We start from the raw sequence: 461373 nt of genomic DNA, 5'->3' as shown, positions 1-461373 counted from the left end.
CAGCCATCGACGGAACTCTTCTCCGTCTGCGAAGTATTCGGTATCGAGTTCGACTGCCATCAGTGCTCCTCACATTCGCGATACCCATACTCTGACAAAACCCTGCGACAAATATCCGAGCGTTCCGAGTGCGAGCACCCATTTGGCGATACTGACGGTCGAAGCGGCGCGAACCCCCGAGTCGGTGATGCTGTCGCGATGATCGAGGAAATGGAGTCCGACCACGTTCTCGACGTAGTCGCCGGCCGCCGACAGTACCGGCGCGACGGCAAGGACGCGCCGAGTTGCGGAGGAAAGGGGAACCCGCTCCCCGAGCCTCGTGCCCGCTGACCGCAAAGCCATCGCGTAGATCGCGGGATGTACGAAGTCGGGGTAGTAGTGACTACGAAATCGCTCCGTGGCCTCCGCGTCCATGGAGTCCAAGATCTCGACGTACCGGCGAGCGGAGAACGCCGTCTGCACTTCCAATACTTTGGGAGCCACCGGCCCGAGTAGGCGAGCAATATTCGCTTGTGAGACAACAAAAGCGGTCGTCCACAGTGCCATCGCCTTCGCAGATCCAGTTGGTGCCATTCCACGATCGTGCCATCTTCGCACAACAGAACGGAACGACCCGACGGAAAAGCTCGCCGAAAATGTGCGTGAGGTTGCAAAAAGCGGGCATCCGCATCCCGTATCGATCATCGGTCCGATAGCGGGGAGCGCGCATGTCGCCCAAGTCCAACCCGACTGTTCTGTTCATCCACGGACTCTGGATGCACCCGACTACCTGGGATCCCTGGGCGCAGGTTTTCAACGCGCAGGGGTACCCCACGATGGCGCCGGGGTGGCCAGGGGACGCGTCGACGGTGGGTGAGACGCGTGAACACCCGGAGGACATCGCGGGACACGGCATCGACGACGTGACCGATCACTACGCCAAGGTGATCGCCGATCTCGACGAACCACCGATCGTGGTGGGGCATTCGTTCGGAGGTTTGATCGCGCAGAAACTGCTGGGCCAGAAGTTGGCGACCGCGGCAATTGCCATCGACCCGGCTCAGCCCAAAGGGGTGTTGAAACTTCCCCTCGTTCAACTGGGCAGCGTCTTCCCGGTCCTGTCCAACCCCGGGAATTACCGGAAGGCATACTCACACAACAGAGAGTCGTTTCACAAGTCCTTTGCCAGCGCCGTGTCCAAGGACGAGTCCGACGCCTTGTTCGAGCAGTATGCGATTCCCGCCCCTGGTCGGCCGTTGTTCGAGGCAGCACTCGCCAACTTCGCGCCTCACAGCCCCGCTGTAGTGGATTTCAACGCGCAACGTGGACCCCTTCTGATGATCGGCGGCGGCAAGGATCGCACAGTCCCGAAAGCCAGTTCGGACAGCTCGTTCAAGAAGTACGCCAAGGCCCCGACGATCAACGAATACAAGGTCTTCGGCGATCGGGGGCATTCTCTGACCATCGACCACGGCTGGCGTGAAATCGCGGACTACAGCCTTGTCTGGCTCGACAAGCAGGGCATGAGCCCGCCACAAGGCAAGCACGAGAGTCAGTCTCAGCCGAAAGCTTGAAAACGACGACGGTACACCTGCGGCGAGATTCCGAGATGCATCGAAAATGCTCGGCGTAGGGATTCCGAACTGCCGAATCCCGCCAACCGCGCGGCTTCGGTCACCGAGTGACCGGCATCGAGGAGCGCTTTCGCGGAATCGAAACGAATCAACTCGACGTATTTGGCCGGCGTCGTACCGAGTTCCTCGCGAAAGAGCCTCGTCAAATGCCGTGGGCTCAGATGCGCCGGGGCAGCCAGTTCATCGACCGCGTACTCCCCCGCCGGATCGGCCGCCACCGCATCGACTACTGCGCGAAGCGCGGGCACCCGGGGCCGCGGCCCGCTCAACGACGGCGAGAACTGCGACTGCCCACCTGGACGCTGGAGAAATACCACAATAGAACTCGATTTCAGCCGGCCGCCTCACTCATCGCAGCGGCATCTTCTGCCCCGAACTTTTCCTCGAGAGTCTCCGGCGAATAGTCGAGGTCGATCTCGGCGACGTCGCGCCCGCGCGCAGACTCGATCGCCGAAAGTCGGCGCTGCGCACGGTCTGCGGCATACTCGAGGAACTCCTGATTGTCCAAACCGAACGGCTGCACCTCGAATTGATCGTTGACCCAGTTGATCATTCCGAGCGCCATGGGCATGAGTTCACCCATCCGCTGCTGGACGACGTCCCAGTTGTGATCGTCGGCGGCGACGTGCCTGCGGCAGGTGAACGTTCCCCACGCCATGTGCCGTCGTTCGTCGTCGCCGATCTTTCGCACCAATTGCTGCATCCCCGGCAGAATCCCGCGTGTCGCACAGACTTTCTGCCAGGCGTAGTAGCCCGTCAACGCCAGACTGCCCTCGATGACATGGTTGTACGTGACACTGGCACGCACCTGGTTGACCGGGCTGGGATCCGTCTCGAGAATGCGTAGCGACGACGGCAGCTCCTCGTAGAACAGTTGCCGGTAGTACGGATTGTCAGCGACGTAGGAATGCAGGTCACTGGTCAATCCCACTTCGTCCATCCACAGCCGAAATACCTGGGTGTGCTTGGCTTCCTCGAAACAGAACTGCGTCAAGTACATCTCGTCGCCGAACCTGCCCTCGGTCGACATCGCTTTCATGAACGGTTGAATGTCTTCGGTGACGGCTTCTTCACCGGCAATGAACTGCGCGCACAGGAAGGTGGCACTGCGCTGTTGCTCGCTGGTCAGCTCCTGCCAGTCGCGGGCATCCTGGGAAAAATCGAGGTCGGTTGGGTTCCAGAATTTGGCATTTCCCTTGGTGAACAATCGGAGTGGGAACGAATCCCAGTTCAACCCTCCCGACCGAAGAGTATTGAAACCTTCTCGCCCCGGCGAGGTGACAGTCATGACATTCCTTCTTCCCGAACCGAAGACAGATGCCCCATCAGCATGCCCGCAGAACTGAAACGTGAATCAGTTTTGGCGAAATTCGATCTATTCCTTCAGAGAAACGCCCTTGGTCTCCATCACTGCGAAGAGCTTGGCGTTCATCTGAGCCGCCAGATCCGGCCGATACGAGCCGATATTGAGCGGATTGGCTAGATTGTTCAGTTCCAAGGGGTCGGCCTGTAAGTCGTAGAGTTCGTATTGCGGCGCAGCAACTCCCGCCGGATCGAAGTACATCGTGTACTTCCATCGACTCTCACGTATGCACCGAATGTGATTAGGCTGCGTGACGATGTTCTGACCGTCGGGCGTTGCGCAGTTCTGATCGTCGTAGGTGAACAGGATCGTGTCCTGAACCTGTGCGCTGGGACTTTGCGGGTAGGCCGCAGCGTCGACGATGACCGGCGTCAGATCAGTGCCCAAGAAGTTCCACGATTCACGCGCGGGCGCTTGGGCGAGAGTGGCGAGCGTGGGCATCACGTCGATCAGCGACGCCAGGGCGTCGGTGCGAACGGGCTCGGGAAACAGCAAGGGGTTGCTGATGACCAGTGGAACGCGCAGCGTTTCCTCGTAGGCGTTGAACACCTTCTGCCGCAAACCTCCGTGGCTCATCCCCATCTCCCCGTGGTCGGACATCCGAACGATTACCGTGTCGTCGAGCATCTGCGGGGTGGCTTCGATCGCGTCGAGCACGCTGCCGATGTGTTCGTCGACCACCTTGTGCATGTAGGCGTAGAAGTTGATGTAGTTGCGCGCCTGATCGGGTCCGAGCAGCGGCCCGAGCCCGGCTGCGAGCAGCAATTCCGACTGAACCTGTGCCGTCGGTTTGTGATTGAGCGCCAGGATCTCGTCGAAGGTGGGCGGCAGGTCGATACCTTGCTCGAAGGCGCCTGGTGCGTCCGATCCGTAGTTGTCGCACGTTCCGTTCATCGCATTCCAGGTCTGGGGGTACGCGAGGACATCGTGTGGGTTCACGAACGAGACGATCAGCGCCCAGGGCTGTCCGGACGTGACTGCTGGTCCGGAGAGAAAATCGACTGCCTCCTCGGCAACACGGCGGTCGTGGTCTGCGCACCCGCCGCCGAAATGATCCGGATTGGTGTCCTGGCCAGCGTCCGGCGGAATCCACCCTTCGAAGCCGAATCCCGCCACGTCCTCGCTTGTCGGATCACCGCCGTCGACGCCTTTGCTCAGATGCCATTTCCCCCGGTACTGGACGTTGTAGCCGGCCGACGCCAGCAGCTTTGCCATGTTCTGTTCGGAGACCTGCAACTGTGGCTCGGTGGGTGAAACGGTGCCGCCTTCGGTGAGCGTTCTCGTGACCCCGTGCTGCGCGGGGTAGAGGCCGGTGAAGAACGTACTGCGACTCGGCGAGCACATCGCGGTGTTGCACACCGCCTGGTCGAATGTCAGCCCGTGATCGGCAATCCTCTTGCGGTGGGGCAGGTTCTGATCAGCCCAGCCCTGCGGCCAGTACATCGGCCGGCGTTCCTGATCGGTGATGATGACAACGATGTTGGGTTTCTGTGGAAACCGATCGGCGGGCGCTGCGTGTGCCGACGCCGCGCTCACCGCGCCGGTTGCGACGTCTGCCACTCCGGCGAGGACAAGAGCACCGACGCCACCAAGGAACGTCCGGCGCGGCAGTGAATGACAATGCGAGGCTGGAACGTTCTCTGGATTCACGGGCGTCGTCCTCTCGGAGCCGTTGTCGCCCCAGAGTTGACCGAATCAGTGTTCGCTACACATGCTCGAGCAAACTGCCTGAGCGCTGATCAGCTCGATTACCCGATCCGCACAGCGCAGCGGATCGGGTGTCCGTCCGATGCCGAGAGTGTCGACTATCGAAATCGTCCTTCGCACATCAGCCTCCTCGACGCCCCACGACCAACCGAAGTCGTGATTCCAGAGCAGAACTGCGTTCTTCCCCGGATGGTTTCGGGCATGAACGGGGAGAACGATCACCGCATCCGTGCTCGGACCCTGCGGCCATCGAACTGTCTCACCGTGAACGGATCGTGCTACCGCGTCGACGTATTCGTGTGCGGACCAGTCGTTGCCGTTGGTGTGCATGGAAGTACATTCGGTGCCGCACGCGTTGTGGATGGGTTGTTCCCGGAACTGATCGGATATTCCACTTTCAGGAAATGAACGGCAACACAACGGATTCGAATTGGCGATGCCCGTCGCGGTGGACACTGTGGCCGGTGCGGAAGGAGACCAATTCGCAGCGCGCGACAGTGGCCGCAACAGCGTCGAGGCGAACGGGGTCCACCATCCCGCCCAGACCTCCACGCAGGAACAACATGTCGGCCTCGATGAGTGGCAAGCGATCCCACCACTGCGGATCCGGTCGGCGGAACTGCTCGAGCGCGGACCGCGTCATCGAGCGATCGAACGTCAGCGCGGCTCGCGGATGTCGCACCAAACTTGTTGTGGCGTGCCACAGTTCTGGCACACTCGGCAATTTCCTCGCGAACACCTGTTCCGGGTCACCTGCGCGTAGTGGCAACGGCGCTTCCTCGATGACCAACTTCCGTACCACAGTGGGACGTTTCTGAGCGATCAACGACGCCGCGTGCCCGCCGAGCGAATGGCCGACCAGATCCACCTGATCGAGTTCGAGATGATCACACACGTCCATGACGTCGTCCGCGAACTCGTCGAACAGGTACGACGACGCCCGAGCGCTCCGGCCGTGGCCGCGAAGATCGACCGAGACGACTCGCCGGTTGCGCGAACGCAAGGTCCGCGCGAACTTGTCCCAGGTACCGCTGTCGCCGCCCATCCCGTGCACGAGAACTACTGGAGGCAGATCGGCCACACTGGGATGCGCGCCGGAATCGCGGTAGCTGATCTGGACCCCGCCGGCACTTCGTACGTTAGCGACACTCACGAGTTCCCAGGATAGACCTGTCCTCGCGGATTGCTGACGCGGTCAGCCGAGGCGGCAACTCCCCTGGTCTCGTGATCTCGTCGTAGCGAGCGAGCCCGATCCTCGCGATGTTGCACAGCGACTCGCTTGCATCGGCGAAGTATCCGCAATGCCCTCGAATGGCGCCGGTGTCGAAAACTATGGCTCCGTGCTGCGCCCGAACTGGAGACGGGCCGTGCCCGAGGCGGCCGATCTTCACGCGTGGGAAATACCGGATCCAGTCCGACGGACCAAGCGCAGCCCAGAGATTTCCGGCAAAGCACAGGTCCTCGCGCGAACTGGTACCCATCCCCGGACTGCCCAGCACCACGCAATCGTCCGCCCGCGCCGACGGGAGAGCGAGTCCGCACACCACCGCCCCGTAGCTGTGTCCGACGAGCGTGACATGCGCCGAACGCGGCAGGATACGAGTCAACCGCGCCAGATCTATCGCACCGCGTTCTGCAAGTGTCCGAGAGAACGACTCGAGAAATCCCCACGGCGTCCGATAGCCGACCCATACGATCACCGCGACGCGGTCGTTCGGCCCGAGCGTTCGGAGCATCCTTCCCAGTGTCCATCCGCTCGCGCGTGGGCCGGTCGGACGGTTCTCGTCGAAGTAGTTTCCCAGTCCGTTGTCGTTGCCTGGCACGAAGATCATGATGTGCTCGGCTGTGGCGACGTCCCCGAACACCTCCACGATCCGGCCTTCGCCGGTCTCGTCGTACGCCAGAAGTTGTGCGTCGTGTAGTTCCGTCGGCTGGTAGTGAAGTCGATCGGTTCCGGAAACGTCAGATCTGCCCGCCGTTTTCATGACACTCCTCGCGAAGAGTTGCAACGACGAGAATCATTGCAACAGTGAGTTTTTGAATGTCATCAACGCTAGGTGCCCGACGGCGTCAGTACGATGGCGCCAGCGCCCCTACTGTTCGTACAGTCGACTCGACCATTCAGGTACAGCTGGCTATACCCGTGAGTTCATTCGTACACACCCTCCACCGACCATCCACCGCCTTCACAGATCATCAGCAACGCACGCGATTCCTCCAACAGCACCTGAGCCCGCGCGGCCGTGCGCGCCGAGGCTGCGTCCCACCATCGCTCGTCCACCGGCCAGGGCCCGGCCCATCCCTGCACTGCCCATTCCTTGCTCCCCCACTTCAGCCTTCCCGGCTGCGAGCTGAAGACACCGCGCTCAGTGACGTACACGGCGTTGCCGGTCACATCCCCCAGCCATACCTTGGGATTGTCGACGAAAATCGACCCCGGAGACGGCTGCGGCAGACGACCAGGCCACGGGGCTGTCGGATCATGGGCAGCTACCCGCTCGTCTCCCAAGGGCAACAAGGTAATTCGCTCCGAGGGCCCTCGACCACCGCTCAGGACACCGACCTGAACCGATTCGCCGCCCAGAAGACCTTGCACGCGCACCAATGCTCGCCTGGCCCGCTCCTCCTCGTCGCCGACACCGCCCCACAGCCCCAACTGCAAGGCACCGGCACTGACCACCTCCACCGGCTCCAGACGCAACACCGCTATGCCTGCGGTCGGCCGGGTCTCACTGCGCCCGGTGAGCCAGCCGTCCAGTTGCCAACGCACTCGATCGGCCGTTCCCTCCGGCGTCAGAGGTTCGGCGCAACGCCAAGTCCGAGAGAGATTTTCACCGTTACCCGTGCTGGCCGAAATCGACAGACGCGTACACGCCACCGCGGCGGCGGACAGCTTGTCGTGCAGCAGACTCGCCAAGGCGCGCCCGGCAAACGCTGCGGCATCCACCCGCTCGATCGACGGATCGTAGTGCTGCTCCACTTCCAGATCCGGCGGAAGCGTCCGCGCCGACGGTGGCCGCTCGGGCTCACCGCGCGCCGCACGATGCGCGAGCACCGCATCGGCACCGAAACGCGAAGCGACGTCCACTGCCGGTAGATCTGCGAAAGCACCGATGGTCCTGATACCGAGCCTGCGCAGCAGATCCACCAACTCCCCGCGATGCGGCGCAGAGAGGCTGGGCTCGGCCGCCAACTCCGGCATGGGTAGCGGCGCCAGAAACCGTGCTCCCTCCCCCGGCGGCACCAGCGCTGCCCGGCGCGCGGCAATGACCGCCGTGGACAGCTGATCCGCCACACCCACCTGACTCTCGACGCCCGCAGCAGATGCCTGATCCACCAATCGTTCCGCCGCGGCTTCCTCCGAACCGAAGTACCGACTGACACCTCGCGCACTGAGCACCAACAAACCAGGACGGAGTACCTCGACGCCCGGTGCCACCGCATCGATGGCCGCGGCGACCGGCTCGAACAATCTGGCGTCGCGTTCCGGATCTGCCGTCGCCACATACAGTTCCGGGCAGCGGGCCTGCGACTCGCGTCGACGCAGTCCTCGGCGAACTCCCTCCGCGCGGGCCGTCGCCGAACATGCGATCACCCGATTACCCGAGGTAACCGCGACGGGATGCGTTGCCGGAAGATCGGCAAGTGCTGCCGCTGCCACCGCCGGCCAGTCCGGGCACCACAACGCCAGAACTCTGCTCACAGTGACACCACCTGCGACGACACCACCTGCTCCGACACAGCCTCCACCGGCCGGGAAGGCACCCATTCGACCCGCCCGGCTGCACTGCAGATGTCCAGGCGCGTGGTCCGGGGCTGGAACGAGCGCCCCCGTGCACGAACCGCGAGGCTCAGGGAACTGAGCCGACCACGCCCCAACTCCCGGCCCTGACCGAACCCACCGTAACCATGAACCCGAGCGTCCAACCGAACCTCGGCTCCGTCCCAGTGACCTTCGGTGACAACAAGAGTCGAGCCCTTGCTCCGAGCGCGTGCCACTACCGCCCGAGCACGCGACGGGGATACCGATGCGCCCGCCAATCCCAGAATCACCAGGTCCATACCGTCGAGCAGCACAGCGGCGATCTCGACCGGATCCGGCCCAGGCGCCGGAATGAGTGCCAGACGTTCCAGTTGCGCACCCATCTCGTACGCCGCCAGCAATCCCAGTCGAGGCTGCCCGATGACTGCAACATGCCCTCCGGACGCCGTCACCGACGCGACCAATCCCAAAAGCAAGGAGGCCGCGCCGTCGACAGACACCACGGTTCCGCGTACCAAACCGCCCTGCGGCAACAATGCCCCGATACCTTCCGGCACCGGGAGAACACCAGCCTTGTGCGCGCGGTCCACGACCGGCCTGTCCCTGTCCGCAACACTCTCGGACGCTGCTGCACTTGTCCCGGAAACACCGGTAGCGGACACACCGGTAACAGACGCACTCGGTCCGGAGAACGACTTATCGCCCCGAGACGGAATGGACGCGATCTGTCGGCGGAGCTGTGCCAGCCGATCCTGACGGGACAACCCCGCCGCATCTGCCGACAGCTCTACCAACTCGGTCACCTCGGTCATCCCCATCCTCCGGAACACCGGAAAAAAACTCACTGGTCGCAATCCATAACCAGCCGGCAAACCGCGGGGAAGTCGGGTTTGACATGCATCCAACGAACAGCAATTTCGAACATATTTTCGAACTGTTTTCAGTAAACCGTGTCACCCCCGACACGTCAAGCAGAGCCAAAAACCCAGTTCACAGGAGCCTCGAGCGTCACAGTGGCATCAATCCATTAACCTTGAGATGTGACAGCTCAGGAGCAGACCGGGAGGGGCATCGGGCCCGAATACCTGCTGGCGGGGCGGTACCGACTCCGCTCCAAGATCGGCGACGGAGGGATGGGCGCCGTCTGGCTGGCCCGCGACACCCTCCTCAGCCGTGACGTCGCGGTGAAACAGGTCACAAGCACGGAAGGCCTCGACACCGAAACGGCCGAAGAGGTCCGCGAACGCACATTGCGCGAGGGCAGGAACGCCGCAAAGCTCACCCATCCCCACTCCATCGCCATGTACGACGTCGCGATCGAGTCCGGCGAACCCTGGTTGGTCATGGAGTACTTCCCGGCCCGCAGCCTCGCTCAGGCCATGAACCTGGCCGATACGTTGCCACCACTCGAAGTCGCGCAGATCGGCGCCCAGATCGCTGCGGCACTCACCGAAGCGCACGCCGCCGGCATCGTCCACCGCGACATCAAACCCGGCAACATCCTGATCGCAGACCGAGGCAAGTCCCTCGGCACCGTCAAGATCAGCGACTTCGGCATCGCCCGCGCGAAGAGCGACGTGTCCGACACCCAGGACGAGGTCATCACCGGCACTCCCGCGTACTTCGCGCCCGAAGTTGCCCGCGGCGACGACCCCACCGAGGCCAGCGACGTCTTCTCACTCGGGTCGACGCTCTACACGGTGATCGAGGGCCAGCCGCCCTTCGGCATCGACTCGGACGCCATCGCCCTCCTGCATCGTGTCGCCAAGGCCGAGATCTACCGACCCACCAAGTCCGGACCGCTCACCGACGTTCTCCTTCAGCTCCTCGAGCCGGACCCCACCCGACGGCCGACTATGGCTCAGGCACGCGACGCGCTCGCTGCAGCCGCGACGGGCGGCGGCACGATCGAGCAGTTGATCGACGCTCCCGTCTACTCGTCCGAGGGTGCCGTGCCGGCCTGGGCTCACCGGACCACACAACTTGCCGACCCACACCGCCGCAATCGCCTGACCGGATCCACGATCACGGGACTTCCTGCAGTGCAACAGAACACGCCACTGCGGAACGTTCCCAGTCCGATGGACATGTTCTCCTGGCCGCCGCGGATACCGACCGGACCCGCCGATGCCAGCACCCGCGACAAGGTAGTGGCCTGGGCTCCCCTCGCCATGACCGGCATGGTTGCCGTCATCATCTTGGCCGCGCTGATCGTCGTCATCCTGGTATTCACGGTCTGACAGGTGTTCACACTCTGACTGCACGCTTTACGCAGGCAGAATATTTGCGTTGAGGTGAAACACGTTGTCCGGGTCGTACTTCGCCTTGACTGCGGACAATCGCGCATACTTCGCCGCGCCGTAGGAGGCTCGCACTCGGTCCTCGTCGACATCGGTCATGAAGTTGACGTACCCACCTTGATTGGAAGAAAACGGACGCAACGCTTCCCAGGTCTCACGCACCCACGATCGGTCCAATTCCAGCGTTCCGGCATCAGTGGCCGTCGCCGTCATGTTGCACACGTAATGTGTTGTGCGAGAACCACCGAACGCAGTCTCGTCCTCGCCGACGGAAGTAAAAGCTCCCTGCAGCGGAAAGATCGGTATGAAGGACATCGGCGACGATTTCCTGCCCGCTTGTTCGGTCAGAACATCGATCACGTCGTCGGAGAAATCCACCAGGTCCAAAGCCTTCTCGTAGGCGTACACACCCCACGGTTCCGAGTCGTCGAGCATCGATTGCAAACCGGTGTACGGGATCGGGGTGACGAATTCGAAAAGCGTCGGCACCCCGTCTCGAATCGGCGCAATCGCATTCGAGTGTTCCTCTTCCGATCCGAAACCGGCTACCAGCAACGCGTTTCCGGGAAGCAGGTGAAACTGATCCGGGACAAACGGTGCCGGCGGTGCGGACAAACCGACCGCAACCATTGCACCGGCGTTTCCCGGCAGGGCAGGCACCACCTCACGGCACAGACGAAGCGCTGCCGGCCCGTCCTCCATCCCCCAGAAGAACAGTCCCAGATGCACTTCCGGACCGATCTCACTCAGACGGTACTCGAATTCGGTGACCACTCCGAAGTTCCCGCCGCCGCCGCGCAGAGCCCAGAACAAGTCGCTGTGATCGTCCTCGGAGGCTCGCACGATCGAACCGTCGGCGAGCACCACCTCTGCCGACACCAGATTGTCGATCGCCAGGCCGAGTGTGCGGGTCAACCACCCCATGCCACCACCGAGCGTCAGGCCACCGACGCCGGTATCACTGATCACTCCGCCGGTCACCGCCAACCCGTGTTCCTGCGTCGCCGTGTCGAGGTCGGCCATGGTCGCACCTCCGCCGACCCTGGCTCGCTTCGCTGACGGGGCGACGGTTACTACGTTGATCGCACTGAGATCGATCATCACACCGCCTTCACACACCGACGTGCCGCGGTAGGAATGCCCGCCACCTCTGACCGAAACCTCCAACGAATGCGCTCTGGCAAATGCAAGTGCCACAGACACATCCGACGCCGACCGGCACCGGGCGATCACCGCAGGCCGATGATCGATCTGGCCGTTCCAGATCGACCTGGCGTCGTCGTACTCCGGATCTCGGGGGCTGAACACAGAACCTGTGATCGCAGATTTCAGCGACGCGAACTCGACCGTCGTCATCATGCACCTCCCTCATCGGGTGTCGCGGTGAGAAGCAGGTACTCCCACTCCATCACGAACGGCTCACTTCCGCCACCGTACTTTTTCGCCAACTCGAGCAGGTCTCGGTCCAGCGCCTGCGTTCGGGCAGGATCGTCGCCGATGTTCCGGTACACCGCGATGGTCGGCCCGTAATTCTTCTTGAAGAAATCACGGAAATCTTCCGGTCCGCTGAATGCCTCCACACGCAGTACGTCTGTCCTGGCGTCGACATCACCGAGCAGATCACGAACATGGTTCTCGTCGCCCCACAACGGCGCCGGCTGGGTGCCGGGCGGTGGCGGCGGCGCATACGGCTTCATCGTTTTGAACATCTCGCCAATGAATCCCGTCGGAGTCCAACTCAGCACTCCGATCTTTCCGCCGGATCGGCATACTCGCAGAAATTCGTCCGCGGCGCGCTGATGGTGCGGGGCAAACATCACACCGACGCACGAGAGCACCACGTCGAACTCGTTGTCGCCGAAGGGAAGAGCCTCGGCATCGGCCTCCTGCCAATCGAGTTCGACACCCGCGAGCGCCGCGGCCTCCTTTCCTGCCACGAATAGTTCGGGAGCCAGGTCGGTGGCGATCACCTGCGCACCCAGCGCAGCCGCCGGGATCGCCGCATTGCCGGACCCCGCCGCGACGTCGAGCACCCGATCTCCTTTCTGCACGCCGCATTCACGTACCAATACAGGTCCGAGTTCCGCGATGACCTGCGTCGCCACCGCCGGATAGTTACCGAGACCCCACATTGCGCGATGCTTGGCCTTCAGCTCCCGGTCCAGCCCGAGCGTTCCCGTTGATTCACTCATTACCGTTCTCCTTCAATATTTTTCGTACTCGGAGCCCAACAACGTTGATGCCGTTACTTCGACGCTACGACGTCGGTTCGCTCCTCTCCAGTACGAAATCTGTACCGGAGCACCCCGGAGGCCTACGATCGAGAGATGGGGTCCTCGTACCACCAGTTCTGCCCCGTTGCCAAGGCGATGGAGCTACTCGACGAGCGGTGGACACTGCTTCTCCTCCGCGAACTGATCATGGGAAGCGAGCATTTCAACGATCTCCGCCGCGGGCTCCCTCGAATGTCACCGACACTGCTCTCGACCCGGCTTCACCAGCTCGCGGTCGCCGGCATCGTGGAGCGAGAAGAAACCGACTACGTCGTCAGCTATCGTCTGACGGATGCCGGCCGCGAACTGCGTCCTGTGGTCGAAGCTCTCGGCATCTGGGGCACCAGATGGATCGGCGAGCTGGGCGACGAAGATCTGGATCCGAAACTGCTGCTGTGGGACATGCATCGCCGGGTGGATCATTCCGTGGTGCCCGACGGCAAGACCGTGGTGCACTTCGCGTTCTCCGGAGTGCCTGGACATTCGCGGAACTGGTGGCTCGTCATCAATTCCGGCGAGGTGGACATGTGCGATATCGATCCAGGTTTCGACGTTGCAGTGTCGGTCTCTGCGGGGTTGCGACCGATGACCGAGATCTGGCGCGGTAACCTGACCTGGTCGGACGCAATACGGTCCGGTGACGTCATCATTTCGGGGCCGACAGCGTTGCGTCGTAGCTTGCCTTCGTGGTTCGAACTCTCGACTTTCGCATCGATCCCGCGCCCCGCATAGCGCACGCTCACCAGCCCCGTTCCGTCCTGTTACAGAGCTGTTGCAGACCGTGACACCGCCGACGAACGGTGACCATCTGCCGGTGACACTGACCGAGCAGTCTCTGATATATGCCCAGCCACCGCGGAATCATCCGCTTCGTCACCCTCGGTGCAGTCGTGCTCGGTGCGGTCACGCTCAGCGCGTGCTCGTACACAGAAGAAGCACAGCCGAAGAGCGGTAACTACCTTGCCACTCAGCCTGATTCAGGACCTTCAGGCGGCGAGATCGAGGACGGCATCAGTTTGCAGGACACTCATGTGCCCGCGCTGGCCCGTCTCGATTCCGCACTGCTCGCGGCGCTCCAGTCGGCAGCGGCCGACGCACAGGCATCCGGGGTGGACATGCACGTCACGTCGGGTTGGCGGTCCGCGGCATACCAACAGCGACTGTTCGACGAAGCCGTCGTCAAGTACGGCAGCGTGGACGAAGCGTCCAAGTGGGTGCACTCCCCGAGTCTGTCGAAGCATGTCAGCGGACAAGCCGTCGACATCGGACCGACAGACGCCGACGACTGGCTCATACAGCACGGCAGCGATTACGGCCTCTGCCAGACCTATGCAAACGAGATGTGGCATTTCGAATTGGCAACCACTCCCGGCGGGGAATGTCCGCCACAACTGAGCAACCCTTCGGACGAGAGAGCGGAAGGCTGATCATGACACGAGTCAAACCAGCGAGATTGATTGCCGCACTGGCACTCTTGATCCTCGGAGTCGTCGAATTCGAATTAGCGGTCAACACCACCGGTGGTCAGATCGTCGACCAACAACTCATGGTGGGCGCGGCCACCTCCGCACGCCTCAGCGTGTTCTCCGCCGAATTCATCGGCCTCGTCACCCCGATACTGATAGTGGGAGGAGTGCTCGTGGCGCTCATGATCACATTGCGCAACAACCCGATTGCGCTAGCTTTACGCGTCGTCGTCGTGACCCTCGGTCCCATCACGACGGCCTGGGTTCTCAAACAATCGCTGGACCGACCGGACCTGAACGGTCTGGTGATGCACAATTCCTTCCCCAGCGGCACTTTGACGGCCATCGCTGCTCTGGTCTGCGCGATCGTGATCGTCACACCCTCGAGGTGGCGGGCGGTCGTTGCGGTCAACGGTGCGTTGGTCACCATCGGAACCGCGATCTCGGTAGTCGTGCTGCAATGGCACCGGCCGAGTGACGTGATCGGTGCGCTACTGCTCGTCGGCTGCTACACCCTCGCTGTGTCGGCATTCCCGTTGAACAGCAGCGTCGCACGGCATGCGGTGCTGGCAGACTCAGGCAACGAGCGACTCTCGCGAGTGTGACCCCTGTACCCTTGGCTGACCGAGATTCCTCCGATCGCAGAAGGCCCCTGATCATGGCGAGTCCAAGGTGAGCTCATGGTGAGCTCATGGTGAGCATTCTTTTCATAGAAGACGATCCAGCCGTGGCCGAGGCAATCACGTTGGGACTGAACCGACTCGGGCACAACGTCAGCCATCGCCCCGACGGTAACGGCGATTTCGACGACGCCCTGGGCGCCACGGACCTCGTCCTTCTCGACCTCGGACTGCCGGGAGCCGACGGTTACGAGATCTGTCGACGCATCCGTACGCGCAGTTCGATCCCGATCATCATCTTGACCGCCAGATCCGACGACATCGACACCGTTGCCGGCCTCGAGGCCGGTGCCGACGACTACGTCGTCAAACCAGCCAGTCCGCGTGTCCTCGACGCTCGGATCAAAGCCGTCGTGCGGCGCTCCGCACCCGCAACGACGCGTCCAGATGTGGCTTCGGGTGCAGAGACGTTCGGCGACCTGGAATTGGATCGGTCGTCATTGCAGGTACGCAAAGCCGGGACACTGCTGACCCTGACCCCGACCGAACTCCGACTGATACTGGCGCTGACCGAAAACCCCGGACAGGTTCTCAGCCGCAGGCAGTTGTTGTCCGCAGCCTGGGACCAGGAATACCTGGGCGACTCCCGAATCGTCGATGCAGCAGTGCAGCGACTGCGCGGAAAGATCGAGGACGACCCAGCCGCACCGACCGTGATCGAAACGGTGCGCGGGTTCGGGTATCGCTTCAACACCAGCCCAGCCCGATGAGACCGACCTGGCTTCAGGTCGACGGTCTGCGGACCAGGCTCGTGCTCGTGTTCATCGCAATCGTCGTGATCATCGCCGGGGCAACCGCAGGCGTCGTCTCGTTCATGGCGCGGTCGTGGATCTATTCCAACGCTCAGGACGTGGCAACGGCACAATTTCGCGACGAACTGCAGTACAGCAACGGAACGCCGGTAGACGGGTTGACACCTGACAACCTCCAACAGATCTTCCAGTCCGACATGACGCTGATCGTCGACGGCGAAGTCATCCGTCAAGGATCCGTGGATGCGGCAACGATCCCACCCAGCTTCGACGACGGTTTGGACAGTCCCAAACTGATCCGCTTCGAGAGACTCGACTCCCAGCGCATCATGTTGGGAATGTCGGTCAATGTCATGGACATGACTGCAGACGACGGCTACGACAACGAGACACTGGTCAAAGCCGTCACCATCCGGCCGCTGGTAGGAGTGCAGGACAAGTTCGACGACCTGCTTCGAGCTGTCGGCCTCACTCTCGCCGCTGGCGTGTTGGTGAGCGGTCTGCTCGGGCTATGGATCGCGTCGACCCTTGTCCGTCCGCTCAAACGCCTGGACGAAGCCGCCGCCCGCGCCGCCGACGGCGACCTGAGCGTCCGGCTCCCCGAAGATGGAGTAGCCGAACTCGCCCAGGTCACAACAACGTTCAACAACATGGTCGCTCGCAACGAAGCGGTCATCCGTGGCCTGGAAGAGTCGGAAGAGCAGTCGAGAAGGTTTGTCGCCGACGTCTCCCACGAGCTTCGAACGCCGCTGGCCGCATTGGTTCCGGTCAGCGAAATCCTCCGTGAAGAGATCCCCAATCTTCCGCCCGACACCGCTGCTGCCGCTCGCATCGTGAGCAGCGAGATCGGCAAACTCACTCGACTGGTCGAAGACCTCATCGAAATGTCTCGCCACGATTCTCAGCAAGCGCACCTCGTCCTCGACGACGTCGACCTCGTCGAATTGACCGAGCGTACACTCGAGAGCCGCGGTTGGATCGAAACCGTCGAACTCCGCGCACTTGAAAATGTCAGTGCCAGAGTGGATTCGCGTCGAATCGACATAGTCGTCGCCAACCTCGTCGGTAACGCACTGCGCCACGGAGCGCCCCCGGTTCGCGTCGAGTTGAGCGTCGAACCCGGTTTCTCCGTCATCACCGTCGTCGACCACGGCCCCGGCATCTCACCGGAAGATCGGCAGGCGATCTTCCGGCGGTTTTACAAGGTCGACACCGCGCGCGGGCGCAGCGAGGGCAGCGGACTCGGACTCTCCCTTGCCGTCGAGAACGTGCACTTGCACGGCGGCACCATCGGCGTCGACCAGGTGGATGGTCGCACGGCCTTCACGGTTCGCCTGCCCCGTCGCTGAGCCCCTTCCCGAGCGAACGTACCTTTCAGCGCACCCAAGGCGATCGTCGTACCGTTCGCTCGAAAAGGGGTGGGCACGTCGCAACCCAGCACGCCCACATTCGACCAAATAGTGGGATTTTAGTTTCAACATGTGAAACTGCGCGCGTAGCCTGGGCACCGTCGAACAGCGTAGAAATCGGAGGGCACCATGACGCAGGCGTCGCGGTTGGAAAAGACGGCAGTCTCCCCGAAGGCGTGGACGATGCTCGGAATCGGCGTCGCGGCCCAGGCAGCAGGCACCGTCTTCGTCAGCACCCCCGCCTTCCTCATCCCGCTGCTGCATTCCGAGCACGGTCTCTCGTTGACGCAGGCCGGAACCCTGGCCGCTGCACCCACCTTCGGTATGGTTCTCACGCTCGTGGCGTGGGGAGCGATGGCTGACAGATTCGGCGAGAAATGGGTCATCTCCATCGGGCTCGCCCTGACGGCGATCGCTGCGCTGGCTGCAACCACCACCGACAACTACGCCCTCCTCGGAATCGCGTTCCTGCTGGGCGGAATGGCAGCGGCGAGCACCAACGCTGCCAGCGGACGTGTTGTGGTCGGCTGGTTCCCCAAGGATCGGCGCGGCCTCGCCATGGGTATCCGGCAGATGTCCCAGCCCTTGGGCGTGACCATTGCGTCGCTGACCATCCCGACTCTCGCTGCAAACGTCGGGATCGGTTCGGCCGTCGGACTGTCGGTGGCTCTCAACGGCGTTCTCGCCCTGATCTGTGCCGTCGCATTGATCAATCCCCCGAGGCCGGCGGCGCGGCCCACAGATATCCCGGTCGAAACGGTCAACCCCTATCGCTCGAACTGGTTCCTCTGGCGCATCCACGTCGTCTCGGCACTGCTGGTGTTTCCCCAGTTCACCCTTTCGACATTCGGTCTGGTCTGGCTGATCAGCGAGCAAGGATGGGACGCTGCGCCCGCGGGTCTCCTGATCGGGATCTCCCAGTTCGTGGGTGCGCTCGGACGCATCGTTGTCGGTATCTGGAGTGATCGCGCCGGAAGCAGAGTTGGCCCACTGCGGTTGGTAGCGGTTTCTGCATCTGCGGTCATGTTGGCAATGGCAGCAGCCGACGCAGCGCCATGGGGCGTTCCGGCATTGATCCTGCTGTTGGCAACCACCGTCAGCGTCGCCGACAACGGGTTGGCGTTCACATCCGTCGCCGAGGCTGCCGGGCCGAAATGGCAAGGAAAAGCGTTGGGCGCACAGAACACCGGGCAGTTCATCGCCGCGTCAGCAGTAGGCCCGGTGGTCGGTGCGCTGATCGGCGTAGTCGGCTACCCGCTCGCCTTCGCGATAGTCGCAGCGTTTCCCGCCGCGGCAATCCCCTTGGTGCCCAGCCGAGATCGCGACATCAGCGTCTAGTCCCTCATCGGATTCGGTTGCACTGCAGGTCCCGTCAGATCGCAATGCGGCTTGCAGGCAACCGAATCCGCTTCCTCAACAGGCTCTACCGTCGGAGTGCGGATCAGCGTTGCGGCGATCACCGCACCGACCAACAGCAGCGCCACACAGATGTACATCGCGTAACGGAAACCGTCGGAGAAACTCGTCGGATCGACCAGGCTCTCGGCGTCGATACCCACGAGCGCAGGCAAAGCTGCAACGGCAAGAAGTTGGCTCGTGCGGGCAACGGCATTGTTCACACCGGATGCAATTCCCGACTGCTCCACCGGCACCGAGCCGAGCACCGCGGCGGTCAACGGCGCCACCATCACCGCCAGGCCGAGCCCGAACACCAGAACTCCCGGCAACACGACGGTCAGGTACGACGCTTCCGGGCCGATTCGCGTCATCAGCACCAACCCCACCGCGGCAACGGCCGGCCCGACCGTCATCGGCAATCGCGGTCCGTGGGTCTGGGCGTAGCTTCCCGCTCTCGACGACAACAGCAAGAGCGCCAAGGTGATCGGCACGGTTGCGACCCCGGCTGCCACCGGCGAGTACCCGGCAACCAATTGCAATTGCAGCACGAGCAGGAAGAACACACCACCAAGCGCCGCATAGACCGCGAGAGTCACCAGATTGGCCGCGACGAACATCCGCGAACGAAACAGGGAAGGTGGCACCAACGCACTCGGCGATCGACGTTCCACCACAACGAACAGGCACAGCGCGAGCACCCCGACCAGCCCGACTATCGGGTTGACTTCGATCAGCCCGTACGTCAGCGCCCCGAGACCGACTACTGCGCAGGCAGATCCGACCACGTCCAGGTGCTCGGGCGGATGCGGATCCCGGCTCTCCGGCACGTGGCGCACCGCTGCCCACACCACGACGATCGCCAACGGAATGTTGAGCAGGAACACCGATCGCCATCCCGCCACTTCCACCAGCCAACCACCGAAAAGCGGACCGACAGCGCCGGCGACACCACCCAAACCCGACCACAAACCGATGGCCGCGCCGCGGTCCTCCTCGCGAAGAGACGCGGAAATGATGGCAAGGCTGCCAGGCGTCAAGAGCGCCGCTCCCACTCCCTGCAGGATCCGCGCAATCACCAGAAACGTGATGTCAGGTGCAATTCCGCACAGCAACGACGCGACCGCGAACCAGACCGTCCCCCACACGAATACCCGCCGCCGACCCCACCGATCGCCAAGGGCACCACCGAGGAGTATCAGCGACGCCAACGCCAAGGTGTATCCGCTGAGCGTCCACTGCAGTCCGGCGACACCGGAACCCAAGTCTTCACCGATATGCGGCAGAGCAATGTTGACGACGGTGCCGTCGAGGAGAGCCATGCTCGAGCCGAGAACGGTAGCGGCGACAACCCAACGCCCACGCTTCGACGCGAGCGCCAGTGGTTCCGTCATCGGTCCATGGTGCGCCTTCACACGCAATCGCGAAAGGGTGCGCGGAAATTCAGTCGATCTGGCGGCGATGTGCCCAACGCGTCAGCGCATTGCGGTTGGACTGCTGAGTCTTTCGCAGGACATTCGAAGCGTGAGTCTCGACGGTCTTCACAGAAATCACCAGGTCCTCGGCGATTTCACGGTAGGTGTATCCACGCGCCAGCAAGCGCAGCACCTCGAGTTCACGCGGGGTCAGCGAGTCGAGTTCCGGATCGAGTTGCGGCTCCGGCGCATTGGAGCGTCCGGTGAAGGAGTCCAACACGAAACCTGCAAGGCGCGGCCCGAACACTGCGTCACCACCGGCAACGCGCCGTACGCCCTCGGCAAGTTCGGATCCCGAGATCGTCTTGGTCACATACCCGCGCGCACCGCCGCGGATCACCGCGATCACGTCTTCGGCGGCATCGGAAACGCTGAGCGCCAGGCACACCGGGCCGGAATCGATTCCGCGCAGAACTGCCACTCCACCACCGTCGGGCATGTGGACATCGAGCAGAACGACGTGCGGCTTCGTCGAGTTGATACCGGCGATTGCCTCCGCGACGCCGCCGGCCTCACCGACGACATCCATATCCGTCTCGCGCGAGAGTTCGGCCCTCACCCCGGAGCGGAACACTGCATGATCGTCGACAAGAAATACGCGGTACGGGGGCGGCGCAAGCGAAGTCACTGGGGCTGTTCCTCGGGGTTGTCGACACGGTCAGCAGTCTGGTCCCACTTTAGAGCAGAGTCACCGAGCGGCATGTGCACGCGGATCTCCGTGCCCTTTCCGATATCTGACCGAACAACGACGCGACCCCCTCGACGTTCGATTCGACCACGAATCGACTTGGCCAGCCCCTGGCGATCCTCCGGCACCGCGTCGACGTCGAATCCGACCCCGCGATCACGAACGAACACACTGACCTGATCACCCTCGACCTCGGCGAACAGATTGATTTCCTTCTCCCCCGAGTGCTTTGCCGAGTTCACGAGAGCTTCACGCGTCGCACCGAGGAGCGCGGTGAACGCTTCCTTGGGCAGGCCGTTCTCGACCCCTTCGCCTTCGAGTTGTACGTCGCCGACCGTGACGGGACGGACCGTGACACCGTGCTGGTCTTCCACTTCACCGGCGATGATCTTCAGGCCTTCCGTCAGGCTCGTGTGGTCGATGTCGCCGCCGCTGAACAACCACTTGCGCAGCTCGCGTTCCTGACCGCGGGCCAGGCGCGCCACCTCTTGTGGGTTGTCGGACTGCTTCTGAATCAGCGCCAAGGTCTGAAGTACGGAGTCGTGCAGATGCGATGCGATCTCTTCACGCTCATCGTTGCGAATTCGGGCCGCACGCTCGGCGCCGAGTGCACGCCACATCCGCAGCCACAGCGGCACCGTCAACAAACCGACACCGATCAGCGTCACAACCACAGCCAACAGGGACGAGCGCAGTGCTTCGAGGTCGACCTGAGCAAGGACGACAACGCCAAGACCCAAGATGATCAAGGTTGCTCCCCCGACCACCCTCGCCCACGTGAGAACGGTAGGCCGCTGCGGCAAGCCGATGACGGTACGGGGACCGTCGGAGTCGAACTCGCGCCACACCAAGGCCGCACCGATCGCGACGACGAAGAACGGCGCGAGCACCGAACCCGCCGTGCCGCTGAACAACCAGGACAACGCGGCTGCGCCGCCCAATCCGAGTGCAATCAAGCCGTACGCCCGCTGCCGCTCGGCCGCGGACGGCTTCTGCGTGTCCGTGCCGGCGGAGGTGAAGATCCACAGGGCGCCGTAAATGACGATGCCGGATCCGGCCATCGCCGCAAGAATCGTGAAGGCGACGCGCACTTTCAGGACATCGATACCGAGGTGATCGGCGATACCGCCCGCAACGCCCGCGACGATGCGACCGCCGGAACGCCGCTCCAGCTTTCGCAGTGGAACGGCACCCGGAATGGGCACGCCCTTCTTCATGGGTACGGCATGCACCGGTACCCCGTTGACAGGCGGGCCTCCCGCAAACCCGGGAGCTGGACCGCTCACGTACGGCGGATCTGACAGATATTGCACATAGTCGATACTGGCACGAACCACGCAGACACACATCAGGGTCCAACCCTGAATCAGGGCACCACCCTCACCTGCGATCGCAACAAAGATCAGGGTTGGCCCTGATGCGCGGAGGCTGCCTCGGAAGCCAGGATTGATTCATGAACAATCCGACTTTCCAAGAACAGATCCAGGATCTGTGGCGGACCCGCCCCGTGCGTCTGCCGGCACAAGGTCACGTGGCCGGGGTATGCGCCGGAATCGGATACCGGTACGGCATCGACCCCGTTCTCGTACGCGTGGCGTTTGTCGCGTCCACCATTTTCGGTGGCTCTGGCATCCTCCTCTACCTCGCCGGCTGGTTGGTACTTGCCCGCGCCGGTGACGGATCGTCGCCCGCGCAGTCGTTGATGGGCCGCGGACACAGTTCCGATTCCAGTACCAAGACCATCGTCTTGTTGGTGGCCCTCGCTATCGCTGCTACGACTGTCGGCCCCGTCGGAGTCGGTCTGGGCGGTTCCGGACTCATCGGGCTGATCCTGATGGTCGGTGGCCTGTGGCTGCTCTACCAGCGAGCGCCCGTCCCGCCCGCGCTGCCGCAGAACACGTCGCCGTATGTCGGCGCAGGTACCGCGTATCCAGGCACCGGATTCACGCCTGGGCCGTTCACTCCCGGATACTTCGCGCCCAATCAGCCTCCCGTGTACACGCCCTACACCAAACTCCCCGACAGCTACGTACCCGAGGAACGACCGGACGACCAGCCGCAGCAGTCACCACAATCTCAGGCAGGTCATCCAACGATCAACCTCGCGAAGGACCCGAGCGCTTCGGTCAACACCAATCCGACCGAGGTGATCGGTGAGGCCGCCATCACGCCGCCGTCCTGGGATCCACTCGGCGTTGCTCCGTTCGCCTGGGATCTACCGGATCCGGCAGTCAAGGCGACACCGCTACTTCCGTTGCCTCCACGTAAGCGTCGCTCGCGTTGGACACTGACGGTCCTCGGACTCGCAATCATCGTCGCCGCCGTCACCGGGGCAGCGGGCGCCGCAACCGGCAACGACTGGTTCACTCCCGGCCGAGTCGGTGCTGTCGGACTCGCCGTCATCGCACTCGGCCTGATCCTCGGGGCATTTTTCCGCAAGGGGTACGGCCTGCTGGTCGTCACCGGACCACTCGTGGGTTTCGTACTTCTCGCCTCGTTGGTCTATCCCATAGAGTTCGACGCCTCGGGTGAGCAAAGATGGACTCCGGCAACAGCTTCCGAGTTGGAACCGTCGTACTCGGGAGCCTTCGGAAGCTTCACTCTCGACCTCAACGGGGTCGAGTTCACCGAGGACAAGACCATCGACGTCGCGGCGTCGTTCGGCGAGTTCACCGTCATGGTGCCACCAACCGTCAACGTCAAGAACAGTTGCACCGTCGTCATGGGTGACGGATCCGGTTGCCTCGACGGCGGGGTGCATCAGGGCCGCGAGGTGACACCGGACTCTCCCACCCTGACCATCAACGCCAAAGCCACGTTCGGCAGTCTGAAAGTGACGCAATCATGAGCGACTACGACGAGACCACAGACCAGGACGACACCCGAGAATCCAAGCGCCCCTCGGCACTTCTGCTGATCGCCGGGCTGGCCGCACTACTGGTCAGTGTGTGGGCGTTGGTCGGGCCGTTCTCCCTGGCGCCGGCAGCGAACATTCAATTCCGTTGGCTGTTCGTCGGTGCCGCCGTCGTGGCAGGACTCTTGCTGGTGATTCTGCCGAATCGGCGCAACCGCAAGTAAAACTACTGTGCGCCTTTTATTAACCGCGGGGGGGTTAATAAAAGGCGCACAGTAGATTTTACTCCCACTCGATAGTTCCCGGCGGCTTGCTCGTCACGTCGAGGACTACCCGGTTAACGTCCGCAACCTCGTTGGTGATTCGAGTCGAGATGCGCTCGAGTGTCTCGTAAGGCAGACGCGTCCAGTCCGCGGTCATCGCGTCTTCACTGGAGACCGGACGCAGCACGATCGGATGACCGTACGTACGGCCGTCGCCCTGCACACCCACGCTTCGGACGTCGGCGAGGAGAACCACCGGGCACTGCCAGATCGTTCCGTCCAGGCCTGCAGACGTAAGCTCTTCGCGCGCAATGGAATCTGCCTGACGCAAGATCTCGAGGCGATCACGGGTGACCTCACCGATGATGCGGATACCGAGCCCGGGGCCGGGGAACGGCTGGCGCCCGACGATCTCTTCCGGCAAGCCGAGTTCGCGTCCGACTGCACGGACCTCGTCCTTGAACAGCAGACGCAGCGGTTCGACCAACTTGAACTGCAAGTCTTCCGGAAGTCCGCCGACGTTGTGGTGGCTCTTGATGTTTGCGGTTCCCGTGCCGCCGCCGGACTCCACGACGTCCGGGTACAGGGTGCCCTGGACGAGGAAGTCGACGGTCGCACCGTGAGATGCGTTCTCGCCCAGAACATCACTGACTGCGCCTTCGAAGCTGCGAATGAACTCGCGGCCGATGATCTTGCGCTTGGTCTCGGGATCGGTGACGCCTGCCAGCTCACCGATGAAGGTGTCGGCAGCATCCACCGTGATCAGGCGAGCGCCGGTTGCCGCGACAAAATCCTGCTCGACCTGTGTGCGCTCACCGGCGCGCATCAAACCGTGATCGACGAAGACGCATGTCAACCGGTCGCCGATCGCGCGCTGAACAAGCGCGGCGGCAACAGCGGAGTCGACGCCACCGGACAGACCACAGATGGCGTGTCCGTCTCCGACCTGCTCGCGAACCTGCTCGATCAGCGCGTCGGCGATGTTGGATGCAGTCCACGCCGCCGGGATGCCTGCGATCTCGTGCAGGAAGCGGCTCAAGACCTGCTGACCGTGCGGTGAATGCAGAACCTCCGGGTGGTACTGCACACCGGCGAGCTTGCGGGCGCGGTCCTCGAACGCTGCGACGGGAGCACCATCACTGGTCGCGGTCACCTCGAAGCCGGAAGGCGCTTCGGTAACGGCGTCGCCGTGGCTCATCCATACGGGCTGCGTCGCGGGAAGGCCGTCGTGGAGCAATCCGCCGGATACCGCAATGTCGGTACGGCCGTATTCGCGGGTGCCGGTCTCGGCAACGGTGCCGCCGAGGGCGCCTGCCATCGCCTGGAATCCGTAGCAGATTCCGAAAACCGGGATGTCGTGATCAAAAAGTGCGGGATCAAGCTTGGGAGCACCGTCTGCGTAGACACTCGAGGGCCCACCCGAGAGCACAACAGCCAAGGGGTTCTTGGCCACGATCTCCTCGACGGTCGTGGTGTGCGGAATCACCTCCGAGTAGACCTTGGCTTCGCGAACTCGGCGTGCGATCAACTGCGCGTACTGCGCTCCGAAGTCGACGACAAGAACTGGTCTCTGCTGCTCGATATCTGCCACAGGTGCAGTCTAATCGCCGCAGCCAGCGCTTCTGCGCACGCATGGACTCAGCCCAGTCCTCGGCCGAGCAGGCGCGATGTACGTCACGACAAAGCCTGACCTTCAGAACTACGAGGCGACCTCACGTCGACCTAGACCATCGTCCAGGTCAACGACACCTCAACCGTCTGCACCTTAGCTTCGGCAATCAATTCGGCGGCATCATCGCAGGCCAGGGCCCGAAATGGATGAAGGGTGAATTTTCTGGACGTTTGACCGATTCGCCTGAACCAAACGTCCAGCAAAGGTAATCTCGCCCGTCAAGTGATCAGGATCACGATCGCAGACGGCCGGCGCCGCCGAACGGCGCTCATCCCCGCAGGAGGATTTGTGCGTCCGTTTCTCAGGCGACTCGCCATACCCGTCGCGGCCGTGACGGCTGCCGCCGGACTTCTAGTCCTCGGCACGCCGGCCACTGCTGACGAAGCCCCGCCGACCAGCTTCACCGGCACGACCGACAACCTGATCTTCACGAAGAGCGTCATCGGGAACGCGGCAGTTCACCCAGGCGACACGGTCACGTACAAGACCGAGATCAAGCACAACGAAAGCGGCATCGAACGTTCGATCGCGAAGATCCGTGACATCCCGCCTGCTGGATTCGTCCTCGTGCCGGGCAGCGCGAAGGCCACCTACCTGGGTGTGACCACGCGGGCCACGATCAGCAACGAATCAGATGGCGGAGTCTCCGCGAAGTGCTCGAGCGGCTGCACCTTCCTGGTCGGTGGATTCGTCGTCAAGAAGAACCAACCCGTCACGCTGGAAGCGACCTACACGGTCCCTGTCGGCACAGCATTCGGGACGTACGACAGCGGCATGCTCTTCGACGTCAACGCCTTCAGCACACAGCAGGGCCTCAACCCGATCAACGTCAACGTCCAGGTAGTCGACCCGTCTGTCACCACCGGAACCACACTGGTTGCACCGGCAACGGCGAAGGTCGGCACACCGGTCGACCTGACCGCGACAGTTGCGCCGTCCGACGCGACGGGCACCGTCCAGTTCAAGGACGGCGGCAACGACATCGGGTCACCGGTCCCGGTCTCGGGCGGTAGCGCCACTCTCTCCCACACCTTCGACAGCGTCGGCGCCCACGACATCACCGCCGCGTACAACGCCGGTCCGGGATTCCACAGCTCGACCTCCGGAGTCCAGACCGTCGACGTCTCCGCGGACACCACCACCACGATCTCGGCCCCGAACGCCGCGCTGGTAGGTGACAACATCACCGTGAGCGCTGTCGTCACACCGGCAAACGCCGTGGGCACGGTGCAGTTCAAAGACGGCGACACCAACCTCGGCGCACCGGTCGCTGTTGTCAACGGAACGGCTTCCCTGACCCGCAGCTACGACGCTTCGGGCACCCACAGCTTCACCGCAGGGTTCACCGGCGAGGCCGGCTACGGCGATTCCGTCTCCACCGCAACCCAACTCGACGTCAGCGATCCCGACTGGGGAACCACGACCACAGTTGTCGAACCACTCACCGCTGTTGTCGGTGAACCGACCAACCTCTCGGCCACCGTCTCCCCCATCCCGAGCAGCGGAACCGTGACGTTCAAGGTCGACGGCGCCGAGGTCGGTACCGCACCGGTCGGCACGGGTGACGGCGTCGCGATCCTCCCGCACACCTTCGCATCAGCGGGCGCTGCAGCCGTGACGGCAGAGTTCTCCGGCGGAACCGGATTCATCGGCTCCACGTCCACGTCGTTCACGGTGAACGTGACCGATCCCGAACCCGCTCGCGCCGACACCACGACGTCCCTGACCGTCAGCGGCGCGGCTCAGGTCGGAAAGGCATTGCAGCTCAAGGCCACCGTTGCACCCGGGACAGCAAACGGAATGATCCAGTTCAAGTCCGGCACGACGCCCATCGGCGCACCCGTTGCCGTCGTCAACGGAGTCGCGACGCTCACGCACACCTTCGACGACGAGGGAACGTTCGGCCTCACTGCCAACTTCGTCGGCGACGCCGGTTGGAAGAACTCCGTCTCCGGCCCGACGGTCGTGCAGGTCGGCACCGCACCGACCGACGGCGGCAGCGGAAGCGTGGACACCGGTTCACTCAGCGGCCTCATCCCGCTCTTCGGAAGCTAGTCCCCCACATCAGCTTTGGACACCACTCCCGTACCCAGCTCAGGAGAATCCATGTTCGTGTACTCCAGACGTCGCATCGCGGCGCCGATCGCCGCCACGGCACTCGCCAGTGGCGTCATCCTCGCGGGAATCCCCGCATCAGCGACCCCGGTGACAACAACCTTCGGAACGAGTTGCCTGGCAACCCCGTCCGCTGTCGCCGGTCCGACCACGCAGTCACAGTCCGGCTCGGTCATCGTCGACGCACCGGAATCCATCGGAGCCGGTGAAACCTTCGAGGTCACCATCCAACCTGGTCCCATCGCCTTTCCCGGCTCCGCTTCGGGGGCGACCGTCCAGAACGTCTCCCGTATCAAGGTCGACGTCGACGTTCCTGCGAACGCCACCTTGTTGGAAGCCACCATCGTTCCCGGAACTTCGGCAGGGCTCAGCGGTGTCGCGCCGAACATCCTGCGCGTCAACGAGAACGGCAACGTCGATCCCAACGGGACGATTCTGCGTCTCTCCGGAAACAACCAGGTCATCGGAAACAGCCCGAGTTCCAGCACCAGCTCCGAGGGCGGAATCGTCGTCAAGGCAACCGGAAAGAACGTCGACGGCTCCAACAATGCCGACGGATACACCCAGTTCCAGCTCCCCCAGGTCAAGGCAGTTCTCAAGGCCGGCGACTCGGGCGAGGTAGCCATGAAGGTACGCACCGGCGGTAGCGCAGGAGCGTGGAACAACGATCGCAACTTCCTCACGTTCCTCCCCAAGGCCACCCTGGTCATCACCGCCTGGGCGCCCACGCGGTGCACCCCGCGTGACGCCGAAAACGGCCCGCTCAACAGCGGCGCAGGCCCCCTCGCCACCACGCGAATCATCGAGGCGGACAAGGCAACCACCACGACGGTCGTCGGACCGGCCAACGCCAAGAACGGAACGCCGGTCACGCTGTCAGCCAACATCAGTGGCGGCGCAACCGGCGGAACCGTCCAGTTCTTCGACGGCGACAATCCACTCGAGGACGCGGTGCCGGTAACCGGAGGGTCGGCCAGCATCTCCCCGACCTTCACCGAGGACGGACCGCACTCCATCACCGCGAGCTACAGCGGAGCCCCCGGGTTCCTGGCGTCGACGTCGGCGTCGGCCAAGATCGTGACCGTCACGACCGATGCACCGCCTGACGCCGTGACCAGTACCACAACGGTTTCGCCGTCGACCGCGAAGGTCGGTCAGGACGTCAACCTCACGGCCAAGGTCGATCCGCAGGGTACCGGCGGGACCGTCGACTTCATCGTCGACGGCACCGAAACGGTCAGTGGCACGGTCGGAACCGACGGAGTTGCCATCGCTCCGTACACCTTCACCTCGACCGGAACGCACAAGGTTGTCGCGAAGTTCATGGGCTCACCCGGATTCGCGCCGTCCGCTGCCCCGGCATTCCCGGTCAGTGTGACGACTCCGGCTCCGGCCGACGTCGAGACGACCACGGTTCTCGACGCCGTCGGAACTGTTCAGAAGAACACCCCCGTGACGCTCAAGGCAACGGTCGATCCGTCCGGCGCCACGGGCAAGGTCCAGTTCAAGGTCGGTGACACCCTCATCGGCGGACCGGTCGACGTGGTCAACGGTGTCGCAACGGTACCGGCGACGTTCTACAACTCCGGGACCTACAGTGTCACCGCCGAATTCGTGGGCGCATCGGGCTACACGTCCTCCGCATCCGCGCCGCAGACCCTGACCGTCCCCGGTGATACGGACGGCGGACCCGGCGGCGGAAACGGCAGCCTCGACCTCGGCACCCTGTTCGGGTCGCTAGGAGGCTGACGATCTGAGACTGCAAAAGGGGCGTGTCGTCGAATCTTCGACGACACGCCCCTTTTCCGTTCTCGGTGAACTATCCGGCTGCAGGCTCCACCGGAACTGTGGTAGCCGTCTTGCCGCCGGTGATCTTCACGATCGGCAGAACCAGCGCGGCCGGAGCCGACGCCGGCACCACGGGCGACTTGGGTGCGATCGGAGCCAAACGCTCGTAGCCGCTGCCCTGGGCGGGACGCAAGTCCGTCTCCCCCTTGTTCGGCCACAGCGAGGCCGAGCGCTCGGCCTGAGCGGCAATGGTCAGCGACGGATTCACGCCGAGATTGGCCGAGACCGCTGCGCCGTCGACGACGCTGAGCGTCGGGTAGCCGTAGACGCGGTGGTAGGGATCGATGACCCCGTGATCGGAATCCGACGCGATAGCGCAACCGCCGAGGAAGTGCGCCGTCAGCGGAACATTGAAGATCTCGCCCCACGTACCGCCTGCGACGCCGTCGATCTTCGCAGCAACTCGACGCGTCGCCTCGTTGCCCTCCGGAATCCACGTCGGGTTCGGCTGACCGTGGCCCTGCTTGCTGGTGACCTTGCGTCGACCGAACAAGCCCTTCTTCGTGTACGTGGTGATGGAGTTGTCGAGGTTCTGCATGACCAACGCAATGATCGTGCGCTCGCTCCAGTCCTTGACCGTCAACATGCGCAACATCTGGTACGGATTCCTCGCGACCACACCGAGGAACTTGATCCATCGCGGCGTCTTGCCGCCGCCGTCCGTCATCAAGGTCTGCAACAGGCCCATCGCGTTGGATCCCTTGCCGTAGCGGACCGGCTCGATGTGGGTGTCACTGCTCGGGTGGAACGACGACGTGATCGCCACTCCGCGGGTCAGGTCGAGTGCGGGATCGACCTTGTACTTGCCTGCGCCGACAATGGATTCGGAGTTCGTTCGAGTCAGCTCGCCGAGCTTGTCGGAGAGCTTGGGCAGCGCTCCGGTGTCCTTCATGTCGAAGAGCAGATGCTGAGTGCCCCACGTTCCGGCCGCGAGAATGACGTTCGCAGCCGTGTAGGTGCGGCGGTTCTTTCGTCCGAATGCACCGGTTCGCTCGGTAAACACGTCCCACGAACCGTCGCGAGCCTCACGAAGCCCGGACACGGTGGTCATCGGAATGATCTCGGCGCCTGCTGTCTCGGCAAGGCCCAGATAGTTCTTGAGCAGAGTGTTCTTCGCTCCGTGACGGCAGCCTGTCATGCACTCGCCGCACTCGATGCAACCGGTGCGCTCGGGTCCGACGCCGCCGAAGTACGGGTCCTTCGCCTTCTTACCCGGCTCACCGAAGTAGACGCCGACGGGCGTCTGGATGAACGTGTCGCCGACACCCATGTCATCGGCGACGGACTTCATGATCTCGTCAGCGGGCGTCATGTGCGGATTCTGGACGACGCCGAGCATCTTCTGAGCCTGCTCGTAGTACGGCGTGAGTTCACTGCGCCAGTCGGTGATGTGCGCCCACTGCTTGTCCTGGAAGAACGGCTCCGGAGGCTGGTAAAGCGTGTTCGCGTAGTTCAGAGACCCGCCGCCGACGCCTGCTCCCGCGAGAATGAGGCAGTCGCGCAACAGGTGCACGCGCTGAATGCCGAAGCAACCCAGCTTCGGAGCCCAGAGGAACTTCTTGAGATCCCAACTGGTCTTCGCGAAATCTTCGTCGGCATACCGTCGGCCGGCTTCGATGACGCCGACCTTGTAGCCCTTCTCCACGAGACGAAGCGCGCTCACGCTTCCGCCGAACCCGGATCCGACGATCAGTACGTCGTAGTCCGTTGCCCGTTGCTTGCCCATCAGGACACCTCCACCGTGAACCGTAGTTACCCGCCAGTATGCACCTATCCCTTGTGACTACCACCACAAGGGGCCCCATAAGCGTAACCGTAAGTATCAGGAACGGAAGAAAGTGCTGCACAACGAACTGTGGCCCCGGTTCACGAAGAACCGGGGCCACAGAAAGGTACAAACTACGCGCGGACCGTCAGCCCGACCTTCTGGAACTCCTTGAGGTCGGAGTACCCCGCCTTGGCCATCGACCGACGGAGACCACCGACGAAGTTCAGCGAACCGTACGGATCATCCGACGGACCGCTCAGGACCTGGTCCAGACTCGGGCGCTCACCGTAGGAAACCGGAAGAAGCGCTCCACGCGGAACCGAAGGATGAGCCGCAGCGGACGGCCAGTACCAGCCGCCACCCGGCGCCTCGGCGGACACTGCCAGCGGCGTGCCCAGAACGGCAGCGTCGGCACCGCAGGCGATGGCCTTCGCCAGATCACCCGAAGTTGCGATGTCACCGTCGGCGATGACGTGGACGTAGCGTCCACCCGTCTCGTCGAGGTAGTCGCGCCTGGCTGCTGCAGCGTCGGCAATGGCCGTGGCCATCGGAACACCGATACCCAATACCTCACCGGTGGTGGTTGCACCCTCGGTGGAGCCGTACCCGACGATGACACCGGCAGCGCCGGTACGCATCAGGTGCAGCGCGGTGCGGTGGTCACTGACCCCACCCGCGACAACCGGAACGTCGAGTTCCGAGATGAACGTCTTGAGGTTGAGCGGTTCCTGCTCGGTGTGCACGACGTGCTCGGCCGAGATGATCGTGCCGTGGACGACCAGGAGGTCGATTCCCGCCTTGATCAGCTCGGGCGTCAGTGCGCGCGCATTCTGCGGGCTGACCCGAACGGCAGTGGTGACCCCCGAATCACGGACCTGCGCCACCGCAGCAGCCAGAAGGCCCGCCTGCAGCGGCGCCGCGTGCAGCTCCTGCAAGTAGCGGATGGCCGCGTCGACCCCACCGTCCTTCTCGGCGATCTCTACGAGACGCCGGAGCTTCTCCTCGACATCGGGGTGACGGCCCCACAGGCCTTCACCGTTGATGACACCGAGGCCGCCGCGCTTACCCAGCTCGATCGCGAAGGTCGGCGAGACCAACGCGTCGGTGGGATGTGCGAGGACTGGAATGTCGAACCTGTAAGCGTCGAGCTGCCAAGCAGTCGACACCTCCTTCGACGAACGGGTTCGCCGGGAGGGAACGATGTTCACATCGTCCAACTCGTAGGTACGTCGGGCCGTTCGACCCATGCCAATCTCAACGAGGTCGCGCACGCGCGCCCCTTTCTCGTGTACTGGTTGCTAACGAGCGGTGTAGTTGGGTGCTTCGACAGTCATCGTGATGTCGTGCGGATGGCTTTCCTTCAAACCGGCCGCCGTGATCTGGACGAACTGAGCGTTCTGCAGGTGCTCGATCGTCGCCGACCCCGTGTAGCCCATGGCAGCACGCAGACCACCGGTGAGCTGATGCGTCACCTGGGAGAGCGGGCCACGGAACGGAACACGTCCTTCGATGCCTTCCGGAACCAACTTGTCCTCGGAAAGTACGTCGTCCTGGAAGTACCGGTCCTTGGAGTACGACTTGGCCTCGCCACGCGACTGCATCGCGCCGAGCGAACCCATGCCGCGGTAGCTCTTGAACTGCTTGCCGCCGACCAGAATCAGTTCGCCGGGCGATTCAGCGGTACCGGCCAGGAGTGAACCCAGCATGGCCGTCGACGCACCCGCGGCGAGTGCCTTCGCGATGTCACCGGAGAACTGGAGTCCACCGTCAGCGATGACGGGCACACCGAGAGGCTTGCACGCGGCGACCGCTTCCAGGATGGCCGTGACCTGAGGGGCACCGACACCGGCGATGACGCGGGTGGTGCAGATGGAACCAGGACCGACTCCGACCTTGACGGCATCGACGCCGGCTTCGACCAGTGCCAGAGCACCCGCGCGCGTAGCGACGTTGCCACCGATGATCTGAACCCGCTCACCCAGTTCACGCTTGAGTTTGGCGATCATGTCGAGAACGTTGGAGGAATGCCCGTGCGCACTGTCAACCACGAGTACGTCCACACCGGCATCGGTGAGCGCCATCGCGCGCTGGAAGGCGTCGTCGCCTGCACCGACTGCAGCGCCGACGAGCAGTCGACCGTCACGGTCCTTGGTGGCGTCGGGATGCTGCTCGGTCTTGACGAAGTCCTTGACCGTGATCAGACCGGTGAGCTTGCCGTTGCCGTCGACGATCGGCAGCTTCTCGATCTTGTGCCGACGAAGAAGGCCCAGTGCTACGTCAGCGGTGACGCCTTCCTGAGCGGTGATCAGCGGCATCTTGGTCATGATCTCCGCGACCGGGCGGTTCTGGTCGACCTCGAAGCGCATGTCCCGGTTCGTGACGATGCCAACCAGCTGGCCGGCGTCGTCGGTGACCGGCAGACCCGAGATGCGGAAACGAGCGCACTTCGCGTCGACCTCACCCATCGTGTCGGTCGGCTTGCACGTGACGGGATCGGTCACCATGCCGGCCTCGGAACGCTTGACCGTCTCGACCTGTCCTGCCTGGACCTCAACCGACGAGTTGCGGTGCAGAACACCCATGCCGCCGGCGCGTGCCATGGCGATTGCCATACGCGACTCGGTGACGGTGTCCATCGCAGAACTGACCAACGGAATCCGCAGACGGATGTCGCGGGTCAGTTGACTGGACGTGTCGACCTGGCTCGGGATGACGTCGGACGCAGCAGGCAACAGCAGCACGTCGTCGTATGTCAGTCCCAGCATCGCGACCTTGTTGGGGTCGTCTCCTCCGGTGTGTACATGTCCTGCAGAACTACTCATGCGGTCAGGACCCTCCATGGACCTAGATTCGCCCAGGGCGACCGCTGTAGCAGTCGCCTCGAAACGGATTACGAAAGCTGGATATCGGATAGAAGGCGCCTGCACAGAAAGAAATTCCTGGCACCTTTTCCCGGCGTTGCACACCATGGTATCGGCTCACTCAAAGGTCCGAACCATCCCACCCACGCTGCGGGTACGCGTAACAAGTGGCGCTGACCCCCCTGACCTGCGTACCGTGGTGCTGTGCGTGATCAACTGCCCCCCGGTCTGCCGCCAGATCCCTTCGCCGGCGACCCAGCTGACCCCTCCGCGGCTCTCGATGCCATCGAGCCGGGCCAACCACTCGACCCCCACGAACGCCAAGCGGTCGAGGAGGATCTCGCTGACCTCGCTGTATACGAGGCACTCCTCGCTCACCGCGGTATCCGCGGTCTCGTAGTCTGCTGCGAGGACTGCCAACAAGATCACTACCACGACTGGGACATGCTGCGCGCAAACCTGCTGCAGCTGCTCGTGGACGGAACCGTCCGCCCCCACGAGCCTGCCTACGACCCGATGCCTGAGGCATATGTCACGTGGGACTACTGCCGTGGATACGCCGACGCGTCGATGAACGAGGCGATGCACGGCGACGGTTTCGACAGCTGAGCGAAACCTCACCAAGTCATACGAAAGTGGCCGACAAGCAATTGCTTGTCGGCCACTTTCGTATGAAGTCAGATAGGAACGATGCCGATCAGGGCTGGGATCTCACGCCTGGGATCTCAGGGCGGGGGTGACGAGAAATCACCGGACGGCGACGAGGCAGGTGCCAGAGACGTCGTTGTCGTGGTGGTGGTCGTTGTAGTCGTGGTTGTTGTCGGCAACGAGGTCGGCGGTGCCGAGGACACCGAGGTGGGCGGCGACTGCAGCTGTACTCCCGGATCCGGTTTGGTCGAACTCGTCGGTCCGCCCGGGCCCTGTGGGCTGACCGGCTTGACCGAGGAGCCAGGAATCGCCGTGTTCAAAGTCGACGGTGCAGCCGGCTGACCACTCGTCGGGGGCGGCGCCAAGGGTGACGTGGTCTCCTGGACCTGCGTCATCAACTTGCCCCAACGCTCGACGAGGTCGGTCTTGTCCTGCGAGTCCTTGACCGCATCGGCACGGTGAGCTGCGTTGTCCAGCACCATCTTTGCCGCGGGAATGTCTCCGGCAGCCAACAAGCGTTCGGCCTTTTCCAGCTCGGACGTCGTGTCGATCTTCGCCACCGTCGAGTTTGCCTCGTCGGTGAAGACGACCTGCTTGACGCCCCAGAGAGCATCGCCGGGCTGGGCGTCGTACGCCATCGCCGTGGCGCCACCGAAGACCACTGCTGCCACAGCTGCGGCGGCGGCGATCGGGCGGACCACACGCAATCGGGAACGGGAACGTGAACGCTGACGATCGGAGAAGCCGGACGGCGTCGCTGTGATCGCAGCGATGACATCGTCCAACAACGGACCCTCGGGCATCGGAGTCGCAACGACATCGTCACGCCATTGCGAGAGAATCAACGCAAGTTCGTACTGTTCGGTGCTATCGGTTGCTACCGGTCCACCACTCGAAATGGATTCGATCAGCGCATCGTCACGCCGAACCGCAGCCAAGTCCACTGGCGTACCGTCGTCGGCGAGATCACCGAGATTCGAAGCGTCACGCCCCTCGTCTCTAGCCAAAGCTCTCACCTGCTTTCGTTACTTCTTTTTTCAGTTTCGCGATCGCCCTGTGCTGAGCGACTCGTACAGCTCCGGCGGTACTACCGACGGCGACGGCCGTTTCCTCGGCCGACATCCCGACCACCAGGCGAAGTATCAAGATTTCTCGATGCTTCTCCGGAAGTGTGCCGAGCAGTTCGTGCATCTGTCTGCTGGACTCCGAATCGAGTGCTCGCTGTTCGGGACCATCATCCAGTGCTATTACATCCGGTACTTCGGAAACGGGCTCCGACTTGTTACGGGCGGAACTTCGATGTGCGTCCGCAACCTTGTGTGCCGCAATTCCGTACACAAAGGCCATGAACGGGCGTCCCTGGTCTTGATAACGCGGCAGTGCGGTCATCACGGCCAGACACACTTCCTGTGCGACGTCGTCAGCGGACAGGTGTCCCCGCTCGGCCGCACCCACTCGACCGCGGCAGTAGCGCACCACCATCGGTCGGATGTTCTCCAGAACCAAAGCTAGAGCTGTACGGTCGCCCTGCGCAGCAGCGGCGACCGCGGTGTCCAACTCATCGCTCGTATTTGTCATCGTCAGCGAAAATCCTGGCGTTACAGTGGCACCTCCCGAGCGGGTGTGCTCCCGCTCTCAGCGGAACCCTCTAAGAGTAACCATCCGGACCGGCTGGTCTCCGCATGCCCGCCCAGCAGTCGCGATATCGAATCACCCCTGTCTGGAATGTTCACCTGAGACTTCGGTGGGGCGGCTACGACAAAGGTAGGAGTGATCCACCACGGCTCGCAATCAGATCGCCGATCTCACGGGCGCTCGGCGAGGTCCTCCCACCGCTCACACCCTCGATCAACATCGACGACGCCCAGGCCAGGGGCAGCAGGCCGTACTGCTGACACCGTGCGAGCACATCCACTGCCGACTCCACGGCCGCGCTTGAGTCTGTTCCGGTCAGAGCGGCGCTGCGCAAGAGATCCGACTTCACGCGGTGCCGGACAGACTCCGATTCCCCTGACAATTCGACGGCGCGTTCTGCGTGTCTGCGGGCGCGCGTGAAGTCACCTCCCGCCAGAGCCAGTTCCGCCGAGACCCATTGGATCCGAATTTCCTGCCGCCACAGCCCACCGTCGACAACCAGAGCACCGTCGTCGAGACGACGCCGACACTCCCCCAACAGCCGCCAGCCCAGCGGAAGCCGGCCGCAGCCGAGGGCGTCCGCAGCCAGACCGGTCAGCGCATCACAGGCAGCCTCCGGGTTGACAGGCGGCCCGTCGACTATCGCGAGTGCGCGCCCGTCGCACGTGGCTGCGAGCGCATGGCGTCCGCTTTGACGAAGAAACGACGCTCTCGTGCTGGCAGACAGAGAGGCAAGGACTCGATCCGAATGCGTCGAGAACCCCGCGGTGCGCCGGTCCAGGACATCCAAGGCCGCCCGCGCTCTGGCGTAGTACCCCTGACCACCCAGAACCACTGCCGTTGTCCACCAATCCCGGGTGGAGCCAGGCGCCGGGAGCCGGTCGAGGTCCGGATCCGCGCCGAATGCGGCGGACTCGAGGGTCTTGGATCGTACAGCTGTTTCAGGGCGCTCAGGACTCGACACAGGTAGATCATCGCAGCAGCCCAGCAGACAAGCGCCCGACCGATGCCATAAGTGGCACAGAAACGCGAAAAGGCAAGTTTGTCGGAGTTAATCAGATATTCAACTGAGATTTGCCAAATGTACTCGTAATGATATTTAACGGGCATATATCCGTGACGTTAACTGCGCATTACTTATTGGACAGACGTCCTAGTTGAAACTTGGGCACTAAGTCCCGAAATGGAGCACAACCCCACCCGCTCAATATCGGACAAATGACGCAAACCGAGCCGAATGTCTGAGTGATTCCGCCGGGCGGTCAGCAGCAAACATATCCCTGATCTGTGGGTTTCGCATCTCGAGCAGCCAGACTTTCCGGTCAGCACCTCGATCGACCCGATTCCAACATCGGCGCAAGGCAACGCACGAAGGACTGGAAATGTAAATATACACTTCGTTAACTCTCGCATTTCGATATATGCCGATCACCACTGAACGAGCCTATTGACGCGATTTACTCAGCACCCTTACGGTTAGCAAGCGTGAACGATTCAGAAGGCCCGGATAACCTCCGGGCAACTTGGTCCGCTCGTTGATCAACGCGAGCTTGCAGTAAGGAGTCAACATGCCTGCACCGAATCACCTTCCAGGCCCCAACGCAGACATCTGGGACTGGCAGATGCACGGTCTGTGCCGCGGAGTCGACTCCTCGATGTTCTTCCATCCCGATGGCGAACGCGGTAGAGCACGTGCCCAGCGCGAAACCCACGCAAAAGAAATGTGCCGTCAGTGCCCGGTGCTGATGCAGTGCCGTAGCCACGCGCTGACCGTCGCCGAGCCGTACGGGATCTGGGGCGGAATGTCGGAAACCGAACGTGAACTACACGCACGCCACCGTCGCACCACTCGCATAGCGTCCTGATACACGCAGGTCGAGAGCACAAGGCCCCCGAGAGTTTTCGGGGGCTTTTGCATGCCCACATCAGTTCGTGAAAAGAATTTCCGACACCGACCCATCCTGTCGACAACCGACTCCGAATGCCTTCTGACAGTGCACCTCAGCACATCCCTTCAGGAAGGCAGACCCATGAACACCTCTACTCGAGTTCTGGCAGTCACCGCAGCAGCCTCTTTCGCCGTCTTCGGCGTAGTCGGTTGCTCCTCCGACGACAACGATTCGTCGACGGACACCTCGAGCGCCGCCATGACGTCTTCGCCCATGGGATCGAGCATGTCTCCCAGCAGCGCGATGGCAGAGCCCGCTTCTGATCTGGTCGGTGCCGGTTGTGCCGACTACGCCGCTGCAGTGCCGAGCGGCGCCGGATCGGTCAGCGGAATGGCCCAGGATCCGGTTGCCACAGCGGCATCCAACAATCCGTTGCTCACCACCTTGACCGCTGCGGTCTCCGGCCAGCTCAACCCGGACGTCAACTTGGTCGACACTCTCAACGGTGGCGAGTTCACCGTCTTTGCACCGATCGACTCGGCATTCGCCAAGATCGACCCCGCCACGATCGACAGCCTCAAGACGGACAGCGCCACGCTGACCAAGATCCTCACCTACCACGTGGTTCCCGGCCAGATCGCCCCTGACGCAATCGACGGAACTCACCCCACCGCCGAGGGCGGAACAGTCACCGTCACCGGATCCGGTGACAACATCAAGGTCAACGACGCAACCGTCGTCTGCGGTGGAGTCAAGACCGCAAACGCCACCGTCTACCTCATCGATTCGGTGCTGATGCCGCAGTAGTCCCCACCCGCTGTGCGCCTTTGTCAACCCCCGCGGTTAACAAAGGCGCACAGCGGCCAACGGCGGGCCTAGAGAAAAGAACCGGACATGCACGCTACGGTTGTACGCGATGAAGCGAGACAACTCTTCGTGAGCGAGCCAGACCATGCGTCGGATGCGGCCGGCGCATGCCCGACGGACAATTCTGCGGCCCGCACCGCGCGAATCGTGGAATCACGCGAGCTGGCCGTGATCCTCGCGAATGTTGCCGGCGGCGACCAGGGCGCCTTCGCCGAGTTCTACGACCGAACCAGCTCCCGCGTCTACGGCATGGTTCTGCGTGTACTCCGTGATCCAGGCTTCTCCGAGGAAGCAGTCCAAGAGGTCTACCTCCAAGCCTGGAAATCAGCCGACAGTTTCGATCCGGCCAAGGGGTCCGCACTCGCCTGGCTCCTGACGCTCGCTCACCGCCGCGCGGTGGACCGCGTCCGCTCCGAACAGTCGAGTTCGGATCGACAGGCTCTCTACGACACCACCAATGCGACTCCCGAGTTCGACGTCGTCAGCGACGAAGTGACACGAAGAGACGAGCATCGTGCTGTCACCGACTGTCTCGAGACACTGACGGACACTCAGCGCCAATCGGTGACTCTCGCCTACTACGGCGGCCGAACGTACCGCGAGGTGGCCGAAGATCTCGGCGTGGCGATTCCCACGATCAAGTCGCGAATTCGCGACGGACTACTGCGCCTACGTGGATGTTTGGGGGTGATGTGAGATGGACGAAGAGCTGATCGACTACGCGTACGCCTACGCGATCGATGCGTTGGACCTCGACGAGCGCCGTGAGGTCGACAGACGACTTGCCGCTTCAGACTCCGCGACCCGAGCCGAATTCGGCGCCCAGGTCCGACTCACCGCCGAAACCATGGCTGCGATGACCGTCGTCGACGCCGTCGAGCCCCCGCCGTCACTGCGCAGCAGCGTCCTCGCCTCGATCTCGGAACAGACCGCTGCTGCCGACGCCCCGATCTCGCTGGCCGAGCGCCGTAACCGTCGACGCCCGTGGACCATGGCGCTTGCCGCGGCCGCCGCAGTCGCAATCCTGGTCGGCGGCATCGGAATCGGACGCACGCTGTCCGACAACACACCGCCGCAGAACTCCGCGTCCGAAATCATGGCAGCACCTGACGTTCATGCCACCACGCGTGAGATCCCGGGCGGCGGTAGTGCGACGACGCTGTTCTCCCCCTCCGAAGACGCGGCAGTTCTCGTGATGAACGATGTGACTCCCCCGAGCCCGGATACCGTCTACCAGATGTGGCTGGTGCCGGGCGACACCGACAGCACCACGATGATCCCGATGGGGACGATGGCTCCGGGCGACGTCAAACCCACTACCCAGGTGGTGCTCGACGGCATCGGCCCGAACACGAAGTTAGCGTTCACGATCGAACCTCCCGGCGGATCGCAGCAGCCGACCAGCGAGCCGTTCGCGACGATCCCGCTCATCTGATCACCAGACGAACGAAGAGATCCCCCACCGGAATCCGGTGGGGGATCTCTTCTTTGTCGAAACTACGAGCAGCGAGTCAGTGGCTGTGACCGTGTCCGGTGCCGGCAACTTCCTCGGTCGGCTTCTCGACGACGGCACTCTCGGTGGTGAGGATCATGCGCGCGACGGAAGCGGCGTTGACCACTGCCGAGCGAGTGACCTTGACCGGGTCGACGACGCCGTCGGCAAGCAGGTTGCCGTAGGTGAGGGTGGCGGCGTTGAAGCCTTCGCCCTTGGTCATCTCGGCGACCTTGCTGACAACGACGGAACCGTCGATGCCTGCGTTGCTGGAGATCCAGAACAACGGAGCGTTGAGGGCTTCACGGACCACGGCTACGCCGGTGGCCTCGTCGCCCGACAGACCGAGGTTCCCGATCAGAGCTGTACCGGCCTGAACGAGAGCCGATCCGCCACCGGGGACGATGCCTTCGGCAACCGCTGCCTTGGCTGCGTTGACCGCATCCTCGACGCGGAACTTGCGTTCCTTCAGATCGGTTTCGGTGGCTGCGCCGACCTTGATGACGGCCACGCCACCGGACAGCTTCGCCAGACGCTCTTCGAGCTTCTCGCGGTCCCAATCCGAATCGGTGTTCTCGATCTCGCGACGCAACTGCGCAACGCGGGTCGCGATGTCGTCAGCGGTGCCTGCACCGTCGACGATGACCGTCTCGTCCTTGGTGACGACAACGCGGCGAGCGCTACCGAGCAATTCGAGGCCGGCTTCCTTGAGGGAGAGACCGACGTCGGTGTTGATGACGGTGCCTGCCGTGACGACTGCGAGGTCGTCGAGGAATGCCTTGCGACGATCACCGAAGAACGGCGCCTTGACGGCGACGGCCTTGATGGTCTTGCGGATGGAGTTGACCACCAGGGTGGAGAGAACTTCACCCTCGATGTCCTCGGCGATGATCAAGAGCGGCTTGCCGGATTCGGCAACCTTCTCGAGCAGCGGCAGGAAATCGGGAAGTGAGCTGATCTTCTCGCGGAAGAGCAGGATCAGCGCGTCTTCGTAGACGGCCTTCTGCGCATCGATGTCGGTGACGAAGTAGGGCGAGAGGTAGCCCTTGTCGAACTGAACGCCTTCGGTGACAACGAGTTCGGTTGCAACGGTGGAGGATTCCTCGACCGTCACGACGCCGTCGGTTCCGACACGGGTGAGTGCCTCGCCGACGAGCTTGCCGATCTCTTCGTCACGCGAGGAGACAGTGGCGACCTGAGCGATCGACTTCTCACCCTCGACGGGGGTGGCTGCGGCGAGCAGTTCCTCGACGACCTTGTCGGCTGCGGCGTTGATGCCGACGCCGAGCGCCATCGGGTTTGCGCCCGCTGCGATGTTCTTGAGTCCGCCGCGAACGATGGCCTGGGCCAGGACGGTCGCGGTGGTGGTGCCGTCGCCGGCAACATCGTTGGTCTTGGTGGCGACGCTCTTGACGAGCTGTGCGCCGAGGTTCTCGAAGGGATCTTCGAGCTCGATCTCACGGGCGATGCTCACACCGTCGTTGGTGACGGTGGGGCCGCCGAATGCCTTGGCGAGCACGACGTGGCGTCCACGCGGGCCCAAGGTCACCTTGACGGCGTCGGCAAGCTTGTCGACTCCGGCTTCGAGAGCGCGGCGTGCGGTCTCGTTGAACGCAATTTGCTTGGACATCTGTTCTGTCAGCTCCTGAATCTTCGGGGCGTGAACGCATTCCGCCCCGGGATCCTGTGTGGACTCCGGGGCGGATCACGTGTGTCTTACTTGGAGACGACAGCCAGCACGTCGCGTGCCGACAGGATCAGGTATTCCTGGCCGGCGTACTTGATCTCGGTTCCGCCGTACTTGGAGTAGATGACCGTGTCACCCTCCTTGACGTCGACCGGGATGCGGTTGCCCTGCTCGTTGACGCGGCCTTCGCCGACTGCAACGACGGTGCCCTCCTGGGGCTTTTCCTTGGCTGTGTCAGGAATGACCAGGCCGGAAGCCGTCGTCGTTTCAGCCTCGTTGGCCTGGACGAGGATCTTGTCCTCGAGCGGCTTGATGTTGACGCTCGCCACGATGAGCCCTCCACTTTGGGGTATGTGCGTCCGAGGCGATCCTCGGACAGCTGTTTGGGTATGCCGTTTACGGCGCGTCACTGCAGTCCCGTCGTCGCGGGTGCCGGAACTCGATCAGCGCCAATTGGCACTCTATACGTGAGAGTGCCAACCCTCAAGGACTGGGCGCATTTTTCTCTTCGTCCTGAGCGAAACAGGACAGCCGTCCACCACGTTCACCTATTGTTCACTTCGTGACGAACATCAATCGCCGTAGTTTTCTGACCTTCGCCGGACTCGGCGCCGTCGGCGCGGTCAGCCTTGGCAAGCCGTGGGGCCTGCAATATGCAGGCGCGTCGACCATTCCGACGTCAGGTCCTGGCACCACTCTCGAGTCCGTGTCCACCCCCGTCAGCAGCAGCGGCTACACCAAGCTCACCGCCGGGCCGGGTTGGGCGAACATCGTGCGCAGCGAGTTGGCCGAGCCGAAGTCAGGACGCGAGGATCGCCGCACCGCACTCGCCTCGCTCGTGCAGCTGACCGACGTCCACATCGTCGACGCCCAGTCCCCCATGCGATTCGAGTACGTACACCAGATCACCGGCTCGGCGTTCCGCCCACAGGAGACTCTGACGGCGCACGGGCTGATTTCACTTGTCCGACGAGTCAATTCGATCGGCAGTGGCCCGCACACGTCGCGACCCTTCGATGCCGTTGTCACCACCGGCGACAACACGGACAACAAGGAATTCGCCGAACTCGACTGGTTCCTCACCTCCCTCAATGGTGGAACCGTCGTTGCCAACACCGGCGCCAAGGATCGCTACGAGGGTGTGCAGAACTCGGGTGCCGATCTCTACTGGAACCCCGAGTCACCGATGCTCGACATGTACAAGAAGGCCGGTTTTCCCGAGATCCCCGATTTCTTCGGTGCCGCTTTCACTCCCGTGTCGAGCCCCGGCCTGAACACCCCTTGGTATTGCGTGTTCGGCAATCACGACGATTCGGTGTCCGGCACGGTGCCCAGCGGCATCCCGCCGCTCGAAGCGATGTACACAGGCTCTCTCAAATTCGAGGTGCCCGGTTCACCGGAGCAGGCCAAGCAGATTGACATCGCCACCAAGTTCGATCCCAGTGCGATTCCCGGAATCCTTTCCGCCTTCACGACGCCGCCGCGCCAGGTCACCCCCGACCCGTCGCGCGCACCGTTCACACCCCGGCAGTTCATCGCCGCACATCTTGATCCCGCGCACACCGGTCCCGGCCCCGTCGGACACGGTTTCGCCCCCGACGCCGGCGAAACCGGGATCGGTTACTACTCGTTCCAAATCGCACCGGGCGTCGTCGGCATCAGCATGGACTCCACCAACCGCGCGGGCCTTGTCGACGGTTCGCTGGGCGCCGCTCAGTTCCAGTGGATCGAGAACACCCTGCGCGCCGGCAGCAGCACCTACTACGACGCCGCGGGCTCTCGCGTCACCGAGTCGCGAAGTGACACGTATTTCGTGCTGTTCAGTCATCACACGAGCGACACGATGGACAATCTCATTCCCGACCCCGAGAACGTCCTCGAGCCACGCCTGCGCGGTTCACAGCTTCTCGACTTGCTGCATCGTTTCCCGAACGTACTTGCCTGGGTCAACGGACACACCCACGAGAACAAGATCACCCCGTGGCCCGGCGCGACCCCCGAGCAGGGCTTCTGGGAGATCAACACCGCCTCTCACATCGACTACCCGCAACTCGGGCGCATCATCGAGATCGCGGACAACCACGACGGAACGGTGTCGTTGCTTGCGACGCTCTTCGAAGCGGAGAGCCCCAATTCCGTCGACTACAGCGACAAGTCGGCAGCCGGACTCGCCTCGCTGTACCGCGAACTGTCGTTCAACGACATCCACCGCGACCCGAAGCTGACGGGTACCGGCGTCGACCAGAACGTCGAATTGTTGGTTCACACCGGACGATGACTCCGATTGCCGCAGTGTCCTAGGTGATTTCAGGTCCGCTCGAAGGCGAGCGGTGCGCTTTCGCCCACGACACTGCGGCAACGACGAATCGAACACCGAATCCGATCAACACCAGATTGCAGACGATCTGAAGGCTCACGAGCCCCCTGGCAAGGTCCGTCTGCGCGGCGATGTCGCCGAATCCGACTGTCGAGAAGACGGACAACGAAAAGTACAGCGCCGCCATACGCGACAGCGGTTCGGTAAAACTGCCGGGGCTTGCATGCTCGACCGAAAAATAGGTGATGGATACCAACAACAAGTACGTCGGCATCACTACCGCCACAGCTTCCACGGCCTGCAGAGAAGGCACATCGGAACGCAGAATTCGCCACACCTGCCAGGTGGTCACGGCAAGTACCGCGGCGCCTCCACCGATCAAGAGGACGATTGCACTCGCGGTATGTACATCGATCCACGGCAGAAAGAAATATGCGCATCCGAAGGCGATCACCGTCAGCGTGGGTCGAAGCACTGCACCACGGATCAGCGCGCGTCGTCGTTTCCGGTCGATGTGGGGAGAATCGCCTTTTTTCCGCATGAATCAATGATCGACAATTTCGCAGGTAAAACCACCCTTTCGGTCCGAAAAGGGCGTCACGGAGACGAAAAGCACTGAGCAATCCTCACGAACCTTCTGTAACGTTCATATAACGGCGGTCGATTGAACATTGACCGGTATTGACTGCGAGGAGGTGCGCGATGAGTTGTTCACTGGGAATTTCCACTGGATCTTCCGGTGTCTATTCAGCCCTCGTCGACACCGATACCAGCACAAACGCGCCAGGAGCCGTGCCTGCCGAGACCCGATTCGTCTCGGCCGATCAGGCCAATTCCAATGTCGGCGACCTCGTCCGCGCTTCCATCAAGCTGATGACGACGCAGGTAACGGACGGATCTGCGGCGCCGCGCTCGATCGGTGTCAGCTATCGCACGGACGATCAACTCGCGAGTATCAGGTCATCGCTCTCCCGCTCGCCGAAGCAGGTCCGTGCCATCCCCGAACCTGCCGCCGTACACGCTTACCTTGCCGAGACCGGGAAGACTGAGCGGTACGACGCGACAGCTCAGGTGGACGTCGGGGATCAGGGCCTGACCGTGTCCGTGGTCGACCACACCGGTGAAGTTCTGCACTCTGACCGTATCGACGCCCTCGCGGGGGCCGGAATCGACCGGGCATTGGTCGACTTCGTGACGGAGAAGGCGCCAGGGCACTTGCGCCGGTATACCGACGCAGAACTTCTTGCCGCCCGGTGCCATGTCGCCAAAGAGCAACTGTCCACGGCCACCAAGGTGACCATCGACCTTCCGGTCGACGCGATGGCGATCACGCGCGACGAGTTCGAGGCCATCATCGCCCCGGATATCGAGCGCGCCGTCACCTTCATCCGTGAAGTCGTGAACGGCTCACCGCGGCCCGTCGGTGCCGTCGTACTCATCGGCGGTGGCGCACACATTCCAGCCGTGCGGTCCGCCGTCGCCGCTGCCGTCGATGTCCCCCTGGTCGAGATCGTCGAGCCCGAGACTGCGGCAACCAAAGGTGCTGCACTCCTGGCAGATTCGATCACCGCAATTCGTTTCCCGCTGCTGGGCTCCGGAAGTGACCAGCGCTCCGGATCCACCGCCAAGGTCTCGGGAGCTTTGATCGGTGCGCTCGTGGTCGGCGGACTGGTACTTGGCTACGGCGCAAAGGAATTGGTGCCGACCGACGACACCGCGGTCTCGCCCGTCGGAACCGGGTCGACCACGACGACGGTGAGCCCCGAAGCGACACCGAGCACCGGATCGACGATCATTCCGTCTCACGATCCTCTGCCTTCGGTAGCAGGCAGCACTTACCCTCAGTACGGTTATCCCACAACCCCGTTCGACTCACAGCCGTACGACACGCACTCGTACACAACGCATCAGTACACACTTCCGCCTGCACCGATCCCGGACACCTCGACGACAACTACGCCGCCGACCACGACAACGACCACTCCGAATTGGCCGACCATCCCCGGAATCACGCTGCCCGATCCACCGGCGTGGTGGCCGACGCTTCCGGACACCGAGGCGACGCCCCCGATCGATCCGACCGAGGCAAACCCCGGCAGCGGTCTCGGCCCGGGTGAGAGCGGCGGCGAGAACCCGACGACGCCGGAAAATCCTGGATCCGGTTCCACCGAGACCGAAATCACTACCCCCGGCGGTGGTGATCCGACGACGAAGCCCAGTGAACCGAATACGTCGATGCCCGAAAACGGTCCCGCGATCACACCGGATCGGGAACCGGCCCCCGTCGGCTGATTCTCAGCGCATCAACTGGCTGACTGAGACCGACAGCCCCGGGTCCGTCGCAACACTCAATTCCGAAGGGCCTGCGCCGTTTCCGATCAGGTGGGCGGCCAACGAAGCGATCATCACACCGTTGTCCGTGCACAGTCGAGGTTTCGGAATGCGCAACGTGATGCCCGCTTCGGCGCAGCGCTGCTCAGCGAGTGAGCGGATACGCGAATTGGCCGTGGCGCCGCCGCCGAGAACCAACGTGTCGACCCCGACGTCCTCGGCTGCACGCACTGCCTTCATCGTCAGGACGTCTGCAACCGCTTCCTGGAACGAGGCAGCGATGTCCGGGATCGAAAAGGTCTCGCCTGCGCGCTCTTTCGATTCGACATAGCGCGCGACGGACGTCTTGAGTCCCGAGAACGAGAAGTCGTGCCGCGAATCGCGCGGCCCCGTCATGCCGCGAGGGAAGGCGATTGCGTTCCGATCTCCCTCTTGCGCAGCAGCATCGAGTGCCGGCCCACCGGGAAAGCCGAGTCCGAGCAACCTGGCCACCTTGTCGAAGGCCTCGCCGGCGGCATCGTCGACGGTCGTGCCCAGTTCGACAATGGGCTTGCCCAGATCTTCGACGTGAAGCAGGTGCGTGTGACCACCGGAGACCAGCAATGCGACGCACGAGGGCAACGGACCGTGCTCGAGAGTGTCCACCGAGACGTGACCGCCGAGATGATTGACCGCATAGAACGGAATGTTCCATGCTGCCGCATAGGCTTTCGCGGCGGCGACACCGACCAGCAGCGCGCCGGCCAGGCCGGGTCCGATGGTGACGGCTAGTGCGTCGGGCTTCTCGATACCGGCGGCAGCAAGGGCACGGCGCATCGTCGGCACTATCGCCTCGAGGTGAGCCCGCGAGGCCACTTCGGGAACCACTCCCCCGTACCTGGCGTGCTGATCCACGCTCGATGCCACCTCGTCGGCCAACAGTTCGCAGGTTCCGTCACCGTTCCAGCGGACGATACCCACACCTGTTTCGTCGCAAGAGCTTTCGACACCCATGACGATCATGCTTGCTGCTCCTCAATTTCGCGGACACCGAGCACGGCGGGCCGTCTCATCGTGTACGCATCTGCCCCACTGGGCTGGTAGTACTTCTTTCGTGTTCCGACGATCTCGAATCCTTCGCGCCGGTACAGCGCGATGGCAGGTTCGTTGTCGGTGCGCACTTCCAGGAACACCGGGCACTGCCGTGAATCCGCCAGCGTCAGAAGCGCATCGAGCAATGCGCCGCCGATTCCCACCCGCTGAGCCGAAGGATCCGTGCCGATGGTGTGAACCTCGGCCTCCATGTTCGGCGACGCCCCCAACAGAGCAACTCCGGCGTAGCCGAGGACATGACCGTCGGGTTCTCTGGCAACGAAGTAATGATTATGTGCACCCGCAAGCTCCGAGACGAAGGCTTGCGCGCTCCATGGTCCGTCGCCCGCGAACAAGGCGCGTTCCAATTCGGCGCATCGTTCGGCGTCATCGACGTTCATCGGCTCGATGCTGTACTTCATCTGCTCTGTCACTTGCCACGTTCTGCGAGGGTCTTCGCGTCCGGGCGTCGGAGGTACAGCGGCTCTAGCGGGGCCGGAACCGATCCGGCCAGAATCTCGCGAGCAGCGACTGTCACCAACCCGGCCGGTGACGGCGTCTCAGCCGGTTCGACGGGAAGATCGAAGAAGTCCACATGCGAAGCGGATCCGGCGATCAGCGTCGAAGGCGAAGGATCAACGTCGCCGGCGGAATTCACAGCCGGTCCTTCGACGCGCACTCCGCCGTCGTAGCGCGCCCAATATATCTCGCGACGCCTCGCGTCGGTCACGACGAGCAAGCTCTCCGTGGTCGGTACCGCAGCCGCGATGGCATCGAGGCTGCAGACGCCGTACACGGGTACACCGAGAGCATCGCCGAAGGCAGCGCCAGTCGCCATGCCGACACGCAAGCCTGTGTACGGCCCCGGCCCGACACCCACTACGACGGCGTTCAACTCGGCCGGTGTGAGCCCTGCCTCGGCGAGGCATTCGAGGACGTGAGGGGTCAAGACCTCGGCGTGCGCACGAGGATTGACCGTGACACGCACGGCAAGCGTCTCCACTGTGTTCTGTGACTCTGTGTCCGGTGACTCTGGGTCCGGTGTCGAAGCCGACAGGGAGACGACTCCGGCAGTGACTGCCGGAGTGGAGGTGTCAATTGCGAGAACAAGCACGATTTCTCAGGGTACTCGCACGTGAAGAACCACTTCCGGCCCGGGAGGGTCACGACGGCTGTGACACGAAACGCCGTTTCACGACGTCGGTGACACGAAACGCCGTTTCACGACGTCGGTGACACGAAACTCAGTTTCACGACGTCCAAGACCAACTCGCTGTCCGCACATCCGATTCGGGTTCACGATGTAGCTGCACTCGCAGGTGCCGTTCGACGAGCCTTTCCACGACATCGCCACCCCATTCGACCACCACCACTGCATCGGTGAGGTCTGTGTCGAGGTCGAGAGCATCGAGTTCGTCGAGTGCGTGCGGTCCGCTGTCGCCCAGTCGGTATGCGTCGACGTGAATCATGCCGACGGGATCGCCGCCGCCGGGACGGGTGCCCGGTCGATGCTCACGCGCGATGACAAACGTGGGGGACGTCACCCGCCCCTGCACCCCGAGGCCCGCTCCGATTCCGCGAGTAAGCGCCGTCTTGCCTGCCCCGAGCGGTCCGTCGAGCACCACCAGGTCGCCGGCAACAAGTCCCGCCGCCAATCGTCGGCCGAAAGCCTCGGTATCCTCGGCCGTTTCCAATGTGATCTGTCCGGATTCGGGAAGTCCGGTGGAGTTCTCAGCCGACATCGGACCGCTCTTCGACCTGTGCACGCTGCACCAGCTTGTCGATTGCGTCCGTGACGATCGCCGGGAACTCGAGCTGCACCAGATGGCCGGCCCCGTGAACTCTCACGAGTTCCGATTCGGGGAGATCGGCAGCGAGACGCTTGGAGCTGATGAACGGAATCATCATGTCTTGATCGCCGCAGATCACGACTGCCGGTGTGTGCGCGAGGACCTCTAAGGACGCGGACTCGTCGTGCAGTTCCAACGTCCGCAGGAAATTCACGATGGTCACAACCGAGGTCCGGTCGAGCATGCCGTCCGACAGCTCATGCAGCCGCGGGCTGACATCGGTGCCGTACGACGCCGCGCGCAAAATCGGCGTGATCAGTACTCGCGCAGCGCCCCGAGCGTGCTGAACCACTCCTGGTGAGGTGCGCACTGCCAACCGGAATCCGTCGATGATCGGGTTCTGCAGATTGCGGGTCAGGCCGGTCTCGGCCAGTCCTGCCGCAGTCGTCGCGACCAGCCCGACACCGATGACTCGGCCCTCGAACCATTCGGGTCGCTGACCGGCGAGCGCGAGTACCGTCATGCCGCCCATCGAGTGACCGACGAGAACTATCGGCCCCTTCGGTACCTTGGCCTCGACGACGGTCGCGAGGTCGCGGCCGAGCTGCGACACCGTACAACTCTTCGAGCGCGGCATACCCGAATCTCCGTGTCCGCGCTGGTCGTAGAACACCATGCGAACCTTGTTGCCCCATCGCTCTTCGAGCTGGCGGCGCTGGAAATGCCAGGACAGCGCACTCAGGCAATATCCGTGCACGAAAACGACTGTCAGCGGAGCGTCGTCCGGTCCCACTTCGCGAACTGCCAGCTCGACGCCGTCCTCGGTGCGCACAGTGCTCTTGCGGTCGCGCGTCATGAGGTCGAAGTCCTCGTCGGCGTAGATTTCGCGGCCCGGACGCGTCGCGGTCTTGAATGCGTTCACGCCGGCCATCGACCCGAGCGCCACAGCGCTGAGCAGGCCACCGAGAATGCTCATCTTTCCTGCAGTCTTCATGACGTCTCTCCCCCGATGTACGTACGCACAGTGCGTCCACGTATTCCGGTCACCACCTCGTAGTGAATGGTGTCGAGTACGTCGGCCCAGGCCTGCGCGTTGGGTTCGCCGTGATCGCCGTTCCCGAAGAAGATCGCGGTGTCACCTTCGCGAACTCCGTCACCGTCCGGCCCCAGGTCCACCAGCACCTGGTCCATACAGATCCGTCCGACCGCCTGGCGACGCTTACCGCCCAACTGCACTTCGAACTTGCCGCTCAGTGAACGAGACAAGCCATCGGCGTAGCCGACGGGCAGCAGCGCAAGAGTGGTGTCGTGCGGTGCGACCCACTGATGCCCGTAGGAGACGCCCTCTCCGGCGGCCACCTTCTTCACCAGAATCACCTTCGCTCGCAGCGTCATCGCCGGTCGTAAACCGAAATCTCCGAGTTCAGGCACCGGAGACAATCCATATATCGCGATTCCGGGTCGAACCATGTCAAATCGCAGGTCAGGGCGGGTCACCGTCGCTGCCGAGTTTGAAAGGTGAACAACTTCGGGGTCGAATCCGTGGGCACGGACGTCGGCAACCGCGTCGATCAGGCGCTGCTTCTGCATGTCGATGACGTCATGATGTGGCTCGTCGGAGTGTGCAAGGTGCGAAAACACTCCACGTAACCGGATCGTGCCCTCGTCTCGGGCAGCGGCGAGGTCGTCGAGCATCTGCGGCCACTCGGTTCTCGATACGCCGTTGCGATTGAGACCGGTGTCCACCTTGAGCGTCACCGTCGCCGGTAGTCCGAGAACGCGTGCCGCGTCGACCACAGCAGCCAGGTGTCGCGTCGAGGACACGCCGATCTCGACATCGGATCGGATCGCCGAGGAGAAATCGGCGTCGACGCCATGCAGCCAGGCCAGGACGGGAGCGGTGATGCCTGCCTCGCGAAGAACCAATGCCTCCGCGATGGTGGTGACGCCGAGTTCCCGGGCTCCGGCCGAGAGCGCCGTCCGCGCCACCGCAACTGCGCCGTGGTTGTATCCGTCCGCCTTGATGACCGCCATCAACGCGGCGTCCCCGGCAAATTCACGCAGAACACGCACGTTGTGCGCGATAGCGTCCAGATCGACGACTGCCTCAGTCTGCGGCCCTACTGCGGTGTCGAGCTGGCTCGACTTCCCCTCCGCAGGCTCCTTCGGTGCTCTTCCCTGGGCAAGCGTCATGACGACAATCCTGCCACCCACACAGGATCGGACACGTGTTCGGGTTTGAACATACTCAGTTCTGGGCAAAAGAGCGGAGCACACGCACCGACTCGCGTAGTCCCCCCAGCAGGGGTGACGCCGAAATCGGTGCTCCGGCGACATCGCTCTGATCGCCGGCGGCGGCGATATTCGCAGCCAACGCGTGGGCCCGCGCGCCGACGGCCCCGGCCTCGAGGGGGCTCAGACCCGCAGCCAGCAACGCGCCGATCACGCCGGAGAGGATGTCACCCGAACCTGCCGTCGACGCCCAGGAGCCGCCGGCGTCGTTGACGAGGACCTCACCGCGCGGATCCGAGATCACCGTCGTATGGCCCTTCAGTAGAACCGTGACTCCGAGTCGTTCGGCAAGAGCGCGCGTGGCTGCGATTCTGTCGTCGCCGAGTGGTGTGAACCGTGCGAACTCGCCGGCGTGGGGCGTCACAAGTGTCGGCGCAGTTCGTGCTGCGACAAGTTCGGGACGCTGAGCCAGCAGGGTCAGTCCGTCCGCGTCGACAACAACGGGTACATCGGTAGCGAGTACCGACGCGAGAAGTCGCGCAGCGGCGTCGTCGGTACCCATACCGGGGCCGACCACCCAGGCTTGAACCCGCCCCGCAGACTCGAAGGTCTCACTGGCGATCACCTCCGGGGACCGGGACAGTACCTCTGCGGCTCCGTGTCCGGCGTAGCGGACCAGGCCGGAGGTCGCGGTCACCGCGGCGCCGGTACAGAGCACGCCCGCGCCCGGATACTGCTCACTTCCCGCAACGATGCCCACCACACCCTGCGAATACTTGTCATCCTCAGGGCCAGGTACCGGCCACAGCGCGCCGACCTCGGCCGGATCGAGTGAACCGAACTCCGGTTCGCCGACGCTCAATCCGATGTCCACGAGTTCGACACGACCACACAGCGGAGCCGCGAGTATGTGTACCGGTTTGAGCGCACCGAATGTGACCGTCACATCAGCGCTTACCGAGGGGCCGTCCACTGCGCCGGTGTTCGCGTCGACGCCGCTCGGCAGATCGACCGCCACGATCGGCGCATCCACCTGGCCGACGAGCTCAGCTGCATTCGGCCGCAGACCGCCGTGCCCGGATATCCCGACGATCCCGTCGATCACCAGATCTGGCGCCCCGACTTCGGCGGCGACTCGGCCACCGGCCTTCAGAAGAGCGTCGAGGCCCGCCCGATGAGCGCGCGCCGGGTCGAGCAACACGGCCCGCACGCTCACACCTCGTTTGCGGAGCAACGCACCCGCCCACAGGGCATCACCGCCGTTGTCGCCGGTACCGACCAGAAGCGTCACCGACCGATGCGCGACCGACCCTGTACGGGAACGTAATTCGTCCGCGACGACTCGCGCAAGGCCGTAGGCCGCTCGACGCATCAGCACCCCGTCTGGCAGCTTGTCGAGCAGCGGCGCCTCCGCTGCTCTCACCTGATCGGCTGTGTAGTACCCACGCATGTCGGAACCCTTCAGTTGCCGTCGCTACCCTCGGAACCATGAAATCACGTCTTCGCCCGGCAATAGCGGGACTCGTCCTCGCCCTCGGTCTGGTCGGGTGCAGTTCCAGAACAGACACCACACCATCTGCGGCCGAAACGACGGCGAGCGGACCCGTGGTGACCATCTCCGGGATGGCGTACTCACCCGCGTCCATCACCGTGAGCGTTGGTGACACCGTCACGTGGGTGTTCGACGACAACGGAATGGCCCATGACGTCAGCGGCCTCGGTGACGCCAAGGGCAAACTCCGCAGCCCACTCAAGAAATCGGGAACCTATACCTACACGTTCACCGAACCCGGAACGTACGACTACACCTGCACACCTCATCCCGAGATGCGCGGAACCGTCGTCGTTCAAGCGCAGTAACGCACCCGGGCCCCACAGTCTTTCGACTGCGGGGCCCGTTTTTTAGCGAAAGCTACTCGACCGTAACCGATTTCGCCAGGTTACGCGGCTTGTCGACGTCGTATCCGCGCGCCGCGGCAACCTCGGCCGCAAAGATCTGCAACGGAACCGTGGACAGCAACGGCTGCAGCAGAGTCGGTGACGCCGGAATCTCGATCAGGTGATCCGCATGCGCCGCTGCGACGGTGTCGCCTTCCTCCGCGATGACGATCGTCGTCGCACCACGCGCTTTGATCTCCTGAATGTTGGACACCAACTTCGAGTGCAGGACAGCGCGGCCCTGCGGCGACGGCATGACGATGATGACCGGAAGGCCCTCTTCGATCAAGGCGATCGGGCCGTGCTTGAGCTCACCGGCGGCAAAGCCCTCGGCGTGCATGTACGCAAGCTCCTTGAGCTTGAGCGCACCCTCGAGCGCCACCGGGTAGCCGACGTGGCGCCCCAGGAACAGCACGGTCGACGCGTGCGCGAACTGGCGTGCCAACGCGCGCACCGGTTCTGCGGTCTCGAGTACCTTGCTGACCAAAGCGGGCATCGCTTCGAGGTCGGCGTACTCGCGGGCAACCTCGTCCGGATATTTGGTGCCGCGCGCCTGTGCCAAAGCCAAACCGACGAGGTAATTCGCGGTCACCTGCGCAAGGAACGCCTTGGTGGACGCGACCGCGATTTCCGGTCCTGCCCGGGTGTAGAGGACGGCGTCGGCCTCGCGAGGGATCTGCGCACCGTTGGTGTTGCAGATCGCGAGGACCCGTGCCTTCTGATCCTTGGCATGCTTGACAGCTTCGAGTGTGTCGGCCGTCTCCCCCGACTGCGAGATCGCGACGACGAGCGTCGAACGATCGAGAACCGGGTCGCGGTAACGGAATTCGCTGGCGAGTTCGACCTCGACAGGTAGACGCGTCCAATGCTCGATCGCGTACTTCGCCAACAGACCAGAATGGTAAGCACTACCGCAGGCGACGACGAACACCTTGTCGACGTCGCGCAGCTCCTGGTCCGACAACCGCTGCTCGTCGAGGACGATCTTCCCGTTCTCGAAGTGTCCGAGGAGAGTGTCGGCAACCGCAGTCGGCTGCTCTTCGATCTCCTTGAGCATGAAGTAATCGTGACCACCCTTTTCGGCGGCCGCGAGATCCCAGTCGATGCGGAACGGGCGTCCTTCTGCCTCGTTGCCCGCGAAGTCCGAGATCCGGTAGCTGTCGGCAGTGATCACCACTGCCTGATCCTGTCCGAGTTCAACCGCATCGCGCGTGTGCTCGATGAACGCGGCGACGTCGGAGCCGAGGAACATCTCGCCCTCACCGACACCGACGACGAGCGGCGTCGAGCGACGGGCGGCGACGATCGTGTCCGCGTGGTCGGCGTGCGTGAAGACGAGTGTGAACGCACCTTCCAACCGGCGAACTACCGACAGGGCACTCTCGATGAAGTCGCCTGCCGTCGGCCCCTGCGCGTACGCCCGGGCTACCAGGTGGACTGCCACCTCGGAATCCGTGTCGCTCTGGAGTTCGACGCCTGCAGCCTCGAGCTCCGCTCGCAGCGGGGCAAAGTTCTCGATGATTCCGTTGTGAACGACAGCCAGCTTGCCCGACGCATCACGATGCGGGTGTGCATTGCGATCCGTCGGACGCCCGTGCGTCGCCCACCGGGTATGGCCCATACCGGACGTACCGACGAAGTGATCCGCGCCGTACTCGCCGAGCTCCGCCTCGAGGTTGGCCAACTTACCGGCCTTACGCTCGATCTCGACCCCACCGGTTCCGTCGAGAATCGCGATTCCCGACGAGTCGTACCCGCGATACTCCATTCGCCGTAAAGCCTCCACCACAACGCCCAGAGCTGGGCGGTGGCCGACGTATCCCACGATTCCGCACATGGTGACTCAGGGTACTTGGACATCGGCAGTGGGCGCATTTTGCGGTTCCCGCACCTGGTTGCAGTGTCCGCTCCGCATACACGAGGCGGCACATCGGATAACGTCTTCAACCGTGGCACCGAAACTGAAGACACTGACCCGTGAGCTGTCCAAGCGCGGCCCGCATCGAGTTCTCCGCGGCAACCTCGCCCTGGCCGGACAGCCGGGTGTCGTGTACACGCCGGAAACCGGTTTCAATCTCCCCGCCGTTGCCTTCGCGCACGGGTGGATGGTCGGGTCCCACAAGTACGAGCAGACACTCCAGCACCTCGCTTCCTGGGGAATTGTCGCAGCGGCGCCCGACAGCGAACGCGGTCCGGTCCCGTCACATCTCGGATTGGCTGCAGATCTTCGAGCGACGCTCGACATCTGCGTCGGCGTACGACTCGGCCCCGGCCAGATCAGCGTCCAACCCGATCGTGTCGCCTTTGCCGGTCACGGCATGGGCGCGGGCGCGGCGGTACTGGCCGCAGCGCAGCGCGGGGATGTCGGTGCGGTAGCCGCGCTGTTCCCGGCCCCGACAGCACCCAAAGCAGAGAACTACGCGTCGAAGATCACAGCGCCCGGATTGATCCTCGCAGGCGAGGACGACGTCGATTCCTTGACCAGCAATGCCCGCCCGCTGAGCGTGGAGTGGGGCGGTCCCGTCGTCGCACGCACCGTGAACGACGGCCAAGACGCCGGACTGATCGAAGGCCGACGACTCCTCGGCGCCCTGGGTCTCGGTGGATCCGAGCGCAAGACACAGTCCGCCACACGGTGCCTACTCACGGGTTTCCTGTTGTTCCATCTGACGGGCGACAAGAAGTACAAGGACTTCGCTGATCCCGACGTCGAGATTCCGCACACGGCGCCGTTGCTCCCGATCGAACCTCACTCCGACGCGCGGGCCAGCCAGCTGTTGCGTAAGTAGGGCTCCGTGCTCGCGTCCGACGGCGGGCTCGGCATCGTCGGCGGGCCCGGCTTCGTCGGCGGGCCCGGCTTCGTCGGCTCGGACGCGGATCGCAGATACGGGCCGGCTCTCACGATCCCATCCGTGTCGTTCTCGGCAGATGTCGTTTCGGACCGCCGCGACGGTGGCTCCTGGCGCGATTCCTCGCTCACCGCGGCCGCTCTGCGCTCACGGAAGTCGTCGAGTTGAGAATCGAGGGTTCGACGGATCCCTTCGAACGGTGCGTGGACGGACCTCACAGCGGACCGGCTCCGGCCAACTCCGCACCCGTCTCTCCTTCAGGGACCGCGATCGACTCGTCAGGGACTGTGACTGGCGGCTCCGGGCCCGGCGCGGGCGAGACTTCGGCGGTGGTTTCAACCGGCACCTCGGGCTGGGGAATTTCGGGTTGGGGGATATCGGGTTGGAGTGTCGCGGGCTGTGACTTTTCTTGCGGGTGTGTCTCCTGCATGACCGCCTCCTGAACGGCATCAAAAACTATTCTCGGCCAACCATTTTCGTCCAACTCCACGGTGACCGACGCAGAGTTCCCGTTGGCGCCGGCGACATCGAGACTTACCCCACGACCGTCGGGCGCAATCGAGAAGCCCCACGTGCTGCCGCCGATCGAGAAAGAGATCGGCGCAGCCGCGGCACCGGATTCGTTCGTCTCGGCGACCGGCAAGGTCGACGGGAACGCGTCTGTCACCCACTGAGTCGCGGCATCAAAAGCATTGCCTACCGCGCTCGCGCACTGCGCACACGCCCTGTCGAATTCGTCGCGAGCCTCCAGATACGCCGAACGAAAAACTGTGTCCAGCCAGGGCGCCGAGGCACGACCGTTGGAGGCGACGCGGGCCAGCTGATCGATCTCCCCCGCACCCAGACCGCCGATGGTCGCCCGGTCCAGGCAGGCCACCTTGAAAGCCTTGTCTGCCAGAGCCCTTCGAACAGTCTGTGCGAGTTCGTCGGCCAGCACGATCAACAATGGCGCCGAATCCGCATCGGACCGAGCTTCTTGCCTCGCCGCGAAGACCTGATCTACGAACGCGTCGACGCCAGAAACATTCCACACCGCAGGAAGATTCTCCGCCAGGACCGTCAGCATCGCGATCTCCGCAACCGAACCATCCACCGCCCCAGCCATGTCCGACACGTCTCGCGCCAGGGGCGCGAAATCGATGCCGGCCTCTGCGCGATACGAATCCTCGTAAGACGTGAGAACCCGTTCTTCGAATCCCAACCGAGTGGCCAGGTCGTGAAATCGGTCGAAAAACTGCAGCCCTCGAGCGCCAGCGTCCAGAATCTCGTCGGGACGCACGAGCGAATCACGCAGTGCAAGAATATCTTCGAAAGAGCAGTAACCGTTCTGTACTGGCTGGGCTGTACGGCTGTTCGCTATCACGAGGCTGACCCGCCAGAGTCCCGCAACCGCTGCGCACCCTCACGGTCCACCTCAGCGATCACCTGAGCCGAGGAGAAAAGTCGGTACCCCAGCGTATCGAGAAGGTCGGCACGCCCAGTCACGCGAGAATTCAGGACCGCCAATGCCGACGCCAACGCGGCTCCGTGCTCGACGTAGTCACGGCCCGAAACGGCACCGCCCCATCGCAAACGCCTGAGCGGTTCCGCAGAATCGCGCAGACCCTGAGCCACCGACACCGCGTGACGTGCCAATTCGTCTGTTCCAGCACGGTCGACGTCCACGAGCGCCCCCAAGTTTCAGCGGAACCACTCGCACGTCGAGCGGCCTTTGACTCCTTGGACGCAGCCGGGCGCAATTACGTTCCCTCGAAAGGCGAACGCGTGACGAAGAACTACACCGAACCGACGATCTCAGCCAACTCGTTGGCCAACTTCTGCGCGAGCGGAAGTTCGGTGGCCTCGACCATGACGCGGACCAGTTGCTCTGTCCCGGACGGGCGCAGGAGCACTCGACCACCGTCACCGAGAACGCGCTCAGCGTCCGCGACAGCTGCGAGCACCGACGGCGACGCTGCGACCGTCGCCTTGTCCCCGACCTTCACGTTGATCAGCACTTGCGGGAGGGTGGTCATCGTTGCGGCCAGCACGGATGCTGAATTACGCGTACGAGCCATGCGTCCGAGCAGCCGGAGGCCGGTGAGAATCCCATCGCCCGTGGTGCCGAACGCCGGCAACACGACATGGCCTGACTGTTCGCCGCCGAGGCTGTACCCGCCCGCGCGCAGTTCTTCCAAGACGTAGCGGTCACCTACGGCAGCCGTCACGATGTTGATACCGGCCTCGCGCATCGCAATGTGCAACCCGAGATTGCTCATGACGGTCGCGACGAGAGTGTCCTCGACCAACTCTCCGGCCTCCTTCATCGCGATCGCCAGAACCGCCATGATGGCGTCACCGTCCACCACCGCGCCGGTCTCGTCGACGGCCAAGCAGCGGTCGGCGTCGCCGTCGTGCGCGAGCCCTAGATCCGCTCCGTGTTCGACCACAGCTTTCTGGAGATTCTCCAGGTGTGTCGATCCGCAACCGTCGTTGATGTTGAGGCCGTCGGGATCGGCGCTGATCGCGATGACGCGAGCGCCCGCTGCGGCGTAGGCAACCGGTGCGAGCGCGGAAGCAGCGCCGTTGGCGCAGTCGACGACAACGGTGAGTCCGGCGAGTGGCTCGCTCACCGCACTCGCCAGATGCGCCAGGTACAACTGAGCGGCGTCGTCGACCGTACGGACTCGGCCGATCCCGGCACCTGTCGGAAGGACGGGCGGCGCGGTGCCGTCGAGTGCGTCCTCGATCGCTACCTCGACTGAGTCGTCCAGCTTGTGTCCGCCGGCTGCAAAGATCTTGATTCCGTTGTCCGGCATGGGATTATGCGATGCCGAAATCATGACACCGAGACTGGCGTCGAGCTTTGCCGTCAAGTATGCAACTGCGGGAGTCGGAAGAATACCCACGTCGAGCACGTCGACGCCCGCGGAACTCAGCCCGGCCGTCACCGCGGCTTGAAGCATCTCACCGCTGGCGCGGGGGTCGCGACCGATCACGGCGGTCGGACGTACATCCGAGGTGTCAGCTGTCAGTACGCTCGCTGCGGCAACTGCCAATCTCAACGCAAGATCTGCAGTCAGATCCGCATTGGCAAGTCCACGAACACCATCAGTACCGAACAACCGACCCATAGAACGACTCCTGAATCCTGAGAACCTCGAAAGTGGAACTTCGAGCATGGAATTTCTTCGAGAAACACAAGAGCGGGCGTCCGGTAACGATGGACGCCCGCTCTTGTGGTGAACAGGTGCCGAAGCAGACCCGTTGGGTCAACCTCGGCAAAGCATCAGCGCTTGGAGTACTGCGATGCCTTACGGGCCTTCTTCAGGCCGTACTTCTTACGCTCGACGGCGCGGGCGTCACGCGTCAGGAAGCCTGCACGCTTGAGAGCCGGACGATCATCAGGGGTTACCTCGATGAGTGCGCGTGCGATAGCCAGACGCAGAGCGCCTGCCTGACCGGACGGGCCGCCACCGTGCAGCAGTGCAATGATGTCGAAAGACTCGGGACGCTCGACGAGCACCAGCGGAGCCTTGATCAGCTGCTGGTGAACCTTGTTGGGGAAGTAATCCTCCAACGTGCGGCCGTTGAGCTTGAACTGACCGGTGCCGGGAGCCATCCGGACGCGAACGACAGCCTCCTTGCGGCGACCGACGGTCTGGACCGGGCGATCGAGGACGATCGGTGCGAGCGTAGCTGCAGCAACCTCTTCGACGACCTCGACTGCGTCAGCGGAAACAAGCTCTTCCACTGCTTCGATGTTCTCTTCGGACACGTTCTGCTCTTCCGGCGATGTCACTGTGCGACCTGCTTGATCTCGAACGGCACCGGTTGCTGCGCGGTGTGGGGGTGATTCGGGCCCGCGTAGACCTTGAGCTTGCTGCTCATTGCGCGGCCGAGCTTCGTCTTGGGGAGCATGCCGACAATGGCCTTCTCGACGAGACGATCGGGAGTCCTGTCGAGGACCTCACCGACAGTGCGGGACTTCAGGCCACCCGGGAATCCGGAGTGGTGGTAAACATTCTTGCCCTGGAGCTTGTTGCCGCTGATGGCAACCTTCTCTGCATTGATGATGACAACGAAGTCGCCACCGTCGATGTGCGGCGCGTAGGTGGGCTTGTGCTTGCCACGCAGCAAGTTCGCTGCCTGAACGGCAAGACGGCCGAGCACCACGTCAGTGGCGTCGATGACGTGCCACGAGTGGGTCACATCTCCGGCCTTCGGGGTGTACGTAGACACAGATCTTCCTCGTCTTAATTCATTCCACTGCTGACCATGTGCGTATCGCGTAAACGATCCTCGGCGGCCAGTTGAGACCCGAGAACCGCCGGTCTCCACGCATTTCTGCCGGAGCCCTACGGCACGCCACCGATAGACGATACCGGTCTACCCACCGCCAGGTCAAAGCGCGGCCAGGTCAAAGCGCGGCCATCCCTGCCTACAGCAAAGGTGTGAGCGATCGATATGCGGATCGATGTGCGACTGCCCCGGCAACCTGTCGGTACCGGGGCAGTCGGGTCATCGCGACCAATATCGTCAGCGGCCGAAGCCGTTCGCGGCGATCCGATCGGCTTCCTGCATCTTCTCGGAACCGCTTGCCGTCGCTCCGGCGATCTGCGCGAGAACCATGTTCAGTTCTTCGGAGGCCTGGGCCCAGCGGCGCTGTGCGTCGTTCCACGCTTCGGAACCTGCGCCTTCCCAGCCTGCTTGCAGCTTGTCCACGACAATCTTTATGTCGCCCTGCTTGTCGTTGATCGCCTTGGCCTGCTGTTTCATCTGGTCGGACAACATTGCGAGGCCGCCGAAGTCGTACTTGATCCTGTCGGACATAACTGCTCCCGGTTCGGTGTGACTGGAGAGAATTACTGGGTGAGAACTGCTTGATCGAACTGCGAAGACCCGACGGTCAGGACATGTTCACCGTCGCGCCGCGAAGCGAGCTGACGTTGTCGTCCTCGGTCGAGTCGAAGGTTCCAGCAGCCTGCTTGATCTGCTCGCAGATGTCGGTCAGAGCAGTGTCCAACTTCAGGGCCGCGCTGTTGTATCGCTCCATGATTCCTGCGTATTCGACCTGTGCCGCACCGTTCCACGAATTATGCGAAGCGTCGGCCTCCGACCGAACAGCGTTGACCAGTCCCCTGATGTCACCGAGATGTCCGTCGATGGTCCCCGCCGAATCGATCAATTCAGCGGTAGTTGCGTTAAAGCCCATGTCGTCCCCCTGGATTCGGTGAGTACCGTTCGGTATCGGCGATCACACACGACGGCTTGTCCGTCGGACGTGCACCGGGGTCGAGCGGAACTCCCTGATGTGCGCTACACATACTTTGACGCGACCTCAGTGCCAACGGTTCCGGCCCGACCGAAGAATGTTTTCAGCACCAACCGAACCGAGGTCACGGCGTGAATTCGAGTGACTGCCACATCCGCAGGCAGTCCGCTTCGAGACTGTCCCACTCGCCGAGAAGATACTGGCAGCCGATACTCACTTGCCATCCGTTGTCGACGTACACGTGCCAACGCACCTCGGAGAAATCGTCCGGAAACTCGACGTACACCACTGCCTGTTTTCCTGCACCATCGTCGAGCACGGAAAACTCTCCGAACCGCAAAGGGTCCTCGAACGTCGAAAACTGCTGACGCAAAGCAGCTTCGACGGAATCGAATCCCGCACCTTCGGCCAGGCGTTTCTCGATGACCACGATCTTGCGATCCTCGCCGGAGCCGGGTAACAAATCGGTACGCCCGCTCGAGGCCCCTCGCGGCACAAGTTTCCAATCGGAAGGCAGTTCTGCTGCAACGCTTCCCAGATCCACACGCACGAGTTCCGGCGTGGCACCGGCCTCGATCGACGGAATCGAATTCTTCGGGACAGGCTTTCCCTGCTCTTTCGACGCCTGCACGTTTTCAACATTGTCTTCCGCCGTAGCTGCGACCGACTCCGCCGACGGAGAATCGCCTCGATCGCGAGTGGACACCACGATCGTTGCCGCGACCGCAGCGGCGACGGCGCCCACTACAAGCGCCACAGCGAACCGTCGACGGCCTCCGAAGTGCCCATCGACACGACGCGGCAGCGGGGTATTCGAGTCCGCGTGAGGAACCGACATCGCAATGTCCGGAGCGTCTACCCACCCGGCACCAAAAGCCGAATTGTCGACGATTCGGCCGGAACTGTCCCGCACGGTCGTCTGGCGAACGAGCGTCTGAGCATCGACCAGAGACGAAGCCACACGGCTCTCGTCCAGAATTCGAATGCTCGCGTGACCGTGAACATTCGTCGACCCACGTTCGAGCGAAGCAGCAACCGCATGGGAGCGCGGCCCGACCAACACCACAGCGTCCCGAACCGACAAGTCTCCGATTGAGGAAAACAATCCCGCAACGTCTGCGATCTCCGAACTTTGTGCCCCGTCGATTCGTAGTTCACCGTCAACCTCACCGACTACGGAAGCGACGACCATTCCGCCGCGCAGTTCGAGGACGACACACCGCGATCGCCAGGCCGTATGCGCCGACCTCGCCGCCGCGATCGACGTCGGCACGAGGACAACGTCATGCGCTACTCGCCGTGCGGCATCCAGCAATCGCCGCCTGCGCGGGACGCCCCAATCTGAGGGATGACTGAGATAAAGAATGTCTGCGTCGACGATTCCGCACCCGTCCATCGCGCCGGAGATCAGCCTGGCCAACTCCAATACGGTCGGGACAATCCGACCGTCGACGTCGACATAATCGTCGTCGACGAAATCGATTGCATTGACAACGGTCATACCGGGCCCCGACGCCGGTTCGCGTCTGAGGTCTGCACTGCAAGAGAATTCGCGTTGACCCGATACGACCCAGATGTTGGATGCACCCCAATGTACCGAGACCGACACCGCGGACGGAACGGTCACAGCGGTGGCATCCACGGAACTTGGACAAGTTGGCTTTGCGAGCGAGAAACGTAGACCCCACGGCCTTCCGGCATTGCCGACGCGCGGACGGTGCCGACGAGATTTCCCTCGTCACGACTTCCGCTCATGATCAATCCGGCCGGTGCCATGTCGCGGATTCTCGCAATCACCGGTTCGTACAGAGCTCTGGCTGCACCACCGGAACGGCGGGCAATCACCAGATGCAAACCGATGTCCTTGGAATGTGGGATGTATTCGAGCAACGGCGCCACCGGGTTACCACTCGGTGTGGCCACAAGGTCGTAGTCGTCGATCAGTACGTAAATCTCCGGCCCACTCCACCACGACCGTTCCCGTAGTTGCTGCTGTGTCGTCTCAGCGTTCGGCATTCTGGCGGCAACGATCCGAGCCAGGTCGACCATCAACTCACCGAATGTCGTCGACGACGCGGCGTACCCGCCGAGGTGATTCCCTTCGACCACACCCAGCAGGGAATGCCGATAGTCACCGATGATCAGCTTGGCCTGAGCCGGCGTATTCGACGCGATGATCCCTTCGGCTATTCCGCGCAAGAGAGATGTCTTGCCACACGCGGTGTCGCCGAATATCAAGAAGTGCGGGTGTTCCCGGAAGTCCATGTATAGCGGGGCGAGGTCGGTCTCACCGAGCCCGATCGGTACGGTGAGGCACCGACCGTCGGCCGCACTCGGTGAGGGCCACCGGGTCCCGACAGCTTCGAGAAGTTCTGCCCGCGAGTACGAATCCGGAAGCATCCGCACGGTCGGCGCCGGACGCGAATTCGACATGGCTGCAATATGTTCGACGGTAGCTGCCACAGCCGCACTCGAGTTCTCACTACCTGGCGTGCCGTCGATTCGAGGTAGTCCGGTGAGAAGGTGAAGTCCTTCGCGAGTGATGCCACGCCCCGGTCGACGTTCCGGCACCAGGCTCGCTTTCTGGCGACCCGCATCCGAATCTCCCGGATCACCCAATCGAAGTTCGATACGAGTACCCAGTTGATCCTTGAGTGCCGGCCGGATCTCGGCCCACCTCGACGTCGTGACGATCACGTGCACACCGAAGGACAAACCTTGACCGGCGAGCACGTTTATCTGAGGCTCGAGTGATTCGAAATCCGAACGGACGCTGGGCCAACCGTCGACGACGAGGAAGACGTCACCGTATGGGTCCTCTCGGAGTCCTGCAGCCACTCCTTCTCCGGTGGGATCAACTGTCCGCAATCTACGGAAATCGGCCATGGATTCGATGCCGAGGTCGCGAAACAGTCTCTCGCGTTTGGCGACCACACCGAGTACCTCGGCAACTGTGCGCCGGACGCGGTCGGAATCCAATCGGTTTGCCACCGATCCGACGTGCGGCAGATCTTTCAATCCGAGGAGCGTTCCACCACCGAAGTCGAGGCAGTAGAACTGAATCTGTTCCGGCGTGTGCGTCATGCTCAGAGACAAGATCAACGTGCGCAACGCCGTCGATTTTCCCGACTGCGGGCCGCCGACGATCGCGAGGGTGCCAGTCGATCCGTTGAGGTCGGCGACGAGTAGATCGCGGCGCTGATCGAACGGTCTGTCGACTATGCCGAAGGGTGCGCTCAGATTTCCGCGCGGTTGATCACCGGCCACCCATCGCGGCAACAACTGGTCAAGCGTCGGAGATGCCTCGAGCGGCGGGAGCCACACCTCGTGCGCACGTGGACCGTGACCGCGCATGCGGTCGACGAGGACTCCCATGAGAGTACGTTCACCGTCACCGATTTCACCCATGTCGATGACGTCGGGATCGACGGGAACGACAGCAGCCTCCGGGCCGATCACCGGCGTCGCGGTAAAGGGCAACGGCCCAAGTTCGACGGGAGAATCGACCGAGAATCGAGTGGACACTATCCGCTCGCCCTCGTACGGGCCTGACACGTATGAACCTTGGAAGCGGACGATCTCCGCCGAATCGGACTTCAGGTATCCCGCACCGGGTGTGCCCGGCAGGTGATAAGCATCGGGAACGCCGAGAACGGAACGAGACTCGTTTGCCGAGAACGTTTTCAAACCGATCCGATACGAAAGATGGCTGTCGAGACCGCGTAGCTTTCCTTCGTCGAGTCGCTGACTGGCCAACAGCAGGTGAATGTGAAGGGACCTACCCAATCGCCCTATCGCCACGAACAATTCGGCAAATTCCGGCTGTTGACTGAGCAGTTCGGAAAACTCGTCGACAACCACGAAGAGTGCAGGCACCGGATCGAGTGCAGCGCCGGCCAGCCTCGCCTTCTCGTAATCGGAGACGTTTGCGAAGTTTCCGGCCGCACGCAGCAATTCTTGTCGACGGTTCATTTCGCCGGCGAGAGCGTCCTTCATGCGATCGACCATCGCCAATTCCTCGGCGAGGTTGGTGATGATCGCAGCAACGTGTGGTGCCTCTTCGAGGCCGAGGAATGTACGAATTAGACGCTCTGCATGAACGAGCGGCCACGTTCGGTGCTACCAACACCGGCGCGTGGCCTCGGCCCACCAACGGAACGGAAACCGCTGTGAACCGTAGGACCACTCTATCGTCATCCCCTGACAACCGCCTCGAGCCATTGCTCGGCGTCATTGTCATCACTCTCATGATCGCGGCGTACGCAGCGGTATTCGGTATTCTGCGCGTCGTCGTCGCCCTCGGTTGGTACGTCTCGTGAACCGACACAGTGAACGCCCCGACACGCCACCTGCCCAGTCACAGCCCGTCCTGTGGTGGCAGCTGATCAACGAGATGGAAGCGTATTCCGCTGCAACCGATATGGGTTTGGCCGGAATGTGGGGCGACGTGCACACCGGCGACTACATCGCTGCCCGTACTCGTTTCGACGAGGTCAAAGCGAACCACCCGGCACCGACACCAACGATCAACCGCTACCGCCTGACCGTCATGACGGTGCACGGTCGAGACCGCACCGACCTAGGTCACGTGCTCACCCTCGACGCCGTAATGACGACCATCCGTAGCCACGCCGAAAGCCTTGCCGTCGAGCACGGTTCGTGGCGCGGCGAGTTCGACGGCCTGCACTACGACAACGGCGACGAATGCCTCACGCTCACTGTGAGTTTCTACGACGGCGTGCGGATCCACTACACCGCCGTCCTCGATCCGCTGCCACAGGTCACCACTCCCCGACCGTGACCTGTTGAGCCAGGCCGGTCAACGTACCGGCCTGCGCTCTGCACGCCACGTTCCGTGATCGTTGCACGTCGTCTCTGCCACAACCCGACGCAAACCAGCGTGGCCCGGTGCTCGACTATCCCCCGAACCGGTGGGGGCGCTCTCACTGCGGTGTCTGGCCAGACGCTGTGAGAGTCCGACACAGCCACGCCGTCACTCGACGCGTGGCTACCGGTGTTGGCCCGACGCGGTTAGGGGGAACTGGTCCGTGGGATCCGGTGGTGGGGTATCGACACCGGCACCCTTGGGTGCTCCGATCGGCCAATGTGTCAGTGTGACAACTCCTTTGCCACTCCCGACGAAACCCACGTTGATACACTTACCTCGTACCGTTTTGGTGATGCTTGGCGGTGCTCCCTTTGTGGGGTCAGGCTCAATGCCCTCGTCCGTTGTTCTCCCCTCGGACGAGGGCATTGTCGTGTCTGGGGCTAGGTCAGCGGGTCGGGCGGTTCGGGTACTCGTTGTCGAGTGCGTCGGCCACCTGATACAGGTGAACTGCCAACTGTCGCGCGTTCTGCGGTGTGAGCTCGATAGTCAGCCCGCTACGGTCACCCACGTACAGCAGCACGTCGTTCTGGTCACCGTGTTCCGTGCGAGTTGCGCTAGCCACCCGACCGTCGGTTGTCTTTGCGATGCCGGGCAGTCGTCGGTGCTCGTCGTTGTTCGGATCCAACAACTCACGCAATCGCATTGCCGCAGAGATGGGGTCGTTCCGCTCGTCGATCTCACCGTTAAGGTTGTCGAACTGGTCGAGCACACCCGCAATGGTCACGAGGTACGTCCCGGCACTGCGTGCAAGCTCCTCGAGGTCAGCCCGTCGACTGTTCACATTCGTCTTGCGCAACAACCCGTCGATCTGTTCCTGATTGACCTTGAACTCACCAACGAGCCGGTCAATGTTTTCCTGGTAGGCAGAGGTGTCGAAATCATCTATGTCAGTCACGGTGGCAATCCTCCCATTGACCACCGATATCCACCGGCAAATACCCCAACGATTAGCAGCGTTCCCATTGACCACCGTCGGCCGGCGCTCCCATTGACCGATGACGGGTCAGTCGACGACGATAGCGCTCTGACCTGCGGTTTTCTGAGGGTGGGGGGTACGCGGCAGCTCCTCCACGGTTGCTACTGGCCTTTTTTACGTACACGTCAGACGGCCCCGGTAACCCGACCAGGGCAAATGCCAACCCCAGGCAGATAACCCCAGTTCACAGCCTCGTGCTGTGCGGTGGATCAACCTGCGTCGGTAACGTGGGACTTGTTTTAGGGAACCCGGCCCATCCGATATGAGCCAACGAGAACGGCCCCGCACCTTTCGGTGTCGGGGCCGTTCACTCTGCCAGGGCAGCGGTCAGCGGAACCAAGGCGACGTGTCGTCACCGGCACCGTCATGGCCACCGACAGCGTTGCCGTATCCGGCCTCGGTCACCGGGATCACCACCGGTGCAGACGCGAGCACGTCGGCCATAGCGGCGTCGGCCTCGATCAGCTTTATCCAGTGGGCGCGTCGGGCCGGTGGCAGCTTGCCCTCACGGATCGCTGTGTCGACGTGACCGTTGACGACTGCCTTGGCCGCCGCAGCCGATACGGTCCGGCCTTCCTCGGCTGCCAGCTCGAGGGCTGCAAGCTGCGCGGCGTCGATCAGCGTCAACCCCTTGCCCGCGGCCTTTGCTGCGATCGCGTTCTCTGCCACAGCCAAGTCGGCAATGGCCGCGAGGATCACGGCCACGTCGGCGGTGTCCGCTGCCAGGCCGAGCGCCTCGAGCAGTGCGGTGGTCTGTTCGTCGTTGAATGTCAGTTCCACGGTTCTGTCCTCCTTACGGGGTAGCGAGCGCGGTGAGACGCTTGGCGGCGTAGGGCTTTTCGACGGCGAATGCAGGCACGCAGTACGTTTGCGCCCAATGCGATCGTGTTGCCCGCTCGTCGTAAATCTCGACGGTGAGCGGCTTCTCGAAACCAACGGCCCCGAGTTCCCCGGCCTGCACGACGTATGCGGATCCGGCGGCCAAGCGTGCGTTGCTCACCAGTTCCAAACCGAACGATTCGAGCACGTCGGCCAAGTCCTTGCCGTACAGGGTTCGCAGTACACGAGCCTCGGCAGGCGAGGTGAGCAGTGTGTCGGGGACGATGCCCAACTCGTCAACCTCGAATGCTTCGAGTGCCTGTGCCAGGGATCCGGTGGGGCGCTCGCTGGGATCCGTCGGGGTCGCGCCGTCGAGAATCGCTGTGTCCCAAGGTGCACTAACCACGAGGTCGTCGACATCGGCCTCGATCACAGCAGCCATGGCAGCCGCGTCGACCTTGGCAACGACGCTGTTGGCGAGCTGCGTCGTCTGGTTGTCGACGTAACTCACGTCGTTGCGATCCTTGTGCTCGTCGAGGATCTGGAAACGGCCGCCCCAGTCCTCGACCACTGCCCGCTTGGGTTCGGGCTGTACGCCGTCAACCACGGCGTACTCTGCGCCGGGCGAGCGCTTCTCGACGCCTGAGGCGTACAAATCGGAAGCCTTGGCAACCGAGTACAGAATGCCGCCGCCCTCGACCGGTGCCCCGAGGCTCGTGAAGAACTTGGGCATGAGCAGCTGTGCGTCGGCCAGGTGGGCGATTCGGTCGCGCAGGATCGTCGGCTGTCTCAGGACAACGTCGACCGTCAGCAGGCGGCCTTCGAGATGTGGGATAAGTGGATTGACCATGGGTTGTGTCTCCTAATCAGATGTACAAGTGGATTTCAGCGAGTGCGCCCGATTCGGCACCGGTCAGCGCGTAGCCGACGGCCTTACCGGCAGCGAGCTTCACGGCCTTACCGGTCGCTCCGACCTCGACCTCGTCGAACGCTGCGAGCACACCGGCGGTAAGGACACGGACGGTGCCCGCGCGGTGGACGGTCACGAGTTCACCGGCGGCAGCGTCGTGTGCAGCGACTCCGAACGATCGGCCGGCCGCCGTAGCGGTTGCCACAGCGACGTTGCCGCCGTTGGCAATTCGGTTACCCGACACCGCGACGAACGTCGACTTGGTGACCGGCGCGGTGGCCTGCCCGGTGACGTGCGCGCCGGGCGCGTAAACCTGAATGTCGTTGGCCATGGGCCGTTACCTACTTCCGTTGACGCGGCCACGACGGTTGCGCCGTGCCGCTGCGAGCGCCACAGCCATTGCTGTAGGCGCGTTATCCGTGCGGGTGAATGTGGCGGTGACGGCCTTGGCGGCGACACCGAAATGAGCGGGCAGGTCGGCAATGCTCGTGATGCCAGGGTTGGTAACCCCCAGCAATGCGCAGGCTGTGAGAACGAACGGGTACTTGGTGCCGTCGGCTGCCTCGACCTCGTTAACGCCCTCGACGCTGCGACTCGGGTAGGCCGAGGCCAGAACGTCGGCCAACCACTGCGGCACGCCGACGTAGTCACCGATCAACGATTGGCCGTCAGCGGTCACGCGCAGGTTGTCGATGTAACCAACGGCAGGCTCACCGTCGAACCGTGGGTCGTCATGGCCCAATTTGAGCGGTGGCCGACGCAGCACGCCATTGGCAGCGGCCTCGACAGCCGAGTGCAGCATTTCAGTTGTCACGTCCCACTTGCCCGTCGAGATATCCCAACTACCAACCTTGACGAGCTCGATACCGGGGACGGTGACCAGTTGCGCGTTAGGCATTGGCCACCGCGCCAGCGGTTTCAGCGGCGCAGCCCGTGAGCCCTCTCGGTTGCGATCCGTTCAACGTCGAGCAAGCTGTACGCCCAGCGGCCACTGACGCGTCGAGCTGCGAGTCGACCACGGCGGGCAAGGTCTCGGACATTGCCGGTTGTGCAGCCGAGGACGGCAGCGGCCTGTGAGGTGCTGATAAGTGCATAGACATCAGATTGCGCCGGATCACGCTGTGCGCCAAGCTGACTGACGTTTGAACTGACGTTTGCCGGTCGAGCACTGACGCGTGCGTTAGCTCGGTCGAGCTCGGCCCGCAAAGCAACGACTCGGTTGCCGAGAGCCCGACCGTCGACACTGCCGCGCAAGTGGCTCGAATAGTCGTCGATCAATCGGACGAGCAACCCTGCATCGGCGGGGTCGAGATAGATCCCGACCAACGGCTGCGCGCTCACTGGTCGCCGCCTGGACGACGACCAAGCACCTCGTCGAGCAAGTTGTCGCCGTCGGCATACTCGGCCATGATCGCGCGCTGTGCCGCTCGCAGTGTGGCAGTGGCACTGTCGGACTCGGCTAGTACGTCCAGCACCGCGCGCAGTAATTCCTCGAGGGTGTCACCGTTCGCAGCTGTCTTGATGATTCGATCAGCGCGTGCGGCGTATTCGGCGGCGGTCTCGGCTAGCTCGGCCGACCGGCGGCCATTGTCGTGGATCAAGAGTCGAGCTGCCGCGCGCCGGATGGTCTCGTTGATCTCGGTGTCGCTCATGCCGTCACCTCGACGAGGCGTACGACGCGGGCCGGGCCGACTTTAACGTGCTCGGCGGCACCGGATCGGATCAATTCGTCGAGGGCGCAGTGTGCGGCGTCGGCGGCCTGACGGCAATCCGCAGCCGTTCTGATACGTCGACCGAGCTCGGCAACCGTCAGACCCGCTGTGTACGTGGTGAGCAAATCACGCACGTACCGCTCGGGCAATGCATGGTCAAATGCGATTTCTACAAATGCGAGATTTTCGGACATGTTCTTGGTGCTCCTTGGTCGGTTGGTGACACGAGCCGCGCAGGGCATGGGAGGCGTGGTCAACACCGGTCAGGTGCAAGCGATCGTCACTTGGTCATGCGCAGGATCCGATCGGGGCCGAACGAAATATGCCCGTCCTCGACCAAGCGGCGCAGGGTGTCTGCCACGTCTGCCGATTCATCGCTGTACGGGTGCGCCAAGGCGGCCAGCGCGCAAAGCTCACTCACTGTTAGGCCCTCGGTGAATTGGAATTTGAGTGTGCGGGCAATCCACTTGCCCTTGTCGTAGCCAGCGAACTCGTCGAGGTACACCTCGACCGCGGCGTTGTGAGCCTGTTCCGACCTAGTGGCCATGGTGCTGGAATCCTTTGTTTAAGTGGATGATTGACTAGAGGTGTGACGGTGTCGCGAATGGCTGCGAGGGCGGGCCGGGGTTGCCGAACGGGTTGGATTCCCCGGTGTCATCGGCGCTCGACTATTTCAGTTTCGACGGCGCAGTGAACGCCGTCCATGGCCCAGGTTCACCGTTCGGCGGCGATTTGTCGGCAGCGGCGAACGGGTTAGGTCCATTCCCCACAGCGGTGAATGTGCGTGCGTCCTCGTCGTAGCGGGTCGTCGACGGCAGGTACCAGTACGACCGTGGAATCGACCGCCCGCGCTTGTCGGTGTCCATCTTTGAACCCTTGGCGACTTGTTTCGCGCGCAGTGCTGTCGTCAACGCCCGAGTGATCGTCTTGCCGGCCACGCCCTTGGTGAAGTTTTCGGACACGTACTCGGTAATGTCCGAGGTCGTCGCGAAACCACCGAGCGCTTCGAGTGCAACAAGGGTGTGCTCGGCATTGTCGGTCATCTCGATAACCTCGAACTCGTCGGCAGCGTCGTTCTCGACCAGCTCACGGATCGACTTCCCCGCCGTGCATACGTAGTTCAGTTTCGGCACGGTGCCGTCGGTGTCCTCGGTAGCCTCGGCAACGCGAACCGCTTCGATCACGAACCGGTCTGCCGGTGTGTCACTACGCAGTAGATTCGATTTCTCCGGCCCGACGAGCAAGCCGCCGGGGGTGTCTGGATCCTCGAGCGCAAACAGGTTCATGCGGGCCACCTTGCGAAGCTCACCCGTCACGCCGTAGCGGTCACGAGCACTTGCGGCCCGAGTCCGGTTGGTGTGGCAGACGAGAACCACAGCCACATCGTGGTTCTTGGCCAGCTGTGACCACGGGTCGAGTTGCTGCCGCGCCACGGCTGGTTTCTGCACATCGGCCTTGCCGTCGATCGTCGACAACCACATGTCGACAACGACGAGGGCAACCTTGTGCTTTCCGGAATCGAGGTAGTCGGCAATGTCCTCGACCAATGACGCCGGGTTCTCGGGATCCATGTCGTGCGCAGGGATCACCGACGCGTGATCGAGGTCGGCATTGAGCACCCGCAGCCGCTCCTTTGCATCGCCGTCGGAATCCTCGGTGACGCAGACAATCACGTCCTCGGGCTCGCGTACGGGCAAACCCATCTCAGGCCACCCCGCACCGCGCGTGAGGGGCGCAGCGAGCATCGCCCAGTAGAGCGACTTACCGATACCCTCGTCGCCCACGAGCGTGCTCACGTGGCCACGTGGCAACCGATGTTTGTAGACCCACCGAGTCGGCGTCGACTTGGGAAGATCCGACATGCGGGTTATCGGGCGGCGTCGACGTTTCGGTGTCAACGTCGGGGTGAACACGTCGAGTCCGTCGACCTTGACGTTGCCGTGCTTGCGTATCTCGGCAGCGATATCGAGACCGAGCGGAACGGGTACCGTCGACGGTTCTGGCTTCGGAGACTTGGCACGTGCCGTGTCGAGACCGAGCCGGGCGCGTATGCCGGCGGTTGCTTCGGCTACCGCAGATTCCTCGTCACTGTCGAGATCCATCGGAATCACAAATGCCAACGGGTGCAGTGCCAACGGAGACCAGTCAACGGATCCCGCGGCGGCCCAACCTTGCGGCACCGACACGGCCAGGATCCCGGCGGCGACAAGTGCGGCAACGGTGTCGGCACCGCCCTCGACGACGTAGACCGTGTGGCGTATCAGTTTCCCGCGCACGGCGACCTTGCCGTATTCGGTCACATTGTCGAGCCCGATCAGGCGTGACACGTTGTGCGCGTTTATGTTAGGGTCACTGACAGAACTCGAATTGCCTTCACGTCCATCGGTGGCCATACCGGTGGGCGTGTTTTCTTTTGCGATCATCCCTTGGCACTGCCACGAAGCAGACCGGTAATTCGCTCGCGCTGCTCGGCTGTCAACGGCGGTGCCTTGGCCAGTTGCGCCGCTATGTGATCTTCGATCCGTGAGGCTGCGAGGTCACGTCTTAGATCCGAAACGTCGGCGTCGGGATGGTGTTGGATGGTTCGACCCAAGGTGCCCGCAATGCTGCGTGATTTCCTCGAGTATGTCGACGTGGTGGACACGGCGAGACTTCCTCGACAGTTTCTTACCAGCGGCACTGTCGGGCCGCGCTCACACTTACTGGTCGGGGAACGGTGTCGGGGCGGTGCAAACGGGTCATCGGGACCTGCACCCATGTGGGGCGTGTGAGTTGAACAATTGCAACGCTATCACATGGGAATCCCGCAAGCTGTTGCGTTACAACACAACTCACGGGTTGTGCTCGACGCATACCGTTGACCCTTTACACCGCTCCCCCGACCGTCGGACCTTGTCACCGATGGACACAGCTTCACGCACAAACATGTCCGTCGGTGTCCCTCGGTTAATGACCTGGTCTTTTGTTATGTCCGTCGGTGATGTCCCTCGGTGTCCCTCGGTGTCCCTCGGTGCCGGAAAACTGCTCACCGACGGACACCGAGGGACACACCGACGGACATTACATTTCCCCAGGTAGACCACCGAGGGACACCGACGGACACAAATACGTGCAAGCTGTGTCCAACGGTGGTCGTGTCCATCGGTGCAGAACGCCGTGTCGAACTACTCCGAGGCGGTGTTCCAGCCGATATCGACGTACGTCGGGTCGAACCGGCGCAGACCCTTGGGCGACTTGTGCACGGTCACCGTGATCAGGGCGTCGATTACCTTGCCGCGGATATCCGGTGACAGTTCAGCCCACCGTCGACTCAACTGGTCGCCGGTCAACACGAGGTCGGCAAGCGGTGAAACCATCCGCGCGGCGGCAAGTTCAGCGTCAATGACAGCAATCTTGTCCCTTAGCTCGGACGTGCCACGGCGCAACTGAGAACCGTCGATAGCGCCTTCCGCGAACAACGACGACAACTCGTCTGCACGTGCCTGTAACCCGTCCCGAGCGATCTGCATGGCGGGTAGATCCCGTTCGGGCTCGTCGAGTACCAACTGCGCGTCGGGTGCTGTCAGTCGACTGATCACGAGGGCGTCAATGTATTCGTCGAGGGCTGCGAGTTGGCGGCGCACGTGGTGCTGCGGGCACCGGTATGACCGAACGCCGCCTGTGGCCACGTGCAAGATCAGACGTTGGCCGCACTCACCACATCGGTAGACCCCGCTCCCCTGATGCTTGCGCTCGAACGACACGGCGCTTGTGCGGCTCGGATCGTTGAACAACGCAAGCAACGCGTGGTGTGAGTCCTGGTCGATCAACGGTTTCCAATTTCCTGCACCCACGACGCGGCCACGGTGCACGACCAAGGCGGCGTAGCGCGGGTTCGCTAACACTCGTCTCACACTCGTTGCGCGCCACTCGATACCGCCGTGGGTTGTCCGTAGACCGCTTTGGTTCCATTCCCGCGCAACCTGCCGCAACGACGTACCTGCCAAAACGTCGGCTGCCGCTGTGGACACAGCCGACGCCTCGGGCTCGTGAGGCTCACCCGATGGTGAGTAGCCGAATGGTCTGCGCGAGGCGCTCCACACGCCTGACGCCGCTTTCTGCTCGTTGGCACGTTTGCGTCGCTCACTCGTGTGCTCGGATTCCTGCCGCGCAATTGCTCCCATGACACTGGCAATCATGCGCCCGGCGGGGGTCGACAAGTCGAAATTTCCACCCCGCACAGTGCGCAATTCGATACCGCCCTCGTCGGCCAAGGTGATCAATCGCTCGAGGTCTTTCATGTTGCGGTGCAATCGGTCGGGGTGCCAGCAGATCAGCGCGTCGTACTGCCCGTTCTTCATGCCGTCGAGCATGGTCTCGAAACCCGGCCTGACACGGCCCGAGTAAGCCGAAATGTTGTTGTCCGAAAAGTGTTCTACTACTTCCCAATTCAATGATTCTGCGAGAGCCTGGCAGTCCTCGAGCTGACGACTGACGCCGAGCCCTTCGCCGGTCTGGTCACTGGAGATTCGGGTGTAGATCGCTGCGCGCATGGATTCAGCATAAGCGTCCCACTTGACTTACGGTTCCGAGAAAGGTTGCACCACCTTTGAAGTCGATCAGGACGAGGTTCAGTGCGTTGGGTGAGTGCGTCGCGATCAGGCCGAGCACCAAGGTTCGCAGGAACTCCGACTTGCCAGAACCGGTGGCTCCGATACACAGCCCGTGCGGTCCCATACCGTTCTCGGCTGACTCCTTCAGATCCAGTTCGACGGGGTTTCCGTCTTGTCCGACTCCGATCGGCACGCGGAGTCGATCGCGCCCCTGACGTGGCAGCCAGCCATGCTCAGGATTGAACCTCGCAACATTTCCGATCCCCAACATCTGACTCCAGCTCCGAAGGGACCGGTCGTCGTCAGCTACGTCGACGGCGTTCTGTGATGCCGCACGGAACGGTGCGATGCGACGTCCGAACGACTGCGCCAGGCTGGTCGACGCAGCGTCCGGCGTCGCAAAGTTCTCGACTCCTGCGCTGCTCACCGCGCCGATCTGATCGCTACCGACAACCAGTCGCAAACCGCGCGCCGCCGCCAGTCGCGGGCAGAACCCGCACAGGTCGAGGACGGTCACCGAGTCGAGCCCGGATTCGGACAACAGGCCGGTGTCACCTTCGAGCAACCCACCGTCTACGACCAACACGAGATGCGGAACACCCGCACTCGCCGGAGTGTTGCGAGCGAATCGAGCCCGCATCGAAAGCGGTTCCCCGAGGGAACTTTCGAACTCGAGATACGAACCGAACACCATGCGTGAAGCGCCCACGCCGTCCTGAGACTCCGGGTGTTGCACGTGTGGGAGCCACTTGACCCACTCCCACTCGGATTCGGTATCGGGTCCGCACACCACCGCAACTTGGACCGTGTCCGGACCATGGAAAGTGCACAGCTGCATCAACATCGAGCGGACAAGCGAACGAGCTGAATCTCGCTGCCCCTCGATGGACATCGCAGCAAATCCGCGAAGCGAGACGGCTGTCGGCAGATCCTTGACAACCGAATGCGCACGAACGAATCGCCGAAGCGAGACAGCAGCGACGGGTTCGAGATCCTCGACCGGACCGGTCTCCGGAGATACGAGTCTGGTGGCCAATCGCTGTGTACCCAGACCGACCCGAACGTGGCAGTAGTCCGAGTCGGTGATCTGACGCTCCCACATCCGCACTGTTCCGGCGAGTGTCCAGAGCAGCGCCGACTCGGGATTGCTCCATTGAAGAGCAGCACGCTGCGCACCAGACGTCGCGGCAACATCGCTGCGCATCTGATCCAGGTACCGCAGGTAGTCCTTGCGGTCCTCGTTCGCTTCGGACGCCCGCGCTCCACCGCTACGACCGCCCCCGGCGAGCATCCCGAGCATCGACACCATCATCATGACCGGAAACAGGAGAGACATCGGATTGCGCGCCATGCCGGAAGAGAACATCAGCGCCACCATGCCGATCATGGCAACCACCATGATCACCGGAAGTAGTTTGGTCAGTAGGTTTCCCGGCGTGACGCGAGGAATCTCAGGTGGAGCCTGAAGTGTCACCTCGCCGCCCGGTGTACGCGGCGATTCACGGCGCGCTCGACGCGCAAATCTGACAGTGCTCAATTCACCCACCCCCATCGGTGCTGCAACTGTTGTCGCAATGCGCCTCGTCCGGCTACCGCCCGCCCCCCAAGGCGTGATCGCGCAATTGCAAAAGAGTAGATCACAACGCCGACACTTGGGTCGGTACCACCTGTTGTCGAAGCTGTCCCCGACACGGGCGCACTTCATGTCGTATTGTTCGGGTGAACTGGGGTGACGCGACAGGGGAATCGCGTCATGGGAGGGGATAGATCTTGACCAGCACCACTACAACCAGCGCCGCGAACACCCGAAACGGACGACGCGCGAGTCATTCTGCCGAGCTGTGCAGGCTGACGGTACTTTCAGCGCATTCGCAGGTGGATATTGCGGTGCCGCTTCGTGTTCCGCTCGCGGTGGTCATTCCGGGCATTGTGGACACAATTGTCAACCACAGCCATGTCAACGAGTTCGACCACAGCACCGAACAATTCGAGCCCGTTGACTGGACTCTGTCGAAAGTCGGCAGGGCACCGCTGTCACCGACGCTGTCGTTGCACGAGCACGGAATCCGTGATGGGGAATTGCTCGTACTCGATGCCGCGGACACGGCGGCCCCGCCCCCACTCTTCGACGACATCATGTACACCGTCGCGGCCACGGACGCAGACATCTACCGACGCTGGACTCCGGTCACCGCGCGCATTGTCGGCTCGACCGCCGCCCTCATCGCTGCGCTCGTCGCGGCCCTCGCCCTGGTCCTCGGCGATACGGGACTGATCGGCGCCGTCTGCGGCGGAGTCACGTCCTTGGTGTTCACCGTCGCCGCCATCGTGACAGCGCGCGTGTACGGAGACACTGCAAGTTCCGTCACGCTCGGATGCGCGTCGGTGCCGCTGGCGTTCGTCTCCGGCGCACTCTGCGTGCCCGGCACCGTCCTTTCGGCTCATCTGCTTCTCGGTTCGGCATTTTCCGCCGCGGTAATTCTGATCTGCCTCCGCCTGTGCGGTGCCGGGCTAGCTGTTTTCACCGCATTTCTCGTCGTCCTTCTCGCGGCGGTGGGCACCTTTGCCGTCACGACGACGCTCCCCGAGGCGCGCACCGCGACCGTCAGCGGCGCGGTGATTGCCACCGCATTGATCGTTCTGACATTCACCGCTCGACTGTCGATGTTGTTCGCGCGACTACCGCTTCCCCCGGTTCCGACACCGAGTAATCCCCTCTACGACGACCGTGACGGACTGCCCGAGCCCGAACTACCCGGGCTGACCGAGTTGGCCGAAAGGGCAGGGCGGGCCCGTAGCTATCTGACCGGGCTGATCGTGGCCACGTCAGTGGTCGCGCTCACCGCTGCCGTCGCACTCGCATGGTCCTGGCCTGGTCAGGGAATCGTCTGGCCGAACCTTGCTCTCGCTTTCGCGACTTCCGTCGTGCTGATGTTTCGTGGGCGCACCTACGCGGGCGCGCAGCAGGCGATCCCACTCATCACGGCCGGAATCTCGGTGATTCTCGTTCTCCTGGGCGACATGGCATGGGCGCATCGCGACTATGCCATGGTCATCTTCGCCATCACGATGATCGTTCTCCTCCTGGCACTGATTCTGGGAATCCTCGCCCCCCAGAACACATTCAGCCCCGTGATGCGACGAGCAGCAGAACTGTTGGACCTCGCTGCGATTGCGGCAATCGTTCCGCTGATCTGCTGGGTCAGCGGGCTCTTCGCGCTCATGCGTGGCCTCTGAGCGATCGGTGATCGATGGTGATTCGACGTGCAACAAACATCTGCGCCAGTCTCGTGATCGTTGCCTTCAGCGTTCTCGCCGGGGCGGGTGGCGCATCGAGCGCGGTTCCTTCCCCCGTCGATCCTGCAATGCTGCCGGAGGACGGTCCCCCCGCACCTCCACAACCCACCGAACAACGAACCCTGTGCGTCCCAGCGGTGGCAGGTGGTGACGGTGCAGACATTCCACGTTCTCAACAAGATCTGGGATTCGATTCGGTGTGGCCGATCACCCGAGGGGCAGGACAGCGAATTGCTGTCATCGACACCGGCGTCAGCAGGCATCCCCGCCTACCGTCGCTCGAAGGCGGCGGTGACTACGTCGGGACATCCGACGGCACCGACGATTGTGACTCACACGGAACAGTCGTGGCCGGTCTCATCGCCACCGAGCAGGTCGAGGGTTCCGGATTCTCCGGAGCTGCGCCGGACGCACAGATCATCTCGATCAGGCAGTCCAGTGCCGCCTTCTCGGTGGCCGGCCAGCGCGAAGACCCTGCTGTAGCCGAGAACTCATCCGGGTACGGAAACGTCGACACCATGGCATCGGCCGTCCGTCACGCTGCGGACATGGGTGCGAGCGTCATCAATATCTCCGAAGTCGCCTGTAAGCCTGCCGGGGACGGGATCAACGACCAACGACTCGGCGCGGCAATCGAATACGCCACGATCACGAAGAATGTCGTAGTCGTCGCCGCTGCAGGTAACGTCGGATCCGGAGGTTGCAAGAACCAGAATCCACCACCGGATCCCCTCAATCCCCTAGCCGATCCATGGAACTCGGTTGTGACGATTGCCAGTCCGGCTTGGTACGACGACTATGTCCTCACAGTGGGATCGGTAGACCCCAATGGCGCCGCCAGTTCCTTCAGCCTCGGCGGTCCATGGGTCGACGTGGCGGCGCCCGGCACCGGAATCACCTCACTTCACCCGACGTTACCCGGTCTGACCAACGGGGTTTACGGTTCCGACGGCGCCGTACAGTCGTTCAACGGGACCAGTTTCGCTGCGCCCTATGTCGCGGCAACCGCCGCACTGGTGAGGTCGGTTCACCCGGAACTGACTCCACTTGAGGTCATACAACGTATCGAAGCCACCGCCCACGCCCCGGCGCAGGGTTGGAATCCCTACATCGGTCACGGCGTCATCGATCCGCTCGCCGCGGTCACGGGCGAATTGGTCCCAGGAGAACGTGTCAGGGTCAACCATCAGTCGGTACCGATCGATCCCCTACCCACGCCACCGGCCCCCGACAACCGATCTCGCGACGCGGCACTCGTCGGAGCCGGAACCGTCGGCACTCTCGCCTTACTGGCGCTGTTGGCGTCGATGCCCATTCGTCGAGTAATTCGTCGGCGACTTCCCGAAGGACGGGACGTCGATCTCTGAACTGTGAGACGCGTTCAGTTCACCGGAGCGGCCGGCGCTGAATCGGGGGCGACTCCGTCGTGAGCTATCAGAGCATTGCTCTTCTCGAGCGCAGGACCTGATGCAAGTAGATCGAGTATCTGCCAAGGCGCACGATCAGGCGTTCGCGTCAATCCGAGGGCGCGAGCAGAAGTTTCGTCCGGTACTCCATATTTCACACCGGTATCGGCGACGTAGAATACTCCGTCGTGTCTGGTGCTGTTCGTCTCGATTCCGGTCGCTTGAACAAACCCGCCGAAGCCCTGTTCGACATGGGCGCTGTCGAGATTGTCACCCGATCCGTCCGCCTGCGCCAAGGACACCAACTTGCTACCCTCCGGGATCGGAACCTGCAATCCAGCGATGAGTTTCAGCGTTGCAGAATTACTTTCGCCGCCCTCGACGGCAGGTGAGGGACCCCATTCCAGACAGCCGACAGGTGCGTCGTGATCGTCGAGTACCTCTGGAGCCACCAGCGGCAACGAGTCGACGGCCAGCTCACTCACCGAGGGGATACGACTGATGGCATCAGGGGTGACGCTTGTGATCCCGGTAGCGCCCTGCGAATCCGAGAAGTAGATCAGTTGGGCAACTGCCGCGCCGACCTTCTGGATGCCGTTCTCGAGTACCACGTAGTACTGCTGGTCCGCACCCACAGAAACCTGGACGACGGAGCCGACAGTCTTGTTCTGCAGAGGAAACCGGGGCGCTGATCCCAGTCCGGGAATGCGCGGAGCCTCGACGCGCGGAACTTCGGGAATCGAATTGAGGAATCCGGTACTGATCGGGCGCACCTGTGCCCCTTCCAGTCCCAAAGCCCGCATGATCGCCGGATCGCCCACATCGATTGCCGCTCGCTTCCCGTCGTACACGAGAAAGTGATCGGAACCCGACTTCACCAGAAATCCACGGTCATTCGTCAGATATGTGGTGTTTTCACCAACATTGGACGAGCCGACCAAGACCGAAGTCGTCAACGATCTTCTCCCGTCGGATCCGACGGAATCGCATACCGTCCACAAGGCGTTGGTCGGGTCGGCCGATTCCGGCAGGGCGGACGGTGCGCCGGGAATGCCGACGAGCGCGCCCCGGGGTTTCGCCTCGACCTCGGATGCCTTGACCATTGCCGGTTTTCCTGGCGAACCCAGAATCAATCGAGCGGAAGCCAAGTTCAGCACAGGGCGAAAAGTGCCCTCCATGGCGACGAACATTGCGCCCGATTCTTTTGCGACCACAATGTCGGCGTCACCGATCTTGTCCTGTGGCCGAAAGAGGGCGAGTACTGCGCAACCCGCCAATCCCAGTGCGGCGAGGACTATTCCGACGGTGAAGGCGCGCGACTGTGATCGCATCGGATCATGAAGCATCCGTACGTCTCGTCTTACCAGCGCATGTTCCATCCGCCTGACCAGGAAACGGTACCCGTTGACCTGCGAGCGCGTGGTAGGTGTTGCAGCCATCATTCCCCCCGTGCCTTACATCCCCTTGCGAAGACACAGTACAGTTTCGCTGGGGCGGAAATTTCGGGTAGTAGGCAGGTCAGGTATCGGGGAGGAACCGTGGACCAATCGCGGTTGAAGCATTGGCCGTCGTCGCACAGGATTTCGACGCGCGAATTCGTGTCGGCACAGATTCTGGGAATCGGTGCGGGCGGAATCGCGATGGTCAGTGGGCTGGATTGGCTCTGGGCGCTGGCAATTGGCTGTGTGGTTGCCGGATCAATGCTGCTCCATGTGGGCGGTTGGTCGGTAATGTCCTGGATTGCCAGGTACTTTCGCTATCTTCGCCACAAGACCGTGGACGGCGGAACGATCGTCAGTTTTCACACCCCCTCCGAGCAGTCGATCGGACTGCGGGTGGACGGATCTTCACTCGTCGCTGTCGTCGAGATCGCTCCCCCACGCGACTACCTGACCAGGATCGGGCGTCATTCGTTCGACGCGTCCCACCTCCTGCCCACGGCTGCGCTCGTGGATTGTCTTCATCAGCACGACATCTCGCTCACCGGCATCGACATCGTCAGTCACGGATATCGCGCCGCATCCGGAACTCCGGCTACCGAAGTCTACGAACGACTCATCGGACCGCTACCAGCCACCGCCACCAGAAGTGTTTGGCTTGCACTACGTTTCGACGCTCTCGAGGGTTCTGCAGCAGTCGAGCGCCGCGGCGGGGGCGAACAGGGCGCGGGACGCGCGATCGCTGTTGCCGCCAATCGTGTCATCCGGGTTCTCGATACAGCGGGATGCAAGGCGCGGATCCTGACCGCACCGGAAATTGCCTCGTCCACTGCCCAGGTGACAAGAGGAGTGGCCAGCGACGAGGTCACCGAAACATGGCGAAGTACTCCGTTGCCCGGCGTGTCCAACGTGGGATACGGGATTGAACCCCGCTTCATCACCACCTCGACCCTGACTCGAATATGGGCAGTGGCAACGGTCGGGACATCCGTGACAATTCGGTTGCGCCCCAACGGCGAACGCGGAGAGGCGAAGGTCAGCGCGACATGCCGCTTCACCACGCGCAATCCGCCTGAGAACGCACCGCTGGCCGGTTTGGTCTCGTTACGTGGGCGCCAACGCGACGGATTGCTGACCAACTTGCCGACCGCACTGACTGCGCTGGACCCGATCACGCCACACATCCGCATGGACGCGGGCACACTCGACTCACTCGCTCTACCTCTTGCCGGGTGCGGCCAGCTCATCGGCTCCGACCGAAACGGGCACGGTGTCACAGCCAGAATTTCGGGTCCCGGCGTCAACACCGTCTTTGTCGCCGGCGAACTCTATCTGGCTCAGCAATTGATCTTCAGAGCCATCGCTACCGGCGCACGAGTACTTATCCACACCGATCGACCGGAAGCCTGGACCGCCCTCACCGACTCCATGGGAGTGCCCGACCGACTCCGCGTGTCCGGTCAGGGCGGTGGACCTGAGGGCGCCTTCAACACTGTCGTGTTCGACGGAGTCGAGGGGCTACCTCCACGTGCGGGCGTGACCGCGATCTACGTATACGGACATCCCCGCCAATGGCCTCGGATCGACCCTGAAATCTCGATAGTTCAGCCATTCGCACTCGGTGACAAGATCACGGTCGAAACCGGCCGCACTCGCGTCGAACTGACCCTGGTGACCATTGCTTCCGAGACCTCGTTCATCGGTCGTCCACGAGCCGGCGACGCTCACCAGATGGCGTGATCGCGTAGGTTCCCGATCAGCCGGGGTATGGGTCACTCGCACGCTGCGTATGCAATCCGCTCCCCCACCAATGCAATTCACGAATCATCTTCTCGGTCGCATCGATCACAATTGGATCGATGCCGTACGGCTCGTGTCCGAATTGCTTACGTACCCGGTGAATGGTCACGCTTTGACGCACCGAGACCATGTGCAGCTCCGCCACTACTTGCCTCAGCTGTTCGACGGCCCGAACACCTCCCGAAATCCCGCCGTAGGACACGAAGCCGATCGGCTTGGCCCGCCACTCGTGCTTCACGGAATCGAATGCGGTCTTGAGGGCAGCCGGATACCCGTGGTTGTACTCGGAGGTCACGGCAACAACAGCGTCGGCCCGATCGATTCGCTTGCGGAAAACCTCCGCGGCAGGTGAATCCGAGAAATCCTGGGGCAACGACAGCTCTCTGAGGTCGATCACCGACACGTTCCACGACGGGTTCGTGGTTGTGCGCTCGACAAACCAATCCGCCACTGCTCGTCCTATTCGCCCTTCGCGGACCGAACCTACGATGACTTCGACGTTCAAAGGTGCCATGAACATCGATGCTAGCGACCTCTCACGCAGTGATCCCGTCCGTGATGAGTGCGGCCAATTCCCGATACGCGCTGGCATCGTCCAATCCCGTTGCCCGATAGACCGCGCGTTGCTGGATCCGAACCATCGTCGCCGCGGCCGCGTCGGCAACAAATGCCGCGTGTACCTGCCGGAATGCGCCCGAATCCACCCCCTCGACGATCAGTGCTCTCACACGATCCGCGGCGATCGACGTGTTCTTTTCGTAAACCTGGTTCGCCGACACCGATTCAGACAGGTCTTCCATGAATTGACGGGAGGCCGCGGACAACTGATCACCGACTGCTTCGAGATAGACCGCGACTCGACGAGTCGGTGTCGCCTCTGCAGCCACGGCACTCTCCACCGCATCGGTCGCTGCACGGAAGAAGTGAACCGTCACCGCCCGCACCAGGTCCTCCTTGCCGGCCGCGACTGTGTACAAGGTGCTCTTGGAGCAGTGCAGACGAGCTGCGATCTCGTCGAGCGTGAGGTGGGCGAAACCCTCGCTCAGGAACAGCTCGACCAACTGATCGAACAGTTCCGCCCTGCGCGCAGTCGTCTTGCGAACCAGCCTTGCCATACGCAAAACAGTACTGCAGTATCGTTCTCAGTACTACTGCCTAGCTAGGAGCCGACCGTGCCCGTCGAACGCCTGATGCCCAGCCAAGAAGCTCGCGATCTCATCGAACTGACGCGTGATGTCGCAAACAAGGTACTCGCGCCCAAGGTCAACGAATACGAGAAGGCCGAGAAGTATCCCGACGGAGTGTTCCCTGCACTCGGACAGGCGGGCCTACTGAGCCTTCCGTATCCCGAGGAGTTCGGTGGCGGCGACCAGCCGTACGAGGTCTACCTCCAAGTCCTCGAAGAGATCGCCTCGCGCTGGGCCGCGGTTGCGGTGGCAGTAAGCGTCCACAGCCTGTCATGCTTCCCGCTGTTCACCTTCGGCACCGACCAACAGAAGAACCGCTGGCTTCCGGACATGCTGGGCGGCAACACCATCGGCGCATACAGCCTCTCCGAAGCGCAGGCCGGATCCGACGCCGCCGCGTTGTCGTGCAAGGCGACGCCCACCGAAGGTGGTTACCGCGTCAATGGCTCGAAAGCCTGGATCACCAACGGCGGCAAGGCGGACTTCTACAACCTCTTCGCCCGCACCAGTGACGACGGCTCACGCGGCGTCTCCTGCCTCCTGGTGGACAAGGACACCGAGGGCCTCAGCTTCGGTAAACCCGAAGAGAAGATGGGGCTACGCGCGGTCCCCACTGCCTCCGCGAACTACGACGATGCCTTCATTCCTGACGAGCGATTGATCGGCCAGCGCGGTCAGGGGCTCCCGATCGCTTTCAGTGCGCTCGACTCCGGTCGACTCGGTATCGCTGCTGTTGCCGTCGGAATCGCTCAGGGCGCGCTCGACGACGCGGTCGCTTACGCGAAGGAGCGCAAGGCATTCGGCAAGCGGATCATCGATCACCAGGGACTCGGGTTCGTGCTCGCAGACATGGCTGCCGCAGTTGACTCCGCTCGTGCCACCTACCTCGATGCTGCCCGCCGCCGCGACGCCGGAGTGCCGTATTCGCGCAATGCCAGCGTCGCAAAGCTTGTTGCCACCGACGCGGCAATGAAGGTCACCACCGACGCCGTTCAGGTATTCGGTGGGTACGGATACACCCAGGACTTCCCCGTCGAGCGCTACATGCGCGAGGCCAAGATCACGCAGATCTTCGAGGGCACCAACCAGATTCAGCGACTGGTCATCGCGCGCCAACTGGCGGGATAGCCGCCCACCTGCAGCAATGTCGCCCAAACCCGCCACCGCTCACCAACCTGTGCGGTGGCCGGTCTCGTCCCCTCCGGAGTCGGTCCCGACTCAACGCCGCATCAATGGCATCGCGGATTCGCTCGTCCAATGCACTCGCGCGTCCAAACCGTTTTAGCACTGTCTTGACCGACGTGCCAGAGAAGACGAGGGAGCTGACATAGAAGTGCCGAAGGCTTTGCCATGCGACAACACCGTCTAGACCGCCGCTTCCGGTGCGCCTTGAACGAACTGCGAGCGTCGTCGACGACGACGATAGGTTTCCGTCTCGCGTTCGAAAGATTGGCATCTAACGGTCATCGCAGGTTCTCCGCAAGCTTTCAGCGAGAGCGGCGATTGCAATCTTCGGCAAAGGAACAACTCTGCATGATAGACGCGGGTCGCCATCGTCGGGTGGGCGGACGACCGTACGGTTCAGCCTGATTCGACGAACACCTATTTCCCACCACCCCGGTGCGAGCTCCGAGAAAAGATAACGATCATTCTGTTTTATGCGATTATGTCCGAATGCCGCGCATTCTCGTCACCGTCCCTGTGTACGGACAGATCGAATACACCCATGCGTGTTACTTCGATTTTCCGCAACGGAAGCAGACCACCCGGATTAACACCGCGAAGATATACGCATCTCCCGTGCATCTCAAGTGATAATCGGCTCTTTATACCGCGCGCATCCAATAGATGAGAAGCATTGAAGACTTGCGCATCTATGTGTGCGTTAGTTAACTCTAAAGGTGATCGGCAATTCTCCTCAAAGCGCCCTCGATTTCGCCTTCACAAGTAGAAAGTACGGTATCGGATGCTACCTCTTAATTTGCCGACGAAGAATCCTGCGTGTGTGATCCACTTTCCTCGCGGCATGCGGGTGACGAATTGTGGAAGTAGTGGGCTCAAGAGCATCAACGCCGCGACTTCGATTGCGACTGCACGCGGAGTCGACCTCGCGAAACCGAGCCTGCTGTACTTCTTGTGTAACTCCGCACCTGCCACGCCGTAGTTATGAAGTTGCCGCCATGTCCCACGCAAATCTGGACGGAGGCGATAGGCAACGATGGCGTCCATCTCGTGGACGAGTGTCATACCAGCCAATTGCAGTCGCCAAGAGAAATCGACATCATCACCTCCACCGGTAGGCAGCGATTCGTCGCAGCCGCCGACTGTCTCGTACGCGAGTTTCCACACGCCGAAATTGCAGCCAAAAGCATAGGGGAGAAATGTGGCGTACGAATGGGGAGTCGCGGTCGGGATGAACTCTCGCCAGCGATTAACTTCTGGTGAGTTGATAGTGGCCGTCTCCAACGCTCCGCTCACTAGATCACACCTCGCCGCCGCATGAGCCAGTGAACGTAGCCAGCTAGAGTGCACACGATCGTCTGCATCACAGAAGGCGATAAATTCTCCTCGTGCAGACGCTACGCCAGTATTCCGGGCGTAAGACACACCTTTCAATGCCGACGCGTCTACCCATTTCAGCCGCAGTCGTTCCTTCAGCGGATGAGACTCGACAAAACTACGGAGCCCGTCGGTTGAACCGTTATCGCTGACCAGCACCTCGAAATCCCCGTCATAGTCCTGCTCCGCCAATGCATCCAACTGTTCACCGATGAGATCGACCGCATTGAATGTAGGAACTACTACCGATATGAGTGAAAGTTCTCGTCGAGGCCTCGCAGCGTTCATCACTTAAGGAAACCAGACAAAAGGCCCGAAGGAAAACCGAACGCCTCGCCTCCAGCTACACGCCCCTGACCGATGTCAGTCGCCGCAGCATCCGCCCGAAGACGGGATCTCGCGGGTCTCACGGGTAATCGCGTTGCGGGCAGCCAGTTCCGAGTAGTCAGGGTAGTCCACGCGAACCAACGAAAGTCCGTGCGCCGGCGCAACGAGGATGGAACTGGACCGCGAAGTTTCGTCGAGCAAACCTGCCACCCAGTCGGTGGTGCGCCGTCCCTCACCGACAGAGAGGACGGCGCCTACAAGACTCCGAACCATCGACCAGCAGAATGCGTCAGCATTCACGTAGGCCGTGAATACCGTGCCCTCTTGTGCCCAGTCGAAACGTTGCAGCTCTCGCACCGTCGTGGCACCTTCTCGACGCTTGCAGAATGCCGCGAAGTTGTGAAGACCAAGAAGCCGATTCGACGCTTCCTGCATCGCGCCGAGATCGAGTGGTTTGGGGTACGACACGGTATCGCGTGCGCGCAGGGGTTCCACGCCGAATGCCGCGTTGGTCACCCGGTACTCGTAATAGCGTCGCATCGCCGAGAAGCGCGCGTCGAACTCACCGGGAACCACCGAGATCTGTTTGACCCGAACGTCCTTGGGCAAGAATCGTGCGAGCCTGCGCACAAGTCGCGAAGGGTCGTCCGGGAGCAACTCGCCCGGGACGTCGACGTGCGCTACCTGCCCGGTCGCGTGTACACCCGCGTCGGTTCGACCGGCAACAGTGAGCTGAACCGGTTGCCGTAACACCGTACCCAACTTGTCTTCGATCTCGCCGCACACAGTGCGCAGGTCGGTCTGACGGGCCCAACCCGAGAAGTCGGTGCCGTCGTAGGAGATGTCGAGCCGCAATCGAACGAGCCCGCCGTCCCCGAGGGGGGCGGCGGGCTCGTTCGATTCAGCGTGTGCCGAAACCAAGGGAGACTAGTCCTTCTTGGCCTCTTCGGCCTCGGGAGCGTCGGCCGCAGTTGCGGTCTCGTCCTCGATGGCCTCGACGACTGCGTCAGCGTTCTCGACCTCAGCGTCGGTCGCGTCGGCCTCTACGGCCTCGACGACGTTCTCTGCGGCGGGAGCTTCCTGCGAGGACTTGACGCGACGAGCACGATCAGCCTCGGAGGTGACGGTCTTTTCCTTGACGAGCTCGATGATTGCCATCGGAGCGTTATCACCCTTGCGGGGGATCGTCTTGATGATGCGGGTGTATCCACCATTACGGTCCGCGTAAAACGGGCCGATCTCGGCGAACAGGGTGTGAACGACATCCTTGTTACGGATGACCTTCAGCACCTCACGACGGTGAGCCAGCGTGCCGGCCTTTGCGTGCGTGACGAGCTTCTCGGCGTAGGGGCGCAGTGCCTTGGCCTTGGACTCGGTGGTGGTGATACGACCGTGCTCGAAGAGCGCGGTAGCCAGATTGGCGAAAATCGCCTTCTGGTGGGAAGCCGACCCGCCGAAGCGGGCACCCTTCTTGGGCTTGGGCATGATGATCTCCTAGTAAAGGACCTGAGCTGCTACAGCTGTTCGGTCTCGGCGTAGTCCTCGGTACCCTCGGCATCGCCGAAGGAACCGGCATCAGTGTCACTCCACGTTCCGGTGGCGGCGTCATAGCCGGCAACGGTGGTGGGATCGAAGGATGCGGGGCTGTCCTTGAGGGACAGGCCGAGCGAATGCAGCTTGACCTTGACCTCGTCGATGGACTTCTGTCCGAAGTTGCGGATGTCGAGCAGATCGGACTCGGTACGGCCGACAAGCTCACCGACGGTGTGAACACCTTCGCGCTTGAGGCAGTTGTAGGAGCGGACCGTGAGGTCCAGATCCTCGATGGGGAGTCCGAAGGAAGCGATGTGATCGGCCTCGGCGGGCGAGGGTCCGATCTCGATTCCTTCTGCTTCGACGTTCAGCTCACGGGCCAGGCCGAAGAGCTCAACCAGGGTCTTGCCCGCAGAAGCGAGCGCGTCCCGTGCGGTGATGGAGTTCTTCGTTTCCACGTCGAGAACGAGCCGATCGAAGTCGGTGCGCTGTTCGACGCGAGTGGCCTCCACCTTGTAGGTGACCTTGAGCACCGGCGAGTAGATCGAGTCGACCGGGATACGGCCGATCTCTGCGCCGGACGCCTTGTTCTGGACGGCGGGGACATAGCCGCGACCGCGCTCGACAACGAGCTCGATCTCCAGCTTTCCCTTGTCGTTCAGGGTGGCGATGTGCAGATCAGGGTTGTTCACGGTGACGCCTGCCGGGGGCACGATGTCGCCTGCGGTAACAGCGCCGGGGCCCTGCTTGCGGACGTACATGGTGACCGGCTCGTCCTCTTCGGAGTTCACGACGAGGCCCTTGAGGTTCAGGATGATGTCGGTGACATCTTCCTTCACGCCCGGGACGGTGGTGAACTCGTGGAGAACGCCGTCGATACGGATGCTGGTGACAGCAGCGCCGGGGATCGACGAGAGCAGCGTGCGGCGCAGCGAATTGCCGAGCGTGTACCCGAAACCTGGCTCCAGGGGCTCGATGACGAACTTCGAGCGGTTATCAGCGATGACCTCTTCGGTCAGCGTGGGTCGCTGAGAAATGAGCATTGGTATTTCCTCCTGTACGGACGTCCACTATTTGACGCCCACGATGGGAAAGGGCCTGCGGCCCCGTGAGTGGTTGAGGAGTCCGGAGACTCCTCAACCACTCACGGGGTGCGGAGCACCTTACTTCGAGTAGTACTCGACGATGAGCTGTTCCTGCAGAGCGATGTCGATCTGCGCGCGCTCGGGAAGCTGGTGAACCAGGATCCGCAGACGCGAGCCGACAACCTGCAGCCACCCGGGAACCGGGCGATCGCCGACGGTCTCACGCGCAACCTGGAACGGAAGCGTGGAGAGCGACTTCTCCTTGACATCGATGATGTCGTACTGCGAGACGCGGTAGCTCGGGATGTCGACCTTCTTGTTGTTCACGAGAAGGTGACCGTGCGTGACCAGCTGACGTGCCTGACGGCGCGTGCGAGCGAGGCCTGCGCGGTACACGACATTGTCGAGACGCGACTCGAGGATGCGAAGCAGGTTCTCACCGGTCTTGCCGGGGCGGTTGTTCGCCTCCTTGTAGTACAGGCGGAACTGCTTCTCCATGACGCCGTAGGTGAAGCGAGCCTTCTGCTTCTCCTGCAGCTGGAGCAGGTACTCGCTCTCCTTGATACGCGCGCGGCCGTGCTGTCCGGGCGGGTACGGGCGACGCTCGAATGCCTGGTCGCCTCCAACGAGGTCGACGCGCAGACGACGCGACTTGCGGGTGATGGGTCCGGTATAACGTGCCATTTTCTTCTACCTATCCTTCCCGCTATACCCGACGCCGCTTGGGCGGACGGCAGCCGTTGTGCGGCTGGGGGGTTACATCGGAAATGGTGCCGACCTCGAGGCCAGCAGCCTGGAGGGAACGGATTGCGGTCTCGCGACCGGATCCCGGTCCCTTGACGAAGACGTCAACCTTCTTGACACCGTGCTCCTGCGCCTTGCGGGCAGCGCTCTCAGCAGCAAGCTGAGCGGCGAAGGGAGTCGACTTACGCGAACCCTTGAAGCCGACGTGTCCCGAAGACGCCCAGGAAATGACATTTCCGGCGGGGTCGGTGATGGACACGATGGTGTTGTTGAAGGTGCTCTTGATGTGAGCGGCGCCGTGCGGGATGTTCTTCTTATCCCTGCGACGCGTCTTCTGGGTCTTCTTCGGACCGGTGCTACGTGACTTCGGGGGCATTACTTCGCCTTCTTCTTGCCGGCAATGGTGCGCTTCGGACCCTTACGGGTACGGGCGTTGGTCTTGGTGCGCTGACCACGCACGGGCAGACCACGACGGTGGCGCAGGCCCTGGTAGCAGCCGATCTCGATCTTGCGACGGATGTCGGCCTGAACCTCGCGGCGAAGGTCACCCTCGACCTTGAGCGACTCCTCGATGTACTCGCGGAGCTTTGCCAGGTCCTCGTCCGAGAGGTCCTTGCTCCGGAGATCCGGGCTGACGCCGGTGGCGTCAAGGATTTCCTTGGAGCGGGTACGGCCGATGCCGTAGATGTATGTCAGTGCGATCTCCATGCGCTTTTCGCGAGGAAGATCAACACCAGAGAGACGTGCCATGGTGGCATTTCCTTATCGGTGTGCGGAGGTCTGCTCCCAGCCCTTCCCCTGTGCCTCTTGCCGAGTACCGACGCCCGAAGGCGCAGATGATCTCATCAACTAACTCAGTGGGGCCCCGGCCTCCGTGCCGGGGGTGAACCATTGTCCGACCTTGGCGATCGGTGAACGATCGCGTGGGGTCTCGTCAACAATGGCTGGTACTGGGAGGTCTTCTTTGCTTGTTGCCAAGCAGATCTTCGAAAAGCTAGATCTAGCCCTGACGCTGCTTGTGACGCAGGTTCTCGCAGATCACCATGACTCGACCGTTACGGCGAATCACTTTGCACTTCTCGCAGATCTTCTTGACGCTCGGCTGAACCTTCACGTCTTCTGATCTCCTGTTTTGTCGCAGCCTGCCGCGATGAACCGCAGCAGACATACTTCTCCCTGACCCAGGTCAGGTCCGGGAAGTTCGTTACTTGTAGCGGTAAACGATGCGTCCGCGCGACAAATCGTAGGGCGAGAGCTCTACGACAACGCGATCTTCCGGGAGGATGCGAATGTAGTGCTGACGCATCTTTCCGCTGATGTGAGCGAGGACCTTGTGGCCGTTCTCGAGCTCAATGCGGAACATCGCATTGGGCAGCGGCTCGACTACTCGTCCTTCGACCTCGATGGCCCCGTCTTTCTTAGCCATATCCTCCGCGATCCGTTTGGTTTGGCATGCTTCGTGCATCGGCTTCCGTTACATTGGCACGCAATGGAAAGATCGTCGGCACTTCGCGGGCCCGATCCCGGAGCGATCCGGGCGTAGGCAGACGAACTATCGACGCGCATAGCGCACCGCCTAGCCATGTTACGCGATGTAAACGACCAGGCCAAATGCGGCTCCGGTCAGGGTCACGACACATACCGCTCCCCCAACGAAAAAGTCCCAGCCTCGACATGAGGCTGGGACTTTTCGAACGTGAAACATGCTCGCTGCCAACACTTGTCAGCAACTGTGTCGACTACTCCGGCCGGAGGGTAAGAATCCGCGGCCCGTCTTCGGTCACAGCGACGGTGTGTTCCCAGTGCGCTGCGCGGGAACCGTCAGTGGTCACAACAGTCCAGTCGTCGTCGAGAATCACCGTGTCGGTGGTGCCGAGCGTGAGCATCGGCTCGATCGCCAGGCACGATCCAACAACCAATTCAGGTCCCTTACCCGGGGCACCTTCATTGGCGAGGAACGGATCCATGTGCATTTCCCGACCGATTCCGTGTCCGCCGTATCCGTCGACGATGCCGTAGGAACGACCGTGCAACTTCTCGGCGGCATGGGTGCCGACCTCGATCGCGTGCGAAACGTCCGTCAGACGGTTGCCTGCGATCATCGCCGCGATCCCGGCTTCCATCGAAAGCCGAGTTGCCTCGCTCAGTTCCTGATCGGCGAGGCTGATCTCGCCGACACCGAACGTCCACGCAGAGTCACCGTGCCAACCGTCGAGGATCGCACCGCAGTCGATCGAAACGAGGTCACCTTCGGCCAGGATGTCCTGAGCCGAAGGGATCCCGTGAACGACGCGATCGTTGACCGAGGAGCAGATCGAACCGGTGAAGCCGTGGTACCCGAGGAACGAGGGCACGGCGCCGGCGTCACGAATGACGGATTCTGCGACCGCGTTCAGTTCCAAAGTGCTGACACCGGGCTTCGCCGCAGCGCGCACCGCCACCAATGCCGAACCCACGATCGCGCCGGCAGCAGCCATCGCGTCGAGTTCGCCCGCGGAGCGGAACGGAACAACCTTGCGCTTACGCCCGAAGACCATTACTTACCCAACGCTGCCAGTGCGCGTGCGTTGACCTCTTCGACCTCGCCGATCGCGTCGACGGAGACGATGCTGTCCTTGTAGTAGTCGAACAGCGGTGACGTCTCGTCGCGGTAGACCCGGAGGCGGTTGCGGATGACGTCCTCGGTGTCGTCTGCACGACCGCGGGCGAGCATGCGCTCGACCACGATGTCCTCGTCGACGACGAAGGAGAGGACACCGTCGAGCTTGGTGTCGAGGTCCTTGAGGATTCCTTCGAGTGCCTGAGCCTGTTCGACCGAGCGCGGGAATCCGTCGAGAAGGAATCCGTTTGCGGCGTCCGGTTCTGCGACGCGAGCCTTCACCATGTCATTGGTGATCGAGCTCGGCACGAGTTCACCGGCGTCGATGTACTTCTTTGCTTCCACACCGAGAGCGGTGGCCTGACCGATGTTCGCGCGGAAGAGATCACCCGTGGAGATATGGGGAACGCCGAACTTCTCGGACAAGATAGCGGCCTGGGTGCCCTTGCCGGCACCGGGAGGACCAAGGAGGACAAGTCTCACTTGAGGAACCCTTCATAGTTACGCTGCATTAGCTGACTCTCGATCTGCTTCACGGTGTCCAGGCCGACGCTGACCATGATCAGCACCGCGGTGCCACCGAACGGCAGGTTCTGCGCGCCGCCGCCATTCCCGATGTCGAGGAACAGGTTGGGCAGAACAGCAATGGTGCCGAGGTAAATCGCACCCGGAAGGGTGATGCGACTCAGCACGTAGTTGAGGTAGTCCGCGGTCGGCTGACCGGGTCGGATACCGGGGATGAAGCCGCCGAACTTCTTCATCTCGTCGGCGCGCTCTTCGGGATTGAAGGTGATGGCGACGTAGAAGTACGTGAAGAAGACGATCAGGCCGAAGTAGATCGCGATGTACACCGGGTTGGCCGGGTTCACCAAGTAGGTGTTGATCAGGCGCTGCCACCAGCTGGGGTCGACCGCCGTGCTGGCCGAAGTCAGCTGTGCGATCAAGTTCGGGAGGTACAGCAGTGAAGACGCGAAGATCACGGGGATGACGCCGGCCTGGTTGACCTTCAGTGGCAGATACGTCGAGGATCCGCCGTACATCTTGCGTCCGACCATCCGCTTTGCGTACTGCACCGGAATGCGGCGCTGACCCTGCTCGACGAAGACGACACCGGCGATGATCAACAGCGCTGCGAGGCAGACGAAAGCGAAGACCAGTGGACCGCGGCTGTCGAGAATCGACTTGCCCTCGCTCGGGATACGCGATGCGATACCGGCGAAGATGAGGAGCGACATACCGTTGCCGACGCCGCGTTCGGTGATGACCTCACCGAACCACATGACCATGGCCGCACCGGCAGTCATGACCAGCACGATGATGACAAGACCGAAGATCGACTTGTCGGCGATGATGTCGTCACAGCCCTGGAGCAACTGTCCACGTGCCGCGAGGGCGACGATGCCAGTCGACTGCAAGATGGCCAGAGCGATGGACAGGTAACGCGTGTACTGCGTCATCTTGGCCTGACCGGACTGGCCTTCTTTTCGAAGTTCCTCGAACTTCGGGATCACCACTGTCAGCAGCTGCACGATGATGCTCGCCGTGATGTACGGCATGATGCCGATCGCAAAGATCGACATCTGAAGCAGAGCGCCGCCGGAGAACAGGTTGATCAGCGAGTAGATACCTGCTGAGTCACCAGAGTTGGCGATATCGATGCACTGACGCACACGGCCGTAGTCGACACCTGGGGACGGAATGAGAGCGCCGACCCGATACAGAGCCACCAAGCCGAGGGTGAAGAGGATCTTCCGCCTCAGGTCTGGGGTCCTGAGGGCCGAGACGAAGGCGGAAAGCAAAGATCCTCCTGGCACGACGGTAGGGAGACAGATCGTTTTGACCTGTCGAACTTTTGAACTCTAACAGTGAGCATTTGGGAACTAAGCGGGCAGACCACGAAAACCGGGTAAGCCGAAGATACATTTGCCACTCGGTGACCAGAATACTGACCCGTCCGAGCAAGCACGACCAATCTGTGACACGACCTCGTAGACGCCGATGGCCGCAACGCAGCAAACGCTGCGCTGCGGCCATCGGACTAGCTAAGCGTGATCACTCACAGCTCGGTAGCGGAACCACCGGCAGCAGCAATCTTTTCCTTGGCGGAACCGGTGAACTTGTCGACGGTCACCTGAACGGCAACAGTCAGTTCGCCGTCGCCCAGAACCTTGACGAGCTGGTTCTTGCGGACTGCGCCCTTGGCAACGAGATCCTCGACCGTGATTGCTCCACCTTCGGGGAACAGACGGGCGATGTCGCCGACATTGACGACCTGGTACTCGGTGCGGAAGGGGTTCTTGAAGCCCTTGAGCTTGGGCAGACGCATGTGAAGCGGCATCTGTCCACCCTCGAAGCCCACGCGCACGGTGTTACGTGCCTTGGTGCCCTTGGTACCGCGTCCTGCGGTCTTACCACGCTTGCCGCCCTCACCGCGTCCAACACGAATCTTGTTGGACTTGGATCCGGGAGCGGGGCGCAGGTGGTGCAGTTTGATGGTCATGGTTAGACCTCCTCAACTGTTACGAGGTGGCGCACCACGTTGATCAGACCGCGGTTCTGTGCGTTGTCCTCACGAACAACGGTCTGACGGATGCCCTTGAGACCGAGCGTGCGCAGAGAATCCTTCTGGTTCTGCTTGGTCCCGATGATGCTCTTGATCTGAGTGACCTTGAGATCTGCCATTACTTCACACTCCCAGCAGCATGTGCGCGAGCGCGAAGCATGCCGGCGGGTGCAACCTCTTCGAGGGTGAGGCCGCGGCGAGCCGCAACTTCCTCGGGACGCTGCAGACCCTTGAGCGCAGCAACGGTCGCGTGCACGACGTTGATGGCGTTGTCGCTACCGAGCGACTTCGACAGGATGTCCGCGATTCCAGCGCACTCCAGCACGGCGCGCACAGCGCCACCGGCGATAACACCGGTACCGGGGCTTGCCGGGCGAAGCATGACGATGCCGGCAGCAGCCTCACCCTGAACGGGGTGAGTGATGGTGTTGGCGATCATCGGGACGCGGAAGAAGCTCTTGCGAGCCTCCTCGACACCCTTCTGGATGGCCGCGGGAACTTCCTTGGCCTTTCCGTAGCCGACGCCGACCAGTCCGTTGCCGTCTCCGACGATCACCAGAGCGGTGAAGCTGAAGCGACGACCACCCTTGACGACCTTGGAAACGCGGTTGATCGTGACAACGCGCTCGATGAACTGTGACTTCTCCGCAGCGTTTCCGCCACGGCCACCGTCGCGACGGTCACGGCCGCCACCACGGTTGTCCCCACGAGCGTTGCTGTTGTCACCGCTGTTGGGGCCATTCTGTCCGGCGGGTCCGCTTCCGCCGTCACGCCTTTGACGTCCCGGCATCAGGCTGTCCTTCCGTTGAAAATGTTGGTCATCAGAACTTCAACCCGCCTTCGCGAGCCGCGTCTGCCAAGGCCGCGATGCGACCGTGGTAGCCGTGTCCGCCGTGGTCGAAGACAACTGCTTCCACGCCGGCAGCCTTGGCGCGCTCGGCGATCAGCTGACCGACCTTCGCGCTCGCAGCCTTCTTGTCGCCTTCTGCCACGCGCACGTCGGCTTCGATGGTCGACGCGGAGGCCAGCGTGTGGCCAGCCAGGTCGTCCACGAGCTGGACGTGGATGTGACGCGAGGACCGGTTGACGACCAAGCGGGGACGCTCGGGCGTGCCGGAGACCTTCTTGCGGAGACGGAAGTGACGACGCGTCTTCGACAGACGACGCTTGGTGGACGCATCCTTGCCCAGCGGAACCCGCTTGGCTTTCTGGTTTGCAGTCTGGCTCATATCACTTACCCGTCTTTCCGACCTTGCGGCGGATCTGCTCACCCTCGTAACGCACGCCCTTACCCTTGTACGGGTCCGGACGACGGAGACGACGGATGTTGGCCGAGATCTGCCCGACCTTCTGCTTGTCGATGCCGGACACCGAGAACCGGGTGGGCGACTCGACGACGAAGGTGATGCCTTCGGGAGCCTCGATCGGCACCGGGTGGCTGAAGCCGAGCGCGAACTCGAGGTCCTTGCCCTTCAGTGCCACACGGTAACCAACACCGTGGATCTCCATCTTCTTCGTGTAACCCTCGGTAACACCGGTGATGATGTTCGCAACGAGGGTCCGCGACAGACCGTGCAGCGCGCGGCTACGACGCTCGTCGTCGGGGCGCGTGACGCTCAGCGAGCCGTCCTCTGCCTTTTCGATTGCGATGGGCTCGGAGATGGTCAACGCGAGGGTGCCCTTGGGACCCTTGACGGTGACATCCTGGCCGCTGATCGTGACGTCAACGCCCGCGGGGACGGTGACCGGAATCTTTCCAATACGCGACATTGTGGTGGCCTCCCTTACCAGACGTAGGCGAGGACTTCCCCGCCTACTCCTTGATTGGCCGCCTGGCGATCGGTGAGCAGACCGGACGACGTGGAGATGATGGCCACGCCGAGGCCTCCGAGGACCTTGGGCAGGTTGGTGGACTTCGCGTAAACCCGGAGACCGGGCTTGGAAACGCGACGCACGCCGGCGAGGCTACGCTCGCGGCTGGGTCCGTACTTCAGGTCGACGATGAGGGTCTTGCCGACCTCAGCGTCTTCGGTACGGAAATCGGAGATGTAGCCCTCACGCTTGAGGATCTCGGCGATGTTCGCCTTGATCTTCGAGTGGGGAAGCTTCACCTCATCGTGGTACGCCGTGTTGGCGTTGCGCAGACGCGTCAAGAAGTCTGCGATGGGGTCAGTCATGGTCATAGGTCGACCTCGACACCTTTCTCGCTGTGGTTCCCATGCAACACCGGACGAATCCGATCGTGGGCCTCCAGCAATTCGGCTGGGCCGTCCGACTTGTGTCAGACGGCGTAAGTTACCGCACCGAGCTGAACGCATGCGTCAGCCACGGCAACCGCTCTAGTGTAGGGAACTTTCGCGCAGGTGTCCACCGAGATGTCACGTCGCCTACCTCACCATCGCCCGGAGGACACTGCCGGGCTGGGGATCGAGGCGTCCCGAAATCTGAACTGCTCGTTCGGGACCGAAGATCGACATCGACGGCCGATGGATCGTTTCGACCCAGAGTTGCAGCAGGACAGTTCTATTCAGGATCAGCACGATGCACATTCAGCGCACCTCTCGGTTGAAATGCCGAATGGGCGTGGGTTCCAAAGGAACCCACGCCCATTCAGATGCGTGGTGTGACGAAGCCCGAGGGCCTCAGATCACCAAGAGCTCTTGCGAACTCCGGGAAGCTCGCCGGCGTGAGCCATCTCGCGAACGCAGATACGGCACAAGCCGAACTTGCGGAACACCGAGTGCGGGCGACCGCACCGCTGGCAGCGGGTGTAGGCGCGAACCGCGAACTTGGGCTTCTTGTTGGCCTTGTTGACCAATGCCTTCTTAGCCATGCGCTCAGTTCTCCTTGAACGGGAAGCCGAGGTGCTTGAGCAGTGCACGGCCTTCTTCGTTGTTGGTTGCGGTGGTCACGACGGTGATGTCCATACCGCGGGGGCGATCGATCTTGTCCACGTCGATCTCGTGGAACATCGACTGCTCGTTGAGGCCGAACGTGTAGTTGCCGTTGCCGTCGAACTGGTTGCCCGAGAGACCGCGGAAGTCGCGGATACGGGGCAGAGCGACAGACACGAGGCGGTCCAGGAACTCCCACATGCGGTCGCCACGGAGGGTGACGCGTGCGCCGATGGGCATGCCTTCGCGGAGCTTGAACTGCGCGATGGACTTACGTGCCTTGCGGATCTCGGGCTTCTGGCCCGTGATCAGCGACAGGTCATGGACAGCGCCGTTGATCAGCTTGGCGTCACGGGCAGCGTCGCCGACGCCCATGTTGACGACAACCTTGACGACGCCGGGGATCTGCATGACGTTCGAGTAGTCGAACTCGCTGTTGAGCGCGTCCTTGATCTCAGCGCGGTAGCGTGCCTTGAGGCGCGGCTGGACCTTGTTTTCGGTGGAGGTCATGTCAGATGTCCTTCCCGTTCTTCCGGGAAATCCGAACGCGCTTGCCGGACTCTTCGTCGGTCCGGTAGCCCACGCGAGTGGGGTTTCCGTCCGAGTCGACGACTGCAACGTTGGAAACGTGGATCGGGGCTTCCTGCGTGACGATGCCGCCGGAGGATGCTCCGCGCTCGTTCGCGGAAACCGCGGTGTGCTTCTTGATTCGGTTCACGCCTTCGACGAGGACCTTGTCGGTCGCGGGGTAGGCCTGAATGACCTTGCCCTTCGCGCCCTTGTCCTTGCCGGCGATGACCAGAACGGTGTCACCCTTGTGCACCTTCATCACAGCACCTCCGGGGCAAGCGAAACGATCTTCATGAACTTCTTCTCGCGCAGCTCACGGCCGACGGGTCCGAAGATGCGGGTTCCACGGGGATCACTGTCAGCCTTGATGAGCACTGCAGCGTTCTCGTCGAACTTGATGTAGGAACCGTCCGGACGACGGCGCTCCTTGGTCGTGCGAACGATGACGGCCTTGACGACCTCACCCTTCTTGATGTTTCCACCGGGGATTGCGTCCTTGACGGTGGCGACGATGACGTCACCGATCCCGGCGTAGCGACGTGACGAACCGCCGAGAACGCGGATGCAAAGGATTTCCTTGGCACCCGTGTTATCAGCGACGCGAACTCGCGACTCCTGCTGAATCACTTGATCTCCCTAGACCTGGAATTTCGTGCGCAACGGATTACCGACCCGGTGCGCGCGGTCATTGTTGCCACCTGCGTCGTGTCTGAACTGCAGTCCCACCGACTGACGTCGGGAGACGATCACTGCAAGCACCGTTCGAGCTGCGCACGTGAAGACACACCTCTGCCACAGGCAACCGTTCTATTGTAGGGAAGGGTTCGCCAATTACCAAATCAGCACTGCTCGACGCAACTCGAACCCCTCACCCGGATAAATCTCGGAAAGTCAGAAACGCCGAATGGCCCACTTCCCCAAGGGGAAGCGGGCCATTTGGTGATTCTCGATCAGCTCGAGGATTCGATCAGGCTTACTTGGCCTTTTCGAGGACCTCGACCAGACGCCAGTGCTTCGTCGCGGACAGCGGACGGGTTTCCATCAGCTGAACGCGGTCGCCGACGCCGGCAACGCCGTTCTCGTCGTGCGCCTTCACCTTGGTCGTACGGCGGATGATCTTGCCGTAGAGCTTGTGCTTGACGCGGTCTTCGAGCTCGACCACGATCGTCTTTTCCATCTTGTCGGACACGACGTATCCGACACGGACCTTACGGCTCGCGCGCTCTTCTGTGCTCACTGCTTTTTCCTCACTCATGCCGCGTCACCTGCATCCGGACCCACAGCGAGTCCGAGCTCACGCTCACGCAGGACGGTGTAGATGCGCGCGATCTCGTGACGAACGGTGCGCAGTCGTCGGTTGTTGTCCATCTGGCCGGTGGCCATCTGGAAACGAAGGTTGAAAAGCTCTTCCTTCGACTCACGGAGCCGGGTGACCAGCTCGTCTTCACTGAGCTCGCGGAGCTCTGCTGCTGGGGTTCCAGTAGCCATCAGAACTGCTCCTCTCTGGTCACGATCCGGCACTTGCACGGGAGCTTGTGCATCGCGCGGCGCAGGGCCTCACGAGCAATCTCCTCGTTGGGGTATGTCATCTCGAACAGAACGCGTCCGGGCTTGACGTTGGCAATCCACCACTCGGGCGAACCCTTACCGGAACCCATTCGGGTTTCGGCCGGCTTCTTCGTGAGGGGGCGATCCGGGAAGATGTTGATCCAGATCTTGCCGCCACGCTTGATGTGCCGAGTCATGGCGATACGAGCGGACTCGATCTGCCGGTTGGTGATGTAGGCAGGCTCGAGAGCCTGGATGCCGTAGTCACCGAAGGTCACCTGGGTACCGCCCTTGGCGGCACCCGAACGGCTCGGGTGGTGCTGCTTGCGGTGCTTGACCCGCCGTGGGATCAACATGCGTCAGCCCTCCTGATTCTGTTCAGTTGCGGGAGCATCGGCGGTTGCGGTCGCTGCGCGGCCGGCCTCGGTGCTGGTCGCAGTGGTACCGGTGGCACCGGAACGGCGCGGACGGCTCGGACGCTCACGACGCGGGCGATCCCCGGCCGGTGCGGCCGTGTTGGCGGCGAGCTCACGCTTGCCACCGACGATGTCGCCCTTGTAGATCCAGACCTTGACGCCGATGCGACCGAAGGTGGTCTTGGCCTCGTAGAGGCCGTAGTCGATGTCCGCACGAAGCGTGTGCAGCGGCACACGGCCTTCGCGGTAGAACTCCGACCGGGACATCTCGGCGCCGCCGAGACGACCGGAGCACTGAACGCGGATTCCCTTGACGTTGGGCTGACGCATGGCCGACTGGATGGCCTTGCGCATTGCACGACGGAAGGCAACGCGGTTCGAGAGCTGCTCGGCCACACCCTGTGCGACGAGCTGTGCTTCAGCTTCTGCGTTCTTGACCTCGAGGATGTTCAGCTGAACCTGCTTGCCGGTCATCTTCTCGAGCTCGGAGCGGATGCGATCGGCTTCGGCGCCGCGGCGGCCGATGACGATGCCCGGGCGTGCCGTGTGGATGTCCACGCGAACACGGTCACGGGTGCGCTCGATTTCGACCTTCGCAATTCCTGCGCGCTCCATGCCGGTGGCGAGGAGCTTACGGATCGCGACGTCTTCCTTGACGTACTCCGCGTACTGCTTGTCTGCGTACCAGCGAGACTTCCAGTCGGTGGTGATGCCGAGACGGAAGCCGTGCGGGTTGATTTTCTGGCCCACTACTGAGCACTTCCCTTCCGGCGATTACGGGTCGATGTTCCGGTCTTCGGCAGGCTCTCCACGATCACGGTGATGTGACTGGTGCGCTTGCGAATACGGAACGCACGTCCCTGTGCACGCGGCTGGAACCGCTTGAGGGTCGCGCCCTCGTCCACGAACGCCGTAGCAACGACAAGCGTGCTGGGGTCGAGGTCGAGGTTGTTCTCGGCGTTGGCTGCTGCGGAGGCGATCACCTTGGCGACCGGCTCGCTCGCTGCCTGCGGCGCGAACTTCAGGATGTTCAGGGCGTCTTCAACCGAGCGCCCGCGGACCAGGTCCACAACTCGACGTGCCTTCATCGGCGTAACGCGAACGTGCTTCGCTACAGCCTTGGCAGTCGGGTTGGCGGTTTCGGTGTTGCTCATCGCCTCTTCGCCTTCCGATCATCCTTGATGTGACCCTTGAACGTGCGGGTCGGTGCAAACTCTCCGAGCTTGTGTCCGACCATGGAGTCGGAAACGAACACGGGGACGTGCTTGCGGCCGTCGTGAACTGCAAACGTGTGGCCGATGAAGTCCGGGATGATTGTCGAACGACGGGACCAGGTCTTGATGACCTGCTTGGTTCCCTTTTCGTTCTGTACATCCACCTTCGCGAGGAGGTGGTCATCGACGAACGGGCCCTTCTTAAGGCTGCGTGGCATCCTTCACTCCCTCCTAGCGCTTGTTCTTGCCGGTGCGGCGGCGACGGACGATCATCTTGTCGCTTGCCTTGTTCTTGCGGGTACGGCCTTCAGGCTTACCCCACGGGCTGACCGGGTGGCGTCCACCTGAGGTCTTGCCCTCGCCGCCACCGTGCGGGTGATCGACCGGGTTCATCACGACACCACGAACGGTCGGGCGCTTGCCCTTCCAACGCATACGGCCGGCCTTGCCCCAGTTGATGTTCGACTGCTCGGCGTTGCCGACCTCGCCGACGGATGCGCGGCAGCGCACGTCGACGCGACGGATTTCACCGGAAGGCATACGCAGCGTGGCGTAGTTGCCTTCCTTACCGAGGAGCTGGATGCTGGCGCCTGCGGAACGAGCCATCTTGGCTCCGCCGCCGGGACGCAGTTCCACACCGTGGATGGTGGTACCAGTCGGGATGTTACGCAGCGGCAGGTTGTTGCCCGGCTTGATGTCGGCGCCTGCACCGGACTCGATAGGTGAACCCTGCACCAGACCCTTGGGGGCGATGATGTAGCGCTTCTCACCGTCTGCGTAATGCAGGAGTGCGATGTTTGCTGTGCGGTTGGGGTCGTACTCGATGTGAGCGACCTTTGCCGGGACGCCGTCCTTGTCGTTGCGACGGAAATCGATCAGTCGGTATGCACGCTTGTGTCCGCCACCCTTGTGACGGGTGGTGATACGACCGTGTGCGTTGCGTCCACCGCGACCGTGCAGCGGGCGGACCAGCGACTTCTCGGGGGTCGACCGAGTGATCTCGGCGAAGTCCGAGACGCTCGAGCCACGACGGCCCGGTGTTGTCGGCTTGTACTTACGGATTGCCATGAGTCTTCTCGTCCTCTATGTCTCGTCAAGTCCCGGCGCTTACGCGACCGGTCCTCCGAAGATCTCGATGGGCTTGCTGTCGGCGGACAGGGTCACGAGCGCGCGCTTGGTATCCTTGCGCTTGCCGTAACCGAATCGGGTCCGCTTACGCTTGCCCTGACGGTTGGCGGTGTTGACGCTGGTCACCTTGACGCCGAAGACCTTCTCGACGGCAATCTTGATCTGCGTCTTGTTCGAGTCCGGGTGCACCAGGAAGGTGTAGGTGCCTTCCTCGATCAGTCCGTAGGACTTCTCGGAGATGACCGGCGCCAGCAGGATGTCGCGGGGGTCAGCGATGGTCGTCACTTGGCCTCCTCCTTGTTCTGAGCACTCTCGGCGGGCCCGTGGATGAATGCGTTGAGCGCCTCGACGCTGAACACGACATCATCGGCATTGAGCACGTCGTAGGTGTTGAGCTGGTCGGGTGCGATGGGATGCACGCCTTCCAGGTTCTGCACGCTCTTCCAAGCGGCTACATCCTGGCGACCCACGACGAGCAGCAGCTTCTTGCGATCCGAGATCTCGCCGAGGAACGCGATTGCGCCCTTGGTCGAAGGCGTCTGCCCTGCAACCAATTCGGTGATGACGTGGATGCGCTCGTTGCGTGCGCGGTCAGAGAGGGCTCCGCGCAGGGCGGCTGCCTTCATCTTCTTGGGGGTGCGCTGGCTGTAGTCACGCGGCTGCGGGCCGTGCACGGTTCCGCCACCGACGAACTGAGGTGCGCGAGTCGAGCCCTGGCGTGCGCGGCCGGTGCCCTTCTGGCGGTACGGCTTCTTTCCACCGCCGCGGACTTCGCCGCGGGTCTTGGTGGAGTGGGTTCCCTGACGAGCAGCTGCGAGCTGCGCGACGACAACCTGATGGAGAAGCGCGATGTTGGCCGGAGCGTCGAAGATCTCAGCGGGGAGATCGACGGTGCCGTTGGTCTTGCCGCCGGCGACCTTGACGTCCAGGGTCAACTTGGTCTCGGTGCTGGTCATGCCCGTGCACCACCCTTCACTGCACTCTTGACGATCACGAGGCCGCCCTTGCGGCCGGGGATCGCACCCTTGATCAGCAGCAGGCCGTTCTCGGCGTCCACCTTGTGGACCGAGAGGTTCTGCGTCGTGATGCGGTCGCTACCCATGCGTCCGGACATGCGCATGCCCTTGAACACGCGGCCGGGAGTTGCACAGCCACCGATGGAGCCCGGGCGGCGGTGAACAGCCTGGGTACCGTGCGACGCGCCCTGTCCCTTGAAGCCGTGACGCTTCATGGTTCCGGCGAAGCCCTTGCCCTTGCTGGTTCCGGTGACGTCGACATATGCGCCGTCCTCGAAGACCTCGGCGGTGAGCTCCTGGCCGACCTCGTAGTCGGAGGTGTCCGCAACGCGGAGCTCCACTACGTGGCGACGCGGGGTCACACCAGCCTTGGTGAACTGGCCGGAAGTCGGCTTGTTCACCTTGCGCGGGTCGATGGCGCCGAACGCGAGCTGTACGGCGCTGTAGCCGTCACGCTCTTCGGTACGGATCTGGGTTACGACGTTCGGCCCAGCCTTCACGACGGTGACCGGGACGACCCGGTTGTTCTCGTCGAAGACCTGGGTCATGCCGAGCTTGGTGCCCAGGATTCCCTTGATCTTGGTATCAGTCATTGTTTTTGTCTCCGCCGTCACTGAATGTTCACGTCGACACTGGCCGGAAGGTCGATGCGCATGAGCGCGTCAACCGTCTTCGGCGTCGGGTCGAGAATGTCGATCAGCCGCTTGTGAGTACGCATCTCGAAGTGCTCGCGCGAGTCCTTGTACTTGTGCGGCGAGCGGATGACGCAATATACGTTCTTCTCGGTCGGCAACGGCACAGGTCCAACGACGCGGGCACCCGTACGGGTTACCGTCTCGACGATCTTGCGCGCTGACGCGTCGATCGCCTCGTGGTCGTAGGCCTTGAGCCTGATGCGGATCTTTTGTCCCGCCACGCTTAGTGTCCTTTTCTTGCCGCGTTTCGTAGCCCGCCTGGTCAGGCTCGAGCTACCTCGTCTGCACAGTCCTTGCCTGGACGATGACACGACGAACACTGAAGCGATCGGGACCAAGTCCAAGTTTTTCGGGAGTACCGAATATTCGGATCGAGATCAGGATCTGCTGCCGCTGTTCGTTTGTCATTGTTCTCCGGTACACGCGGTCGGGCGTGTCGCCTTCTCACTCATCCTGCGCCGGACAATCTTTCGATCATCTGGCGTGATGCGTACCGGACGTGTTCGATGTCGAACACAAAGTAGGCACTGCTTCCGTCCTGCATTACTTCTCGTCTTGCATGGTCACAGTCGTTGACCCGATTACCCTGACGGGATCTGCGATCGATCGTCTGTGACGTCTTACCCTTACCCGATCACGGCCGCAAACGACCTTGTCCCGGACAAGGCAACCCGACCAGTATGCCGTACCTGGCCCAATTCCTCAACTCCCCCGAAGCGCCCTTTCCGAGTGAGCTGCGCGACAACAACCTTACTCAGAAGTAAGATAGGTCCATGACTATCTCCAGCCCTACCTATCGCGGATGGCAGAAATTGCCGGACAACGCCCTCGGACATGCAGTTTTCTCGGCGGCGATGTCCATTCGCGTGCCCTATTTCGCCTCCGTTCTCCCCCGAGTGACGAAGTTGGAACCAGGGCTCTGCGAGGTCCGCTCCCCCAAATGGTGGGGCGTGCACAACCACCTCGGCACGTTTCACGCGATCGCAGCTTGCAATCTCGCGGAGGTCGCAATGGGCATGCTGAGCGAAGCGACGGTTCCGAACTCGCACCGCTGGATCCCCAAGTCGATGAAGGTCGACTACCTCGCCAAGGCAGAAACCGGTCTGCGGGCAGTCGCCCGACTCGAGATCTTGCCGGACTTCGCGGCGATCGAGCGCGGAACTGAACTGGTCGTTCCCATCTCGATCTTCGACCGGGACGGCAAGGAGGTAGTCCACGCCGAGATCACCACCTGGATCACCCCCAAATAGGCACTCACGCAGGCGGTCACGAACCCGCCTGCATCGCAAGCTGATTCGCCCACCAACAGGTTTCGCAGAAATTCGGACCGCGGCAGGTTTCGGCGAAAGACGATCGTGGAACACCTCCCCGAACGGCGATGGTCGGTCGGGGTGCCGGTGTCCGGAGGTGATTTACGTTCCGGACACCGCATTTTCGACCTCGCGTCACGCCGAGCACCGGGAGGCCTCGTGGAAGAGTTCTTGACCACAACGAGTTCCGAAGCAGGCGCGGAGACCGCGTCGTATCCGGACAAGGCCGAGGGATTGGACAGCTTCCGGCGCGACCTCGACGCGATCGACGCGTTACTTCTCGAGACGGTGCGGCAGCGGCTGGAACTCTGCCTGCGCATCGGCGAGTGGAAGCGCTCCCGCGAGGTTCCGATGATGCAACCTGGCCGTGTCCGCCTCGTGCAGGAACGGGCACGCGAGTTCGCCCGTCGCCACGACCTCTCCCCTGACTTCTTCAACTCGCTGTACGAGCTGATGATTGCCGAGACCTGTCGACTCGAAGACCTGGTGATCAACGCACCTGTTGAGGAGGAGGACACTGTTCGGGAATCCGTCGGACCGAGATCAGGATCATCGACATGAGTTCCCGCACCCTTCTGGTGGACAATTACGACTCGTTCACCTACAACCTGTTCACCCTGTTGACCGAAGTCAACGGGGTTGTTCCCACCGTGGTCCGCAACGACGCGGACTGGGATTCCCTCGATCTCGCGTCGTACGACAACGTGGTCATCTCCCCCGGTCCCGGCCGGCCCGATCGCGAGCGTGATTTCGGAATCAGCCGCCGTTTCATCGAGGAAGCACCCCTCCCACTTCTCGGTGTGTGTCTCGGTCACCAGGGTCTGTGCGAGTTGTTCGGTGCCGACGTGGTGGTTGCGCCCGTCCCGATGCACGGCCGGATCTCGCTGATCGATCACGACGGTTCAGGCATCTTTGCCGGACTTCCGTCGCCGTTCCGAGCTGTTCGATACCACTCGTTGACCGTCGAGAATCTTCCGAATGCCTTCGTTCGCAACGCGTGGACCTCCGACGGACTGCTCATGGGCGTCCGACACCGGACCAAGCCGATGTGGGGCGTGCAGTTCCATCCGGAGTCCATCAGTACCGAGTTCGGCATCGATCTGCTCGCGAACTTCCGCGATCTGTCTGTCGGACGAACTCTGGATTCGGTGATCCGACACGAACCGGCGCCACAAACGCCCGACTTGCGACCGGCGATCAACTACGACGTCGACGACGTGACCCTCGACTTTGCCGTGGACCCGTCGGCGGCGTTTGCAGCACTGTTCGCCGACGGCCCCAATGCGTTCTGGCTGGACCGCGCGGCAACTGCGGAGCCGAGTGCACGCTTTTCGATTCTGGGCGATTCCGCGGGGCCGCTGGCCGAATTCATCACGTATGACGTCCAAGCCGGGGTGCTGACGGTCAGCCGAAAAGGCTTGCCCGACGAGCACATTCGAGTTCCGTTCTTTGACTACTTGGACGCGCAACTCGCGACGCGCTTCGTACCCTCGCATCCGGAACTCGACTTCAACCTCGGTTACGTGGGCTACCTCGGCTACGAACTGAAAGCGCAGACCGGAGGAAAGCCAGTCCATCCGGCACCCACTCCTGATGCCGCCCTGGTGTTTGCCGATCGTGCCGTCGTCATCGATCACACTGCCGGCCGCACTCACGTTTTGAGGTTGCGTGAGAAAGTCCGCGACGCCGGCCACGACGACTGGCTCGAATCGACCATCGACACCCTGGCGCGGATCGGCGCGGACCTGCCGGAACGCACCCCGGTTCCACTGATCAGCGAGACGGTCTGGACACAGGCTCGACTGCGGCATGATCGCGATCAGTACCTGTCATTGATCGGTACGGCCCTCTCGGAGATACGGGCAGGTGAGTCTTACGAGGTGTGTCTGACCAACATGGCGAGCGTCGACGAGACGATCGACGCGCTGCGGGCGTTCGAGTACCTGCGCTCGATCAATCCGACGCCGTACAGCGCGCTGCTCGACTTCACCGGCATCTCGGTCGTTTCGGCCTCACCTGAGCGGTTCCTACGTGTCGACGCGGACGGCAACGTCGAGTCCAAGCCCATCAAGGGCACTCGCCCGCGTGGCGTAACCCGGGCGCGAGATGCTGCCCTTCGGCAGGACCTGCTCGACAGCGAGAAGGACCGCGCCGAGAACCTTATGATCGTCGACCTCACTCGCAACGACCTCACTAAAGTCTGCGTTCCGGGAAGCGTCCACGTTCCGAGGCTGTTCGCGATCGAGTCGTACTCGTCCGTTCATCAAATGGTGTCGACCGTGCGTGGACATCTGAGTCCGGGATCGTCGGCAGTGGACTGTGTCCGGGCCGCTTTCCCCGGTGGATCGATGACCGGCGCCCCGAAGGTACGGACGATGGAGATCATCGACCGCCTCGAATCCGGCCCGCGCGGGGTCTACTCCGGATCGATCGGGTACTTCGCCCTCGGTGGCGCCGCGGACCTCTCGATCGTGATCCGGTCGCTGGTCTGCACCGAGAGCGGCGTGACCTTCGGAATCGGCGGTGCCATCACCGCGTTGTCCGACCCGGAAGAAGAGTTCGACGAGACCACGGTCAAGGCGTCCACGCTGCTCCGTGCTCTCGATGCGGTGTCCTCTCGAGTTCTCGAGTACGGCGGGTAGAACCCGCCATGTCGGCGGCATCAGGGACTGCGACGGTGGTCGGCGGTCAGGGTGCCGTCGGAGCCATGTTCGTCGAACTGCTTCGCGCCGAAGGCTTGACGGTCACCGTCGTCGACCCAGCCGGCAGCGATCCTGACGGAGATGTGGTCGTCGGAGACATCACGAAACCCAGTAACCGGGTCCTCGCGCACGTGCAGTCCTCGAGCATCATCGTGCTCGCGGTTCCCGAACAGGTCGCTCTAGCCGCACTACCGAGCCTTCGAACATCCGGCGCTCTCGTTGTGGACACGCTGTCGGTCAAATCGCGGATGGACGCAGCAATCGCCGACGCCGGCCGAGAAGGGGAGTTCCTCGGACTCAACCCCATGTTCCGCCCGTCGCTCGGCCCTCGCGGTCGATCCGTAATCGCAGTGCCGTACGTCGACGGTCCGGAAACCAGAAAGTTCCTGGACGTCGTGCGCTCATGGGGAGCGTCGGTCGCGGTGATGGACGCCGATCGTCACGACCGGTTGGCCGCAGCTACCCAGGTTCTGACCCACGCGTCGGTGCTGGCTTTTGGCGTTGCCCTGGCCGAACTCGGAGTTTCCGCGGACGAACTCCTCGCGGTCGCCCCTCCCCCGCATCGGACCTTGCTCGCGCTCCTGGCGCGTGTAGCCGGCGGCGAACCGGAGGTGTACTGGGACGTACAAGCGGGCAATCCGTATGCAGGTGCGACACGAAAAGCACTGTTCGATGCCACCTCACAGGTGGACACGGCGGCCGAGGCCCTCGGCGACTTCACGACTCTGATGAAAACCGCCGAGGCAGCGCTCGACGATCGCTCCGGCGAATTGAACGCGGAGTGCCAGAGCTTGTTCGATCGCATTGCCGAAGGGCACAGAGAGACTGCCGAAGGGCACAGAGAGTAGGGCACGATGAGACCTGGAGTGAGTCCGCCCAGCCTGCCGGATTACGACGCCTCCGATCCTGTCGAGAGTGCGATCGTCAACCGGCTTGCGAGCAATTGGGCACGCCGGGCGACAGTGAAAAAGGCGGAGCCCGAACTCGACGACCTCTTCGACCCCTCGCTGTCCGACTACCCCGAAGCACTTCTCCCCTTCGCGGAGCATCCGAACTACCTGGCATTGCGTCCCGAGCAGAAGCAACGCCTACAGGCCTGGGCATGGATCGCGTTCAACAAGAACGTCATGGACATCGAGAAGTACGTCGTCAATCCCGGGTTCGATGTTCTCGCTGAAGACCGTCTCGGCGTCGGACTCGGGGATTGGGCTACAGTTGCCGTCAATCAGGCGATGGTCGACGAGCAATATCACACGCTCATGCATTTCAACGCCAGTTCAGCGACCCGTCGAGGCAGGGGCTGGGCGCTTCCGTCGAGGGCATTACCCGACGTGTCGACGGTCCGTACCCGCGCGCAAGCCCTGAACGCTGCCGACGGGCCGCGCAAAATCGCGCTCACCGAGTTGGCGTTCATGACCGTCGCCGAGGTGTCGATCACCGCTTACCTCGACCTTATCTCGGACGATCCGGGCGTGCAGTCGACCAACCGCGCGACGATTCGGTTGCACGCCCGCGACGAGTACTGCCATGCCTCGATTGCCGGGGAATTGGCCGTACTGGTCTGGGATTCCCTGGATGGTGGAGATCGCAGCTATCTGCTGAAAGGCTTCGAGAGCGCCATGCGCGCTTTCAGCGGCACCGACTTCGGCGCGTGGCGAGCAATCATGGAAATTGAAGCCGTACCCGGCGGACAGAAGATGCTCGACGATGTCGGATCGGAACCGCGCAACAAACTGTTCGTGCAGGACTACAGCGGTATCGAGAGGTTATACAGAACCTTGAATCTGGACAGGATGTAGCTGACTCTCACGAATCCACGGGCATAGTGCGAGCACCGGAACCTGACAGCAGTTTCCGCCATGACAGCCGATCGGTTTGCCGGTCGTACATCCGGTACGCCGGCCACAACAGAGCATGCAGAATTGACGACTTGAGAATCATCAGACGCAGTCGTGCAGTCATAGCCTGGTGATACTCGAGCGTTGTGACCGAAGCCTTGTTGTATGACAGAAACTCGATGGGTCCAGTCTCTCCCCTTCGGCCGGAGATTTCACTCCGCATGTCCAGGTCGGTGCCGAACTGCATACCTGCCTTCACCAGGCACAGCGACAGATCCACGTCTTCGTGAATGTCGGTGCGATCACTGACCTTGTCGCGGATCGAGCGCCACGACGTCGCCCGAATCGCCATATTCGAACCAGTCAGTGCGTGCGCCGCTTTGATTCCGTGGAAATCGCCACGGGCCTCGGCTTTGTTCACAGCCGCTCGTTGAAGACCTGAAAACGGTGACTCGTAAAACAACGAGAAACCGGTAACAGCATCAAGATCATGAGAAGCGAAGGAACTTCGAACCGCTCGCGCCCATCCTGGTGCGACGCGCGAATCCGCATCGACCCTACCGATGAATTCACCCACTGCGATGTCGAACCCGGCATTACGAGCATGAACAACGCCTTGACGCAGTTCGACAAGATATCGGACTCGAGAATCCCGCTGCTCGAAAGAACGCACGATTTCAGGGGTGCGGTCGGTGGAATTGTTGTCGACAACAATTATCTCGAGTATTTCGTCCCCTTGACGAGAGAGGGACTCCAAACACCCAGCGATGTAATCCTCCTCGTTGTACACGGAAACCACCACTGACAACGTGCCGATATCCATGAGCAGTAGGTTACATCGCCAGAGTGAGTCGACTTGATGATCGAGTCAGGGGTGCCCGTCGATCGAGTACGAACTCGTAGTATTCGACGAGCATTCAGCACGCGCGAATGACGGTTCACGGCTGTCGGCGACCCGAAGTTAGGCCCCGTACCGGGCACTGTGCGATATCGCACAGCCCAGTCGGTCGGCCTGACCTCGGCTTCTCGCCAAGCTGCACATTTGCATCTATCCCCACCGCGCGAAGGCCGGACCGAGGTTGTCCCTCCGGTAACATCCACTGTGCATCCGGAGATAGACGTACAAGGTTCCCCCAACCACTGGGGCCCTTACCAGTCACTCCGGCTCGGGCTACGACTTGCTCGAGAAAGGACACGGCCGAGAAGCCCTGTCCAAGCACAGCTCGGCCCGAACATCCATGCAGACAGCGGAGAATTGATGCCCTTATCGACGGACGCGGCGGTAGTCGTGGAGGACGTTCACAAGTCCTTCAAGGATGTGCACGCATTGCGTGGCATCAACTTCCAAGCTCCCAAGGGCACAGTGCTCGGCATCCTTGGACCCAACGGTGCAGGTAAGACCACCACCGTTAAGGTTCTTTCCACGTTGATTCGGCCTGACCGCGGCGTCGCAATGGTTGCCGGATACGACGTCGCTCGAAACCCAGCCGACGTTCGTCGTTCGATCATGATGACTGGCCAATTCGCCGCACTCGACGACGCCCTCACCGGACGCGAGAACATCGAACTGTTCGCTCGCCTGATGGGCCTCGATCGTGCATCCGCCAGGCAACGAGCCGTGGATCTTCTCGAAGAATTCGATCTCGTGGAAGCTGGGGGGCGAGCCGTTGCGGGCTACTCCGGCGGCATGCGACGACGCATCGACATTGCGTGCGGATTAGTGGTGAGACCAGAAGTCGTATTTCTCGACGAGCCGACGACTGGACTGGACCCTCGCAGTCGCCAGAGCGTGTGGAACCTCGTGCAGACTTTGAAGGAACAAGGCATCACGGTTCTGCTGACCACCCAGTACCTCGAGGAAGCTGACCTCCTCAGCGACAACATCATTGTCATCGACAAAGGATCTGTCGTCGCGGAAGGGACGGCCAACGAATTGAAGGCACGAACCGGCGCGAGCTTCTGCGAAATCGTTCCCGCCGAGGCAAGCTTGCTGGGGCCAGCAGCCAACGCGCTGGGTAATTTGGTTCCACCGGACTTCCGCTTCGATCTCGCAGTGGAGAACGGCCGAATTGCAATTCCCGCACCCCGTGGTTCTGCGACCCTTGCAGAAGCCCTGCGGCGTCTCGATCACGCACGGATACCACTCGCGGACATCGCCCTGCGCAGGCCTTCACTTGACGACGTGTTTCTTTCGTTGACGGGGCAGTCGCGTCCGAGCGAAACAAGCGATGCGACGTGACCACGACGACGAAGTACGCAACTCAAGATCTTGCCTTGAAACAGGTAGGTCAACGGTCCATCACGGTGCCAAATGCAGCTCGCATCGGACGCCATCGTCGTCCGCAGCCGTCCGCGGTCACACAGTGGTGGACCCTCACCGGCCGTACCGTTCGCGCAATGATTCGCCGGCACGAATTGCTCGTGGCAATCGTCGCGCCATTGATCTTCACGGTCGGCTTTTACCTGCCCCTCAGGTTCGTAATGCAGCTGCAGGGAATCAATTACGCACAGTTCTTGATGCCGATCATCGTCTTGCAGGCGATGGCCTTCACTTCGATCTCAGCGGCGCAGATGTCGGCGACCGAACGCATCACTGGCTTCAGCAGTCGGATGCAAACCATGCCGGTCTTCGGCCCGGTTCCACTGTTTTCGCGGATGAGTAGTGGATTCCTCCGGTCCGTCGTCTCACTGACAGCAGCTGTGATCTACGGATACGCGATCGGATTTCGCTTCGTCGGTGGTCTGTCACAGGCTGTGCTCTTCTGCGTGATCGCGTTGACTTTCAGTACGTGTTTGTCGCTCGGTGGTGATGCAATCGGCTCGCTGTCGAAGAGCCCGCAAGCAACCAGTCAGGCATTGACACTTCCCCAATTGATCCTCGGAATGCTCTCGTGTGGATTCGTTCCGGAGAGCGGATTCCCGGAATGGATCCGGCCGTTCGTACGCAATCAGCCCGTATCTCAGTTCTCCTACGCCATGCGAGACCTGGCTGCCGGCACCCTCACGCCGAATACGTTGGTGCCAGTTGCGGCTTGGTCGATCGGTTTGATAGCGGTATGCGGGCCACTCGCATACTGGGCAAGTACGAGGCGAGCGTGATGAGTTCTCTCGAGAAGCGTGAGGAGATACGCAGTGGGAGGGCGCTCGCGTTCCCTCTTCCCAACGCGGCACTACCCGAGAACTCGGCCAGCGCGCTCTGGACCCACAGCCTTATTCAGGCGAAGCGGCTTCTGATCAACTGGGCGCGCGATCCTTCAACGACTGTTCAGGCGCTCGTTTATCCCGCGTTGACCTTGATCATGTTTCGCGTTGTTCTGGGAAATTCCATCACAGCTGCCACCGGGCAGCCGAGTATCTATGGGACTGTCCCGCTCATCATTCTCGTGGGGGCGATGTTCGGTTCGATCGCCAGCGCAGTTGGCTTGCGGGGCGAGCGGAAGAGCGGTCTGCTCGGTCGATTCTGGACGCTGCCCGCACACCGAGCATCGGGCCTGGTGGGCCGAATGATCGCTGAAGCCGTTCGAGTTCTACTGACCACGATCGTCATCATCGGCGTTGGTTATGCCGTCGGCTTCCGGTTCACTCAGGGCCCGCTTGCGGCAGTGGCAATGATACTTCTACCCATCGCATTCGGCATTGGGTTCGCGGTAATGGTCACGGCTCTCGCCACGATGTCGGAAAATGTCCCGCTCGTCGAATTGGTTTCCATTGGGTGCACCTTGTTGATGTTCTTCAACAGTGGTTTTGTCCCGACAATGGCATATCCGGTCTGGCTTCAACCCGTTATTGCCGCGCAACCGATGTCCGTCGCAGTCGACGCTATGCGCGGACTTTCGCTCGGAGGCCCGGTCCTGGTGCCAGTTCTGAAAATGCTTGCCTGGTCAGCGGGAATGATCGCTGTATTTCTATATCCTGCGATTCGGGGTTACCGCCGGGCTGCGGAGACTTCATGACAGACGCATCCAGCGAGTGTGGCCTAATACCAGAATTTGAATATCTAAATACGGTAACAGTCCACAAACAATAACCGACTCAATTCTCTGAATGCGAAAAGGTCGCAATCGACAATGAATCAACCGAAAGGTATGAGGTCTTGACGCGAAATTCCACGACCTGGCGACGCACCGTACAGATCGGTGTATTGGCCGTTGCCGGCTCACTGCTCACAGCCGGTCTCGCGCAGGCCACCCCCGCGCGCGTCGGTGGCGACTCATCCGAGACAGCGTCGACGGGCTCCTACATCAAATCCGTCGAGAAGGTCAATGACCGTCAGCTCGTCGTCAACGTCTATGCGGCGTCGATGGACAAGGACGTTCCGATTCAGGTGATCACCCCGGCCGACAACTCCGAACCTCGCCCGATCGTCTATCTGCTGAACGGTGCCGGCGGCGGAGAAGATGCCGCGACATGGGAACTACAAACTGATGTAGTCGATTTTTTCGCTGACAAGAACGTGAACGTCGCCACGCCTGTCGGTGGGCGTCTCTCCTACTACACCGACTGGGAGAAGGACGACCCCAAGGCCGGACGCAACAAATGGTCGACCTTCCTGGGCAAAGAATTGCCTCCATTGTTGAACGAAGAGCTGGGTAGCAACGGTAAGCAAGCCATCTCGGCAATCTCGATGTCCGGTACGTCGGTACTGAACTTGGCGATCGAGTACCCCGGTTTCTACAGTTCTGTTGCCGCCTACAGTGGCTGCGCACAGACCAGCGATCCCCTCGGACAAGCATTCGTCCGGACGACCACGGAATGGATCGGCGGCGTCGACGACATCACGAATATGTGGGGACCATTGGACGGACCGGGATGGGTCGAACACGATCCGCTCGTCAACGCCGAGAAGCTGCGTGGGACGCCCATCTACATGAGCACCGGAAACGGGCTTCCTGGAATTCCGAACGACACATTCCTCAACCCACGTCTGAGTGATGGTCGCGCATATACGGAGAACCAGATCATCATCGGCGGCCCGATCGAAGCAGCGACCAACCTTTGCACTTCGAACATGGCCAAGCGCCTGTATGAATTGAATATTCCGGCCGTTGTCGACTTCCAGCCGGTCGGGACCCACTCGTGGGGCTACTGGCAGGATCAGCTACACAAATCATGGCCGTTCATCGCCGGTTCGCTCGGAATCTGAGACAACCGCAGGAACATTCTCAACCAGCCAGCCTGTTCTTCTCGATCAAATGCGAGAAGAACAGGCTGGCTTTCCTCTATACCTCAGTCCGTAGGTACATGGCTTGCGGAATAGCTGACATCAACGAGGGCTTCGCCAGAAAAAGTGACTGAAGTGATCGAAGTGTGAGCCACATCGCGTTCATGCTGTCGACGCCACAATGATTCGCTCCTCAACGAACGCCGCAAGGTACAGATGGGCAGCTCGTGACTGAAGCACACGCCCTCCTTGCCCGCGCTCCGACGCCGAGCCGAATCCAGGGCAGCAGACATACGTCTGACCATCGATTTGTAGCTCTCCCCCCACGAAGGCGTCACTGGATTCCACGTTTTGAGCAGCAACCCGACCGACGGCTTCAGTCTCGGGTCTCCCGCTGCGATCCCGTCGAACCTTCCCTCCCACTCCACAAGATCTTTGTTCTTCTCGATGGGTAGATTCAACAAATCGGCCAGCGGAGTGGCAGTTTCAATCGCGCGTTCGAGCGGGCTGGAGAAGATCGAAGAGATTGGACGATCACCGAGAATCTCGGCGACTGCCTTCGCCTGGCGATTGCCCAATTCGGAAAGCGAGTATCCGGGTAGCCGGCCGTAAATTACATTCGACGGATTGAACACCTCTCCGTGACGTACAAAATGCACGACAGTGCGGCATTCGGCCGACCGAGCGACGGTTTCATCAGTCATGACGAGTGCTTCTCCTGCGTACGTAGATACTCGGCGACGATCGGCCCGATCAACTCGAGCTTGTCCGGATGCATCATCGACGTGTGATTGCTGTCGATATCGATGTCGGTGATCTGTCCACCGATCACCGACCTCCATTCGTCTGTCACTGTGAAGTCCATGTCCATGCCCGCAGCTGCCCGGAACATCACCACGTCGCCATCATATTTGCGCGGCTCATACCCAGAGATCAATTCACCACTCGCCGAAGCGAAGTCGTAGAGCGCGCCAATCTGTGCCTCAGTCATGAACGACACCGAGTCCAGCGTTTTACCGATGGCGATGATCTGGCTGCGATCAAGAGAATTGACGTCGACGCCTTCGCCGAGTTCCACTCCCCAACTAGCTGCCATGTCACGGGTGTTCTCCAGAGCTACGTCATCGTCGACCTCCCTCGGATGACGAGGATCGACCATGAACAGAGAGACCTCGAAACCTTGCTCGCGTAGAAGAACTGCACATGCGTGGCCGATGAACCCTCCAACGGAGTGGCCGATTATGTTAAACGGTCCAGTCGGATTCACATCGATCATCTCACGCACGTAGCGGTGCGCTAGCTCGTCTACCGAGGTCGGTAATGCCCACTCCTCTGTCATTACGGGAGTTTGCAGGCCGTAGATCGGTGTATCGGCCTCTAGGTACGGAGCGAAGCCCGAGGCCTTCCATGCCAGACCACTCATTGCATGGATATAGAAGAGCGGTGGCCGCTGTCCTTCGATGCGAACCGGGAAGAGTACGCCGATCGCATGATCGTCCGGTGTCGCCGAACCTGATTCCCTAGCCTTTTCGATCCTGGCAGCGAGTAATTCGGGCGTCGATGCACCGAACAGCATGCGCACCGGAACATCCAAATCGAGTGCGCTGCTCAAGTTGGCGGTCAATCTCATCGCGATGAGGGAGTTGCCACCCAACTCGAAGAAATCATCATCCAACCCCACCCGATCAACACCCAACACACCCACAAACGCCGACGCCACCACCAACTCCACCGACGACACCGGAGCCCGAAACACCCGAGCCTCGAACACCGGCTCCGGCAACAACGCCCGATCCAACTTCCCCGACGAATTAAGAGGAAACGCATCCAACACCACCACAGCAGCCGGAACCATATAACCCGGAACCCGCTCCCCCACAAACCCCCGCAACACCGACACATCCACAACCGACCCCACAGCCGGCACCACATACCCCACCAACTGATCACCCATCACCGACCCACGCACCACCACCGCAGCCGACAACACCGACGAATGCGACACCAACGCCGCCTCGATCTCCCCCAACTCAATCCGCTGACCACGAAACTTCACCTGAAAATCAGTACGACCGATGTACTCCAGATCCCCCACAGACGACCACCTCACAAGGTCACCCGTCCGATACATCCGCTCACCCGAACCGAACGGCGACGCCACAAACCGATCCGCACTCAAATCCGGACGACCCACATACCCCCGAGCCAACTGCACACCCGACAAATACAACTCACCCGCAACACCCACCGCAACCGGCCGAAGACGCGAATCCAACACAAACACCCGGCAATTCCACTCCGGCACACCAATCGAGACCACCGACCCCGACCCAGCAGCCGTCACATCCGCAAACGTAAACGACACCGCCGCCTCAGTCGGACCATACAAATTATGCAACCGCGCCGACGACACCAACCCGAACTCACGCACCGCCTCCACCGGCAACGCCTCACCAATAACCAACACATCACGCAACGAACCCAACAACCCCGGATCCACCAACGACGAAAACGTCGACAACATCGTCGGAACAAAATCCGTCACCGACACACCCTGATCATCAATCACCGACGCCAAATACCCCGGATCCCGATGACCATCAACCGACGCCAACACCAACACCGCACCCACCCGCAACGGCATGAAAAAACCCCACAACGACACATCGAACGTCGTCGCCGTCTTCTGCAAATACACATCAGACGACGTCAAGCGATACTCGCCCTGCATGAACTCCAACTGATTCACAATCGCCGCATGCGAAACCGCCACACCCTTCGGCCGACCCGTCGACCCCGACGTGAAAATCACATACGCCGTATTCGACGCCCGCAACGGCGACAACCGATCCACATCAGAAACCCGCGCACCCGAAAAACCAGACACATCAACAACATCCACACACACAACCCGACGACCCGACACCGTGAAACCATCACGCTCCGTCGACACCACACACACCGGATCAGCCGAATCCAACACATACTCATTACGCGAGGACGGCGCATCAGGATCCAACGGCACCCACGCCCCACCCGCACGCACAATCGCATACAAACCAACCAACAAATCAACCGACCGCCGAACAGCCAACCCCACCAACGACTCCGGCCCAACACCCAAACCAATCAAATAACGCGCAAACCTATTAACCCTCTCATCGAACTCCCCATACGAAAGCACCACATCCCCACACACCACCGCACGCGAACCCGAACAAACCCCCACCACCGAATCAAAACCATCCAACAACAACCCACCCACAACCGGACGAGACGTGTCATTCCACGACTCGAGCACCAAAGCACGCTCAGACACAGTCATGACCTCGACGTCACCGACCGCAGAACCGGGATCTGCGACCATCGCGCGCAGTATGCGGACAAACCGATCAGTGAAGGCGGACACGGTCGAGGCATCGAACAGATCCGTGGCGTAGAGCCAGGACAGCGCGATCCCCGCAGCATCCCCCGACTCGTTTTCCCGTGGAGCTGCGGTCAATTGCAGATCGAACTTCGCGATGTCGACGCCCGCGTCGAATCCGGAGACACGCAGTCCGGGCAATTCCAGTGCGTCGTCGGCCATGTTCTGGAAGAACAGCGCAACTTGGAACAACGGGTGGTGCGCTTGGGATCGTGCCGGGTCGAGCACTTCGACAAGCCGCTCGAATGGCACGTCGGCGTTGGCAAAAGCCCCCAGATCGATGTCACGCACATGGTCGAACAAATCGGAGAAGCTTGCTCCTGGATTCACGGCCGTGCGCAACACCAGGGTGTTTACGAACATGCCGATCAGATCGTCGAGTTCGGGTTCCCCTCGTCCAGAGATTGGTGAACCGATCGCCACGTCACCGCTGCCGCTCGACCTTGCCAACAGGACCGCCAGCGCCGCATGGACGACCATGAACAGTGACACGTTGTGGTCAAGTGCGAGTTGCTCGAGGGCACTGTGCAATTCAGCGTCCACGTCCGAACGGTGGACGCCGCCTCTGGTGGAGAGAATTGGGGGTCGTGGACGGTCGGCCGGGAGTTCGATCTTCTCCGGCAGGTCTTGCAAAGTCGTCTTCCAGTACGCGAGCTGCTCGGACATCAACGATGTCGGATCGGAATCCACGCCGAGAACCTCACGCTGCCACATCGCGAAGTCTGCGTACTGCACCGGCAGCGGTGTCCACTCCGGACTCCGGCCGTCCACACGCGCAAGGTAGGCGAACGCAACGTCCCGAACCAACGGCGCTACGGAAACGCCGTCCGCGGAAATGTGGTGAACGACCATCGCCAGGACGTACTCGGACGGATCCGTCTGGAAGAGCTTGACCCGCAACGGAACTGCCGAGCTGACGTCGAATCCGGCGGTGACGAGCGTCAACAGTTCGCCGAGAAGTGCCGAATCGGCCAACGGAACGGGATCGAGGTCGATGTCTGCGTTCGATTCCGGCAGAATCTGCTGATAGCCCACACCGTCGATTCCTGGGTAGACAGTACGAAGGACTTCGTGCCGAGCTAGGACGTCACCGACCGCTGAGGCGAGCGCATTCGTGTCAAGCTCACCACTCAGGCGGAGGACGATCGGAATGTTGTTGACAGCAGATTCAGAATCGAACTGGCTCAGGAACCACATCCGTTGCTGCGCCAGCGACAACGGCACATGTTCCGGACGAATCACCGGCGCAAGCTGTACTCTGACAGACCCCTCCGCCTCGGCTTCGATTCGGGCAGCCAATGTTTCGACCGTCGATACCTCGAAGAGGGTTTTCACCTGAATGCGTGTCCCGAACGCAGCTCCGAGACGTCCAGCCAGCCTTGCTGCAACAAGTGAGTTGCCGCCGAGCTCGAAGAAGTCGTCTTCGGCACCGACCCTCTCGACTCCGAGCAGGTCGGCGAAGGCCGCTGCCACGAGTACCTGTGCAGGCGTTGATGGTTCGCGGTACGTACGCGAGATGAAGATCGGCTCGGGAAGGCTGTCGGTGTCCAACTTACCCACTGGGGTGAGAGGAATCCGGTCGATGACCATGATCGATGCAGGCACCATGTGCCGCGGAAGAACGGCCCGAGCGCTGGCGGTCAACGACTCTGGGTCCAGGTCGACGTCGGCATTCGCCATGACATACGACACCAGCGCGGCGTCACCTGAGGAACCGGTGATCGCGACGGTGGCGACGAAGTCGACTCCGGGTTGGGCGGCAAGGACGGCATCGATCTCGCCCAGTTCGATCCGGAAGCCGCGAATCTTGACCTGTGAGTCCCCCCGCCCGAGATATTCGAGGTCGCGCTCACCACCGGTCTGATCGGTGGCTCCGCCATCGCCGCCGGTGCGGATCCACCGCACGGTATCGCCGGTCCGGTAGAGCCGCTCCCCGGCGCCGCCGAACGGATTGGCGACAAAACTTGCCGCAGTAGTTGCGGACAGGCCGTTGTACCCGCGGGCAAGGTGGGTGCCCGACAGGTAGAGTTCGCCGGCGGTTCCGGTGGCGACCGGCTGAAGTCGAGAATCGAGGACGAACACGCCGACACCACGGACGGGACCACCGATCGTCACGGGACGATCGACGGTCAACTCGGCGATGTTGCTGGCGACGGTGGCTTCCGTGGGTCCGTATGCGTTGAAGAACCGTCGGCCGGGTGCCCAGGTGGACAGCAGCGCGGGTGAACACGCTTCACCGCCGACGACCACCACGGCGAGATTGTCGAACTGGTGGGCGCCGTCAAGGGAAATCGAACCCAGCGCTGCCGGGGTCACAAACGCGTGCGTGATCTTTTCCGACACCAGGAGTTCCGCGAGTTCGTCACCGCCGAACATATCCGGACGCGCGATCACCATCGTCGAGCCTGCACCGACGGCGAGCAGCAGTTCGAGCACGGAAGCGTCGAAACTCGGCGAAGCAAAATGCAGTGTCCGCGACGTAGAGGTGAGCGCATACCGTTCGACCTGTTCCGCGCACAGGTCTGCAAGCCCGGCGTGGGTGACGACGACGCCCTTGGGCCGTCCTGTCGACCCCGAGGTGTAGATCACGTATGCCGGATGATCTACGCGAAGGGTTCGGACGCGTTCGGTATACGAGACCGGATCCGGGGAGATACCGGCCAACTCGGCCGTCAACACAGCGCCGTCCACTTCCAGCCAGTGGACGCTGCGGGGACGGTCGATAGCGTACGCGGCCGTGGTCAGCCCTATCGAGGCTGCAGAATCGGTGATCATGTGTTCGACGCGGTCGGCAGGATAGCTGGGATCGACCGGCACGAAAGCTGCGCCAGTCTTGGCCACCGCCCACACCGCACAGACCGACTCGACGGAGCGGGGAATCGACACCGCCACCCGGTCCTCCGGCCCGATTCCGCGGCTGATGAGCAACCGAGCCAGACGTGAGGACAGCGCGTCCACTTCGGCGTAAGTGAGGGTTTGACCTCCGAATGTGATCGCCGGTGCTGCTGGGTTGACGTCCACTGCAGCTGCGAGTGACTGAGGCAGCAATGGCACCCGCGCGCGCCTGGTGCGTGCCGGTCGTTCGTTCCGGCCGGCGCGAGATGTCTTCCGCCGGGTCGCGTCGTCAGTACTCATACGACCGCCACCTGCGGTCGAACGGTGTGTACGGAGACCCAACGCTGCATCGAGCAACTCACCTTCGCGTCATACTTCTGAACTGTCACTACCGGTCTGTCCAGACTGGACGCCGGGGAACCCACAATTGCATCAGGGGGTTCCCCCAACACATCCAACCCTTACCGCCCATTGTTACAGCCGGTAACACCGATCCGGGCAACGGCACGATCACCTATGAATTCGGCCACTGGCACGGTCGCCGACGGAGCCCGATCTCACCACTCGAGTAGTTCGCCCGTTGCGAGGACGTACTCGAGATCGGGTAAGTCGGTTCGGTCGACGGCCGAGCGGACCTCGTCCGGAAGCACCACATGCGTCACCCAGTCGTCAGCAAGTGAGTCTTCGATTGCCTCGTCGTCACCGAGGATGACGACAGCCGCTCCGGCTGACGCCGCCAGGAGGACTGCAACCGAGTGCTCCGGCGAGCCGACCGCGCCGGCGAATGCCAACCTCGACTCGAAGTCGACGGAATACCGCTTACGCAGCTCCGCCAGAGAGTCCGACAGGTCGCCGTACGTCAGCACTCGGTCACCGTCGACGATCGCCGGATCGTCCGCCATTGTCGACCGGGCGCGATCGACGTAGCTGATCGGACGCTCCGACATCGTCACCAGCCGGGACTCGATCTCCGGTGACGTCAAGAGCAACGTCGAGGTGTCGGAGTCATTCGACAGGGTCAGGCTTGACGGATCCGACGGATGCGCCCCGGTAACGGCTGCGCCGGTCTTCACCACAGACCAGTAGGCGATCACGGCATCGACACCACCACCGATGGAGATCGCAGTGCCGGGACCTGCACCTTCCTCGATAAGCAGGCGAGCCAGACGCGAAGACTTCGCGTCGAGTGCCGCGTAAGCGGTCTCCTCGCCGTCTATTACCACCGCAGGCGCGTCCGGGTCGCTTTCCACGACGGAGGCGAGCAACTGAGGCAGCAACGTCGTGCTCGCGACTGCGCTGGCTTCGCGAACGCCGCCGGCGACCTCGGACTTCTCTGTGTCGGTCAGCAAATCGAGATCGCCGACCTGCCTAGTCGGATCTTCGGTGACCTGCTCGAGTACACGAACGAACCGCTGTGCGAACGACTCGACCGTGGTCTTGTCGAACAGGTCCTCGGAATACAGCCACAGGCCGGAGAGTCCGAGGCCGTCCGCTGCGGTGGTCAACGTGAGCTGAAGGTCGAACTTGGTGGTCAGGACTCCGCTGTCGACGGCGCCGATGGTCAGGTCTGCCAATGCAAACTCGGTCTGCGCGGTCGGTTCCAGCGACAGGACGATTTGGAACAGGCCCCCCGCCCGAGGCGGCAGCGCCTCCACGATTTCCTCGTAAGGAACATCGGCTTCGCCGAACGCGGCCAGGTCGACGTCGCGCACATGCGAAACGAGATCATCGAAGCGTGCACCGGCATCGACCGTGGTGCGAAGCGCGAGTGTGTTGACGAACATACCGACGAGATCGTCGAGGGCGCGCTCGCCCCTGCCGCCGACAGCGGTACCGATCGCGAAGTCGGAGCCTCCACCCAACCTCGAGATCAGGATCGCCAGTGCGGCGTGGATTGTCATGAACACCGTGGCGTTCTTGGCTCGGGCGATGTCGCTCAGTCGCGAGTGGACATCAGCGTCGACGGTGAACTGGACTGCCCCCGCTGCGGCGGACTGCACCGCGGGACGCGGTCGGTCTGTCGGCAAGCCGACATCGGTCGGCAGACCGTCGAGCGCTGTGCGCCAGAAGTCGAGTTGGCGCGCGGCGATCGTTCCCGCGTCATCTACCGATCCCAGTACATCACGTTGCCACAGCGAGAAGTCTGCGTACTGCACTTGGAGTGGGCTCCACGATGGTGCGCTGCCCCGGGTACGCGCTTCGTAGGCCACCATCACGTCGCGGGCCAGTGGCCCCATCGACTGCCCGTCGGCCGCGATGTGATGCGCGACGAGTACGAACACGTACTGATCTTCCCCGATCTGGAGAAGATCAGTACGTACCGGAACCTCCGATGACACATCGAATCCGGCGGTCGTCGATTCGACGACCTTCGTGTACATCTGCAGTCCGTCGTGGACCGCGGTCGGTTCCCCGAACATGGGCACGTCGTCGGCGCCGACGATCCGCTGCACCGGCCCCAGCCCGTCGGACGGGTAAAGCGTTCGCAGTGACTCGTGGCGCGAGATCACGTCACGCAGAGCGAATTTCAGCGCGTCGACGTCCAACTGTCCGGCCAGACGCAGCGCCATCGGGATGTTGTACGTCGAGGCGTCGGTGTCCATCTGGTTGAGCACCCACATACGCTGCTGCGCCAGTGACAGCGGAATGCGCTCGGGACGATCTTGGGCAACGAGCTGCTTTCGCGAACCGGTTCCGACGTGGACTTCGATCGCGCTCGCGAGTTCTTCGACTGTCCGGGTGTCGAACAGAATCCGTACGGGGACTGTGGCATCGAGGGATCGGCTCAGTCGTGCCGCCGCCCGGGTCGCGATCAATGAGTTACCACCGAGTTCGAAGAACTCGTCGTCGAGTCCGACCTGCGGAACCTCCAGCAATTCGGCGAATACCGTCGCCACGGCCTTCTCGGTGTCGGACACCGGCGCTCGATATACGGCGGAAGCGAAGACGGGTGCAGGCAGCCGAGCGGAGTCGAGTTTCCCGTTCACCGTGAGCGGCAAGGCGTCCAACAACACTGTCGCGTCGGGAACCATGTAGCCGGTGAGGAAGTCGGCGGCACTTGTGCTGACCGTGCTCGCGTCGAGGTCCGAACCGGCCTCGGGCACGACGTACGCGATGAGTCGATCGCCCAGATCTGCGTCCTTGCGGACGACGGCCACGGCACGGGCGACACCACCGACTCGGAGCAGGGCCGTCTCGACCTCGCCGAGTTCGATCCGGAAACCTCGAAGCTGAACCTGCGAATCGGAACGCCCCAGGTATTCGAGCTGGCCGGCGCGGTTCCAGCGAGCCACATCGCCGCTTCGGTACATCGACTCGCCGTGCGATGCAAACGGATTCGCGACGAACCGTCCGGACGTCAATCCACTCTGCCCCAGATACCCGCGCGCCAGTTGTCCGCCGGCGACGTAGATCTCGCCGGCCGTGCCGATCGCAGCGGGCTGCAAACGGTCGTCGAGTACGTACACCCGAAGGCCGTCGAGTGGTCGACCTATCAACGACGCCGTCGCGGTCTCCGCGCTCGCACGATCGAGCGGGAGATAAGAGACGTGCACCGTGGTCTCGGTGATTCCGTACATGTTGACCAGTTGCGGCGAGTCGTCCGGATGACGGTCGTACCACCGGGTCAGCTGTGCGAGATCGAGTGCCTCGCCACCGAAGATCACGTACCGGAGCGCAAGATCCGACGCGGTACCGTCCGATCCTCTGGAAACACGGTCCGCCTCCGCAAGCTGGTAGAAAGCAGACGGAGTCTGATTGAGCACCGTGACGCCCTCGGCGGTCAGCAATTGTCTGAACTGGTCTGGCGAACGCGACGTCTCGAAGTCGACGACCACGAGTACACCGCCGTGAATGAGCGGACCCCACAACTCCCACACCGAGAAGTCGAATGCGTAGCTGTGGAACAAAGTCCACACATCAGAGGAATCGAATGCGAATTCCGTCTGCGCGTTGGCGAACAACTCCACAACGTTCCGATGAGTGACCGCAACACCTTTGGGGCGGCCGGTAGATCCTGATGTGTAGATGACGTACGCCAGGTCTCTCGAACGCAAAGGCCGCACGCGGTCTGCGTCGGTCACGGGGCGGGAGTCGGCTGCGGCGTCCCGGGGCGAGACAGAAGGGCAGGGCAGTTCCCGCAGCGAATCCGGAGCGACGATCGCGCACACCGGAGACGCGTCGGCGAGGGTGTACGCGATCCGCTCATCCGGATAGCTCGGATCGATCGGCAGATACGCGGCACCAGACTTGACGACGGCGAGCAGCGCCACGACCAGATCGGCCGATCGCGGCAAGAGCACCGCTACCAGGTCCTCGGATCCAACTCCCGAATCGATCAGCGTGCGGGCCAAACAGTTTGCGCGGGAATCGATGTCCCGATAAGTCAATCGCTCGTCTCCGAAGACCACCGCAATCTCGTTCGGTGATCGGGTCACCTGTGCATCGAACAGTCCGGCCAGAGTGGTCGAGTCGTCGACGACCGCCCCGGGCGTGGCCCACCCTTCGAGTATCGCCCGGCGTTCGTCCTCACCGAGAATGTCGATGTCGCCGACTGCATTGGACGAATTGCCGACGACGGATGTCAGCACGGCGTTCAGTCGTGACACGAGGCCCGCAATCGTCGATTCGTCGTAGAGATCGGTGGCGTAGGTGACGGCGAAGGTGAGCCCGCCCGCCTGAGCCGGAGTCTCCCAGACCGTGAACTGCAGGTCGAACTTGGCCAGCGTCGGTGCAATGTCGACACCGGAAATGCTCAGGCCCGGAATCTCCACGGATCCGTGCGCACCCTGACCGAGATTCTGGAACGAAAAGCCCACCTGGAAAAGCGGATTACGCGCCTGCGACCGTTCGGGGTCCAGTGCTTCTACCAGTCGCTCGAACGGAACGTCAGCGTTCTCGAAACCGGCCAAATCGGTGTCCCGTACCTTCGACAGGAGTGCAGCGAACGACTCGCCGGGATCGACCTCGGTCCGCAGGACCAAAGTGTTGACGAACATGCCGATCAGATCATCGAGAGCCTGTTCACCTCTTCCGGCCGCTGGTGTACCGATCACGATGTCGGCGGTGCCGGACAGCTTCGCCAGCAGGACGGCCAGCGCACTGTGCAGAACCATGAAGAGTGACACATTATGCTCTCGCGCAACACGATTCAATGATTCGTGCATGTCCGCTTCGATATCGAAGCAGTACTCGGCACCGGAGTGTGAAGCGACTCGCGGACGCGGCCGATCCGACGGCAGGGTCAGTTCGACGGGCAATCCGTCCAGTTGCGACTTCCAGTATTCCATCTGTTTCGAGATCAACGATCCCTGATCGGACTCGACACCGAGTACCCGGCGCTGCCACAGCGCGAAGTCCGCGAATTGGATCGGCAGCGGCTTCCACGTCGGAGCGATTCCCTGCGACCTCGCGGCGTACGCCGAGACGACGTCCCGGACCAGCGGCCCCATCGAAAAGCCGTCACCGCTGATGTGATGGATGGCGAACACCAGAACGTACTGCGAGTCGGCAAGATCGAACAGACGTGCCCGGACCGGCACGTCTGCAGTGACATCGAATCCGGCGAGTACGTATTCCGCCACCCGGTCGGTGACGACGGACTCGTGGATACGTACTGGCGACAGATCAGGCAGTGCATCCGCGGTGTCGAGGACTCGCTGGTATCCGATACCGTCGACTTCCGGATATGTGGTCCTGAGAATCTCATGCCGCTCGAACAGATCACGAAGAGCTGCCTGCATGGCCTCGATGTCGAGATCCCCCGTCAACCGGATCGCGATCGGAATGTTGTCCACTCCGGACGCCGAATCGAATCGGTTCAGGAACCACATGCGCTGCTGCGCGATCGACAGCGGAACCAACTCAGGGCGCTCCTGTGGTTCGAGCGGCGGACGGCCGCCCCGCCCCACGAGCACGTCGATTCGCGCCGCGAGCGACTCCACTGTCGATGCATCGAACAGGATGCGGACCGGCACAGTGGTGTCGAGTGCATGCCCGAGTCGAGCGACGATCTGCGTCGCGATCAGTGAATTACCGCCCAGCGCAAAGAAGTCGTCGTCCAAGCCGACCTGCCCGATACCGAGGAGGTCGGCGAAAATACGCGCAACTTCGACCTCGACCACAGATTCGGGTTCCCGGAAGACCGCGATCTCGACCTCAGGATCGCGCAGTTGCTTCCGGTCGAGTTTTCCCGAGGCGTTGAGCGGCAGTTCGTCCAGAACAACATGTGCCGTGGGCACCATGTATGACGGAAGATGTTTCCCCAGTATCGATTCCAGTTCCAGCCAATCGATCAGAGACTCACCGGCCGCCGTCAGGTACGCGACCAGTTGATCGTTCCGGACGGCAACCACCACCGAACCGACCGACGGATGATCACGCAGGATCGACTCGATCTCCCCCAACTCGATGCGTAGTCCGCGTAGCTTGACCTGAAAGTCGGTACGTCCGATGTATACCAACTCACCCGACGCATTCCATCGCACGAGGTCTCCGGTCCGATACAGGCGTGAGCCGGCAGGTCCGAATGGATCGGCGACAAACCGGTCCGCGGTGAGATCCGGCCGAGCCACGTACCCCCGGGCCAACTGCACTCCCGCGAGGTAGAGTTCGCCCGCGACCCCGACGGGCACCGGATGCAGTCGTGAGTCGAGTACCAGAACGCGTGTGTTCCAGACCGGCGCGCCGATCGGCAGGGTGGTGGTGTCGGCGTCCGTCACCTCGTGGAAGGTGACGTCGACCGCGGCCTCCGTCGGTCCGTACAGATTGTGCAGTGCAGTTCCGGGAAGAGCCGTCCGGAACTGCGCGGCCACCTGCGGGGCGAGCGCCTCACCCGAGGCGAAGACTCGGGTAAGGGTAGAAGACCTCGTGACGACCGTATCCGCGAGGAACACTTCCAACATCGACGGCACGAAGTGAATGGTGGTCACTCGTTCGGACGCGATCAGCGCGGCCAGATAGGCCGGATCTCGGTGGCCGTCGACGGCAGCGATCGCCAGTCGAGCTCCGACTTGCAACGGCCAGAAGAACTCCCACACGGAGACATCGAAGGTAAAGGGAGTCTTCTGGAGGACCACGTCGTCACCGAGGAGGCTGTACTCGGCCTGCATCCAGATCAGCCGGTTGACGATCGCGCGGTGTGACACCGCAACGCCCTTCGGTTTGCCCGTCGACCCGGAGGTGAAGATCACGTACGCCGTGTTCTCCCCCCGCAGCGGGCCGAGGCGGTCCGCGTCGGTGACCGGTGCGTCGGAACAACCGGACAGGTCTACGGTATCGATCCTGACTACCAGCACTCCCTCAGCGTCGAATCCATCTCTCTCTGTGGTCAACACACAGATCGGAGCTGCAGTCGACACGACGTATTCGTTGCGCTCGACGGGCTGATCGGGGTCGATGGGCAGATAGCCGCCGCCGGCCTTGACTACCGCGTACATCGCGACGAGCAAATCGAAGCTTCGGCGAATGGCCAAGCCGACCAGGGTATCCGGGCCGACGCCTTCCGACACGAGTTTGCGGGCGAGTTGATTGACCCGCCGGTCGAATTCGAGATACGTCAGCTGATTCCCATCGAAGGTCAGCGCGATCGAGTGGGGAGAGCGGACGACCTGTTCATCGAACAGATCGACCAGCGTCACGTCGCGAACATCGTGACCGGTGCTGTTCCAGCGCTCGACGACCAGCCCCAGATCGGAGTCGCCGACGACGTCGACGTCCCCGACCGGCCCAGCTGGGGCAGCCGCGACCGCCGAGAGAGTCGCGGTCAGATACTGGACGAAGGAGGCCACCGTCTTACGGTCGAACAGATCCGTTGCGTAAGTGAAGAGTCCACGGAGTTCACCGTCATGCTCGGTGATCGTCAATTGCAGATCGAATTTCGCCACGGACGCATCGACGTCGAGGGCCGATACCGTGACGCCGTCGATGTCGGCCGATTCGTCGCTGCCCTGGGCGACGTTCTGGAACGTGAGCATGACCTGGAACAGCGGATTGCGTGACTGCGATCGTTCCGGGTTGATGATTTCGACGAGGCGCTCGAACGGCACGTCGGCATGCGCGAACGCTTGCAGGTCCGACTCACGCGTGCTGCGAAGCAATTCCGTGAACGACAGCGACAGATCGACGTTCGTCCGCAACACGAGTGTGTTGACGAACATTCCAATCACATCGTCGAGTTCCTGCTCACCACGCCCCGCGACCGGAGTACCGATCACGATGTCGGAGGTGCCGGACAGGCGCGCCAGCATCACGGCGAATGCACTGTGCACGAACATGAATCGCGAAGCCTGATGCTCACGCGCAATTCGGTCGAGGGATGCGACGACACCCTGCTCGATGGCAAATGGGTACTCTGCACCACCGTTCGTTGCTACGGCTGGACGTGGCCGATCGGTCGGCAGGTCCAGCTGATCCGGGATTCCCGCGAGCCGGCTCTTCCAGTAGTTGACCTGGCCCGAGATGATCGAGTGCGGATCGTCCTCGCTGCCGAGCACCTCACGCTGCCACAGGGTGTAGTCGACGAACTGGACAGCCAGCGGCGACCAGGACGGCGCACGCCCGTGCGATCGCGCGGCATACGCTGTCACCACGTCGCGTACCAACGGCACCATCGAGAAACCGTCTCCGCTGATGTGATGGACGACGAAGACAAGCACGTACTCATCGTCGGCAAGTTGGAAGAGCGCGGTACGCAGCGGGATCTCGACCGTGACGTCGAATCCGGGCTGGATCAGCTCCCGCACACGGAGTTCCACAGCCTCAGCCGGAACTCGAACCGGTGACAGATCGAGATCGACTGCCGCCGAACCGAGAACCTGCTGGTAACCGACGCCGTCGATCTCGGGATAGATCGTGCGTAGGCTTTCGTGACGGTCGATCAGGTCCCGCACGGCCCCCGCCAGAGCCGCCGTGTTCAACGGACCGGTCAACCGCACGGCGACCGGAATGTTGTCGACCCCGGATTCCGGCTCGAACCGGTTGAGGAACCACATTCGCTGCTGCGCCAACGACAGCGGAACTCGCTCGGGACGCTCCTGCGGGACGAGAGGCATCCGCCCCGCGTCGCCGGTGTGAGTGCTCAGTCGTGCGGCCAGGGCCTCGACCGTCGACACGTCGAACAGCAGTCGTACCGGCACTACGGTGTCCAAGGACTGACCGAGCCGTGAGACAACTCGCGTGGCAATCAACGAGTTGCCGCCAAGTTCGAAGAAGTCGTCGTCGAGACCGACCTGAGCTACACCCAGAACATCCGAAAAGATCTGGGCCACAGTTTCTTCGACCACAGTGGTCGGAGCGCGGTATGACAGCGTCGCGAACGTCGGCTCGGGCAGGGCACGCCGATCGACCTTTCCGTTGGCGTTCAATGGAACCGTCTCGATCGCCACAAACGCGGACGGCACCATGTATTCAGGCAGACGCGCCGCGACGGTCGAACGTATCGCCGCGATGTCGACGTCGGCCCCGTGTGCTGGTACCAGATAAGCCACCAGGCGATCTCCGACCAGGCTGTCCTTGTGTACCACCACGACAGCAGCCGATACCGAATCGAGTGCCACCAGGGCCCCTTCGATCTCGCCGAGTTCGATTCGGAGTCCACGAATTTTGACCTGGAAGTCGGTGCGGCCCAGATAGTCCAGCTCTCCCGAACCGTTCCATCGGACCTGGTCTCCGGTACGGTAGAGCCGCGAGCCTGCCGACCCGAACGGATTCGCCACGAACCTCTCGGCAGTAAGGTCGAAGCGTCCGCCGTATCCGCGGCTGACTCCCACACCTCCCACGTAAAGCTCACCGACCACTCCGGCCGGGACCAGCTGCAGGCGCGAATCCAGCACGTAGAGTTCGATATTCGGAATTGGAATCCCGATGGGGACTCCGTTGACGTCTCCCGGTGCCGCCTCCTGGAAGGACACTACGTCGGAGGCCTCGGTGGGGCCGTAACTGTTGACGACGCGCACACCGGCCGCCATCAGATCTTTGAGCCGACCAACCTGAATGGGCTCACCACCGAGGAACACGACGTCGAGCGATTCGAGGACGCCGTCCACGTCGGCATCGACCAGTGCATCAAATGCACTCGGCGACATGTTCGCGACCTGGACGTCGTCGTCGGAGACGGCGCGAAGGATCTCGGCGGGGTCGAACCCCGCTGCGGCGACGTGAACACTGCCACCGCTGGTAAGCGGTCCCCACACATTCTTCTGCGTGAGATCGAAACTCGGTGACGACGCAACGACCACACCAGCGGCGTCCGGAAGTTCGGATCGGTACCAGGCCGTCGTATTCTCGATGCCCGCCATCGGTACTACCGTGGGCTTGGGCCGACCCGTCGAGCCAGAGGTCGAGATGACGTATCCCACGCGCTCACCTGCGCCCCGCTCACGCCAATGGTCCACCCATTCCGGAACAGAATCGCCGGATTCCGCCCCATCCGTGCTCTCAACCCGCAGCACTGGGAGCGCCGTCTGGACGCCGCCGGACGCGATCACCACGCGGGCACTGGTGTCTTCGAGCAGTGTATTCACGCGCTCGGTCGGCAACGTGGGATCGATTGGTGTGTAACCGGCGCCGGTCTTCCACACCGCGAGCATTGCCACTACCCACTGCCACGACCTGGGCAGCACCAGCGCAACCACGTCGTCCGCTCCCACACCCGCAGCGAGCAAGTCCTGAGAGAGCACCGACGACCGCGCATCGAGTTCCCCGTAGGTGAGGGTCCGATCATCGGCCACGACGGCAACCGTCGACCGGTCGCGACTGACATGCCGGGCAAAGAGTGCAAGTGGCGATCTGTCGCCGATCGACACACGCTGCCCCACCGACCAGTCGAGCACGCGGGCTGCCTCGCCGGCGCCGAACAGATCGATCTCGCCGACGAGAACGGCCGGATCGGCAGCGACCGCACCGAGCAATACGGACAGCCTGGAACCGAACGTCTCGATGGTCGAGGCATCGAAAAGGTCACGCGCATAATCGATGACGACTGACAGCCCGCCGACCTCGATGTCTTCCCACACCGTGAACTGGAGGTCGAACTTGGCGACTGTGGACTCGAGCTCGAAACCGCTTACCTCGAGGCCGCCGAGCGTTGCGCCACTTAGTGTTTTCTGGCCGAGGTTCTGGAACGCGAGCATCACCTGGAACAGCGGATTGTGTGCCTGCGAGCGTGCCGGGTCGAGCACCTCTACCAGGCGCTCGAACGGGACGTCAGCGTTACCGAATGCATCGAGGTCTGCAATCCGTGCCTGGTTCACCAGCTCGTCGAATGTACTTGCCGGATTGATCTCGGTACGCAGCACCAGGGTGTTGACGAACATGCCGATGACGTCGTCGAGTGCGCGATCGCCACGACCCGCCACCGGGGTGCCGATCGCGATGTCAGTGGTTCCGGACAAACGCGCCAACAGCACGGCGATTGCGCTGTGCAATACCATGAACACCGTGGCCTTGTTCGCCTGCGCAATCGACTCGAGGCGCGCGAGTACGTCCGCACCGACAGTCATCGTGTGCGACGCTCCGCGATAACTCGCGACGGGCGGGCGGGGTCGATCCATCGGCAGGTCTAGCCGCTCGGGGAGCCCGTCGAGCTGCTGTGTCCAGTAATCGATCTGGCGCGATATCACCGATTCCGCGTCGTGCTCGCTGCCGAGGACTGTTCGCTGCCAGATCGAGAAGTCTGCATATTGCACGTCCAGCGGCGTGAATTCGGGTGCGCTGCCAGCCGCCCGACTCGCGTAAGCGGTCACGACGTCGCGCACCAAGGGGCCCATCGAGAAGCCGTCACCACTGATGTGGTGGACGACGAATACAAGGACGTATTCCGACGCGGCCACCTGGAAGAGCTTGACCCGCAACGGCACCTGCGAGGTGACGTCGAATCCCCCGGTGATCTCCGCGATGACACGCTCGGTGATCTCGGATTCGGCCACAGCGACCGGCGACAGATCGAGCTCCACGTCGGAGACGGTCAAGATCTGCTGGTAGCCGACGCCGTCGACCTCCGGGTACACAGTACGCAGGCTCTCGTGCCGCTCGACGAGATCATCGATCGCCGAACGGAGCGCAGCGGCATCGAGCATTCCGGTCAGCCGGAGAACGACTGGGATGTGATCGACTGCCGAGGTCGAGTCGAAGCGGTTGAGGAACCACATACGCTGCTGCGCAAGCGAAAGCGGGATCCGGTCGGGACGTTCCTGTGCAACGAGAGGAGCCTTCGTACCGCGGCCAGCAGAATCGCCTACGAGAGAAGCCAATTCGGATACCGTCGGAGCATCGAAGAAAGCTCGCATGTCGAGTTCCACGCCGAGTTCGGCGTTCGCGCGCGCCACCACTCGCGTCGCGAGCAGTGAATTGCCCCCGAGGTCGAAGAATCCGTCGTCGACGCCGAGGTCGTCCCGACCGAGCAGATCGGCAAAGATCGCAACCAACGTCTTCTCGACCGGCGTACTCGCTGCCCGGTATTCGACAACCTGCGCTGTGAACTCGGGCGCCGGCAGCGCCTTGCGGTCCAGCTTGCCACTGGCATTGAGCGGAAACGCCTCGAGTTCGACAAACAGCGACGGCACCATGTAGTCCGGCAGGCGTCCACCCAATTCACGTGCAAGAGCGTCGGTGTCGAGCACAACTCCCGATGAGGGAACCACGTATGCCACCAGATTGTCGCCCAAAGCCGCATCGGAGTGGACGAGAACGGCCGCTTGTGCGATTGCATCGTTGTCGAGTAGCGCTGATTCGATTTCGCCGAGTTCGATGCGCAGTCCCCGCAGCTTCACCTGGAAGTCGGTGCGGCCTAGGTACTCGAGCAGGCGGTCGGCGCCGGCACCGCGCCATCGGACCAGGTCGCCGGTTCGGTACATGCGCTCGCCGTCCGAGGTGGAATGCGCGACGAACCGATCCGCCGTCAGATCGGGGCGGGAGACATACCCTCTGGCCAGCTGGACCCCCGCGAGGTAAAGCTCGCCGGGGACGCCGGGAGGTACTGGACGCAGTGCGTCGTCGAGGACGAGTAGCTCTGTTTCGGCGACAGCACGGCCGATCGGAATGGAGACCTCGTCATGCGGTCCGGTTGCGTAGTACGTGACGTCGACGGCTGCCTCGGTCGGTCCGTACAGATTGTGCAGTTCCGCTGTGCTGACGTCGCGCAGCCGCGCGGCGGTCTGGGCGGGAAGCACTTCACCCGAGGCGAAAACGTAACGTAGCGAGGTAATCTCGGAAGCGCGCGGTTCAGCGACGAAGACCGCGAGCATCGAGGGGACAAAATGTACAACGGTGACGCCGTACTCGATCATCGTCGCTGCGACGTAGGCCGGATCACGATGCCCGTCCGGCTCCGCGATCACGAGGCAAGCGCCGACCTGCAACGGCCAGAAGAACTCCCACACCGACACGTCGAACGTAAACGGCGTCTTCTGCAGGATGACGTCTTCGTCAGTGAAGGGATATTCGCTCTGCCTCCATCGGAGGTTGGCGACGATTGCCTCGTGTGACACACCGACGCCCTTGGGCCTGCCGGTCGAACCCGACGTGAAGATCACGTACGCAAGATTGTCGGTGCGCAGCGGTGACAGCCGGTCACCGTCGGCAAGCGGCGCGCCTGAGTGCGCCGAGACATCGATGTCATCGATCCGCAGTACATCGACGTTTTCGGGAATGCCGACCGCGTCCGCTGACGTCGTGAGCACGAGGACGGGCGCGGCGACGTCGATCACATACGCCAGACGCTCAGCGGGATGGTCGGGATCGAGTGGTACGTACGCACCACCGGCCTTGACGATCGCGTACATCGCAACCAGCAGTTCGACGGACCGGCGGATACCCAGGCCGACGAGTGTGTCCGGTCCGACCCCACGGGTGACGAGCTCGCGGGCGAGCTGATTGACCCGGCGATCGAATTCCGCGTAGGTCGACGCCGTGGAGCCGAAGCGAAGGGCGACGGCATCGGGGGTACGGGCGACCTGCTCCTCGAACAGACTTACGAGAGTCGACTCGACGGCCGACGGAGCCTCGAAAGCAACGACGGAAGTCGCGTCGGCGATGAGCGCACCGACGACGGATTCGAGGCCACCCTCTCGTGTGGCGAGCAACTCCGGCAGCAGCGTGGAGATCACGACCGGTACGAGTGCGTCCGGGCCGAGCGCACCACCCATCGCGGAGTCGAGTGTGGTCAGTTCCGAGTGCAACCGTTCGTAGGTGACCTCGGCGTCTGCATGAACAAGCGCTGTCCGGTCGGGCTCCGCCTCGGCTACTGCAGCGATCAATCTCGGCAGGTCCTCGATCGTCAGCGACTGTGGTCCCGGCATACCGACGGACATCAACACTTCCTCCAACTGACGACAGCACGGCGCAGATCCAACGCACGACTGGTCGTACAGATCAACGCCCATGGGGCAAATACTGCATATTACCCGTCCGTACCGGAACCCTTCCCCAGCGTGGCCTGCGCGTCAGTTATCAAAGACTCGACGAGCGAGGTAATACCGTCGGCGCCCAGTGCCGGAAGAATGCCCGGAACCAGACCGTTCAGCGAGACCGAGACCAATGCGTCGGCACTGAGCGCCGCACCCATCGTCTGCTTCATCACAGCCAGTTTTTCGGCCAGCTGTGTGAAGGTCACTACGGTGTCACCGTGTGTGAAGGCAACCGCCGTCGGGTCTGCTGCGGCGGCCGCTGATGCGAGGTCCGGAAGATCGGCGGCGGTCTTCGGCTCGGCTGCCTCGATCAGCGCGCGTTCGAAGTCCGTCACGATGTCGATGGTCCGCAGAACCACCGTCGGATCTGCGGCAACGGCGTCGACCACGGCCCGCAACCTGGCCGCGAACAGTTCCATGGTTGCGGCGTCATACAGATCGGTTGCATAGGTGAATCGCATCCGGATATCGGACAGCGTACCGCCCTCGTCGAACTCCTCGATACCGGTGAGCTGCAGGTCGAACATCGCCGAGTCGAATCCGTCATCCACCGCCGACAGTTCGAGCCCTGGCAGCGCAAACGTGCCAAGTGCCATGTTCTGGAACGTGAGCATCACCTGGAACAGCGGTGAGTACGCCTGTGAGCGCTCACGGCCGACCTGCTCGACTAGACGCTCGAAGGGCACATCCGCATTTCCGAACGCCGCGAGGTCCTTCTCCTTCACCTGCTGCAGTAAATCGACAAACGTGGTTGCCGGTTTCACCTGCGTGCGCAACACCAGCGTGTTGACGAACATACCGACCAGGTCGTCCAGAACTCGCTCGCCACGGCCCGCCACCGGTGTACCGATCGCGATGTCGTTCGAGCCGCTGAGCTTGGACAGCAGCACCGAGAACGCGGCATGCACGACCATGAACACGGTCGAGTTCTGCTCACGCGCAATCTCCGCGATTCGACGCGTGGAGTCGGCGCCGAGAGTGAACAGGAAGTCCGCACCCTTCATCGACTGAGTCGGCGGACGCGGACGGTCCGTCGGCAGTTCCAGAAGTTCGGGAACGCCGGCGAGTTCCTGCGTCCAGTAGGCAAGCTGCGTCGACAGTTCACTGTCCGGATCGTCCTCGGAACCCAGGACGTCGCGCTGCCACAACGTGTAATCCGCGTACTGGACTTCGAGCGGAGCCCATTCGGGTGCCGCTCCCCCGGCTCGCGCCGTGTACGCGACCATCGTGTCCCTGATCATCGGTGCCATCGAGAATGCGTCGCCGCTGATGTGGTGGACCACCACGATCAGGACATGCTCGGTGGGCGTGATCTGGAACAGGCGAACGCGCAGCGGAACACCGGCAGTGACGTCGAAGCCCTGACCGACGACCTTCGCGACCTCGCCCCCAATCGTGTCTTCGCCGACATACAGCACGGCCATGTCGACAACGGCTGCCGACTTCGACTGAATCGACTGCGTCGGGCCGTCCCCGAGATCGGGATAGAACGTCCGCAGGATCTCGTGGCGAGCAACAAGGTCGGAGACGGCCGACTGCAATGCTGCGACGTCGAGATCGCCGGACATCCGGATCGCGACCGGGATGTTGTACGCGGCAGACCTTCGGTCGATCTGGTTGAGAACCCACATCCGCTGCTGAGCGAGCGACAACGGTATCTGCGACGGCCGTTCCTGTGCCACCAACTGTGCCCGCGAGCCGGAACCAGCATGTTCGAGCACCCGTGACGCCAGCAGTCCGACGGTCGACGCTTCGAAGATGATCCGCACCGGAATCTGGGCGTCAAGTGCCTGACCCAACCTGGCCACGACCTGTGTGGCGATCAGCGAGTTTCCGCCGAGATCGAAGAAGTCGTCGTCCAACCCGACTCGTGGCACGCCCAGGACTTCGGCAAACACCGAGGCCACGATCTCTTCGACCGGATTGCTCGGGGCACGGAACTCCGTTGCCTCGAATTCGGGTTCCGGCAGCGCCTTTCGATCGATCTTGCCGTTGATGTTGAGCGGCAATTCGCTCAGCACCATCAACGCCGACGGCACCATGTAACTCGGCAACTCGCGGACGATCTCCGCCTTCACGCTGTCGACGTCGATGCTGACCCCGGCCTGCGGAACAAGGTAACCGACCAGTCGATCACCTAGACGCGGATCGGTTTTCGCGACCACAACCGCGGCCTCCACCGACGGAACAGCTCTGATAACAGCTTCGATCTCACCGAGTTCGATGCGGTAGCCGCGGATCTTCACCTGGAAGTCGGCACGATCGACGTACTCGAGTTCACCGCCACTGCGCCAGACAACGAGGTCGCCGGTGCGGTACAGACGTGAGCCCGGTTCTCCGAAGGTGTTGGCGACAAAGCGTTCCGACGTCAGGTCGGCGCGGCCGTGATATCCACGAGCCAACTGGGTTCCGGCAAGATACAGCTCTCCGGTCACTCCGATCGGGACCGGGTGCAGGCGCTCGTCGAGCACATAGACCTGTGTGTTCCATTCCGGAGCGCCGATCGCGACCGACGAGGTATCGCTCTCGTCCACGTCGTGCGCGGTAACCGACACCGCGGCCTCGGTCGGACCGTACAGATTCACCAGCGCTGCACCCGACATCTTGCGGAACTCTGCCGCGGTCGCCGCTGGCAATGCCTCACCGATTGCAAGGACTCGCTCGAGCGACTGAGGAAGAGCACCGTCCGCCGCCGCGGTCAGCATCGAGAGCATCGACGGCACCGCGTGCAATGTCGTCACCTTCTCCTGGGCCATGAGCGCCAGCATGTAGTCGGCGTCCTTGTGTCCGTCCGGGTCGGCGATGACCAGGCGTGAACCGGAGGTCAACGCCGACCAGAACTCCCAGACGGAGAGGTCGAAGGTTGCTGCGGTTTTGAGCAGCATTGCGTCAGTCTGGTCGAGACCGTAGCGATCACGCTTCCACAGAAGCTGATTGACGATCGCGGCGTGGGACAGCGCCACACCCTTCGGCTTGCCAGTCGATCCCGACGTGAAGATCACGTACGCGGCATTCGCCGAACGAAGCGGTGAAATCCGCTCGTCGCCGCGCACCGGCGCTCCGGAGACGCCCGAGAGATCAAGAGTGTCGATGAGAAGAACATTGTCGATATCGGCGAGCGACGGTGCGTCGTTCTCGGTGCTGAGCACGCACACCGGCGCGGCCATCTCGAGGACGTACCCGGTGCGATCGGCCGGATGATCCGGATCGATCGGAACATAACCGCCGCCGGCCTTGACAACGGCGTACATGCCGATCACGAGATCGATGGAGCGGCGCATTCCCAATGCCACCAACGATTCCGGGCCTACACCCAGCCCTATCAGATGACGCGCAAGACGGTTGACCTTATCGTCGAACTCCGCATACGTCAGTGATTCGAGTCCGTGGACCACCGCAACGGAATCACTGTGCGCGGCCACCTGCTGGTCGAACAGATCGACCAGGGTCACCTCGGCGTCGAGTACCTGCTCCGTCGCATTCCATTCCTGCAGCACCTGATTCGACTCACGCGGATCGAGCACGTCGATGTCGCCGACCACGACCGACGGATCGGCGACCACCGCTGCCAGAACGGTGTTGAACCGATCAGCAATGGACTGGACTGTCGACTCGTCGAAAAGGTCGTGCGCGTAGCTGAATACAGCCGAGATACCGGAGGCAACACCACGCTCGTCGTAGTTGTCACCGACAATCAACTGAAGATCGAACTGAGCGACGCCATTGTCGATCTCGAGACCCTTGACCGTGAGGCCAGGCAGTTCCAGGCTTGCCTGTTCCATGTTCTGGAAGAGGAAGCCCACCTGGTAGAGCGGGTGCCGAGCAGTCGAACGTGCGGGATTGAGTACTTCGACCAGTCGCTCGAACGGAACGTCGGCGTGCGCAAACGCCTGCAGGTCGTTCTCTCGCACGCGGGCAAGCAGTTCCGTGAAGCTGTCGGAACCGTCGACGCGTGTCCGGAATACCAGGGTATTGACGAACATGCCGATCAGATCGTCGAGCGCACGCTCGCCGCGGCCCGCGATCGGAGTGCCCACGGCGATGTCGTCGGTACCGGACAATCGAGCTAGCAGGACCGCGAATGCCGCGTGCGTGACCATGAACAAGGTTGTTCCGTGCTCACGGGCAAGTGATGCCAAGCCCTGATGCACTGCTGCATCGATCTCGAAGTGGAGGTAACCCCCACGGTACGACTGCGCGGCGGGACGCAGACGGTCCGTCGGCAGGTTCAGCTGATCCGGCATCCCGGCCAAAGCCTGGCTCCAGTAGGCGATCTGCTCGGACGACACGGATTCCGGGTCGTCCTCGCTTCCCAGTACCTCACGCTGCCACAAGCTGTAATCCGCGTACTGCACATCCAGCGGAGCCCAACCCGGCGCCGTCCCCTGTGTCCTGGCCGCGTAGGCCATGACGAGGTCGCGGGCGAACGGAGTAGTCGAGGAGCCGTCCGCGGCGATGTGGTGCACCACAACGGCAAGGACGTACTCGTTCTCGGCAACCTGGAACAACCGAATCCGCAGCGGGATCTCGGCCGTCACGTCGAACCTCGTCGACGCCAACTCGACCAGCTTGCCGACAATCTCGGCTTCCGTGACACTTTCGACGCCCAGTTCCACCGGCGTATGCCCCACCGGTTCGATGACCTGGACCGGTCCCGAATCGGTTTCCGGATACACGGTGCGCAAGGTTTCATGACGGCCGACTACGTCGCCGATGGCCGCACGCATCGCATCCAGATCGAGTTCGCCGCTCAGCCGCAGCGCAAACGGCATGTTGTATGCACCGGCGGAGCCGTCGAACCGGTTGAGGAACCACATACGTTGCTGCGCAAGGGAAAGCGGAATCGCTTCCGGTCGATCCTGAGCTGTCAGCGCAAGGCGGCTTCCTTCACCGACGTGCGATTCGAGACGCGCAGCGAGTTCCTGGACGGTGGACGCTTCGAACAACAGGCGAACGGGGACAGCCGTCTCGAGTTCTTCGGCGATGCGCATGACAACGCGAGTCGCGATGAGGGAGTTGCCACCCAACTCGAAGAAATCATCATCCAACCCCACCCGATCAACACCCAACACACCCACAAACGCCGACGCCACCACCAACTCCACCGACGACACCGGAGCCCGAAACACCCGAGCCTCGAACACCGGCTCCGGCAACAACGCCCGATCCAACTTCCCCGACGAATTAAGAGGAAACGCATCCAACACCACCACAGCAGCCGGAACCATATAACCCGGAACCCGCTCCCCCACAAACCCCCGCAACACCGACACATCCACAACCGACCCCACAGCCGGCACCACATACCCCACCAACTGATCACCCATCACCGACCCACGCACCACCACCGCAGCCGACAACACCGACGAATGCGACACCAACGCCGCCTCGATCTCCCCCAACTCAATCCGCTGACCACGAAACTTCACCTGAAAATCAGTACGACCGATGTACTCCAGATCCCCCACAGACGACCACCTCACAAGGTCACCCGTCCGATACATCCGCTCACCCGAACCGAACGGCGACGCCACAAACCGATCCGCACTCAAATCCGGACGACCCACATACCCCCGAGCCAACTGCACACCCGACAAATACAACTCACCCGCAACACCCACCGCAACCGGCCGAAGACGCGAATCCAACACAAACACCCGGCAATTCCACTCCGGCACACCAATCGAGACCACCGACCCCGACCCAGCAGCCGTCACATCCGCAAACGTAAACGACACCGCCGCCTCAGTCGGACCATACAAATTATGCAACCGCGCCGACGACACCAACCCGAACTCACGCACCGCCTCCACCGGCAACGCCTCACCAATAACCAACACATCACGCAACGAACCCAACAACCCCGGATCCACCAACGACGAAAACGTCGACAACATCGTCGGAACAAAATCCGTCACCGACACACCCTGATCATCAATCACCGACGCCAAATACCCCGGATCCCGATGACCATCAACCGACGCCAACACCAACACCGCACCCACCCGCAACGGCATGAAAAAACCCCACAACGACACATCGAACGTCGTCGCCGTCTTCTGCAAATACACATCAGACGACGTCAAGCGATACTCGCCCTGCATGAACTCCAACTGATTCACAATCGCCGCATGCGAAACCGCCACACCCTTCGGCCGACCCGTCGACCCCGACGTGAAAATCACATACGCCGTATTCGACGCCCGCAACGGCGACAACCGATCCACATCAGAAACCCGCGCACCCGAAAAACCAGACACATCAACAACATCCACACACACAACCCGACGACCCGACACCGTGAAACCATCACGCTCCGTCGACACCACACACACCGGATCAGCCGAATCCAACACATACTCATTACGCGAGGACGGCGCATCAGGATCCAACGGCACCCACGCCCCACCCGCACGCACAATCGCATACAAACCAACCAACAAATCAACCGACCGCCGAACAGCCAACCCCACCAACGACTCCGGCCCAACACCCAAACCAATCAAATAACGCGCAAACCTATTAACCCTCTCATCGAACTCCCCATACGAAAGCACCACATCCCCACACACCACCGCACGCGAACCCGAACAAACCCCCACCACCGAATCAAAACCATCCAACAACAACCCACCCACAACCGGACGAGACGTGTCATTCCACGACTCGAGCACCAAAGCACGCTCAGACACAGTCATGACCTCGACGTCACCGACCGCTGTAGAGGGAGTTTCACCGATTTCGGTCAGCAGAGTCTCGAGGCGCCCCAGTAGCGCCTGCGCGTACGACTCGTCGAAGAAGTCGGGTAGGTAGCGAAGAGTCAGGTGCAGTTGGTCGTCGAGACCGATCAGCAGTGTGAGCGGGTAGTTCGTGGAGTCGTCGGAAGCGACATCGTCGATCACCATGCCGTCCAAGAACTCTGCTTGCGCTGCAAGACCGTCACGGTCGACCGGGTAGGACTCGAAGATCACCAGGGTGTCGAAGAGTCCGCCGACCCCCGCGGCGCTCTGTACGTCGGTCAGCCCGAGGTAATGGTGATCGAGCAAGCCTGCCTGCTCGATCTGAACCCGTGACAGCAATGCCTCGACTGACTCGGCCAGATCCAGTTGGACACGAACAGGCAGCGTGTTGATGAACAGGCCCACCATCTTCTCGACGCTGTCGAGTTGTGGCGGACGGCCGGAGACCGTGGCACCGAAGACGATGTCCTGACGACCGGTCATGCGTCCCAGCAGAATTGCCCAGGCAGCCTGGACGATCGTGTTGGCGGTCACGCCGGTCCTCGATGCCAAACCGGTCAGTGTTGCGGTCACCGATTCGCTGAGCGATATCTGCAACTTCTGCGACAGCGCGCTGAATTCCTGACCAACGACGTTGGGAGCCAACAACGTCGGCTCTTCGACGCCGCCCAGCGCTTTCGCCCAGGCATCCATGGACACACTGCGATCCTGCTGAACCAGCCATGCGAGGTAGTTCCGGTAGCTCAGTGCCCGCGTCTGAGCGGGAATGTTCCCACGCATTGCGTAGTGGCCGAGGAGCGTCTGGAGCAGCAGCGGCATCGACCAGCCGTCGAGGATGATGTGGTGGTTTGCCACAACAAGGCGGTATTCACTCGCCGCGATCTTGATCAGCGTGAACTTGATCAACGGCGGGTTGGCCATGTCGAAGTGCGTCGCCTGGTCCTCGGCAAGAATCCGATCCAATTCGCCGCGTCGGTCTTCGCTGTCGGCGATTGTAGTGAGATCCAGTTCGCGCCACGGCACATCGATGTCACCGAGAACTACCTGGACCGGCGTACCCGTTCCGTCGACAACAAAGGCGGTGCGCAAGTTCGGATGACGATCGATGATGGCCTGTGCTGCGGCATGGAGGCGATCTGCGTCGACGCGGCCGGACAGCGAGAGAACCATCTGCACGGAGTACAGGTCGACGGTCGACTCGGCCATGACAGCGTGGAACAGCAGACCCGACTGCAGCGGAGCCAGCGGCCAGACGTCCTGCACCGCCGGGAAACGCTGCTCGAACCCGTCGAGATCCTGCTGGGTCAGCGTTACCAGCGGCACGTCCGACGGCGTGAGTCCGCCTGCGCCGACGGCCTGTGCGTGCTGCGCCAGCGCTGTGAGTGCTCCGACCCACAGGTCGGCCAGGGCTTGCACCTCGGTGGCGCTCAGCAATCCGTTCGGGAAGGCAAACGATGCTTCGAGCACCGCGCCGTCAGGGCCGTCGTTGACGATGGCATTGATGTCGACAACCTTGTTGGCCGGCATGTCCGGGTCTTCCGGTGCAGCGACATCGGAGAAGTCGCGTGCCGGAATCCATCCGAGGCCTTGCGCTGCAGCCGGAATATCCTCCGCCACAATGCGGCCCAGGTAGTTGAAGCTGACCTGCCCGCTGCTCAGCTTCGACAGCTCAGTGCGGGTGTCGTCGTTGACGTACCGCAGCAGTCCGTAGCCGACACCCTTGTCGGGGGCGGCGAGCAACTGCTCCTTGACTGCCTTGATCGCCGCTCCCGCAGCAACTCCGGCGTCGAAGGCGTCGTCGATGTCGATACCGGCAAGGTCGAGGGCGACGGGGAAGGCCGCCGTGAACCAGCCGACGGTGCGCGAAAGATCGGCACCCGGGACGACACCCTCTTCGCGGCCGTGGCCCTCGAGCTGGAGCAGTGCCGCTTCGGTGTCGATGCCCCGCTCACGGCGCCAGCGCACCAGTGCCAGAGCAAGTCCGGCCAGCAAACCGTCGTTGGCTCCGCCGCGGAACACCTCGGGCAGAGTTGTCAGCAGGGTTTCAGTGACGCTTGTGGGCACCTCCACGCGCACACGCTCGACTGTTGCCGCAACGTCGACGGACGGATCGAACGCCCGCGAACCGAGAATCGGGTCTGGAGTCGACAGCGTCTTGCGCCAACGTGGCAGTTCTGCCAGTCGCTTGTCGGATCGTGATTCCGCAGCGAGCGAGTGCGCCCAGGTACGCATGGACGTGCCCGTCGGTTCGAGCGCGGATGCACTTCCGCCACTGCGCTGAGCCCACGCGGAAATCAAGTCCGGCACGATGATTCGCCAGGAGACGCCGTCGACGATCAGGTGATGCGCAGCCACGATCAATCGGCCGGTGCGTGTGTCACCGAAGTCGATCCACACGAACTGAGCCATGACACCGGCGGCCGGATCCAACCGGCCGAGAGCGTCGTCGAGAGCGCCCGACGCGATGGCCGTCAGGTCTGCGCCCGAAATCGCGGGGTCCACCAGCACCCGTCGCACCAAAGAATCCACGTCGACGGTTCCGGGCGCGGACACAGCCATGCCCGGACCACGCTGATCATCGACCAGACGCGAACGGAACATGTCGTGGTGATTGATGACGGCAGCCAGTGTGTCGACAACACCGGTCCGGTCGATGCCGAGCGGCAACTCCAGCGTCAACAACTGGTTGAAACGCTGGAAGCTGCCGGGCCGTTCGAACATGAATCGCTTGATCGGTGTGAGCGGCATCCAACCGATGCCGCCGCCTTCGATCTCGGCGAGAACAGTGATCGCATCGGCGTCGGAGCCGAAGACGGCGACCTCGGCCAACTCTGCCACCGTCTTGTTCTCGAACACGTCCTTGGGCGTGAAGAGAACACCGCGGGCCTTGGCCCGGGACACCAACTGGATCGACATGATCGAGTCTCCGCCCTGAGCGAAGAACGAATCGTCGGTACCGATCTGATCGAGGCCGAGAACGTCGGCAAAGACCTCGCTGAGGATGCGTTCCATCTCCGTCGTGGGAGCGCGGAACTCCTTGACCTCGAATACCGGCTCCGGCAGAGCCTTTCGGTCCAGCTTGCCGGCCGGGGTGAGCGGCATGTCGGTCAGAACCATGATCGACGCAGGCACCATGTGCGCCGGCAGAGTGCGTGAGACGAACTCACTCAGATCCGCCGAGCTGACACCAGATTCCTTGCCGACAAACACGTACGACACCAGCGCCGGAGCACCGGACGTCAGCGTGGTGCCCATCGTCGCGGCGAACTCGACGTCCAAATGTGCCGTCAGCGCCGCGTCGATCTCACCGAGCTCGATACGGAAGCCACGGATCTTCACCTGGAAGTCGTTGCGGCCCACGTACTCAACCTGATATTGGTCAGTCCAACGCACAACATCACCGGTGCGGTACATGCGCTCACCGGACAGGCCGTGCGGGTTGGCAACAAAGCGATCCGCGCTCAATCCCGGGCGGCGATGGTATCCGCGGGTGACCTGGGGACCCGACAGGTACAGCTCACCGGCAACGCCAACCGGAACGGGCTGCAGGCGTGTGTCGAGAACAAACGCGGCCATGTCGCCGATGGTTTCGCCGATGGTCATCCGGTCGCCCGGCATCAGCGGCACACTGACGTTGGTGACGATAGTGGTCTCGGTGGGGCCGTAGACGTTGAGGAAGGTACGTCGACGGTTCGGCTGGTCCGCCCACTTGGCCATCAACTCCGGCGAGTACGCCTCACCGCCGACACCAACCACCTCGAGATCGTTCAGGCCAGACGGATCCATGGAAGCCAACGCCGCGGGCGTGATGAAGGCGTGTGTGACGCATTCGGACTTGAACAGCGCAGTCAATTCGTCGCCGCCGAAGATCGACGTCGGGACGATCACCATGGCAGCGCCTGTCGCGACAGCCAGGAACAGTTCGAGCATCGACGCGTCGAAACTCGGCGACGCGAAGTGCAGAGTGCGGGAGTTCGGCGTCACCAGGTAGTGCTCTGCCTGCGTTGCACTGAAGCTCGCGAGGCCTGCTCCCGTGGCAACAACACCCTTGGGCAAGCCCGTTGTGCCCGACGTGTAGATCACCCAGGCCGGATGCGCCGGAAGGACGGGGCGCACACGCTCATCTTCACGAATCGGTGAACTATCTTGCGCTGCCATCAATTCCGCGCATGCAGCACTGTCGATCGCGAGCCACTCGACGGTGTCGGTAAGCCCTGCGAGTTCAGCTTCGAGAGTCAGACCGACCGAGACGCCCGAGTCGGAGACCATGTGCGCGATTCGGTCGGCCGGGTAGTGCGGATCGATGGGAACAACCGCGGCGCCTGTCTTGGATACCGCCCACACCAGCAGGACCGATTCGATGGAACGCGGAATCGATACTGCGACCAGGTCTTCGGCGCCCAGACCGCGAGCGATCAGGACGCGGGCGAGGCGCGAGGACCACTCGTCGACCTCGGCGTAGGTCATCGACCGATCCTGGTAGCGGAGAGCTTCGTTGGAGGGATACTGCAACGCGGTCTCGGCCAGGATGTCGGCCAACGGCTTCGGCTCGATGCCCGAGGACGCTCGGCGACTGGTCAATTCGATACGCTCAGGCGCTTCGAGGATGTTGATGTCGCCGACAGCCTGCGTCGCATCCACGGCGACGGCTTCGAGAATCCGAGTCAACCGCTCGGCGAAGGAGACAACTGTCCCCTCGTCGAAGAGATCCGTCGCATACGTGAAGGTCGCAGTCATGCCGTGACCATCGGCAGCTTCCACCAGGGTCAACTGAAGGTCGAACTTCGCTACAGTTTCCGCGATATCAAATTCAGTGATATCGAGTCCCGGCAACGTCAGGTTATTCTGCCCCAGATTCTGGAATGCCAAGGCAACCTGGAACAACGGGTTGTGAGCCTGCGAACGCACCGGATCGAGTACCTCGACCAGCCGCTCGAACGGCACGTCTGCGTGAGCGAAAGCCGCGAGATCACTCTCACGCGCCGACGTAAGCAGATCGAGGAAACGCATCCCCGGATCGACGTCGGTACGCAGCACGAGCGTGTTGACGAACATGCCGATCAGATCGTCGAGCTGCGCTTCACCGCGACCGGCGACCGGGGTGCCGACTGCGATGTCGGTGGTGCCGGACAACCGGGCAAGAAGTATTGCCAACGCCGAGTGCATCACCATGAACAGCGATGCCTGGTGCTCGCGACCCACAGCGGCCAGTCCGCGGTGAACATCCGCGGAAATCGGGAAGCTGTAGGTGGCTCCCCGGCCGGTGAACACGGCTGGACGCGCGCGGTCACTGGGCAAGGTGATCTGGTCTGGAACTCCGTCGAGAGCTTTCGCCCAGTAGCCGATCTGCTCTGCGAGTACGGATTCCATGTCCCCCTCGGAACCGAGAACCTCGCGCTGCCACAACGCATAGTCGGCATACTGCACCGACAACGGCGCCCAGGTCGGGGCCTGATCCTGTGAGCGGGCGTAGTACGCGGTCATCACGTCGCGGATCAACGGACCCATCGAGAAACCGTCGGTGGAGATGTGGTGAATCACTATCGCCAGTACAAACGAGTCCTCCGCGAGCTGGAAGAGCTTGGCCCGCAATGGAACCTCAGCGGTGACGTCGAAGCCTGACGTGACGAAGTCCGTCACCGCCGCCACGATGTCGGATCCTTCGATTTGCACGGGAGCCAGATTCACCGGAACTGCCGCCACCGGCAAGATCCGCTGGTAGCCGACACCGTCGACCTCGGGATAGACCGTGCGCAGAACCTCGTGACGCTTCAACACGTCCACGACAGCGTCGTGCAACGCCGCCTGATCCAACTCGCCAGTGAGAGTGATCGCCATCGGAATGTTGTTGGCTGCCGATTCGCGGTCCAATTGGTTGAGGAACCACATGCGCTGCTGCGCAAACGACAACGGCACCTGCGCCGGACGCACCTGCGCAGTCAACGCCGCACGCGAACCTCCACCAACATGAGAACCGAGTCGGGCAGCAAGCCCTTCGACGGTCGACGCCTCGAACAACTCCCGCACCGACACCGAAGCATCCAGCGCCTGACCCAACCGAGACGTCACCTGCGTTGCGATCAGAGAGTTACCACCGAGCGCGAAGAAATCATCATCCAAACCAACACGCTCAATACCCAGAACATCCGCAAACGTCTGCACCACAACCTCTTCCACCACCGACGTCGGAGCCCGGAACACCGCAACCTGCAACGACGGAACCGGCAACGCCCGACGATCCAACTTCCCGTTCACCGTCAACGGAATCGCATCCAACACCACAAACGCCGACGGCACCATGTACTCCGGCAACAACGAACCCACCGACACCCGAAGATCGTCGACCGAAACGCTCACACCCGCAGCCGGAACCACATACGCCACCAACCGCTGATCGCCCGGAGAATCCTCACGAACAACCACCGCCGTCTGCGCCACCGACACATCCGCCAACACCGCAGACTCGATCTCACCGATCTCGATCCGGAACCCACGGATCTTCACCTGATCATCCGCGCGACCCAGATACTCCAGATCGCCAGCGCTGTTCCACGACGCCACGTCACCCGTGCGGTACAACACCTCGCCAGCATTGAACGGATTCGCCACAAACCGCGTCGACGTCAACCCCGCCTGACCCAGATAACCCCGAGCCAACTGCACACCAGAGACATACATCTCACCCGCGACACCAACAGGCACCGGAGCCAAACGCGTATCGAGCACGAACACCTGCAGACCCGAAATAGCCTGACCCACAACACTCGCCGACACATCCGCCGCCAACGCAGCATCCAACACACGATGGCTCACATGCACCGTCGTCTCCGTGATGCCGTACATGTTCACCAACCTCGGCGCGGAGTCACCGCGGCGGCCGTACCAGTCCGACAAGCGTCGAAGCTCGAGCGCCTCGCCGCCGAAAACAACCCACCGCAACGGCAACTCGGCAGCCTGACCGGATTCCGACGCCAACCGATCAGCCTCGGCCAACTGATAGAACGCCGACGGCGTCTGATTGAGCACCGTCACCCGCTCAGCAGCAAGCAGTTCCAAGAACCGCTCCGGCGACCGTGACGTCACATAATCCACAACCACCAACGTGCCGCCGTACAGCAGCGGGCCCCACAACTCCCACACCGAGAAGTCGAACGCATAACTGTGGAACATCGTCCACACATCGGATTCGTCGAACCCGTACACACTCTCGGTATTCGCAAACAACTTCGCCACCGTGATGTGCGGAACCTGCACACCCTTCGGGCGACCCGTCGAACCCGACGTGTAAATCACATACGCAACATTCGAAGACCGCAACGACGCAACACGATCCGCATCCGTAACCGCAGAACCGTCGAACTCCGACACATCCACCGCGTCGATATCAACCACCGGCAAACCAGCGGGCAACACCAACTCACGCTCGGACCACGAAATCGCGCACACCGGAGCAGCATCGGCCAGCATGAACTCAACACGATCACTCGGATACGACGGATCCACCGGCAGATACCCAGCACCGGACTTCACCACCGCCAACAACGCCACCACAAGATCCGCCGACCGCGGCAACGCCACCGCCACCAACGTCTCCGGACCACAACCATGAGCAATCAACCTGCGCGCCAAACGATTCGCCCGCACCGACAACTCACCATACGACAACGACTCGCCACCGAACCGCACCGCGGTCCGATCACCAAACCGCCCGACAGCATCATCGAACCACGCCGACAACGTCGAATCCACACCACTGTCGACACCCGTGTCGCTCCATGACAGAACGCGATCCAACTCACCGGCGGTCAGAACATCCACGTCGCCCACGGCAGCGGCCGGATTGACGACAACGCCACGCAGGACGGACACGAACCGATCAGCGAACTCGGCTGCTGTCGCCGCGTCGAACAGATCCGTCGCGTAGGTCAGAGTGCCGGACATACCGGCGTCAGCGGCGTCTTCAAGAGTGAACTGCAGATCGAACTTGGCCAGTGCTGCGTCGAATTCCACAGCAGCGGCGGTGAGTCCGGGCAGTTCGAGAGCACTCTGGCCAAGGTTCTGGAAGGTCAATGCCACCTGGAACAGCGGGTGGTGTGCCTGCGAGCGCACCGGATCGAGCGCTTCAACGATCCGCTCGAACGGAACGTCAGCGTGGGCAAACGCCTGCAGATCCACTTCACGCGCAGAAGCCAAGAGATCTGCGAACGACATCGACGGATCGACCTCGGTACGCAACACCAATGTATTGACGAACATGCCGATCAGATCGTCGAGCTGCGCCTCACCGCGACCGGCGACAGGAGCGCCGATTGCGATGTCGGTTGTCGCGGACAACCGTGCCAGCAGCACGGCCAGCGCAGAGTGGACGACCATGAACGGAGTTGCGCCCGCCGCCTGACCTGTTGCTTCCACATCGGCCCATAACTGCGGGTCGATGGTGAAGGTGTGGTTTGCTCCTCGACCCGTTGCGATCTCGGGCCGGGTGCGATCACTGGGAAGGTCCAATTGCTCAGGCAGGTCGGCCAGGGCGTCAGACCAGTATTTGATCTGCTGCGCGATGACCGATGTCGGATCGCCTTCGGAGCCGAGAACCTCGCGCTGCCACAACGCATAGTCGGCATACTGCACCGGCAACGGCGCCCACACCGGCGCTTGACCCTGTGAACGCGCGTGGTACGCGGTCATCACGTCGCGGGTCAACGGACCCATCGAGAAACCGTCGGTGGAGATGTGGTGTACCACAAGGGACAAGACGAATTCACGGTCTTCAATTTGGAAGAGCTTGGCCCGCAACGGAACCTCGACAGTGACGTCGAATCCCTCGGCGAAGAATGCATAGAGCTCTGCCTGAAGGGTGCTCTCGGCAGTGCGCACTGTATCGATTTCGATCGAGGCATCCTCCGGCGAGAGGATCTGCTGGTAGCCAACCCCGTCGATCTCCGGGTAAAGCGTGCGCAGAACCTCATGTCGTGCAATGACATCGGTAATCGCCGCACGAAGCGCGTCCACTTTCAGCTCGCCGGTGAGACGAACTGCAACAGGAATGTTGTTGACGGCCGACTCTGTGTGGAAGCGGTTGAGGAACCACATGCGCTGCTGAGCAAGCGACAACGGCACCTGCGCCGGACGCACCTGCGCCGTCAATGCACGTTCTCCGTCGCCGCCGACGTGGCCTTCGATGCGCGCAGCGAGTTCTTCCACACTCGACGCGTCGAACAGCACCCGAACGGGAATCTTCGTCTCCAGCGCTTGCCCCAGACGCGACATCACCCGGGTCGCGATCAGCGAGTTGCCACCGAGCGCAAAGAAATCGTCGTCCAAACCGACACGTTCGAGGTCCAGGACATCCGCGAACGTCTGCGCCACAACCTCTTCCAGCGGGGTGACCGGGGCCCTGAAAGCTACGACCTCGAAAACCGGTTCAGGAAGAGCATGGCGATCGACTTTTCCGTTTGCGTTGAGTGGCATCGCGTCGAGCACGATGAACAGCGCCGGGACCATGTAGTCGGGCAGGCGATCACCCAGGTGTGCCCGCAGGGCATGGGGTTGGATAACTCCGGAATCCGGAGCGACGTACGCGACCAGTTGGTCCCGATACACCGTCACGACGGCCGATGCCACCGTATCCACTGCTACCAGAGCCGACTCGATTTCTCCGAGTTCGATGCGGAGGCCACGCAGCTTGACCTGGAAATCGGTGCGCCCCAGGTATTCCAATTCTCCCGCGCGGTTCCGGCGAACCAGATCACCTGTCCGGTACAGGCGAGATCCGCTGCTGCCGAACGAATTGGCCACAAATCGTTCCGCCGTCAGGTCGAATCGCGCGCCGTAGCCGCGGCCCACTCCGATACCGCCGATGTACAACTCCCCTACGACACCGACTGGCACAATCTGCAACCGCGAATCCAGCACGAACAGATCGATATTGGGAATCGGTGATCCGATCGGCACACCCGCGATGTCATCGACCGACGCGTCACGCCGTGACACCACGTCGGACGCCTCCGTCGGACCGTAGCTGTTCACGATTCGGACACCTGAGTTCATCACTGCGGCCAGGCGCCTCACCTGAATCGGCTCGCCTCCGAGAAAAGCGACCTCGAGGCCCGACAACGCACCGTCGGAATCCGCGTCCACCAACGCTTCGAATGCGCTCGGAGACATGTTTGCCACCTGCACAGGCGAATTCGCCACCAGACCGAGTATCTCCGACGGATCGAATCCGGCGGAAGCCACGACCACGCTTCCGCCACTCGAAAGCGGACCCCACACATTCTTCTGTGTCAGATCGAAACTCGGCGAAGACGCCACCAGGACACTCGCAGCGGGCGGAATCTCCGATCGATACCACTCGACTGTGTTGGTGATACCTGCCATCGGAACGATCGTCGGCTTCGGACGACCGGTAGAACCCGACGTCGAAATTACATAGCCTGCCCGAGATTCTGCGCCAAGCTCGACCCAGTGATCCACCCACACCGGCGTACCTGCCGTGTCCGACACGTCTCCAATGCGAACCACCGGCACCGCCGCAGAGACGTCATCGACAGCTACTACACACCGCGCAGCAACGTCGGACAGAACAGCGTCAATCCGCTGCGCCGGCAGTGACGGGTCGATCGGCAGATAGGCCGCCCCGGCCTTCCATACCGCTACCAATGCGACGATCCACTGCCATGAGCGTGGAACCATCACACCCACGACATCGTCCGCACCCACGCCGGCCTCAGCCAACTCCGCTGCCAATACGGACGAACGCACATCCAGATCGGCGTACGACAACGTCAGGTTGCCGGCAATTACGGCCGACCGGTCCGGGAACTCGACCACTGTCTTGGCGAACAATCCGAGAATCGAGACGTCAGCCGGCGGTGCGCGATGCCCGCGCGACCATGCCAGAATCTGCGACGACTCCCCATCTCCGAGTATCGCCACCGCACCAACCGGCGCCGTGGAATCCGTGGTCATACTTTCCAAGACACGGCACAACCTGTCCGCGAAAGTGGCCACTGTCGACTCGTCGAAAAGGTCTGTTGCGTAGGTAAACTGAGCTGCAATTCCGGAAGGAGCACCGGAAGGGTCGAATGTTTCAGTGAGCGTCAACTGCAAGTCGAACTTTGCAACTGGAAGATCGGTAACCAGCGGCGAGACCGTCAGATCACCGAGAACCAGCTCGGCGCCCGAGAGGTTCTGGAACGACAACATGACTTGAAATAGCGGATGGCGAGCCTGCGAACGGACCGGTTCCAGGACCTCGACCAAACGTTCGAAGGGCACATCTGCGTTTGCGAACGCCTCGAGATCCATCTCGCGCACAGACGCCAGCAATTCGGCAAACGAACCGGCCGGATCTATCTCAGTACGGAGCACGAGGGTGTTGACGAACATGCCGACAAGGTCATCGAGTTGCGCACGCCCGCGACCTGCAACGGGCGTTCCGATCACGATGTCGTTCGTACCAGACAAGCGTGCCAGTGTCACAGCAAGAGCTGCGTGCACAGTCATGAACAGAGATGCGTTGTGCATGCGGCCCAAGGCTTCGAGGCTCTGCTGCATCTGTCCGTCGATAGTGAAGTCGTAGTTGGCGCCGACTCCCGACGCGCGCTGCGGGCGAGGGCGGTCGTTGGGCAGATCGAGCTGCCCCGGCAACTCGGCCAGGGCTTCACTCCAGTATCCGATTTGGCGGGCGATCAACGACTGCGCGTCGCCCTCCGAACCGAGGACATCGCGCTGCCACAGCGTGTAATCGACGTATTGGACCGGTAGCGGCGCCCAGGACGGAGCGCGACCACGCGTGCGAGCCTCGTAGGCAACCATAAGGTCTCGCGTCAGGGGCGCCATCGAGAAGCCGTCAGTGGAGATGTGGTGCACGACAAATGCCAACACGTACTCGCCGTTGGACACGCGGAAGAGCCGCACGCGCAACGGAACTTCCGTAGTGACGTCGAACCCGACAGTCACCAGCGCGGCAATTTCGGCTTCGATCGCTACTTCGGCGATCGCAATCGGGGTCAGTCCCGACCACACCTCGGATACGGAAAGGACTTCCTGACAGCCGATCCCGTCTATTTCCGGATACACCGTACGGAGCACCTCGTGGCGCTCGACGACATCGCGCACTGCAGCGTCAAGCGCGGCAACGTCCAGATTTCCGGAGATACGAAGCGCCGCCGGAACGTTGTTGACCGAAGACTCCGGTTCGAACCTGTTCAGGAACCACATGCGCTGCTGCGCCAACGAAAGTGGGATCCGAGCGGGCCGGGACTGCGGCACCAGTGGGGCCGTGGCACCCGATCCGGCGTGCAACTCGAGCCGGACCGCGAGTGACTGCACGGTCGACGCTTCGAAGAGCGCACGAACCGGAACGCTTGTGTCGAGCGCTTCCCCCAGTCGTGCGGCGACCCGGGTCGCGATCAACGAGTTGCCGCCGAGTTCGAAGAAATCGTCGTCTCGGCCGATCTGCGCCACTCCGAGAACTTCGGAGAACACCTGCGCGACAGTCTCTTCGACTGTCGTCACCGGCGCCTGATACACCTTCGACTCGAACACAGGCGAGGGCAGTGCTTTGATGTCCGTCTTGCCCGCGGTGGTCAACGGAATCGAATCGAGCACCAGGACCGAGTCGGGGACCATGTAGCCGGTCAGGAACGTCGACACCGACTCGATCACCTGCGCGGGATCGACCTCGTCGCCGGCCTGTGGCACTACGTAGGCAACGAGACGATCTCCGAAGTGATCGTCGGAGCGAACGAGAGCAACGGCTTGCGCAACTCCCGCGCAACGGGTCAGCGCGGCTTCGATCTCGCCGAGTTCGATACGGAACCCACGGATCTTGACCTGGAAGTCACTGCGGCCCACGTACTCCACCGCGCCACCGTCGACCCACCGGACCACATCACCCGTGCGGTACAACCGCTCACCCGGTGCTCCGAACGGGTCTGCGACAAAACGACCCGCCGTCAATGCCGGCTGCCCCAGATATCCACGAGCGACCTGAATACCCGACACGTACAACTCACCCGAGACACCAACTGGAACAGGCTGCAAGCGGCCGTCCAGGATCCGCGCGGCCATACCCCGAATCGGGCCGCCGATGTTCATACGATCAAACGCGGTCAGCGCATCGCTGATGTTCGACGCGACCGTCGACTCCGTCGGACCGTAAGCATTGAAGAACCCACGCACACCGCCATCCGGAAGCGGCACCGCCCACCTGGCAACGAGGGACCGCGAACTGGCTTCGCCACCCACGACAACCACCCGCAACGCGTCAAGTCCGCTCGGGTCCACCGATGCCAGAGCAGCAGGGGTCACAAACGCATGCGTCACGCCCTCCGACCGCAAGATCTCGGCCAATTCCGCGCCGCCGTACACCGTCGTCGGCGCAATCACCATCGTCGACGCCGCTCCGAATGCCATCAGCAACTCGAGTACCGAAGCGTCGAAACTCGGCGATGCAAAATGCAGCGTCCGAGCATCGGTGGTCAGCGAGTAACGCTCGACCTGCTCGGCGCAGAAGTTCGCCACACCGGCGTTGGTGACCACAACGCCCTTGGGCAGACCCGTGGTGCCGGAGGTGTAGATGACGTACGCAGGCTGCCGCTCGTCGATCGCGCCGCGTCGATCCGAATCGCTCACCGGCGCGCAAGATTCTGCCGCACACGCCGCGACTATCTTCTCGTCGTCGAGAACAACCCACGTCAACGCCGACGGCAACCCCGCCTCGACGGCACTGAGCGCAAGACCCAGCACCGCACCGGAATCGGTGATCATGTGGGCGATACGGTCAACCGGATACGTCGGGTCGACCGGTACGAATGCCGCACCGGTTTTCGCCACGGCCCACAGAGCGAGAACCGAATCGGCCGAACGCTGAATCGCGATCGCGACCCGATCCTCCGGCCCGACACCCTTCGCAATCAGAACACGAGCGAGTCGCGACGACCGCTCGTCGAGTTCGCGGTAGGTGATCGACTCGCCGTCGAAGCGAATCGCCTCAGCCGACGGATCCGAAGCGGCCGCTCCGGTGAGGATCTCGACCAAAGTTCCCGAGACCGACTGGCCTCCATGAACATCGACCAGCACACCCCGCTCGGCCGCATCGAGAATATCGATGTCACCGACGACAATCGAAGGAACCGACACAACAGTCTCGAGGATACGAACCAGACGGCGAGCAAATCCCTCGACCGTCGAAACCTCGAACAGATCTGCAGCAAAAGTGAATTCGGCCGAGAGCCCTTGCTGGATCCCGTCTTCGCCGATCGACTCGGTTACCGCCAGTTCGAGGTCGAACTTTGCAGTGGTGGTGTCGATTTCGGCGGCCTTGATCGCCAGTCCCGGCAGTTCCAATGCCGTTTGCGCGAGATTCTGCAAGGACAGGACAACCTGGAACAGCGGATGTCGTGCCTGCGACCGGGCCGGAGCCAGGACGTCCACCAAACGCTCGAAGGGTACGTCCGAGTGAGCGAAGGCTCCGAGCGCCGAATCACTCGCCGCGGCGAGCAGATCCGTGAATGCCCGGGCCTGGTCGACCTCGGTGCGCAGAACAAGCGTGTTGACGAACATGCCGACGAGATCGTCGAGCGCCTCGTCGCCGCGACCGGCAACGGGAGTGCCAACGGCGATGTCCGACGTCCCGCTCAGTCGAGCCATCAGAACGGCAAGCGCCGAGTGCAGCGCCATGAAGAGCGTTGCGTTGTTCTCACGTGCCAGCGCGTCCAGTCGACGATGCACATCCCCGGAGATCTCGAACGCGAATCGATCGCCGCGCATCGAGGCCACGTCGGGTCGAGGCCGGTCCGACGGAAGGTCGATCACATCCGGTAGGTCAGCCAGAGTCTCGGTCCAGTAGGAGATCTGCTGCGAAATCAGTGATTCCGGGTCGTCTTCGGACCCCAGGACCTCACGCTGCCACAACGAATAGTCGGCGTACTGAACAGCCAACGGCTGCCACGCCGGCGCAATCCCGTCCTTGCGTGCCGAGTAGGCAATCATGACGTCGCGTGCCAGTGGCGCCATCGACCAACCGTCAGCGGCAATGTGATGAACAACGATCGCGAGGGTGTGCTCGGTGTCGCTGACCGTCAACAGGCAGACACGGATCGGCACGTCGACGGTGACGTCGATCGCCGAGGATCCGATTGCAGCGACTCGACTCTCGAGCTCGTCCGAATCCGAGACCGCTTCTACGGTCAATCCGACGAAAGCCTCTGAAAGCGACAGAATCGACTGCTTCGGTCCGGAAGCCCCGTCGGGGTAAACGGTTCGGAGAACTTCGTGCCGAGCCAAAACGTCCTCGAGCGCCGTTTCCATCGCGGCCGTCTCGAGATGGCCAGTCAGGTGCAGTGCGAAAGTGATGTTGTAAGCAGCGGAGTCGGTATCGAAACGGTTCAGGAACCACATGCGCTGCTGCGCCAACGACAGCGGAATTTCCGCTGGACGCGTCTGCGCGACGAGGGCCTTCTGCCCGCCGCTACCCGCGTGCGATTCGATATGTGCAGCGAGCGCCTCGACCGTGGAAACGTCGAAAAGCGTCCGCACCGGCACCGTGGTGTCGAGCGCCCGTCCCAATCGAGAGGTGACCTGGGTGGCCACCAGAGAGTTGCCACCGAGTGCAAAGAAGTCGTCGTCGAGCCCGACTCGTTCAACACCGAGAACGTCCGCAATCACCTGCGCGACAATCTCTTCCACCGGCGTGGTGGGCGCACGGAATTCGCGGACCTCGAACGTGGGAACTGGAAGTGCGCGGCGATCCAACTTGCCGTTCGAGGTGAGCGGGATTTCCTGCACGATCATGAACGCGGACGGAATCATGTACTCGGGAAGCTTCTCCGAGACGGCAGTCGTGAGCACCTCGGTACTGACGGACGTGTCACCGTCTGCGACGACGTACGCGACCAGTTGATCGCCGAGTCGTTCGTCGTTGTGCATCAAGACGACGGCTTGCACGACCGACTCGAGCGACACGAGCGCGGCTTCGATCTCACCCAATTCGATACGCAGCCCACGCAGTTTCACCTGGAAGTCGCTGCGCCCGACGTACTCCAACTGCCCCAGATCATTCCACCGAACGAGATCGCCTGTGCGGTACATCCTGGAGCCACGGTCGCCGAACGGATTTGCGACGAACCGTTCTGCCGTCACGTCGAACCGACCACCGTAGCCGCGCCCGACACCAACACCTGCAACGTACAGCTCGCCGATCAGTCCTGCCGGCACCGGATGCAGACGAGAATCGAGTACAAACAAGTCGATGTTCGGAATTGGCGCACCGATAGGCACACCGTCGCGGTGCTCGGATGTCGCAGACAGTGCAGATACAACATCCGAAGCCTCAGTGGGCCCGTAGCTGTTGACGATTCGCACTCCCGCCCGCATCAGATGCGAAAGCCTGGAGAGTTGGATCGGCTCACCGCCGAGAAAGGCTACATCCAGTTGCGTGAGCACCCCATCTGCATCTGCGTCGGAAAGTGCGACGAAGGCGCTCGGCGACATATTCGCAACACGGATGCCAGCTGTTTCGACGATTTCCAGAATTGCGTGCGGATCGAAACCATCTCCACTCAAATGAAGCGGCACTCCACTACCGAGCGCTGCCCATATGTTCTTCTGTGTGAGGTCGAAGCTCGGTGAGGACGCAACGAGGATCGGTCCGGCTTCCGGCAACTCCGACCGGTACCACGCGACAGTGTTCTCGATGCCTCGCATCGGTACCATCGTCGGTTTGGGACGTCCCGTCGAGCCGGACGTCGAAATCACATATCCGAGATGATCTTTCGCACCCGCGATAAGCCAGGGGTCGTCTTGCCGCAGAACGCCGGCCTCCGGTGGAAGGTCAGACTTCACAACGAGTACCGGGATATCGAGGTCGATGGCGTCGACGGTCACGACACACACCGCATCGGTGTCTTCCAGAATCGACTGGATGCGCTCCTGCGGGAAGGCCGGGTCGATGGGTGCGTACGCGGCTCCGACCTTCCATGCAGCCAGCATCGCCACTACCCATTGCCACGACCGGGGAACGGTCAACGCCACTACGTCGCCCGCACACACACCGGTCGCTGTCAATTCCAAGGCGAGGAGACTGGACCGTTGGTCCAATTCCTCGTAGGTCAGTGTTCGATCGTCATCCGACACCGCGACAGCGTTCGGCTGAGCGTCTGCTGCCCGGTAGAAGGCCGACAAGATCGACAACTGTGGAGCGCTACTGCGCGTTCCCGCCGACCAGTCGAGCACTCTTGCCGATTCGTCTTTCCCGAACACGGCGATATCGCCGACCTTGGTGTTTTGATCGTCGACGACAGCATTCAGCACCCGGATAAAGCGATCGGCGAACTTCACCATTGTCGAAGCATCGAAGAGATCGGTCGCGTAGGTAAGCGTCGCGTCCAGGCCTTCGAAGTCCGTTGCGCCCTCTTGCCCTTCGGACACCATCAACTCGATGTCGAACTTCGCGATGGGCACCTCGAGTTCTGCGGCCACGGCCTTCACGCCGGAGAACTCGAGCTCGCGCCGTCCACTGATCTCCGCGGTCAACGCAACCTGGAACAGAGGGTGACGAGCGCGTGACCGCGGCGGATTAAGAGCCTCTACCAGACGCTCGAAGGGAACATCCGCATGTGCGTACGCAGACAAGCCCGAATCACGAACTCGCTGAATCAGATTGGCGAACGATTCATCAGGATCGACCTCGGTGCGAAGCACCAGGGTGTTCACGAACATACCGATCACGTCGTTGAGTGCTTGATCGTTTCGCCCACCGATCGGGGCACCGATCGCGATGTCGGAGGTACCACTGATCCGGCTCAGCAGCGTGGCATATGCCGCCTGCAACACCATGAACAGCGAGACGCTTCTCGCGCGCGCCAACTCGTTCAACTTGCGCGTCGTGCGTTCGCTGATCTGAAAATGGTGTTTGGCACCGTGATTGGACGCGATGGCAGGACGAGGTCGGTCGGTCGGCAGATCCAACTGATCCGGCAGATCGGCGAGTGCCCGGCGCCAGAAGTTGATCTGGCGAGATGACTCCGAGCGCGGGTCTTCATCGGATCCCAGTGCTTCGCGCTGCCACAGCGCGTAATCGGCGTACTGAATCGGCAGGGGCGTCCACGCCGGCGCCGACTTCTCACTTCGCGCCGAGTATGCGACGAGAAGGTCACGTGCGAGCGGGCGGAACGACAATCCGTCTGCCGCGATGTGGTGGAGAACCATCACCAGGACGTAGTCCGTCGGAGACACCTCGAAGAGAGCAACCCGTACCGGGATTTCGAGCGTCACGTCGAAGCCGCGAGACGCCACGTCGAACAGGGCCGCGTCGAGATGCGAATTCCGAATCTTGACCGGGTTCAACTCCACCGCTGCACGGTCGACCGGCAGAACAAGCTGTTGCGCAGTTCCGTCGACATCAGGGTAGATCGTCCGCAAGGACTCGTGCCGCTCGAGAAGGTCCATCACCGCGGCATGCAGGGCGGACGGGTCCACCGAACCGGTGAGCCGGACCGTGAACGGAAGGTTGTATGCGGGCGTCGACGGATCGAGACGGTTGATGAACCACATGCGCTGCTGCGCAAGCGAGAGCGGGACGACCTCGGGACGAGGCTTGGCGACCAGCGGGGTGAGCTGCCTGGCGTTGCCCGCCACCGACTCGGCGCGGGCCGCCAAGGTAGCGACCGTGGTGGACTCGAAAAGCTCTCGAACGCCGAGTTGTACTCCCAAGGCGGAACCCACGCGGGTCACCAACTGTGTTGCAACCAGAGAGTTTCCACCGAGTTCGAAGAAGTCGTCGTCGATACCGACGCGCTCGACACCGAGAACGTCGGCAAAGACGTCAGCGACAACCCGCTCGATTTCGGTGCGGGGCTCGCGGTACTGCTTCGCACTCGCGAACACCGGCTCGGGCAACCCGGCACGATCCAATTTGCCACTCGTGTTGAGCGGCAACGCATCGAGCACCATCAACGCGGCGGGAACCATGTACGACGGGAGGCTTCGACCGGCGAACTCACTGAGCACCGCAGCATCGATGTTTCGGCCAGGGCCCGGCACGACGTAGCCGACCAATTGATCACCGGTCGGGGTGACGGTCACCAAGACAACAGCCTGGGAAACGTCGGGGTGTGCCAGAAGGACAGTCTCGATTTCGCCGAGCTCGATGCGCTGCCCACGGAACTTCACCTGGAAGTCGGTACGCCCGATGTAGTCGAGGTTTCCGTCCTCACGGCGGCGGACGAGGTCGCCGGTCCGGTACATACGCTCACCGGCCGTGCCGTACGGATTGGCTACGAACCGATCCGAGCTCAGGTCCGGTCGACCCACGTACCCGCGCGCGAGTTGAACGCCGGCGAGATAGAGCTCACCCGGCTGCCCGATGGGGGTCGGGCGAAGTTGTCCGTCCAGTACGTGCGCCTGAGTGTTCCACTGCGGCATACCGATCGGCACAGAAGTGGTATCCGAGGGCACGGCCTCGTAGTACGTGACCGAAACCGCGGCTTCAGTCGGACCGTAGAGGTTGTGCAATCCGGCTCCACAGAGTTCACGGAAGGCCGAAGACGTCTCGGGCGGGAGCGCCTCGCCGATGACGAAGACGTGACGCAACGAATCACAAGATCCGGCAGGTGCATTCGCCGTGAACAGCGTGAGCATGGATGGCACGAAGTCGGTGATCGTGACGCCGAGCTCCGCGATCTTGTTCGCGACGTAGATCGGGTCCCGATGGCCGTCCGGAGTCGCGACGACGAGCGTGGCGCCAACCTGCAACGGCATGAAGAATCCCCACAGCGACACGTCGAATGTCGTGGCGGTCTTCTGCAGGTAGATATCCGACGCAGAAAGCTCGTACTCGGCGTTCATCCACTGAAGCTGATTGTTGATCGCTGCGTGAGTGACCGCGACCCCCTTGGGGCGACCGGTCGATCCCGAGGTGTAAATCACGTACGCAGTGTTCGAGAAATGCAAGGGAGACAAGCGATCTGCGTTGGCGATCGGCCTGCTGTCGAGCTGTCCGTAGTCGAGAGTGTCGATTTCGATCACCCGCGTGCCCTCGGGCAGATCCACGTCGTCTCGCGCAGTAGTCACAACGCACGTGGGCTGCGCCGACTCGAGGATGTAGGCGGTGCGGTCGGCTGGATGGTCGGGATCCACCGGCACCCAGGCTCCGCCGGCCTTGGCAATCGCGTACAGACCGACCATCAAGTCCAGAGACCTGCGGATCGAGAGCCCCACAAGCGATTCGGGTCCGACACCCATGGAGATGAGCTGACGGGCCAAACCGTTTGCGCGGGAGTCGAATTCGGCGTACGTCAGTCTGTCGCCTTCGAAAACCACAGCGGTGGCATCGGGAGTCCGCGCAACCTGACGCTCGAAGGCTTCGATGATGGTCTGCGAGGCAACCTGGAAGCCGGTGCGGTTCCACAAAGCGACCTTGTTCCGCTCCTCATCGGTTGCGACAGGGAGATCCCATACTTTGCGGCTCGTTTCGGCCGAGACGAACTTCTCGAGGAACTCCACGAACCGTGAGTGATTTCGCTGGGCGTCAGCGGGCGCGTACAGATTGGGATTCGACTCGAAATCGATGTGCGTGCGGGTATCGCCGACGCTCTGGTAGAGGTTGACACCGAGGTCTTCGATCAAACCCGTGGACAGGATGTGAAGCTCGCCGACAAGGGGCCCGAACGCCAACTCCGTGGAAAACATCATGATGTTGATCCAGGGACCGAAGAATCCGCCCCGGCCCGGCCCGTCACCGCCGCGGACCATGTCCTCGTGTCGGTACCGCTGATGGCGCAGCGCGCCGGACATTTCGTTCCTGACGTCGTCCAGAAGATCCTGGACGGTGGTGTCCGCAGTGACGGTCAGTCGCAGCGGAACGACGTTGGAGACCATGCCACCGGATCGGCGCAGCACGGCTGTCGTTCGACCGGAAACGGGCAGACTCAGCGACACGTCCTCTCGTCCGGTCATCTGAGCGAGGTACGCCGCAAAAGCCGCGACGACCGTTCCGGCAACCGTGGTCTTCTCCACGCGTTCGAGGAACCGCCCGAGCAGCGCCTCGACGTGGTTGGACAGCGCTGCGCTGTCGATCCGACTGACGGGAGCCGGCGCGGCACTGCGACCCGCGAGGCTCGAGATCTCGTCGAGATTCTCGATCTTGTCGGCCCAGTACTTGCGATCGGTTTCGAAACGACTCGACTGGCGGTACTTGTTGTCCACCTCGTAGACGTTCCAGAGATCGGAGGCCTCGCTCGGCTCCGGTTCGCGACCCTCCACGCGCGCCGAGTACAACTCCGCCACACGAGTGACGAACGTCGATGCACCGAAGCCGTCGAGAATTGTGTGGTGGACCCGCGTGTACCAGTAGTAGCGGTTCTCGCCGAGACGCAGAATCGTGGCAGAGATCAGTCGGTCCGTGAGCATGTCGATCGGCCGACTGCGATCTGCTCGCATCCACCGCATGGCCGCGTCGTGTGAGTCGTCTTCACTACGGAGGTCGACGTAGCCGACCGAATCATCGAGTGTGGGGTCGATGATCTGGTACGGCTGGGCGTCGATCTCGAAGATCCGGACGAAGGCCGACCCGATTTCGCGACCGGCGTCTGCGCAGGCCTGACGAAGGGCGTCAAGCTCCAGAGCACCACGGAGTTCGACGTACTGAGCGATGTTGACCGGAACTGCAGGATCAAGATGCTGCGCGAACCACATACCGAGCTGGGCCGCGGAAAGCGGGAATGCGTCGGATCGCTGAACGTCTTCCGGCGAGCTGCCGACCTCCGGCTTGCCGCTCCCCAGTTCTCCGTTACCCAGCGAATTCACGCCCACAGCCTCTCTTCCACACCATTGCGCACCCGTGCGAGCCGAACGTCCGATTCGCAGCAGCTACCGACCTCATCCAACCTCGACGAGCCAGAACCACCCATTGTCTCCGATACATAGGTGACAAGAGAAATCCATACCCCGGTGTATCGACGGTTTTGTTGCAATTCGTTACAAATCGCCCAGCTCATCTACCCCCCGATCGCATTGCCGAAACGCACCGTTCAGACGAGGCGCGCGACATCTCTCCCCCTGGGACAATCAATTGCAACCGACGATCTACACCCCAATCCACATCAGTCACTCGGACAATTTACAGGGCCGCCAGGTACTGGGTGCCTGAGCTCGAACAAGATTCGACAGTCGCTGATCGAGAATATCGGTACACGCCGACAGACCGACGAAAGAACGCGCCGACCAGCGGTCGGCGCGTTCTTCGATTTACGGTACGAAGCTTCAGGACAAGGCGACGCCAGTCACGCTCTGCAGGTGATCGCTGGTGACACCTGGAGCTAGCTCCACAAGCTGCAGCCCGTCCGCGGTGACGTCCAGCACTGCCAGGTCGGTGATGATCCGGTTGACGACACTCTGACCGGTAAGCGGCAGCGTGCACGCCTCGACGATCTTGGGGTTGCCGTCGCGGTCGGTGTGCTCCATCACGACGATGACGCGGCGGGCACCGTGGACCAGGTCCATCGCCCCGCCCATACCCTTCACCATTTTGCCCGGCACCATCCAGTTGGCAAGGTCACCGGTCTTCGACACCTGCATCCCGCCGAGCACCGCGGTGTCGATGTGACCACCGCGGATCATGCCGAACGAGAGAGCCGAGTCGAAGAACGCGGCACCTGGATTGACGGTGACGGTTTCTTTACCGGCATTGATGAGGTCGGCATCGACCTGATCATCGGTCGGGTACGGTCCGGTACCGAGGATGCCGTTCTCACTGTGGAGAACTACCTTGACGCCCTCCGGCAGGTAGCTGGGGATCAGCGTCGGCAGGCCGATACCGAGATTGACGTACTCACCTGGCCGCATCTCGGCAGCAGCGCGAGCGGCCATCTCGTGGCGAGTCCAACCGATACGAGTTTCCTCTGCGCTGCTCACTTGGTACCTCCCGAGACGGTCCGCTTCTCGATCCGCTTCTCCTGTGGGCCCGTATGCACGACGCGCGCGACGAACACTCCGGGAAGGTGAACGTGCGCAGGGTCAATGTCGCCCGGCTCTACGAGGTTCTCCACCTGCGCGATGGTGATCCGCCCCGCCATGGCGGCAAGCGGGTTGAAGTTCATCGCAGTCTTGTTGAAGACGAGATTGCCTTCGGTGTCGCCGTAGTCCGCGTGCACGAGCGCGAAGTCAGCGGTGATCGCCTCTTCCAATACATACGTGCGGCCACCGAACACTGCCGTCGCCTTCGGTGGCGACGCCACGGCGATCGAACCGTCCGGGTTGTATCGCCACGGCAAGCCGCCCTCGGCGATCGGTGTGCCGACGCCGGCCGGAGTGTAGAACGCCGGAATGCCGGTACCGCCTGCTCGCAGCCGCTCGGCCAGCGTCCCCTGCGGCGTCAACTCCACTTCGAGCTCACCAGCGAGATACTGGCGGGCGAACTCCTTGTTCTCCCCCACGTACGACGCCGTCACCCTGGCGATCCGGTGCGCGCCGAGCAGAATGCCGAGACCGTAGTCGTCGACACCGCAGTTGTTGGAGAACACCTCGAGATCGGTGGCGTCGCCGTCGGCGATCGCCGCGATCAGTGCGTCGGGAATACCGCACAGCCCGAAGCCGCCCACTGCGAGCCTGGATCCGCTCGCGATGTCGGCAACTGCCTCAGCTGCCGTATTCACGACTTTGCTCATCCGTTAGTTCTCCTTCTGCTGAAAGATTCCGGCTCGGTGAAGAAGCTTCTCGGCGTGACGAAGAACGGGAGCGTCGACCATCTTGCCCTCGAACGCGAACACACCACGTTCAGTAGACACCGCGGCAAGCACTCGTGTGGCCCAGTCGATCTCTTTTTCCGAAGGTGCGAAGGCACCACGGATGACCTCGACCTGACTCGGGTGGATCGCAACCTTCACGTCGAAGCCGACTGCGACAGCATCAGCGGACTCGACGCCCAGGCCGACGAGGTCCTTGATGTCGAGATAAACGGAATCGACAGCCAACCGGCCGTAGCTCTTCGCGGCCAGGAGAGACGTCGATCGGACGTGCTTGGCAACGTCGCGGTACGAACCGTTCGGGTGCCTGCTCGAATTACCGCCGAGACCGGCCACAAGATCCTCGGCTCCCCACATGACACCGATGGCGTTCGCAGCAAGCGCGATGTCGGCCACGGCGAGGGCTCCTCGCGGGGACTCGACGAGTGCAACCACGTCCGCCGGTGCGAGCGAGAGGACGTCCTCGGCCGATTCGCACTTGGACAGCATGAGACGCGAATAGTGTGTGCCGTCCAGCGCGATCAGATCGAGTTCATGATCACGAGTACCGACCGGATTGACGCGCACGACAGTCCGCTCCGGATCGAGAGGCGTGTCGATCAGGGCTGCACGTGCGGCTTCCTTGTCGGCCGGAGCCACACCGTCTTCGAGATCGAGGATCACGACGTCGGCAACAGCCGCGGCCTTCGCATAGCGCTCGGGACGATCCGCCGGGCAGAACAACCACGCCGGCCCCGGCGGTGTCCACGTCATGAGGACACCTCTGCCGGACGCAGTTGCACCAGTGTCTTGCGCGTGGCCAGTGCGACGACGTCACCGTGCTGGTTACGCCCGGTGTGCACGAGCGTCACGATGCCTTCACCTGGACGGCTCTTCGACTCGCGCTTGTCCGCGATGAGCGTCTCGGCATACAAGGTGTCGCCGTGAAAGAGCGGCTTCGGGAAGCTGATCTCGGAGAAACCGAGGTTCGCCACGATGGTGCCCTGCGTCAACTGCGCGACGGACAGGCCGACGATGGTCGACAGGGTGAACATCGAATTGACCAGCCGCACACCGAATTGAGTGTCCTCGCTGTACGCGGCATCGAGATGCAACGCCTGCGTGTTCATGGTCAAAGTCGTGAACAGGACGTTGTCAGCCTCGGTCACCGTCCGGCCTGGGCGATGCTCGTAGATTGCGCCGACCTCGAACTCCTCGAACCAGAGCCCGCGCTGAGTGATCTTCTTGGGGTTCGTCACAGCCCTGCCTCACGAGCGATGAGCATCAACTGCACCTCGGTCGTTCCCTCACCGATTTCGAGGATCTTGCTGTCACGGTAGTGGCGCGCGACGGCGTACTCGTTCATGAAGCCGTATCCGCCGTGGATCTGTGTGGCGTCACGAGCGTTGTCCATGGCAGCTTCGGAGGAAATGAGCTTGGCGATGGATGCCTGCTTCTTGAACGGCTTGCCCGACAACATGAGTGCGGCCGCGTCGTAGTACGCGGTACGTGCGACGTGGGCGCGGGCCTCCATGCGCGCGATCTTGAACGCGATGGCCTGGTTGTGTCCGATGGGGCGACCGAACGCCTCGCGCTCCTTGGCGTACTTGATCGACTCGTCGACGCAGCCCTGGGCTGCACCGACGCTCAACGCGGAAATGGCGATGCGGCCTTCGTCGAGGATGCGCAGGAAGTTCGCGTAGCCGCGGCCACGCTCACCGAGCAGATTCTCTTCGGGAACACGAACATCCGCGAACGTGAGCGGATGGGTGTCGGATGCGTTCCAGCCGACCTTGTTGTACGCCGGTTCGGCAGTGAAGCCGGGCGTCGTGGTCGGCACGAGTATCGTCGAGATCTCCTTCTTGCCCCCGTCCTTGACACCCGTGACCGCGGTGACCGTCACGAGCTTGGTGATGTCTGTGCCCGAGTTGGTGATGAACTGCTTGTTGCCGTTGATGATCCACTCGCCGCTGTCGAACTTCGCGGTGGTCTTGGTTCCGCCGGCGTCACTACCCGCACCGGGTTCGGTCAGGCCGAAGGCAGCCAAAGACTTGCCGCTGGTGAGCTGCGGAAGCCACTCTTCCTTCTGTGCCTCGTTACCGAAGCGGTAGATGGGCATGGCACCCAAGGACACTCCGGCTTCGAGGGTGATCGCGACGCTCTGGTCGACCTTGCCCAACTCTTCGAGCGCCAGGCAGAGTGCGAAGTAGTCGCCACCCATTCCGCCGTACTCCTCGGGGAAGGGCAGGCCGAACAAGCCCATGTCCGCCATCCCGGCAACTACCTCGTACGGAAAGGTGTGGTTGGCGTCGTGCTCGGCAGCAACCGGTGCAACGACGGTCTTGGCGAAGTCGGCAACGGTCTTGGCGAGCTGCTGGTATTCGTCCGGAAGCGCTCCGGTGGCAAGGTAATCGGACATCAGGCGTCTTCCTTCGGCGTCGTGTTCTCGGACTTTTCTTCGGCAGTCTCTTCGTCTTGGGCAGGTACCACGCGGGCCAGAACCTGATCCACCATCACCTGATCGCCCTGACGGACAAGCACTTCCACGATCCCGTCGATCGGGGACGTCAAGGAGTGCTCCATCTTCATGGCCTCGACCACGACGAGCGGTTGTCCCGCGCTCACTGCCGCGCCGTTCTCGACGTTGACCGCGATGACGGCACCGGGCATGGGGCTGGCGATTTCGGCATCACCGGCATGCTTGTCCTCACCGCGGACGCTGACTTCGGCAACCTCGCGCACGTGCCAGGTTCCGCCACCCGCGAGCCACAAACCACCGTCGGTCTCGGCGACGACGAACGTGCGTCGGCGTCCGTCGATCACCACCGCCAGTTCGGATCCCGTCAGGGTCGCGCTGAATGCGCGCGGTTGTGAACCTTCGACCTCGACCTTTGCATCCGCGGGAACCCCGACGATCGCAACGTGCGCCGTTCGGGTGCCGGCGGAGAGCCTGATGCTGGTCGGAGCGGGAGTTCCGACGCGCCATCCACTCGGGACGTCCCAGGGATCAACGGATTCCGAAGTTGTCCACCGCGAGAGCCAGCGATAAGCCGCGGCAGCAATGAGAACCTCGTCGGAGGCGTCGGCTGCGACGAAGTCTTCGACGCGACGATCGAGCAGACCGGTGTCGAGGTTGCCCGCGATCACATCCGGATCAGCGAGAAGGAACCGTGCGAATTCGATGTTGGTCACGACTCCGAGCACTGCGGTGTCACCGAGTGCGCGATCGAGCTTGCGCAGTGCGCCCGCCCGGTCGGGAGCGTGGGCGATGACCTTACTGAGCATCGGGTCGTAGTCACTGCCGACGACGGTGCCCGCGAGCAGTCCGGAATCGACGCGCACGCCGGAACCTGACGGCTCGACCAGATCGACGACGCGACCACCTGTCGGCAGGAATCCACGGCCCGGATCCTCCGCGTACACACGAGCTTCGATGGCGTGCCCGGTCAGCGTGATGTCACTCTGGGAGAAGGCCAACTTCTCTCCCGCTGCCACACGAACCTGCCATTCGACCAGATCCAGTCCGGTCACCATTTCGGTGACGGGGTGCTCGACCTGCAGGCGGGTATTCATCTCCATGAAGAAGAACTCGTCCGGCTTGTCGGCGGAGACGATGAACTCCACGGTGCCGGCGCCGGTGTAATCGACGCTTCGAGCGGTGTTGCACGCTGCCGCACCGATCCGGTCACGGGTCACCTGATCGAGCAGCGGCGAGGGAGCCTCTTCGATGACCTTCTGATGACGCCGCTGCAGGCTGCATTCGCGCTCACCGAGGTGAACGACGTTGCCGTGCTGGTCGGCGAGAACCTGGACCTCGATGTGCCGGGGCCGCAGGACGAATCGCTCGAGGAACAGGGTGTCGTCGCCGAACGACGACGCGGCCTCACGACGCGCACTGCGAAGAGCCTCGGCCAGATTGGCCGGATCCTCGACCAGACGCATTCCCTTGCCGCCGCCACCGGCGGAAGGCTTGACCAACACCGGGTAGCCGATGTCCTCGGCTGCCGCGATCAGTTCTTCGTCGGTCAGATTCGGACGAGCGATGCCCGGGACCACCGGGACGTCGAACGCGGCGACTGCGTTCTTCGCGGTGATCTTGTCACCCATCACTTCGATAGCTCGCTCGGACGGGCCGAGGAAGGCGATTCCCGCGGCCGCACAGGCAGCCGAGAACGCCGAGTTCTCCGACAGGAAGCCGTAGCCGGGGTGAATGCCCTGTGCGCCCGTGGACTTGGCAGCGTCGATCACCTTGTCGATGACGAGGTAGCTTTCACGCGCCGCAGCCGGTCCGATGTTGACGGCGGTGTCGGCCTCGCGGACGTGTCGAGCATTCGCGTCGGCGTCGCTGTAGACGGCGACGCTGCGAATTCCCAACTCACGCAACGTGCGGATCACACGAACCGCGATCTCACCGCGGTTGGCCACGAGAACAGTATCGATAGTGCGCAACTCAGTCATTTCGCTCACATCCGGAAGACGCCGTAGGAGACCGGTTCGATCGGCGCGTTTGCACACACCGAGAGAGCCAGGCCGAGAACAGTTCTGGTATCTGCGGGGTCGATGACACCGTCATCCCACAGCCGCGCAGTGGAGTAGTACGGATTTCCCTGAGCCTCGTACTGCTCGCGGATCGGCGCCTTGAAGGACTCTTCGTCCTCGGCCGACCACGGATTGCCCGCGCTGTCGAGCTGGTCACTACGAACGGTCGAGAGCACCGACGCGGCCTGCTCGCCGCCCATGACCGAGATGCGCGCGTTCGGCCACATCCACAGGAAGCGAGGTGAATACGCGCGTCCACACATGGAGTAGTTGCCGGCGCCGTAAGAGCCGCCGATGACAACCGTCAGCTTCGGAACCCGTGCACACGCAACTGCCGTGACCATCTTGGCGCCGTGCTTGGCGATGCCGCCGGCCTCGTAGTCGCGTCCCACCATGAAGCCCGCGATGTTCTGCAGGAACAGCAGCGGCACACTGCGCTTGTCGCACAGTTCGATGAAATGTGCTCCCTTCATGGCGGATTCGCCGAAGAGCACGCCGTTGTTGGCGATGATGCCGACCGGGTGGCCCTCGATGTGGGCGAAACCGGTGACGAGCGTCTTGCCGTACTCAGCCTTGAATTCCTGGAACGCGCCACCGTCGACGAGCTTGGTGATCACCTCGTGCACGTCGTACGGAGTACGAGGATCGGTCGGGACGACGTCGTAGAGTTCGCTTTGATCTGCGACAGGCGGAACCGTGGAGATGACGTCCCACGGGCGCTCGGAACGGGGGCCGAGTGTGGCAATGATGTTGCGCACGATACGAAGTGCGTCGCGGTCGTCCTCGGCCAGGTGGTCGGTGACGCCGGAAACCTTGGAGTGCAGGTCGCCGCCGCCGAGCTCTTCTGCCGTCACGATCTCACCGGTGGCTGCCTTCACCAGCGGCGGGCCGCCGAGGAAGATGGTGCCCTGGTTGCGGACGATCACTGCTTCGTCGCTCATCGCGGGCACGTATGCGCCGCCCGCGGTACACGAACCGAGAACTGCGGCGATCTGGGGAATCCCCTTGGCGCTCATGGTCGCCTGGTTGTAGAAGATCCGGCCGAAGTGCTCGCGGTCCGGGAAGACTTCGTCCTGGCGCGGCAGGAAGGCGCCGCCGGAGTCGACGAGGTAGATGCAGGGAAGGTTGTTCTGCAGTGCAACTTCCTGCGCACGCAGGTGCTTCTTCACCGTCATCGGGTAGTAGGTGCCGCCCTTGACCGTCGCGTCGTTGGCAACGATGACGCACTCGCGGCCCGACACACGGCCGATGCCGGTGATGACGCCGGCGCCGGGGCACTCGTCGTCGTACAGGCCGTTGGCCGCGAGCGGGGACAGCTCGAGGAACGGGCTGCCCTGATCGAGCAGCGAGTCGACGCGATCTCGCGGCAGCAGCTTCCCTCTGCTCACGTGGCGCTCGCGAGAGCGCTCGTTGCCACCCAGCGCTGCTTGCGCCAGTTTCTTCTTCAGTTCGTCCACCAGAACGGTGTGATCGGACCGGTAGCCCGATCCTTGCGTGATTCCACTGGGAGTCATCCCGCCGCCTTCGCCATGAGTTAATGCTCGATAACTGAAACTAGATTAACTATGATTAACTGAGTTGTCCAGAACACAAGCGAAGAAAGATCGAGAGAATGACCTCTGAGCAGGTAGCAGCTCCGACGCGACGCGATCAGATGAAGGCCGACCGTCGACGTCAACTCTTGGACGCCGCCGCCCGGTTGATCGCCGAGCGCGGATTCGTGAGTGTGCGACTCGAAGACCTGGGTGCGGCCGTCGGTATCAGCGGCCCCGCCGTGTACCGGCATTTCCCGAACAAGGACGCCGTCCTCGTGGAACTTCTCGTCGGCATCAGCACACGACTGCACGAAGGCGGATCAGCTGCGGCGGAGGCTGCGGACTCCCCGAGCGCTGCTCTCGACGCACTGGTGGAGTTCCACCTCGACTTCGCACTGGGCGAGCCGGACCTGATCCGTATCCAGGACCGCGACCTCGAAAGCCTCCCGGCCGATGCGCGTCGACAAGTACGCCAAACACAGCGCAAGTACGTCGAGGTCTGGGTTGGGGTGCTCGAGCAACTCGATCCCCAACTCGATCAGGCGGACGCACGAATCAAAGCGCATGCCACCTTCGGTCTGATCAACTCGACCCCACACAGCGCCAACCCCGCTTCGCCGGCACGTGCACGTCGCGTCCTGCGGGATATGACACTGGCCGCACTGCGCACCCACTGAAACCGGACACTGCACAATCGGTGGCAGACTGGTTACACCAGCTAACAGATGAGGGTGCCGAACGTGGAAGACAGCAGTGGGGTCAGCCGGGCCGATTTCGCCGAACTGCGGACCGAGTTCTCCCGCTTCATGATGTTGTACCAATTCGGAATCTCCGAACTGATGACCAAGGTGAACATCCTCAAGGACGAGTTCACTCACATCAATCAGTACAGCCCCATCGAACACGTCACGTCACGAGTCAAGTCGCCGGACAGCATCCTGCGCAAGGCTCAGCGCCTGAACATCCCGCTCACGATCGACGACATCTCGAAGAACATCTTCGACATCGCCGGAGTACGCATCACCTGCAGCTTCATTTCCGACACGTACCGAATAGCCGAGATGCTCACCAGCCAGACGGACCTTCGGGTGATCGAGCGCGAGGACTACATCGCCGATCCGAAACCCAACGGCTACAAGAGCTTGCACCTGATCGTCGAGGTCCCGGTTTTCATGAGCGACCGCGTCCGGCACGTTCCGATCGAACTCCAGATCCGCACCATCGCGATGGATTTCTGGGCAAGTCTCGAACACAAGATCTACTACAAGTACAACCGCGAGGTTCCCGTCGAACTCCTCGACGAACTCACCGAGGCTGCTGCTGCGGCACACCGCCTCGACGTCAAGATGGAACGGCTCAACGACGAGTTCGCGAAGATCAAAGCGCTACCGCATCCTGACGACGAAATCCTCGAGCAGGATCTACCGGCGCAGTTCCTCGAGGCGATGCATCTTCAGCGACGAGCGCTCTGAATTTGCGCGCCCTCTCCTGAGCGAACGCGCCTTTCGGCGCACCTGAGGCGACGAGAGTGCCGTTCGCTCACGACTGGGTTCGGACAACTAGGGCAAACAAAAGAGTGCGCCCTCCCGAACTTCGGGAGGGCGCACTGTTCGAAATTCGTAGGCTTGCTATTTCTTGCCGGTGACGGCGCTGTAGCCGATCGAGAGCACGGCCGCTGCCGCGATGCTGATGATCCAACGGATCCAGTCGATTCCACCCGTATCGCCCTTATCCGAGATCGCTCCCCAGACCCAGTACCCGATAAGCGCTCCGGCGATACCCAGCACGACGGTCACGATCATGCCGTACTGCTGCTTACCTGGCAGTACGAGACGAGCCAGGATTCCGATGACTGCGCCGAAAATAATGGTTCCGATAATTTGCCCCATGACAGCCCCTCTCACACGTCGTGCATGCACGCGGACGGAAGATCACCGCTCAGGGAAACAATAACCACAGTCACACACAACTGTCGCTTGTTGACCGAATTGTTGTCCGAGATGCAACCTGGACGTGTTACACGCAGGACATTCGCGAGTTATTCTTTCGCAATCAAGCAGACCTAGCGTTCTCGTCCATGGCCACTTCCGTAAAACTGCCGAACAGCGAGCTCGCGCGGCTCGCCAACAAACCACCCTGGTACCGATCCCTGTTCGTGCAACTGATCGCCGCTATCGTGATCGGTGTTCTCATCGGCTGGTTGTGGCCGGAATTCGGCGCAAATCTCAAGCCCCTTGCCGACGGGTTCATCAAGTTGATCAAAATGCTGATCGCACCGATCATCTTCTGCACCGTCGTGATCGGGATCGCCCACGTCGGCGATCTGAAAGCGGTGGGACGCATCGGCGTCAAGGCGCTCATCTACTTCGAGGTTGTGACCACCTTCGCGCTGCTGTTCGGGCTGCTCATCGGCAACTTGATGAAACCAGGTGCGGGATTCAACATCGATCCGGAGACACTGGCGAACGGTGCGGACGCCGTGGCCGCCAAGACCGGAAGTGGCGAACTTCCCCACACCGTCGAATTCCTGCTCAACATCATTCCGGTGTCGATAGTTTCGGCCTTCGCCGAAAACGCACTCCTCCAAGTCCTCTTCTTCGCCGTACTGTTCGGACTCGCCTTGGCCAAGGCAGGCGAGAGTGGACCACCGATCGTGTTCGAACTAGTCGATCGTCTGAGTCATCTGTTCTTCACGATCATCGGCTGGATCATGAGACTGGCGCCGTTGGGCGCTTTGGGCGCGATGGCGTACATCGTCGGCCAGTACGGGATCGCTTCGCTCGGAAGTTACGGAAAGCTGATCGCCGCGTGCTATCTCGCGGCCGTCCTGTTCATCCTCATCCTGGCCGCGATAGTCAGGTACTTCGCGGGCGTGAACCTGTGGAAGTTCGTCAAGTACATCAAGGACGAACTCTTCCTCGCGTTGGGAACGGCGTCGACCGAAGTAGTTCTGCCCCGAATCATGGTCAAGCTCACCAACGCCGGATGCTCGCGAACGACAACAGGATTGGTGGTACCAACCGGGTACTCGTTCAATCTCGACGGCGCGACGCTGTACCTGTCGATCTGCATGCTGTTTCTGGCTCAGGCACTCGGCGTGGACCTGACACTCGGTGAACAGATCACTGCCGTCCTGGTACTGATGCTCACGTCCAAGGGAATGGCCGGAGTACCGGGATCGTCATTCCTGGCACTGTCCGCCACCGTGGCCGCAATCGGTCACGGCGCAATTCCGGTTGCCGCAGTCGCACTCCTACTGGGCGCGGATCGAATCATGGACTCGATGCGGGTGTCGGTGAACCTGCTCGGGAATTGTGTCGCTACCTTCGTGGTCGCGAATTGGGAGGGGCAGCTCGACAAGGAGCGCATGCGCCGAGTGCTCGACGGAGAAGACGTTCCACCGCTCGAGGAAGTCGATCCGATCACCGGGAAAACTGTTCCGGCACCCGAAACCGAAGGCATCCTGACCCGGTAGGTAGGTGCCGGCTACTGGTTGCACGTCGGAAATCGGTGCTGAAGAGTCGCGGGGGGCATACTTCACTGGAAAATCCAGACCGGAAAGTACGAAAGCAAATATTTGCAGATGGGGACAACCTTGCCGACGAGGGACCATTGAATCTACAAATACGACGCTTGCGCTGCACTGACTCGACATCACTGAAATGCGACTTGCGATATCTCGATATTGCTACGCGGTTGCCTCGGCGGTGATTAAAAAATCAGCGAACTGCCAGCATTATGTTTGCCAGAATTACAAGGACTAAAGTCCAGTGTTCAACCAACGAAGAGACTCGAGTGGGTAAAAATCAATCAGCTCTGAAAGCACTCTCGTGCATACAGTTACGCCTTCTCACCTGGTCTTATGTAGGTTATTTCACGCAATGAGCTATTGCGGGATTGACCATATGCCCATAGGTTCAAATTGTCCGAATGGTCACCTATTGCTATCGTAACCTTTGCGAAGGACTGGACCCGATTGCCCAGCTAAAAAATACAGTGCCCGCATCCACGCAGGATATTGAACACATGTTCACTAATCGAGTCTCGGTGGTTGTTCCGGTATTCAACGAAGAAGACGCAGTTTCCGACTGCATCGAGGGTCTACTGACCCAGTCGGAATCGATGAGATCCTGATTGTCGACAACATCATCGGTCGGATAGACGCAGACACGCGGGTACAACCGGGGTGGGCTCGTGCGGTCAAAGCATTTTCCACCGCAGCATCGCTCATTCAGCGGTTGCCGGACTCACCTACCTCTTCGAATCGCCATTTGCTCGAATCCACCGCTTCGCACTGGACCGGCAGGTCAAGTAGAGAAAGTTCGACTGCGAGCGTCAAGTGCGTAGCGGTGGCCGGAGCAAACATGGCGATCAGAAAATGCGCAAGGCTGACTGTCCGCGAGCAAGTCAGTGACCGGCAGGACATCCACGAAGTTATCGACCTTTCACTGTGCCTTCGGTCGGAGGGGATGACAATCGGTCAGATCGCAGACACGTCCGGTCGACGCGGTGAAACCCGTCCGTTGGAGTATCTGAAGTACAATCAGGCATCCGAATCGGTTCTGCACCTTCACAACATCATGAATTGGCGCCTCAAACTGACAATCTGGGGCGACTCGATGCTCCACGCGCTCGCGTGGCCCGTCTACCGCCTCTACAACTTCGAGCAGGAGCGCCTGGAATTCAGATACTTGTTTCCAGATCGCAAGGTCGAATCATGCCGGTTCACCAGTAGCCCATCGAGTTTCGCTGATCACCGAAGATTCGAAGTGATAGCGCTGCAGACTGCTTCGTAACTGATCCGCACGATCGTCCGCCGTGTCCTCAGGGAGGTGTACCGACACTCGGTCGCCATCGATGACCGTCCGGCCGCGAAGGCCGAGTTCGACCAACTCTGCGTCGACCACCCGCCTTGTTGCATCACGAATCAACGGAACCTTGAACACCTTTCCGACGGCAGTGAGTGGAAGCTCCTCGATTTCATGAATGAAGACCGGAGCTGCCGCCGGTTCAGGCGCGTGGGCTCGAGCCCAGGTGAGCAGAGAGTCGGTGTCCCGTGGGGCGTCACCTCTCAGCACAACGTAGGCGACCGGGACCTCTCCGGAATGTGCGTGGGGTCTTCCCACCACCGCCACCGCCTCGACGTCCGGGTGCTGCTCGAGGACCTCCTCGACGGTTCTCGGGTCGATATTGTGCCCGCCACGGATGATGAGGTCTTTCGCCCGCCCGCCGAGGCTCACGAATCCTTGTCCGTCGACAGATCCTCGATCGCCGGTCACGAGCCAGCCGTCGAAAACCGATCCCGAGGAATCCAGCCTGGCGCCCTGCGAATGGCGTCTCAAGTATCCAGGAAAGACGCACGGCCCCTTGATCGCGAGGATGCCTTCCTCGCCGGCCGGGCAGTCACGAATCGGTACACCTCCTGCGTCCACGTCGACAGCCTTGACGTGCTGATACGGCAAGCGGAGACCGGTGGTGCCGGGAACCCGACCACCCAACGGTTCCAGCACACTCGCGCACGTGGCTTCGGTCAGTCCGTACCCCTCGATCATCGGGACGCCGGTGTTCGACTCGAAATCCAGACGCACTCGCGCAGGCAAGGGTGCTGCGCCGACAATTCCGCATCTCAGCGAGGAGATGTCGACTCCGGTCGGAGCCTCGGGGAGGGACGAGAAAACCGTGGGAACGCCGGAAAACAATGACACTTCGAAATGCTCGACGATCCGCCAGAAATCTTCGACCGCCATTCTGTCTCGATAGCCGAGTGGACCGAGAGCCACGATCGTGCCGCCGCCGGATAGCGGAGCCAAACCGGTGACGTGGACGGCATTGACATGAAACAACGGAAGACCGCTCAGCACAACAGCATCGACGAACTCTGTGCGCTGCGCGAGCGACCATGCCAACGAGACTTCGTTCAGGTGCGTGTGAGCGGCGACTTTGGGGAGGCCCGTCGTTCCCCCGGTGTGGAAATACGCCGCCACGTCGTTGAGAGTCCGACGTTCTTCGAACTCCAGGTTCGAACCTGATTGCTCGGCACACAACAGATCGAAGTCGCCGGTCGCAGTCTCGGCCACGGACTGGGGCGGACCTCCGACAGCGAGCACCCTCTGCACAGTCGGTACAGCGGCAGCGATGTCGAGCGCCTTCTGCCAGAGCAACAGATCAAGGCTAGGGGCAGGGGCCAACAAGATCTCGGCCTCTGTCAGTGTGAAGATGTCGATCAGATGTTCGCGCGCGAGCATAGGGTTGACCGGGTTCACGATTCCGAGCGCTTGCGCACCCCACAGTGCGGCGTACGCGGATCCGGAGTTGGGCAACATCAGCGCCACCACTCCCCCCGACGGAACCTCCAACGCGGCAAAGAGATTCGCGGCCTTGTTCACTCGACTCAGCAACTGCGAGTATGTCCAGGAATTCGGCTCTCGCCAACCCGTTCCACCCGGCAGCAGGTGCAGGGCAATATTGTCTGGGTGGCGTTTGGCGGATCGTTCGATCAACTCGTAAGTACTCGCCGGCAGATCTCGATCCGACAATGCGACAGCTTCGAGGCCCGCCAACTCTTCGAGAGCACTCATCGTGCTGCTACCACAGAATTTCGCAGCATCCCAATACCCTCGATCTCAACCTCTACGACGTCACCCGGCGAGAGGAACCGTCCGCTGAAGATTCCGGCACCGGCGGGCGTCCCGGTGCAGATGACGTCGCCGGGTTCGAGCGTCTGAAATGCCGACAGGTACGCGATCAATGACGGGATGTCGTGGATGAGACTTCCTGTCCGGTCATTTTGGCGTAGTTCACCATTCACGCGGGTGGTAATACGCAAGTCCACCGCGGGTCCGAATTCATCGGCCGTCACAAGGCAGGGGCCGAAGGGCGCAAAGCTGTCGAAACTCTTGGCGACGCCGATGGACGCAACCGGGTCACCTGCCATGGCTCGCTTCTGGATGTCGCGCGCCGACACATCGTTCACCACGCTCAGGCCGGCAACGTGTGACCACCCGTTTTCGATCGACACGTCCTTCGCAACGCTGCCGATGACGACGGCCAATTCCCCCTCGTAGTCCACCTGTGCCGGGGCAATCCTCGGCAGCACGATAGGTGACTCTGTGGCAGTCACCGCAGAGCCCGCGGTGACTTGAAAATTGGGTTCGGTAGGGAGATTGCTGACGGTTTTGCCCAACGAAGCGAGCATGTCCAACGCTTCGTCCCCATGCGAGGAATAGTTGAGTCCGACGATCAGCACTTTGCCTGGACGGAGCACGGGCGCCAACACCTCCACTTCGACAAAGTCCACCCGCCGCAGAACCGAAGCAGCATGCGCCGCCTCGATGCCCGGTCCACGAAGCAGCGCCCCGATGTCTTCGAACGGTAGATCGAGCACAGACAGGCACCCGGGTTCGTCTTCGCGAGCAAGTCCGTTGTCGGTACTGAACAATCGCATGATGGCTCCTCGTCGTTGACAGGTAATGAAGGCTCTTAACTCATAGTTAAGAGCATCTCATGACCAAGAGTCAAGAGCGGGCGTGAACCCATAGACTCGAAGGCATGCCGAAGAATCGACAAGACATACCCAAGGCCGAGCGTCAGGCCGAGGTCGTAGAGTGCGCCCGAGAGCTGTTCGTCACCAACGGATTCAAAGGAACGAGCGTGGCAGCGGTGGGCAGAGCGGCCGGTATTGCACCCGCCGCCGTGCACTGGTACTTCCCCACCAAGGATGATCTGTTCGCAGCAGCGCTCGAACAACTCTTCACGAACGCACGTCTTGCAGTCCAATCCGACCCGGAGATCGCCGGCAACCCTCGCGGCGAGCTTCTGGCACTCCTCGCTGCGATGCAGCCTTATCGCGGCCTACATCGGGAGGCTTACGAGCGCATCGAGTCATCCAGCGCAGTCGGCGAAGCGTACGCGGAGATGCAGAACTGGCTTGACGAACACCTGCTTGCGATCATCGGCAACCAACTTCCCGCCGGCGCCGACACCTCACTGATCGCCGACACTGCCCATGTCCTCTTCGAGGGGCTGCTCATCAGCTCCAGACGACTCGACCGGCCTACCAGCGATCTGGTCGACTTGCTGACGGAAGCTCTTGTCGCAGCGGCAAAGGCGAAAGCCCTCTGACTTCCGAGGCAAATCTTCACATTCTCTTGACTTCCAATCAAGAACCCGTACCTTCTCTTATATGGCATTCAAGAGAGATGCCCCATACGAGGAGGTTTTGTCATGGCTTCACCCGACAAGCTCGCCCACATCGTCTTCAAAACAGGTCAACTCACGCAGATGACGGAGTGGTACACCCATGTACTCGAAGGCAGTGTCACGTTCGGAAATGACTTCCTTGCCTTCATCACTTACGACGAGGAGCATCATCGAGTCGCATTCATCGCCAGTGGCGCGACCGACAAGCCGGAACCGCATCACAGCGGCCTGCATCATGTTGCGTTCACCTACGCCACACTGGGAGATCTGATCGGCACGTATCGTCGGCTTGCCGCGGAGGATGTTCGACCCTTCTGGTGCATCAACCACGGACCGACTACGTCGATGTACTTCGAGGATCCCGACGGCAACCACGTCGAACTGCAGATCGACAACTTCGCCACGGAGGCCGAACTCGACGATTTCTTCCGCTCGGGCGCCTTCGAGGCCAATCCGATCGGTACAGAGTTCGATCCGGACGAACTCGGTCGACGTTTCGACAACGGCGTGCCGTTCGCCGAGCTGGTCAAGCAGTCATGACCCGGCCCGACTCCTCGCCGGTCGTCATCATCGGCGGAGGACCCGTCGGCCTGGCGACGGCCTTGGTTCTTGCTCGCCACGGTGTCCGGAGCATCGTGTGCGAGCAGTACTCCGGAATCAATCCGCACCCGCGCGCCCACGTCGTCAATACCCGTTCGATGGAGTTGTTCAGGACCTGGGGCATTGCCGACGCGGTGCTGCACGACGCAGTGGATCCCATGTGGATGATGAACATCTTGTGGAAGAGCACCCTCTCCGGCGAAGAATTCGGCCGCGTGAGCATGCTGGAAGTTCCGGAAGACCAGATTATTGCTCGCCTGAATTCTTCTCCGGTCGCAATCACCTCCTGCGCGCAGGACCGCGTACAAGAGCATCTGCTCGAGGCTGTCCGTGCGACAGGGCTCACCGAGGTCCGATACGACACCACTGTCACGGCAATCGACAACCTGAAACAACAGGTCCATCTCACGACCCGGTCGCAGGCCGGTACCGACACTCTCACCGCCCAGTTCGTCGTCGTGGCAGATGGTGCCACCGGCAAGTTCCGCGACTCGCTCGGGATCGGAATGAACGGACAACCCGATCTCGGCCATCAGCTCAACATCTACTTCCATGCAGACCTGTCACCGTGGACCGATCACTCACCCGCGCTTCTCGTCTGGGCGATCAATTCCCTCTCGCCCGGCGTTTTCATCGGAATGGACGGGCACAACCGCTGGACGTTCAACAGGAATTTCGATCCCGCTACCGAGTCGATCGAGCAGTTCACGCCCGAGCACTGCCGCACGTTGATTCGAGACGCAATCGGAGACCACAGCGTCGATGTCGAGGTCTGCTCGGTGGGGACGTGGACGATGTCGGCGCGAACAGCGGCGAATTATCGCAAGGATCGGGTACTGCTGGCAGGCGATTCAGCGCACCAGTTCCCACCTACCGGTGGGCTCGGCATGAACACCGGGCTCGCCGATGCAGACAATCTCGGATGGAAGCTTGCGGCCGTCGTGCAGGGATGGGCTTCTGATGCTCTTCTCGACACGTACGAATCAGACCGCCGGCCCGTCGCCGAATCCAATACAGCGCACAGCATCCGCAACGCGATTTCCATGGCGCAGAGCGGAATCGGTCCAGGAAGCGCTGATGTGGCTCGTCAACTCGAGAGCCACGACCCGTCGGTGGCTTCGCAGGCCCGCATCAACCTCGGCGCTTCTATTCCGCTGCAGCGCGCGCACTTCGATTGTCTGACGCAAGAACTCGGCTACGCCTACGACAGTACGTATGATGCGCCGGTCGCCGAGTCTCACGTGCAATCGAATCGGGTAGGCGCCCGGCTCCCTCATGTGTGGATCCAACGCGATGGGTCACAAATATCGTCGCACGATCTCCTAAAGGTGGGCTTCACCTTGATCGCGGGTCCTGCCGGCACAATGTGGGTGGAGGAGTTGAACCGATCCAGCACGGCTGTCCCACACTCGTCAGTCGTGTTCGGTAGCGATGCACATGCCGATCCTCTGGCACTCGCCACACTTGGCTTGGACGACGATTCGGCGATCCTCATCCGTCCGGACGGCCATATCGCCTGGCGCAGCAACGAGTCCGACGTGCCGTTGACCGTGGGACTCGCGCACGCCGTAGCAGGCGCCCCTACGAGACAGGCGACGCAGGCATGACCGATACTCCCTCCGCCCTGAGTGTCACCGACCGCTACCGTGAGGAGCCTGGACGTCTGCATCTCACCGGAATCCAGGCGCTTGCGAGACTCCCCATCGACCTACGCAGGATCGACCGTCAGGCCGGGCGGGACACAGCTGCTTTCGTCTCCGGATATGAAGGTTCCCCTCTTGCGGGCTACGACATGGAGCTCGAGCGCAATCGAACACTTCTGGACGAGTTCGACATAGTCTTCCGGCCTGGCGTCAACGAAGAACTGGCGGCCACCGCTGTCCAGGGCACCCAACTCGCCGGGATGCAATCGGACAAGCGTGTCGAGGGAATCATCGGTATTTGGTACGGCAAGTCCCCCGGCCTCGACCGAGCTTCGGATGCGTTCCGCCACAACAACATGATGGGAACGCATCCCGAAGGCGGAGCGCTCGCGCTGGTCGGAGACGATCCCGCGGCAAAGTCGTCAACTGTTCCGGGCGCATCCGAGTTACTGCTGGCCGACTTGGGAATCCCGACGCTCTACCCTTCGGACCCACAAGAAGCACTCGATTTCGGGATCCACGGAATCGCGATGTCGAGGGCATGCGGACTGTGGGTTGCGCTGAAGATCGCCACCAACGTTGCCGACGGCTCGGGCACCGTCGACATCGACCCGCAGCGAGTTCAGCCCGTCATTCCGGATCGTGTGGTCGACGGCGCACCGTACCGCCACGAAGTAACCGCACAGATTCTTCAACCAACCCTCGGAAGGCTCGAGAAAAGCCGTGACGGAACGCGATTGGAGATCGCTCGCCGCTACGCCGCAGACAACGAGCTCAATCGCATCACTCACAGCACGCCGAGCGACACGATCGGCATCATCGCACCGGGCAAAACGTATCTTGATCTACGCCAAGCACTTCGAACACTGGGACTCGACGACGACGAGTTGGCACGGCGTGGCGTTCGTCTCCTTCACCTCGGAATGATCTTCCCGCTCGAACCAACGGTGATCGGAAAGTTCGCAGCTGGGTTGAGCCACATCATCGTTGTGGAGGAAAAGCGACCGATCATCGAAACCGCAGTGAAGGACCTGCTGTACGGCACCGAGAACCCGCCCACCGTCGTCGGCAAGAGGTTGCCGAACGGCCGACCGTTCTTTCCACTCGACGGCGAACTCGACCCCGACTCCATCACCACCCGGCTGGCAGGTCGACTGATTTCCTTCGGATCGTTCCCGACTGTCGATCGTTGGCTACTGGATTCTCGCCCGTCGAGCGCTCGCATAGAACTCCCACTACTCGCCCGGACACCGTACTTCTGCTCGGGATGTCCCCACAACGTATCGACGAAGACTCCGGAGGGTGCGACAGTTGGTGCCGGAATCGGTTGCCACGGAATGGTATCCCTCATGGAGTCGGTCCAGGTGGGATCGGTCATAGGTATGACCCAGATGGGCGGCGAGGGGGCACAGTGGATCGGCATGGCCCCCTTTCTGTCCCGGAAGCATCTCATCCAAAACCTAGGCGACGGAACCTTTCACCACTCCGGCAGTCTCGCCATTCGCGCCTCCATAGCGGCCGGCACCAACATCACTTACAAGATCCTCTACAACTCGGCCGTCGCCATGACCGGCGGACAGCAACCCGGCGGGGTCATGTCGGTTCATGCGATCTGTGCCGCCCTGACGGCCGAGGGAGTTCGGCGCATCATCGTCACTGCCGACGACACCAAGCGCTACCGCAAGGCGAAACTACCTCGGAACGTTAAACTCTGGCATCGAGACCGGTTGATCGAAGCGCAGCAAGAACTCGCGAAAATCTCAGGAGTTACGGTTCTGATTCACGATCAGGAATGCGCGACCGAACTGCGACGCAAACGTAAGCGTGGCCTGGTTGCCGAACCGGCGGAGCGCATCGTGATCAACGAGCGTGTCTGCGAAGGCTGCGGTGACTGCGGACAGAAGTCCAATTGCCTCTCCGTTCAGCCTGTCGGAACGGAATTCGGGCGCAAGACGCGGATCGATCAGTCGTCGTGCAACAAGGACTACTCATGCCTCGACGGCGACTGCCCATCATTCCTGTCCGTCGTGCCGAGGTCGAAGCCAGCGGTCCGTCAGTCCGCCGAGCCGTTCGACACCTCGGATCTACCCGAGCCCGTGTACGAACTCCCTTCGTCGTACACCGTCCGGATCACCGGCGTGGGAGGCTCCGGTGTGGTCACGCTATCCCAAATCATCAGCACGGCAGCCACACTTGCCGGCAGGCACGTACGGACCCTCGATCAGACTGGTCTGGCGCAGAAAGGTGGTGCGGTTGTCTCCGACGTCAAGTTCACGCTCGAACCACTCGATCAGGGCAGCAAAGCAAGTAACGCAGAGTGCGATCTGTACCTCGGTTGCGATCTGCTCGTCGCAGCCGACGCGAAGTATCTCAAGGCCACGGATGCTTCACGCACCACCGCGGTGGTCTCGACCTCCGAGGTTCCCACCGGTCAGATGGTGATCGACACCTCGGTGGACTTCCCTGATGTGGCGAAGGTGTCGGAGAGGATTTCTCGCGAGGTCACACAGCACAGGCTGGTGGACGCGCGTGATCTTGCTGTGAGACTCCTCGGAGAGGACCAGTTCGCAAACCTCCTCCTGACCGGCGTTGCTTACCAAATCGGAGCACTGCCGGTGTCATCCGAATTCATCGAGGAGGCAATAGCTCTCAACGGAGTCAAGGTCGAATCGAACCTGCGCGCCTTTCGCTACGGTCGCTTGTTCATTGCAGACCCGTTGCGTTTCGACAATACCCTTCGCGCAGCGGCGGGTAGTTCGAGACGACAGACACCTGTCGACAATCGATCCGTGGCACTTGCCCACACTGTCGCAGCGACGCCAGGCTCGGAACTCGAAAGGTTGATGTCGATCCGTGTGACCGAGCTGATTGCCTACCAAAGCGTTTCCTATGCAACGAAGTACACTGAGTTCGTCGAACACGTGCGTGAAATCGAGGCACGCCGCGCCGCAGGTTCGGACGAGTTGACGCAGTCCGTAGCCCGCAATCTGTACAAGCTGATGGCGTACAAGGACGAGTACGAAGTCGCGAGACTGTCCCTCGATCCCGAGGTCCGGCGCACTATTGCTGCTCAATTCGGTCCGGATGCAAAGGTTTCGTATCGCCTACATCCGCCTGCGCTGCGCGCAATAGGTATGAAGAAGAAGATTGAGCTGGGGCCGTGGTCTACACCGGCATTTCGCGCTCTTGCCGGGATGCGACGCATCAGAGGTACACGCGCCGATCTCTTCGGGTTGGCTCACGTGCGAAGAGTGGAGCGTGAGCTGATCGTCGAGTATCAGGCGCTTATCCGGAATCTGTTGAAAGAAATGACAACTGAAAACCTCCACCTTGCAGTCGAAATAGCTGAACTACCCGATATGGTCCGCGGATACGAGGGCATCAAACTCGCTGCGGTCAAGCGCTATCGCTCGCGGATCGAAGAGTTGAGCCACGGGTTCACTCGAGACTGAATCGTGGCCGGTGTGGTGTGCTGTGACGGACGTGCACGCCACACCGGATCTCACGAGAACTTCAACGCTGTGATCCGATCTTCACTGGAGCGCAACACCACCTTGTCCCCCGCCCACAGCTCCCGCGGCATCGCCCAGGGGGTGAACTCGTCGTCCCCGTCCTGGTCGACGTGAACCTCCCAACTCCGTTGACCCGTCCTGACATCCGTTCCGTAGACGTTGCCCTCGTCGATGACGACATCCCCGTGCCAGACAATCTCTCCGGCGCGCTCGGCATTCGATCGCCACAGGACCTCACCAGTGAGCAGGTCCACGAACTGGACCTCGGGCTCGGAACCGGAACGAGTCACGGCGACCACGTTGCCGATCACCGCCAACGACTGCGCGGTGCCGAACACCTCACTGTTGGTCCACAGCTTCTCGCCGGACTTCCGATCGAAACCGCTGTCTCCCAGAATTATCGGAGTCGATCCTCCGGCGGGATCATCTCGGCTGTATCGCCCGCCGAAATACGAGGACTCCGAGGGGAGTTCGTCCGTCCTAACGAACTCGCGCCCGTACTGATCGAGCGCGTACTCACTTGTCGGACGACCGTTGCCTTCGCATCCGCCATCCGACACCAATGTCACCCCGTCTGACGATATGTGCGCGGTCGAGCAGGTGGAGTAACCGTGTACCCACCGCTGCTCGCCGGTCTCCAGGTCGAATCCCAAGGACTCGTCGAGAGCGATCGCACCCAGATCGCCGTGCACCGACATCACCGGATCGGCGTATCCGGCTTCCCACGATCCACCGACGTCGAACGCTTTGGACCAGTTCGCTTCCGGATCCTCGACGGTTCCGCTGTGCACGCGAACGTCGTTGCTCTCGATATCACCCTCGAGCGCGAGGACCGTGTCACCCGAGACAACCGCGATGATCGGCGACCACGGCGTCTTGATGTCTCGACGCTCACCTGTCTCGATGTCGAACAGAGAGTACGAACCACCGGATACGTACGGCCCGGAGAAACACAGCACCGAGTCGCCGAGCAGAGTCTCGGAGCAACCACCGATATCGATCGCCGACGTGCGCCAGCGGACTGTGCCGTCTTCAGAGTCCAGTCCGACCAATTCCGCGTCGTCCAACGAATACGCCTGACGGTCCGGCATACCGATCATCGTGACCACAAGTGAACCGGCGTCGATGAATCCGCCCATGTCCATGTTGAATTCGGTGCCGACAAGTGGGCTCCGAAAGATCGCGAATTCGCGCCCGAGAATTTCGGAGGCCTCGACGCTCCACAACGGCGACGATGTCGCTGTCGGTTCGGAACTCGTCGACGTGACCACCGTGGCGATGGCGGCGGTGACGGTGACTACGGCAGCGGCGGCCGCGATCCGAAGTCGGGTCTTGGGCGAATACCTGTTGGTCATCGAATCTCCAGGCCTTCGGTCGTCGCGAGAAACTCCAACTGCTCGAACGTCATCGGATCGTTTGGGATCACAGCCGACGACGAAACCGAGACTTGGGTCCCATTCGGGCGGGTGACGACCACCGACCTGCTCGTTTCCTGCGTCGATTCTGCTTTCGAGCCGTCATTTGTCATGGGTACGGTCGAGTAATCCCGTTCGTCTCGCTCGATCACGGATCCATCCGGTCGCGTCACGAACTCCAAGGGGTGCCCGTCATAGGAAGGGTCGTATTTGTTGGGCTCCTCGGGGAGTGGTTGTCCGCCGGTGATCGTCATGTCGAGCGTCGACTCGTTCTCTCCCGTCCGAGTGAGAAATCTCTGACATGCGGTGGACCTGTCATTCTCCGCGACCGTCAGAGTGCCCGGTCTGGCATCAAGAATCGGAAAACCCGGAGGTACAGCGCGCCATCTGATCTCGAGTACGGCGTTGAGGCGTTCGATCGTCGCGCGATCGAGTTCGGCCACGTCGCCAGAGTCTCGAGGGATCCCGTGGCACCCGGGCGAAAGCGGTGCCGTACCCGGGGGAACTGGCGTGGTGATTCGCAGCTGTGGCATTTCGACAAGGGTTACAAGTTCGTCGAGAGTCAGTGGCACCACGCCGGAACTCTCGGCGTCCGGACCTCCGTCGTTGTTCGTATCGTTGACATATGCCTGAATACGGGTCCCGTCGACTCCGTACAACATCGCCGACCGATTAAGGGTACGCACACCATTGGTTTCGCTCCACGTATCCTGCAGATCCACTACCGACTGGTCAGCCAGCACCCGACGTTCGACGAGCGAACCCGCAACACACGCCGGGATCGGATCAGAACTCGAGTGCAGCATCAGGCTGAGCGCGCCGATCTTCCCGTCCCGAGCCAGCGTCCCGGACGCAGTGGTGGACGCCAGCTCCTCGAGCGAGAATCCCTCGGGCAGACCGTCTGTGTTCGAAGGTGCAGAGATCGGCCCGAACTGCAGCGAATCGCCCGGACTGGCGAACTTCAGCTCGACGTCGTCCGGAAGCGCCTGTTTGACCGCGTCCGACATCGCGGCTGCCTTGGCACTCGAGAACCACGGAAAGCGCGGATCGTCGTACGTGTCAGATCCGTCGAGAATATAGGAGAAGAACGAATCCTCCTCTGGCGCTTCGACACTCTCACAACCCGGAATCGTGGTCGGGTACACCGCGCTTGGCGTGACGTACGAGAATTCAGGCACATCCTCCGGCGCCATCTCGTCCGGTGTGGACGTCATGCTGATCGACGAAGACGCAGCTACCGAAATGTCATCGGACGGCGAACTGCTCCACCGATCCACCAGCCCGGCAACTACTGTCCCTCCAGCGATCAGGGAGACGACCGTCAGCGCGAAGGTCCACTTCTCGGCCCGACTCGAATCGGTTTGCTCCTTCGACACGTACCCTCGCAGTCACCGTCACGGCTCGCCCCCGATGCGCGTCGCCTTTGAAAGTCCTGTCGCGATCACAGCGATTTTTGTTACCAACCGGATGGTTTCCTCTGATGTGAGCGCCGTATGAACACAAAAGAACGGGGTGCCAGTTGCTGTGCAACCGGCACCCCGTTCGTCTCACGACCTGAGTGCTTACACCCTGACAGGCACTTGATTCGGATCTGGATCGGAGTTCGGATCTTGCTCGATCGGAATCCGCCGAATCGCTTCACCCTCGATGTCGACGTTCGGCAGGATCTTGTCGAGCCACGCAGGCAACTTCCACGCCGAATCACCGAGAATCGACATGACCGCAGGGATCACGATCATGCGGATGATGAAGGCGTCGAAGAAGACTGCCGCTGCCAGGCCGAAGCCATCATCTTGCTTGTCGTCTCCGAGGACAGCATGAATGCACCAAAGACGGAGATCATGATGATGGCCGCCGACGCGACCACACGAGCACCATGGGTGTAGCCGGAGATGATGGCGTCCTTGGCCGACAATCCGTGCACGTATTCCTCGCGCATTCTCGTCACGAGGAACACTTGATAGTCCATCGCCAACCCGAACACCACACCGATCATGAAGATCGGTAGGAACGAGATGATCGGTTGTGTGTGCTCGATCAGCCCGAAGTCGCCCTCCTGGAAAATGGCCACCGTGGCGCCGAAGGTCGCGCAGACGGAGAACAGGAATCCGAGAGTTGCGGTCAGCGGCACCAAGATCGAGCGGAAGACGACCATCATGATGATGAACGCCAGCCCCACAACCACGATGAGATAAGGGATGAGCGCGGAACTGAGCTTCGACGACATGTCGGCAACGATCGCGGTTTGACCCGCTACACCGAGTTCTGCGCCTTCCGATTTCACCGTCGATCCGTAATCCCGGATCTGATTCATCAGCTCGTGGGTTTCGGGACCGCTCGGCGACATCTGCGGGGTGACCGCGATCAGCGCAGAGTTGGCGCCCGCCATCGGGTTTGCCGCGTCCGGTCCGTTTCCGACCCACATCAACTGATCCGGCGTTGCGACGTTGTCGAGGCCTTTGATGTGCGCGACAGTGCCATCGGCAATCGCGGTGATGTCGGTGCCGTCCGGAGCGTCGAGCACGACGAACAACTCTCCATTGACGCCTTCACCGAACCCACGTTGCAGTAGGGCCAGCGCCGGTCGCTCTTCGTCCTGCGTGAAGGAGAGTCCGAGTTCGAGCTTGGTCATCGGAATAGCCGCGATCACCAGGAGAACCAGAGCAGCGCCCGCGATCGGCCACGGGTATTTGGTGACTATCTTGGCCCAGCGATGACCGTTGGATTCCATCGTCTCGGGCTCGTCACCGTGGCGCAGCCCGGGGACACGAGGCGAGAACGCGAATCGGCCGAAGATACCCAGAACCGCTGGGATCAATGTGATTGCGCCGAGCACAGCGATGATGACGGCAACCGCTGCCGAGATCCCCATCTGCGTGATCATCGGAACCCCGACCACCGCCAGGGCAGCCAGCGCAACCACCACTGTCAAGCCTGCGAATACGACAGACGAACCGGCAGTACCTACTGCGCGTCCGGCAGCGGCTTCCCTGGTTCCGCCCAGGTTGAGCTCACTGCGGTAGCGCGACACGATGAACAACGCGTAGTCGATCGAGACTGCGATGCCGATCATCGTGACGATTCCCGTGACGCCTTCGTTGATGTCGAAGAAGCCCGAGCCGAGGGTGACAGTCAGAGTGGCCAGCGCAATTCCCAGAATTGCAGTGAACAACGGGATGAACGCCGCGATGAGTGCACCGAACGCCACGATCATCACGATGAACGCCACCGCGAAACCGAGCATCTCCGACAGACCGCCCGCGGCCTGCACCTGCATCATCGAGCCGGTTCCTTCGACTTGCAAGCCACCGGTGCGGAACTTTGCCAGCAAGTCGAGGAACGCGGTCTTGTTGGCCTGCGTCTGATCCTCGATGCGAATCGACTGATTGAGCTGGATCAGCCCGACCTTGCCGTTGTCGCCGAGAACGGCCGACGCCACCGCTGGATTGGCCTCCGCGAGAGTGACCGGATTGACGATCTTCTCGGGATCGACGATGTCCGGCAACGTCTTCGCCTGCGCAATCAACTGGTCGATCTGATCGCTGTGTGCGGCAAGTCCGTCATCTGCCGCGATGAGAATGCTGGTCGACGCCTGAGTTTGCTGCTCCGCTGCCGCCGCAAAGTTCTCGTTCATCAACTCGGTCGCACGTTGGGAATCAGTGCCCGGAAGATTGAATTCTTTGGAGAACGTCGGATTTGTGGCGCTGATTGCGCCCCCCACCACCGCGATCACGATAATCCACGCGGCCACCACAAGATACTTGTGGCGGAAAGCGAACTTCCCCAACCTGTAAAGATACGTAGCCAACGTAGGCCTCTCTCGCCGTGGACTGGTCTGTCCGAAGAACACGGAGTCTTTCGGTGCCAAGGTCATACGGTACGGACCGACCGGCTCGTTGGCACCCGGTATATCTGCGAAAACGGCATATCCGACGCGCCTTCGTCCCGTTTTCAGACCGCTCGGTACCGTGGACACGACACGGGCAGGCGCCTCACCAGAGCAGACGCCAGGTAGCACGAAAGGCAATCCAATGAATCACGGCCAGGCAGTCGATCGCGATCTCCTCCTTGTCGGCCAACAGCGACTCGACGCGCTGGGCCCACGATTGACGGGATCGCCTTCACACCACGCGGTGGTGGAAGAAGTCGCGAACGAACTGACCGAACTGGGCCTCGACGTCCGGCGTGATTCACACACTTTCGAACGCTGGGATCTGCCGGCGACACCTAACGGACTTCGCATCGAATTGCCGACGGGACCGATCAGAGTTTCGTCCGCATTCCCCTACTCCGGATTGACCGGACCACAGGGAATCTCCGCTCCCCTGGTCTACGTCAGCGCGCGACGCCCCAAGTGGTCGGCGGCCAAGGGCGCGATCGCAGTGATCGAGGTCCCGCACATCGATCTTCCCCGCAAGCTCCTGGTCAGCGAGTGGGGCCCGATCGCCACCGACGAGACACTTCGAAATCCGGTTCTCTCGGCAACTCTTCTGGGCCCGAAGCTCGACAAAGCCCGCAAGGCCGGTGTCCTCGGCGTGATCGCTGTGTGGCGTGACATCACTCCGGAAAACGCACTGAGACAATATCTTCCGTTCACGCAGCCATATCACGACATCCCCGCCGTCTGGGTGGCCGGCGACGAGGGCGCGAAGGTTGTCGCTGCAGCTCGTTCCGGTCAGCAGGCGACTCTGGTCCTGGATGCGACCCTGCATCCGGACACCCGGACTGACACGGTGTGGGCGGTGTCCCCCGGAACCTCACCCGAAGAGACGATTCTGCTCATCACTCACAGCGACGGAACCAACGGCGTCGAGGAGAACGGTCATCTGGGAATGTTGGCGTTGGCGCGGCACGCCGTCGCGCAGCCGCATCGACGGTCGTACGTTTTTGTCCTGACGACTGGCCACCTTCGCATTCCAGCGGTGTCCAAGCACGGGCAGGCAACGTCCACCTGGCTCGAAGCACACCCCGAGATGTGGAAGGGCGAAGCCGGTCAGGCGCGCGCAGTAGCGGGGATCGCAATCGAACACCTCGGCGCACTGGGTGATAGCGAGGACAACTCGACCGGCAGCTATGCGTTGGAGACCACTCCGGAACCGGAACTGCTCTACGCGACGAGTCGGGAAGTACACGACATCGTTGCACCGCTGTGGCGCGACATCGGGGCGGGTGATCGCCGAATCGTGGCGCCAGGACCGGTCATTCATTTCGGCGAGGGCGAACCACTGTTCGAGCGGAAGATCCCGGCAGTCGCCTTGGTGACGGCGCCGCAGTACCTGCTCGCTCTGCGCGAGGCCGACGCCGTCACGCACGTCGACCTGGACGCGATGATCAAACAGATCGAAAACTTCCGGGATCTGCTCGACGCATTCGATGCGACCGACACCGCGGCTTTCGGTCCGGTGGTCTCGCGCTCGGCATTCGCGAAGTTCTCGGCACTACTTCAGTTGATGCAGATTTTGTCGAAAGCCAAGAAATAGTGCTGTGCGCCTTTACAACCGCGGGCGGTTGATAAAGGCGCACAGCACTTGGGGTTACTTGTCGTGAATGATCACGCCACGGATGTTCTTGCCGTCGCGCAGATCCTGGTAGCCCTGGTTGACGTCTTCGAGGCTGTAGGTGTTGGTGATCAGTTCGTCGAGCTTGAGCTGACCCGCATCGTAGAGACGGAGCAGACGCACGATGTCGTACTGCGGGTTCATCGAACCGAACAGCGTGCCCTTGATCGTCTTCTGATTCAGGGTCAGGTCGGTACCCGACACGTGAACGGTCAACTTGGCCGGATCGGCGAGACCCGTGATCACCACGGTGCCGCCCTTGCCGATCACTGCCGTCGCTGCACTGACCACGTCCTCGTCGACGGTGCCGACAAGGATGAGCGCAGCGTCGGCGCCCTGTCCCCAGGTCAGCTCGTTGACCTTGGCAGCAGCGCTCTCGGCGTCTGCAAAGGCGTGCGTGGCACCGAACTTCAATGCGGTCTCACGCTTGAGAGCAACCGGATCGACCACCACGACGTACTTGCAGCCAGCCGAAACAGCGCCCTGGACCGCGTTGATGCCGAGGCCACCGATGCCGTAGATCACCGCGGTGTCACCGGCGCGGAGGTTACCGGCGTTGACGGCCGTTCCCCAACCCGACGGCACGCCGCAGCCGACGACCACGGCGGTCTCCAACGGAAGCCAGTCGTCGATCTTGACGACCGAGTGCTGGGAGATGGTCGCTCGCTCGGAGAACGTTCCGAGCATGCACATTCCGCCGAAATCCATTCCGTTGCCGTGGAAACGGAAGGAGCCGTCCGTCATCGAACCTTCGAGGATGGTGGCACCCATGTCACAAAGGTTCTGGCGACCGGTCGAGCAGTAGCGACAGGTGCCGCAGTTGGGGATGAAGCTACACACGACGTGGTCGCCCGGCTTGACCTTCGTGACGCCGGGTCCGACCTCTTCGATGATGCCCGAGCCTTCGTGTCCGCCGACAATCGGGTAACGCGGCGGGAGATCACCGTCGGTCAGGTGCAGATCCGAATGGCACAGTCCGGCAGCGGTGTACTTGATCAGTACCTCACCCACCCCCGGGCCGTCGAGGTCGAGTTCCATGATCTCGAAAGGCTTTCCGGGCTCGAGCAGTACAGCAGCTTTGGTCTTCACTGGTGATCTCCTTGATTGTCGGACGAGAGAATGAGCGATGGGGTCGGTCAGAGGGCGATGTTGACGGCCTTGGTCTGGGTGTAGAGATCTATGGCGGATGCGCCGAGTTCGCGACCCCAACCGGACTGCTTGTATCCACCGAAGGGCATTGCGGTGTCGAAGCCGTTGTACTGGTTGATCCACACCGAACCGGCCTTCAGACGCTTTGCCGTGCGATGAGCCTTGGAAATGTCCCGGGTCCAGATGCCGGCGGCAAGTCCGTAGATGGAATCGTTTGCGGCAGTGATCGGTCCGTCGTCCGCGTTGAACGGCAGCGCTGCCACGACGGGTCCGAAGATCTCCTCCTGAACGATGGAGAATTCGGGCTTGACGTCAACGAAGACAGTCGGCTCGACGAAGTAGCCCTGATCGCCCCAGCGGTTACCGCCGGTGAGTGCACGTGCGCCGTCGGCGATTCCCTCACGGAGGTAGCCGGTGACCTTGTCGAACTGCTCCTGCGAGACCAGCGGTCCGAGCTGGGTGGTGGGATCGAGGCCGGGTCCGATCTTGACCTGGCTCGCTGCGTGCGCGACGGCCTCGGTGAACTTCTCGAAGATGGTGTCCTCGACGTACAGACGAGTACCCGCAACGCAGCACTGACCGTGGTTGAACAGCCAGGCGTTGAGTGAACCCTCCACCGCGGAATCGAAATCCGCGTCGGCGAATACGATGTTGGGGCTCTTGCCACCGAGCTCGAGCGTAACCTTCTTCAGGTTACCCTTGGCGGCGTCGACGATCTTCTTACCCACCTCGGTGGAACCGGTGAACGCGACCTTGTCCACGTCGTCGTGGCCGGACAGTGCAGCACCTGCATCGCCGAAGCCGGGAACGATGTTGACGACGCCGGGCGGGAATCCGGCTTCTTCGAAGACCTCCGCGAGAAGCAGTGCGGTGAGCGGGGTCTGCTCGGCGGGCTTGAGGATCACCGTGTTGCCGGCCGCGAGCGCGGGGGCGAGCTTCCACGACGACATCAGCAGCGGGAAGTTCCACGGCACGATCAGTCCACAGACGCCGATCGCCTCACGCAGGGTGTAGGCGTGGAACTCGCCGCCCGGAGAGAAGGGCATCGACACGTTGACGGTGCTGCCTTCGATCTTGGTGGCCCAACCCGCGTAATAGCGGAAAACGTCTGCGGCCCAAGCCACATCGACGGCGGTGGCGATGGCAACGGACTTGCCGTTGTCGAGAGCTTCGAGCTGGCCGAATTCCTCGGCACGAGCACTGAGAATGTCGCCGACCCGCCAGATCATGCGCTCGCGCTCGTTTGCCTTCATACGTGACCAAGGGCCGTCATCGAAGGCCGTGCGAGCGGCGCGTACCGCGCGATCGATGTCTTCGGCCTGGCCGTGTGCCACGTCTGCGAGCTTCTGTCCGTCAGCCGGGTTGTACGTCGCGAAGGTCTGACCCGAAGCGGCGTCGACGAATTCGCCGCCGATGTAGAGCTTCTTCGGTCCGTTCAGGAAACCCTGTACCGCGGAACTGATGGTGTGTTCGGCTACTGCCGTCATCGGAAACTCCCCTGAAGTAGTGAGGTGCGAATGTGATGCACGCCATACTTCCGCGCTTCCGGGGGTGCTAACTGTCCGAACTTTGTACAACTGAAGTCGGACAGCAAACTACACAGTGATGTCGAGCGCCCGCATACGTGTGTAGAGAGTGCTTCGGCTGATTCCGAGCTGCGCCGACGCGTGAACCTTGTTGCCGCCGCAGTCTTTCAACGCTCCGATTATCGCCTGACGCTCAGCCTTCTCCCGCCCCGCCAAGCGCGACGCCTTGGTCGTGGTGCGGTAGTCCTCGGGCAGATCGGCGACGTCGATGCGATTGCTCGAGCGTTCGCCGGAGGCGCGATGGAGCACGACGCGTAACTCGGCCAGATTGCCCGGCCAACTGGCCGCCGCGAGCGCTTCGGCAGCGCTGGCGGTCAACCTCAGTTCGGGCGAGATCCCCTCCAACATCGCCTGCGCCAACTCGGCGATCTCGGCTTGTCGTTCTCGCAGCGGGTTGATGGCAATCCTGGAGGCACAACGCGAGATGAGTGACACGATGGCTGGCGGCAAATCCGCGACCGCGCCGCTGGTCAGCACGATCCGCGGCCCCTCGGCGCTGGCATCGACCAGGTCTGCAACCAGTGGCAACACCGAATCGGGAAGGAGCTGCACCTGTTCGATCACGACCACGCCCGAACGCTTACGGGCTGCTCGCACAAGATCGGTGATCCATTGCTCGCGTCCGTCGAATGCGATCCGCGTGGCATCGTGCCAACTGGCGTCGATGCTGCCGACGACGTCGGATGCTGCCGAGGTTCGGCCGGAACCTGCTTCACCCGAGATGGCAACTGCGGACGACGACGCCCGCGCCCGCATCAGGTCGCGGCGCAGTCGTTCGCCCGGAGATGGTGCCCGCTCGTGGGTTCTTCGGATGGGTGCCCGTTCCCGCTGGAGTGGTTCGACCAGGAAGAGTGCGCCGCCGTCGGCCCCGGAAATCCGGTCGGCTTGAACTCGCGCCAGCGCACCGGACGCCAATTCGACTGTCACCAATCGTGATTGATCCGGGTTGAGGTCGGCGATCAAGGAGCGGAGCGATACGTGGTCGGCAGTGTCCAGCAGGTCCAGGGCGGTTCGGTTGCTGAGCAGGATGTCGTCGCCGATAGCCGCAACGGCGATGTGGCGCTGATGTGAAACTCGTTGGAATGCGTCGACCAGTCGCTGCTCCGACGCTTTGGAGCCTTCGAGCAGTCGCTTCTCGATGTCCGCTGCCGCACGCGCAAGGAACGGCGCGAACAGCGGGTTGGCCTGCGAGACAACGCCGGTCATATCGAGAATGCCCTCGACGCGGCGGGTGACGGGATGCAGGATCGGCTGGCCGTAGCAGCTCAATCCCTTGAGGCTGTCGAGGAAATGCTCGTCACCGTGGATCACCACGCTGCGCCCGACTTCGAGCGGCGTACCGAGCGCGTTGGTACCAGCGTGCTCTTCGCCGAAGCGTGAACCGTTGACGACGCCCAACCGCTCGATCGTCCGCTCGACTCGACTGTCGGAGTACACCGAGGCGACTACTCGGCAGTCCCGATCGGCAAGCAGGACGCAGAACCCGGTGCCCGCGATCTGTTGCGAAACCTCGTCGAGCACAGGTGCGGCAGCCCGGAGCAGACGAGACTCGCCGTCCTGCTCCTCGGTGTCCACGGCGATGGCCGACGACGGGTCGAGGCCACTGAGTCGAGAGCGCTTCCAGGAGAGCGCGATCTCGGGGCGTACCGGCTCACGCTCCCCTGGGTTCGCGGACATACTCTCAGGCCTGACCGATCAATTCGATCGCCTGTTCTCGCATCGCGATCTTGCGGACCTTGCCCGTGACTGTCATCGGGAACTCGTCGACGACGTGGACGTACCGCGGAATCTTGTAGTGCGCGAGCTTCCCGGTGCAGAAGGCACGGACCGAATCTGCGTCCAGATCGTCTGCGCCTTCGCGCATCTGGACCCACACCATCAATTCCTCGCCGTACTTTGCATCGGGTACACCGATGACCTGAGCATCGAGAATGTCGGGATGGGTGTAGAGGAACTCCTCGATCTCACGCGGATATACGTTCTCACCACCGCGGATGACCATGTCCTTGATGCGTCCGGTGATAGCGACGTATCCGGCCTCATCCATGACTCCGATGTCTCCGGTGTGCATCCACCGGGCAGCGTCGATCGCCTCGGCAGTCTTCTCCGGGTTCTCCCAGTAGCCGAGCATGACCGAGTAACCACGTGTGCATAGTTCACCCGGCTCGCCGCGCGGCACCGTCAGTCCGGTTGCCGGATCGACGATCTTGATCTCGAGGTGCGGTCCCACCCGACCGACGGTTTCGGTGCGCTGCTCGATCGAATCGTCCGAGCGGGTCTGCAGCGACACCGGCGACGTCTCCGTCATGCCATAGCAGATGGACACCTCTGCCATACCCATGCGATCGATGACCTGCTTCATCACCTCGACCGGGCAGGGCGAACCCGCCATGATGCCGGTGCGAAGGGACGACAGATCGAAGCTGTCGAAGTCCGGCAGCGCCAACTCGGCAATGAACATCGTCGGAACGCCGTAGAGGGACGTGCACTTTTCGGCCTGGACGGCTTCGAGCGAGGCGCGCGGATCGAATGCCGGGCCCGGAATGACCATGGCAGCACCGTGACTGGTGCACGCAAGGTTGCCCATCACCATGCCGAAGCAGTGATAGAACGGCACCGGGATGCACACCCGATCGATCTCGCTGTAGTGGCACAACTCGCCGACGAAGTATCCGTTGTTGAGAATGTTGTGGTGGCTGAGCGTCGCGCCCTTCGGGAAACCGGTAGTGCCCGAGGTGTATTGGATGTTGATCGCGTCGTCGGCCGACAACGCGGCTTGGGCAGCTGCGAGCGGAGCCGGATCGCTTGCCTGGGCTGCCAACCCGTCGGCAAGCACCGCTTCCCACTGGGGTGAACCGAGCAGGAGCACCGACGTCAGATCCGGGCACTGCGGCCGCACCGTCTCGATCATCGACGCGTAGTCCGAGGTCTTGAAGCTGGCCGCAGACACCAGCGTCGAGATTCCGGCCTGCTCGAGCACGTATTGCAACTCGTGCGAGCGGTAGGCCGGATTGATGTTGACCAGGATCGCGCCGATCTTTGCCGTCGCGTACTGCGTGAACGTCCATTCCGGACAGTTGGGAGCCCAGATCCCCACCCGATCGCCCTTCCCCACACCACGGGAAAGTAGTCCGGCGGCGAGCCCGTTCACCTGCTCGGCGAACTCCCGGTACGTCCATCGTCGACCGCTGGCATGGTCAATCAACGCATCACGGTCACCGTGCGCGGCAACCGTGCGATCCAGGTTGTCTCCGATGGTGTCGCCCAGCATCGGACCGTCCCATACTCCGGACGTATAGCTGGGCAGCGGCGTACTCATGTGTTCTGTCCTCTCCGGTTACCTGTTCAGGCACCTATGAGAGGGGCCGCATCGGCGGACCCTCTCATCTACGAATTTACTCGATTCGGTGTGATGCACGACATACTTCCCGGTGCGCGGTGTCCGTAACTGTTCGAAGTCCGGACACCCCACCCGACTGCTGTGCGCCTTTATTAACCGCCGGCGGTTAATAAAGGCGCACAGTGTTTACAGGGCGTGATCCTTGGTCTCGACGAGCGCCCAGGTGCAGACAAGACTCACCACACCGAGGATTGCCAACATGATTCCGATGGCCATACTGCCGTAGGCCGAGGCCAGCGGTGCGGCGATCAGCGGCGGCACTGCGCCGCCGAGCACTCCGGCGAGGTTGTAACCGAGGCCGGCGCCGGTGTAGCGGTAGCGGGTCTGGAACATTTCCGGAAGCAGCGCACCGCAGGGGCCGTACGCGATTCCGAAGATCATCAGCGTGCCGAACATTCCGAGGATGAACGCGATCGGTGTTCCGGTGTCCAGGAGCGGGAACAGAATGAGCGCCCACACCACAGCCAGACCACACGAGATCATGATGACCTTGCGACGCCCGATGCGGTCCGAGTACAGGGCGGAGACAATGATCGCCGCACCGAAGACGAAGGCGGAAGCGATACCGACCGACAGGACGAACGGGCGGGAGAAACCGAGAGTCTTGGTTCCGTAGCTCGTGAGGAAAGCCGTGCCCATGTAGAAGAACGCGAACAGGCAAGCCAGTGCGCCCGCCGAGAGCAGGATCTCCTTGGTCTGGAATCGCCAGGCATCCAGGAACGGGAGGGTGCGAGGTGCTTCGTTCTTCTGCTCTGCGACGCGCTCTGCCTGCTCCGCCTTGAAGACCGGGGTCTCCTCGATAGCGAGTCGCATGTAGAGGCCGATGCCGACCAACACGATGGAGAACAGGAACGGGATACGCCAGCCGTAGTCGAGGAAGGCCTGATTGGTATCGCCGAGAACAGCGCCGGTAATGAGGAAGGTACTGCTCGAGAGAACGAAAGCGATTGCGGGGCCGAGCTGCGGGAACATCGCATACAGACCACGTTTGCCGGGTGGGGCGTATTCCGCGGTGAGCAGGGTTGCGCCCGCCCATTCACCACCGACCGCGAAGCCTTGACCGAATCGCAAGAGCACCAGGATGATCGGAGCCGCAACACCGATGGTTGCTGCACCGGGCAGCAAGCCGATCAGGAGCGTCGAGATACCCATGAGCAGGAGCGTCGAGATCAGAGTCTTCTTACGACCGATGCGATCGCCGAAGTGTCCGAACAACATTGCGCCGACGGGCCGGGCGATGAATGCGACTGCGAAGGTCGCAAACGATGCGACAGTTCCCGCGGTGGCACCGAGCGCGGGGAAGAACACCGTCGGAAAGACAAGTGCCGCAGCAGTTCCGTAGATGAAGAAGTCGTAGAACTCGATGGTCGTGCCGATGCAACTCGCGATCGCGACGCGCCGCACACTGGTGGTGTTCTGCGGGGGTTGCGTCGCACCTGCGGCACTCGCGCCCCCGGCGCCGGCGGCGCTGGTGCCGCCTGTGGGAGAGACTGTGGTCACTCGATTCCTCCGTGGTCCTATGGTGTCGCCCTGTGGGCATCACCGTCGATAAGAGGAAAGGTAGTGATGTGGCTCACCCCCGCACCACCCCCGAAAGGGGGTAGGAGTGATCTCGGTCACGACTTGTATGCAATGGTAACGAGTTTCACGACCTCGAACACAGCGTGGGCCGCACGATTCGATTCTCACGAATCGGGCGGCCCACGCTGATCGGAGTCAAAATCCAAAGCTACGGATCAAGCCTTACCCGCAGCCCCGAACAGTTCCTGACGGATCTCTCCCCACACCGTCGCGTACGAGTCGATGATCGGTTCCGAAATCCACTTGGACTCCCCCGCTTGGACTTTCGCGAGAGCATCCGAGAAGAGATCCTGGTAGCGGGACAACCGCGGAACGAACGCTGACAGATCGTCGAAGAGGTTTGCAGCTCGACGATCCAGCTCCGCAAGAGAATCCGCGTCCGCACTGCCGATCAGCGCGACGAATTCCTCGTCCAGAGGCAGGAAAGTTTCGTATACCTCGCCGATGGAGTCCTCGTCGATCGAGACCCGCTCAGCGTCCAACTGATCTTCGAGTTCTGCCAAACCCTTGTCGGTCAGGCTGATGGCGTTTTCCGCTTCGATCGCTTTGCCCTGCGCGACAAGTGCGTCGTACGCAGCTTGACCGGAGGCTGCGCTGACGCCCAGGTGCTCGGCCAGGACGACCGCTCCGACCCGCTCCTTGAGCCGTACTGCCTGGAGCAGCGCCAACTCGTCCACATTGCCAGCGAAGGCCATCGATTTCTCCTACTCACGTGCCGCCTCTGCGGCTCCAGCATCTCAGCGGACACCCAAGGGTTTCCGCAGCCCGACGAAGGGCTCGACAGAATCAGATCACACGCTGATCGATCGTTGTGAAGTCACCGCAGCAAGCCGGCTGTCAGGCGACTGAATCGGCCTGATCAGGAATCACGCTGCCGTCCTCGCGAGTGACGGCACCTTTGGCCCCAGCCTCGTCGGTGTACGCGTCGGTCGAGCAACGATAAGGTGCATCCGCCTGGGATTTCGGTTCGATGAACATGGGGTTGACCAGCCATTTTCCATCACTGTTGTCGTAGGCGTTGCACATCAGTTCAGGGTTGTTGCGGTTGATCACCAGACGCGCACCGGTCGCATCTCCGAGGAAGGTCACATCGGTGACAGAATCACCGGCAGCAAATACCTGACGGCGATCGGCGGCCAACTGCTCGAACGCCGTAGGCCCGACGACCCCGTAGACAACCTCGTTGACCTGGCACCGCTTGCCGTCGATGTACGGAATGACCGAGTCGTCGCCGTCCGCAACGCCACCACATCCACGCAGGCGCCCGGTCAGAACACCGTCCTCGGCGATCGGTCGCACGCCCATCACGTGACCGGCGTCCAATCCCAACTGTTCCGCCCAGACTCGAACTACCGGTTCGGCCGATGCGGAAATGATCCGCACGTCGAATCCATGAGCTCCCAGGGTTTTCACCAAGTCTTCGATTTGCGCGTAGTACCGCACCGAACCGTCGACTTCCGTCGTTCCGACGGTCTGATCGGATCCTTCTGCAGCAGCCAGATTCTCGGCACGAGCTGCGCGGGCGTACTCGGTGATCTCGTCCTCGGTGTGCCCCGCCATCAACTGCACCGCCCACGCGTATGCAGCCTTGGTCCGGCGGTGATCGTAGCCGTCGAATGCAACCTGTCCGTCGCGAGTCTTCTCCTCGAGTACCGCAACGATCTCGTCCGCGCAGTCCAAGTCGGTACTGGTTACCAAGGGTTGACCCGGGGCGGTCTCCGAGCCACACGCGGCGGAAAGTGCGGCAGCGCCGGCCGGAGTCATGAAGCGACTGGTAGTTGCCCAGTTCGCTCCCGCAGGTTGTAAAACCTTGTTGTTCTTGATCATCCAGAATGCAGTGGCACTACCGATGTCGTTCTTGACAACTGTGTTGTCCCAGTCGAAGAGCGCCAACGGAGCACCGTCATCGACATCACCTGCAGCCCCGCAGGTCCCGAACTCCGCCATCATGGAGTCCAGCTTCGTTCGGTTGTCGCCGTACCAGACAAGATCTGAATCCAGCGGCGCGCAGGATGAACCACTCTGCGCCGCATCTTCTTTCGGGGAACTTTCGGCTGAACTACAAGCAGTTGCACTCAACAGGACACTACCTACGGCCAACGCGCACAGGGCGCGGGCATGCAGCGAACGGAACATCGATTCCCTCGTTTTCGTCGTGATTCGGGTACGACGGCATACCCGAGTGTCGATCGACCCGGGTATGCCGTGCAGTTGTCAATTAATCGAGCGTCAGCACTTCTCCCGACGCAACGGCGTCGGCACGAGAGGTGTCCTTGAGGTCGACGCCGGAGCGGCCCAACTGGCGCGCTCCCGCCACCAACCCCAGGACGACGCGAGCAGCCTGCTCGTATCCGAGACCCTCGGGTGGGTGGACATTGGAAATGCAGTTTCGATCTGCGTCGGTGCGACCGACGCGCGGAAGGTGAGTCAGATAGATCCCGACGCTGTCCGCAACAGAGAGCCCTGGACGTTCGCCGATCAGGACGATCGCCGTCTGCACTCCCATCGCGGCAGCGATGTGATCGCCCAGTGCCACACGGGCGTTCGTGGCGATCACGGGCGGCGCTATGGAATACCGCTCCCCCAGCACCGTGACCAACGCGGACAGGAGTTGTTCGCCGTGGTCCATCAGCGCCCGCGGGGAGAGTCCGTCGGCGAGGATGAACCCGATTTCCTTGTCGGAGCCCGTGATCGCGCTCAGGTCCGCGGGTTGGCGCCCTAGGTCGGGCCTCCGGAGATACTCGCTGCGGGTGGAGACGCTGCTCGCGACCACCACCGGCGCCCCGACACCCACCCCTTCGACCCGACTGGCGAGAGTCTCGGAATCGAGTGGCTCGTGGACCGCGTCGCGAGCGGCGGCGTGCGCCGCCTTGAATTCGAGAACCCGCTTGGTGGGCAACGAATCACCGGCGCGGCCCAACCCGATACGCGATTGTGTGGTCTTGCGCAGTGGACCCCAGAAATCGAGGATCGGTGCCTGATCTTCGGTCATGAGTTCACCGTCAAAGCCCGCAGCGGCGACATCTCGGCATCGATCGGAAGAACCCGACCGTTTGCGTCGGTCATCCCCAAATTGTGGAGCCAGGTCTCGAACTCCGGGGCGGGCTGCAAGCCGAGAACCTTACGCACGTACAGCGCGTCGTGGAACGCCAGACTTTGATAGCCGAGCATCACGTCGTCGGCGCCGGGCACCGCGATCACGAACGCCGCGCCGGCGACGCCCAGCAAGGTGAGCAAGTTGTCCATGTCGTCTTGATCGGCTTCGGCGTGGTTGGTGTAGCAGACGTCCACTCCCATCGGCAGCCCGAGGAGTTTTCCGCAGAAGTGATCCTCCAAGCCCGCGCGAATGATCTGCTTGCCGTCGTAGAGATACTCGGGACCGATGAAGCCGACCACGGTGTTGACCAGCAGCGGTTCGAGATCACGTGCCACTGCGTATGCCCGAGTTTCGAGCGTCTGCTGATCGACCGGGGCTCCACCGGTGCCGTAGTGGGCACCTGAACTGAGGGCGGATCCCTGCCCCGTCTCGAGGTACATGACGTTGTTGCCGACCGTTCCGCGGTTCAACGAACGCCCGGCCTCGTTGCCCTCACGCAGAAGCGGAATATTCACTCCGAAACCGGAATTGGCGCCTTCGGTACCGGCAATCGATTGGAAGACCAGATCGACCGGCACCCCCGATTCGATCAGTCCGATAGTGGTGGTCACGTGCGAGAGCACGCACGACTGAGTCGGGATCTCGAATCGCTGACGGATGTCGTCGAGCAGGTGGAGCAGATCCGAGGTGGCCTGGGGCGAGTCCGTCGCGGGGTTGATACCGATGACGGCGTCGCCACATCCCATCAGGAGACCGTCGAGCGTTGCCGCTGCAATGCCGCGTGGATCGTCCGTCGGGTGATTCGGCTGGAGTCGAGTGCTCAGCCGTCCAGGTAGCCCGATGGTCGTGCGGAACCCCGCGGTGACCGTGATGGCCTTCGCGACGGCGATCAAGTCCTGATTGCGCATGATCTTGCTGACCGCGGCAACCATTTCCGGGGTGAGCCCGGGACTCACGGCGGACAAGCGTGCGGAAGCTTCCGGCGCCGACGCAGTCTCGAGCAGCCAGTCCCGCAGTCCGCCGACGGTCAGGTGGGCCACCGGCGCAAAGGCGAGGCGATCGTGGCTGTCGATGATGAGCCGGGTTACCTCGTCGTCCTCGTACGGAACCACAAGATCCTCGAGGAATACGGTCAGCGGAAGGTCAGCCAGAACCCATTGGGCAGCAGCACGTTCGGCATCGGAGCTTGCCGCGCATCCGGCGAGCTCGTCGCCCGAGCGCAGCGGTGTCGCCTTCGCCATCAGATCGACGAGACCGTCGAACGAGTAGTTGGTTCCGGATACCTGCTGGTGATACTTGGCCATCCCGCGACTCATCCCAATTCTTCTTCCGCCTGTGCAAGTACAGCAAACTCCTCGTCCGGCGAGTTGGCAACAAGGTGGTGGCGACTGTAGAGACCGAAATACGCCATCAGAACTCCGAAGGCAACCAAGGTCAACAGTGCTGCAACGGGATCGACCAGGAAGGTGGCCACCACCGATACTGCCGCGATCACGAGCGCAAACGAGGTGGTGGCGATACCGCCGGGCGTGCGGTACGGGCGCGGCATGTTCGGCTCGCGCTTACGAAGGACGATGTGACTCACCATCATCAGGACGTAGCTCACTGCCGCGCCGAACACCGCCATGTTGAGCAACATGGCACCTTCACCGGTGAGTGAGAGCGCGAAGCCGATGATTCCGGGAACGACGAGAGCGAGAGTGGGTGCCTTGCGCTTGTTGGTCACCGACAGGTTTTTCGGCAGGTAACCGGCGCGGGAGAGCGCAAACGTCTGACGTGAGTACGCGTACATGATCGAGAAGAAGCTCGCGACCAGACCGGCGAGGCCGATGTAGTTGACGGCCTTCGCCGCTCCGCTGTCCCCCAGAGCCTCGACGAGCGGGTTTCCGGAGGTCGACAGGGCGTCGGCGCCGAGCGCACCGGTGGCGAGGAAGAGAACTGTTGCGCCTGTGACGATCAGGATCAACATGCTGATGATGATGCCGCGGGGGACGTTCTTCTCCGGCTCACGCGCTTCCTCGGCGGCCAGTGGCACACCCTCGACAGCAAGGAAGAACCAGATCGCGAAAGGCACGGCGGCCCAGATTCCGAGCAGACCGAACGGCAGGAACGACGAAGATCCGACTGCGCTGGTGTCGACGGCGATATCGGTGAGGTTGGACGAATCGAAAAGGCCGACAGCCGAAACCGCGAACACGACCAGGCCGACGAGTGCAATGGCGGTGATGATGAACATCGCCTTGAGTGCCTCACCGGCGCCGGTGAGGTGAATGCCGATGAAGATCGCGTACACCGCGAGGTACACCCACCACCCGTCGGTGATCCCGAACAGGTTCAGGGATTCGACGTACGCACCGATGAACGTCGCGATCGCCGCGGGCGCGATCGAGTACTCGATGAGAATTGCTGTGCCGGTGGCAAATCCGCCCCAGGGCCCCATGGCCCGTCTGGCGAACGTGTACCCACCGCCAGCGGCCGGAAGCGCCGACGACATCTCGGCCATACCGAGCACCATCGCCAGGTACATACCCGCAATGACGACAGCCGCGATGAGAAGACCACCGAAGCCGCCTTCGGCCAGTCCGTTGTTCCAGCCGGCGTAGTCACCGGAAATCACATAGCTGACGCCCAACCCCGCAAGCAGCACCCACCCTGCTGTTCCCTTTCGGAGTGTTCGTTTCTCCAGATACGAATTGTCTTCCGCGTGGAAGTCGGCGCCGTCGTGGTGTGCACCCGCGGCACCGGCGTTTTTGCCGGTTGCGTGGTCGGAAAGAGACATGTCCATCCTCTGAATCGGTCAAGAATGAGACGACGCACGGTGGATGCGTCGCGTGAAATGAACGGTATGTGGGCGATGTGCGGAGAAGGTCGCCTGGAGATGACCGTGCTGTTAACTGGCTGTCATGTGGTCGGCCCCCGCGTTTCTTCACGCCCGGCGGGCCGCACCCGGCACCGGGCAGGCGTCGACGGCCTCGGCGACCACCTGGGGAACCGTCGGCGGCAAAGGCCGCACGCCCGCTTCCCAATCGGCCCCAACGAGAATGCTCGACGCGCTGAGTGCTTCGTTCTCTTCCGGTGTGAATGCCCTGGCTCGACTGAGGAATCTGAATCCTTCAGGAGACTCCAAGCTGAATCCACTGCCTCGCCCGGGCACGACGTCCAGAACCAACTGGGTGTGCTTCCAGGCTTCGAACTGTGATCCGGAAATCCAGACCTGTACAGCGTCCGTTCCGGTGGGAAGGTTTTCGGGAATCTCTCCGACAGCAAGCCGGAGGTCGACAATTCCGAGTAGTACGTCACGGTCTCCGACGATGAATTCCCCTGAGGGATAACACATCGGGGCGGAGCCGTCACAGCATCCACCGGATTGATGCATCATCAGTTCGCCGTGAGTCCCGCTGAGGCGGCGCAGGAGGTCAGCCGCCCCAGCGGTGGTCACCAACCGGGGTGGAACGGCGCCGGTATCGGGTGTGACCGTGGCGCTCATTCCAACCTCCGTGTTGTTGTGCAGGTTTGCGTGTTGCGGTCGTGCTCACCGGCACCCGCAGCGAGGGGCTCACGGGTGCCGGGGGTCGATCAGAAGAAGCCCTGAGCCTTCTGGGCGTAGCTGACCAGGAGGTTCTTGGTCTGCTGGTAGTGCGAGAGCATCATCAGGTGGTTCTCGCGGCCGATGCCGGACTGCTTGTATCCACCGAAGGCGGCGTGTGCCGGGTACTGGTGATACGTGTTGGTCCAGACGCGACCGGCTTGGATGTCGCGGCCTGCGCGGTATGCAACTCCGCCGTCGCGGGACCAGACACCGGCGCCCAAACCGTAGAGGGTGTCGTTCGCGATTTCGATGGCCTCGTCGTAGTCCTTGAACGAGGTGACCGAGACGACGGGTCCGAAGATCTCCTCCTGGAAGATGCGCATCTTGTTGTTGCCGGTGAAGACTGTCGGCTGCACGTAGTAGCCGCCGGACAGGTCTCCGCCGAGTTCGGCCCGCTCGCCGCCGGTGATGACCTTGGCGCCTTCGGCCTTGCCGATCTCGATGTACGAGAGGATCTTCTCGAGCTGGTCGTTGCTGGCCTGCGCGCCGATCATGGTGTCGGTGTCGAGCGGATCTCCTTGGCGCACAGCCTTGGTGCGGATGGCCGCCATCGCGAGGAACTCGTCGAAGATGTCTTCCTGGATCAGCGAACGCGACGGGCAGGTGCAGACCTCGCCCTGGTTGAGGGCGAACATCGTGAAGCCCTCGAGCGCCTTGTCCTGGTAGTCGTCGTTGGAGGCGAGAACGTCGGAGAAGAAGATGTTGGGGCTCTTGCCACCGAGTTCGAGGGTGACGGGGATGAGGTTCTGCGATGCGTACTGCATGATCAAGCGACCGGTGGTGGTTTCGCCGGTGAACGCGATCTTCTTGATACGCGGGCTCGACGCCAGCGGCTTTCCGGCCTCGACGCCAAAGCCGTTGACGATGTTGAGAACACCGGCAGGCAGCAGATCACCGATGATACCGATGAGGTGAAGGATCGAGACGGGTGTCTGCTCGGCAGGCTTGAGCACGATGGCATTGCCGGCAGCGAGGGCGGGAGCAAGCTTCCACACGGCCATGAGGATCGGGAAGTTCCACGGAATGATCTGGCCGACTACACCGAGCGGCTCGTGGAAGTGGTAGGCCACGGTGTCGGAGTTGATCTCCGAGAGCGAACCTTCCTGTGCGCGAATAGCTCCCGCGAAATAACGGAAGTGATCGATGGCGAGCGGTATGTCGGCGTTGAGGGTCTCGCGGATCGGCTTGCCGTTGTCCCACGACTCGGCGAGTGCGATGGATTCGAGGTTCTCCTCCATACGATCAGCGATCTTGTTCAAGATGATCGCGCGCTCGGCAACCGAGGTCTTGCCCCAGGCCGGAGCTGCTGCGTGCGCTGCGTCGAGAGCGAGCTCGATGTCTTCTGCCGTGGAACGAGCCACATCACAGAAATTCTGTCCGGTCACCGGTGTCGGGTTCTCGAAGTACTGACCCTTGACCGGAGCAACCCATTCGTTGCCGATCCAGTTGTCGTATCGAGACTGGAAGGACATGATCGCGTCGGCGGTACCTGGGCGGGCGTACACGGTCATTGCAAGCTCCTATGTAAACGTGTTCTTCCTGGGCGCACCCACCAAATCGGTGACTGCAGTCCCACCCCCGGTGGGGTGTGATTCACAACACTAGGAGTTGCAACGTTGCAAGTACGTTGCGTGCGAGAAACGCAGCTGATTCTCAGATGCCCAATTGGCGGTCGAGGAGATCAATTCTTGCTTGGACCTGCGAATACAGCGGAGATTTCGGATCCAAGGTGGACAGGTAAGCCTCCCACACGACGGAGTCTTCGCGGCCGTGTACGGACGTGGTCCACCGGGCCAGAAGGTTGGCGTCTCCTCCACGCAGCAGAGCCGCCTGCACCCTGGTGCGCAGTTCTTCCCGCACCTCTTCGATACCGGGAGACGCCGAGCCTGCCAGCACGGGGCCCGAATACAGTTTCATCGCCGTCGCCGCGTCGCCGCGATCCAACGCTGCCCGCACGTCGCCGACGTCTGTCGTGAACTCCGTGATGATCCGATAGGGGCGCGAAGCCAACCGGTCCGCGCCGAAAACCTTACGAAGCCGCGACATTTCCGCACGAATGGTCACTGCGTCGAGTTCACCCTCGTCGAGCAGGACCGCAAGGTGGTCGGAGCTGAGACCCTCCGGATGCTCGGAGAGCAGAAGGAGAATCTCGGCGTGACGCTGCGAAATCGGGATTCGGTCGCCGCCGCGAACCAACGTCGGCCGGCCTGCGCCGAAGGTTTCGAGGCGTGGAGCCGTGGCACTGAGCGGGATGGGCGAGTTCAAAAGGTGGAATCGCAATTCCGATTCGGCGGCAGCGACAGTTGCACGGATCAGCGACAGCACTTCGGGAACCGCGACCCTGGGTCCACCCGTGATGTCGATGGCACCGAGGATTTGCCCAGTGGTGGGGTCGTGGACTGGTGCGGCCGAGCAACTCCAGTCGTGCACGGTTCGGTTGAAATGCTCGGATCCGAAGATCTGTACAGAGTGATCGAGAGCAAGCGCCGTTCCCGGAGCATTGGTACCGACACGATCTTCGCTCCAGTCGGCGCCTTCGACGAAGTTCATGGACAACGCCTTGTCCTTGGCCGAATTGTCACCCTCCACCCAGAGCAAACGACCGTGTGCGTCACTGATCGCGATCAGCAAGCCGGTCTCGGCGGCATCTTCCACCAGCAGTTTCCGGATCACCGGACGTATCAGTGACATGGGATGCGCGGATCGATACTTTTCGAGCTCCATCCCTTCGAGCATTTCGGGGTTGCCGACAACATCGGGGTTTACCCCCTTGTTGCGGCTCCGCATCCAGGATTCGAGCACGACCGAACGGACATGAGAGTCGTCGGTAAGTCCTTGGCCGGGCACGCCCCGGGCATCGATGAACGACTGATGGGCAGACGAAAGTCGCCGCGCAAGTAACGCGACGTCATCGCCTGGCCTGACCGCCACCCACGGGTTGCCGGACACAGCCTGTTCACGTGCCATATTTTGCGTTCCTCCGCTCCGTGGACCACTGTAACGCCGATCACAGCTCATAGGCGAGAACGACCATTCGGTTTGCCTGTCAGCACCTGCCTGTTGCCGCTCCTGGTCACTCGTCACCGAGCAGGAGGGCGCTGGCTCGCTCCGCTACCATCACCGCGGTCGCGTGCGGGCCGCGAGTCGGGATCGTCGGCAGGATTGACGTGTCAACAATACTGAGCCCTTGCGCACCGATCACACGGCACCGACCATCGACGACAGCGAACGGGTCCGACTCAGACCCCATCACACAGCTACCGGACATGTGCAACGACGTACCGAGTCGGGATTCGATCCACTCGTCGGTGTACTCCACAACGGGGCGGTCGATCAATCCGGTCTCGGCGATCGACTCGAGAAGATTCTCGGCGATCTGCATTCCTTCCCGAATGGCTGCTCGATCGTGTGTCGACGCGACGTAGTTGTATCGAATACGCGGTGCCCCAGCGGGATCCCCCGATGCCAGTTCGATACTTCCCCGGCTGCGCGGCGCCATGAGGACCACTCCGACGCCGTGATCCATGCGAGGCACACCGGGAACCAAATCCGTGAAAGATGCGGTGTACGGACGGATTTCAAGCTCGGCGAGATTGAGCGCGGCCTCCAGCACCGGTGTCTGCGAGCGAATCGTGCGAGGCGTCGAAAAATGGTACGGCAGAAGCACTTCCGGGTGGTCGACGAAGTTCTGTCCGACGCCAGATCGATCGAGAATGACGGAAACTCCTTGCTCTGCAAGTTGTTCCGCCGGACCAACACCGGAATTCAAGAGAATGTGCGGCGTCGCCACCGCACCCGAACACACGATCACGTGGTCGGCACGAATGCGTCGGACGTTGCCGTCGTCGAGAACGTCGACGCCGATCGCACGGGTTCCCGAGAATACGATGCGAATGACGTTCACTCCGGATTCCACCCGCAAATTCGGGCGGTGCAACGCCGGCATCAGATACCCGATCGCAGTACTGATCCGACGATGGTCCGCCACGTTCAGTGGCACTCGGCCGACGCCGAACGAGTCCGGCGCATTCTTGTCGACGTCGTCGGGAAAGCCTGCTCCGAGCGCTGCCGCATGAAACTCACCGCTCAGTGGATGCAGTTGGTCCCACGCTCGACGCTCGACCGGGATCGGACCGGCGGAGCCGTGGAACTCGCTCTCGAAATCACGATCCGTCTCAGACTTCTTGAAGTACGGCAAGACGTCGTCGTATCGCCAAGCACTCGGCCAGTTCTCGAAATCTGCGCGGGTCGCGCGAGTGAAGTACGCACCGTTGACGGCCCCGGACCCACCGAGTGTCCGCCCGCGCGCGATCGTGGACACCCGACGCGGTGTCAACTCGACCGGATACGTCCACGTGTATTCGCTCGCAGGTCCGACCGGTAGTCGGTACGGATCACTCAGAACGTCGGGAAGTTCAAGCGCCGAGCGGTATCCGATTCCCGATTCGAGGAGCATCACCGCGGCGGATGGATCTTCACTGAGCCTGGCTGCGACGACACAGCCACACGTGCCACCACCGACAACCAGAAAATCTGCGTAGTCGGCTTCTGTCACTTGGTGATTCGAGGTTTCAGCGCCGCCCAGTCTCGGGCCTCGAACGCGCCCCGCCAGAGTCCGGCTCCATACGCGATGTCGTCTGCTCGTTTGAACAAGACGTACCGAACCGGACCCAACCCGCCCGGCTCACGGTGGCGATACCAGTCCACCAAACCTTCGGTGACTGCCGCAGCGACGGCCAGTCGCCGAATTCGACGGGAGGCGATCACCGCCAGGAGCGTCACGGGCCAGTAGTGACGGCACATAGCCGAGGCGAGTTGCCAGAATCCTCCGACAAACCCTTGCGCAGTGAGGATCGCTGCAATCCGGGTGGGCTGACTCAGGCCGTTGAACATCTTTCGCAGGCGATACACGGTGAAGAGCAGTGCGCCCAACGCACCCGCAAGACCGGAACGTGTCAGTGTTGCGGCGGCGATGCACGCGAAGAGCGTCGAGAACGACATCGCCATCGGCGGAACCGAACCCTCGTGTCTTGCAGCCAACGGCGCCGCACCCGTGCCGTAGAACGCTCTCCTGGCGAACCACTTGTCGAACTGAACTCGATGATCGTGGGCGACATGCGCTACCGGTTCGTACCTCAGTCGCCAACCTGCAGCCTGCAGTCGCCAGCAGAAATCGACGTCCTCGGCTACTTCGAGACTCTCGTCGAAACCGTTGCATTCGAGCGCCACGTCGCGCCGGACGATCACGGCGGCGCTGGGGACATAGGCGACCGGACTGCCCGACTTCACCGCCGCTTCCTTGCGTCCGAGGTCGAGAGACGATCGCATGTTCTCGTACCGCGCCAGCGCCGTCCCGTACGGATCGAGGGCGACGATGCGGGGTGCAACGAGGGCAACCCCTGGATCGCTGAAGTGGCCCAACATCAACTCGAGCCAACCGGCACGCGGTATGACGTCGGAGTCGAGGAAAGCTACGAAACGTGTTTGGGCCGAACGCAATCCCGAGTTTCTCGCTGCCGAGGGTCCGCGGGCGCTCTCGTGCCGCATCACCGTGATGGTGCCGGTGCCCGGGCAAGCGCGACGGGGCTCCACCGGCACTTCCGAACCGTCGTCGACAACGATGACGGTCAGATCCTTGAGGACGGGCAGCAACCGTTCGACGCCGGCCTGGTTGTCCTTGACCGGAATCACGACGGTGACATCCGCAGCGGACGGCGTCGACATCGGACGCGGATTCGCGACGCCTGAATCGAGGAGGTGCCGAGCAACCGCAGCGCTCTGCTGATCGACCACCTCGAGGAAGCCGTCACCGATCATCGCCGCAGCCGTCGGAGCCAGCTTGAGCATCCGTGTCGGAGAGCCGCCGATGAGCACCCGGCCGCCCGAGTACGTGCGCACCTTGGGGTCCAACCGAATGCCGAAGCCGTCGGGGAGTCTTGCTGGTCGCATCAGATGATCGTAAGGGACGTAGCCCGTCGTGCTGCAACTCGTCGCAGCCTCGAAAGCCGTCGCAGGTGGACCGTCCGCCCCCACTCGGTCGTGGTCGTCACCGAAGCCTCCCATCTGGACCAGGCTCCCACCGGGCCAGTCCATCCGTCACGCGTCCTACCAACTCACCGAAGATGTATGCTCCGTCTTCTGCGGTAGCCCCGACTGGATTGCCGAGAACGCCGTTTTGCGACACAGCGACCATACCGCCCGAACGCATTCCTGGCATCAGGTCCGCGATAGGAGACAAATTTCCTGTCTCAGCAAGGCTCATGTGCACCAAATCGGGCGAAAGGTGCAGCAATAGGCTCGTTTCAGTGTGTCCCGCGTGTGCGTCGGCACCCGGCACAGCGCACGGCGCCCAAGCGGCGTCTCGCCCCTCATACCGCAGAAGTGCCACCGCTTTGGCCAATGCGGGTCCATTTCCGCCGTGGCCGTTGACGAACAGCACCCGCTTCGCCCACCGGAATGCGGACCTTCCGTACTCGACTACGACGATTTCCATAGCCTCGGCACCGATCGAGATAGTGCCGGCAAAACCTTCGTGCTCGCCGCTCGCTCCGTATTCGATGGCCGGGGCCACGACGACGTCGGACAGAGCCTGTGCGACTGCTCTCGCGATCCGCGTGTCGGTATCGAGAGGCAGATGCGGACCGTGTTGCTCGAAAGAACCGACCGGGACCACGACGGTGAGCGAAGTGCCCTCGAGCGCCGGACTCGGGATGGCAGCAAGGTCACGCAGGAAACTCATCCCTCGATGGTATTGGTGCCGGCCCCTCCCACCGCAACACTGCTTGCGGATACACCGGGGCATGGTTGTGCCCCGGTGTGTACGAGTTTTCAGTTGTGGCGGTTCAAGCCGCGGTCGGTGGGCTGTTCCCGCCGATCGGATGCTGATACGGGTCAACGGACATCGGCGGATAGAACACCGACTTCCGATCCTGGCCGATCTCCACCCGCCATTCCGTGTGGTGCAGCGTCCGATGATGATGACCGCACAACAAGATCAGATTGTCGAGATCCGTTGGGCCACCATCACCCCAGTGAACAATATGGTGAGCGTCGCACCACCCCGACGGCGTTCCGCACCCCGGGAACGCACACCCACCATCACGCACCGCCAACGCCCGCCGCTGCGGAACCGTCGCCGTTCTCGCTTCCTTGCCGCAGTCGAGCGGAACACCATTTTCATCCAACAGAATCCGCGTCACGGTGCAGTCACAGGCCAACATCCGTGCGGTGTCAATACTGATCGGGCCCACCCAATCCGCCCACGCGTACCCGAGTTCCTCAGTGGACGGCAGCAAGTCCTTCAAGGCCTGCATATCGGTCATGTCTTTCGCGCTGGCGGTGACCGTGATGTGTGGTTTCACGCCGCCCTCGATCGGACCCAACCCCGCCCGCTCGTACCGCCGCAACAGTTCGCAGAACCCATCCGCACGTCGTAGTGCCGGAGTGCGGGTGTCTTTGACGCCGTCCTTCTCCGGCGTCGGAGCGGACAGGCTCGACAGCAACGTGATCAACCGCGCCCCGTTCACCGCATCCAGATCACCCTTGACTGTGACCCGCCCGTACAGGCCTTTCGAGGCGTAGAACTCATTCCGCTCAGAGTCTTCCCCGACCGGAACACCGTCCTCACGCTTGCCGTACTGCTTCTCGATCCTCCGGATCGCCGCCCGCACCGCATCACAATCCGCAATATTCTTCGACGCCAACGACAACAAAATCCCGCGAGCCTTCTCCACATCCGCCAGGGTCATATTCTTCGGCGGATGCTGACAAAACGACGCCACCTGCCGCGCCTTCAACGCATCCACGTCACCACGGTGAAACGCATCGCCCACAACGGGTTCGAACATCAACAACCGCGCCAAACCGACGAGCAGACTGCACTCGCCGATCTCCAGATTCGTCGAACCATGCAACCACTGCGCGATCGCCCGAAAACCCTTCCCACCGAGAACATCCCGGGAAAACATCTCCACGATCAGCAACACCATCCGCGACTGCAACTCGTGCCGGACACGCACCAGATCCAGAACCTCACCCTTGAGATCCCCACCATCCAACTGCCACGCATCCTGACTGTCCATACCGAAATTTTAATCGAACATACTTTCGATTACCAGGGACAAAACGGACGACTTATATCGCCAACGCAGCCCGATGCCCCTCGATGACTGCTGCGTGCGAACGTCTCGGAGACAAGGCGTCACCGATGCGAAATATCTCGAAAGAACTTCCCTGCAAAGAGTTCCACAACTCGTCGACAGGTTCCTGCTGTGTCGCGAAGACCACCCAGTCGACCGCAACTTCCTCGACCACACCCGTCGGAAGGTGAACCAAGCTCACGAGCGGCGCAGCTCCACCGCTCACCGACGTCACCATCAGATCCGTCCGTTGCATGATCGACTTCTCAAACGCCCGGCGGTTCCACCCCTCGAAATCCAGGGTGATGCTCAGATCTTGGGCAACCACCATGCCGTTGGTCGCGATCGTGACAGCGCAACCTTGATCAGCGAGGAATTCCGCCACCGACGTGCCTTGATGGAATCCCAACTCGTCGTACACGAGCACCGTTCCACTCGGCAGAATCCTGCCGTCGAGAACATCTCGGACACCCACCACACAATCAGATCCACCCGCCCACGCTGGGCGCACAGGCCGCGCTCCGGTTGCAATCACGACCACGTCGGGCGCCTGCTCCTCCACGATCGCGAGATCAGCTCCAGCACCCAGCTCGATCGTCACACCGCTTCGGCGACACTCCGATTCAAGATTCCGGACGAGGTCGGCGAGCTCTCGGCGAGCGGGGACCACCGAGGCGGTAAGAATCTGTCCGCCAAGTCTTCGTTCACGCTCGAACAGCGTCACCGCATGACCTCGCTGGGCCGCGGTGGCCGCAGCTTGCAGGCCGGCCGGGCCGCCGCCAACTACCACCACCGTGCGGCCCCGTCGCCGCGGCATCGGCAGTGGGACCGATTCCCGACCGGCGCGCGGATTTTCGGTGCACCCCAACCAACGCCCCAGACCCATCCGCCCGACGCATTCCTGGTTGCAGGACAGGCAGGTTCGCACCTGTGACGATTGACCGGCACGCGCCTTGTTCACAAAATCCGGATCGGCGATCTGCCCGCGAACTACGCCCACCAGATCGCATACACCTTCCTCGAGTGCAGCTTCGGCGTGCTCCGGCGTCTTGAAACGGCCGACTCCGACGACTGGAAGATCGACGACCTCCCTGATCGCAGACGGGACGAAGTTGGCGTAGCCGGTGGGTACAGCCATCGATGCTTCGACCAGATGCAGTGTTTCCGTGGCCATTCCGACGGTGGTGTTGATGTAGTCGACGTGACCGTCAGCTTCGATCAGTTGGGCGGTGGTTACCGCGTCGGACAGTTCGATGCCACCCCGCGTTCCTTCGTATCCACTCAGGCGCACACCGAGCACACGATCCGGGCCGATGGCCTCACGCAGTACCCCGAGCACTTCGAGAAGGAAACGCGCACGATTCGCCACGCCCCCGCCGTAGCGATCGGTGCGCAGGTTGGTCGAGGGTGCGAGAAACGCGCGCACGATGGACGACTGCGACGCCTGCAGTTCCACCCCGTCGAAGCCACCGGCGACGCAGTTGCGCGCAACAAGGGCGAACCCGTCGAGAATCTCAACGATGTCCGCGTCGTCGACAGCCTTGGGCACCTCGCGGAACAACGGATCGGCGACGGCGCTCGGTGCCAACAGCGGCAATCGTGAATAGGTTCCAGCGCCCTGACCCCCATTGTGGTTGATCTGCGCGAGAATCGATGAACCATGTGCATGAACGGCGTCGGTGATCCGCCGGTATCCCTCGATCGCTTCGGGCCGATAGCCCGCAATCATCTTCTCGTACGGTCGATCCGAAGGATGCGTCGAGTGCTCCTCGGTGATGATCAGACCCGCACCACCGCGTGCCCGCGCCTCGTAGTACCTCGCGTGCTGCTCCGTCGGCAACCCGTTCTCCGCGTAATTGGTCAGGTGCGCGGAGAACACGACCCGATTGCGGAGTGTCAGGTTGCCCAGGCGCAGTGGCGCGAAGAGGCGCGGGTACGGCGTCATCAGACCTTGGAGTTTCCTTGATCGAGCGCGATATGACTTGCCGTGACGGTGCGTGAACCGTCACCCGCGAGCCACAAAACGGTATCGGCGATCTCGTCGGGTTCGGCGAACGCGATGTCCGAGAGGATCGGAGTGAAGTTGGGAAGGTACTGCGGAAACTTTGCAAATACCTCGAGCGCGCCCTGGTCGACCCCCATCGGCGTATTTACTCCGTAAGGGTGGATCGAGTTGACCCTGATCTTGTACTCCCCCAGTTCCTTTGCCGCGGCCTGCGTCAGACCGACGAGACCGAACTTGGCGCTCGCGTAGTGCGCTTGTCCGGGCAGCGCCTTGAGTCCGGCCACCGAACTGACCACGATGATCGATCCACCGCGCCCACCTTCGATGATCGCCGGCACCGATGCCTTGAGGGTTTTCCAGACTCCGGTCAGGTTGATGTCGATCAGGGTTTCCCACTGCTCGTCCGACATTTCCCAGAATCGATTCCAGTTACAGACCCCGGCATTTGCAACCACGATGTCGAGGCGTCCGAACTGCTCGACACCGTCCTTGACCACCGCGGTGAGCGCTGCGCCGTCACGGACATCGACCTCGCGGGCGAGGATCTTCCCACCCTCCGCTTCGACCAGACGTATCGTCTCGGCAAAGTCCTCGGAAGTTGCTGCGTCGTAGGAATTGTCCGACGCTACCGACGCGCACACGTCGACCGCGATGATCGCTGCTCCCTCGCGCGCCATCTTGACTGCGTGCGCACGTCCCTGACCGCGAGCTGCACCGGTAATGAAAGCAACGCGGCCTTCGAGCGAACGAACTGAACCCTGTGTCATGAGATAGCCCTCTCTGCAGAATTGAAACTCGTTCTAGTAGTAAACCCTGCACACCGCCCTTCGCGGATGGATTCGAGAACAGTTCGCGGAGCAACCGAGTCACCCACGTGGATGTCGGCCGCTTCCTTCAGCGTTTCGTTTGGCAGACGAGGCGAGCAGTCGATCACCACTTCGCACTCGAGCTGTGACCGCTCGCCGGTATGAACGTGCTCGACGCAGACGGTCCCTCCAGCGATTTCGACGACACGGGACGCGAGCACCCTGGTGATCCCGGCCTGCTGGATGCGCGTGTTGGCGCCGACCAGATCCCCACTCGCACCGAGCCTCGAACCGACGATGCTGTCGGGGGTCACAATCGAGACGGAGACGCCCTGGGCCGCGAGCACTTCTGCGAGCGCCACCGCGATCGGTCCACCGAGCGGATCGATCAGCGCGACCGGACCCGGCCCCACGGTGGCCAACTTCTCGAAGGCTTCCGACGCATCCAACCACCGAACCGAGTCGTCAACCGGATACGTCGGCGGCCGCGCAGCACTACCGGTGGCAAAAACAATCAGCTCGCCCCGACCACGTGCGTCACTCAGGTCCTTCGCGTCGACCGTCACCCCGGTTCGCATCGTCACGCCGCTACGACGGCATTCGTCCTCGAGCCACTTCGCGAGGAGTGTGAACCGGCTTCGGCCGCCACCTCTCGCAAAAGTTCGGATCATGCCGCCAAAACGCGATGAACTCTCGACGAGCGTGACCGAGTGCCCTGCCACCGCCGAGATCCGCGCGGCTTCCATCCCGGCGGGGCCACCCCCCACGACCAGCACGGCTCCCGGTGTCGAAATCTGCTCTCGCTCATCGAGGTCCACCGTCTCGAAACCCGCGCTCGGATTCCCGACGCACGTCACGACAGGATTGCGAGGATCACGCACGAGGCACGTCTGATTGCAGAGCACACACGGCCGGGGACGATCGCCGCGCGCGGCTTTCACGACCAGGTCCGGGTCCGCGATCTGGGCCCTGGTCATCTCGACGAACTCGGCTACTTCCAGCGCTGCGTGAGCGTCGGCCATATCCACGACGCTCCCCTGCAGGACAACAGGAATCGACACCGCGGCCTTGATCTCACGGCACAGGTCGAGGTTGAAGTTCGGCGGGCAGTGAAAGTCGGGGCGGTACCTGTCAGACGAATAGAGTCCGCCACGAACGACAACAAGGAGATCGAGGAGCGGAGACACTTCACGCGCAATACCGATGGCAAGATCGGGCGTCAGGCCCGCCCATGGCGCTTCCTCGTCGCAGGACAACCGCAAGGAGACAACGTGATCCGGTCCTAGTTCGTCACGCACGGCCGAAAGGATCTCGCGAACAAGGGCGACGCGATCAGTACCGTATCGGTCGTGCCGAGTGTTGGTCAGGCCCGAAAGGAATTGCCGCAGAATACTTCGAGGGCCGGCATCGAGTTCCACTCCGTCCATTCCCGAAGCGACGGCCAGCGCCGACGCTTCGCAGAAGCCGGCTATCAGCTGGTCGATTTCCGGCTGCCCCATTGCCATCGGCAATTCGCGCGTCACCGGGTCGGCCACTCTTGACGGTCCCCACAGCACCGATTGAGAGTATGCGCTGGAACCCTGCATCCCGGTATGCCCCAGCCCGGCAAGAACCAACGCTCCGTACGGGGCGCACGCAGTCGCGATCGACTGCCACCCCGGGCCACATTGCGACGCCAGCGGTGCCCGCTCGTACGGCCAGTCGTCGGCAAGTACCGACGCCACTTCGGTGACGACGATCCCGGCACCGCCTTCGGCGCGGCGCTGGTAATACGCCCGGTGCCGATCGGAAAGCGAGCGTCCCACAGCAAGGTTGGTCTCGTGCGGACCGAAAACAACCCTGGACCGGACTTTGCGTCCGGCCAGGGTTGTGTGTTCGTGAAGGCTCAACTCACAGCTCGATCAGAGCCGGAGATTCAGCTCGCACCCAGCGTGCGGGTGAAGCCTTCCGGGATCACCAGATCCGCCGGGCTCAGCTCGGTGATGGACGAGTGGCCGAGGCCCATCAGCCCCGAGTCGATGCCCATCCGCATCAGGTCGAGCACGTTCTCGACACCGGCCTGGCCGTTTGCCGAGAGACCCCACAGGTAGGCGCGCCCGAGCATGACGGCCTTGGCTCCGAGTGCGAGCGCCTTGACGACGTCGCCGCCGCGCCGAATACCGCCGTCGAGAACAACTTCCACCTGATCGCCCACGGCCTCGGCGATGCCCGGGAGCACGCGGATCGGCGCCGGGGTGCCGTCGAGGTTGTTACCACCGTGGTTGGAGACCGAAATAGCGGAGACACCGGCGTCGACAGCTCGCTTGGCGTCGTCGATGCGCATGATGCCCTTGAGCATGAACGGTCCACCCCACTGCTCACGCAGCCAGGCGATGTCTTCCCACGTCGGAAGCGGAGTCTGCATCCACTCGCCGTACGCGCCGAAGAACGTCGGCGCCGGCTGGCCGGGAGCCGCGAGGTTGGGTGTGGTCAGATCCGGGATCTTGCCGGTCTTGGCGAACTCCAGCAACCACTTCGGACGCATGATGCCCTCGGGGGCGAACTGGAACATCGCCTTGAGATCCATCTTCTCGGGGATGGACGGGCTGCCCCAGTCGCGACCGTACGAGAAGGACCAGTCGGTGGTGATGATCAGGCCCTTGGCACCGGCAGCGCGAGCGCGCTCCATACGTTGGAGAAGCACGTCGCGGCTGCCGACCCAATACATCTGGAAGAAGACCTGCGGGTTGGCCGCGGCAACTTCTTCGATGGACTTGCTGGCGAAAGAACTCAGTCCGATGGCTGTTCCCCGTGCTGCAGCCGCACGAGCTACCGCTACCTCACCGTCGGGGTGCACTGCCTGCACACCGGTCGGTGAAATCATGACAGGCAACGAAATGTCCTGGCCCATAATGGTGGTGGACATCTCGCGCTTGTCCGACAGTCCCGCAGCGTGGGGAGCGAAACCCAGTTCGCTGAATGCCGCGACGTTGTCGTCGACAGTCAGCCCTTTCTCGGATCCCGCCACCAACGCCGCGTACACGGACTTGGGCAACCTCTTCTTCGCACGGCGCTGTGCTTCTGCCACCGTCTCGAAGAAAGCATTCTTAGCCATTGAACTGACCTCTCTGGGGTGCAGCTTTCGCCGCACTGTCGGTATCGCGCAGTAGTTACTGCATTCCCGCAAGCGGGTTTTCGTCACAAATCTTGGCGGGCGGACGCATCATCAATGTCAGGGGCACCGATGCACGTGGGGTCTTACGCTGACCGGAACGGGAGTGATCGACACTGGACTTCGGGACCTCTCCCGCCGACGCCAATGCCTTTTCACCGTTGCCGATGACGCACTCGGGGTCAGGTCCGTCCATCGGCAGTCCGGTGAAGAACTTGGCCGCCATGCAGCCACCCCGGCAGGAGTCGTAGTGGTTGCACTTGCTGCAGGCGCCACCGGTCTGCGGCGAGCGCAGCTCCTCGAACAGGTCCGAGTGCTGCCAGACTTCCTGGAATCCACCGTCTTTCACGATGTTTCCGGCAAGGAACTGCTCGTGAATCGCGAACGGGCACGCGTAGACGTCACCGACCGGGTCGATCAGGCACACGACACGACCCGCGCCACAGAGATTGAGACCGGGCAGTGCATCGCCGAACGCGGAGAGGTGGAAGAACGAGTCTCCCGTCAGGACGCCTTCACCATTGGCCACCAACCAGTTGTAGAGCTCACGCTGCTGTTCGGGGCGTGGGTGCAGGTCGTCCCACACGTCGGCGCCGCGGCCCGAAGGGCGCAGTCGAGTGATGCGCAGGGTCGCGTCGTACTTGTCCGCGAGAGCCTTGAACTCGTCGAGCTGACTGACGTTGTGCCGCGTGACGACCACCGAAATCTTGGCGTCCTTGAAGCCGGCTTCCTTCAGGTTCGCGAGAGCACGCTCGGCCATTGCGAACGAACCAGGCCCGCGCACAGCGTCATTGACTTCAGCGGTGGCACCGTCGATGGAAATCTGCACGTCGACGTAGTCACTGGCGGCGAGGCGCGCCGCGACCTTCTTGTCGATCTTCACGCCGTTGGTGGAGAACTTCACACCAACCTGGTGGTCCGTCGCGTAGTCGACGAGCTCCCAGAAGTCGGAGCGCACCGTCGGCTCGCCGCCACCGATGTTGACGTAGAAAACCTGCATACGCTGCAGCTCGTCGATGATGGACTTGCACTGTTCGGTGCTCAGCTCGTTGGGGTCACGACGGCCCGACGACGACAGGCAGTGCACACAGGACAGGTTGCAGGCGTAGGTGAGTTCCCACGTCAGGCAGATCGGGGCGTCGAGTCCGAGTTCGAACTGATCGACGAGGCGACCCACCTTGGCGGGCGGGGAGGGTTGTTCAAGAACTGAGGTCATGGCTGTGTCCTCGCGAAGAAATGAAGCGGGCGAACGTGCAGAAGGGCTGTTCCGCACGTGGGGGCGAGCGTCTGGCTCAGACAGGCACGATCATGTGCGAGTCGGCGAGAGTGCTCAGCGCGCGGGCATATTGGGGAGCCGCGTCATCTTCGATGCCTTGCCCACGTAGTGCGGACCGGACATCAGGATGGTCTGGCAACGCCTTGACCACCGCAACGATGGTCGTGTTCTTCAGGAACGACAGCTTGCGCGTTCCGAAGTGGTAGAGCAACGCCCCGAAAGGTTCGGGGCGAAGCGCTACCTGCGGGTGGAGTTTCCACCCCGCATCGAGATCCAAAGCAGACACGGTCAGTACACGCCGCACATGCCGTCGATGGAAACTTCCTCCACGAGGGACTCCTCGACGAGGTCGTTCTCGAGCGCCTTGTTGTCACGATCTGACATGGATTCCTCCTGCGGTCGCACTCCGTCTGGAAGTCTGTAGATCAGACTTCCAACCTGGGAGTTGGTGGTCACTAGTGGGACTTCACTGTGACTCGGTTCACCACTGTAATGGCATCGAGTGCAGAATGACACACATGGAGCGAAAAAAGTATGCGTAGCCGCAAGAAACCGTCCGCTCGGATAGGTCGTCGCCCCTCCACAACGAAGGAGGGAATCAGCACGATCGGCATCGAACTGTTCTCCACAGTCGGCTTCAACGAGGTGAGCGTCGACCAGATAGCCGACGCCGCCGGCATCGCGCGTCGGACTTTCTTTCGCTACTTCCCGTCAAAGAACGCCGTCCCCTGGGGCGACTTCGACGGGCATCTCGACGAGATGCGTGAGCACCTGGATACACTGCCCGCTGACATCCCGTTGGTCGACGCACTCGAATCCGCATTGTTGACGTTCAACACCTTCCCACCGGAAGAGACTGCGGTACATCGCAAACGGATGGAATTGATCCTCGAAGTTCCGACGCTTCAGGCATACTCTGTGGTGATGTACGAAGGTTGGCGGCAGGTGGTCGCCGACTACGTCGCACGCCGAATGAATCTCGAGCCGACCGATCACGGCCCACGCACGGTCGGCTATCTTCTGCTCGGGGTCGCCGTGTCGGCGTACGAGCAGTGGCTCACCGACGATTCACTCGAGCTACCGGAACTCTTGAAAACGGGTACGCAGTCCCTGCGGACCGGCATCAGCACCTGAGAAGCATCACCACCCGAGAAAGGCGATCATGTCCACCATCACGAACGAACCGGTCCTGGATTCACTGGCACCGTCGACGCCGGGCGTGTGGTCGTTCGGGCATGTCACCGTCGAACGCGTCGATTCCGGTCCGATCTCGCTCGATCGCCGAGGCGGTCGCCTCCACGTCAGGCACTCCCTCACTCCCGCCGACCTGAGTGAGCGACTCGTCGCCGGAGTCACCTCGTCGATCCAGGACGCAGAGTTCGGCCAGGACGAATTCGAGTTGACGATGGTCGGCCTGGTTCGCTCCACCGTGGACGGCGCTCTCGAATCCTGGACCACCTACTACCGGAACTCCCTTGCCGAACTATTGGACGGCACTGCAGATTTCGCGCCGATTCACGACAAAGCCCATGAACTGGTTCGCGGTTCCGTGCTCGATCTGGGTTCCTGCTTCGGATTCCTGCCCCTGCGACTCGCGCGCGCCGGAATGGAGGTGACCGCCACGGACATCCTGCCCGGAACGATGATCCTACTCGAGGCGGTAGCCCCCGAACTCGGCATCACGATCGACACGGTGATCTGCGACGCGGGTGAAGTTCCGGCACCGGACAACACCGCCGACACCGTCACCGCGATTCATCTCCTCGAGCACGTCGACGACGCAGTCGGCGAAGCCGTGATCGCGCAGGCACTCCGGATCGCACGTCAACGGGTCGTCATAGCTGTCCCCTTCGAGGACGAAGCCACGGCCTGCCACGGTCATATCCGTACGTTCGATCTCGAATCATTGCGTGCGGTCGGCCGGCAGACCGGTGTGCCGTTCGAGGTATTCGAGCATCACGGCGGCTGGTTGGTGCTGGACGCTACGGCCGCCTGAAAAGAACTAGCCTTCTTTCAGCGTATGGGCGACAAGTGCATTCGCGTGTCCATGCCCCATACCGTGCTCCGACTTCAACCAATTGACCAGTTCCATGTGCTTGGTGAGGTCTGAGCTTCTGATCAGCTCTTGCCATTCAACGATCGGCCGACCGTACTTCTTCTCGATCGACGGAAAATACGACGCCGGGCCTTTCACAGGTTCAGTCATGACCGGAATCTACCTCCACCGCCCGACAATATTCGCGCACCTGCGGCACCCGCATGTCCGCACCTGCGGAATCGCTGGGTAGATACGCGACTATCGGATTATGGTCGAAGCACACCCAGCCGAGAGCACAGGAGTTCAGAGATGCGACTGTCAACGCGAAATCAACTCAGCGGCACAATCACCGAGGTCAACCTCGGCACCGTCATGGCAACGGTCAAGGTGAAATTGGACGGCGGCAACCAGATCGTGACTTCGTCGATCACCCGTGATGCCGCACTGGATCTCGACCTCGAACCAGGCCAAGCTGCAACGGTATTCGTGAAGTCCACCGAGGTGACGATCGGCGTCGAATAACTGGTGAGCGCTGAGATCAGGGCCGAGTGAGCTGCGTGGTCATCGTGTAGTTCTTGCTCGGCCCCGTCACGGTCCAGACGACAGTCCAAGCCGATCGATTGCCGGCAGTGACGTCGATTCGCCCGCGGTAGGTATCCGCACCGCACAGGTGCTCGACTTCCTCCCCCGGTGCCCAGTCGTGGAACTCTCTGCCGTCTTCGAATGTCACAGCCCATTCGAGGCCGCGCTCTGCAATGAACAGAGTCCGGAACACTGGCAGCTCCAGATCGCCGTCACGCAGAGTGCCACTCTCGTACCAGCGCATCCGACCGTCACCGGCGTCGGAGATAGTGGTCTCGCCGAAGACATGTTTGGTGTAACCGGAAAGGCGGTCGACGATGTCGCGCTCGAAGTGCCACGTTCCTGCCAGCGCCCTCGGCTCGATCCTCGCGTCGTCAACCATGTGACAATTCTAGTGACCTTGAACAAGGACTTGCGAAGGAGCCGAACGAACTGCGGAGAGTATGTTCCGAGTACACCCGGAACACGCAGGAGATTCACACAACCATGAACGATTCGGCCGCCCTTCACAAACGCACAGTGTTCGCCGACGATCTCGAGATCGGCCAAGTGATCCCATTGGGCTCGTATACGGTGACCGAAGAGGAGATCGTCGAGTTCGCAACCCAGTGGGATCCCCAGTGGTTTCACATCGACAAGGAAGCCGCCGGGTCCGGTGTCTTCGGCGGGTTGATCGCCAGCGGGCTCCACACCCTGTCGATCTGCCAGAAGTTGGTGGTCGCCAGTCTCTACGACCAATGGAACGTGATCGCCGGAAAGACCATGCGCGACGTGAGCTTCCGACGTCCACTTCGCCCCGGTGACACCCTGAGCGGAAAGGCCACCATCGACAACGTCGTGTTCGACAATCGCGCGCGAGGATTGGTCACCATCACAGCGAAATTGGTCGATGCACAGGGCAATCGCGTTCTCGACGTGGTCACGGACGCCTACCTGCACTGCCGCCCGACTCGCGGACAGTGAATTGTCGGTAAATTTCGCACCGCATTGTCTGAATTGCCGTACTTTCAGTGACGTTGCGATGCAACAGTACCCATCCCCCCAATCAGGAGTTCCTCACACATGAGCAGCCTCGGCGAGATCAATCCTCTCGGCATTCTTCAGATCCTCATCTACATGCTCTTCGGTGGCTCGTCCAGCACTCCCGAATAGACCCTAGCTTGCCATTGCCATAGTCAGCGCCTAGGGTGCTGACTATGGCAATTACTAGTCAGGTATCCGCGGCGGCCGGGCAGTCGACGGACGCAGCGATTCATCACACCGAATTCGACTCCAGCTGGCGGAGTTTCGACGGCATTCAGGGCGGACTCGCCGTGGCACGGATGCTGCGAGTGGCAGCGGAGGCGTCCGGAGCCGAACCTCTGGCAGTCACGGCGCACCTGGACCGCCCCGTCCCTCCGGGGCCGGCCGAGTTGACCGTCGGCGAGATGCGGGGCGGGCGGACCGTCAGTTGCCACGTCACGCTGACCGGTTCGGGATCCGCTCTCGTTCGGTTAGCCCGAGACACAGGAGCCACGACGCTGTCCGCCCCCGGAGTCGAGCCGAGTCCGGCCGACCCGGCAACCCTGCCTTCGCTGGAGATCCCGGTGGATTTTGTGCCGTTTTCCCAGCACCTCGACATCCGGCCGGTCAACTCCGCGAGGCCGTTCGCCGGTGGCGACTCCCCCGAATTCGACGTCTGGATCCGCCTGCTCACAGACCTCGATTTCACGGCTCAAGAGCGCGCCGCGGTCCTGCTCGACGCGCTTCCGCCCGGCCTGTTCGCGACACTGACGATGCCAGTGGCTATACCGACCATCGAGTTCACCGCGCATTTCACACCGGAGCACCTCACGGCAGATCCCCAATCACTGTCACCGTGGTATCGCCTACGCCACGGGACCGCCTGGGCGACAGACACTCTCTGTGTAGACGAATCCGAACTATTCGACTCGACCGGACGGCTCGCTGCTCGGGCACGCCAACTTCGTCGAATTCTGAGTTGAGTTCAGCTCTCCTACACCTGGAGGTCGCGACGACGGAACGCGACAAGCGATGCTGTCGAAAGCACTACTGCCACAACGATCATTGCCAGCAGTGGCAGAACGGTCACAGGCTCGGCAGGGGCACCCGGCACGTGGGTGAAGGGCGACAGGTCCAGCACTACCTGCGGAAGCTTCAACAACGTGCCGAGTTGCCCGAGCACGATGCATGCCGCCAAGATTCCCCAGGAGAGCGCCGACGCGTATGTCGGGAACAGTCCGAAAGCCAACGACACCAACCCCACGACTACGAGCACCGCAGGCAGATAGGCCAAGGCGGCGCCTGTCATGCGAAGTGTGTTGCCGCCGATGTCGTCCGTGACGAGACCGAAGGCGAATCCGGTGAACGCACCCATCAAGACGTGCGCGAGTATCACTCCGCCCACAACCACCCCTAGATGGGACAGCATCCACTTCCGCCGCGACAGCGAGGTTGCCAGCAACGGTTCGAGCCGTCCCGAGGTTTCCTCGCCCCGCATCCGGAGAAGACTCTGGACCGAGTATGCCGCGATGACTATCGACGTGAGCCCCAGAGCGGTGGCCAAGTAGGAGTCCACCAGATCCGTACCGCCGCCACCGAGTTTCTCGAACATCTCCGCGGTCTGCTGCGACGATCCCACCATCGCGTCGATCTCGTTGCCCACAGCGCCGTACGCGAACCCGAGTATGACAACGGCAAAGATCCACCAGAACATCGTCATTCGCTGCATGCGCCACGCCAGGCCCCAAGCCGACGGTAGCCACGATGCCGCGGCCGGCGGGCCGGGTCGAGGCTGAACGAGTCCCGCTCCCTGATCGCGATGGCCGATGAGAACAAAGGCCACCACCACGTGCACAGCCGCAAATCCGATCAGCAACAACAGGATCCACCAGGCGTCGTCGTCGAAAGGTCGGATCTGTTGCGCCCACCCGATCGGTGAGAGCCACGACAACCAACCGCTCACCACGCGAGTTCCGTCGTCGACGACCGTACTGTTCACGTCACCGACCGCACGCAGCATGAAGGCAACACCGATCGCGGCGCCCGCCAGACCGTTGGCCGTACGAGCACCGTCGGTGATCTGCGCCGTCACGGCTGCAACTCCGGCAAACGCGATTCCGGTCCCACCTATCGAGGCGCCCAACGCGAGCGAACCAACGACAGGCAAACCGACGGCGATCGATCCCAGTGCAATTCCCAGTGTCAGAACGACGTTCGCACCGACCGTGACGATCAGTGCGGAGGTCAGGAGCGCTCGTCTACCTACCACCGCAGCACCGATCATCTCGGCTCGGCCGGTCTCCTCGTTCTGTCGCGTATGACGAACCACCGCAAGGGTGCTCATCAATGCCGCCACCAACGCGAACACGAGCACCGACTGACTGGCGACTATCGCGCCCTGCGAATCACCGGACACGATACCGTTGGTCGCCAGCGCCACCGGCGATACCGCGGAACTGACTGCGATGTTTCGTAACTCCTCGGGTGTCGAGTACAGCCCGGTCACACTGGCGACAACGAGCAGCATGAACAAGACGATCGAGATGACCCACACGGAAAGCTGAATTCGGTCCCGTCGCAAAGCCAGCCGGACCAGTCGGCGCGTACCGGTGAATTGGCTCGCCGACGCCGGTACCGGTGGAGCGGCCTCGACAACGACGGTCACGGCCGTACCCCGGTCTCGGCTCGCAGGTGGACCGAAGTCTCCCTGGCACGCTCGTCACCGTAGTGCCGCAAGAAGAGTTCTTCGAGTGTCGGCGGAGTGGAAGTGAGCGCCACGATTCCGAAGCCGACCAAGTACGTCATGAATGGTCCGAGCTGCGCGCTGTCGACTTCGCAGGTGAAGTGGTTACCGTCGATCACCGCGTCGTGCACACCGCCGAGTCCGTCGAGTCCACCGATCGGGCGCTGTGTCTCCGCCGAGACAGACGTGCGCGTGAGGTGCCTGAGTTCGGACAGCGTTCCCTCTTCCACCGTCCGCCCGTCGCGGATGATGCTCACGCGATCGCACAGCGCTTCGACCTCGGCGAGGATATGGCTCGACAGCAGAACCGTCTTTCCGTCGTGAGCCACTTCCTCGACACAGTCCTGAAACACGGCTTCCATCAACGGGTCGAGCCCCGATGTCGGTTCGTCGAGTACGTAGAGGTCGACGTCGGACGAGAACGCAGCCACGAGTGCAACCTTCTGCCGGTTACCTTTCGAGTACGTCCGCGCCTTCTTGGTTGGATCCAGTTCGAAGCGATCGAGCAACTCGCTGCGGCGTTTTCGGTCGAGGCCACCACGCAGACCCGCCAACAGATCGATAGCCTCGCCGCCGGTGAAGTTGGGCCACAGATTCACCTCGCCAGGCACGTAAGCGAGACGTCGATGCAAAGTAACAGCGTCTCGCCACGGATCGCTACCGAGAACACTTGCTTCTCCGGAATCAGAACGGAGCAGGCCGAGGAGCACCCGAATGGTTGTGGATTTTCCGGAGCCGTTCGGCCCCAGGAATCCGTGAACTTCACCCGTCGAGACGTCGAGGTCGAGGCCATCCAGCGCGCGGGTGGTACCGAACGTCTTGACGAGGTTCTTCACTGAAATCGCCGCACCCATGAACTTGACCGTACGCCGATTTCACAAATGTGTGAAGATAGGAAAAGAGGAAAGATCGAAGGGTTCCGATGACCGCCACCAGCAATACCGTTGCACCGGACGAGAGCCGACATTATGTCGAGCGACTCTCACTCGTGCTGAGCGACATGGGTTTTCCGCCGATGCCCGCCCGCGTGTGGGCCGCGTTGATGACCAGCGAGACGCCCTCGTCCACACCCGGAGATCTCGGATCGCGGTTGGGAGTAAGCCCCGCCTCCATCTCCGGAGCAGTCAGATACCTCCAGCAAGTCGGGTTGATCGAGCGTGTGGCCGTCCCCGGATCGAGGCGTCAGCACTACTGCGTCAGCGTCGACATGTGGGCCGACGCGTTTGTCACGAAACAGTCCTCGCTCTACCAGGTCTCGGCAGTTGCGAGCGAGGGCATTCGGGTCCTCGGCGAAGGAACGACGGCCGGCGATCGTATGGCTGATCTGCGCGACTTCTTCGACTTCATGGCCGCGGAAATGCCACGAATGCTCGCGGACTGGCGCTCCCGGCGAAAAGACCGGACACCTGGTAGGTAACTTCAGGTTTACCCTCAATTTCGGCGGGGTACCTCAATTCTCGTTCCAGCATGGTGAGGCGCGGCGTACTCGAGGAGTTGCTGATGAAGCTGTCGATCAGGGGCGCGAACACTTCACCGACTCCACCCTTCGCACGAACCGCCTCACCCGAAACCTGTGAACGATCGATTTCCTTGAACCGCACCGCCGCCGAAGCATTCGCCGGCGATCATCATGCACTGTCGAAACTCCTGGCCCGATTGCACCCTCGCGTCGTTCTCTACTATCGCGCCAGACTCCTCGGGACGCCTGTTGCATCGTTCGCCGACGATCTCGCCCATCAATGCACCCTGGACGTCATCACACGAATGTCCGATACGATCTCGGCCGACACACGCATCGAGACCTTCGCTTACGAGTTGGCCTCTCGACGGATTGCGTCAATTCCCCAGTCACGCAACATCGACGGGCAATTCAAACGCCCGCGTCGCCTGACCGACGATCAACGTGAGGTCCTGGTACTGCGAATCGCAGTGGGTCTGACTGCCGAGATGACCGCGTCGACTCTGCGCACAACTCGATCGAGTGTGCTCCTCGTACAGCACCAGGCGCTGCGCGCTTGGACGGTCTCCGAGCGGAGCTAGATCAGACCTTGCTTACTCGCGGCGTAGACGGCCTCGGCTCGCCGGCTCACCTCGAGTTTGCGCATGATGTTACTGACGTGGAACTTGACGGTGGTCGGTGAGATGAACAATCGCTCACCGATCTTGATGTTGGACAAGCCGTTTGCGAGAAGCTTCAGCACTTCCAGTTCGCGATCGGTCAATCGTTCCTTGGTTGCCGACTGTCCGTTGAGCGAACGGACGACAGCCGATGCGCTGCGAGAATCGAACGCACTCTCGCCTCGCGAGACCGCCCTGATCGCCCGCACCAATTCGGTGGTGTCGACGTCTTTGACCACATAGCCGCGAGCACCCGCGTGCACCGCTCGCACCACCAGTTGATCATCGAGAAAGGTGGTGAGAACCAACAGTCCGAGCCCAGGATGCGCGGACGACAACTGGCCACAGAGGGTCAGCCCCTCGTAATCGGAACTGGCGGAGAGCTTGAGATCCATCAGGACGATGTCCGGCCCGACCTTGTCGACGACGGCAAGCGCCTCGGCGAGGGACGACGCCTCCCCCACGATCTCGAGGTCGCTTTCGCGCTCGAGCACCGAGCGGAGCCCTTGCCGCAGAATCGCGTGGTCGTCGACCAGGACTATGCGAACCAAACTTTGAACCGGCGACGCTCCACGGGTGACGACGGGACGGGCAGTGGTCATGATTCCTCGCTCTCGATTTCAGTGGTAGAGCACAGGTTTTCAATGCCCGAGTCGAGCGGCAGTGCCCCTGGCAGCGGCAGTGGCAGTCGCACGAGAATCTGAATCCCACCGATCCGAGCCCGTCGCACTTCCAGCGCGCCACCCAACTCCAAGGTTCGCGCCTGCATGTTCGCGAGACCGCGGTGGCGGCCGTCGAGATCGTTGGTGGCTGCGAGTTTGAGAATAAGCCGCATCCGGGCGGGGTCACCATCACCGTCGTCGGAGACCGACAACAACACGGAGTCCGCCCGATAGGTCAGACGGAGTACCGCCCGATTCGCGTGAGCATGGACCGCTGCGTTGAACAGGGCTTCCCCGGCGATCCGCAGAAGGGCGTGTTCGGCATCGCCCGGAAGTTCGGTCGGGGTCCCGCCGACGCGAACGCTGACTGCCAACTCGTCGGGCATGTGAACCACTCCGAGCTGCTCGAGCATCTCGGGCAGCGACGTCCTGTCCGCGTCCGAGGCATGATTGAGAGCGTAGATCGCCGAACGGAGCTGCTCGACTGCCCGCCTGGTCAAATCCTTTGCCAAGTCCAGTCTTTCACTGCGCTCGGCCTCCGGGATGTCGCTGCGGCAGACCTCGATCTGCATTCCGGCTGACAACACCGCCTGCGTCACACTGTCGTGAAGTTCGCGGGCGATCCGGTGGCGTTCGTCGTCGACCACCTGATGCCGGTGAGCCACTCCCAACTGACGCTGAGTGGACTCCAATTCGCTGTTACGCACCGCAAGATCGGCCGCAGTGCGATTGGCCTCCGCATACGCATCCTCAGCACGCTCGAGCAGTAGCTGTCCGCGCTGGTAGAGCGCCGAATTCTGCAGGGCCACAGCAGTCTGGCTGGCCAGAATGCTGAGCACGGCGCCGTCCGTCGTATCGAGCGTCCGGTTGGCCGGCGTCCAGGCCGCAAAGGCGCCGACCACACCACCGCCGAGCACGATCGGCACAAACGCGTAGTGAGCGTCGATCACCGAGTTGGATTCGATTCTTCCGTACCGGATGTCGTCGAGGCATTCGACGACATCCTCCGGAAGCGGTGGCCCCTCCACATTGTCGACCAGGAACGGCGTCGCATCCGGACCGAGGACCAATCGCCGGGGCCCGGCGTCGGGCAAGGTCCCATCGGCCAAGGCGAAGACTATCCAGTTGGCACTCAGATGAGCGCGGGCAGCTTCCGCGACCGCGCAAACCAGGGTTTCCGGGCCCTCGACGGTGCGCACCAATGCCCGCGAGATCAACTCCAACGCATGTACGACGCGCTCGAGGCGCTCCGCCGCACCGCGATACTGCGGGTAGAACGAACTCTTCCCCGACCGTAATCCGGTGAGCCGGGACAGGTCCGCGGTCATCGTCTGCACCACTTCACAACGTCACTCTTCACAGCGTCCCTCTTCACAAGGCACCTCTGAACAACGCCACCATCTGCTCCTGCGTCGCTTCCCTGGGATTGGTGGACATACAGGCATCGAGCAAAGCGAAGCTGGCGAGCCTACTCAGATCTTCCTCTCGAACACCCAACTCCCCCAACCCCTTCGGCACGCCGACCTCACGCGCAAGCCGTTCGACCCGATCGGCCACCGCCAGCGCTGCTTCCTCCGGGGTGCCGTGCTGCTCGGGAAGACTCAGTGCCGCAGCGATGGCAACAAAGGGGGCAGCGTCCGTCGTGGAATTGAACCGGATGACGTGGGGCAACAGAATTCCGTTGATGACGCCGTGTGGCAGGTCGAGCATGCCGCCCACCTGATGGCTCATCGCATGCGCGGCGCCGAGTATCGCGTTTGTGAACGCCAACCCGGCCTCGAGGCTCGCCTGCGCCATCACCGACCGCGCTTCCATCCCCATCGGGTCCTGGATCGTGTGCACCAGATTCTCGGTCACCAACCCGACAGCGCGGAGCGCGTGATGATCGGTCAACGGATTGTGGGCCAGCGAGACGAAGGCTTCGATACCGTGCGTCAGTGCATCCAATCCCGTTGCAGCATTGAGCCACTCGGGCATCGTCGTGAGCAACCGCGGATCGATGACCGTCACATCGGGGACCAGTGCCCGGCCGATGATGGTGATCTTGGTGCCGCGGGTCGTGTCCGTGACGATGCAGAACTGCGACACGTCCGCGCCCGTGCCGGACGTGGTGGGAACCATCACCAACGGTGGGATCGGTTTTGTCGCCTGATCCACACCCTCGTAGTCGAGTATGTTGCCGCCGTTGGCAGCGAGGACGGCAACACCTTTTGCTGCGTCGATGACGGAACCGCCGCCGAGCGCGATGATGACGTCGCACTCGCCTTCCTGGTACACCTCGAATCCGGCCGCGATCTCGAAGTCCTTGGGGTTGGGTGTCAGCCCTGACCACACCGTCGCGGTCAATCCCTGCTCGGTGAGATGGCCTTCCAGTTCGCTGACCCATCCGGCGTCGATCAGACCGGGATCGGTGACCAGGAACGGTCGGAACCCACCGAACCTCAGAGTCGCGTGTGCTGCCTCGACCAGGGAACCGATGCCGAAGACGATCTCGGGGGCGTGAAATTTGACCAGTCGAGCAGCAGTGCCGCGGCGATGAACACCGTGGTTCACAGCATCCGGATATGCCACGGACACGACCCCACTCTCCTCTCGCTGCGCTGAGATCTCCGCTCGGGATTTCGCATCCGTCGCTCTCAGTGCATCAGCTCTCACGTGCACCAACTGGTGTGATCCACCTTACAATCGCTGGCCCCGAGCCTACGCGGACGGCAGTCGGGGCACACCCACCGAAGGAGAGGCACTTACCTACCCGTTCGGGCAGGTAAGACATCTCTGGAAAATAGATGGCGCGGCGGCCAGGTCGCGTTGTACTTTCGGTTTCGGCCAGAGCGGCCGGTAGTACTGATCCAGAAGGTGTTTATGACCCAGCCCGCGCCGAGCGCGCCTCCCGCCCCTGCACTGTCGGCAACCTCGAGGGTCACTTGCTGATCCTCGAAACGTCGGACTGACAGCCGCGAGGCCCCCTCGGCCTGCTCCTACCTGCTTTGTTCACTCAGCTAGGAGTTCTCCAGTGCCTCGATCACACAATTCCATCTCGAAAACCGACACCTTCTCCTGCGTTCAGTGCGGACTCACCGTCATGACGTACGGCCCAGACGGCGATCGCCGAAACCATTGCCCCAGTTGCCTGCATTCCCGACACCTGTTCGACCAGGTGGAAGGTGGGCCGTCAGACTGCGGAATGCGGATGGCCCCCATTTCGATCGCGGTGCTGCGCAGTGGCGATTGGATGATCATCCACCGTTGCGCACAGTGCCTCGAACTCACCTCCAACCCCGTCAGCCGAGGCGACAAGCAGTTGTTGTTGATGAGGATGGCAGTGCGGCCACTCGCGCAACCGCCCTTCCCGCTCGAAGCCTTCGGCAACTTGTAATGGGTGGGAACGCAGATGCCACGTAGGAATCCCAGCACCCGCTCGCGGCGGGCACCGCAACGCACCAAGCAAGTACTGCACGGAATCGGCGGCGAGCCAGGATCGAGTTTCCGTTGTCTCACATGCCGTTTGGATATCCCCACCGAGGCCCCGGGTACCGCCCATCGGAACCACTGCCCGAACTGTCTGGCAAGCCGACACGTGGACGGGCGTATTCCCGGCGACCGAGCACAACAGTGCAGAGGCGCAATGGCGGCGCTGTCCTTGACAGTCCGGCACGACGGTGAATGGATGCTCGTTCACCAGTGCCTCGAGTGCAATACGTTGAAAGTCAACAGGATCGCCGGCGACGACAACGCCTTGGTCCTGCTGCGCTTGGCGCTACGTCCGTTGGCGGACCCTCGCCTGGGCTCGCGAGCGTTGCTAGCGCTCTGATGAATCGTCAGGTGTAATCGCACGGTTCTGCGCGCGATTACGCCTGACGACAACCACGAACATGATCCCGGCGAGCAAGCCGACCACAGTCGGTCCGAGGACCAATCCCGAATACAACCAGGGGGCAGGTTCAGCCGGAAAGAGGTCCATGAATTCGGGTCCGGTGAATGTAGGTCCGGAAAATGGATCCCGATAGGATCCGCTGGTGAGAATATGCGGTGACGCCAACGACTTCCACCACCACTGAAACACACCGAGCGCGACAACCCCACACACCGCTCCGAGCACTGTCAGCGCCGCGATCGGTCGCCAGATCGATCCCCTGATTTCGGTCATGAGATCAAACTAGTTCACGACGGATCGCGCAGTGACATCAGTGAAGTGCAGTGGCATCAGCGAAGTGCGTGCCCCAGTTCGGCGGCTTTCGTCATCAGTTGCGCGGCATCTCGGGCAACAACAACCTCGTCGCAGATCTCCGAATACTCCGGCATTGCGCACGATGCCTGGTTCCAGTAACGCTGTGGTTCAGGCGTGATCCAGGCCAGACGGTGGACCTTTCGGCGGAGTTCCTCGAGCTTGTCCACCTGCGGCGGCAAGCCGTTGCATCGACCGTCACCCACGATGATGACGGAAGTCCGCGAGTTCAAGGTGTTTCCGTGCTCGTCCAACAATTCAGCGAGCACCCGCCCGTAGTCGCTGCTTGCTTCCAGATCCAGTCCCGGGTGCGCGAGTACTGCGGCTAGTGCACCGTCACCGCTACTGGCGAGAAGGGTGTCGGTCACGTCGACCGGACGATCGACGAACGCGAGCACTTCACAACGATCTGCCCGGCGATGCATCGCCTGAGCCAACCGCAGCGTGAAGGCTGTGATGGGCCGCACGGACAGCGACACGTCTGCGATCAGAAGCAGCCGAACACGATCGGGGCGAGGAGCTTTCACGACCAGATGGAAGGGAATCCCGTCAGTGCGCAGGCTCGAACGCACCGTGCGGCGCATGTCGAGATGCCCACGAGAGCGCTCACGGGGTCGCAGCCTGGACGGACCTCTCATGCGCCGAAGCACCTCGTGGCACGCGAGTTCGATGTCGTTGTGCGTTGCACCTGCAGCAGATTCGCTGTCCGGCGCATCGGGAGCGGATTCGGCGAGCGCAGCGGCCGAGAGCGCTTGCACAAACGCTTCGACCGCCTCGACGAGCCGATTCAATTGCGCCTGCGTCAACGGCCCGTCGTCGGAGACGTCCGCGTACGCCTTGCTCGGGTCGTATGCGTCCAGCCAGGCCAGGATCGACGTCGGATCGTCCCACGACAAAGAACCGACCGATGCTGCAGCAACACTGGTACTGAGGTCACCGACCACTGCCGAGGCTGCACGGTCCACGTCGACCGTGTAACTGACTCCGCGTCGACCGGTCTCCGAACCGGTATCGACCGACAGTTCGGCGTCACTCGACGTCATCGACACATCGTCGTCGTCCTTGTGCGGATTGAAGCCCTTCTCCGCCTCTGGAGTATCGAAGTAGTCGCCTACCTCGGCCGCACGCTCGTTGTACTCGGCGTACCGACCAACTTCTTGATCCTCGTCGATCCCGAGCGCGGTGGGCAGACCGTCCGCCACCTCGGCTCGCGATGCCTTCCGCTCGGCGTGCGCTTTGTCCGCGGCCGGACGGAACAGCGCGTCGAACGCCCGCTCGAATCCGGCCTGCTCGTGAGAGTACTTGGCGCACACTGCCCGGAGACACGCTCGCAATGCCTTGCGATCCGAGGCGCCGACCATCGCGAGGACTCGCCGAACCTCGATGACCTCGGCCGGTGACGCGGAAACTCCGGCCGCCCGCAGCAATCGGCCGAAGCTCGCGGACACCACGTCGAGAACAAACGACGGTTGCCACACGGCAAGGCCACCGAGCGTCGTCATCGCGTCGAACGGATTCCGCTGCCGCCGCGGATTCCCTGTTGATGAGGGTCACGTCCACCCGTGCCCCGGAACACGGCTGTCGTCGTATTGGCGGGTTTGCTTGCCACCGTGGATCGCTCGATCGGCTCGCCACCGTCACGCGACGGTGATTCGAGAAGCTTTCCGTCGAATCGTTGCTTGGCCAGCGTCACATCGGACGAGTACTTGAGCAACGCCGTGAGCAGGATGTCGCGCACCTTGGCGTCGGAGGCGGTGTCGAATCCGCTGGCCGCGAGCACTGTTGCCGCCCTGGCCGCGTCGATGACCTCCGAGATGGACGGACTCTTGCGCAGCGGGAGGTCACGCAGGATACGAGCCAATTCGACGACCTCGGTGGCCGTAGCCGAATCCACCTCCGGCGCTCGGGCCGTGACGATCTCGCGTTCACGCTCCGACGTCGGATAGCCGAGATGGTAATGCAGACAGCGACGCTTGAGCGCGGGTGAGAGTTCGCGGGTGTCGTTGGACGTCAGGATGACCCAGGGCTGCGAGCGGGCAACGAACGTACCGACCTCGGGAATGGTGACCTGCTGCTCGGCGAGAAGCTCCAGGAGCAGTGCTTCCATCGACTCCTCTGTGCGGTCCACCTCGTCGACCAGAAGCACCACCGGTTCGGGTGAGAGGATCGCTTCGAGCAGCGGCCGTACTGACAGGAAGTTCTCGGAGTACAACCCGAAATCCTGATCGGCCAGAGACTTGGACGCTTCGGCGACGCTGTCGAATTTCGAAACCTGATCGCTGATCCGGTCACGGAGCATCTGCACGTGCAGGAGTTGCTTCGCGTAGTCCCATTCGTACAGGGCGCGATTGTCGTCCAGCCCTTCGTAGCACTGCAATCGCACCAGTTTGCGGCCCCCGATCGCAGCCAGCGACTTCGCCAGTTCCGTCTTGCCGACACCGGCCGGCCCTTCTAGCAGGAGCGGACGCCCCAGCGCCGTCGCCAGATGAACGACTACCGCGAACTCGTCATCGGCAATGTAGTCCTGCTCTCGCAGAGCATCTTTCACTTCGATTCCGCTCGAGAAACTGCGACCGGACATGGAATACCTTTCGATAGGGGCACAGCCCCTGTGCGCCTTTTTGGTAGTGCGGGCTACCAAAAAGGCGCACGGGGCCGAAGGCCCTGCTAGAAGTACGACTTGTTGATCGCGTGATCGACAACCGGGATCATCGACTCCACGGTGACCTCACGGGGGTTACCCGGGGTGCACCAGTCGTCCTGAATGTGCTCGGAGATGGCGCGCACAGTCTTCTCGTCACCCTTGATGACATCACCACGACCCTCGTACTTCTTGGTGTTCATCTGGTTCTTCGCGTACGAATCGGTGCGAACCTGACCGAAGTTGTCGGGGATACCGACGTCCTTGGCCAAACGGATGGCAGCCTCGACGGCAGCATCTGCAGCCTGAACCGTGGTGAGGTTGCGAGTGTCGACACCGAGTGCGCCGGCCAACTGGGCGTAGCGCTCGTAGCGCGAAGGCAGGTTGTACTCCCACACACGTGGCAACGCGATGGCGTTGTTCAAACCGTGGTGGCTGTCGAAGAAGGCACTGACCGCGTGCGAGATCGAGTGAACGATGCCCAGGCCGCCGGAGTTGAATGCCTGTCCGGCGATGTACTGCGCGTTCATCATTCCCTCGCGAGCCTTGAGGTTACGCGGCTCGAAGACAGCCTCGCGCAGGTTCTTCGCGACCAACTCGACCGAGTAGATCGCGTTACCGAGCGAAGGCGCGAAATCGAGACGAGACACGAAAGGCTCACTGCCATGAGCGAGTACGTCGAAGCCGCAGTACGCGGTGAAGTGCTGAGGGCAGGTGTAGTAGAGCAGCGGATCGTCGATCGCCAATGTCACGATGGTCGCCTCGTCGAAGCCCACCCACTTGTGCGGGTTGTTCATGTCCGACGTGTCGGTGATGACGTATGCCCACGACGTCTCGGAACCTGTACCGGCCGTGGTGGATACGGCGATATGCGGCGGGTTCTCCTTGTTGGTGGACTTGGCGAAGCCCTCGAACTCGTTGATGTTGCGACCGTCGTGTGCGATCACGACGCGAGCGCCCTTGGCGGCGTCGTGGCTCGAACCACCGCCGATCGAGATGATCGAGTCGCACTTCTCCTTCTGGTAGAGAGCCGCGGCCTCCATGACGTTGTAGTCCTTGGGATTCGACTCGACCTTGTCGTAGAGCACGACCTCGACACCCTGATACTCGATCTTGCCGACGAGTTCCTCGATGATGCCCGAACCGCGCAGACCGGTCGTCATCAGAAGGGTGCGCTTGAAGCCGAGGTTCTTGGCCTCCACCCCGATGATGTCGTGGGCGCCCACACCCATCAGGGCGCGAGGGAAGGGGTGGAACTCCTTGATGGGAAAGTCCCAGATCTGGTTGAGCTCGATAGCCATCGGTATCTCCTCAGGGATGTGCACGAATGTGACTGCGGGAGGGATTCGAGCCGATTCTTTGTGACCGGCGTCTCACCTGGTTCCCACTGTGTACCGACAAACAGCCCGTGCACAGACTTCGACAGCTCAACCGCCCGGACGCCGCCCGTGAACCGCCCGTTCGGGCAGGTGATCGCCACCCCGGACCGCCAGGACGGTCGGATCAGACCGCCGTGGTTCCCGCTGATCGGGAACGTGTTGCTCGGCGACTACGATCCCCAGTAGCTTTTCATCACTGCTAACATTGAACTAGAACACGTTCTAGATGTTGACCTTCACTGACCTGCGCTTTACCCAGCTTCACGAGAGGACTAGCTTCGCGATGACGACAGTCGAGGTACCGCACAGCTCGCGATCGGCGGTACTCACCGTGTCCGGAGTCATCGAAGAGACTTCCGACGCCCGGTCGCTGGTGTTCGAGATTCCCGCAGAACTGAAGGACAAGTTCGACTACAAGCCAGGTCAATTCCTGACCCTGCGCATCCCGAGCGATCAAACCGGCTCGGTCGCACGCTGCTACTCCCTGGCCAGTTCGCCCTTCACCGACGACGCCCCCAAGGTGACCGTCAAGCGAACCGTCGACGGCTACGGCTCCAACTGGTTGTGCGACAAGCTCCAGGTCGGCGACACCATCGAAGTGCTGCCGCCGTCAGGTGTCTTCACGCCCAAGTCGCTCGATCACGACTTCCTGCTCTTCGGTGCAGGCAGCGGAATCACTCCGGTGATCTCGATCCTCAAGTCCGCCCTCACGCAGGGCAGCGGCAACGTCGTGCTGATCTACGCGAATCGCGACGAAAAGTCCGTCATCTTCGGCGCCGAACTGCGCGAATTGGCAGCGCAACACCCCGGCCGCCTCACCGTGGTCCACTGGATCGAAACCGTGCAGGGACTCCCCGCCATCTCACAGTTGGCGACACTGGCCAAGCCATTTGTCGCGTACGAGGCCTTCATGTGCGGTCCAGGCCCCTTCATGGACGCCGTCCACAAGGCACTGGCAGAGGCCGGGATGCCCCGCACGCAGGTTCACGCCGAGGTCTTCAATTCACTCGCGGGCGACCCGTTCCGTGACGTCGAGGTAGCCGAGGTCTCCGACGAAGAAGCAGCCGACGCCGCAACCGTCGAAGTCGAACTGGACGGTGAAACCCACACCCTCGTCTGGCCGCGCAAGCAGACGCTCGTCGACATCATGCTCGCCAAGGGCCTCGACGTTCCGTACTCCTGCCAGGAAGGTGAGTGCGGGTCGTGTGCCTGCACCGTTACCGAAGGCGAAGTTCAGATGGACAACTCCGAAATCCTCGACGCCGAGGACGTGGCGAACGGCTACATCCTCGGTTGCCAGGCGAAGCCGATCACCGATCACCTGAAGATCGAGTTCTGAACCCTGCTTCGATGCATGACGGCCCCTGATTCCCTGCGGAATCGGGGGCTTTGTCATGTTTCGAGTCTCGCGAGTCATCTCCCGAGTCATCTTCTGAGTCCCGCCCCGAAACCCACGCAGGCGCCGTTGTGGGCAACCGCCACAGCGCAAGAATCAGTACGAGGGTCACGATCAGGAAACCCTCACGAAGGGCCAACCCCAACGGCAGCAGGAGCGGCGACGTCTCGATGAACTGCTGTCCCATACTCGGCCCGCAGTAGACGAGCGCCAACCCCAGAGCGGCCGCACCGAACTGCAGCGGCGATCGAAGCCGAAAGAGAACCGTGACGGCAGCAGGCACGAGATACACCCAGTGGTGAATCCAGCTGATCGGCGAAAGAATCGGCGCGCTCAATCCGATCACCAACGCCGCATCGACCGCATGCCCGACGCGATAGACATCTCGGGCGATCCAGAGCGCTACCACCGCGCACAGCACGGTCAGCGGCATCGCCAGAGATGCCGTCCAGGTGCCCAGGGCGGCAAGTCCGCCCTGCAGCGAACTGTTGCCGGCACTCGCGATCGCCTGCCCGCTCAAATCCACCCGGTCACTGAGGTTCCAGACGACGTCCGACCAGAAGGTCCAGCTGACGGCCGGGTCCACCACTGCTGCGACGGCAGTCGCCGCGGCAAATCCGATCGAACTCCGGACCGCGAGTCGCCACTGCTTCGTGACGACGAAGTAGACGATGAAGAGAGCCGGAGTCAGCTTGATCGCGGCCGCGACGCCGATCAGCAGTCCTCGCGGAAACCACCGGCCGAATCTCGAATCCTCCCGGCGAGTCACGTCGAGCAGTACGAGCACCATCAGCACCAAGTTCACCTGGCCGAAGGAGATGTGCGCACTGACGATGGGAGTCACCGACACGGCGAGGACCAATGCCGCCATGACGAGCGGCCGCTTCGGGAAGCGAGCGGGAGTGAACCTCGCAACCGTCCACACCAACGCCGCGATGCACAAGCCCGACCACAGCAGATAGGCAGTCCACCAGTCGAAGAGAACAGTCGGCCAGAGGAAGATCACCGCGAATGGGGTGTACGTGAACGGCATACCCTCGTCGACGATCAACGGGCCGACAAGATTGCCCTCGTAGATGTTCGATCCTGCTGCGAACGCCTGGGCAGCGTAGCGGTAAACGAGAAAATCAACGGGTTCGACGGCTCGAACGGAGTACACGAGATAACACAGAGCTGCGACGCCGGCAGCGATCAGTGAACCGATTGTCACAATTCGAGACGCCTCGACACGGGTGGCGGGCATACCGAGAATCGTCCCACAACCTTCCGAGCGATACTTCGCTATAGGGCCGCTCGGAAGTGTGCTCGCTCGTCTGCGGAAAGGTGTTCACACGCGTAGCTCAGCGCCGTGCGTCCCATGTCTGCTGCATTCGCTTCGAGGAACCCGGTCAACAAATCCCGATCCACCCGTTTGCCGACCTCGCGGAGCATCCAGCCCATCGCTTTCTGGGTCAAGTCCCGTCGATCACCCAGAACTTGCGCGGCGAGTTCGAGGGTGGTCGACGCGTCGCCGCAAGTAATGAACCCGTACGTCGTCAGCAGCGCCACCCGTCGTCGCCACAGGTCACCCGAATCGGAAAGCTCGAAGACCAGCCGACGATCTCGGTCGTACAACCAGCCGCCGAGGATCTGTCCGGCGGACGAATCCACGAGATCCCAATTGTTCACCCGCCCGTCCTCGACAGCACTGAGATAGAAGTCGGCGATGCGGGCGCGACTCTCGTCGTCGAAAAATTTTGGGCGACTGACTTTTTCGAATTGAGCGACCAGGATCAGCAGCCCGGCCAACCGGTGCTCGTGAACGTCGCTGTCGAGAAGGAGGCGTATCTGAGGCAACGCGAGGCCCACATACTTCTTCACCACCGAACGCGTCTTCGGCACTCGCACTCCGATGAAGACGTCACCCTCGCCGTACTCCCCCGGCCCCGTCTTGAAGAACCGCTGAAGGTGGACGGCATCGGCGGGATCGGCGAGATCGGCCAACTGCTCGATCACGTCCCGGGCACTCGATTGCGTCACCCCAGAACCTTCTCACGAGTCGCCTGTGCTGACTCTTCGATTCTCAGCGTTCTCACACCGTGTGCCCTGCTCGGCCACAGGTCGGCAGACGACACTCGGGGACAGTCAGTGAAAGGACCACCCATGATCACCGCCGCTATCGCATTCACCACTCTCACCCTCATGGCACTCTCGGGACATATCGCGGCAAGCGCGCCGCGTGGGCTCGTGGCAATCCGGACGAATGGTCACAAATCTTGATATTCGAGCCTCCGTATCGACCCTAACTGCAACGCGAATGCAATTGGCGGAGAGTTGATCTCGATCCTCCGCGGGCGTGTACTACAGGTGGACACACTCTCGTCTTTGGAGGTCTCGTCATGAAGTCGTGGAATCGAATGCAAGATGCCGTCGCGGTGGTTCTCGGCGTCTTTGCGGCTCTCTCGCCGATGTGGCTCGACACCACCGATCGGGCAATGTGGTCACTCGTCGTCCTGGGTGTCCTGGTTGCACTGTCGGGTCTGGCACACATGGCACGTCCGGACATGGCCATGGCGGACTACGCGATGGGCGTTTTCGGCGTCTTGATGTTCATTTCACCCTGGGTCATGAGCTTCGACGCTCTGCGCGGTGCGTCGTGGACAGCCTGGGTGGTCGGGGTCCTGACAGTTGTGGTCGCGGTGAGTGCGATGCCGGTGATGAGTGCGCGGATGCATCACGGGGGTCACGGCGGCGTAGCCGCCCATTGACAAAGCGGCGTAGCCGCCTACTGACAGAGCGGCGTAGCCGCCTACTGATTACAGGCTCGGTCAGGCTTTGATCGCGCCCAACAACCGCCCGGCGTCGAAGGCTTCGGCGCTGGGCGGTAGCGCGCCCGGCCGCCCGCTCACAAATACCTCGACGGTTCCCGATCCCACGCCCGCGGCGCTGAGCCCGTCGATCCGCCGCAAAGTCTGTCGTGCAACGGCTTCCGCGCTGTCGAAGAGTGTGACGCCGGCGGGCAACCGCGCTGCGATTTCGTCGGCGAGCAGTGGGTAGTGAGTGCACCCGAGGACAACGCCACTGACGTCGTCGGGCGTACGGGCAACCGCGGAATCGATGGCAGCAAGTGCGGCTGCGCGATCACCGAGATCTATCGAATCGGCCAGGCCATGGCACGGCACCCCGACGACCTTGGCGCCGTTACCGAACTGCTCGATCAGATCGGCTTGGTACCGGCTGGCAGTTGTAGCGGCGGTCGCCCAGATCGCCACCGAATCGCACGCGGCGGCAGCGGGCTTGATCGCAGGCACGGTTCCGATGACGGGCACTTGCGGTCCGACGAGTTCGCGGACGTGCGGCAGCGCTGTGACGCTGGCGGTATTGCATGGAAGAACGATGACCTGAGCTCCACGATCGAGGCTCCGCCGCACCGCACCGAGGACCCGGTCGATGACCCACGGCTCTGGCTTGGGCCCCCACGGGGCGCCGTCCGGATCCAGGGACAGCACCAGATCGAGATCCGGGCGCAGGCGTCTGAGCCACGCAGAGGTAGGGAGCAGGCCCAGTCCCGAGTCGATGAGTGCAACGATCACCGCACAAATCTATCGTCTCGGAACCGGTCCTGCCTCATCCGTTCAAGCTGGTGTGGACTCCAACACGTCCGAGATGGGCGTGCCTGCCGCGATCTTTGCACGCATCTTCATCACGGCCCCCGCGCTACCTCCGCCGACGACAGCTGCCAACACACCGTCGCGCTCGTAGTAGGCGACGAACTTGCGGCCGTCGTCCTTGACGATGTGAACGGTATCCGTGGGTGCGACGGTCCCCAGAGCCTGGATCTTGACGTCGTACTGATCGCTCCAGAAGTACGGAACCTGCGCCGGCGCATCCGGATCACCCGTGCCCGTGATCGCACCTGCCAGGATCTTGGCCTGGTCCCCCGCGTTGGTCCAGTGTTCGACACGCTTGCGTCGATCACCGATCTGCCAGGACGCGACGTCGCCGACCGCCCAAACGTGTTCGGTGCTGGTGCGGCCGACGCCGTCGCAGAGCACTCCGTTGTCGAGTTCGATCCCCGAACCGTCGAGCCATCCCGTGACTGGCACCGAACCGACTCCGATCGCCACCACGTCGACCGGGATCTCCGAACCGTCGCTCAAGGTCGCGGCGGCAACCGCCCCCTCGCCGGACAGCGAGGTCAAGCCGGTGCCGACGCGGACGTCGATGCCCTCGTTCCGGTGCAGACGTTCGACGAGGGCGCCGACGACAGGACCCAGCACCGACGCCAGCGGTGTCGGTTGGGGTTCGAGCAGGACGACGTCGACGCCGTGAGACTTCATGCTCGCGGCCAGTTCACAGCCGATGAAGCCGGCCCCGACAATCAGCGCGCGCTTGCCGGGAGCCAAGTCGCCGCGAAGGGCCAACGCCTCCTCGATGGAGCGCAGAACGTGCACCCCGGACAGCTCTGGAAGGCCGGCAATCCGACGCGGAGTCAGTCCGGTCGCGATGATCAACTCGTCGTAGTCCAGGGTGGATCCGTCGGCGAACGCCACGGACTTCGCAGCAGTGTCCACCGAGGTTGCCGGCGAACCGAGCTTGAGGTCGACCTTGTTCTCGACGTAGAACTCTGCCGGGCGCAGTGTTGTCTCGTCCTTGTCACCGCGGATCACTTCCTTTGACAACGGAGGCCTGTCGTAGGGCAGATGCGTTTCCCCACCAGCGAGCGTCAACTCGCCGTCGAAGCCCGCTCGTCGTAGTTCCTCGACGGTCCGCAGTCCCGACAAACCCGCACCCACGATCACTATCCGTGCCACTACGTACCACCCTGTCCGACCCACGTCACTTGCAGCGCCCACTATGAACGCCGTCACCATTTGCCTCCGACTCTGCCATACCAAATGCCGGAGTAGGTGTGGTGCATCCCGCATGTCCACCTACCAGTCACTACAGTTGTAAGTACTTCAGACGCACGCACTGACACATGAGCAGGGAGCCCCCATGACCAGCGATTCCAGTGAAAAGAACAGCGTCCGATTCGGCGCCGACGGTGGCGCCGAACTAGTCAGCACCCAGGGCAAGACGATCATCGCCGACGCCGTGGTCGCCAAGATCGCCGGTATCGCGACCCGCGAGATCAACGGCGTGTACGACGTCGGCGGGGGCACAGCGCGTGCGGTGGGGGCACTTCGCGACCGCATACCGGGCGCCCGCGTCAACCACGCCCAGGGTGTGGCGGTGGAGGTGGGCGAGAAACAAGCCGCCATCGACATCGGAATTGTCGCCGAGTACGGCGTCGCACTCCACGAACTGGCGGTAGGTATCCGCCGAAACGTCATTGCCGCAGTCGAAAGCATGACGGGTCTCGAGGTCACCGAGGTCAACATCACCGTCTTCGACGTCATGCTCTTCGAGGATGCAGAGAGCGGCGGCAGTACCGATCCGGAAGCCAAGCCGAGGGTTCAGTGAGTACGGCCGACGCCGGCCGCGAGATCGACGCGGCCGAGGTTGTCGCCGACGCAGTTCTTGCGATCCCGGAAGTGGCAGATCTGCACGGCGGGCAGTTCGGCGAGGTGGGAACCTACCTCCCAGGACGCCGAATCACCGGCGTCGTCGTCGACGAAAACTCCTGTGCGGTACATATTTCCGTTCACTACCCGGCCGACGTTCGCAGCGTCGCCGAACGCGTCCGAGCTGTGGTGGCGCAGTTGGTCGACGTACCGGTCGACGTCACCGTCGGAGACTTGTCGACAGCGGGGTACCTGCCGGATATCTCCGAGAATGTAGTCACAGAAATTGCACCGAACATTCGAGAAGGGAACTGACATGAACAGCACCACCGTCGGACTGCTGGTCGGTCTACTCCTTGCGCTCGCCGGAATCATGGGTGGATTCAGCGGATTCGTCTTCGCAGTCCTGCTCGGCGCCGCCGGTATGGCGATCGGAGCACACCGCGACGGACATCTCGATCTCGGCGCGATCCTTCGAAGCCGTGGCCGTGGCTGAGCCAGTTGATTCGAGCGCGGCAGACGATCCCGGCCTACGCGGTTCGCTGGTCATCAAGGACCGGGCGATGGCCAAGATCGCCACGGCCGCAGCGGTAAACGTCCCCGGAGTGGTCCGCCAGTCCGGCGGTTTGACCCGCCTGACCGGACGCGACCTTCCGCGAGCCGACATCTCGATGGGCAGCGACGCCGTCGCCATCAACCTCTTTCTCGCCGTGTCCTGGCCGTGTTCGGTCACCGAACTGACCGGGCGCGTGCGAGCGGAAGTCGGACGCAGCGTCGAGTCGCTGACCGGCCTGCCCCTCCACGACATGAACGTCATGATCGCAGCAACCGAGGGCACCGACGATTCTTGCGTTTCCGGCGTCGAGATCGCGGAAGACCCTGCACAGGAGGCGCTCTCAGATCCGATTCCACCGCGAGTTCCCTCCGCGAACCCGGCCGCCGCGGTCTCCGCCGTCGTCATCGCCTGCGGCCTACTCGCGCTCGCGTTCGTGGTCTCTCGCGAATGGTTCATCAACCGTGGAACTTTCGAATCGGCACCCTGGATCCGAAACTCCGTGGAATGGACGTCTCGTCTGCACTGGCAATCGTGGCTGCTTCCAGTGGCAATCGCTGCCGTCGTCGCAGGTGTGGTCCTGATCATGTCGGCGGTCAAACGCCGCGCTAAAACCCATGTCCCACTGGGCAACCCGGGCGCATCGACGGTATGGATGCGACCGACGGACATCGCACGTCTGTGCAGTAGCCACGCAGCGATCGTTCCCGGCGTCGGCTCGGCTCACACCAGCGTCGACCGCAAACACGTCAAAGTCCACGTCGAATCCACCGGTGGCGATCGCGCCCAACTTGCCGCGTCCGTCGATTCGGCAGTCCGGCCTCACCTCGCGATACTGCAGCAGCCACTGCAACTTTCGGTGGTCGTGAGAGAAGCTGCCGTACGACGAAAGGACGCCTCGTGAACCGTTGGATCTCCGCGGTCGATCGGACCATCGTCCTCATTGTCGGAATCGCGTTGCTTGCGGCCGGCGCATACGCCATCGCGTGGGACGCGGGTGCCTCGCTGATTCGAACCTGGGTGTCACGGCTTGATCGGGAAGTCCTCTTCGGCCTTCCGGAGCAGCCTTGGTGGCACTGGGTCCTGTCTGGCACCTTTGTTCTCTGCGTCGTCACCGGTTTCGGGCTTTTGTACCTGAACCTTCGCCGGCGCCGAACGAGCGCGGTCACATTACGGCACAACGAATCCGGTACCGACGTCAGCGTGGATCTCGGACCCGTTGCCGACGGTGTAGCTGCCGAACTAGCCCAGCTGAGCGGCGTGCGAAGCACCAGGAGCAAAGCGACGATCGATCGCGGCCTGCCGACGCTGTCGATTGTCGTCACCGCAGACCCGGCGATCGACGTCGCCGGATTCACCGCTTCGGCCGAACGCATCGCCGGCGCAACCAGGCGAAGCCTCGACGGCTCACCCGTCGCAGTGCAGGTTCTGTTGCATCTCGACCGGGTCGAAGCCATCAAGTAGGTAAGAAGCAAACAGGCACCTGGTCACAGACCACTTGATAACAGACACAGAAAAGGCGCTCACTCCCCGAAGGGAATGAGCGCCTTTTCTAGTGCTGTGAATCAGCTAGCGAGACAAGAGTCTCACTTGATGATCTTGGCAACCTTGCCGGCGCCGACCGTACGGCCGCCTTCGCGAATTGCGAAGCGCAGGCCCTCGTCCATGGCGACAGGCTGGATGAGCTTGACGGACATCTCGGTGTTGTCACCGGGCATGACCATCTCGGTGCCCTCAGGCAGCGTCACGACGCCCGTAACGTCCGTGGTACGGAAGTAGAACTGCGGGCGGTAGTTGTTGAAGAACGGGGTGTGGCGGCCGCCCTCGTCCTTCGACAGGATGTATGCCTGGCCCTCGAACTCCGTGTGGGGAGTCGTGGTGCCCGGCTTGACGACAACCTGTCCACGCTCGACATCTTCACGCTTGATGCCACGAACGAGCAGTCCGACGTTGTCGCCGGCCTGGCCCGAGTCGAGCAGCTTGCGGAACATTTCGATACCCGTGACGGTGGTCTTGGTGGAGGTCTCCTTGATGCCGACGATCTCCACCTCCTCGTTCACGTTGACCGAGCCGCGCTCGATACGACCGGTGACAACGGTGCCACGGCCGGTGATCGTGAAGACATCCTCGACGGGCATGAGGAAGGGCTTGTCCGTCTCGCGGACCGGGTCCGGGATGGACTCGTCGACAGCAGCCATCAGGTCGAGAATGGACTGCGTCCACTTCGGGTCACCCTCGAGTGCCTTGAGTGCCGAGATCGGAATGACGGGGGCTTCCTCGTCGAATTCCTGAGCGGCCAGCAGTTCGCGGACCTCCATCTCGACGAGCTCGAGGATCTCGTCGTCGTCAACCATGTCGGCCTTGTTCAGGGCGACGAGGATGTAAGGAACGCCGACCTGGCGAGCGAGCAGGACATGCTCGCGCGTCTGGGGCATCGGGCCGTCGGTAGCTGCGACGACGAGGATAGCGCCGTCCATCTGAGCTGCGCCGGTGATCATGTTCTTGATGTAGTCGGCGTGACCCGGTGCATCGACGTGCGCATAGTGGCGCTTTTCCGTCTGGTACTCAACATGCGAGATGTTGATCGTGATGCCACGAGCCTTTTCCTCGGGAGCCTTGTCGATCTGATCGAAGGCCGAAGCCTCGTTCAGGTCGGGGAATGCATCCGCGAGAACCTTGGTGATGGCCGCCGTCGTCGTGGTCTTGCCGTGGTCGACGTGACCAATGGTGCCGATGTTCACGTGCGGCTTCGTCCGCTCGAACTTCGCCTTCGCCACTTTGTGTCCTCCTGGACTGTTGTTGCTTGCCGTATGCAGCAGTGCGGTTGGTTGTTACTTGGTCGTGCTTCGTGCCGGAAGAAACCGAGGTCACATACCGGCGCGGGCTGGGGAGCTCGCTGTGCTTACTCGCCCGTCGCCTTGGCGATGATTTCCTTCGAGACGTTCGCGGGAACCTCTGCGTAGGAATCGAACACCATGGAGAAGTTCGCACGGCCCTGGGTCTTCGACCGCAGGTCACCGATGTAACCGAACATCTCCGAGAGCGGAACCAGCGCCTTCACGACACGGGCACCACTGCGTTCCTCCATGGCCTGGATCTGGCCACGGCGGGAGTTGAGGTCGCCGATCACGTCGCCCATGTATTCCTCGGGCGTTGTGACCTCGACAGCCATGAGCGGCTCGAGAATGACGGGGCCGGCCTTGCGGGCGGCTTCCTTCAGTGCCTGCGAACCGGCAACCTTGAACGCCATTTCCGAGGAGTCGACGTCGTGGTAAGCACCATCGAGCAGCGACAGCTTCAGGTTCACGAGCGGGTAGCCGGCGAGAACACCGTACTGCATCGCGTCCTGCGCACCGGCATCCACGGAGGGGATGTACTCGCGCGGGATACGTCCGCCGGAGACCTTGTTCTCGAACTCGTAGGTAGCACCGTCTTCGCCCACGAAAGGCTCCAGGGCGATGATGACCTTTGCGAACTGGCCCGAGCCACCCGTCTGCTTCTTGTGGGTGTAGTCGTGCTTCTCGACCTTCTTGGTGATGGTCTCGCGGTACGCAACCTGCGGCTTACCGACGTTCGCCTCGACCTTGAACTCGCGACGCATACGGTCGACGAGGATGTCGAGGTGGAGCTCGCCCATACCGCCGATGACGGTCTGGCCGGTCTCTTCGTCGAGTTCGACCGAGAAGGTCGGATCCTCTTCGGCCAGCTTCTGGATCGCGACGCCCAGCTTTTCCTGGTCGGACTTGGTCTTGGGCTCGATGGAGACCTGGATGACCGGCGCGGGGAACGACATCGACTCGAGGACGATGGGGCTCGCCTGATCGCACAAGGTGTCACCGGTGGTGGTGTCCTTGAGGCCGATCATCGCGTAGATGTGGCCGGCTACGGCCTCGTCTACCGGGTTCTCCTTGTTGGCGTGCATCTGGAAGAGCTTTCCGATGCGCTCCTTCTTGCCCTTGGTTGCGTTGAGCACCTGAGCGCCCGGATCGATACGACCCGAGTACACGCGGACGAAGGTCAGCTTGCCGAAGAACGGGTGAGCAGCGATCTTGAAGGCGAGAGCCGAGAACGGCTCTTCCTTGCTCGGCTTGCGAGTGATCTCTACTTCTTCGTCACCGAGCTTGTGGCCGACGACCTCGCCGATGTCGAGCGGGTTCGGCAGGTAATCGATGACTGCGTCGAGCATGGGCTGAACGCCCTTGTTCTTGAACGCGGAGCCACAGATGACCGGGTACAGCTCGGAAGCGACCGTCATCTTGCGGATGGCGCCCTTGATTTCCTCAACCGTGAGCTCTTCGCCGCCGAAGTACTTCTCCATGAGAGCTTCGTCGGACTCGGCAACGGTTTCGAGCAGCTTCTCGCGGTACTCTGCAGCCTTCTCGACGAGGTCCGCGGGGATCTCTTCGATGGTCGGCAGTGCACCGGTCGGAACCACGCCGCGCCAGGTGATGGCACGCATCTCGACCAGGTCGACGACGCCGTCGAAGTCGTCCTCAGCGCCGATGGGCAGCTGGAGAACGAGCGGCTTCGCGCCGAGACGGTCGATGATGGTCTGGACTGTGAAGTAGAAGTCCGCGCCCATCTTGTCCATCTTGTTGACGAAGCAGATGCGCGGAACGTCGTACTTGGCAGCCTGACGCCAAACCTGCTCGGACTGCGGCTCGACACCTTCCTTACCGTCGAAGACAGCAACTGCGCCGTCGAGCACGCGCAGCGACCGCTCCACCTCGACCGTGAAGTCGACGTGGCCGGGGGTGTCGATGATGTTGATCTGGTTGTTGTTCCAGAAGCAAGTCACGGCGGCAGACGTGATCGTGATGCCGCGTTCCTTCTCCTGCTCCATCCAGTCCGTCGTCGACGCACCGTCGTGCGTCTCACCGATCTTGTAATTGACACCGGTGTAGAACAGGATGCGCTCGGTGGTGGTGGTCTTGCCGGCATCGATGTGCGCCATGATGCCGATGTTGCGGACCTTGTTCAGGTCAGTCAGCACTTCCTGTGCCACAGGTTTCTTCCCCGCTCGTTGCTTGGTTTTCGGGTGTCGGCCGTATCCGGTGTGTTCCACCGTCAAGGCCATGGTCTTTCAATTATGTCTCTGCCGAGGCGCACCTGGCCACCTGCGTCCGGAAACCGGCGAGATGATCAGGTTCGCCAACGGCGACAAGCGTCGGAGCCCCACCCGATGGCAGTTGCTCCGACGCTTTACATCACCAGCGGTAGTGGGCGAATGCCTTGTTGGCTTCGGCCATCTTGTGAGTGTCTTCGCGACGCTTCACAGCTGCACCGAGGCCATTGCTGGCATCGAGGAGCTCGTTGGCGAGACGCTCGACCATGGTCTTCTCACGACGTGCACGCGAGAAGGTGACCAGCCAGCGCAGTGCCAGCGTGGTGGAACGACCGGGACGAACCTCGACCGGCACCTGGTAGGTAGCGCCACCGACGCGGCGGCTACGAACCTCGAGTGCAGGCTTGACGTTGTCCAGGGCGCGCTTGAGGGTGACGACCGGATCGGTGCCGGTCTTCTCGCGTGCCTGCTCGAGAGCCTGGTACACGATTCGCTCTGCGGTGGACTTCTTGCCGTCCAGCAGGATCTTGTTGACGAGCTGCGTCACCAACGGGGAGCCGTAAACCGGGTCGTTGATGAGCGGGCGCTTCGGAGCGGGGCCCTTACGTGGCATTAGCTCTTCTCCTTCTTGGCGCCGTAGCGGCTGCGTGCCTGCTTGCGACCCTTGACACCCTGGGTGTCGAGGGAGCCGCGGATGATCTTGTAACGGACACCCGGGAGGTCCTTCACACGACCGCCACGGACGAGCACCATGGAGTGCTCCTGAAGGTTGTGACCTTCGCCGGGGATGTACGCGGTGACCTCGACCGAAGTCGTGAGGCGAACACGTGCGACCTTACGGAGCGCGGAGTTCGGCTTCTTGGGGGTGGTGGTGTACACGCGAGTGCACACGCCACGACGCTGCGGGCTGCCCTTGAGGGCTGCCGTCTTGACCTTGGCGGTCTTGTCGCGGCGACCCTTGCGGACCAGCTGGTTGATGGTTGGCATTTACCGGCTTTCTTGTGACGAACAGACTGCTCGAGCGAACTCGGGCCGTTCGAAAACGTGGCTGTTCTGAAATTAGGGATCTAGCAGTTGGAGCAAGAGAGCTGCTGCTCCTCACCCACCTCAGAGTCTGTACTCAGCACTTTCGCGCCGTGCACCACCCCCGAGGTCGGGCGTGTCGCATACCCCCACACAGGCAGCCGGATGCTCGTTCATCAGCAAATTCTGCTCGAACGCGCGCACGGCAATACCTAGCTAGGCACACAGATCGGCCCGGGCATGCCGGACACGACCCATAACGATACCTGTCGGCGCGCCACAAGGTCAAAGTGAGGCCCCGGTGATAGTGGCCTCATGCTCTGACCAGACACTCTGGCCGCATGCGCAGACCGCATAGCTGGACCAAGCAGTCAGAACGGTCGCGCTCAGATGCTCCGGTTCAACGTCAACCCGCCGAGCTTTGCCGCGGCCTCGCACGGATCCGCTCCGCCTTGCGGCTCGGTGACCCACCACCCGAACACTCCCCCGGCCGGCGCGCTCGCGCTCACCCCGCAACTCTGCGGATCGGCCGGCTGGCGGACCTGGTACCCGCCACTGCCGTTGATGTCGATCTTCGCCACCACGTATCCCAGATGTTCGAATGCAGCGCGCTCGTGATCGAGGGTGCCCGTCTCGAACCAATTGAAGGTGATCTTGATCGGACCCGCAGCCCCGATGCCGTCCCAACGGCAGATAGCGCCGAAGAACCCACGCCCGACGGCGTCGGCACCCACGGCGCCGGCGATCTGCTCGTCGGTGACCGCTTCGCATTCTTGGAGGACGTTCGCGAATTCCTGGCTGTCACTACCGCGGTAGCTGCCCTCCGCGCGGGGAGTCCCGGTGACCACCGAGCCGCAGCCCGTGAGTAGAACCATCGACCCCACCAGGGCGAGTCCGATCCTTACGCCCTTCACTGTGCCCTCGAAACTGTTTTTTCCATCAGATCCCGTGCCACCGCGCACGGATCAGTGGTCGGAGGCAACAAGCCGTAGGTGATCGACCAGTGCACGAAGTCTCCGCCGAAGGCGATACCCAGCTCGCACAACGAACCCGCTGTGGACGCGATGAAGCCCTGGTGACCACCGATCGTGATGTCGTCAGCGGGACGTCCGAGCAGGTCGGACCCTGCCCGTTCACGGCCGATCGGGCTTCCGCGGTACCAGGAGAAACTGACGCTCGGGCCGTTCGAACCGGCGACCTCCCATTGGCAACCGACGCCGTTGCGCGTCGTCGTCGCAAAAGTGCCGAGATTGAAGGCGTTGACAACTTCTTCGTCGGTCACCGAGCCGCATTCGGCGAACATCGGACCGGGAGCGGTGGGTGCGAGCGCCGGCGAAGTGGCGCCGCCCCCCGGCCGATCGGCAGACCCGTCGTCAGAGCTGCAGCCGACCACCGCCGAGAGCACGGCAGCCGAGACCAATACCGAAGTCCCGATCGAAGTGAGAGTGCGTGCGGCCATGGAGCCGACTGTACTTCTCGGTGGCCCCCGACACACGCCACGTACATGCCTCGCGCAGCGGCGGCGGACGCGCCGCTACCGATTCAGGGGGTTGCGACCGGTACCCGAACCAGCGTGGAATCCAATTGCGCCGCCCACTGTTTGACCACCTCGGTGCGCCGGCGCGAGTCGTCGGTGAGTACGTCAGCCAGCCCCAGCCCTCGGGCGAGGTCCAGTGTCGCCTGGACCAGGCGATGCGTCACCGGATCGGAGTCGTCGACACCCAGACTCTCGACGGCCATCCGGTGCGCGATGCGCCCGAACCGTTCCTCGAGGGGCAGCACGCGGGCACGCAGGTCGGGGTCGGAGGCGGCGGCCGTCCACACCTGCAGTGCTGCCTTGAAGAGGGTCCCGGTGTAGTACTCGACCAGCCGCGAAATGATCGCCTCGGTTCGTCCGGCTCCCACCGGAAGATCGGTCGATTCCTTTCGTGCCTGATCCATCCGGGCGTCGAACATCACCTCGAGCGCCGCGGTGATGAGGTCCTCGCGAGTCGGGAAGTGGTGCTGCATCGCACCTCTGGACACCCCGGCACGCTGCGCGACGACGCTCATCGTCGTTGCGCTCCATCCGAGTTCGGCGAGACATTCCACCGTCACTTCGAGCAGGTGGGAGCGCGTGACTCGACTTCGGTCCTGCTTGGGTTCTCGAGTCATCGCGCCGCCATCCCTTCTACTCCTGTGTTCCAGTGCTTCTGTGTTCCAGTGCGCAGTTTCTACTGCGCCCAGGCCGCTGGACGCTTCTGCAAGAAAGACATCATGCCCTCACGAGCCTCCTCGGACGAAAACAGCCGAGCCGACTGCGCGATCATCTCCTCGCCGTCCCGGTCGAATCCGGCCAGGACCGAACGCGTCGTGATCCACTTCGATTCGGCCAGCCCCTGCGGTGAACATTGGCGCAAGGTGCCGAGTAGTTCGGTGATCGACTCCCCCGTGTCCTGCGACGCGGCGGTGACGAGTCCGATGGATTCGGCCTCGTGCTGGCCGAACTTCTCTCCGGTGAGCAGGTAACGGCTCGCAGATCGTTGGTCGAGCCTCGGTAGGACCGTGAGCGAAATGATGGACGCTGCCAAACCCAACCGTGATTCCGTCACGGCGAAAGTACTCGCCGGTCCGGCCACGACGATGTCGCACGCCCCGACAAGACCCATGCCTCCGGCCCGGACGTGTCCGTCGATCCGCCCGATCACCGGCTTGGGAAGCTCGAGAATGCTGCGCAAGAGCGTCAACATTCCCCTCCCGCGCTCTTTGACGGTCTCCTCCGGTGATGCGGACGAACCGGAGGCCTCACTGAGATCGGCTCCCGCACAGAATGTTCCACCGGTGTGGGTGAGCACCACCGCTCGAACTTCCGGATCGGCGGCCGCTGACGTCAGCCCAGCCTGCAACTCCGTGACCAACCGCGCCGAGATCGCATTGCGGTTGTGTGGTGAGTCGAGAGTGATCGTGGCCGCACCGCCCGCTACTTCGTACCGTACGTATGGCTTGTCCTCGTCCGTCATGGTTCGCCCTTTCTCGTGAGACCGTCTAGTAAGACCGCGGCAGACCGAGGGAATGCTGCGAGACGAAGTTGAGGATCATCTCGCGACTGACCGGGGCAACGCGGGCGATACGTGCCGCGCCGAGCATGGCAGCCAGTCCGTATTCCTTCGTCAGACCTGCGCCGCCGTGCGTCTGAATCGCTTGATCGAGTGCCTTGATGCTGGCCTCGGCGGCCGCGTACTTCGCCATGTTCGCGGCTTCGGCAGCACCGAAATCGTCACCGCTGTCGTAGAGCACCGCGGCCTTCTGCATCATCAGCTTGGCGAGTTCGAGTTCGATCTTCACCTGCGCGAGAGGGTGCGAAATACCCTGGTGCGCACCGATCGGCGTCTTCCACACCGTTCGCTCGTTGGCGAACTTCACCGCAGCGTTGAGGGCGTAACGGCCCATACCGATCGCCATCGACGCACCCAGAATGCGCTCCGGATTGAGGCCGGCGAACAACTGCATCAGGGCGGCATCAGCTTCACCGACCAGAGCGTCGGCCGGCAGGCGCACGTCGTCGAGGAACAGGATGAACTGGTGGTCCGGTTCGATGATGTCCATCTCCATCTGCGTCTTCACGAATCCGGGAGAATCCGTGGGGACGATGAACAGAGCGGGCTTGAGCTTGCCGGTCTTGGAGTCCTCGGTGCGCGCGACGATGAGAACCGCATCAGCCTGATCGACACCCGAGATGTAAATCTTGTTGCCGCTCAGGATCCAGTCGTCGCCATCCCTGCGTGCCGTCGTGGTGATCTGATGAGAGTTGGAACCCGCGTCGGCCTCGGTGATTCCGAACGCCATGATCTTGGAGCCGTCGGCGAGGCTGGGTAGCCACTGCTGCTTCTGCTCCGCCGTGCCGTACTTGCCGATGATGGTGCCGCAAATGGCCGGGGATACGACAACCAGAAGCAGACCGGCGCCCTGTGCCGCCAATTCCTCCTGCACCAGCGCGAGTTCGTAGATACCGGCACCGCCGCCGCCGTATTCCTCCGGCAGGTTGACGCCCAGGAATCCGAGTTTGCCCGCCTCGTTCCACAATTCGGTGAGCGGCTCACCCTTGCGCGCCTTTGGCAGCACGTAGTCGACGTAGTTGAAGCGCTCACCCAGTTTGGAAACGGATGCCCGCAGTTCCTTCTGCTCTTCGGTTTCGATGAAACTCATCATGCTTCCTCTTCTGTAGCGGGTTCTTCCACACGTGCGAGTACCGATCCGACCTCGACCTGCTGGCCGACAGCGACCGGAAGTTCTACCAGGACACCGGCAGTCGGCGCGGTGACGGTGTGTTCCATCTTCATGGCCTCTAGCCACAGAATCGGCTGGCCGGCAGTGACGGTGTCACCGAGTGCGGCACCGAGGCGGATAACCGATCCCGGCATCGGAGCGAGCAACGAACCGGCCGCGACTTCCGCCGACGGATCCACGAAGCGCGGTGCTGCCGTCAACGCGACGGGCCCCAGCGAGGAGTCGACAAAAATCTCACTCCCGTAGGCCGCCACGTCGAACGAACGCCGTACTCCGCTCTGCTCGAGCACGACTCGGGCAGCAGTTGCCGATACCAGGCTCACGTCGTCGAAGCCTTCTGCGCTCAGCACCCCGCTTCGGCTCAGGGAGTATCGGATGTCGTAGTCGCCCGACGCAGTGGAGTAGCTCTTGCTCTGCGGCTGCGACGGGAGGTTGCGCCACCCGCTGGGCAAGCGGCCGATGACGCGCGCCGACGCCCGGTTGTGAGCGGCATCGGCAAGTGCCGCCGCCAGCGCCGAAAGCCTTTCGGCGTCGGTGTCGGCCAGAGGCGTTGACAACTTCTCGAGGTCATGGGTCTCGAAGAACGCCGTATCGGTGTCTCCGGCAATGAAGGCCGGGTGGCCCAGGACGTTGACGAGCAGGTCCCGGTTGGTACGCAGGCCGTGAATCCTGGTGCGCGCCAGCGTCGATCCGAGTAGCCGCGCAGCTGCCGTTCTGGTCGGCGCATACGAGATGACCTTGGCCAGCATCGGATCGTAGTGGACGCCCACAACACTGCCGTCAACGACGCCGGAATCGAGCCGAACGCCCGGCTCGCGCAGAACACTGAATTCTGCCACGTCACCAGGCAACTCGATGTGGTGAACGGTTCCACTCTGCGGCTGCCAGTTCTTGGCGGGATCCTCGGCGTACAGGCGCACCTCGATCGAATGCCCACGGATCTCCGGCTGTTCGTCCGGAAGTACTTCACCTGAAGCGACCTGCAATTGCAGTTCCACCAGATCGAGGCCGGTGGTGCACTCCGTGACCGGATGCTCTACCTGCAAACGCGTGTTCATTTCCAGGAAGAAGAAGTCGCCTTTTTCGTCAGCCAGGAATTCAACGGTTCCTGCGCCTTCGTAACCGATGGCGTTGGCTGCGAGCCGCGAGGCGTCGAAGAGCTTGTCGCGCATGGCGGGGATGCGTTGCACGAGCGGCGACGGTGCCTCTTCGACGACCTTCTGGTGTCGACGCTGGATCGAGCACTCGCGCTCGCCCACCGCCCACACGCCGCCGTGCCGGTCGGCCATGACCTGAACCTCGATGTGCCGACCGGTCTCGAGGTAGCGCTCGCAGAAGACCGTCGGGTCGCCGAAGGCGGACTGCGCCTCACGCCGCGCCGCTTCCAGTTCGCCGTCCAGCGCCGACAATTCACGAACGACACGCATTCCGCGTCCGCCGCCGCCCGCCGACGCTTTGATGAGCACCGGAAGATGAGCGTCGGTCACCGCAGCGGGATCGAGTTCGGACAGCACCGGAACTCCGGCCGCGTCCATGATCTTCTTGGACTCGACCTTCGATCCCATGAGCTCGATGGATTCGACGGGCGGACCGATCCACGTCAGCCCCGCGTCGATGACGCTGCGCGCGAACTCCGCGTTCTCGGAGAGGAATCCGTAGCCGGGGTGAATCGCGTCGGCGCCCGAAGCCTTGGCGGCGGCGACGATGAGCTCACCCCGCAGGTAGGTCTCGGCAGGCGTGTTACCCGGCAGCCGAACGGACGCGTCGGCTTCGGCGACGTGCGGACTGTCGGCATCTGCGTCGGAAAATACCGCGACCGTGCCGATTCCGTTCCTGCGGCAGGTTGCAAAGACACGGCGGGCGATTTCGCCACGATTGGCGACCAGTACAGAAGTGATTGTCACGGCGTGCCTCACATACGGAAGACGCCGAAGTTCTCGGTGCCTTCGATCGGGGCGGTGGCAATGGCCGACAGGCACATTCCCACCACGGTGCGGGTATCTCGGGGATCGATGACGCCGTCGTCGTACAGACGCCCGGACAGGAACATCGGAAGTGACTCGGCCTCGATCTGGTTCTCGATCATCGCGCGCATACCGGCATCAGCCTGCTCGTCGAAAACCTGGCCGCGGGCCTCGGCAGCAGCGCGTCCCACGATGGAGATGACGCCGGCGAGCTGCGCACCACCCATGACGGCGGACTTGGAACTGGGCCAGGCAAAGAGGAATCGCGGATCGAACGCCCGTCCGCACATGCCGTAGTGACCGGCGCCGTACGACGCTCCGAGCAGGATCGAGATGTGCGGAACCTTGGAGTTGGCAACCGCATTGATCATCATCGATCCATGCTTGATCATGCCGCCCTCCTCGTATTCCTTACCCACCATGTAGCCGGTGGTGTTGTGCAGGAACAGCAACGGCGTGTTGGAACGGTTGGCGAGCTGGATGAACTGCGTGGCCTTCTGGGATTCCTCGCTGAAGAGCACTCCACGTGCGTTGGCCAGGATGCCGATCGGGTAGCCGTTCAGCTCCGCCCAGCCGGTCACGAGAGAGGAACCGTAGAGCGGCTTGAACTCGTCGAAGTCGGAACCGTCGACGATACGAGCGATGACCTCACGCGGATCGAACGGGATCTTCAGGTCGGCCGGAACGATGCCGAGCAACTCTTCCGGATCCTCGAGCGGTTCGATGATCTCGGCGCGGGGTGCCGGCCCCTTCTTGGTCCAGTTGAGCCGCTTGACGATCGAGCGCCCGATGCGGATTGCGTCCTGCTCGTCGGCGGCGAAGTAATCGGCCAGGCCGGACTTGCGAGCGTGCATTTCGGCGCCGCCGAGTGCCTCGTCGTCGGATTCCTCACCGGTGGCCATCTTGACCAGCGGCGGGCCAGCGAGGAACACCTTGGAGCGTTCCTTGATCATCACGACGTGGTCGGACATGCCCGGGATGTACGCGCCGCCGGCCGTCGAGTTACCGAAGACCAGTGCAATGGTGGGGATTCCGGCTGCGGACAGCTGAGTGAGGTCACGGAACATCCGGCCACCGGGAATGAACACCTCTTTCTGCGTCGGCAAGTCTGCGCCACCGGACTCGACGAGCGAGATCACCGGAAGGCGATTCTGCATCGCGATGTCGTTCGCGCGGAATCCCTTACGCAGCGTCCATGGATTGCTGGTGCCGCCGCGCACGGTGGGATCGTTGGCGACGATCAGGCATTCGACACCTTCGACGACGCCGATACCGACCACGGTGCTGGCGCCGACCGGGAAGTCACTCCCCCACGCAGCGAGGGGGCACAGTTCGAGAAACGGTGAATCCTGATCGAGCAGAAGCTCGATCCGCTCGCGTGCCAGGAGCTTTCCCCGCTTGTGGTGACGCTCGGTGTACTTCTCGCCACCGCCCGCCAACGCCTTGGCGTGCTCGACCTCGATCTCGGCGAGCTTGGTGTTCATGGTCGATGTTGCGGTCTGGTACACCTCGGAATTGGTGTCCAGTGTTGACCGAATGACACTCATGACTGATACCCCAATCGCTTGGCCGCGAGGCCGGTGAGGATTTCGGTGGTTCCGCCACCGATTCCCAGAATTCGCATGTCCCGGTACTGCCTCTCCACTTCACTTTCCTGCATGTATCCGAGGCCGCCGAACAGCTGAACGGCTTGGTTCGCAACCCATTCACCCGTTTCGACCGCCGTGTTCTTGGCGAAGCACACCTCAGCGATCAGATCGCCGTCACCGGCCATGTACCGCTCGATCACCGAGTGCGTGTACACCTTGGCGACGTCGATCTTGCGGGCCATCTCGGTGACGGTGTTCTGCACGGCCTGCCGACTGATCAGTGGGCGTCCGAAAGTCTCGCGGGCGCGGCACCATTCGAGGGTCAACTCGAGGCATCGCTCGGCACTGGCATACGCCTGCGCAGCGAGGGCGACGCGCTCGGAAACGAAGGCCTGCGCGATCTGCGCGAAGCCGCTGTTCTCTGCCCCGACCAGATTCTCCACCGGAACCCGGGCGTCGACGAAGGACAGCTCCGCGGTATCCGATGCACGCCAGCCCATCTTCTCGAGTTTGCGCGAGACCGTGAATCCCGGTGTGCCCTTCTCGATCACGAGCAGCGAGACGCCACCCGCGCCAGGGCCACCGGTACGCACGGCCGTGACGACGAAGTCTGCGCGAACACCGGAGGTGATGAACGTCTTCGCGCCGTTGACTACGTAATGGTCGCCGTCGCGCTTGGCTGTGGTTGTCAGGTGTCCGACGTCGCTGCCTCCGCCGGGTTCGGTGATGGCGAGCGAGCCGATCTTGTCGCCGCGCAGGGTCGGCTTGACCCACTTCTCGATCTGCGCCTCGTCGCCGGCCGCGATCAGGTGCGGCACCGCGATGCCGCAGGTGAACAGCGAGGCGAACAGCCCGCCCGACGCACCAGCCTGATGCATCTCCTCACAGATCACGATGGAGTCGACGGCGTCGCCGCCCTCACCGCCCGCCGATTCGGGCGCACTGGCCCCGAGGAGGCCGAGAGCGCCTGCCTTGCGGTGCAATTCGCGCGGAATCTCGCCGTCGCGCTCCCACTGCGTCAGATGCGGCAGAATCTCCTGGTTCACGAATCCGCGTACGGTCTCGCGAAGCGCAAGCCTTTCCGGTGTGGTCCACACGGTCACCGTGAATCCTCTTTCTCGTCAGTTACGGGGAGTAGCGAAATCGGGATGTCGATGTGGCGCGAGCGCAGCCATTCACCAATTCCCTTGGCCTGCGGATCGAACCGCGCCTGCGAGGCCACACCCTGACCGAGAATTCCCTCGATCACGAAGTTGACGGCACGAAGGTGCGGCAGCTGGTAGCGAGTGACGTTCAGGTCTGCTGCTTCCGGTAGCAGTTCCTTGAGCATTTCGACGGTCAGAGTGTGCGCCAACCACTTCCACTGCTCGTCTGTGCGAACCCAGACTCCGACGTTGGCGTTTCCACCCTTGTCTCCACTGCGCGCACCGGCGATAGTGCCGAGCGGCACCGAGAGCGAAGACTGAGGCGGCAAGGGCTGCGGCCGCTCGGGTTCGTCGACCGGTTCGAGGTCCTGCGTCAGCGTCGAAGGAGCGATGTCCACGCGAGTGCCGTCTGGAAGTACGGCAACGTGAGGCACCGATCCCGCGTCGACGTAGCCGGGGGTGAACACCCCGTACGGTTGGCCGTTGCTCGGCGGCGCGGTCAGCGAGAAGCCTGGGTAACTGGCAAGCGCCATTTCCACCGCAACCGCAGAGAAGGGACGACCGATCACCTTGGGGTCGGAGTCGCGAACCACGCAGCGCAGTAACGCACTCGCGGTTTCCTCGGTGTCGGAATCCGGGTGATCCGTGCGAGCGAGAGTCCAGACCAGTTCGGCCGGCTTCTTTGTCAGCCAGGATTCGAGTTGAGTCTTCGCCAGATCAGCCTTGGCCTCGATGTCGAGACCGGTGAGAATGAAAGTGGCCTCGTTGCGGAACCCGGCCAGCGTGTTCAGCGAGACCTTGTACTGCGGCGGCGGGGCCTCTCCCGTGACGCCGCTGATCAGCACCCGATCCGGGCCTTCCTGGGTGAGCACCGCGTTGTCGATGCGGGTGGTCACGTCCGGGCCTGCGTAGCGTCCACCCGTGATCTCGTACAACAGCTGCGCCGTCACGGTGCCGACGCTCACCTCGCCGTCCGTTCCGGCGTGCTTGGTGATGACCGAAGATCCGTCCGCGTTGATCTCGGCGATCGGGAAGCCTGGCCGGCCCAGATTCGGAACCTCTGTGAAGAACGCGTAGTTGCCGCCGGTGGCCTGGGTTCCGCACTCGATGACGTGGCCCGCTGCGACAGCACCGGCCAGCTGATCGAAATCATCTCGCTTCCAACCGAAGTGATGAGCGGCTGGACCGACGATCACCGACGCGTCGGTGACACGACCGGTGACCACGACATCGGCGTCGGCCGACAATGCTTCGACGACGCCCCAGGCGCCGAGGTACGCGTTGGCCGTCAGCGGGGAGCCGAGTCCGAGTTCGTCTGCCCGAGAGACCAGATCGTCGCCCTCGACGTGGGCGATCTTCGCGTTCAACCCCAGCTTGGTGTTGACCTCGCGCAGCGCGTCGGCCAGTCCGGCGGGATTGAGACCGCCGGCATTCGCGACGATCTTCACGCCCTTGTCGAGCGCAAGTCCGAGGGTGTCTTCCACCTGCCGCAGGAACGTCTTCGCATAGCCGAGCGACGGGTCCTTCATCCGATCCCGGCCGAGGATCAACATCGTCAGTTCGGCCAGGTAGTCGCCGGTCAGGTAGTCGAGTTCGCCGCCCTCGAGCATCTCGCGCATCGCCGAGACGCGATCGCCGTAGAAACCGGAACAGTTACCGATCCGTACCGAACTCATTTATCCACCTCCGCTTCTCGTCCCTCGCGGCCGGATCCAACGGCAGCTCGTCCCTCGCCGCTGGGTCCCGCGAACGCCTGCGCGAACCCGAGCCACTCGTCTGCGTCGGCACCCACGGCGACCAGGTCGAGATCAGCGCGATGGGCCCGCTGAGTGACCAGCAAGCAGAAGTCCAACGCCGACCCGGTCACCTTCTGCGACGCATCTTCCGGCCCCCAGGTCCAAACCGACCCGTCCGGCGCGGTCAACTCAACCCGGAAATCCTCGGCGGGCGGCGTCTTTTCATTGACCGAGTACGCGAAGTTCCGCGTCCGCACACCCAGGTGAGCGATGTTCTTGATGCGCGCCGTCGGGGCGCGTTCGGCGCCAAGGGCATCGGCAACGTCCTGTCCGTGTGCCCACGTCTCCATCAACCGCGCGGTTGCCATGGAGACTCCGCCCATAGGCGGGCCGTACCAGGGAAACTTGGTGCCGGCCGGCGCTGCGGTGAGCGCCTCGACGAGAGCAGTGCGCCCCGCTCGCCAATCGGCCAGCAACTCCGCAGGCGGGCGGGCAGCCTGCTCGGCCGCCCCGTCGTCGACGAACCCCGCCGGATTCACGAATGCCGCCTTCAACTGCTCCGCGAACCCGTCCGGGTCGGTAATCGCAAGGATCGCGGCACTGTCCGTCCAGTGCAGGTGCCCGATCTGATGCGCGATTGTCCACCCTTCCGCAGGCGTCAGTGTCGCCCACTTCTCCTCGGGCAGATCTGCAACCAGGGCATCGAGGCTCTCGCCTTCGGCCCGCAAGTCATCGATGAACGTCTGAAGTTCGGCCATGCGACCAGCATCACACTCGCACCCATAAAAATCAAGCACGAATGATTGTTATTGCGAATTCTTGTGGTGAGAGACTGAGCTCAACCGCCATCGACTACCAGGAGCACCCATGAGCGACGCCGTACTGATCTCGCGAACCGGCGATGTGGTTACGTGGACCCTCAATCGTCCGGACACCCGCAACGCGATCTCCGAGATCGACATGATCGAAGCTCTCGAAGACGCGGTCACCGCGGTGAACCGAGATCAGAGTGTGCGCGCAGTCATCCTCACGGGAGCCGGGTCAGCCTTCTCCTCCGGTGGCAACGTCAAACACATGCGAGACAAGGAAGGCATGTTCGGTGGCGCGCCCGGCGAGATCCGCCAGGGCTACCGGCATGGCATCCAGCGCATTCCACTCGCGCTGTACACGTGTGAGGTGCCGACCATCGCAGCCGTCAACGGACCTGCCATCGGAGCGGGCTGCGATCTCTCGCTCATGTGCGACCTCCGCATCGGGTCGACGGCGGCGGTCTTCGCCGAGAGCTTCGTCAAGGTAGGACTCATCCCCGGCGACGGCGGAGCGTGGCTGCTCCCCCGCGCGATCGGCAACGCTCGCGCCGCCGAGATGGCATTCACCGGCGAACCGATCGATGCGGCGAAGGCACTCGACTGGGGGCTGGTCTCGCAAGTCACCGAGCCCGAGGAATTGCTCTCCGCAGCGCATGCCCTGGCAGCGCGGGTAGCGGCCAATCCCCCGCAGGTACTCCGGATGACCAAGAAACTGCTTCGCGAGGGCCAGCACCAAAGCCTCGAGAGCCTGCTCGAACTCTCGGCCGCCATGCAGTCGATCGCCCATCACACCCGCGATCACCACGAAGCCGTCGCGGCCATGCTCGAACGTCGTAGTCCTGAGTTCACCGGAGAATGAAGACCGGCAGTCAGCTACTGCCAGTCGGCGCAGTCCTCACCTCGATACTGTCGCTCCAGTTCGGAGCGGCATTCGCGACGACACTGTTCTCGCAGATCGGACCTGCCGGCGCCACGACGCTGCGACTGACGATCGCCGCGATCATCCTCGGCGTCGTCGTCCGCCCGCGATGGAGCCGGTGGTCGAACCGACAGCGCAAGGGTATCTTCGCGCTGGGCATCGCCCTCGCCGTGATGAACGGTGCCTTCTACCTCGCCCTCGAGACGGTGCCTATCGGCACCGCCGTCACCATCGAGTTCCTCGGACCGCTCACCCTGGCCGCAGTTCTGTCTCGTCGGTGGGCCGACGGAGCATGGGTGCTGCTCGCCTTCGGCGGAGTGTTGCTGCTGGGGCTGGGCGATCACGGCGAATCCGGTTTGGACCCGATCGGGGTGATGTTCGCGTTGATCGCCGCTGCCGCGTGGGCCGGCTACATCGTGGCAGGCTCTCACCTGGCAGCGACGCTCCCGAGCGCCGACGGGTTGGCGGGCGCAAGCATCGTCGCGGCGGTATTGACGCTCCCCTTCGGCGTCGTCTCCGGCGGGAGTGAACTGCTGGATCCGAAGATGCTCGCCGCCGGCGCGGCCGTCGCCATCCTCTCGTCCGTCATCCCGTACAGCTTGGAGATGTGGGCCCTACGCTCGCTGGCCAAGAAGGTCTTTGCCGTCCTCATCGCCCTCGAACCCGCTGCGGCGGCGCTGGCCGGAGTTCTCGTGATCGGGCAAACGCTCGATGCGTTCACACTCGTGGCCATCGGACTGGTGGTAACCGCGGGTGTCGGGACGGTCGTCATGAATCGAAAACCCACACCGAAATAGTCCAGGTACCGTCAGAGCACGTCATTCCAACGCACAGGAGAACCATGACCAACCCGATCATCGCCACCGTTCTCGGTAACACCCCGCAGATCGACGAAAGCGCGTTCATCGCGCCCAACGCCACCGTTGTCGGCGCGGTGACCATCGCTGCGGGCGCCAGCATCTGGTACGGCGCGGTTATCCGCGGCGACTCCGAGTCGATCTCCATCGGCGCGGACACCAACATTCAGGACAACTGCACGGTTCACGCCGACCCGACGTTCCCCGCGGTACTGGGCGAACGAATCTCGGTCGGCCACAACGCGGTGCTGCACGGATGCACCGTCGAAGACGACGTGCTCGTCGGCATGGGCGCCGTGGTGCTCAACGGCGCGCACATCGGTTCGGGATCGCTGATCGCGGCCGGTGCCGTCGTGTCTCAGGGAATGCAGATCCCGCCTGGATCACTGGTAGCCGGTGTGCCCGCCAAGGTCAAACGTGAACTCTCCGAAGGCGAAAAGGCCGGTATCACCGCCAACGGCGCCGGCTACTTGATGCTCGCCAAGGCCCACCAGGACATCGAGCAGGCCTGATCGACGTCTGCAAAACTCGAACTGGCGCAACAGGTCCAGGCAGCTCAACCGTTCAGCGCCCCCTGACCTTCGCGGCCGGTAGCGTCCTCGGGTCCAGCATCGTCACCGCAGAATTCACCATCAGTTACCTGCGTCCCGCGTGCGGAGCACTGCTCCGGGCGCGGGCGCGCGTGAACAGCAAGAGCAGATCCCAGGCCCTCGCCCGCTGCGACATTTTCGCAGTAGCCGAGGACGGCAGTAAAACCCTGTGCGCCGCAGGTCAGGGAACGGTCAGCGTCATCACGTTGCGCGACTAACCGCGGGGCCGCAACGTACTGTTCGGCAACTCGGGCGCCGACAGCGCCGGACCGTCGTATCCCGGCACGACACCAAAACGCTGATCCTGGACGCTGCCGTCGAATCCGGAGGCCAGTTCGGCCTGCCACTTACGTCGATACTCGACGATCTCTTCGTGTGTACGGCCCATGAAGTTCCACCACATGATGACTTGCTTTCCCAACGGTTTACCGCCGAGAAGTAGCAGTCGAGTGGGTTCGGAACCCGGATTGCGCAGAGTCAGTTTCCCGAAACCCGTTGCTTGATAACCCAACTCAGCCCAGCCGACGGTGGTTCCGCGTAGCACAACCGATCCTTGATCGACGATCACCCCGTGCTCATGTGAACGATCGACGTCGAGGGCAATCTCGGCGCCAGGATCCAAAATCACCTCGGCGCCCAACAATTCGGTGAAGGTCGACACCGGAGACGAGTCATCGGCGAGCGAGCCGAGGAACACACTGAGCGTGGCGCCGCCGATGGTCACCGGCTCGGGCCGGTAGTGAACAAATGCGGGTGCGGTCTCGCGCGCCGCGTCCGGAAGCGCCACCCACAGCTGCATCCCATGCAGAACCCTCGTGTTCGGCGTCGACACCTCGGAGTGTGCGATCCCGCTCCCGGCCGTCATCAAATTCAGTTCGCCCGGCCGCACCATCGCATGGGAGCCGATGCTGTCACGGTGCTCGATCTCTCCGGTGAACAGCCAACTGACCGTCTGCAATCCAGTATGCGGATGCGGCGGCACATGCATGCCTGGTCCATTGCCGACATCGTCGGGCCCGTAGTGATCGGCAAAACACCACGCCCCGATCAGCGAACGCTCGCGCTGCGGAAGGGTGCGTCGCACTCGCATTGCCCGCGGGCCACCGAGCGGCACGTCGCGCGGGGTGAGAATCTGAATCTCGCTCTCGACCGGATTGCCTTCGCATTCCTGCTCGACGGGTTGCGCTTCGAGGTTGCTCATATCGTCCATCCTGCCTCTGGTCATGCCTGCGTGAGACGCAGACGCGTGCACAATTCGGCCAACAGTCGAAGTTCGTCCGCGTCCAACGCCGGTCCGACGTGGCGGCGAATACTTGCCGCATGCCGGCGACCCACTGATTTCTGCAGCGCTGCACCCGCTTCGGTGAGTTGCACGATCGTGCCGCGACGGTCACGCGGATCAACACTTCTCGATACCAATCCTTCGCCTTCCAGCCGCTCCACCAGGCGGCTGAGCGACGGTTGACTCAACAGAATCTCCCAATTCAGGTCATGTAAGCGCAGACAGTTCCGCGGCGCGAGACTGAGCGTGAACAGCACGTCGTACTCGCGCATCGTCACCTGATCCCAGACGTCATCGGCAGAGAGCCGCCGCATCACCGACACCTGGGCGCGAAACAAGGCTTCCCAGGCGTCGGTGGCGAGCTCGGTGGTGCTGACCGGAGTCTCTGTCTGTTGTGCGTCAGGCAGTGACACTGCTTGCCTCACGAGCCGCCTTCATCGACGCGTGAGTAGGCGGGTTGTCCGGCACATGGGCGGGGCGCCTGGCCGAGAACTCACGGCGCAGAACCGGAACAACTTCCTCACCGAGCAGATCGAGCTGCTCGAGCACTGTCTTGAGCGGAAGACCCGCGTGATCCATCAAGAACAACTGGCGCTGATAGTCACCGAAGAAATCGGCAAAAGCCAAGGTCTTCTCGATGACCTGTTCGGGGGAACCGACCGTCAACGGGGTCTGCTCGGTGAACTCCTCGAGCGAAGGTCCGTGGCCGTACACAGGGGCATTGTCGAAATACGGACGGAATTCCTTGACCGCGTCTTGACTGTTCTTGCGCATGAAGACCTGACCGCCGAGTCCGACGATCGCCTGATCCGCGGACCCGTGGCCGTAGTGCTCGTAACGCTGGCGATAGAGCTTGATCAGCTCGATGTAGTGCTCTTTCGGCCAGAAGATGTTGTTCGCGAAGAATCCGTCACCGTGATAGGCCGCGATCTCCGCGATCTCGGGGCTGCGAATCGACCCGTGCCACACGAACGGGGCGATGCCGTCCAGCGGGCGCGGAGTGGACGTGAATCCCTGCAGCGGTGTGCGGTACTCCCCCTGCCAGTTCACGACCTCCTCGTCCCACAGCCGGCGAAGAAGTTGATAGTTCTCGAGCGCCAACGGGATTCCGGCGCGAATGTCCTTGCCGAACCACGGGTATACCGGCGCGGTGTTTCCGCGTCCCATCATCAGATCGACGCGCCCCTCGGCGAGGTGCTGCAGCATCGCGTAGTCCTCGGCGATCTTCACCGGGTCGTTGGTGGTGATCAGCGTCGTGGACGTGGACAGCGTGATCTTCTCGGTCTGAGCAGCGATGTATCCGAGCATCGTCGTCGGTGACGACGGAACGAACGGCTTGTTGTGATGCTCGCCGGTCGCGAAGACGTCGAGTCCGACTTCCTCTGCGTGCTTGGCGATGGTCGTCATGGCCTTGATGCGATCGTGCTCGGTGGGCGTGACCCCAGTCGTGGGATCAGTGGTGACGTCGCCGACCGTGAAGATTCCGAACTGCATGGTTGCTCCTCCGCGAACTAGATCCATGCGTTTGCATGTAACTCATCAAACATTCAACCATCCTGCTGTATTCCACGGCAAAAGGTGAGGGCAGCACACATGATGTGTGCCGCCCTCACCTGGTCAAACCTGGTACCGGAAACCGGTCAGTGCATAACGATCGGCGTTGCCGTCTCGCCTTCGGCCACCGGCCTGGTGGTCTTGCTCCGCGGCAGGAAGAACGCCGGGATGAGGGTCAGGACGATCAATACGGTGGCCACGAGGAAGGTGTTGCCGAATGCGTCCGACGCTGCGCTGAGAATCGACTCGGCCGCAGACTCTTGCGGGCTACCCGGCTCGGTCGGAATGTGCGACGCCGCCCCGACCATCGTCGTATCGAGGCCACGATCGAGGAGCTGGTTGGTGAGAACCACCGACATCACAGCGGTACCGATCGAACCTGCAGTCTGCTGAACGATGTTCATCAGGGTGGAACCGCGAGCGATCTGCTCGTTGGAGAGCGTCACAATTGCTGCGGTCATCAGCGGCATCATGGTGCAACCCATGCCGAGGCCCATGACGAACAGCGCGCCCATCAGCAACCACGTCGGGGAATCCGAGGCGACCTGTGTGAACACACCCAAACCGATGAGAATCAACGGCAATCCGGTCAGGACGATCTTGCCCGGGCCGATCTTGTCGACCAGTCGGCCCGCAATCGGCATCGTGACCATGGCACCGAGACCCTGCGGAGCCATCAACAATCCGGCAGCGAGCGTGGTGTGACCGCCGACCTGAATGAAGTAACTCGGGAAGAGCAGTCCGGCGCCCATGAACGCGACGATGAACAGCGACGTCGTGATGACGGCAGTGCTCAACTGACGGTTCTTGAACAGGTGCAGGTCGATCAGCGGGTGATCCTTGTTCAGCGCGTGGAACACGAAGGCGATGATCAGCGCCAGACCGATACCGGCCGACACCAGAACCCTGGCCGAGGCAACGGTTCCCACTTCGGGGATGGACGACACACCGAACAAGAACAGCGCGAGGCCGGGCGACAGCAGGATCATGCCGAGGAAGTCGAAGGACTCCGAAGGCTTTGCCTTGTCTGACGGCAGAATGATGAATGCAGCTGCCAGGGCGATGATGCCGATCGGCAGGTTGATGAGGAAGATCCAGTGCCAGCTCGCGGCCTCGATCAGCCAGCCACCGAGAATCGGGCCCCCGATGGGGCCGAGCAGCATCGGGATACCGAGCACGGCCATGACCCGACCGACACGGTCCGGGCCGGCAGCCCGGGTCATGATCGTCATGCCGAGCGGCATCAACATGCCGCCACCGAGGCCCTGGAGCACACGGAAGCCGATCAGCGAGGTGATGTCCCACGCCATCGCACAGGCGACTGAACCGAGAACGAACAGCACCAGAGCGGTCATGTACAGGCGTTTGGTACCGAATCGATCTGCTGCCCAGCCGGTGACCGGGATGACCGTCGCCAAGGCGAGTGTGTATGCCGTCATCGTCCATGCGACGGTGGCGTACGAAGTCTGGAAGTCCTCGGCAAATGTGGTGAGCGCGACACTCACCACGGTTACGTCGAGAATCGACATGATGGCGCCGAGCACCACCACGGAAGCGATCTTGAGGACCGCCCCGTCAAGTTTGTCGGACGCCGGTGCCGGCGCGTTCGGCGATGTCATCGCGAAGTCTCCTGGTTGAGTGCTCGCAGATAATCACCCGCGAGAATGGGCTTGAGAGCCTCGAACAAACGAATCCGCTCTGGCTCTGGAACGCGCGACGCGAATTCGCGAAGCTGGCCACGCTTGCACTCGATGTGGTTGGTCGTCACCTTACGACCGGCCTCCGACAAGGAAACCCGCTTGACGCGTCGGTCCCGCTCGTCTTCACGGCGATCGACCAGGCCCATGTTCACGAGCTGATCGATGTTTCGTCCCGTGGCTGCCACCGAGAGCCGAAGCTCGTCGGCAACCTCGTTGATCGGGATAGCCGCATCACGTTGTGCAAGTACGAACAGCACACGCACCTGAGAGAACGAGAGATCCAGCTCGATCAACGCATCGATCGACTCCGAATCACCGGCGCTCATCAGGCGAGTGAACAACTCGTCGAGTGCTCCATACAGGTCATCAGAATCGGAAGCGATCACCTGGCAAATGGTAGTGCGGTTGCAACTATTGCCCAAATGAAAACATGTTGCAACTTATTAATTGGTGACCACCATCACGTTGCAAAGAATCATTCCTGCAGCAAGATGGCCTTTCCGAGAACTTTGCCGCTTTCGAGATCAGCCAGGGCAACTGCTGCATCGGCAAGGGGATACCGTGCCTTGACCAGGGGTCGCAAGCCGTTTCGGACGTGTTCTACCAGCGATGCGTGCACCTCGGCTACCGCTTCGGGATTGGTGCGTGTGAACTCGCCCCACGCGGCTCCGACAATGCTGATGTTCCGGAACAGCACCCGGTTCACCTTGACCTCGGGTATGCCGCCACCGGCAAATCCGATCACCACAAGTCGTCCTTCGGGTGCCAGAACACGGACGGCGTCGTCGAACGCGTCGCCGCCCACCGGATCCACCACGATCTGAGCGCCGACGCCGTCGGTCAGTTCCCGAATACGCTCGCCCCATCCCGGGGCAAGCGCGACCACCTCGTCGGCGCCGAGCTCACGAAGGAAGTCCTCGACGCCCTCGCGTCGCACCACGGCAATCACCCGGGCACCGTGCGCCTTGGCCAGCTGGATGGTTGCCGTTCCGACTCCGCCCGCAGCGCCGAGCACGACGACCGTCTCCCCCGCCACGATCTTCGCGCGACGAGCCAGCGCGAACTCCATCGTCTGATAGTTGATGATCAGTGAGGCCGCCTCGTCGAAGGCGAGTCCGTCCGGAATTCGGAGTACCTGCGCCGGGTTGACGGCAATCCGCTCTGCATATCCGCCCAGATATGCGGCCGCCAGAACACGATCACCCGGAGCGAAACCCGAACCCTCTGGCGCGGAGACCACGACGCCCGATATCTCCGCTCCGGGAATGAACGGCGGTTCCGGGCGGATCTGATACTTGCCGTATGTGATCAGTAGGTCCGGAAAGCAGACGCCACTGGCCTTCACGTCGATGAGGACCAGACCTTCGGCCGCGGGCTCGGGAACCTCCTGCGCGACAATTCCTTCGGGACCGGTCAGTTCCGTAACCACCATTGCGCGCACAGAAAGCTCCTCTTCGGGACATCTGAAATCTGGACCGGTAACCCGGTTTTTCTCGACTTTAACCCGGTACTCACGTCAGATCATCGTTCGCTCCCGATGTGCAGTCGTTCGAGTCCGTCGAGAATCAGATCCAGACCGAAAGCGAATTCGGCAGCGTAGCTGTATCCCGGCGCCAGCACGTGCTCGGTGGTCAACTCGGCCAGGTGCGGATACTGACCGCTCTCGAACGATCCCATGATCGCGTTCGCCAGTTCCGTCGTCTCCTGCGTAGTTTCGAACGGCAAGCTCACCTCTTGCAGCACGAAGCCGTAGATGTACGCATCCATGATCGAAAAGGCATGCGCAGCAAGGGCAACCGGAAATTCGGCCGCGCGTAGCGTCCCGATCACTGCGTCGTGGTGACGCAAGGTCGCGGGACCAGGCGTCGTTCGAGACTCCATCAATGGAGTTGCCCACGGGTGCTTCCCCAACACTGCACGAGTGGATACCGCTCGCGCGCGAAGTTCCGTTCGCCATGGGCGTCCCGGCGTCGGCAAGTCGATCTCCGCAAAAACCGCGTCGACCATTCCGTCGAGCAGGTCCCCCTTGTCCGACACGTGGTTGTACAGAGACATCGCCTCGACGCCCAGTTGCGTCCCCAGTTTGCGCATCGTCATCGATTCGATCCCCACGGAATCGGCCAGTGCGACGGCACCGCCTACTACGTCATCTCGGGTCAATCTCGCGCGCTTGTCCACATTGACTGAACTTACACCGTAAGTGCCATACTTACGATGTAAGTATTCGATGAACGGAGACTCGCATGGCACAGGAACTGATGACCGCCGTCGTACAGGATCGCTACGGCGAGGCCGACGTTCTCTACGTCGACCGCATTCCACGACCCGCTGTCGCCGACAACGAAGTGCTGATACGCGTCGAGGCCGCGTCGGTCGACCGCGGGGCATGGCATCTCATGGCCGGGTTGCCATATCCGTTGCGCCTCGCAGGATTTGGACTGCGCGCACCCAAGAACCGGGTACGCGGACTGGACGTCTCCGGTCGCGTCGAGGCCATCGGCAGTTCGGTTACCCGCGTGACAGTCGGCCAGGAGGTGTACGGGATCGCAGTCGGTTCTTTCGCGGAATATGCGTGCGCGCTCGAAACGAAGATTGCCGCAAAACCTGCCCGGTTGTCGTTCGCGCAAGCGGCAGCGGTGCCGGTCTCCGCCCTCACAGCGCTGCAAGCCGTGCGCGACCACGGCCGCGTGCAGGCGGGGCAATCCGTCCTCGTACTCGGCGCATCCGGTGGCGTCGGGATCTACGCGGTGCAGGTGGCAAAAGCCCTGGGAGCGCACGTTACCGGCGTATGCAGCACCTCGAAAACCGATGCGGTCCGCTCCATCGGTGCCGACGAGGTTCTCGACTACCGCGTCGACGACGCCACCGACGGATCACATCGATACGACGTCATCATCGACACCGGCGGCAACCGCCGACTGCGAGACCTACGACGAGCACTCACACGCACCGGAACGCTGGTGATCGTCGGCGGCGAGAACGGCGGACGGTGGCTCGGCGGAACCGATCGCCAAATACGCGCACAGTGCTTGTCTCCATTCATATCTCAGAAAATGGGCACCTTCATCGCTTCGGAGAACGCCGACGATCTGGAGGTCCTGACGCAGATGATCGACACAGGTGACATCACCCCGGTGATCGACTCCGTTCATCCCCTTGCCGACACCGCCGTCGCCGTGGCACGAATGGTCGACGGTTCCGGCTGCGGAAAGCAGATAATCGCCACTCGCTGAAAAGCCTGACAGAATCGGCACACTCCAGCGAACAGGAATCTCACGTGAACCCAGATCTCACGCTCGCGCAACAGCCAGAGCGAGGACCGATCTTCGTCAAATCCCGCCCGGTCCGCACCGGCGACATCGACGTCGCCAAGCAGGTCAGGCTCGACGCCGTCGCCCGCTACCTGCAGGACGTCGGCAACGACAACATCGAGGCCGCGGGAGCCATCGACACCCATCCGCTCTGGATAGTGCGTCGTACGGTCGTCGACGTCGTACGCCCGGCGATCTGGCCGGAAGAGTTGACGATGACTCGCTGGTGCTCCGGCTTCTCCACGAGATGGGCGAACATGCGCGTGCGCTTCGACGGCAGCAACGGCGCGCTGATGGAAACCGAAGGCTTCTGGATCAACATCAGCGCCCAGTCGGGCATGCCCACCCGGATGAGTGACGAGTTCATGCAGCCGTTGGAAGAATCCACCGACGAGCATCGCCTGAAGTGGAAACGCGTCCTCGCCGAGAACGCACCCGACGCGGACGACGCCGGCGTTCTCGACACGCCGTTCGCTCTGCGCGCCACCGACATCGACCCGTTCGACCACGTCAACAACGCCGTCTACTGGCAAGCGGTCGAAGAGGTCCTCAGCGCTCGCACAGAACTGCGTACCGTTCCGCATCGAGCGCTGATCGAGTACCTCTCCCCCATCGTCTCCAGCGACGACGTCGTCCTGCGCAGCCGCGTCGACGACAAGACCGTCACGGTCTGGTTCCTGGTCGGCGAAGCGCTCCGCGCAGTTGCGCAGGTGAGCGCCCTCTAACGCAGTTTCTGGGTCGCGACAGCCGCGACACCGAACACCAACGCAAGAAGAATCGCGGCCCAGAAACCGAAGAGCCACCACACCACGCCGAACACGACCACTGCCGGGGCAACGGTGATGAAGGCGATGGTGGGGCTTTCGCGTACCACCTCGAGTGCAGTTCGGGCATTAGTTCGATCGAGCTTCTTACCGGCCATCGAAAACCTCCTTCAAGGTCCTGACCATCCAGAGTAACCGGACTGACGGGCATAAAGCGGATACCGTGAACGCATGGCCGACCACCGCACCCTCGTCCTCATGCGACACGGCAAGTCCAGCTATCCCGAGGGCATCCGTGATCACGAGCGTCCGCTCGCCGAACGGGGCCTGCGCGAGGCCCGCATCGGCGGCGAATGGATCCGTGAAAACGTCCCGCCCGTCGACGCCGTTCTGTGCTCCACCTCCCGGCGGACCGTCGAAACCCTTGCCTCGACAGGTATCGAGGCGCCCGCCGGATTCGAGAAGTCGATCTACGGCGGCTCACCCGCCGACGTGATCGCAGCTGCGCGGACCACTTCCGACCACGTCAAGACGCTACTGGTCGTCGGACACGAACCCGGAATTCCCTGGACTGCACTCGATCTCGCATCGAACGAAAACTCCGAAGCGGCCCAGCGTATCCGCGACAAGTTCCCGACTTCGGCGATCGCCGTCCTCTCCGTACCGGTGCCGTGGACCGAACTCGACGACTCCGTCGCCACTCTGCTCGAGTTTCACGTGCCTCGTTAGATCAACCACACTGCTAAAGCACCTCACGTAGCAGGCGGTCCGAAAGTGCAAGCGCGTCACGGTCGTACGTCGACGTGGACGCCAGCACTTCGTCGGCACCGGTCCGCTCGGCGAGATCGTGAAGCTGCTGCTTCACCTCGACGGGCGTCCCGTGCAGCGCCGACGCCATGAACGACTCGATACGCCTGGCGTTTCGATCACTGCGCGGGGCGCGCCTGATCTCGTCCGGCGACGCGAGCGGCGGAAACTCCCCTGTCCGTGACGATTCTGCGAGCGCGTACGCCTCCGGGATCAGCACCTCACGGGCCGCGTCGGTGGTATCGGCGACCGCCACCTCGAGGGAAACCACCACATATGGTTCGGGATGCGTGTCGGTGGGCCGGAAAGCTCGGCGGTACTCGTCCAATGCATCCACCCGGCCGGTGCTACCGATTCCGAGTATCGGCCCACCCACGACCACCGGAAGCCCCAGCTGCGCTGCCACTTTCAAGCCTGCGCGCGTCGCGAGCACGAAGATCGGCACCCCTGTCTCCGACGCCGGCCTTGCCGTCACTGCCGCGGATCCGTCCAGGTAGCGCCTCACCTCTTCGAGATCTGACCCAAACGTGTCCGGAGTATCCTTGCTGCGTCGTAGTGCCTGCCGAACAGGCTCCGTGAACCCCAGCGATCGGCCGAGCCCGAGATCGATTCGCCCGGGATACAGCGCCTCCAACATCAGGAACTGCTCGGCGACGATCAGCGGTTGGTGGTTCGGCAGCATGACCCCACCGCTGCCGAGCCTGATATCGCGCGTATGCGCGCCGATCGCGGCGAGCAGTACTGCCGGCGATCCGCTCCCGATCCCCGGCACCGCGTGATGCTCGGCGACCCAGAACCGGTGGTAGCCGAGAGTGTCGGCGTCGGTGGCGCGTTCGAGCGAATGCGTCAGAGCTGCGGAGTCGGGGTATCCGCTCCTGGTTCGGGATCGGTCGAGCAGTGAGAGAAGCACTCTCGGAGCAACAAGGAATTCGGAGAGTTTCATCCGGGCGCCAAACGAGGACCGTTTCTGACCGCAATACCCGCCACACTGGACCTGTCGCCGGAATTCACCATCACATGAAGGGCACGTCATGGACATCAAGCTCGAACTGGTCGCCATTCCCGTCACCGACATCGACCGCGCCAAGGACTTCTACGTCCGCCTCGGCTTCAATGCCGACCATGATCACACGGTCAGCGAGGACCTGCGATTCGTCCAGCTGACCCCACCCGGTTCGGCCTGCTCGATCTGCATCGGCAAGGGAATCACGGACGCCGAGCCCGGTTCCGTCGTCGGCATACAGGTAGTGGTCAAGGACATCGAAGAGGCTGAGCGTGAGTTCAAGAGCCGCGGCATCGACATCAGCCCGATCGACGACCAAGCTTGGGGACGGTTCATCTACTTCGCCGACCCCGACGGCAACAAGTGGGCCGTCCAGGAGATCGTCATCCCGGACCTCAGCGGCAGCAACGCCTGAAACGGATTCCTGAAAACGAGAAATCCCCCGTCTCATCAGAGACGGGGGATTTCTACCAACTAACCGCTAGCGGTAGTCGTTGCTGAAGCCGTAGTCGTCCAGCGGAACTGCAGCACCGGTGTTCTGGCCGAAGCCGTCCGGGCTGTAGTACTGGTCGTCGTACGACGGCACTGCGTAAGCAGCGGCGCGTGCCTCTTCGGTGGGCTGAACCTGGATGTTGCGGTAACGGTTGATACCGGTACCGGCGGGGATCAGCTTGCCGATGATGACATTTTCCTTCAGACCGATCAGCTTGTCCGAGCGGCAGTTGATAGCCGCGTCGGTCAAGACACGAGTGGTCTCCTGGAACGATGCCGCGGACAGCCACGAATCCGTCGCGAGCGACGCCTTCGTGATACCCATGAGCACCGGACGGCCGGCTGCGGGCTCGCCACCTTCGGCGACAACGCGGCGGTTTGCCGACTCGAACTCGGCGCGCTCGGTGAGCGAACCGGGCAGGAACTCGGTGGCACCGGAATCGATGATCGTCACGCGACGAAGCATCTGGCGCACGATGACCTCGATGTGCTTGTCGTGGATCGACACACCCTGGCTCCGGTACACCTCCTGGACCTCGTTGACCAAGTGGATCTGAACCTGACGCGGACCCATGACTCGCAGGACCTCGTGGGGATCGGCAGCACCTTCCATGAGCTGCTGTCCGACCTCGACGTGGTCACCGTCAGCCAAGAGGCTTTCGCGACCGTCGGCATGCTTGAAGACGCGCAGACGCTGACGCTTGGAGAGCTTGTCGTAGACAACCTCTTCGCCGCCGTCGTCCGGGACGATGGTGATCTTGTAGAAACGATCGCCGTCTTCGAGCTGTACCCGACCGGTGACGTCCGCGATAGGAGCCTTGCCCTTGGGCACACGTGCCTCGAACAGCTCCTGGACACGCGGCAGACCGCCGGTGATGTCATCTCCTGCGACACCACCCTGGTGGAAGGTACGCATGGTCAGCTGGGTACCGGGCTCACCGATCGACTGAGCGGCGACGATACCGACAGCCTCACCGATGTCGACCAGCTTGCCGGTGGCCATCGAGCGGCCGTAGCAAGTGGCGCAAACGCCGGTTCCGGTGGTGCAGGTCAGGACCGAGCGGACCTTGACCGTCGTGATGCCGGCTTCGAGCAGAGCATCGATCGCGGGGTCACCGAGATCGTGGCCACGCTCGACGATGACGGTGCCGTTCGCGTCGACTGCATCGGCCGCCAAGGTACGGGCGTACGTGCTGGTCTCCACGTGAGCATCGCGGATCATCGTGCCGTCGGCCTGCTTCTCGGCGATCGTGGTGACGATGCCGCGCTCTGTTCCACAGTCGACCTCGCGGACGATGACGTCCTGCGAAACGTCCACCAGACGACGGGTCAGGTAACCCGAGTCGGCGGTGCGGAGTGCGGTATCGGCCAGACCCTTACGAGCACCGTGCGTGTTGATGAAGTACTCGAGAACGGTCAGGCCTTCCTTGAAGGAAGACTTGATCGGACGCGGGATGAACTCACCCTTCGGGTTTGTCACCAGACCCTTCATACCGGCGAGCGAGCGAACCTGAGTCATGTTGCCGGCTGCGCCGGACTTCACGATCATCGGGATCGGGTTGCTGTCGGGGAAGTGAGCCTCCATGGCCTTGCCGACCTTGTCGGTCGCTTCCTGCCAAATGGTGACCAGAGCGCTGTTGCGCTCCTTCTTGTCCAGAGCACCACGCTGGTACTGCTTCTCGATCTTGTCGGCCTGAGCCTCGAAGTCCTCGATGATGGCAGGCTTCTCCGGCGGCACGAGCACGTCGGAAATCGAGACCGTGACACCCGAACGGGTGGCCCAGTAGAACCCGACGTCCTTGAGCTTGTCGACGGTCTGAGCAACCACGATCATCGGGTACCGCTCGGCGAGATCGTTGATGATCGTCGCCTGGCGCTTCTTCGGCATCTGCTCGTTGACGAACGGGTAGTCCGCCGGAAGCAGCTCGTTGAAGAGCACACGGCCGAGTGTCGTGGTGGCGGTCCAGCCGTCACCGTACTTCCAGCCCTCGGGGAACAGTTCGTTCTCGAGGTCGCGCGGCGGACGCTGCTGCGTCAGACGCACCTTGATCTGAGCCTGCACCGAGAGAGCGCCGCGGTCGACTGCCATCTGAGCCTCGGCGGGCGAGGAGTACACGCCCTGCTCTGCCTCGTCGTTGGTCGGAGCAATGAGCTCACCGGTGACACCCTCGTCGAGACGGGTGAGGTGGAACAGACCCGTGACCATGTCCAGACGCGGCATGGCGAGCGGGCGACCCGAAGCAGGCGAGAGGATGTTGTTCGAGGACAGCATCAGGATGCGTGCCTCGGCCTGAGCCTCTGCAGACAGCGGGAGGTGAACAGCCATCTGGTCGCCGTCGAAGTCGGCGTTGAAGGCCTCACACACCAGCGGGTGGAGCTGAATGGCCTTGCCCTCGACGAGCTGCGGCTCGAATGCCTGGATACCCAGACGGTGCAGCGTAGGTGCACGGTTGAGCAGCACGGGGTGCTCGGCGATGACCTCTTCGAGGACATCCCACACCTGGACGCGCTTACGCTCGACCATGCGCTTTGCCGACTTGATGTTCTGCGCGTGGTTCAGATCGACCAGACGCTTCATCACGAACGGCTTGAACAGCTCGAGAGCCATCAGCTTGGGCAGACCACACTGGTGCAGCTTGAGCTGAGGACCGACGACGATCACGGAACGACCCGAGTAGTCGACGCGCTTACCGAGCAAGTTCTGACGGAAACGACCCTGCTTGCCCTTGAGCAGATCGCTCAGGGACTTCAGCGGGCGGTTACCCGGTCCGGTGACCGGACGTCCACGACGACCGTTGTCGAACAGGGCGTCGACCGACTCCTGCAGCATCCGCTTCTCGTTGTTGACGATGATCTCGGGAGCACCGAGGTCGATCAATCGCTTGAGGCGGTTGTTGCGGTTGATGACGCGGCGGTACAGGTCGTTGAGGTCGGACGTCGCGAAACGTCCACCGTCGAGCTGAACCATCGGGCGAAGCTCCGGCGGGATCACCGGAACAGCGTTGAGGACCATGCCCATCGGCGAGTTGCCGTTGGTCTGGAAAGCCGCAACCACCTTGAGGCGCTTGAGAGCACGCAGCTTCTTCTGGCCCTTGCCGCTGCGGATGGTCTCGCGAAGAGACTCTGCCTCGGCGTCGAGGTCGAAGTTCTGCATCAGGATCTGGATGGACTCTGCGCCCATCGCACCCGTGAAGTACTCGCCGTAACGGTCGACCAGCTCGCGGTACAGGAGCTCGTCGATGATGAGCTGCTTGACGCTCAGCTTGGTGAAGGTGGTCCAGATCTCGTCGAGACGATCCAGCTCACGCTGCGCGCGGTCACGGAGCTGACGCATTTCGCGCTCGCCGCCGTCCTTGACCTTGCGGCGGACATCGGACTTCGCGCCCTCTGCCTCGAGCTCCGCGATGTCGGCTTCGAGCTTCTGCGCACGTGCCTCGAGATCGGCGTCACGCTGATCTGCGACGGTCTTCTTCTCGACCTGCATCTCGGCTTCGAGTGTGGACAGCTCGTTGTGACGGAGCTCCTCGTCGACACCGACGATGACGTAGGCAGCGAAGTAGATGATCTTTTCGAGATCCTTCGGAGCCAGGTCGAGCAGGTAACCGAGACGGCTCGGAACACCCTTGAAGTACCAGATGTGCGTGACCGGTGCGGCCAGTTCGATGTGACCCATACGCTCACGACGAACCTTGGCGCGAGTGACCTCGACGCCACAGCGCTCACAGATGATGCCCTTGAAGCGGACACGCTTGTACTTACCGCAGTAGCACTCCCAGTCCCGGGTGGGGCCGAAGATCTTCTCGCAGAAGAGGCCGTCCTTCTCGGGCTTGAGCGTGCGGTAGTTGATGGTCTCCGGCTTCTTGACCTCGCCGTAGGACCAATTGCGGATGTCCTCTGCACTGGCCAAGCCAATGCGGAGTTCATCGAAGAAGTTGACGTCGAGCACGTAACTTCCTTTCCCCGTTGGGGTTACGGTTGCCGGTCACCCGGCAACCTGACTGCCAATTCAAATGTGAACTACGCCCCCGGGCCGCTCTTTCAAGAGCAACCCGGGGACCGAAACCTAGTTCGCGAGGTCGTCGACCGTCGCAGCTTCGTTCCTGGACAGGTTGATGCCCAGGTTCGCTGCGGCCCGCTCCAAGTCCTCGTCGTCGCCGTCCGCCATCGTGATGGCCGCGCCGTCCGAGGACAGCACCTCCACGTTGAGGCAGAGCGACTGGAGCTCCTTGAGGAGCACCTTGAACGACTCGGGGATGCCGGGTTCGGGGATGTTCTCGCCCTTGACGATGGCTTCGTACACCTTGACTCGACCGACCACGTCGTCCGACTTGATGGTCAGCAGTTCCTGCAGCGTGTAAGCCGCGCCGTAGGCCTGCATCGCCCAGCACTCCATCTCACCGAAGCGCTGGCCACCGAACTGGGCCTTACCACCGAGAGGCTGCTGCGTGATCATCGAGTACGGACCGGTCGAACGAGCGTGGATCTTGTCGTCGACCAAGTGGTGCAGCTTGATGATGTACATGTAACCGACCGAGACCGGGTACGGGAACGGCTCGCCGGAGCGGCCGTCGAACAAGGTGGCCTTTCCGTCGGGTCCGACCATCTGCTCGCCGTCACGGTTCGGCAGCGTCGCGCCGAGGAGACCGGTGAGCTCGTCTTCCTTCGCACCGTCGAACACCGGGGTGGCGATGTTCGAGTCGGCCGGAGCGGACAGCATCTCTTCCGGCAGGGTCGCAGCCCAGTCGGGACGAGAGCCGTCGGACGCGATCTGAACGTTCCAGCCGGTCTTGCCGATCCACCCGAGGTGGGTCTCCAAGACCTGACCGATGTTCATACGACGCGGGACGCCGTGCGTGTTCAAGATGATGTCGACAGGCGTGCCGTCCGAGAGGAACGGCATGTCTTCCTGCGGCAGGATCTTGCCGATGACGCCCTTGTTACCGTGGCGGCCGGCGAGCTTGTCGCCGTCCTGAATCTTGCGCTTCTGTGCCACGTAGACGCGGACCAACTCGTTGACACCGGGAGGCAGATCGTCGTCTTCGTCACGCGAGAACACGCGGATTCCGATGACCTTGCCGGTCTCACCGTGAGGAACCTTGAGGGACGTGTCACGAACCTCGCGAGCCTTCTCACCGAAGATGGCGCGAAGGAGGCGCTCTTCGGGGGTCAGCTCGGTCTCGCCCTTCGGCGTGACCTTTCCGACCAGCACGTCGCCGTCACGAACCTCGGCACCGATACGGATGATGCCGCGCTCGTCGAGGTCAGCGAGGACCTCGTCGGAGACGTTCGGGATGTCGCGAGTGATTTCCTCGGCACCGAGCTTGGTGTCGCGGGCATCGATCTCGTGCTCCTCGATGTGAATCGAGGTCAGGACGTCCTCTTCCACGAGACGCTGCGACAGAATGATCGCGTCCTCGTAGTTGTGGCCTTCCCACGGCATGATCGCGACGAGCAAGTTCTTGCCCAGCGCCATCTCACCGTTCTCGGTGCAAGGGCCGTCGGCCAGAACCTGGCCGGCCTCGACACGCTGTCCCTCGTCCACGATCGGACGCTGGTTGGCGCACGTGCCCTGGTTGGAGCGCGCGAACTTGCGCATCCGGTACGTCTTGCGGCTTCCGTCGTCGGCCATCACCGTGACGTAGTCCGCGGAGATCTCCTCCACGACACCGGTCTTCTCGGTGATGATGACGTCGCCGGCATCCACAGCCGCACGCAGCTCCATGCCGGTTCCGACGAGAGGTGCCTCGCTGCGAACCAGCGGGACAGCCTGACGCTGCATGTTCGCGCCCATCAGGGCACGGTTTGCATCGTCGTGCTCGAGGAACGGAATCATCGCGGTTGCGACGGACACCATCTGACGCGGCGAAACGTCCATGTAGTCGATGTCGGAGGACGCGACGAACTCGACCTCGCCACCCTTACGGCGGACGAGAATCTTCGAGTCGGTGAAGCGACCCTCGCGGTCGATGGCCGAGTTGGCCTGCGCGACTACGTGGCGGTCTTCTTCGTCGGCGGTCAGGTAGTCGACGTCGTCGGTCACCTGTCCGTCGACGACGCGACGGTACGGGGTCTCGATGAAACCGAACGGGTTGACGCGTGCGTAGACCGACAGCGAACCGATCAGGCCGATGTTCGGGCCTTCCGGGGTCTCGATCGGGCACATGCGGCCGTAGTGCGACGGGTGAACGTCGCGAACCTCGAGGCCGGCGCGCTCACGGGACAGACCACCGGGGCCGAGGGCGGACAGACGACGCTTGTGCGTCAGCCCCGACAGCGGGTTGTTCTGGTCCATGAACTGCGACAGCTGGGAGGTTCCGAAGAACTCCCTGATCGCAGCGACGACGGGACGGATGTTGATCAGCGTCTGAGGCGTGATTGCCTCGACGTCCTGCGTGGTCATGCGCTCACGAACCACACGCTCCATGCGGGACAGGCCCACGCGGATCTGGTTCTGGATGAGCTCGCCGACCGTACGCAGACGACGGTTGCCGAAGTGGTCGATGTCGTCGACCTCCACGGGAACCTCGACGCCGCCCGGAGCCGTCATCGAGGTGTCACCTGCGTGCAGACGCACGAGGTACTCGACGGTGGCGACGATGTCTTCTTCGGTGAGCGTGGATGCAACGATCGGCTGACCCGCGTTCAGGCCGAGCTTCTTGTTGATCTTGTAACGACCCACGCGAGCGAGGTCGTAGCGCTTGTCCTTGAAGAACAGGTTCTCCAGCAGAGTCTGCGCGCTCTCCTTGGTGGGGGGCTCGCCCGGACGCAGCTTGCGGTAGATGTCGAGCAACGCCTCATCGGTGCCGGCGGTGTTGTCCTTCTCCAGCGTGGCCATGAGGATCTCGGAGAAGCCGAAGCGCTCCGTGATCTGCTCGGTGGTCCAGCCGAGTGCCTTGAGCAGGACGGTGACAGGCTGACGACGCTTGCGGTCGATACGGACACCAACGGTGTCGCGCTTGTCGACGTCGAACTCGAGCCATGCGCCGCGACCCGGGATCACCTTGACGCTGTGCAGATCCTTCTCGGTGCTCTTGTCGACGCTCATGTCGAAGTACACACCGGGGGAACGCACGAGCTGCGAGACGACCACACGCTCGGTGCCGTTGATGATGAAGGTGCCCTTGTCGGTCATCATCGGGAAATCTCCCATGAAGACCGTCTGGCTCTTGATCTCACCAGTGTTGTTGTTGATGAACTCCGCGGTGACGAACAAAGGCGCCGCGTAGGTCATGTCCTTGTCTTTGCACTCGTCCGTCGAGGCCTTGACCTCGTCGAATCGAGGGTCGGAGAAGGACAGCGACATAGTGCCGTTGAAATCCTCGATCGGAGAAAGCTCCGCGAGGATGTCCTCGAGACCACCGGACACTGCATTGTCGCCGAGTGCCGCTGCTCGTTCGCGCCAACTCTGCGCGCCGACCAGCCACTCGAACGAATCTGTCTGTACGTCAAGAAGCCCGGGAACTTCGAGGGGTTCGCGAACTTTCGCGAACGAAACCCTCTTCGGGGCTCCGGGGATTCCGGAAACTGCCTTGGTCTGGCTAGAGACTGCCAAGATGCGTCCTTCCAGCACCTCACGCGGGCCGCTCCGTGCTGTTGCGACCGCCGCTGTATCTGCTTCGAATTTCGCTGGTTACAACCCGAACGAAACCCGTCGCAGAAAGCAAGAAGTACTTGACTTCGCAGCGGTTGAGACGAGGGGTGGACAGGAGGCAGCCAGCGCAACGTCCAAAAGTACACCCTTACTCAGGAAATGTCGAGTCGGGTGTAACTGAGGGCCTAATTCAGATACTGACGTGAGACTGCCGATCACTCGTCCGTGCATGTTCACCGATCAGAGTGGACCTTGCGGACCGCCCCGTCAAGGGCGAGAGCGCGTGTCGCAGCATTCGAACATTCGTCACCTGCATTCGAACACTGCCACCCGAAGTGTAGCGAGCACCGGCGTCACATACGAAAAATCTGGACCGACATCGTGCGTCGGTCCAGATCTTCGCGCTGGTGCCCCAGTGCTACTGGTCGCGTATCTCCGAGATCAGCCAGTTTCCGTCTTGCTTCTCCAGGCTCACGATGACCATTCCGGAGCGAGAGTCTGCCGCCACGCCGTTCTGCGTCGAGCTGACGTTGAGTTGGGCGAGCAACTGCGCCCGGTCCTTCTCGAGTCGTGTGACCCCGATCAGCGGGACATCAGCGGTGGTTGCCGTCTGGGTTTGTTCGACGCCGGCCTTCTGAGTGTCCTTGTACTGGGTTAGTTGGTCACGCATCGACTGATTCAGGCCCTGGACGCCCTTGTCGAAATCGGCGTCGAAAGTGTCGGGCGAGAACGTGAAGACTGCGGCCAACGCCGACGGCGTCACGCGAAGAACCTCGGCCGTGGCGCCTTCGTCCACCCAGGCGATGTCGTCCGTCTTCGCACCGACTTTGAAGAAGGCGACACCCGCGAGGATCGCGACGACCACCGCTGCTGCCCCCAGGATCGCGACCAGGCGCCAGCCGGCCTTCGATGGTGGGGATGTTGTCGCCGACTCCCCCGCGTCTGTCTCCGGGGCAGCGGGGGCGGTGGTCTTCGGTTCGTCGGCGACGGTCTTCGCCGACTTGGTGAGATCTGGGCCTGGCGTGGATTCCGGCGCGTCGGATTCAGGCTTCGAAGGCTCGGCACCCGAAGCTTGCGCCTTCATGAGGTTCGGCTTCGCAGCTTCCCGCGTCGCTGGTTCGGGAGTCGCCACTTCCGGGGTCACTGCTTCCGGCTGCTCGATCGTGGGCTCGACCGGATCCGAATCGGACGTCCCCGCGGGGACGTTGAGCGAGCGAGCGCTTCCCGCGATCTTCGGCCGACGGTTCTGCGGGGAGGACGGTCCGCCGGTACGACGTTTGGGTGGCATTACGCGCTTCTCCTTCGAGGGATGTCGGTGTGCAGGTTCGTAGAACTACCGGCCACCGGAATCACCGCCCTCGGTTGTCGGTGCAGGAGCACTGGATGCGGGTGCTTCGGTCCCCGAGCCGGGGGCGGGCGTCGCATCAGGTGCCGGCGTGGAGCCGTCGGCGGTCGGCAGAGTGCCGGAGCCGAGGTCGACCCGCGATCCGACCGGATCGGCCGACTGCGCCTTCCAGACCCCGTCCACCTCGACCATTCCGAGCCGCATCCCGAGCTGGTTCTTGACGAACTGGTTGCCCTGGGTCGTGGTCACTCGAACGACGACCAGAGCCGTGGCTGTCCGATCATCGGTGTTGAGTTCGGTCAGAGCGGACTGCACAACCTCGGTGTCAGCCTTCGAGCCCGAGTTACGCAATTCGTCGGTGATGGAATCCTGAACGGTCTGCAGATAGGTCGTCATCTCGTCACCGGTCACCGAAGAACGCATGTTCTCGATCGACTGGTCGAGATTGGCCGAGTCCGCGTTGTTGAGATTGATCGCGACTTGCTGCGCACCGATCAACGCGTCGTCACGCATCTCGGCGGTGGTGCGGTCGGTGGTAAGCGCCCGCACGTAAGGGACGCCGAATACACCGAGCGCAACCACTGCCGCCAGAAGCAAGACACCGACCGCAATCAGAGACGCTGTCAGCCCCTTCGGTTTGCCGGTCGTCGGCGTTCCCGCTTCGACTTGCTCGGGCCCGCCGGACTGCGGGGAACTGTTTCTCTGAATCACACTCACTACCCTACTTACCTGTTTTGCCCAGCCTCTGGCCGCGAATCGTCAACTGCCACAACTCAGTAGCCTGAACTGCACAAACTCGATCACATTCGGATCGGTCTACTTCGGTGTCACTCCGAGCATCGGCGCCAACTGCGTCGCGATCGGGTTGAGGTTCAACTTGTCCGGATCGACCTTCGGCTTGAAGTCCCAAGGCTGGATCGTGTCGGGATCGGCGTAAACCACGCGGTTGGCACTACGAACACCCGTCTCGCTGCCCAACGGCACCTCACACGACGCCGCGGTGTTGAGCGGGAAATCCTGCTGGGTGTCGTCGAAATTGGGATTCTGACGCTTCATCTCGTCCAGGATCGCCATCGTGCCTTCGTAACCCACCGTGCACGAGAGCGGATTGTTGGTCTCCAGCACCAAGCCCTGATGGACAGTTCCGTCGCCGGGAGCAACCGTCGGTGCGGCAGCAGCCAGGCCCGGAAGGAAGATCAGGAACGGCTGCAGCGCGATCGTTCGCGGCGCAAGTGTCTTGGTGGTGGCCGCCAGGTTTGTCAGGTCGGTCGTCAGGCTCGGACCACCCTCGTTGATGAGAGCGCCAATCTGATCGCTGGCCGGAATGCCGTTGTCGATCAAGCGTCGGATGTCCGGATCGCTGGTCCGCAACTGCGCCGTGACAGCATCGAGATCGCTACTGAACTGCTTGATCGCAGAGGACTGGTCCGACTGCGTCGTCAGAACCGTCTCACTGTTGCGAATCAGCGCGAGTGTCTGAGGCAAGGTATCGAGACCGGACTGTGAGAGACCGGACAACGAATCGGCCAGGACCTGAATGTCCTCACCCTTGCCGTTGAACGCAGCACCGAGTTCGACGGCGACGGTGTGGAGTGCGTCCACCGGCACGGACTTGACCAAGCCGTTGGCACTGGTCAGGACATCCTCGATCGGGATAGGAGTTGTGGTGTCCCCCACCGCAATCACCGATCCGTCCTCGAGGAAAGGTCCCTGATCGGTATCGGGCTGAAGGTCGACGTACTGCTCGCCGATGGCGGAGCGGTTAGCCACGACTGCGCGGGCCGACGAGGGAATCTCCGGAGCACTGTTGTCGATCTTCAGGTCGACCTGGATTCCGTCCTCGGTCAACGACATGTCGCCGACTCGGCCGACCGGAACGCCGCGATACGTAACTTCGGCGTTCGTGAAAATTCCACCGGACGTGGCCAGTTCGGTCTTGACCGTGTACTGACCGAACCCCATGAGGTTGTCCAGACGCACGTACTTGGCACCGACGTAGATGAGCCCCAGAAGCGCAACCAAGACAAAGCCGACGAGCTGCCATTTGACCAGAGCTGATCTCACTGTCCATCACCGCCAATTCCGAACTGTTCCAGCATTCCCTGGATGGGATTGAGTGGGTCCGCCGCCGGCGCCGGGGTTGCCGGGTCTCCCGCCGTTGTGGCAGGAAGACCAGCGACGACGGGGATCTGCGGCAGGATCGGAGCGATCGGCAGCAGTGACACCGTCGGCCAACCCGGCCGCGGCCCATTGCCGTTGTAGTACGGGTTGGACGGATCGACTACCGGCTTGGGGTTGCCGAACTTCGGCTGACGGTATTCCGGTTCACCCTGTCCGACACCAAGACCCGAGAGAGTATTGCCGATCTGCAGGTCAACGCTCAGGAAGAGGTTCACGGAACCACCCTGCGCAATCTTCTCGACACCGTCCGGGAACGGGAATGTCGGGAGGAAAGGAAGTGCCCCGACGAAGTCGTCACCGGAGTCGGCGAGCGCCTGCAGCGTCGGACGAAGAGCCTGAAGATCTGCGATCAGATCGTCCTTGGACTGCGTGAGAACGTCGGTTCCCACTGTTCCGAGTCGATCCACCTGAGCGAGCATCTGCGTCAACTGCGGACGCTGCTCGTTGAGAACCTGTGTCGCAACGGGCAGTTCCTCGAGAATCTTGCCGATCTTCTCGTTCTGATCGTTGACTCGACTCGAGAGCACGTCGAGTCCGTCGAGGGCGCGCGTGATGTCGTCACGCTGCTCGTTGAGTCCACCGATGAGAGTATTCGCCTGCTCCAGAAGACTTCTCGTCTTGCCTTCGCGGCCGTCGAACGCGGCCCCGAGTTCTTCGACGATGGGCTGCAACTGGCCGACACCGCCGCCGTTGAGCAGCAGCGACAGCGCCCCGAGAACCTGCTCGATTTCGGTGGCGTGCCGGGTGCGATCGAGTGGAATCAGATCGCCGTCGGCCAGCTTCGCAGAGTCCGGTCCGGACGGCGGGGCTGACAGTTGGATGAACTTCTCGCCGAGCAGGTTCGTCTGCTCGACCGCGGCAATTGCATTGGCGGGCAGATCAACCGACGAGTCGAGGACGATGCCGACATCTGCGGTCCATCCGTCCGGTCCGACCGACACGTCGTCGACGCGACCGACGGGAACGCCGTCGACCTTCACCGCAGACTGCGGAACAAGGTCAAGGACATCGTCGAACTGAATGGTCAAGTGCATCGGATCCGAGCCCACATCAGGACCGCCCGGAAGCGGGACCGCGTAGATACCCTCGGACGAGCAGGCGGTTGCCGAGATCAGGACAGCGCACAATCCGGCGCCGAAAATCAATGAACGCTTCACTCGCCCTCCCCGTTTCCACTGGTCAGCCGCGGTGACACGACGCCGGGCACAGTGCCCGGAACTACCTGCATCTGCCGTTCGGAACCGGCGAGGATGCCGAAGGGAAGGTTCAGGCCTGCGGCCTGATTGGCCGCGTCGGTCATCGCGGCGACATTTGCGCACTGGTCGATTGCCGGCTGCATCTGCCTTCCCAACGCCTCGAACCGCGGATCACCGGGCAACAGTTTGCCGAGATCCATCAACTTGCAGAGCACTCCGGCCGGGTTCTGAAGATCCGGGAACGCCAGACGTGAAGCCAGCACTCCTGATTCGGCGTCGTAGGAGTTGACCAGGTTGGAAATCGCCAGAGGAAGCATGGTGAGCGTGTTGGCCAGCGCTTCCTTGTTGTTCGCCAATGTCTGCGTCGGTTCGACCAGTCCCTCGGTTGTCTGGACCAACTGATCGCGGTTGTCGGCCACGAACTTCGCGACGTCGCCGAGAGCAATCGACAGCTGATTCAGAGCGGCACCGAGATCGTCTCGCTCACCCGCCAAGAATCCGGTCAGATCCGACAGCTGAGTGTTGAACTGACGCACCTGCTGATCGTTGGCAGCCAGCGCACCGACGAACGTATCGAGGTTCTTGATGGTGAGCGAGATGTTGTCACGCGAATCGTTCAGCGTCCGTGCGGCATCCGAGAGGTTGGTGATGCTGTCTCCCAACGCTTCACCGTTGCCCTCGAGGTTGGCCGCGCCGGTCTCGACGAAATCGGAGAGCGCACCGTTCTTGTTGGCGCCTTCGGGACCGAGGGCCGACGCGAGTTCGTCGATGCTGGAGTACAACTGGTCGACCTCGACGGGCGTCGCTGTCTTCTCGATCGGAATGACTGCACCGCTGGCCATCTTGTCGCCGCCGGTGAAGACCGGAGTCAACTGGATGTAGCGGTCGGCAACCACCGACGGCGTGATCTGGGCAGCACTGGCGCCGGCGGGGATGTCGATCCCACGATCGACACGAAGCTCGACCTTGACCTGATCTCCCTGAGGTTCGACGGATTCGACGGTGCCGACCTTGACACCGAGGACACGAACGTCGGACCCGTCGTAGATACCCACCGACTTGTCGAAGTAGGCAGTGATCTTGGTCGTTCCAGCGCGCGTGAACACCCACCACAGCGCGCCACCGATTACGAGTAACCCGATGAGAACAGCAGCGATGATCGCGATCGAGCGCTTCTTGGAGCCGCTTCCGGCTTCGGCAGTATCAGCCATCAGTTGCCTCCCAACGTACGAACAGGGTCACGGTAGCCCGGAATATCCGGTAGACCCGGCGGAAGGAGGTTCACGACGACCTGGTCGAACCAACGGCCGTTGCCGACCACGTTGGCGTACAAGCGAATGAAGGGTTCGTAGAGCTTCAGTGCCTTGTCCAAGTTCTCGTTGTTGGCCTTCAGGATGTCGATGACGCCGTTGAGCTGCGTCAGCGCCGGCCCAATTGCCGCCTCGTTGTCACGAACGAGACCGGTGAGCTGCTGAGAGACGCGCTGAGTTCCGGTGAGCAGCTGCGAAATCGCCTGCTGGCGATTGTTGAGCTCCTGCACCAGAAGTCCACCGTCGCGGATGAGCTGGGTGAATTCCTTGTTGCGATCAGCAAGGATCTGTGACGTCTTCCCGGTCGCGTCGAAGAGCTTCTGCAAGTCCTGATCGCGGCTCGCGATCGTCTGGGACAACCGGCTGACTCCGTCGAGCGAGGCTCGCACGTCGCCGGGTGTCTCGGAGAAGGCTTGGGACAACGTCTCCATGCTCTTCGCCAACTGGTCGGTGTCGATGTCACCGACTGTGTCCGCCGCTGCCGAGAAAGCCTGAACAACGTCATACGGAGACGTGGTGCGCTCGAGCGGAATCCGGTCCTTGGGATCGAGGTTGTCGGTTCCGCGCGGATCGAGTGCGAGGTACTTCTGCCCCAGAATCGTCTTGATCTGGATGGACGCCGAGGTTTGATCGCCGACCCACGCGTCACTGACCTTGAAGTCGACGAGAACCCGATCTCCGTCGAGATCAACGGAGGTGACCTTGCCGACCTTCACACCGGCGATACGAACCTCGTTACCGGGCTTGAGCCCGGCGGCTTCGGAGAACTCGGCGGAGTAGGACGAACCTGCCCCCACGAACGGAAGCGAATCGAGAAAGAACGCTGACAAAGTGGCTAACAGCACCACGAAAATACCGATGGCTCCGGCCATTGCCGGACTGCGACGTTTACTCATCGACCTTGCAACTCCCTCATACCGTCTTGAGTGCATCGCGTGGCCGCGTTGGTGTAGATCGGCTGGTTGACCGTCGGCAGGCCGGTGGGCAGATTCAGCGACGCAGACTGTCCGGGACCGGCGACGATGTCGATTCCACACAGGTAGAACTGGAACCAGGAACCGTAACTCGCGACGCGGGAGAGCTTGTCGAGCTTGACCGGCAAGGTCTCGAGCACCGCATTCACGTCGTCACTACGACGGTTGAGTGTCGTCGCCAACGTGTTGAGTGCCGTGATCGAGCCCTGGATCGACGGCCGCGTCGGCTCGAGCAGGTCTGCCGTCGCGTCGGTCAGGCCGGCGAGTGAGGTCACGGCCGAACCGACCACACCACGCTCGTTGGCCAACCCGGTGACCAGTTGCTGGGTGTTGACGATCAGCGAATCGAGGTTCTTGTCATTCGCGTTGACGGTGTCGAGAACGTCGTTGAGGTTCTTGATCACCGCGCCGATGACAGCGTCCTTGTCGGCAACGGTGTTGGTCAGACTCGCGGTGTTGCGTACGAGCTCACTGATGGTGCCCGACTCACCCTGGAAAACCTGGATGATCTGGTACGACAACTTGTTGACGTCGTCCGCGCTCAGGGTGGTGAACAGCGGCTTGAATCCGTTGAAGAGCGTCGTGAGGTTGACCGCCGGGCGCGTCTGCGCCAGCGGCAGGGTGTCGCCGCCGGTGATCTTCTTGCCCTGGCTACCTTCGCCTTGTGAGAGGGAGATGTACCGCTGCCCCACCAGGTTGCGGAACCGGATCGTGGCGATGGAACTCGCCGGCAACCAATCACGGTCGGATACCGAGAACTGCACCTCGGCCTGATTGTCGTTGACGATGGCGATCTTCTCGACCTGCCCGACACGAACACCGGCAATGCGTACCTCGTCGCCCTCGTTCAGCGAAGTGACGTCGGAGAATACTGCGTTGAACTTGGTTCCTCCGCCACCGCCGAGGTTGGCGATACTGGCCGCCAGCAATCCCGTCGCCAGGACGGTGACCACCACGAAGATGATGAGCTTTGTCAGCGGAGCTGCGAGTCCTCTCATTGGACGCTCACCTCCGCACCGGCGAATGCCGGAGCACTGACCATTGTGGTCCACGCCGGAACGTCGTCCGGCGCAACACCGTTGGCCTGTCCGTAGATCACCTTCAACGTATCCTCTTCGAGTCGCGAGCCCGCGTAGCCGGCCTGCTGTGCAGGACCACTGTTGTTGGTCGAGAAGAGCTGCGGTCCGGAGCCCTCGGGTGCGGGCAGGAATTCCATGGTCGCGGGTCCTGGGTTGCGGGACGGCACCTGGTAGGAACCGTCACCGTACGACCCACCGGGGTACTGCGGGAACGGGCGACCGGGCTCGGTGACGTTGTCGTAGCAAACCGGGCCGCGGTTGTCGACGAGCCGGGGTTCGTCCTGGTTGGGCAGGTAGCGGCCCTTGGGGTTCACGATCTGAATACTCGCACGCACACCGGGATTGGGCGCGTCGGTGGACAGAATCTTGGCCGCTTCCGGAGCAGTGTCCGAGAAGCCCTTGAATGTGCACCCGAAGGTCGGCGAGTATTGCGCCAACAGCTGGAGCGCTTCGGTCGAATCCGCAGCGAGCGTGATGATCGAGGACGAGTTCGTCTCGAGGAATGCTGCTGTGTTCGACGAGGTCGCGGTGAGCGACGCCAGCAGTGTCCGCAACTGATCCTGCTTCTGCACCACCGTGTTACCCGTTGTCCGCAGATTGTCCAGAGCGTTGACCAGATCGGGCGCAGCGTCCGAGTACGTCTGGGAGAAGTCCGCGAACTTCCGCAGATCCTCTTGCACGGCAGGTAGTTCGGTGTTGACGCCGCGGAAGATCTCTTCGAGACGATCGACTGTCAAACCGAGCTCGGCACCGCGTCCCGTCAGGCCCTGAGCGAGAGACCCGAGAGTGTTCGCCAAATCCTGCGGCGGAATGGCCTGCAGGAGTGGGAGCAGCCCGTCCAGAACGTCGCCGACCTCGACAGCGTTGCCGCTCTTGTCCTGGTGGATCACCGTTCCCGCGGAAATCGGGGTCGCGGTGGTTCCCTCCGGGATGATCAGGGAGACGTATCGCTCACCGAAAAGCGTCTTCGGAAGCAGACGCGCCGTGACGTTGGACGGAATCAGATCAGCCTTGTCCGGTTCGATCGCGAGGACCGACGTGACCTGGCCGTCTTTTGTCGACGCGGATCGCACCTCGCCCACCAGCAACCCACGCACCTTGACGTCCGCGTTGGGCGGCAAAGCATTTCCGACGGTGTCGGTCACGAGGTCGATCTTCACTACGTCCTTGAACGTCTTGTTGAAAGTTCCGATGGTGAAGGCCAGGAACAAGGCCAACACCACGAAGAACACGAGTCCGAGCACACGGCGGCGCAGGACTGACGGAGCCTCGATCATCCGGCCACCCTCACTGTCGTCGTGGTACCCCAGATTGCGAGGCTGAGGAAGAAGTCGAGAACGGCGATCGTCACGATTGCGGCACGAACAGCGCGGCCGACGGCCACGCCCACGCCTGCGGGACCACCCGAGGCGTGGAAACCGTAGTAGCAGTGGATCAGGATCAGTACGAAGGCGAAGACCAGGACTTTTGCAAACGAATACAGCACGTCCTGCGGTGGCAGGAAAAGGTTGAAGTAGTGGTCGTACGAGCCCGTCGACTGCCCGTTGAACACCGTACTGATCACTCTCGAGGCGAGGTACGCCGCAAGCAGACCCACGATGTACAGCGGGATGACGGCGACGAAGCCGGCGATCATGCGGGTCGTGACCAGGAACGGCACCGACGGCACCGCCATGACCTCGAGTGCGTCGATCTCCTCCGAGATTCGCATGGCGCCGAGCTGAGCTGTGAAACCACAACCCACCGTGGCCGAGAGCGCAAGAGCCGCAACGATCGGAGCGATCTCACGGGTGTTGACGTAAGCGGAGAGGAAGCCGGTCAGAACCGAGCTACCCAACTGCTCGAGGGCCGCGAAGCCCTGCAAACCGACGACGACACCGGTGAATCCCGACATCATCGCGATCACGCCGATCGTTCCGCCGATGACTGCGAGCGCACCGCTACCGAACGTCACTTCGGCGAGCAGCCGAAGTGTCTCCTTCCGGTACCGGTGCAGGGTGCGCGGTGTCCACGCGATTGCGCGCGCGTAGAACGACATCTGCTCGCCCGCGCGGTCCAACGCGTTCAATGGAATCTTGGCAACTTTGCGGCTCTTCAGCAGGAACTGATCGCCGCGGCCTCGTGCGATGGTCATTTAGGTCAAGATCCCTTCGCCGGCACGATCTGGAGGTACACCATCGTCAGAATCAGATTGGCGAAGAACAACAGCAGGAACGTGATGACGACGGCCTGGTTCACCGCCTCACCGACGCCCTTGGGGCCACCGGACGGGTGAAGTCCCTTGTACGCGGAGATCACACCTGCGATGACACCGAACACCGCGGCTTTGATCTCACCGCTCCAGATGTCCGGTAGCTGCGCAAAAGCTGAGAACGACGAGATGTAGGCACCGGGGTTACCGCCCTGCAGAATCACGTTGAAGAAGTAACCACCCGCGATACCCACGACGGACACCAGTCCGTTGAGCAGCACAGCGATCAGCACCATCGCAAGTACACGCGGAACCACCAGGCGCTGAATCGGATTGATTCCGAGGACTTCCATCGCGTCGATCTCTTCGCGAATGGTTCGTGAACCGAGATCGGCCGTCACGGCCGATCCGGCCGCACCGGCGACCAACAATGCTGTCACCAGAGGGCTACCCTGCTGGATCACCGCCAGGACGCTGGCAGCGCCGGTGAACGATTCTGCACCCAACTGCTTGATCAGCGAACCGGTCTGCAATGAGACGACGGCGCCGAAAGGGATGGCTACCAATGCCGTCGGCAAAATCGTCACGCTGGCGATGAACCAGGCCTGCTCGATGAACTCACGGAACTGAAATGGACGCCGGAACGTATTCCTGACGACGTCGACGAACAGTTCGACGATGTTTCCGGCCTGAGTTAATGCTCCGTTGACCGGACTCAGAACCGAGTTGCGGGTAACCCCCATCCGATATGCCTACCCTTGCCCGTGTGTCGTGTTTCCGTAGGGATCGCCCTCGTATGCAGGAATGACCTGCGTGTCTTGCGAGTTGTCGTTCCACTCCCCCTGATAGCCGCTCGCTTCGGCGTACTGGGGATCGTACTGCCCAGTTCCGTCAACCTCGTCCAGGCTGTCCTGAATTGCCGCCTGAGCGTTAGCTGGGAGGGTGTGCATGATCTGGCGGACGCGCTCCTGGCGACGACGAACGGCCTGACGCTCCGGGTTTCCGGGGGTGGCCTTCATCTGCGGCACGATGCCCTCGACGTCGTCGACACCACCAGCATGGTGACCGGCGTCGACGAGCGCCTGCTCGTGCGCCATCTGGGCCTCGTCCTTCTCTTCCGACATACCGATCGGACCGATCATCGTTCCGTTGAGGAACTGCTTGACGACGGGTTCGTCCGAGGTGAGCAGCACCTCGCGAGGGCCGAACATCACCAACTGACGACGGAAGAGCATGCCGATGTTGTCCGGCACCGTGCGCGCGAGGTTGATGTTGTGCGAGACGATCAGAATCGTCGCGTCGGACTGCGCGTTGATGTCGATCAGCGTCTGGCTGATGTAGGTCGTGCGCACCGGGTCCAGACCGGAGTCAGGCTCGTCGACGAGGATGATCTCGGGATCGAGGACGAGTGCACGCGCCAGACCGGCACGCTTGCGCATACCGCCGGAGATCTCACCGGGAAGCTTGTCCTCGGCGCCGACCAGACCGGTGAGGTCCAACTTCTCCATCACGATCTTGCGGATAGCGGATTCCGACTTCTTGGTGTGCTCACGAAGCGGGAAGGCGATGTTGTCGTACAAGTTCATCGAGCCGAACAGAGCGCCGTCCTGGAACAGAACGCCGAACAGTTTGCGGATCTCGTAGAGCTCCTTGGAGGAGCACTGCAGGATGTCCGTGCCGTCGATGACGATGGAGCCTTGTTCAGGGCGGAGCAGTCCGATCAGGGACTTCAGGAACACCGACTTACCGGTACCCGAAGGCCCGAGCAGTGCGCTGACCTCACCCGCGGGAAGTGTCAACGACACGTCCTGCCAAATCCTCTGCGACCCGAAAGACTTTGTCAGTCCTTGTACCGCTACCTCGACTCCCACCATTACCTCCGCGACGTCCGTTGCATGCATGCACCCGTGTGGGTTGGGTCACTCTATCGCATGGGAGTGGTACCCGTGACTGCGAATACTACTAACGAGTAGGGAAGAAGCATAATTCAGGTCACAGCCCAGTTCGGACACCCCTCCCACCTGCATGGATTCCGACATATCACCCGCGAAAAAAGTTCAAAAAAAGAGGGCCACTCCCCCGTGGGGAGTGGCCCTCTTCGTTACTACTCGCGAAGAGCAGCGGGAAAACCGTCTTACTTGATGACGATCTTTGCGCCGGCAGCTTCGAGCTTTTCCTTGGCAGCCTCTGCGGCGTCCTTGGCAACCTTCTCGAGGATCGCCTTCGGAGCGCTCTCGACGAGGTCCTTGGCTTCCTTCAGGCCGAGGCCGGAAACGACCTCACGGACGACCTTGATGACCTGGATCTTCTTGTCGCCAGCCGACTCGAGGACGACGTCGAACTCGTCCTGCTCTTCAGCAGCTTCTGCGCCGGCAGCCGGTGCGCCTGCAGCGGCGACGGCGACGGGAGCAGCAGCGGTGACCTCGAAGGTCTCCTCGAATGCCTTAACGAACTCCGAGAGCTCGAGGAGGGTGAGCTCCTTGAACTGGTCCAACAACTCTTCGGTGCTGAGCTTCGCCATTGTGGCGGTCCTTCCTGTAAGTCCCATGTCGCTGATCCGCGACCGGGCGGGGTTATGCCAGTGATGCGCGGGTGCGGATCAGCTTTCGGCTTCGGCCTCGGCCGGAGCCTCGGTGGCAGCCTCTGCGGGGGCCTCTGCGGCTCCGCCTTCTGCAGCCTTCTTCTCCTGCAGGGCAGCGGCCAGACGGGCCATCTGCGAAGCGGGAGCATTGAACAGGCCTGCGGCCTTTGCCAAGTTGCCCTTCATCGCGCCGGCAAGCTTTGCCAACAGGATTTCGCGGGATTCGAGATCCGCGATCTTGTTGACCTCTTCCACGGACAGCGCAGCGCCGTCCATGTAGCCGCCCTTGATGATGAGCGCCTTGTTGTCCTTAGCGAAGTTCTTCAGAGCCTTCGCAGCGTCGACCGGTTCGCCCTTGATGAATGCAATGGCGGTCGGACCAACGAACAGGTCATCAAGGCCCTCGATGCCAGCCTCTGCGGCGGCACGCTTGACCAGGGTGTTCTTGGCGACGGAGTAGGTGGCACCTTCTCCGAGAGCGCGTCGCAGTGTCGTGATGTTGCCAACCGAAAGGCCACGGTATTCCGTGACCACAGCGGCGGTCGAACCCTTGAACTGCTCGGTGATTTCCGCAACTGCGGAAACCTTCTCAGGCTTTGCCATACTTCGCCTCCTCTCGTGACAGTCGTTGTCCCACTCAGGAACCGCTGCACCTCATCGGGGTGAACCCGAGAAGACACTGTCCGCGACATGCAAAACGCCCCGGCGCAAGCGCACGGGGCGTACAGAGGAAACATGAAGAAGAGGCTTACGAATCAGCGTAACCATGCAACACAAAGCAGTGCATAACCAGGCAAACTGTAGAACCACTACATCAAGCTATCCCCCTACCTCGTTCACCTACGTGGGCCGCCGGGCACTCCCGGACTTTCAACCACACTCATTACTGAGTGCAATCACCAACGGTCTTGGGTAGAACATGATTTTGGGGTGAAGTTCATATCCAGCACTGAACTCCGCGTCGAAGACTACCTGACTACTTGCTGCATAACCAAATCGGGTTCGTCACGCACCTGGTTTCTTCACGCACCCCGTTTCTTCAAGCACCGATAGCCCTGGCGATCTTGTGTTCGATCTCTGCCCGAGCTCGGTCCGGCAGCACCATCAGCCCGTCGAGTTCTTTGTGGGCCTTCCGATACGCACTCTGACGTTCCTGTGGCGTCGCGCCATCGTCCATGGCCAGTCGCAGCAGACGTTGCGCCCGTACCAGGCGCTCTTGTTCGTCGAGGGTGAATCCGCTCCGACGGCGACGTTTCGCCTCCGCTTCCGCGATCTCGAAGGCGATCGAGTAAGCGTGCACCGCCTCGCGGTACTCGGTTTGTGCCTGCTGGTTACCGATCATCGTCTCCGGATTGCCTGGACGGAGCAGATCGGCACGATATTTGGCTCGATGAAAATCGGCCGTCAAAGGCTCACGCATGTCCGTCATCATCGGAGTGTCGAGCAGTGTGACCGGGTCGAGCTCGTACGAGAACCATCGGGCGTCGACCGCATCGTGCTGCTCGATTGCCTTGGCCAGCTCTCGACGCTGTGTTTCTTCGTCTGCGTGATGTTGTGCGTTGGCCTGCGCGATGGCGACCTTGGTCTGCTGCTTGAGCCGGAAGCGCTCTTGCCGGCGCTCGATCCGCCTTTCGTTGGCAACCGCGACACCTTTCAGCGCCCCACCGATGGTGCCGCCGAAAACGAAGATCAGCCACCAAAAGTTTCCGAGGAACTGGAACGCTTCGTGCATACACCCGATGATGCCACTGCTGTACCGGATACCACTGCTGTACCGGATACCACTGCTGTACCGGATGCCACTGCTGTACCGGATGCCACTGCACAGCGAGGCGGACCTCGCCCACAACAGACAAGAAGGCCGGCAGGGAATGATCCCTGCCGGCCTTCTTGTTCGTATGCGGACTGCTTACGCGTCTGCAGCATCCTCGAGGAGGTTGCGAGTACGGTTCGGATCCACCGGGATGCCCGGACCGGTGGTGGTCGAGACCGTGATCTTCTTCACGTAGCGGCCCTTGGCCGACGAGGGCTTCGCACGCAGGATCTCGTCCAGGGCTGCGCCGTAGTTCTCCACCAGCTTCTCATCGTCGAACGATGCCTTGCCGATGACGAAGTGCAGGTTGGCCTGCTTGTCGACGCGGAAGTTGATCTTTCCGCCCTTGATGTCGTTGACAGCCTTGGTGACATCCGCCGTGACGGTGCCCGTCTTCGGGTTCGGCATCAGGCCACGCGGTCCGAGGACACGGGCGATGCGGCCGACCTTGGCCATCTGATCAGGAGTCGCGATTGCGGCGTCGAAATCGACCCATCCACCCTGGATGCGCTCGATCAGGTCTTCTGCACCGACTACGTCAGCGCCTGCAGCCTCGGCTTCTGCTGCCTTCTCGCCAACAGCGAACACGATGACGCGAGCGGTCTTACCGGTGCCGTGGGGCAGGTTGACCGTTCCGCGGACCATCTGGTCAGCCTTACGGGGGTCGACGCCCAGACGAACTGCAACCTCAACGGTTGCATCCATCTTGGTGGACGACGTCTCCTTGGCGAGCTTTGCAGCCTGAAGCGGGCTGTAGAGCTTGTCTGCGTCGATCTTCTCAGCGGCGGCGAGGTACGCCTTGCTGCGCTTTGCCATTTGTTCTGTCCTTACTTATCACTGCAGCGAACTACCTGTGCAGTGGTGAATGGTTCAGTTGTGGTCGGGGCCTGGCCGGCCCTCCCACGTAATGCTGTGGAGCGGACTACTAGCCCTGGACCGTGATGCCCATGGAACGAGCGGTGCCGGCGATGATCTTCGCGGCCTGCTCGATGTCATTGGCATTGAGGTCTTCAGCCTTGGTCTTCGCGATTTCGCGCACCTGATCCATGGTCACCGAGGCGACCTTGGTCTTGTGCGGTTCGCCGGAGCCCTTGGCGACGCCGGCTGCCTTGAGGAGCAGCTTGGCAGCGGGAGGGGTCTTCAGCTTGAAATCGAAGGTCCGGTCTTCGTAGACCGAGATCTCGACCGGCACAACATTGCCGCGCTGGGACTCAGTCGCCGCGTTGTAGGCCTTGCAGAACTCCATGATGTTCACGCCGTGCTGACCGAGCGCGGGACCCACGGGAGGTGCAGGGTTAGCCTGACCTGCCTGGATCTGCAGCTTGATGAGCCCGGCGAGCTTCTTCTTCTTTGGGGGCATCTCTAGTTCCTAGTTTCTAGCTTGGGTGTGTGTCTTGCGTCGAACAAATTGCAAGTTTTTGGGGTGGTCAGATCTTCGCGACCTGGTTGAAGTTGAGCTCAACCGGGGTTTCACGACCGAAGATCGACACGAGAACCTTGAGCTTCTGCTGCTCGCCGTTGACCTCGCTGATGCTGGCCGGAAGGGTTGCGAACGGGCCGTCCATGACGGTGACCGACTCGCCGACCTCGAAGTCGACCTCGATGAGGGGCTTGCCGAAGGACTCGGACGGTGCCTCGCCTGCTGCGACGGCGGCCGCTGCAGCCTGCTGCTTCTTCTGCTCCTGCTGCGGGAGCAGGAACTTGACGACCTCGTTGAGGGTCAGCGGCGAGGGACGCGACGTGGCACCGACAAACCCGGTGACGCCAGGCGTGTTGCGCACGGCGCCCCACGACTCGTCGTTGAGCTCCATGCGAACGAGGATGTATCCGGGCAGGACCTTGCGGTTGACCTGCTTGCGCTGACCGTTCTTGATCTCGGTGACCTCTTCGGTGGGAACTTCCACCTGGAAGATGTAGTCACCGACGTCGAGGTTCTGAACGCGGGTCTCGAGGTTGGTCTTGACCTTGTTCTCGTAACCGGCGTACGAGTGGATGACGTACCAGTCGCCCGGGGCGCGACGCAGCGCGGCCTTGAGTTCGGCAACGGGATCCTCGACCTCGAGCTCGGCGGCGGGAGCGGCCTCGTCGGAGTTCTCGGCATCGTCGGAGATGACGTCCTCGGTCGCTGCAGTGTCGGCAGCGTCTTCAGCAACGTCTGCATCGGTGCCTTCGGCAACGTCTGCATCGGTGCCTTCGGCAACCACGACGTCTACTTCGGCTGCCGCCTCGGCAGAAACACGCTCTTCGGCCAAAGCCTCATTCGTGTCGTTCTCGGGGGTGCTCACTGGGGCACTCGCTTCCTCTCGTTACTCGGACCCGGGTCGGGTCTTGTCGCGCTCGCAGGCAAAGACGCCCGGCTGCTACGGCGATCAGCCGAACAGCCAGGTGACACCCTTGATCACAGCGATATCGACGCCGCTGATGAAAGCGACCATGAAGACCACGAACGTCAGCACGACGCTGGTGTAGGTGATCATCTGCTTGCGGTTCGGCCAGATGACCTTACGGAGTTCTGCGATGACCTCGCGGAAGAACTTGCGCAGGCGCTTGAAGATGTTGTCTTTCTTCGCCTTGGGCTTCTTGCCGGGGTTCGTTGCAGTCGGCTTGGCCGATGATGTTCGGGATGCCGTCCGGGCCGGAGTCTTCACGGTGGACGCGCTGACCGAGGCGCCGCGTGCAGCGCGCTTGCCGGTCGGCTTGTTGGAAACCCCACTGGGTGCGGAGGGGACCTCTTCGGCACCGTCCTTGTCCAGCGACAGATCGGAACGCGTAGTCGCGTCAGCTGCAGTGTCGTCGACACCGGTCGAATCGGCAGACGTTGAAGTCTCCGCATCCGAAGTGTCGGCGTCGCGCTTGGCGCGCTCCTCGCTCACGTCGTTCCTCTCAGTCGCTGGCATCCGGGGGCAGGGGCGACAGGACTTGAACCTGCAACCTGCGGTTTTGGAGACCGCTGCTCTGCCAGTTGAGCTACGCCCCTTTGGTCGACCTCGACAGGTGAACCCTGCCTGAATCAACCGTTCTGCGATCACACAACATACGCGCTACCCGAGGTGAATGTCTTGCAACATTCAGGGCAGCGCGCAGCGCTGAGGAATCCCAGAAATCTCAGTGTACTTCAAAGCCCCGGAACAAACACAATCCGCCCTGCGATCAGGCTAGACGGACCGTGGCAGTGGCACGACCGAAGATCTTCTTACCTTCGGACTTGGCCACGATTGCCAGTACTGCGGTCTTGCTTTCTTCGTCGATCGACTTCACCTTGGCGGTGAAATCGATCTCGGCAGCCTTGTCGGCCGCCACGATGACCGGGCTCGTGAACCGTACGTTGTACTCGGTCACTGCGCCCGGATCTCCCAGCCATTCGGTGACGTAACCGGCACCGATGCCCATGGAGAGCATACCGTGCGCAACCACGTCCGGCAAGCCGGCAAGTCGTGCAACCTCGTCGCTGAAGTGAATCGGGTTCGGATCTCCCGAGACACCGGCATAGTTGGCGAGGTTTCCGCGTGTCAGGGTGACGGACTTCTCGGGGAGAAGTTCGCCGACACTCACGTCGGAGAATTTACGAAGCGACATGCATCATCACGTCCTTGACTGCGTGGGCGATGTTCTCGTCCACTTCCCCACCCGTTCGAGCTACAAGCGTTGTCCACGTGGTGACAACTGCCTCGTCGTTCTGATCGGTGATGATGTTCTTGGTCACGATGATGTCGCTACCTGCGGCCTGCCTGAACGAATCCAGGAAGACATCGCAGAAGAGTCGGTCACCGACCTGCATGGGCTTGTGCAGCACCAAACGCTGATCGGTCTGAAGAATCTGACTCAAGTCGTAGCCTGTGACGATCTCTTCGAACAGACGTCGCTGAGCAATGGCACCCACGATCGCGACAAAAGTGATGGGAGCGATCAGACCGTCGTATCCGAGGCCTTTGGCTGCCGACTCGTCGTAGTGCGCGGGATGCGCGTCCTGGACGGCGCGAGCGAACTCGCGCACCTTCTCGCGTCCGACCTCGTAGAAGTCTTCGACACGATAGTGGTGACCGACCATCTGGACGGCATGAGCGGCCGGGTCCGTAGGGACCTCGGCCGCTGCCTGGTTCTCTTGCAAATCTGTCACGCGGTGAGACTCTCTTCTAGCTAGGACCCGAAGACGCAGGCCCGGAGAGGGTCTTCCGCGAAAATCGTCGTCCTGTTAAGGACTTACTACTTCGACTCGCGATGCGACTGGTGGGTTCCGCAGTTGGGGCAGAACTTCTTGAGCTCCAGGCGATCGGGGTCGTTGCGCCGATTCTTCTTGGTGATGTAGTTGCGGTGCTTGCATACCTCGCAGGCCAAGGTGATCTTGGGCCGAACGTCGGTCGAGGAGGCCACGGGATGCCTTCTTTCGGGTGTATCTGATTACGAGCAATCAGGGTGGATCATGCATATTGTGTAGCGGTGACCGGACTTGAACCGGCGACGCAACGATTATGAGTCGTTTGCTCTACCAACTGAGCTACACCGCCTCGGTGTCGAGTGTCGCGCGGAAAGCACGGCACCACAATCCAGCGAGCCCCCTAACGGAATCGAACCGTTGACCTTTTCCTTACCATGGAAACGCTCTACCGACTGAGCTAAGGGGGCGTGGCTCAGGAGCGCGTTGCCGCTCTCTTGAAGCCTCCGAAAGATTACACACGAACGAGCGCCAGCACCAAATCCGCTGGTCATCGGGGCAAAAATGGTGCCGGAGCCCATTCTTGCACCGATCGGGGCCTGTGGCGAGGGCTTTGCGGGAACCAACTTGGCCCCGCACTCCCCCGAAACCATCCCCCGGGGCCCATCCCGAGGCCCCTGCGCCCCCGACGCCCCTGAGCCGCAGCCGGCTCCTGCGTCGCCAACGCGCGCTCGACCTCGGCACAAGCACAAAAAAGTCAGCCCCGATTCTCGGAAAGAGAATCGGGGCTGACTTGGTGTGGCAGATGTAGGATTCGAACCTACGTAGGCATAAGCCGACGGATTTACAGTCCGCTCCCATTGGCCGCTCGGGCAATCTGCCGTGCTTGCACCAGGCTTCGATCCGGCGCATTCGCAAGTATATCGCGACGTGCGGCGGCCGAAAACGGCTTCCTCGGTGCGGTGAGAAGAATACAACGAACACACCCCCATTTTGCAAACCGGGTGGTAACGGGCGGTGCCGACCCGATAACGTCGAGGTGTCCACCGGTATGGAAGGTGGGCGGAACTCGATGTTCGTGAACTACCGGAAAGCGGGAGTGTGAAGTGGCTGATTCGTCCTTCGACGTGGTGAGCAAGGTTGACCGTCAAGAGGTGGACAACGCCCTACATCAGGCTGCCAAGGAGTTGACCACGCGTTTCGACTTCCGAAACACGGGAGCGTCGATCGAGTGGTCTGGTGAAGAGACGATCACGTTGAACGCCGACACCGAGGAGCGACTGCTGGCCGCCCTCGACGTGTTCAAGGAGAAGTTGATCCGTCGTGACATTTCGCTGAAGGCATTCGATGCCGGCGAGCCGGCGCAGTCCGGAAAGATCTACAAGCTGTCCGGAACCCTGGTCCAGGGCATCAGCAGCGAGAACGCGAAGAAGATCACCAAGAAGATCCGCGACGAGGGTCCCAAGGGCGTCAAGGCGCAGATCCAGGGTGAGGAACTTCGTGTGAGCAGCAAGAAGCGCGACGACCTCCAGGGGGTCATCTCCTTGCTCAAGGGTGAGGACTTCGGGATCGCCCTGCAGTTCGTGAACTACCGGTAGTAGGGGCTGCGCCCCTGTGCGCCTTTTTGGTAGTTCCGACGACCAGAAAGGCGCACAGGGGCCGAAGGCCCTACATCCCTGCCATCTTCTCCAAACGCTCGATCCGGTCCGCCATAGGCGGATGCGTCGAGAACAGCTTGCTCACCTTGTCCCCCGCCCTGAAGGGGTTGGCGATCATCAAGTGGGACTGCGCCGCGAGCTTCGGCTCGGGCGGCAACGGCGCGGCCGCGACGCCCGACTCGAGCTTGCGCAGCGCCGACGCCAACGCCAACGGGTCACCGGTGAGCTCGGCTCCCGATTGATCCGCCTGATACTCGCGAGAGCGCGAGACGGCCAGTTTGACCACGGTTGCAGCTATCGGTCCCAGGAGTGAAACGAGCAGCAGCGCGATCGGATTACTTCCCTGCCCGTTCCCTCGTCCGCCGAAGATGCTCGCGTACATCGCGAAGTTGGCCAGGCCCGAGATGACGCTGGCCATCGCGCCGGCCACGGACGAGATCAGAATGTCCCGGTTGTAGACGTGGGAGAGTTCGTGCCCGAGCACGGCCCGCAATTCGCGTTCGTTCAGGATCTGCATGATGCCGCTGGTCACGCACACCGCGGCATGACGAGGGCTACGACCGGTGGCAAACGCGTTCGGGGCGTTCGTGGGGCTGATGTACAGCCTGGGCATCGGTTGGTGCGCCGTCGTGGCGAGTTCGCGCACGATCCGGTAGATCGCCGGTGCCTCGACCTCGGTGATGGGCTGGGCGCGCATCGACCGAAGAGCCAGCTTGTCGCTGTTGAAGTACACGTAGGCATTCATGCCTACGGCAAACAGAACGGATCCCCACAGAAGGAACGGGCTGTTGAACAGCGAGCCGATGAAGACGATCAGCGCCGACATCCCCACCAACAACCCGAATGTCTTCGCACCGTTCGCGTAGCCGTGCAAACCGCTCACCTCTTGCCTCGCCGGAGCCGAAGGCTCACCCGAACTCCCCGGCGTGTGCACCGGGTCTGTTCAGTCAACGAAGGACAGGGTCATCAGGGTTCCCACCCAGAGCTCGTCCGGGTTTCCACCCGGTAGCCCCGATTCGTCGAGGTGTCAGCCGACTCGTTCGATCGTGTAGTCCACGAGACGCACCAGCGCTTCGTTGGCGGGCCCCTGGGGCAGTTCGGCCAACTGAGCCTTCGCCGCGACGGCGTACTCACCCAGCTTTGCCTTCGCCTTGGCCATGCCCGGCGAACGTTCGAGCAGTTCGAGGGCTTCTTCTACCAGGGCGTCTTCGGTAACCGGGCCCGCGAGCAGCTCCCGCAGGCGATCCGCGTCGGCTCCTTCTTCGCGGAACGCGTACAAGACGGGCAGGGTATGGACGCCCTCGCGTAGGTCGGTGCCAGGTGTCTTACCGGACTGCGCCGATACGGACGAGATGTCGATGATGTCGTCGGAGATCTGGAACGCGGTGCCGACGGCGTCACCCAGGCGCTCGAGGCGCTCGATGTGGGCTGCGTCGGCGCCGGAGAAGGTACCGCCGAATCGTCCGGAGGCAGCGATCAGCGAACCGGTCTTCTCCCACACGACCTTGAGGTAATGCTCGACCGGATCCTGCTCTTTCTTGACGCCGATCGTCTCGCGCATCTGGCCGGTGACCAGCTCGGCGAAGGTCTCGGCGATGATCCGAACTGCTTCGGGCCCGAGCGTCGACACCAGGCGCGACGCGTGTGCGAACAGGTAGTCGCCGGCCAGGATCGCCACGCTGTTTCCCCAGCGGGCGTTTGCGCTGGGTGCCCCGCGCCGCATGGACGCCTCGTCCATGACGTCGTCGTGATAGAGCGTTGCGAGGTGAACGAGTTCGGTGACGGTCGCTGCGGTGATGATCGACGGATCGTTCGGCACCGGTCCGAGTTGCGCGGTCAGGATCGTGAACAACGGACGGAAGCGCTTTCCCCCGGCGCGCGCGAGGTGCAGCGCTGCCTCGGTGAGGAAGTCTTCGCCGTCGGACAGCTCGCTGACCAACAACTCCTCGACATCGGAGAGTCCACCACGCACTACTGCGGCGAGCTGTTCGTCGCCCAGGTCGATGCCTGCAACGACGGTGCTCGATGCGGTTGCGTCGGCAGCAGTCTTTTCGGTGCTCACGATGTCAGTACCCATTCCTGTCGTCAGTGACGGCTCGGTTCCCACGGTAGTGAACCTAGCGGTTCGCGCTCGGGACGGCCTCGCCACGGTGGCGATCGCGAGCCTGGGAAGATGTGAGTGTGTCCGTAGAAGAGCAGTCCCCCGTCGTCGATTCGCTTCCGACCGAAACCGACATTGTGGTTATCGGCGCAGGTCCCGCGGGTTCTTCGGCCGCTGCATGGGCCGCCCGCAGCGGCCGAGACGTCGTGCTGGTGGACGCTGCCGTGTTCCCGCGAGACAAGACTTGTGGTGATGGACTCACTCCGCGCGCCGTAGCCGAACTGGATCTCCTCGGCCTCGGTGAGTGGGTTCGGTCACATACGACGAACAAGGGCCTGCGGTTGTCCGGCTTCGGTCAAGAACTCGAACTCGAGTGGCCAGGAACATCCTTCCCACCGATCGGCAGTGCCATCCCCCGCACCGAACTCGACGACGCCATTCGCCGGTGCGCCGTCGAATCCGGCGCGGTCATGGTCGAGGGCACCAAGGCTGTCGACGTCGAACTCGACGGTGATCGCGTAGCCGCCGTCGTGCTCGCCGGCCCTTCGGGACGCAGCACCCTTCGTTGTCGGACGCTGATCATCGCCGACGGCGTTCGCTCGACGCTCGGCAAGAAGCTGGGTCGTCAGTGGCACCGGGACACCGCGTACGGCGTCGCGGCACGCGCGTATGTCGCGACGCCGCGCAGCGCCGATCCGTGGATCACCTCGCATCTGGAACTGCGGGACGCGGAGGGCACGTTGCAGGCGGGGTACGGCTGGATCTTCCCGCTCGGCACCGGCGAGGTGAACATCGGCGTCGGGACACTGGCGACGTCCAAGCGTCCGGCGCCGGGCGCCCTGCGTCCCCTGCTCGACTTGTACACCGATCAGCGCCGAACCGAGTGGCAGTGGAGCAGCGAAATACATTCCGTAGCTTCGGCTTTGCTGCCAATGGGCGGCGCCGTCTCCAACATCGCCGGACGCAACTGGGCCGTGATCGGCGACGCCGCAGCGTGCGTGAACCCGCTCAACGGTGAGGGCATCGACTACGGCCTCGAAGGCGGACGTTTGGTGGTCGAACAGCTCGGCGCCGACGACCTGACGCAGCTGTGGCCGACCGTACTTCGGGAGCATTACGGTCAGGCGTTCTCGGTCGCGCGCCGGCTCGCAGGCCTGCTGACTGTTCCGCAGTTCCTGCCCGCGTCAGGTCCGATTGCGATGCGTTCACGAGCACTGATGACGGTTGCCGTCCGGGTTATGGGAAACCTCGTCACCGATGCCGACGCCGATCTGACGGCGAAGGCCTGGCGCGCGTCAGGAGCCGCGTCGAGAAAGATCGACTCGCGACCGCTGTTCGGTTGAGCAATTGCTGTGCGGGTCAGGCAGTGGCGTAATGCAGCGCCACGATGCCGCCGGTGAGGTTGCGCCACTTGACGTTCTTCCACCCGGCAGCCTCGATCTTGCGGGCCAACTCTTCCTGGGTCGGCCAGGCGCGGATCGATTCGGCGAGGTAGACGTAGGCGTCGGGGTTGCTGCTGACGGTGCGTGCGACCTGCGGGAGCGCCTTCATGAGGTACTCCATGTAGACCGTGCGGAACGGCCCGAAGACTGGCGTCGAGAACTCGCTGACGACGAGGCGTCCGCCAGGCTTGGTTACCCGGGCGATCTCGCGCAGTCCGGCTTCGAAGTCGGAGACGTTGCGCAGGCCGAAGGAAATCGTCGCGGCATCGAACACGTTGTCGGCATAGGGCAGGTACATCGCGTCACCTGCGACCATCGGAACTTTGCGTGAGATTCCGGCCTTGAGCATTCCCTTGGAGAAGTCGGTGGCGACGCACCAGGCACCGGAGCGCCCCAGTTCGACGGTCGAGACTCCGGTTCCGGCGGCGAGGTCGAGTACCTTCTCGCCCGGCTTGAGGTCGAGGGCTTCGCGGGTGGCCTTGCGCCACCCCTTGTCCTGGCCGAAGGACAGCACGGTGTTGGTGAGGTCGTATCGCTCCGCGACGTCGTCGAACATCGACGCGACTTCGTGCGGTTGCTTCTCGAGAGTTGCTCGGGTTCCGTGTGTAGTGGCCACACCCGAAACGCTACCAACCCTCGGGCAGCGAGGGCGTTCAGGCTGCTCTGGCACCCGTTCGCCGCCCGAGGCCCTGCACGTCCTCGTAGTGACGGAGCAACTCTTCGCAGATTGCCGGCCAGGTCCGGTGCAGCACCGAGCGCCTCGCCGCGGAGCCGAACTGCACTCGCAGATCACGCTGGCGAAGTGCGTCGACGGCGCTTGGCAGGAGTTCGGTGAACCTGTCCGTCGGCAGGAGGTAGCCGTTGCGGCAATGCGAGATCAGATCACGGGGGCCACCGGCGTCCGGTCCGACGACGGGCACACCGCTCGCGAGGGCTTCCTGAACCGCCTGGCAGAAGGTCTCGTGCTCGCCGGGGTGAACGAACACGTCCAGGCTGGCGTACGCGTCAGCAAGCGCGGTACCGCCGAGTTGTCCGGTGAAGATCGCGTCCGGCATCAGTCGTTGTAGGTTCCCGCGATCCGGGCCGTCTCCGACGATCACGATCTGCACGCTGGGGTCGGCCGCCAGCACGGCCAGTCGCTCGATGTGCTTTTCGGGCGCGAGGCGACCGACGAAACCGACCACCAACCGGTCGCTGTCGCCGATCCAGGACTGCCGCAACGCCGAGCTACGACGCGAAGGCGCGAATCGTTGTGCGTCGACTCCGCGGGCCCATCGGTGCACGCGCGGAATGCCGTGCTCTTCGAGGGCGTCGACTGCCGACGTGGAGGGCGCAAGGGTCCTGTTGCAGCTCTTGTGGATTCGACGGGTCCACGCCCACGCGGCGCGACTGGTGACGCCGAGACCGTAGCTTTCGGCAAATCCGGCGACGTCGGTCTGGTAGACCGCGACGGTCGGGATCCCGAGCCGCTTGGCGACGGCCACTCCCCCGGCGCCGAGCAGGAACGGTGACGCCAGATGCACGACGTCGGGCGAGAAGGTCCGCACGGCCGTGGTCAATCGTGGTTGCGGCAGGCCGACGGGAAGTGAACTGACTTTGGGCACCATGACGGCGGGCACCCGAACCACCTGAACACCTTCGTGTTCGGTGGCGGCAGAGGTATCGGATCCGACAGTGTCCGGCGCAATGACCATGGCGTCGTGGCCAGTGCGATCGAGGTGTTCGAGCACGCGTAGTACCGAGTTGGTGACGCCGTTCATGTTGGGCAGGAATGACTCCGCAACGATGGCTACTCTCACACCGAGAACGGTGACAGGGCCAGGAAAAGTCCACGTCATGTTCGTGTGAAGTTCGGGCGAAGCGCGAACTAACTCGAGGCGACCGGCGCCGATCGCGGAGCCCCCGCTTCCCGCTTGCGCAGATACCAGATCGACGGTCCAGCCAGAAGCCACGTCACGACGATCACGGATCCGGCCGGGATCAGCGCCACGGTCGCATTGCGTCCGGCTACCCTGACCAGGTCGGGCTCCGTCTTGTAGTACTCCACCTCGATGCGTTGTCCCACAGTCAGATTGGTGGGGTAGAGCACGCCGAGTTCAGGGTTGTGATTTGCGCCGTCCGGTGTCACGAAGCTGATCGCCGACCGAAGCGAGCCCGCCGAGAGCACCTCGGCGGTTGCGGTCCCCATGTTCGATTCGATGGTCCGATCGTTGCGCCAGGCACCGAGAACGAGGATGACCGCGAGCACCGAAATGCCGACGGCAACCACCAGCACGCCGATGCGGAGCCGACGCAGAACTGTTTGTGTCACAGCTGTGCCCGCACAGAAGCGTGGAGTTCGCGCAGCCCACTGCGATCTGTCGCGACCTCGAGAACACGGATCCCGTTGGCAGGTTGCGCCAGCGTCGTGGCCAGGGCGTCGACGGTGACGGCTCCGTGTGGCACGCGGTACGCCGCACAGAGCGCAGCGAGGTCCATGCCGTGCGGTGTTCCGAACACTCGCTCGAAGACTCCGGCGTACTGCGGGTCGCCTTGTTCGAGGAGCTCGAAGATGCCGCCGCCGTCGTCGTTGGCGACGACGATGGTGAGGTCGCTCGGCCTCGGCTCACCGGTCCCGATCAGCAGTCCGGAAGCGTCGTGCAGGAATGTCAGGTCGCCCATGAGAGCGACGGTCCGGCCACCCTCGTACGCCAGTGCGGCACCGACCGCCGCCGAGACGGTGCCGTCGATACCTGCGACGCCGCGGTTGGACAGCACCCGCACGGCGGGCTTGGGGTAGCTCACGAGGGCCGCGTCGCGAACGGGGTTGGAGGCGCCGAGCAGAAGCTGGTCACCGTCCACCAACGCATCCATCACGGCCGCTGCGACGTGCAGGCCGGTGGCCTTGGGGTGGGCGTCGAGTTGCTTACGCACGGCAGTTTCGGCGTGTTCGGTCAGCGCGGCGCACCGAGCGATCCACGCGGGATCTGGCGTTCCGGTGATCACTGCCCTGGTACCGGTGGCGAGTACGTTGCCGGACACGTCAGGCCAGCGCGGCCCGGTTGTCAGCGCGTAGACGTCGACGCTCGGGTCGGCCAACACCTTCGAGACCTGGCGATGCAGCGTCGGGCGGCCGGTGATGATGGCCTGCTTGGGCTTGAGTTGCGAGAGAGCGAGTGGATGCAGCGCGATCCCGTGCATCGGAGCCGTCGGCTCGGCCACCGTCGGCAAGCCGGCCAGCTCGGGTCGAAGTGCACTGCCGTGTCCGGAGATGACCACCGTGTCCGCGGTGAGGTCCAGATCGACCGGAACGTCGAGCGTCGCGTTCTGCGTGGTGGTCCAGGCCGCACCGCCGGGACGGCCCTCCGGAACCGGTCCCTGGACGTGCACGTCCGGCACCAGCGGCTCACGGAGCGGGATGTCGAAATGCACGGGGCCCGCGTTTCCGGATCGGGTTCCGCGGGCAGCGGCGAGGACACGGCAGACCGCGGAGCGCCACTGGCTGTTCTGCGTCGAATCGTCTTCGGCCAGGCCCAGGCTGATGGTTGCGCGAACCTGACTGCCGAAGAGCCCAAGCTGCTCGACGGTCTGGTTGGCGCCGGTGCCGAGCATCTCGTACGGCCGGTTCGCGCTCAGGACGACGAGCGGCACTCGCGCATAGTTGGCCTCGAGGACAGCGGGTCCGAGGTTGGCGACGGCGGTCCCGGAGGTCATCACAATGGGGACCGGTCGTTTCCCTGCGATTGCCAGTCCGAGTGCCAGAAAGCCTGCGGTCCGCTCGTCGATCCGCATGTGCAGACGCAACCGGCCGTCGAGGTCGGCAGCCTGTAGGGCAAATGCGAGGGGCGCGTTGCGAGAGCCTGGACACAGCACGACTTCACGCACGCCACCACGAACCAGTTCGTCGACGACGGCTGTGGCTTGTGCAGTGGACGGATTCACGCCTTCAAGAGTGTCAGATGTTCAGGCCCAAGCATGCCCAGGGGCGGGGACAGCGGCATTATGTGGGGGTGCGCACACTCTTCGATCCAGCCGAGCTCGAACCCCGCCGGTTCTACCAGTTACTCACCGCTTCGGTGGTCCCCCGGCCGATTGCGTGGGTGTCCACGGTGTCGGCCGACGGCGTAGGCAATCTGGCTCCGTACAGCTTCTTCACCGTGGCCAGTTCGGCGCCGCCGATCGTGCAGTTCACGTCGGTCGGGCGCAAGGACAGTCTGCGCAACATCGAAGTGACCGGCGAATTCGTCGTCAATCTCGCGACGGCTCCTCTCGCGGACGTCGTGAACGCCAGTTCGGCTTTCTACGACGCCGATGCCGACGAATTTCTCGAGCTCGGTATCGCGAGTGAGCCTAGTGAGCGGGTTCGCCCCGTCCGGGTCGCCGACTCCCCGATCGCCATCGAATGCACGCTCCACCAGGTCATCGAGGTCGGCAATTCGTTTGTCGTGATGGGAAATGTGGTCGCGGTCGCTGTTCGTCCCGAAGCCGTGGCCGACGACGGCCTACCGGACTTCGCGGCTATCGCGCCGATGAGTCGATTGGGCCGAGCACAGTGGGGCCTTCCGCCCGAAGTCGTCGAAAAGGACAGACCCACCACTCCACAGCGACACTAAATCAGGTTAGGGTTACCTGATTAGGTACGAGTAACAGATAATCAGGGAGCAACCAGTCATGGCCAAGCGCGCCAAGTTCGTGAAACCGGCCTCACGCAGCATCGTGTCGGCGCAGGTCGTGGCGAACAAGCGAATCAGCCCCAGTTTCATCCGAGTGACCATTGCGGGCGAGGAACTGTCCACCATCGCACCGATGGGTGCCGATCAGTGGTTCCGCATGTTCATCCCGCAACTCGGTCAGAGTGAACTCCGGTTGCCGAGCGCGGCAAGCAATCTCTGGTACGCGCAGTATCTGTTGATGTCCAAGGACACGCGACCTGTCGTGCGCAACTACACGATTCGCGCCTACCGCGCGGCCGGATCAGGCCTCTTCGGCGAGACCACGGAAATCGACATCGACTTCGCCTACCACGGGGACATCGGCCCGGCATCCGCGTGGGCGGACGCCGCGTCGGCCGGCGACAAGGTCGCCCTCCTGGACGAGGGGTGCATCTACAACCCCACTCCCGAGGCCACGTGGCAACTGCTCGTCGGCGACGAGAGTGCGCTTCCCGCGATCATCGGCATTCTGGAAACCGCGCCCGCAGATCTGCGTGCCGAGGTCTTCGTCGAGATTCCGAACATCGAAGACAAGCAAGACATTCCGGAGCTGGTGAACGTCAATGTTCATTGGCTGGTTCGCGAGGAAGAACACACGACACCGGGTGTTCTGACCCTCGAGACCGTCCGCGATGCCAAACTGCCAGAGGGGCCGTCGTACACGTTTGTCGCCGGCGAACAGGCGCTTACCACCGGGCTGCGTCGGCATCTCGTGAACGACCGGAAGTTCGCCAAAACCGACATCACCTTCACCGGCTTCTGGCGCCACGGCCATTCGGCTCACTGACGGACACATCAAAAGCAACGAGCGGCCCGGGAGATTCTCCCGGGCCGCTCGTTGTTTTATGTTCGCTTAGGCAGCGTGCTTCTGGATCAGCTCGCCCAGACGGGGCAGAGCTGCAGTCACATGCTTCTTGGCCGAACCGCGCAGCTTCGAGTACATCGACTTGACGACGGCCTTGTCGCTGCCGTCGATACGCTCGTCCGTCACCTCGAGGAGGGAATCGGCAACCGCGTCACCGCGGGCGCTGATGAAATCGGCGAAGCTACCTTCGCCGGAAGCCGAGAAGTCCTGCCAGTACGGCTCGAGCTTTGACACGAAAGCCGGCAGAAGCGCGGTGACGGCGTCCGGCACGATGGACGGGCTCACCTTCTTGACCGCGCCGTAGCCACCCTTGAGAGCCAGCCCTGAGGCCCCCGACTTATCCGAAACCTCTGCGTCGATCAAGGTCTGCACGTCCGCGACGACCGCGGGAACCCGTGATTCCTCGAGCAGGGTTTCGTTCAGAGCTGCAACCACTTTCGATCCCTTCATTCTTCACTGATGTTCATCAGGTCGCGCCCGAGACTATACGAAATTCGGCTGGTCCCTACTGCCGAGTATCCGATGGCAGCGCCGAGCCCGCTTCAGCCACCAGTCGCGTCGGTCCGCGGATGCGGCCAGCGTCTCGAGCAGAACCGGATCAGGCTCGACGGCACCCACCGACAAAGCACCGTCGACAGCTGCCCCGGTAACCGCGACATCCCGGACGAACAGGCCGCCGGTGCCGAGGCCGCAGGCAAACGGAAGCGAAGGCAAGGCTGCCGCGGCCGCCAGCCCCGCTGACATCCCCACAGCCGTGTCCAGCGCACTCGAGACCACCACCGGCACCCCGTAGTCCGCCAGCTGCGCCGACAGCGCCACCACAGCACGCATTCCGCCCAGCGGCGGCACCTTCACGACGGCTACGTCCGCTCCCCCGGCTCGTACGACGCGCAGGGGATCCTCGGCACGGCGAATGCTCTCGTCGGCAGCGATCCGCACACCGGTCCCCGCCGCGCGGACCCTGACCAGCTCCTCGACGCTTGCACACGGCTGCTCGGCGTATTCGAGTTCACCGTCTTCGGTGATCGCACGCAAAGCCGTGATCGCCTCGTCCACACCCCAACCGCCGTTGGCGTCGACGCGTACGTTCGGGATGTGCCGACGCACCTCGTTCACCCGCGCGACGTCCTGCGCCAGAGACTGCCCCTTCTCGGCGACCTTGACCTTGGCGGTCCGGGCCCCGGGGAAGCGCTCCAGCAATTCCGGAACGGCAAACGCGTCGATCGCCGGCACTGTCGCGTTGACGGGAACTGCATCACGAAGCGCCGGCGGCGGACCCAGCCACGCCGCTTCGATACCCGCGAGCAGCCACTGCGACGCCTCTTCGTCGTCGTACTCGACGAACGGGGCGAATTCTCCCCACCCGGCCGGGCCACGAACGAGCAAGGCCTCACGAGTCGTGATGCCGCGAAAGCGAACTCGCATCGGCAGCGCGAGCACCGCGGCGTCCGCGATCAGATCGTCGAACGAGGGGAACATGTCAGGGCTGTCCTGGAAGCAGTTCGATCATGAGCGCCTCACCGTCGGCGAGGAGCTTGCCGTCGAGGTCCGTCAGGCGCGCGCTGACAAAAGTCTTGCGACCCTCGACCCGATCCACCTTCCCCTCGATCACCAGTTGTGTGTTGAGCGGAGTGATGGCGCGGTAGTTGATGTGGAGGTAGCCGGTGCGGGAGATCGGACGGCCACCCGCGTGGACCGTCATCCCGAAGACGTCGTCGAAAAGCAGGGGCAGGACACCTCCGTGAGCGGCGCCGTTGCCGCCCAGGTGGTAGCGGCGGAAGACACCGGTACTGCGGACTCCTTCGGTGTCGAACTTCTCGACCATCCACGGGAGCATGAGGAGGCTGCCGCGACCGGGCAGTTGAATGTTGGAACCCGCGGGCGACTTGCCTTCCGGGACCTCGTACGGCGTCAACCGATCGGCAAGTTCCTCGGCCTGCGTAGCGATGTCTGCGAGTACGTCGTCGGGCACGTTGGTCGAGACCGCAAGGTCCTGCAACCTGCGCATCGCTTCGACGAAACGGCCGAAGTCCGGACCTGCGGGAGTGTGCCGGAACCGCGGAAATCCGCCCCGGTTCTCACCGTCTGTGACGATCTCCGTGCCATCTGCGGTTTGTTCGCTCATGACCTGCACGTTAGCGCGCCCGGGAACGTGTTCTACCTCAGGTATCCGTTAGACGCGCGACGCTTGCCTCTATCGTGACTCAGGTGACCTTCAACCCGCAGCTCTGGCGCCCCGTCCCCGGATTCGAGAACCTCACCGACATCACCTACCACCGGCATGTCAGCCAAGGCACCGTTCGCGTCGCCTTCGACCGACCGGAAGTGCGTAATGCGTTCCGCCCGCACACCGTCGACGAGTTGTACCGCGCGCTCGATCACGCCCGGATGACCTCGGACGTGGGCGCGGTGCTCCTCACCGGCAACGGACCGAGCGAGAAGGACGGCGGTTGGGCGTTCTGCTCCGGCGGAGACCAGCGCATCCGTGGTCGCAGCGGCTACCAGTACGCCGAAGGAGAAACGGCGGACACCGTCGACAAGGCACGCGCAGGGCGCCTGCACATCCTCGAGGTCCAGCGCCTGATCCGCTTCATGCCGAAGGTCGTGATCTGCCTGGTCAACGGCTGGGCTGCGGGCGGCGGCCACAGCCTGCACGTGGTGTGCGACCTGACCCTCGCCAGCCGCGAGCACGCACGGTTCAAGCAGACCGACGCCGACGTCGGAAGCTTCGACGGCGGCTACGGCAGCGCCTACCTGGCAAAGATGGTGGGCCAGAAGTTCGCCCGCGAGATCTTCTTCCTGGGTGAGACGTACACCGCCGAGGAAATGCATCAGATGGGCGCCGTCAACAAGGTTGTCGACCACGCCGAACTCGAAAACGTCGCGATCGACTGGGCCGGCAAGATCAACGGCAAGTCGCCGCAGGCGCAGCGAATGCTCAAGTACGCGTTCAACCTGCAGGACGACGGGTTGGTCGGTCAACAGTTGTTCGCCGGTGAGGCAACCCGTTTGGCATACATGACCGACGAGGCCGTCGAGGGTCGCGACTCGTTCCTCGAAAAGCGTGATCCCGACTGGTCACCATATCCCTGGTATTTCTGAGACAGTAGTGAAGAGAGGGGAGGTCGGACGTGGAGATTCTGAGCAGTCGGACGATTTTGCGCCCGAGCGAGTACGAACGAACGCTGAGCTTCTACCGGGACACCCTCGGCCTGGCGATCGCTCGTGAATATCCAGGCGGCACAGTCTTCTTCGCCGGCCAAGGGCTGATCGAAGTCGCTGCGCACGGCGGCACCGGCGAGGGTGGCTTTCGCGGCGCGATCTGGCTGCAGGTCCGTGACCTCACTGCCGCTCAGACCGAACTGGTTCTCTCCGGGGTCAAGATCGCCCGCGAGGCCAGACAAGAACCGTGGGGACTGCACGAGATGTGGATTGCCGACCCGGACGGGACGCCGATCGTGATGGTGCAGATCCCGGAGGACCATCCCATCCGACGCGATTCCCGACCGCCGTCCGTGTAGTCGAGACACAGCTGTAGCCGAGCAGAGACAGATGCCCGCCACGAACTTCCGTGGCGGGCATCTGTCGGTTCTTCGCAGAGATCAGTTGCGCGTGCTCAGCGCCTGCGAGATCTGATCGCTCTGGGCCTGACCCTCGAGTAGTTGACGAACCAGCCACAGCCGCAATACCTTTGCCACCGATGCGGCCAGGAAGAGCGCAGCACCGACCACTGTCAGGGCGAGGAAAACCACGGTGAGGATCTGGTACGACACCAGATCCCGCAGGTCCGAAAGCGTCAGCGAAGAGATGTAGACGACGAAGGCGCCGACCACTCCGACGACCATGAGCACCAGGCCCGCGATGCGCGTCGCCGCGTCGCCGCCTGCCTGCTTCTTGTCCAGCTTCAACTCTGCGATGTTCTTCTTGAATTCCTCACGGCGATCTTCGGCGAGAGTAGTCATCGTCATCCTCCTAGATAACTGGTAGAAAGTTCGTTTTCGATGTCGTGTGGATCGCCGGTCTTGACGACGCGTCCCTGCAACATCAGTGCGGCCGAGGTCGCGATGGGCAGCACCGCTCGTGCGAACTGCTCAGCGACGAGAATGGAAATGCCTTCGGCTGCAAGCGAGCCGACGACGTCGTACATCTGCGAGACGATTCGAGGTGCGAGGCCCATCGACAGCTCGTCGAGCAGGAGCACCGTCGGGTGAGTGCCGAGTGCCCGTGACAGCGCCAGCATCTGCTGCTCGCCGCCGGACATCGATCCGGCCAACTGTCCGCGCCGCTCCCCCAGGATCGGGAACCTGCCGTACGCAACCTCTTCGAGTTCGGCCAACCCGACGCCCGTTCCGGTGGCGATCCACAGATTTTCGCGCACGGTCAGGTTGGCGAAGATCCCGCGCCCCTCGGGGATGGAGCAGACCCCCAGCCGAGCCAACTCCGAAGGCTCGACGCCGTTGACGACCTGGCCCGCGAGCCGGAACTCGCCGCGGGTGACCGGCAGGACACCCGAGCAGATCTTGAGCGTCGACGTCTTGCCACCGCCGTTGGGTCCGAGCAGCGCCACCACGGCGCCCGGTTCGAGAACCAGATCCACCCCGTGCAGAACCTCGATGGATCCGTAACCGGCACGGACACCGGACAGTTCGAGCAACGGTTCGGTGCGGTCGGGGCTGCGTATGCCCTCGTCGATTTTCGCCTCGCCAATTTTCGCTGAAGTCATACCGCCTCCTCCTCGGTCCCGATGTAGGCTGCGATCACTTCCGGATCCGTCCGGATCTTCTCCGGATCGCCCGAGGCGAGGACTGCGCCGTAGTCGAGCACGTGAATGGTCGAGCACACCTTCATCACCAGCGGAATGTCGTGCTCCACCAGACAGATTCCGAGTCCCCCCGCTGCCAGTTCGGTGAGCATCTCGGCAAAGACCTCGGTTTCCTGCTCGGTCTGGCCCGACGCCGGTTCGTCGAGCAGCAGCACTCGCGGGTCGGTCATGAGGGCTCGCGCAACTTCGACGACGCGGGCGCGTCCGGTGGGGATGTCCGCGACGTCCTTGTCCGCAACATCCGTCAGCCCGGTCAGCTCCAGCAGACGATCCGTCTCGCTGTCCACGTCGATCTTGTTGCGGCCGTTCGCCTTGTGGATGTCTCCCGCGACGCGCAGGTTGTCACGCACCGACAGTGAGACGAACAGTTCGAGCCGCTGGAAGGTACGTGCCAGCCCGCGACCTGCCCGCTTGTGCGGCGGCAGCTTCGTCACGTCGACGCCGCCGAGGAACACCTGACCGGAGGTGGGTTTCTGCAGCCCGGTGATGGTGTTGAAGAGCGTCGTCTTACCGGCGCCGTTCGGGCCGATCAACCCGGTCACCGTTCCCGGAGCCACCGTCAGTGAAACGTCCTTGACGGCCACGTGCCCGCCGAAACGAACGCTCACACCGCGTGTTTCGAGCAGAGGTGTCTCAGACATGAGCGGTCAACTCCTTCGGTGAGCCGCCCTGGTACTGAGGAATGCCCAGTTCGCGGTCGATCTCGTCACGGATCTCGGGGCTGTACGGAACGTCGATCCCGACGTCCTCGGGAACGATTGTCGACTTGGCAGCCAGTTCTTCCGGGGTGAGAACCGCACGGGGCATGACCATCTCACCGATCACCGGCAGCATGAACACCACCGCGATCGTGATGGACGCGAACCACCAGTTGCCGAGCACCCCGGTCAGAGCAAGGACGTAGGTCAGCAGAACGACTGCGGCGCCGCCGATCAGAACCGGCCTGGCATCGGTGAGCCGACGGTATCCCTCGATCACGCTGTGCACGGTGCCACTGGGGTTCGCGCCGACCCCGATGCCGATCAGTGCCGGGCTGACGGCCGCGATGTTGCCGAAGAGCAGCCACATTCCCTCCAACTCCGGTTGCGCCGAAGCCAGATTGGTGAACGAGACCATGATGACGGCAAAACCGATTCCGGCCATCAGTCCACCGAACAGGGCACCGGTGACGTATCCGATACCCGCGACGACGGTCAGCATGAGCAGCGAGAGGCTGACCATGATGGCAAAGCTCTCGCCCGAAACGGAGCCCATGGCGCTCGACATCAGAATGCCGCCGAGACCGGCGATCCCCGAGGAGATCATGAAGACACTCAGCTTGAGCCGAACCAGGCTCTGCCCGAGCATGGCCGAACCGGCCGGGCTGTCCTTCATCGCAGCGAGTCGGCGCCCGTAGCCGCTGTTACGCAACGCGATGACGCCGACACCGAGCACCGAGAACAGCGCGGTCACGGTCATCAGGAACACCGTCTCGTTGCTCAGATCGAGCGGGCCGATCTTCAGCGGCGGGAGGGCGATGTTGCCGTCCTTGAACAGCGAATACTTCATGCCGAACATCTCGTGCTCGGTGGTGTCACGAAGGACCATGTTGGAGAGGAACACTCCGAAGGCCATGGTCGCAAGCGCCAGATACAGTCCTCGCAGCCGCAGCGCCGGCAGGGCAACCAGGCCGCCGATGACTGCGGTGACCAGGACTCCGACGACGATGCCCCACAGGTTGAGGTGCGCGGCCAACCCGGAACCGGAGATCCCGAAATGGAAGGCCACGATGGTGGCGATAGCACCGAAAGATACCGGCGCCAAGTTCAATTCACCCGCATAACCGGTGAGGAGGGTGAGCGAGAGCGCGATGATCGCGAACGTCATTCCGATGGTCAGTGTGGTGACCGCGGAGGTCACCATCAGCAGACGGATCAGGTACACGATGACGATCAGCGCCACGCCCCAGACGACGGCCTTGCGCACGCTCGGCACGTGGTAACGCTCGCGAGTCCGAGTGACCGCGCCACGCAACCGGTCCTGTGGGAGCACGATCAACACCACGAACAGCGCGATCATCGGCAGGGAGACACGGAAATTCGACGTCCAGCTCCAACTCGTCGGAAAGTACGCCAATACGTACGTACCGGCAAGCCCGAGAACCACGGCGCCGACAAACGTGCGCGGAATGCTGCGCAACCGGCCGAACATGGCCGCGGCAAACGCGTCGATCACCAAGAGCGTCAACATGTTCGCCTCGAGTGTGCCGCCGCTGATCGGGGTGATCAGGATGCCGGCCAGGACTGCGAGCGTCGAACCCATCGCCCAGGACAGTGCCGCGAGACGCTCCGGATTGTGGCCGTTGAGGCGCAGTAGTTCCGGATCGTCGACGACGCCGCGCATCGCGACGCCGGCGCGGGTGCGCGTAAACAGGAGCCGCAGGCCGACGGCGATAGCGATCGCAACGAGGATGCAGATCAACTCGTGGTAGCGGATGCTTGCGCCGAACACCGTGATCTTGGACTGGTCGCCGAAAAACATCTGCATCGTCCGAGCAGTTTCGGGGTGCCAGAACCAATGCGAGATCGAGAGCATACCGAGCAGGATCGAGACCGTCACAACGATTTTCGTGACCTCCGCCGTATCGCGCAGACCCTTCATGATCAAGACGTAGAGGCCGAGGCCCATCAGTGGCCCGACCAGGACGAGTGAAATCAGCAAGGCAACGGCGGTGGGAAGTTCCCAGCCGTAGCGCAACTGCCAGTAGATGAACGCACCGAGCATTGCCTGAGCACCGTGCGCGAAATTGAAAATGCCTGACGTGTTGTACGTAAGCACCAGCCCGGAGGCGGCGATCGCATACACCGATCCCAGGACCAAACCCAAGATCGTGAAAGTGACAAAAGTGTTCATAGCTGAACCCTCGTTAGGGACTCGGGCGGTGGTTGGCGCTCACCGCCCGAGTCAGGAGAATCAGGACTGCGGCTTGATGACGTTCGCGTTCTGGTACTTCGTCGACACGCGGTCGGCGCCGAGTTCGGTTCCCCACGTGCTCTTGTCGGTCGCGACGAGGTACTTGGGGTCACACTTGAATTCGCCCGCGGTGGACGGGAATGCCTGCGAGTAGGTATTGCCCTTCAGCGAGGTCATGAGTCCGCAAGTGGCCGGCATGTTCTTGCCGGGATCGGTGGCGGCGTGCAATCCGCCGCCGTCCCACTCGTGAATGTTCGAGAGTTCGTCGACCATGCACTGGCGCGTCAGATCGCTGCCGCACTCGTCCGCGGCGGCCGCCCACAGCAGGAACGACGACGCCGCCTGCATCCCGAGGAGCGCCGTCTTTCCGCCCTGCTCGGAGACCAGATCCACGTACTTCTTCACTGCGGGCACCTTGTCCGCGTTCTCGAGCATCTGGAAGGTCATGCCCGCGTTGAGGTTGTCGAGCAGGCCGGTGTCCTTGTTCCAATCGGAGACGGTCGCGCCGTACCAGGTGGCTTCGCCGAAGAAGATGGGCTCGATCCCGACCTGGTCGAGAGCCTTCACGAAGTTCAGCTCCGACGGGCTCGCCGATCGTGACGTCCAGATACCCTTCGCGCCACACTCCTTGTACTTCTCGGCAAACGGCACGTAGCTCGATTCGCCCTCGTAGTTGAGGGTGACGCCACAATCCTTGAGCTTGAAACCCGCAGCCTCGGCGATCGAGCGAATCTTCGTGGTAGAGCTGATGATCGTGGGCATCGTACTGTTGACGACGTCGAAGTCGTTCACCAGGTCGGGGTGCATCTCGGCCATCTGGAACCACTGCGAGCCGTTCGCGTAATCGACCGGGAACGGGACACCCTGGAACGTCATCGGTCCGTTGGCTGCGTCGGGCGAGACGGTGAAGCCTGGCACGGACACCAGATTGCACGCGACACGCGTCTGCTCGGCGGTCTGATCCATCGCGAAGCCGTAGCCGACCATCATGAACTGGCTTGCGCACGCTTCCTGCATGACCGAGTTGGCCTGCGTCATCGCGGCGTCGTAGTCGGTTCCGACGACCTTGCGGCCGTTGATGCCGCCCTGATCGTTGCACCACGAGATGAGCGCGTTCACCGCGTCGCTCATTTCCTTGTTCAGCCCCGGCGACTTCACGTACCCGCGGTCGTCGCCGAATCCGATCTTGATCTCGGTGTCGCTGACGCCCTGATCGGTTGCGCCGGTGGCGTCTCCTTCGCCACACGGCGAATCGAGGGTGCCGAACTTCGCATCGGAGGTGCTCGACGCGAGGTCGGCGCTGACGCCGGATCCGCCGACAGCGACGGCGTAGGGATCGTCACCACGATTCGATGCGCAGGCTGACGCCAGAACGGCGGTCGCGGCGAGTGCCACGATCAGCTTCGTGGACTTGTTGGGCTTCACGGTCGGAGCTCTCCTTCTCACTGACAGACACCGAGAAACAGGGGTGAAACCCCTGTTCCGGTGCGCTCGGTGCCCGTAGGTAATCAGCGTTTAAAACGGTCCGAATGTGCCTTCCCGGTGAGTGAGACCAAAAAGTGAGGTCCCACACAGGGTTCCAATTTCGTGGCGCTGAACACATCACGAACGGCAGCGCCGCAGCCCACGCGCGGGGACGTACTCCACGGAGCCCCTGTTCGCATCCCGTTCGCTGTACTTTTACGCGTTCGATACGCACAATTCACGTTGTGACCGCAGAGCTCGTAATCCTCCTGGTGGTAGTTGTCACCGCCCTCGCGTTCGATTTCACGAATGGTTTTCACGACACCGGTAACGCAATGGCCACCTCCATCGCGACCGGTGCACTCAAGCCCAAAGTTGCGGTCACACTTTCCGCGATCCTGAACCTGGTCGGTGCGTTCCTGTCCGTCGAGGTCGCCGCGACGGTGGCCAAAGGTGTCGTCAACCTCGGCGCGGTCAGCGGGCAGGATCTGCTGCTGATCGTGTTCGCCGGTCTTGTCGGCGGAATCATCTGGAACCTGGCGACCTGGCTTCTCGGATTGCCGTCGAGCTCCTCGCACGCACTGTTCGGCGGATTGATCGGCGCCGCAATCGCCTCCATCGGTATGGGCGGAGTCGAGTGGGGTGGAGTTCTGACCAAGGTCGTCGTCCCCGCAATTCTCGCGCCGGTCGTCGCGGCTCTGGTCGCCGGCGTCGGCACCAAGCTCGTGTACCGCATCACCGCATCCGTCAAGGAAGACGAGCGCGAGCGCGGTTTCCGTTTCGGACAGATCGGCACCGCCTCACTGATCTCACTTGCACACGGCACCAATGACGCCCAGAAGACGATGGGCGTCATCTTTTTGGCCCTGGTCGCTCACGGCACCATCACCGCCGAAACCGAGATGCCGTTCTGGGTGAAGTTCACCTGTGCCGTCGCGATCGCTCTCGGCACATACCTCGGCGGTTGGCGCATCATCCGCACGCTGGGCAAGGGCCTTGTCGAGATCGCCGCGCCGCAGGGTCTGGCAGCCGAAGCCTCGTCCGCCGCCATCATTCTCACGTCGAGCCACCTCGGACTCCCCCTCTCGACCACCCACGTCGCCACCGGATCGATCCTCGGTACCGGCATCGGCCGCAAGGGCGCCGAGGTCCGCTGGGGCGTCGCGGGCCGGATGGCCGCCGCCTGGTTGATCACCTTGCCGTCGGCCGCCGTCGTCGGCGCTATCTGCTGGGCACTCGCGCATCTGGTCGGCGGACTTGCCGGGGTGCTCGTCGTCTTCGCCGCTCTCATCGCGTTCGCGATCTTCATGTACCTGCGTTCGCGTAAGGAACCCGTAGACGCGGCCAACGTGACCGCCGAATGGGACGAGAATCCGGATGTGACGGCTCGAGAGATTCCGGTCGCCGATCCCACTCCGTCCACCGAACCCACTCGCAACTCCTGAAAGGGGCGCAAGAGAATGCATCTACTCACCGATACCCTCGATTCGCTCTGGCAGGTAGTGGCAGTCGGACTGCTCTTCGGAGCCGGACTGCCGGCGATCTTCGCCTTCGGTCTCAAGTCGCTGAGCCTGCCGAACGCCGACGGCACCGAAGGACCGTCCACCCTGGGTAAAATGGGTGCGTACCTCTGTTTTGTGGTCGTGCTCGTCACGATCTTCGCCGGAATACTGTTGTTGATGAAGAACTTCTTGGCCAGCACGTTCGGAATCCACGTCTTCTGAGTGGTCGTCGCGGCACACCACTGAAACCACCGAAACGAAAATGAGGCCGAGGATTTGAGCAAGTATTCATTGCGCAGCGTGCTCGACTGGCTGCGTGCCGGGTACCCCGAGGGCATCCCGGACAAGGATCATTTTGCACTGCTCGCCGTTCTCCGTCGTCGTCTGACCGACGAGGAGATCGAGCAGGTCGTTTCGATGTCCATCGAGTCCGCACACGAGGTACCGGACCGGCACGTCGACTACGACACCATCCGCGCCATCATCGAGGGAATCCTCAACGAGGAGCCTTCCGAGGACGACGTCGATCGTGTCACCGAGAGGTTGCGCGCAGGTGGGTGGCCAGTCATCGAAGACGCGGAATCCGACAACGAAGTTCGAGACGTGAGCTGACCTCATGGCCCTTCCGCCCTTCCTCACGTCGATAGTCGGCTGGTTGCGGGCCGGCTATCCCAATGGCGTCCCCGAGCAGGACTACATCCCGCTCTTCGCACTTCTCACTCGCAGACTCTCCGAAACCGAGGTCGACGCCGTCGCCGACGCGTTGATCGAGGACGGCGATCTACCCATCGAGAAGACCGACATCCAGGTCCTCATCACGAAGATCACCAACGAGATGCCACTCGAAACCGACGTCGACCGCGTGCGAAGCCATCTGGCTGCCGGTGGTTGGCCGCTGGCCGGGCCGGATGTCCGGTGAACGTTCTTCGCACACTGGCCGTTCCGCAGGGTGAGGCGGTTTACGAGGTACTGCCGCGCATCGCGCAGATCCTCGAAGGCAAGCACGACGCCGTGCTCCCCGTCCCGGCGTCCGACGCGCGCGAGACGGCCCGCCTGAGCGATGCTCTGCACCCCGATCAGCCCATCGACGACGGTGCTTCGCTGGTAGTCGCGACCTCGGGAACCACCGGCACTCCGAAGGGTGCGATGCTCACGGCGAGCGCACTGCGGGCAAGCTGCGACGCGACGCATGAACGCCTCGGCGGGCCGGGGTCCTGGTTGCTAGTTCTCCCCCCGCACCACATCGCCGGTATGCAGGTTCTGTTGCGCAGTGTCCTCGCCGGAACACAACCGGTGATCGTCGACGTCAGTGCGGGTTTCGACCCGGCGGCATTGCCGGGCGCTGTCGCCGCGATGAGCGGACCGCGCCGCTACACCTCGTTGGTGCCGACGCAGTTGGTCAAGGCGCTCGGTGATCGCGCCGCGGTCGAGGCGTTGGCTTCGCTCGACGCTGTCCTGCTCGGCGGCGCTGCGACTCCAGCACCGGTACTCGCGCAGGCAGCCGAAGCTGGCGTCACCGTCGTCCGGACCTACGGAATGAGCGAGACGTCAGGCGGCTGTGTGTACGACGGAATCCCATTGTCCGGGGCACGGATTCGTATCGACGACGGCCGGGTTCTGCTGGGTGGGCCGATGCTCGCGTCCGGGTACCGCGGGCTTCCCGACCACCCTGCCTTCGCCGAGCCCGGGTGGTTCCGGACCGACGACGCCGGATCAGTGGTCGACGGGGTCCTTAGCATCAGCGGCCGGTTGGACGAGGCAATCTCCACCGGCGGGCTGACCGTCGTACCGCAGGTGGTCGAGGCCGCGTTGGCCGATCATCCTGCCGTGCGCGAGTGCGCGGTGATCGGCGTCGACGACCAGCGGCTGGGGCAGCGGGTGGTGGCCGTGGTCGTACCCGAGGGCGAAGCTCCGACGCTCGAAGAACTTCGCGCACATGCTCAGCGGACACTCGACGTCACTGCAGCGCCGCGGGAGCTGTTCGTCGTGGACGCACTCCCCCTGCGTGGACCTGGCAAGCTCGATCGCGCCGCTCTGGTGGCGCGGTTCAGCTAGCAGCCGCAGCACGATTGTTCAGCCGCAGGCCTGATCAGCGCCGCGGCTGCACAATCAGCGCGCGGCTCCGCGGAGGCAAGCCCGCTCGAACCTTTCGCGGACGCGTTCGAAGTCGCGAAGATCCGCCCATACCCACCGGAACACCTCGAACCCCGCGTCCCGGATAGCGTCCTCCCGCAGTTTCTCCCGCTCTACCGCCCTACCCGGATTGTCGCCGCGGTACTTGACCATCCCGTCGAACTCGCCCACCACACCGTGCTCTTTCCAGAAGAAATCGACCCTTGCGATGAACCGGCCAACGTGACGGATCTCGTGCTGCAGGGTCGGCATCGGCCAACCGTCGTCGCGCATGCGTACCCGGCTGATGGACTCCCCCGGACTCTCGGCACCAGGTTCGATGAACGTCGCCGCCACTCGAGCGCGACTCATCCCCAGCCGTCCGCGCGCATGATCGAGCGAAGCGTCGACGTTCTCACGCCTCATCCCACGTCGCAGGGCGCAATCACCGATCACCACGGCGGTCTCGAACGGCGTCGTCCGTGCGAGGTCGACGAACGTTCGCGCAAGCGACGTGGTTGCGACGCCGTCGATCAGCACGACCTCCTCGGTCGGGACCACTGCTGGATGAAGATGCAAGGTCTGGCTCTTCCGCCCACCCGAGCATCGGTTCCGCGTCATGTGCACGGTGTCCAATCGCAATCCGCCGCAATCCAATCCGTGCGTGACCGCTGCCGAAGCGTGGCTCACGATTGCGTCTGGTCCACAGCTTTCCGCGGCTGCCATGACAGCGCAGCGGTGGCGTGCTCTCGCATCGAGTTCGCGGAAGTGATCGGCGCGCATGTAGATCCCCGCTGCGATTCGGTGCAGCTCACCGCGCCTGACCGCTCGCTGCAACTGCGCGTCGCTGGTGCCGTCGCGGTGAGCCTGTGCCCGCGTGAGAATCTCCATGCAGCGAGCGTGATGCCGCCGCGCCCGCACACCGACAAGCAAGATCCGTCTGGGGATTGTTTGCCGGTTGTGGAGCACCGACCTCGCGCGCTGTGCAAGTAACCGCAAGTTCCACGCAAGGTCCATGCAAGATCGGTCTGCCAAGCTTCATCCCATGAACCACACAGCTTCGCCTCTTGCCATCGAGGCCGACGGACTCGTCAAGAAGTTCGGCGAGCACCGCGCGGTCGACGGCGTCAGCCTCACCGTCCCCACCGGCTCGGTCTTCGGCGTCCTCGGGCCGAACGGCGCCGGCAAGACCACCACCGTCCGTATGCTCGCTACCCTCCTGCGCCCCGACGGCGGTGAGGCGCGCATCTTCGGCCACGACGTCAGCCGTGAACCCACCGCGGTCCGATCTCTGATCGGCGTCACCGGCCAGTACGCCTCCGTCGACGAGGATCTGACCGCGACCGAGAACCTCGTGATCTTCTCGAGGCTGCTCGGCCTGAGCCGCCGCGATGCGCGTACCAAGTCCCTCGAGCTCCTCGAGGAGTTCGACCTGGTCGAGGCCGCAACCAAACCGCTGAAGAACTTCTCCGGCGGGATGCGTCGACGCCTGGATCTGGCGGCAAGCCTGATCGCTCGCCCGCCGCTGCTGTTTCTCGACGAGCCCACCACCGGCCTCGATCCGCGCACCCGCGCCCAGATGTGGGTGACCATCCGACGATTGGTCGCCGAGGGTTCGACGGTGTTGCTCACCACGCAGTATCTGGACGAGGCCGATCAGTTGGCGGATCGCATCGCGGTGATCGACCGCGGCCGCGTGATCGCCAACGGCACCGCCGACGAACTCAAGGCTTCGGTCGGGATCTCCTCGCTCCAGCTCAAGCTGGTCGATCGTGATCGCACCGAGGAAGCTCGCTCGCTCATCGCGTCGGCGCTCGGCGTCGAGGTAGGTGTCACGCCCGAGGTCGGACGGATCACCGCCCCGTTGAGCGACCCGTCCATCACCGCCGACCTGTTGATCCGCCTGCGCGAGCAAGGTATCGCCGTCGACGAGATCAACGTACAGAAACCCAGCCTGGACGAAGTGTTCCTGACCATCACCGGGCACCAGCCCGAAGACGGTGGACGCAACGACGCCCAGTCCGACAACGACTCCGATCGGAGCGTCGCATGACAACCACCCTCACCAAACCCCGGTTGCCGATAGCCCAGCCGGATGCCGCACCCCGCCGCATCAGCCTGCAGCAGAGCTTCGCGAACACGTTCACGATGGCTTACCGCGGAATTCTCAAGATCAAGCACAACCCCGAGCAACTGTTCGACGTCGTCATCCAGCCGATCATCTTCACGTTGATGTTCACCTACATCTTCGGCGGCGCGATCGCCGGTGACGTGACGGCATATCTGCCGACGATCATCCCCGGCATCCTCGTCCAGACCGTCATCACCGGTTCCATCGTCACGGGCACTCAGCTTCGTGAGGACATGGACAAGGGCGTGTTCGACCGCTTCAAGTCCCTTCCCATCGCTCGAATCGCCCCGCTGTCCGGTGCATTGCTCGCCGACGTCGTGCGCTACGGTATCGCCACGACTATCACGTTCATCGTCGGTTTCGCGATGGGTTACCGCCCCGCTGGCGGCGTGGTCGGCATTCTGTCTGCCGCGATTCTGGTCATGGTGTGCGCATTCTCCATCAGCTGGATCTTCGCCCTCATGGGCGTGCTGATGAACAAAGCGTCCACGGTGCAGGGTGTTTCGATGCTCGTGCTGTTCCCGCTGACTTTCCTGTCGAATGCGTTCGTCGATCCTGCCACCATGCCGAGTTGGCTTCAGAAGTTCGTGAACGTCAATCCGGTCTCACACCTGGTGACCGCGGTTCGCGAGTTGGCCAACGACGGCCACTTCGGTATCCACGTCGTGTGGTCGCTGGTGGGCGCCGCAGTGATCGTTGCCGTCATGGCACCTTTGACCGTGCGGATGTACATGCGCAAGACGTAAGTCCCGCAAAATCGTCCAAACCTAATCCAGCGCCGGTCCGCGAAGCGCAGCCAACACTGCTTCGCGGACCGCTCTGCGTGAGTAGCCCGACACCTTCTCGGTTTCCACAGACCACCTGTCGGCTCCGACCACACCAACCGCGAAGTCGGAGAGGCGCGCATGGTGGAGCGAGACGAAGTCTTGTCTCCCGGGCATTTTCAACGACAGAGCCATCAGTTCGACCCCGCGGTCGATGTTGCCCGTGACAAGATCGAACGAGCCGATCGCCGACGCCAAGGAACCCGCGAGCGGCAGGTCCGCATAGCCGTTCGGATCGAACTTGAGAGCACCCGAATCCTTCATCTGCAGAACACGATCGGCCACGAGTTCATGTCGTCCGTGAACGACGTGAGCGCACACTGCCGCGGCACCGAGCAGAACGACGAAGGGATCACCGAAGATGTTCTCGATTGCAGGACCCAACAGCTCCAGTGCTTCTCGATACCGAGCCAGTCCGTCCTCGATACGGCCGTCCGCGAGATCCGCCTCGGCAATGCTCGCCATGAGCGCCGCGCGCCGTTGATCGGTTTCGATGGCACCGGTCCCGGTCGAGTGTGCCAGGGCCGGCCGTGCCCGATCGAGAAGTGTTCGCCCGCCGGCGGTGTCACCGGATGCGATCATCGCTCCGGCTTGAAAGCAGATGAGCTGCATCGCCTCGTCACGTGCACCGAGACGTTCCATCGACGCCGCTGCGATCGCGTAGAACGCAATGGCGTCGCTGTAGCGGGCGGACTGGCTGTGAACCGACCCGACATGCTGGGCTGCCATCGCCAGTCCCCACTCGTCACCGACACTGGTCGCGTAGTCGAACAGAGTCTGCCCGTCCAGCAATGCGCCGCGCAGATCGCCGATGTTCTCCCGCATGTTCGAACGCGCGGCCAGCGCAGCCATTCGGGTCTCGGGGTCGGAACTGCGAACGCCTTCCGCAACCAACCGCGCAAGTTTGTGGTTGGCGATCCCACTCGTGGAGAGCCTGATCAGAAAGGCGAACAACGGACCGAGATCATCGCGCTCACGCAACAGCTTTCGAAGACGAACCCGCGCACGGGCATGGTTTCGATCGGCCTCCGCAAAGAAGAGATGCATCGCCACCAGAATGAACGTCGCGCCCACCAGTTCTGCGTTCACATCGCGCAGATCGTTGTCCGCGGTCGCCTCGACGATCTTCGACGCCCAGTTCGAGATTTCCGAGTTCGATCCTCGTACTGCCCACAGAATCGCGAGGACGGGAAAGACGTTGGCCACGGTGACCGCGTCGCCGCGCTCCACTGCCCAGCGCAGTACAGCGAGAAGGTTGTCGTGCTCGGCGTCCAGGTCGGCAATCAGGCGAAGCTGATCCGTTCGTGATCGCACAACGGCGTCCTCGGCGATCGCGATCGCCCAGACATCCAGGCGCCGAATCACTTCCGGCCCCTCGCCGGACGCAGCGAGCTGCTCCTCGCCGTATTCACGGACCGTCTCGAGCATGTAGTAGCGAAGCTCACCCATCCCGTCGCTGACGGAAAGTAGCGACTGATTCACCAGCGCTTCGACGGCACCGGCCACATCGGTCAACTCGCCCCACCCTGCAACGGCCTGCGCCGAAGAAAGCGTGAAGCCTGCCGGGAATCGGCACAACCGACGCAGCGCAATCTGATCTCCGCCGCCCAGCAGATTCCAACTCCAGTCGATCACCGCGTGAAGCGTGCGATGCCGATCCGGCGACGTCGGATCATCGGAGCGCAACAACGCGAACCGATCTCGCAGTCTCGAACCGATTTCGTCGACGCTCATCGTCCGGACCCGAGCGGCGGCGAGTTCGATCGCCAACGGGAGTCCGTCGAGCGTCGTACACAGCTTGACGACGGCGTCGACGTCCAGATGAACCGAAGGCCGCACCGCGCGGGCTCTCGCCGAGAAGAGCTCGACTGCCGAGCCGGTTCCGTCGTCGATCGCCAACGGCGGCAACGGGTACACCGCCTCGGCGCTGATCATGAGCGGAGATCGACTGGTGGTCAGTACCGTCAGCTGACGGCCGGCCGCGATCATCTCGGCCACGATCTCCGAACACGCGCCGATCACGTGCTCGCAGTTGTCGAGGATGAGCAACATCGGACCGGCGGACAGTGCCTCTTTGAGTCGCTCTCGCGCCGAATGTGTCCGGCCGACGGTCAATTTTCCTGGCGCCAGGTCGGATTCACTGATTCCGAGGGTGCCACCGATAGCCGCGATCACATCTTCGCTGCTGCGCAACGACGCCAACTCCACCAGTACCACCGAGACGCCCGGCTGGTTCACGGATGCACGTAGACCCAATTCGTGTGCAAGACGGGTCTTTCCGGCACCGCCGGGTCCGAGAATCGTTACCACACGTGAGCGGGCGAGCAAGGATTCGATCTGGTCGATGTCGTTGTCGCGACCGAGCAGGGTGTTGGGCGCAGCGCGCAGGCCGATCGCACGCGCAATCCGCGGTATTGCCGCCGGCGCCCCCAGAAGTTCTGCGTTCAGAGTCACCAATACAGGTGACGGATCAGCGCCCAGACGGTTGGCGAGGTGGTTGCGGAACTCCGCGAACACTTCGAGTGCCTCGTTGACCCGGCCGGCTCCGGCGAGCGCACGCATCAGCGCTTCGGCTGCCGTGTCGTCGAATGGACTCGCCAAGTGCCGTCCGCGCACCAGAGGAATGGCTGCCGCGTACTCCCCCAACGTGAGGAACGCATCGATCCGCGCCGTCTCCAGTTCGTCGTACACGCGGCCCGCGTCGAGCGCCAGACGATCTGCGACGTCGCCGACGACGTCGCTCCCGGGTGTACCGCGCCACAGGCGCAGCGCCTCGGTCGCGGCCGCAAGTGCCTCGGACGCCTCGGCGTCGCCGGCGCGCAGACGACGGGCCGTGTCCGCTGCCCTGGCCAGGTCGACGCGCGGCCTGGCGAGAGTGAGTCGGTATCCGGCCGCCGTGACCTCGAGGGCCCCGTCCGGGAGTGCAGATCGCAGGCGCGAGACCTGAGTGTGGAGGGCGTTCATCGGTGAGCGCGGCGGCTCCAACCCCCAGACGTCGTCGATCAGGCTTTGCGCGGTACGTGGCTCGCCAGGATTGCGAGCCAGCGCAACCAGCAGAGTTCGAGCCCGCGGACCCGGCAGCGGAACGAGGCGATCGCCCACTTTGGTCGAAACGGGTCCGAGCAAGGCAATGTCGGCCAGGTCTTCGCCCGACTGCGCGTACCTGGCGCGCTCACTCACGTCTCGAGTCATGTGCTGATCCACCGCGTTCGATCGTATTGCACAGTGCAAAGATCGTTGTATGGCAACAGCTGCTCAATGGATCGAAGGCGCGAGGCCGCGCACACTCCCGAACGCGATTGCGCCCGTGCTGGTCGGCACCGGAGCCGCGGCGTCCCTGGACCTCGCAGTGTGGTGGAAGGCGCTCCTGGCACTGGTCGTCTCCTTGGCCTTGATCGTCGGGGTGAATTTCGCGAACGACTACTCCGACGGAATCCGTGGAACGGACGACGACCGCGTCGGGCCACTGCGTTTGGTCGGATCGAAGTTGGTCAGTCCCGGAACCGTGAAGGCCGCAGCGATCAGCTGCTTCGCCGTTGCCGCCGTGGCCGGGTTCGTTCTGGCGGCGACCACAGCGTGGTGGCTGGTCGCGGTCGGCGTGTTCTGCATCATCGGTGCCTGGTTCTACACCGGCGGCAAGAAGCCGTACGGATACAGCGGGTTCGGCGAGATCGCCGTATTCATCTTCTTCGGGCTGATCGCAGTGCTGGGAACTCAGTTCGTGCAGGCCGAGCGGGTGGATCTGGCCGGGCTGGCCGGAGCGATCGCCATCGGCTCTTTCTCGAGCGCGGTGCTCGTTGCCAACAATCTTCGCGACATCCCGACCGACACCGAGTCCGGAAAGATCACTCTCGCAGTACGGCTCGGCGACGCGAAGACCCGCACGCTGCACGTGATCCTGCTGGCCGTTCCGTTCGTCGCGACCCTGCTGCTGATCCTGCGCACTCCGTGGGCATTGCTCGGATTGCTCGCGTTGCCACTGGCAATCCGAGCCAACGCCCCGCTGCGTTCAGGCGGGCAGGGAATGGCCCTGATCCCTGCGCTGCGCGACACCGGACTCGCCATGCTCGTCTGGGGTGCCGCGACCGCAGTTGCGCTCAGTCTCGCCTGAACGTCGACGCACTCAACGGTTGTCGGGGACGAACGCGCTGAGCAGGAAGTTCACGATCGAGATGATCAGCGCCCCCCAGACTGCCGTCCAGAAGCCGTCGACCGTCAATCCGTAGGACGTTCCGGACGAGATCCACGCCGTCAGCATCAGCATCAGGGCGTTGATCACGAGAGTGAACAGTCCAAGCGTCAGGATGAGCAGCGGTAGCGAGAGAAGCTGCACTACCGGCTTGATGAAGGCGTTGACCACCGTGAAGATCAGGGCGATCACCGCGATCACGAGAACCGTGCCCCAGGTGCCGTTGTCGTGGTTGGCGATCGTGATGCCGGTGACCCACGCCGACGCCAGCCAGATGGCTATGCCGTTGATGATGAGACGTGCCAGAAATGTCATGTCTGAATGCTGGCACATCCCTCCCGTGCATGCGGAACCGTGCCGAATCTAGGCGGCGCGATTCATCTTCGCTTCCAACCGCTCACGGATTACCGGCACCGTGACCTGCGTTTCGAGGGCCTCACGGGTGGGTCCGTCGGCGACACGCAAGATGCCGAGCAGGATGTGTTCGGCGCCGATGCGATTGTCCTTGTGCGCGAGCGCTTCACGAAGCGAGAGTTCCAACACCTTCTTTGAGTCCTTCTCGAATCGTGAACGAGGGAACCCGAATCGGCTCTTGCGCGAGGAATCGACGCTGTCCGGCACAGGAGTCTCGTCCAGCACACCCTCGCCGAAGGACTGCTCCAGACTCTCCCGGACCGCATCGAGATCGATGCCGATCGACTTGAGTATCTCGGCGTCGTCGTCGAGATTGTTCGAGCTACCTTCGTTCGAGCCGCCGCCGGCGTGGCGGATCGCATGTAGCGTGACACCCGACTCGGTGAGCACCTCGGTGGCGATGCCTCGATCAGCTGTGAGTAGCGCGGTCAACAGTTCCATCGGAGTGACAGGACCGGAGCCGGCGACAGCATCGACGACGACTCCCCTCGCCTGCGCGGAGAACTTTTCGAACATGGCACTTACCTGCCCTTCTCGCGCAGTGAACGCAGCATCGATTCCGATTGAGCGGACGCATATTTCTTGTGTACGGCTTGACGGCTGACCTCGAGGGTTTCCGCGATTGCCTGCCAGGACCATCCGTGGCGACGCGCATTGGCGACCTGAATGGCCTCGAGTTTTTCGAGTAGACGTCGCAGCGCTCGAACGGCACGCAATCCCTCGGCGGGATCCGGACTGCCGGCGGCAGCGGCGAGAGAGGTTGCTTCGGTCATAGTGTCAATTTAGATTGACATCCCGTTGTTGTCAACCAAAATTGACACCGTCATGTCAGTACCCGGCGACTGCCCCGTCCACTGCCAACTGCAAGTCAGCCTGCACAGTGCGGGCGATATCCATCGGCTTGTCCGGTAGTTCGGTCACGGGCACCCCGACAAAGACGCTCGCAGCCTTCACGTCGCCGGCCACCGGGCCGTAGTTGATGCCGATCGACACCAAGGCCGGCGAGCATCCCAACTTCCCGGCCCGGGCGACGATGTGGCCGATACCGCTGTTGACGTGCTGCAGCCGCGCCGGATCCTCGGTATTGCACGTCCCCTCCGGGAAAATCGCCAGACAATCCCCATTGCCCAGACGCTCGGCCGCGACGTCCATCATCACGCGGCCGGCATCCGAAACAGCGCGAAGGCCGTGGTTCTTGCTGCGAAAAACCGGAATGCTGCCCATCATGTCGACCTTCTTGCGCTGCGAAGGATCAACGAAGAGTTCGTCTTTGGCGAGGACCCTGGTCCGTCCGATCACCCGCCGCAACGGAGTACGCCACGCGGTCGCGGCGAGCGTGAATTGGTCGCTCTCCGTCAGATGATTGACTGCCACGACCAATTGCGTCTTGCGTTCGAGCAGAGTCTTCAGCGCAGCTTCCGCACCCGGCGCATACTTCACCCGTGGGCGGTACTTCAACGCCAGAGCGGCATAGGCGAGCTTCGCCACAAACCGGTTCTGCTGATGGCTGCGGTAGTACTCGTACACAGCCTCGTAATTGTCGAGTGAAACTTCAGGATTGCCCATGATCCGCCCTCGCTGGAGAAGTGTCCCTTGGACAAACGATACACAACCTACGGTTGCGTAGGTTTGTGTTTCACATGGCGTAGCGCTGGGAGAAACGCACTTCTCGAGGTAAAACGGTTTCTGTGATCCGCTCGGCCATATCTACCGACCTACCCGCACTGCAACAGATCGAGATCGCCGCGGGCGAACCGTTCCGAGACATCGGGATGGACGCCATCGCAGACGATCCACCGCCGACGCTCGACGAGTTGAACGATTTTCTCGCAGCCGAGCACATCTGGGTTCAGACCGACGCAAACGACGTGCCCGTTGCGTACGCACTCGTCGAGATCGTGGACGGCGGCGCGCATATCGAGCAGGTATCCGTTCACCCCGACCATGCACGCAAAGGCCTCGGAGCCCAGCTGATCGACGCCGTCACCGAATGGGCGGCGGACCATCACCACGATCTCGTGACTCTGACGACCTTCGTCGACGTTCCGTGGAACGCGCCGTACTACGAGCGACTCGGATTTGTACGCCTGGCCGACAACACGCTCTCCCCCGGCCTGATACGCATCAGAACGGACGAGCAGTCGTCCGGGTTGGACGCCTGGCCACGCGTGACGATGAGCCGCCCCGCCCGTGGTCACGTGTCAGCAATGCAGAAGTACGCGGTTCAGGAGTTGGCGGTCCACGCACCCGAACGTACGAACTCGTCCAGCACTGCCGTCGGGCCGAGCAGGTCGATCCCTTCCGACGCCACCCATTCGTCGTTGTAATAGGTGCCCGAATAACGCTCTCCGCCGTCACACAGCAGCGTGACGACACTGCCGCTGCGCCCGGCTGCCATCATCTCCGCAATCAACGCAAAAGCTCCCCACAGGTTCGTCCCCGTCGAGCCACCCACTTTGCGCCCCAGGGCTGCGCTGGCATGCCGGGCGGCGGCGATCGAGCCTGCGTCCGGCACCTTGATCATTCGGTCGACCACCTGACCGACAAACGACGGTTCGACGCGCGGACGGCCGATGCCCTCGATCCGGGAACCCCGTGTACCGACGATCGACGGATCACTCGCTCGCCACGCGTCGAAAAACACGGAGTGCTCCGGGTCTACCACGCACAGCCCCGTGTCGAATTTCCGGTAGCGAAGAAAGCGGCCGATCGTGGCGCCGGTTCCACCCGTCCCGGCTCCGACGACCACCCAGTCGGGAATCGGATGCTCCTCGTGCTCGAGCTGAGTGAAGATCGATTCGGCGATGTTGTTGTTTCCGCGCCAATCCGTCGCGCGCTCGGCGTGGGTGAACTGGTCCATGTAGTGGCCGTTCGACTCACTCGCGAGCCGATGCGATTCCGAGTAGATCGACGACGGATCGCTCACGAAATGACAACGTCCACCCTGCGCCTCGATCAATGCGATCTTGGCGGGACTCGTGCTCGCGGGCATCACCGCGACAAAATCCAGGCCGAGCAACTTCGCGAAATACGCCTCGCTGACAGCCGTCGAACCGGACGACGCTTCGATGACGGTGGTCTCTTCGGTAACCCAGCCGTTGCAGATCGCGTAGAGGAAAAGCGACCGTGCGAGTCGATGCTTGAGACTTCCCGTGATGTGGGTCGACTCGTCCTTCAGATAGAGCTGGACGGTCCAGTTACTCGGCAGCGGATAGCGCAGCAGGTGAGTGTCCGCGCTGCGTTGTGCGTCGGCTTCGATCAACCGCACCGCGTTGTCGACCCACTGGCGCGACGTCCGCCGGTCGACGTCGAGCGACTCCGTGGTCACCGCCCATCTCCACGCAGCTTGGAACGAAGATCGTCACGATCGGACCGGCGCTGGGCGTCGACGGCCGCGATGCCCGCGTTGACGCGTTTGCGCAGTTTCGCGAAGAGCAGCAGCGACAGCGGCAGCGCGATCAGCACTGCGAACAGTGCGGCGACAATCAGGGGAACGTCGGTGCCGGCGAGCTTTCCGCCGCCGATGATGAGGGCACCGATAGCGACGACAAGCAGCAGTCGAGCGACCGAGTACAGCACCACGTCGCGGGCCAGTTGACCCTTGGTCACCGGCCCGGCAGCCGACTTTGCTTGCCCAGAGTTTGCGGAAGGTTTACTGGCTTTCGCTGGCTCGGAAGGAACATTTTCGGGGTTTTCAGACAACTGACTCACCCTCTCAGGTTACCCATTCCGAATACCGGTGGCACCGAGCCCGCTATATCCATTTTGTCCTTTACTTAAACATTACCTTGACTTGAAGGATCGACTACCCGGCCATAACTGTGCAAACATTGCGCTACCACTCAGAAAACGGTCGAATGTGAGCGAAGGACTTCGAAACAAACTCGACGCAGGTTTTTGGCAACTGCTCGACACGCCAGTTCGGAACCAAGGTCGGAACCACTGCTCGGTTCAGAGTCACTGCCCGTCAACGTTCGACATCAACATGGAGGACCTCACAATGAGCGCACCAACCTTCAATACCGCCGCAGACGCACTCATGACGCCCGGACAGGTAGCGGCATTGTTTCATGTCGATCCCAAGACCGTGACCCGCTGGGCACACGCAGGACGACTCGGCTCGCTTCGCACACCAGGGGGACATCGTCGATTCCGTGAGACCGAGGTCATGCAGCTTCTGCGCTCGCTGACCACGGAAGCGGACCACAACTGAGCGTCTGCAGCCCGCAAAGAGAAACACGTACTACCCGACAGATACAGCATTGACGCACTGAGCCGAAACGCTTGTCCGCACTACTTCTGGTGATGCGGGCCGGAGGCTGAGTAGGCTCGAACTCAGTTCCCTGAGGAGGTGCGCCGTGTTGTATCTGTTGGCGTTGGTGGGTTTGGTGACATTGATCGTTCTGATGTGGAAGGCATTCGGGCCCGATCCGTCGACGCGTGCCCCGGTGAGCGGCGTGCGCGGGCCGGATGACGATCCCGAATTCCTGTGGAATGTGAACCAGCAAACACGACGCAAGCGCACGGAAGGTCCGGACGTACCGCCGACTGACACGTCGATGTAGCGTCCGGGCGTCACCCGGCTGTCCGATTACCGCCCCGGCAACCCGAACGGGGAGGCCGGAAAGTCCTGCGCAACCACCGCAGCCAACTCCAGCACCGCTTCCCGAGTACCTGGGCGGAGCCGGTCCAGGTCGATTTCGGCGCCCTCTTCCAAATGCGGGTCGAACGGAATCAGTCTCACTGCTCGACAGCGCTGCTCGAAGTGCTCGACGACCCGCGGTAGATCGACCTTGCCCGAGCGAGGCCGCACCGCGTTGATGACGGCCACGGACGTGGCGACCAGCCTGCCGTAACCGTGAGCGTCGAGCCAGTCAAGAGTTGCGGAGGCGCTACGCGCACCGTCGACGGATCCGGAGCTGACGACGATCAACGAATCTGCACCCTCGAGAATGGCCTGCATCGCCGAGTGCATCAGGCCGGTGCCGCAGTCGGTCAGAACTATGCTGTAGAACTTTTCGAGCATGTCGACCGTGCGCGTGTAGTCCACGCCGCTGAATGCCTCCGAGACTGCTGGATCACTGTCGGACGCAAGCACTTCGAGCCGGTGCTGGTTTTGCGATGTATAGCCTCTGACGTCGCTGTACTTCTCGATACTGTTCTCGTCACGCAGCAGGTTGCGCACCGTTGCCGGCGTCTCGAGCGGGATTTTCTGACTCAGGGTTCCCCGGTCCGGGTTTGCATCGACTGCGACGACACGATCGCCGCGAATCGAGGCGAACATCGATCCCAGCGTCGCAGTTGTCGTGGTTTTGCCGACGCCACCTTTGAGACTGAGCACCGCAACCTTGTAGCAGCCCTGCAGGGGCTGGTTGATCTGGCGCGTCAACTCGACGACATGCTGATCCTTCGCACCGTTCCCGAGGTTCACCGAACGGCCGGACATCGTGTACAGCGCCTTGCGCCAGCCACCAGCCGGGGCTGGCCGGACAGGCTTGACGAGGAGCGCAGCCGAGAGGTCTTGCGCCGTCATCGAAAGAGCCGGTTCGGGACGATTGCCGGGAGCGGGGTTGAATCCGGCCTGCTGTATCGGAGGGTGAACCGGTACCGCCGGCGGCGGAGCAACCGGCATCGCCTGCCCGTTCTGCAGGGTGTGACCATTCTGCGGCGCTTGACCGTTCTGCACCGGCGCAGCGCCGGGGTGACCGAACTGCCGAATCACGGGATTGGGCTGATGCATGCCAGGCAAAGACGGTGCCTGCGGTTGCTGGAGCGGTCTCGCGGTTGGGCGCGCAGTCGGACCGGGCTGGTTCTGGACGCGCTGCGAGTTCTGAACGGACCCTGCACGATTCGTGGGTTCGTAGGTCTGCATCGGCATCGCGGGTGAGGACGCGAACAGGCCGTTGACCGGGCCGGGCTGCGCCGCCGGGTACTGGATGACCGGGGTATTGGGGCCCGAAGTTTCAGGAGCCGAAGTGTTAGGTACCGGAGTGTCAGGAGCCGGAGCCTTGGGGTCCGGAGCCTGAGCTGATCCTGGAGATTGAGGTGTTCCTGCCGCCGGAGTCACTGAGGTCGTCAGCGGCGGCGGGCCCGCGGGCGCACTGGGCGCCTGGCCGGCTAATTGCTGGAGCGGACCGGAGTCGACCGGCGCCACGAAGAGACTGCGAACATCGCCGGGAACCGAGGCGGATGAGGGCTCGGGCGCGGATGCGCGCGGATGTCGCCGCGTCGGCTCGGCAGGGCGCACCGGCTCCCACAGTCCCGCTCCGGCGTCTTCAATCTTGCCTGCTCCGGCGTCTTCAATCTTGTCGGCCATCTCGCCGTTCCCCCTCGTCGATCCCACAGCTACGAGACAGCTAGTTATTCACCGAGCTTCATCGTAGCTGGTGCCGCCCCTGACTTACCTACCGGTGATACCTACAGACCGGTCGGCAGCCACCCACGGTACCTCGAGAGGATCAGTTGAGTCCCGCGTAGGAGTGCAAGCCGGAGACGACCATGTTGATGATGAAGAGATTGAACAGCATCGCAACGAAACCGGCGATATTGATCCAAGCAGCCTTCGTCTCCCGCCACCCGGACGTTGCCCTCGCATGCAGGTAGGCCGCGTAGATCACCCAGGCGATGAAGGACATCGTCTCCTTCGGATCCCAACCCCAGAAGCGTCCCCACGCAGCTTCCGCCCAGATGGCACCCAGGATTACGCCCGCGCCGAACAGCGGAAACGCGATGATCGTGCTCTTGTACGCCAAGCGGTCGAGAGTCTGGGCGTCCGGCAGTCGCTCTGCGATCCGGCCGCCGATGCTCGTGCCTTCGTCACCGGGCGGGAACTTCAGTCGCAGCAGGAACAGGAGGCTCGCGATACCGCCGATCATGAAGATGCCGGAGCCGACGCTGACGATCGTCACGTGAATCGGAAGCCAGTACGAGCGCAGCGCCGGAACCACGGGAGCCGCGTCGGCGTAGAGGACCGTGCCGGCGAGGAACATCAGAATCAGAACGGGAACCAGCAGGAAGACCCACATCGGACGGTAAGTCGGCTTGATCAACAGGACGTGCCCGACCAGCAACGACGCCGCACACGCCATCGCCACGAATTCGTACATGTTGCCGAGTGGGAATCGTTCCGTCGCAAATCCGCGGAGCACGATCGACGCGATGATCAGAACCGTTCCGACGACCAGGACAGCTCGGCCCATTCCGCCGAATCGCTCCGAGAGCGACTTGGTCGAAGTCTCCGTGACCCTGCCCGGCACGGAAGCGTCGACTCCGCCGGCCGAGACCAGTTCCTTGTTCTGAACCGCCTTGGCTCTGGCCGACGCGTACTGCACGATGAGCAGCACGAACGCCAGAACGAGCACGGTAAAGGCGGATTTGAAGGCCCAGTCGCTGTACTGCGCGAGTGTCTCGTTGGTTGTCATCGGGCGTTCTCCTGGGCGTGCGGTTGTTTCACCGCGGTGGTCGGATTGCTTTTCAGCAAGCGGTCGGTGAGGCGGTCGAACTCGTCGCCCCAGCCTGCGTGGTCGGTGCGGGCAAGCCCACCAAGTTCTACTACAGTACGTCGTTCGTCATCGGGATAGATACGTGCCCAGACGCGGCGACGCTTGATCACGAGCGAGACAAGCAGACCCGCCATCATCGTCAACGCCGAAACCAACACCCACACCTGAGCGGGATCGTGGGAGACCTGAAGGTTCACGAAGTCGACGGCACCATCGAATCGCACCTGGGTGCCGTCGGCAAGCGTCGCGCTCTCCCCTGGGAAGAGATTGACTCGATCCTGCTTGACCAGTCGACCCTGATTGATCAGTTCGGTGTTGAGTTCGAACAGCGATTGCGGGTTACCGGTATCGAGTCCGGTATCGCCCTTGTAGATGTCGATGGCGACGGCCGGGTCGTTCATCGCCGGGTAGCTCGACGACAGAAGGTTGCCGTGGAACAGCGCGGTGGGCGCGAACAATCCTTCGATGGCAATCTGATTCTTCCGACGCTCGTCCGCATCGGGATACATGCCGCCCGGCGGGTCGAAACGCATCGCGCCACTGCTCAGGAACGTCGTTGCGTCGTCGGGACGCCACTGGAGCGTCTCGGTGCGGGTCTCGCCGTTCGGGAACGTGACGGTGAAGGTCGGCGCGTATCCGTGTCCCTGCAGGTACACACGATCGCCGGCGATCCGCAGCGGGTGGTTCACCTGGATGGTCGTGTCCCGCCAGGTATCGGACTCGAGGTCGTCGCCTGCCTGGTACGAGATGTCCGATGTGAACATCTCTGCCTGACCGGTCTCGAGGTAGTCGGCCTGGAAATTTTTCACACGTACACACAGCGGGGTCATGCCGGTGCCGTCGAGGCTCAGACCGGCGACGAACGAGTCGAACACGGCCGGCGAGGTCGTGCAGAAGCCAGGTCCGTCGTTGGCGATGACGATGCGATTGCCCTCGTAGCCGAACAACTTGCCCGCGGCGATCGCAATCAACAATCCGACCAACGACAGGTGGAACACGAGGTTGCCGAATTCGCGGAGGTATCCCTTCTCCGCCGAGATGGTGATCTCGCCTTCACGGCGCGATTTCGTATCGCCGCGACGCGTTTCGACGCGCCACCCACGCAGTTCTTTCGACACCCGGGCGGCAAGTTCGTCGGGACTCTCGCCGTCGACGACGCTCTTGGTGTGGTGCGGCAGGCGAGCAAGATTGCGCGGCGCGTTCACCGGACGGGTACGCAGCGCCTTCGCGTGCTCCACGCAACGCGGCAGGATGCAGCCGACCAGCGAGATGAAGAGCAATGCGTAGATCGCGGTGAACCAGAAGCTGCTGAACACGTCGAACAGTTCGAGGCGATCCATCCACGGACCGAGCGTCGGCCGTGCGGCGATGTAGTCAGCGACCTTGCCCTCGTTGAGGGTTCGCTGTGGCAGCAGGGCGCCGGGGATAGCAGCAAGCGCGAGGAGGAACAGCAGTACCAGCGCGGTCCGCATCGAGGTGAGCCCGCGCCAGGTGTTGCGCCCGAGTGCAACGACTCGACCGATCACCGACTGCTTCGGCAGCACGGGTATCGAGTTGTCGTTATTGTCGTCAGCTGTCATATCGGCAGCGTCACCTCCGAGATAAATGCGTCACGAACCCAGCCGACGAACTGGTCCCACGCGCCTGTGACGAGGGCGATTCCCACTGCCACCAACATGATTCCGCCGAAAATTTGAATGGTGCGTGCATTACGCCGCAACCAGCCGACGCCGGTCAGCGCACGGGCCGACCCCAGCGCCAGAAAGATGAACGGCAGGCCGAGCCCGATGCAGTACGCGACGATCAAGGTGACACCGCGCGCGGCGGTCATCCCGTCGGTTCCCGCGGCTACGGACATCACACCTGCCAATGTCGGTCCGAGGCATGGCGTCCACCCCAGGGCGAACACTCCCCCCAGTAGCGGTGCCCCCACCAGCGACGACACACGACGCGGTTCGAAACGAACATCTTTCTGCAGCGCCGGGATCAGTCCGATGAACACCAGGCCCATCGCGATCGTGACCACACCGCCCACGCGCATCAGGACCTCGCGGTTGACGAGCAGAGTCGAGATCACGCCGAAAACCGACGCGGTGGCGAGAACGAAGACGACGGTGAAGCCGGCGACGAACAGTCCGGCCGCACCGGCGACCCTCAAGCGACTGCTTCGGGTGATCGTCCGGGTCCTCGCCTCGTCGGCGGTGATCGCGGGGGCGTCGGCGCCGACGACGCCGGCGAGGTAGGAAAGGTAGCCGGGAACGAGCGGCACGACGCACGGTGAAGCGAACGACACCAGACCAGCGAGCACGCAGGCGCCGAGGGCCAGCAGCAGCGGACCGGACGACGCTGCGTTCTGAAACGCTTCGCCCACACCGGCACTCAGTGTGTCGCTGCCGGCCAGCAGCGTGGTGGTCGTGGTTGTCATTTCTACTGCGCGTCTTCCTGAGCTATTCGCTGGACGACGGGCAGCAAATCCTCGGCGAGAAGTTCTTGGAGAAATACCGCGGCGACGCGGTGCTGGCGATCGAGGACGATCGTCGTCGGAATGACCGACGTGGGGTAGCCGTCACCGAGGGCGATCAGCGAACGCATCGACGGGTCGTAGATCGACGGGTACGAGACCTTGTTGTCGACCACGAAGTCCTGCGCTTTGTTCTTGGTGTCGTCGCGGACGTTGATGCCGAGGAACTGCACGCCCGAATCCTTGGTCTGCTCGTAGACCTGTTCCAGATCGTCGGCTTCGGCGCGGCACGGCCCGCACCACTGACCCCAGACGTTGAGGACGACGACCTTGCCCTCGAAGTCCTCGACGCCGACCTTCTGACCTTCGTTCATCAGATCGGGCCCGGAGAGCTTGCCGATGGTGCCTCGGTCGGACGGCGGATCGTAGAAGATCTTGGTTTGTCCGCCCGGTGAGACGAAGTCGAAAGTTCCGCCCTGTGCGACGGCGTCGTCGCCGGTCGCGCAGGACGAGAGAAGAAGCATCGCCGACGCAGCGGCTGCGAATGCTGCGGCGATGCGGCGCGAAATCATGCCACCGGAGCGGAGCGGAGTCATGCTCCTGTCACTCTCGGGTCGGAGGCACCGGCAGGTTCGGAGTAGACGATGTCGACCAAGGTGTCGCCCTCGTAGACCAGTGACGTCAACGAGGCCAGTCCGCACTGACGGTGACGGGGGTCGTGCCAGAGTCGCTCGCCCTGCAGGAATCGACGCAAAGTCCAGACCGGAAGCTGATGGCTGACAACGACGGCTTCGTGTCCGACTGCCGCGACGCGTGCGGCGTTGACGGCTGCCAGCATCCGATGGGCGATCTGCAAGTAAGGCTCGCCCCAGGAGGGGGTGAACGGGTCACGCAGTTTCCACCAGTGACGCGGACGCGAGAGCGCACCGTCACCGACAGCTACCTTGAGACCCTCGAATTCGTTGCCCGCCTCGATGAGGTTCTCGTCGGTGACGATGTCGAGCTTGTGCGCCTCGGCGATCGGAGCCGCGGTTTCCTGCGCGCGCTGCAGAGGCGACGCGACCACGTGGGTGATGTCGTGATCGGAGAGCACGGATGCGACCGCACGAGCCTGTGCCTCGCCCGCCACCGACAACCGGAAGCCCGGGAGCCGTCCGTAGAGGATCCCGCGCGGGTTGTGAACTTCGCCGTGGCGAAGGACATGGACGATGGTGCGGGTGGACGTGTGGTCGGGGTGATCGGCGTCGGTCACAGTCGAGGGTCCTCGCTGAAGATGATGGATGTCGGAAGCGTGCGGGTGTTCTGAAACCGGTCAGGGCTTGACGGCAGCAGCTGCGGCCTTGGCTGCGTGAGGCATGGCGTCGGCGATGATCGAGAATGCTCGATCGTCGAGTGCTGCGGAGACGAACCACGCTTCGAATGCGCTCGGCGGCGGGTATACGCCACGGGAGAGCAGCGCGTGGAAGAAGGCGGGGAATCGCCAGGTCTGCGCAGCTTTGGCTTCGTCGTAGTTGGTCACCGTGTTCTCGGTGAAGAACACGCTCACCAAGGTGCCTGCGTACTGCACTCGGTGTTCGACGCCTTCGGCGGTGAGTGCTTGGGTCATGAGGTCGCCGAGGGCGGTCGCGTTCCGGCCGAGCTTGGCGTACACCTCGGCGTCGGCGGCGCGCAGGCTCGCGAGTCCGGCGGCGACGGCTACGGGGTTACCCGAAAGGGTGCCGGCCTGGTAGACGGGACCGTCCGGTGCGAGGTGGCCCATGATGTCGGCGCGGCCGCCGAATGCTGCGGCGGGCAGGCCGCCGCTCATGACCTTGCCGAAGGTGTAGAGGTCACCTGCGACGTTGTCGATGCCGTACCAGCCCGAGGCACTGACGCGGAATCCGGTCATCACCTCGTCCATGATCAGGAGTGCGCCGTGCTCACGGGTGAGACGACGCAGACCCTCGTTGAAGCCGGGAAGCGGCGCGACAGCGCCCATGTTTCCGGCGGCAGCTTCGGTGATGACGCACGCGATGGCGCCGGGGTTGGCGGCGAACGCCGCGGCCACTGCGTCGAGATCGTTGTAGCGGACGACGATGGTGTCTTCGGCTTGCGCGCCGGTCACACCGGGCGAGGTCGGCAGTCCGAAGGTCGCGAGGCCTGATCCGGCGTCGGCGAGAAGGGCGTCGACGTGGCCGTGGTAGCAACCGGAGAACTTGATGATCTTGGTACGCCCGGTGAATCCGCGGGCGAGGCGGACTGCGCTCATCGTGGCTTCGGTTCCGGAGTTGACCAGACGAACCTTTTCCACGGGCGCGACGCGGGCGACGATTTCCTCGGCGAGAGCAACTTCGCCTTCGGTGGGCGCACCGAAGGAGAGACCTCCGAGGGCTGCTTCGCGAACGGCTTCGACGACTGCGGGGTGAGCGTGCCCGAGAATCATCGGACCCCAGGACGACACCAGGTCGACGTAGTTGTTCCCGTCGACGTCGGTGAGGGTGCAGCCGGACGCTTCGCGAATGAATCGCGGTGTTCCGCCGACCGAACCGAACGCGCGGACGGGCGAGTTGACGCCACCCGGAATCACGTTGCCGGCACGTTCGAAGAGCCGAGCGGAGTTCGTTGCATGCACGTCGGGATCACCGGAAGACACAGTCACGGCTTCCAGTGTCCCAGTTCTGTCGAATCTGACAACGACAGGGTGTAGGACTTCGGTGCTCGGGGCGAGTTTTCCGGTCGAACCGGGCCCCGCGTGAGACGATTCCGGGCATGAAGCGACTGTTGACGACGCTGATGGTCTCGGCTGCGATTCTTCTCACATCGTGTGGTTCGGACGCTTCCAGTGACGACAGGGCGACAATTTCGTCGTCGCCAAGTGCCACGGAGGCGGTTGGAACGACCGCGGCAACGAGCACCGAGCCCGCGTTTCTCGGCGGGTGTTCGGCCGTATCCGTCTACGTTCAGCAGCGTGTTCAGAGCGGCGACACGTCGACACAGACGGCGGGAGCCGACTTCCTGAAGATCGTCGAGAACGACCCTTCGTACCAGGCTATGTCCGAGAGCGAGAAGGAACTCTTCCGTCAGGGAATCGAAGCGGGCGCCGCAGGCTCCTGCTGAATGTGAGGGTTGGGATCGAACCGGGTTGCCCGCGGTGCGCTACGCGCTATCGTCGGTTCCATGGCCACCACAGCGGACCACCTCAGGACAACACTCGACGGACGCTGGCGGGAGGTGCGTGAGCGCGTTCGCGGCGAATTGAACGACGAACGTTTTGCTCCGCACTACACACCCAACACCGCCATAGCGCGTTCCAAGGCTCTCGAACAGATGCGGGTTCTCGCCGATCTCGGTTACGCCGCAAACGGTTTCGCGGTATCTCACGGCGGAACGGGCGACGCCGGCGGCGCCGTCACCAGCATCGAGATGCTCGCGATGTCCGACCTCTCACTGATGGTCAAGGCCGGCGTCCAGTGGGGATTGTTCGGCGGCGCCATCGAAAACCTCGGCACCGAGCGTCACCACCAGGCGTACGTCAAACCGCTGATCGATCTGGACCTACTCGGTTGCTTCGCGATGACCGAGACCGGCCACGGCAGCGACGTACAAGAACTCGAGACCACGGCAACCTACGACGTCGAGACGGGCGAGTTCGTCGTCAACTCCCCCACTCCGTCCTCGCGCAAGGACTACATCGGCGGCGCTGCACAGCACGCCACCGTCGCGGCGGTGTTCGCTCAGTTGATCACCGGTGGCGAAAGCCAGGGCGTCCACTGTTTTGTCGTGCCGATCCGCGACGACGCCGGCAACGACCTCCCCGGCGTCACGACGTCCGACTGCGGACTCAAGGGCGGACTACCCGGAGCCGACAACGGCCGCATCGTCTTCGACCAGGTTCGAATCCCGCGTGAGAACCTGCTCAACCGTTACGCCGACGTCGCCGAGGACGGCACGTACAGCTCGGCGATCGACAACCCGAACCGCCGTTTCTTCACGATGGTCGGCACGTTGGTTCGCGGACGTGTCACGGTCGGTGGTTCGGCAGCAGCTGCCGCCCGCGTAGGATTGGCCATCGCCGGTCGATATGCCTTGCAGCGCAGGCAGTTCAGCGCTCCGAAGAGTGACGACGAGGTTCTGATCATGGACTACCTCGTCCACCAGAAGCGTCTGTTGCCGTTGATCGCCCGCTCGTACGCACTGCAGTTCGCACAGAACGAACTTGTTGCCGCGATGCACGACATCCAGAGCAGCGACGACCCGGATCCACAGGAGCAGCGCGAACTCGAGGGTCGCGCCGCCGGACTCAAGGCCGCCAACACGTGGCATGCCACGCGGGCCATCCAGGAGGCACGCGAAGCGTGCGGCGGCGCAGGCTATCTCGCGGAGAACCGTCTCACCGCGCTCAAGGCGGATACCGACGTGTTCACCACGTTCGAGGGCGACAACCACGTTCTGACGCAGTTGGTCGCCAAGGAACTGCTCACCTCCTACGCCGACGAAGTACGCGGCATGAGCCCGGTCGACTGGATGCGCTTCGCCGCTACGACGGTCTCCGACGTGGTCAAGAAGCGCACGGCGGCGCAGCAGATCCTGCAGACGATCGTCGACACCCGCCAGGACAACGAAGAGGACGGCAGCCTCTTCAACCGCGGCACCCAGATGAAGATGTTCGAGGACCGCGAGGAGTACCTACTCGCCACTGCGGCAAGGCGATTGCAGGCTGCACAGAAGCGCGAGGAGAACCCCTTCGACGCGTTCAATTTCGTGCAGGACCACGTGCTCAAAGCCGCGCAAGCACACATCGAGCGCGTCATCCTGGAAGCATTCGTCGCCGGAATCGACTCCTGTGAGGACGAGACCGCAAAGGAACTCTTCGGCGAGGTGTGCGACCTCTATGCACTGTCCGTCATCGAGGAGGACAAGGCCTGGTTCATGGAGCACCGGCAGCTGTCGGTGGAGCGTTCGAAGGCCGTTACGCGCGGGATCAACGAGCGTTGCCGCACCCTGCGCCCCCACGTCGAGACGCTGATCGACGGGTTCGGCATTCCGGAGATCCTGCTGGGGTCGGCAATGTTGGACGGACCGGGTACGGACACTGTGCGATTGAAGTAGGCGGTTAGGTGGGGTCGGCAATCGCCGACCCCACCGCACTTAGTGTGCTGCCGCCCTTTTCGACTGGCGAGAGGCGACCAGTCCGGTCAGGCCGAGTGCCGCGATCAACCAGATGCCCAGAACGAGTACCGCCTCGCCGCCCAAGTAGACGACGGAGCGAATGGGGCTCCATGGCCGCCGATCTGCGCCAGAATGAACGAATGTGCTGCCAGAATCTCGGCAGGAACGACACCGGGCTGGAACGACACCGTGATGGCGCCGCCCGAACTCGGGAAGTTGACGAAGACCAGCACCGTCAACACTGCAAAGATCGCCGCAAAACACTGCGGTCGGGCGATGCAGACACTGATCGATCAGTACTGAGCGAAGACCTCGTCAGCGAACCGTCGAATCGAATCGAATCGAATCGCGATCACGAACACCCGTCGGGGGGATGTTGATACCGAAGGGGTCGAACGAACCGTGTCGTTCAGGAACGAACGAGGCGAGCGATAGCTGCCTGAGCTTCCTTGATCTTGACATCCGCTTCCGGACCGCCCTGTTTGGCAGCTTCGACGACGCAACCTGCGAGGTGGGCGTCGAGAAGCTTCAGGGATACGGACTGCAGCGCGCTCGTCGCGGCGGACACCTGGGTGAGCACGTCGATGCAGTACCGGTCGTCTGCGACCATGCGCGAGATTCCGGCTACCTGACCTTCGATACGACGAAGGCGTTTGAGCAGATCGTCCTGCTCGGGGCTGTAACTACTCATACCGCAAGTATACCCCCTACCCGTATGAGGGCCAGCGGGATGCGACGAAGCCCACCCGGACGCGGCGCACGACATCGATGGCCATGAGCCCCGCAACCAGAATCGACACCCCGGCACCCGAGATCCAGAGGCCGTCGTAGTGCGTGCTCTCGAACGGCGGAGCGCCCTCCAATATCGGGCCGAAGTCGGTAGTCGTCGTACCCGACCGCCAGCACACGATCGCCAGAATCGTGGCGGCGACGATGCCGAGGACACCGATCCACGTCTTCACGTCGACGAGCGGAGATGGCTGCGACTCAGTCATCGGCACACCCGTCTGGTTCCACACCAACCGTGACAACCTGGCTCAACGCCTCCCGAAGTGCCTGATCGTCTTTGGCCCACGCCCGCACCAATCCCCCGGTGGTCAGACGCAAGCCGATACCGTGCCGACGCCTCGGCACTCCGGACAGCTCACCGAGTGCGCGTGCGGTTTCCCACGGTTCCATTTCGTCCTCGTAGGCCGCGTCGTCGGACTCTGGGAACACCTCGGCGATCTCGATGATCGGCACCTCTTCGGTTCCCTGACGCAAAGTAGTCGCGGTCAGAAGTACGCTCGCATGCCGGCGCGCGGCAATCACCTGCACGTACACCAATCCGGTGAGAATCACAGCAAACATCGCCAGACCGAACCAATGCACGACGGGGCCGGTGAACAGTTCGATGACCAAAGCGATCAGGCAGAAGATCGGACCGAACGCGACGGCCCACCACCGCGAACCCGGTTCGTAGTAGAGAACGTCCGGGCCGCTTTCGGGAGCATGGTCAGCCACGGGCAAACCAACTTCGTGTGGTGTCTCGGTAGATCGCAATGCAGGCACAGATCAGCATGACGGGAACAACAAGCGCGAGCACGGTACTGATCCCGGCCACGACCAGCGCGATCTGCAGCACCGCGAATACTCCGGACACGATCACGAGTATCCGTCGACAGAGAGGTTTTCCGGCGCGCGTAGGACCGGCGAGGCCGCCGATCGCGAGACCGGTCAACAGCAGAACCAGCCCGGACACCCGCACGAAGGTGACGTAGATATCGATGTTTCCAGCCGATACGCCTTGATCGGTGAACTGCTCGCGCAGCGAATACGACGCGCTGGTGACGTTGATCAGGCCGAAGAGTATGAGTAGGAACGCGCTGGCGATCCACAGCCAAAATGCTGCCTCGACGGCTGTCGGGCGCCTGACCTTCGTAGAGATACTCACGGGTTCAAGTGTGCGCTATCCGCTGACGATGCCCGGAATCATGAGCATCAGGAGTGTCACCAGAACAGAGGCGCCGAGGATCGCGAACAAGATCACTTCGGTGCGTGAACCACGTTGGCGCAGTGGCGCGTCGTGGGTGCTTTCTGTGCGCAGGGCGTCCTGAGAACTCATCGCGTGCGACCTCTCCCCTACTACTGCAGTGACCCGTTTCACAGTACCCCGAGCTACCTACCGGTTCCCCGCCGGGGGGAAACGAAGGAAGTACGGATTGGACTCTTTTCGGTGCATCATCACAATCGCGCCGACAGCAGCAACTGCCTGCAGGATTTCCGCTCCACCGAACAGCAAAGTGGCCGCGCCGCCGTCGCCGCCGAGCCCGAAGATCACCGGGATCGCGGAGACCAGCATGAAGACGCCACAGAACGTCAGCAACATTCGAGCCCAGTTCTTGCCGCGACTCATCGAGCGCACGAACAGAAGGAACACCGCGGTGACGATCACGACCAGCACTGCGGAGAATACGATGACCAGTGGGAACATACCGTCCACGTCGGAACGCGTCAGGCCGGCATCGACAGCTGCTTGGTTTCTGAGCATCTCGTCGACGAACATCGACTTCTGCCCGAGCAGCATCCAGATCATCGCGCCGCCCTGGACCAACCCCAGCGCCGTCACAGCCCACCACAACTGAATCGCAGTCACGACATCCGTCGGCGGCTCGGGTTTCGGCGCAGGCCCCGGGTATCCGTTGTAACCGGGGCCGTATCCCGGGATCTGACCGGTAGGCATCGGTCCGAGTTCGCGGTACGGCTGGTTCTCGAACGGCTGGTTCTCGTAGGGAGGTTCCCGGCGGGGCGGTTCCTGGCGCGACGGCGGCCACTGCTCGGTCATGAGACCAGCGTATCGGTCGATACCGGCGCAGCCACCATGCGTGACACCGTCACAGCCACCATGAGTGACACCGTCACAGCCATCCGGCGACTTCCGACGCCCAATAAGTGAGGACCACATCGGCACCGGCCCGGCGAATGCTGGTGAGCGATTCGAGAATCGCGGCATCCCGATCGATCCACCCGTTCTGCGCAGCGGCCGTGATCATCGAGTACTCGCCCGAGATCTGGTACGCCGCGACCGGAACTGGAGACCGGTCTGCCGTCTCACGCAGAATGTCGAGGTAGGACATCGCCGGCTTGACCATCACCATGTCGGCACCCTCGGCGATGTCGAGGTCTACTTCGCGCATCGACTCGCGGCGATTGGCACCGTCCTGCTGATAGGTACGACGATCACCTTGCAGGGAGGATCCAACAGCTTCACGGAACGGTCCGTAGAACGCTGACGCATATTTCGCGGCATAGGCGAGCTGACCGACCTCGACATACCCGGATGCATCGAGCGCACCGCGGATAGCAGCCACCTGACCGTCCATCATGCCGCTGGGTCCGAGCAGGTGCGCACCCGATTCCGCTTGCGCGAGAGCCATTTCGACGTATCGAATCAAGGTTGCGTCGTTGTCGACAGCACCGCCGGCAGTCAACACGCCGCAGTGGCCGTGATCGGTGAACTCGTCGAGGCAGGTATCGGCCATGATGACCGTCGAATCACCGAGTTCTTCTGCCAGCGCACGCAATCCGACGTTGAGGATGCCGTCGGGATCGGAGGCACCGGAACCCTGTGGGTCCTTGTCCTCCGCCTTGGGGACACCGAAGAGCATCAGGCCACCGACACCGGCTTCCACCGCTTCCACCGCGGCGGACCGCAGCGAATCGAGTGTGTGCTGGAAAACGCCTGGCATGGAACTGATCTCACGCGGCGAGTCGATGCCGTCGGCAACGAACATCGGCAAAACGAGGTGCCGGGGTTCGAGCGAGGTCTCTGCCACGAGTCGCCGGAGCGCTGGGGTGCGCCGGAGCCGGCGAGGGCGATGAGTGGGAAACACGAGAAGTAGCCCTCCTTCGTCGGGACCTGTGAGTGGTTGAGGAGCCCACAGACTCCTCAACCACTCACGGGTGCGCTAGCGCCTTCGAGACTTCTTACGCGGGGGCGGCAAAGCACCTTCGGCGCGCAGACGAGCTGCGTGCTCGGCCAGAGCCTCCACCAGCGGTCCCACCTGAGAGGTCTCGGGCTGCACGTCGACGCGCAGACCGAACTCGATAGCGGTTTCGGCCGTCTTCGGGCCGATGCACGCGACCAACGTGCGAGCGTGCGGCTTGCCGGCGATGCCGACGAGGTTACGCACGGTCGAGGACGAGGTGAAGCAGACGGCGTCGAACCCACCGGTCTTGATCATCTCGCGGGTCTCGGCCGGCGGCGGCGCTGCCCGGACGGTGCGGTATGCGGTCACGTCGTCGATCTCCCAACCACGTTCACGCAGGCCCTCGGCGAGGGTTTCGGTTGCAATGTCCGCGCGCGGCAACAGAACCCGGTTGACCGGATCGAAAACGTCGTCGTACGGGGCGAATTCGGCCAACAGGCCTTCGCTGGACTGCTCACCGGTCGGGATCAGCTCGGGGTTGATACCGAACGAGCGCACCTTGGCTGCGGTTGCTTCACCGATGCAGGCGATCTTCACGCCGGAGAAGGCACGAGCGTCGAGACCGAACTCTTCGAACTTCTCCCACACTGCGCGAACAGCATTGGTGGAAGTGAAGACGACCCACTGGTAACGACCGTCGACGAGACCCTTGACCGAACGCTCCATCTGAGCCGGGCTACGAGGCGGCTCGACGGCGATGGTCGGAACCTCGATCGGGATCGCTCCGTGAGTGACCAGACGGTCGCTCATCTCGCCGGCCTGATCCTTGGTGCGCGGCACGAGGACGGTCCAGCCGTACAGAGCGCGAGATTCCCACCACGACATCTTGTTGCGTTGCGCGACGACCTTCCCGACGGTGACGATGAGCGAGCCCACCAGTTCGGATCCCGCTTCGTTGAGCGTGGCGAGAGTTGCCTCGACGGTTCGCTGCTGACGAGTGGTGCCGCGGACGGTGATGGCAGCAGGCGTCTGCGGAGCCAAGCCGTTCTCGACCAGCGCGCTGGCGGTCTCGGCGAGGTGTCCTGACGTTGCATGCAGGACAAGCGGTCCCGGTGCAGCGGCCAGAGCAGCCCAGTCGACTTCACCGCGAACGTCGGCCTCGGTGTGACCCGAGCCGAGCGCCATACCGGCGTAGCTCGGCACTGCCGAACCGGATGGAAGACCGGGGAGGACCTCGAACTGAACCTGCGTGCGAGCGACCGCGGTGACTTCTGCAATCACGGAATCCGTGGTCAGCGGGTCACCGGAGACCAGACGCACGACGTCGTGGCCGTTCTTGGCCTCGTGGACCAATGTCTTTGCAACCTCGGCCGGCTCACCGAGTGCCGGACGCACGTCCGCGATCAGCTCGCCGGTCTCCTCGTCACGACCCATGTCGATGCCGACGAGCGCGACGACGCCCTTGTCGACGTCCGGATCGGTGAATGCCATTGCGGCGCCGGTGAGGACGTCACGTGCGCGAACGGTGAGCAGGGCGGGGTCGCCCGGTCCCGATCCCACGAACAGGATCCGTCCGGGAGTGTTCTTTCGGACTCGGGTCATCGGTGATTCTCCAGTGCGCTGTATCGAAATGGGAACTTGGTGCAAGTGCAAAGTGGGGCGTCAAACATCGGCTGCCTCGCCTGTGGTCACGTTCATCAACTCTCGGGCGCCGAGTTCGAGTAACTCGCGCGCTACCGCTCGGCCGAGTTCCTCGGCCTTGTCCGGCGCACCGACGGCGCCGGTACGGATGACGTCCGAGCCGTCGATGGCGGCTGCGCAGCCGCGTACCGACAGTTCGTCGAAGATTCTGCCGTCGTCGTCGAGGGATTCGACGATTTCTGCAATCGCACCTACCGGCGCTGTGCATCCGGCTTCCAACTCGGCGAGAAGTGCACGCTCGGCAGTGACTGCTGCTCGGGTACCCGCGTCGTCGTGCTCGGCCAGAATTGCTGCCAATTCCGTATTGGCAGAAAGACATTCGACGGCCAACGCGCCCTGCGCCGGGGCGGGGAGCATCTGTACGGGCTCGATGTTCTCGGTGATGAGATCGAGCAGGCCGATCCGGGACAGGCCGGCGCGGGCGAGGATCACGGCATCGAGTTCACCGGATTCGACCTTGCCGAGGCGACGCTGCAGGTTGCCCCGCAGCGGCACGATGTCGAGGCCGAGCCCGAGTGCCTTCAGCTGTGAAACACGCCGCGGCGCCGAGGTTCCCACCTTGGAACCGGCCGGAAGCTCGCCGAGGACCAGACCGTCGCGGGCGACGAGCGCGTCACGCGGATCCTCACGAGGCGGAATCGCAGCGATGACAAAACGTGGATCCTGCGCGGTCGGCAGGTCCTTGTAGGAATGCACTGCGACGTCGACGCGGTTGTCCAGCAAGGCTTCTCGAAGCTCAGCGGTGAATACTCCGACGCCGATCTTCTGGACTGGATCCGTGGACTGATCGCCCTTGGTCTTGATGATGACCAACTCGGCGGGATGTCCGGCTGCAATGAGGGCATCGCGCACGGTTCCGGCCTGTGTGGTCGCGAGAAGACTTCCGCGAGTGCCGATCCGCAGCGGGCTCCCCGATTGCGGGGTGGTGACGCTCATGCCTGCAGGTCCCTTCCAGTGCGGTCGCCGTCCACCAGATCGGTGGGTGTGGCCACGGCCGCGGGAGATCCGGGGCTGAGTTCGAAGAGTTCGCGCAGCGCTGCTGCGTAGGAGTCGCCGCCGGGGGCCGACGCCAGTTGCTTGACGCGCACGGTCGGGGCGTGGAGAAGCTTGTCCACGACGCGGCGCACGGTGCGCGCAACCTCGTCGCGCTGCGGATCGTCCAGGCCGGGTAGACGCGAATCGAGCCGCATCAGTTCGGCTTCGACGACGTCGGCGGCGCGCTGACGCAAAGCCGTGACGGTCGGAGTGACCTCGGCGAGACGCTGTCCCGCAAGGTACGTCGCAAGCTCGCCGGCAACGATGGTGCGTGCGGCATCTGCGTCGGAAGCGGCGGCGCCTGCCGCCGGATCACGCTGGAGCGTCTCCATGTCGAGAACGGTGACACCCGGCAGGCCGGCGACGGCGGGATCGATGTCGCGCGGCAGCCCGAGGTCGCAGATGACCAGGTGCTTGGTGTTGTTGCGATCGGGCTCGGCGAGTGCGCGGTGCACATCCGCCAGGGTGACCACTGCCCCGACCGCGCCGGTACAGGTGACCATGACATCGGCTTGCGCCATCGCGGCCGAAAGCTGGTCGAAAGCAACACCGTCGGCGTCGACGCCGTTGGAGCGTGCTGTCTCGGCGAGGTGCTCGGCACGTTCCTGCGTCCGGTTGACGACGACGATGCGTTCGATTCCGGCACGGGTGAGGTGCGCGACGGACAGACCGCCCATCGAGCCTGCCCCGACGACCACGGCAGTGCGGCCGACCAGGCCGCCCTCGCCGATGATGCCGGCTGCACGATCGAGAGCCACGGACACGACTGACGCTCCGGCGGAGTCGATTCCGGTTTCGGAATGCACTCGCTTTCCGACGCGCAGTGCCTGCTGAGCCAGTTCGTGGACGACGCGTCCAGCGGCCTGCTGCGCATCCGAAGATGCGTAGGCAGAACGGATCTGGCCGAGAATCTGCTGTTCGCCGATCACCATCGAGTCGAGGCCACTGGCTACCGCGAAGAGGTGTTCGACCGCTGCTTCGCTGTAGCGGACGTAAGCGTGAGCGTGCAGCGCCGTCAGGTCGAGACCTGAATGGTCGGCCAGGATCTCGCCGACTTCGGTGAGAGCACCGTGGAACGCGTCCACCACCGCGTAGACCTCCACGCGGTTGCAGGTGGAGACGATCATCGCTTCGGAGATGTGCGAGGACGCCAGAAGCTTGTCGATCAGCTTCGGACGATCGGTGTCGGTAACAGCTACTCGCTCGAGCACCGGGACGGGCGCGGTTCGATGCGAGACCCCGACAAGCAGAACACTCACGGCGCGATCACTGATCCGTTTCTTGTCGAACCTGCTCCGACCGGAGCGGGTGAACTGGTGGATGGAACTGACGAAGCGGATGCGGCGTGAGCCACGCGTACTCGCGGCGCGCTGGATGCCTGATCGGCATTGCGCGCACTGTTGAAGGAGAGAACCTGCATCTCGACGGCCAGATCGACGCGCCGCAGTTCCACGTGATCGGGAACGTCGAGGGCGATCGGCGAGAAACTCATGATGCAGCGCAGCCCGGCGCTGACGAACTGGTCGCACACGCCCTGCGCTGCTTCGTCCGGTGTGGAGATGACGCCGATGGTCGCGTTCAGTTCGCGGCAGGCGACGGTCAGTTCCTCGGTGCTACGCACGACGAGGTCGCCGACTCTGCTTCCGATTCGATCTGCGTCACTGTCGAAGAGTCCGACCATCTCGAAACCGCGGCGGCTGAATCCGCCGTAGCCGACCAGCGCCTTGCCGAGGTTTCCGACTCCGACGAGGACGACCTTGTGCCCACGATCGAGTCCGAGTGCACGCTCGATGCGAATGCGGAGCCTGTTGACGTCATACCCGACGCCGCGGACGCCGTTGGGTCCGAGGAACGACAGATCTTTGCGCAATTTCGCTGATCCGACGCCTGACGCCTGGGCAAGCTCCTCGCTCGAGACGATGGAGGTACCCCGGTCGGACATCACTCCGAGGACCCGCAGGTATGCGGCCAAGCGCGTCACCGTAGCCTGGGGGATGACGCGATCCTGAACGATCGAGTCGGTGACCGAGGCGCTGGCAGCGTCGGTGACAGAAGAGCCCGCAGCGCCGGTGACGCGCTGAGCCACAGGCTCATGCGTCTGGTGCGGTTCGGTCACGTCGCTGGCTCCTCGTCCGGTCGACACGACTGTCGACCTCCACGATGCTCCGGGGGGAATGTTCACACCACGGTAACCGCTTGTGAACCCATGCACAAAGTTGCTCGAGACGGGTTCGATGTGCCGTTCACCTGCAAAGCGGCTCCGCGGACATCTTTGAGGGTTGCCTTACTTGCGTAAATCGTCGCGAAGGCGTTCTTCGTCAACTTCCCAGTAACCGTGCTCGCGTCCGTCGAGAAGAATGACCGGCAATCTGTCCCCGTACTCCGCTCTCAGCTCTGGATCCGTCGCGGCAGCTTCGTCTACGTCGATGCACGTCAATTCCAGCTCGAACTCGGAACAGACCCGTCGCAGTACCTCCGCCGCGCCGACGCAGGACGCGCATCCTGCGCGTGTCAACAGGGTTACTTCATGCGTAGCTGCAGTCATCGACGCAGACCTTTCTTCAGCTGGGATGCCATCTACTTGATCGGTCGAGTGTGCCTCCAGAGCCCCACTCGGTACCAAATCGGCGGAGAGGAACGTCACACACCCCAGGGAAGGTCGCCATCCAACCCATCGGGCCTCATTGCGGAGGATAGGCTGACTCGAAGAGTTCTCTGCTCGAGAGTGCAACACGGGAGGTGCGGGTGCCTGCGCGATCACTACCGAACGGCTCCGGATTCGGATCAGGGCTGGCCGGGGTCATACTCCCCGGACGTCGCCATGTGAAAAATCCGCTGGGCCCGAGTGAGTCGGAAGTTCGAGCCAATCTCGCCGGCGAGGCGAGTGCTGATGCAGCCCTGGCGTTGCACGAAGCTTCCAACCCCACAGAACCCGAAACTGGCGAAGAGCCGCCGACCGTTCCGCGCGACCTCACGGCCGCCGCATTCTTCGACGTCGACAACACCATGGTGCAGGGCGCATCGATCATCCACTTCGCCCGTGGTCTCGCTGCTCGCAAGTATCTCAAGACCTCGGATCTGGTCGATTTCGCATGGAAGCAGATCAAGTTCCGAGTCACCGGCAGAGAAAGTAGTGACGACGTCGCGGAGGGCCGTGAGAAAGCACTGTCATTCGTGGCCGGTCGATCCACTGCCGAACTCGCCCGCCTCGGCGAGGAGATCTACGACGAGGTCATCGCCGACAAGATCTGGCCAGGCACGAGAGCGTTGGCCCAGATGCATCTCGACGCCGGACAGCAGGTGTGGTTGGTGACGGCGACTCCTGTCGAACTTGCTCAGGTCATCGCTGAGAAACTGGGACTGACCGGCGCCTTGGGCACCGTCGCCGAGAGTGAGGACGGCGTCTTCACCGGCCGGCTCGTCGGCGACATCCTGCACGGCATGGGCAAGGCTCACGCCGTGCGGACACTGGCCGTACGTGAAGGACTCAATCTCAAGCGCTGTTCCGCCTACTCCGACAGCCACAACGACGTGCCGATGCTCTCTTTGGTGGGGACGCCCGTGGCGATCAATCCCGACGCAGATCTTCGTGAACTCGCGAAGAACCGTGGTTGGGAAGTTCGCGATTTCCGCACCGGACGAAAAGCGGCCAAGATCGGCGTACCGACGGCGCTCGTGCTCGGAGCTGTCGGCGGGGCGCTCGCGGCAATTCTTGCAAGGCGCAAAGAACAGAACGCCTGAGCGGGTGCGGTCCGAATCGACTGGCGATCCGGACCGCACTCAGCCGAGAAAGACGTTGCGACGCTTGGCCAACAGTCGATACAGCGTCTGTTGAATCGTTTCTCGAACATGGTCCGTGACCTCGAACAGGACCATCGGGTCGTCGGCGGCACCGCTCTCGAAGGTGTCGGTGACGATGGGCTTTCCGAACTCGATGTACCACTTCGACGGCAACGGAACCAGGCCGAGCGGCCCGAAGTGCGGAAACAGTGGTGTCACCGGAAAATACGGCAACCCGAGAACCCGCGCGAGTGTGGTCAGATCACCGATTTTGGGATAGATCTCCTCCGAACCCACGATCGAGCACGGAATGATCGGGACACCGGTACGCATTGCGGCCGACACGAAGCCACCGCGCCCGAACCGCTGTAACTTGTACCGCTCACTGAACGGTTTCCCGATGCCCTTGAATCCTTCCGGGAACACCGCCGCAACTTCCCCCTCGTTGAGCAGACGCTCGGCATCGGGGTTGCACGCCAACGTATGACCAGCCTTGCGCGCCAGACCGCCTACCACCGGCATCTCGAAAGCCATGTCCGCAGCCAACATTCGCAGCGGGCGGTGCGCCGGATGATGATCGTGCACCGCAACCGACGTCATCAGGCCGTCAAGCGGGATCACACCGGCGTGATTGGCAACCACCAGCGCTCCCCCGGTGAGGGGAATGTTCTCGATCCCGCTGACCTCGACGCGGAACCACTTCTCGAACAACGGCCGCAACATCGGCATGACGACGTTGTCCGCGAAATGCGGGTCGAATCCGAACTCGTCTACCTCGTAGTCACCGGACACCCGACGTCGGAAGAATTCTGCCGCCGAGCCGATCTGGTCGACGATCGCCGACCTGGCCGCATCGACGAACGTGCTCTCACCGCCTTGGTCGGCCGCCGACGAAACTCCGGACGGATGCCGACGCTCACTTTGTTCACGGATGTCACGCTCCGTGCCGGTGACGGACTCACGCGACCGAGAGGTTGCCGACTTTCCGGTGTGAGTTACACTGGGCCGCAAGGGAATTACCTTTGCCACGTCACTCACCCCTTCACCGCACTTCGTCCCGACACCGGCATGTGCATCACGTCTGCAGTTGCCGCTGCCTCGGCGGTGTCACCGCCGAGGATGGTGCTCAACGCATTCTCTGCCCGATCGATCCACTCGGACTTGATGATCCGGCGGGTCTGCATCGCACGCATGAAATCGTCGAGTGCCTGCATGGTGGTCCATCGCGGCTCGAACCCCAATTCGCTGCGCATGCGAGTGGTGTCGAGTCCGCAGCCGAACCGGAAGTACTCGAGTTGCTCGTCGGTGTACAGCCTCATGGACGATCCCACCAACGCGCTCCCGACACTGCGGAACAGCGCGAGCGGCATCGGAACTTCGACCCTTCCTGCCCGGCGGATCGCCTGCGACATCATCACCACCCCGTCGCCGGCGATGTTGTACGTACCCGAGGCGTGTCCGATGGTCGCCTTCTCCAACGCTGCGAGGGCATCCTCGACGTGGAGCAATTGCAGACGCGCGTTGCGCCCGACGATGGTCGGCACGAGCGGGGCGGTGACGTAATGCCCGACAGTTGCCGTCAGTTGAGGTCCGATCAGCGGCGCCAACCGCAGAATCCCGACCGAGATGTCGGGACGCCGACGCCCCATCCCGCGGAGGTATCCCTCGATCTCGAGACTGTCGCGGGCATATCCGCCCGGCGGCCGGCGGCGCGCACTCATTTCTTCGGTGAACTGGGCGGGGTCCTTGGCACTGCACCCGTAGACAACCGAGGCCGAGCGCAGGACCACCTTGCGAACCGTCGGAGCTTTCTGGCAGACCGCGAACAGTTGCATGGCGCCGATGACGTTCATGTCCTTCATCGCGGCGCGGCTGCCGGCTTTGGGGGCTTTCTGAAGCGTCGACGCATGCACGACGGTGTCGACCTCGGCGTTTCGGATCACTTTACCGATCAGCGGATTGCGGATGTCTGCTCGCACGAATTCCGCGCGGCCCATTCTGCGCATCATGTCCTTGCTCGGACTGACCGCGTCGACGGCGATGACACGCTCGATCGACGGATTCTGCGCAAGCCTGGTAATCAGGTAGCCGCCGAGGAATCTGCTCGCCCCGGTCACCAGTACGACGCGAGGCGCCGTGCCCCCTGAAGTGTTGTCACCTTCAACCACCAAGTACCCCCATATCCAGTAGAAACGCGCTCTGCCGAAGCGTTCCTCCCGCGATTTTCCCCCACTTTACGGGCAGAGGGGGTCCCGCGCTGACTACCCAAAATTCGGCCATTCAAGACAAACCGCCCAGACAATGAGACGGCCGACACATCTCTCCCCTGAGATACGTCGCCCCTCCCCTGAAATAGATCGATGCCCGCCACCCCGGGAGGGGCGGCGGGCATCAACAGGTATTGCTTATTTACCGAGTTTCCTGCGCTGTACTCGGGTACGACGAAGCAGCTTGCGGTGCTTCTTCTTCGACATGCGCTTGCGACGCTTCTTGATCACTGAACCCATAGCGGGTGTCCCTCACGTTCTTCTCTAGCGTTCCTGCGCACGCCGGTCACGTACGCCTGCGCCAAGCAATTGGCGCCTGGCCCTCGTTTTAACTAGCTCAGCGCCTTACGACACCAGCTTGCTGGTACGACAGTGACTCATCGTACCGGTGTGGACTCACTCGGCATAAACCGAGCCTCCGGCACAGCAACCGCTGTGCCCGCGACTCAGCTCACGCCGAGGTCATCCTCCTCGAACCGGCTGGTCAGCCGGCATCGAAGTACGAGGTTTCGAGGTAATCGTGCACTGCCTTCGCATGTACACGGAACGAACGGCCCACTCGTACAGCGGGCAATTCGCCACTGTGCACCAACCGGTACACAGTCATTTTCGACACCCTCATCAAAGTTGCTACCTCAGCAACAGTGAGGAATTGCGTGCCGGCCACTGCCGGCTTTCCGTCGTGGGACGAACCCATGGACGGCTTGTTTGCAGACACCATTAATCCACATACCTCCAGCACGACTCGCGCCGCCGGCTTCCCCTCCGGCGGAACAGACACGTACGTACTAAGTCGAGCTTAGCTGTACTGGTGGGGTTAAAGCGACGGGTGTGGCTAAACGGACGACTATTCCGCAGCTGCACCCATCGCGGCCGAGCGTGTCTTGGCGGCATCCAAGGCATCGAAGAACGCCGTCCGCAGGCCGCCTGCTTCGAGCTGACGCAGTGCCGCAGCCGTCGTTCCGCCCGGTGACGTCACCGCGGCGCGAAGATCCGTCGCGCTGTCGCCGGTGCGATCGAGCATCGCTGCGGAACCGACCATCGTCTGCACCACCAATTCGGTAGCGACCGGGCGCGTCAGGCCGAGACCGACTCCCGCGTCGATCATCGCTTCGGCAACCAAGAAGAAGTAGGCCGGCCCCGAACCCGAGACAGCCGTGACCGCGTCAATCTGCGATTCGGGAACTGTGACTACTTTGCCGACGCTGCCGAGGATGCCGCGTACAAGTTCGAGGTGCTCGGCCTTGACGTGGCGTCCGGGTGACAGAACGCTCACGCCCTCCCCCACCAACATGGGGGTGTTCGGCATGACGCGGACGACCGGGAACCCTGCCGGCAGACGCGTTTCGAAGAACCCGGTGGGGATTCCCGCCGCGAGAGAAACGATCAACTGCTCGAGGTCACCGTCCAGATCGACCTTCGTCAACGCGGTGAGCGCTGATTCGACGTCGTTGGGCTTGACTGCGATGACGATGACGTCTGCACCCTCCGCGGCATCGGCGACCGTGCTGACACGGATGGAGTATTCGGCAATCAATTCGTCCGCGCGAGGCTGATACTGCTCGGCGACAACCAGATCCTTGATGGCGTGGCCGGCCTGCAACAGCCCGGAGATCAGCGCCTCGCCGATCTTGCCGCCACCGATAATCGCAATTCTTGTCATGGCGAACAGCCTGCCACGACCGCAGCGATCGACCCTAGCGGGGCATCATCGCCAGCTGACGGCTCTGTACGACAACCGCTCCAGTCGAATCAAGGACTGCGTGGTCCTCTTCGAACCACGTGCTGCCCAGAACATCCGAACTTGCTCGCACACGAAGCCATCCCGGCGTGGGCAGTCGGCGCAGGTACGTCGTCAACTGCACTGTCGGCGCCCACCCGAACAAGCCGCGGTTCATCGTCACCGGCGCGCTGATGTCACCTGCCATGATGGCGAACAGCACAGCGGTGTCGAGATCGTTCTCGTCTTCGGGCCGGGGGCGGACCCACATCCTCACCTCGGCCTCGCCTTGGCTCCCCGTCAGGAAGTGCGCCGAGGTGGTGTCGATTCGCATGTCGCAGCCCTGCCCGACGTGCACGACCTGAGCCATCGGATGATCACCGATGACTGCCACCGCACTCTCCGGCGGTTCCGGTGACATGTCGTCGATCGACGAGGCTGTGACAAATGTCGGGTCGCCGTCGTCCGGGAATCCCAGCGTGACCGCCGCGCGAACGGCGCTGCGACCGGCCTGGCTCAATTCGACGTCGATCAACGCGACCTGCCGTCCCTGCTTGCGGACGGTCACTTCCAAGTCGACTTCACCGGGGTCGGGGGCGGAGAGATAGTTAGCGCTCACGGCCAGCGGCTGCATCGCCAGAAGCGAGTCGTTCTCGCCCGCGCCGTCTCGCAGACATTGACGCGCGGCAGCGGCACACACCGCCATCATGGAGCCACCGTGCACCTTCGGCCCGATGGTCCAGATCGGGTCGATCGTTGCGGTGTATCTCCCGTCGCCGAGCGAGGTGAGGCGATTGAGATCTTGAAAGGGGCTGGTGCTCATCGATTTTCCTGTTCGGTACTGTCTCGGTGTTGCGGGAAATGTCGTGCGGCAAGGTCTTGGTGCGCCAAGCGTCGCAAAGCTGTCAGGACGGGTTCGTACATGGCGGTTCCGAGGACTGCATAGCGAATGCCGTCCTCGGTCGAAGCGGCGTGGCGAACGCCCTCCTTCGTCGTACCGGTGGGCATCAGCTCGATTTCCACTTCGGCAATCCCTCGGATGTGCTCGCCGTAGGCGCGCAATCGTTCGTCCGACAGGCTCAGTCCGGCATCCTCGAGGCCTATCAGTGCACGCTCGAGGTGAGCAACCGCCACGTACCTCGGCTCGTAGACCTGACCGAGAAACTCCAGAACCTTGCGAGCCCTGGGAAACTGTTGATCCGGCACCGGATCGACGTAGGGCGGTAGTTGTGCGATCGCGCGACCGAAAGTCTCGAATTCGGATCGCTCGTTACTGTCCACCAATTCGAGCACCGCGCGAATTCGTGGGATCGCGAGTCCCGCGCCGGCCAGGGCCCTGATCAACGCGAGTCGCTGGACGTGCTGTTCGCCGTACCTCGCTCCCGTTGCGCTGGTCGGCTCACCCGGCATCAGCAGACTTTCACGGAGGTAGTACTTGATCGTGGCGAGAGCAACGCCGGACTGCGCGGCCAGTTCGGAAACCTTCACCGTTCCTCCATCCGTCGACTCGCCGAGTTCATTGGATAGTGATGCTATCCAATGACTGTGGCACGCCCGAACAGAGGGCACGGGTTGCGCTAGGGTTGAACCTTCTTTGCGCACACCACCAGAAATTTCCGAACGGAGCGAACAGGCGGAATGACGGACTTGCAGTCGGAGGCCCAGCCCGACGAACAGTGGCGCATCGTCGAACCACTGGCGCTGACTCCCCTGCTCACCGCCGCACTCGAGGTGTTCCACGAACTCGGTTACCACGGAGCGTCGGTTCGTGACATTGCCAAACGCGCCGGCGTCACCGTGCCGACGCTGTACTACCACCACGGCAATAAACAGGGCATCCTCGTCGCACTGATGGAACCGGGAATCGAGAACGTCACCGCGCGCGCGAGCGCTGCCGTCGATGCTGCCGGGCCGTCGCCAACGGCGCAATTCGGCAATCTCATCGAGGCCTGCGTCCTTCACATGACCAGTCGCTCCGACATCGCGTTCCTCGATTCCGAACTCCGATACCTCGAGGACGCGGAACGAAAGAGTTACGCGGCCAAGCGAAAGAAGCTCGAGAACCTACTCGTCGACGTACTGACGGCAGGCGTCGAGAGCGGTGAGTTCACGGTCCCCGACATCACCGGAACGGGCCGCGCACTGCTGGGCATGTGTCAGTCCGTCGTCCTCTGGTATCGACTCGACGGACCGCAGACTCCGCGCGAAGTCAGTGTTCTGTACCGCGAGATAGCGTTGAAAGCCGTCGGTGTCACTGCCTGAGCGCTGGTCGAATTTCCAGTCACGTCCGACTAGCCCTGAGACTGACGAACGTCACACATCCCGGCTGACACCGAAACCGGGACGCGTCCACGGTCACGGGTCCACACTTAGAAGCAGAGATGCGCGGGGTGGATCCGCAGACCGAGGGAGTTCTTGACGTATGGCCAACAGCAATCCATTTGTTCCTCCTAGCGCGGTCGACGTGGACCTTTCCGCGGTCGCCTGGGGAGCGAACCGCACGATGTCCGACTTCGAGACGGGAATGTGGCGGATGGAAGAGGCGCAGCCGCAACTGCGCTCACCGATCGTTGCGGTAGAGGTTCTCGATCGCGCCCCGGACTGGGACCGTCTGCTCCACGCAGTCGAGTGGGCATCGCACGTGGTTCCGCGCATTCGTATGCGCGCGGTGGAACCGGCAATGCAGCTGGGCAATCCGGTGTGGTCGGTTGATCCCGAGTTCGACATCGGCTACCACCTACGACGCGTCCGCTTGCCTGCACCGGCCGACTTCGATCACGCGCTGCGCATGTGTCGTCACCTTGCCACGGAACCTTTCGACAAGGCTCGGCCGCCGTGGAGCGCGCTGCTCATCGAAGGTCTCGACGACGGACGTGCCGTGTTCGTGGTCAAGACTCACCACTCCATCACCGACGGCATGGGTGGCATCCAGATGATGACGCTTCTGCACAGCAGGCGCCCGGATCCCACTCCGAACAAGCCCGACCGCATACCGCCGGCTCCTGAGCACCTGTCTTCGGTAGGCGCCTTCGGTGAGGAGGTCGTCAGCGAGATCCGGCGTGCGCCCTCCCGTATCGCCAAGCTGGTTCGCGGCGCCACCAATGTTGCGACCACAGCGATCTCGAGTCCGTTCAGCACGGCTTCCGAGGTCCTCGGGTACGCCAATTCACTCCGCAAGATCGTCACTCCCCCAGCTCGTTCCGGTTCCCCTCTGCTCCACGATCGCGGTCTCGGACGATGGTTCGGAACTCTCGAAGTGGGTGTCCCCGCACTCAAGGCCGGGGCGAAAGCTGCCGGCGGTTCACTCAACGACGCGTACGTTGCTGCCCTGCTCGGCGGGTTCCGTCGCTACCACGAATCGTTCGGACAATCCGTCGACAGCATTCCGATGGGGATGCCGATCAGCATGCGAACCGGCGCGGATGCCAACGGCGGCAACCGGTTTGCAGCAGTCCGCTTCAACGGCCCGGTCGCCGAGACCGATCCGGCCAAACGCATAAGGCAGGTACGAGAAATCGTCCTGGGTCTGCGTGAGGAACCGGCGTTGGACGCTCTCGACGTCGCTGCCCCGATCCTCGCCCGCCTACCAAATTATCTACTCGCGAACTGGTATCTGTCCCAGTCGACTGGACTGGATCTGCAGGCGAGCAATGTCGCCGGCGTACCGGTACCGGTGTATCTCGCCGGCGCGAAGATCGAGCGGATGTTCCCGTTCGGGCCGGCGCCCGGTTGCGCGGCAATGGCAACACTGGTCTCCCACGTCGGAGTGTGCTGCATCGGAATCAATCTCGACACCGCTGCGATCACGAAACCCGCCTTGCTGATGCAGTGCTTGCAGGAGAGCCTGGACGAGATCGTGGCTCTCGGAGTTCCAACGGAAGGTGCGTGAGTCATGAGTGAAAACACGAGCAACCCGCGCGTATACCTCACCGAAACCATGACAGAGGCCGAAGCCGGAGTACTGCGAAAGTGGCTTGCCGACAAGGCAACCGCATCCGAAACGCGGCCGGTCACCGTCAACATCACCGACAAGACCCTGGCAGAACTGGCGGCGCGGACTGACGACCCGATGCTCGCGCCGCTTCGCGTTGTGTGGATTCCGGACACCCGTACCAAACACAACGTCGCGGTGCGACTGCGCGATGCACTGGCACCACGCGATCCCCTCCACCCTGGACGCGGTGCGCAGCGCAGAACCCTGCGCACCGACCCGTCACGGTGCCAGGTCATCGAAGGTGAACCCGCGCCACTGAGCGATCTCGAGCGTCGACTCGAAAAAAGTGGTGGCGGTTCGCTACCCGAGTTCATCCGTCGTCAGGCCGCGCTGGCGCTCGAGCGCGCCGAGTTGGGCCTTCTGGGTGGTCAGTACAAGGTGTCGCGGTTCGTCGTCGACGAGATCACCGACACCCGCCGGTTCGCCACCGAGGTCACGGCGTTGGCCGACCGGTTGAACATCGCCGTCGCCGACGTCGATCGCCGTGCGCGTGAAGCACTCGAAGAAATGGTTGCCACCCAAAGTCGCCAAGCCATCGCGGTGTGGGATCGTCTGGGCCGCTACTTCGCCCGCGCGTACAAGCTCGACGTGGACACGAGCCGCTTCGAGGAACTCCGTGAGCTGAACAAGGAACACTCACTGGTCTTCCTCCCCAGTCACCGTTCGTATCTCGATCCCCTCGTTCTGCGTCCGGCGTTGATCGCGAACGGCTTGCCGCTCAATCACGTCATGGGCGGTCTCAACATCAGCTTCTGGCCCATGGGCTCGATCCTCAAGCGCAGCGGCACCGTCTTCATTCGTCGAAGCATCGGCAACGACGAGGTCTACAAGTGGTCGATGCACGAGTACATGCGCTATCTCCTGACCAAGCGCTTCAATCTGGAGTGGTACATCGAGGGTGGACGCGGGCGCACCGGGAAACTGCGCCCGCCGCGCTTCGGTCTCCTGACCTACCTGACCAAGGCATTTCAGGTGAGCGGCGCATCCGACGTGTACCTCGTTCCGGTCGCGCTGAGCTACGACCAACTCTACGAAGTCGGTGCAATGGCTGCCGAGGCTCTCGGCGCCGAGAAGACACCGGAAGGCCTGCGCTGGATGGTGGGTTACGTACGCGCACAGGGGAAACGCAACGGCGTCGCGCACGTGACCATCGGCCGACCACTCTCACTCGCAGAGGCACTCAGCCAAGAAACCGACCAGCGTCTCGCCATTCAGAAGGCCGGAATCGAGGTGTGTCACCGAATCAACGAGGTCACACCGGTGACCGTGTCGTCGCTGGCGATGTTGGCGTTCCTCGGAATCGAAGACCGGGCGTTGACCGTTCGTGAACTCACGGCGATCCTGACGCCGCTGTTCGGGTACATCACCGCGCGCGATCTTCCGATCGCCGGCGACGTCGAACTGTCCGATCCGCATGTCATCGAGAAGGCATTGCAGACACACGTTGATTCCGGCGTGCTCGAGCGTTTCGATCGCGGCGGCGAGCAGGTCTTCTACCTCGGCAAGGACCAGCATCTTGTCGCTGCCTTCTACCGCAACAACACAATTCACTTCCTCGTCGTGCGTGCCATCACCGAACTCGTACTCCAGGCAGCCGTCGAAGAACGGTTCGAGGATCCCATCGGGGACGGGTGGGCGGAGGCCAAACGGATCCGGGATCTGTTGAAATTCGAGTTCTTCTTCAGCGACCGGGACACGTTCGAGCAGGAGATGAGGACCGAACTGACCCTGATCGACCCCGAGTGGGAAACCGTCATGGCCGACGACAAACGAACTGAGCACATGATCGAGACGGTTCGGCCGTACCTTGCGCACCGCGTGCTCCAACCGTTTCTCGAGGCATATCAGGTTGTCGCCGATCAGCTTGTGCTTGCACCGATTTCGACGTCGTTCGACGAGAAGTCTTTCATCAGCAACTGCATCGACGTCGCACATCAGCGTCGCCTGCGGCAGCAGATCGCCAGCAACGAATCCGTCTCCGGCGAATTGTTCTCCACTGCACTGAATTGGGCGCGAAACCGTAACCTGATCGAAGTCGACGACGACGGAGTCAGGGCCCGGCGCCTGGCATTCGCTGCCGAGATCAAGGTTCAGGTCGAGCGCCTGCGTCACCTTCGCGCACTCGCGCATGCACGGCTCGATCAGGTGGCCATGCCGGTGCCCGACGCCGCCGCAGTAGTGACCATTCCAGAAGCAAACCGAGCACCCGCCGAGAACGAGGAAGTAGGACTGTGACCGGACTCGAGCGTCTGCACTCAGCCATCGAAGCCGCCCCTCCCGGGCCCGGAACGATCGCCGCCTTCGACCTCGACGGCACCTTGATCAGCGGTTACTCGGCCAGTGTCGTGTACCGAGACCGCCTGCGACGCTTGGATATCAGCGTCGGCGAATTGTTGCGCACCACCGGTGCCGCGATCGACACCCAGTTCCGTGGCGCTGATGTCGGAGCACTGATGGACATCGGCGTTCGCGCCCTGGGCGGCCGTACCGTCGAGGAACTGAACGACTGGGGCCGACGGTTGTTCAAGCAGGAGATCGCCGCGATGATCTACCCGGAAGCACGCGGGCTTCTGGCAGCGCACCGGCGCGCCGGCCACACGATCGTGATGGCCACGTCGGCGACTCCGTTCCAGGCCAAGTACGTCGCCGAAGATCTCGACATCGAAGATGTGCTGTGTACCGAACCCGAAGTCGTCGACGGAATGCTGACCGGCGAACTGTCCTCACCCGCTCTGTGGGGTCCGGCCAAGGCCAATGCCCTTGCGGAATATGCCGAGACGATGGGCGCCGACTTGAAGAACGCATTTGCCTACTCCAACGGTGTCGAAGATGTTTTCATGCTCGAGGCCGTCGGGCGACCTGTCGCGTTGAATCCCGATCGTGGCCTGGCCAAGATCGCGTTGCGCAATCACTGGCCTTCGGTCAGCCTGCGTAAACCGCAACGAGGCGCTACCCCGATCTCCACGATCCGAACGGCGACGGCCATGGGCGCGCTTGCTGCCACCGCCGCCCTCGGCGCGTCGGCGGGCATCGTCACCGGCAACCGACAACTGGGCGCGAACCTCGTCGGAACGTACGGTCCCGACATCTCGCTCTCGCTGCTCGGCATCGACGTCGAGATCGACGGCGAGCACAACGTGTGGGATCACCGCCCGGCGGTGTTCATGTTCAATCATCAGAGTTCCCTGGACATGTTGGTCCTCGGCACCGTCATAAAGCGTGACGTGACCGGTGTCGCGAAGAAGGAAGCGGCAAGCGATCCGCGGTTCATGCCGGTCGGCGCATTGCTCGACGTCGCGTACATCGACCGTACCGACACCACAAAAGCGAAGGCCGCATTGCAACCGGCGGTCGACAAGCTGAAGAACGGCGTCTCGATAGTCATCGCTCCGGAGGGCACCCGTTCTCCGACGCCACGCCTGGGCCCTTTCAAAAAGGGTGGATTCCACTTGGCGATCCAGGCCGGTGTGCCGATCGTGCCCGTGGTGATTCACAATGCGGGCGAAAGGATGTGGCGCAATTCGCTTGTCGCTCATCCGGGCCCGGTCTACGTCTCGGTGCTCGATCCCATCTCGACCGAAGGCTGGGAGACCAAGGACCTCGACGCTCACGTGGAGAAGGTGCGCACGCAGTTCGAGGCTGCGCTACTTGCCGGCCACCGCTGAACGTGCCAGGTGCTCGCGTGCAAACGCGAGCGCCTGCGCCAGCATCGAGGACCGCTCCCGCCGGGTGCGCGCGTTCTGAGTGTTGATCTCGATGACGGCCTGGCCGCTGAATTCGCTCGCGGCCAACTGCTGACACAACTCCGCACACGGCTGTGAACCATGCCCCGGGATCAAGTGCTCGTCCATCGACGCCCCACGACCGTCGGCCAGGTGCAGATGCTCGAGTCCCCTACCCATACGCGAGGCCAACTCCAAGGCATCCATGCCCGCCGTCGCGGTGTGCGACAGGTCGAGTGTGTAGTGAGCGTGATCGGAATCGGTCGGGTCGTACGACGGACTGAATGCCGACAGCGCCGCGCCTGGACCGCCCCGTTTGCGTAAACGCTCCGCAGATTTGTCCTTGCCGCCGAAGAAGCTGTCCGCGCGCATGGGGAACATGTTCTCCACCGCCACGACGACGCTGCTCTTCGATTCGAGGTCGACAACCTGTTCGGCGAAGCCTTCGGCGTACTTGCGCTGCCACCGGAACGGCGGGTGGACGACCACCGTCGTGGCACCCAAGGTTTCGGCGGTGCGAACCGAACGCTCGAGTTTCTCGACCGGATCGGAACCCCACACGCGCTGCGAAATCAGCAGACACGGCGCATGCACAGCCTGCACCGGGATCGCATATTTGCGAACGAGGGCAGCAACAGCACCGACGTCCTGGCTGACGGATTCGGCCCACACCATCAGTTCGACACCGTCGTATCCCAGATCGGCGGCGTAACGAAATGCCGCTTCCGTGTTCTCCGGATACACAGAAGCCGTCGACAAGCCGACGGCTATCGGCCGACGAATCATGCGCTGCGATCCCCCGATCATCGTCCGATCAACCCGAAGTCAACAAGAACGCCAATGGACCGAGCGTCACGATCATGCCGACGACCACCGCGATCACAAAACTCGTGATGTCGTCCGTCTTGCGCAGAACCCGCACGACGGCCACCAAGCCGACAATCACGATCAGCGCGAGCACCAACGCCACCCACGGCAGCATGTCCCACAGCTTCTCGAAGCCCTTGAACATCGCGCCGCCGACGATCAGTGCAACAACAACCTGACCGGCAAGCACTGCCCATTCACGGATCGAGTTGCGCTCGCCTGCCTCTTCCGCTGCCGGTTCGGCTTCGACGTCGGACTCCGCGACGGCACTGGACTTTTTTGCACTGTCAGCGACTGCCGGTGCCTTGACCAGATCGACCACGGAGGTCGATTCGGCCTCGCCGGCATCCGCGTCCGCGATCTTGTCGATCAGTTCGGTGCTGTCGTCCGGAGCGGCCGGAGCAGGAGTAGGTGTCTTGACGACGGGAGTAGGGACACGCGGCGGCAGGATCGGCGGACGCAACGACGGCGACTGGTTTGCGGCACGCTCCTGACGCATCAGGTCGCCTGCCAGGGTCTGACCCGACAGCAGTGCCGGTTCCTGCGTTACCTGCGTCGGCGACGAGGAGCCGAGCGGTGCCCGGCTCACCCACTGTCCGGGCGAGGACTTCGAGGTCTGTCCCGGCGACGGTGTGGAAGGCGGCTTCGGGGTGGTGACCGGCGGCGCGGCAACCGGCTTCGATTCAGCCTTGGGTGCCTGCGGGTCGTCATCGTCGTCGTCATCGTCGAACGAGACGGCGAAGGCGGCGGTGCGGTCGGCGGGAACCTTCGGTGCCGGCGCGGTGGGCTTTGCGGTTTCCGCAACAGTCTCGGCCGGCGCGGAAGGTGCAGCGGTTTCAGGTGCTGCGGTTGCCTGCTCGGACGCCGCTGGTTCAGCCGACTCGGGCTCGGCTGCCGCGCGCGATCCCGACTGGCGAACGATCGGAATCTCACCCGTCAGTTCGGCGACGGAGATGCCACCGGCAACGCCGCGCCGACGTCGTCCACCTCGGGATTCGACGCTCTGACCGTTCCGCTTGAGCAGTTCCGCTACGGAAATCTGCTGACTGTCTTCGGTCATCAAGCACTCACCACCAATTCACCGCCCATTTCTGTGTCGAGCTTTCGCAGAATCAGACCCTCACGCAGCGCCCAGGGACAAATTTCCAGTTCGTCCACTCCGAGCGCCCGCATGGTTGCCTCTGCGATGAGCGCGCCGGCCACAATCTGCTGTGACCGATCTGAGCTCACTCCTTCCAATTCTGCACGGTCCGCTGCAGTCATCCTGGATATGAAGGCTATGAGTTGCCTGAGTCCGCTGGAAGTCAGGGTCCGTTTTGCCCGGGGGCCTGCGGCCGAGGGGGCCGCGCCGGTGAGCCGAGCCAACGATCGGAAGGTCTTCGACGTCCCGACCGTGCGGTCCCAGTCGCCTGCGGCACGCAGTTCTTTGGCTGGTCCGACCAACTCCGCGTCGAGCCAGTCACGCAAGACAGCGACCCTGCGCTTGCCCGGCGGATCGGCCTGTAGCCAGTCGCGTGTCAACCGTCCGGCACCGAGTTGCAGTGAGAAGGCGACGTCCGGATCCTCGTCACCACCTGCGGTGAGTTCGAGCGAGCCGCCGCCGATGTCCAGGTTCAGGATGCGTCCGGCGCTCCAGCCGTACCAGCGGCGCACGGCCAGAAAGGTCAAGCGGGCTTCGTCGACCCCGGAGAGAACCTCGAGATTGACTCCGGTTTCCGCGCGAACGCGGGCGAGCACGGCTTCGGAATTGTTGGCGTCACGGACGGCGGAAGTGGCAAAAGCCATCATTTCCTCGCACCCGGACGTCTTGGCGATACCGGCGAATTCGGAGACCGTCGACACCAACCGATCAGCTCCTGACGTGGTGATATCGCCGCGGTCGTCGGTGTTCTCTGCCAGCCTCAACGTGGACTTGGTCGAGCTCATGGGTGTTGGGTGGCCGCCCCGATGGGCGTCCACAACCAATAGATGGACGGTATTGCTTCCGACGTCGAGTACCCCTAGTCGCACATCGCCACGTTACTGGGTCTACCGTCGGCCCTTGTGACAGCAGGTAACCCAGACCGGTCCCACAAGATGACTCCGAGCCCCGAGGTCGATCTCGATTTCCCGCGCGAGTGGGTCGAATTTGTCGATCCGGATAACTCCGAGCACCTCATTTCCGCTGATATGACGTGGTTGCTCTCGCATTGGACCTGCGTGTTCGGCACGCCGGCGTGTCAGGGCATCATCGGCGACCGCCCGGACGACGGCTGCTGCTCGCACGGCGCTTTCCTCTCCGATCAGGAGGATCAGGACAAGCTCGATGCGTCAGTGAAAATGCTCACAGCCGAAGACTGGCAGTACATGGAAAAGGGTCTCGGCAAGAAGGGCTACGTCGAAGAAGACGACCTCGAGGACGAGCCCGCACTGCGCACCCGCCGCTACAAGGGTGCGTGCATTTTCCAGAACCGGCCGGGTTTTGCGGGCGGTCCCGGCTGCGCGTTTCACTCGATGGCGCTGAGGAAGGGCATCGAGCCGCTCGAGGTGAAGCCGGACGTGTGCTGGCAGCTACCCATCCGCCGCACTCAGGACTGGGTCGACCGGCCGGACGGCGTGCAGATCCTCAAGACCACGATCACCGAGTACGACCGCCGCGGCTGGGGTGAGGGCGGCGACGACCTCGCCTGGTACTGCTCCGGCTCCCCCGACGCTCATGTCGGGGAGCGGCAAGTCTGGCAGTCCTACGGGCCGGAACTGACGGAGCTTCTCGGAAAGCGCGCGTACGACGAGCTGGCTCGCCTCTGCAGGCGTCGCGCCGGCCTCGGCCTCATAGCGGTCCACCCGGCGACCACGATCGCTCAGAACAAAGCTCAGGGCTGCTCCACGTAAACGAAAAGATTTCAGCCGCTCACACGATCGTGTGAGCGGCTGAAGTCTTTCTCGACATTTCTTCTCGACGAGGTTCGATCACGCTTCGAGCTTGTAGCCCAATCCGCGGACGGTGACCAGATGTTCCGGCTTGGCCGGATCCGATTCGATCTTCGAACGCAACCGTTTCACGTGTACGTCAAGGGTTTTGGTGTCACCGACGTAGTCGGCTCCCCAGACGCGGTCGATCAACTGTCCGCGGGTCAGCACCCGGCCGGAGTTGCGGAGCAGGTACTCGAGGAGGTCGAACTCCTTGAGCGGCAACGTCACCGGGTTACCGGAGACCTGCACGACGTGACGCTCGACGTCCATCCGTACCGGTCCGGCCTCGAGCACACCGTTGTCGGAGGCGAGGTCTGCCTCGTTCTCCACCCCGCGGCGCAGCACCGCACGGATGCGGGCGATCAGCTCGCGCGCCGAATACGGTTTGGTCACATAGTCGTCCGCACCGAGTTCCAGGCCGACGACCTTGTCGATCTCACTGTCGCGCGCCGTCACCATGATGACGGGAACGCCGGAACGCGACCGCAGCGCCTTGCAGACGTCCGTGCCACTCATGCCGGGCAGCATGAGGTCGAGCAGGACGATGTCCGCTCCGGAGCGATCGAATTCCGCCAACGCCGACGGTCCGTCGTTGACGATGGTGGTCTCGAAGCCTTCCTTGCGGAGCAGGAACGCCAGCGGGTCCGCCAAGGACTCCTCGTCCTCCACGATCAGCACACTCGTCATCGTTTGGCCTCCATGCCGTTTTCTCTACTGCCTTGTTCTCGTCTGCCGATCCGCGTAGAACCGGCGGTTCCCGCGTCGTCAGAGTCGATGTCGTCGTCCGACTCCACGTGTGCCGGTATCTGCAACGTGAAGGTAGACCCTGTTCCCGGTTTGCTCCACAGTTCGATGGAGCCGTTGTGATTGGCCGCGACATGTTTGACGATCGCCAGCCCCAGACCAGTTCCACCGGTCTGCCGTGACCGCGCCTTGTCCACGCGGAAGAATCTCTCGAACACTCGCTCCTGATCCGCTTTCGCGATGCCCTCACCTCGGTCGGTGACCGCGATCGCGACATTGTCGCCTCGCACCGACCGACTGACAGACACCGGAGAACCCTTGGGCGAGTAAGCAATAGCGTTCTCGATGAGGTTGGACAGTGCAGTCACGAGAAGGGTCTGATCCCCGAGCACCTCGAGCCCGCTCGGATGGTCGGTGGTGACGGTGATCCCGGCGGCCTCGGCCGACAGATTCGCCCGCGACAGCGCCTCGGACACCACCGTGTCGACGTCGACCACGTCGAGATCCGGCAGCTTCTCGGCACCTTGCAAACGCGAGAGAGCAATCAACTCGGTGACCATCTTGCCCAGACGAATCGACTCACCGAGTACCCGTTCGCCGAAGTGGCGCACCGACTCCGGATCGTCGGCGGATTCGAGCAGTGCCTCCGCGAGCAAACTCATCGCGCCGACCGGGGTCTTCAGTTCGTGGCTGACGTTCGCGACAAAATCGCGTCGTGTCGCCTCCATGCGGACCTGCTCGGAATCGTCGTCGGCGAACAGAACCACGAAGTTGCGGTCGTCCTTGCTGAGCAGCCGAGCGGTGCCACGAACGGCAATCTTGTCGCGGCCGCGCTGCGCGGTCTGCGCTGTCAGATCCACCTCGACGGTCTGACCTGTCCGCAGGACTTCCTGCGCTGCCCGCCACGCTCGCTCGTCCACCAGACGATTTTTGACCAGGCCGAGTTCTTCGGCGCGAGGGTTGAAGAGAACGACGTCGTGGAAACCGTCGACGACGGCGATGCCGCTTTCCGACGCCAGCACGATGAGGTCGAGGACCTGGGACATCGTGAGCCCGGTCTGTTCGTCGGAGCGCTGACTCTGGCGCGACGACAGCCTTGGCACCAGCACCCCGCCGACGAGGTAGCCGACCAAGCCGGCGACCACGACCAGCAGCATTGCAATCACGACACTCACGGCGCAATCGTACGTTCGCGCGAAGTGTCGGTTACGGCGGGTTCGGACGTTCCCGCCCACGTAATCCGCCAGGTGGACGGCGTTGGTTCGTCGTTCATCTGTTGTTGGCCGAGGCCCCCCGAAAACACTGTTCGGGGGGCCTCGACGCACATCATCGGGTTGCTACTTTCCGCCCTGATTCGCCACCGCGGCGGCGCCGGCAGCGGCGGCCTCCGGATCCAGGTAGGTGCCACCCGGGTTGAGGGGCTTCAGGTTCTCGTCGAGGTCGTAGCGCAGCGGGATGCCGGTCGGGATGTTCAGGCCCGCGATGTCCTCGTCGGAAATGCCGTCGAGGTGCTTGACCAATGCACGCAGCGAGTTGCCGTGCGCGGTGACCAGCACGTTCCGGCCGGCGAGCAGCTCCTGCGAGATGGTGTCCTCCCAGTACGGGATCAGGCGCTTGACGACGTCGAGCAGGCACTCGGTCAAGGGAACCTCGTCGAGGTTTGCGTACCGAGGATCGGTGTCCTGGCTGTACTCGCTGCCGGCTTCGATGGCGGGCGGCGGGGTGTCGTAGCTACGACGCCAGAGCATGAACTGCTCGTTTCCGTACTCTTCCTTGGTCTGAGCCTTGTTCTTGCCCTGGAGAGCGCCGTAGTGGCGCTCGTTGAGGCGCCAGTCGCGAACTACCGGGATCCAGTGGCGATCGGCGGCGTCGAGTGCGAGGTTGGCGGTGCTGATCGCACGGCGGAGGAGAGACGTGTAGAGAACGTCGGGCAACAGGTTGTGCTCGGCGAGCAGTTCGCCGGCGCGCTTGCCTTCGGCCATGCCCTTGTCTGTCAGGTGTACGTCCACCCAGCCGGTGAACAGATTGAGTGCATTCCATTCGCTCTCGCCGTGGCGGAGCAGGACCAGGGTTCCGATACTCATGGCGTTCATCCTGGCACGAGTACCGGAACCCTTCTTGATCAACCCTGTCTGGAAATCAGCTCGAGGCTACTTCCGCAGTTCGCAGATCCTTGCGGAGGATCTTTCCGGCCGCGGATTTCGGCACGGTGCTGATGAACGAAACCTGGCGGACCTTCTTGTGCGGCGAGACGCGCTCGGCGACAAACGAGATCACCTCGGCTTCGGTCAACTCGGCGCCGTCCTGGAGCACGACGAATGCCTTCGGTACCTCTTCACCCTCGGCGTCGAGCACACCGATCACGGCGGCGTCGGCGATCTGCGGATGCGTCAGCAGCAGAGCCTCGAGTTCGGCCGGGGGAACCTGGTAGCCCTTGTACTTGATCAGTTCCTTGAGTCGATCGACGATCTTGACGACGCCGTCGCCGTCGACGGTCGCGATGTCACCGGTGTGCAGGTAACCGTCGTCGTCGAGGGTGTCCTTGGTGGCCTGGTCGTTGCCGAGGTAGCCCACCATGATGTTCGGGCCCTTGCACCACAGTTCACCGGGCTCGCTGACCCCGTCCGTGCCGAGTGCCGGGTACGCGACCTCTTCGCCCGTTCCCGGGTCGACGAGCTTGCATTCCATGTTGGCGATGGTGGGACCGCAGGTGTCGAGTGCGATGTCGTCACGATCGAACGGGATCGCGTGCGAGACGGGGCTCATCTCGGACATGCCGTAGCCCTGGCGGACGTGGCACTTCAAGCGGTCTGCGACGGCCTTGCCGAGCGCCGCGTCGAGCGGGGCCGCACCGGAGAAGATGGTGTGCACGCTCGAGAGGTCGTACTGGTCGACCAGTGGGTGCTTGGCCAGCGCGACGGCAACGGGCGGCGCGACGAAGATGTACGTCGACTTCTGCTCGGCGACGATCCGCAGGAACTCGACGAGATCGAACTTCGGCATCGTGATGAGGCTCGCGCGGCGATACAGCGCGGCGTTGAGCAGCACCGTCATGCCGTAGATGTGGAAGAACGGCAGGACCGCGAGGATCTTGTCGTCGGTCTCGATCCCCATCCGCGGGATGATCTGGCAGACGTTGGCCACGAGATTGCGATGGGTGAGCATGACGCCCTTGGGCCGGCCGGTGGTGCCCGACGAGTACGGCAGCACCGCGAGCTGGGTGGCCGGGTCGAAGGAGATCTCGGGCGCCGCTGCACCCTCGCCGAGCAGATCTCGCAGCGACAGATGGCCTTCGGCGCCGTCGAGCACGAACACGTTCTCAGCGGGGATGCCGACCTGATCGGCGGCTGCCTTGGCCTGCGGCAGCAGCGGCGAGACGGTGAAGAGGAACTTGGCCTTGGAATCGGTGAGCTGCTTGGCGATGTCCTCGGCGGTGTAGAGAGCGTTGATGGTGGTCGCGACACCACCGGCACGAAGGATGCCGTGGAAGACGGATCCGAAGGCCGGGACGTTGGGCGAATGCAACCCGACCACGTCTCCGACGGCGAGTCCGCGCGCTGCGAGAGCGCCTGCAACGCCGTTGATCTGTGCGATCAGCGAAGCGTATGTGGTGACTGCGCCAGAACTGCCCTCGACGAATGCCGTTTTGTCGAGGTCTGCGGGGTCGGTGTTTCCGAACAGGAAGTCGTAGACGCTGAGGTTGGGGATTTCAACGTCGGGGAACGGACTCTTGAAGCTCACTGTGCTCCTCGAAAAGTTGCGCGGCAGGGTGGTGTGACCAACTTACTGTGACTCACGGGAACAGTATTATTCCGTGATGACAGTCACAAGTAAAGGTCACTTTACGTGACACATCAGCAATGTGTCTCACCCCGCTCTGTCAGCTTTGCGCGGGCTCCTCCTCGATGAGGTGCTTGAACGGTTCGAGATTCGCCAGCGACTCACCTCGCGACACCCGCCACGCCCACTCACGCTTGATCGACGAAGAGAAACCGAGTTCGAGGATGACGTTGAAATCGCCGTCGGCGGCTTCGAGAACCTGACCGAGCACTCGATCGAGTTCATCGCCGGTCACGGCATGCTCCGCGATCTTGCCGACCAGGTAGATGTCCCCGACCTTGTCGAGCGTGTACGCCACCCCGTACAGACGGCGGTTGCGCTTGAGCAAGAACTTGTAGACGCCTTCGAAGTTCTCGTCCACCTTGCGGCACACGAATGCCTCGACCCGCACGCCGTGATTGCCGACGGTGAGCAGAGTCGACGTCTTGAGTTTGTGCTCGCCGGGAAGTTCGACGATGAAATGCGCGTCGTCTTTCCTGGTGAACTCGAGTTCGCGCTCGGTGAGGGCCTGCTCGATAGTGTCCGAAATGCTGCTCATGTACGCACTCCCCCGGTCCGGCGCAGACGCCACAGACCCCGCGCACGGCGGGGCGAGAAGTCGCTGGGACCGGTTCCGTTGTTGTAGTTGACTGCGGCTTTGCGATAGCTCTCGAGTAAACCGTCCGCGGTGTGTTCCCACGAGAAATTCTCGGCGTGACGCGGTGCCTGCGCGGCGAGTTCGGACAAGCGCGTCGGCGTTGTCACCAAAGATTCGAGGGCGCCGGCCCAGTCTTCGGTGCGGTGTCCTTGAACCAGCAGGCCCGTCTCACCGTTGCGTACGGCCACTCCCAGTCCGCCGACATCGGCGGCGATCACCGGGGTCCCGCAGGCTTGAGCTTCGATGGCGACCAACCCGAAGGACTCCGAATAGCTCGGCACCGCAACCAGATCCGAGGCACGGTAGACATCGGCGAGACGCTCTGGTGCCTGCGGCGGCAAGAACGTCACTTGCGCCGTGATGCCGAGCGAACGTGCCAGTTCGATCAACACGTCCGGCCGCGCGAGACCGGTGCCGGAAGGCCCACCGACAACAAGGATGCGCAGGGGCAAACCGGGCCGGCGGCTGATCACTTCTGCTGCAGCACGCAACAGCACGTCCGGCGCTTTGAGCGGTTGGATGCGGCCGACGAATGTCACGACCACTTCGCTGGGGTTCAATCCCAACAACGCGCGGGCAGCATCGCGGTCACCTGGTCGATAGCGGGTGAGGTCGGCGCCCGGCGCAACAACGTCGATACGCGTGGGATCTGCGCCGTACAACTCGTGCAGCGCTTTGGCTTCGTCGGTGGTGTTGGCGACCAGCCGATCGGATTCGGCGACAACTTGCTGCTCGCCGATCTGCCGTGCTGCGGGCTCCGGGGTGTCCCCCTCGGCCAGCGAAAGATTCTTCACTGCCGCGAGGGTGTGAGCGGTGTGGACGAGGGGCACGCCCCAACGGTCGCGGGCCAGCCAGCCGACCTGCCCGGACAACCAGTAGTGCGAGTGAATCAGGCTGTAGTACCCGGGTTCGCGTCGCGCTTCCTCCCGAAGAACTCCCGCGACGAAGGCACACAGTTGAGTCGGGAGATCTGCCTTGTCCAGTCCTTCGAAGGGACCGGCCGCGATGTTGCGAACCCGCACCCCGGGAGCGGCGTCCACGACGGGCGCGTCCGCGGAAGACGTCGCGCGGGTGAATATTTCCACCTCGACGCCACGTTTGGCGAGCTGAACGGCGGATTGCAGAACGTAGACATTCATCCCCCCCGCGTCACCGGTGCCGGGTTGCGCCAATGGCGAGGTGTGGACCGAGAGAACGGCCACCCGGCGAGGGCGCGAAATGTGCATGGGCGTCACCACTCCATACTGCCCCCTCACCGGGCGCGAACTCTAACCGAGGCTCGAGATGAAGGTTCGGACTTCGGACACGAATCGTGTCGGATCCTCCACGAACGGGCCGTGATTGCAGCCTTCCCAGTACGACGCCTGCGACTTGGGAATCAATTCCTCGGCGTGCTTACCTGCACTCACGTCGACGACGGAGTCCTCGGTTCCGTGCAGAACGAGGACCGGGATGTCCAGGTTGCGGAGCAGGTCGTCGTGACCGACGGCACGGTTGAACAACGCTGCGCGCACCCGCGGACGCGTCGAAAGGCTGTACCCGAACAATGCCTGCGACGCTGCGCCCTTGCCCTCGGGTGGGCCGGTGAGCGCGTTGCCGAAAGCACCGAGTGCCCGGATCGCCTCGCGGGGATCTTCGGACATCGCGCCGGGAACCGCACTCCGCATCGCCGAGCCGACCTTGCCGCCCTTCTCACCGCGCCCGATGCTGGTGATCGCACCGACCAAAACCGCACCCGCCACCGCTCCGGTTCCGTGCGCTGCCAGGTAATCGCAGATCACCAGACCGCCGTACGACCAGCCGAGCAGGATCGCGTTCTCGGTGACGCCTTCGGCAGCGAGAACCGCCGCGACGTCGCCGGCCCAGTTCGCGGAGTCGTCGTATCCGGATTCGGGCGCATCGGAGTAACCGTGGCCGCGCAGATCGACGGCGATCAAGCGGTAGTCCTCTGCCAGGTCCGCGAGGACCTGCTCCCCCCAGCACTGTGACGACTGAGCCCAGCCGTGCAGCAGCACCAGCGGGGTCCCCGCCGAATTTCCGGTTACTCGATAGACGATGGACGTGCCGTCGACGCTGACGGCTTCACGAATAGACATGCCGTCACGATAGAGGCTGCGACTGCGGCGCCGACGGCGAGCATGTAGGCGGAGGAGACGTCGTAGCGGTCGATCAGTTGCCCGGCCAGCGCAGAGCCGAGCGCCACGCCGACGCCCAGACCGGTGACCGTCAGGGTCATTCCCTCCGTGAGCTTTTCCGGTGGGACGATCTGCTCGACCAGGGCTGTCGCGATGATGAGCGTCGGAGCGATGGTCGCGCCGGCCAGGACGTACGCGCCCGCAAGTGCGGCCACGTTTCCGACCAGGAGAAGCGGGACGCTGAGAAGGGCGACCGCGGCGGACGCGATCATCAATTGCCCACGCAGCGATCGCGCCGGGTGCATCGATCCGAAGATCAGTCCCGCGATTCCCGAACCGCCGGCGAACAACGCGAGGACCAGCGTCGCGGAGCCAGGTGAATTCTGTTCCTCGGTGAACGCGATGGCGCCGACGTCGATGACGCCGAAGATCGTTCCGAGCATCACCATGATCACGATGACGATCCACATCACGTGGTTACCGAGTACCGACCGTCCGCGGCCGGGTCGACGCGGATGCACCTTCGGCTCCGTTCCGCGCTGGATGACCAGCAGCAGGGTCCCCGTGACCAGCAGAATCAACCCTGCAAGTGGTCCAGCCTCGGGGAAGAGCCCGATGCTCAGACCCACCGAGATGACCGGGCCCGCCACGAAGCAGAGCTCGTCCACCACCGATTCGAAGGCGAAGGCGGCGCGCAGCTGAGGTTTTCCGACGTAGATCGCGACCCACCTGGCGCGAATCATCGCCCCGATCGTCGGGGTGGCGCCGCCGGGAATTACCAGGACGAAAAGCAGCCAGTCGGGCGCTTCCATCCGGACTGCGAGCAACAGAGCCCCGATCGCGGTGACGCTTACGGCCGCGGCAATCGGCAGGACCGCCCTCTGTCCGAAGCGGTCGACCGCGCGCGAGACTGCGGGCGCGATGATCGCCGACGAGAGCGCAAAAACCGCGGCGAGCGCGCCGGCGAGCGCGTAGTCACCACGAAGTTGCGAGATCATCGTCACGATTCCGATGCCGATCATCGCGATCGGCAGCCTTGCGACAAATCCGGCGGCCGAGAATGCGACCGATCCGGGGGCCGAGAATATCTCGCGGTAGGCGCTCAGCAGGCCTTTGTTGGTGGATTCGCTCATGTCAGCTTCTCGTGCACTGAACAAGGTTCACAGAGTCGAGGCCGACTCGACAAATCGTTTTCACTGTGCGCTCGGGTTGACCTGTCGGTAACTTGCCTTACGATTGCGCGAATGAGTGTCCTGGTGTGTTTCCACGCCCATCCCGATGACGAAGTTTTCACAACGGGCGGCGTGATGAGAATGGCCGCCGACGCAGGTCACCGCGTCGTAGTCGTCACCGCTACCGACGGTGCTCTCGGTGAATTCCCCGACGGACTGTTGGACGAATACGAGACATTGGCTCAGCGCCGCAGCCGTGAGCTCGAGGCGTCCACCGACGCGTTGGGCGCCAATCGCGTCGTGTCCCTGCACTACCCGGATTCGGGGATGGTGGGTACGCCCGAGAACGAGAATCCGGAAGCGTTCTGCAACGTCGACGTCGAGAAGGCAGCCGAGCGTCTGGCCGAGGTTCTTCGTGAGGAGAACGCCGATGTCCTGACCATCTACGACCCCAACGGCGGATACGGGCACCCGGATCACATCCAGGTTCACCACGTCGGAGTTCGGGCTGCGGAACTCGCGGGCACGCCGTTCGTCTACGAAGCGTCCACCAACCGCGATCACATGAAGATGCTGATGCAGGCCAACCCCGAGTGGACTGAGGAGGCGCAGCCGCCGGATATCGAATCGTTCGGGCTTCCGGCAGACCAACTCACCACCGCCGTCGATGTCAGTTCGGTGATCTCGTCCAAGCGTGCGGCCATGTACGCGCACGCAACGCAGGTCGGCGATTTCGGCCCGTTCCTGGAAATGCCGACGGAGCAACTCGCCGCGGCATTCGGTACCGAGTGGTTCCGTCGCCGAAACGCGCCGGAGGGACTGTCGGAAACCGCCCTTCCCCTCTGAGTCTTCACCTTCGATAAACCGAAGTCCCGACGGAGGTTTCGGCGGCTCGTTACCATCGGTAGGCATGGACCTCGAACAACTTGTCGCGAGCATGCCTTTTGCAGTTCACACCGGAATTCAGTTGGACAGCGCGGCACCCGAACAGGTTGTCGGCCATCTGGATTGGGACAGCCACCGCACCACCGCCGGCAACGGAATGCACGGCGGCGCCTTGATGACGCTGGCAGACAGCGTCGGCGCCGTCTGTGCATTCCTCAATCTTCCGCCCGGGGCAAGTACGTCCACCACCAGTTCGTCGACCGTGTTCACCCGTGGGGTTCGCAAAGGCACGGTCACCGCAACTGCCCGTCCATTGCACGCGGGACGCAGCACCGTCGCGGTCGTGACCGAGATTCGTGACGACGAGGGCCGCCTCGTCGCTCAGGTCACCGCATCACAGGCAGTTCTGGGACCGTGAAGCTTCCCTCGTACCGCGCCTCCGGTGCCACCCTTCCGTTCGGCAATCTGCTTGCCTCCCATGACGTTGCGATGGAAGGTTACTTCTGGCGATTCACGATGCCGGAGACCGGACGGGTGGTGATTGCGCTCGCCGGAATCAACAAGTCCGACGGTGGCAACTGGTCGACGCTCGGTCTCGCGGCGCATCCGGGCGGATTCCTCCGGACCGCCGAGTACCCGGGTGGATCGGCCGATCCCCGCATCCTGGGCGCTCACGCCGACAACGCTTTCTGTGGCAACGCCGATCAACTGCAGGTCGATTTCGGCGACAGCCATCTCGATGTGCGGATCAGTAATCAGCGATTCTGGCCGCACCGCCGCTTCGGCGGATCGAGCTACTTCCAATCTGTTCCCGCGCTCAATCAGTACTGGCATCCGTGGCTTCTCGGCGGCCGGGTCGAGGGAAGCGCCGTCATCGACGGGCACAGCTGGGATCTCACCGGAGCACAGGTGTACGGCGAGAAGAACTGGGGAAAGGGAGGATTCCCGGAATCCTGGTGGTGGGGGCAGGCCCAGGGATTCACCGATCCACGGGCCTGCGTGGCGTTCGCCGGCGGCCAGGTCAGCGCCGGGCCTCTGCGCACCGAAGTCACCGCCGTGGTAGTCGCCTTGCCAGACGGCACGGTGTTGCGGTTGGGCAATCCGCTGACGTCACAGGTGGAGACGACCGTGTCCGACGATCGCTGGACGCTTCGGGGTTACAGCCGAAAGTGGAGCGTCGACATCGACGGGACCGCGCCCATCGCCGACGCGCACGTACTTCCGGTACCCATTCCTGCCGAGCGTCGAAACGTACCCGGAGCGCTCGAGCATCTCGGTGGAACCATGTCGGTTATCGTCCGGCGACGCGGAACCATAGTCTGGAAGGACCGATCACGATTGGCCGCTCTCGAGCACGGCGGATTGGATCGGGCGCAGGCCGAACTCACTCGGAGGGAACAGCTCTCGCAAGATCGATGAGAGCGGATGCCGCCGGGTTCTTGCCGCCCGACGAACGCCAGACCAATTCCAACCGAGATCGAGCTTCAGGCTCGAGATCGATCCGATGCAACTCCCCTACCGCCGACTCGGGAAGCACAGCCATTCCCAGCCCCTGTGCGGCCAACGAAACGATGATGCCGAGGTTGCTTGCCTCGAGCGCAACCGTCGGCTTCGTGCCGGCCGCGGCGCACGCGAAGTCCAGACACGTCCTGATACCGGTTCCCTCCGGAAGACAGATGACCGATCGTATGGCGAGTTCGGCAAACGGCAGAGACGACAACTCGGCCAGCGGATGATCCGCCGCCACTCCGGCCACCAGTCGTTCGTCGGTGATCACCCTCGATTCGAGGCCTTCCGGTAGCTCACCCGCAACCCCGATGACGGCTATGTCGAAGGTTCCGTCCACCACTCCGGCAAGCAGGCTGCGCGAATCGTCCTCGGCAAGCGAAATGTCCAAACCTGGGTGCCTGGTGTGTAGACGACTGAGCAGATCGGTCAGATCGGCGGAAGCGCAGGCGGTGACCATCCCGACCGAAACGGAGCCCCGAACCAGTCCGTTCAGGGCGTCGACAACGTCGCGACTGCTTTGCACGGAAGCAAGTGCAGCGCGGGCGTGTGGGAGGACGGCTCGCCCGGCGTCGGTCAGACGAACGGTTCGACCACTACGATCGAGCAACTCTTGCCCCAGCTCACGTTCCAGTCTTTTGACCTGCGCACTCACACCCGGCTGGGCCACGTGAAGCCGCTCGGCGGCGCGGGTGAAATTGGCTTCCTCCGCTACCGCGACGAAGTATTCGAGCTGCCGAAGTTCCATAACTGTTGATTCTAGCTTTGAGACAAACTAGATCTTGGACTTATCGAAACTGTGCTTGCACGATGGAAGCATGACAACAACACATGAAGTTCAGAGGGCCGCAACCCCCGAAGACATTGCCCGACTCTTCGTCCAGTTCGCGAACGCCGGAAACGCAGACGCTGTCGCCGGACTGTACGAGGAAAACGCTGTGATGGCGTTTCCACCCGGATCCCTCACGATCGGCCGTCAGGCTATCCGCGAAGTGATTTCTCAGATGCTCGCAGCGGCACCGACATTCACCGTCGAAGACGCCCTACCGACCGTGATCAGCGATGACCTCGCCATGACCTCGACCAAACCTTCCGACGGAACCGGCGGACGCACACAGGTGGCGCGCCGCCAGCCCGACGGTTCATGGTTGAGGGTGCTCGATCGACCGGAACTCTGACTGCCTTCTTCGCAGTCAGACGGCCGACGCACGCCGCATGGCCGCCGCCGGGTCGGCGAACAGCGAGCTCAGTGACACGACCGTCGAGGCGTATTCCTGAACGCGATTGCCGAAACCGGTGATACGAATGTCCTTGCGCTCCAAGGAGGATGCCGACGAGAAAGCCTCGGCGACGTGCGGCACGCCGGCCGGGTAGTCGGTGAACGCCTGACCACCGAGGATCACCCGATCCGGGTTGAACAGGTCACGCAACATCGCCACTGTCCGGCCGAGCACGCGCGCCCGGTCGACCAGAAGTTCGTGGGCCGGAATGGAACCCGCCGACGCAGCACGATAGACATCGGCGATCGTGACACGCTCACTGCCCTGGATCACTGCGCCCGAAGACAGCGCCTGCGCGACGACCGCGCGGTCGCTGATCGTCGCTTCCAAGCAACCCACCGCGCCGCAGGTGCACCGCGCCGACGAGCCGGTGGGGAGGTGCGCGATCGAACCGGGCCCGCTGGACGGGGTGTGCACTCGTCCTTCGAAAGTGATTGCGATACCGGCGGTTTCACGGGCGTAGAAGTACAGACCGGTGGTTCCCGGTGTCGGAGCCTCGGCGCGGTCGTTACTGAGCAGAAGTTCCGACGCGGCCATCGCCTCGACGTGTGCGGCAACCGAAACGGGGAGGTCCAAGCCGGCCCCGATGATGGACCCGACCTTGGCGCCCTTCCACCCCAGGCGCGGGTGATCGACTACTCCGGTCGCTGAATCGACGCGACCGCCGATTGCCACGCCGACGGCGAGCGGGCGACGCTTGTGCCACCGTGAGGCAAACGATTTGGCCGACCGCGCAATGGTGGCAAGTGCGACAGCGGAATTGGTGGCGGGCGTCGGAATCTCGACGGCGCCGAGCACCTTGCCACGAATGTCGCTGGCGATGATGCTGGTGACTACGGCACCGATGTGGATGCCGACGGTCAGGTACGGCTCGTGATTGACCTCGAACGGAACCCGCGGACGCCCGATGGCGCCGGAGGCCGTCAGGTCTGCGCGTTCGCGCAGGATCCCGAGGTCCAGCAGGCTCGTGACCTGCCGGTTCACTGTGGCGATGCTCAGTCCTGATGCCTTTGCCGCGGTGTCACGTGAGAGCGGCCCGCGGGATCGAGCAATGCGCAACACCGTCGCGGACGGACCGTCGGCAATGCGCAGTTCGGGCGCAACTATCTGGGTACGGGTCCGGGTTCCCGATAGCGCGGTTCGCGATCGGATGCTCGGAATGGCGGAGATTGTGGGTGTCGACATGGCTGTCCCTTGCAGAAGGAGGAGAAGGCGCATATCTCTGTCGACCGAGAAATCAGCGTTTCCACTGGTCACAAGAAGAAATAGACAGAAAAGGCGCAGAAATTAGCTGCAGAAAGAACGGCGGCGACAACACAGCTCTCGCGCCAGAGGCAGACGCGAACCAAGCGCAGCGGTCACATAGGTGACCCGCAAAGCGGCAGGCTGGTCGGTCGACATGGCTCCAAAAGTAGCAGCTTCAGGGAGATTCACAAATCAGGTGCGGTAACGATCACACTGAACGCAACCCTGTCGGGGCGAAATCTCGCGTGTTTGGGTGGGCACACTCCCCACGAAAGGTGCACCATGTCTACAGCTTTCGCCAAGCCGACCCTCACGAATGCGGCATCAACGAACGGAGCGGCCGTTGACGCCGCTCGCGGCACTGTCACCACCCTCGGCGCGCATATCGGCGCCCGAATCGACGGAATCACTCTCGGCGGGCATCTCGACCCGGCGACGATCTCGCTCATCCGACAGGCACTTCTCGAACACAAGGTGATCTTCTTCCGGGGTCAAGACCACCTCGACAACGATTCGCAGTACGAGTTCGCCCAGCTGCTGGGCACCCCGACCACTGCCCACCCCACGGTGAAGTCGCACGGCGCAAAAGTCCTCCCCATCGATTCGGACCTCGGCAAGGCCAACAGTTGGCACACCGACGTCACCTTCGTCGATCGCATCCCCAAGGCGTCGATCCTGCGCGCGGTGCAGCTACCCGAATACGGCGGTTCCACGACGTGGGCGTCAGGGGTAGCCGCGTACAACGGACTGCCGGATCCGCTCAAGGTGCTCGCGGAGAACCTCTGGGCTCGCCACACGAACGTCTACGACTACGCGGCCACCAGCGCCGAGCGGCTCACCGAAGATCGCACGGCCGCCTACCGCGAAGAGTTCCAGTCCACGTACTTCGAGACGGAACACCCAGTGGTTCGTGTCCACCCCGAAACCGGAGAACGCACGCTCGTCCTCGGACACTTTGTCAAGAACTTCGTCGGGTTGAGCACCGAACAGTCGAACGGTGTATTCAAGCTCCTGCAGGATCACGCCATCAAACTCGAGTACACGACGCGCTGGAACTGGGCGGCCGGTGATGTCGCCATCTGGGACAACCGCGCCACCCAGCACTACGCGATCGCCGACTACGACGATCAGTACCGCCGTCTGGAGCGCATCACACTTGCCGGTGACATTCCGGTCAACATCCACGGGGAACGAAGCAGCAGCATCGCCGGCGACGCTTCCGAATACTCGATTATCGAAGGTGCCTCGACTCTCCCATGACTTCACCGGATTCCGCCCTTCCTCCGCATTCCCGCGGTTGCGAAGGCTTCGAGGGCCGAATCGGCCGCACCGCAGCCGATTCGGCCCCGACTCCCCGATCACTCTGCGCGCCGTCACCTACACACCTGGTCGGATACAAGTACCGCGTCGTCACATCGAATCCATCGAACGGGAAGCAGAGTATGCCGCCGACTAGCCCTACGATTGCTTCATGACCATTTCTTCCGATGCCCGCATCGCCGTAGTCACCGGAGCCAGCTCCGGAATCGGTGAGGCCACCGCCCGCACCCTGGCAGCTCAGGGATTCCACGTCGTTATCGGTGCTCGCCGCGTCGATCGTCTCGAGAAGATCGCCGAGGAGATCGGTGGTACCGCGCTCGAACTCGACGTCACCGACGAGGATTCCGTCGACGCATTTGCCGCCGTGGTCCCCCGTGTCGACGTGTTGGTCAACAACGCGGGTGGCGCGAAGGGCCTGGCGACGGTCCTGGACGCCGATCTGGACGACTGGCGGTGGATGTGGGAGACCAATGTCCTGGGCACGTTGCGTGTGACGAAGGCACTGTTGCCCAAGCTGATCGATTCGGGTGATGGTCTGGTCGTGACCATCACCTCTGTGGCCGCGCTGGAGGCATACGACAACGGCTCGGGTTACACCACCGCCAAGCACGCTCAAGCCGTCCTTCATCGGACATTGCGCGGTGAACTGTTGGGCAAGCCCGTTCGTCTGACCGAAATTGCGCCGGGAGCCGTCGAGACGGAGTTCTCACTCGTCCGGTTCGAAGGCGATCAGGACAAGGCCGACAAGGTGTACGAGGGAATCACACCGTTGGTGGCGCAGGACATCGCCGAGATCATCGGTTTTGTCGCGTCGCGGCCGTCACACGTGAACCTCGATCAGATCATCGTCAAGCCGCGGGATCAGGCAAGCCCCGGTCGGTTCCACCGCACCACCAGCTAGTTCGAATCGCACCGAACAGCTAGAGCCTCGGGCAAATCGACTGACGGAGGACGGAGTCGAGATTGCGTGCAATCTCGGCCTCCGTCACTTCCGCAGAAGCGCCGCGGGCACTCACGGTTTCACCCGCGGCGATGATGTACCGACCGTCACCAGCATAGTCGTACCAGTGAAAAGTTATTCCGTCGTCGGTCGGCCTGCTGTCGACGGCTCCTCCCGGGTATGCGGTGACTTCACCGATCGAGATCCGCTCTCGGCCGAAGAATCTGCTCACTTCCTCGCTCCCGCGCGCACCGGCGGCGCTGCTCAGAAAGCTCTGCCTCCCAGCAGTTTTCGGCCTTTCGATGCTCAGGCCACGCTCCGATCCAGCGGGGCAGGTTGGCAGGTGATCGACGAGCATCTGCGGAATTGCAGATGGGCGTGCCACGGTGAAAACCACGTCGGAGCCACAGTCGACAGTCCTGCCGGGCAGTTGAGTCAGGAGCACACCCAGGTCGCCGGCAACAACACCGTGCAATCGCGTCACCGTACTCATCTTCTGCCCGTGAAAACCGGAAACCTCCACACGAGCATCAGGATTCGCAAGAGCACCGAGAACATGATGCAGCCGATCGTCGAGCACGGCAGCCAGGTGCGCTCCCGCTCGACGTCGTGCCGCTGTCAGCTCGTTCATGGTGTCGGCCGTCGGACGAAACCGCAGCGGGTACGGGAGTCGGTCACGTCCGACCGCTTCCCAGAGAATCTGGAATTCGAGGCCGGTGAATTGCCACTGCTTGGTTGTCATTCGCCCAACACCGCCGGGGAGACCATAGGTAGGTCGCCGATCAGGGCGTTGCCGTTCTCGACCGTGACGAGGTAGCCCGGGGTGTCGTGAACGTTGTCTTCGCCTTGTCCTTGTCCGCGTCCCGGTGCCATGCCGCCGACGCCACCCATCGCGCCCCGACCGCTCTGCGCGCCCGTTGGCGAGGTACCGCCGGTTCCGTTGACGCCCCCACGCCCACCATTGGCGAGGCCGCCCACGCCGCCAGGGCCGAGAGCGCCACCTCCGGTGCCGCCTGGCCCGAAGCCGCCGGTACCGATTCCACCTGCGGAGCCACCACCCGATCCGCTACCCATGAGGCCTGAAGGCAATCCGGAACCGAGTTGAGCGCCATTCGGAGTTGCACCTGCCAGGCCACCTGGCGCTGCACCGGCCGGCAGCGCGCCGGCATGTGCCGCGGTAGTCTCGGCCGGGCCGGAATCGTGTGCGCCCCGGGCTGCATCGGCGCCCGAATTCCCTTGGGCGTCAACACCACTACGGTTGTCACCATTTCCGGAATTGGGGACTAAAGGGTTCTGACCGGAACCGTCTCCGGCCTGATGTGCACCGGCGAGGTGTCCACCGTCCGACCCTTCAACCGCTCCGTCTCCTGATGTGAACGGCATGCCGGATCCTTTCCCCGAGCCCGAAGTGTTCCCGCCGCCGGAACCACCGCCACCGAATGCGCCGCCCCCAGACCCTCCACTGCCAGCCCCTCCACTGCCGGTGACCGGATTGAACGCGGCCGGGAGAATCGGCACCTGGTCGTCCGCGCGCTTCATGTACGGCAGATACATGTCCTTCATCACCTGGCGCGCTTGACGTTCGGCTTCTTCCGCTTCGTATTGGGCCTGCTTCCACGTCGCTCCGGGAACCAAGCTGAGAAACCTCTCGACCGTCGAGGCGCCGTCGGGTGCCGGAATCGAGCGTTTGGCCTCGTCGAGTGCGATCTTTGCCTCCTCGATCTTGTTCGAGATCAGATCGACGCGCACCTTCAGCTCACCCGCATCTGCCGAGTAGGCCAGCACAGCTTCCAACGCAGCCGAGCCGCCCCGCCCCTGCCAGCCTTCGGTGATCGCGCCGTTCACATCGTTCTGGAACTTCCCGATGCCGGCTTCCACCCGGCCGGCAATAGCTTTCCACGCCTCGCCGATTGCACGCAGGGTTGCCGGATCCATCTCATTGACGTGATCGAAGATTTCGGAGTGCGACATCGCATCGAAAGGATCGTCGTCCACGATTGCGTGTTCGCTGTACTCCAGTGACGAGGTCTGGGCGGTGAGAGCATCGCGCTCACCCCAGGCTCGTGCGCGCTCTGCATCGGCGACAGCAGTGGCAGCAGCCATCTCGCCGTCGAACGCGCCGCGGTCGTCGGTCACGGATTGAACCAGAGCAGATGTAGCGATTGCGCTCGCGACAGGAATACCGACAACTGGCAATGCCGCCACGCCGGAAGGGACGGCCCGCGTCGCTTCGGAAATTCTGCCCAGCATGTCTTCCAGAAATGGAATGCCCACTGCCGTCCCCCTGACGTCGAAACCTCCGTCAGACTCCCCCGAGCCGACAGCACTTACCTGTACTGACGCAAGCAACGCCCGGATGGTTCCGCTCGTCGACGGATTTCTCGGTTCACAGAAGTCGAGATCTATGCCAGTGCAGACATCGACTTCCAGGTCGGCAAATCGATCGCCCAGTCGTAGATGTCGCCGTCCGCAGCGGACAGGTCGATCGACGTGCCGGTCACCTCGACGGGGTCACCGTAGAGGGCCGTTCCGAAGTACTCCTGTGCGTCGGACGTCGACAGGTTGATGCAACCGTTCGTGACGTTAGACGAGCCCTGCACCCCGGTGGTTTCAGGATTGGCGTGGATGAATTCGCCGTTGTTGGAGATGCGCACCGCCCAACGCTCGCGCACGTTCTCGTAGAACGGCGGGTTGGACATCATGAAGTCCTCGTACTTCTCGGTCACCATGTGAATGCCACTGCGCGTGACATTTCGGGGTTCGTTGCCCTCGCCGTAACTGACGGGAATGTCCATGATCGTCTGGCCGTCGCGCACCACCTGCATGCGGTGGCTCGGTGCATTCGCCTTCACGATCTGGCTGCGACCGATCGTGAAATCGAGCGTGAGATCCTGATCGCCGTAGGCGCCACCGCCGTAGTTCAAGCCGTAGAGCTTGGCATCCAGATGGACAGTCGTTCCTGGCACCCAGTAATCGGCCGGGCGCCAATGGGCCCGAGATCCGCCGTTGTCGTCAGCCAACCAAGCCCACGATCCGGCGGTGGGCGGCACTGTGGTCACGACAAGTGCCTTCTCGACGGCCGCCTTGTCGACGACGGAGTTGTCGAACTGCAAGGTGATCGGTGCCGCGATGCCAACTTCTTGGCCGTCGGCGATGTTGAGGGTGGCGCCGGTGGTCGACTCCGGGGCAACCGTCGTAAAGCTCCCTTGGACTGGCACGGATTTACCGTCGGTTCCGGTTGCCGAGCCCGACCACGAATACGTGGTGCTGTAGCCGAGTGCCTCACTGACGGTGAACGTCGTCTTGTCGGGCGAGAGTTGTCCGGCGACGGCCTTACCGGCCGCGTTGCTGAGATTGACGTCGGACAGTGTTCCCTGGGTCACCGCTACCGAGACGGGCGCGACCGGGCTGACGTCTTTGGTACCCGGTGCCGGCGTCGACACCACGGTCACAACAGGTGCTGGTTCGGCGGCCGCCGCACCGCCTTGTCCGTCCTTGCCACCGATCGTGCAGCCGACGGCGGCCACCATCACAGCAAGCAATACAGCTACCAACGCAACAAGACGCGAACGACTTCTCCGACCACCCAGCTCATGCACTTCAACAGGCTACCTGCGGGCTCCGTCAGGAATCAGATGGTGAAGCCCACAGTTACCGGTTCCGGTTCCAGGCGGACGCCGAACGCGGCTTCGACGCCGTCGCGAACCGTCCGCGCGAGCGAGACCACATCCGCGCTCGTTGCCGACCCTCTGTTGGTCAACGCCAAGGTGTGTTTCGTCGACAGCCTGGCCGGTGCATCTTCACCGGGATAACCCTTGGAGAATCCGGCCCGTTCGATCAACCATCCGGCCGAGAGCTTGGTTCCACCACTGCCCGGGAACTGCGGCACGGTGACGTCTCCGAGCTGTTCGGTTATTGCTCCGAGCACAGCGGGCAGCTTGTCGTCCGGCACCACGGGGTTGGTGAAGAAGGAACCCGCGCTCCAAGTGTCGTGGTCGTACGGATCGAGGACCATCGCCTTGCCTGTCCGGAGTCCCAGAACTGCCTCACGGACCTGCGACGCAGGCAACCGCGCACCTTCTTCTGCCCCCAGCGCGGTGAACAGTTCGCGGTACGCGAGCGGGGCGCTCAGTCCGTCGGTCGACGCGTCGAATTCGACGGCGAGAACCACTGCTGCATCGGAATGCTTGAGAACGCTCGACCGGTAACCCAACTCGAGTTTCGACGGTTCGACCCACGACACTTCGCCGCTGCGTCGGTCGAGCAATTGAACCTGCCGAAGCCGCGAGCCCACCTCGACACCGTACGCGCCGACGTTCTGCACCGGCGTCGCACCGGTCGAGCCCGGAATCCCGGACAGGCATTCGAGGCCGCCCAGTTCCGCGGCGACGGATTGGCCGACTACTTCGTCCCACACTGCGCCCGCTTCGGCAATGACGCGGTCCGTGTCGAGGCTCACGGTGGTGTTGGCCACACGAACGACAACTCCGTCGAATCCCGCGTCTGAGATCACGAGATTCGATCCGCCGGCGAGAATCAGCGTCGGGATCTGCTCGCGATCGAGCAGCGTCACGACGTCGATCAACGACTGCGTCGTCGGGCATTCTGCGAGCAGCCGCGCCGGTCCTCCGATTCGGAGCGTCGTCAATCCCGACAAGTCAACGTTCTCGGACACGAAAGCGCCTGATTCCACGACGCGTCTGCCAATGGTTACGTCCCACACATCGATAAACGGTAGCCTCCACAATCGTGAGCCGTCGCATCGAGCATTCGTCGAAGTACACAGTCCCCGCCGAGAAGGTCCATGAGGCGGTGACCTCCGAGCAGTACTGGCGCGACCGAATCGTCGCTGTCGGTGGTCCCGGCGCGGCGATCGAAGAGCTGACCGTTCGCGACGAGACCGTCGCGGTCACGATGTCGCAGATCATCGCTGCCGAGCATCTCCCGAGCATGGTGTCGAAGGTCGTCAACGGCGACATCGTCATCAAGCGCAGTGAGACGATGGCTCCTTTCAAGGACGGCAAGGCCACTGGCACCTTCTCCGCCCACGTCGACGGTGTTCCCGCCCGTATCGAGGGCACGCAGGTCCTGACTGGTGACGAGAACTCCGCCACTCTCGAGATCGAGGGTGAGGTCGAGGTCAAGATCCCGTTCCTCGGCGGAAAGATCGAAAGCGCGATCGTCGACGAGGTTGTCCGGCTCATCCAGGCCGAACAGGACTTCACCCGGGAGTGGATCGCTAAGTAAAATCCTGCGGGCGGCGATAGTTGTGGATACGGCCAATTTGGCTTGTCACAGCGCGTAACAGGTATTCTTTCCGATCATGGCTCGCCGCATCGACTACTCCGCCCGCTATCAGCACTCCCCCGAGCAGGTCTACGCGGCACTGGCGGACCGCTCGTACTGGGAGGCCCGCGTCGAGGAGATGCGCAAGCATTCCGAGAACCATGTGGAACATTTCGAGGTCACCGATTCCGGAATCGATCTCGTGCTGCACCACATTCTCCCGCGCACCGATTTGCCGGACATTGCTCAGACGGTGATGAAGAAGGATCTGGTCATCACGCGCAAGGAGTCGTACGGCGCCTTCGGTGACACCGTGACCGGAACGTACGAAGCGTCCATCCCGGCCGGGCCGGGGAATCTGTCCGGAACCATGGAATTGTTCGCGACCGATACCGGGTCCACGCTGCGAACCACGTCCGAGGCCAAGGTCTTCATACCGTTCATCGGCGCGAAGTTGGAACAGCTCATGCTCATCAACCTCGTCGATCTTTTCCGCACCGAAGCTCAGGTCACGGCGACCTGGCTCGCCGCACGCTGAAGCGGCGTGAAGAAGGCTCCACCCCCGAAGATCGAGGGGGTCATCACCCGTGGCACGACGGGGATCAACAGACTGCGACGAAGTGACCGGTGGATCGTCCACAACCGCACTATCGCGCATGCCCTGAACAACGCGGCCGATCCGTTGATCGTCGACCTCGGGTACGGGGCGAGGCCGGACACCACCTTCGAGATGGCAAGCCGCCTCACCGCTGTCCGGCGGGATCGACGCGTCATCGGGCTCGAGATCGACCCCGCCCGCGTAGTCGAGAGTCGTGACGGTGTCAGCTTCGCCCGTGGCGGATTCGAACTAGCCGGTCTCACACCCGTTTTCGTACGCGCCTTCAACGTCCTCCGGCAATACCCGGAGGACGCTGTGGACTCTGCGTGGGCACACATTCAGTCCGGCCTCGCCCCGGGCGGACTGCTACTCGACGGAACCTGCGACGAGCTCGGAAGGCGTTGCGCCTGGGTGCTTCTCGACGCCGATCGTCCATTGACCCTGACGCTGGCCTGGGACCCCTTCGACATCGAGCGTCCTTCCGGCATCGCGGAACGTCTCCCGAAGGCTCTCATTCACCGCAACGTTCCAGGTGAGCCGATCCACGCTCTGCTCAGCGCGGCCGATCGAGCCTGGGCCACCGCTGCGCCACACGCCTCGTTCGGACCTCGACATCGCTGGGCTGCCGCATTGGAAATTCTTCGGGCGCAAGGAATTCCCGTGCAGCCCGCGCGACGACGTCTTCGCGACTGCATCCTGACGGTGCCATGGCATGTCGTAGCGCCGAACCCCTGAACTCGCAGACGGGAAACGCCTCGCCGCAGAAGTTGTCTCTGCGGCGAGGCGTCTGTGTGCCGGCGTCGGGCTAGGATCCGAAGATATTTTCCAGGCTTCCCAGCGAACCGGTCGAACTGCCGCCGTTGCCGGGATCGCCGCCGTCAGACTCTGCCGTGACCTTGACGGTGACTGCAGCCTGGGTCTCGGAACCGAGGTAGCCGTCAGTTCCGCTGAACACCGCGGTGATTCGGCGATCTCCGAGTTCGGTGAAAGTATGCGAGAGCGTGGCCTTGCCGTTCACCACGGCAACCGGTCCACCGATCGGGGTGGCTCCATCCATGAACTGGACCGTTCCTGCGCTGAGCATAGGTACCACTGCCGCAACAAGATCGACCTTCGCGCCCTTGACCGCTGACGCCGGGGCGCTCACGGTGATGGACGTTTCCTGATCCTCCGCGGCCGGAGCTGTGACCGAAACCGCCCGCGCGGCCGAGGTAGAGGTGAGGAATCCTGATGCACCCGAGTACACGGCCGTGATGTCGTGAGTGCCGACGCTCGCGAACTCGTGCATGATCGACGCCTTGCCGTCCACAACGGACACCGGCGAGCCGAGATTGCCCGAGCCGTCCTTGAACTGCACCGTGCCGCCTACCGGAGTCGGCGTGACGATCACGGAGAGACCAACTGCCGTACCGGTTTTTGCATCCGCCGGAACGGTCAAGGCCGTTTGGGTCTGCTGGTCGGTGGGAGCCGGCGCCTTGACGTTCACAGTCTGGATGTTCGACGTCGAACCCAGGTAGTTGCCCGAGCCCGAGAACACAGCGGTGATGCTGTACTCGCCCGCCACGTTGAAGGTCGGCGTGGTTGTTGCCTTACCCGAGGCGTCCACGAGAATCGGGGAGCCCAGATCCCTGCCACCTTCCTTGAACTGCACGGTTCCGCCTGCAACACCGGTCGAGACGGAGGCAGTGAACGACAAGGCCTCCCCTGTTGAACCTGTCGACGGGCCGACGAGGGTAGTCGCGGTGCTCTCCTCGACCACTACCGGAGCGACCGTCAACGCATGCGGCGCCGACGTCGAGGCCTGGTATACGCCGGAACCGGAGTACACCGCCACGATCGAATGCGCGCCTTCTGCAAAGGAATTCGTCAGCGAAGCCTTGCCGTCGGCATCGACGGTAACGGCGCCGCCGAGGTCGGTTACACCGTCCTTGAACTGCACCGTGCCACCCGCCGGAGTAGGCGACACCGTAGCCTCGACGGTCACGGACTCACCCGCCACAGCACTTGCGGGACCGGTGATCGTCGTTGCAGTGCTCTTGTCGGCTTCGGAGACGACGACGTCGACGGCCGACGACGTCGAGGTCGCTACCTTCGCATTGCCGAGATATTTGGCCGTCACGCTGTGCGTTCGAACGTCAGCAGCTGTCCAGGCAAGTGTTGCAACACCATTGGCGAGCGTGCCCGCACCGATCTTGGTGGCACCGTCGAAGAACTCCACCGAATCACCCTCAGCACCACCGGTCACTGCCGCCTTCAGCGCAACAGACTGCCCTACCTTGACGGCGTCCGCGGGAGACAGGGTCGTCGTCGAGACGTTCTTCTGAACGTTGATCGACGGACCACGACCATTTGTCGTGTCGTCAACGAACACCGTGCCGTCGAAATGCACCGTCGTCGACAAATCGGTACCACGCGCACAATCCGCGCCGACGCGGTACTGGAACTCGAACGTCTTCACGTCGCCGCCCCACATCGGCCATTCCGTAGCACCCGCACTCAACCGAACAGAATCAGCAGCCACCTCGTTGACGCGGAACGCACTACCGTTCACCGTCGCCGAACCGTCGACGTATGTCATGCACGCCGGATGAAAATCGCGCACCGCATACAGATTGTGAACCGCAGCAGTTCGCTTGAACACCGTCTTCGAGGTGATCACATCACCCTCGGACGGCGTGCCGTTACTGATCGTCCGAGTCACCTTGTACCCATCGGAATTGAACTCAGCCGTCACCGGAGCAGCACCAGCAACCCCGACACCCGCAACCACCGCGAAACCGGCAGCAACAGCAAACACACTCAAACCTGCAACTGCACGACGTGCAGAACCTACAGACATAGCTTTTCCTTCTCGAGAAGTGAGCGAAATGGGTGATGCCCCGCCGCCGAACGCGGGCGGGGCATCACCAGGTGTCGGTGGCTAGGAGCCGAAGATGTTGCCCAGGCTGCCGAGCGAACCGGTTCCACCGTTGCCGGGTTCTCCACCGTCAACCGGTGCGGCGATCTGGACGGAGACCTGATCGGACGACGCCGTCACTGTGCCGGCGCCCGAGTACTCCGCCGCGACAATTCGCTGACCCTGAGTTGCGGGCTTCCACGAAAGGCTGGCCTTTCCGGATGAATCGACCGTAGCCGTGCCGATGACGGTCTCGCCGTCCTTGAAGGTGACTGTGCCACCGGCATTTGCTGGGCTGACCTGAGCGGAGATGGTCTGCGCTACGCCCACCTGCCCCGCTCCTACACTGAGATCTGTTGTGGAACTTGTTGTTCCAGCGGGCTGTTCGGCCACTGTTACATTTGCGGTGGTACTCGACCCGGTGACGCCCGATCGGCCGGAGAATACGGCTTCCACTGTCTGCGCACCGGCAACCGTCGGAACCCAGGCGTAGGTGGCTTCACCGTTGCCTGCCACCGGTACCGAAGCCAGCACCGTTCCACCGACCTTGAACGTGACCGTTCCGCCGGTGCCCGACGCAGATACCGTTGCCTTGAGCGCGGTCGACTTGCCGACCTGGGCGCCCGAGATCGGCGCCAGGGTCGTGCTGGACTGAACGTCGGCCTGCGAAACGTTCACGATCAGCGCTGCCGAAGCCGAACCGACGGCACGCGCCGTGTCGGCGAACTTCGCTGTGATCGAGTGGTCTCCACGGGTGGTCGGCGTCCAGGCAAGTGTTGCAACACCATTGGCAAGAGAGCCTGCACCGATCTTGGAACCGGCGTCGAAGAACTCCACCTGATCACCGTCGGCACCACCGGTTACCGTCGCACTCAAGGTCACCGGTTGCCCCACCTGAGCCCCACTGACCGGCGACACGGCGGTCGTCGAGACGTTCTTCTGAACATTGATCGACGGACCACGACCATTTGTCGTGTCGTCAACGAACACCGTGCCGTCGAAATGCACCGTCGTCGACAAATCGGTACCACGCGCACAATCCGCACCAACGCGGTACTGGAACTCGAACGTCTTAACGTCGCCGCCCCACATCGGCCACTCCGTAGCACCCGCACTCAACCGAACAGAATCAGCAGCCACCTCGTTGACCCTGAACGCACTACCGTTCACCGTCGCCGAACCGTCGACGTATGTCATGCACGCCGGATGAAAATCGCGCACCGCATACATATTGTGAACCGCAGCAGTTCGCTTGAACACCGTCTTCGAGGTGATCACATCACCCTCGGACGGCGTGCCGTTACTGATCGTCCGAGTCACCTTGTACCCATCGGAATTGAACTCAGCCGTCACCGGAGCAGCACCAGCAACCCCGACACCCGCAACCACCGCGAAACCGGCAGCAACAGCAAACACACTCAAACCACCGACAACACGACGAACACCACTCACGGACATCCACAACCCTCTCGACAACGGGGGCAGACAGCCGTCCAGGACAAGCGTCCGTCTGCTTTCGATGCCGTGACGTTATCCCATTGACTGTAAAGTAACTACGCTTTTCGCAGATTTAGTTCATCTGCGACATCGCCGATCTGCAATAACACTAGGCCGAAAGTCCTAGACCACCGATCTCGATGTCGTTCTAACTGCAGGAAAGAGAAAATATTCGCCCCGAAGTTGCACATCTCAAATCTCTGATATCGGCGTCATATTCGATTTCGGACGTGATGCCAGAAGGTCGCAGAAGCATAAAAAATCAATCTCGATTACAGGCTTGCGGCGAGCGCCAACTCCACTCGAACAGCAACATCCACACTCGCGTTCTCACACGAGAGATACAACTCGTGCGCGTCGAGTCGACCGATCGCCACCGCATCGGCGACTACTTCGTTGAGTAGGACTTGGGAAATTCCACCGGAAGCCAGGTCGTGCACGGTACGCAACGGCGTGGTGATGCGGATGGGCCCGATCTGTTCACACTCGTCATCCGCGAGCGGCAGTCGGTGCAGGGCGACCTGGCGGGTCGGCGCCGCGAGAGGGTGCGCAACGGAGAGATGAATGAAGCGAGGTTGCAGGTGCCCGAGGCCGTGTAGATCTGCGGCACTGTAGTGCGAAACAGTGGCGCTACCGGCGAACCACGTGCACCACTTCGCAAACTCGTCCAAGGCAGTATGTCTGACGCGTTCGAGGCGAAAAAGTCCGCGACACTCAGTCGTCCAAGCTCCGGATTCCGTCATCTCGTCCATCAAGGCCAGACCGAAACCCAGTTCGGATGCCTGCAGAGCCGTGACAAATCCACACTGTCGTAGCGCCAGCAGCTCGAGTGACTCGTAGTCCGAAGCCATGACCACCTCCGGTGACCGTCGAAAACGCCGTTTCGAACAGACTACGGGCGACTGTGTCGCGCATCACAGGAATGAAGAAGTGCGTATTCACAGAGTTCGTTCAGACTCGTCGGGAAGAATCTGGCGAATGACTGTCGCAGCGAACAACCCTCGTCCGCGCAACCGAGTGCTCATCATCCTTCTCGTGGTGATCGCCGTACTCGTCGCGGCACTCGTCGGTGGAGAACTGTACGTACGCAACCAGGTGAAGACCTGCATGGCCGACCAGTTCCAGAGCGAACTGGGATCCCAGGTCGATGTCGGGTTGAGCTGGAAGCCCGTACTCCTGCAGGCAGTCGACAAGAAGGTGCCGTACATCAGCATCGACAGTGACGACTCTTCGTTCGGCCCCGCAACGGGAATGCAGGTTCACGCGAAGGTGAACGACATCAACTTGCAGCCCTCGGCGGGTAACAGCGGCACCATCGGCAGCTCCAGCGCCGACGTCAACTGGTCTACCGCAGGCATTCTCGCCACTTTGCAGGAGCAGACCTTCGGTGGCCTCGTCTCCGGCGTCACCGCCGACTCGAGCGCCGGAACACTCGCATTCGACGTCGGACCGGTCGGGCTCGCGAAGCTCACGGTCAAGCCCACCGTCACCAACGGAGTGGTCGACGTTCAGACCGTCGGTGCCGAGATTCTCGGATTGGGTCTGCCGACCGACCTGGTCGACGGCATCGTCCAGACACTCACCGACAGCCTGCAGACATACCCGCTGGACATGAAGCCCACGGAACTGACCGTCACCGACGACGCTATCGAGATCTCGCTCGAGGGTGGCGCCTACGCCATGCCCGTCGCCGACGCGAACAACCAGAACACCTCGGCGGTGCCGGACAGCTGCGGCCTGCTGACCTAGTCGGTCAGACCGTCCAATACTGCTCGGGTTCCGGACAATCCGAGGCGGGTGGCACCGGCCGCGATCATGTCGAGTGCCGCCTGCGTCGTACGTATTCCGCCACTGGCCTTGACTCCCACGCCCGGGCCGACGGTCTGCGCGATCAGTGTGACGGCCTCGACAGTTGCCCCGCCTGCAGGGTGGAATCCGGTGGAGGTCTTGACGAAGTTCGCCCCGGCGCGCACGGCTGCGCGGCAGCATTCGACGATGGCCTCGTCGGACAGCGCTGCGGTTTCGAGGATCACTTTGAGGATCGCACTCTCCCCCATCGCCTCGCGGACGGTTAGGATGTCTGCCAACACCGCGCTGTAGTCGCCGGCGACCGCCGCTCCTACGTCGATGACCATGTCGATCTCGGCTGCGCCTTGATCGACGGCCAGTCGCGCTTCAGCGCCCTTGACCAGTGAATGATGCTTCCCCGACGGGAATCCGACGACGGCCGCCGTCACCAGTCCTTCGGCGCGAACCGGCAACATCGACGGCGAGACGCAGACAGCGAGCACACCGAGGCTGCGTGCTTCGTCGATCAGGGCGGTCACATCGGCCGCGGTGGCTTCGGGTTTGAGCAGAGTGTGGTCCACCATCGCGGCAACCTGGGAACGAGTGAGTGCGGCTTCAGACATGATGGAAAGCTTGGCACACCACCACGCGACCGTCGCCGCAGCCGCACCTGAGAGACTAGGCCGCATGACCGCTGCACCTTCGATCGATGATCGTCGCTATGTTCTGTCCCTCGGCTGCCCCGACACCACGGGCATCGTCGCACGCATCTCGACCTTTCTCACCGACGTCGGTGGATGGATCGTGGAAGCTGCGTATCACGCCGATGCCGACACCGGATGGTTCTTCACGCGGCAGGCGGTCCGTGCGTCTTCGGTGAGCATGAGCATCGACGAGCTTCGTGAACGGTTCAAAGCTGTTGCGGCCGAGATCGGTCCGGAAACCGAGTGGACTCTTCACGACTCGGGTGCTCCCAAGAAGATCGTGCTGCTCGTGAGCAAGGAAGGTCACTGCTTGCATGATCTCCTGGGCCGCGCTGCGGGCGGGGAACTCCCGGCTGAAATCAGCGCCGTCATCGGCAATCACGAGGATCTGCGCAGTGTCACCGAGCGCCACGGGATCGACTTCCACCACGTTCCGTTCGCCAAGGACCCGGCTGAACGGGGACCGTCCTTCGAGAAGGTCCGCGCCCTGGTCGACGCTCACAACCCCGACGCCGTGGTTCTTGCACGCTTCATGCAGGTGCTGCCCGAATCACTGTGCGAGCACTGGGCCGGCCGCGCGATCAACATCCACCACAGCTTCTTGCCGTCGTTCATCGGTGCTCGCCCGTACCACCAGGCCTTCGCGCGCGGTGTGAAATTGATCGGCGCCACGTGCCACTACGTGACCGCCGAACTCGACGCCGGCCCGATCATCGAGCAGGACGTGATCCGTGTGGACCATGCCGACGATGTCGCCGACATGGTCCGTCAGGGTCGGGACATCGAAAAGCTCGTACTCTCACGCGGACTGCGCTGGCATCTGGAGGATCGTGTCCTGGTCCACGGCCGCAAGACGGTTGTCTTCAGCTAGAGCAGCGGTGCGCTAGAGGTTGCGCAGTCGCACGATTTCCTTGTCGAACTCGTCGATGTTCTCGATCGACGACATATGACCGACGCCCGGCAACACGATCAACCGTTCGAGGTTGCCGGCGTCGTCAAGGACCTGCGCAAGCTTGCGCGCATGGACCGGCGGAGTGAGCCGATCGAGCGAGCCGACGAGCACGGTGGTCGGCACTTCGAGATTGTCGAGTCCCTCGTGAATGTCGAGGGTGCTCAGCGCTGCTCCCCAACCGCCACGGATGCGGGGCTTGCACTCACGAACGATGTTCTCGCAGAACTGAATCTCGGCCTTGGTCGCGTTCGGTGACATCGAGACGTATTGGATCGCCTTCGTCATCGCGCCCGAGGAGACGAACGGAACGGGCGAGCTGAGGATGGCGCGGCCCACCGGGACCGGCACCCGAGGAAAACGATTGGGCAGTGGGATGACCGTGGTCTCCGCGATCAACCTCTCGCTCGCGGTGCTCGCGAGCATGACCGCCGATGCGTACGTCTTGACCTCGTCAGGGTGGCGACCAGCCCAGGCGATGATACTCATCCCGCCCATGCTGTGACCGACGATGACTGCCTTCTTGTCCTCGCGAACCGTGGCTGCCAGCACTGCAGACAGGTCGTCGGCGAGGACTTCCGGGCCGAGCGGAAGATTGCCGACGGTGCTGCGGCCGTGACCGCGCTGATCGTAGGTAATGACGCGATACTCGCCGGCAAGCGCATTGACCTGCGGGTACCAGAATTCGGTAGAGCACGTCCATCCGTGACTGAGAACGATCGGATCGCCGTCGACGGGACCGTAAGCCCGGACGTTGATGATCGCACCGTCGTCGGTGGTCAGTTCGCTGATATCGGCTTTGAGCGTCGGAGTCTTCAGGAGTGCGTTGGGTTCGACGTCGCTCGAGAGGGTCAAACCGCGCGTGGATCGGCGATGACGGATCCCCGCGACCACCGCGACGAGCGCTCCCACTCCGACGGCGCCTGCCAGTACTCGTAGCTCTGTGGTGCGCGAACGACTGGACATGCATTTACCCCTGACTGCTGCTGACGACAGACGGATGCAATCTATGTGTGACTGCCGTTAACCGACACTATCACTCGAACAACGCTCGTTGTCAGCGTTGAAGCGAAGAGTGGGGCAGCACACGATGAGCGGAAACCGCAGCACCGGATGAGCGGGAACCGCAGTACCAGATGAGCGGGAACCGCAGCGCACTACCAGCGAGAACCGCCGTGCTGGATGTCATCCACGCGCGGGCGAACGTCCACGAGATACACGCACACCGCAACGACCGCGATGATGCCCAGGAGACCGACCGGAGACGTCGCCAAAAGGATCAACGCCGCGACGATCAGAATTCCCAGCCAGATCGGTTTGGTCAATTTGTTGACGGCAGTGAAGGCGTCCGGGCGCTGCCTGACGGCATGGACGATCGCGTAGACAGCACCCACCAGCGCGAGCACTTTCAGTGCGAGAAATATCAGACCGACTAGCCCATCGACTTGAGTCACAACTACATCCTAAGTTCTCATCCGGTTCCCGACGAACACGAAGGCTCCCACACTCGGCTGAGCGCGGGAGCCTTCGGCAGGTGGAGCTGGGCAAATCAGGCCTTCTTGGCCGGAGCAGCCTTCTTGGCCGGAGCCGGCGCGGTGGCCTTGGCCGGTGCAGCCTTCGCGGGAGCAGCCTTGGCCGGAGCGGCCTTCTTGGCGGCGGTGGTTGCGCGCTCCTGGACGTCGGAAGCAGCAGCGGTCACGCGAGCGGCAGCTTCCTTGGAAGCCTCGTCAGCCTGGTCACCGAGGTCGAGAACCTTCAGTGCAGCCTCGTCGCCGGCGTCGGCAATCTTCTCACCGGCGTCAGAGATCTTCTCGCCGACCTCTTCTGCGGTGTCGGAGATGCGTCCGGCAGCGCGGCCGGCCAGCTTGGCAGCCTGCTCGCCCACGGCGCGCGTCTGACGAGCAACGGTTCCGAGTGCGTCTTCGGTCAGCTCGACGGCGTCGCCGAGTGCCGACTCTGCAGCAGCGATACCCTCTTCGACTGCGGGCTGCTTGCGGATGCGCTCGACTGCGTCTTCGCCGCGCTCTGCGAGGGAGTTGTACAAATCGCCGGCAACCTTGAGATATGCCTCGGCGACCTTGCGGAGCTCCTCGGGTGCGAACTTCTCGCGCAGCTCGGCGAGCTCTTCGGGCAGCTCGGACGGCAGGCCGGCGAGACGCTCACGCAGCGCATCGACGCTCTCGGCGACGTCACCCTGGACGGAAGCAAGCTTCTCGCGGGCACCGTCGACACGGCCGTTGACGTCACCCTGGGTGTTCTCGGCGCGCTCACGAACCTGAGCAACAACGTCGGCTACGGCCTGGACGACGAGGTCGCCTGCACCGACGGCGGCGTAGAGCGAGGTCTTGACGCTGTCGATGGCGTTCTTGTCAGTCATCTTTTTCTCCTAGTGAAGTCTCGGTGTCTGGAATTGCGGCCGATTCAGCGAAATCGGGCGCTGCGGCTGGTCTGGACGACTCGTTTTCGCGACAGAACGAGTCGTAGATTTCGAGCAGTACTTGCTTCTGCCGTTCGTTGATGGCCGTCTCGGCCAACACCGCGTCCCTGATGGGACTGTGCGGGCGTTGTTCGAGATATCCCGCTTGGACGTACAGGACTTCCGAGGAGACTCGAAGACCCTTGGCAATTTGCGCCAGTACGTCTGCCGACGGTTTGCGCAATCCGCGTTCGATCTGACTCAGATACGGATTGCTGACGCCGGCGAGTTGAGCAAGTTGGCGCATCGAAACTTGGGCGGCTTCCCGCTGTGCACGAATGAACCCCCCGATGTCGTGTGCCGCAGAGCTGACGACGCGAGCTGCCAAGTCGCTTGCTCCGGCTGCGGCACCGGATGATTCACGATCTCCGTCGTCGGAGTTCGTCGACTTCGCTGGCATTGCGTCCTCCCTTTCCAGTGGACATTTCCCAGGATAGGAGAGGGTGCTAACTATTGCAAGCACTACTGCTAGCACTCGTGGTGGACGTCACATATCGGACATCTCAGCCGAAGATGAGCGTCGAAATCGTATAGATCAGCAGACCGGCGATCGACCCGACAACGGTGCCGTTGATACGGATGAACTGAAGGTCTCGACCGACCTGCAATTCGATCTTTTCGCTTGCTTCGTCGGCATCCCACCGCTCGACCGTGTCGCTGATGACCCCGGTGATCTCGTCGGTGTAGTTCTCCGCGATGTACTTGGTGCCCTGCACCAGCCAGCCGTCGACCTTCGCGCGCATGGAGTCGTCGTCGCGCAGCCTGACTCCGAGGCCGGCCACGTTCTCGGCGACCTTGGTTCGCAGGGTGCTGTTCGGATCGTCGACGGACTCCATGATGAGTCGCTTGGCGACCTGCCACGTCGACGACGCCAGACCGGTCACTTCTTCGCGGCCCATGATCTCGGCCTTGATCCCCTCGGCCTTCTTGATGGTCTCCGGGTCGTTCTGAAGATCGTCCGCGAAATCGATCAGGAAGCGATTGGCAGCGAGGCGCACCTCATGCTCGGGATTGGAACGAACTTTCCAGGTGAACTCGACGAGCTCCTTGTAGATCTTCTCCCCCAGCATGGCGTCGACGAACTTCGGTGACCATGCCGGCGAATCACGAACGATCACACGATCGATCGTTTCCTGGCTGCCGAGAGCCCACTGATGCGCGCGCTCGGCCAGCAGTTCGATGATCGGCAGTTGCTTGTTGTCCTTGAGAAGCTCACCGAGCACTCGGCCGATCGGCGGTCCCCACATCGGCTCGGCGAGACGCTTCACGATCGTGTTGTCGATGATCTGGGCGATGTCCTCGTCGCGAAGAACCTCGACCATGCCGCGCAAGACCGTCGACGTCTCGGCGGCGACGCGAGCGGCATTGGCAGGTTCAGCCATCCACGTGCCGAGTCGGAGCGGAATCTGCGCCTGCTGCACCTTGGCCGACACAACTTCGGGAGCCAGGAAGTTCTGTCCGACGAACGAACTCAGACTGGCCCCGAGCTGGTCCTTCTTGCGCTTGATGATCGCGGTGTGTGGGATGGGAAGCCCCATCGGATGACGGAAGAGTGCGGTGACGGCAAACCAGTCGGCAAGTGCGCCGACCATGCCGGCCTCCGACGCGGCCCGGACGTATCCGACCCACTCTCCGGCACCGCGGGATTCCTGCCACCGGCAGAAGATGTAGACCACCGTCGCGAAGCCGAGGAGGCCCGTGGCGAAGACCTTCATCTTGCGAAGGTCCCGACGCTTGGCGGCGTCGTCGAAGGCGGAGAGGCTCAATTGCTGCACCCACGCCATTGTGCCGAAAGGTGTGACGCGGCGTAGCGCGAGCGACACGAAGTCTGATCCTGCAGGACCTAATCCCCCTAACTGCCGATGTGAGTGCCCGAGGTAAAGGCACGGACATTAAGCTGGAACGGAAAAGTAGACCGATCGGACGTGGCTCGCACCACAGATATGAGATGACTCGTGGCCAAGAATGCCGTGCAGGACAACGAGCAGGTAGACGGCACAGTCGTTGCTGATGCGAAGCCCGAGAAATCCGACGGTCGCAAGCGTCGTTGGCGTGAGCACAAGATCGCTCGCCGCGAGGAACTCGTCGACGGCACCATCGCCGCAATCCGGGCGCGCGGCCGTGAGATCGGCATGGACGAGATCGCATCCGAGATCGGTGTCTCCAAGACAGTGCTCTACCGCTACTTCGCCGACAAGAGCGACCTCACCACCGCCACGATGATGCGGTACGTCGAGACAATCCTCTCGCCGCGTATCTACGAAGCGATCAGCGGTGATCTCGACGATTTCGAACTCACTCAGGCCAGCATCACCGCGTACGTCGAAACCGTGGCATCCGACCCGGACATCTACCTCTACGTCATGGCCAACGGCGCCGGCGCCAACCGCGACGTCGTTGCCGACTCCGAGCGCATGATCGCCGAATTGCTCTCCACGGTGTTGGGCAATCGTCTTCGCGAGATGGAAATGGATTCCGGCGGCTCCCTGCCGTGGGCGTTCGGGATCGTCGGCGGAATTCAGCTCGCGACGCACTGGTGGATCTCCAACAAGTCGATGTCCGCAGAATCGCTGATCGACTACCTCACGATGATGACCTGGGGCGGAATCACCGGCATCGCTGCGGTCAATGGATCACCGGCCAAGTTCAAGTCCGTTCCCCATCCCCTCGTCAAGCCCGCCGAGAACTGACTCGCCCGAGACCGAACTTTCAGGTCACAGGGGTCAATCCTGTGACATTCTTTCGGCATGGCACAAGACTCGCTGTGGGAAACACCAGCCGCCAAAGCCCTGCGGGCAGACCCCGGGTTCGAACTCGATCAACTCGATCGCAACAGCACTTCGGGATTCACCGGAAACAAAGCTGACGGCGCACGTCTGCTCGAGGAGCGCGGCGCGGTTCTGTCCGACCTGCAGGAGTTGCTGTACGCCAACGGCCGGTCCGGGGACAGTCGCTCGATTCTGCTGGTCCTGCAAGGCATGGACACCGCAGGCAAGGGCGGCATGGTCCGGCACGTGATCGGTCATGTGGATCCTTCAGGAGTTCAGCACGCAGCTTTCGGTGTCCCGACCGAAGAAGAGAAGCAACACCACTACCTCTGGCGGATCAAGAAGGAACTACCCCGCGGCGGCTATCTCGGTGTGTTCGATCGCTCCCACTACGAGGACGTCCTGGTCGTGCGCGTTCACGATCTTGTCCCGGAGGATGTCTGGAGCAAGCGCTACGACGAGATCAACCAGTTCGAGAAGGAACTCGTCGACGCCGGAACCACCATCGTGAAGGTCGCAATGTTCGTCTCGCTCGACGAACAGAAGAAGCGACTCGAAGAACGTCTCGTCCGTCCGGACAAGTACTGGAAGTACAACCCGGGCGACGTGACCGAGCGCGGGTTGTGGCCGGCTTATCAGCAGGCGTATCAGGCAATGCTCGACAAGACGTCGACCGAGCATGCACCGTGGTACGTCGTGCCGTGTGATCGCAAGTGGTACAGCCGAATTGCGGTCACGGAGCTACTGATCGATGCTCTGGAGAAGCTCGATCTCGACTGGCCGCCTGCCAACTTCGACATCGAGGCGGAGAAGGCGCGACTCGCACAGTCCTGATCAGAAGCAGTCCCGATCAGAACAGGTGTGGGGATTCGCGGTGCACTTTGTGGTCGTGACGCACAGTGCTGGCGTACAGGGCTACCGCGAGGCCGATGGACGCGACGCCGGCGAGTCCGGCGATCAATGCCCAACCACCCTGTCCTGAGCCTGCCGCCACCAGGAAACTGCCGAGGCAGACCACTGTGGCCAACACCAGGAAGTACGACGCCCACGCTGCAAAGAGATTGAGCTTCATTGTTCGCTCCTCCGGTCGGATCTCTTTCGTTTCGACCATACGCCGGAGTATGACGGTCGACAAGACACACTCGTCGCGAGGTTTCCCGACGACCACGCCGGGTAGCCGAATTACATGGACATCGGAACTCTTTACCGCGGAATCGAATCGGCGCGCGGACTGGACGGTCCGTCCACTGGCATGAGGCGCAAGATCCTCGCGATCACCGAGCGATCAGACGGGTCACGTACTGTCGCAGCGCTTCTCCGGGGCGCTGCTGTCGGGCATCCCATCCATCCCGCCCTCGTAGCGATTCCGGTAGGCGCCTGGACAGCTTCGCTGATGTTCGACACCGTGCTCCGCGACCCGCGGACCGCACGACGATTGATCGGGCTCGGGTTGGTCTCGACGCCACCGGTTTTGCTGACGGGCTGGCTGGACTGGTCCGAACGTGGCGACGTCGCCCGCCGTGTGGGACTGGTGCACGCTGCGTCGAATGCAGTGGGTATCTGGTCCTTTGCCGCGTCGTATCGGTTACGCGGAAAGGACTCACTAGCGCTGGCGCGGGTTCTCTCGGCGCTGGGACTCGCCGCGGTCGGCATCGGTGGTGCGCTCGGCGGTCACATCGTCTTTCGACTCATGGACGATCGACTCATGGACGATCCGGGCGTCGAAGCTGCCTCGACGCCCGTTCTCGATCCCATCCTGGACGTGGTCAACTGAGCTGATCGAATATGAATACTGTTCAGGCGTAAGCACTTCCGGAATAACTTCGCAGTTCCCGCGCGGTCTCGTCCGAATCCGCCAGCGGCCTGTTCATGACCCAGTGCGGGCTGCGGGTGCCCAGTGTCGCGGCAAAGTCGGCGACTGCGTCCGGGGCCGGCACCGCGTGTTCGCCCAGATATCCGAGAACGATCAGGTCCTCCCCCGAACGAGTCTCCACGGCCAAGGCCCAACCGCACGTCTCCTCCCAGAGCAACGCCACCTCACGCCCGGGAAAACGCGGCAGCGTTCGGTCCAACGCGATGTAGGCCTCCAGGGGGTGCTCGCGCCTGCAACACCATTGCTCGATGCCGGCTCCCACGCCGACCGCCACACGTTGTACGTACCGCTCGAACCCGAGTCCGACGGTTGCGTCGACCAGCATTTGTTCTGTCATCGAACCTCACTCCTCGCCATCGTGTTTGGAATGTGCCCAGCGCCGACCGCGCCGAAACCCGGTTCAGATCATGGACTCCGGGTATCCCCAGACGAACCGATCAAGTGGAGAGGGGACCCGATGAAGTACTCGCCCGCTATGGCTCCCGGACGAATGCTCAAGATCTCCATGGTGTCGGTCAACGCCGATCCACTCGCACCGGTGGGCTGCTCGGCAGCTGGTGCACAGAACCTGCACGTCGACGAGCTGTCCGCGGCCTTGGTTCGCGCCGGACACGACGTCACCGTCTTCACCCGGAGGGCGCATGTCGGTGGACCGGACCGCGTTCGCGCTCGCGCCGGGTACTGCGTCGACTATCTCGAGGCCGGTCCGACTCAGGCTCTCCCGGATGCCGAAATCCTTCCTCACCTGGGAACCTTTGCCAGCATTCTGCGCGCTCAATGGAGTACCGACCGACCCGATGTGGTGCACTCGCATTTCTGGATGTCTGGTGTGGCAACGGAACTCGCGACCCGCTCGCTCGGCATCCCTGTACTTCAGACATTCCATTCCCTGGGATCTGCCGCGCACCGCCACCTCGGAGCAGCCGACGACAGTCCCTCGGAGCGGACTCACCTGGAACCGTTGATCGCCCGGGGCGCAACCCATGTCATCGCGACCAGTTCGGACGAAATCTTCGATCTGGTTCGGCAGGGATCACCACGATCACGCACCACGATGGTGCCATCGGGCGTCGACACCGAGGCGTTCACCCCTGAAGGACCCGCCGCGAAGAAGACCGCACCGCATCGATTGATCTGCGTCGGAAGGCTGGTGGAGCAGAAGGGCTTCGATGTTGCCGTCGCCGCGCTGGCTTCGCTGCCAGACACGGAGTTGGTGGTGATCGGCGGGCCGCCCGTCGCACAACTGAGCACCGACGAGGTGGCGATCCGCTTGGTCAAGCTCGCCGAGCGGCTCGGCGTCGCAGATCGAGTCCAATTATTGGGGCGGGTTCCGCACCGCCAACTACCTAAACTGATGCGATCGGCCGACGCCCTCGTCTGTACCCCCAGATACGAACCGTTCGGAATCGCGGCTCTGGAGGCGATGGCGTGCGGAGTCCCGGTTGTGGCGACTCCTGTTGGCGGACTGCGGGATACCGTGATCGACGGGCTCACCGGGCGGCGGGTTCCGGTCAACAATCCGGCGGAAACCGCGCGGGCAGTCCGGCATCTTCTCGACGACGAGGACGAAGGCGCGGCATTTGCACGGCAGAGCCGGGCTCGCGCGTGCGAATCGTATTCATGGGATCACGTCGCCACCGAAGTGGTCCGAACCTACGGCCGCTGCGTCACAGCACCGCCGAGAGCCCGCCAACACAAGGGCACTCACCGAAGTGAAGTGCACTGACGCTGACGGGCTCTACGAACCTGATTTCACAAAGCTGTGAGTGACACTGCGGAATCAAGCCGGGAAACGTCGGGTCTCTTCGAGGCCGATCGCGTGATCCAGCGACTCGTAGCAGGCAAACATCGACTCCTGACCAGCTGCTTTGAGTAGCCTCTGAACCGGGCGGGCGCAGACGAGCGCGAGTGTGCCGCCCACGTCGCGTGATCGCGTCGACAGGACCGACAGCACGGACAAGCCGCACGTCCCCATGAATTCGAGTTCGGAGAGATCGACAACCAGCGTCCGGTCCGCGGCAACGTGGTACGTCAAGAAGTCACGAAAAGCATTGGCGCTCATCAGGTCGATCTCGCCACGAACGTGGATCACAGCGGTATGTGCACTGATGCGGTGCGCGTGAAACGATGCGGTCGCTGTCCCGGTCGCGGGAGGTCCGTAATCTACCGATCCCTTCGCCGCGTTCGTAAAGCCTGAAATAGATGATCCTGGAACAACAGTCATGGTTCTCCCATCCCGCAACGGTTCACACTCTGCAAAAGAGAAGGGACCTCCGAAGGAGCCGCACGATGAACGGGTCTCCAGAATTACGGATAAATCCCTCATCGGCTGTGTGCTCAACCTCGGTTTGAAACAGTACGCCAGCATGACCGGCGTCACAAGTGCGTTGCGACCATTCGTTTCGGTGTTCCGAACAAAAATGTGGTTTGGTCTGCGCTTCCGCGAGGTAATCCGATGTTGCGATCGCCAACGGTCGTGAGCAGATCTGTGTCGTTTACCCCGGCACCACCATCGACCAAATTTCGTGTTCGGGGGTCACTGTGAAGGTCGAGATGGGTATCGTTCTCGGCACCAGACTTCACCGCGACCCCTGGTACGACGATCCGGAGAACTTATGGCACACCTCAGCGCACTCGAGCCCGATCAGGATCAGACTCAGCCAGTTGTGGAGTTGAGGATTCAAGCGACTCTCGATCAGCTGTCGATTTTGCGTGCACTGGCCGCCACTGTTGCCATTCAGGAAAACTTCGACCTCGACGCCATCGCCGACATCAAATTGGCCATGGACGAAATCTGTACGCATCTGATTGTTCGTGCTGCGCCTGATTCGGTTCTGGTGTGTCGGTTCGTGTTCACTCCCCCGCAACTGCACGTATCCGTATCGACGACAACCACGGAGTACGAGGACAGCACTCAGCGATCGTTCGGGTGGCACATCCTCACCGAACTCACCGATTCGATTTCGCTCGACCAGGAAGAGAACCTCGGCGGCGTCGGCTACATCACGACCATGAAGTTCACCAAGGCCCTCAGCGGGCGCCTGTGACCGCTTCCGCAGACGGCCCGTCACGCCCGCGCCGGCGGTCCACCGACGAATATCGGGACGTCATACCCGTTTTCGAGGAAATGCGGACCCTCGAGCCCCACAGTCCGGAGTACGAACGAGTGCGCACCGCACTGATCACCAGGTGCCTACCGTTGGCCGAACACATCGCCAGACGATTCGACGGGCGCGGCGAGGCACACGACGATCTGGTTCAGGTGGCGCGCCTCGGTCTGGTCAACGCCGTCGACCGTTTCGATTCCACGCGCGGATCCGATTTCGTCTCGTTCGCAGTTCCCACCGTAATGGGTGAGGTTCGGCGACACTTCCGTGACACCGGTTGGGCGCTACGAGTTCCGCGTCGGATGAAGGAGTTGCATTTCCAACTCGGGCAGGCGATCAGTGAGCTGTCACAACAACTCGGGCACGCGCCGACCGTCGACGAGTTGGCCGAGACGTTGGGAATCGAGCGCGAAGAAGTCGCCCAGGCGTTGATCGCCGGCAATGCGTACCAGACCGTCTCGGTCGACGGTGCCGCGTCCAATCACACCGATGATCTCCCGCTCGTGGAGACACTCGGTGACTACGACGCCGCACTCGAGAACGTCGAGAATCACGAGGCGTTGCGTCCTCTTCTCGACAAGCTTCCCGAACGAGAGCGGACGGTGTTGATGCTCAGATTCTTCGGAAACCTGACGCAAACACAGATCGCCGAGAAAGTCGGCGTATCCCAGATGCACGTGTCGAGATTGCTCGCGAAGACACTGAGTAATCTCCGCGAGCAACTCGACTGAGTGGGACTGAGCGGGTCAGATCGTTGCGGTGTCGATCACGAATCGGTATCGCACATCGCTCTTGATCACGCGCTCGTAAGCATCATTGATGTCGCTCGCCGGGATCAGTTCGATTTCTGCACCGATGCCGTGCTCGGCGCAGAAATCGAGCATCTCCTGTGTCTGCGGGATACCGCCGACCATGGAGCCGGCGAGGCTACGACGGTTTGCGGCGAGCGAGAATGCTCGAACTTCGATCGGCTTCTCCGGCAGGCCCAGTTCGACGAGAGTGCCGTTGATGGCCAGCAGGGACATGTAGGCGTCGATGTCGAGATTGACCGAGACCGTATTGAGGATCAGGTCGAACTCGCCGCGAAGAGCCTTGAACGTCTCACGGTCGTTGGTCGCGTAGTAGTGATCGGCGCCGAGGCGGAGCCCGTCTTCTTTCTTGCCGAGCGTCTGGCTCAGGACGGTGACTTCCGCGCCGAGCGCCTTGGCGATCTTCACACCGACGTGACCGAGGCCGCCGAAACCGATGATGGCGACCTTCTTGCCTGGGCCGGCGTTCCAGTGCCGCAGCGGTGAGTACAAGGTGATGCCTGCGCACAGGAGCGGCGCGGCAACGTCGAGTTCGATGCCCTCCGGGATCGAGAGCACGAAGTGCTCGGTGACGACGATGTGTGTCGAGTAGCCACCCTGTGTGCGCTCGCCGTCGCGACCGGTGGCGTTGTATGTACCGGTCACACCCTTGCGGCAGTACTGCTCTTCGCCGGCGGTGCAGGCTTCGCACTCCCCGCACGAGTCGACGAAGCAGCCAACGCCGACGCGGTCGCCGACCTTGTGCTTGGTGACATCGGAACCCACAGCGGCGACGACGCCGGCGATTTCGTGTCCAGGGACGATCGGGTACTTGGCTCCGCCCCACTCGTTGCGAGCTGTGTGGATGTCGGAATGGCAGATGCCTGCAAATTTGATGTCGATGAGAATGTCCAGTGGACCGAGCTCGCGGCGTTCGACGGTGGTCTTCTCGAGGGGGCCGTCAGCGGACGTCGCGGCATAAGCAGCAGCAGTAACCATGCACACATGCCTACCCGTGCATGGAGGGACCTGCAAATCGCAGGCCCCTCCATGACTAGTTCTTTACGTGATTTACCCGGCGTCGCGCTCGGCTTGCTCGGCGCGACGACGAAGGCGCCTCGCGGCCGCAACCATGTTGCGCAGCGAAGGCTCGAGCTGCCAAGGATGGCGAGTCTTGAGGCCGCCGTCCGGGTTTGCCCACAAACGATCGAGAGAGATCGATTCGCTTGCCTCAGTGAGCAATTCGTCGAGCTCGTCGATGTCGGGAATCCGAGCCGAGCGAGATTCGTAGACACCGGGGCCGACGCCGTGCGTGAGCGCGCCTTCCTTTAGTGCCTCGAGAACCCACGTGATGGAGCGGGTCGCGACGATAGCCGTCACATCTGCGTCCAACCGTTCGATGGCGTCGACCACCGACGACCGAGCGGAGTACGTCAGATGTGTGTGGATCTGTGTTTCCGGCTTCGCTCCACCTGTTGCCAGACGGAACGCGTCGACGGCCCACTCCAGGTAGGCCTCCCGGCCGTCCTCACGCAGTGGCAGCAGTTCACGAATTGCCGGCTCGTCCACCTGGATGATGGCGATTCCGGCGGCTTCGAGATCCGCGATTTCGTCTCGAATGACAAGTGCCAGTTGCTCTGCCGTTTCGTAGAGCGGCTGATCCTGACGAACGAACGAACGAGCGATCATGGTGACCGGACCCGTCAGCATGCCCTTGACCGGCTTGTCGGTCAGCGACTGCGCGTAGGCAATCCACTCGACCGTCATCGGCTTCGGACGTGCGATGTCGCCGTAGAGAATCGGCGGACGCGTACAACGAGATCCGTAGGCCTGAACCCAACCGTTGTGCGTGAAGGCATAGCCCTCGAGCAGTTCGGCGAAGTACTGGACCATGTCGTTGCGCTCGTGCTCACCGTGCACGAAAACATCGAGACCAATATCCTCTTGCAGACGGATTGTGCGCTCGATCTCTTCCTGGATGCGCTTGTAGTAGTCGTCCCACTCCAAACGCCCCTGGCCGAGTTCGTAACGCGCCTGGCGAATCGCGTCGGTCTGCGGGAACGAACCCAATGTCTGGGCCGGAACCAAGGGCAGGTTCAACCGTTCCTGCTGAGCTTTACGACGCTCCTCGTACGGTGCACGCACACGATCTTCGGGCTTGATCGCGTTGACCCGAGCACGGACAGCGTGCTTGAGCTTGAAGTGCACCTTCGTCGGACGCTTACGCCACTTGTCCGAAGGACCTTCGGTGAGTGCCTTCGCCAGGGAGACGACCTCGCCGACCTTCTGCTTCGCAAAAGCCAGACGGTCTGCGACGTCTCCCGGAATGTCGTACTCGGAGAGCACGTCGTACGGCACGTGCAGCAGCGACGACGACGTGGAGACGACGAGGTCGGGCACAACGTCCTTGAGTTCGTTCAGGTACGTCAAGGTGTTGAACCGGTCGACGCGCCAGACGTTGCGACCGTCGACGACGCCCGCGTAGATGCGCTTGCGCTTGATGTTCGGCACCGCGGCCAGTTCCTCGGCCGTGATCTTGCCGTGCACCAAGTCCAGACCGAAGGCTTCGATCTTGGTGGGCGCCAAGATGTTGAGGGCTTCGCCGAACTTGCCGTACGGACCCGTCACCAACAGGCGCGGGCGGAGCGGAGCCGTCGACAGCTTCTCGTACGCACGTCCCAGAGCGGCTAGCTCCTCGGGGGTGCGGTCCTCGGTCACCGAAGGCTCGTCCAACTGAACACAGGTGGCACCGGCCTTGGCGAGCTGCTCGAAGAGCTTCTCGTACTCGGGCAGGAGCGCGTCCAACAAGTCGAGCGGGGTGAAGTTCGGATCGGACTTCTCGGTGGCAGGTCCGACCTTCGAGAGCAGAAGCAGCGAGACGGGCCCCATGATGACGGGGCGCAATTCGATGCCGCGCGCCTTAGCGCGTTCGAACTCGTCGAGAAGTGCCTCCGAGTTGAGCGAGAACACCGTGTTCGCGTCGATCTCGGGCTGACGGTAGTAGTAGTTCGTGCCGAAGAAGCGCACCAGCTCGAGAGGCGGGAAGTCCGGGCGACCGCGGGCCATCGTGAAGTAGAAATCGAGCGGATCGAGGGCGCCCTCGAGCGGCTTGAACCGCTCCGGCACTGCGCCGAAGAGCAGCGCATTGTCGAGGACGTGATCGTAGAAGGAGAAGGTGTTGCCGGGAACCTGGCTCAATCCCGTCGCAGCCAATTCGCTCCAGGTCGATTCCTGGAGTTCCTTGGCGACCGCGAGGAGTGCGTCCTTGTCCGAAGTGCCGTGCCAGTAGGACTCGAGGGCGCGCTTGAGCTCACGGCGCGGCCCGATGCGCGGATACCCCAGGACGCTGGAGCCGAATGCTGCAGTGCTGCTGGACATGCGGTCGACCTTTCTAACCGAGGGGCGCGAGCGCCCTGTGCGCCTTTGTGGTAGCCGGAACTACCAGAAAGGCGCACAGGGGCGTTGGGCCTTAGCTTGCCTGCTTGGTGGAGCGACCGTTGTCGGCGTATTCGTAGAAGCCCGCGCCGGACTTCTTGCCGGTCAATCCGGCTTCGACCATACGCAGGAGCAGCGGCGGAGCGGAGTACAGCGGCTCCTTGAACTCTTCGTACATGGAGTCGGCGATGGACTTGACGGTGTCGAGGCCGACCAGGTCGGTCAGCGCCAGCGGACCCATGGGGTGCGCGAGGCCCAGAACGGTTGCCTTGTCGATGTCTTCCTTGGTGGCGAAGCCCGACTCGACCATGCGGATCGCCGAGAGCAGGTACGGCACGAGGAGCGCGTTGACGACAAAGCCGGAGCGGTCGGCACTGCGGACGACCTGCTTGCCGAGGATGTCGCTGGCAAAAGCCTCGGCGCGCTGCGAGACGGAGGCACTGGTCTTGAGCGTTGTCACCAATTCGACGAGCGGCAGAACCGGCACCGGGTTGAAGAAGTGCATACCGATGACTCGCTCGGGACGCTTGGTCGAGATGCCGAGCTTCATGATCGGGATCGACGACGTGTTGGACGCGAGAACCGCATCCGGGTCCGTCACGACCGCGTCGAGCTCGGCGAAGATTTCGCTCTTGATCTTCTCGTCTTCGACGACGGCCTCCACGACGAGCTGGCGGTCCGCGAAATCGCCCAGATCGGAGGTGAAACGCAGACGCCATGCGGCCTGCTCACGCTCGCGTTCTGTGATCTTTCCGCTGCTCACGCCGCGGTCGAGCGAACGCAGGATGCGTGAACGCCCGGCTGCTGCAAGCTCGCGAGTCTGCTCGAAGACCAGAACATCGACATGTGCGCGGGCGCACACCTCGGCGATTCCGGCACCCATGATTCCGGCGCCGATAACGCCGACGCGCTGAATTTTTTCGCTGGTCACGTCAGCTCCTTGTTTGTCTCGTGGAGTTTGTCTGGTGAAGGTGTTGCAGTCTGATCAAGGTGTTGCAAAGAAAGCACTTCGAACTGCGTCGACACTGGTGGCCGACGCAATTGGAACTGCCTTGAAGACGAGAGAAAGTAGATCGGCGATACAAGCAGGGGAGAGACCCGAAGCCGAGCCTCTCCCCCACCCGAAGTCAGTTCTTAGTGGAACTGGCCCTCTTCGGTGGAGCCCTTGAGAGCTGCCGTCGAGGTGTTGGGGTCAACGGTGGTGGCGATGGTGTCGAAGTAGCCGGCGCCAACCTCACGCTGGTGCTTGATGGCGGTGAAGCCACGCTCTTCAGCAGCCTTGAACTCGCGCTCCTGCAGGTCGACGAATGCCGTCATGCCTTCGCGGGCGTAGCCGTAGGCCAGGTCGAACATGCCGTAGTTGAGCGAGTGGAAGCCGGCCAGCGTGATGAACTGGAACTTGAAGCCCATTGCGCCGAGCTCCTTCTGGAACTTCGCGATGGTCGCGTCGTCCAGGTGCGCCTTCCAGTTGAAGGAAGGGGAGCAGTTGTAGGCCAGGAGCTGGTCCGGGAATTCGCTGCGAACGGACTCGGCGAACTTCTTTGCAACCTCGAGATCCGGCACGCCGGTCTCCATCCAGATGAGGTCTGCGTACGGTGCGTAAGCCTTGGCGCGAGCGATGCAGGGCTCGATGCCGTTCTTGACGCCGTAGAAGCCTTCAGCCGTGCGGGTTCCGTCGAGGAACGGGCGGTCACGCTCGTCAACGTCGGAGGTGATGAGGGTTGCGGCCTCAGCGTCGGTGCGGGCGATGATGACGGACGGAACGTCCGCAACGTCGGAAGCCAGGCGAGCCGAGGTCAGGGTGCGGATGTGCTGCTGCGTGGGGATGAGCACCTTGCCACCGAGGTGGCCGCACTTCTTCTCCGAAGCAAGCTGATCCTCCCAGTGGACACCGGCAGCGCCGGCGCCGATCATGGCCTTCTGCAGCTCGTAAGCGTTGAGAGCGCCACCGAAGCCGGCTTCGGCGTCGGCAACGATCGGAGCGAGCCAGTTGCTGACGGAGGTGTCACCCTCGGTCTTGGCGATCTCGTCGGCGCGCAGCAGTGCGTTGTTGATGCGACGAACGACGGTCGGAACCGAGTTGGCCGGGTAGAGGCTCTGGTCCGGGTACGTGTGGCCCGATAGGTTAGCGTCGCCGGCAACCTGCCAACCGGAGAGGTAGATGGCCTTCAGGCCGGCGCGAACCTGCTGCACAGCCATGTTGCCGGTAAGTGCACCGAGGGAGTTGATGTAGTCCTCGTTGTTCACGAGATCCCACAGGATCTCGGATCCGCGACGAGCGAGGGTCTGCTCCTCGACGACGGTGCCCTGGAGCTTGACGACCTGATCGGCCGTGTAGTTACGAGTAACGCCCTTCCAGCGAGGGTTGGTGTCCCAATCCTGCTGGAGCTCAGCTGCGGTCTTCGGGGTGCCGGTGGTCGACATCAAGACTCCATCTCTTTGATCTGCTGGTCCGGCCTGTTGTGAGCAGTACGTGCGTACTACTTCACATACTTGCCAGGCCCTTCTTGTGTACTTACCGAGAATGGCACATCGAAAAAGTGCCGTCTACCTGTTGCTAATGCCAATCTTCGCTACCTTTTCAACACACTTTGCTAAGTCTGTGAAGATTCCTACACGGCGAGCACTACCCATTCGGACAGGTTCCGTACTGGTGAGTAGTAATGAAACCGCAGGCTGTGAACGAAATGCACTCAACTCCGCCACTAGTGAATTACGCCTGTTCGCGCAGCGCACGGAACGGGCCTGTCCGCTACTTCGGAGTCAACTTCATTGCCCGCAAGTGACCGCAATCACTTCATCGCAACAGCATTCGCGCGAGCACTTTCCCGAGATCGAGGTCTCGCAAAGCCCCCGACAACCCGTTCGCCGGCCATATGCTGTCGAACCATGACTTGTCGTTCGACGCCCTCGACACCACTGAACGGGCGATAAAGCTGTGCCGGACAACTATCAGCAGCCACCGAACAACCAGGCATGGTCGCAATCCGGGCCTCAACCGCCGCAGTTGGGATACCGGGCCGCGCCGCAGTCATATCCCCCACCGCAGGGATTCCCGCCTGGTCCGCCACGTGGAAATCCGCCGCCACGACGACCCGGCTGGGTGATTCCGGTATCGATCATCGGTGTCATCACCGTGTTGGCTCTCTTCGGCGGGCTTGCATGGGTTCTGTGGCCGAAGGACGTCCCCAATTCGACAGCCGGTGGAGCCGCCCACACCACCACCGCCGCGAACAGACCCGGCACCACCGGTGCCACGACAACTGCTCCCAGCACGACATCCCCGACGACCACACGCGCCGCGAACTTCCCGGCAGGCGCGTCCGCCTGCCCCGGCGGGCAGCCTGCCGGAAGTTACAAGGAGTCCGCGACCAGCGGGGGTAAAACATCGTGCGAGTTTGCCGAGGCAGTTCGGATCGCCTACGGAAACTCCGGTGCCGCCGGTCGATCCAGCACGGTTTCCGCACGTAGTCCGGTGACCGGCAAGGAGTACACGATGGCGTGCAAGGTGGCCTCCGGCATCGTCACCTGCACCGGCGGAGACAACGCGGTTGTGTACCTCCGCTGACGTGCATACTTGCGGCGGTAGCAACCCGGCGCTTGTCGTTCCAGTGTCGCCCTCGTCGTTCCAGTGTCGCACTGACGGATCCTCCGATAGCGTGACCGCATGCCCCTGTACGAGTTTCGCTGTACCGGCTGCGGCCCACTCGAGCGGTCGTTCGCGATGACCGAAGTGCCCCAGTCGATCAGTTGCCCCCAGTGCAGTCTCGAGTCCAAGCGGGTGGTCTCGTCTCCCCGGTTGAGTCACGCGTCGTCGGCCGCGATGGGTCTGCTGGACAGCACTGCTCGATCGGCTCACGAGCCTGCCGTGGTCAGTGGGTCACTACCCGGCCGCGGCCGAAAAACTGCCCCGACCACATCCAATCCGTTGCACCGCAAGCTGCCTCGCCCCTGAGCACCCTCGCCGCGAGTCACGATCCGACACGAAAGTCCTGCCGCCACGAGTTTTCCGTTTCTTCGAGAATGAGGAGTGCATATGCCTGAACTGCTGTTTCCACTCGATTCCGCCAAGAAATTCACCGACCAGGCGATCGTCGGCCACAATCGGTGGCACCCGGACATCCCGGCAGCGGTGACGGTGAAACCCGGTGATGCGTTTCGTGTCCATTGCCGCGAATGGTTCGACGGCGCAATCCACAACGACGACTCCGCCGACGACATTCTCAATGCGCCACTGACCACGGTCCACACGCTGTCAGGCCCCTTTTCCGTCGAAGGCGCGAAGCCCGGCGACTTGCTGATCGTCGACATCTTGGATATCGGTCCCATCCCCCAAGAGGATTCTGGTCCGTTGGCCGGCCAAGGCTGGGGGTACACAGGCATCTTCCCCCGGAACAACGGCGGCGGCTTCCTCACCGAACAGTTCCCCGACGCGTACAAGGCTGTCTGGGATTTCTCCGGACAAACGGCGACGTCGCGTCACATTCCGCACGTCTCGTTCACAGGCATCGTCCACCCGGGACTCATGGGCACGGCTCCGTCGGCAGCCTTGCTCGCCAAGTGGAATGCCCGCGAGGGTGCCTTGATTGCCACCGACCCCAATCGGGTTCCCCCGCTTGCGCTTCCGCCTGAGCCCCGCGATGCCGTTCTGGGAACCTTGACCGGTGACGAGTACACACGCGTGGCCGGCGAGGCGGCTCGCACCGCTCCCCCGCGCGAGAACGGCGGAAATCAGGACATCAAGAACCTCACCAAGGGCAGCCGAATCTTCTATCCGGTGTTCGTGGACGGTGCGAACCTGTCGGTCGGCGATCTTCACTTCTCGCAGGGCGACGGTGAGATCACTTTCTGCGGTGCCATCGAGATGGGCGGCTTCATCGATCTTCGTGTGGACATCATCAAGGGTGGAATGGATACCTACGGTGTTTCCGAGAACGCCATCTTCATGCCGGGCAACACGGATCCGCAGTATTCCGAGTGGCTTGCATTCTCGGGCACGTCCGTCACGTTGGACGGCGAGCAGAAGTACCTGGATTCACATCTGTCGTACCAGCGTGCGTGCCTGCACGCGATCGAGTACCTGACCAAATTCGGGTACGCGCCAGAGCAGGCGTACCTGCTACTCGGTGCGGCACCGATCGAGGGCCGTCTGTCGGGTGTCGTGGATATCCCCAACTCGTGTTCGACGGTGTATCTCCCGACCGCGATCTTCGACTTCCCGCTCGCACCGTCGTCGAGCGGACCGTTCCAGATCGATCCCGGAATCGGCGCCCCTCGTTCGGAGAACAGGGTCTGAGCCTTCGGCCCGTGAGTGGTTAGGGAGTGCCAAGGCTCCTCAACCACTCACGGGGGCGGAGCCCCTGTGCGAAGACTGCGAACCCACCTTTGCGAAGCCGGACCGTCGCTCGTATCCTGGGAAAATGTCGAAAACCTTTGTCGGTGTCCGGCTCCGCCAACTGCGGACCGAGCGTGGGTTGAGTCAGGCTTCGCTGGCCAAGACGCTGGAGATCTCGGCAAGCTATCTCAATCAGATCGAGCACGACGTCCGGCCACTCACCGTGCCGGTCCTCCTGCGAATCAGTGAAGTCTTCGGTGTCGACACCACCTTCTTCTCCCCACAGGACGACACACGCCTGATCGCGGAAATGCGTGAAGTTGCCCTCGATCAGGAGATGGGTATCGACGCCGACGCCCACGAAATCGCGGAGATGGTCTCCACCCACCCCGGCCTCGCCAAGGCGATGGTGAATATGCATCGCCGCTTCCGCAACACGACGGCCCAGCTCGCCGCAGCGACGGAAGACCGTTTCTCGGACGGCAGTGGCAGCGGTTCGATCACCATGCCGCACGAGGAAGTGCGCGACTACTTCTATCAGCGACAGAACTACATCCACGATCTCGACACCGCAGCCGAAGAACTCACCGCCCGAATGCGCTTTCACCGTGGCGACGTCGCCGGCGAGATCGCCAGACGTCTCGAGTCCGTCCACGACGTGCAGATCGTTCGACGAGTCGACTTGGGCGAGAACATACTTCATCGCTACGATCCCGACACCAGGTTGCTGGAAATCTCCGCAAGGCTCTCGGGCGGGCAACAGGTCTTCAAGTTCGCGACAGAACTCGCGTACCTCGAACACGGCGAGCTGCTCGACTCGTTGGTGGCCGAGGGCAACTTCACCAGCGAAGCGTCGGTCTCCCTGGCGAAGCTTGGCTTGGCCAACTATTTCGCCGCGGCCACCGTGCTGCCCTACAGCCAGTTTCACGAGGTTGCCGAGGACTTCCGCTACGACATCGAGCGCATGTCTGCCTTCTATTCCGCGAGCTACGAAACGATCTGTCACCGCCTCTCGACCCTGCAGCGCCCCAAACTTCGCGGGGTCCCCTTCATGTTCGTACGTGTCGACCGTGCCGGAAACATGTCGAAGCGTCAGTCCGCCACCGGATTCCACTTCTCCACCAGCGGCGGTACGTGCCCGCTGTGGAACGTCTACGAAACGTTCTCATATCCGGGCAAGATCATGCCCCAGATCGCGCAGATGCCCGACGGCCGCCGATACCTCTGGGTTGCGCGCACGGTCGAACGTCGAGCGGCTCGATACGGACAGCCCGCAAAGATCTTCGCCATCGGATTGGGATGCGAGATTCGACACGCCCACCGACTCGTCTACAGCGACGGTCTGGATCTGGACGAGTCGAATCCGGGAACGCCGATCGGCTCGGGCTGCCGCGTCTGCGAACGCCTCAACTGTCCGCAGCGTGCCTTCCCCCCGTTGGGTAAAGACCTCGATATCAGCGAGCACCGGAGTTCGATTTCGCCGTACGTGATTCGCTGAGCGCACTGACTAACTCACGTGGTTGCGAAGGAACGCGACTGTGCGATCGAACGCAATCATCCCGTCCACGGTATCGAGGTCGAACTGATATTCGTGGTCCAGTGCAAGCTCGTGATCGTCCGGGTAGAACAGTGCGTCTACTTCGACGCCCAGACCGGCGAGCCGTTCTGCCATGGGTTTCGACTGGCTGGCAGTCAGCGGATCGATGTTTCCGCCGGTGATGAACGTCGCTGGAAAGGTCGAGGTGACATGCCCGAGTGTCGACATCTGACCCACTGCAGTCGACCCGTCGAAGTCCCTCCTTCCGAGGTATCCCCACAGCGATTGCTTGTCGACGCCCCAACCGAAGTACTTCCCCTGCGACAGTAGCGGTTTCAGATCGAAGACCCCACAGTCAAGGACAACTCCGCGTATCTGCTCGGGACGCAATGCCGGTTCCACACCCATTTCCGACGCGTAGTCAGGGCTGGTCATGACCGTCGCCAACTGACTGGACAACTGCGCGCCTGCCGAATCTCCCGCAAGAAAGAGATTGTTCGAATCGACATGCAACCTGTCCGCATTGCTCACAATGAATCGATACGCGTCGTTCAGTTGATTCACTGCGGTGGGGTAATACGCCTCCGGCCCCAGTGAATAGTCCACCGAAATCACAGTGAAACCTTGATTTGCCAACAGTTTGTAGTAACCGTCGGCATCAGTTCTCGATCCCGATACCCAGCCACCGCCGTGCACCCAGACCACCGTCGGTAGCGCCGAAGTGGACTCCGACGGGTAGTACACGTCCAGTTGCGCATCGTCGTCGCCGTCGCGGTACGACTGATCGAGAATCGAGACGATTCCTGACGGTGCATGCCTGTCGAGTTGTGCGTGAGTCGCTTCGGAGCCACCCGCTGACATCCACCGTACGAGGAGAACTCCCGGCCACGGACTGACGAGTGCCGCGGTTACCCCGGACAGCAGAATGACGACGAATACCGCCGCGATTCCGACAATGCGCCTTCGCCGTCTGTCGGGGGAAGACGCGCGCACAACAACTCCTGGGGTCGGATCGGATTCACCCAGGCTAGACCAAAAGGACTAGTCGAGAATTCCCCGGCAACACACCCGCGGCGCTTTGTCTGAAATGACCATTTTGCCAGTGGTTCACCATCATCCGACAACTAGCGGGTGTGTGCGTCGAGAAACTGAACCGTGCGATCGAGGGCAGTGAGACCGTCGGCATTGTCCAGATCGAACTGATACTCGTGACCGAGCGCCGGAACGTGATCGGCCGGATAGAACAGTGTGTCGACCGCAACTCCCCACCCCGTCAATTTGTCAGCCAACGGTTTCGACTGAGAATCTGTCAAAGGATCCGCGTTGCCGCCGCTGATGTAGGCAGGCGGAAATTGAGCGCTGACGTAGTTCAAGGTCGACATCTGATCCGCTGCGTCGGTACTCATGAAGTCACGCACGCCGGTATACGCCCAGAGGGACCGATCAACCCCCCACCCGATGATGCCGGGTCCGCCGACCATGTTCCCGACGTCGTAGATTCCACAGTTCAGGATTACTCCACGTAACTGATCCGGCCGCAGCGACGGGACCACGCCCACACGGTTCGCATACGCGGGATCAGTGATGAGAGTGGCGAGCTGACTCGAGAGTTGCGCTCCCGCAGAATCACCGGCGAGAACGACCGTCGTCGGATCAACATGCAGCCGTTCCGCATTCGCAACGACGTACGCGTGAGCGTCGTTGAGCTGCCGCACCGCTGTCGGATAGTGATGCTCAGGTCCGAGTGAGTAGTCCAGGGACACAACGGTGTAGCCACGAGAGGCCAGCAACTCGTAGTACGTCGCGTAGTTGGACTTGCTTCCCGAGATCCAGGCACCGCCATGAGTCCAGATCACCGTAGGTAATGCGGTCGTCGTCGCTGCGGGAAAGTAGACATCCAGGTATGCGTCGTCGTCATCGGCGCGGTACTGCTGGTCCTTGATCGAGTCGACGCCTTCGGGCGCATGCTTCTCGAGCGCCTCGGTGACTTTCACGGCATCACGATCGAAGACCCATCGCACGGTGAGTGCGCCAGGTCTCGGGCTCAGAACGAAGGCCAGAACCACGGCTCCGACCAGAACGAACACAATTGCCAGAGCCCACAGCAAGCGTTTGCGCCACCGATGCGGTGAAGGGTTCGTCATCGGGTTTCCTTCACTCTCGGCACAATGTCCGGATCAGCGTAACGCGACGCCGGTACTGTCAGGCGCGATCAGCCGAGTTCAGTGATCCGCCTCTGCGCGAGTGCCTTGACTTCGCCCTTGGCTACTTTGCCGCCTGCCGCCATCGGCAATTCGGCGACCGTCATCACGTACTCGGGTATGTACTCGCGGGTCACTCCTCGGCTCTGCAGCCAGGCGGTCAGGTCCACCGAACTCAGATCGTCATCGGCGGACACGACGACCGCACAGACCTTCTCACCGAACAGCGGATCGTCGACTCCGACCACGGCGACCAGTTCCACCGAAGGATGCGCGCGCACGTACTCCTCGACTTCGACCGCGGAAATGTTCTTGCCGCCTCGAATGATGATGTCGGCTTTGCGCCCGACCACACGCACCCGCCCGGTCTCGTCGATCTCGACGATGTCGCCGAGAAGCATCCAACCGTCGTCGGTGTACAACTCGTCGTTTGCATCGACGTCGCCCCAATAACCCTGGCACATCAGCGGGCCGTTGACCGCAGGCTGACCGCGACGAACGGAGCCGGTCACTTCCTTTGCCGCATCGTCGAATACACGAACTTGCATGCGATCGATGACGTGGCCGCACGTCTTCAGTCGGGTATCGGAACCGTCCGAAACCGTCGTCACCGAGACGGCGCCGGTTTCGTTTGATCCGTAGAACTGCAGGACAGCCGCTCCGGTACGTTGTTCGAAGGCCAGTGCCTCCGAATACGGCACGGCTTCACCACCGGTGAACATGAAACGAAGTGACGAGAGATCGGCCGATTCCGCGGCCTCCGAACGCAACAGCATCTTGAATTGTGTACTCACACAATTCAAAGCAGTCACCCGTTCGCGCTCGATCAACTCGATCATCACCGAAACGTCGAAGCGTTCCATGACGACGTTGCGAGCACCGAGTAGCGCCGGCAGGAAATGTGAGGTCCAGAGGCCGAATCCGAAAGGTGCCGGAACCGCGCCGAGGAACACCTCATCCGGACCGATCGCCGCCGCCTCGGCTGCAATCTCGGAGAAACCAACCCAACGATCCTCGGTTTGTGTGACCAGTTTGGGCAGGCCTGTTGTGCCGGAGGTCGAGTTCAGCATCGAAACAGCTGACGTGACAAAACACGGACTGGTTGCGGGGAACTGCTTTAGCTCGACCGGCAACGAGATGAGTTCGCCGTGTGCGCTCACGCGTTCGAAACTCACGTCTGCGCGTTCGTCGGCGAAGACGACGTCCAGTCCGGGATGCTCTGCCCGCAGACTCGCCACGAGTTCGGCGGTATCGACGCCTCGCAGCGTGCGAGTGGTGACGAGAACGGAGGCTTCCGAGCGGGCGATCAGATGAGAGATCTCGCGAATGCCCGAGCGCGAACCGATTCCGACGGCGACGCGGCCGGTACGAAATGCTGCGCAGAGAGCCGCATGAAAGACAGCGGTGTCGGGGAGCAACACGGCTACATGTCCGTACCCCTCACCAGCTAGATCCAGCGCCGACGCGATCGCATCGGCAGCCGCGTCGTACTGTTTCCACGACACCCTCGATTCCGGAGTGACAAAGGCGGTTTCGTCCGGGATGGTCTCAGACCAATGCCTGACCATTTCGCTGATGCTGACGCCGGCGAACCGGTCCGGATTCGTGGCGAATTCACCGACGGTGAAGTCGAGTGTCTTCGTTTCAAGCATGATCGTCGATCATCTCCCGTCGGCGCTGAGGACGCCCATCGATTGTTTGTACGCGTTGTCCAGTGTCGCTGCGGAATCGCATTCGCGGACGAGTTCGCCGCGCTGCATGACATATCCGCGGTCGACAACCGATTTCAGTGCAGTAAGTGCCGGTTCCGTCACGATGACGGTCACACCCTCGGCGGCCAGACCCCCGACCAGCGCTCGCAGCTCCGCGACGATTTTCGGTGCCAGTCCTGTCATCATCTCGTCGAGGAGCAACACCTTCGGGGTTTCCAGAAGGGCCCGCCCCAGAACCAACATCTGCTGCTCACCACCGCTGAGGACCCCGGCATAACTCTCCGAGCGTTCACGCAGGATCGGGAACCTCTCGAAAGCTGTTTCCACGGCTTCGGCTTTCAATCCCAGCAGGTCTGCGCCGACTCGTAGGTTCTCGCGAACGGACATTCGCATGAACAGTTGCCTGCCTTGGGGAACGTAGGCAAATCCGCTGCGGACACGATCCAGTGCCGATAATTTCTGGATCTCTCGACCATCGAATCTGATTGTCCCGGTGGCGGGAACCGAGCCGTAGATGGATCCCGCCAAGCTGGTCTTGCCTGCACCGTTAGGACCGACGATCGCTGTCACTTCACCGGCGGGGGCGACAAGGGAGACTTCCCGGACGGCGACAGCGGATCCGTATCGAACTGTGACTCTGTCGAGTTCGAGCATGTCAGGCGCCTTCCTCGTATTCGGAACCGAAATAGACTTCTCGCATCGCGTCGCTGGCCAAGCACTCCTGCGGTGGTCCGTAGAACGCCACTGATCCGAAATTGAGCAGCACGATCTTGGTGGCGAGCGCCGCGATGAGATCGACGTTGTGATCGACCAGGACTACTCCTTTGCCCTGCGCGGCAATCGATCGCACGGCACCGGAGATGGCAGCGATGCCGTCGTGATCCGCGCCGGCAAACGGTTCGTCCAACAGGAGAACATCGGGTTCGGTCGCCATCGCCCGCGCCACCTCGACCAGACGCTGCGCCCCCAAACTGAGATCCCCGCAAGCACTCTCGACATCGGTGACCGAGTATCGCACAGCAATCTCCCGGGCCCGCTGTGCTGTCCGGTCCCAGTTCTCGAACGGTCCTTTGATCGCCCACCACAGCGAGTGCAGAGGTGAGGTGATCTTGTGTCCGTACAGTCCCGGGATGATGTTGTCGACGGCGTCGAGTTCCGCCGCGAGCTGCGGATGTTGAAACGTGCGCGAGAGCCCTTGCCGTGCACGGCGCTCCGACGGCCCGGTCAAGGCAGCACCCGCGAGCGCGACGGTTCCGGAATCTGCTTGCTGTGTACCGAAGATGCAGTCCACCAGTGTGGTCTTGCCTGCCCCGTTCGGGCCGACCAGTCCGATCACCTCTCCCGGTCCGACGCTGAACGAGACATCGTCGACAGCGCGGACGCCGCCGTAGGACTTGTGGAGCCCGCTCACTTCGAGTAGCCGAGTCATCGATTGCCACGCTCCTTGTACAGACGGTTCATTCGACCCAGAACGTTCTGACTCCACCCGATCCCCCCACCAGGCGCGACGATGAGGATCACCAGGACGGCTCCGGCAAGCAGGAGTTCGCCGCTTCCCTGGTAGCCGGGCATGTTCAGCGTCACGATCACCACGATCAATGCACCGAGCGGAGCACCCCACGCCGAACCGCGACCGCCGATGATTGGCATGAAGATTGCGAGGAAAACAATACTGAGAGTGAAGGTTTCAGGAGTGACAGCTTGCACCGACACGGTGAACAGCGATCCGCCGGTCGACGCGATCGCGGCACCGATCGCCAGCGCCACGACGGTCAGGTGCGCAGGATTGACGCCGGAAGACCGTGCGACATTACGATTGTCGCGGGCAGCTTGCAACATCAGCCCCCACACCGATTTCCGGAGTCGATCGACAGCGACCGCGATCAGACACACGAACAAGATCGCGAACACGACCAATGCGTAGCGCGGTGGCTCCCAGCCGAACATCGTCGCAGTCTCGACGCCCGAGATCCCGGCCGACCCGCCGGTGAAACTCGGCCCGTCGATCAACCAGTGCTCGAAAGCGATACCGAACAACAAGGTCACCGCGGCAAGGTAGAAGCCGGAGAGTTTCTGTGTTGCCAAGCTGAGGAGTACTGCAACCGCTGCAGCGGCGAGGGCGCCGAGAATCCATCCCCACCACATCGACAACCCGGTCCGAACCGAGATCAGCGCAACGGCATACGCGCCGATCGCCGCATACGCGCTGTACGCCATCGACAGTGATCCCGCGAGCACGAATGGCACGTACATGCCAAGTGCGATCAGCGAATACGTCGCAGCGAGGAACACCAGATCCTGCCGGTACAGACTCGGCCCCATCCACAGCAGCACGGCAGCAACCACGACCACGGTGATCAGCGCTTCCCGTGACACAGCGAGCATCCCCGTCCGGGAACTGGAGGCTGGAGTGGGCGAATTTGACGTCAGCGGACTGGTGGAAAGCGAGGCCATCAGACGCGAACCTTCCTCGAGAGCAAGCCTTCCGGACGGAAAGCGAAGAACACCAGGGCAATCAACAGAATCGCGGTTTGAGCAGCACTCGCACCGAAGTAGTACGGGGCGAATACCTGGACGACGCCCAACACCATTCCGCCGATCAGCGGAGCCCAACTCCGGCCGGTACCACCGATGACGAGTGCGATGAATGCCGTCAGCGTCCATGACAGACCGCTCGTGAACTGAACACCGGCCTTAGGAGCGAACAGAAGTCCGGCGACGGCGGCAATCACACCCGCGAGGGTGAACGCGATGAGGCGTACCCGATCCACCGGCAAGCCCAGGACGCGGGCGGCATCCGGACTGTCGCCGACGGCGCGTAGCAGACGTCCCGAGGTGGACCGGTTCAGCCACAGTCCGATACCGACGAAGATCACGGCAGTTCCGACGACGAGTACAACGGTCGAACTGTCGACGGTGGCACCGAGCACCGATATCGGATCGAAGTCGAAGATCTTCTGCCCGGGAAGTGGTGTTCGGCCGAAGACAGTGCCGGCGAGCTGCTGGATCCCGAACAGTACTGCGGTCACAGCCACCAACGCCGGTAGTTCCCCACGACCCGAACGCTTCTGAACCTGTTTGACCACAAGCTTTTCCGTCAGGATCGACAGCGCCACCGCTACCGCGATCCCTAGCGGCATGGCAATCCAGAGAGCGAGCCCGTAATTGATCGCGACCCAACTCGACGCCATGGCCGCAGCCATCGCGTACGGGCCCATCGCAAAGTTGAAGAAATCGGCGCCGACCACCACGAGATACATGCCGAGGGCTATCAGTGAAAAGAATGCACCGATCTCGATGGCTGCGAGCCACAGTTGTGCGTCTGTCATGTCAAGGCTCCTCGGTTATCCGCACGGGGGTTGGTAGGAATCCCACGGATGGGCCGGCTTGTTGTCCTCACCGAATTCGACGAGCACCAGTCCGCAGAGGCTGTCCGGAGCCAGGTGATCCTGCGAGGAGAACGACAGTGTCAATCCGTCCTGGCCGAAGCTGGCGGGAAGTGCCGAAACCTGTTGAAGAGCATCACGAACGGCCGTTCGATCTCGGTGGTCGCCGGCAATCTCGATGGCCTCGGCCAACATCATGACGGCGTCGTACGCCTGTGCGTCGTAGGCGGTCAGTTGATAATCAGGCCCCTTCACCGCCTGCACCTTGCGACGCAGTTCGGCGGTTCTCGGGTTGTTCTCACTGAGCGAGCCCATGTACACCATGCCGCTCAACGCCTTCGGGTCCGCCAAAGCCCAAGATGCGGGCTGGTTTCCGATGGAAGCGAGTGAGAAGCGTTGCGTCTGCGGGGTGATCTTCGACAAGGTGTTATGCGCGAGGATTTCGAAGTGCCCGCCGATACTGGCGACCAGAATCGCGTCCGGTTCGGTTTCCGCGAGACGTGAGACCTGTGCGGTGATGTCCGCGGCATCGACCGGCGCCTTTTCGACGCCCGTCACTCTCGCGCACTTCTCGAGCGCCGGACGCAGGGTCTTGATGATTCCGTCGATGGACGCACTCGCGTCACCGAGAATTCCCAGGGACTTGTACCCCATCTTCTCGAAAGCCCCGCAGTACACCTGGGCGTACTGCTTCAAGGAGTTCGGAATCATGAACGAGTAGTCGTTGTCGGGCGCCGAGGCAAAGGCGTCGCTGAGAACGACCGGAGCTATCGCGGGAATCTTCGACTGCTGGAGAATCGACTTGGCCTGCAGCACCGACCCGCTGCCGGTGGCGAGGATGACCGCACTTGATCCGTGATCGACCAACTTCCGAATGATCGACGGGGTCTTGGTGGGACTGCTCTCGTCATTCTCGACAACCAATTCCACCTGCTTGCCGTTGATTCCGCCGGCCTGGTTGATCAGGTCGACAGTCATGCGCACGGTTTTGCCGGCGATCGTGCTGTACGACGCACCGGGCCCGGTGGAATCCTCGTCCAAACCGATGACGATGATGTCTTCGGGAATGACACCGGCAGATGCGCACGCGCTCGCCCCGAGGACCACTGCCGCGCAGACGGCAATCGCCTTTCCGAGTCTCACATCAATCTCCCGTCCAAACTCTGCTTGGTAAATCAAACAAGCGCTTGATTTACGAGTGTGGACAGAAGTATGCACTGGGTCACACCGATAGTCAAAATTCGAACTACACGCGCAGGAACTGCGGTGTTACGGCTTCTGCAGATGCCGGATCGAGGAGCTGAGTTCGCGAATGACGGACTTCAATTCATCGACATCAGAGCGGAGTTCGGCAAATTCGGAGGCAGGAGATACGGTCTGCGCTTCCTTCTTCGCCGTGCGCCGCGCAATGCGTGCCACCGGCTCGCCGTCGACGGAACGTGCGGCGAAGCCGTCCAGGAAAACCGAAATCAGATTGCGCTGCAGATCATCCGCCATCTCGGAAAGCTGCGGGCGATACTGCGCGACGGTGGACCAGACGGATTCACGCAGGAGACGGTGAAACTGTTCGGGATCGATGTCCTCTCGGAACTCCCCGTCCGCGATTCCGCGCGTGATGGCCGATCGCCAGTAACTGTGGGCCTTCTGCACCAGGACGGTGATGGGAGCGTCAGCCGGCTGCGACGAAAGAATGGCCTCGCCCTGATACACCTCTGTGGCATATGGGTGATCGACCGCGGAGGCGAAAGACACCGAAACCATCGTGGCCAGGCGATCGCGAGCCGAACCTTCCGGCTCGATCGAGTCCTCGTACCGGACGTTGAGATCTTCGAGGAACCGGACGACGATCTCGTTTGCTATCGCATCCTTGGAGTCGAAGTAGTGATAAAGGCTCCCGGAAAGGATCCCGACTTCGTCGGCAATGTCGCGCACCGTCGTCGCGGCGATTCCCCGCTCGCTGAACAGCTTGGCCGCATGAGCGAGTATTTCGTCCCGTCGGGTCGAGCGCACGAGAAGATCCTTCCGACGTTCCGATTGTCAAGCGAGTGCTTGATCGATTTCTCGTCGATGCTAACACCGCACCCCTGCTGACCTGCGGTGTGAGGTCCCGGACATCGAATGGAAACACCGGACACACACTTGTCACCGACAGTCATTCCACCGCAACAACTTCCACCTACTCTGTGCACTCGACGAATACAGCGTTGTATACGCACCCCGGATACAGATCTGTCAGAGCCATTGTCTGCCAGAGCCATCGACACGAAAGGCCCGTACATGCGAACCTTCTCGAAGCGCACCCTTGCCGCGCCGGCCGCTCTCGCCGCGCTGGGCTTGGTTCTCACCGGTTGCGGAAGCAAGGCGACAGACACCGCAGCGGGAGATTCGACGGCTACGTCGTGCGTCGACACCTCGGGAGACACGATCAAGGTCGGTTCCCTGAATTCACTCTCGGGCACCATGGCCATCAGTGAAGTGACGGTCCGCGACTCCATCTCGTTGGCGGTGCAGGAGATCAACGATTCCGGCGGTGTGCTGGGCAAGAAGATCCAGATCGTGGCAGAGGACGGCGCGTCGGAGCCGACAGTGTTCGCCGAGAAGGCCGAGAAACTGATCAGCAGCGATTGCGTCGCAGCAGTTTTCGGTGGCTGGACTTCCTCGAGCCGCAAGGCCATGCTGCCGGTGTTCGAGGACAACAACTCCTTGCTCTACTACCCGGTCCAGTACGAGGGACTGGAAGATTCGAAGAACATCTTCTACACGGGTGCAACGACCAACCAGCAGATCATCCCGGCTCTGGATTACCTGAAGGAGAAGGGCGTCAAGTCGCTGTATCTGGTCGGCAGCGACTACGTGTTCCCGCAGACCGCCAACCGCATCATCAAGGCGTACGCGGCAGCGAACGGCATCGAGATCAAGGGCGAGGATTACACGCCATTGGGCTCGACCGACTTCTCCACCATCGTGAACAAGGTCCGCACAGCCGACGCCGATGCCGTGTTCAACACACTCAACGGTGATTCCAACGTCGCGTTCTTCCGTGAATACTCGAATGTCGGCCTGAAGCCCGCCGACATGCCCGTCGTCTCCGTCTCCATTGCGGAGGAAGAGGTCGGCGGTATCGGAGTCCAGAACGTCGAAGGCCAGCTGACGGCGTGGAACTACTACCAGACCATCGACTCCCCCGAGAACAAGAAGTTCGTCGAGGCGTACAAGGCGAAGTTCGGCCAGGACAAGCCCACGTCCGATCCGATGGAAGCGGCATACACCTCCGTCTACCTCTGGAAGAACACCGTCGAGAAGGCCAACTCGTTTGCGGTCAAGGATATTCAGGACAACGCCGACGGTGTGACCTTCCAGGCACCCGAAGGACTCGTCACCATCGACGGCGACAACCACCACATCACCAAGACTGCCCGAATCGGCGAAATCCGTTCCGACGGACTGATCTACACGGTCTGGGATTCGGGACAGCCGATCGAGCCGGATCCGTACCTGAAGAACTACCCCTGGGCCGAGGGACTCGGCAGCTGATCAACGAAAGGCGGAATTGACGGAATCGACGAGTAGAGAGGTGGAGCGTCTGTCATGGATGTTGTGATCGGACAGTTGTTCACGGGTTTGAGTATCGGATCGATTCTCCTGTTGGCAGCGTTGGGATTGTCTCTCACGTTCGGGCAGATGGGTGTCATCAACATGGCACACGGCGAGTTCATCATGGCCGGCTCGTACACCGCATACGTAGTGCAGCAGGTGATCTCGAATGCGACGGGATCGTTGATCATTTCTCTGCTCGTCGGTTTTGTCGTCGGCGGACTGATGGGTGTCGTGCTCGAAGTGGTCCTGGTATCGCGAATGTACCACCGACCCCTCGACACCCTGTTGGTGACGTTCGGTGTCGGATTGATCCTTCAGCAGTTGGCACGAGACATCTTCGGGGCGCCGGCAGTCAATGTTTCGGCACCGACTTGGCTTTCGGGTGGGGTCGACATTTTCGGCGCCGTGGTCCCGAAGACACGAATCTTCATTCTGGTATTGGCGATCGCTGCGGTGATCGCGCTTTCGGTCGCGCTGAAGCAGTCGTCGATGGGTAGACGCATCCGCGCCGTCGTACAGAATCGCGATCTGGCCGAGACGAGCGGAATCTCTTCTCGTCGTACGGACATCACGACCTTCTTCCTCGGATCCGGACTCGCCGGCGTCGCGGGTGTCGCGTTGACGCTCATCGGTTCCACCAGCCCGACCATCGGCCAGTCGTATCTGATCGACGCCTTCCTGGTTGTTGTCGTCGGCGGTCTCGGTCAGATGAAGGGAGCTGTGATCGCAGCCTTCGCCCTCGGCATCTTGAACTCGTTCATCGAGTACTCGACGACGGCGTCGATCGCGAAGGTGATCGTGTTCGTCATCATCGTCGTCTTCCTTCAAGTCCGGCCACAGGGCCTGTTCGCAGTCAAGACGAGGAGCCTCGTATGAGCATCCTGAACAATTCCCGAATTCGGGTGTGGGGCGGTTTTGCACTCGCCGCCATCGTGCTGTTCGCCGTCGCTCCGGCTGCGCTCTCGGACTTCAGGCTGTCACTGTTGGCCAAGTTCCTGTGCTTCGCCATAGTCGCTGTCGGTATCGGTTTGGCTTGGGGCAGAGGTGGAATGCTCACGCTCGGCCAGGGGGTGTTCTTCGGGATCGGCGCCTACGTGATGGCGATGCACCTCAAGATCGCCGATGCCGAACTCAAGGGTGACGCGGTCCCGGACTTCATGTCCATCGCCGGCAAGACCGAACTGCCGGGATACTGGCAACCGTTCGCCTCGCCATTCGTGGCGATCTTCGCCATCCTTTTCCTGCCGGCCGCTGTTGCCTTTCTCCTCGGACTCAGTGTGTTCAAACGGAGAGTCAAGGGCGCGTACTTCGCGATCCTCTCGCAGGCACTCGCCGCGGCTTTTGCAATCCTCTTGATCGGCCAGCAGTCGATCGGTGGCAGCAACGGCCTCAACCGTTTTCGTACGTTCTTCGGTTTCAATCTCAACGATCCGGCGAACAAGCAGATGTTGTTCTTCATCGCTGCCGGAGTTCTTCTCGCGTCGGTCGCTCTCATTCGCCAGCTGATGAACTCCCGATACGGCGAACTCCTCGTCGCCGTCCGTGATCAAGAGGAGCGAGTACGTTTCCTCGGATACGATCCGGCGAACATCAAACTGGTCGCCTACGTGACCGCGGCGTTCCTTGCCGGTATCGCCGGCGCGCTGTTCGTTCCGATCGTGGGCATCATTTCCCCCGCCGACGTCGGGATCGTCCCGTCCATCGCCTTCCTCATCGGGGTCGCGATCGGCGGCCGCGCAACGCTTCTCGGTCCGGTACTCGGTGCGATCGGCGTCGCATGGGCACAGTCGACATTCTCGGAGAAACTCCCATCGGGATGGATCTACGCTCAGGGGCTGATGTTCATCGTCGTGGTCGGATTCTTCCCGGCAGGTGTGGCCGGATTGTTCGCCCTGATGCGCCACCGCAAGAAGCGTGAGACCCCGGCTGACCCACCGGTCAAGGTCTCCCAACCCGAACCAGTGGAGGTGTCGTCATGACCAACACAACCGCCACCAGCGAACCCACACCGGCACTGGGCGGCAACGCCGGAATGTCGTCCGAGTACCTCGAAGTACGGAACCTTTCGGTCAGCTTCGACGGTTTCAAGGCCGTCGACGGCGTCGACTTGACCCTCATGCAGGGCGACCTCAGGTTTCTCATCGGCCCGAACGGGGCTGGAAAGACAACGCTGGTCGACGCCATCACCGGACTCGTTCCCGCGACGGGTTCGATCACGAAGTCCGGCGAGCAACTGCTCGGCAAGAAGGTTCACAAGATCGCCCGCCTCGGCGTCGGGCGAACCTTCCAGACGGCAAGCGTCTTCGAAGAACTCTCGGTGCTGCAGAATCTCGACATCGCGGCGGGAGCCGGTCGATCGGCGTGGAACCTGCTCCGAAGGCGCAAAGGTGTGCTCCCCGAGATCGAGGAGGCTCTGGAGACAACCGGCTTGGAGCACCTCAGAGACACTCCCGCGGGCATTCTGGCGCACGGGCAGAAACAGTGGCTCGAAATCGGAATGTTGTTGGTGCAGAACTGTTCCGTGCTACTACTCGACGAGCCCGTCGCTGGGATGAGCCTGGAGGAGCGCGAGGAGACCGGAAACCTCCTGCGCCGCATCGGCGGTGCACGAACCGTCGTCGTGGTCGAGCACGACATGGACTTCATGCGATCGTTCGCCACGTCCGTCACAGTGCTCGCCGCTGGGAAAGTACTCGCCGAAGGAACTGTGGCGGAGGTTCAAGCCGACCCCAAGGTGCAAGAAGTCTATCTCGGCACAGCCGCTGCCGGAACCGATCTCGGCGCCGAAACCGAACCGACCCCGGAGGACTGAATCATGCTCGAGCTCGTCGACATCCGCGCCGGCTACGGACGCACCGAAGTAATCCACGGCGTTTCCCTGCTGGTTCCCAGTGACGGGGTTGCGGCAGTCATGGGTCACAACGGTGCGGGTAAAACCACCTTGCTGCGCGCCGCCGTCGGTCTGATCAAACCTACGCGGGGAAAGGTACTTCTGAACGGTGAGGACATCACCGGACTACGGCCGAGCGCCCGCGTCGCTCGCGGACTTGCCTACGTACCGCAGGGTCAGCAGTCGTTCGGACAACTGACAACTGCCGAGAATCTTCGAGTCGTTGCCGACGGGCGCAAACGCGGAAAGGCACTCATCGCAGAGGCATTGGATCTGTTTCCCGCGCTCACCACACTCCTCGACCGTCGTGCCGGGCTTCTCTCCGGTGGGCAGCGACAACAACTTGCCATCGCCCGCGCCTTGATCACCGAGCCCAAGATCCTCATCCTCGACGAACCAACCGAGGGCATTCAGCCCAACGTGGTCGCCGAAATCGAAAGAACCGTCATGGAACTCACCGAGCGCGGCGATCTCGGTGTCCTCCTCGTCGAGCAGCACATCGGTTTCGCGCTCCAATCTGCTCAGCATTACAGCATTCTCGCGGCCGGACACGTGACCTCGACCGGTGAGGGCGGCACCACGTCCACCGAGGCGGTTCGTCGAGCGATGGCAATCTGACATGAGTGTGCGGCCGCCGCTGCGCGAACAGGTTTACCGGTCGATCCGAAACGATCTGATGTCCGGTCAGATCGCGCCCTCGGAACGACTAGGCGAGGAACGCCTGGCCCATCTCTACGGCGTCTCGCGAACACCGGTCCGCGAGGCGCTCGCAAAGTTGGAATCCGACGGGCTCGTCGAACGCGACGAACACGGCCTCTTTCCGTACCGACCGCACCTCGACGAGTTGGGTGGCCTCTACGAGCTGCGCATACTCCTCGAGGTGCACGGACTTCGGCGGGTACTCGATGGTGAAGCCCCCGTCCATGACAAAGACGCGCTCGGTTCCGAACTGGACCGGTGGTACGCGTTTCGCAAACAGATGCCGTCGCCGGACGCCGGTTTCGTGACTCTCGACGAGGAGTTTCACATTGCGCTCCTCGCCTCGTCCGGCAACCACGCACTGGTCGACGCTCTTCAGGCCGTCAACTCGAAGCTGCGCCCCGTGAGGATGTTCGACTACCTGACTCCCGACCGTATGAAGGCCACCGTGGAGGAACATATCTCCGTCGTCGAACTGGTTCTGGACGGCAAGATTCCGCAAGCGCACGAGGCACTGGTATCGCACATCGACATCTCTCGCGCGGTCGTACTCGACCGCGCTCGGCAAGCCCTCTCGTTGGCCGCTATGGCGAATGCCGTGCGGAATTGATCAGGTTCGTGTCGCTGACTCGAGGGTCACGACTTCGGTGACGTGGTCTCTCGTCAGGGGGATCAGCAGAGACTCCCCCGGTACGGTTGGCTTCGGACCGAGTTCAGAGCCTGGGACCGTACCCGTTGTGCCATCAGAACATTCGACGGCGACTTCGCCCGCGTAGTCTACATCAGGCACAACTTCGCAGGTGAGTCCGTCATCTGTGGTGAAAGCGGAGATACTCGAACCGACGGGCCCGTGGATTACCGTCCCGATTGAGTCCGCCGGAGTCGAGGTGACGGGCGTTGTGGTGACGGGTGTTGTGGTTAGCGATGGACTTGTCCGCAGCGTGGTGCCTGTTGCCGCGGTGGTGGTTGTGGCGGTGGTGGTCGTTGTGGCCGCTGTAGGTTCAGGCGTCGTCGTTCCCGTAGTCGGCGTGGTGGTCACGGGAACAGCTGTCGCTGTTGTCGGTGTCGGCTCGGCGACTCGCGCTGCCTGTCCGGTGACAAGGCTCAGCGGCGTCACCGGAGGTGAAGAATCAAGCCCGCACTGAGCGGCCGACAGATTGACGGATATGTTCGTCGATCCCAGGATCACTGTGACCAGCCCTTCACCCAAGATCGACAATGCGACAGTTACGGCCTCAACAGTGAAGCTCACTGAAACAGTCGAAGACGCGACAAAAGGCGCGGAACCGGAAGCCGCTCGGGTACTGGTGACCTTGATGTTCGAGAAGCGCGCTTCTACCCGCGCGAGCAGTGGGACATTCGCCATCACGAAGGTTGCAGTAGTCGGCGACGTCGACGTGGCCGAACCGTTTGCACCCACCGCCGGGATGGCAACCGTGGCGCCGCCGACTTTCACGGTTCCCGTCGGCTGGTCAGTAGCCGCCGACGTACTCGCACAGCGTGCGCTTGTCTTGACGCTCGTGCTCGTGATCGCGTCCGCCGGTATCAACGTGATCCCCAGTACCGAAACCAGATTCAATTGCAAACCCAATGTAGATGTAGTTTCCGCGTCCGCATCCGACCCGGCCGCCCCGCATGGGGTCGATGCCGACGCTCCTACGAGATACGCGCCGCACTGAACGGCGCTACCAGTGCGGCTGAGTGCGGGCAACCCCAGCAATACACCGGAGTTGTCCGCCAACGAAACAGTCCCCGTGGTTTTGCCCGGCGCGAGTTGAGTTTGCACGGTCGGATGTTCGATCAACGAACCGCCGAGATTTCCTCCGAGAGTTATCAATCCGCCGGTCGCCGTTCCTTTGCCCGACGTCGATCTGCCGTACCCGTTTGTTGTCCAGGTTCCGGTGGAAATCGGGCCGGTCACGTACTCCGAGTCGGTCCACGCCGCTTCGGTCTCGCCCAGAAGTGGGTGAGCCGAAAATCCGGAGCCCAGCACTACCGCAACTGCCAATACGATGACTGAGAACAGGTGGCGACGCTTCATTGCCTACCGCCCCCCGGCGGTAGAAGAACCTGAATGGGTTCGGTTTTCGGGTCGGCCGAGTCGGCATCAGCGTCGTCATCGGTAGTGCGCGGCCAGAATACCGCGACCACCAAAGCGGCCATGGTCAGCGTGATCGCCCCCAGAACAAGAGGATTCGAGAAGTAGACGATCACCCGCGCCAGTCCCGGAACGTGCCAGAGCACCTTCCGAACCGTGGTGACCTCGTAAACCGCGGGATCAGCCGAGGCGTTGGCATCACCCTTGAGATCGAGAATCGTGATGCCGTTGTCCTGGGTACGAGCGGAGACGACCCGGTGGGTCACCGGCAGTTCGGACACTCCCCGATCGACGGTGACGACGTCGCCCACCCCGACCGAATCCGCAGGCACTTCACGCACAACTGCCAGAGATCCGGTCGGAATGGTCGGCGACATGGAGCCCGTCTTGAACATGATCAGCGTGATGTCGAAGGCGAAGGCACAGACCACCAAAGCGATACAGATGACCCCACCGACTGCAAGAACCTGAAGGACGCAGTCCCCGATGATCGTCGGGACCGAACGCTTCTTCGTCCGGGCATGTGTTGCCCGGGCACGTGTTGGCATTGCAGCTCCTTCAGGGTGTTGCACTGAACTGCCAAGTGGGAGTTGCCGTTTTACCGATCAACGCCGAGTTGCTCCAATTGGCCGAGGTCCCGGGCAGTGAAATCTCGAAGCACAGCGCCACCGGAGCTCCCGGGGATACCCCACCGGTGGGTAGCGCGATGGCCCCGACTGCGGAACCAGTTGAGAGCGACGGAAACACCGTCGCACTTCCCACTACGAATTGTGGTGTTCCCGTGGAGAAGGCGGACGCATCACAGGTGGTCGACTTGACCACCCGATACCGCAGCGCCGACGCCAGAGTGGAGTCGCCGGCAACCGTGGCCGCCTGCAGAGTGACGGATGCTGCCGGCGAGACCGGCACTGTCCGAAGGGAGACCGGGCCGTACGAGAACGCACCGGGGCGTATCAGGAGCGCCGAGGGCGTGTACGTGAAAACCCCAGGGGCGCTGGACGAATGCGACGACCATCCGCCGCCGATGTTCGACTCGATTCCGAATGTTCCGGTGCGAAACGATGCATCGCCCATCGTGCTGTCCACCCAACTGGCGGCCACGGTAGTTGCACCGATACCCAGGACGAATCCCGAGGCCGCCAGTGCGTACACCTGACGCATTCGCCGTGTGACCACGCAGGCGTCAGGGGGTGGACTGGCCGGTGAACTGCCAGAGCAAGCGCCCGGTGTCCTGGCCCGACACGATCGAGGGGTCCACTCCGGCAGGCAGCGTGACCGCGAAGCAGAGTTCGACCGGAGTGCCGGGACCCGCTGCGCCACCGGCCAAGGTGACGTCCGAGCCCGAACCTGCCGTCAAGGCCACCGGACTGGCTGTCGTGCCCACCCATGCGATACCTGATCCGATACCGGCCGCAGTGCAGGTCGCCGACGGGACATTTCGATACACCGAATACCGCAGGGCAGGTTTGAGTACGGCATCGCCGCCGGTCGCACCGAGCAGTTGTACCGTCGCACCGAGTGTGCTGGCTGCGGGACCGATCCGTAGCGCTGCCGGTGCATACACCGTCGTCCCAGGCGAGAGCGCTGCGAATCCGGTGCTGAATGTGAAGTGGCCGGCGGAGGCGTCGACCTGGTACTCGCCCCAGGTCGTCAGTCCGTCGAAGCTGCCTTGGAGATTCCAACTTCCCGTCTGGAACTGCGCGTCGCCGAAAACATTGTCCGTCCACGCTGCCAAGGTGACGGCAGCGCCGATACCGAGGACAAGTCCTCCGGCAAGCAATGCACGTACTTTGCGCTTGTTTACAGCTTTCCGATCAGTGGTCATTCTGGTCTCGATTCACTTGGAATGCGAAAGAACCTCCGATTCGGGAAATCTAGCCCCCGCTTTTACCCGAAATATCCGAAATGGCCGAAATTGAGACAAAGATTTGACGCCTTCGCCGCCCCGCCGCCATCCGTGGGCGCTGACCAGGGGGAAATAGGAAAGCCGGCCAGATGGTTGCACCTTCCAACGACACTTGCGTTCTGATCGCTGAGAAAGGCACCACATTCATGGCCGTCCCACTTTCCATCCTCGACCTCGCCCACATCGGCGACAACGAAACCGCCAAAGACAGCTTCGACGCCAGCGTGACGTTGGCGCAGCGTGCCGAGGAGTGGGGCTACAAGCGAATCTGGTACGCCGAGCACCACAACATGGGTTCCATCGCTTCTTCGGCAACCAGCGTCCTGATCAGCCACGTCGCCGCGAACACCAGTAAAATCCGCCTCGGCGCCGGGGGCATCATGCTCCCCAACCACGCACCGCTGACGATCGCCGAGCAGTTCGGCACCCTCGAGACACTGCACCCGGGTCGCATCGATCTCGGTCTCGGCCGCGCACCCGGTAGTGATCAGAAGACGATGCAGGCACTGCGACGCGACCCGAGTTCTTCGGACAGCTTCCCGCAGGACGTACTCGAGCTTCAGGGCTACCTCGGCGACACCTCGCGCGTCCCCGGAATCAACGCCGTTCCCGGCAAGGGCACTCACGTTCCGCTCTACATCCTCGGATCGTCACTCTTCGGCGCCAAGCTCGCCGCGATGCTCGGCCTGCCGTATGCATTTGCCTCACACTTCGCTCCCAGCGCCCTGCGCGATGCCGTTGCGATCTACCGACGCGAGTTCAAGCCGTCGGAGCAACTGGCGGAGCCGTACGTCATCGCCGGCGTCAACGTCATCGCCGCCGACACCCATGAGCAGGCCCAGCAGGACTTCCTCGCGGCCAAGCGTTCGCGCGTCAGCCTTCTTCTCGGACGCGGACGCAAGTTCACGGACGACGAAGCGGACATGCTGCTCGACTCCCCCGCCGGTCAGCAGGTTCTTCAGATGACCAAGTACAGCGCCATCGGCACGCCCACGGAGGTGCGTGCCTACCTCGACGAGTTCACCGAGCACGCGCAGGCCGACGAGCTGATCACGGTGTCAACCGGTACCAACCGCGAGGCTTGGTTGCGCACGTTCGAACTCCTCGCCGACGTGAGCGATCTGGTGCCCGCCTAAGCTGCCGGTATGGGCGATCCATCCCGTCGGGGGTTCATCTCGGTACTGGCCGTTCTACTTTCGACGGGTTGGGCAGCCAACCACTTTGCCTCGCTCATCCCGGTTCTCCGGGTGGACGAGGGCCTGTCGCATGCCGTGCTCGACGGTGTTTTCGGTATCTACGCGCTCGGACTCCTGCCCGGCCTGTTGACCGGTGGAGCACTGTCGGACCGCGTCGGCCGAGCCGTAGTCGTCCTGCCCGGAGCGCTCATAGCCTCACTCGGAACCTTGACTCTTCTCCTCTGGCACGACGCGCCCGGGCTCATGGTCGGGCGCCTCGTAGTCGGTATCGGTGCCGGTCTGGCGATCGGCGCCGGTACCGCGTGGGCGGCTGACCTTCGCGGCAAGTCCGGCACCGTGATGGCGGGCGTCGTACTTACCTCGGGTTTTGCACTGGGACCGCTGTTTACGGGCCTGTTGGCGCAATTTGCCGCTTTCCCGCTCGCCACGCCGTTTGTCGTCTCGGCCGTCTTGTCGGTGGGTTCGGTTGCCGCTGCTGCCGCGTGGAGTCGCACTCCGGCTCCCACCAAAGCTGCGACGTTCACACCCGTTCCCGACGGCGCGGAGCGCTCCGTCGCATCTGCGCCCGACGGCGCGGAGCGCTCCGTCGCATCTGCTCTGTTCTGGGCTCTTCCGTTGGCGCCATGGGTGTTCGCCAGCGCAACAGTGTCTTTCGTGACCATGACGGCCAGGCTCGGAGACCGCTATTCGGGCCCTCTCCTTCCGGGTTTCGCGGCGGCGCTGACTCTGGGTGCTGGAATCCTGGTTCAAACCGCTGCGCGCCATCGCAATTGGGGTCCTCAGGCCGGCACGGTCGGCGCCGCACTGGCGGCGCTCGGATACTGCCTGGTCGCCGTCGGCGGTGCACACCCCGCGCTCGGGTTGTTCATTGTCTGCTCGCTCGTCCTCGGTACGGCCTACGGACTGTGCTTGCGTGAAGGCCTACTCGATCTCGAATCGCTGGCTCCCCCAGCCTCGCGGGGCGCTTTGACCGGGATCTTCTACGTCGGCACCTATCTCGGATTCGGACTGCCGGTGCTGCTGGTCGTCATCGAACCCACGATGGGTCCGTCACTGCCGTTGGTGATCCTCGCCGCTGTTGCCGCCGTCGTTGCCGTGGTCCGATTCCGCCGATTGCGGTCGACACAGGCTTCCGCGTCACATCCGCGTCTCGAAGCCGCATCGGTCTGAGCGTCCATTCGGACGGAGTTGGCGGTACTTGCAGTCGCAGCTACCCGGCGGTGTTAGCGTCGGAGGACCAGAAAGTCACTGCGTAGGGACACAGCAATGGGCAAGAGCGAGGCGGGCAAGAGCGAGGCGGGCAAGGCCGAATCGGCCAAGAGCAGTGGCGACGATCTGACGGGTCGGCGCATCCTGATCACCGGCGCTGCCCGCAATATCGGTTCTTCGCTGGCCAGACGCCTCTACGACCGCGGTGCATCCGTCGGACTCCTCGGCCTCGAGCCGGAACTTCTCGAACAAGTCGCCACCTCCTGCGGCCGCGCGCCCTGGCAGTTGTGCGACGTCGCTGATCTCGAGCAGGTATCTCGCGGCGTCGACTACATAGCCGAGAAGCTGGGCGGCATCGACGTAGTCGTCGCCAATGCCGGCGTCGAGGCGAACTCGTCGATCCTCGGCGGCGACCCTGCGGACATGCGCCGCGCGGTCGAAGTCAATCTCATGGGCACGTACTACACCCTGCGCGCAGCGGGTCACCACATCAGTCATGAGAACGGTTACGCCCTGGTGGTCGCATCCGCCCACGGCGCCGTCAAGCATCCGTTTCGCGGACCGCTTCGTGCTTCGCGCGCCGGCGTCGAGGCGTTGGGAGACGCGTTACGCCTGGAAATGAAACACCTCGGCACCAAGGTGGGCGTCGCGTACATCGGCGACATCGACACCGACACCACCGCACTGTCGTTCGACGGAGCACGCGGAACTCTCGCCAACTCCGGCACCACGACCGTCGCTGACGCCGTCGACGCGTTCGAGCGCGGTATCGTCGGCCGGAAGTCACGCGTACACGCGCCCCGCCGCAGCGCTGCGGTTCGCTACATCGCGCAACGAGCTATCGACCTCCGTCCCTCTCACGTCCGTGGAGTCGCATGAACCCCCGCATCCCGCCCGGCCGATTCAAGGACCTCGGTCCGATCAACTGGGGAATCTGGCGTGTCCTGTCGAAGGTTGCCGGAGCACCCGATGCGCATCTGTTCAGCACATTGGGACGCACGGGTGGACTCTTCCGCAGTTGGCTGCACTACTCCGGCTCACTCATGCCCGGCGGCAAGATCTCTCGCCACGACACCGAACTGATCATCCTGCGGGTCGCGCATCTGCGGGACTGCGGCTACGAGATGGATCACCACATCAGGCTCGGCCGCAAAGCCGGAATCGACGCAGAAGAACTGGCCCGAATCATCGAGGGCCCTGGCGCTTCCGAGTTGAGTCAGCGTCACCGTGCGATCTTGACTGCGGTCGACGAGTTGGTCACCACCAAGGACATCACCGATAACACGTGGGGAACGCTCTCGCAGCATCTCGACGATCGTCGGTTGATCGAATTCACCTTGCTGGTCACTCAGTACGACGGCCTGGCCACCACGATCGGAACCTTGCGGGTTCAGCGCGACTTCTCCTGAAGTTCCGCGGCGGCCGTAACTCAGCTCTAACCCGAAGACATCTGGACGAAACACCTGATCAATAGCGTATACAGGTATGTCGACAGGGATGAATACGGCGCCGGAGCCACTGCGTGAGGTGGTCTACCGGGAACTACGCACCGAACTGGTCAACGGGACCATCGGGTTCGATCAGCGCCTGACGGAACCGAAACTCTCCGCGTGTTTCGGCATTTCTCGCACACCAGTACGGGAAGCGTTGACGATGCTGTGCGCCGATGGACTGCTGCGCCGGGAAGAATACGGGTTCTCCGCCGTGCGCCCCAGCATCCCGCGGATCCGAGATCTGTACGAACTCCGAATCACTCTGGAACTACAAGGAATTACCCGGGCGATCGCGGATCCGACGATCCGGCACGATCGAACGATCCTCGACGACGAGTTGGTGCGGTGGCGCGCTCTTGCTCTCGATCCGCCCGCTCAGGAGCCTGGGTTCGTCGAACGGGACGAGGAATTCCACGTCGCCGTTCTGAGAGCGTCGGGAAACAACGAACTGGTCGCGTCACTGTTCTCGGTGAACTCCCGTATCCGGCACGTTCGGATGTACGACTTCATGGTCAACGGCCGCATCGACACCTCGATTGCGGAGCACATTCGAATCCTCGAGGAACTACTTGCCGGCAATCTGCCCGAGGCCCGCACGCTTTTGCACCAGCACATCGGCGAGTCTCTCGACGTCGTTCTCGATCGGGTGACCCGCGCGATCACCGCGCTCTCACTCGCCAACATCACGGACTGATCGGAGCAGTACACACCATGACCATCGCAGCAGAGGTTTTCACCCCGACAGCCCGGGTCGAGCAGGCATTCCAGCGGATCGAGGAAGTGGATCGCCCCGAAGTCTGGATCACGTTGCGCTGCAAGGAAGATGTGCTTGCCGACGCCGCCTCGGTCGAAGCCAGAATCGCCGCGGGCGAGCACCTTCCTCTGGCTGGGCGTCTGGTCGCCGTCAAGGACAACGTCGACGTCGCCGGTCTGCCGACCACAGCGGCGTGCCCCGAATTCGCGTATGCGCCGAATGAAACTGCCAGTGCCGTTGCGCGGTTGATCGAGCACGGGGCTGTTGTTCTGGGGAAGACCAACCTCGACCAGTTCGCCACCGGACTGGTCGGAACGCGTAGTCCGTACGGAGCCGTTCGCTGCGCCTGGGACGAAGAATTGATCTCGGGCGGTAGTAGCTCCGGATCCGCCGTCGCTGTCGCGCTGGGGATTGCAGACATCGGAATCGGCACCGACACTGCCGGTTCCGGCCGGGTGCCGGCAGCGTTCCACGGGATCTACGGACTCAAACTCTCGCTGGGCGTCATCCCAGCCCACGGAGTAGTGCCCGCCTGCGTCGACTACGACGCTGTGACGGTATTCGCCGGTGATCTCGAATCAGCAACCGCGGCAGCGGCAATCATGGTCGGCCACGAACCTCGAGATCCCCGCAGCCGAGTCTGGCCTTCCGATGTTCGTCTCGCGGCGGCGCCGAATCCGCATGTCGCCGTGCCCCGAATCGAGGATCTGGCGCAACTGAGCCCGTTGTATCTGGCAGCGTTTCAGGACACTGTGACAGCTCTGGTTGCCGGCGGCGCCGAGACCGAGACCGTCGACATCTCCAGACTGCTCGACGCGGCCCGATTGCTCTACGACGGCGCCGTGGTGGCGCAGCGATACGCCGCTGCCGGCGGGTTCCTCGAAACCCGCCCTGCCGGAGCCGATCCCGCGGTGTCCGACATCGTGCTCGGCGCGAAGCACCCCACCGGATACCAGCTGGTCGACGATCTCGACGCGCTCACCCGCGCCAAGGCCGCTGCTCGAGTACTCCTCGCCGGGTTCGACGCGCTACTGCTTCCCACCACCACCGAACATCCGACCATCGCAGCCGTGGCCGAAGATCAGTTCGGAATCAACCGCCGGATGGGAACTTTCACCAACTTCTGCAACCTGCTCGACATGGCGGCAGTCGCGGTGCCCGGACACCGCACCGCCGAAGATCACCCGTTCGGCGTCATGTTCGTCGTACCTGCTTTCGACGACCAGATCGCCATCGACCTCGCTGCGCGACTCGGTGGTGTGCCTTCACCCACCCTCGTCAATACCGGAATCGACCTCGCAGTATTCGGCGCTCATCTGCGCGGGCAACCCCTCAACTCGCAGTTGGTCGACCTCGGCGCGCGGTACGTCGAAACCGTCACGACCTCGGACGCCTACCGGCTCTTCGCTCTCGACACGACGCCCCCGAAGCCCGGGCTGGTCCGCCGTGGACCCGGACTCGGGGCACCGGTCGTCGGCGAGATCTTCCGGATCTCACCGGCTGGCCTGGGAACATTCCTCGCCGCCTTGCCAGCACCGATGGCGCTCACGAGCGTCGAGTTATCCGACGGTAGAACGACTGTCGGTTTCAGCTGCACTCATGACGCCGTAAACGGCGCAGCCGACATCACCGGCTACGGCGGTTGGGCCGCGTACCTCTCCCGCTGACAGTCACGGCTTGCAGATTCGAGTGACGGCCTCGCGCACCACTTCACGGCGGCGCGCGATCTCGTCGGCGTCGACGTTCTGGTTGTCGGCCACGCCGGGGGCCACCACCCAGCCGAACACCAGGCCGAACAGCATCGTGATCAGGTCCTGGGGGTCCCAGTGCTTGGAGATGAGGCCGTCTTCTTGAGCCTTGCGGATCGTGGCCATTCGCGGAACCCAGCTGGAATGTTCCTCGGCCAGCTTCTTCATCCGTGGTGCCTCACCCTGCAATTGACCCCAGATCATCATCCGTTGAATCTGTGGTTTGCCGAGCATTGCGTCGAACAGTTCGACGGCATGCGCGGGCATGTCTTCACCGGTGAACTCGACGGACTCCATCGCCTGCTCGAAGTCGACGTCGAGCACCGCGTGGAACAACGCGACCTTGTCACCGAAATAGGCGTAGAGGCGCTCCTTACTGGCGTTTCCGTTCTTCGCAATCCGATCGATGCGCGCACCGGCAAGCCCGTAGGTGCCGAATTCTTCTTGCGCAGCGTCGAGGATTCGCTGTTTCGTCGCGGTCACGTCAGTGGGAGCCATAGTGATGATGGTAACCGAACGAACTATTTCGTTTGACTCACCCGAGAAGGCTGGAATACCTTTTTCCAATGACCACCACGTCCCACGTCGACGGCGGCACTCTGCCACCGATCCCGGCTGTCTCCGAGAATCCGAATCATCAACGTCGCTGGCTGGTGCTCTGCATCGTCGCGTTCGCTCAACTCATGGTGGTGCTCGACGGCACCATCGTCTCGATCGCCCTACCGGCGGCCCAGGAGGAACTCGGTATCAGTGACCTGGACCGCGCGTGGGTGGTCACGTCGTACGCCTTGGCGTTCGGTGCGCTGCTGCTCCTCGGCGGACGTATCGCCGACTACTGGGGCCGCAAGCGCTCCTTCATCGTCGGCATGGCGGGCTTCGCGGTTGCCTCCGGCATCGGCGGCATCGCGCAGAGCGGTATCGAACTGTTCATCGCCCGCGCCGGCCAGGGCGTTTTCGCCGCCCTGCTCGCGCCCGCGGCGCTGTCGATGCTCACCACCACCTTCATCGGAGAGAAGGAGCGCGCCAAGGCTTTTGCCGTCTACGGCGCAATCTCCGGCGGTGGCGCTGCCATCGGCCTGCTCCTCGGTGGAGTGCTGACGCAGTACGTCGACTGGCGCTGGTGCCTGCTCGTCAACATCCCGATCGCTCTGATCGCCATCGCTGCAGCCGTCCCGATCGTCAAGGAAACCAAGGCGCACGGCGACACGAGCTACGACCTTCCCGGTGCGATTCTCATCGCGCTCGGCCTCGGCTCACTGGTCTACGGATTCACTCGCGCCGAGCACGGCTGGGGCCAGGCTGACACTTTGCTGTTCATCGCTCTGGGCCTGGTCTTCCTCGCGATCTTCGTGGTGGTCGAGAGCCGCAGCAAGAATCCGCTTCTACCGCTGAGCGTTCCGTGGCATCGCGATCGCGGCGCTGCTCTCATCGGATCAATGTTGGTGGGCGCCGCCCTGCTCGGCGGCACGTTGTACCTGACGTTCTACCTGCAGATCGTGCTCGGATTCAGCCCGGTCATGGCCGGCGTCGGATCGCTGCCGATGGCATTCTTCATCGTCCTGGCGTCGACCATCGCAGCACAGCTGTCCACCAAGATCGGCCCCAAGCCGCTCATGGTCGCCGGCCCGCTGGTGGCTGCGGTAGGGCTGCTCATGCTCACACAGATCGAGGTACACAGCTCCTACTGGACGCACGTGTTCCCCGGCCTCGCGATCTTCGGCTTCGGACTGGGTCTACTGATGGTGCCGATGCAGAACCTCGCACTGATCGGCGTCCCTGACCACGACGCCGGCGCTGCCAGTGCCCTCGTAAACGCCACACTGCAGATCGGCGGCGCACTCGGCACCGCACTGTTCACCACGATCTACGCTTCGGCAAAGTCGGCCTTCACCGCCGACAACGCGGCGCCGATCCCGCCGGAAGGCATTCCTGTCGACATGTCGAACGCGACCATCCCGACCGGCGACCAATTGGCACTACTCCCCCAGCCGGTGCAGGACTTCGTCGCCTCGATGACGGACTACTTCTTCGGCGCCGAGGTTTCCGGATATTCTGCCGCATTCGGTTGGGCGGCAATCCTGTTGGCGATCATCGCACCGGTAGTGCTGGTACTGGTCCGAGCCAAGAAGGGTGATCTGCCCGCCGAGGGCGCAGTCCACATGGGGTAAACCCCGGTGCGCCTTTATTAACCGCCCGCGGTTGATAAAGGCGCACAGCAGGTCAGGCCTTCTTCAACACCTCAGCCACCGGAGTGCTGCTGCGTCCGATTAACTTCTGCAGGTCACCCGACTCGGTATCCAACGCCCCCTTGGCAATTGCAGCATCGGAATCGGCGAGGATCTGCGCAACCGGTGCAGGCAGTCCGACACTTTCGAGAATGCCTTCGTATGCCCGCTCGTCCACGAACTGATACGCGATCGGATTGCCCGCGAATTCGCTGATCTTCTCGGCTAATTCGGCGTAGGTGAGCCTCTCGTCACCGCCCAACTCGTACACTGCGCCTTCGTGGCCATCGGTGGTTGCGACCACCGCTGCAGCGTCGGCGTAATCCGCACGCGCCGCAGCCGCGATCTTGCCTTCCGCTCCCGCACCGACCAGTGCGCCGCGTTCGATCACACCGGCCAGGTCGTTGGTGAAGTTCTCCCAATACCAACCGTTGCGCAACAGCGCGAACGGAATACCGCTCCGAGTGAGCACGTCCTCGGTCGCCTTGTGCTCGGCAGCAAGCTTCATCGGAGTGTCCTGAGCATTCAAGATGCTCGTGTAGGCGATGAATCCGACGCCGGCAGCCTTCGCCGCGTCGATGATGTTGGCGTGTTGCGCGAGCCGTGACCCCACTTCACTTCCCGAGATCAGCACCAGCTTGTCGACGCCCGCCAATGCGGTTTCCAACGCCGAGGCATCGGCGTAGTCCGCTTGGCGTACAACTACTCCGCGGGCGGCGAGGCTTTCCGCCTTCTGTGGATTGCGGACCACTGCGACGATGTCGGACGCGGCGGTTCCCCGCTCGATCAACGACTCGACTACCAGTTGTCCGAGGTTTCCGGTTGCGCCGGTGACTGCAATGCTCATGCGAACTCCCGATCCAGGTTGGAGCGTAAATGCGTTCTGCAACCATCATGCACTTATTTTTCGTAAGTGCAACACGTAGAGTTAGCGCTATGGGATCGTGCAGTAGTAACCTGGGTACATGACCAGCACCGACTCACCTTCACGTGCTGCCCTGACTCCTGATCCGAATGCCGACGTCGTGGACCCCACGCTCGAGGCTGACGTCTTCGCTCGCGGATGCAACTCTCGGGCGGCCCTGCAGAATGCAACCGGGCGCTGGGGTGCGCTCGCACTGGCAGCGCTGAATGAAAGCCCGTACCGGTTCAGCGCCCTACGTCGGCGCGTCGACGGAGTCAGCGAGCGCATGCTCTCCCAGACCCTGCAAACACTCGAGCGGGATGGCCTCGTGCACCGTGAGGTACTCGAAACCATCCCACCCAAAGTGGAATACAGCCTGACCGAACTCGGCGCCGACGTCGCCGCAAAGATCACGGCCCTGATCGAACTACTCGAATCGCAGGTTCCGAAAATCGTTGCGTCACAAGCGTCGTACGACGCTCGGAATCAGCTCAACTTGTCCGAGAGCTGAGCGATGAACTCGTCGAATGCGTAGGGAACGCTCAGCACCGTCGGAGCGGAAGTAGCCATCGCGTAGTCCATTCCGACCAGACGAACCAGACGGCCGTTCGACACCGAGGTCATGTTCGCGAACGGACCGAAGGACATGAGCTTGTCCAGGTTGGTGCCATCGGCGTCGACGAGAATGAAGACGTCGGCGTCGAGTGTGTCGATGGATTCCATGCCCACGGACACCGAACTGTCGCCGGAAGTGCACACTGCGTCGACACCGGGCGAGGTCTTCACCCCGAGCTGGCCGAGAAGACGGATCCGCGGGTCGGTGCCGCAGAAGACGATCAAGCCCTCATCGGTGCGCATCGCATACGTCGAGGTTTTGCCCTGGAACTGCGGGTGATCAGCGGCCTGCTTCTCGAAGTACGCCCCGGTCTCGTCGATCAGAGTCTGCGCCTGCGCCGGCTGTCCGAGCGCTGCACCGATCATGCTCATCTGCTTGTCCCACGCGGTATCCCACGGCTGGTCGGGGAAGGCGACGGTCGGCGCGATGTCACTGAGGCGCTTGTACTCGCCCTCGTCGATACCGGAGTAGACGGCGAGGATCACGTCGGGATCGAGCCCGAGGATCTGCTCGAACGGGATATCGGGATTGGTCGTCATGAGAACGGGCTTCGCACCGTTCAGACGCGAAGCGTCCCAAGGCAGAATGTTGTTCTCGATGCCGTCGCCGGAGAAGCTCTCCATGGCGACCGGGACCTTGTTCAGTGCAATCACCGAATCCTGGCCACTCCATCCGATGGTCACGATGCGCATAGGCTCCGCGTCGATCGTGGTCGAGCCGTAAGCGTGGTCGACGGTCACGGGGAACGCCCCCGCCTCGGCGACGCCCGAAGCTTCGGTGTCCGATCCGGAATCGCCTGAGGCTCCACAGGCAGAGAGCGTCAGCGCGACGCAAGCCGCGAGCAGTACGGAACGAGTTTTCATGAGTGGTCCTTCGAAAGCCGGATGGTCGACTCGGGACGCTAATGCGTTGCGCGCCTACACCCCGCCGCGAAGGCCTCAGATGGCCCGTTCGCAACACAACTCGACACAAAAGACGAAAAACCCCGTGTGCCTTTCCGGTAGAGCGAACTACCAAAAAGGCGCACGGGGCCGAAGGCCCTGCCGTCAGAAGTTGATCATGTGGCCGGCGAGGCCGTGGATCGCTTCCTGCAGTGCCTCACTGAGTGTGGGGTGGGTGTGGACGTTGCGTGCCAACTCGTTGACCGTGAGGTCCCACTTCTGGGCCAAGGTCAGCTCGGGCAGCAGTTCCGAAACATCCGGTCCAATGAGGTGCCCACCGAGCAGTTCGCCGTACTTCTTGTCGGCGATCAGCTTGACGAAACCGGTCGGGTCACCGAGACCGTGTGCCTTGCCGTTGGCAGCGAACGGGAAGTTCGCGACCTTGACGTCGTAGCCCTCGGCCTTGGCCTGCTCCTCGGTCAACCCGAACGAGGCGACCTGCGGCTGGCAGAACGTCGCACGGGGCATCATCCGGTAGTCACCGAGCGTCTGCGTCTCCGCGCCGCCGATGGTCTCAGCAGCGACGACGGCCTGAGCTTCTGCGACGTGAGCGAGCTGCAGCTTGGCGGTGACGTCACCGATGGCGAAGATGTGCGGGACGTTGGTGCGCATGTAGTCGTCGATCGCGATGGCGCCGCGATCGGTCAACGCGACACCGGTGTTCTCGAGGCCGAAGCCCTCCACGCGCGGTGCGAAGCCGACGGACTGCAAAACCTTGTCGACGACCACGGTCTCGATCTCACCGGACTTGTTGTCCTTGATCGAGACGGTGACCTTGCTGCCGTCGTCGCTGATGGACTGCACAGCGGCACCGGTCTTGATGGTGACGCCGAGCTTCTTGTATTGCTTGGCGATTTCCTTCGAGACATCGGCGTCCTCGTTGGGCAGTGCCCGATCGAGGAACTCGACGATGGTGACGTCGACTCCGTAGTTCTTGAGGACGTAACCGAACTCCATGCCGATCGCGCCGGCACCGACGATGAGGATCGAACCCGGAAGGTCACGGGTGAGGATCTGCTCTTCGTAGGTCACGACGTTCTCGCTCAGCGAGGTGCCCGGCAGCAGCTTGGTGTACGAACCCGTCGCGATGATCGCGTTGTCGAACGTGATCGTCTCGGTGCCACCCTTGCTCAGCTCCACGCTGATGGTGTTGGCGTCGACGAACGTCCCCTTGCCGTCGTACTCCGGGATCTTGTTCTTCTTCATCAAGAAGTGAATGCCCTTGACTCGCCCGTCCGCGACCTTGCGGCTGCGATCGAAAGCGGAGCCGAAATCGAAGGACACGTCTCCGGACATGCCGAACGTCTTCGCTTCTTTCGTGAAGATGTGCGCGAGTTCGGCGTTACGGAGAAGCGCCTTGGACGGAATGCAGCCGACATTCAGGCATACACCGCCCCAGTACTTCTGCTCGATGATGGCGGTGCTCAGGCCCAGTTGTGCCGCGCGGATAGCAGCGACGTACCCACCGGGGCCGGCTCCGAGGACAACGACGTCATAGTGTGAGGTCACGATTCACCAGGGTAGTCCTGCATCGTTTCGCTGTCCCCAGATGGTCGCATTACCCGTCGGTAGCCCACACTTCTCGGGCAACTCGGGCAAAATTTCCGCCGTACACGGCC

The 461373-nt window shown here is 62.5% G+C and carries 420 protein-coding genes, 4 tRNA genes and 4 pseudogenes (2 of these 428 running past the window's edge); 132 read left to right on the top strand and 296 right to left on the bottom strand.

All coding sequences use genetic code 11. The features are described from left to right. A protein-coding gene (locus R4P65_RS02395) for a YdeI/OmpD-associated family protein (RefSeq protein WP_317825298.1) crosses the window boundary here: on the bottom strand, positions 1 to 60 show its beginning. It extends 513 nt beyond the left edge of the window; only the first 60 of its 573 coding nucleotides appear in the window; it begins with the start codon at positions 58 to 60; its stop codon lies beyond the left edge, outside the window. Between the two features lie 9 nt (positions 61 to 69). Further along, complete coding sequence (locus R4P65_RS02390; RefSeq protein ID WP_317825297.1) at positions 70 to 573, bottom strand: hypothetical protein; 504 nt, start codon at positions 571 to 573, stop codon at positions 70 to 72. A 134-nt stretch (positions 574 to 707) separates the two neighbouring features. Here R4P65_RS02390 and R4P65_RS02385 point away from each other — a divergent pair, with 134 nt between their 5' ends. Continuing rightward, positions 708 to 1553 carry an alpha/beta hydrolase gene (locus R4P65_RS02385; RefSeq protein WP_317825296.1) on the top strand — a complete coding sequence of 282 codons (846 nt, stop codon included), beginning with the start codon at positions 708 to 710 and terminating at the stop codon, positions 1551 to 1553. Here the strand turns inward: R4P65_RS02385 and R4P65_RS02380 are convergent. The 8 genes and pseudogenes from R4P65_RS02380 to R4P65_RS02345 form a co-directional block, all read right to left on the bottom strand. Then, positions 1538 to 1933, bottom strand: a pseudogene (locus tag R4P65_RS02380) (helix-turn-helix domain-containing protein); the annotation flags it as partial. The gene R4P65_RS02385 and the pseudogene R4P65_RS02380 sit on opposite strands and share 16 nt — an antisense overlap. Positions 1934 to 1944: 11 nt before the next feature. Continuing rightward, positions 1945 to 2901 carry a R2-like ligand-binding oxidase gene (locus R4P65_RS02375; RefSeq protein ID WP_230812310.1) on the bottom strand — a complete coding sequence of 319 codons (957 nt, stop codon included), beginning with the start codon at positions 2899 to 2901 and terminating at the stop codon, positions 1945 to 1947. 87 nt (positions 2902 to 2988) lie between these two features. Beyond that, positions 2989 to 4626: a sulfatase-like hydrolase/transferase gene (locus R4P65_RS02370; protein WP_317825295.1), complete on the bottom strand. Its 1638-nt coding sequence runs from the start codon at positions 4624 to 4626 to the stop codon at positions 2989 to 2991. Positions 4627 to 4671: 45 nt separating this feature from the next. Then, positions 4672 to 5013: a DUF6292 family protein gene (locus tag R4P65_RS02365; protein ID WP_230812308.1), complete on the bottom strand. Its 342-nt coding sequence runs from the start codon at positions 5011 to 5013 to the stop codon at positions 4672 to 4674. Between the two features lie 67 nt (positions 5014 to 5080). Beyond that, positions 5081 to 5836 (bottom strand): alpha/beta fold hydrolase, encoded by a 756-nt coding sequence (locus R4P65_RS02360; protein WP_230812307.1) that lies wholly within the window; start codon positions 5834 to 5836, stop codon positions 5081 to 5083. After that, positions 5823 to 6668: an alpha/beta hydrolase gene (locus tag R4P65_RS02355; protein ID WP_317825294.1), complete on the bottom strand. Its 846-nt coding sequence runs from the start codon at positions 6666 to 6668 to the stop codon at positions 5823 to 5825. The genes R4P65_RS02360 and R4P65_RS02355 overlap by 14 nt, the downstream gene beginning before the upstream one ends. Positions 6669 to 6832: 164 nt before the next feature. Beyond that, the gene (locus tag R4P65_RS02350; RefSeq protein ID WP_317825293.1) at positions 6833 to 8386 is read right to left on the bottom strand and encodes a DNA polymerase Y family protein; all 1554 of its coding nucleotides are present in this window, start codon (positions 8384 to 8386) and stop codon (positions 6833 to 6835) included. After that, positions 8383 to 9258 (bottom strand): hypothetical protein, encoded by an 876-nt coding sequence (locus tag R4P65_RS02345; RefSeq protein ID WP_317825292.1) that lies wholly within the window; start codon positions 9256 to 9258, stop codon positions 8383 to 8385. Before R4P65_RS02345 ends, R4P65_RS02350 begins: the two co-directional genes overlap by 4 nt. Positions 9259 to 9486: 228 nt before the next feature. Here R4P65_RS02345 and R4P65_RS02340 point away from each other — a divergent pair, with 228 nt between their 5' ends. Then, the gene (locus tag R4P65_RS02340; protein ID WP_230812303.1) at positions 9487 to 10686 is read left to right on the top strand and encodes a serine/threonine-protein kinase; all 1200 of its coding nucleotides are present in this window, start codon (positions 9487 to 9489) and stop codon (positions 10684 to 10686) included. A 27-nt stretch (positions 10687 to 10713) separates the two neighbouring features. On the opposite strand, the gene R4P65_RS02335 is transcribed toward R4P65_RS02340, so the two are convergent. Both R4P65_RS02335 and R4P65_RS02330 read right to left on the bottom strand, forming a co-directional pair. After that, positions 10714 to 12105: an FAD-binding oxidoreductase gene (locus R4P65_RS02335; RefSeq protein WP_317825291.1), complete on the bottom strand. Its 1392-nt coding sequence runs from the start codon at positions 12103 to 12105 to the stop codon at positions 10714 to 10716. Beyond that, complete coding sequence (locus R4P65_RS02330; RefSeq protein ID WP_317825290.1) at positions 12102 to 12938, bottom strand: class I SAM-dependent methyltransferase; 837 nt, start codon at positions 12936 to 12938, stop codon at positions 12102 to 12104. Before R4P65_RS02330 ends, R4P65_RS02335 begins: the two co-directional genes overlap by 4 nt. Positions 12939 to 13073: 135 nt before the next feature. Here R4P65_RS02330 and R4P65_RS02325 point away from each other — a divergent pair, with 135 nt between their 5' ends. From R4P65_RS02325 to R4P65_RS02300, 6 genes are all read left to right on the top strand, one after another. Further along, positions 13074 to 13751, top strand: coding sequence for a winged helix-turn-helix transcriptional regulator (locus tag R4P65_RS02325; RefSeq protein WP_230812300.1), 678 nt, complete (start codon positions 13074 to 13076; stop codon positions 13749 to 13751). Positions 13752 to 13861: 110 nt separating this feature from the next. Next, positions 13862 to 14446: a M15 family metallopeptidase gene (locus tag R4P65_RS02320; protein ID WP_317825289.1), complete on the top strand. Its 585-nt coding sequence runs from the start codon at positions 13862 to 13864 to the stop codon at positions 14444 to 14446. Between the two features lie 2 nt (positions 14447 to 14448). Further along, entirely contained in the window at positions 14449 to 15090 is a 642-nt protein-coding gene (locus tag R4P65_RS02315; protein ID WP_317825288.1) for a phosphatase PAP2 family protein, read from the top strand. Between the two features lie 86 nt (positions 15091 to 15176). Then, positions 15177 to 15875 (top strand): response regulator transcription factor, encoded by a 699-nt coding sequence (locus R4P65_RS02310; RefSeq protein ID WP_317825287.1) that lies wholly within the window; start codon positions 15177 to 15179, stop codon positions 15873 to 15875. Further along, positions 15872 to 17266 carry an ATP-binding protein gene (locus R4P65_RS02305; protein ID WP_317825286.1) on the top strand — a complete coding sequence of 465 codons (1395 nt, stop codon included), beginning with the start codon at positions 15872 to 15874 and terminating at the stop codon, positions 17264 to 17266. Before R4P65_RS02310 ends, R4P65_RS02305 begins: the two co-directional genes overlap by 4 nt. A gap of 189 nt (positions 17267 to 17455) precedes the next feature. Further along, positions 17456 to 18664 (top strand): MFS transporter, encoded by a 1209-nt coding sequence (locus R4P65_RS02300; RefSeq protein WP_317825285.1) that lies wholly within the window; start codon positions 17456 to 17458, stop codon positions 18662 to 18664. Here the strand turns inward: R4P65_RS02300 and R4P65_RS02295 are convergent. From R4P65_RS02295 to R4P65_RS02285, 3 genes are read right to left on the bottom strand one after another with little or no spacing between them, the layout of a single operon-like run. Beyond that, positions 18661 to 20115, bottom strand: coding sequence for an MFS transporter (locus R4P65_RS02295; RefSeq protein WP_317825284.1), 1455 nt, complete (start codon positions 20113 to 20115; stop codon positions 18661 to 18663). The two genes, R4P65_RS02300 and R4P65_RS02295, sit on opposite strands and share 4 nt — an antisense overlap. Positions 20116 to 20164: 49 nt before the next feature. Beyond that, positions 20165 to 20824 carry a response regulator gene (locus R4P65_RS02290; protein ID WP_020969075.1) on the bottom strand — a complete coding sequence of 220 codons (660 nt, stop codon included), beginning with the start codon at positions 20822 to 20824 and terminating at the stop codon, positions 20165 to 20167. After that, positions 20821 to 22101, bottom strand: coding sequence for an ATP-binding protein (locus R4P65_RS02285; protein WP_037134353.1), 1281 nt, complete (start codon positions 22099 to 22101; stop codon positions 20821 to 20823). Before R4P65_RS02285 ends, R4P65_RS02290 begins: the two co-directional genes overlap by 4 nt. Before the next feature lie 236 nt (positions 22102 to 22337). Between R4P65_RS02285 and R4P65_RS02280 the strand changes: the two genes are divergently transcribed. Beyond that, the gene (locus R4P65_RS02280) at positions 22338 to 23732 is read left to right on the top strand and encodes a PspC domain-containing protein (protein ID WP_317825283.1); all 1395 of its coding nucleotides are present in this window, start codon (positions 22338 to 22340) and stop codon (positions 23730 to 23732) included. Then, positions 23729 to 23962, top strand: a complete 234-nt coding sequence (locus tag R4P65_RS02275) for a hypothetical protein (protein WP_230812292.1) — start codon at positions 23729 to 23731, stop codon at positions 23960 to 23962. The genes R4P65_RS02280 and R4P65_RS02275 overlap by 4 nt, the downstream gene beginning before the upstream one ends. Positions 23963 to 24020: 58 nt before the next feature. On the opposite strand, the gene guaA is transcribed toward R4P65_RS02275, so the two are convergent. After that, a complete protein-coding gene (guaA, locus tag R4P65_RS02270) occupies positions 24021 to 25592 on the bottom strand; it encodes a glutamine-hydrolyzing GMP synthase (protein WP_020969072.1) in 1572 nt (523 codons plus the stop codon). A 369-nt stretch (positions 25593 to 25961) separates the two neighbouring features. Here guaA and R4P65_RS02265 point away from each other — a divergent pair, with 369 nt between their 5' ends. Both R4P65_RS02265 and R4P65_RS02260 read left to right on the top strand, forming a co-directional pair. Beyond that, positions 25962 to 27728 (top strand): Ig-like domain-containing protein, encoded by a 1767-nt coding sequence (locus tag R4P65_RS02265; RefSeq protein WP_317825282.1) that lies wholly within the window; start codon positions 25962 to 25964, stop codon positions 27726 to 27728. 51 nt (positions 27729 to 27779) lie between these two features. Beyond that, positions 27780 to 29537, top strand: coding sequence for an Ig-like domain-containing protein (locus R4P65_RS02260; protein ID WP_317825281.1), 1758 nt, complete (start codon positions 27780 to 27782; stop codon positions 29535 to 29537). Positions 29538 to 29607: 70 nt separating this feature from the next. Here R4P65_RS02260 and R4P65_RS02255 read toward each other — a convergent pair whose 3' ends face one another. From R4P65_RS02255 to guaB, 3 genes are all read right to left on the bottom strand, one after another. Next, positions 29608 to 31362 carry a GMC oxidoreductase gene (locus R4P65_RS02255; protein ID WP_230812289.1) on the bottom strand — a complete coding sequence of 585 codons (1755 nt, stop codon included), beginning with the start codon at positions 31360 to 31362 and terminating at the stop codon, positions 29608 to 29610. 173 nt (positions 31363 to 31535) lie between these two features. After that, a complete protein-coding gene (locus tag R4P65_RS02250) occupies positions 31536 to 32675 on the bottom strand; it encodes a GuaB3 family IMP dehydrogenase-related protein (RefSeq protein WP_003940976.1) in 1140 nt (379 codons plus the stop codon). Positions 32676 to 32702: 27 nt separating this feature from the next. Continuing rightward, complete coding sequence (guaB, locus tag R4P65_RS02245) at positions 32703 to 34226, bottom strand: IMP dehydrogenase (RefSeq protein WP_003940903.1); 1524 nt, start codon at positions 34224 to 34226, stop codon at positions 32703 to 32705. Positions 34227 to 34469: 243 nt separating this feature from the next. On the opposite strand from guaB, the gene R4P65_RS02240 reads away from it, so the two are divergent. Further along, positions 34470 to 34874 (top strand): DUF5319 domain-containing protein, encoded by a 405-nt coding sequence (locus R4P65_RS02240; protein ID WP_003940777.1) that lies wholly within the window; start codon positions 34470 to 34472, stop codon positions 34872 to 34874. Positions 34875 to 34990: 116 nt separating this feature from the next. Here the strand turns inward: R4P65_RS02240 and R4P65_RS02235 are convergent, their stop codons facing one another. From R4P65_RS02235 to R4P65_RS02225, 3 genes are all read right to left on the bottom strand, one after another. Further along, positions 34991 to 35929 carry an anti-sigma-D factor RsdA gene (locus tag R4P65_RS02235; protein WP_230812288.1) on the bottom strand — a complete coding sequence of 313 codons (939 nt, stop codon included), beginning with the start codon at positions 35927 to 35929 and terminating at the stop codon, positions 34991 to 34993. Next, entirely contained in the window at positions 35913 to 36491 is a 579-nt protein-coding gene (locus R4P65_RS02230) for a sigma-70 family RNA polymerase sigma factor (RefSeq protein ID WP_003940953.1), read from the bottom strand. The genes R4P65_RS02235 and R4P65_RS02230 overlap by 17 nt, the downstream gene beginning before the upstream one ends. A 175-nt stretch (positions 36492 to 36666) precedes the next feature. Continuing rightward, positions 36667 to 37512 (bottom strand): hypothetical protein, encoded by an 846-nt coding sequence (locus R4P65_RS02225; protein WP_317825280.1) that lies wholly within the window; start codon positions 37510 to 37512, stop codon positions 36667 to 36669. 604 nt (positions 37513 to 38116) lie between these two features. Here R4P65_RS02225 and R4P65_RS02220 point away from each other — a divergent pair. From R4P65_RS02220 to R4P65_RS02205, 4 genes are all read left to right on the top strand, one after another. Next, the gene (locus R4P65_RS02220; protein ID WP_317825279.1) at positions 38117 to 38413 is read left to right on the top strand and encodes a WhiB family transcriptional regulator; all 297 of its coding nucleotides are present in this window, start codon (positions 38117 to 38119) and stop codon (positions 38411 to 38413) included. 165 nt (positions 38414 to 38578) lie between these two features. Then, complete coding sequence (locus R4P65_RS02215) at positions 38579 to 39244, top strand: fasciclin domain-containing protein (RefSeq protein WP_230812285.1); 666 nt, start codon at positions 38579 to 38581, stop codon at positions 39242 to 39244. A gap of 87 nt (positions 39245 to 39331) precedes the next feature. Next, entirely contained in the window at positions 39332 to 40000 is a 669-nt protein-coding gene (locus R4P65_RS02210; protein WP_317825278.1) for a sigma-70 family RNA polymerase sigma factor, read from the top strand. 1 nt (position 40001) lies between these two features. Beyond that, entirely contained in the window at positions 40002 to 40739 is a 738-nt protein-coding gene (locus R4P65_RS02205; RefSeq protein ID WP_317825277.1) for an anti-sigma factor, read from the top strand. A gap of 76 nt (positions 40740 to 40815) precedes the next feature. Here R4P65_RS02205 and groL read toward each other — a convergent pair whose 3' ends face one another. Further along, on the bottom strand, positions 40816 to 42426 hold the full coding sequence (gene groL / locus R4P65_RS02200; protein WP_317825276.1) for a chaperonin GroEL: 1611 nt from the start codon (positions 42424 to 42426) through the stop codon (positions 40816 to 40818). A gap of 86 nt (positions 42427 to 42512) precedes the next feature. Next, positions 42513 to 42812, bottom strand: a complete 300-nt coding sequence (gene groES / locus R4P65_RS02195; RefSeq protein WP_003940763.1) for a co-chaperone GroES — start codon at positions 42810 to 42812, stop codon at positions 42513 to 42515. Positions 42813 to 43045: 233 nt separating this feature from the next. Between groES and R4P65_RS02190 the strand changes: the two genes are divergently transcribed. Beyond that, complete coding sequence (locus tag R4P65_RS02190) at positions 43046 to 44761, top strand: TIGR03767 family metallophosphoesterase (protein WP_317825275.1); 1716 nt, start codon at positions 43046 to 43048, stop codon at positions 44759 to 44761. Positions 44762 to 44780: 19 nt separating this feature from the next. Here R4P65_RS02190 and R4P65_RS02185 read toward each other — a convergent pair whose 3' ends face one another. Beyond that, a complete protein-coding gene (locus tag R4P65_RS02185) occupies positions 44781 to 45341 on the bottom strand; it encodes a potassium channel family protein (protein ID WP_317825274.1) in 561 nt (186 codons plus the stop codon). A gap of 161 nt (positions 45342 to 45502) precedes the next feature. Here R4P65_RS02185 and R4P65_RS02180 point away from each other — a divergent pair, with 161 nt between their 5' ends. Continuing rightward, positions 45503 to 47092 carry an Hsp70 family protein gene (locus R4P65_RS02180; RefSeq protein WP_317825273.1) on the top strand — a complete coding sequence of 530 codons (1590 nt, stop codon included), beginning with the start codon at positions 45503 to 45505 and terminating at the stop codon, positions 47090 to 47092. 3 nt (positions 47093 to 47095) lie between these two features. Here R4P65_RS02180 and tsaD read toward each other — a convergent pair whose 3' ends face one another. The 7 genes from tsaD to R4P65_RS02145 all read right to left on the bottom strand — a co-directional run bounded on the left by tsaD (position 47096) and on the right by R4P65_RS02145 (position 53674). Beyond that, positions 47096 to 48133 carry a tRNA (adenosine(37)-N6)-threonylcarbamoyltransferase complex transferase subunit TsaD gene (gene tsaD / locus R4P65_RS02175; protein ID WP_230812278.1) on the bottom strand — a complete coding sequence of 346 codons (1038 nt, stop codon included), beginning with the start codon at positions 48131 to 48133 and terminating at the stop codon, positions 47096 to 47098. Beyond that, positions 48130 to 48624 (bottom strand): ribosomal protein S18-alanine N-acetyltransferase, encoded by a 495-nt coding sequence (rimI, locus tag R4P65_RS02170; RefSeq protein ID WP_230813198.1) that lies wholly within the window; start codon positions 48622 to 48624, stop codon positions 48130 to 48132. The genes tsaD and rimI overlap by 4 nt, the downstream gene beginning before the upstream one ends. 8 nt (positions 48625 to 48632) lie before the next feature. Then, the gene (tsaB, locus tag R4P65_RS02165; RefSeq protein WP_317825272.1) at positions 48633 to 49316 is read right to left on the bottom strand and encodes a tRNA (adenosine(37)-N6)-threonylcarbamoyltransferase complex dimerization subunit type 1 TsaB; all 684 of its coding nucleotides are present in this window, start codon (positions 49314 to 49316) and stop codon (positions 48633 to 48635) included. Positions 49317 to 49452: 136 nt separating this feature from the next. Continuing rightward, complete coding sequence (tsaE, locus tag R4P65_RS02160) at positions 49453 to 49944, bottom strand: tRNA (adenosine(37)-N6)-threonylcarbamoyltransferase complex ATPase subunit type 1 TsaE (protein ID WP_317825271.1); 492 nt, start codon at positions 49942 to 49944, stop codon at positions 49453 to 49455. Continuing rightward, positions 49934 to 50986 (bottom strand): alpha/beta fold hydrolase, encoded by a 1053-nt coding sequence (locus tag R4P65_RS02155; protein WP_003940782.1) that lies wholly within the window; start codon positions 50984 to 50986, stop codon positions 49934 to 49936. The genes tsaE and R4P65_RS02155 overlap by 11 nt, the downstream gene beginning before the upstream one ends. Then, positions 50983 to 52185: an alanine racemase gene (gene alr, locus R4P65_RS02150; protein ID WP_317825270.1), complete on the bottom strand. Its 1203-nt coding sequence runs from the start codon at positions 52183 to 52185 to the stop codon at positions 50983 to 50985. Before alr ends, R4P65_RS02155 begins: the two co-directional genes overlap by 4 nt. 55 nt (positions 52186 to 52240) lie before the next feature. Continuing rightward, entirely contained in the window at positions 52241 to 53674 is a 1434-nt protein-coding gene (locus R4P65_RS02145; RefSeq protein ID WP_317825269.1) for an NAD(P)H-hydrate dehydratase, read from the bottom strand. A gap of 38 nt (positions 53675 to 53712) precedes the next feature. Here R4P65_RS02145 and R4P65_RS02140 point away from each other — a divergent pair, with 38 nt between their 5' ends. Next, positions 53713 to 54084: a cupredoxin family copper-binding protein gene (locus tag R4P65_RS02140; protein ID WP_317825268.1), complete on the top strand. Its 372-nt coding sequence runs from the start codon at positions 53713 to 53715 to the stop codon at positions 54082 to 54084. A 52-nt stretch (positions 54085 to 54136) separates the two neighbouring features. On the opposite strand, the gene glmS is transcribed toward R4P65_RS02140, so the two are convergent. Continuing rightward, positions 54137 to 55999: a glutamine--fructose-6-phosphate transaminase (isomerizing) gene (gene glmS / locus R4P65_RS02135; protein WP_235171742.1), complete on the bottom strand. Its 1863-nt coding sequence runs from the start codon at positions 55997 to 55999 to the stop codon at positions 54137 to 54139. Between the two features lie 112 nt (positions 56000 to 56111). On the opposite strand from glmS, the gene R4P65_RS02130 reads away from it, so the two are divergent. Further along, positions 56112 to 56951: a chlorophyllase/cutinase-like alpha/beta fold protein gene (locus R4P65_RS02130; protein WP_230812270.1), complete on the top strand. Its 840-nt coding sequence runs from the start codon at positions 56112 to 56114 to the stop codon at positions 56949 to 56951. Positions 56952 to 56957: 6 nt separating this feature from the next. Beyond that, positions 56958 to 57179 carry a hypothetical protein gene (locus R4P65_RS02125; protein WP_317825267.1) on the top strand — a complete coding sequence of 74 codons (222 nt, stop codon included), beginning with the start codon at positions 56958 to 56960 and terminating at the stop codon, positions 57177 to 57179. Positions 57180 to 57225: 46 nt separating this feature from the next. Here the strand turns inward: R4P65_RS02125 and R4P65_RS02120 are convergent, their stop codons facing one another. The 9 genes and pseudogenes from R4P65_RS02120 to eccCb all read right to left on the bottom strand — a co-directional run. Beyond that, entirely contained in the window at positions 57226 to 58374 is a 1149-nt protein-coding gene (locus R4P65_RS02120) for a hypothetical protein (RefSeq protein WP_317825266.1), read from the bottom strand. Beyond that, positions 58371 to 58676 (bottom strand): hypothetical protein, encoded by a 306-nt coding sequence (locus R4P65_RS02115; protein ID WP_230812267.1) that lies wholly within the window; start codon positions 58674 to 58676, stop codon positions 58371 to 58373. The genes R4P65_RS02120 and R4P65_RS02115 overlap by 4 nt, the downstream gene beginning before the upstream one ends. Before the next feature lie 110 nt (positions 58677 to 58786). Continuing rightward, positions 58787 to 60124 carry a phosphoglucosamine mutase gene (glmM, locus tag R4P65_RS02110; RefSeq protein ID WP_317825265.1) on the bottom strand — a complete coding sequence of 446 codons (1338 nt, stop codon included), beginning with the start codon at positions 60122 to 60124 and terminating at the stop codon, positions 58787 to 58789. A gap of 155 nt (positions 60125 to 60279) precedes the next feature. Then, the gene (gene rpsI / locus R4P65_RS02105) at positions 60280 to 60792 is read right to left on the bottom strand and encodes a 30S ribosomal protein S9 (RefSeq protein ID WP_230812265.1); all 513 of its coding nucleotides are present in this window, start codon (positions 60790 to 60792) and stop codon (positions 60280 to 60282) included. Next, positions 60789 to 61232, bottom strand: a complete 444-nt coding sequence (rplM, locus tag R4P65_RS02100; RefSeq protein WP_019747566.1) for a 50S ribosomal protein L13 — start codon at positions 61230 to 61232, stop codon at positions 60789 to 60791. Before rplM ends, rpsI begins: the two co-directional genes overlap by 4 nt. A gap of 297 nt (positions 61233 to 61529) precedes the next feature. Then, a complete protein-coding gene (locus R4P65_RS02095) occupies positions 61530 to 61823 on the bottom strand; it encodes a WXG100 family type VII secretion target (RefSeq protein ID WP_317825264.1) in 294 nt (97 codons plus the stop codon). Positions 61824 to 61899: 76 nt separating this feature from the next. Continuing rightward, positions 61900 to 62205, bottom strand: coding sequence for a WXG100 family type VII secretion target (locus tag R4P65_RS02090; protein WP_317825263.1), 306 nt, complete (start codon positions 62203 to 62205; stop codon positions 61900 to 61902). A 184-nt stretch (positions 62206 to 62389) separates the two neighbouring features. Next, complete coding sequence (locus R4P65_RS02085; protein WP_317825262.1) at positions 62390 to 63766, bottom strand: type VII secretion-associated protein; 1377 nt, start codon at positions 63764 to 63766, stop codon at positions 62390 to 62392. Between the two features lie 122 nt (positions 63767 to 63888). Continuing rightward, positions 63889 to 66342 (bottom strand): annotated as a pseudogene (eccCb, locus tag R4P65_RS02080) (type VII secretion protein EccCb); the annotation flags it as partial. Between eccCb and R4P65_RS02075 the strand changes: the two are divergent. Together R4P65_RS02075 and R4P65_RS02070 are read left to right on the top strand one after the other, a co-directional pair. Next, the gene (locus tag R4P65_RS02075) at positions 66339 to 66584 is read left to right on the top strand and encodes a hypothetical protein (protein ID WP_317825260.1); all 246 of its coding nucleotides are present in this window, start codon (positions 66339 to 66341) and stop codon (positions 66582 to 66584) included. The pseudogene eccCb and the gene R4P65_RS02075 sit on opposite strands and share 4 nt — an antisense overlap. Beyond that, the gene (locus R4P65_RS02070) at positions 66581 to 67066 is read left to right on the top strand and encodes a hypothetical protein (RefSeq protein ID WP_317825259.1); all 486 of its coding nucleotides are present in this window, start codon (positions 66581 to 66583) and stop codon (positions 67064 to 67066) included. Before R4P65_RS02075 ends, R4P65_RS02070 begins: the two co-directional genes overlap by 4 nt. A gap of 472 nt (positions 67067 to 67538) precedes the next feature. Here R4P65_RS02070 and R4P65_RS02065 read toward each other — a convergent pair whose 3' ends face one another. The 13 genes and pseudogenes from R4P65_RS02065 to eccCa all read right to left on the bottom strand — a co-directional run. Then, the gene (locus tag R4P65_RS02065; RefSeq protein WP_317825258.1) at positions 67539 to 68048 is read right to left on the bottom strand and encodes a hypothetical protein; all 510 of its coding nucleotides are present in this window, start codon (positions 68046 to 68048) and stop codon (positions 67539 to 67541) included. A 408-nt stretch (positions 68049 to 68456) separates the two neighbouring features. Further along, the gene (locus R4P65_RS02060; RefSeq protein ID WP_317825257.1) at positions 68457 to 68909 is read right to left on the bottom strand and encodes a phage protease; all 453 of its coding nucleotides are present in this window, start codon (positions 68907 to 68909) and stop codon (positions 68457 to 68459) included. A 13-nt stretch (positions 68910 to 68922) separates the two neighbouring features. Then, complete coding sequence (locus R4P65_RS02055) at positions 68923 to 69798, bottom strand: major capsid protein (protein ID WP_317825256.1); 876 nt, start codon at positions 69796 to 69798, stop codon at positions 68923 to 68925. Between the two features lie 16 nt (positions 69799 to 69814). Next, positions 69815 to 70189: a DUF2190 family protein gene (locus R4P65_RS02050; protein ID WP_317825255.1), complete on the bottom strand. Its 375-nt coding sequence runs from the start codon at positions 70187 to 70189 to the stop codon at positions 69815 to 69817. Between the two features lie 6 nt (positions 70190 to 70195). Then, a complete protein-coding gene (locus R4P65_RS02045) occupies positions 70196 to 70756 on the bottom strand; it encodes a hypothetical protein (RefSeq protein WP_064443356.1) in 561 nt (186 codons plus the stop codon). Positions 70757 to 70776: 20 nt separating this feature from the next. Beyond that, positions 70777 to 71199, bottom strand: a complete 423-nt coding sequence (locus tag R4P65_RS02040; protein WP_208689619.1) for a helix-turn-helix domain-containing protein — start codon at positions 71197 to 71199, stop codon at positions 70777 to 70779. Continuing rightward, positions 71196 to 71510 (bottom strand): hypothetical protein, encoded by a 315-nt coding sequence (locus R4P65_RS02035; RefSeq protein ID WP_317825254.1) that lies wholly within the window; start codon positions 71508 to 71510, stop codon positions 71196 to 71198. The genes R4P65_RS02040 and R4P65_RS02035 overlap by 4 nt, the downstream gene beginning before the upstream one ends. Continuing rightward, positions 71507 to 71764 carry a hypothetical protein gene (locus R4P65_RS02030; RefSeq protein ID WP_208689621.1) on the bottom strand — a complete coding sequence of 86 codons (258 nt, stop codon included), beginning with the start codon at positions 71762 to 71764 and terminating at the stop codon, positions 71507 to 71509. Before R4P65_RS02030 ends, R4P65_RS02035 begins: the two co-directional genes overlap by 4 nt. A gap of 86 nt (positions 71765 to 71850) precedes the next feature. Beyond that, positions 71851 to 72117 carry a hypothetical protein gene (locus R4P65_RS02025; RefSeq protein ID WP_317825253.1) on the bottom strand — a complete coding sequence of 89 codons (267 nt, stop codon included), beginning with the start codon at positions 72115 to 72117 and terminating at the stop codon, positions 71851 to 71853. Positions 72118 to 72238: 121 nt separating this feature from the next. Further along, positions 72239 to 73897: an AAA family ATPase gene (locus tag R4P65_RS02020; protein WP_317825252.1), complete on the bottom strand. Its 1659-nt coding sequence runs from the start codon at positions 73895 to 73897 to the stop codon at positions 72239 to 72241. 92 nt (positions 73898 to 73989) lie between these two features. Beyond that, positions 73990 to 74214, bottom strand: a complete 225-nt coding sequence (locus R4P65_RS02015) for a hypothetical protein (protein WP_092763839.1) — start codon at positions 74212 to 74214, stop codon at positions 73990 to 73992. A gap of 520 nt (positions 74215 to 74734) precedes the next feature. Beyond that, positions 74735 to 76102, bottom strand: a complete 1368-nt coding sequence (locus R4P65_RS02010; protein ID WP_317825251.1) for a recombinase family protein — start codon at positions 76100 to 76102, stop codon at positions 74735 to 74737. A gap of 34 nt (positions 76103 to 76136) precedes the next feature. Beyond that, a pseudogene (gene eccCa / locus R4P65_RS02005) lies at positions 76137 to 77699 on the bottom strand (type VII secretion protein EccCa); the annotation flags it as partial. A gap of 233 nt (positions 77700 to 77932) precedes the next feature. On the opposite strand from eccCa, the gene eccD reads away from it, so the two are divergent. Together eccD and mycP are read left to right on the top strand one after the other, a co-directional pair. Then, positions 77933 to 79399, top strand: a complete 1467-nt coding sequence (eccD, locus tag R4P65_RS02000) for a type VII secretion integral membrane protein EccD (RefSeq protein ID WP_317825250.1) — start codon at positions 77933 to 77935, stop codon at positions 79397 to 79399. A gap of 14 nt (positions 79400 to 79413) precedes the next feature. Then, positions 79414 to 80826 (top strand): type VII secretion-associated serine protease mycosin, encoded by a 1413-nt coding sequence (gene mycP / locus R4P65_RS01995; RefSeq protein ID WP_317825249.1) that lies wholly within the window; start codon positions 79414 to 79416, stop codon positions 80824 to 80826. Between the two features lie 14 nt (positions 80827 to 80840). Here the strand turns inward: mycP and eccB are convergent, their stop codons facing one another. After that, positions 80841 to 82307 (bottom strand): type VII secretion protein EccB, encoded by a 1467-nt coding sequence (gene eccB / locus R4P65_RS01990; RefSeq protein WP_317825248.1) that lies wholly within the window; start codon positions 82305 to 82307, stop codon positions 80841 to 80843. Between the two features lie 96 nt (positions 82308 to 82403). Between eccB and eccE the strand changes: the two genes are divergently transcribed. Beyond that, entirely contained in the window at positions 82404 to 84044 is a 1641-nt protein-coding gene (eccE, locus tag R4P65_RS01985) for a type VII secretion protein EccE (protein WP_317825247.1), read from the top strand. Positions 84045 to 84060: 16 nt separating this feature from the next. Here eccE and R4P65_RS01980 read toward each other — a convergent pair whose 3' ends face one another. Then, positions 84061 to 84618 (bottom strand): NAD(P)H-dependent oxidoreductase, encoded by a 558-nt coding sequence (locus tag R4P65_RS01980; protein ID WP_317825246.1) that lies wholly within the window; start codon positions 84616 to 84618, stop codon positions 84061 to 84063. A gap of 22 nt (positions 84619 to 84640) precedes the next feature. Beyond that, complete coding sequence (locus R4P65_RS01975) at positions 84641 to 85219, bottom strand: TetR/AcrR family transcriptional regulator (protein WP_317825245.1); 579 nt, start codon at positions 85217 to 85219, stop codon at positions 84641 to 84643. A gap of 57 nt (positions 85220 to 85276) precedes the next feature. Here R4P65_RS01975 and R4P65_RS01970 point away from each other — a divergent pair, with 57 nt between their 5' ends. Next, the gene (locus R4P65_RS01970) at positions 85277 to 86419 is read left to right on the top strand and encodes an acyl-CoA dehydrogenase family protein (RefSeq protein WP_317825244.1); all 1143 of its coding nucleotides are present in this window, start codon (positions 85277 to 85279) and stop codon (positions 86417 to 86419) included. 813 nt (positions 86420 to 87232) lie between these two features. Here the strand turns inward: R4P65_RS01970 and R4P65_RS01965 are convergent. From R4P65_RS01965 to rpsJ, 33 genes are all read right to left on the bottom strand, one after another. Then, entirely contained in the window at positions 87233 to 88138 is a 906-nt protein-coding gene (locus R4P65_RS01965; RefSeq protein ID WP_317825540.1) for a glycosyltransferase, read from the bottom strand. 75 nt (positions 88139 to 88213) lie between these two features. Then, on the bottom strand, positions 88214 to 89098 hold the full coding sequence (gene truA / locus R4P65_RS01960) for a tRNA pseudouridine(38-40) synthase TruA (RefSeq protein WP_317825243.1): 885 nt from the start codon (positions 89096 to 89098) through the stop codon (positions 88214 to 88216). 6 nt (positions 89099 to 89104) lie between these two features. Beyond that, positions 89105 to 89662, bottom strand: a complete 558-nt coding sequence (gene rplQ / locus R4P65_RS01955; RefSeq protein WP_007728580.1) for a 50S ribosomal protein L17 — start codon at positions 89660 to 89662, stop codon at positions 89105 to 89107. Between the two features lie 29 nt (positions 89663 to 89691). Further along, entirely contained in the window at positions 89692 to 90753 is a 1062-nt protein-coding gene (locus R4P65_RS01950) for a DNA-directed RNA polymerase subunit alpha (RefSeq protein ID WP_003941016.1), read from the bottom strand. Between the two features lie 120 nt (positions 90754 to 90873). Next, positions 90874 to 91479: a 30S ribosomal protein S4 gene (rpsD, locus tag R4P65_RS01945; RefSeq protein WP_003940769.1), complete on the bottom strand. Its 606-nt coding sequence runs from the start codon at positions 91477 to 91479 to the stop codon at positions 90874 to 90876. Between the two features lie 22 nt (positions 91480 to 91501). Further along, positions 91502 to 91915 carry a 30S ribosomal protein S11 gene (gene rpsK / locus R4P65_RS01940; RefSeq protein ID WP_003940683.1) on the bottom strand — a complete coding sequence of 138 codons (414 nt, stop codon included), beginning with the start codon at positions 91913 to 91915 and terminating at the stop codon, positions 91502 to 91504. Continuing rightward, a complete protein-coding gene (gene rpsM, locus R4P65_RS01935) occupies positions 91915 to 92289 on the bottom strand; it encodes a 30S ribosomal protein S13 (protein WP_003940834.1) in 375 nt (124 codons plus the stop codon). Before rpsM ends, rpsK begins: the two co-directional genes overlap by 1 nt. Before the next feature lie 250 nt (positions 92290 to 92539). Next, complete coding sequence (gene rpmJ, locus R4P65_RS01930) at positions 92540 to 92653, bottom strand: 50S ribosomal protein L36 (RefSeq protein ID WP_003938068.1); 114 nt, start codon at positions 92651 to 92653, stop codon at positions 92540 to 92542. A 90-nt stretch (positions 92654 to 92743) separates the two neighbouring features. After that, positions 92744 to 92965 (bottom strand): translation initiation factor IF-1, encoded by a 222-nt coding sequence (infA, locus tag R4P65_RS01925; RefSeq protein ID WP_003418601.1) that lies wholly within the window; start codon positions 92963 to 92965, stop codon positions 92744 to 92746. A 313-nt stretch (positions 92966 to 93278) separates the two neighbouring features. Next, on the bottom strand, positions 93279 to 94076 hold the full coding sequence (gene map, locus R4P65_RS01920) for a type I methionyl aminopeptidase (protein ID WP_317825242.1): 798 nt from the start codon (positions 94074 to 94076) through the stop codon (positions 93279 to 93281). After that, entirely contained in the window at positions 94076 to 94621 is a 546-nt protein-coding gene (locus R4P65_RS01915; RefSeq protein ID WP_003940868.1) for an adenylate kinase, read from the bottom strand. Before R4P65_RS01915 ends, map begins: the two co-directional genes overlap by 1 nt. Beyond that, positions 94618 to 95937 carry a preprotein translocase subunit SecY gene (secY, locus tag R4P65_RS01910; RefSeq protein WP_230812251.1) on the bottom strand — a complete coding sequence of 440 codons (1320 nt, stop codon included), beginning with the start codon at positions 95935 to 95937 and terminating at the stop codon, positions 94618 to 94620. Before secY ends, R4P65_RS01915 begins: the two co-directional genes overlap by 4 nt. Before the next feature lie 257 nt (positions 95938 to 96194). Continuing rightward, positions 96195 to 96638 carry a 50S ribosomal protein L15 gene (gene rplO / locus R4P65_RS01905; protein ID WP_138869531.1) on the bottom strand — a complete coding sequence of 148 codons (444 nt, stop codon included), beginning with the start codon at positions 96636 to 96638 and terminating at the stop codon, positions 96195 to 96197. Positions 96639 to 96640: 2 nt separating this feature from the next. Beyond that, positions 96641 to 96820, bottom strand: coding sequence for a 50S ribosomal protein L30 (gene rpmD, locus R4P65_RS01900; RefSeq protein ID WP_003940751.1), 180 nt, complete (start codon positions 96818 to 96820; stop codon positions 96641 to 96643). After that, a complete protein-coding gene (gene rpsE, locus R4P65_RS01895) occupies positions 96820 to 97491 on the bottom strand; it encodes a 30S ribosomal protein S5 (RefSeq protein ID WP_230812250.1) in 672 nt (223 codons plus the stop codon). Before rpsE ends, rpmD begins: the two co-directional genes overlap by 1 nt. Before the next feature lie 31 nt (positions 97492 to 97522). Then, complete coding sequence (gene rplR, locus R4P65_RS01890; protein WP_230812249.1) at positions 97523 to 97930, bottom strand: 50S ribosomal protein L18; 408 nt, start codon at positions 97928 to 97930, stop codon at positions 97523 to 97525. A gap of 1 nt (position 97931) precedes the next feature. Continuing rightward, positions 97932 to 98471, bottom strand: a complete 540-nt coding sequence (gene rplF, locus R4P65_RS01885; RefSeq protein WP_003940970.1) for a 50S ribosomal protein L6 — start codon at positions 98469 to 98471, stop codon at positions 97932 to 97934. 14 nt (positions 98472 to 98485) lie between these two features. Further along, a complete protein-coding gene (gene rpsH, locus R4P65_RS01880) occupies positions 98486 to 98884 on the bottom strand; it encodes a 30S ribosomal protein S8 (RefSeq protein ID WP_003940873.1) in 399 nt (132 codons plus the stop codon). A 464-nt stretch (positions 98885 to 99348) separates the two neighbouring features. Beyond that, positions 99349 to 99534 carry a type Z 30S ribosomal protein S14 gene (locus tag R4P65_RS01875; protein WP_003940698.1) on the bottom strand — a complete coding sequence of 62 codons (186 nt, stop codon included), beginning with the start codon at positions 99532 to 99534 and terminating at the stop codon, positions 99349 to 99351. A gap of 4 nt (positions 99535 to 99538) precedes the next feature. Continuing rightward, positions 99539 to 100105: a 50S ribosomal protein L5 gene (gene rplE, locus R4P65_RS01870; protein WP_003940924.1), complete on the bottom strand. Its 567-nt coding sequence runs from the start codon at positions 100103 to 100105 to the stop codon at positions 99539 to 99541. 1 nt (position 100106) lies between these two features. Next, positions 100107 to 100424: a 50S ribosomal protein L24 gene (rplX, locus tag R4P65_RS01865; protein WP_003941019.1), complete on the bottom strand. Its 318-nt coding sequence runs from the start codon at positions 100422 to 100424 to the stop codon at positions 100107 to 100109. Beyond that, positions 100424 to 100792, bottom strand: coding sequence for a 50S ribosomal protein L14 (rplN, locus tag R4P65_RS01860; RefSeq protein WP_003940951.1), 369 nt, complete (start codon positions 100790 to 100792; stop codon positions 100424 to 100426). Before rplN ends, rplX begins: the two co-directional genes overlap by 1 nt. 346 nt (positions 100793 to 101138) lie before the next feature. Continuing rightward, positions 101139 to 101420, bottom strand: coding sequence for a 30S ribosomal protein S17 (gene rpsQ, locus R4P65_RS01855; protein ID WP_003941020.1), 282 nt, complete (start codon positions 101418 to 101420; stop codon positions 101139 to 101141). Next, complete coding sequence (gene rpmC / locus R4P65_RS01850) at positions 101417 to 101653, bottom strand: 50S ribosomal protein L29 (RefSeq protein ID WP_003940734.1); 237 nt, start codon at positions 101651 to 101653, stop codon at positions 101417 to 101419. Before rpmC ends, rpsQ begins: the two co-directional genes overlap by 4 nt. Continuing rightward, complete coding sequence (gene rplP / locus R4P65_RS01845; protein WP_003940899.1) at positions 101653 to 102069, bottom strand: 50S ribosomal protein L16; 417 nt, start codon at positions 102067 to 102069, stop codon at positions 101653 to 101655. Before rplP ends, rpmC begins: the two co-directional genes overlap by 1 nt. Positions 102070 to 102072: 3 nt before the next feature. Then, on the bottom strand, positions 102073 to 102879 hold the full coding sequence (gene rpsC / locus R4P65_RS01840) for a 30S ribosomal protein S3 (protein ID WP_230812248.1): 807 nt from the start codon (positions 102877 to 102879) through the stop codon (positions 102073 to 102075). Beyond that, positions 102879 to 103283 carry a 50S ribosomal protein L22 gene (rplV, locus tag R4P65_RS01835; RefSeq protein WP_003940717.1) on the bottom strand — a complete coding sequence of 135 codons (405 nt, stop codon included), beginning with the start codon at positions 103281 to 103283 and terminating at the stop codon, positions 102879 to 102881. Before rplV ends, rpsC begins: the two co-directional genes overlap by 1 nt. Continuing rightward, complete coding sequence (gene rpsS / locus R4P65_RS01830; RefSeq protein WP_003940820.1) at positions 103280 to 103561, bottom strand: 30S ribosomal protein S19; 282 nt, start codon at positions 103559 to 103561, stop codon at positions 103280 to 103282. Before rpsS ends, rplV begins: the two co-directional genes overlap by 4 nt. Positions 103562 to 103574: 13 nt before the next feature. Then, positions 103575 to 104411, bottom strand: a complete 837-nt coding sequence (gene rplB / locus R4P65_RS01825; protein WP_230812247.1) for a 50S ribosomal protein L2 — start codon at positions 104409 to 104411, stop codon at positions 103575 to 103577. Between the two features lie 39 nt (positions 104412 to 104450). Then, positions 104451 to 104756, bottom strand: coding sequence for a 50S ribosomal protein L23 (gene rplW / locus R4P65_RS01820; protein WP_230812246.1), 306 nt, complete (start codon positions 104754 to 104756; stop codon positions 104451 to 104453). Next, positions 104753 to 105427 carry a 50S ribosomal protein L4 gene (gene rplD, locus R4P65_RS01815; protein WP_230812245.1) on the bottom strand — a complete coding sequence of 225 codons (675 nt, stop codon included), beginning with the start codon at positions 105425 to 105427 and terminating at the stop codon, positions 104753 to 104755. The genes rplW and rplD overlap by 4 nt, the downstream gene beginning before the upstream one ends. Continuing rightward, positions 105424 to 106080, bottom strand: coding sequence for a 50S ribosomal protein L3 (gene rplC / locus R4P65_RS01810; RefSeq protein WP_003940826.1), 657 nt, complete (start codon positions 106078 to 106080; stop codon positions 105424 to 105426). Before rplC ends, rplD begins: the two co-directional genes overlap by 4 nt. Positions 106081 to 106097: 17 nt before the next feature. Then, the gene (gene rpsJ / locus R4P65_RS01805; RefSeq protein ID WP_003938093.1) at positions 106098 to 106403 is read right to left on the bottom strand and encodes a 30S ribosomal protein S10; all 306 of its coding nucleotides are present in this window, start codon (positions 106401 to 106403) and stop codon (positions 106098 to 106100) included. Positions 106404 to 106955: 552 nt separating this feature from the next. Between rpsJ and R4P65_RS01800 the strand changes: the two genes are divergently transcribed. The 5 genes from R4P65_RS01800 to R4P65_RS01780 all read left to right on the top strand — a co-directional run bounded on the left by R4P65_RS01800 (position 106956) and on the right by R4P65_RS01780 (position 111993). Next, positions 106956 to 107432, top strand: a complete 477-nt coding sequence (locus R4P65_RS01800; protein ID WP_230812244.1) for a hotdog fold domain-containing protein — start codon at positions 106956 to 106958, stop codon at positions 107430 to 107432. Positions 107433 to 107726: 294 nt separating this feature from the next. Then, positions 107727 to 108053, top strand: a complete 327-nt coding sequence (locus R4P65_RS01795; protein WP_411742509.1) for a chorismate mutase family protein — start codon at positions 107727 to 107729, stop codon at positions 108051 to 108053. Then, a complete protein-coding gene (gene pabB, locus R4P65_RS01790; protein ID WP_317825240.1) occupies positions 108050 to 110134 on the top strand; it encodes an aminodeoxychorismate synthase component I in 2085 nt (694 codons plus the stop codon). Before R4P65_RS01795 ends, pabB begins: the two co-directional genes overlap by 4 nt. A gap of 8 nt (positions 110135 to 110142) precedes the next feature. Further along, positions 110143 to 111042, top strand: a complete 900-nt coding sequence (locus tag R4P65_RS01785; RefSeq protein WP_317825239.1) for a prephenate dehydrogenase dimerization domain-containing protein — start codon at positions 110143 to 110145, stop codon at positions 111040 to 111042. A 6-nt stretch (positions 111043 to 111048) separates the two neighbouring features. Then, positions 111049 to 111993, top strand: coding sequence for a diiron oxygenase (locus R4P65_RS01780; protein WP_317825238.1), 945 nt, complete (start codon positions 111049 to 111051; stop codon positions 111991 to 111993). A 7-nt stretch (positions 111994 to 112000) separates the two neighbouring features. Here the strand turns inward: R4P65_RS01780 and R4P65_RS01775 are convergent, their stop codons facing one another. After that, complete coding sequence (locus tag R4P65_RS01775; RefSeq protein WP_317825237.1) at positions 112001 to 112855, bottom strand: glycosyltransferase family 2 protein; 855 nt, start codon at positions 112853 to 112855, stop codon at positions 112001 to 112003. A gap of 435 nt (positions 112856 to 113290) precedes the next feature. Between R4P65_RS01775 and R4P65_RS01770 the strand changes: the two genes are divergently transcribed. The 4 genes from R4P65_RS01770 to R4P65_RS01755 all read left to right on the top strand — a co-directional run bounded on the left by R4P65_RS01770 (position 113291) and on the right by R4P65_RS01755 (position 117175). After that, positions 113291 to 114271: an ATP-binding cassette domain-containing protein gene (locus R4P65_RS01770; protein ID WP_317825236.1), complete on the top strand. Its 981-nt coding sequence runs from the start codon at positions 113291 to 113293 to the stop codon at positions 114269 to 114271. Then, positions 114268 to 115131 carry an ABC transporter permease gene (locus R4P65_RS01765; RefSeq protein ID WP_230812237.1) on the top strand — a complete coding sequence of 288 codons (864 nt, stop codon included), beginning with the start codon at positions 114268 to 114270 and terminating at the stop codon, positions 115129 to 115131. The genes R4P65_RS01770 and R4P65_RS01765 overlap by 4 nt, the downstream gene beginning before the upstream one ends. Then, positions 115131 to 115985: an ABC transporter permease gene (locus R4P65_RS01760; protein WP_054188169.1), complete on the top strand. Its 855-nt coding sequence runs from the start codon at positions 115131 to 115133 to the stop codon at positions 115983 to 115985. The genes R4P65_RS01765 and R4P65_RS01760 overlap by 1 nt, the downstream gene beginning before the upstream one ends. 140 nt (positions 115986 to 116125) lie before the next feature. Then, the gene (locus R4P65_RS01755) at positions 116126 to 117175 is read left to right on the top strand and encodes an alpha/beta hydrolase family protein (protein WP_317825235.1); all 1050 of its coding nucleotides are present in this window, start codon (positions 116126 to 116128) and stop codon (positions 117173 to 117175) included. 83 nt (positions 117176 to 117258) lie between these two features. Here the strand turns inward: R4P65_RS01755 and R4P65_RS01750 are convergent, their stop codons facing one another. The 11 genes from R4P65_RS01750 to R4P65_RS01700 all read right to left on the bottom strand — a co-directional run bounded on the left by R4P65_RS01750 (position 117259) and on the right by R4P65_RS01700 (position 174373). Next, entirely contained in the window at positions 117259 to 117897 is a 639-nt protein-coding gene (locus R4P65_RS01750) for a histidine phosphatase family protein (RefSeq protein WP_317825234.1), read from the bottom strand. Beyond that, a complete protein-coding gene (locus R4P65_RS01745) occupies positions 117894 to 123752 on the bottom strand; it encodes a non-ribosomal peptide synthetase (RefSeq protein ID WP_317825233.1) in 5859 nt (1952 codons plus the stop codon). The genes R4P65_RS01750 and R4P65_RS01745 overlap by 4 nt, the downstream gene beginning before the upstream one ends. 257 nt (positions 123753 to 124009) lie before the next feature. After that, positions 124010 to 137758, bottom strand: coding sequence for a non-ribosomal peptide synthetase (locus tag R4P65_RS01740; RefSeq protein ID WP_317825232.1), 13749 nt, complete (start codon positions 137756 to 137758; stop codon positions 124010 to 124012). 89 nt (positions 137759 to 137847) lie between these two features. Beyond that, positions 137848 to 166404, bottom strand: a complete 28557-nt coding sequence (locus R4P65_RS01735) for a non-ribosomal peptide synthase/polyketide synthase (RefSeq protein ID WP_317825231.1) — start codon at positions 166402 to 166404, stop codon at positions 137848 to 137850. 456 nt (positions 166405 to 166860) lie between these two features. Continuing rightward, a complete protein-coding gene (locus R4P65_RS01730) occupies positions 166861 to 167466 on the bottom strand; it encodes a 3-oxoacid CoA-transferase subunit B (protein WP_317825539.1) in 606 nt (201 codons plus the stop codon). A 41-nt stretch (positions 167467 to 167507) separates the two neighbouring features. Continuing rightward, positions 167508 to 168263 (bottom strand): CoA transferase subunit A, encoded by a 756-nt coding sequence (locus tag R4P65_RS01725; protein WP_007730192.1) that lies wholly within the window; start codon positions 168261 to 168263, stop codon positions 167508 to 167510. A gap of 3 nt (positions 168264 to 168266) precedes the next feature. Next, complete coding sequence (locus R4P65_RS01720; RefSeq protein ID WP_317825230.1) at positions 168267 to 169094, bottom strand: CoA ester lyase; 828 nt, start codon at positions 169092 to 169094, stop codon at positions 168267 to 168269. Continuing rightward, positions 169091 to 169579, bottom strand: coding sequence for a MaoC family dehydratase (locus R4P65_RS01715; protein ID WP_003942078.1), 489 nt, complete (start codon positions 169577 to 169579; stop codon positions 169091 to 169093). Before R4P65_RS01715 ends, R4P65_RS01720 begins: the two co-directional genes overlap by 4 nt. Next, positions 169576 to 170739, bottom strand: coding sequence for an acyl-CoA dehydrogenase family protein (locus R4P65_RS01710; RefSeq protein WP_020906879.1), 1164 nt, complete (start codon positions 170737 to 170739; stop codon positions 169576 to 169578). Before R4P65_RS01710 ends, R4P65_RS01715 begins: the two co-directional genes overlap by 4 nt. Then, positions 170739 to 172778 carry an acetyl/propionyl/methylcrotonyl-CoA carboxylase subunit alpha gene (locus tag R4P65_RS01705; protein ID WP_317825229.1) on the bottom strand — a complete coding sequence of 680 codons (2040 nt, stop codon included), beginning with the start codon at positions 172776 to 172778 and terminating at the stop codon, positions 170739 to 170741. Before R4P65_RS01705 ends, R4P65_RS01710 begins: the two co-directional genes overlap by 1 nt. Before the next feature lie 5 nt (positions 172779 to 172783). After that, a complete protein-coding gene (locus tag R4P65_RS01700) occupies positions 172784 to 174373 on the bottom strand; it encodes a carboxyl transferase domain-containing protein (protein ID WP_042453308.1) in 1590 nt (529 codons plus the stop codon). A gap of 98 nt (positions 174374 to 174471) precedes the next feature. On the opposite strand from R4P65_RS01700, the gene R4P65_RS01695 reads away from it, so the two are divergent. Continuing rightward, the gene (locus R4P65_RS01695; protein ID WP_003941968.1) at positions 174472 to 175071 is read left to right on the top strand and encodes a TetR/AcrR family transcriptional regulator; all 600 of its coding nucleotides are present in this window, start codon (positions 174472 to 174474) and stop codon (positions 175069 to 175071) included. Positions 175072 to 175119: 48 nt separating this feature from the next. Continuing rightward, positions 175120 to 175866 (top strand): GTP pyrophosphokinase family protein, encoded by a 747-nt coding sequence (locus tag R4P65_RS01690; RefSeq protein ID WP_230812227.1) that lies wholly within the window; start codon positions 175120 to 175122, stop codon positions 175864 to 175866. 156 nt (positions 175867 to 176022) lie between these two features. Here R4P65_RS01690 and R4P65_RS01685 read toward each other — a convergent pair whose 3' ends face one another. After that, the gene (locus tag R4P65_RS01685; protein WP_003942027.1) at positions 176023 to 176283 is read right to left on the bottom strand and encodes a GlsB/YeaQ/YmgE family stress response membrane protein; all 261 of its coding nucleotides are present in this window, start codon (positions 176281 to 176283) and stop codon (positions 176023 to 176025) included. Between the two features lie 188 nt (positions 176284 to 176471). Here R4P65_RS01685 and dctA point away from each other — a divergent pair, with 188 nt between their 5' ends. Further along, positions 176472 to 177869, top strand: coding sequence for a C4-dicarboxylate transporter DctA (gene dctA / locus R4P65_RS01680; RefSeq protein WP_317825228.1), 1398 nt, complete (start codon positions 176472 to 176474; stop codon positions 177867 to 177869). Positions 177870 to 179109: 1240 nt separating this feature from the next. On the opposite strand, the gene R4P65_RS01675 is transcribed toward dctA, so the two are convergent. Next, on the bottom strand, positions 179110 to 180972 hold the full coding sequence (locus R4P65_RS01675) for an acyl-CoA synthetase (protein WP_317825227.1): 1863 nt from the start codon (positions 180970 to 180972) through the stop codon (positions 179110 to 179112). Then, positions 180969 to 181838: a fumarylacetoacetate hydrolase family protein gene (locus R4P65_RS01670; protein WP_317825226.1), complete on the bottom strand. Its 870-nt coding sequence runs from the start codon at positions 181836 to 181838 to the stop codon at positions 180969 to 180971. Before R4P65_RS01670 ends, R4P65_RS01675 begins: the two co-directional genes overlap by 4 nt. Before the next feature lie 104 nt (positions 181839 to 181942). Between R4P65_RS01670 and R4P65_RS01665 the strand changes: the two genes are divergently transcribed. The 4 genes from R4P65_RS01665 (at position 181943) to R4P65_RS01650 (ending at position 188288) form a co-directional block, all read left to right on the top strand. Continuing rightward, positions 181943 to 182515 (top strand): TetR/AcrR family transcriptional regulator, encoded by a 573-nt coding sequence (locus tag R4P65_RS01665; RefSeq protein ID WP_317825225.1) that lies wholly within the window; start codon positions 181943 to 181945, stop codon positions 182513 to 182515. A gap of 102 nt (positions 182516 to 182617) precedes the next feature. Beyond that, positions 182618 to 183133: a VOC family protein gene (locus R4P65_RS01660; protein ID WP_317825224.1), complete on the top strand. Its 516-nt coding sequence runs from the start codon at positions 182618 to 182620 to the stop codon at positions 183131 to 183133. Beyond that, positions 183130 to 184800 (top strand): FAD-dependent monooxygenase, encoded by a 1671-nt coding sequence (locus R4P65_RS01655; protein WP_317825223.1) that lies wholly within the window; start codon positions 183130 to 183132, stop codon positions 184798 to 184800. Before R4P65_RS01660 ends, R4P65_RS01655 begins: the two co-directional genes overlap by 4 nt. Further along, complete coding sequence (locus R4P65_RS01650; RefSeq protein ID WP_317825222.1) at positions 184797 to 188288, top strand: indolepyruvate ferredoxin oxidoreductase family protein; 3492 nt, start codon at positions 184797 to 184799, stop codon at positions 188286 to 188288. The genes R4P65_RS01655 and R4P65_RS01650 overlap by 4 nt, the downstream gene beginning before the upstream one ends. Positions 188289 to 188338: 50 nt before the next feature. On the opposite strand, the gene R4P65_RS01645 is transcribed toward R4P65_RS01650, so the two are convergent. From R4P65_RS01645 to R4P65_RS01635, 3 genes and pseudogenes are all read right to left on the bottom strand, one after another. Beyond that, on the bottom strand, positions 188339 to 189703 hold the full coding sequence (locus tag R4P65_RS01645; RefSeq protein ID WP_317825221.1) for a PQQ-binding-like beta-propeller repeat protein: 1365 nt from the start codon (positions 189701 to 189703) through the stop codon (positions 188339 to 188341). After that, the gene (locus R4P65_RS01640; protein ID WP_317825220.1) at positions 189700 to 191139 is read right to left on the bottom strand and encodes a hypothetical protein; all 1440 of its coding nucleotides are present in this window, start codon (positions 191137 to 191139) and stop codon (positions 189700 to 189702) included. Before R4P65_RS01640 ends, R4P65_RS01645 begins: the two co-directional genes overlap by 4 nt. A gap of 186 nt (positions 191140 to 191325) precedes the next feature. Next, a pseudogene (locus R4P65_RS01635) lies at positions 191326 to 193571 on the bottom strand (MMPL family transporter). Positions 193572 to 193794: 223 nt separating this feature from the next. On the opposite strand from R4P65_RS01635, the gene R4P65_RS01630 reads away from it, so the two are divergent. Beyond that, a complete protein-coding gene (locus tag R4P65_RS01630; RefSeq protein WP_317825219.1) occupies positions 193795 to 195243 on the top strand; it encodes a hypothetical protein in 1449 nt (482 codons plus the stop codon). A gap of 54 nt (positions 195244 to 195297) precedes the next feature. Here R4P65_RS01630 and R4P65_RS01625 read toward each other — a convergent pair whose 3' ends face one another. The 24 genes from R4P65_RS01625 to mftA form a co-directional block, all read right to left on the bottom strand. Beyond that, positions 195298 to 196410, bottom strand: a complete 1113-nt coding sequence (locus tag R4P65_RS01625) for an NDMA-dependent alcohol dehydrogenase (RefSeq protein WP_019744235.1) — start codon at positions 196408 to 196410, stop codon at positions 195298 to 195300. A gap of 47 nt (positions 196411 to 196457) precedes the next feature. Further along, positions 196458 to 197957: an aldehyde dehydrogenase family protein gene (locus R4P65_RS01620; protein WP_317825218.1), complete on the bottom strand. Its 1500-nt coding sequence runs from the start codon at positions 197955 to 197957 to the stop codon at positions 196458 to 196460. A gap of 108 nt (positions 197958 to 198065) precedes the next feature. Next, complete coding sequence (locus tag R4P65_RS01615; protein ID WP_317825217.1) at positions 198066 to 199733, bottom strand: sigma-54-dependent Fis family transcriptional regulator; 1668 nt, start codon at positions 199731 to 199733, stop codon at positions 198066 to 198068. A gap of 4 nt (positions 199734 to 199737) precedes the next feature. Continuing rightward, entirely contained in the window at positions 199738 to 201375 is a 1638-nt protein-coding gene (locus R4P65_RS01610; RefSeq protein ID WP_317825216.1) for an AMP-binding protein, read from the bottom strand. A gap of 207 nt (positions 201376 to 201582) precedes the next feature. Then, positions 201583 to 202860, bottom strand: coding sequence for an MFS transporter (locus tag R4P65_RS01605; RefSeq protein WP_020906868.1), 1278 nt, complete (start codon positions 202858 to 202860; stop codon positions 201583 to 201585). 332 nt (positions 202861 to 203192) lie between these two features. Beyond that, positions 203193 to 203732, bottom strand: coding sequence for a hypothetical protein (locus tag R4P65_RS01600; RefSeq protein WP_230812220.1), 540 nt, complete (start codon positions 203730 to 203732; stop codon positions 203193 to 203195). A gap of 142 nt (positions 203733 to 203874) precedes the next feature. Further along, positions 203875 to 205173, bottom strand: coding sequence for an HAD family hydrolase (locus tag R4P65_RS01595; RefSeq protein WP_411742502.1), 1299 nt, complete (start codon positions 205171 to 205173; stop codon positions 203875 to 203877). A gap of 82 nt (positions 205174 to 205255) precedes the next feature. Beyond that, positions 205256 to 206029 (bottom strand): ethanolamine ammonia-lyase subunit EutC, encoded by a 774-nt coding sequence (gene eutC / locus R4P65_RS01590; protein WP_317825214.1) that lies wholly within the window; start codon positions 206027 to 206029, stop codon positions 205256 to 205258. After that, entirely contained in the window at positions 206026 to 207450 is a 1425-nt protein-coding gene (locus R4P65_RS01585) for an ethanolamine ammonia-lyase subunit EutB (RefSeq protein ID WP_007730162.1), read from the bottom strand. The genes eutC and R4P65_RS01585 overlap by 4 nt, the downstream gene beginning before the upstream one ends. Then, complete coding sequence (eat, locus tag R4P65_RS01580; protein ID WP_003941913.1) at positions 207447 to 208919, bottom strand: ethanolamine permease; 1473 nt, start codon at positions 208917 to 208919, stop codon at positions 207447 to 207449. Before eat ends, R4P65_RS01585 begins: the two co-directional genes overlap by 4 nt. Before the next feature lie 141 nt (positions 208920 to 209060). Further along, positions 209061 to 209621, bottom strand: coding sequence for a DUF779 domain-containing protein (locus R4P65_RS01575; RefSeq protein WP_317825213.1), 561 nt, complete (start codon positions 209619 to 209621; stop codon positions 209061 to 209063). 89 nt (positions 209622 to 209710) lie between these two features. Next, complete coding sequence (gene adh / locus R4P65_RS01570) at positions 209711 to 211234, bottom strand: aldehyde dehydrogenase (RefSeq protein WP_007730158.1); 1524 nt, start codon at positions 211232 to 211234, stop codon at positions 209711 to 209713. A 142-nt stretch (positions 211235 to 211376) separates the two neighbouring features. Then, the gene (locus tag R4P65_RS01565; protein ID WP_317825212.1) at positions 211377 to 212690 is read right to left on the bottom strand and encodes a transcriptional regulator; all 1314 of its coding nucleotides are present in this window, start codon (positions 212688 to 212690) and stop codon (positions 211377 to 211379) included. A gap of 106 nt (positions 212691 to 212796) precedes the next feature. Further along, positions 212797 to 214278, bottom strand: a complete 1482-nt coding sequence (gene mftG / locus R4P65_RS01560) for a mycofactocin system GMC family oxidoreductase MftG (RefSeq protein WP_317825211.1) — start codon at positions 214276 to 214278, stop codon at positions 212797 to 212799. Then, positions 214275 to 215672, bottom strand: coding sequence for a mycofactocin biosynthesis glycosyltransferase MftF (gene mftF / locus R4P65_RS01555; RefSeq protein ID WP_317825210.1), 1398 nt, complete (start codon positions 215670 to 215672; stop codon positions 214275 to 214277). Before mftF ends, mftG begins: the two co-directional genes overlap by 4 nt. A 97-nt stretch (positions 215673 to 215769) precedes the next feature. After that, complete coding sequence (gene mftE / locus R4P65_RS01550) at positions 215770 to 216462, bottom strand: mycofactocin biosynthesis peptidyl-dipeptidase MftE (protein WP_317825209.1); 693 nt, start codon at positions 216460 to 216462, stop codon at positions 215770 to 215772. A 103-nt stretch (positions 216463 to 216565) separates the two neighbouring features. After that, a complete protein-coding gene (locus tag R4P65_RS01545) occupies positions 216566 to 217804 on the bottom strand; it encodes an HNH endonuclease signature motif containing protein (RefSeq protein ID WP_317825208.1) in 1239 nt (412 codons plus the stop codon). Positions 217805 to 217856: 52 nt separating this feature from the next. Beyond that, positions 217857 to 219806: a mycofactocin system FadH/OYE family oxidoreductase 2 gene (locus R4P65_RS01540; protein WP_317825207.1), complete on the bottom strand. Its 1950-nt coding sequence runs from the start codon at positions 219804 to 219806 to the stop codon at positions 217857 to 217859. Beyond that, positions 219806 to 220633: a mycofactocin-coupled SDR family oxidoreductase gene (locus tag R4P65_RS01535; protein ID WP_003941966.1), complete on the bottom strand. Its 828-nt coding sequence runs from the start codon at positions 220631 to 220633 to the stop codon at positions 219806 to 219808. The genes R4P65_RS01540 and R4P65_RS01535 overlap by 1 nt, the downstream gene beginning before the upstream one ends. Next, positions 220630 to 222561 carry a mycofactocin system FadH/OYE family oxidoreductase 1 gene (locus R4P65_RS01530; RefSeq protein WP_317825206.1) on the bottom strand — a complete coding sequence of 644 codons (1932 nt, stop codon included), beginning with the start codon at positions 222559 to 222561 and terminating at the stop codon, positions 220630 to 220632. Before R4P65_RS01530 ends, R4P65_RS01535 begins: the two co-directional genes overlap by 4 nt. Before the next feature lie 26 nt (positions 222562 to 222587). Then, positions 222588 to 223766: a pre-mycofactocin synthase MftD gene (gene mftD / locus R4P65_RS01525; protein ID WP_003942047.1), complete on the bottom strand. Its 1179-nt coding sequence runs from the start codon at positions 223764 to 223766 to the stop codon at positions 222588 to 222590. 55 nt (positions 223767 to 223821) lie between these two features. Beyond that, a complete protein-coding gene (mftC, locus tag R4P65_RS01520; protein ID WP_317825205.1) occupies positions 223822 to 225039 on the bottom strand; it encodes a mycofactocin radical SAM maturase in 1218 nt (405 codons plus the stop codon). 76 nt (positions 225040 to 225115) lie between these two features. After that, positions 225116 to 225403, bottom strand: coding sequence for a mycofactocin biosynthesis chaperone MftB (gene mftB / locus R4P65_RS01515; protein ID WP_317825204.1), 288 nt, complete (start codon positions 225401 to 225403; stop codon positions 225116 to 225118). Continuing rightward, a complete protein-coding gene (gene mftA, locus R4P65_RS01510; RefSeq protein ID WP_063836238.1) occupies positions 225388 to 225483 on the bottom strand; it encodes a mycofactocin precursor MftA in 96 nt (31 codons plus the stop codon). Before mftA ends, mftB begins: the two co-directional genes overlap by 16 nt. A gap of 150 nt (positions 225484 to 225633) precedes the next feature. Here mftA and mftR point away from each other — a divergent pair, with 150 nt between their 5' ends. Together mftR and mftM are read left to right on the top strand one after the other, a co-directional pair. Continuing rightward, positions 225634 to 226233 (top strand): mycofactocin system transcriptional regulator, encoded by a 600-nt coding sequence (gene mftR / locus R4P65_RS01505; protein WP_317825203.1) that lies wholly within the window; start codon positions 225634 to 225636, stop codon positions 226231 to 226233. Between the two features lie 28 nt (positions 226234 to 226261). Beyond that, positions 226262 to 227095: a mycofactocin oligosaccharide methyltransferase MftM gene (gene mftM, locus R4P65_RS01500; RefSeq protein WP_317825202.1), complete on the top strand. Its 834-nt coding sequence runs from the start codon at positions 226262 to 226264 to the stop codon at positions 227093 to 227095. A gap of 6 nt (positions 227096 to 227101) precedes the next feature. On the opposite strand, the gene R4P65_RS01495 is transcribed toward mftM, so the two are convergent. Next, positions 227102 to 227305 (bottom strand): DUF4287 domain-containing protein, encoded by a 204-nt coding sequence (locus tag R4P65_RS01495; protein WP_230812205.1) that lies wholly within the window; start codon positions 227303 to 227305, stop codon positions 227102 to 227104. A 141-nt stretch (positions 227306 to 227446) separates the two neighbouring features. Between R4P65_RS01495 and R4P65_RS01490 the strand changes: the two genes are divergently transcribed. Beyond that, a complete protein-coding gene (locus R4P65_RS01490) occupies positions 227447 to 227659 on the top strand; it encodes a molybdopterin-binding protein (RefSeq protein WP_230812204.1) in 213 nt (70 codons plus the stop codon). Positions 227660 to 227675: 16 nt separating this feature from the next. Here R4P65_RS01490 and R4P65_RS01485 read toward each other — a convergent pair whose 3' ends face one another. Further along, complete coding sequence (locus tag R4P65_RS01485) at positions 227676 to 228101, bottom strand: DUF6314 family protein (RefSeq protein WP_317825201.1); 426 nt, start codon at positions 228099 to 228101, stop codon at positions 227676 to 227678. A 104-nt stretch (positions 228102 to 228205) separates the two neighbouring features. Here R4P65_RS01485 and R4P65_RS01480 point away from each other — a divergent pair, with 104 nt between their 5' ends. Next, positions 228206 to 228682 (top strand): MaoC/PaaZ C-terminal domain-containing protein, encoded by a 477-nt coding sequence (locus R4P65_RS01480; protein WP_317825200.1) that lies wholly within the window; start codon positions 228206 to 228208, stop codon positions 228680 to 228682. Positions 228683 to 228915: 233 nt separating this feature from the next. Further along, complete coding sequence (locus R4P65_RS01475; RefSeq protein WP_317825199.1) at positions 228916 to 229704, top strand: thioesterase family protein; 789 nt, start codon at positions 228916 to 228918, stop codon at positions 229702 to 229704. A gap of 11 nt (positions 229705 to 229715) precedes the next feature. Here the strand turns inward: R4P65_RS01475 and R4P65_RS01470 are convergent, their stop codons facing one another. Next, positions 229716 to 231386, bottom strand: a complete 1671-nt coding sequence (locus R4P65_RS01470; protein WP_317825198.1) for an anibiotic ABC transporter — start codon at positions 231384 to 231386, stop codon at positions 229716 to 229718. Further along, positions 231383 to 232318 (bottom strand): ABC transporter ATP-binding protein, encoded by a 936-nt coding sequence (locus R4P65_RS01465; RefSeq protein WP_317825197.1) that lies wholly within the window; start codon positions 232316 to 232318, stop codon positions 231383 to 231385. Before R4P65_RS01465 ends, R4P65_RS01470 begins: the two co-directional genes overlap by 4 nt. A 68-nt stretch (positions 232319 to 232386) precedes the next feature. Between R4P65_RS01465 and R4P65_RS01460 the strand changes: the two genes are divergently transcribed. Together R4P65_RS01460 and R4P65_RS01455 are read left to right on the top strand one after the other, a co-directional pair. Then, a complete protein-coding gene (locus R4P65_RS01460; RefSeq protein ID WP_317825196.1) occupies positions 232387 to 232881 on the top strand; it encodes a helix-turn-helix domain-containing protein in 495 nt (164 codons plus the stop codon). A gap of 83 nt (positions 232882 to 232964) precedes the next feature. After that, positions 232965 to 233504: an RNA polymerase subunit sigma gene (locus R4P65_RS01455; protein WP_317825195.1), complete on the top strand. Its 540-nt coding sequence runs from the start codon at positions 232965 to 232967 to the stop codon at positions 233502 to 233504. Here R4P65_RS01455 and R4P65_RS01450 read toward each other — a convergent pair. Genes R4P65_RS01450 through R4P65_RS01440 form a run of 3 tightly spaced genes read right to left on the bottom strand, consistent with a single transcriptional unit; the run spans position 233501 to position 236821 of the window. Beyond that, positions 233501 to 234184 (bottom strand): MadR family response regulator transcription factor, encoded by a 684-nt coding sequence (locus tag R4P65_RS01450; protein WP_317825194.1) that lies wholly within the window; start codon positions 234182 to 234184, stop codon positions 233501 to 233503. The genes R4P65_RS01455 and R4P65_RS01450 overlap by 4 nt on opposite strands. Continuing rightward, on the bottom strand, positions 234181 to 235572 hold the full coding sequence (locus R4P65_RS01445) for a MadS family sensor histidine kinase (protein ID WP_317825193.1): 1392 nt from the start codon (positions 235570 to 235572) through the stop codon (positions 234181 to 234183). The genes R4P65_RS01450 and R4P65_RS01445 overlap by 4 nt, the downstream gene beginning before the upstream one ends. 43 nt (positions 235573 to 235615) lie before the next feature. Continuing rightward, positions 235616 to 236821: an iron-containing alcohol dehydrogenase gene (locus R4P65_RS01440; protein ID WP_317825192.1), complete on the bottom strand. Its 1206-nt coding sequence runs from the start codon at positions 236819 to 236821 to the stop codon at positions 235616 to 235618. 436 nt (positions 236822 to 237257) lie between these two features. Between R4P65_RS01440 and R4P65_RS01435 the strand changes: the two genes are divergently transcribed. Both R4P65_RS01435 and R4P65_RS01430 read left to right on the top strand, forming a co-directional pair. Next, positions 237258 to 237620, top strand: a complete 363-nt coding sequence (locus R4P65_RS01435) for an RNHCP domain-containing protein (RefSeq protein ID WP_317825191.1) — start codon at positions 237258 to 237260, stop codon at positions 237618 to 237620. Positions 237621 to 237635: 15 nt separating this feature from the next. Next, positions 237636 to 238055, top strand: a complete 420-nt coding sequence (locus R4P65_RS01430; RefSeq protein ID WP_317825190.1) for an RNHCP domain-containing protein — start codon at positions 237636 to 237638, stop codon at positions 238053 to 238055. On the opposite strand, the gene R4P65_RS01425 is transcribed toward R4P65_RS01430, so the two are convergent. The 4 genes from R4P65_RS01425 to mdo all read right to left on the bottom strand — a co-directional run bounded on the left by R4P65_RS01425 (position 238044) and on the right by mdo (position 242411). Next, positions 238044 to 238391, bottom strand: a complete 348-nt coding sequence (locus R4P65_RS01425; protein WP_317825189.1) for a hypothetical protein — start codon at positions 238389 to 238391, stop codon at positions 238044 to 238046. The two genes, R4P65_RS01430 and R4P65_RS01425, sit on opposite strands and share 12 nt — an antisense overlap. Positions 238392 to 238447: 56 nt before the next feature. After that, positions 238448 to 239971 (bottom strand): MadC family VWA domain-containing protein, encoded by a 1524-nt coding sequence (gene madC / locus R4P65_RS01420; RefSeq protein ID WP_317825188.1) that lies wholly within the window; start codon positions 239969 to 239971, stop codon positions 238448 to 238450. Then, positions 239968 to 241050: a MadB family AAA-type ATPase gene (locus R4P65_RS01415; protein WP_317825187.1), complete on the bottom strand. Its 1083-nt coding sequence runs from the start codon at positions 241048 to 241050 to the stop codon at positions 239968 to 239970. Before R4P65_RS01415 ends, madC begins: the two co-directional genes overlap by 4 nt. 86 nt (positions 241051 to 241136) lie before the next feature. Then, complete coding sequence (gene mdo / locus R4P65_RS01410; protein WP_003942095.1) at positions 241137 to 242411, bottom strand: NDMA-dependent methanol dehydrogenase; 1275 nt, start codon at positions 242409 to 242411, stop codon at positions 241137 to 241139. 361 nt (positions 242412 to 242772) lie between these two features. Here mdo and R4P65_RS01405 point away from each other — a divergent pair, with 361 nt between their 5' ends. Continuing rightward, complete coding sequence (locus tag R4P65_RS01405; RefSeq protein ID WP_317825186.1) at positions 242773 to 243828, top strand: ferredoxin--NADP reductase; 1056 nt, start codon at positions 242773 to 242775, stop codon at positions 243826 to 243828. Here the strand turns inward: R4P65_RS01405 and R4P65_RS01400 are convergent. Further along, positions 243800 to 245128, bottom strand: coding sequence for a glycosyltransferase 87 family protein (locus R4P65_RS01400; protein WP_317825185.1), 1329 nt, complete (start codon positions 245126 to 245128; stop codon positions 243800 to 243802). The two genes, R4P65_RS01405 and R4P65_RS01400, sit on opposite strands and share 29 nt — an antisense overlap. A gap of 38 nt (positions 245129 to 245166) precedes the next feature. Next, positions 245167 to 245904, bottom strand: a complete 738-nt coding sequence (locus R4P65_RS01395) for a DNA alkylation repair protein (RefSeq protein WP_317825184.1) — start codon at positions 245902 to 245904, stop codon at positions 245167 to 245169. Between the two features lie 359 nt (positions 245905 to 246263). Here R4P65_RS01395 and R4P65_RS01390 point away from each other — a divergent pair, with 359 nt between their 5' ends. Then, entirely contained in the window at positions 246264 to 246632 is a 369-nt protein-coding gene (locus R4P65_RS01390) for an SPW repeat protein (RefSeq protein ID WP_003941901.1), read from the top strand. Positions 246633 to 246692: 60 nt separating this feature from the next. On the opposite strand, the gene R4P65_RS01385 is transcribed toward R4P65_RS01390, so the two are convergent. Together R4P65_RS01385 and R4P65_RS01380 are read right to left on the bottom strand one after the other, a co-directional pair. Next, positions 246693 to 247457 (bottom strand): glutamate racemase, encoded by a 765-nt coding sequence (locus tag R4P65_RS01385; protein ID WP_230812185.1) that lies wholly within the window; start codon positions 247455 to 247457, stop codon positions 246693 to 246695. Positions 247458 to 247499: 42 nt separating this feature from the next. After that, positions 247500 to 248738, bottom strand: coding sequence for an NAD(P)/FAD-dependent oxidoreductase (locus tag R4P65_RS01380; protein ID WP_411742501.1), 1239 nt, complete (start codon positions 248736 to 248738; stop codon positions 247500 to 247502). 124 nt (positions 248739 to 248862) lie between these two features. Between R4P65_RS01380 and R4P65_RS01375 the strand changes: the two genes are divergently transcribed. The 5 genes from R4P65_RS01375 to R4P65_RS01355 are packed head-to-tail and all read left to right on the top strand — an operon-like array spanning position 248863 to position 251388. Continuing rightward, the gene (locus R4P65_RS01375; RefSeq protein WP_003941912.1) at positions 248863 to 249330 is read left to right on the top strand and encodes an Asp23/Gls24 family envelope stress response protein; all 468 of its coding nucleotides are present in this window, start codon (positions 248863 to 248865) and stop codon (positions 249328 to 249330) included. Then, positions 249327 to 249686: a hypothetical protein gene (locus tag R4P65_RS01370; RefSeq protein ID WP_317825182.1), complete on the top strand. Its 360-nt coding sequence runs from the start codon at positions 249327 to 249329 to the stop codon at positions 249684 to 249686. The genes R4P65_RS01375 and R4P65_RS01370 overlap by 4 nt, the downstream gene beginning before the upstream one ends. A gap of 1 nt (position 249687) precedes the next feature. Then, on the top strand, positions 249688 to 249867 hold the full coding sequence (locus R4P65_RS01365) for a hypothetical protein (RefSeq protein ID WP_003942043.1): 180 nt from the start codon (positions 249688 to 249690) through the stop codon (positions 249865 to 249867). Next, a complete protein-coding gene (locus R4P65_RS01360) occupies positions 249854 to 250828 on the top strand; it encodes a DUF6286 domain-containing Asp23/Gls24 family envelope stress response protein (RefSeq protein WP_411742500.1) in 975 nt (324 codons plus the stop codon). Before R4P65_RS01365 ends, R4P65_RS01360 begins: the two co-directional genes overlap by 14 nt. Then, a complete protein-coding gene (locus tag R4P65_RS01355) occupies positions 250825 to 251388 on the top strand; it encodes a hypothetical protein (protein ID WP_317825180.1) in 564 nt (187 codons plus the stop codon). Before R4P65_RS01360 ends, R4P65_RS01355 begins: the two co-directional genes overlap by 4 nt. Before the next feature lie 122 nt (positions 251389 to 251510). Here the strand turns inward: R4P65_RS01355 and tuf are convergent, their stop codons facing one another. The 14 genes from tuf to R4P65_RS01285 form a co-directional block, all read right to left on the bottom strand. Beyond that, a complete protein-coding gene (gene tuf, locus R4P65_RS01350) occupies positions 251511 to 252701 on the bottom strand; it encodes an elongation factor Tu (RefSeq protein ID WP_019744283.1) in 1191 nt (396 codons plus the stop codon). Between the two features lie 125 nt (positions 252702 to 252826). Further along, positions 252827 to 254929, bottom strand: a complete 2103-nt coding sequence (fusA, locus tag R4P65_RS01345) for an elongation factor G (RefSeq protein WP_003942073.1) — start codon at positions 254927 to 254929, stop codon at positions 252827 to 252829. Between the two features lie 202 nt (positions 254930 to 255131). Next, on the bottom strand, positions 255132 to 255602 hold the full coding sequence (gene rpsG, locus R4P65_RS01340) for a 30S ribosomal protein S7 (RefSeq protein ID WP_003941856.1): 471 nt from the start codon (positions 255600 to 255602) through the stop codon (positions 255132 to 255134). After that, complete coding sequence (gene rpsL / locus R4P65_RS01335; RefSeq protein ID WP_003941908.1) at positions 255602 to 255976, bottom strand: 30S ribosomal protein S12; 375 nt, start codon at positions 255974 to 255976, stop codon at positions 255602 to 255604. Before rpsL ends, rpsG begins: the two co-directional genes overlap by 1 nt. 422 nt (positions 255977 to 256398) lie before the next feature. Next, positions 256399 to 256887, bottom strand: coding sequence for a DUF3558 domain-containing protein (locus R4P65_RS01330; RefSeq protein ID WP_230812179.1), 489 nt, complete (start codon positions 256885 to 256887; stop codon positions 256399 to 256401). A gap of 35 nt (positions 256888 to 256922) precedes the next feature. Continuing rightward, positions 256923 to 257471, bottom strand: a complete 549-nt coding sequence (locus R4P65_RS01325) for a DUF3558 domain-containing protein (RefSeq protein ID WP_317825179.1) — start codon at positions 257469 to 257471, stop codon at positions 256923 to 256925. An 83-nt stretch (positions 257472 to 257554) separates the two neighbouring features. After that, on the bottom strand, positions 257555 to 258166 hold the full coding sequence (locus R4P65_RS01320) for a TetR/AcrR family transcriptional regulator (protein ID WP_003942008.1): 612 nt from the start codon (positions 258164 to 258166) through the stop codon (positions 257555 to 257557). A gap of 59 nt (positions 258167 to 258225) precedes the next feature. Further along, positions 258226 to 259011, bottom strand: a complete 786-nt coding sequence (locus R4P65_RS01315) for an enoyl-CoA hydratase family protein (RefSeq protein ID WP_317825178.1) — start codon at positions 259009 to 259011, stop codon at positions 258226 to 258228. A gap of 25 nt (positions 259012 to 259036) precedes the next feature. Then, positions 259037 to 260197, bottom strand: a complete 1161-nt coding sequence (locus R4P65_RS01310; protein WP_029536739.1) for an acyl-CoA dehydrogenase family protein — start codon at positions 260195 to 260197, stop codon at positions 259037 to 259039. After that, positions 260197 to 262182 (bottom strand): acetyl/propionyl/methylcrotonyl-CoA carboxylase subunit alpha, encoded by a 1986-nt coding sequence (locus R4P65_RS01305; RefSeq protein ID WP_317825177.1) that lies wholly within the window; start codon positions 262180 to 262182, stop codon positions 260197 to 260199. Before R4P65_RS01305 ends, R4P65_RS01310 begins: the two co-directional genes overlap by 1 nt. 8 nt (positions 262183 to 262190) lie before the next feature. Continuing rightward, the gene (locus R4P65_RS01300) at positions 262191 to 263789 is read right to left on the bottom strand and encodes an acyl-CoA carboxylase subunit beta (protein ID WP_019744291.1); all 1599 of its coding nucleotides are present in this window, start codon (positions 263787 to 263789) and stop codon (positions 262191 to 262193) included. Continuing rightward, positions 263786 to 264934 (bottom strand): acyl-CoA dehydrogenase family protein, encoded by a 1149-nt coding sequence (locus R4P65_RS01295; protein ID WP_007728404.1) that lies wholly within the window; start codon positions 264932 to 264934, stop codon positions 263786 to 263788. Before R4P65_RS01295 ends, R4P65_RS01300 begins: the two co-directional genes overlap by 4 nt. Further along, entirely contained in the window at positions 264931 to 266652 is a 1722-nt protein-coding gene (locus R4P65_RS01290) for an acyclic terpene utilization AtuA family protein (RefSeq protein WP_317825176.1), read from the bottom strand. Before R4P65_RS01290 ends, R4P65_RS01295 begins: the two co-directional genes overlap by 4 nt. Then, the gene (locus R4P65_RS01285; RefSeq protein WP_317825175.1) at positions 266649 to 267470 is read right to left on the bottom strand and encodes a TIGR03084 family metal-binding protein; all 822 of its coding nucleotides are present in this window, start codon (positions 267468 to 267470) and stop codon (positions 266649 to 266651) included. Before R4P65_RS01285 ends, R4P65_RS01290 begins: the two co-directional genes overlap by 4 nt. 109 nt (positions 267471 to 267579) lie before the next feature. Between R4P65_RS01285 and R4P65_RS01280 the strand changes: the two genes are divergently transcribed. From R4P65_RS01280 to R4P65_RS01265, 4 genes are read left to right on the top strand one after another with little or no spacing between them, the layout of a single operon-like run. Next, on the top strand, positions 267580 to 268380 hold the full coding sequence (locus R4P65_RS01280; RefSeq protein ID WP_230812173.1) for a crotonase/enoyl-CoA hydratase family protein: 801 nt from the start codon (positions 267580 to 267582) through the stop codon (positions 268378 to 268380). After that, the gene (locus R4P65_RS01275; RefSeq protein WP_317825174.1) at positions 268377 to 269237 is read left to right on the top strand and encodes an EamA family transporter; all 861 of its coding nucleotides are present in this window, start codon (positions 268377 to 268379) and stop codon (positions 269235 to 269237) included. The genes R4P65_RS01280 and R4P65_RS01275 overlap by 4 nt, the downstream gene beginning before the upstream one ends. A 44-nt stretch (positions 269238 to 269281) precedes the next feature. Then, positions 269282 to 269809: a gamma carbonic anhydrase family protein gene (locus tag R4P65_RS01270; RefSeq protein ID WP_317825173.1), complete on the top strand. Its 528-nt coding sequence runs from the start codon at positions 269282 to 269284 to the stop codon at positions 269807 to 269809. Then, positions 269806 to 270105 carry a PaaI family thioesterase gene (locus R4P65_RS01265; RefSeq protein ID WP_317825538.1) on the top strand — a complete coding sequence of 100 codons (300 nt, stop codon included), beginning with the start codon at positions 269806 to 269808 and terminating at the stop codon, positions 270103 to 270105. The genes R4P65_RS01270 and R4P65_RS01265 overlap by 4 nt, the downstream gene beginning before the upstream one ends. On the opposite strand, the gene R4P65_RS01260 is transcribed toward R4P65_RS01265, so the two are convergent. The 7 genes from R4P65_RS01260 to R4P65_RS01230 form a co-directional block, all read right to left on the bottom strand. Next, entirely contained in the window at positions 270102 to 271088 is a 987-nt protein-coding gene (locus R4P65_RS01260) for a pirin family protein (RefSeq protein WP_317825172.1), read from the bottom strand. The genes R4P65_RS01265 and R4P65_RS01260 overlap by 4 nt on opposite strands. Positions 271089 to 271108: 20 nt before the next feature. Further along, on the bottom strand, positions 271109 to 271582 hold the full coding sequence (locus R4P65_RS01255; protein ID WP_317825537.1) for a MarR family winged helix-turn-helix transcriptional regulator: 474 nt from the start codon (positions 271580 to 271582) through the stop codon (positions 271109 to 271111). Further along, a complete protein-coding gene (locus R4P65_RS01250) occupies positions 271569 to 272663 on the bottom strand; it encodes an LLM class flavin-dependent oxidoreductase (RefSeq protein ID WP_317825171.1) in 1095 nt (364 codons plus the stop codon). Before R4P65_RS01250 ends, R4P65_RS01255 begins: the two co-directional genes overlap by 14 nt. A gap of 146 nt (positions 272664 to 272809) precedes the next feature. After that, complete coding sequence (locus R4P65_RS01245) at positions 272810 to 274342, bottom strand: DHA2 family efflux MFS transporter permease subunit (RefSeq protein ID WP_317825170.1); 1533 nt, start codon at positions 274340 to 274342, stop codon at positions 272810 to 272812. Continuing rightward, positions 274339 to 274809 carry a MarR family winged helix-turn-helix transcriptional regulator gene (locus tag R4P65_RS01240; protein WP_003941890.1) on the bottom strand — a complete coding sequence of 157 codons (471 nt, stop codon included), beginning with the start codon at positions 274807 to 274809 and terminating at the stop codon, positions 274339 to 274341. The genes R4P65_RS01245 and R4P65_RS01240 overlap by 4 nt, the downstream gene beginning before the upstream one ends. A gap of 89 nt (positions 274810 to 274898) precedes the next feature. Continuing rightward, positions 274899 to 275864 (bottom strand): NADPH:quinone oxidoreductase family protein, encoded by a 966-nt coding sequence (locus R4P65_RS01235; protein ID WP_317825169.1) that lies wholly within the window; start codon positions 275862 to 275864, stop codon positions 274899 to 274901. 80 nt (positions 275865 to 275944) lie between these two features. Continuing rightward, positions 275945 to 276601 carry a TetR/AcrR family transcriptional regulator gene (locus R4P65_RS01230; RefSeq protein ID WP_317825168.1) on the bottom strand — a complete coding sequence of 219 codons (657 nt, stop codon included), beginning with the start codon at positions 276599 to 276601 and terminating at the stop codon, positions 275945 to 275947. A 65-nt stretch (positions 276602 to 276666) separates the two neighbouring features. On the opposite strand from R4P65_RS01230, the gene R4P65_RS01225 reads away from it, so the two are divergent. Continuing rightward, the gene (locus tag R4P65_RS01225; protein WP_230812164.1) at positions 276667 to 277656 is read left to right on the top strand and encodes an NAD(P)-dependent alcohol dehydrogenase; all 990 of its coding nucleotides are present in this window, start codon (positions 276667 to 276669) and stop codon (positions 277654 to 277656) included. Positions 277657 to 277700: 44 nt separating this feature from the next. Further along, complete coding sequence (locus tag R4P65_RS01220; RefSeq protein ID WP_317825167.1) at positions 277701 to 278459, top strand: acyl-[acyl-carrier-protein] thioesterase; 759 nt, start codon at positions 277701 to 277703, stop codon at positions 278457 to 278459. On the opposite strand, the gene R4P65_RS01215 is transcribed toward R4P65_RS01220, so the two are convergent. After that, positions 278456 to 278656 carry a hypothetical protein gene (locus R4P65_RS01215; RefSeq protein ID WP_003941897.1) on the bottom strand — a complete coding sequence of 67 codons (201 nt, stop codon included), beginning with the start codon at positions 278654 to 278656 and terminating at the stop codon, positions 278456 to 278458. The genes R4P65_RS01220 and R4P65_RS01215 overlap by 4 nt on opposite strands. A gap of 73 nt (positions 278657 to 278729) precedes the next feature. On the opposite strand from R4P65_RS01215, the gene R4P65_RS01210 reads away from it, so the two are divergent. Then, positions 278730 to 279227, top strand: a complete 498-nt coding sequence (locus R4P65_RS01210) for a histidine phosphatase family protein (protein WP_317825166.1) — start codon at positions 278730 to 278732, stop codon at positions 279225 to 279227. Positions 279228 to 279240: 13 nt separating this feature from the next. On the opposite strand, the gene R4P65_RS01205 is transcribed toward R4P65_RS01210, so the two are convergent. Beyond that, entirely contained in the window at positions 279241 to 280248 is a 1008-nt protein-coding gene (locus R4P65_RS01205; protein ID WP_317825165.1) for an LLM class flavin-dependent oxidoreductase, read from the bottom strand. A gap of 88 nt (positions 280249 to 280336) precedes the next feature. Between R4P65_RS01205 and R4P65_RS01200 the strand changes: the two genes are divergently transcribed. Beyond that, entirely contained in the window at positions 280337 to 280723 is a 387-nt protein-coding gene (locus tag R4P65_RS01200; RefSeq protein WP_317825164.1) for a glyoxalase superfamily protein, read from the top strand. A 66-nt stretch (positions 280724 to 280789) separates the two neighbouring features. On the opposite strand, the gene R4P65_RS01195 is transcribed toward R4P65_RS01200, so the two are convergent. The 27 genes from R4P65_RS01195 to R4P65_RS01065 form a co-directional block, all read right to left on the bottom strand. Further along, positions 280790 to 284746: a DNA-directed RNA polymerase subunit beta' gene (locus R4P65_RS01195; protein WP_230812159.1), complete on the bottom strand. Its 3957-nt coding sequence runs from the start codon at positions 284744 to 284746 to the stop codon at positions 280790 to 280792. 117 nt (positions 284747 to 284863) lie between these two features. Beyond that, entirely contained in the window at positions 284864 to 288370 is a 3507-nt protein-coding gene (rpoB, locus tag R4P65_RS01190) for a DNA-directed RNA polymerase subunit beta (protein ID WP_230812158.1), read from the bottom strand. Positions 288371 to 288809: 439 nt separating this feature from the next. Then, positions 288810 to 289679 carry a hypothetical protein gene (locus R4P65_RS01185; RefSeq protein ID WP_317825163.1) on the bottom strand — a complete coding sequence of 290 codons (870 nt, stop codon included), beginning with the start codon at positions 289677 to 289679 and terminating at the stop codon, positions 288810 to 288812. 45 nt (positions 289680 to 289724) lie between these two features. After that, positions 289725 to 290453, bottom strand: coding sequence for a hypothetical protein (locus tag R4P65_RS01180; RefSeq protein ID WP_317825162.1), 729 nt, complete (start codon positions 290451 to 290453; stop codon positions 289725 to 289727). Positions 290454 to 290552: 99 nt separating this feature from the next. Beyond that, positions 290553 to 291800: an MCE family protein gene (locus tag R4P65_RS01175; RefSeq protein WP_317825161.1), complete on the bottom strand. Its 1248-nt coding sequence runs from the start codon at positions 291798 to 291800 to the stop codon at positions 290553 to 290555. Next, positions 291797 to 293074 (bottom strand): MCE family protein, encoded by a 1278-nt coding sequence (locus tag R4P65_RS01170; RefSeq protein WP_317825160.1) that lies wholly within the window; start codon positions 293072 to 293074, stop codon positions 291797 to 291799. The genes R4P65_RS01175 and R4P65_RS01170 overlap by 4 nt, the downstream gene beginning before the upstream one ends. Then, positions 293071 to 294324: an MCE family protein gene (locus tag R4P65_RS01165; RefSeq protein ID WP_317825159.1), complete on the bottom strand. Its 1254-nt coding sequence runs from the start codon at positions 294322 to 294324 to the stop codon at positions 293071 to 293073. Before R4P65_RS01165 ends, R4P65_RS01170 begins: the two co-directional genes overlap by 4 nt. Beyond that, positions 294324 to 295319 (bottom strand): MCE family protein, encoded by a 996-nt coding sequence (locus R4P65_RS01160; protein WP_230812152.1) that lies wholly within the window; start codon positions 295317 to 295319, stop codon positions 294324 to 294326. Before R4P65_RS01160 ends, R4P65_RS01165 begins: the two co-directional genes overlap by 1 nt. Next, positions 295316 to 296395, bottom strand: a complete 1080-nt coding sequence (locus tag R4P65_RS01155; RefSeq protein ID WP_230812151.1) for an MCE family protein — start codon at positions 296393 to 296395, stop codon at positions 295316 to 295318. Before R4P65_RS01155 ends, R4P65_RS01160 begins: the two co-directional genes overlap by 4 nt. Then, a complete protein-coding gene (locus R4P65_RS01150; protein WP_230812150.1) occupies positions 296392 to 297753 on the bottom strand; it encodes an MCE family protein in 1362 nt (453 codons plus the stop codon). The genes R4P65_RS01155 and R4P65_RS01150 overlap by 4 nt, the downstream gene beginning before the upstream one ends. Next, complete coding sequence (locus R4P65_RS01145; RefSeq protein ID WP_230812149.1) at positions 297750 to 298610, bottom strand: MlaE family ABC transporter permease; 861 nt, start codon at positions 298608 to 298610, stop codon at positions 297750 to 297752. The genes R4P65_RS01150 and R4P65_RS01145 overlap by 4 nt, the downstream gene beginning before the upstream one ends. A 5-nt stretch (positions 298611 to 298615) precedes the next feature. Then, positions 298616 to 299410: an MlaE family ABC transporter permease gene (locus R4P65_RS01140; protein ID WP_003942038.1), complete on the bottom strand. Its 795-nt coding sequence runs from the start codon at positions 299408 to 299410 to the stop codon at positions 298616 to 298618. Between the two features lie 9 nt (positions 299411 to 299419). Beyond that, positions 299420 to 300541 (bottom strand): ABC transporter ATP-binding protein, encoded by a 1122-nt coding sequence (locus tag R4P65_RS01135; protein ID WP_317825536.1) that lies wholly within the window; start codon positions 300539 to 300541, stop codon positions 299420 to 299422. 260 nt (positions 300542 to 300801) lie between these two features. Continuing rightward, positions 300802 to 301188, bottom strand: a complete 387-nt coding sequence (gene rplL, locus R4P65_RS01130) for a 50S ribosomal protein L7/L12 (protein WP_003941857.1) — start codon at positions 301186 to 301188, stop codon at positions 300802 to 300804. Positions 301189 to 301266: 78 nt separating this feature from the next. Beyond that, entirely contained in the window at positions 301267 to 301851 is a 585-nt protein-coding gene (rplJ, locus tag R4P65_RS01125) for a 50S ribosomal protein L10 (RefSeq protein ID WP_003942074.1), read from the bottom strand. 436 nt (positions 301852 to 302287) lie between these two features. Continuing rightward, the gene (locus R4P65_RS01120) at positions 302288 to 302980 is read right to left on the bottom strand and encodes a hypothetical protein (RefSeq protein WP_317825158.1); all 693 of its coding nucleotides are present in this window, start codon (positions 302978 to 302980) and stop codon (positions 302288 to 302290) included. Between the two features lie 177 nt (positions 302981 to 303157). Beyond that, positions 303158 to 303877 carry a 50S ribosomal protein L1 gene (rplA, locus tag R4P65_RS01115; RefSeq protein WP_003941982.1) on the bottom strand — a complete coding sequence of 240 codons (720 nt, stop codon included), beginning with the start codon at positions 303875 to 303877 and terminating at the stop codon, positions 303158 to 303160. A 109-nt stretch (positions 303878 to 303986) separates the two neighbouring features. Continuing rightward, the gene (gene rplK / locus R4P65_RS01110) at positions 303987 to 304421 is read right to left on the bottom strand and encodes a 50S ribosomal protein L11 (protein ID WP_003941896.1); all 435 of its coding nucleotides are present in this window, start codon (positions 304419 to 304421) and stop codon (positions 303987 to 303989) included. Between the two features lie 67 nt (positions 304422 to 304488). Continuing rightward, complete coding sequence (gene nusG / locus R4P65_RS01105) at positions 304489 to 305346, bottom strand: transcription termination/antitermination protein NusG (RefSeq protein ID WP_050655835.1); 858 nt, start codon at positions 305344 to 305346, stop codon at positions 304489 to 304491. Between the two features lie 84 nt (positions 305347 to 305430). Beyond that, complete coding sequence (secE, locus tag R4P65_RS01100; RefSeq protein ID WP_230812147.1) at positions 305431 to 305934, bottom strand: preprotein translocase subunit SecE; 504 nt, start codon at positions 305932 to 305934, stop codon at positions 305431 to 305433. Between the two features lie 31 nt (positions 305935 to 305965). Beyond that, positions 305966 to 306038: transfer RNA gene (locus R4P65_RS01095), tRNA-Trp, on the bottom strand. Between the two features lie 173 nt (positions 306039 to 306211). Beyond that, positions 306212 to 306637 (bottom strand): (3R)-hydroxyacyl-ACP dehydratase subunit HadB, encoded by a 426-nt coding sequence (gene hadB, locus R4P65_RS01090; RefSeq protein ID WP_317825157.1) that lies wholly within the window; start codon positions 306635 to 306637, stop codon positions 306212 to 306214. Further along, positions 306624 to 307178 carry a (3R)-hydroxyacyl-ACP dehydratase subunit HadA gene (gene hadA, locus R4P65_RS01085; RefSeq protein ID WP_019744315.1) on the bottom strand — a complete coding sequence of 185 codons (555 nt, stop codon included), beginning with the start codon at positions 307176 to 307178 and terminating at the stop codon, positions 306624 to 306626. Before hadA ends, hadB begins: the two co-directional genes overlap by 14 nt. Positions 307179 to 307264: 86 nt before the next feature. After that, on the bottom strand, positions 307265 to 307432 hold the full coding sequence (gene rpmG / locus R4P65_RS01080; RefSeq protein WP_003941903.1) for a 50S ribosomal protein L33: 168 nt from the start codon (positions 307430 to 307432) through the stop codon (positions 307265 to 307267). Between the two features lie 61 nt (positions 307433 to 307493). Continuing rightward, positions 307494 to 307566: transfer RNA gene (locus tag R4P65_RS01075), tRNA-Met, on the bottom strand. A gap of 45 nt (positions 307567 to 307611) precedes the next feature. Next, positions 307612 to 307684: transfer RNA gene (locus R4P65_RS01070), tRNA-Thr, on the bottom strand. 329 nt (positions 307685 to 308013) lie between these two features. Continuing rightward, positions 308014 to 308096, bottom strand: a tRNA-Tyr gene (locus R4P65_RS01065). Between the two features lie 224 nt (positions 308097 to 308320). On the opposite strand from R4P65_RS01065, the gene R4P65_RS01060 reads away from it, so the two are divergent. Further along, the gene (locus tag R4P65_RS01060) at positions 308321 to 308812 is read left to right on the top strand and encodes a YajQ family cyclic di-GMP-binding protein (protein WP_003941854.1); all 492 of its coding nucleotides are present in this window, start codon (positions 308321 to 308323) and stop codon (positions 308810 to 308812) included. A 70-nt stretch (positions 308813 to 308882) separates the two neighbouring features. Here R4P65_RS01060 and htpX read toward each other — a convergent pair whose 3' ends face one another. Together htpX and R4P65_RS01050 are read right to left on the bottom strand one after the other, a co-directional pair. Beyond that, entirely contained in the window at positions 308883 to 309746 is an 864-nt protein-coding gene (gene htpX / locus R4P65_RS01055; protein WP_029254860.1) for a zinc metalloprotease HtpX, read from the bottom strand. 153 nt (positions 309747 to 309899) lie between these two features. Beyond that, the gene (locus R4P65_RS01050; RefSeq protein ID WP_317825156.1) at positions 309900 to 310949 is read right to left on the bottom strand and encodes a polyprenyl synthetase family protein; all 1050 of its coding nucleotides are present in this window, start codon (positions 310947 to 310949) and stop codon (positions 309900 to 309902) included. Positions 310950 to 311053: 104 nt separating this feature from the next. On the opposite strand from R4P65_RS01050, the gene R4P65_RS01045 reads away from it, so the two are divergent. After that, positions 311054 to 312316 carry a geranylgeranyl reductase family protein gene (locus R4P65_RS01045; protein WP_411742499.1) on the top strand — a complete coding sequence of 421 codons (1263 nt, stop codon included), beginning with the start codon at positions 311054 to 311056 and terminating at the stop codon, positions 312314 to 312316. Between the two features lie 16 nt (positions 312317 to 312332). Here R4P65_RS01045 and R4P65_RS01040 read toward each other — a convergent pair whose 3' ends face one another. From R4P65_RS01040 to menD, 4 genes are all read right to left on the bottom strand, one after another. Next, positions 312333 to 313031 (bottom strand): demethylmenaquinone methyltransferase, encoded by a 699-nt coding sequence (locus tag R4P65_RS01040; protein WP_003941879.1) that lies wholly within the window; start codon positions 313029 to 313031, stop codon positions 312333 to 312335. Positions 313032 to 313068: 37 nt separating this feature from the next. After that, positions 313069 to 314214 carry a glycosyltransferase family 1 protein gene (locus R4P65_RS01035; RefSeq protein ID WP_317825154.1) on the bottom strand — a complete coding sequence of 382 codons (1146 nt, stop codon included), beginning with the start codon at positions 314212 to 314214 and terminating at the stop codon, positions 313069 to 313071. A gap of 68 nt (positions 314215 to 314282) precedes the next feature. Then, the gene (locus R4P65_RS01030) at positions 314283 to 314726 is read right to left on the bottom strand and encodes a DUF3592 domain-containing protein (RefSeq protein ID WP_317825153.1); all 444 of its coding nucleotides are present in this window, start codon (positions 314724 to 314726) and stop codon (positions 314283 to 314285) included. Further along, positions 314723 to 316336: a 2-succinyl-5-enolpyruvyl-6-hydroxy-3-cyclohexene-1-carboxylic-acid synthase gene (gene menD / locus R4P65_RS01025; RefSeq protein WP_317825152.1), complete on the bottom strand. Its 1614-nt coding sequence runs from the start codon at positions 316334 to 316336 to the stop codon at positions 314723 to 314725. The genes R4P65_RS01030 and menD overlap by 4 nt, the downstream gene beginning before the upstream one ends. Before the next feature lie 68 nt (positions 316337 to 316404). Here menD and R4P65_RS01020 point away from each other — a divergent pair, with 68 nt between their 5' ends. Beyond that, positions 316405 to 317007, top strand: a complete 603-nt coding sequence (locus R4P65_RS01020) for a flavin reductase family protein (RefSeq protein WP_317825151.1) — start codon at positions 316405 to 316407, stop codon at positions 317005 to 317007. Positions 317008 to 317065: 58 nt separating this feature from the next. Then, positions 317066 to 317893, top strand: coding sequence for a siderophore-interacting protein (locus R4P65_RS01015; protein WP_317825150.1), 828 nt, complete (start codon positions 317066 to 317068; stop codon positions 317891 to 317893). A 66-nt stretch (positions 317894 to 317959) separates the two neighbouring features. On the opposite strand, the gene R4P65_RS01010 is transcribed toward R4P65_RS01015, so the two are convergent. The 3 genes from R4P65_RS01010 to R4P65_RS01000 are packed head-to-tail and all read right to left on the bottom strand — an operon-like array spanning position 317960 to position 320096. Beyond that, positions 317960 to 318406: a DUF6918 family protein gene (locus R4P65_RS01010; RefSeq protein ID WP_230812140.1), complete on the bottom strand. Its 447-nt coding sequence runs from the start codon at positions 318404 to 318406 to the stop codon at positions 317960 to 317962. A gap of 48 nt (positions 318407 to 318454) precedes the next feature. Then, positions 318455 to 319450, bottom strand: coding sequence for an o-succinylbenzoate synthase (locus R4P65_RS01005; protein WP_317825149.1), 996 nt, complete (start codon positions 319448 to 319450; stop codon positions 318455 to 318457). A 1-nt stretch (position 319451) separates the two neighbouring features. After that, positions 319452 to 320096, bottom strand: coding sequence for a PaaI family thioesterase (locus tag R4P65_RS01000; RefSeq protein WP_317825148.1), 645 nt, complete (start codon positions 320094 to 320096; stop codon positions 319452 to 319454). Between the two features lie 83 nt (positions 320097 to 320179). Here R4P65_RS01000 and R4P65_RS00995 point away from each other — a divergent pair, with 83 nt between their 5' ends. After that, entirely contained in the window at positions 320180 to 321073 is an 894-nt protein-coding gene (locus R4P65_RS00995) for a 1,4-dihydroxy-2-naphthoyl-CoA synthase (protein ID WP_024487301.1), read from the top strand. 29 nt (positions 321074 to 321102) lie between these two features. Next, positions 321103 to 321492, top strand: a complete 390-nt coding sequence (locus tag R4P65_RS00990) for a VOC family protein (protein ID WP_317825147.1) — start codon at positions 321103 to 321105, stop codon at positions 321490 to 321492. Between the two features lie 81 nt (positions 321493 to 321573). Here the strand turns inward: R4P65_RS00990 and R4P65_RS00985 are convergent, their stop codons facing one another. From R4P65_RS00985 to R4P65_RS00965, 5 genes are read right to left on the bottom strand one after another with little or no spacing between them, the layout of a single operon-like run. Next, a complete protein-coding gene (locus tag R4P65_RS00985; protein WP_260646556.1) occupies positions 321574 to 321933 on the bottom strand; it encodes a hypothetical protein in 360 nt (119 codons plus the stop codon). 2 nt (positions 321934 to 321935) lie between these two features. Further along, positions 321936 to 322694 (bottom strand): ABC transporter ATP-binding protein, encoded by a 759-nt coding sequence (locus tag R4P65_RS00980; RefSeq protein WP_317825146.1) that lies wholly within the window; start codon positions 322692 to 322694, stop codon positions 321936 to 321938. Next, positions 322691 to 323434 (bottom strand): ABC transporter ATP-binding protein, encoded by a 744-nt coding sequence (locus tag R4P65_RS00975; protein WP_317825145.1) that lies wholly within the window; start codon positions 323432 to 323434, stop codon positions 322691 to 322693. The genes R4P65_RS00980 and R4P65_RS00975 overlap by 4 nt, the downstream gene beginning before the upstream one ends. Then, positions 323427 to 325685, bottom strand: a complete 2259-nt coding sequence (locus R4P65_RS00970; protein ID WP_317825144.1) for an ABC transporter permease — start codon at positions 325683 to 325685, stop codon at positions 323427 to 323429. The genes R4P65_RS00975 and R4P65_RS00970 overlap by 8 nt, the downstream gene beginning before the upstream one ends. Before the next feature lie 60 nt (positions 325686 to 325745). Continuing rightward, a complete protein-coding gene (locus R4P65_RS00965; RefSeq protein ID WP_317825143.1) occupies positions 325746 to 327170 on the bottom strand; it encodes an ABC transporter substrate-binding protein in 1425 nt (474 codons plus the stop codon). Between the two features lie 284 nt (positions 327171 to 327454). Between R4P65_RS00965 and R4P65_RS00960 the strand changes: the two genes are divergently transcribed. Genes R4P65_RS00960 through menE form a run of 5 tightly spaced genes read left to right on the top strand, consistent with a single transcriptional unit; the run spans position 327455 to position 330766 of the window. Further along, on the top strand, positions 327455 to 328654 hold the full coding sequence (locus R4P65_RS00960; protein ID WP_317825142.1) for an inorganic phosphate transporter: 1200 nt from the start codon (positions 327455 to 327457) through the stop codon (positions 328652 to 328654). A 15-nt stretch (positions 328655 to 328669) separates the two neighbouring features. Further along, positions 328670 to 328933 (top strand): hypothetical protein, encoded by a 264-nt coding sequence (locus R4P65_RS00955; protein ID WP_230812130.1) that lies wholly within the window; start codon positions 328670 to 328672, stop codon positions 328931 to 328933. 54 nt (positions 328934 to 328987) lie between these two features. Continuing rightward, positions 328988 to 329323: a DUF3349 domain-containing protein gene (locus tag R4P65_RS00950; RefSeq protein ID WP_230812129.1), complete on the top strand. Its 336-nt coding sequence runs from the start codon at positions 328988 to 328990 to the stop codon at positions 329321 to 329323. 4 nt (positions 329324 to 329327) lie between these two features. After that, a complete protein-coding gene (locus R4P65_RS00945; RefSeq protein WP_003941976.1) occupies positions 329328 to 329630 on the top strand; it encodes a DUF3349 domain-containing protein in 303 nt (100 codons plus the stop codon). Next, the gene (gene menE / locus R4P65_RS00940) at positions 329627 to 330766 is read left to right on the top strand and encodes an o-succinylbenzoate--CoA ligase (protein WP_317825141.1); all 1140 of its coding nucleotides are present in this window, start codon (positions 329627 to 329629) and stop codon (positions 330764 to 330766) included. Before R4P65_RS00945 ends, menE begins: the two co-directional genes overlap by 4 nt. Before the next feature lie 54 nt (positions 330767 to 330820). Here the strand turns inward: menE and R4P65_RS00935 are convergent, their stop codons facing one another. Beyond that, entirely contained in the window at positions 330821 to 331714 is an 894-nt protein-coding gene (locus R4P65_RS00935; RefSeq protein WP_317825140.1) for a hypothetical protein, read from the bottom strand. A 154-nt stretch (positions 331715 to 331868) separates the two neighbouring features. Between R4P65_RS00935 and R4P65_RS00930 the strand changes: the two genes are divergently transcribed. Both R4P65_RS00930 and R4P65_RS00925 read left to right on the top strand, forming a co-directional pair. Beyond that, a complete protein-coding gene (locus R4P65_RS00930) occupies positions 331869 to 332876 on the top strand; it encodes an ATP-binding cassette domain-containing protein (protein WP_317825139.1) in 1008 nt (335 codons plus the stop codon). Continuing rightward, complete coding sequence (locus tag R4P65_RS00925; RefSeq protein ID WP_317825138.1) at positions 332873 to 333700, top strand: ABC transporter permease; 828 nt, start codon at positions 332873 to 332875, stop codon at positions 333698 to 333700. Before R4P65_RS00930 ends, R4P65_RS00925 begins: the two co-directional genes overlap by 4 nt. A gap of 21 nt (positions 333701 to 333721) precedes the next feature. On the opposite strand, the gene R4P65_RS00920 is transcribed toward R4P65_RS00925, so the two are convergent. Next, on the bottom strand, positions 333722 to 336970 hold the full coding sequence (locus R4P65_RS00920) for a BTAD domain-containing putative transcriptional regulator (RefSeq protein ID WP_317825137.1): 3249 nt from the start codon (positions 336968 to 336970) through the stop codon (positions 333722 to 333724). A 49-nt stretch (positions 336971 to 337019) separates the two neighbouring features. Here R4P65_RS00920 and R4P65_RS00915 point away from each other — a divergent pair, with 49 nt between their 5' ends. Beyond that, positions 337020 to 337889: a 1,4-dihydroxy-2-naphthoate polyprenyltransferase gene (locus R4P65_RS00915; RefSeq protein WP_317825136.1), complete on the top strand. Its 870-nt coding sequence runs from the start codon at positions 337020 to 337022 to the stop codon at positions 337887 to 337889. Positions 337890 to 337901: 12 nt separating this feature from the next. Here R4P65_RS00915 and R4P65_RS00910 read toward each other — a convergent pair whose 3' ends face one another. The 4 genes from R4P65_RS00910 to R4P65_RS00895 are packed head-to-tail and all read right to left on the bottom strand — an operon-like array spanning position 337902 to position 339947. Then, positions 337902 to 338282: a phage holin family protein gene (locus R4P65_RS00910; protein ID WP_003941998.1), complete on the bottom strand. Its 381-nt coding sequence runs from the start codon at positions 338280 to 338282 to the stop codon at positions 337902 to 337904. A 48-nt stretch (positions 338283 to 338330) separates the two neighbouring features. After that, positions 338331 to 338897 carry a Clp protease N-terminal domain-containing protein gene (locus tag R4P65_RS00905; protein ID WP_317825135.1) on the bottom strand — a complete coding sequence of 189 codons (567 nt, stop codon included), beginning with the start codon at positions 338895 to 338897 and terminating at the stop codon, positions 338331 to 338333. A 5-nt stretch (positions 338898 to 338902) separates the two neighbouring features. Then, positions 338903 to 339154: an HTH domain-containing protein gene (locus R4P65_RS00900; RefSeq protein WP_230812121.1), complete on the bottom strand. Its 252-nt coding sequence runs from the start codon at positions 339152 to 339154 to the stop codon at positions 338903 to 338905. Positions 339155 to 339209: 55 nt separating this feature from the next. After that, entirely contained in the window at positions 339210 to 339947 is a 738-nt protein-coding gene (locus R4P65_RS00895) for a 1-acyl-sn-glycerol-3-phosphate acyltransferase (RefSeq protein ID WP_317825134.1), read from the bottom strand. 122 nt (positions 339948 to 340069) lie between these two features. Here R4P65_RS00895 and R4P65_RS00890 point away from each other — a divergent pair, with 122 nt between their 5' ends. Continuing rightward, positions 340070 to 340708 (top strand): GNAT family N-acetyltransferase, encoded by a 639-nt coding sequence (locus tag R4P65_RS00890; RefSeq protein WP_317825133.1) that lies wholly within the window; start codon positions 340070 to 340072, stop codon positions 340706 to 340708. Here R4P65_RS00890 and R4P65_RS00885 read toward each other — a convergent pair. Both R4P65_RS00885 and R4P65_RS00880 read right to left on the bottom strand, forming a co-directional pair. After that, a complete protein-coding gene (locus R4P65_RS00885) occupies positions 340606 to 341709 on the bottom strand; it encodes a PLP-dependent cysteine synthase family protein (protein ID WP_230812118.1) in 1104 nt (367 codons plus the stop codon). The two genes, R4P65_RS00890 and R4P65_RS00885, sit on opposite strands and share 103 nt — an antisense overlap. Next, the gene (locus tag R4P65_RS00880) at positions 341706 to 342092 is read right to left on the bottom strand and encodes a DUF4229 domain-containing protein (RefSeq protein ID WP_411742498.1); all 387 of its coding nucleotides are present in this window, start codon (positions 342090 to 342092) and stop codon (positions 341706 to 341708) included. Before R4P65_RS00880 ends, R4P65_RS00885 begins: the two co-directional genes overlap by 4 nt. Before the next feature lie 289 nt (positions 342093 to 342381). On the opposite strand from R4P65_RS00880, the gene R4P65_RS00875 reads away from it, so the two are divergent. Beyond that, the gene (locus R4P65_RS00875) at positions 342382 to 342594 is read left to right on the top strand and encodes a BldC family transcriptional regulator (protein ID WP_230812117.1); all 213 of its coding nucleotides are present in this window, start codon (positions 342382 to 342384) and stop codon (positions 342592 to 342594) included. A gap of 145 nt (positions 342595 to 342739) precedes the next feature. Beyond that, positions 342740 to 342946: a hypothetical protein gene (locus R4P65_RS00870; protein WP_317825131.1), complete on the top strand. Its 207-nt coding sequence runs from the start codon at positions 342740 to 342742 to the stop codon at positions 342944 to 342946. A gap of 26 nt (positions 342947 to 342972) precedes the next feature. Here the strand turns inward: R4P65_RS00870 and R4P65_RS00865 are convergent, their stop codons facing one another. The 7 genes from R4P65_RS00865 to hemL all read right to left on the bottom strand — a co-directional run bounded on the left by R4P65_RS00865 (position 342973) and on the right by hemL (position 350982). Continuing rightward, entirely contained in the window at positions 342973 to 344259 is a 1287-nt protein-coding gene (locus R4P65_RS00865) for an AAA family ATPase (RefSeq protein ID WP_411742508.1), read from the bottom strand. A gap of 580 nt (positions 344260 to 344839) precedes the next feature. Next, a complete protein-coding gene (gene ccsB / locus R4P65_RS00860; protein ID WP_317825129.1) occupies positions 344840 to 345802 on the bottom strand; it encodes a c-type cytochrome biogenesis protein CcsB in 963 nt (320 codons plus the stop codon). Next, positions 345799 to 347463 (bottom strand): cytochrome c biogenesis protein ResB, encoded by a 1665-nt coding sequence (locus R4P65_RS00855; protein WP_317825128.1) that lies wholly within the window; start codon positions 347461 to 347463, stop codon positions 345799 to 345801. Before R4P65_RS00855 ends, ccsB begins: the two co-directional genes overlap by 4 nt. Beyond that, positions 347460 to 348308, bottom strand: a complete 849-nt coding sequence (locus R4P65_RS00850; protein WP_019744353.1) for a cytochrome c biogenesis CcdA family protein — start codon at positions 348306 to 348308, stop codon at positions 347460 to 347462. The genes R4P65_RS00855 and R4P65_RS00850 overlap by 4 nt, the downstream gene beginning before the upstream one ends. A 2-nt stretch (positions 348309 to 348310) precedes the next feature. Further along, positions 348311 to 348916 (bottom strand): TlpA disulfide reductase family protein, encoded by a 606-nt coding sequence (locus tag R4P65_RS00845; RefSeq protein ID WP_317825535.1) that lies wholly within the window; start codon positions 348914 to 348916, stop codon positions 348311 to 348313. Positions 348917 to 348936: 20 nt separating this feature from the next. After that, positions 348937 to 349596, bottom strand: a complete 660-nt coding sequence (locus R4P65_RS00840) for a histidine phosphatase family protein (protein ID WP_230816948.1) — start codon at positions 349594 to 349596, stop codon at positions 348937 to 348939. A 60-nt stretch (positions 349597 to 349656) separates the two neighbouring features. Next, positions 349657 to 350982, bottom strand: coding sequence for a glutamate-1-semialdehyde 2,1-aminomutase (gene hemL / locus R4P65_RS00835; protein ID WP_317825127.1), 1326 nt, complete (start codon positions 350980 to 350982; stop codon positions 349657 to 349659). Positions 350983 to 351092: 110 nt separating this feature from the next. Between hemL and R4P65_RS00830 the strand changes: the two genes are divergently transcribed. The 3 genes from R4P65_RS00830 (at position 351093) to R4P65_RS00820 (ending at position 353795) form a co-directional block, all read left to right on the top strand. After that, the gene (locus tag R4P65_RS00830; protein WP_230816946.1) at positions 351093 to 351440 is read left to right on the top strand and encodes a hypothetical protein; all 348 of its coding nucleotides are present in this window, start codon (positions 351093 to 351095) and stop codon (positions 351438 to 351440) included. A 60-nt stretch (positions 351441 to 351500) separates the two neighbouring features. Continuing rightward, the gene (locus R4P65_RS00825; protein WP_317825126.1) at positions 351501 to 353432 is read left to right on the top strand and encodes an acyl-CoA dehydrogenase; all 1932 of its coding nucleotides are present in this window, start codon (positions 351501 to 351503) and stop codon (positions 353430 to 353432) included. 192 nt (positions 353433 to 353624) lie between these two features. Further along, a complete protein-coding gene (locus tag R4P65_RS00820; RefSeq protein WP_317825125.1) occupies positions 353625 to 353795 on the top strand; it encodes a hypothetical protein in 171 nt (56 codons plus the stop codon). A gap of 106 nt (positions 353796 to 353901) precedes the next feature. Here R4P65_RS00820 and R4P65_RS00815 read toward each other — a convergent pair whose 3' ends face one another. From R4P65_RS00815 to R4P65_RS00760, 12 genes are all read right to left on the bottom strand, one after another. Then, the gene (locus tag R4P65_RS00815) at positions 353902 to 354183 is read right to left on the bottom strand and encodes a metal-sensitive transcriptional regulator (RefSeq protein ID WP_003942012.1); all 282 of its coding nucleotides are present in this window, start codon (positions 354181 to 354183) and stop codon (positions 353902 to 353904) included. A 16-nt stretch (positions 354184 to 354199) separates the two neighbouring features. Then, entirely contained in the window at positions 354200 to 354487 is a 288-nt protein-coding gene (locus tag R4P65_RS00810; RefSeq protein WP_317825124.1) for a hypothetical protein, read from the bottom strand. After that, complete coding sequence (locus R4P65_RS00805) at positions 354480 to 354995, bottom strand: hypothetical protein (protein ID WP_317825123.1); 516 nt, start codon at positions 354993 to 354995, stop codon at positions 354480 to 354482. The genes R4P65_RS00810 and R4P65_RS00805 overlap by 8 nt, the downstream gene beginning before the upstream one ends. Continuing rightward, positions 354988 to 355425 (bottom strand): hypothetical protein, encoded by a 438-nt coding sequence (locus R4P65_RS00800; RefSeq protein ID WP_042951199.1) that lies wholly within the window; start codon positions 355423 to 355425, stop codon positions 354988 to 354990. Before R4P65_RS00800 ends, R4P65_RS00805 begins: the two co-directional genes overlap by 8 nt. 15 nt (positions 355426 to 355440) lie before the next feature. Next, complete coding sequence (locus R4P65_RS00795; protein ID WP_317825122.1) at positions 355441 to 355596, bottom strand: hypothetical protein; 156 nt, start codon at positions 355594 to 355596, stop codon at positions 355441 to 355443. Between the two features lie 57 nt (positions 355597 to 355653). Then, positions 355654 to 356316, bottom strand: coding sequence for a hypothetical protein (locus R4P65_RS00790; RefSeq protein ID WP_230816941.1), 663 nt, complete (start codon positions 356314 to 356316; stop codon positions 355654 to 355656). A gap of 73 nt (positions 356317 to 356389) precedes the next feature. Beyond that, positions 356390 to 357364 carry a porphobilinogen synthase gene (hemB, locus tag R4P65_RS00785; RefSeq protein ID WP_317825121.1) on the bottom strand — a complete coding sequence of 325 codons (975 nt, stop codon included), beginning with the start codon at positions 357362 to 357364 and terminating at the stop codon, positions 356390 to 356392. 75 nt (positions 357365 to 357439) lie between these two features. Next, positions 357440 to 359002 (bottom strand): uroporphyrinogen-III synthase, encoded by a 1563-nt coding sequence (locus R4P65_RS00780; RefSeq protein ID WP_003941969.1) that lies wholly within the window; start codon positions 359000 to 359002, stop codon positions 357440 to 357442. A 60-nt stretch (positions 359003 to 359062) separates the two neighbouring features. Further along, on the bottom strand, positions 359063 to 360037 hold the full coding sequence (hemC, locus tag R4P65_RS00775; RefSeq protein ID WP_317825120.1) for a hydroxymethylbilane synthase: 975 nt from the start codon (positions 360035 to 360037) through the stop codon (positions 359063 to 359065). Further along, positions 360034 to 361395 (bottom strand): glutamyl-tRNA reductase, encoded by a 1362-nt coding sequence (locus R4P65_RS00770; protein ID WP_317825119.1) that lies wholly within the window; start codon positions 361393 to 361395, stop codon positions 360034 to 360036. The genes hemC and R4P65_RS00770 overlap by 4 nt, the downstream gene beginning before the upstream one ends. Further along, the gene (locus tag R4P65_RS00765; RefSeq protein ID WP_230816938.1) at positions 361392 to 362279 is read right to left on the bottom strand and encodes a redox-sensing transcriptional repressor Rex; all 888 of its coding nucleotides are present in this window, start codon (positions 362277 to 362279) and stop codon (positions 361392 to 361394) included. Before R4P65_RS00765 ends, R4P65_RS00770 begins: the two co-directional genes overlap by 4 nt. A gap of 141 nt (positions 362280 to 362420) precedes the next feature. Further along, the gene (locus R4P65_RS00760) at positions 362421 to 362681 is read right to left on the bottom strand and encodes a glutaredoxin family protein (protein WP_003941953.1); all 261 of its coding nucleotides are present in this window, start codon (positions 362679 to 362681) and stop codon (positions 362421 to 362423) included. Positions 362682 to 362881: 200 nt separating this feature from the next. On the opposite strand from R4P65_RS00760, the gene R4P65_RS00755 reads away from it, so the two are divergent. Then, entirely contained in the window at positions 362882 to 363877 is a 996-nt protein-coding gene (locus R4P65_RS00755; protein ID WP_230816937.1) for an HAD family hydrolase, read from the top strand. A 39-nt stretch (positions 363878 to 363916) separates the two neighbouring features. On the opposite strand, the gene R4P65_RS00750 is transcribed toward R4P65_RS00755, so the two are convergent. From R4P65_RS00750 to R4P65_RS00720, 7 genes are all read right to left on the bottom strand, one after another. Beyond that, complete coding sequence (locus tag R4P65_RS00750; RefSeq protein WP_317825118.1) at positions 363917 to 364954, bottom strand: lysophospholipid acyltransferase family protein; 1038 nt, start codon at positions 364952 to 364954, stop codon at positions 363917 to 363919. Beyond that, entirely contained in the window at positions 364951 to 366084 is a 1134-nt protein-coding gene (locus R4P65_RS00745) for an NAD-dependent epimerase/dehydratase family protein (RefSeq protein ID WP_230816935.1), read from the bottom strand. Before R4P65_RS00745 ends, R4P65_RS00750 begins: the two co-directional genes overlap by 4 nt. 237 nt (positions 366085 to 366321) lie before the next feature. After that, entirely contained in the window at positions 366322 to 366423 is a 102-nt protein-coding gene (locus R4P65_RS00740) for a 30S ribosomal protein bS22 (protein ID WP_003402602.1), read from the bottom strand. A 244-nt stretch (positions 366424 to 366667) separates the two neighbouring features. Next, entirely contained in the window at positions 366668 to 366904 is a 237-nt protein-coding gene (locus tag R4P65_RS00735) for a helix-turn-helix domain-containing protein (RefSeq protein WP_003941845.1), read from the bottom strand. A gap of 126 nt (positions 366905 to 367030) precedes the next feature. Next, entirely contained in the window at positions 367031 to 367846 is an 816-nt protein-coding gene (gene proC / locus R4P65_RS00730) for a pyrroline-5-carboxylate reductase (RefSeq protein WP_317825117.1), read from the bottom strand. A gap of 34 nt (positions 367847 to 367880) precedes the next feature. Next, positions 367881 to 368726, bottom strand: a complete 846-nt coding sequence (locus tag R4P65_RS00725) for a thioesterase family protein (RefSeq protein WP_317825116.1) — start codon at positions 368724 to 368726, stop codon at positions 367881 to 367883. Next, positions 368723 to 369391 carry a MerR family transcriptional regulator gene (locus R4P65_RS00720; protein ID WP_317825115.1) on the bottom strand — a complete coding sequence of 223 codons (669 nt, stop codon included), beginning with the start codon at positions 369389 to 369391 and terminating at the stop codon, positions 368723 to 368725. Before R4P65_RS00720 ends, R4P65_RS00725 begins: the two co-directional genes overlap by 4 nt. Positions 369392 to 369541: 150 nt before the next feature. Between R4P65_RS00720 and R4P65_RS00715 the strand changes: the two genes are divergently transcribed. The 4 genes from R4P65_RS00715 (at position 369542) to R4P65_RS00700 (ending at position 375562) form a co-directional block, all read left to right on the top strand. Continuing rightward, positions 369542 to 370165, top strand: coding sequence for a TetR/AcrR family transcriptional regulator (locus tag R4P65_RS00715; protein ID WP_317825114.1), 624 nt, complete (start codon positions 369542 to 369544; stop codon positions 370163 to 370165). A gap of 160 nt (positions 370166 to 370325) precedes the next feature. Further along, positions 370326 to 371792 (top strand): wax ester/triacylglycerol synthase domain-containing protein, encoded by a 1467-nt coding sequence (locus R4P65_RS00710; RefSeq protein WP_230816930.1) that lies wholly within the window; start codon positions 370326 to 370328, stop codon positions 371790 to 371792. A gap of 3 nt (positions 371793 to 371795) precedes the next feature. After that, positions 371796 to 374132 (top strand): glycerol-3-phosphate 1-O-acyltransferase, encoded by a 2337-nt coding sequence (locus tag R4P65_RS00705; RefSeq protein ID WP_317825113.1) that lies wholly within the window; start codon positions 371796 to 371798, stop codon positions 374130 to 374132. Continuing rightward, a complete protein-coding gene (locus R4P65_RS00700) occupies positions 374129 to 375562 on the top strand; it encodes an HAD-IB family hydrolase (protein ID WP_230816928.1) in 1434 nt (477 codons plus the stop codon). The genes R4P65_RS00705 and R4P65_RS00700 overlap by 4 nt, the downstream gene beginning before the upstream one ends. Here R4P65_RS00700 and R4P65_RS00695 read toward each other — a convergent pair. The 3 genes from R4P65_RS00695 to R4P65_RS00685 are packed head-to-tail and all read right to left on the bottom strand — an operon-like array spanning position 375542 to position 378496. Beyond that, on the bottom strand, positions 375542 to 376426 hold the full coding sequence (locus R4P65_RS00695) for a sugar phosphate isomerase/epimerase family protein (protein WP_230816927.1): 885 nt from the start codon (positions 376424 to 376426) through the stop codon (positions 375542 to 375544). The two genes, R4P65_RS00700 and R4P65_RS00695, sit on opposite strands and share 21 nt — an antisense overlap. Before the next feature lie 7 nt (positions 376427 to 376433). Next, the gene (locus R4P65_RS00690) at positions 376434 to 377546 is read right to left on the bottom strand and encodes a hypothetical protein (RefSeq protein WP_317825112.1); all 1113 of its coding nucleotides are present in this window, start codon (positions 377544 to 377546) and stop codon (positions 376434 to 376436) included. Then, positions 377546 to 378496 carry a Ppx/GppA phosphatase family protein gene (locus R4P65_RS00685; RefSeq protein WP_003941975.1) on the bottom strand — a complete coding sequence of 317 codons (951 nt, stop codon included), beginning with the start codon at positions 378494 to 378496 and terminating at the stop codon, positions 377546 to 377548. Before R4P65_RS00685 ends, R4P65_RS00690 begins: the two co-directional genes overlap by 1 nt. Positions 378497 to 378562: 66 nt before the next feature. Here R4P65_RS00685 and R4P65_RS00680 point away from each other — a divergent pair, with 66 nt between their 5' ends. Next, positions 378563 to 379357, top strand: coding sequence for a hypothetical protein (locus tag R4P65_RS00680; RefSeq protein WP_317825111.1), 795 nt, complete (start codon positions 378563 to 378565; stop codon positions 379355 to 379357). Positions 379358 to 379435: 78 nt separating this feature from the next. Here R4P65_RS00680 and R4P65_RS00675 read toward each other — a convergent pair whose 3' ends face one another. From R4P65_RS00675 to R4P65_RS00640, 8 genes are all read right to left on the bottom strand, one after another. Beyond that, the gene (locus R4P65_RS00675; protein ID WP_317825110.1) at positions 379436 to 380125 is read right to left on the bottom strand and encodes a response regulator transcription factor; all 690 of its coding nucleotides are present in this window, start codon (positions 380123 to 380125) and stop codon (positions 379436 to 379438) included. Further along, positions 380122 to 381357 carry a sensor histidine kinase gene (locus R4P65_RS00670; RefSeq protein ID WP_317825109.1) on the bottom strand — a complete coding sequence of 412 codons (1236 nt, stop codon included), beginning with the start codon at positions 381355 to 381357 and terminating at the stop codon, positions 380122 to 380124. Before R4P65_RS00670 ends, R4P65_RS00675 begins: the two co-directional genes overlap by 4 nt. A 162-nt stretch (positions 381358 to 381519) precedes the next feature. Further along, positions 381520 to 382275, bottom strand: a complete 756-nt coding sequence (locus tag R4P65_RS00665; RefSeq protein WP_003941992.1) for a phosphoglyceromutase — start codon at positions 382273 to 382275, stop codon at positions 381520 to 381522. 46 nt (positions 382276 to 382321) lie between these two features. Beyond that, the gene (locus R4P65_RS00660; protein ID WP_317825108.1) at positions 382322 to 383923 is read right to left on the bottom strand and encodes an AMP-binding protein; all 1602 of its coding nucleotides are present in this window, start codon (positions 383921 to 383923) and stop codon (positions 382322 to 382324) included. Between the two features lie 139 nt (positions 383924 to 384062). Next, entirely contained in the window at positions 384063 to 384560 is a 498-nt protein-coding gene (locus tag R4P65_RS00655; RefSeq protein ID WP_003941943.1) for a YbjN domain-containing protein, read from the bottom strand. Continuing rightward, positions 384557 to 385885, bottom strand: coding sequence for a D-inositol-3-phosphate glycosyltransferase (gene mshA / locus R4P65_RS00650; RefSeq protein ID WP_317825534.1), 1329 nt, complete (start codon positions 385883 to 385885; stop codon positions 384557 to 384559). Before mshA ends, R4P65_RS00655 begins: the two co-directional genes overlap by 4 nt. A 42-nt stretch (positions 385886 to 385927) precedes the next feature. Next, complete coding sequence (locus R4P65_RS00645; RefSeq protein WP_230816922.1) at positions 385928 to 386755, bottom strand: alpha/beta fold hydrolase; 828 nt, start codon at positions 386753 to 386755, stop codon at positions 385928 to 385930. Then, a complete protein-coding gene (locus R4P65_RS00640; protein WP_317825107.1) occupies positions 386701 to 387927 on the bottom strand; it encodes an MFS transporter in 1227 nt (408 codons plus the stop codon). Before R4P65_RS00640 ends, R4P65_RS00645 begins: the two co-directional genes overlap by 55 nt. Before the next feature lie 111 nt (positions 387928 to 388038). Between R4P65_RS00640 and R4P65_RS00635 the strand changes: the two genes are divergently transcribed. The 3 genes from R4P65_RS00635 (at position 388039) to R4P65_RS00625 (ending at position 390270) form a co-directional block, all read left to right on the top strand. Further along, positions 388039 to 388812: a PIG-L family deacetylase gene (locus tag R4P65_RS00635; RefSeq protein WP_019744397.1), complete on the top strand. Its 774-nt coding sequence runs from the start codon at positions 388039 to 388041 to the stop codon at positions 388810 to 388812. A gap of 64 nt (positions 388813 to 388876) precedes the next feature. Further along, positions 388877 to 389269 (top strand): PaaI family thioesterase, encoded by a 393-nt coding sequence (locus tag R4P65_RS00630; protein ID WP_003942017.1) that lies wholly within the window; start codon positions 388877 to 388879, stop codon positions 389267 to 389269. Further along, entirely contained in the window at positions 389266 to 390270 is a 1005-nt protein-coding gene (locus R4P65_RS00625) for a tocopherol cyclase family protein (RefSeq protein WP_317825106.1), read from the top strand. Before R4P65_RS00630 ends, R4P65_RS00625 begins: the two co-directional genes overlap by 4 nt. Here R4P65_RS00625 and R4P65_RS00620 read toward each other — a convergent pair. Next, the gene (locus R4P65_RS00620; RefSeq protein ID WP_317825105.1) at positions 390236 to 391105 is read right to left on the bottom strand and encodes a LysR family transcriptional regulator; all 870 of its coding nucleotides are present in this window, start codon (positions 391103 to 391105) and stop codon (positions 390236 to 390238) included. The genes R4P65_RS00625 and R4P65_RS00620 overlap by 35 nt on opposite strands. Before the next feature lie 70 nt (positions 391106 to 391175). Between R4P65_RS00620 and R4P65_RS00615 the strand changes: the two genes are divergently transcribed. Then, positions 391176 to 391535 (top strand): YybH family protein, encoded by a 360-nt coding sequence (locus R4P65_RS00615; protein ID WP_230816916.1) that lies wholly within the window; start codon positions 391176 to 391178, stop codon positions 391533 to 391535. 15 nt (positions 391536 to 391550) lie between these two features. Here the strand turns inward: R4P65_RS00615 and R4P65_RS00610 are convergent, their stop codons facing one another. After that, the gene (locus tag R4P65_RS00610) at positions 391551 to 392822 is read right to left on the bottom strand and encodes an ROK family protein (RefSeq protein WP_317825104.1); all 1272 of its coding nucleotides are present in this window, start codon (positions 392820 to 392822) and stop codon (positions 391551 to 391553) included. 342 nt (positions 392823 to 393164) lie between these two features. On the opposite strand from R4P65_RS00610, the gene R4P65_RS00605 reads away from it, so the two are divergent. After that, positions 393165 to 394142: a TauD/TfdA family dioxygenase gene (locus tag R4P65_RS00605; protein ID WP_317825103.1), complete on the top strand. Its 978-nt coding sequence runs from the start codon at positions 393165 to 393167 to the stop codon at positions 394140 to 394142. A gap of 211 nt (positions 394143 to 394353) precedes the next feature. Beyond that, positions 394354 to 395103, top strand: coding sequence for an SDR family NAD(P)-dependent oxidoreductase (locus tag R4P65_RS00600; RefSeq protein ID WP_003942076.1), 750 nt, complete (start codon positions 394354 to 394356; stop codon positions 395101 to 395103). A gap of 19 nt (positions 395104 to 395122) precedes the next feature. On the opposite strand, the gene R4P65_RS00595 is transcribed toward R4P65_RS00600, so the two are convergent. The 4 genes from R4P65_RS00595 to R4P65_RS00580 form a co-directional block, all read right to left on the bottom strand. After that, complete coding sequence (locus R4P65_RS00595) at positions 395123 to 395884, bottom strand: ESX secretion-associated protein EspG (RefSeq protein ID WP_317825102.1); 762 nt, start codon at positions 395882 to 395884, stop codon at positions 395123 to 395125. Then, positions 395881 to 397416, bottom strand: coding sequence for a hypothetical protein (locus R4P65_RS00590; protein WP_317825101.1), 1536 nt, complete (start codon positions 397414 to 397416; stop codon positions 395881 to 395883). Before R4P65_RS00590 ends, R4P65_RS00595 begins: the two co-directional genes overlap by 4 nt. 128 nt (positions 397417 to 397544) lie before the next feature. Beyond that, positions 397545 to 398741, bottom strand: a complete 1197-nt coding sequence (locus R4P65_RS00585; RefSeq protein WP_317825100.1) for an Ig-like domain-containing protein — start codon at positions 398739 to 398741, stop codon at positions 397545 to 397547. A 32-nt stretch (positions 398742 to 398773) separates the two neighbouring features. Beyond that, a complete protein-coding gene (locus R4P65_RS00580; protein ID WP_317825099.1) occupies positions 398774 to 399817 on the bottom strand; it encodes a UDP-N-acetylmuramate dehydrogenase in 1044 nt (347 codons plus the stop codon). A gap of 74 nt (positions 399818 to 399891) precedes the next feature. Here R4P65_RS00580 and R4P65_RS00575 point away from each other — a divergent pair, with 74 nt between their 5' ends. The 3 genes from R4P65_RS00575 to R4P65_RS00565 all read left to right on the top strand — a co-directional run bounded on the left by R4P65_RS00575 (position 399892) and on the right by R4P65_RS00565 (position 401761). Next, positions 399892 to 400389 carry a DUF2505 domain-containing protein gene (locus tag R4P65_RS00575; protein WP_019744408.1) on the top strand — a complete coding sequence of 166 codons (498 nt, stop codon included), beginning with the start codon at positions 399892 to 399894 and terminating at the stop codon, positions 400387 to 400389. A 76-nt stretch (positions 400390 to 400465) separates the two neighbouring features. Further along, on the top strand, positions 400466 to 400966 hold the full coding sequence (locus tag R4P65_RS00570) for a DUF2505 domain-containing protein (RefSeq protein WP_019744409.1): 501 nt from the start codon (positions 400466 to 400468) through the stop codon (positions 400964 to 400966). 6 nt (positions 400967 to 400972) lie between these two features. After that, entirely contained in the window at positions 400973 to 401761 is a 789-nt protein-coding gene (locus R4P65_RS00565) for a class I SAM-dependent methyltransferase (RefSeq protein ID WP_317825098.1), read from the top strand. Between the two features lie 70 nt (positions 401762 to 401831). On the opposite strand, the gene R4P65_RS00560 is transcribed toward R4P65_RS00565, so the two are convergent. From R4P65_RS00560 to R4P65_RS00550, 3 genes are all read right to left on the bottom strand, one after another. Further along, the gene (locus tag R4P65_RS00560) at positions 401832 to 403865 is read right to left on the bottom strand and encodes an Ig-like domain-containing protein (RefSeq protein WP_317825097.1); all 2034 of its coding nucleotides are present in this window, start codon (positions 403863 to 403865) and stop codon (positions 401832 to 401834) included. An 81-nt stretch (positions 403866 to 403946) separates the two neighbouring features. After that, complete coding sequence (locus R4P65_RS00555; RefSeq protein WP_317825096.1) at positions 403947 to 405380, bottom strand: Ig-like domain-containing protein; 1434 nt, start codon at positions 405378 to 405380, stop codon at positions 403947 to 403949. A 311-nt stretch (positions 405381 to 405691) separates the two neighbouring features. After that, on the bottom strand, positions 405692 to 406270 hold the full coding sequence (locus tag R4P65_RS00550; RefSeq protein ID WP_317825095.1) for a hypothetical protein: 579 nt from the start codon (positions 406268 to 406270) through the stop codon (positions 405692 to 405694). Between the two features lie 127 nt (positions 406271 to 406397). Here R4P65_RS00550 and R4P65_RS00545 point away from each other — a divergent pair, with 127 nt between their 5' ends. Next, positions 406398 to 407168, top strand: coding sequence for a DUF2993 domain-containing protein (locus R4P65_RS00545; RefSeq protein ID WP_230816903.1), 771 nt, complete (start codon positions 406398 to 406400; stop codon positions 407166 to 407168). Here R4P65_RS00545 and deoC read toward each other — a convergent pair. Then, a complete protein-coding gene (gene deoC, locus R4P65_RS00540) occupies positions 407165 to 407830 on the bottom strand; it encodes a deoxyribose-phosphate aldolase (RefSeq protein WP_317825094.1) in 666 nt (221 codons plus the stop codon). The two genes, R4P65_RS00545 and deoC, sit on opposite strands and share 4 nt — an antisense overlap. 64 nt (positions 407831 to 407894) lie before the next feature. On the opposite strand from deoC, the gene purU reads away from it, so the two are divergent. After that, on the top strand, positions 407895 to 408782 hold the full coding sequence (gene purU, locus R4P65_RS00535; RefSeq protein ID WP_003941509.1) for a formyltetrahydrofolate deformylase: 888 nt from the start codon (positions 407895 to 407897) through the stop codon (positions 408780 to 408782). A gap of 12 nt (positions 408783 to 408794) precedes the next feature. On the opposite strand, the gene R4P65_RS00530 is transcribed toward purU, so the two are convergent. The 5 genes from R4P65_RS00530 to R4P65_RS00510 all read right to left on the bottom strand — a co-directional run bounded on the left by R4P65_RS00530 (position 408795) and on the right by R4P65_RS00510 (position 413111). Further along, positions 408795 to 409826, bottom strand: a complete 1032-nt coding sequence (locus R4P65_RS00530; protein WP_317825093.1) for an alpha/beta hydrolase — start codon at positions 409824 to 409826, stop codon at positions 408795 to 408797. Positions 409827 to 410017: 191 nt separating this feature from the next. Then, entirely contained in the window at positions 410018 to 410314 is a 297-nt protein-coding gene (locus R4P65_RS00525) for a DUF2516 family protein (protein WP_003941505.1), read from the bottom strand. A gap of 95 nt (positions 410315 to 410409) precedes the next feature. Further along, positions 410410 to 411237: a heparin-binding hemagglutinin gene (locus tag R4P65_RS00520; protein ID WP_230816899.1), complete on the bottom strand. Its 828-nt coding sequence runs from the start codon at positions 411235 to 411237 to the stop codon at positions 410410 to 410412. Continuing rightward, complete coding sequence (locus R4P65_RS00515; protein ID WP_230816898.1) at positions 411230 to 411736, bottom strand: helix-turn-helix domain-containing protein; 507 nt, start codon at positions 411734 to 411736, stop codon at positions 411230 to 411232. The genes R4P65_RS00520 and R4P65_RS00515 overlap by 8 nt, the downstream gene beginning before the upstream one ends. Before the next feature lie 103 nt (positions 411737 to 411839). Then, entirely contained in the window at positions 411840 to 413111 is a 1272-nt protein-coding gene (locus tag R4P65_RS00510) for a DUF445 domain-containing protein (protein ID WP_411742507.1), read from the bottom strand. A gap of 180 nt (positions 413112 to 413291) precedes the next feature. Here R4P65_RS00510 and R4P65_RS00505 point away from each other — a divergent pair, with 180 nt between their 5' ends. Then, entirely contained in the window at positions 413292 to 414026 is a 735-nt protein-coding gene (locus tag R4P65_RS00505) for a TetR/AcrR family transcriptional regulator (RefSeq protein ID WP_230816896.1), read from the top strand. A 57-nt stretch (positions 414027 to 414083) separates the two neighbouring features. Further along, entirely contained in the window at positions 414084 to 414938 is an 855-nt protein-coding gene (locus R4P65_RS00500) for a polyphosphate kinase 2 family protein (RefSeq protein ID WP_317825092.1), read from the top strand. Between the two features lie 16 nt (positions 414939 to 414954). Here R4P65_RS00500 and R4P65_RS00495 read toward each other — a convergent pair whose 3' ends face one another. Next, positions 414955 to 415176 (bottom strand): hypothetical protein, encoded by a 222-nt coding sequence (locus tag R4P65_RS00495; protein WP_230816894.1) that lies wholly within the window; start codon positions 415174 to 415176, stop codon positions 414955 to 414957. Positions 415177 to 415290: 114 nt separating this feature from the next. Between R4P65_RS00495 and R4P65_RS00490 the strand changes: the two genes are divergently transcribed. Next, entirely contained in the window at positions 415291 to 415878 is a 588-nt protein-coding gene (locus R4P65_RS00490) for a DUF2231 domain-containing protein (RefSeq protein ID WP_317825091.1), read from the top strand. A gap of 22 nt (positions 415879 to 415900) precedes the next feature. Here the strand turns inward: R4P65_RS00490 and R4P65_RS00485 are convergent, their stop codons facing one another. Further along, positions 415901 to 416314: a DUF6292 family protein gene (locus tag R4P65_RS00485; protein WP_230816892.1), complete on the bottom strand. Its 414-nt coding sequence runs from the start codon at positions 416312 to 416314 to the stop codon at positions 415901 to 415903. 120 nt (positions 416315 to 416434) lie between these two features. Here R4P65_RS00485 and R4P65_RS00480 point away from each other — a divergent pair, with 120 nt between their 5' ends. Next, complete coding sequence (locus R4P65_RS00480) at positions 416435 to 417703, top strand: glycosyltransferase (RefSeq protein ID WP_230816891.1); 1269 nt, start codon at positions 416435 to 416437, stop codon at positions 417701 to 417703. 54 nt (positions 417704 to 417757) lie between these two features. On the opposite strand, the gene R4P65_RS00475 is transcribed toward R4P65_RS00480, so the two are convergent. Beyond that, complete coding sequence (locus R4P65_RS00475) at positions 417758 to 418201, bottom strand: STAS domain-containing protein (protein ID WP_020968900.1); 444 nt, start codon at positions 418199 to 418201, stop codon at positions 417758 to 417760. A 391-nt stretch (positions 418202 to 418592) separates the two neighbouring features. Between R4P65_RS00475 and R4P65_RS00470 the strand changes: the two genes are divergently transcribed. Together R4P65_RS00470 and R4P65_RS00465 are read left to right on the top strand one after the other, a co-directional pair. Then, positions 418593 to 419024, top strand: coding sequence for an ATP-binding protein (locus R4P65_RS00470; RefSeq protein WP_020968899.1), 432 nt, complete (start codon positions 418593 to 418595; stop codon positions 419022 to 419024). Further along, entirely contained in the window at positions 419021 to 419815 is a 795-nt protein-coding gene (locus R4P65_RS00465; RefSeq protein WP_020906739.1) for an RNA polymerase sigma factor SigF, read from the top strand. Before R4P65_RS00470 ends, R4P65_RS00465 begins: the two co-directional genes overlap by 4 nt. 15 nt (positions 419816 to 419830) lie before the next feature. Here the strand turns inward: R4P65_RS00465 and R4P65_RS00460 are convergent, their stop codons facing one another. From R4P65_RS00460 to aceA, 4 genes are all read right to left on the bottom strand, one after another. Then, the gene (locus R4P65_RS00460) at positions 419831 to 420871 is read right to left on the bottom strand and encodes an NAD(P)-dependent alcohol dehydrogenase (protein WP_230816887.1); all 1041 of its coding nucleotides are present in this window, start codon (positions 420869 to 420871) and stop codon (positions 419831 to 419833) included. 72 nt (positions 420872 to 420943) lie between these two features. Beyond that, positions 420944 to 423250 (bottom strand): 5-methyltetrahydropteroyltriglutamate--homocysteine S-methyltransferase, encoded by a 2307-nt coding sequence (gene metE, locus R4P65_RS00455; RefSeq protein ID WP_019744430.1) that lies wholly within the window; start codon positions 423248 to 423250, stop codon positions 420944 to 420946. 91 nt (positions 423251 to 423341) lie between these two features. Continuing rightward, the gene (locus R4P65_RS00450; protein WP_003941541.1) at positions 423342 to 424238 is read right to left on the bottom strand and encodes a 3-hydroxybutyryl-CoA dehydrogenase; all 897 of its coding nucleotides are present in this window, start codon (positions 424236 to 424238) and stop codon (positions 423342 to 423344) included. Between the two features lie 203 nt (positions 424239 to 424441). Further along, a complete protein-coding gene (gene aceA, locus R4P65_RS00445; RefSeq protein ID WP_003941533.1) occupies positions 424442 to 425731 on the bottom strand; it encodes an isocitrate lyase in 1290 nt (429 codons plus the stop codon). Positions 425732 to 426245: 514 nt separating this feature from the next. Between aceA and R4P65_RS00440 the strand changes: the two genes are divergently transcribed. The 4 genes from R4P65_RS00440 (at position 426246) to ramB (ending at position 430140) form a co-directional block, all read left to right on the top strand. Beyond that, positions 426246 to 426875 carry a serine/threonine protein kinase gene (locus R4P65_RS00440; protein WP_317825090.1) on the top strand — a complete coding sequence of 210 codons (630 nt, stop codon included), beginning with the start codon at positions 426246 to 426248 and terminating at the stop codon, positions 426873 to 426875. Positions 426876 to 426974: 99 nt separating this feature from the next. Then, positions 426975 to 427262 carry an FmdB family zinc ribbon protein gene (locus R4P65_RS00435; RefSeq protein ID WP_317825089.1) on the top strand — a complete coding sequence of 96 codons (288 nt, stop codon included), beginning with the start codon at positions 426975 to 426977 and terminating at the stop codon, positions 427260 to 427262. A gap of 81 nt (positions 427263 to 427343) precedes the next feature. Beyond that, entirely contained in the window at positions 427344 to 428603 is a 1260-nt protein-coding gene (gene fmdA, locus R4P65_RS00430) for a formamidase (RefSeq protein WP_019744435.1), read from the top strand. A gap of 124 nt (positions 428604 to 428727) precedes the next feature. Further along, positions 428728 to 430140, top strand: a complete 1413-nt coding sequence (gene ramB, locus R4P65_RS00425; protein ID WP_317825088.1) for an acetate metabolism transcriptional regulator RamB — start codon at positions 428728 to 428730, stop codon at positions 430138 to 430140. Positions 430141 to 430149: 9 nt separating this feature from the next. Here the strand turns inward: ramB and R4P65_RS00420 are convergent, their stop codons facing one another. The 9 genes from R4P65_RS00420 to R4P65_RS00380 form a co-directional block, all read right to left on the bottom strand. Then, the gene (locus R4P65_RS00420) at positions 430150 to 431172 is read right to left on the bottom strand and encodes an alpha/beta hydrolase (protein ID WP_317825087.1); all 1023 of its coding nucleotides are present in this window, start codon (positions 431170 to 431172) and stop codon (positions 430150 to 430152) included. A gap of 131 nt (positions 431173 to 431303) precedes the next feature. Further along, positions 431304 to 432323: an alpha/beta hydrolase gene (locus R4P65_RS00415; protein ID WP_317825086.1), complete on the bottom strand. Its 1020-nt coding sequence runs from the start codon at positions 432321 to 432323 to the stop codon at positions 431304 to 431306. 68 nt (positions 432324 to 432391) lie between these two features. Continuing rightward, positions 432392 to 434032, bottom strand: coding sequence for a class I adenylate-forming enzyme family protein (locus tag R4P65_RS00410; protein ID WP_317825085.1), 1641 nt, complete (start codon positions 434030 to 434032; stop codon positions 432392 to 432394). 9 nt (positions 434033 to 434041) lie between these two features. Then, positions 434042 to 434746 carry an ABC transporter ATP-binding protein gene (locus R4P65_RS00405; protein ID WP_124567899.1) on the bottom strand — a complete coding sequence of 235 codons (705 nt, stop codon included), beginning with the start codon at positions 434744 to 434746 and terminating at the stop codon, positions 434042 to 434044. Between the two features lies 1 nt (position 434747). Further along, a complete protein-coding gene (locus R4P65_RS00400) occupies positions 434748 to 435521 on the bottom strand; it encodes an ABC transporter ATP-binding protein (RefSeq protein WP_317825084.1) in 774 nt (257 codons plus the stop codon). Further along, positions 435518 to 436546, bottom strand: a complete 1029-nt coding sequence (locus tag R4P65_RS00395) for a branched-chain amino acid ABC transporter permease (protein WP_317825083.1) — start codon at positions 436544 to 436546, stop codon at positions 435518 to 435520. The genes R4P65_RS00400 and R4P65_RS00395 overlap by 4 nt, the downstream gene beginning before the upstream one ends. After that, entirely contained in the window at positions 436546 to 437421 is an 876-nt protein-coding gene (locus R4P65_RS00390) for a branched-chain amino acid ABC transporter permease (RefSeq protein ID WP_020906730.1), read from the bottom strand. Before R4P65_RS00390 ends, R4P65_RS00395 begins: the two co-directional genes overlap by 1 nt. A 15-nt stretch (positions 437422 to 437436) precedes the next feature. Next, complete coding sequence (locus tag R4P65_RS00385) at positions 437437 to 438621, bottom strand: ABC transporter substrate-binding protein (RefSeq protein WP_317825082.1); 1185 nt, start codon at positions 438619 to 438621, stop codon at positions 437437 to 437439. 126 nt (positions 438622 to 438747) lie between these two features. Further along, the gene (locus R4P65_RS00380; RefSeq protein ID WP_317825081.1) at positions 438748 to 439488 is read right to left on the bottom strand and encodes a helix-turn-helix domain-containing protein; all 741 of its coding nucleotides are present in this window, start codon (positions 439486 to 439488) and stop codon (positions 438748 to 438750) included. A 267-nt stretch (positions 439489 to 439755) separates the two neighbouring features. Between R4P65_RS00380 and urtA the strand changes: the two genes are divergently transcribed. From urtA to R4P65_RS00340, 8 genes are all read left to right on the top strand, one after another. Next, a complete protein-coding gene (gene urtA / locus R4P65_RS00375) occupies positions 439756 to 441012 on the top strand; it encodes an urea ABC transporter substrate-binding protein (RefSeq protein WP_317825080.1) in 1257 nt (418 codons plus the stop codon). Between the two features lie 54 nt (positions 441013 to 441066). Continuing rightward, complete coding sequence (gene urtB, locus R4P65_RS00370) at positions 441067 to 441951, top strand: urea ABC transporter permease subunit UrtB (protein WP_095970422.1); 885 nt, start codon at positions 441067 to 441069, stop codon at positions 441949 to 441951. Further along, positions 441948 to 443054 (top strand): urea ABC transporter permease subunit UrtC, encoded by a 1107-nt coding sequence (gene urtC, locus R4P65_RS00365; RefSeq protein WP_317825079.1) that lies wholly within the window; start codon positions 441948 to 441950, stop codon positions 443052 to 443054. Before urtB ends, urtC begins: the two co-directional genes overlap by 4 nt. Continuing rightward, positions 443051 to 443887 (top strand): urea ABC transporter ATP-binding protein UrtD, encoded by an 837-nt coding sequence (gene urtD, locus R4P65_RS00360; protein ID WP_070796597.1) that lies wholly within the window; start codon positions 443051 to 443053, stop codon positions 443885 to 443887. The genes urtC and urtD overlap by 4 nt, the downstream gene beginning before the upstream one ends. A gap of 3 nt (positions 443888 to 443890) precedes the next feature. Then, the gene (gene urtE, locus R4P65_RS00355) at positions 443891 to 444583 is read left to right on the top strand and encodes an urea ABC transporter ATP-binding subunit UrtE (RefSeq protein WP_003941544.1); all 693 of its coding nucleotides are present in this window, start codon (positions 443891 to 443893) and stop codon (positions 444581 to 444583) included. Position 444584: 1 nt separating this feature from the next. After that, positions 444585 to 445274: a GntR family transcriptional regulator gene (locus R4P65_RS00350; protein WP_230816873.1), complete on the top strand. Its 690-nt coding sequence runs from the start codon at positions 444585 to 444587 to the stop codon at positions 445272 to 445274. A gap of 190 nt (positions 445275 to 445464) precedes the next feature. Next, on the top strand, positions 445465 to 445809 hold the full coding sequence (locus tag R4P65_RS00345) for a hypothetical protein (protein WP_317825078.1): 345 nt from the start codon (positions 445465 to 445467) through the stop codon (positions 445807 to 445809). 96 nt (positions 445810 to 445905) lie between these two features. After that, positions 445906 to 446343, top strand: a complete 438-nt coding sequence (locus R4P65_RS00340; protein WP_317825077.1) for a hypothetical protein — start codon at positions 445906 to 445908, stop codon at positions 446341 to 446343. 358 nt (positions 446344 to 446701) lie between these two features. Here R4P65_RS00340 and R4P65_RS00335 read toward each other — a convergent pair whose 3' ends face one another. Genes R4P65_RS00335 through R4P65_RS00325 form a run of 3 tightly spaced genes read right to left on the bottom strand, consistent with a single transcriptional unit; the run spans position 446702 to position 448587 of the window. Further along, positions 446702 to 447310, bottom strand: a complete 609-nt coding sequence (locus tag R4P65_RS00335) for a signal peptidase I (RefSeq protein WP_317825076.1) — start codon at positions 447308 to 447310, stop codon at positions 446702 to 446704. A gap of 10 nt (positions 447311 to 447320) precedes the next feature. Then, positions 447321 to 447938, bottom strand: coding sequence for a hypothetical protein (locus R4P65_RS00330; protein ID WP_317825075.1), 618 nt, complete (start codon positions 447936 to 447938; stop codon positions 447321 to 447323). Positions 447939 to 447945: 7 nt separating this feature from the next. Beyond that, positions 447946 to 448587: a SipW-dependent-type signal peptide-containing protein gene (locus R4P65_RS00325; RefSeq protein ID WP_317825074.1), complete on the bottom strand. Its 642-nt coding sequence runs from the start codon at positions 448585 to 448587 to the stop codon at positions 447946 to 447948. 227 nt (positions 448588 to 448814) lie between these two features. Between R4P65_RS00325 and R4P65_RS00320 the strand changes: the two genes are divergently transcribed. From R4P65_RS00320 to atzF, 6 genes are all read left to right on the top strand, one after another. Next, entirely contained in the window at positions 448815 to 449804 is a 990-nt protein-coding gene (locus R4P65_RS00320; protein WP_317825532.1) for an LLM class flavin-dependent oxidoreductase, read from the top strand. Positions 449805 to 449813: 9 nt separating this feature from the next. Continuing rightward, positions 449814 to 451034: an MFS transporter gene (locus R4P65_RS00315; protein WP_317825073.1), complete on the top strand. Its 1221-nt coding sequence runs from the start codon at positions 449814 to 449816 to the stop codon at positions 451032 to 451034. Positions 451035 to 451130: 96 nt separating this feature from the next. Beyond that, on the top strand, positions 451131 to 451952 hold the full coding sequence (locus R4P65_RS00310; RefSeq protein WP_317825072.1) for an SDR family NAD(P)-dependent oxidoreductase: 822 nt from the start codon (positions 451131 to 451133) through the stop codon (positions 451950 to 451952). Then, positions 451949 to 452482, top strand: a complete 534-nt coding sequence (locus R4P65_RS00305; protein ID WP_317825071.1) for a carboxymuconolactone decarboxylase family protein — start codon at positions 451949 to 451951, stop codon at positions 452480 to 452482. Before R4P65_RS00310 ends, R4P65_RS00305 begins: the two co-directional genes overlap by 4 nt. Positions 452483 to 452558: 76 nt before the next feature. Next, the gene (locus R4P65_RS00300; RefSeq protein WP_317825070.1) at positions 452559 to 453260 is read left to right on the top strand and encodes a GntR family transcriptional regulator; all 702 of its coding nucleotides are present in this window, start codon (positions 452559 to 452561) and stop codon (positions 453258 to 453260) included. Between the two features lie 17 nt (positions 453261 to 453277). Continuing rightward, a complete protein-coding gene (atzF, locus tag R4P65_RS00295) occupies positions 453278 to 454987 on the top strand; it encodes an allophanate hydrolase (protein ID WP_317825069.1) in 1710 nt (569 codons plus the stop codon). 3 nt (positions 454988 to 454990) lie between these two features. Here the strand turns inward: atzF and R4P65_RS00290 are convergent, their stop codons facing one another. Beyond that, entirely contained in the window at positions 454991 to 455566 is a 576-nt protein-coding gene (locus R4P65_RS00290; protein WP_003941498.1) for a TetR family transcriptional regulator, read from the bottom strand. Positions 455567 to 455634: 68 nt separating this feature from the next. On the opposite strand from R4P65_RS00290, the gene R4P65_RS00285 reads away from it, so the two are divergent. Next, positions 455635 to 457236, top strand: a complete 1602-nt coding sequence (locus R4P65_RS00285) for an MFS transporter (protein ID WP_317825068.1) — start codon at positions 455635 to 455637, stop codon at positions 457234 to 457236. A 52-nt stretch (positions 457237 to 457288) separates the two neighbouring features. Here R4P65_RS00285 and R4P65_RS00280 read toward each other — a convergent pair whose 3' ends face one another. After that, positions 457289 to 458140 carry an SDR family oxidoreductase gene (locus R4P65_RS00280; RefSeq protein ID WP_317825067.1) on the bottom strand — a complete coding sequence of 284 codons (852 nt, stop codon included), beginning with the start codon at positions 458138 to 458140 and terminating at the stop codon, positions 457289 to 457291. A 118-nt stretch (positions 458141 to 458258) separates the two neighbouring features. On the opposite strand from R4P65_RS00280, the gene R4P65_RS00275 reads away from it, so the two are divergent. Then, positions 458259 to 458708 carry a helix-turn-helix domain-containing protein gene (locus tag R4P65_RS00275; protein ID WP_317825066.1) on the top strand — a complete coding sequence of 150 codons (450 nt, stop codon included), beginning with the start codon at positions 458259 to 458261 and terminating at the stop codon, positions 458706 to 458708. Here R4P65_RS00275 and R4P65_RS00270 read toward each other — a convergent pair. The 3 genes from R4P65_RS00270 to R4P65_RS00260 form a co-directional block, all read right to left on the bottom strand. Further along, positions 458684 to 459676, bottom strand: coding sequence for an iron-siderophore ABC transporter substrate-binding protein (locus tag R4P65_RS00270; RefSeq protein ID WP_317825065.1), 993 nt, complete (start codon positions 459674 to 459676; stop codon positions 458684 to 458686). The two genes, R4P65_RS00275 and R4P65_RS00270, sit on opposite strands and share 25 nt — an antisense overlap. A gap of 183 nt (positions 459677 to 459859) precedes the next feature. Beyond that, positions 459860 to 461263 (bottom strand): dihydrolipoyl dehydrogenase, encoded by a 1404-nt coding sequence (lpdA, locus tag R4P65_RS00265; protein WP_003941477.1) that lies wholly within the window; start codon positions 461261 to 461263, stop codon positions 459860 to 459862. Positions 461264 to 461312: 49 nt separating this feature from the next. Then, positions 461313 to 461373, bottom strand: the end of a protein-coding gene (locus tag R4P65_RS00260; protein ID WP_230816857.1) for a dipeptidase. Its footprint extends 926 nt past the window's final position; the window shows 61 of its 987 coding nt (coding positions 927-987); the start codon falls outside the window, past its right edge; its stop codon occupies positions 461313 to 461315.

The organism is Rhodococcus sp. IEGM 1318, assembly GCF_033142465.1.
Classification (GTDB): domain Bacteria; phylum Actinomycetota; class Actinomycetes; order Mycobacteriales; family Mycobacteriaceae; genus Rhodococcus_F; species Rhodococcus_F qingshengii_B.
The sequence above is the reverse complement of the archived record's forward strand: the minus strand, read 5'-3'. Positions and strand labels throughout refer to the sequence as shown.

Excerpts from the sequence above, each read along its gene's own strand:
- R4P65_RS01690 (WP_230812227.1), top strand. The coding sequence starts at position 175,120 with ATGAGGGTGCCGAACGTGGAAGACAGCAGTGGGGTCAGCCGGGCCGAT.
- madC (WP_317825188.1), bottom strand. The coding sequence starts at position 239,971 with ATGACGACGCTCGGTGGCCTTGCCGTGTGGCAACCGTCGTTTGTTCTC.
- mdo (WP_003942095.1), bottom strand. The coding sequence starts at position 242,411 with ATGGCTATCGAGCTCAACCAGATCTGGGACTTTCCCATCAAGGAGTTC.
- R4P65_RS00630 (WP_003942017.1), top strand. The coding sequence starts at position 388,877 with ATGGACCTCGAACAACTTGTCGCGAGCATGCCTTTTGCAGTTCACACC.
- R4P65_RS00275 (WP_317825066.1), top strand. The coding sequence starts at position 458,259 with ATGACCAGCACCGACTCACCTTCACGTGCTGCCCTGACTCCTGATCCG.
- R4P65_RS02285 (WP_037134353.1), bottom strand. The coding sequence starts at position 22,101 with ATGAAGAAGGGCGTGCCCATTCCGGGTGCCGTTCCACTGCGAAAGCTG.
- R4P65_RS01210 (WP_317825166.1), top strand. The coding sequence starts at position 278,730 with ATGGCCGACCACCGCACCCTCGTCCTCATGCGACACGGCAAGTCCAGC.
- R4P65_RS01600 (WP_230812220.1), bottom strand. The coding sequence starts at position 203,732 with ATGGCCTTCGCTGGCAATGTGGACGAGTTGGCGCTGCTCCAGGCAGTA.
- metE (WP_019744430.1), bottom strand. The coding sequence starts at position 423,250 with ATGTCCAGCAGCACTGCAGCATTCGGCTCCAGCGTCCTGGGGTATCCG.
- purU (WP_003941509.1), top strand. The coding sequence starts at position 407,895 with ATGACCGCTGCACCTTCGATCGATGATCGTCGCTATGTTCTGTCCCTC.
- R4P65_RS00405 (WP_124567899.1), bottom strand. The coding sequence starts at position 434,746 with ATGCTCGAACTCGACAGAGTCACAGTTCGATACGGATCCGCTGTCGCC.
- rplR (WP_230812249.1), bottom strand. The coding sequence starts at position 97,930 with ATGAGCCAGACTGCAAACCAGAAAGCCAAGCGGGTTCCGCTGGGCAAG.
- R4P65_RS01720 (WP_317825230.1), bottom strand. The coding sequence starts at position 169,094 with ATGACGTGGACACCGCCGGGGCCGGCGTGGTTGTTCTGCCCGGCGGAT.
- urtC (WP_317825079.1), top strand. The coding sequence starts at position 441,948 with ATGAGCATCCTGAACAATTCCCGAATTCGGGTGTGGGGCGGTTTTGCA.
- R4P65_RS02375 (WP_230812310.1), bottom strand. The coding sequence starts at position 2,901 with ATGACTGTCACCTCGCCGGGGCGAGAAGGTTTCAATACTCTTCGGTCG.
- R4P65_RS00790 (WP_230816941.1), bottom strand. The coding sequence starts at position 356,316 with ATGACCGAGCAGTGGCCGCCGTCGCGCCAGGAACCGCCCCGCCGGGAA.
- R4P65_RS02275 (WP_230812292.1), top strand. The coding sequence starts at position 23,729 with ATGAGCGACTACGACGAGACCACAGACCAGGACGACACCCGAGAATCC.
- deoC (WP_317825094.1), bottom strand. The coding sequence starts at position 407,830 with ATGTCTGAAGCCGCACTCACTCGTTCCCAGGTTGCCGCGATGGTGGAC.
- R4P65_RS00305 (WP_317825071.1), top strand. The coding sequence starts at position 451,949 with ATGAACCCCCGCATCCCGCCCGGCCGATTCAAGGACCTCGGTCCGATC.
- R4P65_RS01465 (WP_317825197.1), bottom strand. The coding sequence starts at position 232,318 with ATGGGTGCGGCGATTTCAGTGAAGAACCTCGTCAAGACGTTCGGTACC.
- R4P65_RS02085 (WP_317825262.1), bottom strand. The coding sequence starts at position 63,766 with ATGACCGTTGTCAATGCAATCGATTTCGTCGACGACGATTATGTCGAC.
- rpsG (WP_003941856.1), bottom strand. The coding sequence starts at position 255,602 with ATGCCACGTAAGGGCCCCGCTCCGAAGCGCCCGCTCATCAACGACCCG.
- R4P65_RS01545 (WP_317825208.1), bottom strand. The coding sequence starts at position 217,804 with ATGGACAGTCAGGATGCGTGGCAGTTGGATGGTGGGGATCTCAAGGGT.
- R4P65_RS00855 (WP_317825128.1), bottom strand. The coding sequence starts at position 347,463 with ATGACAGCTGACGACAATAACGACAACTCGATACCCGTGCTGCCGAAG.
- R4P65_RS00595 (WP_317825102.1), bottom strand. The coding sequence starts at position 395,884 with ATGACAACCAAGCAGTGGCAATTCACCGGCCTCGAATTCCAGATTCTC.
- dctA (WP_317825228.1), top strand. The coding sequence starts at position 176,472 with ATGGCCACTTCCGTAAAACTGCCGAACAGCGAGCTCGCGCGGCTCGCC.
- rpsL (WP_003941908.1), bottom strand. The coding sequence starts at position 255,976 with ATGCCAACCATCAACCAGCTGGTCCGCAAGGGTCGCCGCGACAAGACC.
- R4P65_RS01200 (WP_317825164.1), top strand. The coding sequence starts at position 280,337 with ATGGACATCAAGCTCGAACTGGTCGCCATTCCCGTCACCGACATCGAC.
- R4P65_RS02035 (WP_317825254.1), bottom strand. The coding sequence starts at position 71,510 with ATGAGCGACACCGAGATCAACGAGACCATCCGGCGCGCGGCAGCTCGA.
- urtA (WP_317825080.1), top strand. The coding sequence starts at position 439,756 with ATGCGAACCTTCTCGAAGCGCACCCTTGCCGCGCCGGCCGCTCTCGCC.
- R4P65_RS01665 (WP_317825225.1), top strand. The coding sequence starts at position 181,943 with ATGCCGAAGAATCGACAAGACATACCCAAGGCCGAGCGTCAGGCCGAG.
- R4P65_RS02025 (WP_317825253.1), bottom strand. The coding sequence starts at position 72,117 with ATGGCCACTAGGTCGGAACAGGCTCACAACGCCGCGGTCGAGGTGTAC.
- adh (WP_007730158.1), bottom strand. The coding sequence starts at position 211,234 with ATGACCGTGTACGCCCGCCCAGGTACCGCCGACGCGATCATGTCCTTC.
- R4P65_RS01875 (WP_003940698.1), bottom strand. The coding sequence starts at position 99,534 with ATGGCTAAGAAGGCATTGGTCAACAAGGCCAACAAGAAGCCCAAGTTC.
- rplD (WP_230812245.1), bottom strand. The coding sequence starts at position 105,427 with ATGACCAGCACCGAGACCAAGTTGACCCTGGACGTCAAGGTCGCCGGC.
- R4P65_RS00550 (WP_317825095.1), bottom strand. The coding sequence starts at position 406,270 with ATGGCTTCGGACTACGAGTCACTCGAGCTGCTGGCGCTACGACAGTGT.
- rplP (WP_003940899.1), bottom strand. The coding sequence starts at position 102,069 with ATGTTGATCCCACGGCGGGTCAAGCACCGCAAGCAGCACCACCCGAGC.
- R4P65_RS01050 (WP_317825156.1), bottom strand. The coding sequence starts at position 310,949 with ATGGGTACTGACATCGTGAGCACCGAAAAGACTGCTGCCGACGCAACC.
- R4P65_RS00895 (WP_317825134.1), bottom strand. The coding sequence starts at position 339,947 with ATGGGCAATCCTGAAGTTTCACTCGACAATTACGAGGCTGTGTACGAG.
- R4P65_RS00520 (WP_230816899.1), bottom strand. The coding sequence starts at position 411,237 with ATGACTGACAAGAACGCCATCGACAGCGTCAAGACCTCGCTCTACGCC.
- R4P65_RS01980 (WP_317825246.1), bottom strand. The coding sequence starts at position 84,618 with ATGGCACCTTTGAACGTCGAAGTCATCGTAGGTTCGGTCCGCGAAGGG.
- mftC (WP_317825205.1), bottom strand. The coding sequence starts at position 225,039 with ATGACCTCAGTTCTTGAACAACCCTCCCCGCCCGCCAAGGTGGGTCGC.
- rpsE (WP_230812250.1), bottom strand. The coding sequence starts at position 97,491 with ATGCCGGGACGTCAAAGGCGTGACGGCGGAAGCGGACCCGCCGGACAG.
- proC (WP_317825117.1), bottom strand. The coding sequence starts at position 367,846 with ATGACAAGAATTGCGATTATCGGTGGCGGCAAGATCGGCGAGGCGCTG.
- R4P65_RS01445 (WP_317825193.1), bottom strand. The coding sequence starts at position 235,572 with ATGACCGCGGACCTGTCCCGGCTCACCGGATTACGGTCGGGGAAGAGT.
- R4P65_RS02140 (WP_317825268.1), top strand. The coding sequence starts at position 53,713 with ATGAAATCACGTCTTCGCCCGGCAATAGCGGGACTCGTCCTCGCCCTC.
- R4P65_RS01425 (WP_317825189.1), bottom strand. The coding sequence starts at position 238,391 with ATGACCGAAATCAGGGGATCGATCTGGCGACCGATCGCGGCGCTGACA.
- R4P65_RS02205 (WP_317825277.1), top strand. The coding sequence starts at position 40,002 with ATGGACGAAGAGCTGATCGACTACGCGTACGCCTACGCGATCGATGCG.
- R4P65_RS01160 (WP_230812152.1), bottom strand. The coding sequence starts at position 295,319 with ATGAGTAAACGTCGCAGTCCGGCAATGGCCGGAGCCATCGGTATTTTC.
- R4P65_RS00825 (WP_317825126.1), top strand. The coding sequence starts at position 351,501 with ATGGCCACCACAGCGGACCACCTCAGGACAACACTCGACGGACGCTGG.
- R4P65_RS00975 (WP_317825145.1), bottom strand. The coding sequence starts at position 323,434 with ATGTCTGAGACACCTCTGCTCGAAACACGCGGTGTGAGCGTTCGTTTC.
- R4P65_RS00690 (WP_317825112.1), bottom strand. The coding sequence starts at position 377,546 with ATGACCGAAGACAGTCAGCAGATTTCCGTAGCGGAACTGCTCAAGCGG.
- R4P65_RS01785 (WP_317825239.1), top strand. The coding sequence starts at position 110,143 with ATGTCGGCGGCATCAGGGACTGCGACGGTGGTCGGCGGTCAGGGTGCC.
- R4P65_RS01405 (WP_317825186.1), top strand. The coding sequence starts at position 242,773 with ATGACGACAGTCGAGGTACCGCACAGCTCGCGATCGGCGGTACTCACC.
- R4P65_RS02295 (WP_317825284.1), bottom strand. The coding sequence starts at position 20,115 with ATGACGGAACCACTGGCGCTCGCGTCGAAGCGTGGGCGTTGGGTTGTC.
- R4P65_RS01450 (WP_317825194.1), bottom strand. The coding sequence starts at position 234,184 with ATGACCACTGCCCGTCCCGTCGTCACCCGTGGAGCGTCGCCGGTTCAA.
- R4P65_RS00780 (WP_003941969.1), bottom strand. The coding sequence starts at position 359,002 with ATGACCCGAGTCCGAAAGAACACTCCCGGACGGATCCTGTTCGTGGGA.
- eat (WP_003941913.1), bottom strand. The coding sequence starts at position 208,919 with ATGGACATGTCTCTTTCCGACCACGCAACCGGCAAAAACGCCGGTGCC.
- R4P65_RS01260 (WP_317825172.1), bottom strand. The coding sequence starts at position 271,088 with ATGAGCAACCTCGAAGCGCAACCCGTCGAGCAGGAATGCGAAGGCAAT.
- R4P65_RS01145 (WP_230812149.1), bottom strand. The coding sequence starts at position 298,610 with ATGACCATCGCACGAGGCCGCGGCGATCAGTTCCTGCTGAAGAGCCGC.
- R4P65_RS02315 (WP_317825288.1), top strand. The coding sequence starts at position 14,449 with ATGACACGAGTCAAACCAGCGAGATTGATTGCCGCACTGGCACTCTTG.
- mshA (WP_317825534.1), bottom strand. The coding sequence starts at position 385,885 with ATGCACATTTCGCGCCCTCGCCGGGTGGCCGTTCTCTCGGTCCACACC.
- R4P65_RS02055 (WP_317825256.1), bottom strand. The coding sequence starts at position 69,798 with ATGGTCAATCCACTTATCCCACATCTCGAAGGCCGCCTGCTGACGGTC.
- R4P65_RS00570 (WP_019744409.1), top strand. The coding sequence starts at position 400,466 with ATGGCTCGCCGCATCGACTACTCCGCCCGCTATCAGCACTCCCCCGAG.
- R4P65_RS00875 (WP_230812117.1), top strand. The coding sequence starts at position 342,382 with ATGAGCGCACCAACCTTCAATACCGCCGCAGACGCACTCATGACGCCC.
- R4P65_RS02230 (WP_003940953.1), bottom strand. The coding sequence starts at position 36,491 with ATGACAAATACGAGCGATGAGTTGGACACCGCGGTCGCCGCTGCTGCG.
- R4P65_RS01275 (WP_317825174.1), top strand. The coding sequence starts at position 268,377 with ATGAAGACCGGCAGTCAGCTACTGCCAGTCGGCGCAGTCCTCACCTCG.
- R4P65_RS00635 (WP_019744397.1), top strand. The coding sequence starts at position 388,039 with ATGAGTGTCCTGGTGTGTTTCCACGCCCATCCCGATGACGAAGTTTTC.
- R4P65_RS00810 (WP_317825124.1), bottom strand. The coding sequence starts at position 354,487 with ATGACTGAGTCGCAGCCATCTCCGCTCGTCGACGTGAAGACGTGGATC.
- R4P65_RS01380 (WP_411742501.1), bottom strand. The coding sequence starts at position 248,738 with ATGGTGACGGCGTTCATAGTGGGCGCTGCAAGTGACGTGGGTCGGACA.
- R4P65_RS02280 (WP_317825283.1), top strand. The coding sequence starts at position 22,338 with ATGAACAATCCGACTTTCCAAGAACAGATCCAGGATCTGTGGCGGACC.
- tsaE (WP_317825271.1), bottom strand. The coding sequence starts at position 49,944 with ATGTCGGCTGAGAACTCCACCGGACTTCCCGAATCCGGACAGATCACA.
- rplJ (WP_003942074.1), bottom strand. The coding sequence starts at position 301,851 with ATGGCAAAGCCTGAGAAGGTTTCCGCAGTTGCGGAAATCACCGAGCAG.
- R4P65_RS00480 (WP_230816891.1), top strand. The coding sequence starts at position 416,435 with ATGAAGTACTCGCCCGCTATGGCTCCCGGACGAATGCTCAAGATCTCC.
- R4P65_RS00795 (WP_317825122.1), bottom strand. The coding sequence starts at position 355,596 with ATGAGTTCTCAGGACGCCCTGCGCACAGAAAGCACCCACGACGCGCCA.
- rplC (WP_003940826.1), bottom strand. The coding sequence starts at position 106,080 with ATGACTGATACCAAGATCAAGGGAATCCTGGGCACCAAGCTCGGCATG.
- R4P65_RS01495 (WP_230812205.1), bottom strand. The coding sequence starts at position 227,305 with ATGACTGAACCTGTGAAAGGCCCGGCGTCGTATTTTCCGTCGATCGAG.
- R4P65_RS00395 (WP_317825083.1), bottom strand. The coding sequence starts at position 436,546 with ATGGCCTCGCTTTCCACCAGTCCGCTGACGTCAAATTCGCCCACTCCA.
- R4P65_RS00435 (WP_317825089.1), top strand. The coding sequence starts at position 426,975 with ATGCCCCTGTACGAGTTTCGCTGTACCGGCTGCGGCCCACTCGAGCGG.
- R4P65_RS00390 (WP_020906730.1), bottom strand. The coding sequence starts at position 437,421 with ATGACAGACGCACAACTGTGGCTCGCAGCCATCGAGATCGGTGCATTC.
- rplK (WP_003941896.1), bottom strand. The coding sequence starts at position 304,421 with ATGCCCCCAAAGAAGAAGAAGCTCGCCGGGCTCATCAAGCTGCAGATC.
- ccsB (WP_317825129.1), bottom strand. The coding sequence starts at position 345,802 with ATGACAACCAACGAGACACTCGCGCAGTACAGCGACTGGGCCTTCAAA.
- R4P65_RS01015 (WP_317825150.1), top strand. The coding sequence starts at position 317,066 with ATGGCCAAGCGCGCCAAGTTCGTGAAACCGGCCTCACGCAGCATCGTG.
- R4P65_RS01685 (WP_003942027.1), bottom strand. The coding sequence starts at position 176,283 with ATGGGGCAAATTATCGGAACCATTATTTTCGGCGCAGTCATCGGAATC.
- R4P65_RS01000 (WP_317825148.1), bottom strand. The coding sequence starts at position 320,096 with ATGAGCGAACAAACCGCAGATGGCACGGAGATCGTCACAGACGGTGAG.
- R4P65_RS02330 (WP_317825290.1), bottom strand. The coding sequence starts at position 12,938 with ATGAGTGAATCAACGGGAACGCTCGGGCTGGACCGGGAGCTGAAGGCC.
- R4P65_RS00560 (WP_317825097.1), bottom strand. The coding sequence starts at position 403,865 with ATGTCTGTAGGTTCTGCACGTCGTGCAGTTGCAGGTTTGAGTGTGTTT.
- hemC (WP_317825120.1), bottom strand. The coding sequence starts at position 360,037 with ATGAGCGTCACCACCCCGCAATCGGGGAGCCCGCTGCGGATCGGCACT.
- R4P65_RS00270 (WP_317825065.1), bottom strand. The coding sequence starts at position 459,676 with ATGAAAACTCGTTCCGTACTGCTCGCGGCTTGCGTCGCGCTGACGCTC.
- rpsK (WP_003940683.1), bottom strand. The coding sequence starts at position 91,915 with ATGCCCCCGAAGTCACGTAGCACCGGTCCGAAGAAGACCCAGAAGACG.
- R4P65_RS00415 (WP_317825086.1), bottom strand. The coding sequence starts at position 432,323 with ATGACGAACCCTTCACCGCATCGGTGGCGCAAACGCTTGCTGTGGGCT.
- R4P65_RS01430 (WP_317825190.1), top strand. The coding sequence starts at position 237,636 with ATGCCACGTAGGAATCCCAGCACCCGCTCGCGGCGGGCACCGCAACGC.
- R4P65_RS02075 (WP_317825260.1), top strand. The coding sequence starts at position 66,339 with ATGTACGAATTAGACGCTCTGCATGAACGAGCGGCCACGTTCGGTGCT.
- R4P65_RS01655 (WP_317825223.1), top strand. The coding sequence starts at position 183,130 with ATGACCCGGCCCGACTCCTCGCCGGTCGTCATCATCGGCGGAGGACCC.
- rplO (WP_138869531.1), bottom strand. The coding sequence starts at position 96,638 with ATGACCATCAAACTGCACCACCTGCGCCCCGCTCCCGGATCCAAGTCC.
- R4P65_RS00955 (WP_230812130.1), top strand. The coding sequence starts at position 328,670 with ATGCATCTACTCACCGATACCCTCGATTCGCTCTGGCAGGTAGTGGCA.
- R4P65_RS01615 (WP_317825217.1), bottom strand. The coding sequence starts at position 199,733 with ATGTCCGCGAACCCAGGGGAGCGTGAGCCGGTACGCCCCGAGATCGCG.
- R4P65_RS01480 (WP_317825200.1), top strand. The coding sequence starts at position 228,206 with ATGAACGATTCGGCCGCCCTTCACAAACGCACAGTGTTCGCCGACGAT.
- R4P65_RS00675 (WP_317825110.1), bottom strand. The coding sequence starts at position 380,125 with ATGACGAGTGTGCTGATCGTGGAGGACGAGGAGTCCTTGGCGGACCCG.
- rplX (WP_003941019.1), bottom strand. The coding sequence starts at position 100,424 with ATGAAGGTGCACAAGGGTGACACCGTTCTGGTCATCGCCGGCAAGGAC.
- rpsS (WP_003940820.1), bottom strand. The coding sequence starts at position 103,561 with ATGCCACGCAGCCTTAAGAAGGGCCCGTTCGTCGATGACCACCTCCTC.
- R4P65_RS02095 (WP_317825264.1), bottom strand. The coding sequence starts at position 61,823 with ATGTCCGACAGGATCAAGTACGACTTCGGCGGCCTCGCAATGTTGTCC.
- mftR (WP_317825203.1), top strand. The coding sequence starts at position 225,634 with ATGCGTAGCCGCAAGAAACCGTCCGCTCGGATAGGTCGTCGCCCCTCC.
- R4P65_RS01750 (WP_317825234.1), bottom strand. The coding sequence starts at position 117,897 with ATGACTGATGAAACCGTCGCTCGGTCGGCCGAATGCCGCACTGTCGTG.
- R4P65_RS02260 (WP_317825281.1), top strand. The coding sequence starts at position 27,780 with ATGTTCGTGTACTCCAGACGTCGCATCGCGGCGCCGATCGCCGCCACG.
- R4P65_RS01155 (WP_230812151.1), bottom strand. The coding sequence starts at position 296,395 with ATGAGAGGACTCGCAGCTCCGCTGACAAAGCTCATCATCTTCGTGGTG.
- R4P65_RS01215 (WP_003941897.1), bottom strand. The coding sequence starts at position 278,656 with ATGGCCGGTAAGAAGCTCGATCGAACTAATGCCCGAACTGCACTCGAG.
- R4P65_RS01325 (WP_317825179.1), bottom strand. The coding sequence starts at position 257,471 with ATGGCCGCACGCACTCTCACTTCGATCGGGACTTCGGTATTGGTCTCG.
- R4P65_RS00280 (WP_317825067.1), bottom strand. The coding sequence starts at position 458,140 with ATGAGCATTGCAGTCACCGGCGCAACCGGAAACCTCGGACAACTGGTA.
- urtE (WP_003941544.1), top strand. The coding sequence starts at position 443,891 with ATGCTCGAGCTCGTCGACATCCGCGCCGGCTACGGACGCACCGAAGTA.
- R4P65_RS01630 (WP_317825219.1), top strand. The coding sequence starts at position 193,795 with ATGAATCACGGCCAGGCAGTCGATCGCGATCTCCTCCTTGTCGGCCAA.
- R4P65_RS01975 (WP_317825245.1), bottom strand. The coding sequence starts at position 85,219 with ATGGCAAGGCTGGTTCGCAAGACGACTGCGCGCAGGGCGGAACTGTTC.
- R4P65_RS01375 (WP_003941912.1), top strand. The coding sequence starts at position 248,863 with ATGACCAGCGATTCCAGTGAAAAGAACAGCGTCCGATTCGGCGCCGAC.
- R4P65_RS00315 (WP_317825073.1), top strand. The coding sequence starts at position 449,814 with ATGGGCGATCCATCCCGTCGGGGGTTCATCTCGGTACTGGCCGTTCTA.
- R4P65_RS01250 (WP_317825171.1), bottom strand. The coding sequence starts at position 272,663 with ATGCAGTTCGGAATCTTCACGGTCGGCGACGTCACCACTGATCCCACG.
- R4P65_RS02255 (WP_230812289.1), bottom strand. The coding sequence starts at position 31,362 with ATGGGCAAGCAACGGGCAACGGACTACGACGTACTGATCGTCGGATCC.
- R4P65_RS02305 (WP_317825286.1), top strand. The coding sequence starts at position 15,872 with ATGAGACCGACCTGGCTTCAGGTCGACGGTCTGCGGACCAGGCTCGTG.
- R4P65_RS00760 (WP_003941953.1), bottom strand. The coding sequence starts at position 362,681 with ATGACTGCAGCTACGCATGAAGTAACCCTGTTGACACGCGCAGGATGC.
- R4P65_RS00695 (WP_230816927.1), bottom strand. The coding sequence starts at position 376,426 with ATGATCGGGGGATCGCAGCGCATGATTCGTCGGCCGATAGCCGTCGGC.
- R4P65_RS00470 (WP_020968899.1), top strand. The coding sequence starts at position 418,593 with ATGGCACACCTCAGCGCACTCGAGCCCGATCAGGATCAGACTCAGCCA.
- R4P65_RS00680 (WP_317825111.1), top strand. The coding sequence starts at position 378,563 with ATGACTCCGAGCCCCGAGGTCGATCTCGATTTCCCGCGCGAGTGGGTC.
- R4P65_RS00300 (WP_317825070.1), top strand. The coding sequence starts at position 452,559 with ATGTCGACAGGGATGAATACGGCGCCGGAGCCACTGCGTGAGGTGGTC.
- atzF (WP_317825069.1), top strand. The coding sequence starts at position 453,278 with ATGACCATCGCAGCAGAGGTTTTCACCCCGACAGCCCGGGTCGAGCAG.
- rpsH (WP_003940873.1), bottom strand. The coding sequence starts at position 98,884 with ATGACCATGACTGACCCCATCGCAGACTTCTTGACGCGTCTGCGCAAC.
- pabB (WP_317825240.1), top strand. The coding sequence starts at position 108,050 with ATGAGTTCCCGCACCCTTCTGGTGGACAATTACGACTCGTTCACCTAC.
- R4P65_RS00410 (WP_317825085.1), bottom strand. The coding sequence starts at position 434,032 with ATGCTTGAAACGAAGACACTCGACTTCACCGTCGGTGAATTCGCCACG.
- R4P65_RS01315 (WP_317825178.1), bottom strand. The coding sequence starts at position 259,011 with ATGACGGACGAGGACAAGCCATACGTACGGTACGAAGTAGCGGGCGGT.
- R4P65_RS01300 (WP_019744291.1), bottom strand. The coding sequence starts at position 263,789 with ATGAGTGTCATTCGGTCAACACTGGACACCAATTCCGAGGTGTACCAG.
- R4P65_RS01310 (WP_029536739.1), bottom strand. The coding sequence starts at position 260,197 with ATGAGTTTCATCGAAACCGAAGAGCAGAAGGAACTGCGGGCATCCGTT.
- R4P65_RS00640 (WP_317825107.1), bottom strand. The coding sequence starts at position 387,927 with ATGAGCGAATCCACCAACAAAGGCCTGCTGAGCGCCTACCGCGAGATA.
- R4P65_RS00285 (WP_317825068.1), top strand. The coding sequence starts at position 455,635 with ATGACCACCACGTCCCACGTCGACGGCGGCACTCTGCCACCGATCCCG.
- R4P65_RS00325 (WP_317825074.1), bottom strand. The coding sequence starts at position 448,587 with ATGACCACTGATCGGAAAGCTGTAAACAAGCGCAAAGTACGTGCATTG.
- R4P65_RS00920 (WP_317825137.1), bottom strand. The coding sequence starts at position 336,970 with ATGACTCGAGACGTGAGTGAGCGCGCCAGGTACGCGCAGTCGGGCGAA.
- R4P65_RS00815 (WP_003942012.1), bottom strand. The coding sequence starts at position 354,183 with ATGAGTAGTTACAGCCCCGAGCAGGACGATCTGCTCAAACGCCTTCGT.
- R4P65_RS01165 (WP_317825159.1), bottom strand. The coding sequence starts at position 294,324 with ATGGCTGATACTGCCGAAGCCGGAAGCGGCTCCAAGAAGCGCTCGATC.
- R4P65_RS00600 (WP_003942076.1), top strand. The coding sequence starts at position 394,354 with ATGACCATTTCTTCCGATGCCCGCATCGCCGTAGTCACCGGAGCCAGC.
- hadB (WP_317825157.1), bottom strand. The coding sequence starts at position 306,637 with ATGTCGCTTCGTAAATTCTCCGACGTGAGTGTCGGCGAACTTCTCCCC.
- urtB (WP_095970422.1), top strand. The coding sequence starts at position 441,067 with ATGGATGTTGTGATCGGACAGTTGTTCACGGGTTTGAGTATCGGATCG.
- R4P65_RS01780 (WP_317825238.1), top strand. The coding sequence starts at position 111,049 with ATGAGACCTGGAGTGAGTCCGCCCAGCCTGCCGGATTACGACGCCTCC.
- R4P65_RS00915 (WP_317825136.1), top strand. The coding sequence starts at position 337,020 with ATGGCAACAGCTGCTCAATGGATCGAAGGCGCGAGGCCGCGCACACTC.
- R4P65_RS01205 (WP_317825165.1), bottom strand. The coding sequence starts at position 280,248 with ATGAAACTCTCCGAATTCCTTGTTGCTCCGAGAGTGCTTCTCTCACTG.
- R4P65_RS01285 (WP_317825175.1), bottom strand. The coding sequence starts at position 267,470 with ATGGCCGAACTTCAGACGTTCATCGATGACTTGCGGGCCGAAGGCGAG.
- R4P65_RS01290 (WP_317825176.1), bottom strand. The coding sequence starts at position 266,652 with ATGAGTTCGGTACGGATCGGTAACTGTTCCGGTTTCTACGGCGATCGC.
- R4P65_RS01365 (WP_003942043.1), top strand. The coding sequence starts at position 249,688 with ATGAACAGCACCACCGTCGGACTGCTGGTCGGTCTACTCCTTGCGCTC.
- R4P65_RS00350 (WP_230816873.1), top strand. The coding sequence starts at position 444,585 with ATGAGTGTGCGGCCGCCGCTGCGCGAACAGGTTTACCGGTCGATCCGA.
- R4P65_RS01670 (WP_317825226.1), bottom strand. The coding sequence starts at position 181,838 with ATGCGATTGTTCAGTACCGACAACGGACTTGCTCGCGAAGACGAACCC.
- R4P65_RS00970 (WP_317825144.1), bottom strand. The coding sequence starts at position 325,685 with ATGAACACTTTTGTCACTTTCACGATCTTGGGTTTGGTCCTGGGATCG.
- R4P65_RS00655 (WP_003941943.1), bottom strand. The coding sequence starts at position 384,560 with ATGAGCAGCATTTCGGACACTATCGAGCAGGCCCTCACCGAGCGCGAA.
- R4P65_RS00515 (WP_230816898.1), bottom strand. The coding sequence starts at position 411,736 with ATGCCAGCGAAGTCGACGAACTCCGACGACGGAGATCGTGAATCATCC.
- R4P65_RS01460 (WP_317825196.1), top strand. The coding sequence starts at position 232,387 with ATGACCGCCACCAGCAATACCGTTGCACCGGACGAGAGCCGACATTAT.
- R4P65_RS02320 (WP_317825289.1), top strand. The coding sequence starts at position 13,862 with ATGCCCAGCCACCGCGGAATCATCCGCTTCGTCACCCTCGGTGCAGTC.
- R4P65_RS02180 (WP_317825273.1), top strand. The coding sequence starts at position 45,503 with ATGAGTTGTTCACTGGGAATTTCCACTGGATCTTCCGGTGTCTATTCA.
- R4P65_RS01270 (WP_317825173.1), top strand. The coding sequence starts at position 269,282 with ATGACCAACCCGATCATCGCCACCGTTCTCGGTAACACCCCGCAGATC.
- aceA (WP_003941533.1), bottom strand. The coding sequence starts at position 425,731 with ATGTCGACCACCGGCACCCCGAAGACCGCAGCTGAGCTCCAGCAGGAT.
- R4P65_RS01120 (WP_317825158.1), bottom strand. The coding sequence starts at position 302,980 with ATGCACGAAGCGTTCCAGTTCCTCGGAAACTTTTGGTGGCTGATCTTC.
- R4P65_RS01475 (WP_317825199.1), top strand. The coding sequence starts at position 228,916 with ATGGCAATTACTAGTCAGGTATCCGCGGCGGCCGGGCAGTCGACGGAC.
- rplQ (WP_007728580.1), bottom strand. The coding sequence starts at position 89,662 with ATGCCCAAGCCCAAGAAGGGTGCCCGCTTCGGCGGGTCGGCTTCCCAC.
- rplV (WP_003940717.1), bottom strand. The coding sequence starts at position 103,283 with ATGAGCAACACCGAAACCGCCAACCCGACTGCCAAGGCTGTAGCGAAG.
- map (WP_317825242.1), bottom strand. The coding sequence starts at position 94,076 with ATGGTCTTCGGGCGTAAGCGCAAGGTTGTTCCGTTCCGCTCCGCGGGC.
- R4P65_RS02220 (WP_317825279.1), top strand. The coding sequence starts at position 38,117 with ATGCCTGCACCGAATCACCTTCCAGGCCCCAACGCAGACATCTGGGAC.
- mftD (WP_003942047.1), bottom strand. The coding sequence starts at position 223,766 with ATGGCTAAGAATGCTTTCTTCGAGACGGTGGCAGAAGCACAGCGCCGT.
- R4P65_RS00530 (WP_317825093.1), bottom strand. The coding sequence starts at position 409,826 with ATGTCCAGTCGTTCGCGCACCACAGAGCTACGAGTACTGGCAGGCGCC.
- R4P65_RS02045 (WP_064443356.1), bottom strand. The coding sequence starts at position 70,756 with ATGCCTAACGCGCAACTGGTCACCGTCCCCGGTATCGAGCTCGTCAAG.
- R4P65_RS00820 (WP_317825125.1), top strand. The coding sequence starts at position 353,625 with ATGAACGAATGTGCTGCCAGAATCTCGGCAGGAACGACACCGGGCTGG.
- guaB (WP_003940903.1), bottom strand. The coding sequence starts at position 34,226 with ATGAGTAGTTCTGCAGGACATGTACACACCGGAGGAGACGACCCCAAC.
- R4P65_RS00665 (WP_003941992.1), bottom strand. The coding sequence starts at position 382,275 with ATGAACGCCATGAGTATCGGAACCCTGGTCCTGCTCCGCCACGGCGAG.
- glmS (WP_235171742.1), bottom strand. The coding sequence starts at position 55,999 with ATGTGCGGAATCGTGGGATACGTCGGCCACCGCCCAGCTCTGGGCGTT.
- R4P65_RS02365 (WP_230812308.1), bottom strand. The coding sequence starts at position 5,013 with ATGCACACCAACGGCAACGACTGGTCCGCACACGAATACGTCGACGCG.
- ramB (WP_317825088.1), top strand. The coding sequence starts at position 428,728 with ATGTCGAAAACCTTTGTCGGTGTCCGGCTCCGCCAACTGCGGACCGAG.
- R4P65_RS00605 (WP_317825103.1), top strand. The coding sequence starts at position 393,165 with ATGTCTACAGCTTTCGCCAAGCCGACCCTCACGAATGCGGCATCAACG.
- R4P65_RS00900 (WP_230812121.1), bottom strand. The coding sequence starts at position 339,154 with ATGACCGAAGCAACCTCTCTCGCCGCTGCCGCCGGCAGTCCGGATCCC.
- mftE (WP_317825209.1), bottom strand. The coding sequence starts at position 216,462 with ATGAGTTTCCTGCGTGACCTTGCTGCCATCCCGAGTCCGGCGCTCGAG.
- R4P65_RS00865 (WP_411742508.1), bottom strand. The coding sequence starts at position 344,259 with ATGCCGATGCAGACCTACGAACCCACGAATCGTGCAGGGTCCGTTCAG.
- rplE (WP_003940924.1), bottom strand. The coding sequence starts at position 100,105 with ATGACCTCCACCGAAAACAAGGTCCAGCCGCGCCTCAAGGCACGCTAC.
- R4P65_RS01950 (WP_003941016.1), bottom strand. The coding sequence starts at position 90,753 with ATGCTCATTTCTCAGCGACCCACGCTGACCGAAGAGGTCATCGCTGAT.
- R4P65_RS02215 (WP_230812285.1), top strand. The coding sequence starts at position 38,579 with ATGAACACCTCTACTCGAGTTCTGGCAGTCACCGCAGCAGCCTCTTTC.
- R4P65_RS02390 (WP_317825297.1), bottom strand. The coding sequence starts at position 573 with ATGGCACCAACTGGATCTGCGAAGGCGATGGCACTGTGGACGACCGCT.
- R4P65_RS00905 (WP_317825135.1), bottom strand. The coding sequence starts at position 338,897 with ATGTTCGAAAAGTTCTCCGCGCAGGCGAGGGGAGTCGTCGTCGATGCT.
- R4P65_RS00925 (WP_317825138.1), top strand. The coding sequence starts at position 332,873 with ATGACAACCACCCTCACCAAACCCCGGTTGCCGATAGCCCAGCCGGAT.
- R4P65_RS00335 (WP_317825076.1), bottom strand. The coding sequence starts at position 447,310 with ATGCCAACACGTGCCCGGGCAACACATGCCCGGACGAAGAAGCGTTCG.
- R4P65_RS02345 (WP_317825292.1), bottom strand. The coding sequence starts at position 9,258 with ATGACCGAGGTGACCGAGTTGGTAGAGCTGTCGGCAGATGCGGCGGGG.
- R4P65_RS01005 (WP_317825149.1), bottom strand. The coding sequence starts at position 319,450 with ATGTTCCCCTCGTTCGACGATCTGATCGCGGACGCCGCGGTGCTCGCG.
- R4P65_RS01645 (WP_317825221.1), bottom strand. The coding sequence starts at position 189,703 with ATGACCAACAGGTATTCGCCCAAGACCCGACTTCGGATCGCGGCCGCC.
- R4P65_RS01330 (WP_230812179.1), bottom strand. The coding sequence starts at position 256,887 with ATGGTTCTACTCACGGGCTGCGGCTCGGTGGTCACCGGGACTCCCCGC.
- R4P65_RS02010 (WP_317825251.1), bottom strand. The coding sequence starts at position 76,102 with ATGCGCGCAGCGATCTACACCCGAATCTCCAGTGACCAGACCGGCGAA.
- rplF (WP_003940970.1), bottom strand. The coding sequence starts at position 98,471 with ATGTCGCGTATTGGAAAGATTCCGGTCACCGTCCCCGCGGGCGTTGAC.
- alr (WP_317825270.1), bottom strand. The coding sequence starts at position 52,185 with ATGACGCTTGCCCAGGGAAGAGCACCGAAGGAGCCTGCGGAGGGGAAG.
- R4P65_RS01225 (WP_230812164.1), top strand. The coding sequence starts at position 276,667 with ATGGCACAGGAACTGATGACCGCCGTCGTACAGGATCGCTACGGCGAG.
- R4P65_RS00555 (WP_317825096.1), bottom strand. The coding sequence starts at position 405,380 with ATGTCCGTGAGTGGTGTTCGTCGTGTTGTCGGTGGTTTGAGTGTGTTT.
- R4P65_RS00545 (WP_230816903.1), top strand. The coding sequence starts at position 406,398 with ATGACTGTCGCAGCGAACAACCCTCGTCCGCGCAACCGAGTGCTCATC.
- R4P65_RS01490 (WP_230812204.1), top strand. The coding sequence starts at position 227,447 with ATGCGACTGTCAACGCGAAATCAACTCAGCGGCACAATCACCGAGGTC.
- R4P65_RS00740 (WP_003402602.1), bottom strand. The coding sequence starts at position 366,423 with ATGGGTTCAGTGATCAAGAAGCGTCGCAAGCGCATGTCGAAGAAGAAG.
- R4P65_RS02185 (WP_317825274.1), bottom strand. The coding sequence starts at position 45,341 with ATGCGGAAAAAAGGCGATTCTCCCCACATCGACCGGAAACGACGACGC.
- R4P65_RS00710 (WP_230816930.1), top strand. The coding sequence starts at position 370,326 with ATGGCCAACAGCAATCCATTTGTTCCTCCTAGCGCGGTCGACGTGGAC.
- mftA (WP_063836238.1), bottom strand. The coding sequence starts at position 225,483 with ATGTCAGATCGTGACAACAAGGCGCTCGAGAACGACCTCGTCGAGGAG.
- R4P65_RS02090 (WP_317825263.1), bottom strand. The coding sequence starts at position 62,205 with ATGGGCTTTAACGCAACTACCGCTGAATTGATCGATTCGGCGGGGACC.
- R4P65_RS01770 (WP_317825236.1), top strand. The coding sequence starts at position 113,291 with ATGCCCTTATCGACGGACGCGGCGGTAGTCGTGGAGGACGTTCACAAG.
- fmdA (WP_019744435.1), top strand. The coding sequence starts at position 427,344 with ATGCCTGAACTGCTGTTTCCACTCGATTCCGCCAAGAAATTCACCGAC.
- R4P65_RS01730 (WP_317825539.1), bottom strand. The coding sequence starts at position 167,466 with ATGGCCGCTCGCGCTGCTGCCGAGATGCGGCCAGGTGAGTACGTCAAT.
- R4P65_RS01390 (WP_003941901.1), top strand. The coding sequence starts at position 246,264 with ATGAAGTCGTGGAATCGAATGCAAGATGCCGTCGCGGTGGTTCTCGGC.
- R4P65_RS00850 (WP_019744353.1), bottom strand. The coding sequence starts at position 348,308 with ATGACAACCACGACCACCACGCTGCTGGCCGGCAGCGACACACTGAGT.
- R4P65_RS00845 (WP_317825535.1), bottom strand. The coding sequence starts at position 348,916 with ATGATTTCGCGCCGCATCGCCGCAGCATTCGCAGCCGCTGCGTCGGCG.
- R4P65_RS00705 (WP_317825113.1), top strand. The coding sequence starts at position 371,796 with ATGAGTGAAAACACGAGCAACCCGCGCGTATACCTCACCGAAACCATG.
- R4P65_RS02325 (WP_230812300.1), top strand. The coding sequence starts at position 13,074 with ATGGGGTCCTCGTACCACCAGTTCTGCCCCGTTGCCAAGGCGATGGAG.
- R4P65_RS01415 (WP_317825187.1), bottom strand. The coding sequence starts at position 241,050 with ATGTCCGGTCGCAGTTTCTCGAGCGGAATCGAAGTGAAAGATGCTCTG.
- groL (WP_317825276.1), bottom strand. The coding sequence starts at position 42,426 with ATGTCCAAGCAAATTGCGTTCAACGAGACCGCACGCCGCGCTCTCGAA.
- R4P65_RS00400 (WP_317825084.1), bottom strand. The coding sequence starts at position 435,521 with ATGACTCGGCTACTCGAAGTGAGCGGGCTCCACAAGTCCTACGGCGGC.
- R4P65_RS02355 (WP_317825294.1), bottom strand. The coding sequence starts at position 6,668 with ATGAAAACGGCGGGCAGATCTGACGTTTCCGGAACCGATCGACTTCAC.
- R4P65_RS01775 (WP_317825237.1), bottom strand. The coding sequence starts at position 112,855 with ATGGATATCGGCACGTTGTCAGTGGTGGTTTCCGTGTACAACGAGGAG.
- R4P65_RS01585 (WP_007730162.1), bottom strand. The coding sequence starts at position 207,450 with ATGAGTCGCGGGATGGCCAAGTATCACCAGCAGGTATCCGGAACCAAC.
- R4P65_RS01485 (WP_317825201.1), bottom strand. The coding sequence starts at position 228,101 with ATGGTTGACGACGCGAGGATCGAGCCGAGGGCGCTGGCAGGAACGTGG.
- R4P65_RS01710 (WP_020906879.1), bottom strand. The coding sequence starts at position 170,739 with ATGTCCGATTACCTTGCCACCGGAGCGCTTCCGGACGAATACCAGCAG.
- R4P65_RS02385 (WP_317825296.1), top strand. The coding sequence starts at position 708 with ATGTCGCCCAAGTCCAACCCGACTGTTCTGTTCATCCACGGACTCTGG.
- R4P65_RS00735 (WP_003941845.1), bottom strand. The coding sequence starts at position 366,904 with ATGGTGTCTGCAAACAAGCCGTCCATGGGTTCGTCCCACGACGGAAAG.
- R4P65_RS00615 (WP_230816916.1), top strand. The coding sequence starts at position 391,176 with ATGACAACAACACATGAAGTTCAGAGGGCCGCAACCCCCGAAGACATT.
- R4P65_RS01695 (WP_003941968.1), top strand. The coding sequence starts at position 174,472 with ATGACCTCTGAGCAGGTAGCAGCTCCGACGCGACGCGATCAGATGAAG.
- tsaD (WP_230812278.1), bottom strand. The coding sequence starts at position 48,133 with ATGATCGTCATGGGTGTCGAAAGCTCTTGCGACGAAACAGGTGTGGGT.
- rplB (WP_230812247.1), bottom strand. The coding sequence starts at position 104,411 with ATGGCAATCCGTAAGTACAAGCCGACAACACCGGGCCGTCGTGGCTCG.
- R4P65_RS01140 (WP_003942038.1), bottom strand. The coding sequence starts at position 299,410 with ATGGGGGTTACCCGCAACTCGGTTCTGAGTCCGGTCAACGGAGCATTA.
- R4P65_RS01280 (WP_230812173.1), top strand. The coding sequence starts at position 267,580 with ATGAGCGACGCCGTACTGATCTCGCGAACCGGCGATGTGGTTACGTGG.
- R4P65_RS00945 (WP_003941976.1), top strand. The coding sequence starts at position 329,328 with ATGGCCCTTCCGCCCTTCCTCACGTCGATAGTCGGCTGGTTGCGGGCC.
- urtD (WP_070796597.1), top strand. The coding sequence starts at position 443,051 with ATGACCAACACAACCGCCACCAGCGAACCCACACCGGCACTGGGCGGC.
- R4P65_RS00310 (WP_317825072.1), top strand. The coding sequence starts at position 451,131 with ATGGGCAAGAGCGAGGCGGGCAAGAGCGAGGCGGGCAAGGCCGAATCG.
- R4P65_RS00500 (WP_317825092.1), top strand. The coding sequence starts at position 414,084 with ATGGCACAAGACTCGCTGTGGGAAACACCAGCCGCCAAAGCCCTGCGG.
- R4P65_RS00485 (WP_230816892.1), bottom strand. The coding sequence starts at position 416,314 with ATGACAGAACAAATGCTGGTCGACGCAACCGTCGGACTCGGGTTCGAG.
- rplL (WP_003941857.1), bottom strand. The coding sequence starts at position 301,188 with ATGGCGAAGCTCAGCACCGAAGAGTTGTTGGACCAGTTCAAGGAGCTC.
- R4P65_RS01535 (WP_003941966.1), bottom strand. The coding sequence starts at position 220,633 with ATGACACAGGGTTCAGTTCGTTCGCTCGAAGGCCGCGTTGCTTTCATT.
- R4P65_RS01745 (WP_317825233.1), bottom strand. The coding sequence starts at position 123,752 with ATGAGTACTGACGACGCGACCCGGCGGAAGACATCTCGCGCCGGCCGG.
- R4P65_RS01620 (WP_317825218.1), bottom strand. The coding sequence starts at position 197,957 with ATGACGGCAGTAGCCGAACACACCATCAGTTCCGCGGTACAGGGTTTC.
- R4P65_RS01565 (WP_317825212.1), bottom strand. The coding sequence starts at position 212,690 with ATGGCACGTGAACAGGCTGTGTCCGGCAACCCGTGGGTGGCGGTCAGG.
- rpsM (WP_003940834.1), bottom strand. The coding sequence starts at position 92,289 with ATGGCACGTCTCTCTGGTGTTGATCTTCCTCGCGAAAAGCGCATGGAG.
- R4P65_RS01760 (WP_054188169.1), top strand. The coding sequence starts at position 115,131 with ATGAGTTCTCTCGAGAAGCGTGAGGAGATACGCAGTGGGAGGGCGCTC.
- R4P65_RS01400 (WP_317825185.1), bottom strand. The coding sequence starts at position 245,128 with ATGCCCGCCACCCGTGTCGAGGCGTCTCGAATTGTGACAATCGGTTCA.
- R4P65_RS01705 (WP_317825229.1), bottom strand. The coding sequence starts at position 172,778 with ATGACTGAGTTGCGCACTATCGATACTGTTCTCGTGGCCAACCGCGGT.
- rimI (WP_230813198.1), bottom strand. The coding sequence starts at position 48,624 with ATGAAGTACAGCATCGAGCCGATGAACGTCGATGACGCCGAACGATGC.
- R4P65_RS01660 (WP_317825224.1), top strand. The coding sequence starts at position 182,618 with ATGGCTTCACCCGACAAGCTCGCCCACATCGTCTTCAAAACAGGTCAA.
- infA (WP_003418601.1), bottom strand. The coding sequence starts at position 92,965 with ATGGCTAAGAAAGACGGGGCCATCGAGGTCGAAGGACGAGTAGTCGAG.
- glmM (WP_317825265.1), bottom strand. The coding sequence starts at position 60,124 with ATGGGTCGGTTGTTCGGTACTGATGGTGTTCGTGGACTTGCCAATGCG.
- R4P65_RS01800 (WP_230812244.1), top strand. The coding sequence starts at position 106,956 with ATGACTATCTCCAGCCCTACCTATCGCGGATGGCAGAAATTGCCGGAC.
- R4P65_RS01595 (WP_411742502.1), bottom strand. The coding sequence starts at position 205,173 with ATGTTCCGTTCGCTGCATGCCCGCGCCCTGTGCGCGTTGGCCGTAGGT.
- rplA (WP_003941982.1), bottom strand. The coding sequence starts at position 303,877 with ATGGCAAAGCGCAGCAAGGCGTACCTCGCCGCCGCTGAGAAGATCGAC.
- R4P65_RS00290 (WP_003941498.1), bottom strand. The coding sequence starts at position 455,566 with ATGGCTCCCACTGACGTGACCGCGACGAAACAGCGAATCCTCGACGCT.
- R4P65_RS00830 (WP_230816946.1), top strand. The coding sequence starts at position 351,093 with ATGAAGCGACTGTTGACGACGCTGATGGTCTCGGCTGCGATTCTTCTC.
- R4P65_RS02300 (WP_317825285.1), top strand. The coding sequence starts at position 17,456 with ATGACGCAGGCGTCGCGGTTGGAAAAGACGGCAGTCTCCCCGAAGGCG.
- R4P65_RS00715 (WP_317825114.1), top strand. The coding sequence starts at position 369,542 with ATGACGGACTTGCAGTCGGAGGCCCAGCCCGACGAACAGTGGCGCATC.
- R4P65_RS01725 (WP_007730192.1), bottom strand. The coding sequence starts at position 168,263 with ATGAGCAAAGTCGTGAATACGGCAGCTGAGGCAGTTGCCGACATCGCG.
- R4P65_RS01740 (WP_317825232.1), bottom strand. The coding sequence starts at position 137,758 with ATGTCCGTCGGTATGCCGGGACCACAGTCGCTGACGATCGAGGACCTG.
- R4P65_RS00935 (WP_317825140.1), bottom strand. The coding sequence starts at position 331,714 with ATGGAGATTCTCACGCGGGCACAGGCTCACCGCGACGGCACCAGCGAC.
- rpsQ (WP_003941020.1), bottom strand. The coding sequence starts at position 101,420 with ATGAGTGAGGAAAAAGCAGTGAGCACAGAAGAGCGCGCGAGCCGTAAG.
- R4P65_RS02210 (WP_317825278.1), top strand. The coding sequence starts at position 39,332 with ATGCACGCTACGGTTGTACGCGATGAAGCGAGACAACTCTTCGTGAGC.
- R4P65_RS01675 (WP_317825227.1), bottom strand. The coding sequence starts at position 180,972 with ATGAGTGCTCTCGAAGAGTTGGCGGGCCTCGAAGCTGTCGCATTGTCG.
- R4P65_RS01650 (WP_317825222.1), top strand. The coding sequence starts at position 184,797 with ATGACCGATACTCCCTCCGCCCTGAGTGTCACCGACCGCTACCGTGAG.
- rpmC (WP_003940734.1), bottom strand. The coding sequence starts at position 101,653 with ATGGCTACTGGAACCCCAGCAGCAGAGCTCCGCGAGCTCAGTGAAGAC.
- R4P65_RS00320 (WP_317825532.1), top strand. The coding sequence starts at position 448,815 with ATGGCCGTCCCACTTTCCATCCTCGACCTCGCCCACATCGGCGACAAC.
- R4P65_RS01610 (WP_317825216.1), bottom strand. The coding sequence starts at position 201,375 with ATGAGTACGCCGCTGCCCAGCTATACGTCCGGAGTATGGGACGGTCCG.
- R4P65_RS00985 (WP_260646556.1), bottom strand. The coding sequence starts at position 321,933 with ATGACTACTCTCGCCGAAGATCGCCGTGAGGAATTCAAGAAGAACATC.
- mftF (WP_317825210.1), bottom strand. The coding sequence starts at position 215,672 with ATGCGACCAGCAAGACTCCCCGACGGCTTCGGCATTCGGTTGGACCCC.
- R4P65_RS00460 (WP_230816887.1), bottom strand. The coding sequence starts at position 420,871 with ATGGTTACTGCTGCTGCTTATGCCGCGACGTCCGCTGACGGCCCCCTC.
- R4P65_RS00725 (WP_317825116.1), bottom strand. The coding sequence starts at position 368,726 with ATGAGCACCAGCCCCTTTCAAGATCTCAATCGCCTCACCTCGCTCGGC.
- R4P65_RS01700 (WP_042453308.1), bottom strand. The coding sequence starts at position 174,373 with ATGACTCCCAGTGGAATCACGCAAGGATCGGGCTACCGGTCCGATCAC.
- mftM (WP_317825202.1), top strand. The coding sequence starts at position 226,262 with ATGTCCACCATCACGAACGAACCGGTCCTGGATTCACTGGCACCGTCG.
- R4P65_RS01455 (WP_317825195.1), top strand. The coding sequence starts at position 232,965 with ATGAAGCTGTCGATCAGGGGCGCGAACACTTCACCGACTCCACCCTTC.
- R4P65_RS02155 (WP_003940782.1), bottom strand. The coding sequence starts at position 50,986 with ATGAAGACTGCAGGAAAGATGAGCATTCTCGGTGGCCTGCTCAGCGCT.
- R4P65_RS02030 (WP_208689621.1), bottom strand. The coding sequence starts at position 71,764 with ATGTCCGAAAATCTCGCATTTGTAGAAATCGCATTTGACCATGCATTG.
- R4P65_RS02335 (WP_317825291.1), bottom strand. The coding sequence starts at position 12,105 with ATGATGACGACGGTCGAGTTCGCGTCGCTGAAATCTGCGATCACAGGT.
- R4P65_RS00490 (WP_317825091.1), top strand. The coding sequence starts at position 415,291 with ATGGACATCGGAACTCTTTACCGCGGAATCGAATCGGCGCGCGGACTG.
- eccB (WP_317825248.1), bottom strand. The coding sequence starts at position 82,307 with ATGATGGCTGCAACACCTACCACGCGCTCGCAGGTCAACGGGTACCGT.
- R4P65_RS02145 (WP_317825269.1), bottom strand. The coding sequence starts at position 53,674 with ATGCGTGGGTACTACACAGCCGATCAGGTGAGAGCAGCGGAGGCGCCG.
- R4P65_RS01575 (WP_317825213.1), bottom strand. The coding sequence starts at position 209,621 with ATGAGCGCCACGGTCACACCCGATACCGGCGCCGTTCCACCCCGGTTG.
- rpmD (WP_003940751.1), bottom strand. The coding sequence starts at position 96,820 with ATGGCAGATCTCAAGGTCACTCAGATCAAGAGCATCATCGGGACCAAG.
- R4P65_RS01965 (WP_317825540.1), bottom strand. The coding sequence starts at position 88,138 with ATGAACGCTGCGAGGCCTCGACGAGAACTTTCACTCATATCGGTAGTA.
- R4P65_RS00930 (WP_317825139.1), top strand. The coding sequence starts at position 331,869 with ATGAACCACACAGCTTCGCCTCTTGCCATCGAGGCCGACGGACTCGTC.
- R4P65_RS01320 (WP_003942008.1), bottom strand. The coding sequence starts at position 258,166 with ATGACTCGAGAACCCAAGCAGGACCGAAGTCGAGTCACGCGCTCCCAC.
- R4P65_RS00495 (WP_230816894.1), bottom strand. The coding sequence starts at position 415,176 with ATGAAGCTCAATCTCTTTGCAGCGTGGGCGTCGTACTTCCTGGTGTTG.
- R4P65_RS01135 (WP_317825536.1), bottom strand. The coding sequence starts at position 300,541 with ATGGTGGGAGTCGAGGTAGCGGTACAAGGACTGACAAAGTCTTTCGGG.
- eutC (WP_317825214.1), bottom strand. The coding sequence starts at position 206,029 with ATGACCGAAGATCAGGCACCGATCCTCGATTTCTGGGGTCCACTGCGC.
- R4P65_RS01245 (WP_317825170.1), bottom strand. The coding sequence starts at position 274,342 with ATGACATCGCCGAACGCGCCGGCACCGGCGTCCGACAAACTTGACGGG.
- R4P65_RS00620 (WP_317825105.1), bottom strand. The coding sequence starts at position 391,105 with ATGGAACTTCGGCAGCTCGAATACTTCGTCGCGGTAGCGGAGGAAGCC.
- R4P65_RS00980 (WP_317825146.1), bottom strand. The coding sequence starts at position 322,694 with ATGACTTCAGCGAAAATTGGCGAGGCGAAAATCGACGAGGGCATACGC.
- R4P65_RS00645 (WP_230816922.1), bottom strand. The coding sequence starts at position 386,755 with ATGTCTATTCGTGAAGCCGTCAGCGTCGACGGCACGTCCATCGTCTAT.
- R4P65_RS00910 (WP_003941998.1), bottom strand. The coding sequence starts at position 338,282 with ATGACATTTCTGGCACGTCTCATCATCAACGGCATAGCCATCTGGCTG.
- R4P65_RS00610 (WP_317825104.1), bottom strand. The coding sequence starts at position 392,822 with ATGTCGACACCCACAATCTCCGCCATTCCGAGCATCCGATCGCGAACC.
- R4P65_RS02310 (WP_317825287.1), top strand. The coding sequence starts at position 15,177 with ATGGTGAGCATTCTTTTCATAGAAGACGATCCAGCCGTGGCCGAGGCA.
- R4P65_RS00475 (WP_020968900.1), bottom strand. The coding sequence starts at position 418,201 with ATGACTGTTGTTCCAGGATCATCTATTTCAGGCTTTACGAACGCGGCG.
- rpsD (WP_003940769.1), bottom strand. The coding sequence starts at position 91,479 with ATGGCACGTTATACCGGACCCATCACCCGCAAGTCGCGTCGTCTGCGC.
- R4P65_RS01185 (WP_317825163.1), bottom strand. The coding sequence starts at position 289,679 with ATGCCACCCAAACGTCGTACCGGCGGACCGTCCTCCCCGCAGAACCGT.
- mycP (WP_317825249.1), top strand. The coding sequence starts at position 79,414 with ATGGTGATTCGACGTGCAACAAACATCTGCGCCAGTCTCGTGATCGTT.
- R4P65_RS01150 (WP_230812150.1), bottom strand. The coding sequence starts at position 297,753 with ATGATCGAGGCTCCGTCAGTCCTGCGCCGCCGTGTGCTCGGACTCGTG.
- R4P65_RS01540 (WP_317825207.1), bottom strand. The coding sequence starts at position 219,806 with ATGACGCCGTACCCGCGCCTCTTCGCGCCACTGCGCCTGGGCAACCTG.
- R4P65_RS02050 (WP_317825255.1), bottom strand. The coding sequence starts at position 70,189 with ATGGCCAACGACATTCAGGTTTACGCGCCCGGCGCGCACGTCACCGGG.